408 protein-coding genes and 1 tRNA gene (2 of these 409 running past the window's edge) are annotated in these 461,373 nt (G+C 61.5%); 195 read left to right on the forward strand and 214 right to left on the reverse strand.

Annotated elements, in window-relative coordinates; genetic code table 11:
- Together KHO30_RS00440 and KHO30_RS00445 are read left to right on the forward strand one after the other, a co-directional pair.
- Window positions 1–361: the 3' portion of a TonB-dependent siderophore receptor gene (locus KHO30_RS00440; RefSeq protein WP_211699726.1), read on the forward strand. The gene continues 1,802 nt to the left of window position 1, outside the view; the window shows 361 of its 2,163 coding nt (coding positions 1,803–2,163); its start codon lies beyond the left edge, outside the window; its stop codon occupies window positions 359–361.
- Between the two features lie 215 nt (window positions 362–576).
- Window positions 577–1,035 (forward strand): hypothetical protein, encoded by a 459-nt coding sequence (locus KHO30_RS00445; RefSeq protein WP_211699727.1) that lies wholly within the window; start codon window positions 577–579, stop codon window positions 1,033–1,035.
- Window positions 1,036–1,049: 14 nt separating this feature from the next.
- Here the strand turns inward: KHO30_RS00445 and KHO30_RS00450 are convergent, their stop codons facing one another.
- The 9 genes from KHO30_RS00450 to KHO30_RS00490 form a co-directional block, all read right to left on the reverse strand.
- Window positions 1,050–1,433, reverse strand: coding sequence for a hypothetical protein (locus tag KHO30_RS00450; RefSeq protein WP_054034881.1), 384 nt, complete (start codon window positions 1,431–1,433; stop codon window positions 1,050–1,052).
- A gap of 129 nt (window positions 1,434–1,562) precedes the next feature.
- Window positions 1,563–3,020, reverse strand: a complete 1,458-nt coding sequence (locus KHO30_RS00455; protein ID WP_211699728.1) for an NCS1 family nucleobase:cation symporter-1 — start codon at window positions 3,018–3,020, stop codon at window positions 1,563–1,565.
- A 169-nt stretch (window positions 3,021–3,189) separates the two neighbouring features.
- A complete protein-coding gene (locus tag KHO30_RS00460; protein ID WP_211700925.1) occupies window positions 3,190–4,650 on the reverse strand; it encodes a trypsin-like peptidase domain-containing protein in 1,461 nt (486 codons plus the stop codon).
- Between the two features lie 281 nt (window positions 4,651–4,931).
- The gene (locus tag KHO30_RS00465) at window positions 4,932–6,131 is read right to left on the reverse strand and encodes a porin (protein WP_211700926.1); all 1,200 of its coding nucleotides are present in this window, start codon (window positions 6,129–6,131) and stop codon (window positions 4,932–4,934) included.
- Window positions 6,132–6,237: 106 nt separating this feature from the next.
- Complete coding sequence (locus KHO30_RS00470) at window positions 6,238–6,726, reverse strand: TIGR00725 family protein (RefSeq protein ID WP_143131708.1); 489 nt, start codon at window positions 6,724–6,726, stop codon at window positions 6,238–6,240.
- Window positions 6,727–6,784: 58 nt separating this feature from the next.
- Window positions 6,785–7,615, reverse strand: a complete 831-nt coding sequence (locus KHO30_RS00475) for an ABC transporter permease (RefSeq protein WP_211699729.1) — start codon at window positions 7,613–7,615, stop codon at window positions 6,785–6,787.
- Between the two features lie 10 nt (window positions 7,616–7,625).
- Window positions 7,626–8,726, reverse strand: a complete 1,101-nt coding sequence (locus KHO30_RS00480; protein WP_211699730.1) for an extracellular solute-binding protein — start codon at window positions 8,724–8,726, stop codon at window positions 7,626–7,628.
- A 30-nt stretch (window positions 8,727–8,756) separates the two neighbouring features.
- Window positions 8,757–9,803 (reverse strand): ABC transporter ATP-binding protein, encoded by a 1,047-nt coding sequence (locus tag KHO30_RS00485; RefSeq protein ID WP_211699731.1) that lies wholly within the window; start codon window positions 9,801–9,803, stop codon window positions 8,757–8,759.
- A 4-nt stretch (window positions 9,804–9,807) separates the two neighbouring features.
- On the reverse strand, window positions 9,808–10,659 hold the full coding sequence (locus tag KHO30_RS00490; RefSeq protein ID WP_211699732.1) for an ABC transporter permease: 852 nt from the start codon (window positions 10,657–10,659) through the stop codon (window positions 9,808–9,810).
- Window positions 10,660–10,826: 167 nt separating this feature from the next.
- On the opposite strand from KHO30_RS00490, the gene KHO30_RS00495 reads away from it, so the two are divergent.
- From KHO30_RS00495 to KHO30_RS00510, 4 genes are all read left to right on the forward strand, one after another.
- Entirely contained in the window at window positions 10,827–11,711 is an 885-nt protein-coding gene (locus tag KHO30_RS00495; protein WP_211699733.1) for a LysR substrate-binding domain-containing protein, read from the forward strand.
- 104 nt (window positions 11,712–11,815) lie between these two features.
- On the forward strand, window positions 11,816–12,334 hold the full coding sequence (locus KHO30_RS00500; protein WP_211699734.1) for a helix-turn-helix domain-containing protein: 519 nt from the start codon (window positions 11,816–11,818) through the stop codon (window positions 12,332–12,334).
- A 20-nt stretch (window positions 12,335–12,354) separates the two neighbouring features.
- A complete protein-coding gene (locus KHO30_RS00505; protein WP_093635045.1) occupies window positions 12,355–12,771 on the forward strand; it encodes a VOC family protein in 417 nt (138 codons plus the stop codon).
- Window positions 12,768–13,025 carry a hypothetical protein gene (locus tag KHO30_RS00510; protein WP_211699735.1) on the forward strand — a complete coding sequence of 86 codons (258 nt, stop codon included), beginning with the start codon at window positions 12,768–12,770 and terminating at the stop codon, window positions 13,023–13,025. The genes KHO30_RS00505 and KHO30_RS00510 overlap by 4 nt, the downstream gene beginning before the upstream one ends.
- 51 nt (window positions 13,026–13,076) lie before the next feature.
- On the opposite strand, the gene KHO30_RS00515 is transcribed toward KHO30_RS00510, so the two are convergent.
- Complete coding sequence (locus tag KHO30_RS00515; protein ID WP_211699736.1) at window positions 13,077–14,198, reverse strand: YncE family protein; 1,122 nt, start codon at window positions 14,196–14,198, stop codon at window positions 13,077–13,079.
- A gap of 359 nt (window positions 14,199–14,557) precedes the next feature.
- The gene (locus KHO30_RS00520; protein ID WP_211699737.1) at window positions 14,558–14,875 is read right to left on the reverse strand and encodes a DUF4148 domain-containing protein; all 318 of its coding nucleotides are present in this window, start codon (window positions 14,873–14,875) and stop codon (window positions 14,558–14,560) included.
- A gap of 330 nt (window positions 14,876–15,205) precedes the next feature.
- On the opposite strand from KHO30_RS00520, the gene KHO30_RS00525 reads away from it, so the two are divergent.
- Window positions 15,206–16,165, forward strand: a complete 960-nt coding sequence (locus KHO30_RS00525; protein WP_211699738.1) for a LysR family transcriptional regulator — start codon at window positions 15,206–15,208, stop codon at window positions 16,163–16,165.
- Here KHO30_RS00525 and KHO30_RS00530 read toward each other — a convergent pair.
- The 9 genes from KHO30_RS00530 to KHO30_RS00570 all read right to left on the reverse strand — a co-directional run bounded on the left by KHO30_RS00530 (window position 16,162) and on the right by KHO30_RS00570 (window position 26,282).
- On the reverse strand, window positions 16,162–17,106 hold the full coding sequence (locus tag KHO30_RS00530) for a cupin domain-containing protein (protein ID WP_211699739.1): 945 nt from the start codon (window positions 17,104–17,106) through the stop codon (window positions 16,162–16,164). The two genes, KHO30_RS00525 and KHO30_RS00530, sit on opposite strands and share 4 nt — an antisense overlap.
- A gap of 214 nt (window positions 17,107–17,320) precedes the next feature.
- Entirely contained in the window at window positions 17,321–18,406 is a 1,086-nt protein-coding gene (locus KHO30_RS00535; RefSeq protein WP_211699740.1) for a serine hydrolase domain-containing protein, read from the reverse strand.
- A 326-nt stretch (window positions 18,407–18,732) separates the two neighbouring features.
- On the reverse strand, window positions 18,733–19,503 hold the full coding sequence (locus KHO30_RS00540) for an ATP-binding cassette domain-containing protein (RefSeq protein ID WP_211699741.1): 771 nt from the start codon (window positions 19,501–19,503) through the stop codon (window positions 18,733–18,735).
- Complete coding sequence (locus tag KHO30_RS00545; RefSeq protein ID WP_244862776.1) at window positions 19,503–20,489, reverse strand: ABC transporter permease; 987 nt, start codon at window positions 20,487–20,489, stop codon at window positions 19,503–19,505. The genes KHO30_RS00540 and KHO30_RS00545 overlap by 1 nt, the downstream gene beginning before the upstream one ends.
- An 8-nt stretch (window positions 20,490–20,497) precedes the next feature.
- Window positions 20,498–21,538, reverse strand: a complete 1,041-nt coding sequence (locus tag KHO30_RS00550; RefSeq protein ID WP_211700927.1) for a sugar ABC transporter substrate-binding protein — start codon at window positions 21,536–21,538, stop codon at window positions 20,498–20,500.
- Window positions 21,539–22,038: 500 nt separating this feature from the next.
- Window positions 22,039–22,773, reverse strand: a complete 735-nt coding sequence (locus tag KHO30_RS00555; RefSeq protein WP_093635036.1) for a FadR/GntR family transcriptional regulator — start codon at window positions 22,771–22,773, stop codon at window positions 22,039–22,041.
- Between the two features lie 168 nt (window positions 22,774–22,941).
- Window positions 22,942–23,340, reverse strand: coding sequence for an RcnB family protein (locus KHO30_RS00560; protein WP_093635035.1), 399 nt, complete (start codon window positions 23,338–23,340; stop codon window positions 22,942–22,944).
- A 270-nt stretch (window positions 23,341–23,610) separates the two neighbouring features.
- Entirely contained in the window at window positions 23,611–24,981 is a 1,371-nt protein-coding gene (locus KHO30_RS00565; RefSeq protein ID WP_211699742.1) for an MFS transporter, read from the reverse strand.
- Between the two features lie 50 nt (window positions 24,982–25,031).
- Window positions 25,032–26,282, reverse strand: coding sequence for a metal-dependent hydrolase family protein (locus KHO30_RS00570; protein WP_093635033.1), 1,251 nt, complete (start codon window positions 26,280–26,282; stop codon window positions 25,032–25,034).
- Window positions 26,283–26,698: 416 nt separating this feature from the next.
- On the opposite strand from KHO30_RS00570, the gene KHO30_RS00575 reads away from it, so the two are divergent.
- On the forward strand, window positions 26,699–26,905 hold the full coding sequence (locus KHO30_RS00575) for a hypothetical protein (protein WP_054034863.1): 207 nt from the start codon (window positions 26,699–26,701) through the stop codon (window positions 26,903–26,905).
- 40 nt (window positions 26,906–26,945) lie between these two features.
- Window positions 26,946–27,104, forward strand: coding sequence for a hypothetical protein (locus tag KHO30_RS00580; protein WP_167378395.1), 159 nt, complete (start codon window positions 26,946–26,948; stop codon window positions 27,102–27,104).
- A gap of 53 nt (window positions 27,105–27,157) precedes the next feature.
- On the opposite strand, the gene KHO30_RS00585 is transcribed toward KHO30_RS00580, so the two are convergent.
- Entirely contained in the window at window positions 27,158–27,562 is a 405-nt protein-coding gene (locus tag KHO30_RS00585; protein ID WP_211700928.1) for a VOC family protein, read from the reverse strand.
- Between the two features lie 117 nt (window positions 27,563–27,679).
- Entirely contained in the window at window positions 27,680–28,327 is a 648-nt protein-coding gene (locus tag KHO30_RS00590) for a TetR/AcrR family transcriptional regulator (RefSeq protein ID WP_244863905.1), read from the reverse strand.
- Between the two features lie 395 nt (window positions 28,328–28,722).
- Between KHO30_RS00590 and KHO30_RS00595 the strand changes: the two genes are divergently transcribed.
- The 5 genes from KHO30_RS00595 (at window position 28,723) to KHO30_RS00615 (ending at window position 33,691) form a co-directional block, all read left to right on the forward strand.
- Window positions 28,723–30,060 (forward strand): MFS transporter, encoded by a 1,338-nt coding sequence (locus KHO30_RS00595; RefSeq protein WP_093635032.1) that lies wholly within the window; start codon window positions 28,723–28,725, stop codon window positions 30,058–30,060.
- A gap of 73 nt (window positions 30,061–30,133) precedes the next feature.
- The gene (locus KHO30_RS00600) at window positions 30,134–31,351 is read left to right on the forward strand and encodes an acyl-CoA dehydrogenase family protein (protein WP_211699743.1); all 1,218 of its coding nucleotides are present in this window, start codon (window positions 30,134–30,136) and stop codon (window positions 31,349–31,351) included.
- 13 nt (window positions 31,352–31,364) lie between these two features.
- On the forward strand, window positions 31,365–31,901 hold the full coding sequence (gene hpaC, locus KHO30_RS00605; protein WP_093635030.1) for a 4-hydroxyphenylacetate 3-monooxygenase, reductase component: 537 nt from the start codon (window positions 31,365–31,367) through the stop codon (window positions 31,899–31,901).
- A gap of 2 nt (window positions 31,902–31,903) precedes the next feature.
- On the forward strand, window positions 31,904–32,620 hold the full coding sequence (locus KHO30_RS00610; RefSeq protein ID WP_211700930.1) for an ethyl tert-butyl ether degradation protein EthD: 717 nt from the start codon (window positions 31,904–31,906) through the stop codon (window positions 32,618–32,620).
- Window positions 32,621–32,773: 153 nt separating this feature from the next.
- Complete coding sequence (locus KHO30_RS00615) at window positions 32,774–33,691, forward strand: LysR family transcriptional regulator (RefSeq protein ID WP_093635029.1); 918 nt, start codon at window positions 32,774–32,776, stop codon at window positions 33,689–33,691.
- A 20-nt stretch (window positions 33,692–33,711) separates the two neighbouring features.
- On the opposite strand, the gene KHO30_RS00620 is transcribed toward KHO30_RS00615, so the two are convergent.
- From KHO30_RS00620 to KHO30_RS00630, 3 genes are all read right to left on the reverse strand, one after another.
- Window positions 33,712–36,183, reverse strand: coding sequence for a c-type cytochrome (locus KHO30_RS00620; protein ID WP_211699744.1), 2,472 nt, complete (start codon window positions 36,181–36,183; stop codon window positions 33,712–33,714).
- Window positions 36,167–36,682: a (2Fe-2S)-binding protein gene (locus KHO30_RS00625; RefSeq protein WP_211699745.1), complete on the reverse strand. Its 516-nt coding sequence runs from the start codon at window positions 36,680–36,682 to the stop codon at window positions 36,167–36,169. Before KHO30_RS00625 ends, KHO30_RS00620 begins: the two co-directional genes overlap by 17 nt.
- Window positions 36,683–36,791: 109 nt before the next feature.
- On the reverse strand, window positions 36,792–37,943 hold the full coding sequence (locus tag KHO30_RS00630; protein ID WP_211699746.1) for an FAD-dependent monooxygenase: 1,152 nt from the start codon (window positions 37,941–37,943) through the stop codon (window positions 36,792–36,794).
- Window positions 37,944–38,241: 298 nt separating this feature from the next.
- Here KHO30_RS00630 and KHO30_RS00635 point away from each other — a divergent pair, with 298 nt between their 5' ends.
- Genes KHO30_RS00635 through KHO30_RS00655 form a run of 5 tightly spaced genes read left to right on the forward strand, consistent with a single transcriptional unit; the run spans window position 38,242 to window position 43,876 of the window.
- Entirely contained in the window at window positions 38,242–38,994 is a 753-nt protein-coding gene (locus tag KHO30_RS00635) for a maleate cis-trans isomerase family protein (RefSeq protein ID WP_211699747.1), read from the forward strand.
- Between the two features lie 23 nt (window positions 38,995–39,017).
- Entirely contained in the window at window positions 39,018–39,845 is an 828-nt protein-coding gene (locus KHO30_RS00640) for an alpha/beta fold hydrolase (RefSeq protein ID WP_211699748.1), read from the forward strand.
- 19 nt (window positions 39,846–39,864) lie between these two features.
- Window positions 39,865–40,905, forward strand: coding sequence for a 2,5-dihydroxypyridine 5,6-dioxygenase NicX family protein (locus KHO30_RS00645; protein WP_200617341.1), 1,041 nt, complete (start codon window positions 39,865–39,867; stop codon window positions 40,903–40,905).
- A gap of 11 nt (window positions 40,906–40,916) precedes the next feature.
- On the forward strand, window positions 40,917–41,561 hold the full coding sequence (locus KHO30_RS00650; RefSeq protein WP_200617342.1) for an isochorismatase family protein: 645 nt from the start codon (window positions 40,917–40,919) through the stop codon (window positions 41,559–41,561).
- A gap of 35 nt (window positions 41,562–41,596) precedes the next feature.
- The gene (locus KHO30_RS00655; protein WP_211699749.1) at window positions 41,597–43,876 is read left to right on the forward strand and encodes a xanthine dehydrogenase family protein molybdopterin-binding subunit; all 2,280 of its coding nucleotides are present in this window, start codon (window positions 41,597–41,599) and stop codon (window positions 43,874–43,876) included.
- 32 nt (window positions 43,877–43,908) lie between these two features.
- On the opposite strand, the gene KHO30_RS00660 is transcribed toward KHO30_RS00655, so the two are convergent.
- Window positions 43,909–44,364 carry a MarR family winged helix-turn-helix transcriptional regulator gene (locus KHO30_RS00660; RefSeq protein WP_211699750.1) on the reverse strand — a complete coding sequence of 152 codons (456 nt, stop codon included), beginning with the start codon at window positions 44,362–44,364 and terminating at the stop codon, window positions 43,909–43,911.
- A gap of 381 nt (window positions 44,365–44,745) precedes the next feature.
- Here KHO30_RS00660 and KHO30_RS00665 point away from each other — a divergent pair, with 381 nt between their 5' ends.
- Window positions 44,746–46,056: an MFS transporter gene (locus KHO30_RS00665; protein ID WP_093635021.1), complete on the forward strand. Its 1,311-nt coding sequence runs from the start codon at window positions 44,746–44,748 to the stop codon at window positions 46,054–46,056.
- Window positions 46,057–46,163: 107 nt separating this feature from the next.
- Here the strand turns inward: KHO30_RS00665 and KHO30_RS00670 are convergent, their stop codons facing one another.
- Window positions 46,164–46,457, reverse strand: coding sequence for a GYD domain-containing protein (locus KHO30_RS00670; protein ID WP_054034849.1), 294 nt, complete (start codon window positions 46,455–46,457; stop codon window positions 46,164–46,166).
- A gap of 316 nt (window positions 46,458–46,773) precedes the next feature.
- On the opposite strand from KHO30_RS00670, the gene KHO30_RS00675 reads away from it, so the two are divergent.
- Entirely contained in the window at window positions 46,774–47,406 is a 633-nt protein-coding gene (locus tag KHO30_RS00675; RefSeq protein ID WP_211699751.1) for a helix-turn-helix domain-containing protein, read from the forward strand.
- 18 nt (window positions 47,407–47,424) lie between these two features.
- On the opposite strand, the gene KHO30_RS00680 is transcribed toward KHO30_RS00675, so the two are convergent.
- Both KHO30_RS00680 and KHO30_RS00685 read right to left on the reverse strand, forming a co-directional pair.
- Window positions 47,425–50,442, reverse strand: a complete 3,018-nt coding sequence (locus KHO30_RS00680) for an FAD-binding and (Fe-S)-binding domain-containing protein (protein ID WP_211699752.1) — start codon at window positions 50,440–50,442, stop codon at window positions 47,425–47,427.
- 54 nt (window positions 50,443–50,496) lie between these two features.
- Window positions 50,497–51,534 carry a DUF1338 domain-containing protein gene (locus KHO30_RS00685; protein ID WP_425312873.1) on the reverse strand — a complete coding sequence of 346 codons (1,038 nt, stop codon included), beginning with the start codon at window positions 51,532–51,534 and terminating at the stop codon, window positions 50,497–50,499.
- Window positions 51,535–51,702: 168 nt separating this feature from the next.
- On the opposite strand from KHO30_RS00685, the gene KHO30_RS00690 reads away from it, so the two are divergent.
- Window positions 51,703–52,635 (forward strand): LysR substrate-binding domain-containing protein, encoded by a 933-nt coding sequence (locus tag KHO30_RS00690; protein WP_208620659.1) that lies wholly within the window; start codon window positions 51,703–51,705, stop codon window positions 52,633–52,635.
- A 29-nt stretch (window positions 52,636–52,664) separates the two neighbouring features.
- Here KHO30_RS00690 and KHO30_RS00695 read toward each other — a convergent pair whose 3' ends face one another.
- Window positions 52,665–53,798, reverse strand: coding sequence for a 4-hydroxyphenylpyruvate dioxygenase family protein (locus KHO30_RS00695; RefSeq protein ID WP_211699753.1), 1,134 nt, complete (start codon window positions 53,796–53,798; stop codon window positions 52,665–52,667).
- 283 nt (window positions 53,799–54,081) lie between these two features.
- A complete protein-coding gene (pcaQ, locus tag KHO30_RS00700) occupies window positions 54,082–55,080 on the reverse strand; it encodes a pca operon transcription factor PcaQ (RefSeq protein ID WP_093635015.1) in 999 nt (332 codons plus the stop codon).
- Between the two features lie 107 nt (window positions 55,081–55,187).
- Here pcaQ and pcaH point away from each other — a divergent pair, with 107 nt between their 5' ends.
- The gene (gene pcaH, locus KHO30_RS00705; RefSeq protein ID WP_211699754.1) at window positions 55,188–55,892 is read left to right on the forward strand and encodes a protocatechuate 3,4-dioxygenase subunit beta; all 705 of its coding nucleotides are present in this window, start codon (window positions 55,188–55,190) and stop codon (window positions 55,890–55,892) included.
- Between the two features lie 3 nt (window positions 55,893–55,895).
- Window positions 55,896–56,483 (forward strand): protocatechuate 3,4-dioxygenase subunit alpha, encoded by a 588-nt coding sequence (gene pcaG, locus KHO30_RS00710; protein WP_211699755.1) that lies wholly within the window; start codon window positions 55,896–55,898, stop codon window positions 56,481–56,483.
- Window positions 56,484–56,676: 193 nt separating this feature from the next.
- On the opposite strand, the gene KHO30_RS00715 is transcribed toward pcaG, so the two are convergent.
- Complete coding sequence (locus KHO30_RS00715) at window positions 56,677–56,940, reverse strand: H-NS family nucleoid-associated regulatory protein (protein ID WP_093635012.1); 264 nt, start codon at window positions 56,938–56,940, stop codon at window positions 56,677–56,679.
- A 460-nt stretch (window positions 56,941–57,400) separates the two neighbouring features.
- On the opposite strand from KHO30_RS00715, the gene KHO30_RS00720 reads away from it, so the two are divergent.
- From KHO30_RS00720 to KHO30_RS00730, 3 genes are all read left to right on the forward strand, one after another.
- The gene (locus KHO30_RS00720; RefSeq protein ID WP_093635011.1) at window positions 57,401–58,036 is read left to right on the forward strand and encodes a LysE family translocator; all 636 of its coding nucleotides are present in this window, start codon (window positions 57,401–57,403) and stop codon (window positions 58,034–58,036) included.
- A gap of 293 nt (window positions 58,037–58,329) precedes the next feature.
- The gene (locus KHO30_RS00725) at window positions 58,330–58,533 is read left to right on the forward strand and encodes a cold-shock protein (RefSeq protein WP_007178877.1); all 204 of its coding nucleotides are present in this window, start codon (window positions 58,330–58,332) and stop codon (window positions 58,531–58,533) included.
- A 285-nt stretch (window positions 58,534–58,818) separates the two neighbouring features.
- Entirely contained in the window at window positions 58,819–59,043 is a 225-nt protein-coding gene (locus KHO30_RS00730; RefSeq protein ID WP_093635010.1) for a hypothetical protein, read from the forward strand.
- A 93-nt stretch (window positions 59,044–59,136) separates the two neighbouring features.
- Here KHO30_RS00730 and KHO30_RS00735 read toward each other — a convergent pair whose 3' ends face one another.
- Window positions 59,137–60,768, reverse strand: coding sequence for an acyl-CoA synthetase (locus tag KHO30_RS00735; RefSeq protein ID WP_093635009.1), 1,632 nt, complete (start codon window positions 60,766–60,768; stop codon window positions 59,137–59,139).
- A gap of 158 nt (window positions 60,769–60,926) precedes the next feature.
- Here KHO30_RS00735 and KHO30_RS00740 point away from each other — a divergent pair, with 158 nt between their 5' ends.
- Window positions 60,927–61,673, forward strand: coding sequence for a Crp/Fnr family transcriptional regulator (locus KHO30_RS00740; RefSeq protein ID WP_093635008.1), 747 nt, complete (start codon window positions 60,927–60,929; stop codon window positions 61,671–61,673).
- A 247-nt stretch (window positions 61,674–61,920) separates the two neighbouring features.
- Window positions 61,921–63,480: a methyl-accepting chemotaxis protein gene (locus KHO30_RS00745; RefSeq protein ID WP_211699756.1), complete on the forward strand. Its 1,560-nt coding sequence runs from the start codon at window positions 61,921–61,923 to the stop codon at window positions 63,478–63,480.
- A gap of 148 nt (window positions 63,481–63,628) precedes the next feature.
- Here the strand turns inward: KHO30_RS00745 and KHO30_RS00750 are convergent, their stop codons facing one another.
- Window positions 63,629–63,982, reverse strand: coding sequence for a transposase (locus tag KHO30_RS00750; protein WP_211699757.1), 354 nt, complete (start codon window positions 63,980–63,982; stop codon window positions 63,629–63,631).
- Between the two features lie 329 nt (window positions 63,983–64,311).
- Here KHO30_RS00750 and KHO30_RS00755 point away from each other — a divergent pair, with 329 nt between their 5' ends.
- Window positions 64,312–65,394, forward strand: coding sequence for a porin (locus KHO30_RS00755; protein ID WP_211700932.1), 1,083 nt, complete (start codon window positions 64,312–64,314; stop codon window positions 65,392–65,394).
- A 150-nt stretch (window positions 65,395–65,544) separates the two neighbouring features.
- Here the strand turns inward: KHO30_RS00755 and KHO30_RS00760 are convergent, their stop codons facing one another.
- The 7 genes from KHO30_RS00760 to KHO30_RS00790 all read right to left on the reverse strand — a co-directional run bounded on the left by KHO30_RS00760 (window position 65,545) and on the right by KHO30_RS00790 (window position 74,530).
- Window positions 65,545–66,687: a porin gene (locus tag KHO30_RS00760; RefSeq protein WP_093635005.1), complete on the reverse strand. Its 1,143-nt coding sequence runs from the start codon at window positions 66,685–66,687 to the stop codon at window positions 65,545–65,547.
- Window positions 66,688–67,662: 975 nt separating this feature from the next.
- Window positions 67,663–67,750 (reverse strand) — tRNA-Ile (locus KHO30_RS00765).
- 152 nt (window positions 67,751–67,902) lie between these two features.
- On the reverse strand, window positions 67,903–70,293 hold the full coding sequence (gene rpoD / locus KHO30_RS00770) for an RNA polymerase sigma factor RpoD (protein WP_093635004.1): 2,391 nt from the start codon (window positions 70,291–70,293) through the stop codon (window positions 67,903–67,905).
- 93 nt (window positions 70,294–70,386) lie between these two features.
- Window positions 70,387–72,258 (reverse strand): DNA primase, encoded by a 1,872-nt coding sequence (gene dnaG, locus KHO30_RS00775; RefSeq protein ID WP_093635003.1) that lies wholly within the window; start codon window positions 72,256–72,258, stop codon window positions 70,387–70,389.
- Between the two features lie 78 nt (window positions 72,259–72,336).
- A complete protein-coding gene (locus KHO30_RS00780; RefSeq protein WP_054034833.1) occupies window positions 72,337–72,783 on the reverse strand; it encodes a GatB/YqeY domain-containing protein in 447 nt (148 codons plus the stop codon).
- 248 nt (window positions 72,784–73,031) lie between these two features.
- Entirely contained in the window at window positions 73,032–73,244 is a 213-nt protein-coding gene (rpsU, locus tag KHO30_RS00785) for a 30S ribosomal protein S21 (RefSeq protein ID WP_054034832.1), read from the reverse strand.
- A gap of 68 nt (window positions 73,245–73,312) precedes the next feature.
- Window positions 73,313–74,530: a BaiN/RdsA family NAD(P)/FAD-dependent oxidoreductase gene (locus KHO30_RS00790; protein WP_211699758.1), complete on the reverse strand. Its 1,218-nt coding sequence runs from the start codon at window positions 74,528–74,530 to the stop codon at window positions 73,313–73,315.
- A 133-nt stretch (window positions 74,531–74,663) separates the two neighbouring features.
- On the opposite strand from KHO30_RS00790, the gene tsaD reads away from it, so the two are divergent.
- Window positions 74,664–75,692, forward strand: a complete 1,029-nt coding sequence (gene tsaD, locus KHO30_RS00795; RefSeq protein ID WP_211699759.1) for a tRNA (adenosine(37)-N6)-threonylcarbamoyltransferase complex transferase subunit TsaD — start codon at window positions 74,664–74,666, stop codon at window positions 75,690–75,692.
- 124 nt (window positions 75,693–75,816) lie between these two features.
- On the opposite strand, the gene folE2 is transcribed toward tsaD, so the two are convergent.
- The 4 genes from folE2 to KHO30_RS00815 form a co-directional block, all read right to left on the reverse strand.
- Window positions 75,817–76,623: a GTP cyclohydrolase FolE2 gene (gene folE2 / locus KHO30_RS00800; RefSeq protein ID WP_200570582.1), complete on the reverse strand. Its 807-nt coding sequence runs from the start codon at window positions 76,621–76,623 to the stop codon at window positions 75,817–75,819.
- Between the two features lie 330 nt (window positions 76,624–76,953).
- Complete coding sequence (gene dxs, locus KHO30_RS00805) at window positions 76,954–78,861, reverse strand: 1-deoxy-D-xylulose-5-phosphate synthase (RefSeq protein ID WP_093634999.1); 1,908 nt, start codon at window positions 78,859–78,861, stop codon at window positions 76,954–76,956.
- Window positions 78,862–78,946: 85 nt separating this feature from the next.
- Complete coding sequence (locus tag KHO30_RS00810; RefSeq protein WP_093634998.1) at window positions 78,947–79,828, reverse strand: polyprenyl synthetase family protein; 882 nt, start codon at window positions 79,826–79,828, stop codon at window positions 78,947–78,949.
- The gene (locus tag KHO30_RS00815; RefSeq protein ID WP_054034828.1) at window positions 79,825–80,133 is read right to left on the reverse strand and encodes an exodeoxyribonuclease VII small subunit; all 309 of its coding nucleotides are present in this window, start codon (window positions 80,131–80,133) and stop codon (window positions 79,825–79,827) included. Before KHO30_RS00815 ends, KHO30_RS00810 begins: the two co-directional genes overlap by 4 nt.
- Window positions 80,134–80,420: 287 nt before the next feature.
- On the opposite strand from KHO30_RS00815, the gene KHO30_RS00820 reads away from it, so the two are divergent.
- Window positions 80,421–81,527, forward strand: a complete 1,107-nt coding sequence (locus KHO30_RS00820) for an aromatic ring-hydroxylating oxygenase subunit alpha (protein ID WP_211699760.1) — start codon at window positions 80,421–80,423, stop codon at window positions 81,525–81,527.
- 145 nt (window positions 81,528–81,672) lie between these two features.
- Complete coding sequence (locus tag KHO30_RS00825; RefSeq protein ID WP_211699761.1) at window positions 81,673–82,542, forward strand: sulfurtransferase; 870 nt, start codon at window positions 81,673–81,675, stop codon at window positions 82,540–82,542.
- A 134-nt stretch (window positions 82,543–82,676) separates the two neighbouring features.
- Here KHO30_RS00825 and KHO30_RS00830 read toward each other — a convergent pair whose 3' ends face one another.
- The 3 genes from KHO30_RS00830 to polA all read right to left on the reverse strand — a co-directional run bounded on the left by KHO30_RS00830 (window position 82,677) and on the right by polA (window position 87,911).
- The gene (locus KHO30_RS00830) at window positions 82,677–83,549 is read right to left on the reverse strand and encodes a dienelactone hydrolase family protein (protein ID WP_211699762.1); all 873 of its coding nucleotides are present in this window, start codon (window positions 83,547–83,549) and stop codon (window positions 82,677–82,679) included.
- 90 nt (window positions 83,550–83,639) lie between these two features.
- Window positions 83,640–84,992: an NAD(P)/FAD-dependent oxidoreductase gene (locus tag KHO30_RS00835; protein WP_211699763.1), complete on the reverse strand. Its 1,353-nt coding sequence runs from the start codon at window positions 84,990–84,992 to the stop codon at window positions 83,640–83,642.
- Window positions 84,993–85,169: 177 nt separating this feature from the next.
- Window positions 85,170–87,911: a DNA polymerase I gene (polA, locus tag KHO30_RS00840; RefSeq protein ID WP_093634993.1), complete on the reverse strand. Its 2,742-nt coding sequence runs from the start codon at window positions 87,909–87,911 to the stop codon at window positions 85,170–85,172.
- 1 nt (window position 87,912) lies between these two features.
- On the opposite strand from polA, the gene KHO30_RS00845 reads away from it, so the two are divergent.
- On the forward strand, window positions 87,913–88,656 hold the full coding sequence (locus KHO30_RS00845; RefSeq protein WP_093634992.1) for an LOG family protein: 744 nt from the start codon (window positions 87,913–87,915) through the stop codon (window positions 88,654–88,656).
- An 80-nt stretch (window positions 88,657–88,736) separates the two neighbouring features.
- On the opposite strand, the gene KHO30_RS00850 is transcribed toward KHO30_RS00845, so the two are convergent.
- Window positions 88,737–89,654, reverse strand: coding sequence for a transcriptional regulator GcvA (locus KHO30_RS00850; RefSeq protein ID WP_200617374.1), 918 nt, complete (start codon window positions 89,652–89,654; stop codon window positions 88,737–88,739).
- Between the two features lie 97 nt (window positions 89,655–89,751).
- On the opposite strand from KHO30_RS00850, the gene KHO30_RS00855 reads away from it, so the two are divergent.
- The 3 genes from KHO30_RS00855 (at window position 89,752) to KHO30_RS00865 (ending at window position 91,488) form a co-directional block, all read left to right on the forward strand.
- Complete coding sequence (locus KHO30_RS00855) at window positions 89,752–90,321, forward strand: chromate transporter (protein WP_211699764.1); 570 nt, start codon at window positions 89,752–89,754, stop codon at window positions 90,319–90,321.
- Window positions 90,318–90,848, forward strand: a complete 531-nt coding sequence (locus tag KHO30_RS00860; RefSeq protein WP_211699765.1) for a chromate transporter — start codon at window positions 90,318–90,320, stop codon at window positions 90,846–90,848. The genes KHO30_RS00855 and KHO30_RS00860 overlap by 4 nt, the downstream gene beginning before the upstream one ends.
- Before the next feature lie 181 nt (window positions 90,849–91,029).
- Window positions 91,030–91,488 (forward strand): hypothetical protein, encoded by a 459-nt coding sequence (locus KHO30_RS00865; RefSeq protein WP_093634989.1) that lies wholly within the window; start codon window positions 91,030–91,032, stop codon window positions 91,486–91,488.
- Between the two features lie 511 nt (window positions 91,489–91,999).
- Here KHO30_RS00865 and KHO30_RS00870 read toward each other — a convergent pair.
- The 3 genes from KHO30_RS00870 to KHO30_RS00880 form a co-directional block, all read right to left on the reverse strand.
- Window positions 92,000–92,755 carry a hypothetical protein gene (locus KHO30_RS00870; protein WP_093634987.1) on the reverse strand — a complete coding sequence of 252 codons (756 nt, stop codon included), beginning with the start codon at window positions 92,753–92,755 and terminating at the stop codon, window positions 92,000–92,002.
- A 1-nt stretch (window position 92,756) separates the two neighbouring features.
- A complete protein-coding gene (locus KHO30_RS00875) occupies window positions 92,757–93,239 on the reverse strand; it encodes a hypothetical protein (RefSeq protein WP_200650897.1) in 483 nt (160 codons plus the stop codon).
- Window positions 93,240–93,991: 752 nt separating this feature from the next.
- Window positions 93,992–95,518 (reverse strand): AMP nucleosidase, encoded by a 1,527-nt coding sequence (locus KHO30_RS00880; protein WP_054034928.1) that lies wholly within the window; start codon window positions 95,516–95,518, stop codon window positions 93,992–93,994.
- A 200-nt stretch (window positions 95,519–95,718) separates the two neighbouring features.
- Here KHO30_RS00880 and KHO30_RS00885 point away from each other — a divergent pair, with 200 nt between their 5' ends.
- The 6 genes from KHO30_RS00885 to KHO30_RS00910 all read left to right on the forward strand — a co-directional run bounded on the left by KHO30_RS00885 (window position 95,719) and on the right by KHO30_RS00910 (window position 101,259).
- Window positions 95,719–96,114 (forward strand): hypothetical protein, encoded by a 396-nt coding sequence (locus tag KHO30_RS00885; RefSeq protein ID WP_200570572.1) that lies wholly within the window; start codon window positions 95,719–95,721, stop codon window positions 96,112–96,114.
- A gap of 295 nt (window positions 96,115–96,409) precedes the next feature.
- The gene (locus tag KHO30_RS00890) at window positions 96,410–97,405 is read left to right on the forward strand and encodes a homoserine kinase (RefSeq protein ID WP_200570569.1); all 996 of its coding nucleotides are present in this window, start codon (window positions 96,410–96,412) and stop codon (window positions 97,403–97,405) included.
- On the forward strand, window positions 97,396–98,202 hold the full coding sequence (locus KHO30_RS00895; protein ID WP_093634984.1) for a BPSS1780 family membrane protein: 807 nt from the start codon (window positions 97,396–97,398) through the stop codon (window positions 98,200–98,202). The genes KHO30_RS00890 and KHO30_RS00895 overlap by 10 nt, the downstream gene beginning before the upstream one ends.
- A gap of 205 nt (window positions 98,203–98,407) precedes the next feature.
- The gene (locus KHO30_RS00900; RefSeq protein WP_093634983.1) at window positions 98,408–98,860 is read left to right on the forward strand and encodes a MarR family winged helix-turn-helix transcriptional regulator; all 453 of its coding nucleotides are present in this window, start codon (window positions 98,408–98,410) and stop codon (window positions 98,858–98,860) included.
- Window positions 98,861–99,032: 172 nt separating this feature from the next.
- Window positions 99,033–99,452 (forward strand): organic hydroperoxide resistance protein, encoded by a 420-nt coding sequence (locus tag KHO30_RS00905; RefSeq protein WP_093634982.1) that lies wholly within the window; start codon window positions 99,033–99,035, stop codon window positions 99,450–99,452.
- A 307-nt stretch (window positions 99,453–99,759) separates the two neighbouring features.
- Window positions 99,760–101,259, forward strand: a complete 1,500-nt coding sequence (locus KHO30_RS00910; protein ID WP_211699766.1) for a cryptochrome/photolyase family protein — start codon at window positions 99,760–99,762, stop codon at window positions 101,257–101,259.
- Between the two features lie 319 nt (window positions 101,260–101,578).
- Here the strand turns inward: KHO30_RS00910 and KHO30_RS00915 are convergent, their stop codons facing one another.
- Complete coding sequence (locus tag KHO30_RS00915) at window positions 101,579–101,755, reverse strand: DUF3563 family protein (RefSeq protein WP_093634980.1); 177 nt, start codon at window positions 101,753–101,755, stop codon at window positions 101,579–101,581.
- 107 nt (window positions 101,756–101,862) lie between these two features.
- Complete coding sequence (locus KHO30_RS00920; protein ID WP_211699767.1) at window positions 101,863–103,059, reverse strand: extracellular catalytic domain type 1 short-chain-length polyhydroxyalkanoate depolymerase; 1,197 nt, start codon at window positions 103,057–103,059, stop codon at window positions 101,863–101,865.
- Between the two features lie 356 nt (window positions 103,060–103,415).
- On the opposite strand from KHO30_RS00920, the gene KHO30_RS00925 reads away from it, so the two are divergent.
- The 4 genes from KHO30_RS00925 (at window position 103,416) to KHO30_RS00940 (ending at window position 106,448) form a co-directional block, all read left to right on the forward strand.
- A complete protein-coding gene (locus KHO30_RS00925; RefSeq protein ID WP_093634978.1) occupies window positions 103,416–104,117 on the forward strand; it encodes a phosphatase PAP2 family protein in 702 nt (233 codons plus the stop codon).
- 161 nt (window positions 104,118–104,278) lie between these two features.
- Window positions 104,279–105,052, forward strand: a complete 774-nt coding sequence (modA, locus tag KHO30_RS00930; protein WP_211699768.1) for a molybdate ABC transporter substrate-binding protein — start codon at window positions 104,279–104,281, stop codon at window positions 105,050–105,052.
- Window positions 105,053–105,070: 18 nt separating this feature from the next.
- A complete protein-coding gene (modB, locus tag KHO30_RS00935; protein ID WP_093634976.1) occupies window positions 105,071–105,745 on the forward strand; it encodes a molybdate ABC transporter permease subunit in 675 nt (224 codons plus the stop codon).
- Between the two features lies 1 nt (window position 105,746).
- The gene (locus KHO30_RS00940) at window positions 105,747–106,448 is read left to right on the forward strand and encodes a sulfate/molybdate ABC transporter ATP-binding protein (RefSeq protein ID WP_211699769.1); all 702 of its coding nucleotides are present in this window, start codon (window positions 105,747–105,749) and stop codon (window positions 106,446–106,448) included.
- 19 nt (window positions 106,449–106,467) lie between these two features.
- Here KHO30_RS00940 and KHO30_RS00945 read toward each other — a convergent pair whose 3' ends face one another.
- Complete coding sequence (locus KHO30_RS00945) at window positions 106,468–107,304, reverse strand: TOBE domain-containing protein (RefSeq protein WP_211699770.1); 837 nt, start codon at window positions 107,302–107,304, stop codon at window positions 106,468–106,470.
- Window positions 107,305–107,510: 206 nt separating this feature from the next.
- Here KHO30_RS00945 and KHO30_RS00950 point away from each other — a divergent pair, with 206 nt between their 5' ends.
- Window positions 107,511–108,305 carry an SDR family NAD(P)-dependent oxidoreductase gene (locus KHO30_RS00950; RefSeq protein WP_211699771.1) on the forward strand — a complete coding sequence of 265 codons (795 nt, stop codon included), beginning with the start codon at window positions 107,511–107,513 and terminating at the stop codon, window positions 108,303–108,305.
- A gap of 84 nt (window positions 108,306–108,389) precedes the next feature.
- Here KHO30_RS00950 and KHO30_RS00955 read toward each other — a convergent pair whose 3' ends face one another.
- Window positions 108,390–108,773: a tautomerase family protein gene (locus KHO30_RS00955; RefSeq protein WP_093634972.1), complete on the reverse strand. Its 384-nt coding sequence runs from the start codon at window positions 108,771–108,773 to the stop codon at window positions 108,390–108,392.
- Window positions 108,774–108,873: 100 nt separating this feature from the next.
- Between KHO30_RS00955 and KHO30_RS00960 the strand changes: the two genes are divergently transcribed.
- The 4 genes from KHO30_RS00960 to KHO30_RS00975 are packed head-to-tail and all read left to right on the forward strand — an operon-like array spanning window position 108,874 to window position 111,368.
- Window positions 108,874–109,725 (forward strand): LysR family transcriptional regulator, encoded by an 852-nt coding sequence (locus tag KHO30_RS00960; protein WP_211699772.1) that lies wholly within the window; start codon window positions 108,874–108,876, stop codon window positions 109,723–109,725.
- A 54-nt stretch (window positions 109,726–109,779) separates the two neighbouring features.
- Entirely contained in the window at window positions 109,780–110,022 is a 243-nt protein-coding gene (locus tag KHO30_RS00965) for a DUF4160 domain-containing protein (protein ID WP_211699773.1), read from the forward strand.
- Window positions 110,019–110,420 carry a DUF2442 domain-containing protein gene (locus KHO30_RS00970; protein ID WP_200561362.1) on the forward strand — a complete coding sequence of 134 codons (402 nt, stop codon included), beginning with the start codon at window positions 110,019–110,021 and terminating at the stop codon, window positions 110,418–110,420. The genes KHO30_RS00965 and KHO30_RS00970 overlap by 4 nt, the downstream gene beginning before the upstream one ends.
- A gap of 24 nt (window positions 110,421–110,444) precedes the next feature.
- Entirely contained in the window at window positions 110,445–111,368 is a 924-nt protein-coding gene (locus KHO30_RS00975) for an HTH-type transcriptional regulator ArgP (protein ID WP_093634970.1), read from the forward strand.
- Between the two features lie 28 nt (window positions 111,369–111,396).
- On the opposite strand, the gene KHO30_RS00980 is transcribed toward KHO30_RS00975, so the two are convergent.
- Window positions 111,397–112,005 carry a hypothetical protein gene (locus KHO30_RS00980; RefSeq protein ID WP_211699774.1) on the reverse strand — a complete coding sequence of 203 codons (609 nt, stop codon included), beginning with the start codon at window positions 112,003–112,005 and terminating at the stop codon, window positions 111,397–111,399.
- 112 nt (window positions 112,006–112,117) lie between these two features.
- On the opposite strand from KHO30_RS00980, the gene KHO30_RS00985 reads away from it, so the two are divergent.
- Both KHO30_RS00985 and KHO30_RS00990 read left to right on the forward strand, forming a co-directional pair.
- Window positions 112,118–112,555, forward strand: coding sequence for an MbcA/ParS/Xre antitoxin family protein (locus KHO30_RS00985; RefSeq protein WP_211699775.1), 438 nt, complete (start codon window positions 112,118–112,120; stop codon window positions 112,553–112,555).
- Complete coding sequence (locus tag KHO30_RS00990; RefSeq protein WP_211699776.1) at window positions 112,552–113,253, forward strand: RES family NAD+ phosphorylase; 702 nt, start codon at window positions 112,552–112,554, stop codon at window positions 113,251–113,253. Before KHO30_RS00985 ends, KHO30_RS00990 begins: the two co-directional genes overlap by 4 nt.
- Before the next feature lie 21 nt (window positions 113,254–113,274).
- Here KHO30_RS00990 and KHO30_RS00995 read toward each other — a convergent pair whose 3' ends face one another.
- The 4 genes from KHO30_RS00995 to KHO30_RS01010 form a co-directional block, all read right to left on the reverse strand.
- The gene (locus KHO30_RS00995) at window positions 113,275–114,012 is read right to left on the reverse strand and encodes a metallophosphoesterase (protein ID WP_167378394.1); all 738 of its coding nucleotides are present in this window, start codon (window positions 114,010–114,012) and stop codon (window positions 113,275–113,277) included.
- A gap of 148 nt (window positions 114,013–114,160) precedes the next feature.
- Window positions 114,161–115,588: a cytochrome c gene (locus KHO30_RS01000; protein WP_211699777.1), complete on the reverse strand. Its 1,428-nt coding sequence runs from the start codon at window positions 115,586–115,588 to the stop codon at window positions 114,161–114,163.
- Window positions 115,589–115,608: 20 nt separating this feature from the next.
- Entirely contained in the window at window positions 115,609–117,210 is a 1,602-nt protein-coding gene (locus tag KHO30_RS01005) for a GMC family oxidoreductase (protein ID WP_211699778.1), read from the reverse strand.
- 112 nt (window positions 117,211–117,322) lie between these two features.
- A complete protein-coding gene (locus KHO30_RS01010; RefSeq protein ID WP_211699779.1) occupies window positions 117,323–117,937 on the reverse strand; it encodes a sugar dehydrogenase complex small subunit in 615 nt (204 codons plus the stop codon).
- Between the two features lie 369 nt (window positions 117,938–118,306).
- On the opposite strand from KHO30_RS01010, the gene KHO30_RS01015 reads away from it, so the two are divergent.
- The 8 genes from KHO30_RS01015 (at window position 118,307) to treY (ending at window position 137,872) form a co-directional block, all read left to right on the forward strand.
- A complete protein-coding gene (locus tag KHO30_RS01015; RefSeq protein ID WP_211699780.1) occupies window positions 118,307–118,969 on the forward strand; it encodes a DUF1345 domain-containing protein in 663 nt (220 codons plus the stop codon).
- 475 nt (window positions 118,970–119,444) lie between these two features.
- Window positions 119,445–122,888 (forward strand): maltotransferase domain-containing protein, encoded by a 3,444-nt coding sequence (locus KHO30_RS01020; RefSeq protein ID WP_211699781.1) that lies wholly within the window; start codon window positions 119,445–119,447, stop codon window positions 122,886–122,888.
- On the forward strand, window positions 122,885–126,343 hold the full coding sequence (treS, locus tag KHO30_RS01025; protein WP_093634961.1) for a maltose alpha-D-glucosyltransferase: 3,459 nt from the start codon (window positions 122,885–122,887) through the stop codon (window positions 126,341–126,343). Before KHO30_RS01020 ends, treS begins: the two co-directional genes overlap by 4 nt.
- Window positions 126,336–128,546, forward strand: a complete 2,211-nt coding sequence (gene glgB / locus KHO30_RS01030) for a 1,4-alpha-glucan branching protein GlgB (RefSeq protein WP_211699782.1) — start codon at window positions 126,336–126,338, stop codon at window positions 128,544–128,546. The genes treS and glgB overlap by 8 nt, the downstream gene beginning before the upstream one ends.
- 98 nt (window positions 128,547–128,644) lie before the next feature.
- The gene (gene glgX, locus KHO30_RS01035; RefSeq protein ID WP_093634959.1) at window positions 128,645–130,864 is read left to right on the forward strand and encodes a glycogen debranching protein GlgX; all 2,220 of its coding nucleotides are present in this window, start codon (window positions 128,645–128,647) and stop codon (window positions 130,862–130,864) included.
- A 29-nt stretch (window positions 130,865–130,893) separates the two neighbouring features.
- Window positions 130,894–132,813, forward strand: a complete 1,920-nt coding sequence (treZ, locus tag KHO30_RS01040) for a malto-oligosyltrehalose trehalohydrolase (protein WP_211699783.1) — start codon at window positions 130,894–130,896, stop codon at window positions 132,811–132,813.
- Complete coding sequence (gene malQ, locus KHO30_RS01045; protein WP_211699784.1) at window positions 132,810–135,011, forward strand: 4-alpha-glucanotransferase; 2,202 nt, start codon at window positions 132,810–132,812, stop codon at window positions 135,009–135,011. Before treZ ends, malQ begins: the two co-directional genes overlap by 4 nt.
- Entirely contained in the window at window positions 135,008–137,872 is a 2,865-nt protein-coding gene (gene treY / locus KHO30_RS01050) for a malto-oligosyltrehalose synthase (protein ID WP_211699785.1), read from the forward strand. The genes malQ and treY overlap by 4 nt, the downstream gene beginning before the upstream one ends.
- Window positions 137,873–137,955: 83 nt before the next feature.
- On the opposite strand, the gene KHO30_RS01055 is transcribed toward treY, so the two are convergent.
- Window positions 137,956–138,405, reverse strand: a complete 450-nt coding sequence (locus KHO30_RS01055) for a nuclear transport factor 2 family protein (RefSeq protein ID WP_093634955.1) — start codon at window positions 138,403–138,405, stop codon at window positions 137,956–137,958.
- A 130-nt stretch (window positions 138,406–138,535) separates the two neighbouring features.
- On the opposite strand from KHO30_RS01055, the gene KHO30_RS01060 reads away from it, so the two are divergent.
- Together KHO30_RS01060 and KHO30_RS01065 are read left to right on the forward strand one after the other, a co-directional pair.
- Window positions 138,536–139,195 carry a TetR/AcrR family transcriptional regulator gene (locus KHO30_RS01060; protein WP_211699786.1) on the forward strand — a complete coding sequence of 220 codons (660 nt, stop codon included), beginning with the start codon at window positions 138,536–138,538 and terminating at the stop codon, window positions 139,193–139,195.
- Between the two features lie 21 nt (window positions 139,196–139,216).
- The gene (locus KHO30_RS01065; RefSeq protein ID WP_211699787.1) at window positions 139,217–140,695 is read left to right on the forward strand and encodes a dipeptidase; all 1,479 of its coding nucleotides are present in this window, start codon (window positions 139,217–139,219) and stop codon (window positions 140,693–140,695) included.
- Between the two features lie 28 nt (window positions 140,696–140,723).
- Here the strand turns inward: KHO30_RS01065 and KHO30_RS01070 are convergent, their stop codons facing one another.
- Window positions 140,724–141,371 (reverse strand): sulfite exporter TauE/SafE family protein, encoded by a 648-nt coding sequence (locus KHO30_RS01070; RefSeq protein WP_244863986.1) that lies wholly within the window; start codon window positions 141,369–141,371, stop codon window positions 140,724–140,726.
- On the opposite strand from KHO30_RS01070, the gene KHO30_RS39110 reads away from it, so the two are divergent.
- On the forward strand, window positions 141,295–141,495 hold the full coding sequence (locus KHO30_RS39110) for a hypothetical protein (RefSeq protein ID WP_234486488.1): 201 nt from the start codon (window positions 141,295–141,297) through the stop codon (window positions 141,493–141,495). The two genes, KHO30_RS01070 and KHO30_RS39110, sit on opposite strands and share 77 nt — an antisense overlap.
- Window positions 141,496–141,527: 32 nt before the next feature.
- Here KHO30_RS39110 and KHO30_RS01075 read toward each other — a convergent pair whose 3' ends face one another.
- Window positions 141,528–142,871 carry a hemolysin family protein gene (locus KHO30_RS01075; RefSeq protein WP_054034925.1) on the reverse strand — a complete coding sequence of 448 codons (1,344 nt, stop codon included), beginning with the start codon at window positions 142,869–142,871 and terminating at the stop codon, window positions 141,528–141,530.
- 94 nt (window positions 142,872–142,965) lie between these two features.
- Window positions 142,966–143,772, reverse strand: coding sequence for a sensor histidine kinase (locus KHO30_RS01080; protein WP_211699789.1), 807 nt, complete (start codon window positions 143,770–143,772; stop codon window positions 142,966–142,968).
- A 189-nt stretch (window positions 143,773–143,961) separates the two neighbouring features.
- Here KHO30_RS01080 and KHO30_RS01085 point away from each other — a divergent pair, with 189 nt between their 5' ends.
- Window positions 143,962–144,303 (forward strand): FKBP-type peptidyl-prolyl cis-trans isomerase, encoded by a 342-nt coding sequence (locus KHO30_RS01085; RefSeq protein WP_027803023.1) that lies wholly within the window; start codon window positions 143,962–143,964, stop codon window positions 144,301–144,303.
- Between the two features lie 44 nt (window positions 144,304–144,347).
- Window positions 144,348–145,127, forward strand: a complete 780-nt coding sequence (locus KHO30_RS01090) for an AraC family transcriptional regulator (protein ID WP_211699790.1) — start codon at window positions 144,348–144,350, stop codon at window positions 145,125–145,127.
- A gap of 72 nt (window positions 145,128–145,199) precedes the next feature.
- On the opposite strand, the gene KHO30_RS01095 is transcribed toward KHO30_RS01090, so the two are convergent.
- From KHO30_RS01095 to KHO30_RS01210, 24 genes are all read right to left on the reverse strand, one after another.
- Window positions 145,200–146,390, reverse strand: a complete 1,191-nt coding sequence (locus KHO30_RS01095; RefSeq protein WP_054034801.1) for an O-succinylhomoserine sulfhydrylase — start codon at window positions 146,388–146,390, stop codon at window positions 145,200–145,202.
- A 307-nt stretch (window positions 146,391–146,697) separates the two neighbouring features.
- Complete coding sequence (gene purF / locus KHO30_RS01100) at window positions 146,698–148,245, reverse strand: amidophosphoribosyltransferase (RefSeq protein WP_093634948.1); 1,548 nt, start codon at window positions 148,243–148,245, stop codon at window positions 146,698–146,700.
- 134 nt (window positions 148,246–148,379) lie between these two features.
- The gene (locus KHO30_RS01105; RefSeq protein WP_211699791.1) at window positions 148,380–148,874 is read right to left on the reverse strand and encodes a CvpA family protein; all 495 of its coding nucleotides are present in this window, start codon (window positions 148,872–148,874) and stop codon (window positions 148,380–148,382) included.
- Window positions 148,875–148,881: 7 nt separating this feature from the next.
- Window positions 148,882–149,805: an SPOR domain-containing protein gene (locus tag KHO30_RS01110; protein WP_211699792.1), complete on the reverse strand. Its 924-nt coding sequence runs from the start codon at window positions 149,803–149,805 to the stop codon at window positions 148,882–148,884.
- A gap of 29 nt (window positions 149,806–149,834) precedes the next feature.
- Complete coding sequence (gene folC, locus KHO30_RS01115) at window positions 149,835–151,145, reverse strand: bifunctional tetrahydrofolate synthase/dihydrofolate synthase (RefSeq protein ID WP_211699793.1); 1,311 nt, start codon at window positions 151,143–151,145, stop codon at window positions 149,835–149,837.
- A 148-nt stretch (window positions 151,146–151,293) separates the two neighbouring features.
- Window positions 151,294–152,166 (reverse strand): acetyl-CoA carboxylase, carboxyltransferase subunit beta, encoded by an 873-nt coding sequence (accD, locus tag KHO30_RS01120; RefSeq protein WP_093634944.1) that lies wholly within the window; start codon window positions 152,164–152,166, stop codon window positions 151,294–151,296.
- 81 nt (window positions 152,167–152,247) lie between these two features.
- On the reverse strand, window positions 152,248–153,060 hold the full coding sequence (gene trpA / locus KHO30_RS01125) for a tryptophan synthase subunit alpha (protein ID WP_093634943.1): 813 nt from the start codon (window positions 153,058–153,060) through the stop codon (window positions 152,248–152,250).
- A 33-nt stretch (window positions 153,061–153,093) separates the two neighbouring features.
- Window positions 153,094–154,011 (reverse strand): DNA-methyltransferase, encoded by a 918-nt coding sequence (locus KHO30_RS01130; protein WP_200617432.1) that lies wholly within the window; start codon window positions 154,009–154,011, stop codon window positions 153,094–153,096.
- A gap of 11 nt (window positions 154,012–154,022) precedes the next feature.
- Complete coding sequence (gene trpB, locus KHO30_RS01135; protein ID WP_093634941.1) at window positions 154,023–155,216, reverse strand: tryptophan synthase subunit beta; 1,194 nt, start codon at window positions 155,214–155,216, stop codon at window positions 154,023–154,025.
- 60 nt (window positions 155,217–155,276) lie between these two features.
- Window positions 155,277–155,990 carry a phosphoribosylanthranilate isomerase gene (locus KHO30_RS01140; protein WP_054034795.1) on the reverse strand — a complete coding sequence of 238 codons (714 nt, stop codon included), beginning with the start codon at window positions 155,988–155,990 and terminating at the stop codon, window positions 155,277–155,279.
- Window positions 155,987–156,799, reverse strand: coding sequence for a tRNA pseudouridine(38-40) synthase TruA (gene truA, locus KHO30_RS01145; protein ID WP_211699794.1), 813 nt, complete (start codon window positions 156,797–156,799; stop codon window positions 155,987–155,989). Before truA ends, KHO30_RS01140 begins: the two co-directional genes overlap by 4 nt.
- Window positions 156,796–159,432, reverse strand: coding sequence for a motility hub landmark protein FimV (locus tag KHO30_RS01150; protein WP_425312886.1), 2,637 nt, complete (start codon window positions 159,430–159,432; stop codon window positions 156,796–156,798). The genes truA and KHO30_RS01150 overlap by 4 nt, the downstream gene beginning before the upstream one ends.
- Window positions 159,433–159,601: 169 nt before the next feature.
- Window positions 159,602–160,723 carry an aspartate-semialdehyde dehydrogenase gene (gene asd, locus KHO30_RS01155; protein WP_027805102.1) on the reverse strand — a complete coding sequence of 374 codons (1,122 nt, stop codon included), beginning with the start codon at window positions 160,721–160,723 and terminating at the stop codon, window positions 159,602–159,604.
- Between the two features lie 370 nt (window positions 160,724–161,093).
- Window positions 161,094–162,161, reverse strand: a complete 1,068-nt coding sequence (gene leuB, locus KHO30_RS01160; protein WP_211699796.1) for a 3-isopropylmalate dehydrogenase — start codon at window positions 162,159–162,161, stop codon at window positions 161,094–161,096.
- An 80-nt stretch (window positions 162,162–162,241) separates the two neighbouring features.
- Complete coding sequence (gene leuD, locus KHO30_RS01165) at window positions 162,242–162,895, reverse strand: 3-isopropylmalate dehydratase small subunit (protein ID WP_154557949.1); 654 nt, start codon at window positions 162,893–162,895, stop codon at window positions 162,242–162,244.
- 86 nt (window positions 162,896–162,981) lie between these two features.
- Window positions 162,982–163,140, reverse strand: a complete 159-nt coding sequence (locus KHO30_RS01170) for an entericidin A/B family lipoprotein (protein WP_028196115.1) — start codon at window positions 163,138–163,140, stop codon at window positions 162,982–162,984.
- 6 nt (window positions 163,141–163,146) lie between these two features.
- Window positions 163,147–164,556, reverse strand: a complete 1,410-nt coding sequence (gene leuC, locus KHO30_RS01175) for a 3-isopropylmalate dehydratase large subunit (RefSeq protein ID WP_154557951.1) — start codon at window positions 164,554–164,556, stop codon at window positions 163,147–163,149.
- Between the two features lie 285 nt (window positions 164,557–164,841).
- Window positions 164,842–166,143 carry a citrate synthase gene (gltA, locus tag KHO30_RS01180; RefSeq protein ID WP_028196113.1) on the reverse strand — a complete coding sequence of 434 codons (1,302 nt, stop codon included), beginning with the start codon at window positions 166,141–166,143 and terminating at the stop codon, window positions 164,842–164,844.
- A gap of 92 nt (window positions 166,144–166,235) precedes the next feature.
- Window positions 166,236–166,511, reverse strand: a complete 276-nt coding sequence (locus tag KHO30_RS01185; protein WP_074289032.1) for an FAD assembly factor SdhE — start codon at window positions 166,509–166,511, stop codon at window positions 166,236–166,238.
- 1 nt (window position 166,512) lies between these two features.
- Window positions 166,513–167,217 carry a succinate dehydrogenase iron-sulfur subunit gene (locus KHO30_RS01190; protein ID WP_054034792.1) on the reverse strand — a complete coding sequence of 235 codons (705 nt, stop codon included), beginning with the start codon at window positions 167,215–167,217 and terminating at the stop codon, window positions 166,513–166,515.
- 24 nt (window positions 167,218–167,241) lie between these two features.
- Window positions 167,242–169,017: a succinate dehydrogenase flavoprotein subunit gene (gene sdhA, locus KHO30_RS01195; protein ID WP_093634934.1), complete on the reverse strand. Its 1,776-nt coding sequence runs from the start codon at window positions 169,015–169,017 to the stop codon at window positions 167,242–167,244.
- Between the two features lie 4 nt (window positions 169,018–169,021).
- Window positions 169,022–169,390, reverse strand: coding sequence for a succinate dehydrogenase, hydrophobic membrane anchor protein (gene sdhD, locus KHO30_RS01200; protein ID WP_054034791.1), 369 nt, complete (start codon window positions 169,388–169,390; stop codon window positions 169,022–169,024).
- 4 nt (window positions 169,391–169,394) lie between these two features.
- Window positions 169,395–169,811, reverse strand: a complete 417-nt coding sequence (gene sdhC, locus KHO30_RS01205) for a succinate dehydrogenase, cytochrome b556 subunit (protein WP_054034790.1) — start codon at window positions 169,809–169,811, stop codon at window positions 169,395–169,397.
- A 157-nt stretch (window positions 169,812–169,968) separates the two neighbouring features.
- Window positions 169,969–170,769, reverse strand: a complete 801-nt coding sequence (locus KHO30_RS01210; RefSeq protein ID WP_054034789.1) for a GntR family transcriptional regulator — start codon at window positions 170,767–170,769, stop codon at window positions 169,969–169,971.
- A 505-nt stretch (window positions 170,770–171,274) separates the two neighbouring features.
- Here KHO30_RS01210 and KHO30_RS01215 point away from each other — a divergent pair.
- The 6 genes from KHO30_RS01215 (at window position 171,275) to acnA (ending at window position 179,691) form a co-directional block, all read left to right on the forward strand.
- Window positions 171,275–172,258, forward strand: a complete 984-nt coding sequence (locus tag KHO30_RS01215; protein ID WP_211699797.1) for a malate dehydrogenase — start codon at window positions 171,275–171,277, stop codon at window positions 172,256–172,258.
- Window positions 172,259–172,485: 227 nt separating this feature from the next.
- Complete coding sequence (locus tag KHO30_RS01220) at window positions 172,486–173,499, forward strand: HpcH/HpaI aldolase/citrate lyase family protein (protein WP_211699798.1); 1,014 nt, start codon at window positions 172,486–172,488, stop codon at window positions 173,497–173,499.
- A gap of 163 nt (window positions 173,500–173,662) precedes the next feature.
- Window positions 173,663–174,850: a bifunctional 2-methylcitrate synthase/citrate synthase gene (gene prpC / locus KHO30_RS01225; protein ID WP_211699799.1), complete on the forward strand. Its 1,188-nt coding sequence runs from the start codon at window positions 173,663–173,665 to the stop codon at window positions 174,848–174,850.
- A 105-nt stretch (window positions 174,851–174,955) separates the two neighbouring features.
- On the forward strand, window positions 174,956–175,456 hold the full coding sequence (locus KHO30_RS01230) for a hypothetical protein (RefSeq protein ID WP_200617449.1): 501 nt from the start codon (window positions 174,956–174,958) through the stop codon (window positions 175,454–175,456).
- A gap of 25 nt (window positions 175,457–175,481) precedes the next feature.
- Window positions 175,482–176,933: a bifunctional 2-methylcitrate dehydratase/aconitate hydratase gene (locus KHO30_RS01235; protein ID WP_211699800.1), complete on the forward strand. Its 1,452-nt coding sequence runs from the start codon at window positions 175,482–175,484 to the stop codon at window positions 176,931–176,933.
- A gap of 40 nt (window positions 176,934–176,973) precedes the next feature.
- Window positions 176,974–179,691, forward strand: coding sequence for an aconitate hydratase AcnA (acnA, locus tag KHO30_RS01240; RefSeq protein ID WP_211699801.1), 2,718 nt, complete (start codon window positions 176,974–176,976; stop codon window positions 179,689–179,691).
- 103 nt (window positions 179,692–179,794) lie between these two features.
- On the opposite strand, the gene KHO30_RS01245 is transcribed toward acnA, so the two are convergent.
- From KHO30_RS01245 to KHO30_RS01265, 5 genes are all read right to left on the reverse strand, one after another.
- On the reverse strand, window positions 179,795–180,802 hold the full coding sequence (locus KHO30_RS01245; protein ID WP_211699802.1) for a hypothetical protein: 1,008 nt from the start codon (window positions 180,800–180,802) through the stop codon (window positions 179,795–179,797).
- Entirely contained in the window at window positions 180,799–182,061 is a 1,263-nt protein-coding gene (locus tag KHO30_RS01250; RefSeq protein WP_244863907.1) for a sensor histidine kinase, read from the reverse strand. Before KHO30_RS01250 ends, KHO30_RS01245 begins: the two co-directional genes overlap by 4 nt.
- Before the next feature lie 453 nt (window positions 182,062–182,514).
- Entirely contained in the window at window positions 182,515–183,123 is a 609-nt protein-coding gene (locus KHO30_RS01255) for a response regulator transcription factor (RefSeq protein WP_211699803.1), read from the reverse strand.
- A gap of 404 nt (window positions 183,124–183,527) precedes the next feature.
- Window positions 183,528–184,721, reverse strand: coding sequence for an OmpA family protein (locus tag KHO30_RS01260; protein WP_211699804.1), 1,194 nt, complete (start codon window positions 184,719–184,721; stop codon window positions 183,528–183,530).
- 96 nt (window positions 184,722–184,817) lie between these two features.
- Window positions 184,818–192,008: a YadA-like family protein gene (locus tag KHO30_RS01265; RefSeq protein ID WP_211699805.1), complete on the reverse strand. Its 7,191-nt coding sequence runs from the start codon at window positions 192,006–192,008 to the stop codon at window positions 184,818–184,820.
- 791 nt (window positions 192,009–192,799) lie between these two features.
- On the opposite strand from KHO30_RS01265, the gene KHO30_RS01270 reads away from it, so the two are divergent.
- The 13 genes from KHO30_RS01270 (at window position 192,800) to KHO30_RS01330 (ending at window position 204,989) form a co-directional block, all read left to right on the forward strand.
- Window positions 192,800–193,081: a Flp family type IVb pilin gene (locus KHO30_RS01270; RefSeq protein ID WP_211699806.1), complete on the forward strand. Its 282-nt coding sequence runs from the start codon at window positions 192,800–192,802 to the stop codon at window positions 193,079–193,081.
- A 25-nt stretch (window positions 193,082–193,106) separates the two neighbouring features.
- On the forward strand, window positions 193,107–194,636 hold the full coding sequence (locus KHO30_RS01275; protein ID WP_211699807.1) for a pilus assembly protein TadG-related protein: 1,530 nt from the start codon (window positions 193,107–193,109) through the stop codon (window positions 194,634–194,636).
- The gene (locus KHO30_RS01280; RefSeq protein ID WP_211699808.1) at window positions 194,633–195,520 is read left to right on the forward strand and encodes a hypothetical protein; all 888 of its coding nucleotides are present in this window, start codon (window positions 194,633–194,635) and stop codon (window positions 195,518–195,520) included. Before KHO30_RS01275 ends, KHO30_RS01280 begins: the two co-directional genes overlap by 4 nt.
- 62 nt (window positions 195,521–195,582) lie before the next feature.
- Window positions 195,583–196,230: a hypothetical protein gene (locus tag KHO30_RS01285; protein ID WP_244863908.1), complete on the forward strand. Its 648-nt coding sequence runs from the start codon at window positions 195,583–195,585 to the stop codon at window positions 196,228–196,230.
- Between the two features lies 1 nt (window position 196,231).
- Entirely contained in the window at window positions 196,232–196,444 is a 213-nt protein-coding gene (locus KHO30_RS01290; RefSeq protein WP_211699810.1) for a hypothetical protein, read from the forward strand.
- 20 nt (window positions 196,445–196,464) lie between these two features.
- Window positions 196,465–197,547, forward strand: coding sequence for a Flp pilus assembly protein CpaB (cpaB, locus tag KHO30_RS01295; protein ID WP_211699811.1), 1,083 nt, complete (start codon window positions 196,465–196,467; stop codon window positions 197,545–197,547).
- A 24-nt stretch (window positions 197,548–197,571) separates the two neighbouring features.
- On the forward strand, window positions 197,572–199,248 hold the full coding sequence (locus tag KHO30_RS01300) for a pilus assembly protein N-terminal domain-containing protein (RefSeq protein WP_211699812.1): 1,677 nt from the start codon (window positions 197,572–197,574) through the stop codon (window positions 199,246–199,248).
- Window positions 199,249–199,270: 22 nt separating this feature from the next.
- Window positions 199,271–201,226: a TadA family conjugal transfer-associated ATPase gene (locus KHO30_RS01305; RefSeq protein ID WP_211699813.1), complete on the forward strand. Its 1,956-nt coding sequence runs from the start codon at window positions 199,271–199,273 to the stop codon at window positions 201,224–201,226.
- A gap of 10 nt (window positions 201,227–201,236) precedes the next feature.
- Window positions 201,237–202,085: a type II secretion system F family protein gene (locus KHO30_RS01310; protein WP_211699814.1), complete on the forward strand. Its 849-nt coding sequence runs from the start codon at window positions 201,237–201,239 to the stop codon at window positions 202,083–202,085.
- A 3-nt stretch (window positions 202,086–202,088) separates the two neighbouring features.
- Window positions 202,089–202,970 carry a type II secretion system F family protein gene (locus KHO30_RS01315; RefSeq protein ID WP_211699815.1) on the forward strand — a complete coding sequence of 294 codons (882 nt, stop codon included), beginning with the start codon at window positions 202,089–202,091 and terminating at the stop codon, window positions 202,968–202,970.
- Window positions 202,967–203,317, forward strand: coding sequence for a DUF192 domain-containing protein (locus KHO30_RS01320; protein ID WP_211699816.1), 351 nt, complete (start codon window positions 202,967–202,969; stop codon window positions 203,315–203,317). Before KHO30_RS01315 ends, KHO30_RS01320 begins: the two co-directional genes overlap by 4 nt.
- Window positions 203,318–203,406: 89 nt before the next feature.
- Window positions 203,407–204,144 carry a TadE family protein gene (locus tag KHO30_RS01325; RefSeq protein WP_211699817.1) on the forward strand — a complete coding sequence of 246 codons (738 nt, stop codon included), beginning with the start codon at window positions 203,407–203,409 and terminating at the stop codon, window positions 204,142–204,144.
- Between the two features lie 11 nt (window positions 204,145–204,155).
- Window positions 204,156–204,989 (forward strand): lytic transglycosylase domain-containing protein, encoded by an 834-nt coding sequence (locus KHO30_RS01330; protein WP_244863909.1) that lies wholly within the window; start codon window positions 204,156–204,158, stop codon window positions 204,987–204,989.
- 51 nt (window positions 204,990–205,040) lie between these two features.
- Here the strand turns inward: KHO30_RS01330 and KHO30_RS39115 are convergent, their stop codons facing one another.
- The 7 genes from KHO30_RS39115 to KHO30_RS01365 form a co-directional block, all read right to left on the reverse strand.
- Window positions 205,041–205,745 (reverse strand): Hpt domain-containing protein, encoded by a 705-nt coding sequence (locus tag KHO30_RS39115; RefSeq protein WP_244863910.1) that lies wholly within the window; start codon window positions 205,743–205,745, stop codon window positions 205,041–205,043.
- A 23-nt stretch (window positions 205,746–205,768) separates the two neighbouring features.
- Window positions 205,769–206,410, reverse strand: a complete 642-nt coding sequence (locus tag KHO30_RS01340) for a response regulator transcription factor (protein WP_211699818.1) — start codon at window positions 206,408–206,410, stop codon at window positions 205,769–205,771.
- A gap of 309 nt (window positions 206,411–206,719) precedes the next feature.
- Complete coding sequence (locus tag KHO30_RS01345) at window positions 206,720–207,781, reverse strand: OmpA family protein (RefSeq protein WP_093634417.1); 1,062 nt, start codon at window positions 207,779–207,781, stop codon at window positions 206,720–206,722.
- 150 nt (window positions 207,782–207,931) lie between these two features.
- Window positions 207,932–208,771, reverse strand: coding sequence for an ABC transporter permease (locus KHO30_RS01350; RefSeq protein WP_093634416.1), 840 nt, complete (start codon window positions 208,769–208,771; stop codon window positions 207,932–207,934).
- A gap of 24 nt (window positions 208,772–208,795) precedes the next feature.
- Window positions 208,796–210,064, reverse strand: a complete 1,269-nt coding sequence (locus tag KHO30_RS01355; protein ID WP_200655289.1) for an ABC transporter permease — start codon at window positions 210,062–210,064, stop codon at window positions 208,796–208,798.
- A gap of 169 nt (window positions 210,065–210,233) precedes the next feature.
- Window positions 210,234–211,283, reverse strand: coding sequence for an ABC transporter substrate-binding protein (locus tag KHO30_RS01360; RefSeq protein ID WP_054034777.1), 1,050 nt, complete (start codon window positions 211,281–211,283; stop codon window positions 210,234–210,236).
- Window positions 211,284–211,406: 123 nt separating this feature from the next.
- A complete protein-coding gene (locus tag KHO30_RS01365; protein ID WP_175049712.1) occupies window positions 211,407–212,504 on the reverse strand; it encodes an ABC transporter ATP-binding protein in 1,098 nt (365 codons plus the stop codon).
- A gap of 130 nt (window positions 212,505–212,634) precedes the next feature.
- Here KHO30_RS01365 and pdxR (KHO30_RS01370) point away from each other — a divergent pair, with 130 nt between their 5' ends.
- Window positions 212,635–214,188 (forward strand): MocR-like pyridoxine biosynthesis transcription factor PdxR, encoded by a 1,554-nt coding sequence (gene pdxR, locus KHO30_RS01370; protein WP_093634413.1) that lies wholly within the window; start codon window positions 212,635–212,637, stop codon window positions 214,186–214,188.
- Window positions 214,189–214,213: 25 nt separating this feature from the next.
- Here the strand turns inward: pdxR (KHO30_RS01370) and KHO30_RS01375 are convergent, their stop codons facing one another.
- The gene (locus KHO30_RS01375; protein ID WP_211699819.1) at window positions 214,214–217,966 is read right to left on the reverse strand and encodes a DUF748 domain-containing protein; all 3,753 of its coding nucleotides are present in this window, start codon (window positions 217,964–217,966) and stop codon (window positions 214,214–214,216) included.
- A 297-nt stretch (window positions 217,967–218,263) separates the two neighbouring features.
- Entirely contained in the window at window positions 218,264–219,685 is a 1,422-nt protein-coding gene (locus KHO30_RS01380; RefSeq protein WP_093634411.1) for a DUF1254 domain-containing protein, read from the reverse strand.
- A 366-nt stretch (window positions 219,686–220,051) separates the two neighbouring features.
- Between KHO30_RS01380 and KHO30_RS01385 the strand changes: the two genes are divergently transcribed.
- Both KHO30_RS01385 and KHO30_RS01390 read left to right on the forward strand, forming a co-directional pair.
- Entirely contained in the window at window positions 220,052–222,598 is a 2,547-nt protein-coding gene (locus KHO30_RS01385) for a heavy metal translocating P-type ATPase (protein ID WP_211699820.1), read from the forward strand.
- 141 nt (window positions 222,599–222,739) lie between these two features.
- Window positions 222,740–224,713, forward strand: coding sequence for a methyl-accepting chemotaxis protein (locus KHO30_RS01390; protein ID WP_093634409.1), 1,974 nt, complete (start codon window positions 222,740–222,742; stop codon window positions 224,711–224,713).
- A gap of 58 nt (window positions 224,714–224,771) precedes the next feature.
- On the opposite strand, the gene KHO30_RS01395 is transcribed toward KHO30_RS01390, so the two are convergent.
- Window positions 224,772–225,425 (reverse strand): glutathione S-transferase family protein, encoded by a 654-nt coding sequence (locus KHO30_RS01395; protein WP_054034774.1) that lies wholly within the window; start codon window positions 225,423–225,425, stop codon window positions 224,772–224,774.
- A 219-nt stretch (window positions 225,426–225,644) separates the two neighbouring features.
- Between KHO30_RS01395 and KHO30_RS01400 the strand changes: the two genes are divergently transcribed.
- On the forward strand, window positions 225,645–227,102 hold the full coding sequence (locus tag KHO30_RS01400) for a polyhydroxyalkanoate depolymerase (protein ID WP_093634408.1): 1,458 nt from the start codon (window positions 225,645–225,647) through the stop codon (window positions 227,100–227,102).
- Between the two features lies 1 nt (window position 227,103).
- On the opposite strand, the gene KHO30_RS01405 is transcribed toward KHO30_RS01400, so the two are convergent.
- Window positions 227,104–227,538, reverse strand: a complete 435-nt coding sequence (locus KHO30_RS01405; protein WP_093634459.1) for a cupin domain-containing protein — start codon at window positions 227,536–227,538, stop codon at window positions 227,104–227,106.
- A gap of 182 nt (window positions 227,539–227,720) precedes the next feature.
- Window positions 227,721–228,332, reverse strand: coding sequence for a flavin reductase family protein (locus KHO30_RS01410; protein ID WP_093634407.1), 612 nt, complete (start codon window positions 228,330–228,332; stop codon window positions 227,721–227,723).
- 260 nt (window positions 228,333–228,592) lie between these two features.
- Here KHO30_RS01410 and KHO30_RS01415 point away from each other — a divergent pair, with 260 nt between their 5' ends.
- Together KHO30_RS01415 and KHO30_RS01420 are read left to right on the forward strand one after the other, a co-directional pair.
- Window positions 228,593–228,988 (forward strand): helix-turn-helix transcriptional regulator, encoded by a 396-nt coding sequence (locus tag KHO30_RS01415; RefSeq protein ID WP_211699821.1) that lies wholly within the window; start codon window positions 228,593–228,595, stop codon window positions 228,986–228,988.
- Window positions 228,989–228,990: 2 nt separating this feature from the next.
- The gene (locus KHO30_RS01420) at window positions 228,991–230,367 is read left to right on the forward strand and encodes a type II toxin-antitoxin system HipA family toxin (RefSeq protein ID WP_211699822.1); all 1,377 of its coding nucleotides are present in this window, start codon (window positions 228,991–228,993) and stop codon (window positions 230,365–230,367) included.
- A gap of 14 nt (window positions 230,368–230,381) precedes the next feature.
- Here the strand turns inward: KHO30_RS01420 and KHO30_RS01425 are convergent, their stop codons facing one another.
- The 6 genes from KHO30_RS01425 to KHO30_RS01450 all read right to left on the reverse strand — a co-directional run bounded on the left by KHO30_RS01425 (window position 230,382) and on the right by KHO30_RS01450 (window position 235,320).
- Window positions 230,382–231,335, reverse strand: a complete 954-nt coding sequence (locus KHO30_RS01425; RefSeq protein WP_211699823.1) for a 3-hydroxyacyl-CoA dehydrogenase family protein — start codon at window positions 231,333–231,335, stop codon at window positions 230,382–230,384.
- A 109-nt stretch (window positions 231,336–231,444) separates the two neighbouring features.
- A complete protein-coding gene (locus tag KHO30_RS01430; protein ID WP_093634404.1) occupies window positions 231,445–231,747 on the reverse strand; it encodes a hypothetical protein in 303 nt (100 codons plus the stop codon).
- Window positions 231,748–232,182: 435 nt separating this feature from the next.
- Window positions 232,183–232,341, reverse strand: coding sequence for a hypothetical protein (locus KHO30_RS01435; protein ID WP_166618131.1), 159 nt, complete (start codon window positions 232,339–232,341; stop codon window positions 232,183–232,185).
- Between the two features lie 192 nt (window positions 232,342–232,533).
- The gene (locus tag KHO30_RS01440) at window positions 232,534–232,842 is read right to left on the reverse strand and encodes a hypothetical protein (protein WP_211699824.1); all 309 of its coding nucleotides are present in this window, start codon (window positions 232,840–232,842) and stop codon (window positions 232,534–232,536) included.
- A gap of 255 nt (window positions 232,843–233,097) precedes the next feature.
- The gene (locus tag KHO30_RS01445; protein WP_200617505.1) at window positions 233,098–234,501 is read right to left on the reverse strand and encodes a hypothetical protein; all 1,404 of its coding nucleotides are present in this window, start codon (window positions 234,499–234,501) and stop codon (window positions 233,098–233,100) included.
- A 132-nt stretch (window positions 234,502–234,633) separates the two neighbouring features.
- Window positions 234,634–235,320, reverse strand: a complete 687-nt coding sequence (locus tag KHO30_RS01450; protein WP_211699825.1) for an MgtC/SapB family protein — start codon at window positions 235,318–235,320, stop codon at window positions 234,634–234,636.
- Between the two features lie 167 nt (window positions 235,321–235,487).
- On the opposite strand from KHO30_RS01450, the gene KHO30_RS01455 reads away from it, so the two are divergent.
- Entirely contained in the window at window positions 235,488–236,597 is a 1,110-nt protein-coding gene (locus KHO30_RS01455) for an AGE family epimerase/isomerase (protein ID WP_200617754.1), read from the forward strand.
- A 54-nt stretch (window positions 236,598–236,651) separates the two neighbouring features.
- Here KHO30_RS01455 and KHO30_RS01460 read toward each other — a convergent pair whose 3' ends face one another.
- Window positions 236,652–236,927, reverse strand: coding sequence for a hypothetical protein (locus tag KHO30_RS01460; protein WP_054034765.1), 276 nt, complete (start codon window positions 236,925–236,927; stop codon window positions 236,652–236,654).
- Between the two features lie 218 nt (window positions 236,928–237,145).
- Here KHO30_RS01460 and KHO30_RS01465 point away from each other — a divergent pair, with 218 nt between their 5' ends.
- A complete protein-coding gene (locus KHO30_RS01465; protein ID WP_007178724.1) occupies window positions 237,146–237,349 on the forward strand; it encodes a cold-shock protein in 204 nt (67 codons plus the stop codon).
- A gap of 112 nt (window positions 237,350–237,461) precedes the next feature.
- Here the strand turns inward: KHO30_RS01465 and KHO30_RS01470 are convergent, their stop codons facing one another.
- A complete protein-coding gene (locus KHO30_RS01470; RefSeq protein WP_093634456.1) occupies window positions 237,462–239,084 on the reverse strand; it encodes a methyl-accepting chemotaxis protein in 1,623 nt (540 codons plus the stop codon).
- Window positions 239,085–239,351: 267 nt separating this feature from the next.
- On the opposite strand from KHO30_RS01470, the gene KHO30_RS01475 reads away from it, so the two are divergent.
- A complete protein-coding gene (locus tag KHO30_RS01475; RefSeq protein ID WP_054034920.1) occupies window positions 239,352–239,786 on the forward strand; it encodes a PaaI family thioesterase in 435 nt (144 codons plus the stop codon).
- A 124-nt stretch (window positions 239,787–239,910) separates the two neighbouring features.
- On the opposite strand, the gene KHO30_RS01480 is transcribed toward KHO30_RS01475, so the two are convergent.
- The 9 genes from KHO30_RS01480 to KHO30_RS01520 form a co-directional block, all read right to left on the reverse strand.
- Window positions 239,911–240,759, reverse strand: coding sequence for an ureidoglycolate lyase (locus KHO30_RS01480; RefSeq protein ID WP_054034763.1), 849 nt, complete (start codon window positions 240,757–240,759; stop codon window positions 239,911–239,913).
- A 62-nt stretch (window positions 240,760–240,821) separates the two neighbouring features.
- Entirely contained in the window at window positions 240,822–241,565 is a 744-nt protein-coding gene (locus KHO30_RS01485) for an SDR family oxidoreductase (protein ID WP_093634399.1), read from the reverse strand.
- 55 nt (window positions 241,566–241,620) lie between these two features.
- Window positions 241,621–242,451: an amidohydrolase family protein gene (locus KHO30_RS01490; RefSeq protein WP_211700935.1), complete on the reverse strand. Its 831-nt coding sequence runs from the start codon at window positions 242,449–242,451 to the stop codon at window positions 241,621–241,623.
- 7 nt (window positions 242,452–242,458) lie between these two features.
- A complete protein-coding gene (locus tag KHO30_RS01495) occupies window positions 242,459–243,499 on the reverse strand; it encodes an aldo/keto reductase (protein ID WP_211699826.1) in 1,041 nt (346 codons plus the stop codon).
- A 240-nt stretch (window positions 243,500–243,739) separates the two neighbouring features.
- Window positions 243,740–245,056, reverse strand: coding sequence for a UxaA family hydrolase (locus KHO30_RS01500; protein ID WP_200617525.1), 1,317 nt, complete (start codon window positions 245,054–245,056; stop codon window positions 243,740–243,742).
- Between the two features lie 42 nt (window positions 245,057–245,098).
- On the reverse strand, window positions 245,099–245,452 hold the full coding sequence (locus KHO30_RS01505; protein WP_234487781.1) for a UxaA family hydrolase: 354 nt from the start codon (window positions 245,450–245,452) through the stop codon (window positions 245,099–245,101).
- A 25-nt stretch (window positions 245,453–245,477) separates the two neighbouring features.
- Complete coding sequence (locus tag KHO30_RS01510) at window positions 245,478–246,533, reverse strand: ABC transporter permease (protein ID WP_154557991.1); 1,056 nt, start codon at window positions 246,531–246,533, stop codon at window positions 245,478–245,480.
- On the reverse strand, window positions 246,523–248,043 hold the full coding sequence (locus KHO30_RS01515; RefSeq protein ID WP_211699827.1) for a sugar ABC transporter ATP-binding protein: 1,521 nt from the start codon (window positions 248,041–248,043) through the stop codon (window positions 246,523–246,525). Before KHO30_RS01515 ends, KHO30_RS01510 begins: the two co-directional genes overlap by 11 nt.
- Window positions 248,040–249,089, reverse strand: coding sequence for a sugar ABC transporter substrate-binding protein (locus tag KHO30_RS01520; protein ID WP_093634395.1), 1,050 nt, complete (start codon window positions 249,087–249,089; stop codon window positions 248,040–248,042). The genes KHO30_RS01515 and KHO30_RS01520 overlap by 4 nt, the downstream gene beginning before the upstream one ends.
- Window positions 249,090–249,360: 271 nt before the next feature.
- On the opposite strand from KHO30_RS01520, the gene KHO30_RS01525 reads away from it, so the two are divergent.
- On the forward strand, window positions 249,361–250,149 hold the full coding sequence (locus tag KHO30_RS01525) for an IclR family transcriptional regulator (protein ID WP_093634394.1): 789 nt from the start codon (window positions 249,361–249,363) through the stop codon (window positions 250,147–250,149).
- 77 nt (window positions 250,150–250,226) lie between these two features.
- The gene (locus KHO30_RS01530) at window positions 250,227–250,772 is read left to right on the forward strand and encodes a hypothetical protein (RefSeq protein ID WP_054034758.1); all 546 of its coding nucleotides are present in this window, start codon (window positions 250,227–250,229) and stop codon (window positions 250,770–250,772) included.
- 106 nt (window positions 250,773–250,878) lie between these two features.
- Here the strand turns inward: KHO30_RS01530 and KHO30_RS01535 are convergent, their stop codons facing one another.
- Window positions 250,879–253,374: a bifunctional acetate--CoA ligase family protein/GNAT family N-acetyltransferase gene (locus tag KHO30_RS01535; RefSeq protein WP_211699828.1), complete on the reverse strand. Its 2,496-nt coding sequence runs from the start codon at window positions 253,372–253,374 to the stop codon at window positions 250,879–250,881.
- A gap of 362 nt (window positions 253,375–253,736) precedes the next feature.
- On the opposite strand from KHO30_RS01535, the gene KHO30_RS01540 reads away from it, so the two are divergent.
- Complete coding sequence (locus tag KHO30_RS01540; protein WP_211699829.1) at window positions 253,737–254,606, forward strand: LysR substrate-binding domain-containing protein; 870 nt, start codon at window positions 253,737–253,739, stop codon at window positions 254,604–254,606.
- A 124-nt stretch (window positions 254,607–254,730) separates the two neighbouring features.
- On the opposite strand, the gene KHO30_RS01545 is transcribed toward KHO30_RS01540, so the two are convergent.
- From KHO30_RS01545 to KHO30_RS01590, 10 genes are all read right to left on the reverse strand, one after another.
- Window positions 254,731–256,332 carry a peptide chain release factor 3 gene (locus tag KHO30_RS01545; RefSeq protein ID WP_211699830.1) on the reverse strand — a complete coding sequence of 534 codons (1,602 nt, stop codon included), beginning with the start codon at window positions 256,330–256,332 and terminating at the stop codon, window positions 254,731–254,733.
- A gap of 393 nt (window positions 256,333–256,725) precedes the next feature.
- The gene (locus KHO30_RS01550; RefSeq protein WP_200617545.1) at window positions 256,726–258,111 is read right to left on the reverse strand and encodes an MFS transporter; all 1,386 of its coding nucleotides are present in this window, start codon (window positions 258,109–258,111) and stop codon (window positions 256,726–256,728) included.
- A 186-nt stretch (window positions 258,112–258,297) separates the two neighbouring features.
- On the reverse strand, window positions 258,298–259,737 hold the full coding sequence (locus tag KHO30_RS01555) for an NAD-dependent succinate-semialdehyde dehydrogenase (protein ID WP_211699831.1): 1,440 nt from the start codon (window positions 259,735–259,737) through the stop codon (window positions 258,298–258,300).
- Entirely contained in the window at window positions 259,734–260,771 is a 1,038-nt protein-coding gene (locus KHO30_RS01560; RefSeq protein ID WP_211699832.1) for an aldo/keto reductase, read from the reverse strand. Before KHO30_RS01560 ends, KHO30_RS01555 begins: the two co-directional genes overlap by 4 nt.
- Before the next feature lie 82 nt (window positions 260,772–260,853).
- A complete protein-coding gene (gene fae, locus KHO30_RS01565) occupies window positions 260,854–261,378 on the reverse strand; it encodes a formaldehyde-activating enzyme (RefSeq protein ID WP_093634452.1) in 525 nt (174 codons plus the stop codon).
- Window positions 261,379–262,008: 630 nt separating this feature from the next.
- Window positions 262,009–262,299 (reverse strand): H-NS histone family protein, encoded by a 291-nt coding sequence (locus KHO30_RS01570; protein ID WP_054034751.1) that lies wholly within the window; start codon window positions 262,297–262,299, stop codon window positions 262,009–262,011.
- A 167-nt stretch (window positions 262,300–262,466) separates the two neighbouring features.
- A complete protein-coding gene (locus KHO30_RS01575; RefSeq protein ID WP_211699833.1) occupies window positions 262,467–263,666 on the reverse strand; it encodes a serine hydrolase domain-containing protein in 1,200 nt (399 codons plus the stop codon).
- A 93-nt stretch (window positions 263,667–263,759) separates the two neighbouring features.
- Window positions 263,760–263,963: a hypothetical protein gene (locus KHO30_RS01580; RefSeq protein WP_093634388.1), complete on the reverse strand. Its 204-nt coding sequence runs from the start codon at window positions 263,961–263,963 to the stop codon at window positions 263,760–263,762.
- A 512-nt stretch (window positions 263,964–264,475) separates the two neighbouring features.
- Window positions 264,476–264,736, reverse strand: coding sequence for a hypothetical protein (locus KHO30_RS01585; RefSeq protein ID WP_211699834.1), 261 nt, complete (start codon window positions 264,734–264,736; stop codon window positions 264,476–264,478).
- 87 nt (window positions 264,737–264,823) lie between these two features.
- Window positions 264,824–266,293: a sigma-54 interaction domain-containing protein gene (locus tag KHO30_RS01590; protein ID WP_093634386.1), complete on the reverse strand. Its 1,470-nt coding sequence runs from the start codon at window positions 266,291–266,293 to the stop codon at window positions 264,824–264,826.
- Between the two features lie 313 nt (window positions 266,294–266,606).
- On the opposite strand from KHO30_RS01590, the gene KHO30_RS01595 reads away from it, so the two are divergent.
- Both KHO30_RS01595 and KHO30_RS01600 read left to right on the forward strand, forming a co-directional pair.
- A complete protein-coding gene (locus tag KHO30_RS01595; protein ID WP_201126580.1) occupies window positions 266,607–268,007 on the forward strand; it encodes a GntP family permease in 1,401 nt (466 codons plus the stop codon).
- 182 nt (window positions 268,008–268,189) lie between these two features.
- Entirely contained in the window at window positions 268,190–268,591 is a 402-nt protein-coding gene (locus KHO30_RS01600; RefSeq protein WP_093634385.1) for a RidA family protein, read from the forward strand.
- Window positions 268,592–268,646: 55 nt separating this feature from the next.
- Here KHO30_RS01600 and KHO30_RS01605 read toward each other — a convergent pair whose 3' ends face one another.
- The gene (locus KHO30_RS01605) at window positions 268,647–272,216 is read right to left on the reverse strand and encodes an ATP-binding protein (RefSeq protein ID WP_211699835.1); all 3,570 of its coding nucleotides are present in this window, start codon (window positions 272,214–272,216) and stop codon (window positions 268,647–268,649) included.
- A gap of 712 nt (window positions 272,217–272,928) precedes the next feature.
- Here KHO30_RS01605 and KHO30_RS01610 point away from each other — a divergent pair.
- From KHO30_RS01610 to KHO30_RS01630, 5 genes are all read left to right on the forward strand, one after another.
- On the forward strand, window positions 272,929–273,180 hold the full coding sequence (locus tag KHO30_RS01610; RefSeq protein ID WP_035560791.1) for a hypothetical protein: 252 nt from the start codon (window positions 272,929–272,931) through the stop codon (window positions 273,178–273,180).
- A 337-nt stretch (window positions 273,181–273,517) separates the two neighbouring features.
- Window positions 273,518–274,513 carry a DedA family protein/thiosulfate sulfurtransferase GlpE gene (locus KHO30_RS01615; RefSeq protein ID WP_093634383.1) on the forward strand — a complete coding sequence of 332 codons (996 nt, stop codon included), beginning with the start codon at window positions 273,518–273,520 and terminating at the stop codon, window positions 274,511–274,513.
- A 93-nt stretch (window positions 274,514–274,606) separates the two neighbouring features.
- Complete coding sequence (locus KHO30_RS01620) at window positions 274,607–276,319, forward strand: FAD-dependent oxidoreductase (RefSeq protein ID WP_093634382.1); 1,713 nt, start codon at window positions 274,607–274,609, stop codon at window positions 276,317–276,319.
- 184 nt (window positions 276,320–276,503) lie between these two features.
- A complete protein-coding gene (locus KHO30_RS01625; RefSeq protein ID WP_211699836.1) occupies window positions 276,504–276,782 on the forward strand; it encodes a hypothetical protein in 279 nt (92 codons plus the stop codon).
- A gap of 179 nt (window positions 276,783–276,961) precedes the next feature.
- Window positions 276,962–278,185 carry a winged helix-turn-helix domain-containing protein gene (locus KHO30_RS01630; protein ID WP_093634451.1) on the forward strand — a complete coding sequence of 408 codons (1,224 nt, stop codon included), beginning with the start codon at window positions 276,962–276,964 and terminating at the stop codon, window positions 278,183–278,185.
- Between the two features lie 22 nt (window positions 278,186–278,207).
- Here KHO30_RS01630 and KHO30_RS01635 read toward each other — a convergent pair whose 3' ends face one another.
- The 4 genes from KHO30_RS01635 to KHO30_RS01650 form a co-directional block, all read right to left on the reverse strand.
- The gene (locus KHO30_RS01635) at window positions 278,208–278,807 is read right to left on the reverse strand and encodes a LysE family translocator (RefSeq protein ID WP_093634380.1); all 600 of its coding nucleotides are present in this window, start codon (window positions 278,805–278,807) and stop codon (window positions 278,208–278,210) included.
- A gap of 119 nt (window positions 278,808–278,926) precedes the next feature.
- Window positions 278,927–279,184 (reverse strand): hypothetical protein, encoded by a 258-nt coding sequence (locus tag KHO30_RS01640; protein ID WP_093634450.1) that lies wholly within the window; start codon window positions 279,182–279,184, stop codon window positions 278,927–278,929.
- Window positions 279,185–279,304: 120 nt separating this feature from the next.
- Window positions 279,305–281,488: an NHL repeat-containing protein gene (locus tag KHO30_RS01645; RefSeq protein ID WP_211699837.1), complete on the reverse strand. Its 2,184-nt coding sequence runs from the start codon at window positions 281,486–281,488 to the stop codon at window positions 279,305–279,307.
- A 479-nt stretch (window positions 281,489–281,967) separates the two neighbouring features.
- A complete protein-coding gene (locus tag KHO30_RS01650) occupies window positions 281,968–282,837 on the reverse strand; it encodes a LysR family transcriptional regulator (protein ID WP_211700936.1) in 870 nt (289 codons plus the stop codon).
- A gap of 127 nt (window positions 282,838–282,964) precedes the next feature.
- Here KHO30_RS01650 and KHO30_RS01655 point away from each other — a divergent pair, with 127 nt between their 5' ends.
- Window positions 282,965–284,380 carry an MFS transporter gene (locus KHO30_RS01655; RefSeq protein ID WP_211699838.1) on the forward strand — a complete coding sequence of 472 codons (1,416 nt, stop codon included), beginning with the start codon at window positions 282,965–282,967 and terminating at the stop codon, window positions 284,378–284,380.
- Between the two features lie 494 nt (window positions 284,381–284,874).
- Here the strand turns inward: KHO30_RS01655 and scpB are convergent, their stop codons facing one another.
- The 3 genes from scpB to KHO30_RS01670 form a co-directional block, all read right to left on the reverse strand.
- Entirely contained in the window at window positions 284,875–285,675 is an 801-nt protein-coding gene (gene scpB, locus KHO30_RS01660; protein ID WP_211699839.1) for a methylmalonyl-CoA decarboxylase, read from the reverse strand.
- 218 nt (window positions 285,676–285,893) lie between these two features.
- A complete protein-coding gene (locus KHO30_RS01665; protein WP_211699840.1) occupies window positions 285,894–287,153 on the reverse strand; it encodes a CaiB/BaiF CoA transferase family protein in 1,260 nt (419 codons plus the stop codon).
- 115 nt (window positions 287,154–287,268) lie between these two features.
- Window positions 287,269–288,597, reverse strand: a complete 1,329-nt coding sequence (locus KHO30_RS01670; RefSeq protein ID WP_211699841.1) for an MFS transporter — start codon at window positions 288,595–288,597, stop codon at window positions 287,269–287,271.
- Window positions 288,598–288,771: 174 nt separating this feature from the next.
- On the opposite strand from KHO30_RS01670, the gene KHO30_RS01675 reads away from it, so the two are divergent.
- Window positions 288,772–289,689, forward strand: coding sequence for a LysR substrate-binding domain-containing protein (locus tag KHO30_RS01675; protein ID WP_093634372.1), 918 nt, complete (start codon window positions 288,772–288,774; stop codon window positions 289,687–289,689).
- On the opposite strand, the gene KHO30_RS01680 is transcribed toward KHO30_RS01675, so the two are convergent.
- Window positions 289,686–290,585 (reverse strand): DMT family transporter, encoded by a 900-nt coding sequence (locus KHO30_RS01680; protein ID WP_211699842.1) that lies wholly within the window; start codon window positions 290,583–290,585, stop codon window positions 289,686–289,688. The two genes, KHO30_RS01675 and KHO30_RS01680, sit on opposite strands and share 4 nt — an antisense overlap.
- Before the next feature lie 142 nt (window positions 290,586–290,727).
- On the opposite strand from KHO30_RS01680, the gene KHO30_RS01685 reads away from it, so the two are divergent.
- Window positions 290,728–291,666 (forward strand): AraC family transcriptional regulator, encoded by a 939-nt coding sequence (locus KHO30_RS01685; protein ID WP_372341816.1) that lies wholly within the window; start codon window positions 290,728–290,730, stop codon window positions 291,664–291,666.
- A 27-nt stretch (window positions 291,667–291,693) separates the two neighbouring features.
- Here the strand turns inward: KHO30_RS01685 and KHO30_RS01690 are convergent, their stop codons facing one another.
- The 4 genes from KHO30_RS01690 to KHO30_RS01705 all read right to left on the reverse strand — a co-directional run bounded on the left by KHO30_RS01690 (window position 291,694) and on the right by KHO30_RS01705 (window position 298,284).
- Entirely contained in the window at window positions 291,694–294,714 is a 3,021-nt protein-coding gene (locus tag KHO30_RS01690; RefSeq protein ID WP_211699843.1) for an FAD-binding and (Fe-S)-binding domain-containing protein, read from the reverse strand.
- A 24-nt stretch (window positions 294,715–294,738) separates the two neighbouring features.
- Window positions 294,739–295,488, reverse strand: a complete 750-nt coding sequence (locus tag KHO30_RS01695) for a 2-keto-4-pentenoate hydratase (protein WP_211699844.1) — start codon at window positions 295,486–295,488, stop codon at window positions 294,739–294,741.
- A gap of 39 nt (window positions 295,489–295,527) precedes the next feature.
- Window positions 295,528–296,814, reverse strand: coding sequence for an MFS transporter (locus tag KHO30_RS01700; RefSeq protein ID WP_093634448.1), 1,287 nt, complete (start codon window positions 296,812–296,814; stop codon window positions 295,528–295,530).
- Window positions 296,815–297,063: 249 nt separating this feature from the next.
- The gene (locus KHO30_RS01705) at window positions 297,064–298,284 is read right to left on the reverse strand and encodes a pyridoxal-phosphate-dependent aminotransferase family protein (protein ID WP_154565045.1); all 1,221 of its coding nucleotides are present in this window, start codon (window positions 298,282–298,284) and stop codon (window positions 297,064–297,066) included.
- 162 nt (window positions 298,285–298,446) lie between these two features.
- Here KHO30_RS01705 and KHO30_RS01710 point away from each other — a divergent pair, with 162 nt between their 5' ends.
- Window positions 298,447–299,172, forward strand: coding sequence for a GntR family transcriptional regulator (locus tag KHO30_RS01710; RefSeq protein WP_054034730.1), 726 nt, complete (start codon window positions 298,447–298,449; stop codon window positions 299,170–299,172).
- Window positions 299,173–300,167: 995 nt separating this feature from the next.
- Window positions 300,168–301,754 (forward strand): Na+/H+ antiporter, encoded by a 1,587-nt coding sequence (locus KHO30_RS01715; protein ID WP_211699845.1) that lies wholly within the window; start codon window positions 300,168–300,170, stop codon window positions 301,752–301,754.
- A gap of 54 nt (window positions 301,755–301,808) precedes the next feature.
- Here the strand turns inward: KHO30_RS01715 and KHO30_RS01720 are convergent, their stop codons facing one another.
- A complete protein-coding gene (locus KHO30_RS01720; RefSeq protein ID WP_093634364.1) occupies window positions 301,809–302,102 on the reverse strand; it encodes a hypothetical protein in 294 nt (97 codons plus the stop codon).
- 266 nt (window positions 302,103–302,368) lie between these two features.
- Window positions 302,369–303,007 carry an HD domain-containing protein gene (locus KHO30_RS01725; protein WP_093634363.1) on the reverse strand — a complete coding sequence of 213 codons (639 nt, stop codon included), beginning with the start codon at window positions 303,005–303,007 and terminating at the stop codon, window positions 302,369–302,371.
- A gap of 253 nt (window positions 303,008–303,260) precedes the next feature.
- Here KHO30_RS01725 and KHO30_RS01730 point away from each other — a divergent pair, with 253 nt between their 5' ends.
- From KHO30_RS01730 to KHO30_RS01745, 4 genes are all read left to right on the forward strand, one after another.
- Complete coding sequence (locus KHO30_RS01730; RefSeq protein ID WP_093634447.1) at window positions 303,261–304,223, forward strand: GlxA family transcriptional regulator; 963 nt, start codon at window positions 303,261–303,263, stop codon at window positions 304,221–304,223.
- Window positions 304,224–304,372: 149 nt separating this feature from the next.
- Complete coding sequence (locus KHO30_RS01735; protein ID WP_093634362.1) at window positions 304,373–305,131, forward strand: SDR family oxidoreductase; 759 nt, start codon at window positions 304,373–304,375, stop codon at window positions 305,129–305,131.
- A gap of 347 nt (window positions 305,132–305,478) precedes the next feature.
- Entirely contained in the window at window positions 305,479–307,206 is a 1,728-nt protein-coding gene (locus KHO30_RS01740) for an IlvD/Edd family dehydratase (protein WP_093634361.1), read from the forward strand.
- A gap of 9 nt (window positions 307,207–307,215) precedes the next feature.
- Window positions 307,216–308,139 (forward strand): dihydrodipicolinate synthase family protein, encoded by a 924-nt coding sequence (locus KHO30_RS01745; protein ID WP_244863911.1) that lies wholly within the window; start codon window positions 307,216–307,218, stop codon window positions 308,137–308,139.
- A 69-nt stretch (window positions 308,140–308,208) separates the two neighbouring features.
- Here the strand turns inward: KHO30_RS01745 and KHO30_RS01750 are convergent, their stop codons facing one another.
- From KHO30_RS01750 to KHO30_RS01805, 12 genes are all read right to left on the reverse strand, one after another.
- Entirely contained in the window at window positions 308,209–308,955 is a 747-nt protein-coding gene (locus KHO30_RS01750; protein WP_200561205.1) for a winged helix-turn-helix domain-containing protein, read from the reverse strand.
- A gap of 648 nt (window positions 308,956–309,603) precedes the next feature.
- Window positions 309,604–310,773, reverse strand: a complete 1,170-nt coding sequence (locus KHO30_RS01755; protein WP_200654609.1) for a porin — start codon at window positions 310,771–310,773, stop codon at window positions 309,604–309,606.
- Window positions 310,774–310,920: 147 nt separating this feature from the next.
- Complete coding sequence (locus tag KHO30_RS01760; protein WP_211699846.1) at window positions 310,921–311,769, reverse strand: class II glutamine amidotransferase; 849 nt, start codon at window positions 311,767–311,769, stop codon at window positions 310,921–310,923.
- Between the two features lie 116 nt (window positions 311,770–311,885).
- Window positions 311,886–312,251, reverse strand: a complete 366-nt coding sequence (locus KHO30_RS01765; protein WP_028196001.1) for a response regulator — start codon at window positions 312,249–312,251, stop codon at window positions 311,886–311,888.
- A gap of 21 nt (window positions 312,252–312,272) precedes the next feature.
- The gene (locus KHO30_RS01770; RefSeq protein ID WP_211699847.1) at window positions 312,273–313,244 is read right to left on the reverse strand and encodes a chemotaxis protein CheX; all 972 of its coding nucleotides are present in this window, start codon (window positions 313,242–313,244) and stop codon (window positions 312,273–312,275) included.
- 51 nt (window positions 313,245–313,295) lie between these two features.
- A complete protein-coding gene (locus KHO30_RS01775) occupies window positions 313,296–313,835 on the reverse strand; it encodes a hypothetical protein (RefSeq protein ID WP_093634357.1) in 540 nt (179 codons plus the stop codon).
- Complete coding sequence (locus tag KHO30_RS01780; RefSeq protein WP_200654615.1) at window positions 313,832–314,566, reverse strand: methyl-accepting chemotaxis protein; 735 nt, start codon at window positions 314,564–314,566, stop codon at window positions 313,832–313,834. The genes KHO30_RS01775 and KHO30_RS01780 overlap by 4 nt, the downstream gene beginning before the upstream one ends.
- 55 nt (window positions 314,567–314,621) lie before the next feature.
- A complete protein-coding gene (locus KHO30_RS01785) occupies window positions 314,622–317,012 on the reverse strand; it encodes a HAMP domain-containing protein (protein ID WP_211699848.1) in 2,391 nt (796 codons plus the stop codon).
- A gap of 215 nt (window positions 317,013–317,227) precedes the next feature.
- A complete protein-coding gene (locus KHO30_RS01790; protein ID WP_211699849.1) occupies window positions 317,228–317,923 on the reverse strand; it encodes a DNA alkylation repair protein in 696 nt (231 codons plus the stop codon).
- Window positions 317,924–318,078: 155 nt separating this feature from the next.
- The gene (locus KHO30_RS01795; RefSeq protein ID WP_425312874.1) at window positions 318,079–319,527 is read right to left on the reverse strand and encodes an efflux transporter outer membrane subunit; all 1,449 of its coding nucleotides are present in this window, start codon (window positions 319,525–319,527) and stop codon (window positions 318,079–318,081) included.
- Window positions 319,524–322,733 carry an efflux RND transporter permease subunit gene (locus KHO30_RS01800; protein ID WP_211699850.1) on the reverse strand — a complete coding sequence of 1,070 codons (3,210 nt, stop codon included), beginning with the start codon at window positions 322,731–322,733 and terminating at the stop codon, window positions 319,524–319,526. The genes KHO30_RS01795 and KHO30_RS01800 overlap by 4 nt, the downstream gene beginning before the upstream one ends.
- Window positions 322,734–322,745: 12 nt before the next feature.
- Window positions 322,746–323,966, reverse strand: coding sequence for an efflux RND transporter periplasmic adaptor subunit (locus KHO30_RS01805; RefSeq protein WP_211699851.1), 1,221 nt, complete (start codon window positions 323,964–323,966; stop codon window positions 322,746–322,748).
- Between the two features lie 440 nt (window positions 323,967–324,406).
- On the opposite strand from KHO30_RS01805, the gene KHO30_RS01810 reads away from it, so the two are divergent.
- Both KHO30_RS01810 and KHO30_RS01815 read left to right on the forward strand, forming a co-directional pair.
- A complete protein-coding gene (locus tag KHO30_RS01810) occupies window positions 324,407–325,150 on the forward strand; it encodes a response regulator (protein WP_211699852.1) in 744 nt (247 codons plus the stop codon).
- Window positions 325,134–326,381, forward strand: coding sequence for an ATP-binding protein (locus KHO30_RS01815; RefSeq protein WP_093634349.1), 1,248 nt, complete (start codon window positions 325,134–325,136; stop codon window positions 326,379–326,381). Before KHO30_RS01810 ends, KHO30_RS01815 begins: the two co-directional genes overlap by 17 nt.
- Window positions 326,382–326,401: 20 nt before the next feature.
- Here the strand turns inward: KHO30_RS01815 and KHO30_RS01820 are convergent, their stop codons facing one another.
- From KHO30_RS01820 to KHO30_RS01835, 4 genes are all read right to left on the reverse strand, one after another.
- Window positions 326,402–326,572, reverse strand: coding sequence for a hypothetical protein (locus KHO30_RS01820; RefSeq protein ID WP_167378368.1), 171 nt, complete (start codon window positions 326,570–326,572; stop codon window positions 326,402–326,404).
- Between the two features lie 583 nt (window positions 326,573–327,155).
- Window positions 327,156–327,923, reverse strand: coding sequence for a 4-hydroxy-2-oxoheptanedioate aldolase (hpaI, locus tag KHO30_RS01825; RefSeq protein WP_093634348.1), 768 nt, complete (start codon window positions 327,921–327,923; stop codon window positions 327,156–327,158).
- A complete protein-coding gene (locus tag KHO30_RS01830) occupies window positions 327,910–329,199 on the reverse strand; it encodes an MFS transporter (RefSeq protein ID WP_093634444.1) in 1,290 nt (429 codons plus the stop codon). Before KHO30_RS01830 ends, hpaI begins: the two co-directional genes overlap by 14 nt.
- Window positions 329,200–329,298: 99 nt before the next feature.
- Entirely contained in the window at window positions 329,299–330,846 is a 1,548-nt protein-coding gene (locus KHO30_RS01835) for a UxaA family hydrolase (protein WP_211699853.1), read from the reverse strand.
- Window positions 330,847–331,096: 250 nt separating this feature from the next.
- Between KHO30_RS01835 and KHO30_RS01840 the strand changes: the two genes are divergently transcribed.
- Window positions 331,097–332,074, forward strand: a complete 978-nt coding sequence (locus tag KHO30_RS01840; protein WP_200617762.1) for a LacI family DNA-binding transcriptional regulator — start codon at window positions 331,097–331,099, stop codon at window positions 332,072–332,074.
- 412 nt (window positions 332,075–332,486) lie between these two features.
- Here KHO30_RS01840 and KHO30_RS01845 read toward each other — a convergent pair whose 3' ends face one another.
- The 3 genes from KHO30_RS01845 to KHO30_RS01855 form a co-directional block, all read right to left on the reverse strand.
- On the reverse strand, window positions 332,487–333,005 hold the full coding sequence (locus KHO30_RS01845) for a hypothetical protein (protein WP_211699854.1): 519 nt from the start codon (window positions 333,003–333,005) through the stop codon (window positions 332,487–332,489).
- A 223-nt stretch (window positions 333,006–333,228) separates the two neighbouring features.
- Entirely contained in the window at window positions 333,229–333,708 is a 480-nt protein-coding gene (locus KHO30_RS01850) for a nuclear transport factor 2 family protein (RefSeq protein WP_093634345.1), read from the reverse strand.
- A 17-nt stretch (window positions 333,709–333,725) separates the two neighbouring features.
- Window positions 333,726–334,427 carry a TetR/AcrR family transcriptional regulator gene (locus KHO30_RS01855; protein ID WP_211699855.1) on the reverse strand — a complete coding sequence of 234 codons (702 nt, stop codon included), beginning with the start codon at window positions 334,425–334,427 and terminating at the stop codon, window positions 333,726–333,728.
- A 107-nt stretch (window positions 334,428–334,534) separates the two neighbouring features.
- Between KHO30_RS01855 and KHO30_RS01860 the strand changes: the two genes are divergently transcribed.
- A complete protein-coding gene (locus KHO30_RS01860; RefSeq protein ID WP_211699856.1) occupies window positions 334,535–335,185 on the forward strand; it encodes a YceI family protein in 651 nt (216 codons plus the stop codon).
- A 56-nt stretch (window positions 335,186–335,241) separates the two neighbouring features.
- On the opposite strand, the gene tdh is transcribed toward KHO30_RS01860, so the two are convergent.
- Both tdh and KHO30_RS01870 read right to left on the reverse strand, forming a co-directional pair.
- Window positions 335,242–336,273: an L-threonine 3-dehydrogenase gene (gene tdh, locus KHO30_RS01865; protein WP_028195988.1), complete on the reverse strand. Its 1,032-nt coding sequence runs from the start codon at window positions 336,271–336,273 to the stop codon at window positions 335,242–335,244.
- Between the two features lie 13 nt (window positions 336,274–336,286).
- Complete coding sequence (locus tag KHO30_RS01870) at window positions 336,287–337,486, reverse strand: glycine C-acetyltransferase (protein WP_211699857.1); 1,200 nt, start codon at window positions 337,484–337,486, stop codon at window positions 336,287–336,289.
- Between the two features lie 169 nt (window positions 337,487–337,655).
- On the opposite strand from KHO30_RS01870, the gene KHO30_RS01875 reads away from it, so the two are divergent.
- The 3 genes from KHO30_RS01875 (at window position 337,656) to KHO30_RS01885 (ending at window position 339,926) form a co-directional block, all read left to right on the forward strand.
- On the forward strand, window positions 337,656–338,282 hold the full coding sequence (locus tag KHO30_RS01875) for a helix-turn-helix domain-containing protein (protein ID WP_200653256.1): 627 nt from the start codon (window positions 337,656–337,658) through the stop codon (window positions 338,280–338,282).
- Window positions 338,283–338,397: 115 nt separating this feature from the next.
- Window positions 338,398–338,796: a DUF2471 family protein gene (locus KHO30_RS01880; RefSeq protein ID WP_054034709.1), complete on the forward strand. Its 399-nt coding sequence runs from the start codon at window positions 338,398–338,400 to the stop codon at window positions 338,794–338,796.
- Window positions 338,797–338,858: 62 nt separating this feature from the next.
- Window positions 338,859–339,926, forward strand: coding sequence for a tyrosine-type recombinase/integrase (locus KHO30_RS01885; protein ID WP_211699858.1), 1,068 nt, complete (start codon window positions 338,859–338,861; stop codon window positions 339,924–339,926).
- Window positions 339,927–340,013: 87 nt separating this feature from the next.
- Here KHO30_RS01885 and KHO30_RS01890 read toward each other — a convergent pair whose 3' ends face one another.
- Entirely contained in the window at window positions 340,014–341,219 is a 1,206-nt protein-coding gene (locus KHO30_RS01890; RefSeq protein WP_211699859.1) for a DNA-binding protein, read from the reverse strand.
- A gap of 1,947 nt (window positions 341,220–343,166) precedes the next feature.
- Between KHO30_RS01890 and KHO30_RS01895 the strand changes: the two genes are divergently transcribed.
- Complete coding sequence (locus KHO30_RS01895) at window positions 343,167–344,516, forward strand: replication initiation protein (RefSeq protein ID WP_054034706.1); 1,350 nt, start codon at window positions 343,167–343,169, stop codon at window positions 344,514–344,516.
- 79 nt (window positions 344,517–344,595) lie between these two features.
- On the opposite strand, the gene KHO30_RS01900 is transcribed toward KHO30_RS01895, so the two are convergent.
- Both KHO30_RS01900 and parA read right to left on the reverse strand, forming a co-directional pair.
- On the reverse strand, window positions 344,596–345,651 hold the full coding sequence (locus tag KHO30_RS01900; protein ID WP_054034705.1) for a ParB/RepB/Spo0J family partition protein: 1,056 nt from the start codon (window positions 345,649–345,651) through the stop codon (window positions 344,596–344,598).
- 24 nt (window positions 345,652–345,675) lie between these two features.
- Window positions 345,676–346,338: a ParA family partition ATPase gene (parA, locus tag KHO30_RS01905; protein WP_054034704.1), complete on the reverse strand. Its 663-nt coding sequence runs from the start codon at window positions 346,336–346,338 to the stop codon at window positions 345,676–345,678.
- An 803-nt stretch (window positions 346,339–347,141) separates the two neighbouring features.
- On the opposite strand from parA, the gene arsC reads away from it, so the two are divergent.
- Window positions 347,142–347,501, forward strand: a complete 360-nt coding sequence (gene arsC, locus KHO30_RS01910; protein WP_200620608.1) for an arsenate reductase (glutaredoxin) — start codon at window positions 347,142–347,144, stop codon at window positions 347,499–347,501.
- Between the two features lie 42 nt (window positions 347,502–347,543).
- On the opposite strand, the gene KHO30_RS01915 is transcribed toward arsC, so the two are convergent.
- The gene (locus KHO30_RS01915) at window positions 347,544–348,527 is read right to left on the reverse strand and encodes a sulfonate ABC transporter substrate-binding protein (protein WP_211699860.1); all 984 of its coding nucleotides are present in this window, start codon (window positions 348,525–348,527) and stop codon (window positions 347,544–347,546) included.
- 227 nt (window positions 348,528–348,754) lie between these two features.
- Here KHO30_RS01915 and KHO30_RS01920 point away from each other — a divergent pair, with 227 nt between their 5' ends.
- Both KHO30_RS01920 and KHO30_RS01925 read left to right on the forward strand, forming a co-directional pair.
- Window positions 348,755–350,131, forward strand: a complete 1,377-nt coding sequence (locus tag KHO30_RS01920) for a GntT/GntP/DsdX family permease (protein WP_093634335.1) — start codon at window positions 348,755–348,757, stop codon at window positions 350,129–350,131.
- Between the two features lie 137 nt (window positions 350,132–350,268).
- Complete coding sequence (locus KHO30_RS01925) at window positions 350,269–350,559, forward strand: DUF1272 domain-containing protein (protein WP_093634334.1); 291 nt, start codon at window positions 350,269–350,271, stop codon at window positions 350,557–350,559.
- An 11-nt stretch (window positions 350,560–350,570) separates the two neighbouring features.
- Here KHO30_RS01925 and KHO30_RS01930 read toward each other — a convergent pair whose 3' ends face one another.
- Together KHO30_RS01930 and KHO30_RS01935 are read right to left on the reverse strand one after the other, a co-directional pair.
- Window positions 350,571–350,774, reverse strand: a complete 204-nt coding sequence (locus KHO30_RS01930; RefSeq protein WP_093634333.1) for a zf-HC2 domain-containing protein — start codon at window positions 350,772–350,774, stop codon at window positions 350,571–350,573.
- Window positions 350,761–351,369 carry an RNA polymerase factor sigma-70 gene (locus KHO30_RS01935; RefSeq protein WP_054034290.1) on the reverse strand — a complete coding sequence of 203 codons (609 nt, stop codon included), beginning with the start codon at window positions 351,367–351,369 and terminating at the stop codon, window positions 350,761–350,763. The genes KHO30_RS01930 and KHO30_RS01935 overlap by 14 nt, the downstream gene beginning before the upstream one ends.
- Window positions 351,370–351,817: 448 nt before the next feature.
- Here KHO30_RS01935 and KHO30_RS39490 point away from each other — a divergent pair, with 448 nt between their 5' ends.
- From KHO30_RS39490 to KHO30_RS01950, 4 genes are all read left to right on the forward strand, one after another.
- On the forward strand, window positions 351,818–351,949 hold the full coding sequence (locus tag KHO30_RS39490; RefSeq protein WP_257021004.1) for a hypothetical protein: 132 nt from the start codon (window positions 351,818–351,820) through the stop codon (window positions 351,947–351,949).
- Between the two features lie 540 nt (window positions 351,950–352,489).
- A complete protein-coding gene (locus KHO30_RS01940; RefSeq protein WP_093634332.1) occupies window positions 352,490–352,774 on the forward strand; it encodes a hypothetical protein in 285 nt (94 codons plus the stop codon).
- A gap of 11 nt (window positions 352,775–352,785) precedes the next feature.
- On the forward strand, window positions 352,786–353,055 hold the full coding sequence (locus KHO30_RS01945) for a DUF6723 family protein (protein WP_234475619.1): 270 nt from the start codon (window positions 352,786–352,788) through the stop codon (window positions 353,053–353,055).
- A 279-nt stretch (window positions 353,056–353,334) separates the two neighbouring features.
- Window positions 353,335–353,889 carry an NADPH-dependent FMN reductase gene (locus KHO30_RS01950; RefSeq protein ID WP_093634330.1) on the forward strand — a complete coding sequence of 185 codons (555 nt, stop codon included), beginning with the start codon at window positions 353,335–353,337 and terminating at the stop codon, window positions 353,887–353,889.
- 93 nt (window positions 353,890–353,982) lie between these two features.
- Here KHO30_RS01950 and KHO30_RS01955 read toward each other — a convergent pair whose 3' ends face one another.
- The 3 genes from KHO30_RS01955 to KHO30_RS01965 all read right to left on the reverse strand — a co-directional run bounded on the left by KHO30_RS01955 (window position 353,983) and on the right by KHO30_RS01965 (window position 358,002).
- Window positions 353,983–355,002: a hypothetical protein gene (locus tag KHO30_RS01955; RefSeq protein WP_200620611.1), complete on the reverse strand. Its 1,020-nt coding sequence runs from the start codon at window positions 355,000–355,002 to the stop codon at window positions 353,983–353,985.
- Window positions 355,003–355,215: 213 nt separating this feature from the next.
- Entirely contained in the window at window positions 355,216–357,504 is a 2,289-nt protein-coding gene (locus KHO30_RS01960; RefSeq protein WP_211699861.1) for a hybrid sensor histidine kinase/response regulator, read from the reverse strand.
- 129 nt (window positions 357,505–357,633) lie between these two features.
- Complete coding sequence (locus KHO30_RS01965; protein WP_211699862.1) at window positions 357,634–358,002, reverse strand: hypothetical protein; 369 nt, start codon at window positions 358,000–358,002, stop codon at window positions 357,634–357,636.
- A 179-nt stretch (window positions 358,003–358,181) separates the two neighbouring features.
- On the opposite strand from KHO30_RS01965, the gene KHO30_RS01970 reads away from it, so the two are divergent.
- The 7 genes from KHO30_RS01970 (at window position 358,182) to KHO30_RS02000 (ending at window position 365,212) form a co-directional block, all read left to right on the forward strand.
- Window positions 358,182–358,550, forward strand: a complete 369-nt coding sequence (locus KHO30_RS01970) for a response regulator (RefSeq protein ID WP_093634326.1) — start codon at window positions 358,182–358,184, stop codon at window positions 358,548–358,550.
- Window positions 358,543–359,166, forward strand: a complete 624-nt coding sequence (locus tag KHO30_RS01975) for a chemotaxis protein CheC (RefSeq protein WP_093634325.1) — start codon at window positions 358,543–358,545, stop codon at window positions 359,164–359,166. The genes KHO30_RS01970 and KHO30_RS01975 overlap by 8 nt, the downstream gene beginning before the upstream one ends.
- On the forward strand, window positions 359,163–360,101 hold the full coding sequence (locus KHO30_RS01980) for a sensor domain-containing diguanylate cyclase (RefSeq protein ID WP_054034186.1): 939 nt from the start codon (window positions 359,163–359,165) through the stop codon (window positions 360,099–360,101). Before KHO30_RS01975 ends, KHO30_RS01980 begins: the two co-directional genes overlap by 4 nt.
- A gap of 206 nt (window positions 360,102–360,307) precedes the next feature.
- Entirely contained in the window at window positions 360,308–361,156 is an 849-nt protein-coding gene (gene hpnD / locus KHO30_RS01985; RefSeq protein ID WP_211699863.1) for a presqualene diphosphate synthase HpnD, read from the forward strand.
- 4 nt (window positions 361,157–361,160) lie between these two features.
- A complete protein-coding gene (hpnE, locus tag KHO30_RS01990; protein ID WP_211699864.1) occupies window positions 361,161–362,438 on the forward strand; it encodes a hydroxysqualene dehydroxylase HpnE in 1,278 nt (425 codons plus the stop codon).
- A complete protein-coding gene (shc, locus tag KHO30_RS01995; protein WP_211699865.1) occupies window positions 362,435–364,483 on the forward strand; it encodes a squalene--hopene cyclase in 2,049 nt (682 codons plus the stop codon). The genes hpnE and shc overlap by 4 nt, the downstream gene beginning before the upstream one ends.
- Window positions 364,484–364,486: 3 nt before the next feature.
- Window positions 364,487–365,212: a phosphorylase gene (locus KHO30_RS02000; protein WP_093634321.1), complete on the forward strand. Its 726-nt coding sequence runs from the start codon at window positions 364,487–364,489 to the stop codon at window positions 365,210–365,212.
- Between the two features lie 339 nt (window positions 365,213–365,551).
- Here the strand turns inward: KHO30_RS02000 and KHO30_RS02005 are convergent, their stop codons facing one another.
- Window positions 365,552–366,550 carry an MlaA family lipoprotein gene (locus KHO30_RS02005; protein WP_211699866.1) on the reverse strand — a complete coding sequence of 333 codons (999 nt, stop codon included), beginning with the start codon at window positions 366,548–366,550 and terminating at the stop codon, window positions 365,552–365,554.
- Window positions 366,551–366,552: 2 nt separating this feature from the next.
- Window positions 366,553–369,168, reverse strand: coding sequence for a hopanoid transporter HpnN (hpnN, locus tag KHO30_RS02010; RefSeq protein WP_211699867.1), 2,616 nt, complete (start codon window positions 369,166–369,168; stop codon window positions 366,553–366,555).
- Window positions 369,169–369,381: 213 nt separating this feature from the next.
- Here hpnN and KHO30_RS02015 point away from each other — a divergent pair, with 213 nt between their 5' ends.
- Window positions 369,382–369,987: an MlaC/ttg2D family ABC transporter substrate-binding protein gene (locus KHO30_RS02015; protein WP_200620619.1), complete on the forward strand. Its 606-nt coding sequence runs from the start codon at window positions 369,382–369,384 to the stop codon at window positions 369,985–369,987.
- A 130-nt stretch (window positions 369,988–370,117) separates the two neighbouring features.
- Here the strand turns inward: KHO30_RS02015 and hpnH are convergent, their stop codons facing one another.
- Together hpnH and ispH are read right to left on the reverse strand one after the other, a co-directional pair.
- The gene (gene hpnH, locus KHO30_RS02020; RefSeq protein WP_093634317.1) at window positions 370,118–371,278 is read right to left on the reverse strand and encodes an adenosyl-hopene transferase HpnH; all 1,161 of its coding nucleotides are present in this window, start codon (window positions 371,276–371,278) and stop codon (window positions 370,118–370,120) included.
- A 10-nt stretch (window positions 371,279–371,288) separates the two neighbouring features.
- Entirely contained in the window at window positions 371,289–372,233 is a 945-nt protein-coding gene (ispH, locus tag KHO30_RS02025) for a 4-hydroxy-3-methylbut-2-enyl diphosphate reductase (RefSeq protein ID WP_093634316.1), read from the reverse strand.
- Window positions 372,234–372,541: 308 nt separating this feature from the next.
- On the opposite strand from ispH, the gene hpnC reads away from it, so the two are divergent.
- The gene (hpnC, locus tag KHO30_RS02030) at window positions 372,542–373,408 is read left to right on the forward strand and encodes a squalene synthase HpnC (RefSeq protein WP_211699868.1); all 867 of its coding nucleotides are present in this window, start codon (window positions 372,542–372,544) and stop codon (window positions 373,406–373,408) included.
- Window positions 373,408–374,580: a glycosyltransferase gene (locus KHO30_RS02035; RefSeq protein WP_211699869.1), complete on the forward strand. Its 1,173-nt coding sequence runs from the start codon at window positions 373,408–373,410 to the stop codon at window positions 374,578–374,580. The genes hpnC and KHO30_RS02035 overlap by 1 nt, the downstream gene beginning before the upstream one ends.
- 75 nt (window positions 374,581–374,655) lie before the next feature.
- On the opposite strand, the gene KHO30_RS02040 is transcribed toward KHO30_RS02035, so the two are convergent.
- The gene (locus KHO30_RS02040) at window positions 374,656–375,237 is read right to left on the reverse strand and encodes a hypothetical protein (protein ID WP_211699870.1); all 582 of its coding nucleotides are present in this window, start codon (window positions 375,235–375,237) and stop codon (window positions 374,656–374,658) included.
- A 132-nt stretch (window positions 375,238–375,369) separates the two neighbouring features.
- Window positions 375,370–376,380, reverse strand: coding sequence for a hopanoid-associated sugar epimerase (gene hpnA, locus KHO30_RS02045; RefSeq protein ID WP_200575552.1), 1,011 nt, complete (start codon window positions 376,378–376,380; stop codon window positions 375,370–375,372).
- Between the two features lie 165 nt (window positions 376,381–376,545).
- On the opposite strand from hpnA, the gene KHO30_RS02050 reads away from it, so the two are divergent.
- Window positions 376,546–376,839 carry an acylphosphatase gene (locus KHO30_RS02050; RefSeq protein ID WP_120293712.1) on the forward strand — a complete coding sequence of 98 codons (294 nt, stop codon included), beginning with the start codon at window positions 376,546–376,548 and terminating at the stop codon, window positions 376,837–376,839.
- A gap of 109 nt (window positions 376,840–376,948) precedes the next feature.
- Here KHO30_RS02050 and egtD read toward each other — a convergent pair whose 3' ends face one another.
- Window positions 376,949–377,932, reverse strand: coding sequence for an L-histidine N(alpha)-methyltransferase (gene egtD, locus KHO30_RS02055; protein ID WP_154562956.1), 984 nt, complete (start codon window positions 377,930–377,932; stop codon window positions 376,949–376,951).
- A gap of 593 nt (window positions 377,933–378,525) precedes the next feature.
- Here egtD and rarD point away from each other — a divergent pair.
- Window positions 378,526–379,422: an EamA family transporter RarD gene (gene rarD / locus KHO30_RS02060; RefSeq protein ID WP_211699871.1), complete on the forward strand. Its 897-nt coding sequence runs from the start codon at window positions 378,526–378,528 to the stop codon at window positions 379,420–379,422.
- Window positions 379,423–379,451: 29 nt separating this feature from the next.
- On the opposite strand, the gene KHO30_RS02065 is transcribed toward rarD, so the two are convergent.
- Entirely contained in the window at window positions 379,452–379,991 is a 540-nt protein-coding gene (locus tag KHO30_RS02065) for an Mpo1 family 2-hydroxy fatty acid dioxygenase (RefSeq protein WP_093634308.1), read from the reverse strand.
- 91 nt (window positions 379,992–380,082) lie between these two features.
- Between KHO30_RS02065 and KHO30_RS02070 the strand changes: the two genes are divergently transcribed.
- Window positions 380,083–380,793, forward strand: a complete 711-nt coding sequence (locus KHO30_RS02070; protein ID WP_211699872.1) for a Crp/Fnr family transcriptional regulator — start codon at window positions 380,083–380,085, stop codon at window positions 380,791–380,793.
- 160 nt (window positions 380,794–380,953) lie between these two features.
- A complete protein-coding gene (locus KHO30_RS02075) occupies window positions 380,954–381,571 on the forward strand; it encodes a lytic transglycosylase domain-containing protein (protein ID WP_211699873.1) in 618 nt (205 codons plus the stop codon).
- A 63-nt stretch (window positions 381,572–381,634) separates the two neighbouring features.
- Here KHO30_RS02075 and KHO30_RS02080 read toward each other — a convergent pair whose 3' ends face one another.
- From KHO30_RS02080 to KHO30_RS02100, 5 genes are all read right to left on the reverse strand, one after another.
- Window positions 381,635–382,519, reverse strand: a complete 885-nt coding sequence (locus tag KHO30_RS02080) for a 4-hydroxy-tetrahydrodipicolinate synthase family protein (RefSeq protein WP_093634305.1) — start codon at window positions 382,517–382,519, stop codon at window positions 381,635–381,637.
- A 2-nt stretch (window positions 382,520–382,521) separates the two neighbouring features.
- On the reverse strand, window positions 382,522–382,863 hold the full coding sequence (locus KHO30_RS02085) for a hypothetical protein (RefSeq protein ID WP_093634304.1): 342 nt from the start codon (window positions 382,861–382,863) through the stop codon (window positions 382,522–382,524).
- 301 nt (window positions 382,864–383,164) lie between these two features.
- Window positions 383,165–383,536, reverse strand: a complete 372-nt coding sequence (locus tag KHO30_RS02090; RefSeq protein WP_211699874.1) for a hypothetical protein — start codon at window positions 383,534–383,536, stop codon at window positions 383,165–383,167.
- 226 nt (window positions 383,537–383,762) lie between these two features.
- Entirely contained in the window at window positions 383,763–384,023 is a 261-nt protein-coding gene (locus KHO30_RS02095; protein WP_093634302.1) for a hypothetical protein, read from the reverse strand.
- Window positions 384,016–384,765, reverse strand: a complete 750-nt coding sequence (locus tag KHO30_RS02100) for a DNA/RNA non-specific endonuclease (RefSeq protein WP_200620628.1) — start codon at window positions 384,763–384,765, stop codon at window positions 384,016–384,018. The genes KHO30_RS02095 and KHO30_RS02100 overlap by 8 nt, the downstream gene beginning before the upstream one ends.
- A gap of 78 nt (window positions 384,766–384,843) precedes the next feature.
- Between KHO30_RS02100 and KHO30_RS02105 the strand changes: the two genes are divergently transcribed.
- Complete coding sequence (locus KHO30_RS02105) at window positions 384,844–385,005, forward strand: hypothetical protein (RefSeq protein ID WP_200620629.1); 162 nt, start codon at window positions 384,844–384,846, stop codon at window positions 385,003–385,005.
- A gap of 138 nt (window positions 385,006–385,143) precedes the next feature.
- Here the strand turns inward: KHO30_RS02105 and KHO30_RS02110 are convergent, their stop codons facing one another.
- On the reverse strand, window positions 385,144–385,503 hold the full coding sequence (locus KHO30_RS02110; protein WP_054034144.1) for a DUF3564 domain-containing protein: 360 nt from the start codon (window positions 385,501–385,503) through the stop codon (window positions 385,144–385,146).
- A gap of 161 nt (window positions 385,504–385,664) precedes the next feature.
- Here KHO30_RS02110 and KHO30_RS02115 point away from each other — a divergent pair, with 161 nt between their 5' ends.
- Entirely contained in the window at window positions 385,665–386,339 is a 675-nt protein-coding gene (locus tag KHO30_RS02115; protein ID WP_211699875.1) for a DUF4410 domain-containing protein, read from the forward strand.
- A 62-nt stretch (window positions 386,340–386,401) separates the two neighbouring features.
- On the opposite strand, the gene KHO30_RS02120 is transcribed toward KHO30_RS02115, so the two are convergent.
- Both KHO30_RS02120 and KHO30_RS02125 read right to left on the reverse strand, forming a co-directional pair.
- Complete coding sequence (locus KHO30_RS02120; protein ID WP_211699876.1) at window positions 386,402–388,087, reverse strand: acid phosphatase; 1,686 nt, start codon at window positions 388,085–388,087, stop codon at window positions 386,402–386,404.
- A gap of 115 nt (window positions 388,088–388,202) precedes the next feature.
- Complete coding sequence (locus tag KHO30_RS02125) at window positions 388,203–388,490, reverse strand: hypothetical protein (RefSeq protein ID WP_054034140.1); 288 nt, start codon at window positions 388,488–388,490, stop codon at window positions 388,203–388,205.
- A 175-nt stretch (window positions 388,491–388,665) separates the two neighbouring features.
- Here KHO30_RS02125 and KHO30_RS02130 point away from each other — a divergent pair, with 175 nt between their 5' ends.
- The gene (locus tag KHO30_RS02130; protein WP_211699877.1) at window positions 388,666–389,637 is read left to right on the forward strand and encodes an IclR family transcriptional regulator; all 972 of its coding nucleotides are present in this window, start codon (window positions 388,666–388,668) and stop codon (window positions 389,635–389,637) included.
- Window positions 389,638–389,639: 2 nt separating this feature from the next.
- On the opposite strand, the gene KHO30_RS02135 is transcribed toward KHO30_RS02130, so the two are convergent.
- Entirely contained in the window at window positions 389,640–390,716 is a 1,077-nt protein-coding gene (locus KHO30_RS02135) for a porin (protein ID WP_200620632.1), read from the reverse strand.
- A gap of 440 nt (window positions 390,717–391,156) precedes the next feature.
- Between KHO30_RS02135 and KHO30_RS02140 the strand changes: the two genes are divergently transcribed.
- From KHO30_RS02140 to KHO30_RS02205, 14 genes are read left to right on the forward strand one after another with little or no spacing between them, the layout of a single operon-like run.
- Entirely contained in the window at window positions 391,157–391,471 is a 315-nt protein-coding gene (locus tag KHO30_RS02140; RefSeq protein WP_020068683.1) for a non-heme iron oxygenase ferredoxin subunit, read from the forward strand.
- 1 nt (window position 391,472) lies between these two features.
- Window positions 391,473–391,784 (forward strand): recombinase-like helix-turn-helix domain-containing protein, encoded by a 312-nt coding sequence (locus tag KHO30_RS02145; protein WP_171927726.1) that lies wholly within the window; start codon window positions 391,473–391,475, stop codon window positions 391,782–391,784.
- A gap of 49 nt (window positions 391,785–391,833) precedes the next feature.
- Entirely contained in the window at window positions 391,834–392,931 is a 1,098-nt protein-coding gene (locus KHO30_RS02150; protein WP_211699878.1) for an aromatic ring-hydroxylating dioxygenase subunit alpha, read from the forward strand.
- Window positions 392,924–393,700: an SDR family oxidoreductase gene (locus KHO30_RS02155; RefSeq protein WP_211699879.1), complete on the forward strand. Its 777-nt coding sequence runs from the start codon at window positions 392,924–392,926 to the stop codon at window positions 393,698–393,700. Before KHO30_RS02150 ends, KHO30_RS02155 begins: the two co-directional genes overlap by 8 nt.
- Before the next feature lie 26 nt (window positions 393,701–393,726).
- A complete protein-coding gene (locus KHO30_RS02160; RefSeq protein ID WP_074289220.1) occupies window positions 393,727–394,254 on the forward strand; it encodes a cupin domain-containing protein in 528 nt (175 codons plus the stop codon).
- A 39-nt stretch (window positions 394,255–394,293) separates the two neighbouring features.
- Entirely contained in the window at window positions 394,294–395,184 is an 891-nt protein-coding gene (locus KHO30_RS02165; RefSeq protein ID WP_211699880.1) for an alpha/beta fold hydrolase, read from the forward strand.
- Window positions 395,185–395,205: 21 nt separating this feature from the next.
- Window positions 395,206–396,087, forward strand: coding sequence for an IclR family transcriptional regulator (locus KHO30_RS02170; RefSeq protein ID WP_372449998.1), 882 nt, complete (start codon window positions 395,206–395,208; stop codon window positions 396,085–396,087).
- Window positions 396,084–396,881 carry an SDR family oxidoreductase gene (locus tag KHO30_RS02175; protein WP_200651485.1) on the forward strand — a complete coding sequence of 266 codons (798 nt, stop codon included), beginning with the start codon at window positions 396,084–396,086 and terminating at the stop codon, window positions 396,879–396,881. The genes KHO30_RS02170 and KHO30_RS02175 overlap by 4 nt, the downstream gene beginning before the upstream one ends.
- Window positions 396,874–398,532, forward strand: a complete 1,659-nt coding sequence (locus KHO30_RS02180; RefSeq protein WP_093634289.1) for a thiamine pyrophosphate-binding protein — start codon at window positions 396,874–396,876, stop codon at window positions 398,530–398,532. The genes KHO30_RS02175 and KHO30_RS02180 overlap by 8 nt, the downstream gene beginning before the upstream one ends.
- Window positions 398,525–399,355 (forward strand): aspartate dehydrogenase, encoded by an 831-nt coding sequence (locus tag KHO30_RS02185; protein ID WP_054034124.1) that lies wholly within the window; start codon window positions 398,525–398,527, stop codon window positions 399,353–399,355. Before KHO30_RS02180 ends, KHO30_RS02185 begins: the two co-directional genes overlap by 8 nt.
- A 40-nt stretch (window positions 399,356–399,395) precedes the next feature.
- Window positions 399,396–400,886 (forward strand): aldehyde dehydrogenase, encoded by a 1,491-nt coding sequence (locus KHO30_RS02190; RefSeq protein ID WP_211699881.1) that lies wholly within the window; start codon window positions 399,396–399,398, stop codon window positions 400,884–400,886.
- 26 nt (window positions 400,887–400,912) lie between these two features.
- The gene (locus KHO30_RS02195; RefSeq protein WP_093634286.1) at window positions 400,913–401,878 is read left to right on the forward strand and encodes a VOC family protein; all 966 of its coding nucleotides are present in this window, start codon (window positions 400,913–400,915) and stop codon (window positions 401,876–401,878) included.
- Window positions 401,871–403,136 (forward strand): NAD(P)/FAD-dependent oxidoreductase, encoded by a 1,266-nt coding sequence (locus KHO30_RS02200; RefSeq protein WP_211699882.1) that lies wholly within the window; start codon window positions 401,871–401,873, stop codon window positions 403,134–403,136. Before KHO30_RS02195 ends, KHO30_RS02200 begins: the two co-directional genes overlap by 8 nt.
- A gap of 25 nt (window positions 403,137–403,161) precedes the next feature.
- A complete protein-coding gene (locus KHO30_RS02205; RefSeq protein WP_211699883.1) occupies window positions 403,162–404,565 on the forward strand; it encodes an MFS transporter in 1,404 nt (467 codons plus the stop codon).
- 117 nt (window positions 404,566–404,682) lie between these two features.
- Here KHO30_RS02205 and KHO30_RS02210 read toward each other — a convergent pair whose 3' ends face one another.
- The 4 genes from KHO30_RS02210 to KHO30_RS02225 all read right to left on the reverse strand — a co-directional run bounded on the left by KHO30_RS02210 (window position 404,683) and on the right by KHO30_RS02225 (window position 409,144).
- Complete coding sequence (locus KHO30_RS02210) at window positions 404,683–406,347, reverse strand: J domain-containing protein (protein ID WP_211699884.1); 1,665 nt, start codon at window positions 406,345–406,347, stop codon at window positions 404,683–404,685.
- Window positions 406,348–406,353: 6 nt separating this feature from the next.
- A complete protein-coding gene (locus tag KHO30_RS02215; RefSeq protein ID WP_211699885.1) occupies window positions 406,354–408,063 on the reverse strand; it encodes a molecular chaperone HscC in 1,710 nt (569 codons plus the stop codon).
- A 293-nt stretch (window positions 408,064–408,356) separates the two neighbouring features.
- Complete coding sequence (locus KHO30_RS02220; RefSeq protein WP_054034106.1) at window positions 408,357–408,818, reverse strand: GNAT family N-acetyltransferase; 462 nt, start codon at window positions 408,816–408,818, stop codon at window positions 408,357–408,359.
- Window positions 408,819–408,868: 50 nt separating this feature from the next.
- Window positions 408,869–409,144: a hypothetical protein gene (locus tag KHO30_RS02225; RefSeq protein WP_211699886.1), complete on the reverse strand. Its 276-nt coding sequence runs from the start codon at window positions 409,142–409,144 to the stop codon at window positions 408,869–408,871.
- A 108-nt stretch (window positions 409,145–409,252) separates the two neighbouring features.
- Between KHO30_RS02225 and pdxR (KHO30_RS02230) the strand changes: the two genes are divergently transcribed.
- Complete coding sequence (gene pdxR, locus KHO30_RS02230) at window positions 409,253–410,725, forward strand: MocR-like pyridoxine biosynthesis transcription factor PdxR (protein ID WP_211699887.1); 1,473 nt, start codon at window positions 409,253–409,255, stop codon at window positions 410,723–410,725.
- A gap of 38 nt (window positions 410,726–410,763) precedes the next feature.
- Here the strand turns inward: pdxR (KHO30_RS02230) and KHO30_RS02235 are convergent, their stop codons facing one another.
- From KHO30_RS02235 to KHO30_RS02245, 3 genes are all read right to left on the reverse strand, one after another.
- Complete coding sequence (locus KHO30_RS02235; protein WP_211699888.1) at window positions 410,764–411,867, reverse strand: NAD(P)/FAD-dependent oxidoreductase; 1,104 nt, start codon at window positions 411,865–411,867, stop codon at window positions 410,764–410,766.
- Between the two features lie 179 nt (window positions 411,868–412,046).
- The gene (locus tag KHO30_RS02240) at window positions 412,047–412,250 is read right to left on the reverse strand and encodes a DUF3562 domain-containing protein (RefSeq protein WP_093634278.1); all 204 of its coding nucleotides are present in this window, start codon (window positions 412,248–412,250) and stop codon (window positions 412,047–412,049) included.
- Window positions 412,251–412,432: 182 nt separating this feature from the next.
- The gene (locus KHO30_RS02245; protein WP_200651493.1) at window positions 412,433–413,497 is read right to left on the reverse strand and encodes a DMT family transporter; all 1,065 of its coding nucleotides are present in this window, start codon (window positions 413,495–413,497) and stop codon (window positions 412,433–412,435) included.
- Between the two features lie 163 nt (window positions 413,498–413,660).
- On the opposite strand from KHO30_RS02245, the gene KHO30_RS02250 reads away from it, so the two are divergent.
- The 8 genes from KHO30_RS02250 (at window position 413,661) to KHO30_RS39125 (ending at window position 421,881) form a co-directional block, all read left to right on the forward strand.
- Entirely contained in the window at window positions 413,661–414,437 is a 777-nt protein-coding gene (locus KHO30_RS02250) for a DUF1295 domain-containing protein (RefSeq protein WP_211699889.1), read from the forward strand.
- Window positions 414,438–414,490: 53 nt separating this feature from the next.
- Window positions 414,491–415,594, forward strand: coding sequence for an SAM-dependent methyltransferase (locus KHO30_RS02255; protein ID WP_211699890.1), 1,104 nt, complete (start codon window positions 414,491–414,493; stop codon window positions 415,592–415,594).
- A 25-nt stretch (window positions 415,595–415,619) separates the two neighbouring features.
- Entirely contained in the window at window positions 415,620–416,219 is a 600-nt protein-coding gene (locus KHO30_RS02260) for a uracil-DNA glycosylase family protein (protein ID WP_093634274.1), read from the forward strand.
- Between the two features lie 179 nt (window positions 416,220–416,398).
- Complete coding sequence (locus KHO30_RS02265) at window positions 416,399–416,998, forward strand: cytochrome b (protein WP_093634273.1); 600 nt, start codon at window positions 416,399–416,401, stop codon at window positions 416,996–416,998.
- 54 nt (window positions 416,999–417,052) lie between these two features.
- A complete protein-coding gene (locus KHO30_RS02270) occupies window positions 417,053–418,504 on the forward strand; it encodes a glycosyltransferase family 2 protein (protein ID WP_211699891.1) in 1,452 nt (483 codons plus the stop codon).
- A 189-nt stretch (window positions 418,505–418,693) separates the two neighbouring features.
- On the forward strand, window positions 418,694–419,932 hold the full coding sequence (locus KHO30_RS02275; RefSeq protein WP_200651495.1) for an aromatic ring-hydroxylating oxygenase subunit alpha: 1,239 nt from the start codon (window positions 418,694–418,696) through the stop codon (window positions 419,930–419,932).
- Between the two features lie 175 nt (window positions 419,933–420,107).
- Window positions 420,108–421,097: an alpha/beta hydrolase gene (locus tag KHO30_RS02280; RefSeq protein WP_244863912.1), complete on the forward strand. Its 990-nt coding sequence runs from the start codon at window positions 420,108–420,110 to the stop codon at window positions 421,095–421,097.
- Between the two features lie 364 nt (window positions 421,098–421,461).
- Window positions 421,462–421,881 carry a rubredoxin gene (locus tag KHO30_RS39125; RefSeq protein ID WP_244863913.1) on the forward strand — a complete coding sequence of 140 codons (420 nt, stop codon included), beginning with the start codon at window positions 421,462–421,464 and terminating at the stop codon, window positions 421,879–421,881.
- Here KHO30_RS39125 and KHO30_RS02295 read toward each other — a convergent pair.
- Both KHO30_RS02295 and KHO30_RS02300 read right to left on the reverse strand, forming a co-directional pair.
- Window positions 421,878–422,723 (reverse strand): oxidoreductase, encoded by an 846-nt coding sequence (locus KHO30_RS02295; RefSeq protein ID WP_211699892.1) that lies wholly within the window; start codon window positions 422,721–422,723, stop codon window positions 421,878–421,880. The genes KHO30_RS39125 and KHO30_RS02295 overlap by 4 nt on opposite strands.
- A 57-nt stretch (window positions 422,724–422,780) precedes the next feature.
- Complete coding sequence (locus KHO30_RS02300; RefSeq protein WP_211699893.1) at window positions 422,781–423,710, reverse strand: LysR family transcriptional regulator; 930 nt, start codon at window positions 423,708–423,710, stop codon at window positions 422,781–422,783.
- An 83-nt stretch (window positions 423,711–423,793) separates the two neighbouring features.
- Between KHO30_RS02300 and lysA the strand changes: the two genes are divergently transcribed.
- Window positions 423,794–425,062, forward strand: a complete 1,269-nt coding sequence (gene lysA / locus KHO30_RS02305) for a diaminopimelate decarboxylase (protein WP_211699895.1) — start codon at window positions 423,794–423,796, stop codon at window positions 425,060–425,062.
- A 134-nt stretch (window positions 425,063–425,196) separates the two neighbouring features.
- Here lysA and KHO30_RS02310 read toward each other — a convergent pair whose 3' ends face one another.
- Entirely contained in the window at window positions 425,197–426,117 is a 921-nt protein-coding gene (locus tag KHO30_RS02310; protein ID WP_211699897.1) for a LysR substrate-binding domain-containing protein, read from the reverse strand.
- A 116-nt stretch (window positions 426,118–426,233) separates the two neighbouring features.
- Between KHO30_RS02310 and KHO30_RS02315 the strand changes: the two genes are divergently transcribed.
- Window positions 426,234–427,001 carry a transporter substrate-binding domain-containing protein gene (locus KHO30_RS02315; protein WP_200618703.1) on the forward strand — a complete coding sequence of 256 codons (768 nt, stop codon included), beginning with the start codon at window positions 426,234–426,236 and terminating at the stop codon, window positions 426,999–427,001.
- A 39-nt stretch (window positions 427,002–427,040) separates the two neighbouring features.
- Entirely contained in the window at window positions 427,041–428,156 is a 1,116-nt protein-coding gene (locus tag KHO30_RS02320) for a succinylglutamate desuccinylase/aspartoacylase family protein (protein WP_211699899.1), read from the forward strand.
- Window positions 428,157–428,245: 89 nt separating this feature from the next.
- Here KHO30_RS02320 and KHO30_RS02325 read toward each other — a convergent pair whose 3' ends face one another.
- The 4 genes from KHO30_RS02325 to KHO30_RS39130 all read right to left on the reverse strand — a co-directional run bounded on the left by KHO30_RS02325 (window position 428,246) and on the right by KHO30_RS39130 (window position 431,768).
- Window positions 428,246–428,512: a cupin domain-containing protein gene (locus KHO30_RS02325; protein WP_200651502.1), complete on the reverse strand. Its 267-nt coding sequence runs from the start codon at window positions 428,510–428,512 to the stop codon at window positions 428,246–428,248.
- A gap of 76 nt (window positions 428,513–428,588) precedes the next feature.
- Window positions 428,589–428,984 (reverse strand): hypothetical protein, encoded by a 396-nt coding sequence (locus KHO30_RS02330; RefSeq protein ID WP_211699901.1) that lies wholly within the window; start codon window positions 428,982–428,984, stop codon window positions 428,589–428,591.
- A gap of 414 nt (window positions 428,985–429,398) precedes the next feature.
- Window positions 429,399–431,555: a phosphocholine-specific phospholipase C gene (locus KHO30_RS02335; protein ID WP_200618701.1), complete on the reverse strand. Its 2,157-nt coding sequence runs from the start codon at window positions 431,553–431,555 to the stop codon at window positions 429,399–429,401.
- Window positions 431,556–431,618: 63 nt separating this feature from the next.
- The gene (locus KHO30_RS39130) at window positions 431,619–431,768 is read right to left on the reverse strand and encodes a hypothetical protein (protein ID WP_234486587.1); all 150 of its coding nucleotides are present in this window, start codon (window positions 431,766–431,768) and stop codon (window positions 431,619–431,621) included.
- Window positions 431,769–432,142: 374 nt separating this feature from the next.
- On the opposite strand from KHO30_RS39130, the gene KHO30_RS02345 reads away from it, so the two are divergent.
- The 5 genes from KHO30_RS02345 to KHO30_RS02365 all read left to right on the forward strand — a co-directional run bounded on the left by KHO30_RS02345 (window position 432,143) and on the right by KHO30_RS02365 (window position 440,148).
- Complete coding sequence (locus tag KHO30_RS02345; RefSeq protein WP_211699904.1) at window positions 432,143–434,125, forward strand: amylo-alpha-1,6-glucosidase; 1,983 nt, start codon at window positions 432,143–432,145, stop codon at window positions 434,123–434,125.
- A 51-nt stretch (window positions 434,126–434,176) separates the two neighbouring features.
- Window positions 434,177–436,984 carry an MGH1-like glycoside hydrolase domain-containing protein gene (locus tag KHO30_RS02350; protein WP_211699906.1) on the forward strand — a complete coding sequence of 936 codons (2,808 nt, stop codon included), beginning with the start codon at window positions 434,177–434,179 and terminating at the stop codon, window positions 436,982–436,984.
- Between the two features lie 18 nt (window positions 436,985–437,002).
- Entirely contained in the window at window positions 437,003–438,604 is a 1,602-nt protein-coding gene (zwf, locus tag KHO30_RS02355; protein WP_211699908.1) for a glucose-6-phosphate dehydrogenase, read from the forward strand.
- A 35-nt stretch (window positions 438,605–438,639) separates the two neighbouring features.
- Window positions 438,640–439,440: an ROK family protein gene (locus tag KHO30_RS02360; protein ID WP_211699910.1), complete on the forward strand. Its 801-nt coding sequence runs from the start codon at window positions 438,640–438,642 to the stop codon at window positions 439,438–439,440.
- A gap of 141 nt (window positions 439,441–439,581) precedes the next feature.
- On the forward strand, window positions 439,582–440,148 hold the full coding sequence (locus KHO30_RS02365; protein WP_200618695.1) for a YbhB/YbcL family Raf kinase inhibitor-like protein: 567 nt from the start codon (window positions 439,582–439,584) through the stop codon (window positions 440,146–440,148).
- Between the two features lie 58 nt (window positions 440,149–440,206).
- Here the strand turns inward: KHO30_RS02365 and KHO30_RS02370 are convergent, their stop codons facing one another.
- Window positions 440,207–441,202: an aldo/keto reductase gene (locus KHO30_RS02370; RefSeq protein WP_211699912.1), complete on the reverse strand. Its 996-nt coding sequence runs from the start codon at window positions 441,200–441,202 to the stop codon at window positions 440,207–440,209.
- Window positions 441,203–441,793: 591 nt separating this feature from the next.
- On the opposite strand from KHO30_RS02370, the gene KHO30_RS02375 reads away from it, so the two are divergent.
- The 5 genes from KHO30_RS02375 (at window position 441,794) to KHO30_RS02395 (ending at window position 446,652) form a co-directional block, all read left to right on the forward strand.
- Complete coding sequence (locus tag KHO30_RS02375; protein WP_211699914.1) at window positions 441,794–443,986, forward strand: TonB-dependent receptor; 2,193 nt, start codon at window positions 441,794–441,796, stop codon at window positions 443,984–443,986.
- A gap of 77 nt (window positions 443,987–444,063) precedes the next feature.
- Window positions 444,064–444,747: a Fe2+-dependent dioxygenase gene (locus tag KHO30_RS02380; RefSeq protein ID WP_093634253.1), complete on the forward strand. Its 684-nt coding sequence runs from the start codon at window positions 444,064–444,066 to the stop codon at window positions 444,745–444,747.
- Window positions 444,744–445,466 carry a PepSY-associated TM helix domain-containing protein gene (locus KHO30_RS02385; RefSeq protein ID WP_200651512.1) on the forward strand — a complete coding sequence of 241 codons (723 nt, stop codon included), beginning with the start codon at window positions 444,744–444,746 and terminating at the stop codon, window positions 445,464–445,466. Before KHO30_RS02380 ends, KHO30_RS02385 begins: the two co-directional genes overlap by 4 nt.
- Window positions 445,467–445,602: 136 nt before the next feature.
- Window positions 445,603–446,292 (forward strand): nitroreductase, encoded by a 690-nt coding sequence (locus tag KHO30_RS02390; protein ID WP_200651513.1) that lies wholly within the window; start codon window positions 445,603–445,605, stop codon window positions 446,290–446,292.
- A 48-nt stretch (window positions 446,293–446,340) separates the two neighbouring features.
- Entirely contained in the window at window positions 446,341–446,652 is a 312-nt protein-coding gene (locus tag KHO30_RS02395; RefSeq protein ID WP_211700941.1) for a high-potential iron-sulfur protein, read from the forward strand.
- 40 nt (window positions 446,653–446,692) lie between these two features.
- Here KHO30_RS02395 and KHO30_RS02400 read toward each other — a convergent pair whose 3' ends face one another.
- Window positions 446,693–447,043 carry a DOPA 4,5-dioxygenase family protein gene (locus tag KHO30_RS02400; RefSeq protein WP_211699917.1) on the reverse strand — a complete coding sequence of 117 codons (351 nt, stop codon included), beginning with the start codon at window positions 447,041–447,043 and terminating at the stop codon, window positions 446,693–446,695.
- A 469-nt stretch (window positions 447,044–447,512) separates the two neighbouring features.
- On the opposite strand from KHO30_RS02400, the gene KHO30_RS02405 reads away from it, so the two are divergent.
- From KHO30_RS02405 to KHO30_RS02440, 8 genes are all read left to right on the forward strand, one after another.
- Complete coding sequence (locus tag KHO30_RS02405; RefSeq protein ID WP_211699919.1) at window positions 447,513–447,830, forward strand: hypothetical protein; 318 nt, start codon at window positions 447,513–447,515, stop codon at window positions 447,828–447,830.
- 181 nt (window positions 447,831–448,011) lie between these two features.
- Window positions 448,012–448,485, forward strand: a complete 474-nt coding sequence (locus KHO30_RS02410; RefSeq protein WP_211699921.1) for a hypothetical protein — start codon at window positions 448,012–448,014, stop codon at window positions 448,483–448,485.
- Window positions 448,486–448,629: 144 nt separating this feature from the next.
- Window positions 448,630–448,995, forward strand: coding sequence for a hypothetical protein (locus tag KHO30_RS02415; RefSeq protein ID WP_211699923.1), 366 nt, complete (start codon window positions 448,630–448,632; stop codon window positions 448,993–448,995).
- 92 nt (window positions 448,996–449,087) lie between these two features.
- Entirely contained in the window at window positions 449,088–450,383 is a 1,296-nt protein-coding gene (locus KHO30_RS02420; RefSeq protein ID WP_211699924.1) for a TolC family protein, read from the forward strand.
- An 11-nt stretch (window positions 450,384–450,394) separates the two neighbouring features.
- Entirely contained in the window at window positions 450,395–451,945 is a 1,551-nt protein-coding gene (locus tag KHO30_RS02425; RefSeq protein ID WP_211699925.1) for an efflux RND transporter periplasmic adaptor subunit, read from the forward strand.
- Window positions 451,942–455,148 carry an efflux RND transporter permease subunit gene (locus KHO30_RS02430; RefSeq protein ID WP_211699926.1) on the forward strand — a complete coding sequence of 1,069 codons (3,207 nt, stop codon included), beginning with the start codon at window positions 451,942–451,944 and terminating at the stop codon, window positions 455,146–455,148. Before KHO30_RS02425 ends, KHO30_RS02430 begins: the two co-directional genes overlap by 4 nt.
- A complete protein-coding gene (locus KHO30_RS02435; protein ID WP_211699927.1) occupies window positions 455,145–455,495 on the forward strand; it encodes a copper-binding protein in 351 nt (116 codons plus the stop codon). The genes KHO30_RS02430 and KHO30_RS02435 overlap by 4 nt, the downstream gene beginning before the upstream one ends.
- Window positions 455,496–455,635: 140 nt before the next feature.
- Entirely contained in the window at window positions 455,636–455,917 is a 282-nt protein-coding gene (locus KHO30_RS02440; protein WP_211699928.1) for a hypothetical protein, read from the forward strand.
- A gap of 40 nt (window positions 455,918–455,957) precedes the next feature.
- Here the strand turns inward: KHO30_RS02440 and KHO30_RS02445 are convergent, their stop codons facing one another.
- Both KHO30_RS02445 and KHO30_RS02450 read right to left on the reverse strand, forming a co-directional pair.
- On the reverse strand, window positions 455,958–457,916 hold the full coding sequence (locus tag KHO30_RS02445; RefSeq protein WP_211699929.1) for a hypothetical protein: 1,959 nt from the start codon (window positions 457,914–457,916) through the stop codon (window positions 455,958–455,960).
- Window positions 457,917–458,207: 291 nt separating this feature from the next.
- Window positions 458,208–458,363, reverse strand: coding sequence for a glycine zipper 2TM domain-containing protein (locus KHO30_RS02450; RefSeq protein WP_372342256.1), 156 nt, complete (start codon window positions 458,361–458,363; stop codon window positions 458,208–458,210).
- Window positions 458,364–458,625: 262 nt separating this feature from the next.
- Between KHO30_RS02450 and KHO30_RS02455 the strand changes: the two genes are divergently transcribed.
- The 5 genes from KHO30_RS02455 to KHO30_RS02475 all read left to right on the forward strand — a co-directional run.
- A complete protein-coding gene (locus KHO30_RS02455; protein ID WP_200618682.1) occupies window positions 458,626–458,979 on the forward strand; it encodes a YciI family protein in 354 nt (117 codons plus the stop codon).
- Between the two features lie 155 nt (window positions 458,980–459,134).
- Window positions 459,135–459,548, forward strand: coding sequence for a YciI family protein (locus tag KHO30_RS02460; protein ID WP_211699931.1), 414 nt, complete (start codon window positions 459,135–459,137; stop codon window positions 459,546–459,548).
- Between the two features lie 61 nt (window positions 459,549–459,609).
- Window positions 459,610–460,137 carry an SRPBCC family protein gene (locus KHO30_RS02465; RefSeq protein ID WP_211699932.1) on the forward strand — a complete coding sequence of 176 codons (528 nt, stop codon included), beginning with the start codon at window positions 459,610–459,612 and terminating at the stop codon, window positions 460,135–460,137.
- Between the two features lie 84 nt (window positions 460,138–460,221).
- Window positions 460,222–460,629, forward strand: coding sequence for a VOC family protein (locus tag KHO30_RS02470; RefSeq protein WP_093634236.1), 408 nt, complete (start codon window positions 460,222–460,224; stop codon window positions 460,627–460,629).
- 4 nt (window positions 460,630–460,633) lie between these two features.
- Window positions 460,634–461,373, forward strand: partial view of an RNA polymerase sigma factor gene (locus KHO30_RS02475; RefSeq protein ID WP_211699933.1) — the 5' portion only. It continues 538 nt past the right edge of the window; only the first 740 of its 1,278 coding nucleotides appear in the window; it begins with the start codon at window positions 460,634–460,636; its stop codon lies off the right edge, out of view.

Here is a 461,373-nt window from a genome sequence, read left to right on the forward strand (position 1 = left end):
GGATGCCGTCGACCGCGAAGACAACACGCGTCTCGCGAATGCCGCGCGCCATAGCGGCAGCGTGTTTGCCGTGTACGACACGATGCTGCCCTATCTGCCGGGGCAATGGCGTTTCGGCGGCGGTGCGCGGCTGGTCGGAAAGCGCCCGGGCGATACGGCAAACAGCTTTACGCTGCCAGGCTACGTCGTCGCCGATCTGTTCGCCGCCTACGAAACGAAGATCGGCAAGATCCCAACGCGTGTGCAACTCAACGTGAAGAACGTCTTCGACAAGACGTACTACCCGTCAAGCAGCAGCAATCTGATCATTGCGGTCGGCGAGGCGCGTCTGGTGATGCTCAATACAACGTTCTCGTTCTGAGGGACCGGGATAGATAGCGAATGGCTGCCGCCATGTTTGCCGTGGTCATTCGTATTCGACCCTCACCCGCTGTCGGTTGTTGAAGTATTCCGCGCGACGAAAATGTCACCGGGCGTGCAAGTGCGTGTAAATTCGAATCCAGTGGTTTTCGACCCGCCACTGGTCTTCGAATCGGTCGTCATCGGCGTTGGTCTTATGGACTTACAGGAGCCGGTATGAGCACGAAGCACAACAAAAAAGAACATCTTGAAGCCGCAGCGTCACATCACGAGCAGGCCTCGCGATTTCACCGCGGGGCGTCGCGGCATTTCGAGGCGGGTAAAGACTATGCCCACGCCGCGCATCAGGCAATGATGGCCCATGGCCACACCTTGCACGCGATCGATCAGGCACACGACGCCGGCGCACACAGCGCGAACACGCCGCCGACCGCACCGGCATCGACCGGCTCTGGCGCAGACAACACAAACGCCGCAAAACAGCACGCATTGGCGGCTGAGCTTCACGATCAGGCGGCGCAGCATATGCGCCATGCCGTCAAACTCTTCGATCAGGACCGGAGTGCGGTCGCCCACGACGCACAGCTAGCGCTCTCACTTGCACTGCGCGCTTTGTCGCACGGCAACGAAGCCGCGAAACTATTTATCAAGCTCGCGCCCGCCGATGCGCCGTGAGGTTGCGCTCGGGACTAGGCCTTTCGGTCCAGCAAGTCTGCCGCAATAGACTTCGCATGCGCGACAGCCTGGTTCGGGTCGGGGAATACACCGAGCTGTTCCCAGTGTTCTTCGACCGCGTAAGTCCCTTTCATACCGAGCGCTCTTTGCACGCGCAATTGCGCCGCGTACTTGCCGTCCTCCAGCGGTCGAGCCGTCGCAATCACCTTGTGCGGGAGACCGGATCTCTCCGGTTGAACCAACTCAACGTGACCGCCCGGCTCACCGATATCCTTTAACGCGTTCCTCGCTTTGCAGTCTGGGCAGTAGAAGCACCACCCCGCGTCCTCGTGAATGGATCTAACCTGCCCGCGGGCCAGCACGGCGCGACATTCAACGTTTTCGCAGATGAACGGCATAGCAGTCTCCGGAGTTGTTTGCGAGAAATCCTAGCATGCCCGGCGACGGCCAACCATAAGCATTGTTGCCGTGCCTGTTCCGCGCGCCGGAGGCCGGGAGTCGCCCCTACCGGCGCGTCAGGAAAACCTTCAGGCACCGGTCGGCGCGATCGCCGCTCGCGGCCGCAGCGTAGCCATGATCAGATACATGCCGCCGCCGATCACCACGCCGAAGAACCACCCATAGGTATTCCACCAGACGGGCAGCAGATTGGTGAAGTTAGGCAAGAAAGTTGAAAACACGCTGCCGACCGCGGCGGAGACCAGCGCGTTGACGTTCCAGCCACCTTCGTAGCGATACTCGCCGTGCTCCTGATAGAGCGCTGCAACATTGATATTGCCTTTGGCCACCAGGTAGTAGTCCACCAGAATGATCCCCAGCAGCGGGCCCATCGTGGCGCCGATCGCGTTGACGAAATGCGCGGCGTTGCCTTCCCACGGCGCGAACGGATAGAGCACCAGCGCGATGGCCGCGGCGATGTAGCCGCCCTTTTTGAAGCTGATGCGCTTGGGGAACGTGTTGGAGATGTCGAATGCCGCCGAAACGAAATTGGCCACCACGTTAATACCCAGCGTGGCGACCGCGAAGGTCAGTGCCGCGATGAGCGCCAACACCCAGCTGTCGAACTTGGCCGAAATCTGTTCGGGGTGAAGCAGCACTTCGCCATACACCTTGAAGGCGGCGATGGTGGTCACGCCGGCGACCAGCGAGAACGCGATCAGGTTGACCGGCAGGCCCCACAGATTTCCTTTTTTCACTGCGTCGCGATTTTTCGCGTAGCGCGAGAAGTCGCAGAAATTCAGGTAGAGCGCTGCGAAGTAGGTGATCCAGGTCGCGCCGACTGCCGTTAGCGCCCAGAACGAGCCTGGCTCGCCGCTGACGCCGGCGTCGCCGGTCTTCTGGAGCAGCACGTCCATCGGAATGCCATGGGTGAACGAGAAACCGCCGGCCTTCACGCACAGACCGATCGCCAGGATCAGCATCGCGACCCACACCGCCGGGCCGGCCCAGTCCTGGAACTTGCGCACCGTTTCCATGCCCTTCTGGATGATGAGCAACTGCAGCGCCCAGATGACCACGTAGCAGATCACCTCCAGCCCTGAGTGGCCGAGTACCTGCGTGCCCTTGTGGAACGCCATCAGGCTGTCGCTGCGGATCAGCAACGCGACCATCGCGCCCGACGCGGCCGCCGTCTGCGCGCCGTACCAGAAGCAGGCCACCACGGCGCGCACCATGGCCGCCAGGTTGGCGCCCCAGACGCCAAAGGAGGCGCGAGCCAGCACCGGATACGGCACGCCGGTTTTCTCGCCGGCGTAGCCGATCAGGTTCATGAGCGCGAAGATCACCAGCGAGCCGAGTCCGATCGCCAGCACGAAGTTGATAAAGCTGCCGCACAGCAGGAACAGGCTGGCGGCGAGGTAGTAGCCCCAGAGGCTGTGCACGTCCGAGGTCCAGACGTTGAAGATGCTGAACGCACCCCAGTTGCGCTGTCTGGCGGGCGCGAGATCTTCGTTGTAGAGGCCGGGGGAAGGATCGCGGATTTCCATCTGTCATCTCCTTTGATCTCGTGGAACCAAGGAAACACCGCCGGACACGCCCCGGCGGAGATCTACCCGCGTCTGAAGCCTGCTGGTATGTCAGAACTGTATGTGCTTTGCCGCCTCGTTTCGAATGGGTTAACCCTGGTTGGAATGCGCGCTGGCGCAAGCCTGCTGGTCATCTAACCGCGACCGAAACAAAACTGCGCGCGCGACCGCGCTGGATCAGCACGGCGACCTGTTTCCCAGCCTTTGCTTCCAGCGCGCTCACGTCCGCCTGCGTTTCGACCAGCGTGTCATTGAGCGACAGGACGATATCGCCGGGCTGGATGCCGGCGCTCGCCGCCGCCCCGTCAACGCCGTCCACCATCAGACCCACCGCCAGATCGTTCGCGCGCCGCTCGTCCTCATTCAGCGGATGCATGCTCAAGCCCAGGCGGTCCCCTGAACCGCCTTCGGCGGGTCGAGCTTTGGGGCTTTCCGCAGACACGCCGACCATGACAGTGAGCGTCATCGGCCTTCGATTGCGGATCAGCTTGAGTGTGGTTTTCGTCCCGGGCGGCAAAGCGGCCGCATTCTCGCCGAGGTCGGTCGAGCGATCAATCGGCTTGTCGCCGATCCGGACGATCACGTCGCCTGGCTTGAGGCCGCTCGCGGCGGCCGTTGTGCCGGGCGCGACGGAATTGACCAGCGCACCTGCCGGTCGCGGCAGGCCGAAGGCCACGGCGAGTCCAGGGCCGACGTCCTGCACCTCTACGCCAAGACCGCCAGGAGAGGTCGCTTGCGCGGCTTGCACCTGCGATCGCACCTTGGCCGCCATGTTGATCGGAATGGCAAGCGCCAGGCTGGGGGACCTGTCCGAGTCCGCGTAAATCTGCACGTCGATGCCGACCACCTCGCCGGCACGGTTGAACAGCGGGCCGCCCGAATTGTCCGGGTTGGCCACGATATCGGTTTGAAAGAAGGGAAAACTGCTTCCATCCTGGAGCGTGCGGGACGTGGCGCTGACAATGCCGGCGGCAACGGTATTCGCGAAGCTGTCGGGCGAGCCGATCGCCAGGACCGATTCGCCGACGCGCACCCGCGACGAGTCGCCAAGTTTGACGGTCGGCAGCTTCGTGGCATCGATCTGAATCAATGCGACGTCGCTCTGAGCGTCGACCGCCAGCACCTTCGCCTTGAACTCGCGTCGATCGGTGAGTCGGACCGTCACTTCGTCGGCTTGATCCACCACGTGGGCGGTGGTCAGAATGAGGCCGTCAGGGGTGACAATAAAACCGGAGCCCATACCCGTGATGGCGCGCGCCGAACTGTCCTGAGACGCCTGCGATTTCGGCGTCACATGTTTGACGAAAGCAAGTATGGGATCGTCAGCATCGATCACTGCGGGAGCGGGTCCCGACGATGCTTGCTCAGAGGCCGTCGCGCTGATATTCACGACGGCTGGTCCGTATCGCTCCACGATCGTAGGGAAGTCAACCGACGCTGAAGCGCTAGCCGGTGGAACCCGCTTCTCCTTCACAGGCGGCGGAGCAACGGCCGCGGCATTCGTCGTCGGAGGCAGACATAGATAACCGGAGAGAAACGCCGCTATCAAAGCAGCGTGGAGCAACGTGCGCGCGAGAGTCGGGGCAAACACAATGCACCTCCATGGCGGTCGTGATGCCAGGGATAGGCGCGCGATCACAGGCCGATCGATACACGAATGTATCGACCGTGCCGGTACGACAATACGCGACCCTCCCCTACTATGATTTATAGCGGAGAGGCCGGAGAAATTACAGGGAGTGCTAATCCTGGGGTCCGGTTGCGGCCGGCACAGCGAGTCGCGGCAGCGCCGCGACTCGGCTTGAAGTGCGTGTCGGACATCCGGTTTACGTGACGCCGATTGGCGAGGCGGCGACGCGCGCCGCCGAACACTTAGAACGTCTGCCGGATACCCACTCGAACGAGTGTTTGCACGTTGCTTGCCGACGAAATTCCGTTCCCCACATCGCCAACCGAAGCGGTCGCACTGACCGTATTGCCGAATGCGTCGAGCGTCTTGCCGCTCGCCTTCTGGTAGCCGACGAGGCCGTAAAGTGCCGTGCGCTTCGACAGGAAGTAATACGAGGCGAGGTTGAACTGGTTGTACTTCGGCGCCGACTCGCCCTTGATAGAACTGCCCTGCGTGTAGTCGTAACCTGCGGCGATACGCAGCGCCGGCGTCGCCTGCCAGGACACCGTCGCGCCCGCCGAGTTGAACGTCTCTTTGCCGGAGAACAACGAGAAGCTGCCGGCCTGGTATTGCGTATTGCTGTACGACACGCCGAGCGTCACCTGGCCGATCTGGTATGTGCTTGCAGCTGCAATGATCTGCTGGCTCTTTGCCGACGCAAAGCCTTCGTTGATCGACGAAGCGAATGTGCCGTCATACGCGCTGGTCCAGGCGCCGCCATCGGCCCCGTAAGCATTGGTTGCCTGCATGTAGGCCGCGCCGATGGCGAACGGACCATGCGTGTATTGGCCGCCCAGGCTCCACGTGTTCTGGTTCTTGACGCTGCCCGCCTGACCGCCGAAACCGTACAGTGCGCCGAACTGAAGCCCCGAAAATACCGGGCTCGTGTACTTGATCGAGTTGCTCGCGCGCGCCTGATTGTCGATGTTATCCAGATCGCCGGGGTGCGCGCCCATGCCCGTCAGGAAGGTGCCCGCGCTGATGGTGCCGACGAAGTCGACGATCGGATCGTACTGGCGACCCAGCGTGAGCTTGCCGAGTCTGGTGCTCGACAATCCCATCCATGCCTGACGACCAAACTCGCGGCCGCCCTGACCGAGCTGCCCCGTACCGATATTAAAGCCGTTCTCCAACTGGAACACCGCCGACAGGCCGTCACCCAGGTCTTCGTTGCCCTTCAGCCCCCAGCGATCGCCTGACCAGGTGCCGCTCGCAAACCCATAACTCGATCCATTACTGTAGACGGCCGGCTTGCCTGCCGCACCCTTGGTCTGCACGACGCGTTGGCCGCTCGTATAGCCAAGACCCGCGTCGACAATCCCGTACAGGGTCACGCTGCTCTGCGCGTGTGCGGTGAGCGACAGGCTGCTCATCGCGAGTAATGTAACGGTGGTTTTTTTCATCATGATAAGGATGCCTATTTATTAGAGAGAAGTGATCAAACTGATTGAGATGCCTGTTACATCGGAACCTCGGACGCGAGCCGGTGACTCGCGCCCGTATTCCGTTTCATTCTTTGGCTGTTTGCGTCTGTCTCGCGGCTACAAGCCAGTTCGCCACACTGGCGACGAGCGTATCAACATCGTCGAACACCTCGGCCCCCCGTACCAAAGGTGCGCCTAGCAGGGTGAAGACGGGCTTGTTCCATTGCAGGCCAAGCGCCATCTCTGACAACGTGCCCAGCCCGCCCCCAATCGCGATGAGACAGAGCGAGGCGCGCGCAATCAACGCATTTCGTGTAATACCTAATCCGGTCGGCAGCGCCACGGTAAGAAACGGATTGGCCTCGTTCGCATCGTCCTCGGGCAGCAGGCCGACCACGATGCCGCCCGCGCGTTTCGCGCCGAACGCGGCCGCTTCCATCACCCCGCCTTTGCCACCGCAGAGGATCGTCATGCCGGTTCCCGCTAACGCGTAGCTCAGGCTTCTCGCCGCCTGCAGTTGTTCCGGTGTGGCTTCCCTTGGACCGATCAATCCGACCGGCATCGCATGCCGCATCGGCCCCGTCTGGTGAACCGCAAGTCTCTGCAGCGCCAGATACGCTGCGTTGGACCATTCAGTGTCGTCGTTGCCGTGCAAGGCATTCTCCTAGTGCCAGAACGCACGTACAAACCGCCATCAACACCAGCGAAAGCGCGGCTGCCTGCGGGAAATCCGTCTGTCCGTCCGAAAGTTTCAGGTACATCAGTAGCGGCAGGATATTGATCTGCGTCCCGGCGAGCGCGAGTGCAGTACCGTAGGTTCCGAGTGCGATCGATGTGACGAGACACCAGGCCGCGGCGATCGATGGCCACAGTTCCCGCAACGCCACGTCGAACAGCGCTCGCAGCGGTGTCGCGCCCAGTGTCAGCGCGGCTTCGATCGGACGGCGGTCCAGGTTGGCGATCGCCGGATAGAGCATCAGCGCCACGCGTGGGATCAGGTAGTACGCGTAGGCCGCGACCAAACCCGCAGTCGTATAGATCAACGCCCCGACCGTGGCCGGGTCGGCGCCGAGGCGAGCGAAGATGCTCGTCACGAAGCCGGCGCGGCCGAAGGCGAGAATGAAGCCGTACGCAATCACCAGACCGGAAAACGCCAACGGCACGCCGAGCAACGCGAGCAACCAGCCGCGCCGCTGCGGCGGCTGTCCGGCCAGCACCATCGCAAGCGGCAGCCCCACCGCCAGCGACACGGTGCCGGCAGCGCACGCCAGCGCCAGCGAGTGACCGAGCGCACTGACCACCAGCGGATCATGGGCGAGGCGCACGAAGGCCGCGCCGTTCCCCTCAGCCGCCGAGACCAGCAATGCGCCGAGCGGCAGCGCGAAGAACAGGGCGAGAAGAAGGCCCGCCGGAACCGCGCCGAAGCGCCGCGCCAGCCCTTCGTTCATCGAGGAGGTCCCCATCTGCCGCCCCTTATTTAGCGAGCGCGGCCTGCGCCCACAACTGGTCGACTTCCGCTTTCTTCGCCGCGGCTTTGACCACGTCGAGCGGATGCATCTGCGGCACGTCGGGCATCTTCGCGCGGATGTCCGCGGAGAGTTGCACGTCAGCCACAGCGGGACGCACATACCCTTGCGCGAACAGTGCCTGGCCGACGTCGCTCATGACGAGGTTCAACCACAGACGCGCCGCATTCTGATTCGGGCCGTCCTTCACGAGACTCATGGCGTACGGTGCGGACACCGTGGCTTCCTTCGGGATCACGACTTCGACGGCGTCGCCCATACCGTCGGCGTACTTCGCTTTGAGACCGTCGTTTTCGTAGCCGATCAGGATCGGAATCTCGCCCTTGACGAACTTCGCGTAGGGAGTGGTGCCTTCGACACGCATCACGTTGCCCGCTTCGCGCAACTTGCCGAAAAAGTCGGCACCCGGCTTCGGATTGTCGACGCTACCGCCGAACGCATAAGCCGCGGCGAAGACCGCGACCTGTCCCTGGCCGGTCGAACGCGGATCCAGATAGACCACCGAGTTACGGTATGCAGGCTTGAGCAGATCGGCCCAACCTTGCGGGACGTCCTTGATCAGTTTCCGGTTGACCAGCAGGGCAATGTTCAATGAATGGACCGTGAACCAGCGGCCGTCGCGCTCGCGAAACACCGGCGGCAGTTTGTCGAAATTGATTGGCTTGAACGGCGCCACTACGTCCTTGTTGACGGCGTCCAGTGCGGACGCGGCAAAGTAGTACGCCGTGTCGGCCTGCGGACGCCGCCGCGACTTGTCGAGCGCCACCACGGTCGCCGCCGAGCCGATATCGTTGTACGTAATCTCGACCTTCGGATAGCGCTTTCTGAACTCAGCGAACAGCGCCTTCCAGTTGGCCCATTCGGGACCGGTGTCGAACGAGACGACGAGTCCTTCATCCGCGGCCTTCGCGTACAACGCGTCTTCTCCGGGGTAAAGCGGCGCGGCCGGCGCGGCATGTGCGCCGGACGCGGCGGTCAGTACCGACAACGCACAAACAACTGTGGCGATGCGGCGGACTCGCGACAAAAGACTAAGCCCTGCAAACATTCTGGTTCTCCGTCAAACAAGGAAGGTGAATTAGCAAAATTGACTGGTCTGCGCGGGCAGTACGCGCAGGTGCTCGGGGTCGATCGCGATAGCGTGTTCGGCAAGACGGCGCCCTTCGCACAGAAGCGGCTTCTGCGTGGAATCCGGAACGAAGTCGTAGCGGCACGTCGCGCCGAAGTAGCGCACCTCGGCGCGGCGGCCGGCGAGCCGGTTGACCGCGTTCGCCGGCGGATCGGGCTGCACGTGCTCGGGGCGAAGCAGTACCTCGACCTGGTCGCCAGGGCGGAAAGCACGGGTATCGGCGGACAGCAGCGCAAAGGAAACGTCGACCGTGCCGTTCGCAATCACGCGCCCCGGCATCACGCTCGAATGACCGACGAAGCGTGCGACCTGCGTCGATACTGGCTGCTCGTAGAGACGTTCAGGCGTATCCACCTGCAAGACACACCCGCCGTCGACCACGGCCACGCGGTCCGCAAGGCTCAACGCTTCGTCCTGATCGTGCGTGACCAGCAGGGTTGTGGCGCCGCATGCGCGCTGCAGCGTGCGAATCTCGTCGCGTAGCTGCTGGCGGATGCCTGCGTCGAGCGCGGCAAGCGGTTCGTCGAGCAGCAGCACCTTCGGTTCGAATGCCAGCGCACGGGCCAGCGCGACGCGCTGCTGTTGTCCGCCCGACAGCAAGGTCGTACGCCGCGCGGCGTGTTCGCCAAGACCGACCCGTTCGAGCATGTCGAGCGCGCGAGCCCGGCGTTTCGCAGCATCGATGCCGCGCATCCGCAGCCCGTAGGCCACGTTGTCCAGCACGTTCAGATGCGGGAAAAGCGCGTATTGCTGGAACACCATGCCGACCTCGCGGCGCCACACCGGAACGCCCGCCACATCGCGCCCGTCGATCGCGATCCGTCCTCGATAGCCGTCCAGGAGACCCGCGGTCAAGCGCAGGATCGTCGACTTGCCGGAACCGCTGCGGCCCATCACCGCGACCAGTTCTCCCGGCGTGACCGACAGCGTGACGGCTTCGATACCGTGTTGCGCGCCGGGATAAGTAAAGCTCACGTTGTCGAAATGGAGGCTCATCGTTTTACTTCAGTCGTTGGACAGTGTTGATCGATACCAGGGTCGCGATCACCGCGAGGCAAAGCAGCACCACGGTGGCGGCGCACGCCATGCCGGTCGCGCCGTAAAACGCCTGCAGCAACACGACCGGATAGTTCCGGTAGCGAAAACCGGCGATCAGGTTGGACACCTGAAATTCTCCGATCGACAGTGCGGCCACCATGACGAGTCCCGAGAACAGGCTCTGCCGGAGGTTGGGCAAAACGATCGTGAAGAACTGCCGCAGCGGCGTGGCGCCGAGCGTCGCAGCGCAGGCTTCGAGGCGCGCGATGTCGAGGTGGCGCAAGTCGCTAAGCAGTGTTTGCGTGAGGTACGGCAAAGTCAGCACCGTATGGGCAGCAATCAGCAACGACAACGATCCGAGCCAGGGCAGCGTGTCGCCGCTGAAGATGGCGATGTAACCGAAGCCCAGCGCGAGCGCCGGCACCCCGACCGGCAGCAACGCGACCAGCCGCGCGGTCATGCCGCGCCCGGAGAGCGAGTGGTAGTGCAGCGCATACGCGAGCGGCAAACCGATCACGGCAGTCGCGCAACAGCAGGCCAGGGCGACCATCAGGCTCACGCCGAAAGCACGGCGGAAACTCGCGTTGGCGGCAAGGTCGGCGAACCAGTGTCCGGTGACGCCGGTCGGCAGCATTGTGTTGGTCCACGTTTCACCGAACGCGCCGATCAGCAGTAGAGCGATCGGCAGCAGCATATAGATCGCGAAGAGCACCACTACGGCCTGAAAGACGACGCGCTGGATCGACGCAAAGCGCCCGCTGCTGTGACGAGCGGGAACATGGGGCTGGATGACCGGTGCGGCAGGCGTTTGCATGCAAGCTTTCCTCGTGAAACGGATGGAAACCCGCGCGCCCTGACAGGACGGGGCGCAAGATTTCGATTTGCTTGCAAGTGTGCGGATGCGACATGGCGTCGTCATGAAAAAAACGTACAAAACACGCATTGCGCTGTGCGCATCCGGAATACTTCGACGCCAGAACGATGAAACACCTTTACCCGAACCTCACCGAATTACTCGCCTTCACGAGCTCCGCCAAGCATCTGAACTTCTCGAGAGCAGCGCGCGAACTGGGACTGACGCCGAGCGCAGTCAGCCGGCAGATCGCCAGCCTGGAAGATTCATTCGGTGTGCAGCTTTTCATTCGGGACGGCCGCAATCTTGCGCTCACCCGGGCGGGCGGCCTTTACCTCGCGCGCGTGGCCACCCCGTTGCGCGACCTGGGCAACGCGTCGCTCGAACTCATGAGCGCCGCCGGGCAGAGCGACGTGCTGACGATCGCGAGCGTGCCGACGTTCACGACCAAATGGCTGATTCCGCGGCTACCGGAATTCCTGTCGAGCACCCCAGGACTCACGATCAGCTTCAGCCGGCACCTCGCGCACGGCGATCCGTTTCCGCTGGATCTGGACGCGGCTATCCGCTATGGCGATGGAAGTTGGGAGGGCGTCCAATGCGATTACATCGACGGGCGTACTTTTCTGTTGGTCTGCGCGCCTGAATGTCAGCAACGGTATGCGTTACGCCGGTTGCAGGATGCCGCGCGCGTACCCCGGCTGTTGCACAGCCAGGCTGAACAGGTATGGAGTCAATGGACCGAGTTCTACGATGTCCGCGACATGCATGTGCTTGCAGGCCCGCGCTTCGAGCAATACTCCGTGCTGATCCAGGCAGCTCAGGCCGGTCTGGGACTAGCGCTCATCCCAGCCTTTCTCGTGCGCGACAATCTCGCCGCCGGCACGCTTGTCGAACCGCTGACGGCCCCGATCGACGTCGATCATGGACACTATCTCTGCTATTTCCCGGGGCGCATGGAAACACAACCGGGGTTGAAGCGGTTCCGGGAATGGATGTTGTCCAAGGTCTGAGAGTCGATACGCCAAGACACACATCGGCGGGCGCCAGTGCGCCGCTTTGCGGGTACCCGTGTTGAGCCTAAACTAGCCGGATACCTTCGGCCCCCTCGGACCTCATGCCCCGTCGCGAAGACCATCACGCCCAGCCGCTTGCCTCGTCCGCCACACCGGTCGGCGCCGACGCGTTGCAAGACCCGGCCCTGCTGCGCCGCCTGCTACGCGCCAAGGACCGCATGGACGCCGCCTCGCACGAGGCCTGGCCCGTCAAGCGCCTCGCCGAGGTCAGCGGCGTCTCCGAGGCCCATTTCGCGCGCTCCTTCAAGCGGGCCTTCGGCCTCCCACCGCACCGCTACCTGCTGACGCGGCGCATCGAGCAGGCCACCACCCTCCTGCGCGACACCGAGCTCGGCATCACGGAAATTGCCTTCGCCACCGGCTGGGAGAGCCTCGGCACTTTCGGCCGCATCTTCCGTGACATCACCGGTCAAAGCCCCAGCGCCCTGCGCCTCGAGGCTCGGGCCAACATGCCTCTGCTCGACCGTGTGCCCGCCTGCGTCCTCAAGGCCGCGCAACGCCCCGACCTCAACATCGCAGTTTTGGAGAAGCGCCGCCGCATGGCCAAAGATACATTCTGACCATCAACCAGGGAGGTGCCATGAACCAAGGTGTAAATGTCGTGGGCTTGTACGTCGATAACCAGGACGAAGCGCTCACGTTCTACGTCGACAAGCTCGGATTCCGCGTCCACACGGACGTGCGCAACGGTCCCTACCGCTGGCTCACGGTCCAGCATCCGGATCAGCCCTCGTTCCAGCTCGGCCTGTTCACACCCGGGCCACCCATCCACGACGACGCTACTGCGCAAACCTTGCGCGCCATGGTCGCCAAGGGAGCCATGCCGCCCCTGGTTCTCTCAGTGGACGACTGTCGCGCCAGCTACACCCAGCTGAAAGCCCGCGGCGTGGAATTCACGCAGGAGCCGATAGACCGCTTCGGCAGCGTCGATGCCGGTTTCCGCGACCCTGCCGGCAATGGCTGGAAGATGATCCAGGCGCCGAGGAGCACGAAATGAATACCAGCGCCTGGATTCGTCGGTCTCACCGGTGGATATCCATCGCCTTCACGCTGACGGTTATCGCCAACTTTGTCGCCATGGCCCGGGGAAGCGGTCTCCCGCCGCCCTGGATCACCTACGCGCCGCTGCTGCCGCTGGCCCTTCTGTTGCTCTCGGGGCTCTACCTGTTTGCTTTGCCGTACTTAAGCCCCGACCGCAGCCTTCGAAGCCCGCAGCGCTCTGTTGGAGACCAGGAGGCGCCGCTCGCCTGAAGAACGGCCCTATCGTGCGAGCTGAGCCTGCCTGGGGCGTTGGTGATAAGTCTAGTGGGTCGAGAACACTGAAATGCCGCCGTTGGGGAAGCCTGCCGCGCCGGGCTGGAACGGCACATACACTTGCCCAAGCGAACTGTCGATGGCGACAGAATGCGCGCCTGTGCCCACCGCAATCTTAAAGAGCAACTGCCGTGATGCACCATCGATTACGCCCATCTGCGGACTAAACCCTGAGGCGGCGGCAATCCCGCTCGTCACGTAGTGCCGGGCCGGCAGGAAATAGCGGTTGGACGCCGGATCGTAACCGACCTGGTCCACCCCGCCAAATGGCAGGCTGGCCTGAATTGCGCCACTCGTGCGATCGAGGATCAGCGTGATGAGCGGATCGCCGGCGGGTGGATCGCATCCAATGAGCACGTCGTTATTCGGACCAAGCACGATGCCCGTCGGTCCGCATTTCCCTAATGGAAACGACTTGCTGACAGCAGGACTTCCCGCCACCGCGGAGCTGGCAGTGATGACATCGAGTTCGCCCTCGGGATTGGCAGCGGTCCCGTCGTTGTTGATCAAAAAGCTCTTCGAGGCAGAATCATATGTGCATGCTTCCAGCCCCGACGAACCGTTGAAAGGAAGCTTTACCAGCACCGTTTGTGTCAGCGTGGAAATGAACGTGACGAACGGCGGTGAGTCTCCAGGACTCGCGTACATCACGAGATGATCGTCAGGATCGTAGCAACCCTCGTCGACGCGCTGTCCGGAATTACTGATGGTGATGGTGTTGACCGTCTTTTGCGCAGCCGTATCGATCACCTTGACTGAATCGACGTCGCCGGCATAGATCGTGTTCGTGCCGGTGATACCTACAATTCCGTCCGGACCGGACTCGTTTGTCGTGGCGCCGGCACCGATGAATGGACCCGGGATCTGGGCGATCAACGTGTTCGATTTGGTGTCTACGACATCGACTGCTTTGTTGTTGCGGTCGGTCAGAAAGTACTTGCCGGCCTCGACGTAGCCGATGTCGAAACTGAATGGCGGGCTCGAAGCATTGGGCACGGCGATATTCGTCAGTAGCTTTGGCGATGTCGGTCCGCTGACGTTATCTCCGCCCCCACAACCGGCCAATGTGGCTGCAGCGAGCAATATCAAGGCCATCAGGCGCTTTTCCATCGATTCGTCTCCTTTCCGTTTATTGGCTTGACCGCTGGTCCACGGATTGGCCTGAGTATTTGACTTTCCCACCGCTTTCGATCGATGAACCATTTCTTAAGGAATCTTAAGAAAAGTCCATCTGAACAGATAACAACATTCCCCATCGATGCGGCTGTATGGCTCACACAATGGCGGCGCAGTGGAAAATCGGAAAGTAAAACTTATTTATGGTCTGCATTCAGTGAATGCCATACCTGTAATGGATCTGAAACATTCCATGGCGCTTGCTCATCTCGCCGATGTTGGTATTTTCAGACGGCGATTCACTCAATACGCCGAAAGAAGTAATCAACGATGGCTTGTGAGGTCCGCGAACTTCAGTGACCGAAATAGATCGAGTGAGTATTTACGGTTGCCGTCGGCGCACCCGCCTGCGATGAGCCATCCGACGTTCCGCCTACATCCATGCTCCCCTGCGCCGCGACATTCTGCGTTTGAACACGCGCCTCTGCTGCCTGAATATCGTCTGGGTAGTGCACGTCTTTGGCGGCCGGGCGGTAGCCGGCCTGTTCTACGCGAATCAGATCCGCGCGTACGTCGGCCCGTGTTAGCGGAGCCGTAGCGTCCTGCGCGAAAGAGGCAACTGGAGCGGCGAATACGCCGGCAATCAACGCTGCATAGATAAGGGTCTTCATGATGAAATATCTCCCGAACTTGAGTTTGGTCAGCTTCACGCCACTGTGACTGAAGCCTCCGATCTCACCACATCGTAGAAACGTGAGTGAGTGTTCCTTATTCTGTACGGTGAAGATGGATGCACGCTGACGCTCACATTACATTGGTGTCATGTTCGCTTTGGCAGTTCCCCGTTTCTTGCTGCAAGAGTGATAACTAAGGGGTTATCCTTCGACACTCACAGCGACACACGCACGTCGACCGTTGACAGTCAGTCGCCTCGCATTTTTTCGAGGATGAATTTTTTACTTGCCACAACTAGTCCGTTGTTTCACGCGGGAAATATAACTATGGATTATTTTGCCGCGGTACGGGCCTTCATCAACGCAGCGGAGCTGCAGAGCTTCAGCAAGACAGCCCATGAAATGGCGGTCAAGACCTCGACCGTCTCGCGCTACGTCAGCGAGCTCGAAAAGGATCTGGGCATCGCTCTGTTCAACCGGTCAACACGGGGACTCGTCCTGACAGAAGGGGGCAGACTGTTTCGCGAACACGCCATGATTGCCCTGCAGGCGCTCGACGACGCACGTCAGGTTACGTCATCGTTGAATCTCACACCGCAAGGCGTGCTGCGCGTCACGATGCCCTCGGCATTCGGGCGCCGGCATATCGTGCCGCATCTGCCGGCGTTCATGACGCGCTACCCCGACATCGGCCTCGATATTGTGTCGACCGACGAAACGCTCAACATGATCGAAGCCGGCATTGATGTGGCAATCCGTATCGGCGTGCTGCCCGACTCTTCGTTGATGGCTAAACGCATTGCGCCGCATCGTCGTATCGTCTGTGGCAGCCCGGCATATTTCGAACGCAGCGGGATGCCTCTTGTCCCTGAAGATCTGGCCGCGCACGATACGCTTCGCTTGTCCCTGCTGCCGGACGATAAATGGTCTTTCACGCGCGTCGCGGATGCACAGGCATCGCCGGAACAGGAACAGGTGCTGGTGGAATTGCAAGGGCGCTTGCGCGCAGACGACTCCGAAGCCGTATTGGAACTCGCCGTGGCTGGCTGCGGCCTTGCGCTCCTGCCGACATGGCTCGCGTCTACAGCTCTGCGCGAAGGGCACCTGCTGCACGTGCTGCCTGAATGGGAAGCACGCACGGGGCGAACCGAACCCGCGGTCTGGGCGGTCTACCCGCCGAAGAAAATCGTCTCGTCGAAAGTGCGCGCGTTCGTGGATTTCTACGCCGAGATGTTTGGCGAGCCGCCGTACTGGGACGACGGACTCGCATTGGCGATTGAACCTTAACGGGCGAAGCGGATATCGAGCGTGCGCAGCCAGGTCTGCAAGCCGGCATCCTGGATCGGGATCACATAAGCGTTTTCGTTCGTTTCATTGAAATGCGCATGCCAGTATCCCGGCGGCGTAACAAACGCCATCCCGGCTTCCCAATCGACGCGTGTCGGATTCACGATATTGCCGTTCTCGTCCAGTTCGGTACCCACCAGCGTATAGACGCCGGGACTGCCCCCAGCGATGAAGTCGAGTGCAATCGACTGGTGACGGTGCGGCTTCTGGATCGAGTTGGGCGGCACGATGCCGAACATGGCCCACAACACATGCGTGACCGTTCGCGTCTGCGGGAAATTGGCGTTGCCCATCAACACGCTGATGCGGTTGCGGCGGCCCGCATTGGCCTCTTCCGAAACCCTGCGCAATTCCGCCTGCGCCTGGGCGGCCGGATAGAGCGTCGGCGCAAAGCGCGCGCGGACGCCGGTCGTGCCGAGATAGGTGAGCAACGGCGCGTCGTTGACGTAATAGAGCGTGGCCGTCGCTGCGGCGGAAAGCACGGCAGCATCGCCGCCTGGCAGCGTGAAGAAATCGCCCTGCGCGAACGGGAAGCTCGTTTCGGCCTGCGTCACGCTGCCGGTCCCGCTAATGACATAGCAGACCTGCGAGGTCGCGTTCGGGGCAAGCGTCAACGCATCGCCTGCGTTGATGCGCAGGAAATTGGCGCTCAAGCCGGGGCCGGTCGCGGGGCCGGGGCAACCCAACTCCGCGGAGAGGTCGAGCGGCACAACTCGCGTTGCGCCATCCGCGTACAGCGAAGGCGGGAAATTGCGGAAAGGCACGCGCGAGATGAGCTTCGCGCCGATCGGATTAGCGGACGACGTGTACTCGAAGTATTGCGCGTCCAAGGTTGCAGTAGCGGGTTCGGCGAGAAGCGCCGGGGATGTCCTGGTCAACATGGTCTGCTCCTTTGGGTTAGGCGGATTTCGTCCGGGTCCCCTCATGAAGTTGGGGTTAGCGTCCGAAAGCTGACCTGACTATAGGTGCGGGCCGCTGGCCTCAGAAGTGCCGGAAATCGAAATCACTTTTGCGCAAAGGGGCATACCGTGCGTACGCTTTGGAGCAGTAGCTGGTTGTTCGAGATGGCGGGCGATACGATCGTTACCTTCTTGCCTAAACAGGGTCGGCCCCGGGATCGCTAACGCGGGCGGCCGTATAAATCAACCACATCAAATGGCCCATTTGCCGTTCAGTGACCTTCCGCCCGTCGGTCTGATGAACGACGACAATGTCGTTCACGGGATCGACCACCACGAACTGGCCACCGTGACCATCGGCCCAGAAACCACCGGGTGGCAGATCCATCACCGCAGTGCGTCGATCGGCCAATCCGGTCCACCAGAGATAGCCATATCCGGAATGAAGGTGATTCTCCGACCAGGCCCGGGTACTTTCGCTGACCCAGCTTGTGGGAACAATAGCCTCGTTATTCCATTGGCCGGACCGAAGGTATAGCAAGCCGAAACGAGCCAGGTCGCGCGCACTCAGATGAAACAGATAGGCCGGATACATGGACTCCGGTCCGCGGAGGTAATGCCCATCCTGCGGACGATAATCCTGCATGCCGATCGGACTCGCAATGCGCTGCCGAAAGCTATCGAAAATCGATGCCCCGACCGCACGTTCATAAATCGCACCGAGGACATTGAAATCCCAGTTGTTGTAATACCAGAACGTGCCGGGAGGATGACTACCGCGAGCAGGCCGCAGTCGCTTCTCTCCAACTGTTTCGTAAAGCGCCGGATGATATACGCCGGAACGCGCCTGGAGTAACTGCCGAACCGTTGCCTCTTTCTCTGCATCGGTCAGACCGGGAGGTGTGTCGTCGATATTCAGGCTTGCCAGGCTTGCGTCGAGATCGATTTTTTTCTCTGCAACAGCGATGCCAATCAGCGCACTGAGAAGGCTTTTACGTACTGAATTGACCTGTAGCTTGCGAGTAATGTCGCCCAAGCTGCCAAGCATGCGGCCGCGATGCACGATGACGAGCGTCGCGGTGCCGATCGATTGAGCATAGGCATGAACCTGCGTGAGCGCATCGGCCGACCATCCTGCCTGTTCGGGCGCGATACGGTCCCACTCTGCTCCCGGCCAATCTATCGCGTCAGATGACTGGCCCGCGAAAGAGATTGAGCTCTGCGCCACCAGATCAGCGATGGCAAGTGCAAGGAAGGCCCTGCGAGTAACTTTCAAACTCATCTCCTGTAGCCAACGCACGTTGTTGCCGTCCGAACGAAGAACGTTTCAGAATTGACTCCACGAACCCTTTGGAATCACGTATCGGTGCGGCCTGGAACGTTATCAAAGAATCATTTCGAACACTCCGTTTTTAAACGACGGACTGCCGATATTCCGTTGGCAAGGGGATCAGCACAATCTTGCTGAATATTACGAAGTGGGACGCACGTGGGTAAGACCCTTCGCACACACGAAGAGATTCAATGTCGCACGTTAGAGACCGGCGACAGTTGCTGGTGACTATCAAGTAGGTGAGGAAACACCGATCGGCAACGTACCGCGCGATGTCAGTTTGTCGTTGCCCGCATTGCCCGATATTCGCGTCGCACGATATCCATCAGTTCCTCGACGGACGTGCTGGCTGCTTCCCGCTGGTAAGTGACACGTCCGCGCTGCATCAGCATCACGCGGTCCGCGATGTCGAGCGTCTGCGCATAGTTGTGCATGATCATGATGATGGACAGGCCACCTTTATTCTTGAGTCGAAGGATCAGGTCGATGATCAGTCCGGCCTCGCGGGCGCCCATTGCAGCGAGCGGCTCGTCGAGCAGCAATATCCTGGCATTCGAATTAACCGCACGCGCGACCGCGATAGCCTGTCGCTGTCCTCCGGAAAGCTGCTCGACCGGCAAATCGACCGAAGGCACATGCACGCCGATTTCTTCAAGACACTCCGCGGCGCGCTCACGCATGGCGCGATTGTTCAGCAAGCGAAACGGGCCTCGACGTATGATCTCCCGATTCAAAAACATGTTGTGATAAATGCTCAGCGAATTGGCGAGCGCCAAATCCTGGTAGACGCATTCAATGCCGAGTGAACGGGCGTGATCGACCGAGCGAAGCATGGTCTCCTCGCCACCTACAAAAAGCTTGCCGCTGGTCTGCTGATGAAACCCGGTCAGAATCTTGATCAAGGTCGATTTGCCCGCCCCGTTGTCACCCAGCACGCCAAGGATCTCTCCTTGTCTTAGCGTCAGCGACACGCCGTCGAGCGCGGTGACCGCGCCGAAACGTTTGACAATATCCTCACCGCGCAGCGCCTCCAGCACCTCGGCCATCACAACTCCCCTTTGCGCGCGAGACGAACCACGTGGATGTTGAAGATCATGGCCCCGAGGATCGCCGCGCCGAGAATCATGTTGAAGGTGAAGGCGTTGATGCCGATCAGCGTGAAACCGTCGTTGAGAATGCCAAGCACCGCCGCACCAATCAGCCCACCGATGATCGTGCCCGATCCACCGGCGAGCGGCGTGCCGCCAATCACGGCTGCGGCAACGGCAAGAAACATGATCTGATTACCGCCCGCTTGCGGATCGATCGACGTGATGCGAAAACCCTCCAGAATCCCGGTCAAGCCCGCCAGTAACGCGGCAAGAATAAAGTTGCCGAGCTTCAGCCGCCGGACCTGTATCCCTGCCTCACTCGCGCCCAACGGATTAGCGCCCGACGCGATCGTATGCAAACCCCAGCGTGTATGGCGAAGCAGCACGTGCATGACCGCGGCGATGGCCAGCGTCCAGATGATCTCGCTATATCCCCATCCCCCCATGACTGCAGCAAATACGGAATCCTCCGGTGGCGAAACCGGTGTACCTCGCGAGATCGTCAGCGTGAGGCCGTTCACGAAGAACAACGTACCGAGCGTCGTCACAAAAGATGGGATGCGCAGATAGACCGTCACCGCGCCGTTAATGAGCCCGACGAGTCCTGCGGCAATAACGCCGATAAACATCGCAAGCCATGCCGGCAGGCCAGCCTCGAGAGAAAAATGCATGATGAAAGGCGCAAACGCAAAAACCATCCCGGCGGAAAGATCGATCTCTCCCCCGATCATCAGCATGATTTCACCAAAGGCAATGATCGCCACCGGGGCGATGAACTGTGAGAGATTCTGCAGACTCGCGCCGGTCAGCAGGAAGTCATGGTTGACTGTCTCGAAGTAGATGCAAAGGATGAGTGCGACGGCAAGAATGCGAATCTCGCTGGAACGTCCGAGCGCGCTTGACCAGCGCCTCGGGCGTTTAGCGGGTGGTTGATTCGGCACGGCAGAGCTCACCCTTTGATCGCGCCTGTGCGTGGCACGATCTGGGCCTTCGTGCTTTTGCCTTCATAGCGCGTCGAAGTGGTCAGGTAAGGATCGACGGTGCCCTTGGTGACGAATTTCAGGCCGGTGTTAATATTGGCCGGCCCAACGAGGCCGCCGGATGAAAGAAAGATGAAGGCCTCCAGCACCGTATAAAAACCCTGTACATAGGGTTGCTGGTCGATCGTGAAGTCCAGGAATCCTTCGTGGATCAGATCGACCGTGCGCGGCAACAGATCAAAGCCCCCGCCGTGCACACCTTTGGCGGGCAAGTTGGATTCTTTCATCACCTCGGCAACGCCTTGGGTGCTGCCCGCATCCACGGCAAACATGCCTTTGAGATCCTGGTGGCCGAGAAAGAAGGACTTGATCTTCGATAGTTCTTCGTTGACGGTCGCACCGGTTGCGATGGTCTGCACGTCGATCTTCTTGCCCGATTTCTTGATGGCAGCCGCTGCGCCGTCAAGCCGGGGCTGAATGTTGAGCTGGCCGGGCGTGGCGATAAAGAGCGCGACGAGGCCGCTGTCGATGAGGCTGACGATTCGCTCGCCCATCTGGTAGCCGGACAGATAAAGATCCTGACCGATATAGGCCAGGCGCGGATTCGTCGAACCCGAGGGCGCGTCAGCGTTGTAGGCGAACACGGGAATGCCGGCGTCGAGCGCGGCCTGGATGGGTTTGTCGAACGCTTTGGGATCGACGATCGGTACGGCGATTGCGTCAGCTTTCCCGGCAATCGCCGCGTTGACGGCGTTCACCATTTCGCCGATGTCGGCATTGGCCGAGCCGGTCCATTGATAGTCCATGCCCAGCAACGCGGTCGCATCCTGAATGCCGTATTGCGTGGGAACGAAGAACGGATTCGTTGTGACGTGGTTGACGAATACGATCTTCCACCGTTTGTGCGCTGGGAACGATCCGGCTTCAGCCGCCTGCGCCGGTGTGATCATTCCACCCATCAGCGCCAATGCTGCGGACAGGCCCGCGCCCTGCAGCAAGCCGCGACGCATGCCTTGCACTTCGTCCTTTTGGTCCCTTTGGTCCGTTTGGTCTTTGTCTTCCTTCGCTTGCGTCATCTCAGTCTCCCGTCTCTCAGTTGTTGAACACTTCAATGTCCATGACGGCGCAAGCAGGAAAAGCCCCGGCAAGAACAGCACCGGAGCCGGGAATCATTCCTTTCATGAAACCCACGTGCACGCGCGTACGCATGACTACCCTCCAGAAAATGCTATATCACGCCCTATTGCCTACTAATCGATGTATACCCTTAACTAGTCGGACTAATTAAATTTTTGCGGTGCAGCGCAGTGCTCTGTATTCGCGTCCCGCCGTGCTGCGCAACACAATGACAGGATGGGCCTCACTCGCCAGCCACAGGTCGTGCGTTGTCGAAATGATCTGAACGATAGGCCACTTTAATAGTATTACTATCCAGTTAGCATCTGGAAGGAAAGAGACAGGAAGAACGAAGCGCTTCGCTCAATGGTTGGGCTCAGCCGACCCGTTCGTATCAGGGTTCTGTTTGAAACTGGCTGCCGGTTTCCAGAACGCGCTCGGCGTCTACGCGCGCATTGTCGAGCTGGACCAGACTTGCATGTCGCGCGCCCAACGGGTCACGACTCTGGATTGCAGTAAGAATCGCCTTGTGCCGCGGCAACGAAAGCGCGTGCGTGTCGGGATGACGACTCGTCAGCTTGATCGATTCCGTCAGGGCAAGCGAGAGCATGTTGCCGATATAGGCCAGCAGGTCGTTGTGAGTAGCCGCCATGATGGCGCGGTGAAACTCGAGGTCGGGATCCAGTAGCGCGCTTGCGGTTTCGGCGCGCTCCATCTGATCGTAAGCCGATGCAATACGCGCAAGATCGTCGCTAGTTGCAGCCGTGGCGGCGAGCGCCGCTGCCGCGGGTTCGATCACGCGGCGTACGGTCAGGAGTGAGCTGAAGAATTCGCCTTCTGGAACACTGTTGATCGTCCAGAACAGGACATCGGGGTCAAGCATGTGCCATTCCGCGCGAGGCTTCACAACACTGCCTACACGCGTTTTCGACACGACCAGCCCTTTCGCCACGAGCACACGGGTGGCCTCGCGCAGCACGGGGCGGCTAACGCCGTACCGCTCACACAGGTCGGCCTCTGCAGGCAAGCGCTGGCCCGGCTGCAGCTTGCCGCCGACGATATCCATGCCGAGCTCCTGCACGATGCGGCCATGCAGGCTCTTGCGCTGCTGCAGATGACGATAGTCCATGGTCAACGATCGCGGTCGTGTCCGGCTCAGTTTTTGCGCCGACCGGTGCGGCGTTCTGAATGGCACTTACCTCGTCGTCGACACGGATAGAGCTGGGTAGCGTGGAGATACTTGCCGGTCCAAGCATAGCACGCGACATTTGGCGCTAATCGAGTCCAGCTCGATTGGCTAGTGCCCGGCTAGCAGGACATTGGCAATGACACCCGTCGCGATGGCGGCGAGTACATAGTCCCCGTTCACGCCGACCCATTGATACCCGCGCGGCGGCGCTTGCAGGCCGTGTTCGTGCCAGTTGTCGACAACGTAATTACGGTCGCGATACTCCGTCGGAAGCCGCTCACCCTTGTGCCAGTCGTTGTGAGGAACGGGACCGCCCGGCCCTCCTAAAGACGCATCGTGCGGCGCAGGGCCGCGGCCATGTCCATGCTGGTCCCCGTGACCCGGATTCGGTCGGTCGTGCGAAGGCTGGCCGTGGCCGTGATTGTCGTCATGCTGCTGCGCAAAGACGGCTGTGGACGTGCCGAGTAACGAAATGATTAAAAGTGGTGCGGCGATTGTCAACTTCATGGCTTTGCCTCTGAGAGAATGACGCGATAACAGCGTGGCGCTCGAAGCTCTGTCTGCCGTGAAACGCCTGCTGCGTGTCGATTACATGGCTACGCGACGTAGTTCGCTCATCAACGCTCACCACGTCCGCGCTGGCAGATAATGTCATAAGAATGCCCGATCGCCAAAACCGCGCTTGGTGGCTTCACGGATTCGCGTTGCGTGACACAGTGGCGTCATCGGAACGTGTGCTGACGGCGCTAGCCGAGTTGGCTCTGAAGTTTACTTTCCTTACTGTTCGATTTGCCCCGCGGCAATGTCCTCGAGCGATCTTCCGCGTGTCGGCACGCCCATGAGTAGCACGGCCATCGCACCCGTCAGCAGCACAAGCGTTGTCGCGCCGAACACTCCGCCAAAGCCCAGTTTCGGATAGACGTACCCAACGAGGATAGGCGCCGCAATCGCGCCCAGCCGGCCCACTGACGAAGCGAGCCCGGTGCCCGTTGCGCGCACGTCGGTGGGAAACACCTCGGGCGTATAGGCGTAAACGCCCGCATAGGTGCCGTTCATGAAGAACGACAGCAGGATTCCGGACACCATGATGCCGGCATCCGTACCCGTCAACGCAAGCCCAAGCGCCGATACGCCGCCCAGGATCATGTATGACGCGATCGTCGCCTGCCGGCCGATCTTCTCGTTGAGCCACGCGCCTGAAAAGTATCCCGGGATCTGGGCAAGGTAAATCACGAGCGAATACGAAAAGCTGCGCGTGATCGTCATCCCGTTTTGAACCAGCAAGCCGGGAATCCACGTGAAAAAAGCGTAGTAGCTAAACGTGATGGATAGCCACATCAGCCACGTCATGGCTGTGATGCGCGCGAGCTTCGTCGCCCACAACGCCTTGACGTTCGCGACGATCGAGGCTCGTCCGGCTGCGAGCGGAACGGTTCCGTCGCGCACCGGAGACAGCGGCTCCAACTGCACGCCCGCTTGCGTGACCTCCGCTTCCATTCGCGACACGATCGCATCGGCTTCCGCATGCCGGTCACGCGCCTCGAGCCAGCGTGGCGACTCGGGCAACGCACGGCGCCACCACAGCAGCATCAGAATGGGCAGCGCGGTGATGACCATCACGGCGCGCCATGCATTGGGCGCGAGCGGGATCACCAGATAGCCGAGCAGTGCAGCCGCCACGAAGCCGAAGGAGAAAAACCCCGCGAGGCTGCCCGTGAAACTCCCGCGATACCGCCGCGCCACGAACTCGGAGAGAAACGGCGCGACGATGGCGCTTTCCGCACCCGTTCCCAAGCCGGCGACGATCCGCGTCGCGAGAAAAAATCCCCAGTCGTTCGCCAGTGCACTGGCAAGCGACGCGACACAGTAAATCACGAGCGCATACATCATGACCTTGCGCCGGCCGATGACATCGCCGAGCATGCCCGCCAGCATCGCGCCGACGAAATAGCCCATGAACGTGCCGCTTCCCAGTACGCCCGTCTGTACGCTCGTCAGCCCCCATTGCGTGCGCAACACGGGCAGCAGGAAAGCGAGCACGGCGGCGTCCATCGCATCGAAGGTGTAGCCGAGGCCGCCCATCAATAGCAGACGGCGGTGAAAAGCTGAAAACGGCAAGCGCTCGATGCGGGCGGAAATCATCGTCATGAACAGGCTCCGATAGGGACTGTGGGGCACCGCGGACGAGCGTACTACGGTCAATATCTTTCGAGTTCGTTGACGAAGAGCCGGCCATCCTTCATCACGAGCGGAATATGCTCACCCTGACCCAACAGGCAATCGACGGACTTCAGAGGATTGCCGTCGACCACCAGCACATCGGCATGGGCACCCGGCATGATTCTGCCGAGCTTGTCCTGCATGCCCAGCACTTCCGCGCCAACGAGGGTCGCGCTTGCGATCACCTCGGCTGGCGAGAGAACCTCGGCCAGGATCCGGAATTCGTCGCTTTGCAGACGCTGTGCCTCGCCGAGCAAATCCGTGCCGAAGCCCATCTTGACCCCGGCGCGCTTCATGATTTCAATCGAGTGCATGCCGGCGCCGTGCACGTCCGCGACCTTGGCGATACTTTCCGGCGGCAAGCCATACTTCTCGCCTTCGCTTGCAAGGGCGTCGTAAGTAACAAGGGTTGGCACAACATACGCGCCATGCTCCGCAACGAGGCGGGCCGTCTCATCGTCAATCAGATTGCCGTGTTCGATCGTGCGCACGCCACAGCGCACCGCGCGCGCGATCGCCGCGGCCGTATAGGCGTGAGCGAGCACATAGGTGCCACGCCCCTGAGCTTCCGCTACGATCGCGCGGATCTCGTCTTCGGAGTAACCGAATGCGCCGACAGGATCGGTCGGTGAAGCAACGCCGCCCGACGCCATGATCTTGATCTGATCGGCGCCCATCTGCAGTTCCTCGCGCACGGCCCGGCGCACTTCATCGACGCCGTCCGCCACGCGGCCCAGCGCACCCACACGCACGCAGCATCCGCAGGGTGAATCGGGTGGCATGTAGTCGGAGCGGGCGCGCGGATCGGCGTGGCCGCCGGTCTGGCTTAACGCGCGGCCGGACACGAAGAGGCGCGGGCCTTCGATCAGCCCTGACTCGACCGCCTGCTTGAATGGATACCCGGCACCCCCTGCGTCGCGCACGGTGGTGAAGCCGCGGCGCAGCATCGCACGCATGATCGGCACGGCGCGCAGCGTAACCAGCACGTTAGGTAGCGTCGCCACGCGCGGCAGGTTGAACTCGATCGCGACGACATGCACATGCAGATCGATCAAACCCGGCATGATCGTTTTGCCTTTGACGTCAATCACGCGCGCACTGCCGCTCTTTATCGGCTTGTCGGAAACCTCGCGGACGAAACCGTCCTCGATGAGGACTTCGAAGCCTTCTAAAAGATCAGGATGGGTAGGGTCGAGCAGTGCGCCGTTACGTAGGAGGAAGGTGGTCAACGGTTGTCTCCTTCAGGTTTCGATCGCAGCGCCCGGCGTCCGGAACTCACCTCGGGTATGCAGGCGGGCGTATGGAAGCATATGGAAGCGCTGCCAGAATATTCACCGGAATCAGTGTGACACGCATCACGTCTGCGCGCTAACGAACACGTTGTGCGAAGCGGCACGCAATTGCCGCTCAACGGGTCATGCTGCGCCGCGACGGCTTCACGAAGGTAGCGTAAAAATCCCGAAAAATTTTTTCCCAAATATTGATCTATTGGACAACTCAGCATTAAGATGAGTGCCATGGCGCGCGACATGCCACCCGAACGCAAGGTGACAGCCTGCAGTAGCCATCCACGAATCGATCCTGCTCGCGTAGCGAGGCCAACGGATCAGGTTCCCAGCAAAGCAGGATTGGCCAGGAGACGGAGATGCTCAGTCCGCATGAATTCGCGACCCTCATGCTGCTCAAAGATGCACCGGATTGGCTGAGTCTGGACGGTGCCGATCTGGAAGCGCTTCTGGACCGTCAGCTCGTCACGCTGGAGAACCTCCCTTCCGGGCAACAGCGCCCTCTCATTACTCACGACGGACAGATGTTTCTGAAGGCTGCCGCTCGTATCCTGAACGACGAATGACACGTATCGCTTGATCTGTTTCACAGTCAAGGAGTATTCCGTGGCCGAATCGTGGACAGGAATCGTTGTGGGGCTGTGTGGGTTGAGCGCCGCCGTGCTGCTGGTCGCCGTTCACTATTGGCGCGAAATGACGCGACGGCGCAAACTTAGCCGGATGGACCATCGCGATTGCTGGGAAGTGATGCGCGACAGGCGCTAATGGCAAGCGCATGTCGCTAACGAAAAATGTCTGCAATCCCGTTGCGCAGAATATTAGAGGTCGAAAGTGCCTCGATACTTCTCGTCGGCATCTGAACGGGTATTGATTTCGACGAGAACGCCGCCCGGTACTTCACAGAAAAATCGCGAACCGCGTTCATGCTTGAACACGCCGGTTTTCATCACGACGTCTCCTGCAAGCATCTCGTCATAGAGCGTGCGAACATCGTCGAGGGTCGCCAGTTCAAAGCCGATGTGAAAGTTATGCGGCCACGCGACCGGATGATCAGCGGCGTCATCGATCACGATATCGAATCCAGGACGTTTCAGAAGCCAGCTCGCGCCGCGCCCGGCGACGGTACAGCCTAGATGGGCCTCGAAGAAAGTAGCGGTGGCGCTCACATCGGACGAGGGGAAGCTCACGTGGTTGAGCTTCATGGTGGTGGTGATATGAGTCATGTCGATCTCCGTTGAATTGGATCGCTCGTTGCGTTCCATACGGAGAATGTTACGAGTAAAAGCTCGCGTTCAATACTCGCGTCGCCGCCTTCACATCGACAGCCGCTCAGCCCCGTCCTACGGGCGTTTCAGCCCTCGCGCCGCCGACTTGCGTACAGCCTGCTCGCGTTTGCTCGCGGATTGCGGTGTGTCTTCGGCAGGCGAATCGCCATTGCGTCCCGCACCCGACATCATCGTCAGATAGCCCAATACGGCGGCCGTCACGCGGCGAGTGAGTCCAGTCGTGTCCGTCTCCTCACGCTCGCCGGCGGCGTCGACGAGCCCACGAACAATCGCCATCAGATCGCTCGCGGCGACGGCCACGTCGTCTTGCGGCGGCAAACCGTCACGCACGAGGATCTCCAATAGCACGCTGCGCACCGATCCGGTGTTGGCCAGCGCCATGCGCAGTTGCGGCCTGCTCTCCTCGACGTCGAGTAGCCGTGCAAGCGTAGGCCTCGCGAACTGCTGCCGAACTGAGACGCCGATCAGATGCGTGAGCGCGATCGGTCCGCTCGGGTGATCGAGAGCAACCAGCGCATCGCGATAGAAGCGTTCGCTTTCACGCTGCATCAGCGCGATCGTCAACGCATCCTTACTCGGGAAGTATTGATACAGCGAACCAATGCTGACGCCAGCGCGTTCCGCGACCGCGTTCGTGTTGAACCCTTCGAGTCCCTTCGTTTCAAGCACCTGTGCAGCCGCTTCGAGCAAGGTGGCGACCATGCGTTCTGAGCGGGGCTGGCTGGGCGCCCTGCGCGGTTTGAGTGGCGATGGAGTCGGTTGTCGAGGCATACGGCAATCAGGTGGTTGGGTGGCAACGAATGTTTCGGTCCAGAGGTAGCCGTCAGGCTCGATGTGGACGCAAGCTTGCCACAAAGTCATCACGTCGGTCGAAGTCGACACCAGCGGCAAGAAGTGGCGTGCCGCGCCCCGGCTGACTTCATGCATCTGCATGAGTCGTCATGCACGCCATTCATGTCGTTCATTTTTGTCCTGAATTTGACCGGCCTTTACCTCGGCCATATTGTGCGGACATGCCTGCCCCGTTCGCATCGTCGTACCTGCCGATCTGTGTTGTCGAGAGGCGGGATCTCCAACACCGTGATCTGCGAAATGCCATGAATCCTGACGCAACAGCTACGCTTGCTCCCCTATCCAATCTGCGTCCAACCAGCAAGGTTCGCCGCGCGGTAACGACTGCAGTGCTCGGCCAGATTCTCGAGTGGTACGACTTTTTTCTCTATGGAACCGCCGCCGCGCTGGTGTTCGGCCACCTGTTCTTTCCCATCGGTACCGATCCGCTGACCGGGACGATTGCGGCGTTCGGCGGCTTTACGGTCGGCTTCATTGCCCGTCCAATTGGCGGCGTGCTGTGCGGCCACATCGGCGACCGGTACGGCCGCAAGACGGTCATGATGCTCACGCTGTTGATGATGGGCAGCGCGACCGTCTGCATGGGTCTCCTGCCGACCTATCAGCAAATCGGCATCGCGGCCCCCATCTTGCTGGTCCTGCTGCGCATCTTGCAGGGTCTTGCTGCGGGTGGGGAATGGAGCGGCAGTATTTTGCTGATCCATGAAAACGCGCCCGCATCGAAACGCGGTGCGCTGTCTGCATGGAGTCCCTGCGGCGCCGCATTCGGCTTCGTTCTTTCCACTGCTGCGTTTCTGCTCGTCCAGACGCTGTCGTCTTCCGACTTTCTGAGTTGGGGCTGGCGCGTGCCGTTCCTCTGCAGCGCCGTGTTAGTCGCGCTCGGGCTGTGGATGCGCCGCTCCGTCGACGAAAGCGCCGAGTTCGCCGAGGTCAAAGCCGCGCGCCGCGACAGCCGCATGCCGATTATCGAAGTGCTTCGCCAATGTCCGCGTCAGGTGCTGACTGTTTTCGGCCTGCGCTTTGGCGAAGGCGCTGCGTCGTACATCTTCTTTGCTTTTTCGATTGCCTACGGCCGGTTTGTCGGCCTGCCATCGAGCTGGATTCTGGGTGGATTGACCGTATCGATGCTGTTGATGATCCCCGTTTCGCTCTTGATGGGCCACGTGACGGACAAAATCGGCCGCAAGCCGGTTTATCTCGCCGGCGCGATTGCAATGGTGCTGGTCGCCTACCCTTACTTCGTGCTGCTCGGCTCGGGCGTGCTGTGGAAAGTCATCCTGGCGCTCGTCCTCGCCAACAGCATCACACTGGGCATCCTCGAAGGCGCTCAGCCAGCTTTCATCAGCGAATTGTTGCCCGTCCATCTACGTTTCTCGGGCCTTGGCATCGGCCGCGAGATGTCGTCCGTACTCGGCGGCGGCCTGTCGCCGATGATCGCGACCGCACTGCTCGCTCACTACCGTAGCGCCACGCCAGTCGTCATTTACCTCGTTGTTCTCGGACTGATCACTGTGCTCGCGACCTGTCTTGCGCCTGAGACTTTCCCGAAGGCTCTGAGACTTCAGGCGAAAGAAAGCGCTTAACACCGTTAAGCGGCAGCGCTGTGGCGCCGCCGCACCAGACGGATCGATTATTCAATTCCGACACCCTGCCATCATGCAAAGCCTTCAAAGTGCCAGCCTTCCGACGCACGCCTATGAACCTCGCGTCGTCGATCAAGCCGATCCGTATCCGGAGTACGCGGGTCCCCTTTCCCTCGATGTTCTGATCGAGGAAATCGAGCGACGAAGAGACGAGTTCGATCAGCTCTCGCATGTTCCGCGCGACATGATCGCGAAGATGAAACGCGCAGGTATTTTTCGCGCAAGTACGCCGCGCCGCTTTGGTGGAGACGCGCTGCCGCCGCCACAGTTTCTGCACATGCTCGAGCGCATCGCAATCGCCGACGGGTCGACCGCGTGGGTCGCCGCGTTCGGGTCGGCGAATACCTATCTCGCGTCGCTCCCAATCGAAACGCAGCAGCATATCTATGCGAAAGGACCGGATCAGGTTTTTGCCGGCGGACTCTATCCGTTGCAACCGGCCGCCAAAGTACCGGATGGCTTCATGGTCAGCGGACAATGGCGATTTGCAAGCGGCTGCAAGGGCGCGGACTGGATTGGTGTAGGGATCGGCGGCACGCCTGCCAATTCGGGTGACACTGGCGCAGGAAAACCGTTCACCGCTGTCTTCCCCGCGCACGAGGTCGAAATCGTCGAGAACTGGAACGTGGTCGGCATGCAGGGCACCGGCAGCCACGATCTGCGGCTTCGCGACAAATTCGTCGACGAGCAATGGACATTCGTTCGCGGCGGACAAGCGCTGATCGACGAACCGCTCTACCGCTATCCCGCCGTTGCGTACCAGGCGCAAGTGCACGCCGCCGTCAACATCGGCCTCGCGCGTGCAGCACTCGATCTGCTGACCGACATGTCCGGATCGACTAAAACCACCACCGGCGCCCCGCGTCTTGCAGACCGCGGTTACTACCGCTCCGGTCTCGCGAAGGCGGAGGCCAACTGGCGCAGTGCTCGCGCGTTTTTCTACGAGTCCGCCGAATCGGCGTGGCAAACCATCGTCGCCGGCGATCCTGTGACACAGCATCAGGCCAATCTGATGCGCCTCAGCGCAACTCACGCTGCACAAGTGTGTGCCGAGGTCGTGATGCAGGCCTATCAGTTGGCGGGCATCGCGGCGATCTACCGCGAGAACCGGCTGCAGCGATTGGTGCGTGACTCGATTGTCGTGACACAGCACGCGTTCCTTGGAGAAGGCACCTACGACGCATCGGGCGCGCTGTTTGCCGGCATCGCACCGGTAACGCCGTATCCCTGATGAGAGGACAATCATGACGATCGACGACACCAAACGGCGTTTCCGCGATGCAATGGCGTGCCTGCCCGCGGCTGTCAACATCATCACCACGGATGGCCCGAGCGGACGGTGTGGGATTACCGCAAGCGCCGTCTGTTCCGTGACAGATGCGCCGCCGACGATGCTCGTTTGTATCAATCAGGCCAGTTACGTACACGATGTTCTGCATCACAACCGGAACGTGTGCATCAATGTGCTGGCGGCGGAATGCCAGGACGTCGCGCGTGATTTCGCGGGCATGACAGCCTGTTCGATGGATGAGCGGTTCGCACGTCATGCATGGACGATCGGGCATCAGTCAGCCCCGGTCCTCTCGCATGCGATTGCAAGTCTCGAAGGCGAGATTGTCGACCTCAAGAGTGTCGGCTCGCATTCAGTCATGTTTGTAGAAATCGGGCATATCTCGACCAGAGCGGAAGGCGACGGACTGATCTATTTCGGCCGGCAGTTCCACCGCCTTGTGCGGCCAGAAGCAACGGCGCAGTCCGTTGTAGCAAGCGCTGCGAGGTGAATGTGGAAGTTTGTCTGTTTCTTATCGGCTACCGCCATGGCATACATCCGGAGTCGCGCGACGTCGATATATCGCTGATTCAGGCGGCGTCCCAGAACGTTGAAGGACTGCGGCGCTTCGTGATCCATCGCTCTGAGGAGTCGGCGAATGGCGATCCTCATTCAAACGAACATGCATTGAAGCCACGCTGGGTGCTGCAGTGGTATTTCGACGATCTCGATCCTGCCGAAGCGGCTCTTCAACGCGGTGGTGCGGCACACACGATCGTGGAGCAAGCGATAGACGCCGCCCAAGACCGCCTTGCAGTCGCGCAGCAACTCATGGCGGTGAGAAAGTTTGCTACGCCGAATGCCCCCGGCATTGGAGGTCCGTCTGAGAAATGCACGTATCTCGTCGGCTATGAAGGAGAAGCCCAGAATTTCAATGCGTGGTTGACGCACTATTTGAAGCATCATCCCCCGCTCATGGCACAGCTGCCCCACATTCGTGAGCTGGAAATCTATACGCGGGTCGACTATCGGACCGGTTTAGATATTCCGCAAGCAACCGCCATGCAGCGGAACAAAGTGGTCTTCGACGATCCCGCGGCGCTGGCCGCAGCGTTGGCCTCGCCGGTACGTGCGCAGATGAAGCAGGATTTCGACGCATTCCCGCCATACAGCGGACCGGCCTCGCATTTCCCTATGCACAGCATTTACGGTAACCTGCAGCGGACGTAAAGCCGGACGCGGATAGCCCTAAGCAGCAGGCGGCTGTCAGGTCCCGCTCTGCGGACCGGATACTGTCGCACCGAAAGTTGCGCGTCCGTTTTAACAGCCAGAGCCTGACGCAACGCGATCGTCAGACTCCTTCACTGCCGCGATCCGAACGTCATGACAAAGTCGCACTCTGGCATTACGGATTTGAATCTGCTGCGCGTGTTTCTGGCCATTTCGGATCTACGCAGCCTGACCGCCGCGGGAGAACGGCTCGGGCTCACGCAACCTGCGGTCAGCCACGCGCTCCGTCGACTGCGTGGCTTATTCGACGACCCGCTCTTTGTGCGCACGCCCAGCGGCATGGTGCCCACAGATGCGGCACTGCGTTTGCACGCACCGCTCACGCAGGCGTTCGAGATCATCAACGGCGCCGTGCAGCAGCTCGCGAAATTCGACCCCGCTACGACGACACGCGTGTTCCGCGTGTCGATGTCGGATATGTCGGAGTACTTTTTCCTGCCGCCGCTGCTCTCGATGCTCGACCGTACTGCGCGCGGTATCCGGATCGAGATTGCGAATGTCTCCGTCGACTCAGTGAGTGCCGCGATGCGCAGCGGTGAAATCGATCTCGCGCTCGGTTACGTTCCGGGTCTGGATTCAGGTTGCGTGAGCAGGACGCTATTTTTCGACGAACACGTTTGCGTTGTGCGGGCGGGTCACCCTTTGCGCAAGCTGAAACCAACCAAGGAAGACCTCGCGGGCTTGCGCTACGTCTATGCGAGTACAAACGCAACCGGACACCGGATGGTCGAGCAATGGCTGGAGGAATTGAATCTGCGCCGGGATATCGTGCTGCGCCTGCCTCATTTTGTCGTTGCGCCGGAGATCGTTCAGAACACCGATCTCGCCGTCATTTTCCCCAGAAGCATCGCGCAACGCTTTAACCGCAACAAGTCCTTCCGCATCCTCCCGCTGCCCTTCTCGTTGCCACCCATTGAAATTCAGGTCCATTGCCACGCGCAGTTTTCGGCGGACCCGGGAATCGCCTGGCTGGTCGACGCCATCTACGATATGTTTCATCAGGCCGATTGACCGGAATTGCTCGGACGGCGCTAGTGCCCGGCGCGCAATCTTGCCGACGCCGATTCGAGATCACGCCAGGCCGGCTGCCCCGGTGCGTAGCGCGCGCGGATATACGACGCGAGCTCGGCCATCTGCTTGTCGTCGAACACATCACCGAATCCGGGCATGTAGCCCAGCGACTCCATCGCGGGCTGATCGATCCCATGTTGCAACACATGCAGAAGATTGTCCGGTGAGGCCTGGGCAACGCTCGTGTTCAACCCCATCAACGGGCGTACGCCGAAATGGCCGACGCCGCCCGATTCCGCATGACACACCGCGCACGATGCTTCGAAAATGCGGCGGCCGTTTTCGAAGCCAAGTGTCGTCGTCGAATTCGCGTCTGTAGCAATCGCCCGCGTGGCCGCAGCACGGGCGGACACCTCCGCGTCAACGGGTGGCGACAACGAGGCGACGTAGTGAGCCATCGCACGTACGTCCGATTCCGGCAGCGTAGCGAGTCCGGCGACGACCGGCGCCATCGGCCCCGCCGCCACACCGTGTTCTGCAGAAAAGCCCGTGCGCAAATAGTCGAACAGCGCAGCCTCGGACCACGGCACCGGCGACGCACGCGAAGCCACCAGCGACGGCGCGTCCCAGCCTTCCGCGCTCCCGCCCGACAGATACGCAAAACCACCCTTCTCCGCGCCGATCGCATTGCGCGGTGTATGACACGCGCCGCAATGCCCCGCGCCGTCGACCAGATACTTGCCGCGATTCCACTGCGCCGAGCGCGTCTCGTCGGGGACGAACGGACGTGTGTCATGAAACAGCCAATTCCAGCCGGCCACCAGCCGTCTTTGATTGAGCGGGAATGGCAAGTTCGTTTTCGGTGGCGCGTTTTTGACCGGCGCTTGCGACATCAGATATGCGTAGAGCGCCATCATGTCGGACTCGCTCATCCTGGCGAACGCGGTGTACGGAAACGCGGGGTAAAGATGCGAGCCGTCGCGCGAAATACCTTCACGCATCGCTCGCGCGAACGCTTCGTACGACCAGGTGCCGATACCGGTCTGCGCATCGGGCGTGAGGTTGGTCGAATAGACGGTGCCGAACGGCGTGTCGAGCGCGAAGCCGCCGGCATTGGTCTTGCCGCCTGGCGCGGTGTGGCAGACCGCGCAATCACCCGCGGCGGCGATCTGACGACCGCGTTCGAGCGTGGCCGGCGACCACAGCGAAGTATCGACGGAGGCAATCGGTGCGATCGGCGCCGGCCCCGGCAGGACCGAGCAGGCGAGGCCGATCAAACCGCCCATCACGCCACCGATACCGCCCCCGGCCAACCAGCGCCGCCAACGCGACGGACGACGCATCTGCGCAGGCGCCTCAGCCAACGTAGCGGAAGGCACATCAGCCAACGCGCGGCGGATGCGCTCCGCGTCGAACGGGGGCGCTCGGAAACGCACGCCGGTTGCGTCGAACAAGGCGTTCGCAATCGCGGCTGCGGCGGGCGCGGCAGCACGCTCTATGGTGTCGGCCTCCGCGCTCGTCAAGGTCCGCGCCGTCCCGGCAGTCGGCTCGTTCAGCGCGCTTCCCACCACGCTCAGTTCATGCGACACCGCGGCATCGCCGTTTGCAGAGCCGGTTTCATCGTGGGCTGACCGGGCAAGAAAGCGCACGCCGGTGGAGCGCTCGATCGCATCGGCCACCTGCCACGACGGCAAGCCCGAGACGCGCGCCGCACCCGGTTCGCCCGAACCACGGCCCGCGACCACGCGTCTGATCGCGACATCGCCAGTTTCACGATTCACGTCGACATCCACGACCCACGCCGTCCAGCTATCGGCACCCGGATTCGGCGTTCCCGTTGTGACACGCACAGGCAAACTGCCTTTCTCATCCGACGATAGCGGTGCGCCGTGTTCAAGCGCTTCGCCGTCGAACGCGAAGCCGCGTCCGCGCACCCAGGGCGACGCCGGCTCAACCTGAGCTGCAAGCACCCCGCCCCAAGCGGCACGCTCGGTTACCATGCGGATCGTTTCGCGTGCGCCGCCGTCACGCTGCGCGTCGAGGTGCTGCAGGCGCAACGCGACAGGATCGCGTTGCAGTGAATGAGCGAGTTCGTCGATGAACGATTCGCGGGCAAACGCATGCGCCTGAACAGGAATTGTCCGGGCCGCAGAAGCTTCGACCGCCACGGACGTCTGAGCGTGCCGGTATACCAGCAAAGGCGCAGTAGGCTCGACATCGTCATCGCACGTGGAAACCTCTTCGTGCTCCAGACGCGCACGGTATTGCCACGTTGTCATCGTGCCGTCGCGCTCGTGGCCGGTCCCGACCATCAGGTCCGCATAGGCCATAGCGGCTGCGTCGCCCGTTTGCGTTCGTACGGGCCATTGATACCGTTCCGACCGGTGCAGCGTCGCGCCGGACTTTTCGTTCCCGACAGACCGCGCACGCACAGACTCAAGCGCACGTTCATCATCACGCACCGCTACGAGGTCGTCACCGTCCTGATTCATGCGCACCTTCATGCCGCAGATATTGCGCAGCGCGACGCACCGCGTTGACGATCTCGAAGTGCGTGCCGCATCGGCACAGATTGAAGCGCAGCGCGTCGCGGATCGCGTCGTCGTCAGGCTCCGGGTTGCGTTCGAGGAGCGCCTTCGCGCTCATGATCATGCCGTTCAGGCAGTAGCCACACTGCGCCGCCTGTTCGTCGACGAATGCGCGCTGCACCGGGTGCAGCGCATCGGCCGTCCCAAGTCCTTCGAGCGTCGTGACTTCGCGCCCGATCGCAATGCTCGCGGGCACGACGCACGAACGCGTCGGCTGGTCGTCGACGATCACCGTGCACGCGCCACACTGCCCGAGGCCGCAACCGTACTTCGGTCCATTCAGTTCGAAGTCGTTGCGCAGGATATACAGCAGTGGCGTATCCGGCGTGGCGCCCTGAACGGTGCGACGAACGCCGTTGACGGTGAGCGTCAGCGGACCGGCGGGCGGACTCGAATGCGCCATATCTGAGCCTGTTCACAAATGAAAAGGGACGACCTTACAGCGGAAGCACGCAGCGTGCTATGGCGCCGGTGCCACGCGCTTCCATATCGCGTGTTTGCCACTCACACACTCAGGCCGAAGCGACCTCGGCGGCCGGCGACACGAGCGGTACGTTGAACACGTCATAGCCAAAAACCCAAGACGGGTCTTCATTCGTGCGCAGCCACGTGTTGTTGTGCGAGACCAGTTGCACCTTGGAGGCGCGCGTCGCACGGTTCGCTTCGTACAGCGCGAAGGCACCCGCGTAGTCGGTTGCGCCCACTTCGTCGAGGCAGCGCGTCAACATGGCTGCGTCTTCGATCGCCATTGCCGCGCCCTGCGCCATGTGCGGCTTCATCGGATGACATGCGTCGCCGAGCAGCACCAGACGGCCACGGCTCCACAACGGCAGCGGATCGCGTTCGAGCAAAGGCCATTTTGTAATGGACGGCGACACGTCGATCAGATTCTGCACGTCCGGATGAAAACCCGCGAACGCCTCGCGCATTTCTTCGCGGCTGCTTTCCATCATCGACACCCCCGCGGGCCACTCGGCCTGCGGCACGCCCGTGACGTAGTAGTACTCGTCGCGCGCCTCGGTCACGTAGTAGACCATCATGTGACGGTCTTCCGACCACCACTTCACGCACATGTCATACGGCTTGTGGCCGAGCAGCGACGCGGGGAAGACCGCGCGATGCGCAACATAGCCCGTATAACGCGGTGGCTCCGAGCCCAGCAGGTGATCGCGAATCTTCGAGTTGACGCCGTCCGCGCCAATCACGATGTCGGCCGTCTCGACCGAACCGTCCGCGAAAGTCATGCGCACGTCGCTACCGGTATCTTCGACAGACTTCAGGCATTTGCCGAAGACGATCGTGCCGGGCGCAACCGCCTCGGTCATCAGCGCATGAAAGTCGCCACGATGGACCGTCAGATAGCTCGCGCCATAGGCCTTGAGCGCGTGATCGCCGAGCGGAATCTGCGAGATCGCTTCGGCCGTTTTCCAGTCGCGGCTGTACCAGAAGTCGGGATGCGAGCCCATCAGGTTCAAAGCATCTTCGCAGCCGATGCGACGCATGATCTTCATCACATTCGGCCCCAGGTGAATACCCGCACCCAGGCGTGAAAACGCCTGAGCCTGCTCGTAGAGCCTGACGTCATAACCGCTGCGTTGCAACAACGCGGCAGCCGCCGTGCCGCCGAGGCCTGCGCCGATAACGGCGATACGGGTTTTTCTCATGATGTTCTCCTGTTCGTGCGCCCGCCCAGCGACATGCTTCGACGGTCCGGTTGAGTTCGATTAAATGTAGCGTACACATTCGAAATTCTTTCGACAACAAAAATTTTACGTGCACTCGAACACCGAATTTGTCGCCTATATACGTGAAATCTCGCTTTCACTCCTCCTGTCGCTCGTCTGGAGCATTTTTATTCTGTTGAATTTTTATAACGTACACACTAGACTTTGCTTCAACGTACGACGCCCCTCGCCGTCGCAAGGCGCCGGGCATCACTCACATTGACCGGAGAGCATCACAATGACCAGGACATACCGGATCGGCCAGATCGTGCCGAGCTCGAACACCACGATGGAAACGGAGATCCCGGCCATGCTGCGACTGCGCGAGACGATCCGTCCGCAGCGTTTCACCTTTCATTCGAGCCGGATGCGCATGAAGAAGGTCGTCAAGGAAGAACTGGCGGCAATGGACGCCGAGTCGGACCGCTGCGCACTCGAGTTGTCCGACGCGCGCGTCGACGTGCTCGGCTATGCCTGCCTCGTCGCGATCATGGCCATGGGTCACGGTTATCACCGCGTGTCGCAGGCGCGCCTGACGCAGCGCACGGCGGAAAACGGCGGGCAGGCGCCTGTCCTGACGAGCGCCGGGGCATTGGTCGATGCACTGCGTGTGATCGGCGCCAAACGCGTGATCGTCGTGGCGCCGTACATGAAGCCCTTGACCGAGCTCGTGGTCGACTACATCCGCCACGAAGGGTATGAAGTCATCGACTATCGTGCGCTCGAAATCCCCGACAACCTGGACGTGGGCCGCCACGATCCCGCGCGCTTGCCCGACATCGTCAAAAGCATGCCTTTCGAACAGGCCGACGCAATCGTGCTGTCCGCCTGCGTACAGATGCCGTCACTGCCGGCGGTCGCCAAAGTCGAGGCCATGACGGGCAAGCCGGTGGTTACGGCCGCGATCGCCACCACCTACGCGATGCTGCGCGAACTCGATCTCGAACCGATCGTGCCGGGCGCAGGCGCCCTGCTGTCGGGCGCTTATTGACCCCCGCCGCAAGAGGACGCACCATGACTACCTTCCTGTACGGCGCGAACGTCGCGGCCAACGGCATCCGTCAGCACTATCTGCGCTACGGCGGCGCCGATGGTTCACGCGCGAAACGCCCCGCTATCGTGCTGATTCCGGGCATTACCAGTCCGGCGATCACGTGGGGCTTCGTCGGCGAAGTGCTGGGCCGCACGCACGACACCTATGTACTCGACGTGCGCGGCCGTGGCCTGTCGTCGGCATCGCCGACCCTCGACTACAGCCTCGACGCGCAAGCCGCCGACGTGGCCGCGTTCGTCGCGGCGCTCGGTCTGCGTGAATTCAGCCTGGTCGGCCATTCGATGGGCGCGCGCATTGCGGCGCGTGCGGCGCTGCATGCGCCGCGCGGACTCGCCTCAGTGGCGCTGATCGATCCCCCGGTTTCCGGGCCCGGCCGCCGTGACTATCCGGGCAAGCTGCCCTGGTACGTCGATTCGATGGCGCTCGCGCGAAGCGGCACCGACGCGGAAGGCATGCGCGCGTTCTGCCCGACCTGGACCGAAGCCGAACGCCAGTTGCGCGCCGAATGGCTGCATACCTGCGACGAGCGCGCAGTACTCGCCTCCTATGAAGGCTTCCACACCGACGATTTCCACGCCGACGCCGCCCGTCTTACGGTGCCCTCACTGCTGATGACCGCGCAGAACGGCGATGTGGTGCGCGACGAGGACGTCGCCGAATTGCAGCGCGCCACGCCGGCGATGCTGCATGTACGCGTACCCAACGCCGGCCACATGATTCCGTGGGACAACGCTGCCGGCTTCTACGCCGCCTTCAGCGACTTCCTCGGCGCGCCGCTCGCCTACTGACCGTAAAAAGGAACCGTCGATGCCAGTCAGCGACTACCAATTGATCGAAGCGTGGAAGGAAGTGCTCACGCTGTCCCGCCTCGAACCCGGCCAGAGCGTCACGATCCTGACGAGCCCGGCCACGCATCCGCAGACCTTGTCTTGCGCACTCATCGCGACGCAATCGATGGGCGCGATCGTCAATCGGCTCGATCTGCCGCCGGTGAACGGCGAGAAGGCCTTCAGCCGCGATTCGCTCGCCTATCTGGGCACCACGCCGCTCACCGGCAACGGCCCCGCGATTGCCGCGCTGAAAGCGAGCGATCTCGTGCTCGACCTGATGACTCTGCTGTTCTCCCCCGAGCAGCACGACATCCTGAAGTCCGGCACGAAAATCCTGCTGGCCGTCGAACCTCCCGAGGTGCTCGCGCGCATGGTGCCGACCCAGGCAGACCGCACGCGGGTGCTGGGCGCCGCGAAGCGTATCTCCGCCGCGCGGGAAATGCGCGTGACGTCCCCGGCAGGCACGTCGCTCGTGTGTCCGCTCGGCGAGTTCGGCCCCACCGCCGAATACGGTTTCGTCGACGAACCGGGCCGCTGGGATCACTGGCCGAGTGGCTTCGCTCTGACCTATCCGAACGATCGCACCGCGCACGGCACGATCGTGATCGATCGCGGCGATATCCTGCTGCCGCAGAAACGCTATGTGAGCGAGCCGATCGTACTGACCGTGGAAGGCGGCTACGCGACAAAGATCGAAGGCGGTGTTGATGCCGCGTTACTGCGCGACTACATGGAAACCTTCAATGACCCAGAAGGCTATGCGATCTCGCATATCGGCTGGGGGCTGCAGCCGCGTGCGCGCTGGTCGACGCTTGGGCTCTACGATCGTGAAGCGACCATCGGCATGGATGCGCGCGCGTTCGAGGGTAATTTCCTCTTCTCGCTCGGCCCGAACAACGAAGGCGGCGGCAGCCGCACCACGACCTGCCACATCGATATTCCGCTGCGCCACTGCACCGTGCTGCTCGACGATGATGTCGTCGTGCGCGACGGCCGCGTAATCGAATCGACACGCTGAGACCTGATGCGATGAATGCTCCCCAAACGCACGCCGAAGCCCATGTGTATCAGCAGCAAGGGTTCGGCACACCACTGCCCGTTCAAGGCAATATTGGCCTCTTGATCGTCGACTTCGTGGTCGGCTTTGCTGATCCGTCTACATTCGGCGGCGGCAATATCGCGCCGGCGATTGCACGTACCGTGACGGCGCTTGCCCACGCCCGCGCCGCGGGTTGGCCGGTCGCGCACAGCCGCATCGTCTACGCGGAGGACGGCAGCGACGACAACGTGTTCTCACTCAAAGTGCCGGGCATGGCGACGCTCACCGAAGACCATCCCAATAGCGCGATCGTGCCGGAACTGACACCCGCGAAAGGCGAACTGGTGGTGCGCAAGACCGTGCCGTCCGCGTTCTTCGGCACGCAACTCGCGCCGTGGCTTACGCAGCGCGCCGTGCAAACGCTGCTCGTGGCCGGGGCGGTGACGAGTGGTTGTGTGCGCGCCAGTGTTGTCGATGCAATGTCGTATGGGTTTCGACCGCTGGTGTTGTCCGACTGCGTCGGCGATCGGGCAATCGGCCCGCACGACGCGAACCTGTTTGACATGCAGCAGAAGTACGCGGCGGTGATGCCGCTCGCGGACGCGCTGGTCGCGATCGAGCAGCGCGTGCGTTGACGCATGAGCGTGGTGCACATCCAGGGACTCCGCCCGTGAATCGCTCCGAACTTCTGGCACGCATCGGCCGTCTTGCCGTAATCCGGCGGCCGGCTGCGCCCGTCACGCCCGCCGCCGGACAGCCAGGCAGCCTCTCGACCTACGTGCCGGACGTACCCGAAGTCTTCGTCGCGATACTCGATGACGGGCGGATCCTCGCGTTCAACGGTCACGTCGATCTCGGCACGGGCATACGCACATCGCTCGGCCAGATCGTCGCGGAAGAACTCGACGTGCCGGCGAAGCGCGTCACGGTGCTGCTCGGCGACACCGCCGCCACGCCGAATCAGGGTCCCACGATCGCCAGTGCGACGATCCAGATTTCGGCGGTGCCGCTGCGTTGTGCAGCGGCGCAGGCGCGCGGCGCGCTCTTCGAACTCGCTGCGCAGCGCCTCGGTGTCGCTATAGAACAGCTTGCCACCGACGACGCCCAGATTTTCTGCGCGGCCAACCCGCATGGCGCACGCGTGACATTTGCCGAACTGCTCGCTGGCCGCAGCATGACGCTTGAACTCGATACCGGCACGCCCGTCAAGGATCCATCGACGTACCGGCTCGTCGGGCGTTCATCGCCGCGTGTCGATCTGCCGGCGAAGGCGACCGGCGCGCTGACCTTTGTGCATGACATGCGCGTGCCCGGCATGCTGCATGGTCGGGTGGTGCGTCCGCCTTATAGCGGCATCGATAGCGGCGCTTTCGTCGGCACATCTTTCGAGCGGGTTGAACGCGAATCCGTCGCCCATATTGCCGGTGTACGAGACGTAGTGGTGATCGGCGATTTCATCGGCGTCGTGGCCGAGCGCGAAGAACAGGCGATTCGTGCCGCACGCGAGTTGCGCGTCAAATGGAAGCCGCTGCCGCCGCTCGAATCTTTGGATGATCCAGGCGCTGCGATCTCCGCTGCGCCGGCAAAACGACGGCCTCTGCTGGAAGAAGGCGACGTAGAATCCGTGCGCGGCCTGCCTGGCACGATCACGGTGTCACGCACCTACGTGTGGCCTTATCAGATGCATGGCTCGATCGGTCCATCGTGTTCGGTGGCCGACTACCGGGAGCCCGGCAAGGGACGCATCACCGTCTGGTCGGGCACGCAGAATCCGGTCTCGCTACGCTGTGATCTCGCGACTCTCCTGCAACGCGACGAAGCCGACATCGACGTCGTCCGCATGGAAGCGGCGGGCTGCTACGGACGCAATTGTGCGGACGACGTCTGCGGCGACGCGCTGCTGCTCTCGCGCGCGGTCGGTGCGCCGGTGCGCGTACAGCTCTCGCGGGCCGACGAACACACGTGGGAACCGAAGGGCTGTGGCCAGGTGGTGGACGTCACCGGCACGGTGAGCGACGACGGCCGTCTGCTCGGCTACGACTTCGTGACGCGCTATCCGTCAAACGATGCACCGCTGCTCGCCTCGCTGCTGACTGGCGCCGTCGCTCCACAAGCGCGCGTCTTTGAAATGGGCGACCGCACCGCTGTCTCGCCGTACGAAAGCCCGCACCGCCGTTTCGCCTGCGACGATCTCGCCCCGCTCGTGCGTTCATCATGGTTTCGCGGTGTGTCGGCGCTGCCCAACTCGTTCGCGCACGATTCGTTCGCCGATGAAATGGCCGCGCTAACCGGCTGCGACCCGCTGGAATTTCGGTTGCGCCATCTGAACGACACACGCGCCGCCGAACTGCTCGAAGCGGTTGCCGCACGCGCCGGATGGAAGCATCGCAAGCGCGGCAGTGAAGCGCCTGACGAGCGCTATGCGCGCGGACATGGGATCGCTTATGCACGCTATGTGCACAGCCGCTTTCCGGGTTTTGGCGCGGCATGGTCGGCGTGGGCGGTGGAACTCGTAGTGGACCGCGTGACCGGGCAGGTGCGAGTCGAGCGCATTACGGTCGGCCAGGACACCGGCACGATGATCAACCCCGACGGCGTGCGTCATCAGATTCACGGCAACGTGATCCAGGTACTCAGCCGTTCGCTCAAGGAGCGCGTGCGATTCGTCGACGGCAAGGTGGCGAGCCGAGAATGGGGCAGTTATCCGATCCTGACTTTTCCGGAATTGCCGGCCGTCGACATCGTGCTGATGCCGCGTCAAGGCGAACCGCCGCTGGGCGCCGGCGAATCGGCCTCCGTGCCTGGACCCGCCGCGCTCGCGAATGCGATCTACGACGCGACTGGCGTGCGCCTGCTCGCGCCGCCGTTCACGCCAGAGACTGTGCGCGAAGGTTTGCGCGCCGCCGGCAAGCTGCTGGCGGCTGAACCGACGCAGGCGGCGAATACTTAGGAGCCGTGCAAGACGATCGCGGCGTGACTCGCCTACTCGCCGTCCGCGTCCGCGTCCGACTCCATCATTTTGCGCAGCAGAAACAGCATGGCGACGCGCTCGCCCGCATTCAGCGCGCCGTAGGTGCGCTCCGTGACCTCCTGGGCGAACGGCACGGTGCGCTCGATCAATGCGAGGCCCGCCGCGGTGGGACGCACGACGAGCTTGCGCCCGTCGTTTGGGTCGGCGCCCACCTCGATCAGCGCGCGCGCCTTCAGGCGCTCGACGACGCCGCGGATCGTCGCCTGATCGATTGCGGTTGCTTTGACGATGTCGTTCAGTGAGCACGGTTGCTGCTCTTTGACCGCACACAGTGCGACGAACTGTGCAGCGGTCAGATCGGAATCAGGAATCGCTTCCTGAAAAATCGCGACATGCCGTTGATACGCACGACGCAACAAGTGGCCGATCTGATCGTGAAAGTCGTAGGAATCCTTGCGCGGCGCCATAGGGGTACAAGGCCGGGCGGCCTGAAGACGAAAGAGAAAGAGTGTACACCCTCTAACCGGACCCTCAATACGACCTCGATCAAGCCCTCGCATCGGGTGGCTTATTTGTAGCTAACACGCTTAACATTTTCCGTGCACTTTCGTTGTTCAACAAGCGCGAACATGCTCGTAAAAAAGCATGAATTACAGGCATTTTTACGAGGAATAGAACGACTCAACGAGGAAATTCGATGGGCTTTGACCAGTATTTTTCGACACCGTATTTTGGAGCGTATACGCTACGTTTTTAGCGTGATACACAGACATCTGCAAGCGAAGTGCGAGTGATCTCTGTCGCACGACATCCACCTTTTTTCGCACCACCTTCCGGGAGTGGCAGTCATGGCGAATGTTTATCAGGGCAGTGCCGTGCTCGACACGAGCAGCACCGACAACAGCGATCTCTATCGCAAGGTTACGATCCGTCTCATCACGTTCTTCTGCCTGTGTTATTTCGCGGCGTATCTCGACCGGATCAACATCGGTCTCGCGAAGCTGCAGATGCTCGACGCGCTCAAGTTCAGCGATACCGTCTACGGCCTCGGCGCGGGTCTGTTCTTCGCCGGCTATATCCTCTTCGAAGTACCGAGCAATCTGATTCTGCAGCGGGTGGGTGCGCGCTTGTGGATCGCCCGCATCATGATTACCTGGGGTCTGCTGTCGGGCGCGACGCTGTTCGTCACCACACCGATGCAGTTCTATACCGTGCGCTTCCTGCTCGGCGTCGCCGAAGCCGGATTTCTGCCGGGCGTGCTGCTATATCTGACGCAGTGGTACCCCGATGCGCGCCGTGCTCGCATCGTGGCGCTGTTCATGGTGGGCTTACCGCTGTCGAGCATGATCGGCAGCCCGATTTCCGGCTGGATCATGGCGTTCTTCAATGGGGCGCACGGCCTGGGCGGCTGGCAATGGCTGTTCCTGCTCGAAGCGCTGCCGTCGATCGCGCTCGGCATTGCGATCCTCGCGTGGCTGCCGAATAACATCGAATCCGCCCGCTGGCTCAGCGCCGCGGAGAAGAAAACGCTGCGCGCGAATCTCGACGCGGAGCCGTCCGGCAACAAGAGTCATTCGCTGAGCGGCGCCTTCGTCGACTTCAAGGTCTGGGCACTCGGCCTCATCGATCTGTGCGTGCTGCTCGGGCTGTACGCAACGAGCTTCTGGCTGCCGTCGATCTTGCGCGATACCGGTGTAGCCGATCCGTATCACATCGGGTGGCTGATGGCGATTCCGAACGCGCTAGCCGTGCTGAGCACGCTTTACTGCGGCGCCAGTTCCGACCGGATGCGCGAACGTCGCTGGCATATCGTGGTCCCGTTCCTCGTCGCGGCGGTTGCGCTAGTTATCGCCGGTGCGGGCCACCACGGCACGGTTGCAACGGTCATTCTGTTCTCGCTGATCAACGCGGGCGCGGCCGCTGCAATGCCTGTGGTGTGGTCGCTGCCTTCGACCTTCCTGAAGGGGCCTGCCGCGGCGGCGGGTATCGCCTTCGCCTGTTCGATCGCGAACCTCGGCGGTTTCGGCAGCACGTATTTCATCGGCTGGTTGCGCGATACGTTCCATTCGCAAAGCGCAGGTCTGTTCGGCTTCGCCGCATGTATGATCGTCGGCTGCGCGCTTGCGTTGACGTATTCCGCCAAGCTCGTGAACCGCTGATCGATTCGTTGCGATGCGCGCGCCTCGCCGCGGCGCATCGTGACGCTTGCCGGCGTAGAAAAAGAATCGCGGAGAGAGGCGGTTGGAGAGCCTGGTGTCGGGCTGTTTTATGGGAGTTTGCCGAGAAGAGCGCTGAATTCGTCTTTCTTTAATGCACGGAGCGTTTGCGTGCGGACATTGCCTGCGGAGCCGAGCGCCAGGCCGAACGACATGAAGCTTTGTTCATCCGGCGCTTCCACGATCGTGACAATGTCGTATTGGCCCATCGTCCAGTAGATCTCTTTCATTTCACAGCCAAAACTCCTGGCCATCTCTGCCGCTTGACCAGCCCGCTGTGCGCTGTTTTTGACGTTGCGGATACCTTGATCAGTAAATTGCGCAAGAACCACATAAGTTGCCATGACGATTCCCCTTACGATTACTACAAGTCGGGATTCGGGCGCGCAGGCTCGACTGCGAACGCTACTGCAATCGAGTTGCTCGAAAGCGTCCTGCACGTAACCTGATTGTAGGCAATGGAATCGCCGTCACCGGCTGTTTGGCGGTCTGGGCAGGTAAGGAGGCGTGAGGGTCTAGTGAATTCCGACGTCGCAGCGTTTCCGATGGGAAAAGTTGCTAGGTGGTCGCATGAGCCGGACACTACCGAGCCCCGCCCCTCCCAAATGTTATTATCGGAAACATCGAACGCCGCGCAAGGCGAGTATTTAAGCCAGCCCAATGGACACCCATCTCACCAAACCCGCCGATCCATCGACAACCGACCTCGGCCGCCGCGTCCGTGCGGCCCGCCAGGTGCAGGACTTGACGCTCGAAACCGCGAGCCGCCTCTGTGGCGTCTCCCGCTCGACCCTCTCCAAAGTCGAAAACGGTCTGATGTCCCCGACGTTCGACGTCCTGCAGAAAATCGTACTCGGTCTGAAGATTGAAATCGGTGAGCTGTTCGGTTCGACGCCCAAAGTCAGCGCGAGCGGCCGCCGCGCATTGACCCGCAAAAACGAAGGCCAGCGTCACGCCTACCGCGGCTATCAGATGGAGTTGCTCGCCACGGATCTGGCGCACAAAGCGATGTTGCCGTTTCGCATCCGCATTTCGGCGCACACATTGGATGCCTTCGATGACTGGGGCCGTCACGAGGGTGAAGAATTCCTGTACGTGATCAGCGGCAGCGTGTGCCTCTATTCCGAGTTGTACGCGCCGACGCATCTCAACGCAGGTGACAGCCTTTACTTCGACAGCCGCACCGGCCACGCAGCAGTGTCCACCAGCGACGAAGACGCCGAGGTGTTGTGGATGGCAACCAGCGCCGACATTCCGCAGACGTCGGCTACCTCAGAGCCGGCGAAAAAATAGCGACGGCGCTACGGCCCCTTAACGGCGCGCCGCCAACGCCCGCTGCGCCAGTTGCGCGATATGCATCGCGTGTTGCCCGGTCCCCTGTTCGATCTGCTCCCGGCAACTGAAGCCGTTGGTCAGTACGATCGTTTCCGCGTTTGCCGCCGCCGCAGCACGCACCGCTGGAAACAGCGTGTCTTCGCCGATCTTCTCCGACAGCGCGTGATGCTCGTCGTTAAAGCCGAACGATCCCGCCATGCCGCAGCATCCCGTATCGAGCAATTTCCACTTCACGCCAAGCTTGTTCAGCAGCGCGGTATCACCTTGCATACCGAACAGCGCCTTCTGATGACAATGCCCGTGCACGATTACGTCCGCGGGAAGCGTCGGCCAATCGAACGGCTGACGCGCGACGAAATCGGAAAATAGAAACGTCTGCGCTGATAGCTGCGTCGCTAAAGCATGATCGGGGAATTGCTTCAGCAGTTCGTCCTTGAACACCGACAAGCAACCCGGTTCAAGCCCGACTAACGGCACACCCGCGGCGATGTCCTCGCCGAGGTCATCGAGAATGGTGGTCAGCAACTCGCGCGCACGGTCGAGTAAACCGAAGTCATACAGCGGACGCCCGCAACACAAACGATTCTTCGGCAGCACGACGTGCCAACCCATTTGCGTCAGCACATCGGCCGCGGCCTGCGCGATCTCTGGCGTGAAGTGATCGTTGAACGTATCGACCCACAGGATGACTTTCTTCACGTCACCAGGAGAGCGAGCATCAAGCTCCGTCTGAGGCGAACGCCGGGCAATCTGTCGATACGTCCGCGTCGCAAACTTCGGCAACTCACGTGCTTGCGCGACACCGGCGACCCACTTCCCAACCGCAGCCAACCCCGGCGCCGACGTCATAAAATTCGTCAGCCGCGGAAAGCGCGCCGCCCACGGCGCCCATTCGCCAATCCGCCCCATAAACAACGCCTGACGCGGCCGGCGATTCGTCTCGTAGTAATGCGAAAGAAACTCCGCTTTGTACGACGCCATATCCGTATGCGTCGGGCAATCGGATTTGCAGCCCTTGCACGCGAGGCAGGTATCAAGCGCCTCTTTCACTTCACGGCTTTGCCAGCCATCGGTGATCACGTCGCCTTGCAGCATTTCCCAGAACAGATGCGCGCGGCCGCGTGTCGAGTATTTCTCTTCACGTGTTGCGCGAAAGCTCGGGCACATCGTGCCGCCTTCGAGCGAGCGGCATTTGCCCATGCCGATGCATCGTTCGATCTCACGCTGAAAACCCTCACCTTCCTGACTCGCGAAGGTGAGCTTCGTTTGCAGTGTCACGGGCTTGTAGGCCGGCCCCATACGCAGGTTTTCGTCGGCGCGATACGCATGCACGACCTTGCCGGGATTCAATCGATTGGCCGGGTCCCAGATCGCCTTGAACTGCTCCATCGCCTGCATCAGATCGGGGCCGTACATGATCGGCAGGAACTCGGCCTTGGCCTGACCGTCGCCGTGTTCGCCCGAGAGCGAGCCGCCGAATTCGACCACCAGTTCCGCCGCTTCGCGTAGAAACTTACGCCACGTCGCGACACCTTCCACGCTGCGTAGATCGAAGGTAATGCGCGCGTGGACGCAACCGTCGCCGAAATGGCCGTATAGGCTCGTCTCGTAGCCATATCGATCCACCAGCGCCTGAAACGCACGCAGATAATCGCCGAGACGCATGGGATCGACTGCCGCATCTTCCCAGCCGACCACTGGATCGGGCGTGCCCGCATCCACCGACAAGGCCACCGCCGACGCGCCCGTCTCGCGGATCGACCACACCTTCGCCTGCAGTGCACGATCTTCGACGAGCATCGTCGACACATTCGGTCCAGCCGTGCCCGACGAGAAATACGCCGCCGCGGTTTGCGCTTGATGCACGGCGTCGTCTTGTGTGTCCGCGCCGAATTCGAGCACGACCCAGGCATCGCCTTCCGGCAAGAGCGCGATCTCGTCCTTCTTCAACCCGCGCGCCTGCAAGCCGCGGATGATCGCACGGTCGAGTCCTTCGATCGCGATCGGCCCGCAGCGCATGAAATGCGGCACGGCGTCCGCGGCGGTGTAGATATCGGTAAAGCCGGCCACGACGATCACGCGTTTCGCCGGACTCTTTACGAGCCGCACTTTCGCCTGCAAGGTCACCGCACAGGTGCCCTCGGTGCCGACCAACGCCCGCGCGACGTTGAAGCCGTTTTCCGGCAGCAGTTGATCGAGATTGAAGCCCGACACGCGCCGCTTGATCTGCGGGAATTTCGCGCGAATCTGACCGGCGTAGGTGTCGCGCAGTTGCTTGAGCGCGGCGTAGATTTCACCCTGGCGGCCGCCTGCTGCGATGATGCGTTCGAGTTCGTCGTCCGAAGTAGGCCCGACCCAGAAACGCGCGCCGTCGAAGGTCGCGATTTCCAGCGCCTCGACGTTCTCCACCGTTTTGCCGGCCATTACCGAATGCGCGCCGCACGAGTTGTTGGCGATCATGCCGCCAAGCGTGCAGCGACTGTGCGTCGCGGGATCGGGTGCGAATGTGAGGCCGTGCGCTTCGGCAGCGTCGCGCAAGGTGTCGCAGATTACGCCTGGTTCGACGATCGCTACGCCCGCGACAGGATCGACCGACACGACGCGGTTCACATACTTGCTCGCGTCGGCCACCACCGCGACATTCACGCATTGACCGTTCTGCGAGGTGCCACCGCCGCGCGGGAGAAAGGGCACGTCGTTGCGGCGGCAAGCGGCGAGCGTTTCGAGCAGATCGTCGACGTCCGACGGCACCACCACGGCGAGAGGGACTTGCCGATAGTTCGACGCATCCGCCGCATACAGCGCTTTCGAGCCCTGATCGAAGCGTACTTCGCCGCGTACGCTGCGACGCAGGTCAGCTTCGAGCGCCTGCATCACAGCAGCAGTCCCTTGAAAGGGCTTGGCAACGCGCGGCGCTTTCGACGAGCCATGAGCCGTGTCGCTCAACGAAGCCTTCACGCCGGCGCCCTGCTCTTCATCCAATGACGTTCCCACCTTGCCCCTCATGTCTCGTGTTCAACGCCCACGCTATCGCCCTGCACTTACGAATTAGGCCGCCTGGCTCGCGGTCATCTTGAAGATGCCCTGTGCGTTGCCGGCGTCGAAACGCAGGTCCGTTTCCCAGCGGCGCGCGTCCTGATCGAAGGTCCGCTTGCGCGTGATGAACTCGTAGAACGAGCCCGGCACGTCGCGCGTGACGATGCTGCCATCGGCCGCGCGAAATTCGCGCCGCACGATGTCCGCACGGTACGCGGTCTGAAACACGCGGCCCGAACGCGAACGCTCCACTTCCGGCTTCATCGGACGACCCTTTGCCTTTTCGTCGTCGGAGAGCTTGAACACGTCCGCGACGCGATCGGTAGCGTGATTGAAGGCGTTGCCTTCGGTCGCGATCCACGCCATTTCGGCCGACTCCTTCAACAATACTTCGTAATCGGCTTCGCGTGGCGTCTCATGCTGACGCGCGAAGGCGCCGACGATCACCGGCAGCAATGCGTGAGCCGCCTCGAGCGATAACACGCCTTCGCGTTCGAGCTCCCACAACTGGCCGGCGGCTTGCGGCGTCAACGGATCGCGAGAGGGGCCGATCACGTTCGTCACAGCCTGCTGAAACTCCGCCGAGAAACGCTCGGGATGCAATTCGCTGACGAAGAACTGCGCGATCTCATCGGGGGCGTCATCGTGTGCCCAGGCGCGGCCGGTCATGCCCAAACGGTCGAGTGGATAACGGCCGTTGATGCTGAAGCCGAGGGGACGCAGGATGCGCGCGAAGGCAGCCTCACCCGGCGGCAACGCGCCGCTCTCCGCCCAGCGCACCGTGCGCAATGCGCCATGATCGAAGTAGACGCTGCCACCAGCGGCGATCGCCTCCTCGGTGTACCGACGGCCATTCGCCGAGCGCGCCAGCAGGTCTTCGAACAGCGCCATGTTCATCGCCTGCGCCAGTTCGGCGCGGGTGACGGTGCCGTCCTCCCATTCATTGAGGATCTGCGGATGGTTCAGAGTGGCGAACAGCCTCGCGGTTTTCTCTGCGCCGAGCAATTTCAGCAGCAGTTGTTCGACATTCGCATTCTTGATGTTTCGCATATCGGTTCCGGGCGGAGTGCGGTGAGCACGCGTTCGTGTGTATGAAGATGGCTTGCCGGCATGGCTTCAAGGCGCAAGCACGGCATCGTTGGATGCGAGATTATTCAAATTCGCAGCGGCGCCGTAAAGCGAGATAAAATCGCCACTTGATGCGTTTTTGGAATCAACGTGCGAAAGTTCAAGATCCCCAACATGGGCGCGCTGCTCGCTTTCGAAGCCGCCGCGCGGCACGAGAGCTTCACGCATGCGGCGCGCGAGCTGTTCCTCACCGAAAGCGCGGTGTCCCGGCAGATCAATACGCTGGAGAGCAATCTCGGCGTGCGGCTGTTCGTGCGCGTCAAACAGCGGGTGGTGCTGACCAAGGCGGGCAAGGTCTATAGCGCGCAGGTGCGACGCTCGCTCGAACAACTGGACCGCGACACGCTGTCGATCATTGCGCATGGCAGCGGCGGTGGGTATCTGGAACTGGCGGTGCTGCCGACTTTCGCATCGCAATGGCTGATTCCGCGGCTGGCGGCATTCAATGCGCAGTATCCGGACGTGCGGGTCAATATGGGTGTGCGCACCGGCACATTCCCGTTCGCCGAGACGCATTTCGAAGCCGCGATTCACTACGGCAAGCCGACATGGCCGGGCACATCGGCCGATTTTCTGTTTAGCGAGGAAGTCGTGCCGGTGTGTGCGGCAAGTCTGCTGGCCCGGCCCGTGGAAACTGCGGCAGATCTGCTGGACTACCCGCTACTGCATTCCACCACCCGGCCTGACGGCTGGGCGTCGTGGTTCGCCAACCTCGGTGTCGACGATAACCGGACAATGCAAGGGGTCCGCTACGAACTCCACACGATGCTGATCAGCGCTGCAGCGGCCGGTCTCGGCATCGCGCTGGTGCCGCGCTTTTTCGTCGACGCTCAGCTCGAACAACTCGGACTTGTGATTCCGCTTGACGCACCCGCCGTCGCGGACTCGGCGTATTACCTCGTCTATCCGACGGAGTTGAGTCACGGCAAGCCGCTCACGAGCTTTCGCGAGTGGCTGTTGCGGGAAGCGGCGGCGTACAGCGCGGTGAATCCTGGGCTGGCGGGCAATCCCGAGACTGATTGATTCAACGGTAAGCGGCAAACGGCAAAGCGTTAAGCGCCGGCTTGCTCGCGTGCCTGCGCCAACGCGCTCAGATTGCCTTCGCCGAAGCCGTGGTGACCCTGCCGTTGCACGATCTCAAAGAAGATCTCGCCGGCACCGCGCCGCACAAAGGTCTGAAAGAACAGCAGCGGCACGCCGTCGGCCCCAATCTCGCCGTCCACCAGAACGTGCGTGCGCTTGAGCCGCTCGACATCGAGCCCATGACCCGGCAAACGGACATCGAGTTGCTCGTAATAGCGCGGCGGGGGCTCGACGAATTCGACGCCGTTCGCGAGGAGTTGCTCGACGCACGCGAAGATGTCGTCGGTGGCAAGCGCGATGTGCTGCACGCCTTCGCCCGGATGATCCGGCAGATAGTCGTGCATCAGATTCGTGCGGCGCGTGCCTTCTTCATACAAAGGCACGCGGATCGCGCCGCATGGCGACACCATCACGCGCGACTCCGCCGACACATGCCAGTTCGCGTGCAGCTCGTGAATCTCGCGGAAGTTGAGCAGGTCGCGATAGAAGTCGAGCCACTCCTGCATCCGGCCCTCACCGACTGTTTGCGTCAGATGATCGACCGCGACGAGACCGGTGCCCGCGTGACTCAGATCGGCGTGCGCGGTATCGATCTCGATCGGACGGAAGTCGATGTCAAAGATCGAGATGTCGCCGAGGCCGCCGCGCTGGCCGCCACGGCCGCGCCACCGGTCGACGAAATAGATGTGCGAATCGCCAATGCCCTGGATCGCCGGAATCAGCAACTCGCCCGCACCGAGGCGTTCGCCTTCGAACGCCCATGCACCGAGTTCGATCGCGCGGTCGAAGGCGCGCTGCGCGTTGGCCACGCGAATGCCGATCGCGCAGATGCCGGCGCCGTATTCCTCGGCGTAGCGCTCGGCAAACGAATCCGGCTCGGCGTTGATCAGGAAATGCATCTCGCCCTGGCGATACAGCGTGACGTCCTTGCTGATATGGCGCGCAATTGCCTTGAAGCCGAGTTTCGTGAAAGTCTCGCCGAGCGCCTTCGGCTCGCGCGAGGCGAACTCCACGAATTCGAGGCCGGCGGTGCCGAGCGGATTGTGCTCAGGCGCCGACACGGCGCGCAGCGCGGCGTCTGGAGTGGGCAAGTCGCTGGGCATGGCAATCTCCTTGTGCAGGCTTTCTTACGCTGTTGCGCGTGTTCGTGATGTTTCTGCTGTTCGGTGCGCGCCGTCTTTCACCTGCAGTGTGACACCGCATGCGTGGTGTGCCGCGGCAATGCGGCCCGAGACGGCTTTTGCATCGTGTTTGTACACCGGGTGACGGGGCGTTCGCAAACTTTATTTTGTACTGAATGGTTCACGCGGGGAGAATCGGGCCGCGGCGGGCGTCCATAGCGTCTACTGCGCCTCCCGCATCTCCCGTGCCGCCTGGCGGCGTGCCTTAGGTCCTGGACATGCCGCCGCGGCTGCGCCTGGACGCACGTTTGACCGCAGGCTTGCCGGCGGCGGCCGTCATGCGCAGCTGGGCAACCTCGCGCACGGCATCGATAAACGCCCGTCCCACCGGTGACGGCTGCGTGTCCGAACGCCGGATCAGCCCCACAGGTTCGCCGGTGCCCGCGAACTGCAAGGGCAAACGCACCAACATGCCGTGCCCCAGTTCATATTCGACGGCGCTCAGCGGCACGAACCACACCGCGTCATTCTCCAGCGTCAACGCACGCCCCGTCGATACCGACAGCACTTCGACAAACCCCGACAACGGCGGCACGCCCCACGCGCTCAACAGGCTCTCAGCCGATTGCCGGATCAGCGTGCCGAACGGCGGCAGCACCACCGGAAATTCCTCCAGCGACGTGGCCGGCAAGCCGGCCCCCAGCGCCAACGGATGCCCGGCGCGGACTACGGCAATCAACGGTTCGCTGAAAAGCTGTTCGAAACTGAGCCCGACCATCCGTTCCGGGTCCGCCAGACGCCCGATCGCGAATTCGATCGCGCCGGCCTTCAAACGCTCGAGCAATTCGGGGTTGGCGCCTGTGGCAAGGCGCACGATCACGCGCGGCCAAAGCGCGGCGAAGCGCTTCAGCACCGGCGGCACCAGCGCAGCCGCGACGGTCGGCAGAATGCCGATTTCGAGCGTGGCGGCCGCCGCGCCTTCCGCGCGCGCCAGCAGGTCCACACCCTGTCGCAACGCACTGACGCAGGCGCTCGCATGCGGCATGAAGAGCTGCCCCTCGCGGGTCGGCACGGCGCCGTGGCGGCCGCGCTCGAAGAGCTTCACGCCGAGAATCGCCTCCAGTTCGGCAACCGTCTTGGAGACTGCGGGCTGAGTAATGGACAAGCTTTCGGCGGCCCGCTGCACGCCGCCGAACTGGGCGACGGCCAGAAAGCACTGGAGATGACGGAATTTGACGCGGCTGTCCGCGAGGCTGCGTTGCATAACGGCAGGTTATACGAAATGGGCGAAAACGTCATTTTGCATAACCTCTCAGGTTAGATAAAGTCGCTCCATAAAGCCGTATCCCACAATTCTCGAAGGAGACACTGATGGACGATTCCTTTCTCACCGCGCGCGACTTCGCGTCCCACCCCGCCTACGTCTATCCCGGCTACGGTTCTTCGGTCAAACGCGGCCCGACGCGTCCGTTGATTCCTCTGAAGGAAAAACTGCGCGACCAACGTGTACCGGTTTACGGCACCGAAGACCTCGGCGCGCTCGATCACGATCTGACGCGCAATGCGGTGCGCAACGGCGAGCCGCTCGGCGAGCGGATCATCGTGACTGGCCGTGTGCTCGACGAGGGCGGCCGCCCGGTGCGCAATACGCTGGTTGAAATCTGGCAAGCCAACGCTGCCGGCCGCTATGTGCACAAGAACGATCAGCACGACGCGCCGCTCGACCCGAACTTCCTCGGCGCAGGCCGCTGCATCACCGACAACGAAGGCCGCTATCGCTTTCTGACGATCAAACCGGGCGCTTACCCCTGGGGCAATCATCCGAACGCGTGGCGTCCGAATCACATTCACTTCTCGCTGTTCGGCGAGCATTTCGGCTCGCGCCTCGTCACGCAGATGTATTTCCCCGGCGACCCGCTGCTGGCCTTCGACCCGATTTTCCAGGGCACGCCCGAGCACGCACGCGACCGCATGATTGCGGGCTTCTCGCTCGATACGACGCAGGAGGCCTATGCGCTCGGCTACGACTTCGACATCGTGCTGCGCGGCCGCAACGAAACCCCGATGGAGCGCTAAGCCATGACGACCCTCAAGCAAACGCCTTCGCAAACGGTTGGACCGTACTTCGCCTACGGCCTGTGTCCGCAGCAATACGACTTCGCCTTCAAGAGCCTGTTTACGCCGGTTCTGGCCGACCGCGAAGCGGCCGGCGAGCACATCACGATCGTCGGGCAGGTGTTCGACGGCGACGGCAAGGTGATCGGCGATGCGATGCTGGAAGTGTCGCAGGTAGACGCGCACGGCCACTACCCGGAATCACGCGAGGAAATCCTGAATACCGGTTTTCGCGGCTTCGCCCGCGTCGGCACGGGCACCGATCCGCTCCAGCGCTTTGTCGTTGAAACGGTCAAACCCGGCCGCGCAAACCCGGACGAAGCGCCGCATCTGAATGTGATTGTGACGATGCGCGGCATGCTGCTGCACACCTTCACGCGCATCTATTTCGAGGACGAAGCCGAGGCTAACGAACGGGATGCCGTGCTGGCAGCGGTTCCGGAGGACCGGCGTGGCACGCTGATCGCGCGCCGCGAGCCGAACACGGCCAATGTGTACCGGTTCGACATCTATATGCAGGGCGACAAGGAAACCGTGTTTTTCGACCTGTGACGCAGATTTTCTATACTTTCATAAAGCTTTCACATACACTGGAGATGATCCGTCTAGCGACTGGATCGCGAAACTCCGAGTAGGTTAAGCCCGCCCCGCGCGGGCTTTTTTTTTGGATGCCGAATCAATTGGCCGAACGCGATATCGTGCAGCCACGCAGGAAAACAATTGGCAGAAAAAACCGCGGCTCCGCTCAACAGCGGAAATGGTCGATGTTCTGCCCAGCGTAGATTGCGCGCGCCAGCCAATCCGGCTTTTCGCCATGACCGTCCCACGTATTTCCGTAGGCATCGCGATACATCACGGCGCGGACTGCGGCTTTGTCGGCTTCGATTGCTTCAGCAAGCGCTTCAATCGTAATGCCGTATTCGTCCATACGTCGGCGGATCCACACGATCAGGCGCTCACGCGCATTCCCGTCGAGGTCGAACAGCCGTTGTTCCTCTCGCTCTTTCATAACGTACCGGTTTCGCGGCTGATAGTGCTCGCGTTTGAAAAACAAAAAGCTTCGCAAAACAACGCGAAGCCTATGCGTAAATCAGATGGGTTGAGTGCAAATCGAACTTGCGACGCCTCTCCCGATGCGTGGGAACTCGCATCAGGGTCATGCCCAATAAATCCTGGATTTAGGGGAATTCGTCGGCAAACGGCTCGAATCGCGCCCGATCGGCCTTGGTGTTCCAAGGCTGCTTTAGCGTATGGGAGGGCATTCTAGCATCCAATTTCCGCTGCTTGCAGCAACTGATTGCCGGCATTCGATGGCGAGCTTACTTGGTCATTCGGTTGGTGTTCTTTAGCGGCTTTTTCGATTCTTATTGGTGCTTTAATGGGTCTGTTGGCTCTGGCCAAAAACAAAACCGCGCCTTCCCATGCTATGTTTCACTGACCGCATCAGCGCCTGTAGGAGACACGCAAAAATGCCCGCTTCGACCGCCATCGTCACGATCCTTGCCGCACTGCTGCTTGGTGCCATGAGTCCAGGACCAAGCTTCGTTATCGTTGCACGCAATGCAATCGGACTCTCGCGCGGCGACGGCCTCGCGACCGCAGCAGGCATGGGCATCGGCGGTGTGTTCTTTAGCGGTATCGCCTTACTCGGCCTATACACCTTGCTGGCGACAGTGGAATGGCTGTACGTCGGCTTGAAAGTGGCCGGCGGTCTTTATCTGATCTACCTCGCGTCGAAGATCTGGCGCGGTGCGGCCAAACCGCTCGCGTTCGATGCTGCGCAAGCCGCCGCTACCAACGTGCGCAAATCCTTCTGGATCGGTTTGAGCACACAACTCAGCAATCCGAAAACAGCGGTCTACTACGGCAGTATCTTCGCGGCCCTGCTTCCGCAGCATCCGCCGCTGTGGTGCTACTTTGCGTTGCCCCCTGCAATCTTCGCCATTGAAGCCGGCTGGTACACCGTGGTCGCGTTGTGCTTTTCGAGCAAACGTCCGCGTGAAATCTATCTGCAGTGGAAGGCCTGGATCGATCGCGTCGCCGCAAGCGCAGTTGCTGCGCTCGGATTACGCCTGATCCTGACCGCGCATAAAGTGGGCATCTGAAGCAGAAATTCAGCTCGAGTGGCTTGTCGTGTCGCGCAACGCGGCAGGCCCGTAACGAGGGCCGCATCGGCGCCCGTCGAGCGTATGCGAGCACGGCCCATAACAAAACAGTTACAAGATAAGTGTTGACGCTGGCATGGCCGGCGGTTACTGTGGCACCCGAAGTTCAAGAAGTTCGATTGCTGTTCATCAATGTCTCGCTCCTCAGCGGTATTCGTTGTCCTCTCCCTCCTTGACCCTTCAAGCGCTCCTCAACCGAGCAAATTTTTCTATTTTTTCCTCAAGGATTCTTCATGGATACCGGTACCGTTAAGTGGTTCAACGACAGCAAAGGCTTTGGCTTCATCACCCCGGACAAGGGCGGCGACGACCTGTTCGCGCACTTCTCCGAAATCAGCGGCGACGGCTTCAAGACGCTGGCTGAAAATCAGAAGGTGAGCTTCGAAACGAAGCAAGGCCCGAAGGGTCTGCAAGCGGCTAACATCAAGCCGATGTAAGTTTGAAGGGCTCGGTGTCCGGCGACGGACATCGGGCTGCAGCGACATCCTCGCGGAGCTTTGTCTCCCACAGTTGGCGCGATCGCTTTTAGCTGCATATATTGTTCAGCTAGCCTAAGCGCCAAACGCCTCGTTGCACCTCATTCTCCCCTCTGGCTTTAACGCCCTTTTTAGCTTTCCGACTGCGTTTGGATTCGGCTCGCAATGGCTTGAATCGGCTCGTCCGCGTGACCCGTATAACGGCTCGCACGGCAGGCGCGCACTCGAACATTATTAAAATATAAAATGCAAAACAAACATATTCATCATTACAACGGCTATGCCGTCAAACCCTCGGCGCATCGTTTGCCCGACGGTAGCTTCTCATCCAACCTGTTGCTCGAACGCGCTAACAGCGCGCGTACCGAAGGGCGCTACCAGTTCTATTCGCTCGATTACTTCCCGAACGAAGAACAGGCACTGCAGCACTCGGCACGCTGGGCACGACGTTGGGTCGACACGCGCGGTTAAGCGCTTGTCGAAGCTGATGCGCGCGGAACCCCGCGCTTGCATCGTTCAGCACCCATAGCGCGCCATTCGGTGCGCTAGACCATCGCGCGCGGTCTATTCGGTTTGTTCCGCCTTGATCCGCGCGCGCAGTTCGAACTTCTGAATTTTTCCCGTCGACGTCTTCGGCAATTCGCCGAAGCGCACCGCTTTGGGCAGCTTGTATCCCGCAAGAAACAGCCGGCAGTGCGCGATGATCTCTTCTGCGCTCACCTGAGCGCCCTCCTTGAGCTCGACGAAGGCGCAGGGTACCTCGCCCCACTTCGGATCGGCCATCGCCACCACGGCGGCAACCGAGACCGCAGGGTGACGGTACAGCGTGTCTTCGACCTCGATGCTCGAGATGTTCTCGCCGCCCGAAATGATGATGTCCTTGCTGCGATCGCGGATACGGATGTAGCCGTCAGGCATCCGCACGCCGAGGTCCCCGGTGTGGAACCAGCCGCCGCGGAAGGTCGCTTCCGTGGCGCGCTCGTTCTTCAGATACCCCTTCATGCAGATATTGCCGCGGAACATGATCTCGCCGAGCGTTTCGCCGTCGTCAGGCACGGGCTCGAGCGTGTCCGGATCGACTACCGTTACGGCTGCCTGCAAGTGGTAGCGCACGCCTTGCCGCGCGTTCATTTCGGCGCGCGCGTTGTCGTCGAGCGAGTCCCATTCTTCCTGTTTTGCGCAGACCGCCGCCGGACCATAGGTCTCAGTGAGTCCGTACACGTGCGTCAGATCGAAGCCGATCTCCTTCATCTTCGCGATCACCGCCGGCGCGGGCGCCGCGCCCGCCACCATCGTCGACACGCGATGCGTGATGCCCTCACGCCATTCGACGGGCGCATTCGCAAGCGCGCTTTGCACGATCGGCGCGCCGCAATAGTGCGTGATGCCTTCACGGCGAATCAGTTCGAATACCGTCTTCGCGTCGAATTTGCGTAGACAGACGTTGACGCCGGCACGCGCGGCAACGGTCCATGGGAAACACCAGCCGTTGCAGTGAAAGAGCGGCAAGGTCCACAGGTAAACCGCATGCTTGGGCATATCCCATTCGAGGATATTGCTAAGCGCATTCAGATACGCGCCGCGATGGTGGTAGACCACGCCTTTAGGATCACCGGTCGTGCCCGAGGTGTAGTTCAACGCGATGGCGTCCCACTCGTCGGCGGGCAGGGTCCAGGCGAACTCGGGGTCGCCGGTTTGCAGGAATGCTTCGTAGTCGGTTGCGCGGATGAACTTGCTGGCGTCGGCGGGCATCGCGTCGGCCACGCTGATCACGCGCAACTCGGGGAATTCCAGCGCGGCGCGGTGCGCCAATTCGCTGTACTCCGTATCGACGATCAAGGCCTTCGCCTCGCCATGGCGCAACATGAACAGCAGCGACGACACGTCGAGCCGCGTGTTCAATGTATTGAGCACGGCGCCGGCCATCGGCACGCCGAAATGCGCTTCTATCATCGGAGGAATATTCGGCAGCAAAGCGGCAACCGTGTCGCCGCGCTCGATGCCGGCCTGCCGCAACGCGCTGGCCAGACGCCGCGCGCGCTCGTAGGTTTCGCGCCAGTTGCGGCGAATCTCCCCATGAACGACCGCCAGCCGCTCACCGTAGACTTCCGCTGCGCGTACGATGAAATCGATGGGCGTTAGTGGGACATAATTGGCCTCGCGCCGCTGGAGGCCTTCTTCGAACATGTGCATCATCGCTTTGTCTCCTGAGGCGCTGGCCGCGCCGTCGATTTTTCTGATTGATGAGCTAGCCTAGCAATTGTCATGGTGAACTGTCTGTCATTCAAATGACAGAGTGGCGCGCCCTGGCTCCATTCAACCAACTTCACCCGCCTACGCACCGCTTGCTGCTTATGGATGACGCACCGTTTACCGCCGTCGCAGACTCCCGCCCGCACCGGCCTGAACGGGTCCCGCGCGCCGATCTGCCGCGGCTATTCGGCACCTGCGCGTGGTTCAGGGCGCTCGCCGCCGAGCACCAGGCCATGGTCCTTGCCAGCGCGCACGCGGAGCGGCTGGAAGGGGGCGCATGGATCGCGCGCCGCCAGGAACCGTCGGACTACTGGATCGGCGTCCATTCCGGCCTCATCAAACTCGCCATCTACAACGCCTCGGGACGCAGTTGCACGCTCTCCGGCGTGCCGCCCGGCGGCTGGTTCGGCGAAGGCAGCGTGATCAAGCGCGAATTGCGCAAATACGACGTGGCCGCCATTCAGCCTTCGCTCGTAATGTTCGTGCCATCAGAGACGTTCCATGCGCTGCTCGAATCGAGCTTGCCGTTCACCGGCTTCGTGATCCGGCAGTTGAACAACCGCATGGGCGAATTCATTGCGTCGATCCAGAACAGCCGTCTGCTGGATGTCGACGCGCGCGTCGCCCAGTCGCTCGCGCAACTGTTCAATCCCGACCTATACCCCGACACCGGGCGCACGCTGGCCATTTCGCAGGAAGAAGTCGGCCTGCTGGCAGGCGTGTCGCGGCAACGGATCAACCAGGCACTGCAAAATCTCGAAAGGCTGCAGATTTTGCGCCTCTCGTACAACCAGATCGACGTGCTAGACCTCGAACGCCTGTCGGCGTTTGGTCAGGAGCAGATCTAGGGTTAGTACGGGCGCCCAGTTACCCGCTGCAGTTTCCCGCGGTTTTCTACGGGCTTGACGCCACTTTCCCCGATTTTCCTCAACGTTCCCTGTATTTCATCGGCCGCATCAGGCCGGACGCACACGTTTCAGCCAGCAATTTCGGACGCCGGAATAAAGAATCCACAGCAACAGCCGTTATGCCGGCTATGCAACGCAGATTGCAGCCCGTCCCTATTCCGAGTTCAACGTATTGTCGAAGCCGATAATGAACCGTCTGACACTAAAACAGAAATTGTGGGTGCCGATACTGCTTTGCTGGGCAGCCCTCCTGATCGTGACCGTTGTAAATGCGTTCGATGCACGAAACGCTCAAATGGACGCACGGCGCGCGGACCTGGCCGACGTCACCGACATGGCGGTGTCGATCGTTGCGGACTACGCGAAGCAGGCCGACGCGGGCAAGCTTCCGGTCGATGAGGCCAAACAGCAGGCCATCGCCCGCATCACCGCGCAGCGTTACGGCACATCGGGCTACGTGACGATCGTGCGCAGCGATTCGGTGATGGTCGCTCATCCGATGAGCCCGAAGCTGAACGGCAAGGACATGAGCAGCTTCCGCGACGCCAAAGGCAATGCGCTGTATCACGATATCGCGCAGGCAGGCGGTTCGGCGGGCGGCGCAGGTTATCTGCGCTACTGGTGGCCGAAACCCGGCGAGACGGTACCGAGCGAAAAGATCGGCTATGTGAAGCGCTTCGGCCCATGGAACTGGGACTTTATCGCCGGTGCCTATATGGATGACATCCAGACGCAGCTCTACGCGACCCTCGCGCGCTCGGCCGGCATGCTGGTGCTGCTGGGTGTGGTGGTGTCGTTCGTGGCTTCGCGCGTGGTGCGCAACGTATCGCGGTCGATCGGCGGAGAGCCTTCCGCGGCAGCGGCGATTGCCATGCAGATCGCGCGCGGCGATCTCGCCACTCACATCGACCTGCGTCGCGACGACACGTCGAGCCTGTTGTTCTCCCTGCGCGAGATGCGCAATCAACTGGCTGCGACCGTCGCGCGGATCAAGACGTCCGCCGAAACGATCACGATCGCCTCGAAAGAGATTGCCGCGGGCAACCTGGATCTGTCGAGCCGTACCGAAGAACAAGCCGCATCGTTGCAGCAGACCGCCGCCAGCATGGACGAGCTCACCAAGACCGTCACCCAGAACGCCGACAATGCCGCGACCGCGTCAGAACTCGCAGCGGATGCGTCGAACATTGCCGCGCGTGGCGGCGATGTCGTCAACGACGTGGTCGAAAAAATGGCCGGCATCACCGATAGCTCGCGCAAGATCGGCGAGATCATCAGCGTGATCGAAGGCATCGCCTTCCAGACCAATATCCTCGCGCTGAACGCCGCAGTAGAAGCGGCGCGCGCCGGCGAGGAAGGCCGCGGCTTCGCGGTCGTCGCGGGCGAAGTGCGCAATCTCGCGCAGCGCAGTGCGACGGCGGCCAAAGAGATCAAGGTGCTGATCCATCAGTCCGTCGCGCAGGTCGGCGAAGGCTCGACGCTGGCAGGCAAAGCCGGCAGCACGATCAGCGAGGTGGTCGACGCCGTGCGTCGCGTGACGGCGATCATGAACGAGATCTCGGCAGCCTCGAAAGAACAGAGTTCAGGCATCGGCGAAGTCAATCTCGCGATCCGTCAGATGGACGATGTGACGCAACGCAATGCCGCGCTGGTCGAACAGGCAGCAGCCGCAGCCGGTTCACTCGATGAGCAGACCGAACGTCTGCGAAATGCGGTTGCGGTGTTCAAGGTCGAAGAGCATGCGTGATTGAGCGGTGCCTTGATGCAGCACCTTTATGCAGCACCTTTATGCAGCACCTTTATGCAGCAGACTAAAGCATGCGATTGAAAAGGCCGTCATCCGGTAACCGGATGACGGCCTTTCTGCTTGTTATACCGAAACGGTCCTGATCCTGCTACGCAGTGCGCGGGTAGCCCTTGCGAGTGACAGGCCGTGTCGGCATGGCATCGGTATCGAACAACGCAAAGGCGATATTGGCCAGCACCCCTGAATTCTTCCAGCGCAAATAGTAGCGATGCGCGGTCTGATAAGGCGCATAGCGGTCGGGCATGGCGTGCCACGGCTTGCCAGTGTGCAGCACCCACAGCACACTGTTCACCACGCAACGGATGTCGATGCTGGGACGGCCACGCCGAGGTCCGTGGTCCTTCATTTCAGGCAGGAGCGGCACGATGAGATGCCATTGCTCGTCGGTGAGATCCTGAATGGCCGGCGAACGAGCCAGAGGGTTTGAAGCGGGAGTATCCATGCAGTAAGAACGCGCACCTGCAGCACACGTGCTAGCGTCGCCGCGAAAAATGTCTATAACTCAATCGTTTCAGACTACCGCAAGCGCGCTGCCGCGAAAGTCAACTATTGTCAGAGTCGTGTGCATAATTGTTAGAAATCGCAATACGTTATTGCGCCAATGGATTAATGGCGCGGTGGAGGTGGTGGTCTATCATCGGCGCGCCCGGCGCGTAGCGAGCCTGCGCGTCGCGGCCGTGAATGAAAAATCCATAACCAGACACAGGAATTCCAGTGAGACAAGTAAGACTCCTCAAGACCGCCGCACTCGTGAGCGGTGCAGCCCTCGTCATGACGTCCGAGCAGGCCTCTGCGCAGAGTTCGATCACGCTGTATGGCGTCGCCGACGTAAGCGTGCGCTATCTGACGAACTCCAATGCGAAGAACGACGGGCGCCTCTACATGACCAACGGCGCGATCACCAACAGCCGCTGGGGCCTGCGTGGTTCGGAGGATCTGGGCGGCGGTCTGAAGGCGATCTTCGATCTGGAAAGCGGTATCAACCTGCAGGACGGCTCGGCCTCGGACAGCCAGCGGCTCTTCAATCGCAACGCCTATGTCGGCCTGAGCAGCCAGTACGGCACGGTAACGTTCGGCCGTCAGAAGACGCCGTTGTTCGATCTGCTGGGCGACACCTACGATCCGCTCACGGTCGGCAACTACGCGGAGAATTCATGGCTGCCGGGCGCGCTCGGCGCCGGACTTTACGCGGACAACGCCGTTAAATACACCGGCACGTACAAAGGCCTGACCGTGGCTGCGATGTACTCGTTCGGCACCAACTCGGAATCGACGGGCGTCGGCGGGTTCTCGGGACAAGTGCCGGGTCATCTCGGCGCGGGCAATATGTACGGTCTCACGCTGTCGTACGTGGCTGGGCCGCTCAGCGTCGCGGCGGGCGTGCAACAGAACAGCGACAACAGCAATCACAAGCAGACCATCTTCAACGCGAACGCGGTCTATGCATTCAACTCGGCGAAGGTGTACGTGGGCTATCTGCATTCGAAGGACGACACAGGCTTCGTGGATAGCGCTCTGGCGCAGCAAACGCTCGTGCCGGGCGTCGATATCCTGAAGGGTTCGGGGCGCGTCGACAGCGGCCCATTTGCCGGCGTGACGTGGCAGGCCACACGCACTCTCATGCTGACTGGCGCTGCGTATTACGACCACATGTCCAATGCTGCGATCGGCAACGGTCAACTGGGCAGCGGCAATCGCTATACGTTCGTGGCGCTGGCCGAGTATGCGTTGTCGAAGCGCACCGAGGTGTACGGTACGGTCGATTTCGACAAGGTGTCGGGAGCAGCCTCGGTCGAATTGCCGGGCAAAAACAATCAGACCGGCGTTGCACTCGGTCTGCGTACGATTTTCTAAGTCACGTACGGTACTTGCAAGATCCCACCAAGCGCACCACGGCATCCGGCATTCACGCCGGGTGCCGACCACCAAAGTGGCGCACCCATAAAAAAAGGTGCCGCGAACGGCACCTTTTCTGCAACAACAAGCTTCTTCTGCTGCTGAAGCTTAGAAGCGGTGACGCAGACCGACCGTAGCAGCCGTCTGGTTCTTCGACGACGACGGCAGTTGCGTGTTGTCGCCGCTGTAGATCGAAGCTACACCGCCGTCGCCCATTGCGTGCTGGTACACGGCTTGAGCGTAGACGTCCGTACGACGCGACAGCGAGTAGTCAGCTTGCAGGCCGATCTGGTGGTAACGGGTCTTCATGTCGTTGCCGTCAGCATTGGCGCCGTAGCCACGTGCGTCGGTGAACGTGTAAGCAACGCCCAGAGCCATTGCCGGCGTCAGGTTGTACTTGCCGTTGACTTCGTAGTTGTTCGAACGACCTTGACGTTGGCCAACTGCTGCGCCAACCAGGTTGTCGATACGCGACTGCGTGAATGCAGCACCGACGGTAGCCGGGCCGAACGAGTACGAAGCAGCTGCGCCGAACTCACGTTGGCGGAAGTTGCCCGTGATGGTGCCTGCGGTGTTAGCCAGCACGCCGTCCGAAGCGCCGGTTGCGTTTGCAGCCGGGTTGTTCTGTTGTGCGTAAGCAGCGCCCAGGTGCAGGCCTTGCCACTGGTATGCAGCACCAACGCTGTATTCGCGGTTGTTTGCGAATGCGCCAGCCTGGTTCGAGAAGCCGTACGTGCCGCCGAACGTGAAGCCTGCGTAGTTAGCGCTCGAGTACTTGATCGAGTTGTTGACTGCGTAGCCGCCGTTCGTGCTCAGGTTGTCGTTGTTGAACGGGTGAGCGAAGTACGTACCGCCCCAGCTGCCCGTTGCGGTCAGCGGTGCCAGGTAGTCTTGTGCTGCGTCGTATTGACGACCCAGCGTGACCGTACCGAATTGCGCGCTCGACAGACCGACAAACGCTTGACGGTTGAACATGCCGTTGTTGTTAGCGAACTTGCCGTTGTTGATGTTGAAGCCGCTTTCCAACGTGAAGATTGCCTTCAGACCGCCGCCCAGGTCTTCCGAACCGCGCAGACCGAACATGCTTTGGTTGATGCCGCCGCTACCTGCTGCCCACTTTGCGTTGTGGTTGACGTTGCTGGTGTACGTCAAGCCTGCGTCCAGCAGACCATACAGGGTCACGCTGCTTTGTGCGTGAGCGACGGATGCGAACGATGCGGCAACCGCAACAACGATGAGACTCTTTTTCATGCGTGGGACTCCAGTTCGATAAATTTACGCGGGGAGCGGGACCTGCCTCAGCAGCGCATGCATCATTCGCTGCCGCCCTGTTCGCCGAACCGTTTCGGATCAGCTGGGCACCCTTGAAACGAAGCGTGAGTGTAGGTGGAGACCCTAGTAGCAACGCCCGCAATTTACGCAACAGGATTTTTCAGAATCCGCAACAATCAAATCAAGATAGGCATTAAGTCTTTATCTTTCATACGCTTATCGCAAAATGTGGATGAATGTACGCCTGCTCTGGACAAAAGTTATCCGCAACATCTCAATATTAAAGTTGTGTGAATGCAACAGCATTTAATATGCGTGACGTAATCGGGTCGGAACGTTTGAAAAGTGAGAGACATCTGATTGCTCGACAATCAGGCAATTGCGATAGGCCTAATTCGACACGAAGTAAATTTATTTCGGAAAAGCGGGAACTTAATTTAATTAATGCAGTCGTCGATTTAAGCGTCGAATATTCCGAGAAACGGATATCTGCATTAGCTGTGATTAACGCGGACCGTGAATTGCCGAACGGCTTGGTGAAGTGAAGTCAGGCGGAGTCAGACGAGGTGGAAGCCTTCAGCACGGGCGTTGCCCGGAGGTGAACTGCGGCGCCGGCCGCCGCGTGACAAGAACCCGTGCTGAAAGCGGACGGCATACATCGAACAGCCTTCCGTATTCACTTAACGGCACAGCCGTGCACTTTTTTTACACGGAGTTTCCCTTACTTCCTTGGCGCCGGTTGCCGGTCCTCCATATGGTCTGCCGTGGATCATTAGGCGTTAAGAGTCGGAGCACGCTTGCGCCAGGTTCGCCGATCTCATCTCGACGAAGAGAAGCGTGATATTGCGCGGGAACATGCGGAGATTAATAAGCGGCATATTGCCGCATCTGATATTGGATTCTCACCACAAAACAAAAAGGGTTCCGAAAACTCGGAACCCTTCTTTACATCTATGGTGGGCCGGGTCGGAGTCGAACCGACGGTGTCCTTTCGGAGGCGGATTATGAGTCCGCTGCCTGCAACCAGCACGGCGTCCGGCCCAAGAAAAAGACCCGGTCATGAAGGCCGGGCCAATTCGTTGATTGGCCGACATACTACACGAAAAAGGGGCCTTCGCAACCGCTTCGCCTAAGCGAAACAGCCCGAAGACCCCTTCAAACAGCTACATCATTTCCAACGAACGTCTGCTTCGATCAATTCCCTTCGAGGAACGACTTCAGCTTGTCCGAACGGCTCGGGTGACGCAGTTTGCGCAGCGCCTTTGCCTCGATCTGACGGATCCGTTCACGCGTCACGTCGAACTGCTTGCCGACTTCTTCGAGCGTGTGATCGGTGCTCATCTCGATACCGAAACGCATGCGCAGCACCTTCGCTTCGCGCGGCGTCAGCGAGTCGAGCACGTCCTTCACGACATCGCGCATGCTGGCATGCAGTGCAGCGTCGGCCGGCGCGACCGTGTTCGTATCTTCGATAAAGTCGCCCAGATGCGAATCGTCGTCGTCACCGATCGGCGTTTCCATCGAGATCGGCTCCTTCGCGATCTTCATGATCTTGCGGATTTTGTCTTCCGGCATTTCCATCTTCTCGGCCAGCGTTGCCGGATCCGGCTCGAGACCGGTTTCCTGCAAGATCTGACGCGAGATGCGGTTCATCTTGTTGATCGTTTCGATCATGTGAACCGGAATCCGGATCGTACGCGCCTGGTCAGCGATCGAACGCGTAATGGCCTGACGGATCCACCACGTTGCATACGTGGAGAACTTGTAGCCGCGACGATATTCGAACTTGTCCACCGCCTTCATCAAGCCGATGTTGCCTTCCTGGATCAAGTCCAGGAACTGCAGGCCACGGTTCGTGTACTTCTTCGCGATCGAGATCACGAGACGCAAGTTCGCCTCGGTCATTTCACGCTTTGCCTGACGCGCTTTCAGTTCGCCGGCCGCCATCTGGCGGTTGGTTTCCTTCAGGTCCTTCAGCGGCAGCACAACGCGCGCCTGCAAGTCCAGCAAACGCTGCTGCTGTTCGCGAATGGCCGGAATGTTACGCGTGAGGATCGCGCTATACGCGTGACCTTCACCGACGATCTTGTCGGCCCATTCCAGATCCGTTTCGCTGCCCGGGAAACGCGCGATGAATTCCGCACGCGGCATGCCGCACTTGTCGACCACCGTATGCAGAATCTGACGCTCGACCTGACGCACTTCGTCCACTTGCGCACGCAACGTGTCGCACAGACGCTCGACGGTACGCGCGGTAAAGCGGATCGTCATCAGCTCGTTCTGGATCGTTTCCTGCGCCTTCAGATACGACTTGGACTTGTAGCCTTCCTTCTCGAACGCACGACGCATCTTGTCGAACCATTCGCTGATCATGGCGAACTTCTCGAGGGACGCACGCTTGAGCGCTTCCATCTGCGCAGCGTTGGCCGTGGCTTGCGCCGCGCCGTCGTCTTCTTCCTCGTCGTCCGATTCCTCTTCCTCGACTTCCTCGTCTTCGCTTTCGATCGCTTCTGCTTCCTGCGCCGAGAAGCCGTCTGCATCTTCCGCGTTGGCGTCGATCAGGCCGTCGACCAGTTCGTCGATACGGATTTCCTCGTTCGCGACGCGCTCGGCCATTGCCAGAATGTCGGCGATCGTGGTCGGGCACGCGGAGATCGCCATCACCATGTGCTTGAGGCCGTCTTCGATCCGCTTCGCGATTTCGATTTCGCCTTCGCGCGTCAGCAGTTCGACCGTACCCATTTCACGCATGTACATGCGGACCGGGTCGGTGGTGCGGCCGAATTCGGAGTCGACGGTGGAGAGCGCGACTTCCGCTTCCTCTTCCACTTCGTCGTCTGACGAAGCAGCGGGTGCGTTGTCGTTCAACAGCAGCGTTTCAGCATCCGGCGCCTGCTCGTACACAGCCACGCCCATGTCGTTGAACGTGCTGATGATGCCTTCGATCGCCTCGGTCTCGGTGAAGTTGTCCGGGAGGTGGTCGTTGATTTCCGCGTACGTGAGGAAGCCGCGCTCCTTGCCGAGCTTGATCAACGCGCGCAGTTTGGCGCGGCGCTCTTCGAGTTCCTCGACGGTGCCAGGCTGCGACGACGCGAACGCGTCCTTCAGCAGCGCTTTTTCCTTTGCACGACGATCGCGAGCCTTGACCTTTTCCACCTTGCCGGGAACGGCCGCAGGGGTTTCTTCGCTTTGGGTTGCGTCGTCGTCGACGGGTGTTTCGTTAAGCTTTTTCGTCATGGAGTTCGTCGTACCGGCTGTAGTCTCGACTCGCGGCTGTTGGACAACAGCCGGTTGAACCGTGGATACTGGAGTCTCACGCTCTACCGCATCGTCCTGCGCGGCAGGCGCTTCCCTTGCGCTTCTGACACCCGGCCGTTTTGCGGCCGGTGGTGGTACAGCTTTCGCCGCCCTGACCGGCTCCGCTCGCGCAGCGGAAGTGGTCGAGGGTTTCTTCCCGGCAGCAGGTGTGACGCTTGCGGCAGACGTTTTTCTGGGGGAAGAAGCTAACTTGGCCTCGGTGACCTTTCTGGTCGGCTCATTCGAACCTGTGCCCGTTGCTTTTTTTCCGCCTGGTGTCTTTGCCATCGCAATCGCCTTTTCGCCTTTGCTAGGAAAACCATTGAAAAAACAAACCGCTAGAAACCTTTTATTATAGCACTCAGCTTTCTGCCATCCCGCTTACAGCCCGAGCTGCCGCTTCATCTCAGCCCGCTTCTGATTCAGGCCCGTCAGCTCCGCAAACTCCTCCGGCGTGTGCCGGGATTGCCGCGAAAGCTGCTCGAGGCGATCGCAGTAAGCGTCGTATCGCATCTTCAGAATCGCCGCTTTCAGTTCCTCTCCGACGATCCGTTCCTGCTCGCGCCGTTCCTCGATGACGGTCGCATCCTCCGGGTCCTTCAGCAGCAAATCCCGGACGTTTTCATCATAGTCTAGAATTTTGCGAAAGATTTCCTCGAAAGTTGGGGCATTTGCGCCGTTTCGCAATAGGTCGGACAGCAACTGAAACTCCGCCGAATCGCCCAGCGCACGCGCATGCGTCGTCACTTCTTCGAACAGTTCGCCGTGCCGCGTGACGCTCAGAAGCGCCTGTTCGGCTTCCTCGTCGAGCACTGCCACCGTGCGCGGATACATCACCAGATTGCGCAGCGTTTTTTCTTCGATCCCGGTCACACTGCGCCGGTCCTTGCGGGCTGGCGCCGATCGGGCGGCCGCCGCGATCCGGGCGTCGACTTCGCATAAAGCGGCGACTTCCTCGAACGGCACGTCGAGCCGGTCGGCAAACATATGCATGATCTGCGCGCGCAACGCATTGGCCGGCAGCTGCTGCAGCAGCGGCTTCGCGTCGAACAGCGCGCGGGCGCGGCCTTCCGGCTGGTCCAGCTCCTTGCCGGTCAGCACCTCATTTAGCATGAACTGCGACAGCGGCATGGCGCGCTCGACCTGCTCGGCGAACGCTTCCGTGCCGAATTCACGCACGTAGCTGTCCGGATCGTGCTCGGACGGCAAAAACAGGAACCGGATGGTCCGGTTGTCCGCCGCGTGCGGCAGGCAGGCATCCAGCGCCCGGCGCGCGGCGCGGCGCCCCGCCGAATCGCCGTCGAAGCTGAAGATGACCGTATCGGTCTGGCGCATCAGTTTCTGCACATGAATCGGCGTGCAGGCCGTGCCAAGCGTGGCGACCGCGTTCTGGAACCCCAATTGGGCCAGCGCGACCACGTCCATGTAGCCTTCGACCACCAGCACGTAATGCTGTTCGCGAATCGCCAAACGGGCCTCAAACAGCCCGTACAGCTCGCTGCCTTTGTTAAATAGAGGCGTTTCCGGCGAATTCAAATACTTGGGTTCGCCGCCGTCCAGCACGCGTCCGCCGAAGCCGATCACCTGCCCTTTCACATTGCGTATCGGGAACATGATCCGCTCGCGAAAGCGGTCGTAGCGGCGGTTCTGGCCTTGCGCGTCCGACTTTTCGCTGACGATCACAAGACCCGATTCGACCAGCGAATCATCCCGATAGTTGGGGAATGCGGGTTCGAGGTTCTGCCAGCCGTCCGGTGCATAGCCGAGGCCGAAACGGGCGGCGATCTCGCCGGTTAGGCCGCGTTTCTTCAGATACTGGATCGCGACTGGCGCGCCGCGCAGCTGCTTGCGGTAGAAATCGCAGGCAGTCTGCATGACATCGGACAGCGCCGTGGTCACCGCCTTGGACGCACCCGGCGAATACCCGCCGGAGCCTCCACCGCCGCCATAGCCCGGCGAAGGCTCGTTCGGCACGGTCAACCCGACCGATTGCGCAAGCTCGTTGACCGCCTCTGGAAACGTGGAGCCGACATGCTCCATCAGGAAGCCGATTGCCGTACCGTGCGCGCCGCAACCGAAGCAGTGATAGAACTGCTTAGTCGGACTAACCGTAAACGAAGGGCTCTTCTCGTTGTGAAACGGGCACAGCCCCATGAAGTTCGCGCCGCCCTTTTTCAACTGCACATACCGGCCGACCACGTCGACGATATCGACGCGGTTGAGCAGGTCCTGCAGGAATGACGGTGGAATCACAGTGAATGACGCTACCTAAAAAGCTCAAGGCTGTGCACGCCGTCGAACAACGGCGCGCCCAGACCGGAAATACAGGGATTACTTCGCGAGCGCGGCTTTGACTTGCGCCGAGACAGCGGTCATGTCGGCGCGGCCGGCCAACTTCGGCTTGAGCACGCCCATCACCTTGCCCATGTCCTGCGGGCCGGCAGCGCCGGTTTGCGCAACCGCGGCCTGAACTTCTGCAACGATCTCCGCTTCGGACATCTGCGCCGGCATATAGGCGGACAGGATGGCCAGTTCGGCCTTTTCCTTATCGGCCAGATCCGTGCGGCCAGCGGCTTCGAATTGGCTGATCGAGTCTTTGCGCTGCTTGATCATCTTGTCGATGACGGCGGTGATCGCCGCGTCGTCAAGGACGACGCGTTCGTCGACTTCGCGTTGCTTGACCGCCGCGAGCAGCAGCCGGATCGTGCCGAGACGCTCGGTCTCACGCGCCCGCATGGCCGCTTTCATGTCGTCGTTGATCTGGTCCTTGAGGCTCATCACTCACCTGAATGCGTTGAAAATTTAAAAACCGGCCGCTTACGGCACCCATGCGCCGTACCAGTACGCTGCATCCAACACAAACGCCCGCTTGGGACTGCTTCCTCAAGCGGGTTGGCGCAATTTTGCGTAGTGGATGCGACCCTGCCGGCTGGCCCGAAGGGCCGTGTTTTCCGCGATGGCACCTGCTGTGCCGTCACCGTTGGATGTCGCCGCTCCGTTCAACGGGAACCGCGGCAACGCCAGAATCAGTAGAACTTCTTTGGCAGCATCTGGCCACGCAGACGCTTGAAATGACGCTTAACCGCAGCCGCCTTCTTGCGCTTGCGCTCAGCCGTAGGCTTTTCGTAAAACTCCCGGGCGCGAAGTTCCGTTAGCAGCCCGTTTTTCTCCATCGTGCGCTTGAAGCGGCGCATGGCAACTTCAAACGGCTCGTTGTCTTTTACGTGGATGGTCGTCATTTTTCAATAACGGAACTTTGTAAAGGTTCAGGAGTATAGCAGAGCTTTCTCACAAAGCCATCGCGCCGTCAAGCCCCTAAAACGTACTCTGCGGACGCCTGGCCGGCCGCCACGCCGGAGGCCCACGCCCACTGGAAATTGTAGCCGCCGAGCCAGCCAGTCACGTCGACCGCCTCGCCGATGAAGTACAAACCCGGCGTGCGGGCGCTCATCATCGTCGCCGACGACAGGTCACGCGTATCGATGCCACCGCGCGTGACTTCAGCCTTGCGGTAGCCTTCGGTGCCGTTCGGGGTGAGCGTCCAGCGCGACAAGGCCTCACCGATGCGGCGCAGCGTCTTGTCCGGCAGATCGGCCACGCGCGCTTCGGCGGGAATCTGGTGGGTTTCCAGCCAGACGTGGGCGAGCCGTTGCGGCACCCATTCCGAGAGCAGATTGGCGATCTGGCGCTTCGTGCCGGTTTTGGCTTCCAGCAATGCGGTGGTGGCGTCCTGCTCGGGCAGCAAATTGATGTGAATCGGCTCGCCGGGCTGCCAGTAGCTCGAAATCTGCAGAACCCCCGGGCCCGACAGGCCGCGGTGCGTGAGCAGCAGATCCTCGTTGAATTCGGCACCGGTCTTCTTGTTGCCGGTCGCCAGTTGGACCTCGAGCGACACGCCGGAGAGCGCCGAGAACGGCTCCCAGTCGGCCGGAGCAAAGGTCAGCGGAACCAGCGCAGGGCGCGTGTCGATCAGCTTGTGGCCGAATTGCTTGGCGAGACGGTAGGCGAAATCAGTCGCGCCGATCTTGGGGATCGACAGGCCGCCGGTCGCCACTACGAGCGCGCGGGCCGTGATCGGACCCGAGTGGGTGTCCAGCGTGAACCGTCCTTCGGCGTCATGCCGCACCTGTTCGACCGTGAGCGGCGTGCGCCACGCGACGCGGCCCGCGCCGCACTCGTTCTTCAGCACATTGATGACCGCGTCGCTCGACTGGTCGCAGAACAGCTGCCCCTTGTGCTTCTCGTGCCACGTCACGTGATGGCGCTTAAGCAGCGCCATGAAGTCACGCGGCGTATAGCGCGCCAGCGCCGAGCGGCAAAAATGAGGATTGGCCGACAGATAGTTGGCCGGCCCGGCATACAGATTCGTGAAATTACACCGGCCGCCGCCGGAAATGCGGATTTTCTCCGCGAGTCGCTGCGAGTGGTCGATCAGCACCACGCGACGGCCGAGTTGCCCGGCCACGGCCGCGCACATCATGCCGGCCGCACCCGCGCCGATCACTGCGATATCGAAGGATTCCATGGGGCCGCATTGTACCTGCGCGCCTGCGGCCGCCTGCGCGCGCTGCTATACTTTCAGGCTTGCCTTTTCACTTTTGGACGCCGGAGCGGCTTCGCTCCCGTGCCCGCTCCAACCCACCCGCGACCCACCCATCATGCTCGTTCTCGGCATCGAAAGCTCCTGCGACGAAACCGGTCTCGCGCTCTACGACACAGAGCGCGGCCTGCTCGCGCACGCGCTGCATTCGCAAATTGCGATGCACCGGGAGTACGGTGGCGTGGTGCCGGAATTGGCGTCGCGCGACCATATCCGGCGTGCACTGCCGCTGCTCGAAGAGGTGATGGAACGCGCAGGCACGGCGCGCGGCGACATCGACGCGATCGCCTATACGCAAGGCCCCGGCCTCGCGGGCGCGCTGCTGGTCGGCGCGAGCGTGGCGAATTCGCTGGCCATGGCGTGGGACAAGCCGACCATCGGCATTCACCACCTCGAAGGGCATTTGCTGTCGCCGTTGCTGGTGGACGAGCCGCCGCCTTTTCCGTTCGTCGCACTGCTGGTGTCGGGCGGTCATACGCAGTTGATGCGCGTCACGGATGTGGGCGTCTACGAGACGCTCGGCGAAACGCTGGACGACGCGGCCGGCGAAGCTTTCGACAAAACCGCCAAGCTGCTGGGCCTCGGTTATCCGGGCGGCCCGGAAGTGTCGCGAATGGCGGAATTCGGCACGCCCGGCGCAGTGGTCCTGCCGCGTCCCATGCTGCATTCCGGCGACCTCGATTTCAGCTTCAGCGGGCTGAAGACCGCTGTTCTCACGCACGCGAAGAAGCTCGGCGGCGCGAATATTTGCGAGCAGGCAAAAGCGGATCTGGCGCGCGGTTTCGTCGACGCAGCCGTGGAAGTGCTGGCGGCGAAATCGCTGGCCGCGCTCAAACGGACCAAGCTTAATCGGCTGGTGGTGGCAGGCGGTGTCGGCGCGAACCGGCAACTGCGCGAAGCCCTTTCCGCCGCGGCGAAGAAGCGCAATTTCTTTGTGCACTACCCGGATTTATCGCTGTGTACGGACAACGGCGCGATGATCGCGTTGGCCGGCGCATTGCGATTGCAACGCTGGCCCGATCAATCGGGCAAAGACTACGCATTCACCGTGAAGCCGCGCTGGGATTTGACTTCCCTCGCACGCTGAACCCGCAACGAGGCCGCAACGCCCTTCGCATACCGGGCCACACGATGACAATGGCAACGCCATAGAAAAAGCCGCTTCGAAAGCGGCTTTTTCTATTTGCGGCAAGCGAGAAGGCAGAGTGTGATCACGCCACCCGCTTATCCCGCTCGATCACGGCATACGCGCTGTGATTGTGAATCGATTCGAAGTTCTCAGCTTCGAGCACATACGCGACGATGCGCTCGTCCGCATTCAGACGTTGCGCAACGTCACGCACCAGGTCTTCGACGAACTTAGGATTTTCATAGGCACGTTCGGTGACGAACTTCTCGTCCGGACGCTTGAGCAAGCCCCACAGTTCACACGAAGCCTCTTCTTCCGCGATACGAACCAGCTCTTCCACCGCCACGTCGCCCGCCAGCTCCGCGTTGATCGTGACATGCGAGCGCTGATTGTGCGCGCCGTACTGCGAAATCTTCTTCGAGCATGGGCACAGGCTCGTGACCGGCACCAGCACCTTCAGGAACAGACGCGTCGCGCCGTTGCGGGTCTCGCCCGTCAACGTCACTTCGTAGTCGAGCAGACTTTGCACGCCCGACACCGGCGCGGTCTTATTCACGAAGTACGGGAACGACACTTCGATCCGGCCCGCCTCGGCCTCGAGTTTTTCCAGCATCGCGGCGAGCATGGTGCGGAACGTGGCCGCCTCGAGCGGCGCCTTGTTCTCTTCGAGCAGCGCAACGAAGCGCGACATGTGCGTGCCCTTCTGATCGGCGGGCAGATGCACGTCGAGATTCCACGTGCCCACGGAAGGCTGCACTTCGCCGCCTTGCGTGCGCACCGTCAACGGATGGCGCACTGCCTTGACGCCGACTCGTTGAATCGGAATCTGACGCGTATCGGGCGTGCTCTGCACGTCGGGCATCACAAAGGCGGGATTCATCTGGTTCATATTCTTGTCCTTTCAGGAAACGCCGGGCCGTCCCATGTTTTCCGCTCCGCGGGAAGTCCCCCGCTCCGAAGGAAGCCCCTTCAAGGATTGGAGGATCGCCCCATTGGCGGGTGTCGCAAAGCGACACGTTTGAGGGCACTCAGCGGCCGTGCGCATCAAGTCGCGCAATGGCAAACGCCGGCCCCTGCCGGCGTTGGATGATGGACCCGAAGGTCCATCGACTCAAGTTGGAGATTGCTATGGCCGCTATAGCCGCGGCGTAGCGCACGGCAGTGCAGCTGAACGACTCAGCCATTCCACGCAGCTAAGTGAAGCAACTAAGTGCCGCAATCAAGCGACGCGCTTCACCGAGGATTGGCCAGCGACCGCGCCGCTGGAAAGAAAGCGTTCGCGAATCGACTTGGCGATGCCCGCTGCGTCCAGACCGCAGGCGGCGAGCAACTTGGCCGGATCCCCATGATCGATGAAGCGATCCGGAAGGCCCAATTGTAGTACGGGCCGGATAACCCCACTCTCAAGCAGGGCTTCGACACACGCCGATCCCGCGCCGCCCATCACGCAGCCTTCTTCGACCGTAACGATCGCGTCGTGCGTTTCGGCCAGCTGGCGGACCAGTTCGGCGTCCAGCGGCTTTACGAAGCGCATGTTCGCCACCGTGGCGTCCAGTTGCTCAGCGGCCGCCAGCGATGGCGCAACCATCGTGCCGAATGCCAGAATCGCAATCCGCTTGCCGGCCGGTTGCGACGTTTCGCGACGGATCTCGCCCTTGCCGAGCGGCAGCGCCGTCATTTGCTTGACCGTTGCCACGCCCGTGCCGGCGCCGCGCGGATAGCGCACTGCCGTCGGGTTCGGCTGCTGCAATGCCGTGTAGAGCATCTGGCGACATTCGTTTTCGTCCGACGCAGCCATCACCGTCATGTTCGGGATGCAGCGCATGAACGCCAGATCGTAAGCACCCGCGTGCGTGGCCCCGTCCGCGCCGACCAGACCCGCACGGTCGATGGCGAACACCACCGGCAGGTTCTGCAGCGCGACGTCGTGGATCAGCTGGTCATAAGCACGTTGCAGGAAGGTCGAGTAAATCGCGACCACCGGCTTCATGCCGTCGGCAGCCAGGCCGCCGGCGAACGTCACTGCGTGCTGCTCGGCGATGCCGACGTCGAAGTAACGATCCGGGAAGCGCTTCTCGAACTCGACCATGCCCGAGCCTTCACGCATTGCCGGCGTAATGCCGACCACGCGCGCGTCCAGCTCGGCCGCGTCGCACAGCCATTCGCCAAACACCTGCGTGTACGTCTTTTTCGACGGCGTGGTGGCGGGCTTGATGCCCTCAGCCGGATTGAACTTGCCCGGGCCGTGATACAGCACCGGATCGGCCTCAGCCAGCTTGTAGCCCTGGCCCTTCTTCGTGACCACGTGCAGGAATTGCGGACCGCGCAGTTCCTTGATGTTCTGCAGCGTCGGGATCAGCGAATCGAGGTCGTGACCGTCGATCGGGCCGATGTAGTTGAAACCGAACTCTTCGAACAGCGTGGCCGGCACGATCATGCCCTTCGCGTGCTCTTCGAGCTTGCGGGCCAGGTCGAGCATAGGCGGCGCGACACGCAGCACACGTTCGACGCCCGCACGCGCGGCGGCGTAGAAGCGGCCCGACATCAGGCGCGCCAGATGGCGATTCAGCGCGCCGACCGGCGGCGAAATCGACATATCGTTATCGTTCAGAATGACCAGCAGCGGCACGTCGTCTTCGACGCCGGCGTTGTTCATCGCTTCGAAGGCCATGCCGGCCGTCATCGCGCCGTCGCCGATCACGGCGATGCCCATCCGGTTCTCGCCCTGCAGCTTGCTGGCAACGGCCATGCCGAGCGCGGCCGAGATCGACGTGCTGGAGTGCGCAGTGCCGAAAGTGTCGTATTCCGACTCGTCGCGCTTCGGGAAGCCCGAGATGCCACCAAGCTGACGCAGCGTGTGCATCTTGTCGCGGCGGCCCGTCAGGATCTTGTGCGGGTAGGTTTGATGGCCGACATCCCACACGATCCGATCGCGCGGCGTGTCGAACACGTAATGCAGAGCAATGGTCAACTCGACCGTGCCGAGGTTGGACGAAAGATGGCCGCCCGTCTGCGATACGCTGTCGAGCACGAAGGCACGCAACTCGTCGGCAAGCGGTTGCAATTGGCGGCGATCGAGGCGGCGCAAGGCTGCCGGGTCGTCGATAGTTTTCAGCAAGTCGTACATCGTCGTTCCATTGTAGGAAAACTTACGCGCCCGCACTTCATACATGCACCCCGTAGCAAAGGTGCGCGGCGGCGGGCTTTCGCGTTCAGCTAACCCGGTTCACCACCAGGTCGGCCAATTCGGCAAGACGCTGCGCGCGCGCACCAAACGGCGCAATCGCAGCGTGGGCGTCGCTGCGCAGTTGCGCTGCGAGCGCACGCGACGCATCTAGCCCAATAATCGACACGTAGGTCGGCTTGCCGTCCTTCGCGTCTTTACCTGCTGTCTTGCCAAGCGTTGCGGAATCGGTCGTGACGTCGAGAATATCGTCGACGACCTGAAACGCGAGGCCTACGGCGGCCGCATATGCGTCAAGCGAACGCATGGCGTCCGCATTCGGCGTTTCGCCCGCCAGCGCGCCCATGCGCACCGCGGCACGCAACAAGGCGCCGGTTTTCATCCGGTGCATGGTTTCGAGTTGCGGGCGCGTCAGCGTATGGCCGACGCTCGCGAGATCGATAGCCTGGCCGCCGCACATGCCGACCGAGCCGCTCGCCAAGGCCAGTTCACGCACCAGCGCGGCCTGCTGCGCCGGCGCCAGCACGTCCGACGTCAGCGCAACGAACGCCTGCGCTTGCAGCGCGTCGCCGACCAGCAGCGCCGTGGCTTCGTCATACTTGACGTGTACTGTGGGCTTGCCGCGACGCAGCGCGTCGTCGTCCATGCAGGGCATGTCGTCGTGCACGAGCGAGTACACGTGGATCATTTCCAGCGCCGCCGCGGCCGCGTCCAGGCACTCGGCGCGCGCGCCGGTCAGTTCGCCGGCCGCGTGGCACAGCAGCGGGCGCACCCGCTTGCCACCGCCCAGCACGGCGTAGCGCATGGCTTCATGCAGTTTGGCCGGCTCAGTCGCTTCCGTGGGCAGGTAGTGTTCTAGTGCCGATTCGACACGTTCGAGTACCGAGCGTGTCCATTGTTCGAATGTCATAGGTCGTCCCCGCTTTCAGTAGCGGCTGTGCCTGCGCTATTCATAGGCAGCGGCTTCAGCGTCTCGCCATCGAGCACGCGCACCTGTTGCTCGACCTTCTCGAGCTGCTGCTGGCAAAACGCGACGAGCGCCGCACCGCGCCGGTAGGCGGTGAGCGATTCCTCGAGGCTGAGATTGCCGCCTTCCATGCGCGCCACCAACCCTTCCAGCTCAGCCTGGGCGGCCTCGTAGTTCTCGGGCAACGGCGTGGTATCGACGCCTTCAGCAGGCGCGGCAGCAGTATCTTTCGACGCGGTCTTCGCCATGAATAGTCGCAAAATTAAAACAAGTCGGACATTCTACGGCAAAAGCGACATTTCCGATCCCATCGCCAGCCCGCGCCCCGCCTTTGCCCTTCGCGCCCGCCTCTCAGTCTCGCAGAAAAAAAACGATTGGTCTGCGGCGAAAACCTTGAACTTCCTTGACATTTTTGACCCAAATCAGGCACTTAAGCGCCCCGAGGAGGGGGAATCGGGTATAATCGCGGGCTCCCTAAATCGAATCTATCGATGGTTGGGTTGTTCACTGCTTTCACGTCTTCACGGGAGTGGGAATGTCCAATCTGAGCAATGCATTGCAGTTGCGGTCTGTCCACAGCCAGCTGCCAGTCACGGCTTACTTTGACGAAGCGCTTCTAACGCGCGAAATCGACACCCTTTTCAAGAAAGGTCCTCGCTACATCGGCCACGATCTCATGGTGCCCGAAGCGGGAAATTATTTTGCTCTGCCCAGCGAGAGCGAAGGGCGTGTGCTCGTCCGTAACCAGCAGTCGCAAGTCGAACTGCTGTCGAACGTCTGCCGCCACCGGCAAGCCATCATGCTCAACGGCCGCGGCCAGACGGAGAACATCGTCTGCCCCCTGCATCGCTGGACGTACGACCTGAACGGCCAGCTCCTCGGCGCACCTCATTTTGCGGATAACCCCTGCCTGAATCTCGGCGCCACGCCGCTGCAGAACTGGCAAGGCCTGCTGTTCGAAGCACAGGGGCGCGACGTCGCGCGGGATCTGGCGCGCCTCGGCACCAAGCAACACTTCGATTTTTCGGGCTTCATGTTCGATCACGTCGAAGTGCACGAGTGCAATTACAACTGGAAGTCCTTCATTGAGGTCTATCTGGAGGACTACCACGTCGCGCCGTTCCATCCGGGCCTCGGCAGCTTCGTCAACTGCGATGATCTGACGTGGGAATTCGGCGAGTGGTACAGCGTGCAGACGGTCGGCGTCCACAAGGATCTGGAGCAGCCGGGCAGCCCGACGTACCGTAAATGGCACGACGAGGTGCTGCGCTTCCGCGGCGGCAATCCGCCCGATTTCGGCGCGATCTGGATGGTGTACTACCCCGGCATCATGATCGAGTGGTATCCGCACGTGCTGGTCGTGTCGTGGCTGATTCCGCGCGGTCCACAGAAAACCACCAATGTGGTGGAGTTCTATTACCCTGAAGAAATCGCGCTGTTCGAACGCGAGTTCGTCGAAGCCGAGCGCGCCGCCTATATGGAAACGGCCCGCGAAGACGACGAGATCGCCGAACGCATGGACGCCGGCCGCCGCGCGCTGATGGAACGCGGCGAATCGCAGGTCGGCCCGTATCAGAGCCCGATGGAAGACGGCATGCAGCACTTCCACGAGTTCCTGCGGCGTGAACTCGGCGCGATCTGATTCGCGCGGTCCGCATCAAAACATGGAAGACGGGCTTCGGCCCGTCTTTTTTTGTTTAGACTATCAGTATCGTTCGGCCATTCGCTAACGGCCTCAAGCCGCCCGCGTGAGCGCCGCAACCATCTTGCATGGGACTGGAGACGTCATGCCCCACACTCACTACACCACTCTCATCTCCGCGACAAACCTCGCGGAACGGCTGGCCGCCGCGCCGGGCAGCGTGTTCGTCATCGATTGCCGTTTCGATCTGGCGGACACCGAGGCAGGCGAAAAAGCCTATCTGGCCGGGCATTTGCCGGGCGCGCATTATCTGAACCTCGATCGCGATCTGTCGGGGCCGAAGAACGGCCACAATGGTCGCCATCCGTTGCCGGATCGTGCACGGCTGGTGGAGACGCTGGAGTCGCGCGGGCTCAAGCAGGGTCAGCAAGTGGTCGCGTATGACGCGCAAGGTGGCATGTACGCCGCGCGCGCATGGTGGCTGCTGCGCTGGCTCGGTCACGATGCGGTGGCGCTGCTCGACGGCGGACTGCAAGCCTGGGAAGCGGCCGGTAAGCCGCTGACGCAGGACGCTCCGGCACAAAACACCGGCGACTTCAAAGCGGGTGCGCCACTTTCGGTAACTGTCGACGCGCAGACCGTCGAGCGCAACCTCGGTACGAAAGAACGCGTCGTGGTCGATGCGCGTGCGAACGATCGCTATCGCGGTGAAAACGAAGCGCTGGATCGCGTCGGCGGCCATATTCCTGGCGCACTCAACCGGTTCTTCAAGGACAACCTCACCGCCGACGGCCGCTACAAGCCGGCGCACACGCTGCGTGAGGAATTCCATGCGTTGCTGGGCGACACGTCGCCGGAACACGTCGTGCTGCAATGCGGCTCGGGCGTAACGGCGTGCGTGAACGCGCTCGCGATGGAGATTGCCGGCATGCATGGCGCGGCGCTGTACGCGGGATCGTGGAGCGAATGGAGTTCTGATCCGAAGCGGCCGGTTGCAACGGGCCCGAATCCTTAAGCAGCCCGTCAAGCAGGACGATTAGTATTAGGCCGTGGCCGCTGGAAAGCGGCCACGGCCTTTTTGCATCCTTCTAGCCGAGCGCATCGGCACGCCGTTATGGCGCGTCAACTGACGGTATCGAACTGGCGCCCTCAGGCGACTCCGTGCTGCTTGAACCACACCAGCGCCCGGCGCCAGCCATCCTCGGCATCGGCTTTCTTGTAACTCGGCCGGTAATCCGCGAAGAACGCGTGGCCCGCGTCGTCGTACACGACGAATTGCGAGCCGCGCCCCGCCTGTGGGCCCTGCGCGATGGCGTGTTTCATCTGTTCGAGCGTGTCTTGCGGAATGCTTTGATCTTGCAAGCCGTATAGACCCAGAACCGGCGCGTGCAACTGCGCCACTTCATCGAGCGGATTGGCCGGGGTCATCGCGGTTTTCTGGCCTGTTACGCGTCCGTACCAAGCCACGCCCGCCTTCAGCCGCGGATTGTGTTCGGCATATAGCCACGCGATCCGCCCGCCCCAGCAGAAGCCGTTCACACCCAGCCGGTTCAGATCGCCGCCGTGTTCGCCCGCCCAGGCGACAGTTGCGTCGAGGTCGCCCAGGACCTGGTCGTCCGGCACCTTGCTGACCAGTTGCTCGTTGAGTTGCTGCATGCTCGTGTAAACAGTCGGATCGCCCTGCCGCTCGTACAGGTTCGGCGCGATCGCCAGATAACCCTGTTTGGCGAAACGCCGGCACACGTCGGCGATATGCTCGTGCACGCCGAAAATCTCATGCACGACGATGATCACCGGCAAGTGCGTCTTGCCCTTGGGCTGCGCGCGATACGCCGGCACCAGCGTGTCGCCGGAACGCACCGCGATCTCGCCGGCTTCAAGACCGTCGCTATCGGTACGGATGGTTTGCGCCGACACTGGCATCACGGCCGCGGCGAAACCGGTGCCGAGCGCGGCTTTAATGAAGGTGCGTCGATTGAAGGGAACGTGCGGGACCAGGCTGTCGATATCGGGTTTCAGCATGCGGCGCTCCTCGTGTGAAGGTTGGAGGCAACAGGATACGCTTCACCCGCATCCTGTTGCAGATGCAACCTTCTCGAGCACAGTCAGCTTTCAGTGCAGCTTGACCCGCGGCAGCGTGGTGCGCCGCAACCAGTGCGCGAAGGTGTCGAGCACCATCCGAGCGTAGCCGTGCAGCGCCGCGATATGCAGCCGGTACAGCGACATATACATGAAGCGCGCGAACAGCCCTTCAATCAGCATATTGCCGCCGATCACGCCGCCCATCAGATTGCCGACCGCACTGAAGTGCCCGAGCGACACCAGCGAGCCGAAGTCGCGATAGGTAAACTCAGGCAGCGGCTTATTCTCGAGCCGTGCCGCAAGCGCCTTCAACAGGAAGCTCGCCTGCTGGTGAGCCGCTTGCGCACGCGGCGGCACGTTGCGTTCGTTGCCCGGCCATGGGCAAGCCGCACAATCGCCGAGCGCGAAGATGTTGTCGTCGACTTCGGTTTGCAGCGTGCGGCGCACGATGAGTTGCCCCAGACGATTGACCGGCAGGCCGTCGAGTTCGCTCAGGATGGCGGGCGCCTTGATGCCTGCCGCCCATACCGTCAGATCGGCGCGCACAGTTTTGCCGCTGGCCGTGCGGATCATGCCCGGAGCGACCTCGGCCACGGTCTCGCCGATCATCAGTTTTACGCCGAGCTTGGTGAGCAATTCGGCGGTGGCCGTCGATACACGCTCCTGCAAGGCCGGCAAAATGCGCGGTCCCGCCTCGATCAGCACGATGCCGACGTCGTGCCGCGGATCGAGCTTATGCAAACCGTACGCAGACAATACCTGGGCCGTATTGCGCAACTCAGCCGAGAGTTCGACGCCCGTCGCACCGCCGCCGACGATCGCCACCTGGATGCGCGGCTCAGTAGAGGTCGACGACGTACCCGGGCCCGATTCGACCGGTTCATGCACCTGGTGTTCCGCGCGCATACAGGCCGCGATAAGGCGTTTGCGGAAGCGCTCCGCCTGGCTGACTGTGTCGAGCGCGAGAGAGAACTCCGACGCGCCTTTCACGCCGAAGAACGCCGTGGTGCTGCCAATCGCGATGATCAGCGTGTCGTATTCGAGTTCGCGCGCGGGCAGCAATTCGGCGCCGTCGTCGTCGAGCACGGTACCGAGCGTGAGGCGCTTGTTCGCGCGGTCCAGACCGGTCAGATCGCCCTGCTGGAACTCAAAGCCGTGCCAGCGCGCCTGCGCCGCATATTCGAGTTCCTGGGTGAACGGGTCCATGCTGCCGGCTGCCACTTCATGCAGCAGCGGCTTCCAGATATGGGTTGGATTACGGTCGACGAGCGTCACTTGCGCGTGCACGCCGCCCTTGTTCTTGTGGGGTGCATAGCGGTCGCCCAGGCGCGTCGCCAGTTCCAGTCCCCCCGCACCCCCGCCAACGACGATAAAACGATGCATTGAACTCTCCGTATTTGCCGATGGGTTATGCGTCGCGACGGCGCGCTTGCAGCATGAAACGCGCGCAGTCTATCCTGGCGATTGTCCGCGAGCGGCACGGGTTGTCACAAGCCATCAATACGCATATGTGACATGCGCGCGACGATATCGCCTATCGCGCGCGCCGTCACATGCACGTCAATGCGCTTCTTCCCAGTTCAGGCCGGCGCCCACTTCGGCGACCAGCGGCACTTTCAGCGCGGCGACACCGCACATCAGTTCCGGCAAGCGCTTACGTACATCGGACAATTCCGCGTCCGGCACTTCGAGGATCAGTTCGTCGTGCACCTGCATGATCATGCGCGTTCCGACCTTCGATTCTTCGATCCACTTCTGCACCGCGATCATCGACAGTTTGATCAGGTCGGCGGCCGTGCCTTGCATCGGTGCGTTAATGGCCGCGCGCTCTGCGGCCTGACGGCGTGGGCCGTTGCCGCCGTTGATCTCCGGCAGCCACAGGCGGCGGCCGAACGCCGTCTCCACATAGCCCTTGGACTTCGCGCTCAGACGTGTTTCGTCCATGTAACGCGCGACGCCCGGATAACGCGCGAAGTAACGGTCGATATACAGCTTGGCCGCGTCACGCGTAATGCCGAGGTTCGCGGCGAGACCGAACGCGCTCATGCCGTAGATCAGTCCGAAGTTGATGACCTTCGCTACGCGCCGTTGATCGTTCGACACTTCGAGCGGCGTCACGCTGAAAATCTCCGCGGCAGTGGCGCGGTGAATGTCTTCGCCCTGCGAGAACGCACGCAGCAGGGATTCGTCGCCGGAAATGTGCGCCATGATGCGCAATTCGATCTGCGAGTAGTCGGCGGAGACGAGTTTGTGGCCCGGCGGCGCGATAAACGCCTCGCGGATACGACGCCCTTCGCCGGTGCGCACGGGGATGTTCTGCAGGTTCGGATCGTTCGACGCCAGCCGGCCCGTGACCGCCACCGCCTGCGCATAGTTCGTATGCACACGACCGGTCTCGGCGTTGACCATGCGCGGCAGCTTGTCCGTGTAGGTCGATTTCAGCTTCGACAAACCGCGGTGTTCGAGCAGGATCTTCGGCAGCGGATAGTCTTCGGCGAGCTTTTGCAGCACTTCTTCGTCGGTGGACGGCGCGCCGCTCGGGGTCTTCTTGACCACCGGCAATTCGAGCTTCTCGAAGAAGATCTGGCCGATCTGCTTCGGTGAGCCAAGATTGAATTCGCCACCGGCCAGCACGTACGCTTCGCTTTCCAGCTGAATCAGACGCGTGGCGATTTCACTGCTTTGCGCGCGCAGCTTTTCGGCGTCGATCAGCACGCCGGTGCGCTCCATCTTGCGCAAAACGCGCGAGGTCGGCACTTCGATGTCGCGATACACGTAGTCGAGGGTCTTCTCCGCGGCCACTTGCGGATACAAGGCCTGATGCAGACGCAAGGTGATGTCGGCGTCTTCCGCCGCGTATTCGGCGGCCGTTTCCAGCGCGACTTCGTCGAAGCCGATCTGCGACGCGCCCTTGCCCGCCACCTCTTCATACTTGATCGTCTTGATGCCGAGATGGCGCAGCGCGAGGCTGTCCATGTCATGCGTACGGTGCGATTCGAGCACGTACGATTCCAGCAGCGTGTCGTGTTCGACGCCGCGCATTTCGATGCCGTAGTTCGCCAGCACCTGTTCGTCGTACTTCATGTGCTGGCCGACCTTCTTGTGGTCGGCGCTTTCCAGCCACGGCTTGAGCTTCGCGAGAACTTCGTCGCGCGGCAGTTGCACGGGTGCGTCCGGACCGCGATGCGCGACCGGCACATAAGCGGCATAACCAGGCTCGACCGAAAACGACAAGCCCACGATTTGCGCGGTCATCGGGTCGAGCGAGGTGGTTTCGGTATCGAACGCAGTCAACTCAGCGGCGTTGATCTTCTCAAGCCACGCGTCGAGCTGCTCCCAGGTCTGCACGGTGTCGTAGTGACGTTCGTGATCCACGGTAAGCGCCGGCGGTACATCGGTCTCGGGACCTTCCACGACTTCGGCGACTTCCACCTCACGCAGCCAGGTCTTGAAGCCGTTGCGCGTGAACACGTCGCGCAGTTCTTCGCGCGATTCCGGGCGGCTTTCCAGGCTTTCTTCGATCGACACGATATGGCCGGTCAGATCGCATTGGCGCTCGACGGTGACGAGTTTCTTCGCCATCGGCAGAAAATCGAGCGCACGTCGCAGATTGTCTCCTACCGCACCTTTGATCTCGTCCGCATGTGCGACGATGCCGTCGAGGGTTTCGTACTGCGTCAGCCATTTGATCGCCGTTTTCGGCCCGCATTTTTCGACGCCGGGCACGTTGTCGACGGTATCGCCGATCAACGACAGGTAGTCGATGATGCGTTCCGGCGGCACGCCGAATTTGGCGATCACGCCTTCGCGGTCGAGCTTCTCATTAGTCATCGTATTGATGAGGGTGACATGATCCGACACGAGCTGCGCCAGATCCTTGTCCCCAGTCGACACGATCACATTCATGCCGCGCTTTTCCGCCTCGGTGCTGAGCGTGCCGATCACGTCGTCAGCTTCGACGCCTTCGATCATCAGAAGCGGCCAGCCGAGCGCGCGCACGGCGACGTGAATCGGCTCGATCTGCCGCGCGAGATCCTCGGGCATCGACGGACGGTTCGCCTTATAGTCGGCATACCAGTCGTCGCGAAACGTTTTGCCCTTGGCGTCGAACACGCACGCGCTATACTCTGCAGTAACTTCCTTGCGCATGCGCCGCAGCATGTTGATCATTCCATAGAGCGCACCCGTCGGGCCACCCTCGGGTCCGCGCAGATCAGGCATCGCATGGTAGGCCCGGTACAGATAACTCGAACCGTCGACCAATAGCAGGGTCTTACCTTCAAGGCTTCGTTCTTCAGGCATTATGACTAAGAGAAAAGTGATTCCGAGTCTGCGATCACTCGCAGATCAAGAGCGCGCTACGGCTAAGAAGGCCCGCGCATCGTGGCAGATGTTCACGATTATGGCAGAGTTTATCGAGGCGACCGAGTACCTCTCGGAGATTCGTCCGGCTGTCAGCATCTATGGTTCAGCGCGCCTGAAACCGAACTCGCCGTATTACAAACTCGCCACGCAAATCGCGCGCAAGCTTTCGGACGCCGGCTTCGCGGTCATCTCGGGCGGCGGCCCCGGCATCATGGAGGCGGCCAACAAGGGCGCCCATGCGGGCAAAGCCCCTTCGGTCGGCCTGAACATCGAACTGCCGCACGAGCAATCGGGCAATCAATGGCAGGACATCTCGCTGCGCTTCCGCCATTTCTTCACGCGCAAGGTCACGTTCGTGAAGAACTCGGATGCGGTGATCGTCATGCCGGGCGGTTTCGGCACGCTGGATGAGCTCGCCGAAGTCCTCACGCTGATTCAAACCAAGAAATCGCGCCACGTGCCGATCATTCTGGTGGGCGGCGAGTTCTGGGAAGGCCTGCTTGCGTGGTTCAAGAACTCGCTCACGCCGATGGGCCTGATCAATCCGACGGATATGGACTTGATGCAGGTGATCGACGATCCGGATCAGGTGCTCGAAGCGGTGTTGAAGTTCTACGAAGACCGCGAAGAAACCGAACCGCATCCGGCCAAGTCGGATGAAGACCGGATGTTCTATCTGTGATGCTGGAGCTTCGCGCCTCGTGCGCGAAGTCGGCTTGCTGATGTTCAATGCGTCATTGAACAGAGCAACGCACGCGGGTTCTAGCGAGCGGCCTCCAGGTCGCTCGCTTCAACTACATCGGTCTGATCGCCCCGCGCTTGCAGCCATTCGCAGAACTGCGCCACTAGCGGCGCCTGCGCGACCTCCCGCCTCGCCACCCACCAATAGCCGCGTGCATCGATACGCGGACCGGCCAACGGCACGACGAGCCGTCCTGATGCCAGCTCATCCGCCAATAAAGGCAACGGGCCGAGCGCCACGCCGAGCCCATCCACCGCGGCCTGCAAGGCCAGATAGAAGTGATCGAACGACTGCTTCTTCCGGCATGTCGCCGTTGCCCCTGCCGCCGATAACCAGTTGCTCCACGCATCGGGCCGCGTGTCTGAATGCAACAGCACGTGCTTCGCGAGATCGTCAGCCACCTTGATCGGCGAGCGTTGCAGGAGCGCGGGACTGCACACCGGGAGCTCGCTCTCGCCAAGAAAATGGCCGCTCACACAGTTCGGCCAATGCGCCGGCCCGCGCCGCACGGCGACGTCGAAACCGTCCAGCGTTTCGACCGGTGCGTTTGAAGTCGATAGGCGCAATTCCACATTCGGCACCTTACGCTGGAATTGATGAAGCCGCGGCAGCAGCCACTTCATTGCGAAGGTCGGCAGCGCATTCACCCTCAAAACGTGAACGACGCCCGTGTCGCGCAGTTGATCCGTAGCCAGCGCGATGCTGTCGAACGCGGCCTGGACGGTGCCCAGATAGCGGCGGCCGTCGTCGGTCAGACGCACGCGCTTGCCGCGGCGATGAAACACCTGCACGCCGAGCCATGTTTCGAAAGCCGCGACTTGCCGGCTAATTGCACCGTGCGTCACATGCAATTCGTTCGCAGCGGCGGTGAAACTTTCATGCCGCGCGGCCGCTTCGAAGGCACGTAGCGCCGGAAAGGGAGGAAGATTACGAGCCATGCTTGTGATTCTAAATCACAAAGGCGCGCTCAAAAATCGTTTTGCCGAGCGACGGTTCGGCGCTAACCTCCAGAGCTTGAACTGGAAGCTTAGCGAAATGGATCACGATCTCACCTCAGCCACGGCCGACCGGCCGCCCACGCCCACATTGCGGGAAATTTTTAGCGGCTTTCTCGGCCTCGGGCTGATCTCATTCGGCGGCGCATTGCCGCTGGCGCGGCGCGCCGTGGTCGAGCAACGGCGCTGGCTGACCGGCGCGGAATTCACCGACTTGCTGGGCCTGTGCCAATTCCTGCCGGGCGGCAATGTGATCAATCTTTCGGTGGCGATCGGGATGCGCTTTCGCGGCGTGCCGGGCGCGCTGGCAGGTTTGCTCGGCTTGATCGCGGGGCCTTCGCTGGTGGTGATCGGCCTTGGCGTGCTGTACGAACACACGCAAAACGACCCGCACGTTCGCCATCTGTTTGCCGGCCTCGCCGCGGCGGCGTCCGGCCTGCTGATCTCGATGGCCGTGAAAATCCTTCTGCCATTGCGCGATAAACCGATGGCCGCGCTTATCGCGGCGCTCGGCTTCATCGCGATCGCCATCATGCGGCTGCCGCTTCTGCCCACGATGCTGGTGCTCACGCCGCTCAGCATCTACATCGCGTCGAGGGCCGCACGATGACCGACACGCTCATTTCTCTGGCCATCATTTTCAGTCAGCTTTCGTTGCTCGCGTTTGGTGGCGGCAACACGATCCTTCCGGAGATGCAGCGACAGGTGGTGGATGTGCATCACTGGATGCCGGCCAGCGAATTCAGCGCGCTGTTCGCGCTTGCGCAAGCGGCGCCGGGGCCCAATCTGATGATCGTGACGTTGGTCGGTTGGCACGTGGCGGGTTGGGCGGGGATGTTCGTGACTTCAGTGGCGAAGTTCGGACCTTCGTCGCTCGTGACAATTCTTGCGCTGCATGCGTGGGACCGGTTCAAGGACCGTCCGTGGCGGCGTTACGCGCAAATGGGACTGGTGCCGGTGACGGCCGGCATCGTCGCGGCGAGTGCGTCCCTGATCGCCGAAGCGTCGAACCCAACGGCGATCGCATGGGCAATCTGCGCATTTACCGCTGTGCTGGCGTTGAAAACGCGGATTCATCCGCTGTGGTTGCTAGCAGCGGGGAGTTTGATTGGGCTGACGGGGTTTGGGCAGTTTTGAAACGCGCGGGGGACCTGAGTAATGCAATGCATCGAGCACAGAACTGCCGCAAACATGGCGGCCCGAGAAACGCATTGACTAAGCGCAATGCGGCGTCAAAAACCCGTACGGTCAGTGTCTCGGGATTACGGAGCACAGCTATGCTTGCAGCTTATAGACTCAGCTCCTGTGCCATCCGCTTATGACCTACCATGCCATCACCGTCACGCTTGAAAACATCGATGGGATAGTCGCCGAGAAAGACAAATATGGTAGTAGAACAATCAGCACAGCCTTTAACGTAACGGTTGCAGGCAAACGCCAGTACGCTGTACAAATGCGCGGCGCGCCTCGACTTGAAAGCGGCATGGTCGTGACGGCGGTGCTGCGCGATACAGATAACTGGCAAACGCTCGTTGGATGGCTAAACCACTCCACCGGTGAGATTTGCGGCATCAATTCGCCCGAGATTTCCTTCTGGTGGTTTGTGGCTGGCATCCTAGTGTCAGCCCTGCTTTGCCTTAAATGGATACACGAGGCTCACAGCGGCAACGCCAGTGCGCGCGTCGTAGTATGGATTGTCGCGGTCGCAGCAATGAACGCTTGGACACTATTCTCCTGGCGGAGGTCGGCGAAGGTCTACAGGTTGCTGAAACCCTAAGCCTCGGTACTTACAAAGTCACGAAATCTTGAAGGAAGAATCGCTGCCATCGACTACCGCGCAATGCGGTAGTCGATGGCAGGAGAGAGAGGCCGCTTATTCGTCATTCATCTACGCCACTGCAGACCGTCGCCGGTAGTAGTCGCTTCGATCCAATCTTTCACCGCCTTGCGCCGCAATATGAGAAGCGCGCCGAGTCGGAGCCACACACAAAGGGTAATTAGTGCGATAGCCCACAATCCCAATTCTTGCAAATATGGGTGCCCGAATATAGTCCATAGAAGAAGAAAGGCCGCGATCCACTTAAGCAGGTCGTAAGCCCATCTCTTTCTCTTTATCCCATACACAAGCGCCAGCAGATTCGCCACAAGACTTACGAACACGGCCAGACAGCCTTCCCACGGCAGAGAGCCGGATTGAAGTAAGGCGATTTCTACCCAAGCCTCGCACAGGAAGGCGAGAAAGAATCCGATAAGTGAAACCCGAATGCAACGCGGCATTGCTGTCATAGCTATCTGAATTTTACGTTCTTGCAATAATCCATTCCACTAACGATATCGCTCCAACCCTGTTCAACACTCAGATATCGGCAATAGTTTTCCTTGTATTGATCTTCGTTGACTGGCGTGAAGCTACCTGGAACGGGGGTCCCCATAGGTATCAAACCGCTACCTGAAACACCCTTGTCGCTCAAACAGACGAACATCCCCTTTTGCGTCAATATTTCGTTGTAGGAGGAAAGCACGTACCCACTTCCAGTTCCGAGACTTGACCAATAAAGCGATGCACTAGCAACCGACGGAGGATTCGAGACTTGCAGCAGAGTTGTCATATAATTACCCAACCATATTTTTGTAGAGTTTATATATGGCTGAAAGGAAGATTGCAGGTCGGCAGCCAAGATGAGTCCACCAACTACTGCAGCGGCACCCGGGCCAATTTCTGCCCAAACAAGCAGCGTAACAGCGATCGTTCCAACCGCACTTATGACGGTCAGCACGTCTCCCGCCTGGACTTTTTTGTTCGGGTCTTTCCAATCTGTCGCAATTCGTATTAATGCAGACGTCGCGGCCAATCCGTTTGTCATGATACGTACTGGCTGCATCATCGGTGCCACATTTGATATTGTTGCCACGAGGTTTGTGCCATTTTGAATAACTGACAGCGAGTCATTTTGGCTATTTGCTGCGGCCATAAGCGCCTGATAAGTAGTCATCGAATTCGAACCGTTTTCGATGAATTGCAACACCATTTCCACTTTTGCCATTTTATTCAGCCTTTGACTCTGTATTCCACGGGGCAATTGAATTCACTGAGGAACTGACGGACGGTGCGATAGAAGGGCTCGACCCGACAACATAGCGATAATAGAGCTGCGTATTGCCTGTTTTTGGCCTGTACACCGTCTGAGCAATAAATGATTTTGTTTTTGTGAGCGTGACAGGCAGGACATCAATAATTTGCGAGAACCCCTTATCCGTCGCCACCTGAAGATTTGCCGCAATATCACTATTTGGGTCCTGAAAATTTATGATACGCACCCAAAATATCCATGTCCCGTCGTCGCGCCTCAATGCAGTCGCGCCGTTTGTTAAAGCATATCCGCGGAGCGGAGTGGCTGTAGTTTGGGGAGATGTGGGAGTCGCCTTTGCAATTTGAGACGTGATGCCGACAAGAGACAATGCACTTGTTCGCAAAAATAATCGTCTGGTAGTCATCGTGTTTTTATTTAGTTTGGTGGATACCACCATTTATGAATGTAGCTTTCACTACATTGAAAATGTATCGTCATCGACGATGCGATTGACATCAGACAATTCCGAAAAAACGGTTACTTCGGAGGGAGAAGCCAGGCAGATTGCGTGAAGTGCTACAGATGGTGAAGAGCACCTGGTAAGCTTTGTTGAAGGTGCGTGTACCGTGGCTTGTATGGCCGAGAAAAAGCGATGCAAGAAGGTGTGTTCAATATCGAAGACGCGTTTGGCGATTTGCGTGATCCACGTAGCCGCGCGCCGGCGTCAGGTGGTAACCCTCGATGGCAAGACGGCGCGCGACGCCCATCGCAGTGATTAGCGTGCGCTCCGTGATGCCGGCCTACGGCAATGACGTGAGCGCGGTACTGGGACAGGTGTGCATGGCAAACAAAAGCAACAGGACCACAACGATTCCGGAGTTGCTCGAACCTCCAACGGGATTTCCTTCTGGGCGCCGAAAGCAGCATGGACTGGGTACTCAACATGATCTTTGGCGAAAACCACTGCCATGTGAGAGCCGCGTCTACAGCGCAGAACTTCACAATGTTGTGCCGTAACCTCATTGAAGCTGCTTAAGCGCGATACAAACACGAGCGCAGAACTGAAACTACGCCGCCCAAGGTCCGTGCCAACGGATCAGTGCGCGCCACAGCCTGATCGGCTTGTGAAGTTCATGGAATTGCCCAGACGCACTCCTCCATACGGCCGATCTGTTCGCGGTCGTATTCCGCGAAGCCGACGCATACCCCTTACTGAAACGCCACTTCCGCGAAGCTGCGCAACTTACGGCTATGCAAACGATGCAGGCCATTCATCCGCAATAACTCCATCGCCTTCACGCCGATCTGCAGATGCTGATCGACCTGCGCGCGATAGAACTGATCCGCCATGCCGGGCAGCTTCAATTCGCCATGCAAAGGCTTGTCCGACACGCATAGCAAGGTGCCGTAAGGCACGCGGAAACGGAACCCGTTGGCGGCGATCGTCGCGCTCTCCATATCGAGCGCGACCGCGCGGCTTTGCGACAGCCGCTGCACCGGCTCACGGTGATCGCGCAACTCCCAGTTGCGGTTATCCACACTCGCCACGGTGCCCGTGCGCATCACGCGCTTTAACTCGACGCCGTCCAGTTGCGTAACCTGCGCGACCGCGCGTTCCAACGCCACCTGCACTTCGGCGAGCGCTGGAATCGGCACCCACAGCGGCAAATCGTCGTCGAGCACGTGATCTTCGCGCACATAGCCGTGCGCCAGCACGTAGTCGCCCAAACGCTGCGTATTGCGCAGACCCGCGCAGTGGCCGAGCATGATCCACGCATGCGGACGCAGCACGGCGATATGATCCGTGATCGTCTTCGCGTTCGACGGCCCGACACCGATGTTGACCATCGTGATGCCGCTGCCATCGGCACGCTTCAGGTGATACGCGGGCATCTGCGGCAGACGCGGCGGCGCCGTGCCTTCCTGCGCCTGCTCGCCGAGATTTTCGTTGTAAGTGATCACGTCGCCCGGTTCGACGAACGACGTGTATTCACTGCGATAAGCGCGCAGTTCTTCGTCGTCGGTATGGGCCATCATCGTGCGGCCGAGTTTGACGAACTCGTCGATATAGAACTGGTAGTTCGTGTACAGCACGTAGTTCTGGCAATGCGTGGGTGAGGTCGCCGTGTAATGCTTCAGCCGATGCAGCGAGAAATCCACCCGCGCCGCCGTGAACAGCGCGAGCGGATGCGGCTCGCCCGGCAGCGGCTCGTACGTGCCGTTGACGATCCGGTCGTCGAGCAGCGCGAGGTCAGGTGTATCGAACACGTCGCGCATCAGGAACAGGCGCTCGCGATCCAGATCGCCCTCGAGATGGATGCCTTCGGCGAAAGCAAAGTGAATCGGAATCGGCTGATCGGACACACCGACTTCGATCTTCACGTGATGGTTCTTCGCCAGCAGGCGCAATTGCTCGCGATAGTAGTTGCCGAACAGATCTGGCCGCGTGACCGTGGTCTCGAACACACCGGGGCCCGCGACGAAACCGTACGAGCGGCGCGAGTCGATATGCGTGTTGACTTCGGTGCGCACTCTGACGAACGGGTAGCAGGCGCGCACCCGGCGCTCGAACAGTTCGTTGCGGCGATAGCGCGCGAAAGCGTCGCGCAGAAACGAGGTGTTCGCTTCATAGATCGCCGACAGACGCGTGACCGCCTCGGCCGCGTCGTCAAAGGATTCGGTTGGGAAGCTGTTGGCGGGAGTCTGCACCGCGCGTTGATTGGTATCGTTGTTCATCTTCATTCGCCCCTATTGATGAGATGACATTACCACGGAACCCGCGATCGCCAAATGACCTCGCCGCGCCTACCACAACTGCCGCAACAGCGGCCGCAAGATTGCGCGCACGTCGCGCGAAAGCGGCGCAAAATAAGGCGATCGCGCCCGTAGGCAAGGCTGGATTTGCTAGAATCGGGGCACCATATTGGAGAATCACCATGAAGCCGTTCCTTCCCGTCGCCGTTGCACTGGCCCTCGCCTTTGGCAACGCGGCGATGGCTGCCCAGCCTGTCGATGACACTCCGGCCCCCGGCGCGCCCCAGTCCGCCAATGAACGGGCCGGTCTGCCTGATCTGGAGAAGATCAATCGTCCGGCCGCCGAGGTCAGCTCGAAGGTCGAAATCAACGTCCCGCGCACGCCGAGCTTCTACGAACGCAGCGCTAACGGCACCGAAATCACCGAATACCGCGACAAAGGCAAGCCCGTTGAAATCAACGTGCATTCGAATCTCGGCACACGCTATCAGATGAGCGCGCCGCTCGACACGTCGCCCACCGTGCGCGACAACGGCCGCCCGAACGCGCGTTTGCCCTCGGTGAATCTGACTTATTGATGCATGCCGGGGCGGCGGCGTGATGTAAGCCGCGCCCGGATCTGCGCGGCCCGCGGGCGTCGCCCCGGGCTTTTAGCCTGCTTGCCGATTTTCAGCACCGCCTGCAGCATGGCGATACCGCGTTGAATTGTCACAGCGCTTGGCGACCCTGACGGGTGGCAAGGATTGGCAGGCAAGGTCGCTGCCTGATTGAACTTGACCGCGTGACCCTGACCGCGCTTTCTGCAACGCATTTGCCACATCTCGCACTGGTCGCCTCGCGCCAGCCCGACTAACCTGATCCGACGTTTCCCGCATGGCTGTCTTCACCGCTGTCACCGAACCCCAACTAGCAGAATGGATGCGTCATTACGATCTCGGCGAAGTCGTCGAGTTTCGCGGCATTCCGTCCGGTATCGAGAACAGCAACTTCTTTCTGACGACGACGCGCGGTGAATACGTCCTCACGATTTTCGAAAAGCTGACGGCCGAGCAACTGCCGTTCTATCTCGATCTGATGCAGCACCTGGCCGCGCACCGCGTGCCGGTGCCGGATCCCATGCCGCGCGAAGACGGTGCGCTGTTCGGCACGCTGCACGGCAAGCCCGCCGCCATTGTGACCAAACTCGAAGGCGCGCCGGAGTTGGCGCCGCAAATCGAGCACTGCGTCGAGGTCGGGCACATGCTCGCGCGCATGCATCTGGCGGGGCGCGATTACGCGCGCTATCAGCCGAATCTGCGCAGTCTGCCGTGGTGGCAGGAAACCGTACCCACCATCCTGCCGTTCCTCGAGGGGGCGCAACGCGACCTGCTGTCGTCTGAACTGGCGCATCAGGAGACGTTCTTCGCCTCGGCAGATTACGCCACGTTGCCCGAAGGCCCCTGCCACGCCGACCTGTTCCGCGATAACGCGCTGTTCGCGCATGCAGCACCGGAATCCGGCCACGAGGTGCGCCTGGGCGGCTTCTTCGACTTCTATTTCGCCGGCTGCGACAAGTGGCTGTTCGACGTCGCGGTAACGGTCAACGACTGGTGCGTCGACCTCGCCACCGGCAAGCTCGACGAGGCACGCACCGAAGCCATGCTGCGCGCCTACCAGACCGTGCGCCCGTTCACTGTCGAAGAAAACCGCCATTGGGGCGATATGCTGCGTGCCGGCGCTTACCGCTTCTGGGTCTCGCGCCTGTATGATTTTCATTTGCCGCGCGCGGCCGAGCTACTCAAACCGCACGACCCCGGTCATTTCGAGCGCATTCTGCGCGAACGCCTGTCCGGCGTTGCTCTTCCAGGCATTCATACCTCATGCAACTGATCGAAGTCCCCGCGAAAACCGGCTATGTCTGGTTCCGGCAGGGTATCTGGCTGTTCCGCAAGAACCCGCTCGCGTTTCTGACGCTGTTCTTCACCTATCTGCTGGTCATGACGCTGGCGGCGCAGATTCCGGTCGTCGGCGGCGTGCTGCCGCTGGTCTTCATTCCGGGTGTCGCCGTCGGCTTCATGGCGGCGTGCCGCAACACCATCGCGGGCAAACCGGTGTTCCCGACCATTCTGGTGGACGGCTTTCACTCCTACGGCCCCGCGGTCGCCAAACGTCTGCTGGCGCTGGGCGTTCTGTACGTCGTCGCGATGGCGCTGGTGCTGGCCGGCTCGGCACTCGCCGACGGCGGCATGCTGCTCAAGGTCATGCTCGGCATGGCTACGATGGATCAGGACGCGATCGCCAACAGCAATATCCCGCTGGCGGTGATCGCCGCGTTTGCGTTCTACATTCCCGTCGCGATGATTTTCTGGTTCTCGCCGGTTCTTATCGCGTGGCACGACGTGCCGCCCGTCAAGGCGATGTTCTTCAGTATCGTGAGTTGCTGGCGCAATCGCGGCGCGTTCATCGTGTTCGGCGCACTGTGGTTCGCGGTGGCGACCACGGTCTCGTTCGGCTTGTCCGCGCTGATGCAGGCGCTGGGCGCGGGTGACTTCGCATTCGCGATCCTGATGCCCGCCACGATGATCGTCACGACCATGCTGTATTGCTCGTTCTACGCGACCTATCGCGGCTGCTTCGGCGTGCAAACGCCGGAAGCACCGGACCTGCCGACCACGCCGGCGGCTTGAGCGCCGGCTAGACCGTTGCTCACGCGCGGGCGCTTTTTCGGCGCCCGTGGGGTTTCAATCCGGCGCACTGCGCGCTTTCGCGCTGGCGCCGTCCGCCCCCATCGCCTCGCCAAATTACCATCCGCGCTCGGCATCTCGCCTCGACTTACGGCACAATGGTTTGCGCGCAATCGATTTGCACGCTCTTTTTTACGCGAGATGCAACATGACCCAGCGCCCCGCTTTGCCCTTCACGCTCGACGAGCAACTCTGCTTCGCCCTCTATTCGACCTCGCTTGCGATGACGAAGGCGTACAAACCGCTGCTCGACAAGCTCGGCCTGACGTACCCGCAATACCTGACGATGCTCGTGCTATGGGAGGCCGACGACGTCACGGTGAAAGACATGGCCGCACGCCTGAATCTCGACTCGGCGACGGTCACGCCCCTGCTCAAGCGCCTCGAAGCGCAGGGCTACCTGGAACGGGTACGCGGCGTCGAAGATGAGCGACTCGTCTATATCCGGCTCACCAAAGCGGGCACCGCGCTGAAGCGCCAGGCACGCGAAGTGCCGGCGGAAATCTTCTGCGCGACCCAGCAGACGCCGGAATTCCTGCTCCGTCTGCGTGACGATCTGACGCGCCTGCGCTCCACGCTCAACGATTACATGGACCACTAGTCGGCCTGTTTCAAAAGGCACGCTATCGGAGCGATACAAAAATTAGTTTTCACACAAATGATTTGTGTACTATCTTTATCACATGCCGCTTCGATAGCACTCCGCCAGAAAGGCGGCCAGACAGCGGCAAGCATGCAAACCACCCTGACAACCCGGATTTAGGAGCAGCACAATGAACATCCTCTACAAAGCAAGCGCAACCAGCACCGGTGGCCGTGACGGCCGTGCAGTATCGTCGGACAATGCATTGGACGTGAAGCTGGCAGCACCGCGCGAACTGGGCGGCACGGGCGCAGCGGGCACCAACCCTGAACAACTCTTTGCAGCGGGCTACTCGGCGTGTTTCCTGAGCGCGATGAAGTTCATCGCCGGCCAGCGCAAGCAGGCTTTGCCGGCTGACACGCAAGTCACGGCAGAAGTGGGGATCGGCCCGAACGACAATGGCGGCTTCGCGCTCGACATCGATCTGCGCGTCTCGCTGCCGGGTCTCCCTGCAGATGCAGCCAAGGAACTGGTCGACGCAGCGCATCAGGTCTGCCCGTACTCGAACGCCACGCGCAACAACGTCGCGGTGCGCCTGCAAGTCGCGTAAGCTCCGGCGGCTTGAACGAATTGCCAATGAATCGAATCGTTGATGCGCGCGGCACAACCGCGCCGTCATGAACAACGCTCGTACCCTGCAAATCAGGTACGGGCGTTGTGCTGTTTGGCGGTGCAATAGGCATTCGCGGACGCGGCACGCAATGTGCGGCATCGATCCGACCGATCATCTGCCGTCGCGCGATTTCGCCGATAGCTCTGTTAGTCAACGCGCAGTTCAGTAATATCGTCGCCTGGCAGTCGATCATTGCGCCGGTCGATGCCAGACTGCGCAGCCCCTTACCCGACCCACGTTATCAATGACACGCCTGCAGCGCCTGAACGACACCTTCGATACCGGTCTGGTCTGGTTTCGCCGCGACCTGCGCAGCACGGACAACGCCGCGCTCTACTACGCGCTCAAGCATTGCGTGCGCGTCTGGTGCGCGTTCGTATTCGACACGACGATCCTGCAACCGCTGAGCGACGCCTGGCAAACTCGCCATCCCGATACGCAGCCACAGGACCGCCGCGTCGAGTTCATTCTTGCTGCGTTGGGCGAATTGGACGAGGCGTTGCGTGCCAAAGGTGGCGGGCTCATCGTGCTGTACGGTGATCCGGTCGATCTCGTGCCCAGGCTCGCCGACGAACTCAGCGTGGATGCAGTATTCACCAATCACGATTACGAGCCGGTCGCGATCGGGCGTGACGAGACGGTGCACGAGCGGCTTGCCGAAGCCGGACGCCAATGGCTGACGTTTAAAGACCAGGTGATTTTCGAGCGCGATGAGGTGCTGACAGGCCAGAACAAACCGTTCACGGTGTTCACGCCCTATAAGAATGCATGGCTCAAGCAGTTGACGGCCTTCGATCTGAAACCGTATCCGGTTGAGGCCTACGCGAAGCATCTGGCAGCACTACCGCCGAGGCTGGACCGTCAGTTGCCGACACTCGATCAACTCGGCTTCGTACCGAGCAATCTTGCGGAGCTCAACTTGCCCACCGGCATGAGCGGCGCGCAACGCCTGCTCGACGACTTCATGACCCGCATCGACAGCTATCAGGACCGGCGCGACTTTCCCGCCGTCAAAGGCCCGAGCTACCTGTCGATGCATCTGCGCTTCGGCACTGTCTCGATCCGGACGCTCGCGCGACTCGCGCACGAGATGTCACTGCAACCGGACGGGCAAGGCTCGGCCACGTGGTTGTCTGAGCTGATCTGGCGGGATTTTTACTTCATGATCCTCTCGCATCATCCAAAGCTGGCGGACGGCGCGTCGTTCAAGGAAGAGTGTGACCAACTGCGCTGGGAGCAAGGCCCGGAAGCGGACGAGGCCTTCGCCGCATGGTGCGACGGCCGCACGGGCTATCCGCTGGTGGATGCGGCGATGCTGCAACTGAACCGCACGGGCTACATGCACAACCGCCTGCGGATGGTGACAGCGAGTTTTCTGGTGAAGGATCTGGGCGTCGACTGGCGACGCGGCGAGCGCTACTTTGCCGAGCAACTGAACGATTTCGATTTCTCGGCGAATAACGGCGGCTGGCAATGGGCGGCATCGACGGGATGCGACGCGCAGCCGTATTTCCGGATTTTCAATCCGATCACGCAATCCGAAAAGTTCGACGCCGAAGGGCGCTTTATCAAACGCTACCTGCCGCAGCTCGCAAAACTGCCGGCCAAATGGATTCACGCGCCATGGTTGGCAGGTGCGGATCGGCTCTCGGAATTTGGTGTGGTGTTGGGCAAGGATTATCCCGCCCCGATCGTCGACCATGCCGACGCGCGGCAGCGTACGCTTGCCCGTTTCGGCAAGTAAGCGCCCGCTCACATTGATTTGATCAGGAACGTCCGGCGAAGACTTAGAGACGCGCCGTTTGCGGTCGCTGCTGGTGTTCTGGTGTCGCTCGTCGCACTGACGCTTGCATACAGGCAACGGGACCGCTGGGCTGGCCGAACTGCTCGAGCCCCAGGTAGCCTACGTGGCATTTACCGCGGTGTTGAATCAAACGCGCTGTGGCAATTGAATCCGGCTGTTTAAGCGTGCTGAGCCCTTCCAATAGCTCATAACAGCTTGGGCGCCTCACCCCAAACATCGGCGTTCTTCAATACGCGCCGATGCTTCAAACTCGCGCAGCTTAGTGCTGGGCCATCCACGCCGGATGACGGGTAGCCGCCTCACGGTCCAGCTTGCGCATACGGAATTCCAGATCGTAAAGATCGGTTGCCTCTGCGAGGAAGGCGTCAGCGCGTTCTTTCGCGAGTTGATCGGGCGATTTGGTCAGGAACAGAAACAGGCGGCTAAGCAAGTACATGGTCAACCTCGACAATGAGTTTAGGCGTTAACGCCTAAGGGATAACCCGTATTATAGGGAAAACCCTAGGAACACGCCAATACTCATTTCGAAGTGTTGCTCCAATGTCACCGCGCGCCCGCCGAAGCTTCTGTGGCGGTGCTTTCAGCGATGCGGCCAGTGCCCGTACGACGTTGGTGCCTGAAAAAATCCCACACCATGGCGCTTGCGTCCGGACCTTTGGCGGAATGGAAAGGTACGGCGTCATCGCCACCACTCCAGGCGTGCGCGAGCCCCTGGACACGGCACAACCGCACCACGCGCCGGCCGCCGCGCAGGTAGTCGCGCATCACGACGCCACCTTTGCGCTCTTCCTTCACTTCGCCGGATTTGCGCGCGCCTTTCTCGTCGACGATCCGGTTCAGACGAAGAAACTGCACCGCAAGCTGGTCCGCATTGACGGGCGCGACCACATGGTCGGTGTCGCCGTGGAGGATGATGGCCGGCATCCCGGGGTATTCAGCCACGTTAACGAGTTCGTCAACCAACTCGGCAGGCTCGCGACGCGCGCCGCGCCGCATCACGTCCATCGCCGTAATGCCGGAGCGGGCCTCGCCGAAAGCAGGGCCCGAATGCAGCGCGACAGCCGCAAAATGGTCTGGGTAGTTAGCGGCCAGAAGCGCCGTCAGGCCGGCCCCGGCAGAGATTCCGGCGACATAGACGCGCTCGCTGTCGAAGCCGTGCTGGGCAACCAGTGAATCCACCAGCGAGACAACCGCACGCGCCTCGGCACCGCCGGCGCTGTCGCTGGCGTCATACCAATGCCAGCAGCGATGCGAATGCACATGCTTCGACTGTTCCGGATAAACCACGGCAAAGCCGAACCGGTCGGCGAGCACGTTCATCCGCGTGCCTTCGGCGAATTCGTCAATTGACTGGGTACAGCCGTGCAGCATCACGACCAGCGGCATCGCCTCGTGCGCATGGCCGGTCGGGATGTACAGCCCGTATTGAAGGTGGTTGACGAGCCGCCCAGGCGCGGTAGGCGCCGAATGGAACGAGCGCGTCCATGAACCGCTCGCCCATGCCGAGGCGCGCGGACGAACCCGTGATTCACGCGGAGCGGCGCGCGGCGCCTCGCGTTTCGCGGATGCGCGCAACGCGGCCGCCGGCTTGACCGGGCGGGCCTTGGCCGAAGGTTTGGGAGTGGCGGCGCGTGCCGGCCGTGTGGGGGCGCGCTTGGTCGTTGCGTGAGTGTGCTCGGTTTGAATCGCGAGCAGCCGCTTAAGACCGCGCAGCCAGATTTTCGACAGACTTTTTGCCATCGGCGGGTAACCTCGCAAAAAGGGACAGGTGCCGTTCGATCGAACGACGCTTTGTTGTGCAATGCACAATAACACCAATCCTCATGCGATGCTGACGGCCTTGGCCTCTGCCGGATACCGAATTTTCCGCCCGGCGAACCTTGCAGCAGCACCAACGTCAAACCGTGGCAAAGCTTGTTCGCTAGCCAACACCCGCCACAAAAAGCCTGATGCGTGGCGAATCCCGCCCGCAGCACCCGTCTATACTGGCGGGTAAATAATGTCTGCCGACGCCTTTACCGCGTCGGCGATTCGCGCCGTTCGCGCGTTAAACCATTACCAACCCGATTCTACGCGGCCTTGGTCGCGCTTTTGCCATGCCCGATTTACCAGCCCATCTGTGGTATTCGATCACCAGCCTCGGCGGCGCCGGCATGACGCTGCCGCTCGCGTTCGCCATCGCGCTGTGGCTGGCGGTCGGCTACACGTGGCGCATGGCGGCTGGCTGGTTGCTGCTGCTTGGCGCGGCCATCGGCGTTGTGACTTTGACCAAGCTGGCCTTCCTCGGTTGGGGCGTCGGCGTGCGCGAACTGGATTTCACTGGCGTCAGCGGTCACGCCATGCTCTCTACCGCCGTCTATCCGGTCGCATTGTTCCTGATGTTGCTGCCGGCGCGTCCGGCAATTCGTCTGCTTGGCGTTTTATTAGGCCTGGCCGCGGGCATGGCAGTCGGCTTGTCGCGCGTCGTGCTGAGCGCTCACTCACCATCTGAAGCCGTGACCGGCTGCCTGGTCGGTGCGCTGGCGGCGCTGTTCTTCGTGCGCATGGCGTGGCATGCCGAGCCGGGCCGGCTGTCGGCAGCGCCCGTCGCCGCGAGTCTCATGATCCTCGCGCTGCTGATGCACGGTGTGCATGTGCCGACGCAACGCTGGGTCACGCATATCGCGCTGAAGGTGTCCGGCCACGATCGGCCGTTCATCCGCGCCAAGTGGAGGGCCGTGCGCGACGTGCGTCCCGCCACAGCGCCGCTGTCGCAGACGCTCAACACGCTGACGCCGCCGGACTCGCCAGACGTCTGAAGCACGTTCAATCGATTTCCTGTTCAGCAACTGAAGCCAACGCCTGCCGGGCCGCGTTATGCGCGCGACTGAATAATCGTCATGGGTACCGCTATAACCTTTCATATATTACGATAGCGTTTTAACCCGCCGCTCCGGCCCACGCCGGACATCCAGCCTTCATGACACTGTCCCGCCGCCTTGTGAAACACGCGCTGTTCATCGCCAGCGCCATCTCCGTTGCCGTCAGCGCCAACGCACGTGCCGACGAACTGGTGGTTTCGGCCGCCGCCAGCCTGACCAACGCGTTCAAAGCAGTGAGCGAGGTCTTCGAACAGCAGCATCCCGGCATCAAGGTGCTGTTGAATTTCGGCGCGTCCGACGTGCTGATGCAGCAGATCGTCAAGGGTGCGCCCGCCGACGTGTTCGCTTCGGCGGACCAGAAAGCGATGGACAAGGCCGCGGCGGAAAAAGTGATCGTTCCGGCTACGCGCAAGGACTTTGCCGCCAATTCGCTGGTGCTGATCGTGCCGACCGACAGCCATTTCGCGCCGGCCTCGCTGAACGATCTGACGTCGGCGAATGTGAAGCGTGTGGCTTATGGCGATCCGGCTTCGGTGCCGGTTGGCCGCTATACGCAAGGCGCGCTGCAAGCCGCTGGCGTGTGGGACGCGGTCAGCGCAAAGGCTGTGCTGGCATCGAACGTACGTCAGAGCCTGGACTATGTGTCGCGCGGTGAAGTGGACGCCGGCTTCGTGTTCAGCACCGATGCCGCAGTCATGCCGGACAAGGTCAAGGTCGCGATGAACGTGCCGACGCAAACGCCGATCACCTATCCGATCGCGCAAGTCGAAGGCAGCCGCCACGCGGCCGACGCGCAAGCCTTTATGAACTTTGTGCTCTCGCCGGCCGGCCAGGCCGTGCTCGCGAAGTACGGCTTCAAGCCCGCGCATTAACCTAAGTACCGGACGCACATGCAACAGGCCTGGATTCCGCTCCTGCTGTCACTGAAAGTGGCGGGCTGGGCCACCGCGCTCAATCTGGTGTTCGGCGTCGCGGCCGGTTTCGGTTTGTCGCGCTGGCGCTCGGGCGCGCGCGACGTAATCGATTCGCTGCTCATGCTGCCGCTCGTTTTGCCGCCCACCGTGCTCGGCTACTACCTGCTGGTCCTGCTCGGACGGCGCGGCGTAATCGGCGGATGGCTCGACAAGCTCGATATCCAGTTGGTGTTCACCTGGCAGGGCGCGGTGATCGCGTCGACGGTGGTGGCGTTTCCGCTCGTGCTGAAGTCCGCGCGCGCCGCCTTCGAATCCGTCGATCCGCAACTCGAGCGGGCCGCGCGCACGCTCGGCGTGAGCGAAACGGCGGTCTTCTTTCGCGTGACACTGCCGCTCGCCGCCCGCGGCATTCTCGCAGGCGGTCTGCTGGCGTTTGCGCGGGCGCTCGGCGAATTCGGCGCGACGCTGATGATCGCGGGCAACTTGCCGGGACGCACGCAGACGCTTTCGGTTGCGGTCTATTCAGCTGTGCAGGCCGGCGACGACAGCACCGCCAATTTTCTCGTGCTCGTGACTTCCGTGACGTGCGTCGTGATCCTGTTGCTCGCGGGCCGTCTGGTGCCGCAGCACACGCTTCTGTCGTCCCGCTGATATGTTGCTCGCCGTCGACATCCGCAAGACCTTTCAGAGCGCCGAGCGTCATTTCACGCTCGACGTCTCGTTCAAGGCGACCACGCAGCGCGTCGTGCTGTTCGGGCCGTCCGGCGCGGGAAAGAGTTTGACGCTGCAGGCCATCGCCGGCTTGCTGCGTCCCGACGAAGGGACGATCACGCTGCACGGCAACGCGTTGTTCGACAGCGCGCGCGGTATCGATCAGAAACCGCAAGCACGCAAGATTGCGTATCTGTTTCAGGACTACGCGCTGTTTCCACATCTGAACGTGCGGCAGAACATCGGCTTCGGATTGCAGCAGGGTTGGCTCAATCCGCGCGCGCGAATCTCGCACCCGCAAGTCGATTACTGGCTCGACGCGCTCGAGTTGAAGAGCGTGGCCGGTAATCATCCGGCGCAGCTTTCGGGTGGACAGAAGCAGCGCGTGGCACTGGCGCGGGCGCTTGTCGCCGAACCTCGCTTGTTGCTGCTGGACGAGCCGTTTTCCGCGCTAGATAGCGCGCTGCGTCAGCGTATGCGCAGCGAACTGTCGGACCTGCAAACGCGGCTCGATATTCCGATGGTGTTGATCACGCACGATCCGGACGATGTCGCCGCGTTCGGCGATCAGGTCGTGCAGGTCAGCGATGGTTGCGTACGTGAGAACCATCCGTTTGCTGGGTACGAGCGCAGCGTGCCGTAACCGCAGCGCGCCTGCTCACTCAATCCTTCACACCAAGAATCACGCTCGATGCCTTGAATACAGCAACCGCGGTCCCGCCTTCCACAAGCCCAAGCGTATCGACGCTTTGATTCGTGACGACCGCGGTAATCACCGCGCCGCCGTCCAATAGCAGCGACACCTCCGCATTGACCGCCCCGCGCTTCACACTCTGCACCGTGCCGCGCAACTGATTACGCGCGGACAACTTCAGCGGCGCGCCACTTTCATCCTCCACGAGCAGCACCACCCAAGATGCCTTGATCAGCGCAAACGCCGCCGCCCCCACCGCGAGGCCCAGCGTCTCGGTACTTTCATGCGTGACTACGGCGACGATCGTATGGCCACCTGGCAGCGCCAGCGACACCTCATCGTTGACCGTCCCGCGGATGATCGCCGACACCGTGCCATATAGCTGATTGCGCGCGCTCGTTTTCACGCCGATGCGGCCGATCAGATCCCAATCCGTGGCAAAGCCTTCGATAGCCGCGCCAGCGCGTTCGAGAAAACGCCGATGCTCGCGTTCGACCGCCCGAAACGTATCGATCAGCTTCACGGCGCGCGGCGTGAGTATCGTGCCGCCGCCGCCTTTGCCACCGGTCGAGCGCACGACGAGCGGCTCACCAGCAAGATTGTTCATCGTGTCGACAGCGTCCCACGCGCCTTTGTAGCTCATGCCGATGGCTTTCGCCGCGTTCGTGATCGAACCGGTTTCGCCGATCGCCGCGAGCAGCGCGATCCGTGACGCGCCGCCGAGCGTTTGCGCGCCTGCCTTAAACCAGACTGAGCCGCCAAGTTCGAGGGCTTCGTGGGACGGATCGATGCGGTCGGATGTCATGGCGGCAGGGGGAGGTGGGCTAGAAAAGGACAGCGAATCATTATAGCGACGCAGGTGTCCGTCGGCGGATGAGCACGTTTTCGACCCCGAAGGCGGATAGGTGGGATACTCACCTCGAAGGTTTGAGCACTCCGTCGCTTACATTTTTCGGCAAGGCCAGCCGCACGCCTGGGCAGTCCGCCGCAACGTCAACAAGGAGCAAGCCAGTGAACATCGATCTATCCGGCAAGACCGCCATCGTCAGCGCGTCCACGGCGGGCATCGGCCTCGCCATCGCGACCGGCATCGCCGCAGCGGGTGCGGAAACCATCGTCAACGGCCGCAAACAGGAAGCGGTAGACCGCGCCATCGAAACGATTCTCAAGACTGCGCCGAAAGCAAAGCTGCGCGGCTTCGCCGGCGACCTCGGCACGCCCGAAGGTTGCGCGGCGCTCTCGAAAGCCGTGCCGCACGCAGACATTCTGGTGAACAACCTCGGCGTGTTCGGCCCCGGCGATCTCTTCACCACCACAGACGACGACTGGGAGCGCTACTTCCAGGTCAACGTGATGTCAGGCGTGCGGCTCACGCGCCATTATCTGAAAGGGATGATCGAGCGCAAATGGGGCCGCGTGGTGTTCATTTCATCGGAATCGGGGTTGAATATCCCGGCAGACATGCTCGCCTACGGTTTCTCGAAGACCGCGCAGTTGAGCATCGCGCGCGGGATTGCCAAGCAGGTGGCGGGCAGCGGCGTAACAGTGAATGCCGTGCTGCCTGGACCGACCTTGTCGGACGGCTTCCGCGCGATGGTGGAAGACACCGCCAGGCAGCAAGGCAAAACCGTCGAGCAGGTTGCCACCGAGTTCGTACGCGAGCATCGCAGCAGTTCGATCATTCAGCGCGCGGCTTCCACTGAAGAAATCGCGAACATGGTCGTCTACGTCTGCTCGCCGCAGGCTTCGGCGACCACCGGCGCGGCGCTGCGCGTGGATGGTGGTGTGATCGATACGATTGCGTGACAGGCACCGCGCTTGCCGGCGACATGCGGCAAGGTCAATCGACCTTGCCGCACGTCTCGCATTGAGCGCTTGCCCAGCGGGCACTCAAAGCGCGTACTGCGCGATCCCATTGCCGAACGACCAGTTCTCCTTCAGCACCTCGACGAGATTGATGAACACGTCCTCTCGTCGCAGTCCCGGCGACTCCGCCAGTTCATCCGCCATGCGCTTGTACAGCGCCTTCTTTTGTTCGAGCGTGCGCGTATTGTTGAACGTGATCTGAATCACCACGAGATCGTCGCTGCGTTCGATGTTCAGATACTGCTTGTCGTACACAAAATTACCGGCATCGTGCTCGGTGATCAGCATGAAGATGTCGTCTTTCGGCACATTGCACGTCTCCACCAGCGAACGCTGGATGCTTTCCGTCAGCGCCTTCCGATACTCCACCGGCTTGCCAGCGCGCAATGCGATTCGTGTGAGCGGCATGATGAAACTCCTTGGTTGCAGTGATTGGGTAAACACAGCTTAGGCGCGCTCAGTCATAATGAACAGCCATCTTTGGCTATTTCATCCATATTCAACTGAAATGAAAGTCCTCGATCTCGATGCGGTGCGCGCCTTCGTGCTGGTTGCCGATCTGCACAGCTTCACGCGGGCGGCGGACGCGCTCAATACCACGCAATCGGCCGTCAGCCTGAAGCTGAAACGGCTGGAGGCGCATCTCGGCAAGCAGTTATTGGAACGCACGCCCCGTGTCGTGCGCCTTTCCGCGGATGGCAACGCCTTCCTTGGCGCGGCCCGCGATCTGCTGGGCGCACATGAGCGGGCGCTGGGTTCGTTGTCCGTGGAGCGTCGGCGGCTCACGCTGGGGATGAGCGAGCACGTCGCGGGAACGAACTTGCCGCAGTTGCTCGCGCGGCTCAACGCGCACGATCCGGGTCTGGTGGTCGAATTGCATCTGGGCATGTCCGCGGCGCTGCTCGCGCAATTCGATGAACGGCGTCTCGACGCGGTGATCATTCGTTACGGCGCCGATGAGCCGCCGCGTGAGGACGCACAGGTGCTGTTCAGCGAGCCGCTTGGCTGGCTCGCTACGCCGGAATGGCTGCCGCGCGTCGGCGAGCCGTTGGGGCTGGCGCTGTTGAGTCCGCCGTGCAATGTGCGCGACGTCGCGCTGCACACGCTGAATGAGGCGGGGCTTGCGTGGCAGGAAGTGTTCGTCGGTGGCGGAGTGGCTGCCGTCGGCGCCGCGGTCGCGGCTGGTCTGGCGGTATCGCCGCTGGCGCGCAGAGTGGCGCCGCGTGGATTGGTCGATGTCGGCGCACGGCTGGGCTTGCCACCGCTGCCGGAATCACGCGTGACGCTGCATTCGCGCGTGAGGGATGCGCGGTCGATGGAGACGTTGCGGTTGGTGACGAATGGGTTGGCAAGCGCTTGAGACATTCGGCCGCCCTCTTAAAAACCCAAGCGGCTACGGTATATAATGGCCGCCATGCCCATCATTGCCCGGATCGACGGGCTGATCGTGGTCATCTACCCTCACGATCACGCTCCGCCTCATGTTCATGTTCTCGCTCCGGATGGTGAGATTATCTTTATCTTGAATTGTCCCGACGGCCCGGTTTCCATCCGCGAGGCTCGAGGGTATTCAGAACGCGAAGCGCGCCGGCTGGCAAAACGCATTAACGAAATGGTGCCGTTCCTGTGCTCCGCATGGAAAGGAATCCACTCATGAACAGCAGCGAAGAATGGCGGCTTGCGCGGGAACGCGGCGCTGAAACCGCCAAACGTCCCGCCGCGCGTAGCGCTTGCTATAAACCGCGCACCAAACGGCTCGAAATCACGCTGACCAACGACATTTCGCTGCTGGTGCCAATCGCCTATATCGAAGGTTTGCACAACGCGTCGGCCGCGGATTTACGCTCGATTGAGATTTTCGGTCTCGGTTCGGCACTCGTTTTTCCGGCGCTCGACGTCGTCGTGTCGGTGCATGGCCTGATCGACGGTGTATTCGGCTCGAAAGCGTGGATGCGCGATATCGGCCGCAGCGGCGGCAGCGTGAAGTCCGAGGCGAAATCGGCGGCTGCCCGCGAGAACGGCAAGAAAGGCGGCCGTCCGCGAAAGGCTGCGTGAGGCTTATCACCCAAAAGGCACTCAGTGGACCTCGACCCCCGACAAACCGCCGCCGTCCGCGCGGTCATCGAAACCGGCAGCTTCGAACAGGCCGCCGTGCGCCTGAACGTCACATCGTCCGCAGTATCACAGCGTGTGCGGGCGCTCGAAACGCGCCTGGGCAACCCGCTGATCGTGCGCACGCGGCCCTGTCGCGCGACGCAGATGGGCCAGCGTCTGTTGCAATATCTACGGCGTGCCGCCCTGCTCGAAGACGACTTCGCCAGCGATCTCGCGGGCGCCAACGAAGCGCTGCTGAACGTCGCAGCCGCCGTGAATGCGGACACGCTGTCCACGTGGTTTTTCCCCGCGCTCTCCGAGATCCTGCTGCAGGAAAACGTGCTGCTCGATCTGACCGTCGACGACCAGGATCACACTCACGCGCTACTCGCCTCAGGCCTCGCAATCGGCTGCATCACCACCGAACCGGCGCCAATGCGCGGCTGCTTCGCGGAACGGCTCGGCGCGATGCGCTACCGGCTGGTGGCATCGGCGGCGTTCGTCGAACGATGGTTTCCAAATGGCTTGACGCGTGAAAGCGCGCGGCGCGCGCCGGTCATCCTGTCCTCACGCAAAGACGCGTTGCAGGCGCGCTTTCTCGAGACACGCTTCGGCCTGCCGCCGGAAGCTTATCCATGCCACTACGTGCCTGCGCCGGTGCCGCGCTACATGGCAATCCAGCGTGGGCTCGCTTATGGGATGGTGCCCGAACTGGAATTCGGCGATGCCGTCGAGCGCGGCGAACTGGTCGATCTTGCGCCGAAGCAGCCCACCGACGTCGAGCTGTACTGGCACGCCTGGAAGGTCCAGTCGCCACGCCTCGAAAAGCTCTCGGCGCGCATCGTCGAACTCGGCCGCACGGCGCTGGGTCCGCCGGGCGCCAAGGCCAAACGCAAACGCGCCGCCTGAACGGAACTGAACAGAACAGAACAGAAGGTCAGTGGAGGATCGGCGGCAACGAACCGCTGCTGGCGGTCGCCGGATTAGCAGGCGCGGCGGCCGCGGGACTCGCCGCTACGTTTGCGGCCTTGGCAGGCGCGTTCGTATGGACCACGGCCGGTTTGGCTGCGCTGGTTTTCGCCGCCACATTGACCACTTTGGCATGCGCTGCATGGCCTTGAACCAGGTCGGCGTGCATGATCCGGCCTTGAGCCGGCTTCGCTTGAGCGAGTTTTGCGTGCGGCTTCTTACCCTGCGCCACTACCGCTGCCTTCGACTTAGGTTTGCCCGCGCCCTTCACCGCGCCACTGTGGCCAGCATTCCTGGCGACGACCTTCTTCACACTGCCATGCGCTGCCGGCTTGGCACCACTCTTCGACGCCGACGCGACCCGTTGCTCCCCATGCTGCCCCTTCGCCACCTGCTTCGAACCCGCCTTCGCGCCGGCGGTAGACTTGACCTTGGCCGTACCCGCCGTTTTCTTTGCATGCTTCGCCGTATGCCCGGCCGATTCGGGCGGATTCCACACTTCCGCATAACCCGCGGCCATTGCCGCACCCGACACACACCACACTGCAACTGCCGTTGCTACTGCTCGAACCCACATCTCCTGCTTCTCCTGATCTTCGACTTCATAACGAGCCGGGATTATATTCTCTTGCAAAAATCCATTTTTAGACTAATATCAACAATAAGTACAGATAAGGACTCACCCCATCATGGCTCACGCCGCCCGCTTCACCCAGCCCGAACCGCCCATCCGCCGGCCGGTTTCGGAACCCACGCTCACGGAAATGTCGGCGGCAGGCCTGCGCGCGTTCTTCAACATCGCACGAGACTGGGATTTGAGCGCCGAGGAGCAGATCGTGTTGCTCGGCTCGCCAGGCCGTTCCACCTACTTCAAATGGAAATCCGCGCCGGGCACAGCGCGTCTGGGGCGCGACACGCTGGAACGCCTGTCGCTGCTGCTCGGCATCTATAAGGCGCTGCAAATCCTGCTGCCGCAACCCAGCGCCGCCGACACCTGGATCAAGCGCCCCAACAGCGCGCCGCCGTTCGGCGGCCGCCGCGCGCTGGACCGCATGCTAGCCGGTAACATCAGCGATCTCGTGGCCGTGCGCCAGTATCTCGACGCGATGCGAGGCGGCTGGGCGTGACAGAACCGCATTGGCAGCACCGCTGGCGCAGCGCGCCGCTCGACTGGTCGCCCGCGTATCGCGTGATTCCAACGCGCTTTCCGGCCGTCAATCTGTTCGACCGGGTCGCATCGCCCGAAGATTTCGACGCTCTCTACGCGCTCGAAGCGATGACCAACGACCGCCTGCGCACCGAAGTCGGCGAACTCGATCTCGTGCCACGCGAGGAGCGCCGTTTCGGTCCGGGCTACGGGCCGATCATGGCCGCGCTGACACACCTGAATCCGCTCGGCAGCCGCTTCTCGGACGGCACGTACGGCGTGTTCTATTGCGCCCGTTCGCGTGCCACTGCGATCGCGGAGACGCGCTACCACACGGGGAAATTTCTGGAGGCGACCGCCGAGCCCCCCATGCGGCAGCAGATGCGGCTCTACACGGTTGCGGCGCAAGGCAACGTGGTCGACATCCGCGGCGACGCATCGCTCGATCTCGCGGTGCTGTCGCCCGACGACTATGTCGCCGGGCAATCGCTAGGCCGTGCCGTGCGCGAGGGTGGTGCGCCGGGCATCGTGTATCCATCGGTGCGGGATGACGAGGGCGAGTGCCTCGCCGCGTTCAGAACCACGCTGCTACGCGACTGCCATCATGCGGCGTATCTGGAATACAACTGGAATGGCACGAGCATCGATATGGTGTTCGAGCTCAACCAAGTAGGCTAGGAACCAGGAGACTCGAAACAATCAGGGCAAGGCCAGCGCCGCCGCCCCGCTCTCCCGCGCCGCCTCCACCGAGATCGACCAGCGCCGCAACGCCTGCGGCTCCACGATGGTCAGCTTGCCGCCGGGCCCGAATGCGCCGGTGTCGATGAAAATCTGCGAGCCGATCTGCTGGATGTCGCGCATCGGCGTATGACCGCAATAGGTCAGCGAAAGCCCATGCTGGCGCAGCGGATCGCCATTGCCCAAGGCCAGATCCCGCCCCCACAGCAATTGCTGGCGCGTTTCGGCGGAAAAATTCCCGGCGTCGAGTTCGGCGTCCGTGCCGAAGAATTCGGCATGCAAAATATTGAAGCGCTCCTTACCGCTGCCGACCACGCGTACGAGCGGCAGCGTCCGCAGACGTTCGGCGTAGTGCTGCAAACGTTCGTCGGACAAACTTGCCGCCCATATCCCGCCGATTCCGTACCACCACTGGCGCCGCAAGCGCCCATCGGCGACGCCGCACAAGGTGTCTTCATGATTGCCGAGCACCGCGTGAAACCACGGCTTGTCGAGCAGGGCCAAAGCCTCCTCGGAATGTTGACCGCGGTCTACCAGATCGCCGACCGAAAATAGCCGGTCACGCGCCGGATCGAATGCGATGTCGCGCAGCAGATAGCGCAGCGCATCGACACAGCCATGCAAATCGCCCACGACAAAGTCGCGGCCGCTCCGATTGGCCGGATGATGCTGAACGGTGTTGACGAGTACGGAATCCATTCGCTCATGATAGTGCGGCATCCGCAAGTGCGTATGCGCGCTGCCCATCTTATCCTGACGTCCCGCATCGCTCGAATGACGTAGAAACAACGCAAGAACGGCGCGTCTCCGGCAGGACTTACCGGAAAACGCGTCGGCCGCGCACTCATTATTGCTGGGTGCGCAGTTTGGCGACCTGATCCACCGTCACCGTGGACTGCGGATTGCCGAACTGTTTGGTCACATAGTTCGTGATAGCCGCCACCTGGTCGTCGGTAAGCTGGGTGCCGAACGCGGGCATCAATACGTCAGCCTGTTTCGTCGTACGGCTAACGCCGTGCAGGATCACCATCGCCAGATTGTTGGCATCGCTCGCTCCCACCGCCGAGTTGTGGATCAGCGACGGATAGGCACCCGGCGCGCTGGCGCCGACACCCTGACCGGTCCAGTTATGGCACGTCGCGCAATTGGCGATGAACAGTTGCGCACCGTTTACCGTATTGATCTTGGTGCCGCGTAGCGCGGTGACGTCGTCGACGGCGGGATTGCCCCACTGGTCGCGCGGACGCGATTCGCCGCCGTTGATTGGCGGCACCGAGCGCAGATAGGTGACGATCGAGCGGATGTCCTCGTGTGTCAGATACTGCGTACTGTCGGTCACCACCTCGGCCATGGGGCCTGCGGCATTGGCGCGACCCGGCGCTGCGCCGGTCGACAGATACGCCGCCAGTTCGTCATCGCTCCAGTTGCCCACGCCGCTGGTCTTGTCCGACGTGATGTTGTACGCATGCCAGCCGGCTTGCACCGCGCCGGAGAGGCGCGAACTCGTCTTCAGGCCTTGCGTGAAGTTGCGCGGCGTGTGGCATTCCTCGCAATGCGCAAGACCCTGCACCAGATACGCACCGCGATTCCATTCAGCGCTTTGCTTCGGATCGGGCACGAAGCGGCCTTCGTCGAAATTGAACAGATTCCAGAACACCATCAGCCAGCGCTGGTTGAACGGGAATTTCAGGCTGTTGCTCGGCGGCGCGTAGTGGATCGGCGTGAGCGTGTTCAGATACGCGCGAATCGCCAGCGCGTCCTGATCGGTGACCTTGGTGTACTCCGCGTATGGGAAGGCCGGATAGAGCCGTTCGCCGCCCTTGCCGACGCCTTCATGCATCGCCCGCAGAAAATCGGCGTCGCTCCATTGGCCGATGCCGGTATCCGGGTCGGGCGTGATGTTCGGCGTCACGATCGTGCCGAACGGTGTGTTGATCGGCAGGCCGCCCGCGAATGGGCGTGCTTTGTCAGCCGTGTGGCAGGCAACGCAATCGCCGGCGCGCGCAAGGTATTCACCGCGTTTCACGAGATCGCTGCTGGTCGCCGCCGTCGGTGTGGCCGCCGCATTGTCCGGTTGCGCGGCGTCGTCCGCGTGGGCCTGCGTGATCGGCAGCTCGTCGTTATGTCGTGCGATCGGCCCATGCGCTTCGTGCCAGGCGACATACAGCGCAAACAGCGAAAAGACGGCCGCCAGCGTCGCCACCCGGAAGTGCCGACGACGCGCACGCTGAACTAGCGCATCGGCCGGCTGCACGCGAGAGGTGTTCTTCGTCATTGTGGCTCTCCGTTCAGGGCTCAGATTTCACGCTTGAGCTTGTCGGCCAATTTCAGCGACAAAGCGGCGATCGTCAGCGTGCAATTCACGGAGGCGGCAGTCGGCATTACGCCGCTGCTGGCGATGAACAGATTCGAGTGATCGTGTGTGCGGCAATCGGCGTCGACAACCGAATCGCCCGGATCGCTGCCCATGATGGTGGTACCCATGATGTGATTGTTCGGCGCGAACGTATCGTCGAATGAGACTTCGGCGCCGCCGAACAGCGAGGCGATCTGCGCATACAGTTCATGCGTGTTCGCCGCGCTCTTCTTCACGTAATCGTTGATCGAGTAGTAGATCTCGGGCTGCGGAATGCCGAGCGCATCCTTGTGATCCGCCGAAGGCACCACGCGGTTCTGGGGCTCCGCCAGATGCTCGTGAAAACTGTTGATGTTCAGCGTGCGCGCGGCGCGGTCGCGAATCTGGCGGTCGAGCTCGGCGCCGGTGAGGCCTTTCTTCAGCAGATCGGCGGTCACGCTCATGGTCGGCACGCCATTCGACAGATGCAGTTTTTTCGCCGCGTAATCGGAGCGGAACGCGCCATCGCGGAAGTTGACGATCGATGTCATCTCCATCGGCCCGCGTCCGGGCCATAGGGGTTCGTTGGCGAGGAAGGTGACGCCCGTACCCGGATGGTCCATCAGGTTGCGGCCCACCTGGTCGGAGCTATTGCCAACGCCGTGCGGGAATTTGTCGGAGGTCGACATCAGCATCAGCTTGGGCGTTTCGATGCCGTTGGCGGCGAGCACGAACAGCTTGCCGGTCACGCGTGTGCTGTTGCCGTTCGCGTCCTTGTAGTGGACGGCCGTGATGAGCCCTTTGTTGTCTGCTTCGACGCGGTACACAACCGCCTCGGCAATCAGCTTCGCGCCGGCCTGCTCGGCCTTCTCCGCGTGCACTACCCCGTTGTACATCGCGGCGATCGGGCAGATCGGCATGCAGTTGTTGTTGCCGCAACAGGTCGGCCGCGCATCGTATGGACGGCTGTTACGCGCGACCGGTTCGGGCACCACCTTGAAGCCCTGTGCATTGAGCACGTCGCTAAAGCGCTGATCCATGTACGAGAGCGGCAACGCACTCATCGGATAGGGCCTGGAGCGCGGGGAACCGAGATCGATCGTGCTGTCCGGCCCGGAAACGCCCAATTGCACTTCAGCCGCGCCATACCACGGCTCCAGCGTTTCATACGGATAAGGCCAATCACGCCCCACACCATACAGCTTGTGCAACTGGAAGTCCGACGGCAACAGCCGCCACGCAGCGGCCGCCCAGTGCCACGTCGTGCCGCCGACCAGCCGCACATACTGCGAGTTATACGGATAGTCGCCTTTCTGGATCAGATAATTGTTGGCGGGCGCGTACTCGGGATGCGGCGCGTAAGGCGTGGAGGGATAGGGCGTCGCGAAGTCGGACTTGGCCGGCGAATTGCGGAAGTTTTCGACGATCTGCCAACGTGGAATACGCGGCCCGGCTTCGACCAGAATCACCGACGCGCCGGCCAGCGCCATTTGATGCGCGACCAGCCCACCTGCCACGCCCGAGCCGACTACGACGATGTCGGCGGAATTTGAGTTTGCCATTGTTGCCCTTTCCCTTCTGGCTTGTCTTTGCTTGCTGACCTCGCGTGCCGCATTTCGTCGAACGGCTCAATCAGGCCATGCGACGACACCGCACGCGTGAGAGGAACATCGTTCAGGCGCTCAACGGCTTCCGCGTCCAGTAGAACGGGACGTCGCGGCAATAGGACGGGATCGTCAGCACGTCCTTGACCGGCTCGAACATCAGCGCTTTTTCATAAGCGACCACGTCCACATGCGGCATGTCGCCCACGAGACCGAGATACCACGCGCGCATGATCGCGCTCACGGATTTCGCGAGCGCCGGCTGGTCGACCTGCAAGGCCTGCGTGACGGTATCGGACGGCACGCCGCCATGGCCTTGCAGCCACGTGTTGAGCGCGGCGACGTTCTGGGAGAACTGGCCGTCTGATTTAACGAGAGCGTCGTAGACGCGTTTGCCGAGCACGGCGTCGAAGCCCGTGTGACCGGTGAGACGCTGCGAGAGCGCGAGGAAGGCATCGAGTCCGCCGCCGGCGGGCGCAGTGTCAGCGAACGCCGGCGCGATCCATGAGAGCGAGCGGCCTGCCCCGGCAAACGCGAGCGCCGCGGCCGTCGCGCATGCGCCTAGCACCCAGGCTCTGCGCGAGGCCGAAAACGATGCATGCAGTGAAGAGGATGTTGACGACGGAAACCTGGCCAGATGCGTCACGCCATGGCGCGCATCTTTATTCTCAGGAACATCTGTCATGGGGGCTCCAGATGGTGAGTTGATCGTGAGTTGTTCTCAACAGACAACGCCACCGTGGCGTGATGCCGTTGGCGCGCTGTGTCGATTTCTCTACCCCAAACCTGGTCTGGCGCCGCTTAAGCGGTCTTGTGTGGCTGCATGATAACGATGCAAGCCGCATTACGTTGTGCCAATGACAGCCTTGTGAAAACAGCCTGACCGCGCGCGGCACGCACGGCGAAACACCCGCCGCCTGCCAATCTCCTTTCAACTGAAAGCGGCGCGCAAGGCCGTTGCGAAAGACTATAGCCTGTGATTCCCTTATTCGACAAATGGTGCCCGAAGCGCGAGTAGAATCCGCGGCACAGACGGCCCTTCACCCTTGATCTCATGCTCCTTAAATATTATCCGCAGGTTCTTCGCAATCGACCCCGCATGCTGATCGGCCTCGCCGTCGGCCTCGTGGCCGCGCTGGTGCTGCCGGAACACGTACGCCCCATGGTGCGTGTTCTGGCCGGCTGGGATGCCGCGGTGTGGATCTACCTCCTGCTCATGTGGGTGCACATGGCCGCCGCCGACGAAGGCCGCGTCCGCGAATACGCGCGGCGCGACGATGAAAACGCGGGCGTGGTGCTGGTCGTGATCTGCGTCGCAACGGTCGCCAGTATTGCCGCGATCGTGCTCGAACTGGCCTCGGCGAAAGGCACGGCCGGCAGTTCGACTGCATGGCACTACCTGCTGACCGGCCTCACGATGTTCGGCGCCTGGTTCATGATCCCGACCATTTTCACGTCGCACTATGCGCGGCTGTACTACGACCCGGATGCACCGGAGACCCCCTTGCTGTTTCCCGACCGCAAGCTCCAGCCGAACTACTGGGATTTCCTGTACTTCTCGTTCACCATCGCGGTGGCCTCGCAAACCTCGGACGTGGTGCTGCGCTCGCGGTCGATTCGCCGCGCCGCGCTCGCGCAGTCGATCCTGGCGTTCTACTTCAACGTCGCCGTGCTCGGCTTGTGCGTGAACATCGCAGCGGGCTTACTCGGCTCCTGACCGGCGAGACCTCCTTGAAAGCCGTTTCCCTCACGACCCTTACCCCGCCGGCCGCCACTTCGCCTTTTGCGGCACCGGCAGCCCCAGCGCCCGCCTCGCGCCACCCCGTGTAAAACCCGGGCGACGCCCGTCCGTTTTACACGCGAGCCACCCGCCGCCGCTCTCCCACCGCGTCCGGCCGACCGTCGCGCGTCCCGCTAGGGCGCGCGCTTCCCCACCCTTCCGCTTCAATCCAGAACGCACTGGCACAACGTTTGCTGCGTCTTGCGAATAGTTCTGGCCGGCCTCGTGCTATCGACGCCTGGCGTCAAAGCACCCCTTACTGGCCAGCGGCGTGACGATCTTTGCACTACATTGACCAGTACGCGCCCTCGCTTCACGCATCGCGCGGTATCCGGCTCTGGAAGCCCAATGAGCGCTGTGATCGCATGTCAATTGCATCCACACCGCAGCAGGACGAATCTGGAAACGACCGATGGAATCCCCAAACGGGTACGCGCCGCGGATTTACTTTTTCCATTCACTTCTCGTTGGGCCGCTCGATGCATGGCCCACGCAGTTCGCTCACGCAGCCGGACTGGGCTTCGATCACGCGCTGATCGGCGGCCTTTTCGAACCGGGCCGCGCGGGTCACGCACAGGTGGTCGGCAACCACGGCCGGCTGCATCCGGTGTTCGAGACTCAGCAGCCCGCCGCAGAGGCGATCCGTACGCTCGCGCAGGCCGCCCGCCAGAACGGTCTGGCCTTGCTGGTCGATCTGGTGATCGACCGGATGGCCGCCGATGGTGCGCTGTACGCCGAACATGCCGGCTGGTTCCACCCATTCGAGTCTGAAGAGGCGCGGCTCGATCCGCGCCATCTGCATCACGAGGACAACGTCGCGTATGCGAATTTCAACGACGCCGCCAGCAGCGCTGCGCTAGTCGACTGGTGGACGCAGAAACTGCTGGCGCTGGCCGACGCCGGCGTCGGCGGCTTCCGGTTCGATTCGCCGCATCGCGTGCCCGCCGCGGTTTGGCGGCAACTCGGCGACGCGGTTCGTGCCAAGCATCCTGAGGTGCGTTTCCTCGCCGCGACGCCGGGTCTCGCGCGTGGCGATCTGCTCGGCCTGGCAGGCGCGGGCTTCGACAGCGTGTTTTCGTCGGTGCGCTGGTGGGACTTTCGCGCCAGCTGGATGGTGGAAGAGCATGCCGCGCTCGCCCGCATCGCCGCCCCCATCGCCTTTCCCGAAGCGCCTTACGGCACCCGCCTCGCCGCCGATCTCAGCGATGCGCACGACTCCGCCATTGTCGAGCGGGCCTACCGCCGCGCGCTGTTCGCGTCGGCCTCGACCGGCACCGGCTGGATGATGCCGATGGGCTTCGAGTACGGCATCACCGAGCCCATGTCGCAGACACGCGGCGACGCCGCGCAGTTCGCGCTGGCCTGCCGGTCGAAGCGATTCGATCTCTCGGAACAGATCAGCCATGTGAACGACGTGGTGTGCAATACGAAAACGCTGCACGCCAACGGCGAATTGCGTCCGCTGAGCGGGCCCGGCGCACCCGCGGCCGTTTTGTTACGCGCCGACGCGCCCGATCTGCGCGACGCCGGCGAAGCGATCCTGATCGCCATCAATCCCGAACTCGGTGCACCGGTGCGCGTCGATCCAGCCCGCTTCCTCACGGGCGTACCGGGCAACTTCACGCGCTTCGTCCCGCTTGACGCGCCCGGGAAAGCCACGCCATCCGCATTGACTCCGTTCACGCTCACACCCGGTGCAGTGCGCCTGTTCCGCGCGGCCGCCGATCAACCGATCCGTCTCGCGCCACCGATCGACAAGTCGAACAGCAAGCGCAGCGGCCGCAAGACCGTGCTCGAAGCGATCAACGCACCGCGCGTGGCGATCGAGAGCGTCACGCCCTCGGTCGATAACGGACGCTTCCCCGCCAAGCGCACGGTGGGCGAGCGCGCGGAAATCACCGCCGCGATCTTCGCGGAAGGCCACGACAAGATCGCCGCCGCCGTCGTCTGGCGCGCCGCCGACGAAACCGCCTGGCACGAAGTACCGATGAGCCCTGCACAGCCTGCCGGACTCGATATCTGGAAAGCGCGCATTCCGCTGGAGCGCATGGGTCGTCACGAGTTCACCGTGGTCGCATGGCGCGATGACTTTGCCTCGCTGGTCGAGCATATTCAGAAGAAGCTGAAGGCGGGCCAAACCGTCGAGCTCGAACTCGACGAAGCCACGCATCTGTTCGCCCTCGTGCTCGCCGAAGTGGAAACCGTGGAAGGCGCGGTGACCGAGCCGCTCGAACATATCGTCAAGCTCTTCACGAAGGGGGACGCCGAAACGAAGCTCGCGCTGCTGCTCGCACCGACCACCGCGAAGGCGATGACCGCCGCGCGCCACCGCCCGTTCCTGAGCCGCGATCCGATCGTCTACAAGATCGATGCCGAACGCACGGCGGCAGGCTTCGCAAGCTGGTACGAAATCTTCCCGCGTTCGATGAGCGACGACGAATCGCGTCACGGCACCTTCGCTGACGTCGTCACGAAACTGCCGCGCATCCGCGACATGGGTTTCGACGTGCTGTACTTCCCGCCGATCCACCCAATCGGCGTCGCCAATCGCAAAGGCCGCAACAATACGCTGACCGCGCAACCGGGCGATGTCGGCAGCCCGTACGCGATCGGTGGGGCCGAAGGCGGCCACACCGCCGTGCATCCCGAACTCGGCACGCTCGACGACTTCAAGAAGATGCTGGCCGCCGCGCACGCGCACGGCCTCGAAATCGCACTCGACTTCGCGATCCAGTGCTCGCCGGATCACCCATGGTTGAAGGAGCATCCGACGTGGTTCGCCTGGCGCCCCGACGGCACGCTTCGTTACGCCGAAAATCCGCCGAAGAAGTACCAGGACATCGTCAATCCCGACTTCTATGCGCACGACGCCAAGCCCGATTTGTGGCTCGCGCTTCGCGACGTCTTCCTGTTCTGGATCCAGGCGGGTGTGCACATTTTCCGTGTGGACAATCCGCATACCAAGCCGCTGCCGTTCTGGGAATGGGTGATCGACGACGTGCGCTCGCGCTATCCCGACACAATCTTCCTCGCTGAAGCCTTCACGCGGCCACGCATGATGAACCGCCTCGGCAAGATCGGCTTCTCGCAGTCGTACACGTATTTCACGTGGCGCGAATCGAAGCGCGACTTTATCGAGTACATGACCGAACTCACGCAAACCGGCGCGCGTGATTTCTACCGGCCGAATTTCTTCGTCAATACGCCGGACATCAACCCGCGGCATTTGCAATCGTCAGGGCGTTCGGGCTTTCTGATTCGGGCCGCGCTGGCCTCCACGCTCGCCGGTTTGTGGGGCGTGTATAGCGGTTTCGAATTGTGCGAGGCCGCTGCGTTGCCGAACAGCGAGGAATATCTCGACTCCGAAAAGTATCAACTGCGCGCGTGGGACTGGAACCGGCCCGGCAACATCGTCGGCGAGATCACTGCGTTGAACCGGATTCGCCGCGCGAACCCGGCGCTGCAAACGCATCTCGGCCTTACGTTCCTCACCGCGCACAACGACAACATCCTGTTCTTTGAAAAAGCAACCGAAGCGCGCGACAACGTGATCCTGGTCGCGATCAATCTCGATCCGTTCAACGAACAGGGCGCGGATATCGAATTGTCGTGGGACACTTTCAACCACTGGAATCTGCACGACCATGGCGCACTGGAAGTGACCGATCAGATGACCGGTGCGCGGTTCGAATGGCACGGCCGCTGGCAGCACGTCCGCCTCGGTTCAGGCCAACCGTTTTCGATCTGGCGCATCGCGCCGCTCGGCGGCCTGCCCGCTGAACGCCCCGATGATGCCGACAGCGACTATCACGCAGACGACGCTGGCAACCCAACCCCTACGGAAGGTGCGACATGAAGCGTGAAGATCCAGCCCAAAGCACGTCGCAGACCCATACGAGCGCTGCCACCGGCAGCGCCGCCAAAGCGCGCTCGCATCGACGCGGCAAGCCCGCGGCCTTGAGCGACGATCCGCTCTGGTACAAGGACGCGATCATTTATCAGGTGCACATCAAGTCGTTCTTCGACGCGAACAACGATGGCGTCGGCGACTTTCCGGGCCTGATCGCGAAGCTCGACTACATCGCCGAACTCGGCGTGAATGCGATCTGGCTGCTGCCGTTCTATCCATCGCCGCGTCGCGACGACGGCTACGACATCGCCGATTACCGCAATGTGCATCCGGACTACGGCCAACTATCGGACGTGAAACGCTTCATTCAGGAAGCGCACGCGCGCGGCATCCGCGTGATTACGGAACTGGTGATCAACCATACGTCTGATCAACACCCGTGGTTTCAGCGCGCCCGTCGCGCGAAGCCGGGGTCGAATCATCGCAACTACTACGTATGGTCCGAGACCGATCAGAAGTACACGGAAACGCGGATCATCTTCATCGATTCTGAACCGTCGAACTGGACGCATGATCCGGTCGCGGGCGCTTACTATTGGCACCGTTTCTACTCGCACCAGCCCGATCTGAACTTCGACAATCCGGCCGTGCTGAAAGAAGTGCTGCAGGTGATGCGCTTCTGGCTCGATATGGGCATCGACGGGCTGCGGCTCGACGCAGTGCCGTACCTGGTCGAACGCGAAGGCACCAACAACGAGAACCTGCCGGAAACGCACGCGGTGCTGAAGAAGATCCGCGCGACGATCGACGCCGAGTATCCAAACCGGATGCTGCTCGCCGAAGCGAACCAGTGGCCGGAAGACGTGAAGGAATATTTCGGCGACGAAGACGAATGCCACATGGCGTTCCACTTCCCGCTGATGCCGCGCATCTATATGTCGATTGCAAGCGAAGACCGCTTCCCGATCACCGACATCATGCGGCAAACGCCGGACCTCGCGGAAACGAACCAGTGGGCGATTTTCCTGCGCAATCACGATGAACTGACGCTCGAAATGGTCACAGATTCCGAGCGCGATTACCTGTGGAATACCTACGCGAGCGATCGCCGGGCGCGCCTGAATCTCGGCATTCGCCGCCGACTCGCACCGCTGATGGAGCGCGACCGCCGCCGCATTGAGCTGATCAATTCGCTGCTGCTGTCGATGCCCGGCACGCCCGTGATCTATTACGGCGACGAGCTCGGCATGGGCGACAACATCCACCTCGGCGACCGCGACGGCGTGCGCACGCCGATGCAATGGTCGTCGGATCGCAACGGTGGGTTCTCGCGCGCCGATCCTGAACAACTCGTGCTGCCGCCGGTGATGGGTTCGTTGTACGGCTTCGACGCCGTCAACGTCGAAGCGCAAAGCCGCGATCCGCATTCACTGTTGAACTGGACCCGGCGCATGCTCGCCACGCGCCGTGCGAAACAAACCTTCGGACGCGGCACGATCCGTTTCCTGAAGCCGGAAAACCGCAAGATCCTTGCGTATCTGCGCGAATTGCCAGGCGAGCCGCCAATATTGTGCGTGGCCAACCTGTCGCGCGCACCGCAGGCGGTCGAACTCGATCTGTCCGAATTCAACGGCTCGGTGCCGATCGAAATGACTGCCGATTCCGTGTTCCCGGCAATCGGTCAGCTTACTTATCTGCTTACCTTCCCGCCGTACGGTTTCCTGTGGTTCATGCTTTGCTCCGGTGGCCAGCGTCCGACATGGGCGCAAGCGCATTCCGAACCGCTGCCCGAGTTCGTCACGATCGTGATCCGCGAGGGTCAGGTCGGACCGACGCCGGAAAACGTCCGGCTGCTCGAGTCCGAAGTGCTGCCGTCCTGGCTGAGCCGGCGCCGCTGGTTTGCCTCGAAGGATCAGAAGATGCACGCGGTGCGCCTCGCTGCGCTGACCACGATCCCGAACGGCGGCTTCGCCTTCACCGAAATCGAAGCGGACGTGGGCGACCATACCGAACGCTACGTCGTGCCGATCGCAATCACGTGGGGCGGCGAAACCACCACGCCGCTGTTCATGCAACTGGCACTCGCGCGCGTACGCCGCGGCCGCAACGTCGGTCACCTGACGGACGCGTTCGCGCTGCCCATCTTCGCTCATGGCGTGATGCGTAAGCTGCGCGAACGCGCGGTCGTGCCAACCGTACAGAAGAGCGAGATCAAGTTCCTTCCAACCGAGCGTTTCTCCGAACTCGACGATCTCGGCGAACGGCCCGAGATCCGCTGGCTGGCGGCCGAGCAAAGCAACAGCTCGCTGATCATCGCCGATGCCGCAGTGTTGAAATTGGTGCGGCGTCTGGTGAGCGGCGTTCATCCGGAAGCGGAAATCAGCCGCTATTTGACCCAGCTCGGCTACGCGAACACCGCGCCGCTGTATGGTGAAGTGGTGCGCGTCGATCCCGAAGGCGTGCCGCATACACTGGCTATCTTGCAAGGCTATATCGACAATCAGGGCGACGCCTGGAACTGGTCGCTGGACTACCTGCGCCGCTCGGTGGACGAACTCGCAATCGCCGTCGATACGGACGGGCAATCGCCGGACCGCGACAACGAAACGATCCTCATGGAAGGCTACAGCGCGCTCGCCGGCACCATCGGCAAGCGGCTCGGTGAACTGCACATGGCGCTTGCGTCACCGTCCGACGACCCGGCATTCGCACCGGAACTCGCCAGCGCAGAACAGGTGAAGGCGTGGGTCGCCGGCACGCAAGCCATGCTCGCCAGCGCGCTCGATCTGCTCGCACCGCGCATCGAGCAGATGAGCGATCCGGACACCCAGGCATTGGCGCAAAGCCTGATCGATCGCCGCGCCGCGTTGGTCGCCGCGGTCAGCAAGCTGGTGTCAGGCGATGCGGGCGCGCTGCGTACCCGCATTCACGGTGACTTCCATCTGGGTCAGGTGCTGGTCGCGCAGGGCGACGCGTATCTGATCGACTTCGAAGGCGAACCTGCGCGTACGCTCGAGGAACGACGTCAGAAGTCGAGTCCGTTACGCGACGTGGCCGGCTTGTTGCGCTCGCTGTCGTATGCAAGTGCCGCGGCGCAGTCCACGATGGAAAGCGCGCCACAGCAAACCGCCGATCGCAAGCGCGCGCTCTTCGACCGTTTCCGCGCGCATGCTACCGAAACGTTCCTGAAGGAATACCGCGCCGCCATCGCGGATTCGCCGACGCCGCTGGTGGCGCCCGAAGCCGAACAGGCCTTGCTCGATCTGTTCCTGATTGAGAAAGCCGCTTACGAAATCCGTTACGAAGCGGCTAACCGTCCAACGTGGCTCAGTTTGCCCGTACGCGGCCTTGCCTCGCTTACCAGCCGCCTGCTCGGTGACACCGGCAATCCGCACGATCCATCAACCCAGGCGCCAGACGCCGCCGCATCGCCTAATCCGGCCGAGGGCGACTATGAGTGAGCATGATCCGGCCGCAGGCCTCCAACCACTCGATATCGACGCGCTCGTTGAAGCGCGTCACCCCGATCCTTTTTCGCAGCTCGGCATGCATCAAACGGACGCGGGTCCGGTGGTGCGCGCGCTGTTGCCGAACGCAAAACACGTCACCGTGATTTCACGCGCCAACGGCGCAACGCTCGGCGAACTCGAGCAACTCAGACCGGGACTGTTTGCCGGCCGCATCACGTCTGCCGCGCCCTATCGCCTGCGCGTCGACTGGCATGGCACCGTGCAGGAAATCGAGGACACGTATTCGTTCGGCCCCGTTCTCGGCGACGAGCCGTTGGGCCGTCTCGCCGGCGGCGATCCGTACGCCGTGCTCGAATGCCTCGGCTCGCGCCCGATGGAAGTGGACGGCGTGCCGGGCGTGCGCTTCGCCGTCTGGGCGCCAAATGCGCGGCGCGTCTCGGTGGTCGGCGACTTCAACTCGTGGGACGGTCGCCGTCATCCGATGCGGCTGCGTCATCAGGCAGGCGTGTGGGAATTGTTTGTGCCGCGCGTCGGTCCGGGCACGCGCTACAAGTACGAATTGCTCGCCCGTGACGGTCATCCGTTGCCGCTCAAGGCCGACCCGTGTGCGATGCAGACGGAATTGCCGCCAGGCACCGCATCGGTGGTCGCGCATGTCGACGAGATCGAACAGTTTGAATGGACCGACCACGACTGGATTCAGTCGCGCGCCGCCAAACAAACCCCACGCGCACCGATCTCGATCTACGAAGTGCATGCCGAATCGTGGCTGCGCGTCGCCGAAGAGGGCCAGCGCGGCCTCACGTGGGAAGAACTCGCTGAGCGGCTGATTCCGTACGTGAAAAGCATGGGCTTCACGCACGTGGAATTCATGCCGATTGCCGAGCATCCGTTCGGCGGTTCGTGGGGCTATCAGCCGCTCGGACAGTTTGCGCCGTCGGCACGCTTCGGCAAGCCCGAGCAGTTCGCGCTGTTCGTCGACAAGGCACACGCGGCCGGCTTGGGCGTGCTTCTCGACTGGGTGCCGGCGCACTTTCCGAACGACGCGCATGGCCTGATCGATTTCGACGGCACGCCGCTCTACGAGCACGCCGATCCGCGCGAAGGCTATCACCAGGACTGGAACACGATGATCTACAACCTGGGCCGCAACGAGGTGAGCGCGTTCCTGGTGGCATCGGGCCTTGCATGGCTAAAGCGCTATCACGTCGACGGCCTGCGCGTGGATGCGGTCGCCTCGATGCTGTACCGCGACTATTCGCGCGCCGCCGACGAGTGGGTGCCGAACATCTACGGCGGGCGCGAAAATCTCGAATCGATCGCATTTCTGAAGCGGCTGAATCATGAAGTCGGCTATGTGCCGGGCGTGCCGGGCGCGATCACGATCGCCGAGGAATCGACCGCGTGGCCGGGCGTGACCGCACGCCTCGAAGACGGCGGCCTCGGCTTCCAGTTCAAGTGGAACATGGGCTGGATGCACGACACGCTGCACTACATGGAAGAGGACCCGGTCTACCGGCAATACCATCACCACATGATGACCTTCGGGATGGTGTACGCGTATTCCGAGCGCTTCGTGCTGCCGCTTTCGCACGACGAGGTGGTGCACGGCAAAGGCTCGCTGCTCGGCAAGATGCCCGGCGACAGATGGCAGAAGTTCGCCAACCTGCGCGCGTACTTCGGCTTCATGTGGACGCATCCGGGCAAAAAGCTGCTGTTCATGGGCGGCGAATTCGGCCAGCTGGCCGAATTCAACCACGACACGTCGCCACACTGGCATCTGCTCGACGATCCGAACCACCATGGCGTGCAGAAGCTCGTGCGCGACCTGAACCATCTTTATAGCGAGGAGCCGGCGCTGCATCGGCTCGACAGCGAGCCGGGCGGTTTCCAATGGCTGGTCGGCGACGACGCCGGCAACAGCGTGTATGCCTACCGCCGCACCGATGGTGAAGGCCGCGAACTGGTGGTGGTCTGCAACATGACGCCGGTGCCGCGGGTCGGTTACCGGATGGGGATGCCGCGCGGCGGCCGCTGGACGGAAGTGCTGAATACGGATGCCGGCGTGTATGGCGGCTCGAACATGGGCAATGGCGGGCTGATCCACACCGACAACGTCTCGAGCCACGGCTGGCCGCATTCCGCTGCGCTAACGCTGCCACCTTTGGCGACGATCGTTTTGCGCGCAGATTGATAGAAGTGTTGTAAGACGGGCGCGCGGCGGCCAGGCCGCGCGCCCGTTGCATGAAGTCCCACGATAGCGTTCATAAAACAGAACAAGGAAGGGGAATCATGTCGCATGCAATGCCCGACCGGCTTCTGCCCGGCTCGCCCTATCCGCTCGGCGCCAGCTGGGATGGCCTCGGCGTCAACTTTGCAGTGTTCTCGGCAAATGCGCAGAAAATTGAGCTTTGCCTGTTCGATCCCACCGGTCGCAAGGAAATCAGGCGCTTCACGCTGCCCGAATGCACCGACGAAATCTGGCACGGTTATTTGCCCAATGCGCACCCCGGCACTGCATACGGTTTTCGCGCACATGGGCCGTATCAGCCGCAGCATGGGCATCGCTTCAATCCGCACAAACTGTTGCTCGATCCGTATGCGCGCAAATTGGTCGGGCAGTTTCGCTGGTCCGACGCGCTGTTCGGTTACCGCGTGCATTCGAATCGTGCCGACCTGTCCATCGACCGGCGCGACTCGGCGCCGGCCATGCCGAAGTGCGTCGTGATCGACGAAGCCTTCGACTGGTCGCACGACAAGCGCCCGAATGTGCCGTGGGGCGAAACCGTCGTCTACGAGGCGCATGTGCGCGGCGTGTCGATGTTGCGCCCCGATTTGCGTCAGCACGAACGTGGCACGTTTGCCGCGCTGGCGTCGCCGGAGTTCATCGAGCATTTGCTGAAGCTCGGCGTGACCGCCGTCGAATTGCTGCCCGTGCATGCGTTTCTGAACGACCGCTTTCTGGTGGAGCGCGGCCTGCGCAACTACTGGGGTTACAACACTGCGGCATTTTTTGCGCCAGAGCCGTCGTATCTGAGTTCACACCGGCTCGATGAAATGCGCATTGCCGTGCGTCAGTTGCACGCGGCCGGCATCGAAGTGATTCTCGACGTGGTCTACAACCACACCTGCGAAGGCAACGAGATGGGGCCGACCGTCTCATGGCGCGGCCTCGACAACGCGAGCTACTACCGCCTGATTCCAGGCGACGAACGCCACCATATCAACGACACCGGCTGCGGCAATACCCTGAACCTGCCGCATCCGCGCGTGCTGCAGATGGTGATGGATTCGCTGCGCTACTGGTCGACGAAGTTCAATATCGACGGCTTCCGTTTCGATCTCGGCGTGACGCTTGGCCGTGAGCAGCATGGTTTTGATCCCGGCTCCGGCTTCTTCGACGCATTACGCCAGGACCCGATCCTGTCGCAACGCAAGCTGATTTCCGAGCCATGGGACATCGGCCCGGGCGGTTATCAACTCGGCAACCATCCGCCGGGTTTCGCTGAATGGAACGATCGTTTCCGCGACACGGTGCGCCGCTTCTGGCGCGGTGACGCGGGCTTGCGCCCCGATCTTGCCGCGCGTCTCACTGGTTCCGCCGATCTGTTCAACCGGCGCTTCAGGAAACCGTGGGCATCGGTCAACTTTGTCACGTCGCATGACGGTTTTACGCTAGCCGATACCACCGCGTATGAGCACAAGCACAACGAGGCCAATCGCGAAGACAACAACGACGGCCACAACGAAAACTGCAGTCGCAATTGGGGCGTAGAGGGCCCGACCGACGATCCCGTCCTCCTCGAAACCCGCAAACGCGTGGCCCGCTCGCTGATCGCCACGCTGCTGATGGCGCTCGGCACACCCATGGTGCTGGCAGGCGACGAGTCGCTGCGTACGCAGAACGGCAACAACAATGCGTACTGCCAGGATAACGAACTATCATGGCTTGACTGGGAGCGTGCGGAGTCGCCCGACGGCCGTCAGATGACCGCGTTCGTCGCGCGCGTGATTGCGCTGCGCAAACAGCACCCCCTGCTGCGCGAAACGCGCTTTCTGTTCGGCGACCGCGAAGTGTTGCCGGGCCTGTTCGATGTCGGCTGGTTCGATGAACACGGCGATCCGCTCACTATCGAAGCCTGGCAGGACCCCGAAGGCCGCACGTTCACGCTGCGGCGCGCGGGTCCAGGCTTGAATGACGAAACGGAAGTATTGTTGATGATGCTCAATGCTGCGGACGAAACACGGCGTTTCACACCGCCCGCGCCACACCTGGAATGGCACGTGCTGCTAGATACGGCTGAGCCGGAAAGCACGCCACACCGGTTGGCGGTGCCGGAGGTCGAAGTGGCCGCGCATAGCCTCGTGATGCTGGCAGCGCAGCCCATCGGCGAAGCGGATTGGCAGGCGGGTTGGAAGGCTGGCGCGCAGCACGGGCCGCGGCTGCTGACTGCGCTGCCACCCGATCCGGGTGCGCATCCGCCGAGCGGCGATACGTCGCCGACCACGTAGGCGAAAGCAATATCGAATGGTGATGAATCATGTCCGAAAGTCCGATTGATCCTCACGCGCATCATCACGCGCATTGCCTGCCGTTCAGCGCGCAGTTGCTGGGCGCGACGGGCGCGAAGCCGCGCACGCGATTCCGTTTCTGGGCGCCTTCGTGCAAGACGGTCCAGGTGGAGATCGAAAACGGACCGGCCCAGGGTGCGCACGACATGACGCCTGCCGGCAACGGCTGGTTCGAAACGACCGTCGAGAGCGGCGCAGGCACGCTGTATCGCTTCCGGCTCGATGGCGAGCACGCGGTGCCTGATCCTGCGTCACGCTTCCAGCCGCAAGACGTGCACGGCCCAAGCGAAGTGATCGACCCGCGCGCCTACCACTGGGAACATACGAACTGGCATGGTCGTCCGTGGGAAGAAACGGTGTTGTACGAGTTGCACGTCGGCGCGATGGGCGGCTATGCTGGTGTACAGAAACGCCTACCCGCGCTTGTGGCGCTTGGCGTGACGGCCATCGAACTGATGCCGTTGAACGACTTTCCCGGCAAGCACAATTGGGGCTACGACGGCGTGCTGCCGTATGCGCCCGATTCCGCGTACGGCCGCCCCGAAGAACTGAAAGCGCTGATCGACGCCGCGCACGGCCTCGGCCTGATGGTGTTTCTCGACGTGGTCTATAACCACTTCGGACCGGACGGCAATTATCTGCACCAATACGCCCGCTCGTTTTTCCGCGAAGGTACGCACACGCCGTGGGGCCCCGCGATCGATTTCGAACGCAGCGAAGTGAGTGACTTCTTCATCGACAACGCTGTCTACTGGATCAACGAATATCGTCTCGACGGCCTGCGTTTCGATGCGGTGCATGCCATCGACAATCACACGTGGCTGCGCGAATTGTCCGACCATATCCGCGCGAAAGTGCAGCACGGCCGCCATGTGCATCTGGTGCTGGAAAACGAGCACAACAGCGCGAGCCTGCTGGACACGCACTTCGACGCACAGTGGAACGACGACGCGCACAACACGCTGCACGTTCTGCTCACAGGCGAAACGGAGGGCTATTACTACGCGTACAAGGATCAGCCGATCCAGCGCCTTGCGCGCGTGTTGTCAGAAGGCTTCGCGTATCAAGGCGACCCATCGCCGATTCACGACGGCGCGCCGCGTGGTGAAGCGAGCCGGCATCTGTCGCCCACCTCGTTCGTCATGTTCTTGCAGAATCACGATCAGATCGGCAATCGCGCATTCGGCGAGCGCCTGCGCAAGCTGACGTCGGACGATGCCTTGCGCGCCGCCACCGGTTTGCTGCTTCTGTCGCCGCATATCCCCATGCTGTTCATGGATGAGGAATACGGCTCGACCCAGCCGTTCCTGTTTTTTACCGACTACACCGGCGAGCTCGCCGACGCCGTGCGCGAAGGACGGCGTCGCGAATTCGCACGCTTTTCGGCGTTCAGCGATGAAAAACGTCGCGCGCAGATTCCCGATCCGAACGACGTGCAGACCTTTGCGGCCTCGTCACCGCCGGAGCCGGTTCAAAGCCCGGCCGCGGACGACAACACAAAAGACCGTCTCGAGTGGATGCACTTCTACAAATCCGCGCTCGCCGTGCGGGCGAAGCTGATCACGCCGCGTCTGAAACATGCCAAAGCGTGCGGCTCGACTGTGTTGACCGCTGCAAACGGTGGCGACGCCAATGCGCTGATTGCCCGCTGGAAACTCGCCGATGGCGAAACCTTGTCGATTGCGTTGAATCTCTCGAAGGAGAACGTGGCGTTCCCCGATCTGCCTGCCGGCAAAGTGATTTTCGAAACGCCGCCGCGCGTGCGCGAGCAGATCGACGCCAAGGTGTTACCGTCATTCGCGTTCGTCGCGTGGGTGACCGGCGACGTCAGCGACTATGCCATCGGCCACGATGCCCGCATCGCAGGCCAACAGGAGCGCCACGCGTGAGTGCCACCCGCCGTCCAAACGATACGATCGTGACCCTTGCCACGCGCGCCGGCTTTGAAGTCGAGTGGCGCGACGCGCACCACACGACGCAACACGTACCCGAGAGCACGCTCGCCGTGCTGCTCGACCGGATGGGCTTGCCGTGCGGCAACGCCACGCAGATCCGGCACAGCGCGGCCGCGCTCGAAGCCGAACTATCCGGCCGCAAGCTGCCGCCGCTGATGACCGCGGAGGTTGAACGCGGCATTGCACTGCCGATCGCGGCGATCAAATCCGGCAGTCACTACCGGATCGAACTGGAAAGCGGCTCGATCATCGACGGCCGCTTCACGGCGCCCAAAGGCGAAGAAGCGTTGCTCGCGCCGATCGACGAGCCCGGCTATCACACGCTGGTGATCAACGAGCAACGCGTGACGTTGGCCGTCGCGCCGTCACGCTGCTATACCGTCGCCGATGCCTGGCGCACGCTGCACGACGGCGCCTCGACACAAGCGCCGCCGCTGTGGGGTATCGCCGCGCAGTTATACGGCTTGCGCCGCACGGGCGATGGCGGCATCGGCGACTATACGGCCCTCGCACAAATGGCGATTGAAAGCGCGAAGCGTGGCGCGCATGCGCTCGCCGTCAGTCCGACGCACGCGATGTTCAGCGCCGAGCCGAATCGCTTCAGTCCGTATTCGCCGTCGTCGCGTTTGTGGCTGAACGTCACGCATATCGACCCCGCCGCGGTGTTCGGCGCCGACGCCGCGCGCGCCGCGCTCGAGGCCGCGCAGGCCACCAAAGCATGGCCGGCACTCGAAGACTTGCCTCTGATCGATTGGCCGAACGCGGTCGTGTTAAAGCTGAAGGTTTTGCGTGCGCTGTACGAGAACTTCTGCACCCAGGAACGTGCGCACGACACGCCACGTGCGCTCGAATTTCATGGCTTCTGCGAACGTGCCGGCCGGGCGCTCGAAGACCACGCGCGTTTCGAAGCACTGCAGGCGGTGCAGTTGGCTCAGGAAGGCGGCAATGGCCACTGGCGCAACTGGCCCGAGGCATTGCGCGATCCGCGCAGTCCGGAAGTTGAAGCCTTTGCCGAAGCGCATCGGCATGAAGTCGACTTTCATCTGTTTCTGCAATGGCTTGCCGCCAAGGGCTTGTCGCACGCGCAGCATGCAGCGAGCGACGCCGGGATGGCCGTCGGCCTGATCGCCGACCTCGCAGTCGGTTGCGATAGCGCCGGCAGCCATGCATGGTCGTACCGCGACGACATGCTGCAAGGCATTTCTGTGGGCGCACCGCCCGATCTGTTCAACCAGGCCGGCCAGGCGTGGGGGCTCACCACCTTCTCGCCACGCGCGATGCGCACGCAGGGCTTCTCCGCATTCATCGACATGCTGCGTGCGGCGTTCGCGCATGCGGGCGGTATCCGCATCGACCACATTCTCGGTTTGCGGCGCCTGTGGCTCGTGCCCGAAGGCGAGAGCGCGCGTAACGGCGCCTATCTGCGCTATCCGCTCGAAGACCTGCTGCGGCTGATCGCGCTCGAATCGTGGCGGCATCGCGCGATCGTGATCGGCGAAGATCTCGGCACCGTGCCGCCCGGTTTTCGCGAGCGGCTCGACGAGCACGGTCTCTCCGGCATTCGCGTGCTGTGGTTCGAAGGCGCGGAAGGCGGCAAGGGTTTCAAGCCACCGCAGGCATGGGACCGCAACGCTGTCGGCACCACTACGACCCATGATCTGCCGACCGTGGCGGGCTGGTGGCGCGGCAGCGACATCACGTGGCGCAACCGGATCGGTCAGACGATGGCGCGCGCCGATGGCCGCGATGCGGAGGAAGTGGCACAGGAAGAACGCGCCGCCGATCGCGCGCTGTTATGGCGCGCGTTTCAGCAAGCCGGCGTCGCCGCGCCGCACGTGGATGCGCCGCCGCCCGACAAGGCGCCCGTGGATGAAGCGCTCGCCTTCGTCGCCGCCACGCCCGGGCCGCTCGTCACTTTCCCGCTCGAAGATTTGCTAGCACTGGTCGAGCAGCCGAATCTGCCCGGCTCGATCGACGAGCATCCGAACTGGCGCCGCCGCGTGATCTTGCCCATCGACGCATTGTTCGAGGACGGCACCTTCAGCGATCGCCTGCTGGCGGTCGACCGCGCGCGCCGCGGCGCCACCGTTCCTGCTGCTTCCAACGTTTCTTCGGAGCCTGATACGCCATGACCGTCCCGCGCTCCACGCTTCGCCTCCAGTTCCATCGAGGCTTTACCTTCGACGATGCCGCGAAGCACGTCGACTATTTCGCCGCGCTCGGCATCAGCCACGTCTATGCGTCGCCCGTCACCACTGCGGAGCCGGGTTCGATGCACGGCTACGATACCGTCGACTACACCCAGGTCAACGCTGAATGCGGGGGCGAGGCGGGCTTGAAACGCCTTGCCGATAAACTACGCGCGCACAACATGGGGTTGATCGTCGATGTGGTGCCGAATCATATGGGCGTCGGCGGCTCGAGCAACGCGTGGTGGCTCGATATCCTCGAATGGGGCAGACACAGCGCGTACGCACGCCATTTCGACGTCGACTGGCATTCGCCCGATCCGGCCTTGCGCGGCAAGGTGCTGGCGCCGACACTCGGTGCGCCGTACGGCGAGGAACTCGCGGCCGGCCGGATTGCGCTGCATTTTGCAGCCGACAGTGGGCGCTTTTATATCGTCTACGGGCCGCATGTGTTTCCTGTGTGTCCAATCGACTACCCGGCGATTCTGCAAAGCGCCGATCGCGCCGATCTCAACGCACTGGCCGAACGTTTCCATGGCCTGACGACGCAGCCTGCCGATCAGCCACGCGCCGCCGAAGGACGCGACATGCTGCGCGAGTTCGTCGCGCAAAACGGCGGGTCGGCGATCGAATTGGTGCTGGAATCGTATTCGCCCGCGGACCCGGTGACACGTGACCGTTTGCATCGGCTGATCGAACGGCAGCACTTCCGCCTTGCGTGGTGGCGTACCGCTTCGGATGAAGTGAACTGGCGGCGTTTCTTCGACATTTCGACGCTGGCCGGCGTACGCGTGGAGCGGCCCGAAGTGTTCGAGGCCGTGCACGCGCTGATTTTCCGCTTGTATCAGGAAGGCGTGGTGGACGGTTTGCGAATCGATCACGTGGACGGTCTCGCTGAACCGCGCGAGTACTGTCAGCGTCTGCGGCAACGCCTCACTGAATTGCGCGACACTGCGCCGTATGTGGTCGTCGAAAAAATTCTCGGCCGTGGCGAGCCGCTGCGCGACGACTGGCCCGTGGACGGCACAACCGGCTACGATTTCATGAACGACGTGGGCGCGCTGCTGCACGATCCGGCCGGCGCCGAACCGCTCGCGCAGACGTGGGCCGAACTCACCGGCCGCAGCCCGCGCTTCACCGACGAAGCCCTGGCCGCACGCCGCAAGATTCTCGCGGAAAACCTCTCAGCGGAACTGGATCGCGCGGCGCGCGCGCTGCACCGCATTGCCCGCGATTCGCTGACCACGCGCGATTTCACCTTCACCGCACTGCGGCGCGTGCTGGCCGAACTGGTCGTGCATTTTCCGGTGTATCGGGTCTATCCACAGAACGGGCTGCGCAGCGCTGCGGATAACGTGTATTTCGAGCAGGCACTGGCAGGCGCGAGAGAGACGCTTTCGCGCGCGGACTACGTGGTGCTCGACCGCGTGAACGCGTGGCTTGGTGGCAGCGCCGAGGAAGTGCCGAATGCACGGGTCTCATCACAACAGCAAGGTCAGAATGGTGCCCCGCCAAGTCATGCAGGTTCCGCGCGGCGCACCGCGCAGACGCTGTTTTCGCAATTGACCGCACCGGTCGCCGCAAAGGCGATTGAAGATACAGCGTGCTATCGCTACGGACGTTTGCTATCGCGCAACGAAGTCGGCTCGGACCCCGGCGAGTTTGCTTTGTCGGTCGCGCAATTTCATGCGGCGAATCTCGAACGTTCGCAGCGCTTTCCTCACGCGATGCTCGCCACGGCCACGCACGACCATAAGCGTGGCGAAGACATGCGTGCGCGTCTTGCGGTGTTGAGCGAGATTTCTCATGACTGGAGCGCGACCTTGCGTGCGTGGTCGACCTTGAACGCGCCGCATCGGCGTGCGCTCGACGGTAAGCCGATCAGCAGCGTGAGCCACGATACAAGCTACGATTGGGCGCCAGGCCCCGCCGCCGAGGCGATGCTGTACCAGACCTTGGTAGGCAGTTGGCCACCGGACTTAAAGCCGGACGATGACGCTGGCGTCAAGGACCTGGCTGAGCGCGTCGCGCAATGGCAATTGAAGGCGCTACGGGAAGCGAAGCTGCAGACCAACTGGCTCGCACCCGATGAAGCCTATGAAGCCGGCTGCCGCGATTTCCTGTTCGATATCCTGGCGCCGCAGCGGCGCAATGGTTTCCTGCACGAGTTGTCCGCGTTCGTGGCGCGGATTGGACGCGCCGGTGCGCTCAACAGTTTGCAGCAGACCGTGTTGCGGTTGACGTCGCCTGGGATTCCCGATCTTTATCAGGGTACTGAGTTGTGGGACTTCAGTCTGGTCGATCCAGACAATCGCCGGCCCGTCGATTTTGCCAGGCGCGAGGCATGGCTCGCGCAAACACCGCCTTCGGAATTTCTGGCGAGCTGGCACGATGGCCGGGTAAAGCTCGCGGTAGTGCAGCGCGTGCTGGCGTTGCGCGCACATTTGCCGGAGTTGTTGAGTCAGGGTACGTATCTGCCGCTTGCAGTGCGCGGTGCGCATGCGTCGAATGTGATCGCGTTTGCACGGCGGCATGGGAATGCGTGGGCTGTGGTGGTGGCAAGCCGGCTGGCTGCCGGGTTGCTCGGCGAAGAAGACGATAGCGGCGATTTGCCGATGGTCGATCCGGTCAAATGGGGCGATACGGCGATCGAAATGCCTGCGGATCTGGCCGCGCGGGCGTTGTTCGACTGGCTGAGTCCGGCGGCGCCCAAGGTCGACGAAAACGGTTTGCTTTATCTGCGCGATGCGTTGAGCGCAATGCCGATTGCGGTGTTGGTGGAGGACGGTGTGCCACGCAGTTGATCGGCGCGTTGTCGAAGGTTGAAAGGCGGCTAGAGCGCACATGCTTTAGCCGCCTTTTTTATCGACTCATTCAAGGTGGTCCATCATCCCGCTGAGCCGCCTTGCTGCGCGCGTTTGACCGCCTCGGCCACCTGTTCCGCCACTCGCCGCGTGTCCCAATACACTTGCCCTTTGTACATCCGGTCACCGCGCAGGTTGAAGCGGTCGACACCCAACCACTTCAACGGCTGCCCTGCTACGGTGGCCGATGCTTGCCATTCGATCATGACGGCGTCGCCCGTAGGTGCCCATTGAAGGACGTCGACTTTCAGATCCGGCAGTTGGGTAAGGACCTGCCGGAAATGTTCGATGACGCCTTTCCTGTCGGCCGGTTCGGTCATGGGTGGGATCAGGTTTCGTGTGTCCTCGTGCATGAGCGCTTCCAGGTTATCGGCGACGGGGTGTTGCCACTCCGAGGCGAAGCGTTGCACTGCTATCCGGGCATTGGCTAACTGCTCCGCAGTCGGGGGAAGGTATTTTTCTGCTGACGTCATGTGGGTTTGCTCCTGAATGGGTTGCTTACCGACGGTGTTGTTTGCCCGTGTATTCAGGCCGCAGCCGAAGTCCGATTTAACATACAACGAGATTTTCACATACACCGTGTATGTATACTACAATTAGAATGTGAAAAATCAAGGGATAAAAACGCTGCCTATGCCGACCGCAGGTCCAACCCCCAAATCCCGTCGCGAGGAATATGCGGACGCAACCCGTCAGGCGCTCATCGCTGCTGCGGGCGAGTTGTTCACCTCAGAGGGCTACCAGCAAGTCGGGATAGAGGCCATCGCTCGCAGTGCGCGCGTGACCCGCGGCGCCTTCTATCACCATTTTGCGGACAAGGCCGAACTGTTCGACGCCCTGGTCGAGTCTCTCCAGGCGGACGCTGCGTCTAAAGTCAGATCCGCTGCCGCGGCCGCGACGCCAGCCAAACGGATGAGCGCGGGCATTCGCGAATTTTTGGAGGTCTGCACCGAACCTGCCTATCGGCAACTCGTCATTGAAACTGCGCCGGCCGTGCTCGGCCAGGCACGCTGCCGCGAGATCGAAGAAGTGCACGTCTACGGTCTGCTCATTGATGCGCTGACGAACCAGACCACCGGCAAGGAAAAAGCCAAGGCCTACCTCGCCGCGCGCATGATCGGCAGCATGGTGTGCGAAGCGGCACAATTGCTCGATGGCGCAGACGATCCCGTCGCCCTGAAAGCGGAAGCGTTGAAGCTCGTTGAAAGCATGGCCGGAACGCTGACGCCAGATAAAAGCCGGGTAACATCTACGCGCAAATAAACGCACCCGGGAGGAGCATCGATGCAGATCGACTGGTCGATTATCAGAACCGGGGATGCCGACAGGCTGCACGGCGCGACCATCGACATATCGGGCTGGATGATTCCGCTGGACCCGCAAGCCGACACGGTCGACTACTTCCTGCTGAGCGCCGACGAGCCGTGTTGTGGGGGCTGCGTGCCGCGCAATCCGTTGACGTCGATCGAGGTGCAAATGGCCGCGCCGCTCGCGCCACAGGTGGAGGCACTGGCTTTGCGCGGCCGGCTGGTTTGTCTTCTCGACGATCCCGCGGGCTGGCGGTATCGGTTAATCGATGCAGTGCCGCTGGAGCGTCCACGGGCTTCACAGCGGCGATTTAGCCGGCGTGCGTTTCTCGCCTCAGGTGCGGCGCTGGGCTTGACGGCTTGTGCGTCCGGGCACTTTGCCGGCTATACCGAGGCGCATGACGAAACGGCGCAATCAACGGCATCTGCGCCATCCGTGTCATCCACGCAATCCGAAACCGCGCCGAGATGGCAAGCGCCCGCCGGCACGTTCACCGTCGACATGCACAGTCACGGCGGCCGCGTGATCGTGTCGCGCGATCCGGCGATCGGTGCGCATCGTCCGTTTATCCCACTGGCCGCGCCAATGCGCGCTGGCGGCATGAACGTCATCTGCCTTGCGATCGTCACGGACACGACGGTCACGCGCGTGGCGGACAACCGCAAACGTTTCGAGGCATGGCGCGAGCCACAGCCAGGCGAACTGTATGCGCTCGGCCAGACCGAATTCCTGCGCGCCCATCAGTTGATCGAACGCGAGCAGATTCGGGTGGTGACGAACACTGTTTCGCTGACGGCATTGGGTCCGCAGGGTCCGTGCGCGATCATCTCCGCCGAAGGCGCGGATTTTCTCGAAGGCCAGGTAGATCGTGTCGATGAGGCGTACACGAAGCATCAATTGCGACATCTGCAACTGACGCACTATCGCGTGAATGAGCTCGGCGATATCCAGACCGAACCGCCGGTGCATGGCGGCCTCACGGACATCGGCGCGCAGGTAATACAGCGCTGTAACGCGTTGGGAATCGTCGTGGATGTGGCGCACGGCACCTACGATCTGGTGAAGCGCGCGGCAGATACGTCGACTAAACCGCTGGTGCTCTCGCATTCGGCATTGGCCACCCATCCGAGCGCGCGAAGCCGGCTCATCACGCCGGACCATGCGCGGGTGATCGCCGGCACGGGTGGCGTGATTGGCGTGTGGCCGAACTCAGGAACGTTTCACGATTTGCACGCGATGGCTAACGGCGTCAAACGCATGGCGGATGTCGTGGGAGTGGAACATGTAGGCTTGGGGACGGATATGCTCGGGTTCATTTCGCCCCCGGTATTCAGGAGCTACGAGCAGTTGCCCGATCTGGCCAGTGCGCTGTTGCAGGCCGGATTCTCACAACAGGAAGTTGGGGCGATTCTTGGGGGGAACTACCTGAGGGTGTTTCAGGCGTCGGTGGGATGATGCCCCGTGCGTTTTTGCAAAAAGGGCCCTACCGCCCCGCAGCCCACAGCAACGAAACGCCTGAAGACAACATCAACCCATCCACGACAAGTTTGAAAACCGCAGGACTCATCCGGACCACAATCAGCCGCGCGGAAAAGGATCCGATCATAAGTGCCGAGCCGGTAATCAAGCCGTCGATCACCACATGCAATGGCAATGCGCCAAAATGATCGAATACCGCGACTTTGGTGCCGTAGACAGCCAGTGATCCAGCGGCTTCGGTTGCGAGAAAAGCGCCTTTAACCAGGCCATACGACATAAACACGGGCACCGTAATCGGCCCGGTGGAAACGACGATGCCGGTGAGAAAACCCACCACGCCGCCGATCAGCGAAAGCTGCCACAGATTGAATTTGATAGCGCGTCGCGCAAGCCAGCGCCGCGTCGGCACCATCGCGATAAAGAACAAGCCCAGCGCAAGTTCGACCGCATGTGGCGGCAACGCAAGAAGTGTCCGCACACCCAGCGCCGCTCCAGGAACCGCAGTCGCGCAATAAGCGCCGCAAGCCCGCCAGTCGATCTCGCGCCACCACGCCAGGATCTTGCCGAAGTTGCCCATGATCGCGGCGATCGCCATGATCGGCACCGCCTGCTGCGGACCGAACAGCATCACGAGAACGGGCATCAGCATCATCGACGAGCCCGTGCCGATCACGCCGCTCAACGTGCCCGCAAGCAAACCGACGCACAGCACCAGCAAATATCCCATGTCGCCCCCGGGTGGTATGGGCGACGATTTTACTCGAACGATGCTTTAACGGACCTGGAGCGGATTCAGCGCAGACGCCGCTCAACCGCCTTCGTCGTCGTAGGTCTTCGGATAAACGCGCACGAGCACGATGCGCGGCCCCTTCATCTTCTTGACCACCACATCGAAGCGATCGAACTCGACGCGCTGCCCTTCGGTAGGCAGATCGTTGAGCGCCTGAATCACGAGGCCGCCGACCGATTCGGCCTTGCCTTCGTCGATGTCGATCCCGAGCGCGCGTTCCAACGACACCACCGGCAAGCTACCTTTGCCCATCAGCGTGCCGTCGTCCATGCGCGTCCAGTCGGCGTCGCCCTGGCGGAATTCGTCGTGGATCTGCCCAACCAGCGCGCCGAGCAGATTGTCCAGCGTCAGAAAGCCGATCGGCTTCGAGTTCTTGTGACCAACCAGTGCGAAGTGCGGCGCGCCCTTGCGGAAGCGGCGAAATAGTTCGAGCGCCGGCATGTCCGGCTTCACGTACTGCACGGGTCGCGCATATTTGGAGAGGTCGTCGAGTGTGCTGCCCGCGTGCCGCGCCAGTAGCAAATCCTTCAAATGGATCATGCCGGCCACGCGCTCGCCGGACGCGTCTTCGAACAACGGATAGCGGCTAAAGCGGTGCCGCGCCACGACCTGCATGTTTTCGCGCAACGGCAGATCGCGCCGCAGGCCGACCATTTCATACGATGGGCGCATCAGATCCGAGACGGTCATGCGCGAAAAATCCAGCGAATGCGCAATCGTGTTCCATTCGTCCTGGCTGTATGCGCCATCCGGCGCACCGAGTTCAGTCGCAACGTTGGCGCGGCGGCCACGCAAGATCAGCTTGAGTTCGTCAGTCGAGTAATGCGAATCGTGGCCATGGTCCGCGTCGAGGCCTGCGAGTTTCAACACCGCGTTTGCGCTCGTATTGAGCACCCAGATTGCCGGATACATCGCCCAGTAGAAACCGTACAGCGGCGTAGCGGCCCACAGCGAAACCTTTTCCGCCTCGCGAATCGCCAGCGACTTCGGCGCCAGTTCGCCCACTACGATGTGCAGGAACGAAATACACGAGAACGCGAAGAACAGCGAGATGCCGTGAATCAGCTTCTCCGACTCGACGCCGAGCAGACTGAAGACCGGCGTGAGCAGTTCGGCGAACGCCGGCTCACCGATCCAACCGAGCCCAAGCGACGCCAGCGTAATGCCCAGCTGACAGGCGGACAGATACGCGTCGAGCCGCCCGTGCACCTTCGCCAGCAAACGCCCACGCATGCCATGTTTGGCCGCGAGGCTTTGCACACGCGTTTGCCGCAGCTTCACCAGACCGAATTCGGCGGCGACGAAAAAACCGTTGAGGGCAACGAGAAACAATGCACCGATAAGGGCGACAACCTGGATCAAAGCGAAGGGCTCCGGCAACAAAAGTTGTCAGTATAGATGGCGCAAGCAAACTGAAAGTTAATCGCGTGCAGGAATGCGCGCCGACAGCCGCCGTTCACGTTGCTGTCGTTGCACTCAGCGGCACGTGCAGCGCGAGCGTCACCGCTTCGCTCTCGGATGCATCGCTTTGCTCGAAACTGCCGCCGTGCGCTTCCGCAACGCGCTTGCACAACGCGAACACCCACGCGATCCGTTTGGCTTCGCGCGGTTCGCACGCCTGTTTGCGGGCAAAGGCTTCCAGCAAATGCGGCGCCGCCGGATCGTTCAATGCAGCGGCGCTTTGATTGAAGGTGACCGTGGCGTACCACCTGCTGGCGTCCGCGCGTGCGGCCAGCGTGATCGCGGCGCCCTCCGTGCTCGCCTCGACGGCGAATGTGAGCATCAGCCACAGCGCGGCGGCCAGGCGCTCACGGTCGCCGTTGAGCTGCTCGGTAGCGAGGTGCGATTCGACCGTAACCTCGACGCCGCGTGTGCGCGCCAGCCCGGAACGGACTTCGTCAACGGTTTCATCGAGTAACGGATGCAGCGAAAACGGCGCAAATGCCAGTTCCAGCGATTTGGTCTCCGCGCGCGTGGCGTCGACAATCGTCTCCAGCAGCTTCACCTGCTGTTCCACGCCGTTACGGATGCCGGTGACGGCGCGTTGCGAATTGGGGTCGTTGGCATCGAGCTTGCGCTCGAGCACGTACGCCCAGCTATGGATGGCGTTCAGCGGACCACGGAGGTCATGCGACACCAGCGACAGCACGTGATCGCGCATAAACAGCGCGGTCTCCGCGCGCAGGCGTGCGGTGCGTTCGGATACGGCGAAGCCGGAAGGAACCGGCGTTGCGCCGGCGGTCCCGGTGGAAGGCGTTGTCACGATCGAACCCTCTCAGGCGGTGCATCAAATTTCAAAAGAAACCCCATTATAGGCATGCCGTCCAGCGTAACCAGCCTGGCCGGATGGCTAACCTGAACGCAAACCACATGCCACACGGCAATCCTCGGCGATGCGAGCCCAACACGCCTACAATGTCGGTTTTTACATTTTTGATCTAAGGAGCGACACATGTCGACTGTGACTACCGAATCCGGCCTGAAATACGAAGACATCGTTGAAGGCACTGGCGCCGAAGCGGTGGCCGGCAAGACCGTCAGCGTGCACTACACGGGCTGGCTGACCGACGGCCAGAAGTTCGACTCGAGCAAGGACCGCAACGACCCGTTCGCGTTCGTGCTGGGCGGCGGCATGGTCATCAAGGGCTGGGACGAAGGCGTGCAAGGCATGAAGGTCGGCGGCACGCGCAAGCTGACGATTCCGCCGCAACTCGGCTATGGCGTGCGTGGCGCAGGCGGCGTGATTCCGCCGAATGCAACGCTCGTGTTTGAAGTCGAACTGCTCGGCGTCTAAGTTTTTCGCTGCGCTGTTTTGTATTTTGTAATTGGGTTTCACCGATGAGTCACGCCGCCATCACCGCTCCTAGCGTTTCGTTGCGCCGGTACGGCGCGATCGAAGCGTCGGACGTGCACGACTTTCACCAGGTCGTGCTCGGACTCGACGGCGCGATGGTGATGGCGGTAGACGGCGTCGCGCATCAGATCGACGCCGGCTCCGCCTGGCTCATCCCGGCGGGTGCACGGCACGACTATGCGGGCGTCGGCGAGAACCGGCAGTTAGTGCTGGATCTGCCGGCCACGTCGCTGGCCGTGCCGGAGCGTTTGTTCGACCGCGCGCGGGCCGTGACGGTGGATGCCTCGCTCACGCAGCTCGTGCATCGGATTGCCGCGCACGCCACAGGCGGTGCGCAAGGCGACGATCTGGATACCCGGCGTTTCCATTGGGACGCAGCCGCCCGACTGGGCGCTGCGTTGGTGGCCGATACCGGCACGGCGGCCGGGGCGCAGGCATCCGGCGCCGGCCTCGACTTCACTCGCATCGACCGCTGGCTGCGCGCTCATCTGTCGGAACCGCTGCGTATCGCCGACCTGGCCTCCCATTGCGGCTTCGGCACGCGGCGCTTTCATCAGCTTTTTATCGACGCCTTCGGCGAAACGCCGCATCGCTATTTGCAGCGTCTGCGGCTCGATACCTCTCTTGGCTTGCTGTCCGATCCACGCCTGTCGCTCAGCGATATCGCGCTAGAAATCGGCTTCGGCGATCAGAGCGCTTACACGCACGCATTCACGCGGCGTTTCGGGCTGGCGCCCGGTCAATGGCGCGCGCTGCGCCATTGAGTTTGTGCGACATGCGAGCCGCCTGAAAAGGCGGCCCGCGTTCTCCTTCTCTGCTGCATGTGTCCGGCGTGATCAACCCGCCAGACCGCGCTCCAGATCGCCGCGAATATCGCCGGCGTTTTCCAGACCCACTGCGAGACGGATCAAGCCTTCGCTGATCCCCGCCGCCGCGCGCGCTTCCGGCGTCACGCGACCGTGCGTGGTCGTAGCCGGATGCGTGATGGTGGTGCGCGTATCGCCGAGGTTGCCGGTGATCGAGCAGATCTTCGTGCTGTCGATCACGCGCCAGGCATTCGCGCGCATCTGCTCAGGCGTATCGCCCTTCAGTTCGAACGACAGGATCGCACCGCCCGCCTTCTGCTGACGCATGGCCAGCGCGTGCTGCGGATGCGATTCGAGCCCCGGGTAAAACACGCGGTTCACGGCCGGATGCGTTTCCAGCCAGCGCGCGATTTCGAGCGCGTTCGCCGACTGCTTTTCGACGCGCAGCGACAGCGTTTCCATGCCCTTGAGCAGCACCCATGCATTGAACGCGGACAAGGTCGGCCCGGCACTGCGCACGAACGGGAACACCTTTTCCATGATGAACTGCTTCGAGCCGACCAGTGCGCCGCCGAGCACACGCCCTTGGCCGTCGAGGAACTTGGTGGCCGAATGCATCACGACATCAGCGCCGAGCTTCAACGGCTGTTGCAAAGCCGGGCTACAGAAGCAGTTGTCGACCACGAAGATCGCATTGGCCGCCTTCGCGATCTTGCTGATCGCTTCGATATCGGCGACTTCGGTGAGCGGGTTCGACGGCGTCTCGAGGAAGAACATCTTCGTTTCCGGACGCACGGCGTTTTTCCACGCGTCCAGATTGGTCGGATCGACGAACGTCGTCGTGATGCCGAACTTGCTGAAGATTTGCGAGAACATGCCGAGCGTCGAACCGAACAGCGCTTGCGAGCTCACCAGATGGTCGCCGGCCTGCAAGGTCGACATCACCACCGACATGATCGCGGCCATCCCCGAAGCCGTGGCCATGCACGCTTCGCCGCCTTCAAGCGCGGCCAGACGGTCCTGGAACATCGAGACGGTCGGATTCGTGAAGCGCGAGTAGGTGTAGTTGTCTTCGGAATTCTTGAATTTTTCGGCGGCGTCCGCGGCACTCGCGAAGACGAAGCTCGAGGTCAGGAAAATCGCTTCCGAATGTTCGTTGAAGTCGCTGCGCACTGTGCCCGAGCGGACTGCCAGCGTGTCGAAGTTCAGGGAGTCGTCCATGTTGGTTCTGGTTTCCAATGTTCCATGGCTGGGTTCAGCGTCTACGGCTCACGTTAAACGACGAGCACAACAACGCCAAACGGCAGCAACAAAAAAGCCCGCTTTTGCGTCGGCATAAGCGGGCTTCATGTGCGGGGGAAAGCTGGAGCGGAGGCGGATGACTGCGGCTTTTCCACCATTCGCTTTAGCTGTTTTGGGTTGCCCCGCGTCCGCAAGCTGAGATCAAATCGACGCAAGCCGTCATGCTAACACGCTCGCGGCGTGGCGTGCAGCGGGCCACGACGCGAGCGCCATCACTCAACCGCACTCAACCAACCGACAACTGCAGATGCAGTTGCGAACGCGACGGGCCGCCCTCGGCCGCTTCGCTCGCGGCGTCGCGATCCGATTGCGAGGACGGTGCGAGGCGCGCGGTTTCGATGCGGTCGAGGTACTCGGTGGTCACATCGCCCGTGACGTAGTTGCCGTCGAAGCACGAGGCTTCGAATTCCTTCAGCGCCGGGTTGATATCGCGCACTGCCTGCTTCAGGGCGTCGACGTCCTGATAAACGAGATAGTCCGCGCCGATCATGCGGGCGACTTCATCGTCCGTGCGGCCATGCGCGACGAGTTCGCCGCGCGTAGGCATGTCGATACCGTAGACGTTCGGGTACTTCACCGGCGGCGCCGCCGAAGCGAAGATCACCTTGTTCGCGCCGGCGTCGCGCGCCATCTGCACGATTTCGTGCGAGGTCGTGCCGCGCACGATCGAGTCGTCGACGATCAGCACGTTCTTGCCCTTGAACTCGATGCCCATGGCGTTCAGCTTCTGACGCACCGACTTCTTGCGCATCGCCTGGCCCGGCATGATGAAGGTGCGGCCCACGTAGCGGTTCTTGAAGAAGCCTTCGCGATACTCCACACCCAGCTTCTTCGCGACCTGCATCGCGGCCGGACGGGACGAATCGGGAATCGGCATCACGACGTCGATCTCGACGTCGGGCAATTCACGCTTGATCTTCTCGGCGAGGTAATCGCCCATGCGCAGACGCACGTTGTAGACCGGCACGCCGTCGAGCACCGAGTCCGGACGCGCGAGGTACACGAGTTCGAAAATACACGGGTTCAGGCTCGGATTCGTTGCGCATTGCTGCGAGTGCAAATTGCCTTCGAGGTCGATGAAAATTGCCTCACCCGGTGCGATATCGCGCACAAATTCGAAACCGATACCTTCGATCGCGACCGACTCCGACGCCAGTATCCACTCGACGCCTTCCGGCGTTTCCTGCTTGCCGAGACACAGCGGGCGAATGCCGAACGGGTCACGGAAGCCGAGCAAGCCGTAGCCGGCAATCAGCGACACGATCGCGTACGAACCCCGCACCCGGCGATGCACGCCCGACACCGCCTTGAACAGCGCCGCCGGATCGAGTTGCAGACTCGAACTGGAGAGCTGCAATTCGTGCGCGAGCACGTTGAGCATGACTTCGGTGTCGGAATTGGTATTGATGTGGCGGCGATCGATGCGGAACATCTCATCTTTCAGTTGCTGCCAATTGGTCAGATTGCCGTTGTGCGCGAGGATAATGCCGAACGGCGCGTTCACGTAGAACGGCTGGGCTTCTTCTTCGCTCGATGCAGAACCGGCGGTGGGATAACGGACCTGGCCGATACCGGTGGTGCCGGGCAGGCTGCGCATGTTGCGCGTGCGGAACACGTCGCGCACCATGCCGTTAGCCTTGTGCATGTGGAAATTGCTGCCGTTCGCTGTCGCGATGCCGGCGGCGTCCTGACCGCGGTGCTGCAGAAGCAGCAGGCTGTCATAGATCAGCTGATTGACCGGAGAATGGGAAACTACGCCTACGATGCCGCACATGGCATGTCCTTCAAAGGTACGAAATTCGTAACGGCGGCCGGTGCCTGCGATGCTGCGCGAGGGTACGCGACTACGTAGAGGCAACCGGATTGCGCCGGAGTCCTGCTGCGTTCCTCTAACCGTTCACCTGATCGTCACACGCGGACGTAGGCAGCGAGCGTCTCGGGAAGCAGCGGTTTCATTACGTGCACGCCCTCGACCGCATAGGGCCGAAGCAAGGCGTTGCGCCAGAATTCCTGTTGGGGCAGTTCGGTCAAGCCTGCAAGGGCGACCAGAACCAGCACCAGAACGACCCCGCGCACGAGGCCGAACATCAAACCGAGCGAGCGGTCCACGCCACTCAAGCCGCTCGCCTGCACGATGCGGCTCAGCAACGCGTTCAGCACGCTTGCGACCAGCACCACGCCGATCGCCACCAGCACGAACGCCAGAAGCCACTGGGTCAGCGCGCCGCCCGGCCACGTGGCAGGGATAAACGGCACGACATAACCAACAAAGCGGCAAGCAATGAAAAACGCCGCGATCCAGCCGATCAGCCCGAATATCTCGGACAAAAAGCCGCGCCATGTGCCGCGCAAGGCCGACAAACCGATCACCGCCATTACAGCGTAGTCGAAGGCAGTGAACATCGCTCGCTTACTGTGCAGCGCCGCTGTTCGCGCCCGACGTCAAGCCGGCCTCACGAACCTTCGCAATCGCGGCGCTCGCCGCTGCACGATCGGCGAACGGACCAGCACGCAATAGCGTGAGCGTGGAGCCGTCGGCCTGCTTCCGATGTTCGGTATATGCGGGCACCCCGGCCGCTTTCAACTTGGTAGCCCAAGTACGGGCATTGGCGTCGTTCGCAAATGCACCCAACTGGACGGCGAAACGGCTGCCAGGCGGCGATGCCGGCGTACCGGAATTGGCGTCCGCGCTGGCGGCGGCCGTGTTCGCGCTGTCTTCGCTCGTGGCCGGCGTTTTCGCCGCGCTTTGCGTGGCGGGTGCTTTGGCCGGTTTGGCAGGCGTTTGCGCTACAGGCGCTGCAGGTGCCGTATTGGCGGCAACGGCGGCGGGCGCTTGCGGCTTCGCAGCCGGTTTGGCAGCGGCGGGCGCTGCGCTCGTTGCAGCGCTCTGCTGTTTCGCGGCGCCGGACTGGCCTTGCGTGGCTGCCGTTGTCGGCGCAAGGCCGGAAGCGGCGAGTGCCGCGTCAGGCGCCGGGTTATCCGGTGCTACGCCGGCTTGCGTGTCTTCGTCGGTCTTGGTAGCAACCTTCGGCGCAGGGCGGCTTGGAATGTCGATTGAGATATCGTCCGTGACAGGCTTTGGATGCGAATCCAACACCATGGGCAGGATCACCACCGCTGCGACGACCAGCGCGACCGCGCCGACGAGTCTGCGCCGCGCACGCTGCTTTTCAGGCAACGTAGGGTCGAGCAGCATCGCATCGGCATCCACGGTGCGCTCCGTGCGGCGGGTTCGCCGCTCCACGCGCTCGCCACGGGCGGCCCGGGTGGAACTGGTGTTTGCGCCGCGCCGGCTGGGCGCGTCGTCTTTCTTGCCGAACGAGAAAATTCCCATGAATCGCTTGGTTCGAGCCTGGCGCCCGTTCAGTGTTGCTGCGATTTACGGTAGGCCATTACGCCTGCTACCGTATAGAAACTGCCGAAAACCACGATTCTATCATTCTCTGACGCTCGTTTTAGCGCGTCTTGGAAAGCGTCTGCCGGTGTTGCGTAACGCGTCACGCTGCTGTCATTGCCGTCGCTCACGCCCTGCTCGCGCAAAGCCGCTTCGAGTTCTTCCGCCGAAGCCGCACGCGGGGTCGGCAGATCGGTCACGCACCAGTGGTCGATTTCGCCCTTCAGGTGTGTCAACACGCCGGCAATATCCTTGTCGCGCATCGCGCCGAATACGGCGTAGGTGTACGGGAAAAAGCCCATGTTGCCCAGGTTTTGCGACAGCACTGCGGCGGCGTGCGGGTTATGGCCGACGTCGAGCACGATGGCCGGCTTGCCGGGCAGCACCTGGAAGCGTCCCGGCAATTCGACGTTAGCCAGACCAAGCCGAATGTCCTGCGCCGAGACCGGTAGACGGTCGCGCAGCGCTTCAAGACCGGCCAGCGCCGCCGACGTGTTGATCAGCTGATTCGCGCCGCGCAATGCCGGATAGGCGAGCGCGGAACGGCGCATGGTCGGGCCCACGTAGCTCCATTGCTGGCGCTCGCTACCGGCCTGCCCTTCGTAGCGGAAATCGCGGCCGAATAGCCACAGTTCGGCGCCGATCTTTTCGGCGTGATCGATCAGGGATTGCGGCGGCACCGGATCGGCGCAGATCGCCGGCTTACCAGGGCGGAAAATGCCGGCTTTTTCGAAGGCGATTTTCTCGCGCGTGTCGCCGAGATACTCGGTGTGATCGATATCGATGCTGGTGATGATCGCGCAGTCCGCGTCGAGGATGTTGACCGCGTCGAGGCGGCCGCCCAGGCCGACTTCGAAGATCACCGCGTCCAATCCGCGCGAGGCGAACAGGCTCATGATCGCGAGCGTCGTGAATTCGAAGTAGGTCAGTGTGATCGGTTCGGCAAGGCTCAGGCGCGCGGCTTCGACGGCTTCGAAATGCGGCAGCAGGTCTGCGTCGCTCGCCATTTCGCCGTTCACGCGCGCCCGTTCGTTGAAAGTCAACAAGTGCGGCGACGTGTGGCAGCCAACCGTAAAGCCCGCGCGCAGCAAAATCGATTCGAGAATCGCGCAGGTCGAACCCTTGCCGTTCGTGCCGCCGACCGTGATGATCGGGCACGCGAACGACAACTCCATTGCGTCACGTACCTGCGAGATGCGTCCCAATCCCATGTCGATGCCGACAGGATGCGCGGATTCAAGGTGCGTGAGCCACGCGTCGAGGGTGGGGAATGTGGTCATCGAGCGAATCTTTGCTGCGTTGCGAGATCGTGATTATCCCGGAAATGACAGCGCGCCGCTTGATGACTCTCGCGGCGCGCTATTTTTTTACTGCTTTTCTTGTGGGCGCGGCGCCCTTTCAGGCATGGCCCCGTATTGATGCGTAGGCTTACGCGACTGCGTCAGCTGGCTGATGGCTCAAGAGCGCCATCAATTGCGCGATTTCTTCACGCAGCTTGCGACGGTCGACGATCATGTCGACCGCGCCTTTCGTCAGCAGGAACTCGGCGCGTTGGAAGCCTTCCGGTAGCTTTTCGCGCACGGTTTGTTCGATCACGCGCGGGCCGGCAAAGCCGATCAGCGCCTTCGGCTCGGCGATCACCACATCGCCCAGGAACGCGAAACTTGCCGACACGCCGCCCATGGTCGGATCGGTCAGCACGGAAATGAACGGCAGCTTGGCTTCGGCGAGCTTGGTCAGCATGGCCGTGGTTTTCGCCATTTGCATCAGCGAAAGCAGGCTTTCCTGCATCCGCGCGCCGCCCGAGGCGGTGAAGCAGATAAACGGCACCTTCTGTTCGAGCGCGTTCTGCGCACCGCGCACAAAACGCTCACCGACCACCGAACCCATCGAGCCGCCCATGAACGAGAACTCGAAGCACGCGACCACCACCGGCAGCGTGTGGATGGCGCCACCCATCACGACCATCGCGTCGGTTTCGTCGGTGTCGTCCATCGCCTCTTTCAGGCGATCCGGGTACTTGCGGCTGTCTTTGAACTTGAGCGCGTCGACCGGGACGATTTCCTGGCCGATTTCGTAGCGGCCTTCCGGATCGAGCAGGCCGTCGAGCCGCTCACGCGCGCCGATGCGCATGTGATGGTCGCACTTCGGGCAAACGTGCAGATTGGCCTCGACGTCATTGCGGTACAGCACGGCTTCGCACGACGGGCACTTGATCCACAGGCCTTCCGGAATCCCCTTGCGGTTCTTCGGGTCGGTTTGTTTGATTTTCGGCGGCAGCAGCTTATCGAGCCAGCTCATATTGAATCCCTCTGGGTCAACCGGTTGCGCAAACGGCGGGACGAACCCGCCGCTCACACTACAGGAGACAAAAAATAACTGTTATCGGGCAGTCGCGACGCTATCGAGCGCCTCGCGCACTTCGGCAATGAAGCGCGTCAGCGTCTCGGCGGCGGCTTCGGGCGCCGCTTGTTCGAGCAATTGCACGATACGGCTGCCGATCACGACGGCATCAGACACTTCGGCCACCGAACGCGCCGTTTGCGCGTCACGGATGCCAAAACCGACGCCCACCGGCAGGGGTACGCGCGACTTGATGGCCGGGATTTTACTCGCGATGCTGGAAACGTCCAGATTTGCCGCGCCGGTCACACCTTTCAGCGACACATAATAGACGTAACCGCTGGCGATTTTGCCGACTTCCGCGATGCGCTCATCCGTGGAGGTGGGCGCCAGCAAAAAGATCGGATCGATGCCGGCAGATCGCATCTGTTCGGCGAAATTAACGCACTCTTCCGGCGGGTAGTCGACAACCAGCACGCCGTCCACACCGGCTTCTTTCGCCGCTTTCGCGAACGCTTCGGTGCCCATGCGTTCGATCGGATTGGCGTAGCCCATCAGCACCACCGGCGTCTTGTCGTCGGTTTCGCGGAAGCGCTTCACGTCGGCCAGCACGTGGCGCAGCGACACGCCATGCGCCAGCGCGCGTTCGGACGACTGCTGGATCACCGGGCCATCGGCCATCGGGTCGGAAAAGGGTACGCCGAGTTCGATCACATCGGCGCCGCCGGCGGCGAGCGCGTGCATGAATTCGACCGTGCGCGCCGGATCCGGGTCACCGGCCGTCATGAACGGAATCAGGCCTTTCTTACCCTGGGCGGACAACGCGGCAAACGTGTTCTTGATACGGGACATGGAATATTCTCGGATTTTTAAGCTACTGCGCGCTCATTGCGTCTCGGTTTGCTGCTCGACTTTGGCCGCATTCTTGCGGGTTTTGCGAGCGGCAGTGGGCGCCGACGCGGCCGCGCTAACGCGTTCGCGCGCTATCGCGCAGTAACTTTCATTGATCTCATAGCCGACGAATTCGCGCTGCTGCCGAGCGCAAGCGACTGCGGTGGTGCCGCTGCCCATGAACGGGTCGAGCACGCGCCCGCCCTTCGGACAACTTGCCAGCACCATCCGCTCGACAATTTCCAGAGGCTTCTGGGTCGGGTGATCGACGCGCTCGGCGTGTTGCCGATGCAGCCGCGATACCGACCAGACATCCTTCGGATTATAGCCAAGCTCCAGCCACTTACTGCCTTCGAACAATTTACGCGAACGCGCCTTCTTCGTGACGGCATCGTACGGGATGCGGACGGGATCGAGATCGAAAAAATAATCTTTCGACACCGCGAAAAAGCCGATGTTGTCGTGCACCGAGGTGAACCGGCGAACCGTTCCACCCATGCTCGGCACACGCCGGTCCCAGATGATTTCGTTGATCATCGTGAGTTTTGTCTTCAGGAAGCTGAAGATTTCCGGCGCGTACTGCCAGGTGCAGAAGATGTACAGCGAACCCGACGGCTTGAGCTTCGGAATAGCCAGCTCGAGCCAGCCACGCGTCCATGCGAGGAAATCCTCGCCGGAGCGCATGTCGGAATCGTTGCCATAATCCTTGCCGAGCCCATAAGGCGGATCGCACAGGATCAGGTCGATCGACCCGTCGGGGATGTTCGCTACATCGGTCAGAAAATCGCGGTTCAACAGCCGGATGCCGGCGGGCACCTGCGCTAACAAGGGTGCAGGCGCCTCGGCCGCCACTACCTCGGCGGCCGGGCTGGTTTCAAGCGCCGGTTGCGGCTCGTCGAACTCGTCGCGCATCGTCGCGGCGCTCAGAACTGAATGCCCGATCGCTCAGCGACCGTATGCATGTCCTTGTCGCCGCGGCCCGACAGATTGACCAGAAGGACCTTGTCCTTCGGCAGCGTCGGCGCGAGCTTCGCGGCGTAGGCCAGCGCATGGCTGGACTCCAGCGCCGGAATAATGCCTTCGATGCGGCAGCAATCGTGGAACGCCTTGAGCGCTTCTTCGTCGGTGATGCTGACATATTGCGCGCGATTGCTGTCTTTTAGCCACGCGTGCTCGGGGCCGACACCCGGATAGTCCAGACCGGCCGAGATCGAATGGGTTTCGATGATCTGACCGTTCTCGTCTTGCAGGAGATACGTGCGGTTACCGTGCAGCACGCCCGGCGTGCCGGCGATCAGCGAGGCTGCGTGCCGACCGGTTTCGATGCCGTCACCCGCTGGCTCGACGCCGATCAGCTGCACCGAAGTGTCGTCAATGTACGGGTAAAAGATACCCATCGCGTTCGAACCACCGCCAACGCACGCAATCACGGCGTCCGGCTGGCGGCCGACCAGTTCGGGCATCTGCACCTTGCACTCGTCGCCGATCACGCGCTGGAAGTCGCGCACCATCATCGGATACGGATGCGGTCCCGCCACCGTGCCGATAATGTAGAACGTGTTTTCGACGTTAGTCACCCAGTCGCGCATCGCTTCGTTTAGCGCGTCTTTCAACGTGCGCGAGCCGGACGTCACGGGCACGACGGTCGCGCCGAGCAGCTTCATCCGGTAGACGTTGGCCGCCTGGCGGCGCACGTCTTCTTCGCCCATGTAGACCACGCATTCCATGCCGAAGCGCGCCGCGATGGTCGCGGCCGCCACGCCGTGCTGACCCGCGCCGGTTTCCGCGATCACGCGCGGCTTGCCCATGCGCTTTGCGAGCAGCGCCTGGCCGATCACGTTATTGATCTTGTGAGCGCCGGTGTGATTCAGGTCTTCACGCTTGAGAAAAACCTGCGCGCCGCCGAGCATTTCGCTCCAGCGTTGTGCGTGATAAATGGGGGACGGACGACCCACGAAATGCTTCAATTCGCGCTCGTATTCGGCGACGAATTCCGGGTCTTTTTGAAATTTCTCATACGCGGCACGCAGTTCGTCGAGTGCGTGAACCAGCGTTTCAGCGACGAACACGCCGCCATACTGGCCGAAATGGCCTCTTTCGTCAGGCAAGTTATACATGGTGATCACTCTTCTCAGTGTGGCGCACGGCTTTCATATGAGAAAACCGCGCCGCCTGAATCATTCAGCGTCCGCTGCGCGCACTGCGCGTACGAACGCCGCCATCCGGGCGTGATCTTTCACGCCCTTGGCGCCCGGCACTTCGATGCCGCTCGAGACATCGACCGCGTACGGGCGCACGCGATGGATCGCATCACTGACGTTTTGCGCGTTCAACCCACCACTCAAAACGGCCCGACGCGCGAGCTCTGCTGGAATAAGTGACCAATCGAAAACCTTCCCGCCGCCGCCATAGCCTTCGACATGGGTGTCGAACAGAAGGCCGCTGGCTGCTGAATAGTTAAGCGCTGATTTTACCAAATCTGCCGGTTGAGTATCCGCCGCGACTCGCAAAGCGCGCAACCAAGGCAAACCCGCAACGCTGGCGAGGGATTCGCACTGCTCCGCGGTTTCGTCGCCGTGGAACTGCAGCAGCGTCAGCCCGACATTGCTGGCAACTTCGCGGATCCAGTCCGGCGTTGCGTTCACGAACAAGCCGACTACCGATATGAACGGCGGCACGTCATGCACCAGCTCGACGGCTTGCGCGACGCTCACCGAACGCGGGCTCGGCGGGTAGAACACAAGGCCGATCGCGTCGGCACCGAGGTCGATCGCCAGTGACACGTCTTCCGGCTTCGACAGGCCGCACAACTTGATGCGCGTGCGATGCGGCGCGGCATGCTGCTGCGCGCCGGCGTTTGCTTCGGCTGCCAGATTTTCAGTTGATTTCATGTTTGCGCTTGCTCGGTCCATACGGTACTCCACGGCACGCTGCCGGTCTGCGGCGCGGGCACGGCGAATTGCTCAGGATAGCCCACCTGCGCCAGGTACAGGCCGTCAGGCATGAAGGTCGGCGCGGCACAGTCGCGATCGCGGCTGGCGAGAACCTCGACCATCCATTCGGCCGGATGGCGTCCCCGGCCGATATCGACGAGACAGCCCATCAGGTTACGCACCATGTGATGCAGGAATGCGTTCGCCCGAAAGCGGAAATGAATGAAGTCGCCCTGTTGCCGCGCGTCGATCTGGTACAGATGTTTGACCGGCGTTTTCGCCTGGCATTGTGACGAACGGAATGCCGAAAAATCGTGTTCGCCGATCAGATGGGCCGCGGCGGCCCGCATGGCCTCGACGTCGAGCGGCGTGTGTACCCAGCCGGCTCGCGTATCCTGCATTGGCGAGCGGAACGGATGGACGTACAGGACGTAGTAATAGGTCCGTTCGAACGCCGAAAAACGCGCGTGGAATTCGTCGGGCATCGGCTTGGCCCACTGCACGGCAATCGTCTTCGGCAGGAAGGCGTTGGTGCCGCGAATCCACGAAAAGTCAGTGCGATCGAGTTCGGTATCGAAATGCACGACCTGACCGAGGCCGTGCACGCCAGTATCCGTGCGCCCAGCCACAACGGTTTGCACAGGCGTTTGCGCGAACTCGCGCAACGCCCGTTCGAGCTCGTCCTGCACAGTCTTGCCGTGCGGCTGCGACTGCCAGCCGCAGAATGCCGAGCCGTCGTACTGGACGCCTAACGCAATACGCTTCACGACAAAGGCGCGAGCGTCGAGAGCAGCGCGCGAGCCTCGGTGCGCGTGGCCGGATCGTTCGCTTCGATCACTTCGTTGATGAGCGTGCGCGCGCCGGACAGATCACCGAGGTCGATATATTCGGCGGCCAGATCGAGCTTGTTGCGGGCGATGCGGCTGAGATCCGCTCGCGTGAAAACCGGCAACGGCTGAGCTGGGCTCGGCGGCAGCTCCAGGTCGAAATCGAGCTTCAGCGCGCCGAAGCCGGCCGCACCAAGGCCCGCGACGGCTGCATGGCCTGCGGTGCCGGCGGCGATTTCGTCAGCGACATGCGGGAAGTCGTCCGGATCGTGCGGCGCCACGGCTTGTTGCGCCGTGATTTCCGGGGAGGCAATCGGTGGTATCGCAAGCGATCCGGGTACGCTCACCGCTTCGTCGTCGGTCGATTCGACGCGCGGCGGCAATGGCATGTTGAGACTGCTGAATGCGTCGAGGGCATCGCGCGGGAACTCGGTTGGCACGGATAGCGCGGGCTGAACTGGCGTGATGGGTGCCGGTTCGAAATTTGGTGCGCCGTCGGGCGTCGCGGGTTCGGCGTGCTGATTTGACTGCGGTTGTGGTTCGTAGGACGGTTGGTGCGTCGGTTCGACGTGGGCTGCGTCCTGTTGGGCCGCGGGTACTGCCGACACTGAAGTATCGGGCGCCAGCGTCTCGCCGTGCGGCTGACCGAACTGCGAAGTCGTGTGCGGTTCGGCCTGCTGCCGCGTGAAGTCGATAACCGGGGGCGGGGTGTCCTGATGGCTCCACGACTCTGCAAGCGGCTCATTCGTCGGCTCTGCCAACGGCGTGGCCGGCGCGCTCGATGCCGGCTCGTCGTCCCATTGCAGACGGTGCGGAGGCACCTCTTGCTGGAAGCTCTCGTCGATCGGTTCAAGCGGCGTCAGCGGCAATGCTTCGGCACCGAGTTCCGCGGCCGCTGCGAGGCTCGCAGCCGTGGTCGCCCCGTCGAGGTTTTCGTGATGGGCCGAGGGAAGAGGTTCGGTGTCCGGGCTCGGTTGCGTAGCTTCGAACGGCGCGGGTGTCGGGTGGATTTCCTGCGATGCGTGTTGGAACGCGTCGTGGTCTTGTGCGGGCAAGCCTGTGAGCGGTTGGTGAGCAGCGGCTTCGTGTTCTGCTGCGGCGCGTTGCGCCGCGTCATGATCTTCTGCCGCACGCGCAGCCGCAGCTTTGTCTGCCTCCGCGCGTTCAGCTTCGGCGCGCTCCGCCGCAGCCTGTGACGCAGCTGCGTGTTCGGCTTCTGCCTTCTCCACCGCAGCGCGTTCCGCTTCTGCACGTTCCGCCGCCTGGCGTTCGGTCGCCGCGCGCTCTGCATTTTCTCGCTCTGCTGCCTCGCGTACCGCGGCTTCACGCGCCGCCGCTTCATCCCCAGCGGTCTCGTGGTCAGTCGGCGCCAATGCCGCTGCATGCCCTGCTGCCGCTTCGCCGCTTACGTCTGACGCTTCGTGCGTCGAATCGACATCCTGCGACGCAGCCGCTCGCGCGGAAGCCGCCGCTGCGTCCTCCGCCAGCGAGGAGCCGCCTGTCGCGGCAACAGCTACGCGCTTACGTCGACCCAGACGCAAAGCGGCCAGCAGCGCGACCAACGCCGCGCCGATCGCCGCCGCGATGCTCAAATTCGTCTGCGAGATGCCGGCGTCGGTCGACGTGGAAACCGGCGCGCTGCCATGACCGGGAACGGCTGCCGCAGACGAAGCGCCGGCGGCCGGTTGCGCACCGTTTGTAGCAGGCGGGACCGGCGCAGCCGGCGTACCACCGATGCCATGTTTCTGCAGTTCCATCAGCACGCGGTTTTTCAGCGCGAGCAATTGCTGCAAGCTCGAAACCTGCGCACGCGGTTGCGATGCCGGTTGTGCGCCGGCCGCCGCTGCGGCTGTGGCAGCCGCCGACGCCCCTTCGGCAGCCTCACTGGCCGAAGGCTGGATCGCGCCCGACCAGACATGTGCGCCGCTGCCCGGCAACACGCCTGCAGCCTGTGAGCCGGCTACGGGGGCTGCGCCGGCCGCTGCCGAGCTACCCGGCGTCGCCGCGCCGGCTTCAGCCGTCGAGCTGACCGTCCCTGAAACCGCAGGCGTGGCAGCCTGAGCCGCAGCGCTTGCCGCGCTCGCTGCCGCGGCGTTGACCTGCGCCACGCCGCTCGCGGCGCCGACAGCAGCACCAACCGCCGCCGCGTCCGGCGCGGAAGCCGCCGCAGCCGTAGCGGCCGATGACGCCGCAGACGCAGACCCCACAACCGGCGCAGAAGCCGCCGGAGCGCCAGTCGCATCCAGTGCCGGGATCGTCAATAGCGCGCCGACGCGCATCCGGCTCGGGTCATGACTCATGAAGGCGTTCGGATTCGCCTCGAACAGCGCGCGCGAAGCGCGTGCGAGCGTCCCCTTGTCGTGCGATTGCGTGACGGCGATCGCCACGTCGTTCAACGACTGCCCGGGCCGCACCGTATATTGGCTCCCGGCGGCGTAAGAAGCGGAAGCGCCCTCGGGCGCGCTCGCGGCGTCTCCCGGCGCTGCCACCGCGCTACCCATACCGGCGCCCGCCAGCGCGAACGCCAAAGCGGCCACGGCCATCAGCCGGCCCATACCTTGATGCATAGACATAGCCCGAAGGGAAGAGAGTCGAAGGTTCATCGGGACTCCAGGCGCGTCAGCGCGCAGCCCTTTTTTGCGGTTGAAAAGAGACAAGATAATCGGAGCACACAATGAAAAAAGCGCCGCGCAAGCGCGACGCTTTTTGAGTTTTCTACGCGTCGTGAGCGCGTAGTTTACTTTACTTGTCGAGCACAATGCGAAGCATGCGACGCAGCGGTTCTGCCGCGCCCCACAGCAGTTGATCGCCGACCGTGAAGGCCGACAGATATTCGCCGCCCATCGCCAGTTTGCGCACACGGCCAACCGGCACAGTCAGCGTGCCCGTGACCACGGCCGGGGACAGATCGCGCATGGATGCTTCGCGTTCGTTCGGCACCACCTTGACCCAGTCGTTACCCGACGCGAGGATGCTGTTCACTTCGTCCAGCGGCACGTCCTTGTTCAGCTTGATGGTCAATGCCTGCGAGTGGCAGCGCATTGCGCCGATCCGCACGCACAGGCCGTCCACAGGGATCGAACCCGGCGTGCCCATTGCCGGCTTGCCGAGGATCTTGTTGGTTTCCGCGCCGCCCTTCCATTCTTCCTTCGACATGCCGTTACCGAGATCCTTGTCGATCCACGGAATCAGCGAGCCGGCGAGCGGCACGCCAAAGTTGTCGGTCGGCATACGGTCGCTGTTCATGGCGCTCAGCACGCGACGGTCGATGTCGAGAATCGCCGACGACGGATCCGCCAAGTCTTCCTTGGCCGCGCCGTACAGCGTGCCCATTTGCTGCAGCAGTTCGCGCATGTTTTGCGCGCCCGCGCCCGAAGCGGCCTGGTACGTCATGGCCGTCATCCAGTCGACGAGGTTTTCGCGGAACAGGCCGCCCAGCGCCATCAGCATCAGGCTGACCGTGCAGTTGCCGCCGATGAAATTCTTCTGGCCCTTGACCAGCGCATTCTTGATCACGTCGAGGTTGACCGGATCGAGAATGATGACCGCGTCATCTTTCATGCGCAGCGACGAGGCCGCGTCGATCCAATAGCCGTTCCAGCCCGCTGCGCGCAGCTTCGGGAACACTTCATTCGTGTAATCGCCGCCCTGGCAGGAGATGATCGCTTCGCACTTCTTCAGGTCTTCGATGCTTGTCGCATCTTTGAGCTTGGTCTCGTTTTTGGCGAACGACGGCGCGTTGCCGCCCGCGTTGCTGGTGCTGAAAAACACCGGTTCGATCAAGTCGAAATCGCCTTCCTGCTGCATACGTTGCATCAGGACGCTGCCGACCATACCGCGCCAACCTACGAGACCTACGTTCATGACTTCATACCCTTCGAATGGAAACTTCCCCGCATCTTTGCCCGCAGTGACCGCGCGGGGAAGATGAGCGGGCACGACGGACGATCAGCGTTTCGTGATCGTTTTCGGGGTAATCGTTTTAATGAGCGCTTTGATGGTAATGGCGAGCTCAACCACACGGGCCGTTTTGCCGTGCAGTTTCGAAATCGAGGAGATTTGAGCCATGTGCGCCATCGCTACAATATACACGAAAACCGGAATCTGGCGACGTGATCGTCTGCCGCTATCGTCCGTATTGCGCGCGAATCGGCCTGTTTCGAGGCCAATTCGCGTTTTAAAGGTCGCTTTGAAGACTGTTTAGCGGCCTAACTACCAAGTGCTTCAAAGCGCCTTACAGCGCGGCGACCACTGCATCGCCCATCGCCACGGTGCCGACCTGCTTGCAACCCGGCGTCAGGATATCGCCCGTGCGGAGGCCTTGCTCCAGCACCCTCTTCACCGCGTTTTCGATGCGATCCGCCTGTTCCGCCTTGTTCAGCGAATAGCGCAGCATCATCGCGGCCGACAGAATCGTTGCCAACGGATTCGCCACGCCCTTGCCGGCGATATCCGGCGCGGAACCGTGCGACGGCTCGTACAAGCCCTTGTTGTTCTTGTCGAGCGATGCCGACGGCAGCATGCCGATCGAGCCCGTCAGCATCGCGGCTTCATCCGACAGAATGTCGCCGAACATGTTGCCGGTCACAACCACGTCGAACGCCTTCGGCGCCTTGACCAGTTGCATCGCCGCGTTGTCCACGTACATGTGCGACAACTCGACGTCAGCGTATTCCTTCGACACGTCGATCATCACGTCGCGCCAGAACTGCGACGTTTCAAGCACGTTGGCCTTATCCACGCTCGTCAGCCTCTTCTGGCGCTTTTGTGCGGCCTGAAACGCGACGTGCGCAATGCGGCGCACTTCGGGTTCCGAATAACGCATCGTGTCGAAACCTTCCTTCGCGCCTTCAAACAGCCCATCCGGCGACGAACGCACGCCGCGCGGCGCGCCGAAGTAGATGTCGCCGTTCAGTTCGCGCACGATCAGGATGTCGAGACCCGAAACGATCTCTTCCTTCAACGAGGAAGCGCCCGTGAGTTGCGGATAGCAGATTGCCGGACGGAAGTTCGCGAACAATTGCAGGTGCTTGCGCAGACCGAGAATCGCCTGCTCCGGACGCAGCGCACGTTCGAGCGAGTCGTACTTCCAGTCGCCAACGGCGCCGAACAGGATCGCATCGGCTTCTTTCGCCAGCGCCAGCGTCGAATCGGGCAGCGGATGGCCCTTCGCTTCGTAACCCGCGCCGCCAACCGGCGCTTCTTCGAGTTCGAACTTTTCGCCCAGCACGTTCAGGACCTTGACGGCTTCCTTGACGATTTCGGGACCGATGCCGTCGCCCGGCAAGACTGCGATCTTCATGCGAGTTTCCTTGATGATTTTCTTCGAGACTTTTCTAAGCGTGAATCAGCGAGCCGGTGGGCTCTCGGGCCTATAAGGCCTTACCCGACGATGCGGTGATTCAGCCACGGCTGCTTCGCGATCCGCTCGGCTTCGAACTGGCGAATCTTGTCAGCATGACGCAGCGTGAGGCCGATATCGTCGAAGCCATTCAGCAGGCAGTACTTGCGGAACGCTGCCACTTCGAACGGATATTCGGCGCTACCGTCCGACGTGCGCACGACTTGCGCTTCCAGGTCGACGGTCAGCTTGAAGCCGTTGAACGCGTACGTTTCGTTGAACAGGTGATCGACTTGCTGTTCGGTCAGCACGATCGGCAGCACGCCGTTCTTGAAGCAGTTGTTGTAGAAAATATCGGCGAAGCTCGGCGCAATGATTGCGCGGAAACCATACTGCTCCAACGCCCACGGTGCGTGCTCACGCGAGCTGCCGCAACCGAAGTTCTTGCGCGCCAACAGCACTGAAGCGCCCTGATAGCGCGGCTGATTCAGCACGAAATCCGGGTTCAGCGGACGCTTCGAGTTGTCTTGACCCGGCTCGCCGTGGTCGAGGTAGCGCCATTCGTCGAACGCGTTCGGACCGAAACCCGTGCGCTTGATCGACTTCAGGAATTGCTTCGGAATGATCGCGTCCGTGTCGACGTTCTCACGATCGAGCGGCGCCACGACGCCGGTGTGTACGATGAATTTATCCATGACGCTTGCGCCTGTTTCGAGACCGGGCGATGCGCGTGACGGCCGGAAAACCGCCCGGCGCATCGCCGGCAAAAATCAAAAACCGCTTATTTGTCAGCGTGATTGCTGATCGAATTGCCGAGGTGCGACATGTCCTCGCCAAATCCGTGCACCGTGTTGCAGCCGGCCAGACCGAGCAATAGCCCGGCCAGGGTACCGAGTGCGAAACGCCGCAAAAGAGTGGTGCGATTCATGTTCTTCATCATGCGTGTTTATCCAAGCTTGCGAATATCGACGAAATGCCCTTCGATAGCCGCTGCAGCAGCCATCGCGGGGCTCACGAGGTGGGTACGGCCACCGGCGCCCTGACGACCTTCGAAATTACGATTCGACGTGGATGCGCAACGCTCGCCCGGATCCAACCGGTCGGCGTTCATTGCGAGACACATCGAGCAACCGGGCTCACGCCATTCGAAACCGGCATCCGTAAAGACCTTGTCGAGGCCTTCACGTTCCGCTTGCGCCTTCACCAGACCCGAACCCGGCACGACCATGGCCAGACGGATGTTCGGTGCAACGCGGCGGCCGAGCTTCTTCACGACGTATGCCGCAGCGCGAATGTCTTCAATGCGCGCGTTGGTGCACGACCCAATGAAGATTTTATCCGGCTTGATGGATTCGATCGGCGCATTCGGTTCGAGCGCCATGTACTTCAGCGCGCGCTCCATTGCATCGCGCTTGACCGGGTCTTTTTCGCGCTCCGGATCCGGCACGCGGCCGTCCACGGCCGTGACCATTTCCGGCGACGTGCCCCACGTGACTTGCGGCACGATTTCCGCAGCGTTCAGCTCGACCACGCGGTCGAATTGCGCGCCTTCGTCTGACTTGAACTGCTTCCAGTACTCGACCGCGTGATCCCACTCGACGCCTGCCGGCGAAAAGGGACGGCCCTTCAGGTATTCGATCGTGGTGTCGTCTACAGCGACCATGCCGGCGCGCGCGCCCGCTTCAATCGCCATGTTGCAGACCGTCATGCGGCCTTCCATGGACAGCGCGCGAATCGTCGAACCGCCGAATTCGATCGCATAGCCCGTGCCGCCTGCCGTGCCGATCTTGCCGATGATCGCGAGCACGATGTCTTTCGCCGTACAGCCGCGCGGCAACGGGCCTTCGACCTTCACCAGCATGTTCTTGCTCTTCTTCTGCAAGAGCGTTTGCGTGGCCAGCACGTGCTCGACCTCCGAGGTGCCGATGCCGTGCGCCAGCGCGCCGAACGCGCCGTGCGTGGACGTGTGCGAGTCGCCGCAGACAATGGTCATGCCCGGCAGCGTAGCGCCCTGCTCCGGCCCGATGATGTGCACGATGCCCTGACGCAGGTCGTTCATCTTGAACTGCGTAATGCCGTAGGCGTCGCAGTTCGTGTCGAGCGTATCGACTTGCAGCTTGGAGACCGGATCGGCAATGCCGTGGCTGCGATCCGTGGTGGGGACGTTGTGGTCCGACACCGCCAGATTCGCGCTGATACGCCACACCGGACGCTCAGCCAGCTTCAGGCCTTCGAACGCCTGAGGGCTGGTGACTTCGTGCAGCAAGTGACGGTCGATATAGAGAATCGTCGTACCGTCTTCTTCCGTGTGGACCACGTGTGTGTTCCACAATTTGTCGTAGAGAGTCTGTGCCATGGTATGCGGGGTAGTAATGACTGCGGGCTGACTGTGTCGGTCGATTATGCCACGCAGAACCCCGCTTAGGGCCCATGAATCATGCAAAAAACCGATAAAAAACAGGGAGTTGGGTGGTAGTGACGATACCTGTATGGATGTTACCCGGACCCCATTTGCCACCAGCAGTTTCGCGTATCCAAAACCAAACGCCCCAACGGTCAACCCGTTGGGGCGTTTTTCATTCATCCGGCCGCACGCATTTCACCGCCCTTGGGCGATAAAACGCGCCGCAAAGACTACCGCTTAGCGTTGCGCAATCGGCTTCGCTTCGCGTTGCGTGTCGCCGATGAACAGTTGACGCGGACGGCCAATCTTCTGTTCCGGATCAGCGATCATTTCGTTCCACTGTGCAATCCAGCCGACCGTACGTGCCATCGCGAAAATACACGTGAACATCGACGTCGGGATGCCCAGCGCGCGCTGCACGATGCCCGAGTAGAAGTCGACGTTCGGGTACAGCTTGCGCGACACGAAGTATTCGTCTTCCAGAGCGATCTTTTCCAGCGCCATGGCCAGCTTGAACAGCGGGTCGTCGTGCAGGCCCAGCTCTTCCAGCACTTCGTGGCAGGTTTCGCGCATCAGCTTCGCACGCGGATCGTAGTTCTTGTAGACGCGGTGACCGAAGCCCATCAGCTTCACGCCCGAGTTCTTGTCCTTCACCTGCTTGATGAACTCAGGAATATTGTCGACCGAACCAATCTCTTCCAGCATGTTCAGTGCGGCTTCGTTCGCACCACCGTGCGCCGGGCCCCACAGACATGCGATACCGGCTGCGATACACGCGAACGGGTTAGCGCCCGACGAACCCGCCAGACGAACCGTCGAGGTCGACGCATTCTGTTCGTGGTCAGCGTGCAGGATCAGGATACGGTCCAGCGCACGCACCAGCACGTCGTTGACCTTGTACTCTTCGCACGGGTTCGAGAACATCATGTGCATGAAGTTCGCGCTGTACGACAGGTCGTTCTTCGGGTACGCAAACGGCTGACCGATGCTGTACTTGTACGCCATCGCGACGAGCGTAGGCAGCTTCGCGATCATGCGAATGGCCGACACTTCACGGTGACGCGGATTGTTGATGTCGAGCGAGTCGTGATAGAACGCCGACAGCGCGCCGACTGCAGCGACCAGAATCGCCATCGGGTGTGCGTCGCGACGGAAGCCACGGAAGAAGAAGTGCATTTGCTCATGCACCATCGTGTGCTTCGTGACGGTGTTCACGAACTCGTCTTTCTGCTGCGCGTTCGGCAGTTCGCCCTTCAGCAGCAGATAGCAGGTTTCGAGGAAGTCGGCGTTTTGCGCGAGGTTGTCGATCGGGTAGCCGCGATACAGCAGCTCGCCCTTGTCACCGTCGATGTACGTGATCGCCGAATTGCACGCCGCCGTCGACATAAAGCCCGGGTCGTACGTGAACTTGCCGGTCTGGCCGTACAGTTTGCGGATGTCGATCACGTCCGGGCCGAGAGTGCCCTTGTAAATCGGCATTTCAACGCTCGGCGAATTGTCGCTGAACGATAGCGTGGCTTTAACATCTGACGGGGTCATAGCACATCCTCAATCGAAGTATGGAAACAGGGTTTCGATAATTTGCACGCCTGGGAACAACGGACAAGCGGCGCTCAAGACGTTAGCGGTGCTCAAGCATTCCGCAACAGCTCCAGCACCCGGATCACATCCGGGTCGGCAAGTTCGCCTTCCGGTTCCTTGCGAACGAGCAGCAAGTCCATCAGGTCGTTATCGCTCAGCTCGAGCAGGCGCGTGAGAGCGCCAACATCGGCATCGCTGAGGTCATGCTCATATCGGCTGAAAAAACGTTCAAAGATCAGATCGTTTTCCAGCAGGCCCCGCCGCGCGCGCCAGCGAAGGCGCGCGCGGCGGAGAGGGTCGGACTGATGCGATGTTTCTGTGTTCATCCTAGACTGCGCGGCGAACCATCAATTCCTTGATCTTGCCAATCGCCTTGGTCGGGTTCAGGCCCTTCGGGCAGACGTCGACGCAATTCATGATCGTATGGCAACGGAACAGACGGTACGGATCTTCCAGATTGTCGAGGCGTTCACCCGTCGCTTCGTCGCGGCTATCCGCGATGAAACGATAGGCCTGCAACAGACCAGCCGGGCCGACGAACTTGTCCGGATTCCACCAGAAGCTCGGGCACGACGTAGAGCAGCTAGCGCACAGAATACATTCGTACAGGCCGTCGAGCTCGTCGCGTTCTTCCGGCGACTGCAGACGTTCCTTTTCCGGCGGCGGCGTATCGTTGATCAGGTACGGCTTGATCGAGTGATACTGGTTGAAGAACTGCGTGAAGTCGCAAATCAGGTCGCGCACAACGGGCAGACCCGGCAGCGGACGCAGCACGATCTTCTGCGGCAGGTCGTTCATGTTCTGCAAGCAGGCCAGACCATTCTTGCCGTTGATGTTCATCGCGTCCGAACCGCACACGCCTTCGCGGCACGAACGGCGGAACGACAAGGTTTCGTCCATCGCTTTCAGCTTGAGCAGCGCGTCGAGCAGCATGCGTTCGTGCGAGTCGATTTCGATCTCGTACGTTTGCATGCGCGGCGCTGCGTCCTTGTCCGGATCGTAGCGGTAAATTTCAAATGTACGCTTGGCCATTTCTGAATTCCTTTGACTTGTGCCTTAGAAGGTACGCGCTTTCGGCGGCACCGATTCGACGGTCAGCGGTTGCATCTGAACCGGCTTGTAGTCGAGGCGATCGCCTTCGCTGAACCAAAGCGTATGGCGCAGCCAGTTTTCGTCGTCGCGATGTTCGAAGTCGTCTTGCGCGTGCGCGCCGCGGCTTTCCTTGCGGGCTTCGGCGGAAACCATCGTGGCGCGGGCCACTTCGATCAGGTTCTCCACTTCCAGTGCTTCGATACGCGCCGTGTTGAACACCTTCGACTTGTCTTTCAGGTAGATGTTGTCGACACGGTCAGCCACTTCGCGAATCCGCTCGACACCTTCGGCCAGCAGCTTCGACGTGCGGAACACGCCTGCGTGCGCCTGCATGGTAGAGCGGATGTCGGCCGCAACGGTCTGCGAGTATTCGCCCGACGTGGACTTGTCCAGCTTGTTCAGACGCGCCAGCGAGAAATCGCCTGCGTCGGCCGGCAGCGGCTTGTGTTCCTTGATGTCCTTCACGTGCTTGACGATGTGGTTGCCGGCCGCGCGGCCGAACACCACCAGGTCGAGCAGCGAGTTCGTGCCGAGACGGTTTGCGCCGTGCACCGACACGCACGAGCATTCGCCCACTGCGTAGAAACCGTTGACGACTTCCTTGTGATCCCGCGACGTGCCAACGACCTGGCCGTTGATGTTCGTCGGGATACCACCCATCTGATAGTGGATGGTCGGCACAACCGGAATCGGCTCTTTAATACAATCGACGTTCGCGAACTTCATGGCGATTTCGCGGATCGACGGCAGACGCTTCATGATCGTCTCAGCGCCGATGTGCGACAGGTCAAGCAGCACGTGATCCTTGTTCGGACCCACGCCGCGGCCTTCCTTGATTTCCTGGTCCATCGAACGCGAAACGAAGTCGCGCGGCGCCAGATCCTTCAGCGTCGGCGCGTAGCGTTCCATGAAACGCTCGCCGTTCGAGTTACGCAGAATACCGCCCTCACCACGCACACCTTCGGTAATCAGCACGCCCGCGCCGGCCACGCCGGTGGGGTGGAATTGCCAGAATTCCATGTCTTGCAGTGCGATACCCGAACGCGCAGCCATACCCAGGCCGTCACCGGTGTTGATGAACGCGTTCGTGGATGCTGCGAAGATCCGGCCCGCGCCGCCCGTAGCGAACAGCGTGGTCTTGCCTTCGAGGATGTAAACGTCGCCGGTTTCCATTTCCAGCGCGGTGACACCAAGCACGTCGCCGTCGGCGTCGCGGATCAGATCCAGCGCCATCCATTCGACGAAGAACTGCGTCTTGGCTGCCACGTTTTGCTGGTACAGCGTGTGCAGCAGCGCGTGACCCGTACGGTCAGCGGCCGCGCAAGCGCGTTGCACCGGCTTTTCGCCGTAGTTGGCGGTGTGGCCGCCGAACGGGCGTTGGTAAATCGTGCCGTCAGCGTTACGGTCGAACGGCATGCCGAAGTGTTCGAGTTCGTACACGGCGTTCGGTGCTTCACGGCACATGAACTCGATCGCGTCCTGGTCGCCGAGCCAGTCGGAACCCTTGATCGTGTCGTAGAAGTGGTAGTGCCAATTGTCTTCGCTCATGTTGCCGAGCGAGGCGCCGATGCCGCCTTGGGCAGCGACCGTGTGCGAACGCGTCGGGAACACCTTGGACAGCACGCAAACCGACAGACCGGCGCGCGCGAGTTGCAGCGAAGCGCGCATCCCCGAGCCGCCTGCGCCGACGATAACCACGTCAAACTTGCGACGCGGCAGAGAATTCTTGATTGCAGCCATTCTTTTACACTCTCCAGAGAATCTGCGCAGCGTAGCCCGCACATGCGAGCAGCCAGACGATCGTCAGCGCTTGAAGAAACAGGCGCGTGCCAACGGGCTTCACATAGTCCATCCAGATGTCGCGGATACCAACCCACGCGTGATAGAACAGCGACAGCAGCGTGACGAACGTGGCGAGCTTCATCCATTGCGTTGCAAAGATCGAGGCCCAGCCGTCATACGAGAAATCGCGCGCGCCGAAGAACCACGCGAGCAGGATCACCGTGTAGACGGCCATGATGCAGGCGGTAATGCGCTGGGCGAGCCAGTCGCGCAGGCCGTAATGTGCGCCGACGACGAGACGCTTCGGACCGATTCGGTTATTAGCTGCCATTTTTTTAGAATGCTCCGAAGAGTTTGAGCGCGAAAGCAATCGTCAGAAGCGACGAAACGACCAGCACCACGATGGAGGTTTGCTTGCCCTTCTCTTTGGTCGTGAGGCCGTGGCTCGTGTCCATGAACAGGTGACGGACACCCGCGCAGAAGTGGAACAGGAAGGCCCACGCGAGAACGAGCGTGATGAGCTTGACGATGATGTTGGAGAGGAAGCCCTTGAACACTTCGAAGCTAAGTTCGGAAGTCAGGCTCTGATCGAAGAGGTACAGCAGGAACGGAAGAAAAACAAAAAGCAGCCCACCGCTTAAGCGGTGCAAGATGGACACGCGCCCCGCTAGCGGGAGACGGTATGCCGTCAAAATCTGCCCGATACCGATGTTCCGGAATTCCGGCCTCGGTTTTTTTACGGCTTCAGCCATGCTAGACCCCTACTATGTAGTCACACTAATCCGCAATTTTAGCGCCTTTTTATATCGCGCTGCAGCGAAAACCACTACAGGTCCGTTACAGCGCGCGCGATAAAGGCGCCTTCAAACAGGCGCGCGTGTGGGACGCGACGCCTTTTTTCGTCCCGATTCAGCTCAGATCGTTCTGATAGTAATACCCGGTTGTGACATACCAACCACGGCGCACCTCAACCGGCCGGTCTCCATATGTATAGGAGACGCGTTCGACCGAAAGCAGCGGGAAACCCGCCGGCACATGCAGCAGATCGGCGACTGCCGGATCAGCTGCGACCGCGCGGATCTTCTCCGTTGCGCGGATCATGCGTGTGCCGAATTCCGTCTCGAACATGGCGTAGAGGGGACCTTTATACTCCGACAGCCGCTCGAGCGTGAGCCCGCGAAACACCGCGCCGGGTAACCAGATTTCGTCCAGTACGGTGACTTCACCGTCGAACTGCAGCAAGCGCTTGATCAACACCACCGGATCGGCGGGTTTCAGATCGAGTTGCCGGGCGATGTCCGCCGAAGCACGCAAACGCCGGCACTCAAGCAGGCGGCTGACGTGCGGATGTTCCGCGCCGTCATCGGCCAGTAATCTGAGGAAGCGAAACTGGGCGCGGTCTTCATTGTGCGTTGCAACAAAAGTACCCTTGCCCTGGCGGCGCACCAGCAGGTTGTCGGCAGCAAGCTCGTCGATCGCTTTGCGCACAGTTCCCTGACTGACCTTGAATCTGGCCGCCAATTCGACTTCACTAGGAATGATCTCGCCAGGTTTCCATTCGCCGGTTTCGAGGCTCTGCGTAATCAAGCCCTTGATCTGCTGATACAAGGGGCTGAAAGTGGGCGACGTGGCGGGCGTGGCAGCGGATACACCCTCGCCCGTGGCCCCATGGCCGTTCGGATTCGCGGTGTTCGCCTGGTTCGAAGTCATCCGCGCATTTCATCATAAAGGGCCGGGCCGCGTCTAGGGTTTTCCCCGCAACAGATATGTCTTATATAAGACATAAGATAATGTTGACTTTGTGTCTGACGGCTCCTACACTCCTTGTCGAGCAAGGGTTTGCGGGTTTTTCGGCGGCTGTTTTGCACTGTGCAATACAGCGCCGCAGCGCACCGGCAGCCACTCTGCGCCATGCTGTTCCCACGCAGTCCAGGTTTCGATTCGCCGCCATTCGTTGGTCAGACGCTTGCCGAAACGCGCTGTTTGCAGGAGCCCGCATCGTGCAGCGGCTACCCGGCGCCAGGATGCCCCGCTCCCCGCCCAGCAGTACAGGTTTCCGGCATGGCGGTCTTGCCGCAGCGCGCCGCACAGCCTCGGCACATTCCGAGGCCGTACGCAAACAGTGAATTCCGCCGTGTTTCACAACGCTTCGCTGAACGCACATATAGAATGGCGTTTTCCCTAGCGTCTAACGCATCGTCCTGGAGATTTCTCAATGGCTAAGCCCGCAAAGCGCGTTGCCGTCACCGGCGCCGCAGGTCAAATCGCTTACTCCCTACTGTTCCGCATCGCCAATGGCGACCTGCTCGGTAAGGACCAGCCGGTTATCCTGCAACTGCTCGACCTGCCGCAAGCGCAAGGCGCCGTCAAAGGCGTCGTGATGGAACTGGATGATTGCGCATTCCCGCTGCTGTCGGGTGTCGTGATCACTGACGACCCGAAGGTTGCATTCAAGGATGCCGACGTTGCCCTGCTGGTCGGCGCACGTCCGCGTTCGAAAGGCATGGAGCGTAAAGACCTGCTGTCGGCAAACGCCGAAATCTTCACGGTTCAGGGCAAGGCGCTGAACGAAGTCGCGAGCCGCGACGTGAAGGTGCTGGTGGTCGGCAACCCGGCCAACACCAACGCTTACATCGCAATGAAGTCGGCGCCGGATCTGCCGAAGAAGAACTTCACCGCCATGCTGCGCCTCGACCACAACCGCGCGCTGTCGCAACTGGCCGCCAAGTCGGGCAAGCCGGTCGCTTCGATCGAAAAGCTGGCTGTGTGGGGCAACCACTCGCCGACCATGTACCCGGACTTCCGCGTTGCAACGGCAGATGGTCAAGACCTGACCAAGCTGATCAACGACGAAGAATGGAACCGCAACACGTTCATCCCGACCGTCGGCAAGCGCGGCGCGGCGATCATCGAAGCGCGCGGCCTGTCGTCGGCAGCGTCGGCAGCTAACGCTGCAATCGACCACGTGCGTGACTGGGTGCTCGGCACGAACGGCAAGTGGGTCACGATGGGTATCCCGTCGGACGGTTCGTATGGCATTCCGGAAGACATCATCTACGGTGTGCCGGTTACGTGCGAAAACGGCGAGTACAAGCGCGTTGAAGGTCTGGCAATCGACGCGTTCTCGCGCGAAAAGATGGACGGCACGCTGAACGAGCTGCTCGAAGAGCGCGAAGGCGTTCAACATCTGCTCGGCTAAGCCCTGATGCAGACGAACCGGAACTCCGTAGCTTTATCGCGGCGGGTTCCGGTTTTTTACGTGCGAATGCAGGTACGTCCCACGAAATTGCGGTTCACTTCGCAATTTGTCGTGCCAGTATTCGCCTCTGATTCGAACGCGCTTTGCGTCATGGCTGGTTGATCGCCGAGCAGAACGCGTCCGAATCCGATTTACCCACCCGACCACCCAGAATCCTGACGCCGAAGATGCGCGCCCTCACACCCGCCGAAGTGCTGTTTGACGGCGAAGTGCCGCCCGCTGTGCTGCCTGCCTGCGATCACTACGCCGGCAGCGAGAAGCTGATGCTGAAATCACTGGCATTGCAGCAGCAACTCGGCCCGGTGTTCGACATCACGCTCGATTGCGAAGACGGTGCACAGGTCGGCCGCGAAGCCGAACACGCGGAGCTGGTCGCGTCGCTGCTGGGCAGCGAGCATGACCACTTCGGCCGTGTCGGCGTGCGGATCCACGACTTCGATCACCCGCACTGGCGTGACGACGTCCGTCTCATTCTGCGCGCTGCAAAGCGAGCGCCTGCTTACATCACCCTGCCGAAGATCCGCAACGTTCCCGATGCCGCCGAAATGGTCGCGTTCATCGAGGCGATGCGGCGTGAACTCGGCATCGCGCAGCCGGTGCGGGTGCAACTGCTGGTCGAGACGCATGGCGCATTGACGCGCGTGTTCGATCTGGCCGCGCTCCCCGGCGTCGAGGCGCTGAGCTTCGGCCTGATGGACTTTGTTTCCGCGCACGACGGCGCGATTCCCGACACCGCCATGCGCTCGCCCGGTCAGTTCGATCATCCGCTGGTGCGGCGCGCCAAGCTCGAGATTTCGGCGGCCTGCCACGCGTACGGCAAGGTGCCGTCGCATAACGTCAGCACCGAAGTGCGCGACATGAGCGTGGTTGCAAACGACGCCGCCCGCGCCCGCAACGAGTTCGGCTACACGCGCATGTGGAGCATCCATCCGGCGCAGATCGAAGCGATCGTCGCTGCGTTTGCTCCGCGCGACGAAGAAATCGTCACTGCTACCGAAATTCTGCTGGCTGCGCAGTCGGCGCAATGGGGGCCGACGCGCTATCACGACACGCTGCATGACCGGGCGAGCTATCGCTACTACTGGTCGGTGCTGCGTCGCGCGCAATCCACGGGTCGCGCCGTCCCGCAAGACGCTGCGCCGCTCTTCACGAAAGTGGGCGCTAACGGGCAAGCCGCATGATGAGCACGATGGCCAATGCAGCAGTCGGCGTGGCAGCGCTGGTAGGCGGCTTCGCGTGGCGCCGTACAAGCGAATCAGAGCCGCGTCTCGCGCAGCAGGAAACAGCCGTCGAATGTGTGGTTCAACCGGAAACAATGAGCAGGCACAAAGGAGATTGCGGGAGATGAGCGAGACGACGCAAACCGCCGGTGCACAAGGCGAGAACGAATCTAAAAGCGCCTTCAAACCGAAGAAATCCGTCGCCCTGTCTGGCGTGGCGGCTGGCAACACTGCCCTTTGCACGGTCGGCAAGACCGGCAACGATCTGCACTACCGCGGCTACGACATTCTCGACATCGCCGGCGCATGCGAATTCGAAGAGATCGCGTATTTGCTGGTCCACGAAAAGCTGCCGACGCAGGCCGAACTCACCGCCTACAAGACCAAACTCAAGGCGCTGCGTGGCCTGCCCGCAAATGTCAAAGCCGCGCTGGAATGGATTCCAGCCGCTGCTCACCCCATGGATGTGATGCGCACCGGCGTGTCGGTACTCGGCACCGTGCTGCCGGAGAAAGACGACCACAACCTGCCGGGCGCACGCGACATCGCCGACAAGTTGATGGCCTCGCTCGGTTCGATGCTGCTGTACTGGTACCACTACTCGCACAACGGCAAGCGCATCGAAGTCGAAACCGATGACGATTCGATCGGCGGTCACTTCCTGCATCTGCTGCACGGTGTGGAGCCGTCGAAGGCATGGGTTGATGCAATGCATGTGTCGCTGAACCTGTATGCCGAGCATGAGTTCAACGCGTCGACGTTCACCGGCCGCGTGATCGCTGGCACGGGCTCGGACATCTATTCGGCGATCACCGGTGCAATCGGTGCGCTGCGTGGCCCGAAGCACGGCGGCGCCAACGAAGTCGCATTCGAAATCCAGTCGCGCTATCAGACGCCGGACGAGGCCGAAGCCGACATCCGCAAGCGTGTCGAAAACAAGGAAGTGGTGATCGGTTTCGGTCACCCGGTGTACACGATTTCCGACCCGCGCAACAAGGTCATCAAGGAAATCGCGAAGAAGCTGTCGAAGGAAGCGGGCAACCTGAAGCTGTTCAATATCGCCGAGCGACTTGAAACAGTGATGGCAGATGTGAAAAAGATGTTTCCAAATCTCGACTGGTTCAGCGCGGTTTCGTATCACATGATGGGCGTGCCGACGGCGATGTTCACGCCGCTGTTCGTGATCGCCCGTACGGCAGGCTGGAGTGCGCACATTATCGAGCAACGGATCGACAACAAGATCATCCGTCCGAGTGCGAATTACACCGGTCCAGAGAATTTGAAGTTCGTGGCGCTAAATAGGAGAAAATAGCGGTCGCTGTGCGCTTTCGAAGCGCGTGCAGTTCAACCCTCGCGGTTGCCAGGACCGGTAGCCCGCGTACTGTTCAACTGAAACTAGATAGAAAGGTTCTCCTCCATGAATAAGCTGTTGATCGCCGCCGTAATCGGCGCTTTGTCCACGACGATGCTGACCGTTGCGACGGACGCCGCTGCACAAACCACCACCACGCCGGCTGCCAAGGCTGTGCCGAAGAAGCCGCAACCGAAGCGCCTGATCAAGCGCAAGGCCAATCCGGCCAAGGAAGCGAAGGTTGATCCGGTGCCGGAAGGTTCGGAAAAGTGGTCGTGCAACGAAGGTCTGGCATTCGACCTGAAGGGCGACATGAAGCGTGACCAGATCGTCACGGTTCACTGGGCGAACAAAAACTACAATCTGCCGCGCGAATCGACCACCACGGGCGCAGACCGCTTCCACGACGCAGCATCGGGTATGGACCTGGTCGTGATCCCGACGAAGGCAATGCTGTTCTCGGATAAGGACAGCTCGCGTCTGGCCGACGAGTGCAAGACGGTAGCCATGCAACAAGGCGCACCGGCTCCGACGCAATCGAACGCGATCGACAAGACCAGCAACTAATCAGTTACATCAGGAAAGCTCCCCGATGTCCGCTCCGATTTCCAACGTGCGACCCGACCCGGACTTAGTCCTGGTCGATATCGTCGATTACGTACTGGAATTCCCGATCGACAGCACGCTCGCGCTAGACACCGCGCGTAACTGCCTGATCGATACGCTCGGCTGCGGACTCGAGGCGCTCACCTATCCTGCCTGCACCAAGCTGATGGGACCGATTGTGCCGGGCACGATCGTCCCCAACGGCGCGAAGGTGCCGGGCACGTCGTTCCAGCTGGACCCGGTTCAAGCCGCCTTCAACATCGGCGCAATGATCCGCTGGCTGGACTTCAACGACACATGGCTGGCCGCCGAATGGGGCCATCCGTCGGATAACCTCGGCGGGATTCTGGCGACGGCCGACTGGCTCTCGCGCAGTGCCATCGCAGCAGGCAAACAGCCACTGACGATGAAAGACGTGTTGATCGGCATGATCAAGGCGCACGAAATTCAAGGCTGTATCGCGCTCGAAAACTCGTTCAACAAGGTCGGGCTCGATCACGTATTGCTGGTGAAGCTGGCTTCGACCGCCGTGGTCGGCCAACTGATCGGTTTGACGCGCGATGAGTTGATCAACGCGGTATCGCAGGCGTTTGTCGATGGGCATGCACTGCGCACCTACCGTCACGCGCCGAACACGGGTTCGCGCAAATCGTGGGCCGCGGGCGATGCGACTTCGCGCGCCGTACGTCTTGCGCTGATCGCGAAGACCGGCGAGATGGGCTATCCGTCGGTGCTGACCGCGAAGACGTGGGGCTTTTACGATGTCCTGTTCAAGGGCAATGCGTTCAAATTCCAGCGCCCGTACGGCTCGTACGTGATGGAAAACGTGTTGTTCAAGATCTCGTTCCCGGCTGAATTCCACGCGCAGACGGCGGTGGAAGCGGCAATGACGCTGCATGCGCAACTCAATGCAGCAGGCAAGCGAGTGGAAGACATCAGGAAGATCACGATCCGCACACACGAAGCCGCGATCCGTATCATCGACAAGAAGGGCCCCCTGAACAACCCGGCCGACCGCGATCATTGCATTCAGTACATGATCGCCGTGCCGTTGATCCATGGCCGTCTGACGGCCGCGGATTATGAAGATTCGATCGCGCAGGACGCGCGTATCGATGTGCTGCGCGCCGGGATGGAATGTGTCGAAGACGCGCAGTTCACGAAGGATTACCACGATCCGGAGAAGCGTTCGATCGCCAATGCACTGACGATCGAATTCAACGATGGGTCGACGTTCGACGAAGTTGTAGTCGAATACCCGATCGGTCATAAGCGTCGTCGCGAAGACGGAATTCCGTTGCTGGTCGAGAAGTTCAAGACCAATCTCGCGCGCCGCTTTCCGGTCAAGCAACAACTGGCGATTCTCGACGTGTCGCTCGATCAGGCAAGGCTCGAAGCCATGCCGGTCAATGAATACGTCGATTTGTACGTCATCTAGTTAAGTACAGTAGTTCCGCGATCAAACCAAGGAAAACACCATGGCCCACAACCTCCACAAAACGCTCAAGGAATTCGACAGCGGTTCCGGCAAAGGCAAGTTCTACTCCCTGCCGCAACTCGGCAAGGCACTGAACATCAAGATCGACCGCCTGCCGGTTTCGATCCGTATCGTGCTGGAATCGGTGCTGCGTAACTACGACGGCAAGAAGATCGCCGAAGAACACATCGAGCAACTCGCGAACTGGAAGCCGACCGCAGCGCGCGTCGACGAAATCCCGTTCGTGGTGTCGCGCGTCGTGCTGCAGGACTTTACCGGCGTTCCGCTGCTCGCTGACATCGCTGCAATGCGCGGTGTCGCGAAACACATGGGCAAGGATCCGAAGTCGATCGAACCGCTGGTCCCGGTTGATCTGGTGGTCGACCACTCGGTGCAGATCGATCACTTCCGCGAAAAAAACGCGCTCGATCTGAACATGAAACTGGAATTCCAGCGCAACAACGAGCGCTACCAGTTCATGAAGTGGGGCATGCAGGCATTCGACACGTTCAAGGTCGTGCCGCCGGGCGTCGGTATCGTTCACCAGGTGAACCTGGAATACCTCGCACGCGGCGTGCATAAGAAGGCCGAAGGCGCGGACACCGTGTACTACCCGGATTCGCTGGTCGGCACCGACAGCCACACCACCATGATCAACGGTATCGGTGTGGTGGGCTGGGGCGTGGGCGGTATCGAAGCTGAAGCCGGCATGCTCGGCCAGCCGGTGTACTTCCTGACGCCGGACGTGGTGGGCGTCGAACTGAAGGGCAAGTTGCGCGAAGGCCTGACGGCGACCGATCTGGTCCTGACCGTGACGGAACTGCTGCGTAAGGAAAAGGTTGTCGGCAAGTTCGTCGAGTTCTTCGGCGAAGGCACGAAGTCGCTGTCGCTGCCGGATCGCGCGACGATCGGCAACATGGCTCCGGAATACGGCGCAACCATGGGCTTCTTCCCGGTCGACGAAAAAACCATCGACTACTTCAAGGGCACGGGCCGCACCGACGCAGAAATCTCCGCCTTCGAAAACTACTTCAAGGCGCAGGGTCTGTTCGGTATTCCGAAGGCTGGCCAGATCGACTACACCAAGGTCGTCACGCTGGATCTCGGCACGGTGACGCCGTCGCTGGCAGGTCCGAAGCGCCCGCAAGACCGTATCGAAATTGGTCACGTGAAGTCGACCTTCAGCGACCTGTTCTCGAAGCCGGTGGCAGAAAACGGCTTTGCGAAGAAGTCGGAAGATCTGGACGCGCAATACACGACGAGCAACGGCGTCGACGTGAAGAACGGCGACATCCTGATCGCCGCGATCACGTCGTGCACGAACACGTCGAACCCGAGCGTGCTGCTGGCTGCTGGTCTGCTGGCCAAGAAGGCTGTGGAAGCTGGCCTGACGGTCGCGCCGCACATCAAGACCTCGCTGGCGCCGGGATCGCGCATCGTCACGGAATACCTGACGAAGACCGACTTGATGAAGTACCTCGACAAGCTCGGTTTCACGCTGGCCGCTTACGGTTGCACGACCTGTATCGGCAACGCAGGCGACCTGACGCCGGAACTGAACGAAGCGATCACGAAGAACGACATCGTCGCGGCAGCGGTTCTGTCGGGCAACCGTAACTTCGAAGCGCGTATCCATCCGAACATCCGCGCGAACTTCCTGGCCTCGCCGCCGCTGGTTGTGGCTTACGCAATCGCCGGCAACATCACGCGCGACCTGATGACCGAACCGGTCGGCAAGGGCAAGGGCGGCAAGGACATCTACCTGGGCGACATTTGGCCGACCAGCGAAGAAGTCAACGAGCTGCTCAAGTTCGCGCTGGACGCAGACGCGTTCCGCAAGAACTACGCGTCGCTGACCAAGAAGGGCGACCTGTGGAGCAAGATCGAAGGCGAAGAAGGTCAAGTCTACGACTGGCCGAAGTCGACCTACATCGCTGAGCCGCCGTTCTTCGGCAAGGACTTCTCGATGACGCCGGCCGACAGCATCGCTCCGGTCAAGGGCGCACGCGCACTGGGCATCTTCGGTGACTCGGTCACGACCGACCACATCAGCCCGGCAGGCTCGATCAAGGAAGACTCGCCGGCAGGCAAGTGGCTGAAGGCAAACGGCGTGCAGAAGGCCGACTTCAACAGCTACGGCTCGCGCCGCGGCAACCATGACGTGATGATGCGCGGCACGTTCGCGAACGTCCGGATCAAGAACCTGATGATCCCGGCGAAGGCAGACGGCACGCGCGTGGAAGGCGGCCTGACGATTCACCAGCCGAGCGGCGAACAAGAGTCGATCTACGACGCAGCGATGAAGTACATCGACGCGGGCACGCCGACGGTTGTGTTTGCGGGTGAAGAGTACGGTACGGGTTCTTCGCGTGACTGGGCTGCGAAGGGTACGCAACTGCTGGGCGTGAAGGCTGTGGTTGCTCGCAGCTTTGAGCGGATTCACCGTTCGAACCTGGTCGGCATGGGCGTTCTGCCGCTGCAGTTCAAGGGTTCGGATAGCGTGCAATCGCTCGGTATTACCGGCGAAGAGACGTTTGACGTGGAAGGCCTGGGTTCAGACTTCAAGCCGCAGCAGGAAGTGACGCTGGTGATTCACGGCAAGGACGGCAAGGAAAAGCGCGTGCAGGTTCTGCTGCGTATCGATACGCCGATCGAAGTGGACTACTACAAGCACGGCGGGATTCTGCCGTTCGTGTTGCGTTCGCTGCTGGCTGCTTAAGGTATTAGGTAACGTATGCAGTAGCTGCAAGCTGTTTTGCAGGTGCTGCGTCCTTGTGGAAGGACGCAGCCGATTTGAGAGCCCGGCTTTGGCCGGGCTTTTTTTATTTGTCGCTGCGATCGGTGTGGAAGGCGGCGGGATCGTCGGTGATGCGGCGCTGGATCATGCGAGCGTTCCAGTCGGCGTCCCCTTGGACCGGTACGGTGGCGCGCGTGGTGACATGTGCGCGCGACTGCTTGGCCCAGTTGAGCAACGCTGCCTGCTCGACTGTGTCGTTTTCGGTCGACGGACGCGTGGCCCATTCTGGCTGTTTCGACACAGCAGGTCCCGCGGCCGGGCGAACGGCACGGCTCAGCGCGAGCCGCTCGTTGACATGCCCTTCCGTCATACGTGCGACCGCGACTTTGCGTTCCGTCTTTGCGGGGCGGGTTGTCGTGGTCTCGCGAGAAGGTGCTGGCACGACATCTGCCGCCGCATAGCGCTTTGCAAAGCTTGCGGACGGTGGCGCTGCAACGGTGCTTGTCTTTGGCACCGCGCTAGCTGCTGAAGGCACACTCCCCGAAATCGTCTGCATCTCTTCAACTGCCAACTGAGCCAGCTCAATCGGTTCTTGTGGATCGACAACGTGTGGACTGCTGACGGCCGGCGGAACCGCTGGTCTCAGAGCCAGTTCGCTCGCCTTATTGGCGTCTCGCATCGCGCATGTCGCCAGCAACCAGGCCAGCGCGATACTGCAACCCACGAAGATTGCCCCACCGAGGATGTGGTCCGACCGCGACGAGCGCGGACGTACCCTGCCTGCCTCAAGGTAGCGCTTTGCTTCAGCCAGCGCCGCGTCAAAGCCGTGGGAAGCCACGCGTCGCGGCGGCACTTTATAGAAGAAAAGCTTCGCGCCCGGAGGAAACGGACCCGGTCGTGCCTGCTGCGGCCGGCGTTGCACTGCGTCCTGCAGCGCCCGCTGTGCTTCGGTTTGAGCGATAGGTTGCGTGGCGTCTTGTGTCGCGGCTCGCGCGGTACGTCGTCGCGAGCCGAAAGGAGGCGGCAAGCCGTCGAATGGGCGCGGTTTCGGAATCGCCAGAGCACCTTCAATCAAGGCCAGAGGTCGGTTCATTGCATGATGCTCCGGTGTGGGTCGATCGCGGTGTCGAGTTGCGTGACCAAAGTCCTGCTGCGCTCGATGAGCGAGTCGATTGCACTGGTCTCGTGCTCCGGTGCCGTACTAGCGCTCCGTAGCGCTTCCATCAGACTGCCTGCACCGACGAGGCCCACGGCCCCACTCAATCTGTGCAGCAAGGTGCGTAACCCATCGATGTCATGCTGGTGATGCAAGCCGCCTAGGCGCTCCAGATCGTCCGTCATCGAACGACGCCAGGCACTTAGAAATGTGTAGAGATTGATGCCCTCTTCCGACAGCGCGTCGAGATAGCGACGTTCGAAGGGTTCAAATGAGGAGCTCGTGGCAACGTCCCGCGACTGCGCGGCGATGGTGAACAGGGGCGCCCGTGCGTTGCTCGTCAATTCCGCGGATGGCCCCCATTGCTCGACGCTGAACGGCGCACTGAAGCTCACACGAGTGGCGGATTTTGAATCGCTCGTGACTAAAAGTTCGCCTTGCATACGCTGCGCCAGTATCTGGCAAAGCGACAAGCAAGCGTCCAAGTTGGCGGGCCATTCTCCGGCGAACGCTAGATCAACGATCGGCTCGAACAGTGGCAATTGGGCAACGTGAACTGCATCACGTCCGGTATCCATCAATTTGATAGAAATACGCTGCGAACCAGCATTCAGTAGTTCCGCCTGCACAACGACGGCAATCTCGCCCTGTGTGCCGAGTTGAATCACGTGGTTTAGCAGGTGGAAGAAAATCTGACCAAGCCGCGCACTATCGGCGAGTATCAGCGTCGCCACCGCTTGGTCAAAGCTCACACTCGGACGCAAGCCTCGCTGCGCGGCAGCAGGAGCCAACAGCGCGATGACACCATCGATGACCTCCCGCGGATTCGTCACACTTTCGTCTAGAACGATGGTTCGTGACTCCAACGGCGAAATATCCATCAGATCGTGAAGCGTTTGGGCCCACGTACGCATCGCGGACTGGATCATCAACATCTGCGTGCGTTGAGCAGACGGCATCGCTGTGGTTTCGAGCGATTCAAACAGACCCGTTACGGCGGTCAACGGAGCTTCCGTATAGAGACGCATCGCGCCGAGCAGCCAGAGCTGCTCCTGCTTTGCGGCGGCATGTGCCTGGATGGATGCCTTGACACGCGCAGCCTGCTCCCGTGCTTCGGCTGCATCGCACCGGCGTGCCCATTCATCTTCAGCGCGACGCCATTTCTCCGCAGCGCGCCTCAGCGCGGCGCGAGACAAGCACGCACCGGCAAGCGCTACAACCGCGGGGGCAGCGAGCTCCAATACCCACGTTTGCCGATCGATCTCGGTGTCACGTGCGCCAGTTGCCGGTTGGCCCGTGACATAGCGACTATCACGCGATGCAAGCACGAAGGGCGCGCTGGCGACAGTCTCGTTGCGCGAATGAGTGCCGTGAGCCGGTTGCCCGAGTTGGGCCACCGCATCTCGCGCGGCCAGCACAACAGCCGGACGCGAATTGTTGTGGTACAGCATGCGTGGCGCACCGTCGGCTAGCAGTGCCGCATTGGCCCGTAGCGAGAACATACACAGCAGCGCAAACGCACAAAGGCCGCCCAAAACCGCCGCAAAGCGGATTGACGTAAGTCCCGCATTCTGCGAGAAGCGTGATGCACGACTACGCGTGTCCGCTGGAGAACCAAGCCGACTCATTTTTTTCATAACCCGAAAAACTCAGTCGATCAGTCTGTGCAATGTCGCAAACTCGATTAGCGCGGCCAACGACGACAGCCCAAGCTTTTCCTGAATGCGGCTCTTGTACGTGCTCACGGTCTTGTCGCTCAAAAACAGGCGGCTCGCAATATCCCGGTTGCTTACGCCACGCGCGAGATGCTGCAGCACCTCGACCTCGCGCGCCGACAACGTATGCAGTCCGTTCTCCTTCGCCGAATTGGCCGTCTCGGCCGGAAAGCAGTCGTAACCGAATAGCACGGTTTTTAGTGCAGTAACTAACTCGCTGATTTCTCGCGCTTTTCCGACATACCCATTTGCGCCAGCAATACGCGTATAAGCAGCCATAACGTGTTCTGGTTTGGCGGAAAGGACGAGAATGCAGATTTTGGTATTGTGTGCGCGAATACGGCGAATCATGGATAGACCGTCAAGCCGCGGCAAATCGAGATCGAGAATAAGTAGGTCGGGGTTCTCAGCCAGCACCATTTTCAGGCCGTCTTCACCATCGCCGCACTCGCCAACCAGATCCAATTCGGGGTCGGCGCGTAACACATCCGCTATAGTTCCTCGAATCATCGGATGGTCGTCAACAATCACGATTCGCTTCATTTACCGTTCCATTTTTTATCATTAATCAATGGGCGTAAACTGAATCGAAATAGCCCATGCAAGACATTGCACGAAATATTAACAATATCCCGGAGACATTTTTTCTTTGCGGCGGCGCGATAATTCCGCAATATTTGTCGGATTTTTCCCACTCGGACGATTTGAGATTCCCTACGTGCAAGTGGCGAATACCGCACTGAAATCCGTCTGGAAAAACCGGATATGAAAAGACGAGATGAGAAGCGAGTGCGACCGCCGTCCGCAGTCATGCAACAGACGTCATCGTGTGGCATCAGACTTTCTGATGCCACACAATGATCGAGTTGATTCCGGGTGATACGTATTGCAGTAATACCCGTTAAATGTGGTCACCGAACTGGCAAGGTCCGGCGATCACCTCCTCCTTACTGATCCTGCGGGTCTTGCTGTCGCATCTGTTGCTGCATTTGCTGTGGTTGCATTTGCTGTGGTTGCATTTGCTGTGGTTGCATTTGCTGTGGTTGCATTTGCTGTGGTTGCATTTGCTGTGGTTGCATTTGCTGCGCATGCGCATTGCTGCGCGCGAAGTCCAGTTCCACGCGACGGTTCGGTGCCAGACAGTCGATCAGTGCCTGTTGGTTCCCGTTATTACACTGCACGACCGGTTCTTCCTTGCCCCGACCACGTGCCATCATCGGCGTCTTCACGCCACCGTTCTGCAGATAACGTTTAACCGTCTCAGCACGCTTAGCGGACAACTGACGGTTATAGCTTTCGCTACCGAGGCGGTCCGTATAGCCTTCAATGCGGATGCCCGTTACGTCGTCAACCTGCCGGAGATCCCGGACCAACTGGTCGAGCTTGGCCTTGCCTTCTGGCAGGATGCCGGCCAGATCGCTGCGGTCAAACTTGAAGGTTGCGTCCGCCTGCAGCGTCACCTTTTGCGGTATCGGCGAGGCGACCGGCGCAGCAACTGGCGGCGGCGTGCAGGCTTCGAGAGAAGCCCCGATGCCTGGCAAACCCTTCTCCACGCCGTCAACGATCCGCTGGCTTGCGTCGAAGTTACGCGTCCACGCTTCGTGGCCGGCGTGAATCAGTTCAACCTCGGAGCAGGCCGTCAAGCGCTGCGCCTCCTGACACTGCGGGAAGAGCGGCGAGGTTTTCGCGGCAAGAATCTGCTTCCACAGATCCGGGCGGATCACCGACGCGGTTCGCAATTCCGGATTGTCGACGGAAAGTCCCTGCCCCGTTTCAAGAGCGGTGGTCAGGTGGTCGGCCTGGTGCAGCGCTTCTTCGACAAAACCCCAACCGTCGTGGAGGGAGCGTTCATCGCGGGCGGCGTTAAGCCAGCATTGCGCCTTGTCGCCAAAATAGTTGTTCTTGCGCTCACCCAGTGCGTTCAGACGCGTCTGAACTGCGTTCAGCATCGGACCATTCTTCGTGCTGCTGTAGGTTCCGATCCACTGCGGCGTGACGGCTCCGGAAGATACATCTTGCGAAGCCTTGAAACCAGTCTGCAGAACTGTGGGATCCTGAATCTGCAGGCGGTCGCGCGTCGCGGACGACGAACAGCCTGCAAGCATCGCGGCAAGCGCGATGGCAATCAATGAATACTTCATGTGTGTGTTCCATGGAAAGAGGGCCGCACGGAAGCTTCCCGTGCGACCCAGACAGCTAACGTCTCAAGCTTCTATTCAAGGCCTCGCGGCCATTGCTTAGTTGCCGAGGACGATGCCGATACCGGCGCGGACGATGGTGCTATTGCCGCCCGAGCTGGACACGCCAAGGTTGTAGTTGATCGTGCCCTTCTCATTCCAGCGCGAGACGCCCAGACCAACGGCCTGGTAGCCGCGGTAGTTAGCCACACCAGCATTCAGCGTAGTACGACCCGGCAGATACGGCGTGACGATGTTCAGCGCCGATGCCGAAGCAATACCCTTGGCTGCACTGCGGTCGACGTTGTTGATCGACTGCTGCATGCCACCCATGGCGTTGTTCAACTGACCGAGGTTGACTGCATCGGTTGCCTGCGTACCGGCTGCAACGTTGGTGATCTGACGCTCGTTACCGGCGGAACCTACCGATACCGAATTATCACGATCGGCAACGGAGTTCGAACCCAGCGCGACAGAGTTGTCACCACTTGCCGACGCACCTGGGCCCATTGCCGTAGCCTGGTTACCCGTGCTGTGCGTGTTCTTGCCGATAGCAATCGCTGCCTCACCCGATGCAACAGCGCCGTTACCGATCGCGATCGCATCCGTACCCGACGAAACTGCAGCCGTACCACCGGAGGCTGGGGTGTTGATGTTGACGTAGGTCGTATCACCCGTGCCGCCGCCAGCAAGGTTGTTCACCTGGCTTTGGAGGCTAGAGAACTGCGAGTAGTTGACCGCGTCGTTAGCATTCGAGCCCGCTGCCACGTTCGTCAGCGTTACCGGATCGTGACCCGCACCGCCGAGCGTCACGGTGTTCTTGCTCGAGTCGTCATAGGCCACTGCGTTTGCCGTCCCGCCGCTGCCGGCGTTCTGCGAAACATAGTCCTTCATCTGGCCAAAGTTGACTGCATCGGTCAAGTCCGAAGCGGCAGCCACGTTCTTCAACTGAACCGGCGTGGTAGAGCCGAGACCACCGAACGTGACCGTATTCTTGCTTGCGTTGTCGTAGGCGACAAACGCGTTGGTCACGTTACCCGCCGTGTCGACAGTAAGACCAGCGTCCTTCAATTGCTTGAGGTTCACCGCGTCGTTGTCAGCCGTTCCCGCCGCCACGTTCGAAATTTCAACCGCAGTCGTTGCACCGTTGCCGCCAAGCGTCAGCTTGTCACGCTTCGACGAGTCATACACCACGCCAAGGGGCGAGCCAGTAGTGCCGAGCGAGTTCAACGCGTCCACGGCCGAACCAACGTCGCCATAAGTGCTGCCGGCCACCGTGTAGGTCGGTTTCGTGACCGAGCCATTCGACGTCACGCTGGAACCACCGCCCAGTGCCTGGGCAACGCTGCTTGCCGTACCGTACAGTTGCGAACCGTTGATCGCGTCCTTGCTGCTCTGCGTGACCTGGCCCGCTGCGATGTTGGTGAGGCTCACCGGCGTCGTCGAACCAAAGCCGCCCAACGTGACCTTGTTCTTGCTAGTGCTGTCGTAAGCAACGAACGCGTTCGTCACGTTACCCGACGTATCGACCGTCAGACCAGCGTCCGTCAATTGCTTGACGTTCACTGCGTCGTTGTTCGCTACACCAGCAGCTACGTTCGCCAGCGTCACCGGCGTCGTGGCAGTCGTACCGCCGAACGTTACCTTGTCCTTCTTCGCCGTGTCATACGACACGCCGTTCGCCGAACCGGTACCCGCCTTTTCGTTAACCGCTGCCAGTGCTGCACCAACGTCGCTGTACGTGGTGCCGTCCAATGCATACGCCGGCTTCACAACCTTGCCGTTCGCATCCACCGTCGAGCCACCGCCCAGCGCTGCTGCCACACTGTTTGCCGTGTCGTACAGTTGCCCGCCGTTCACTGCGTCAGTGCTGCCCGACTTGATCTGGCCTGCTGCCACGTTGGAAAGCGCCACCGGCGTCGTTGAGCCTTGGCCGCCAAGCGTCAGCTTGTTGTGCAGCGACGTGTCATAGACCACCGCGTCAGGCGCCCCACCGCCCGAAACGGTCTTGATCGCGTCACCCAACTGTTTGACGTTCACTGCATCGGTGTCCGCTGTACCCGCCTTCACATTGACGATCTGGCGCTCAGAACCGCTCGCACCAACCGATACCGTGTTAGCACGGTCAGCCATCGAATTGGCACCTAGTGCAACGGAATTAGCCACACTGACGGTCGCTTTGGCACCGAGTGCCATCGACTGATTTGCATCAACAGTCGCCAAGGCTTTGCTGCCAAATGCCGTAGAGTCCGCGGCAACAGCCTTGCTACCGGCTCCAAGTGCCAACGCGCTGGCGCCAGTTGCTCTTGCCGTATAGCCAATCGCCACGGCGCTGTCACTATCCACGCCGACGGTTGCATTGGTACCGATCGCGGTTGCGTTGGCGCTCATTGCCCCTGCACTGGAGCCGACCACTGTCACGTTGTCCATGGCCGTACTCGACTGCGCGCCCACCACAACCGAGTTCACGCCTCTGGATGACGCCGACGGGCCGATAGCCATCGCATTTTCTTTCGTATCGTCCACGGAAGTCGCTGCGCCAGGCGTCACCAATGCACTAACAGCAATGTAGTTAGTCACAGGTGTCGCGCCCAGGAGCATCGACTTCACGCCGCTCGACTGCTGCAGATTGACCTGTTTCTGGAGCGCCGTCAGTTGCCCGATAGTTGCAACATCATGAGCGTCCTTGCCGTCGGCGACATTGGTGAGGCGCCGCTCAATACCGGTGTCGCCAAACGATACGACGTTCGCTTCCGCTGCATATGCGTTGGCACCAATCGCCGTCGAATTCTGAAACAGGGCAGTTGCACCTGCTCCGATTGCCACGGAATTCTTCCCGCTGGCGAACGAATTCCCACCGACAGCCACCGCCTCACCGCCGGTCGCATTAGCCGCCGAACTCGCAGATACCACCTTGATGTACTTTGTAGTATCGCTGATCGTGTTATTGATCTGACTAACCGTGCCGTCAATACCGGCAAGTGCCGAACCAACATCGGCATACGTGCCTTCGCTTAGCTTGTAGGTCGGCTTCGTGACCGTACCAGTATCGCTCACGCCTGAGCCACCACCCAACGCGGTCGCGATGCTGCTTGCCGTATTGTAAAGCTGCGAACCATTCACCGCGTCCGTGCTCGATGCCGACACCGTACCTGCTACCACGTCTGTGATCTGTCGTGAACCCACGTCAACCGTGTTGGCACGGCTAGCCACCGAGTTCGCACCCAGCGCCACAGAGTTGTTTGCGGTCGCCTTTGCGTTGGGGCCAATCGCCATCGCATCGGTACCCGTTGCCGACGAATCAGCCAGTGTCGAATTGACGTGGAAATACATGACGCCAGCATTACCGTTGGTGATGTTGTTCACCGTGTTGGTAATGTTGATCACGTTACCTGCGACGTTCAACACGTTCTGGTTCGTCGAGTTCAGTTGTGCACCATTGACCGCATCAGTGCTCGTTGCCGACAACGTACCTGCCGTGAGACCCGTGATCTTGGTTGAGCCGCTTGCGCCTTTCAGCGTGATCGTGTTCTTCGTCGTGTTGTCGTACGCGACAAACGCGTTCGTGATGTTGCCACTAGAATCAACGTTCGCGCCAAGCGCCTGAAGCTGTCCCACGTTAACCGCGTCTGTGGGTTGCGTACCCGCTGCCACGTCTGTGATCTGTCGTGAACCCACGTCAACCGTGTTGGCACGGCTGGCCACCGAGTTCGCACCCAGCGCCACCGAGTTGCTTGCGGTCGCCTTTGCGTTGGGGCCAATCGCCATCGCATCGGTACCCGTTGCTGACGAATCAGCCAGTGTCGAATTGACGTGGAAATACATGACGCCAGCATTACCGTTGGTGATGTTGTTCACCGTATTGGTAATGTTGATCACGTTACCTGCGACGTTCAACACGTTCTGGTTCGTCGAGTTCAGTTGTGCACCATTGACCGCATCAGTGCTCGTTGCCGACAACGTACCTGCCGTGAGACCCGTGATCTTGGTTGAGCCGCTTGCGCCTTTCAGCGTGATCGTATTCTTCGTCGTGTCGTCATAAGCGACGAATGAGTTCTTCACGTTACCCGACGTGTCGACACTCAGACCAGCGTCCGTCAATTGCTTGACGTTCACGGCATCGTTATCCGCCACGCCTTTGGCTACATTCGCCACCGTTACCGGCGTCGTCGAGCCAACGCCGCCCAACGTTACCTTGTCGTGCTTCGTCGTGTCGTACGACACGCCATCGGCCGAGCCACCCGTCGCAACCGCCGCAAGCGCCGAGCCAACGTCCGTGAAAGTCTGACCACCCACCGTAAAGGCCGGCTTCGTGATCTTGCCGTTGGCGTCCACACCAGCGCCGCCGCCGATCGCGTCCGTCACGCCCTTCAGCTGGCTAACGTTAACTGCATCGGTATTGGCCGTACCAGCTTGCATGTTCACAATCTGGCGCTGTGCCGAGGAACTTCCTACGGAGACGGTATTCACGCGGTCCGCGGTGGAGTTCGCGCCCAGTGCCACCGAATTTGTGGTGCTGACGGTTGCACCTGTCCCAAGTGCCATTGACCCTGCGGCATCAACAGTCGCGAGGGCGCCAGCACCAATCGCAATGGCTTTTGACGCCATCGTCTTGCTCTTCGATCCAATTGCCAATGTGTTGTCGGATCCCGCACGCGCCGTATAGCCGATCGCCACGCCGCTGTCGCTATCTCCAGCAACGGTCGCATTAGTGCCGATCGCGGTTGCGTTGGCGCTCAATGCCCCTGCGCTCGAACCGATCGCCGTCACGTTGTCCATGGCTGTACTTGCTTGTGCGCCCACTACCAACGAGTTTACGCCGCCTGATGACGCCGACGGACCGATAGCCATCGCGTTTTCTTTCGTGTTGTCCACGGAAGTTGCTGCGCCAGGCGTCACCAATGCGCTGACAGCAATATAGTTAGTCACTGGCACTGCGCCCAGGAGCATTGACTTCACGCCGCTCGACTGCTGCAGATTGACCTGTTTCTGGAGCGCCGTCAGTTGCCCGATAGTTGCAACATCATGAGCGTCCTTGCCGTCGGCGACATTGGTGAGGCGCCGCTCAATACCGGTGTCGCCAAACGATACGACGTTTGCTTCCGCTGCATATGAGTTGGCACCAATCGCCGTCGAATTCTGAAACAGGGCAGTTGCACCTGCTCCGATTGCCACAGAGCTCTTCCCGCTGGCGAACGAATTCCCACCGACAGCCACTGCCTCGCTGCCAGTCGCGTTAGCAGCCGAACCGGCTGACACCACCTTGATGTACTTGGTGGTATTGGTGATGGTGCCGCTGATGCCGTCGATCGCCGAATTAATCCCGTCGAGCGCGGAACCAACATCGTGGAACGTACCAGTATTGCCAAGCGCGTAGGTCGGCGGCGTGACAGTGCCGGTCGGGCTCACGCTGGTGCCACCACCGAGCGCGGCTGCAACGCTGTTTGCCGTGCTGTACAGTTGTGAGCCATTAATTGCGTCAACGCTGCTCGACGTGATCTCGCCTGCTTTCACGTTAGTCATCATCACCGGCGTCGTTGAGCCCTTGCCGCCCAGCGTCACTTTGTTGTGCAGCACCGCGTCATCATAGATGACCGCATCAGGCGATCCGCCGCCTGCTACAGTCTTGATCGCGTCGCTCAACTGCTTGACGTTCACCGCATCGGTATCCGTCGTACCTTCAGCTACATTGATAATCTGACGCTCGGCACCAGTTGCACCCACCGATACTGCGTTCGTACGGTCAGCCACCGACTTCGAACCCAGCGCGACCGAGTTGTTTGCTGTCGCGCTAGCCGCCCCACCGATCGCGGTCGAATCCGTGCCGGTCGCCGACGAGTCGGCCAGTTCCGAATGGGTGTGGAAATACTTGATGCCACCACCGTTAACGATGTTCTTTACCGTGTTGTCGACGTTGTATATGTACGTGGACAAGCTAGCCTGCCACCCGGCCACGTTCTGATTCGTCATGTACAACTGGCTACCGTTGACTGCGTCGGTGCTCGACTCAGAGAGGTCACCGTTTGCCACGTTCGTCAGTTTGACCTTCGTCGCACTTCCAACCCCACCCAGCGTCACACTGTTACGATCTGAAGTGTCATAAAGCACGACGAGAGGGGAGCCCGCGATGCCGTTATTCACGATGTTGTTAACAGTATTCGTGATATTGGTCACGTTGCCAGCCACGTTCGCGAGATTACTCGCCACGTTGGCGACGTTCTGGTTTGTCTGGTAAAGCTGTGAACCGTTCACTGCGTCCATACTGTAGGCTGACGAGATGTCGCCTGCGATCAGGTTAGTGATCTTTGTACCTTTCGTGCCCTGGAGCGTGATCAAGCCCATTCCGGAGTCGTTGTAGAGCACAGCGTTAGGATTGCCACCACCGCCACTGCTACCGCCACTGACGCTTTTAATAGCCGCGTTCAGCTGATCGACGTTGACCGCATCAGTACCCGCAGCACCGGCCGTCACATTGGTAATCTGCCTGGTGTACTGCCCCTGGCCATCTGCGGTCAGATAGCCGACCGACACGCTATCGTTACGGCTGGCAACCGAGTTAGCGCCAAGCGCAACCGAACTGGACACCAAGGCAGATGCGTGAGCACCGTAAGCACTGGAATTGCTTCCGGTTGCCAGCGCATACGGACCAGAAGCGACCGAATTCGCTCCCATTGCCTTTGCATCGGAAGAGGGATCGCTCGAAACAGAGTTTGCGTTGAAATACCGAGTACGTTGATACAGTTGGTTCCAGTTCACCGCATCGCTGGCGTTAGTGCCATCAGCAAGGCCAGTGATCTTTGTTCCATTAAGGCGAGCGCCACCCATAAAGCTGGCCTCACCCCATACGTCGAGATAGCCGCCAAGGTTGATCGAATCCTCCCCCTTAAACTGGCCAGTGGAAGACCACATTACAATGTCGTTGCCTGGGTTACCCTGACCACTGGCCGTATACTTGCTCGTCGCCCCATTACCACACCAACCAGTTCCGCCGCTAAACAGCGCCCAATTGGGATCGCCGTCGGATGCGTTGGCTTCGCAGGTGGAAGACGTTTGCGGATTCTGGATCTCGACAATCATCGCGCTAGCATCCTGTGCAGCTAGTGCCAAACCCGCCAAGGTAAAGACCCCTGCGACCTTGGACGGCGCAGCCTTAGACCCCGATGACTTCTTGCCACGTGCTTTGGTCGTTTCTGCGGCAGCTACGTACGTACCTGCGGCCGCGTTCCATACCGATTTGTGTACCTTGTTCATTCCTGTTGCATTCCCTAAAAACGGGCGAGCCCCGCTTGCAGTTAGATTTGTGAAACCGCCCTCTGCTGGTTTCCGCAAAAAAACCGGCCGCAAACCCATAAGGCCCGACCTAGGCTTTTCACGCGTCGCAAATCTAACCGGCAGCTCTATCCCTAAAAATCAGGAAAAGCGAAAAACGCGCAGGAACTTTCTGAATGATATCGAGTGAAGTCACGGCGGGCGGAACTACCGCACCCAGCCTGAATCCGGGCTATTCAAGCTGCCTTTCAAAATCCGCGCTTTAGGCTATCGCCGTGGTACCGTTACAACAAAACGATCCGGCAACAACATGATGAAGGAAACCTAACTAAATAGGTGTAATCTACCTTTCCCCATATACCACGATAACAAGCACCAGGTGGTGACCGTTGCCGACAGTTGGTCACGTCACGCAGATGCGCCCCCACTCGCCGTCCTCTGTCCACGCCCGTTCACGCTGCCAAACGACACAGCTCTCGCGTGAGCAGAACGTTCGTCGATTAGCGATCCGCGTAACTACCGCCCTCCCCGAATGAGGAACGAATTTCTACCGCGTGCCGCACAACACGTGCCGACGTAATTGCACCGCGAACGTTCGGAAGTTTCCCACCCCTGCAGAACATCTCCATTCCTATACTTCGCACCGGCACTGTTGCTCGTGCGTTTTGAGCAGTGAATTGTTTAATTTCTGTTTCTGTTCAAGACACCAAATCTTGCAAAGCCGTGTCCAGGCAACATTCAATTTTTCGTATTAATTTTTTGAAATAGAGATCATGAAACTTTCTCAAATTCGCCGCAAAAACAAGCAACTCGGTCAAGGCATGACGGAATACATCATCATCGTCGCCCTGATCGCCGTGTCGGCAATCGGCGTGTATTCGCTGTTCGGCCAGACCCTGCGTAACCAGACTGCCGGCCTCGCGGTGGAAATGTCCGGTCAGAACGCTCAAGGCAACATCACCACTTCGCAGACCAACGCGAACAAGGCGACGACCAACGCCGACAAGACGAAGAACATGGGTACGTATAACGACAGCAATAACGCTGGCAACTAATCTCCCTAGATTAACGATATTCATCATGAAACGCTCTGCCCGTAAGGGCAGGGCCAGGGTCGCCGGCGCTAGCGGGCAGGCGCTGGTCCCTGCACTGTTTTTTCTTCTGGTCGGCAGTATCGGCCTCTATGTGGCGTTCAACTCGTTCCAGATGACGAGCGCCAAAATCAAACTCCAGAACACCGCAGACGCAGCGGCGTATAGCGCAGCCGTGCTGCAGGCCCGCGACTACAATTTCTCCGCCTATACGAACCGGGCGATGGTCGCCAATCAGGTCACTGCAGCGCAGGTAGTTGCGCTGAAATCCTGGATTGACGAACTCGATGCAACCTACAGCACGTCGCAACTCGACGACATCGTCAATAACATCGCGGATCATCCGGACAGATGGAACACGCCGAAACGCATCGGCAAAAATGACATAGCGCCCGTACGCGAAGCGTTGGATGCGTTACTGCCTGGCGTCGCCGCAGACATTGGTTCTCTTAACCGGGCACTGAGCGTTGCGCAGGCCAACTATCACGCAGCAGTCTTTAGCGCCGTACCGAACACGGCTAACGCAATCGCACAGCAAAACCAACCGGATACGCAGGTCACGGCCGGATACTTCGTTGGTGAACGCAACGCTGCACAACTCGCGGCCTGGTCCTCCTATACGGCTACCGTCAAACCCGCCGGAACGCTCGGGCAGGACGATTTTGCCGACGTGGTGACGGACCAGAGCACGCTTGACAGCTTCATCAAGAATCGCGATTCCGTCCGGAGCGTCGCACCGACTTTCCAACAATTGAATGACTCGGCCAACAAGATATGCGGTGCGAACAGCACGTTCACGATCAATGTCACGCACGACGGCGGCACCCAGCTGCGTAACGACAAAACCGGCTGGGAATCCATTGACGCAAGTACTGCGCACATCAAGATCTCCTGTATCGGTCCCCTTGAGGCCGAAGCAGGCTTCGGTGGCAGTGCCAATGGCAACGTCGTCACTTACATGACAAATCCTCCCTTCGCTGCGTGGCAGGACTGGCAGGGATACGGTGGCTATTTCAATTTCGGCTATCAAGGGAGCGATAGGCCAGGATGGCAGGTGCCGGACGCCATGGCGGAGCAGTTCAGGATTGGCCCTGGCCCGTCGCTCGACGCGGCTAATGGCGGCCTGCTGCCCTACCAGGAAGTGAGCGGGATACAACGCGTCAGTCAGGCGCCGCGCATCACCATCGAAGTGACGCGCAACAGCAATACCCTGGTGAAGACCATGGGTCTGATCGGTGGCGGACGGATGGAAGTTAAGGACAACGCTGCCAGCGGTGCGATGCGGGCACTGTCGAGCGCTAACGCCTATTTTGTGCGCCCTGACGAAACGTCCTTTGGACGTTCGATCATTGGCGGCCTCGTGAACGCCGACCAGTGGGCGCGTGCCGATCACAAAACCGAATACCCGAGCCTGTTCAGCCCGTATTGGCAAGCCACGCTTGCGCCGGTCAGTGATAGCGAGCGCGCGGCAGCTCAGGCAAGCCAGATGGCGACAGCAACCCAGGCCAAAAAGCAATGAAACGAATTAAAGCAAGAACATCCGCACAATCTGGTCAGGCCATGGCGGAATTCCTGATTGCAATGATCATGGTGATGAGTGTGCTGTTGCTCGGCATCGCAATGCTCGGCAAATTCAATGATGTGCGCAACCGGACGCTGATGGGGTCACGTTACATGGCGTGGGAGCGTACCGTATGGACAGACAATGATCCCGCGAAGCAACTCGTCGGCGATCCGTCTACCACCGACGGTTGGTCCAACAGCTACGGTCGCCCAGCGTTGGCCGCACACAAGACAGATGCCGAGCTCAAGCTCGAAGTGATGCAGCGCGTCATGGCAGGCGACCGTTCTGCGATTTCCGGTACCGACCGAACACAAGGCCAGTTGCCAGGTTCCCGACCTGCCATGTGGAACGACTACGGGGGCAAACCGTTACTCGCCTCTGCGGGCGATGTCGTTGCCACTACACGTGTGAGCAACGACCCGGCACTCAGTAATACAAGTGCTGCCGTCGCCCCATTTGCGACGGTACACACCGGCACTGGCGGCACCTATCAGTCGAAGCTAAATCTGCCAACGCGCACGCTCCAATCCGGCACGCTCAGCATCTCCATCGCCCGGGACAGCGATGTATTGAGGCGACTTTGGCCTAAGGATGGCTTATTGCCCGCCTTCAGTGGCCTGACCTTTTCCGATACGAACGTCCTGATGACAAATACATGGGTGCCCGACGGCACCAACAGCAACAAGGCTGTCTTCAGTCAGGCGGTGCCAGCGGCGAACGTCGTGCTGGTCCAACCTTACGGATATCTGGGTCTCGAGAAATATGCGCCCGAGATCTCGACGGTCGAGTTCGGCCGTATTCGGCAAGACGTTGTACCTCCAAATCGTTTGAGTCAATGAAACTAGTCTATTACCTCGCGCGCGCCGGCTGCCTCACCAGTGCGCTGATCGCCGGTGCGGCAGTGGCCGGTACTGCGTGCAACAAGCAGCCAGTGCAGCCGCAAAGCATTCAGGCCATCGGTCGGGACATGATCGTGAATGGGGTACCTACGTCCATCGTCGGCGCGCAGTACGCTGGAACGCCAGACGATGTGTCAAAGGCGTTCCGTGAGTTCTGGACCACCGAAGATGTGCCCGCTAAAGGCCAGAGTGGCCCCTCAGGGCTGCTGCTTAGCGCCCTCGATGGTCAGTGCCTTTACACACTCTCTATCGGGCCGCAATCGGACTCATCCAACACGCGCGGCCTCATGAGCGTAATCAGAATCGGCAACGATCGGGCAAGCCATCGCATTCCCGACGATGCCATTCCGCTGCCGGAAAGCGGCAAGGTCGTCTCAGACATTGAAAGCCGCGATCCGGGTCAAACCGGGCGTACGTGGTTGATCAATCTTCCAGGCAGTGCACGTTGGAACGCGCAGCAATATCGCAACCGGCTCACAGCGCAAAAATGGGCGAGTGTTGGGCGGCAGCCCGACTATCAGTCCGGCCGTGCGCAATCCATTCTTGGCACCGCGTTCGTCATGCAGCGCGAGGCGGATAGCGTCGATGCGAGTTTCTCAGATCGTGATGGAAAGACCGTGGCGGTGATTAATGCAATCAGGAGCCGTTGAGATGAAACGACCAGGACATTTAAAAACACCTGTATTGCGGCGTGGGCGGCAATGCGGTCAAGCCTACGTGGAATACATCATGATCACGGCTGTCGTGTTCGTCTCCGCCGTAGCATTTTTTTGGAACGACGGGACTCTGGTGCCGTCCGTCTCTATTGTTGCCTTATTCAAATCGATGTTCGGCGCCTATAGCTTCACTCTTTCGCTTCCCTGACCTCGCAAGGTCAAATAGTTATGCTTAAAAAAATTAATCTTCGCTCGCTTCTTGGAAATTCCTGGGTACTGCTGATTCTGGCTGTATTGGTCGCAGGTGGCCTGACTTTCCTTCTGTACAAATACCTCACTGACCGCGAGAACAAGCTCAAGGCCGACATGGCAGCGCGCCGCGTGCGCGCCGGCATCGAGGTCGTCGTCCCTGCAAAGGATTCGCCGATCGGCACACCACTGTCGAGCGGCGACTTTGTCGCGCGCGAGATTCCCCCCGACCTGGTTTACGACGACATGATTCGTGCCGATGGATTTCAGCAATACCGCAGCTCGCATCTGGTCAAGGCGGTACGTCGTGGCCTGCCTTTGCGTGCCGGTGACATCGATGCGCTAAAAGGCCGTGATTTCTCGGACCTCCTGGCTGAAGGGCAACGCGCGGTCACGGTCGAAATCGATACCGTCAACTCAACCGCCTTGATGCTCCGCCCTGGTAACCGCGTCGATGTGTATTGGGTCGGCAAGGTCTACCACCCGGGCCAGTCCTCCGACGACGGGAAGATGGCGCAACTCATCATGCCGAACGTTCTGGTTCTTGCCACCGGTCAGGACATGCGTCCGCGTGACGCTGGCGAGGCACAGGAACAGGACCAGGCAAACGCGAACAGCAGCGCGATGAGCAGGCAGGAAGGCATGGGCTACACCACCGTCACGCTGCAAGTTCCGGTGGACGAGGCACCTCGAATCGCCCTTGCACAAAAGGTTGGCGGTCTACGGCTCATTCTGCGCAATTCTGACGACAAGGGCACGGATGTTCCCTTACTCGTAAAGGAGAGCGACGTGTTCCTGGAAGTCGGCAAGAAAAGGGCAGATTCCACAGGACCGGTTGTAGAAGTCATTTCTGGCGGTGGCGCAACTAGCGGCGCGATCATTCCACAGGGCGTCCCGTCCGCTGCGGCACAAGACACGCCAGCTGCTGCACCCGCCCCCGTCAATGCGGCACAGCCAACTGGCACTTTGCCGCCAAGCCGGCAGAGTTTCTACGAGCAGGCCAACGCGATTGCCAAGCAATTGCAGAAGGCCGTCGCGCCCAGCACGTCAAAGCAGAACTAAAGTACAGAGCACAGGTTTCACACCATGAAAGTCAAACACAATGCGACGCATCTGCGTCGGCGGGTCCTGCCGTCCGTTCTTATCGGCATCCTGCTATGCGATGCGGCTCCGGCTGCCCTCGCTCAAATCGCGTACCCGTCCTCCAACGACGAGGCGCCAGCTAGCACCCGCGTGCTCGAAATGTTCCGTGGCGAAGTGCGCATCATGCATTTGCCTGGCACCATCAAACGGATCGCGATCGGCAACGGCAAGTTGATTACCGCGAATGTGGTCGACGGTAGCCTCATGCTGCTCGGCGAGCAGGACGGTATGACGTCCCTCGTGGTGTGGAATGAAAAAGGCATTGCACTGCAAACCACCGTGCGCATCGCGAAGGCCGAAGTCAATGCTTCGCTGGAACAGTTGCGTGCCGTGCTGAAGTCGGTACCAGGTCTGCGTATCGATGCCATTGGTTCGAGTATCGTCTTATCGGGCACAGTGCATCGCGACATGGTAGGGATCGTCAAGTCCGCCACCCAGGACATGAAGAACGTGGTCGACACCACCACCATCGATGAAGGCGACGCGCTTAAAAAGACCGTCCATTTCAAGGTGCAGATCATGGAAGTCACGCGCACCGCACAGAAGAACCTCGGCATTTCGTGGGACAGCAGCTTCAAAGGACCGCAGGTCGGCGGCGCCACGAGCGTCTCGACGGGCGCCGCGAAAGCGGTTACCGCGGGCACAAGTTATTTCCTTGCGGGCCTCGCCACTAACATCACCTCGCAGATCAACTTTGCCATTGAAAACGGCGATGCGTATATTCTCGCGGCGCCTGAGCTGAATACGAAGAGCGGCGGCACCGCGAGCTTCCTCGCGGGCGGCGAAGTGCCGATTCCCCAGTCCGGCGCGCTCGGCACCACCAACGTCGAGTACAAGCCGTACGGCATCAAGCTGAACATCATTCCCGTTGTGGATGCGAACAACGTTATCTCCGCCCATTTGACGACCGAGGTCAGCCAGATCGATCCCAGCGTCACCTACGGTGGCATGCCAGGCTTCCTGACCCGCAACACAAGTTCGGATATCTCGATGCGCTCCGGCGAAACGCTGGCCATTTCTGGTCTGGTCAGCGCGGACGCCCTCAGCGACAGTAACGGCATGCCGTTCCTCGGCAAATTGCCCATCATCGGTCAACTGTTTCGCTCGGACAGCTTCCGCGCGAAGAAAAGCGATCTCGTCATTTTTGTGACGCCGGTCATCTCCGATCCGGACCTGGCACCTAACACGGATCTGCTGGCGCGCGCCGACAGACTGGATCAGCGATATCGCAAGGAACATGGCAATCCCAATCCGCTCCTCGACGATGAGGAGAAGGCATCGCTTTCGCCGGCACCACGTCAAGCGATCGGTCCAACCCCTGCGCTGCCTCCCGCGCCCCTGCGCAGTAGACCCATGCAAGCGCCGGCCGAAGAGGAATTGTCGTACACGCCGGTTCCGGCTCAGGCCGCGCTCCAACCCGCCAACGACGCACCGGCACAACCCCTGCCCGCGCGGCCGTCAGTCAGTACGCCGCCTCCCGGCGTCGCTGACGCGCTGCTTATGTTGAACGCTGCACAGCACCCGCCGCTTGTGCAACCCGCTTCGTCCAACGCAGCGCAACCTGCCGGCAACGGCAAGCTGCCGCCGCAAGTCGGCGTTCTTGGCAACTCAGGCAACTGACCGGACCTTGTGGAGAAGTTAGATGCTCAATTTGCAAGTACACACCCGTAACGCGCCCGTGCGCGCTTTCGCGATCGATCAGGGTTGCACCATCGGCAAGGACGCCAGCTGCGACATCCTGGTTAAAGGCATGCTGGTCGGCAAGCTGCAAGCTCGCATCGTGAAGGAAAACAACGCGTATTACATCGAAGATCAAGGCGGTATCGCGGCAACGCTCGTCAACGGTTCGCCAATCACTCGCTATGGCCCGCTGACGGAAGCGGACCAGATCGAAATCGGCACGACGACCTTCAAGATCATGCGTCCGGTGAGCGCCGCGCGAGCGGCGCAGGAACAGCTGCAGGCTCAGCCAGCATCCGTGCCTCAACCAGACAACCATTCGGCATCACACGGTTTGCAGACGACGACTGCGGCACCAGCGTACGCGCAATCGTCAGCCGCACCTGGTGAGACGAACGCCGGTGCCTGGTCGTCCAACGGAACAAGTACTGTATCGCAATCATCCGCCGTCTCGCCGTCCCGCGCGGCCGAATCGGCTGCGCCAGTCGCGCAGGTCGCAGCGCCGCAATTCAACGCTCAACTGGCGGCGTCACGCGAGATTACCCCGGCCCCAAGAGCGGCGCCCATCGAGGCACCGCTACGCATGCAACCCGCCCACGCAAAAAAAACGGCAGCGGAAGAATTGCCTGTGGCACCAATCAACAGCCCCCACGGCATCGAATTGCGTAAACGGGCACATATGAAGGTCATTGCTGCGCTTGACCTGCGTCGTCTGAACGTCGCGCGTATGGAAGATGACGAACTACGCAAAACCGTCAGCACCGCGCTCGACGAAATTTTCAACCAAGACAGTGCTTTCCGGACCCCCGACATCCCAATTGAGACGCTGAAAAAAAGCGTCTTTGATGAAATCATCGGCCTCGGACCGCTTGAAGAATTGATCGCGGACCCGACCGTGTCAGAAATCATGGTCAACTGTCATAACGAGATTTTCATTGAGCAATCGGGAAAGTTGACCCGCTCGCCGGTGATCTTCACTGACGACCGCGCAGTGCTCGGTGCGATTGAGCGGATCGTCGCTCCGATCGGTCGCCGGATCGACGAAAGCTCGCCGATGGTCGACGCACGTCTTGCGGATGGTTCACGTGTAAACGCCGTGATTCCACCTCTGGCGCTGAAAGGCCCAAGCATCACTATTCGGAAGTTCTCCAAGCGCAAGCTGCAAGGCGAAGACCTGATCAATTTCGGCACGTTGTCGCCGGAAATGCTCGAATTCCTGCACACCGCCGTTCAACAGGGTGCGAACATTATCATTTCAGGTGGCACCGGCTCGGGCAAAACGACTTTGCTGAACGTGCTGTCGAGCTACATCCCTGACAACGAGCGGATCGTCACAGTGGAAGATGCGGCCGAACTGCAACTGTCGCAGCCTAATCTCGTTTCGCTCGAAGCTCGCCCCGCCAATATGGAAGGGAAAGGTGCAGTACACATTCGCGATCTCGTGAAGAATTGCCTGCGGATGCGTCCTGACCGGATCGTCATTGGCGAATGCCGGGGCGGTGAGGCATTGGACATGCTGCAAGCAATGAACACCGGTCACGACGGTTCGCTCACCACCGCGCACGCGAACACTCCGCGCGACTGTATCGCGCGTCTCGAAGTGATGACGCTGATGGCGGGTCTCGACCTTCCCGTGCAGGCAATTCGCGAACAGATCTGCTCGGCGGTCGACATTATCGTGCAGCAGTCCCGCTTCTCCTGCGGCTCGCGCCGCGTCACGCACGTGACGGAAGTCAGTGGCATGGAGTCGGGCGTCATCACGCTGCAGGACGTTTTCGTCTTCAAGGAGGAAGGGTTCAGCGAACAGGGCAAGATCCAGGGCAAGTTTGTGCCAACAGCCTACATCCCTGACTTCTACCAGGAGCTGATTCGCAGGCACATCCCTGTGAATACAGAAATTTTCACACGAATGGAATGAGAGAGCGGTCATGAGTCTTCCCATCATTCTCGCGCTGGCATTCTTCGGCAGCATTTTCCTGATCTGGATGGCTATCCGAATGGGTACCTCCACGATCAAGGCCGGTTCGCGGCAAATGGCGGGTGAAATCGAATCGTCACTTGCCGACGCGTTCGTGTTCGTGAACCAGCAAAAGATGGCTGCGTGGAGCATGCTCGCCATCATCGGACTGCCAGTCATTGTTTTCTTGTTGAGCCACAGCATTCTGATCGCGCTGGCATCCGTGCCCCTCGCAATGATGTTGCCCAAGAAATACCTGGCGCGGATGCGCAAGAAGCGTATCGAAGCGGTCGAGAAGCAATTGCCCGATGCCTTGCTGATGATGTCCGGTGCGCTGCGGGCCGGCGCCAGCTTTCCTGCCGCATTGGAGGCCGTCGTACACGAAAGCGCTCCACCTATCTCGCAGGAATTCGACCTGTTGATGCGAGAAATCCGCTTGGGTATCGACCTCGACATCGCCATGCGCAATGTCGAGAAACGTATTCCGATTCCTGACTTCTTGATGGTGACGGCCGCCGTCACCATCGCGCGTGAGGTAGGCGGAAATCTTGCCGAGGCGCTGGAGTCCGTCGCGCGTACGTTGCGGGAAAAGCTGCAGATGGAAGGCAAGATCAAGGCACTGACGTCACAGGGCCGTATGCAAGGCATTGTGATGACGTGCCTGCCGTTGTTCCTGATGCTGGTTCTGCGCTTCATGGAACCCAAGGCGATGGCCCCACTCTTTAGCGAGCCCGTCGGTTGGGCCACCCTCGCAGTGATCGGTGTGATGGAAACCCTCGGCTACCTGTCCATTTCCAAGATCACCAATATCGACGTGTAACCTATGCTGCTATTTATTGCTTTCGCCGTCAGTCTCGGCGTGATTGTCGTCGGCGTCATCTTTTTTAAGTCCGTTAGCGGATTGACGGGCGTTGTACCAGACGAGGATCGTGCTTTCCTTGACCCGTTACCCAAATCGCTGCGGATACTCTGGCCGCTCGTCAATTTCGTCGACTTCCATTTCGGCGATAAATTCAGCGCAAAGCTTATCGCGAAGACTGATTTGCAACTGCGTCTGACTTCGCTCGTGTTCCTGATGAACGCGCGGCAATTCCTATCCTTGTCGGTCATCGCCTCACTATTGGCCTCGCTCATCGTGCTTCTGCTGATGCTCGCGGTCGGTTGGTTTTCGCTTTGGGCGCTAATCGGCGCGGCCACGCTCGGCTACTTCTACCCGCGCATCTGGACGCGCGATGTCCGGCGCAAGCGCGTCACGCGAATTCAGAAGCATTTGCCGATCTATCTCGACTTTCTGACGCTTGCCGTCGAAGCAGGGCTGAATATCAATGGCGCCCTGCAGAAGGCAGTCGAGAAAGGCCCAGACGGCCCGTTGCGCTGGGAGTTCGAACACGTGCTGCGCGATTTGAAATCCGGCCTGAACCGCACGGAATCACTGCGTCGACTGGACGACCGGCTACGCATCAAGGAAGTAACGAATCTCGTCGGCGCGGTCGTCCAGGCAGAACGGATGGGTTCCGGGCTAGCGAAATCGCTACGCTTCCAATCCGAACAACGCCGCTCCGAACGCTTCCAGCGTGCGGAGAAGCAGGCGATGGAAGCTCCCGTAAAGCTCGTCTTCCCACTGTTGATGTTCATCTTCCCGATCACCTTCATCGTGCTGGGTTTCCCGATCGCGATGAAATTCGTGCAGGAAGGTCTGCTGTGATTTTGACCCGCCTTCACGTTCGCGGACGCGACATTGGCGTGCGCGTGTCGATCACCGAAACCGCCCGTGAGCGCATGCGCGGTCTGCTCGACCACGACCGTCTCCCGCACGACGAAGCTTTACTTCTGAAGCGGTGCGGATCGGTGCACACGTTCGGCATGCGCTTCGCCATCGACGTGCTGTTTCTTGATCGGCAGCGGCGTATCGTTGCGATCCGCCATAACGTGCCGAAGCGGCGCATGTTGTTTAGCCTCCGCGCGACCCAAACCCTGGAAATGCCCGCGGGTATCGCCCGGCTGCACGGTCTTGAACTTGGCGACATCCTTGATTTTGAGGCAATCCGGTGAATCCCTCCCGATCCATGTTAAAGAATCTCACCTCGTTTCGCCCAGTACTGAACCGAAGCGCCCGCAGGCTTAGGCAGTCGGGTCAATCAATGGCGGAGTTCATCATCATCGCGCCGGCGTTGTTATTCGTGGGTTTTGCGACCGTGCAGTTCGTATTGCTCTATCAGGCGAAATCGACGCTGGATGTCGCCGTGCTTGAGGCTGCTCGCGAAGGTGCCGTCAACAACGGTTCGATGAAGGCGATGCGAGCAGGTTTGGCACGCGGTCTTGCGCCGATCTACGCGCGCCATGCAGACGCCGACGGTGTCGCGGCGGCCCAGGCCAAAGCACAGGCAGACGCAGCCAACTTCAGCATCATTACCGTGCTGAATCCCACTCAACAGGCCGTGCACGTTTTTTCGCAGCCACGCGTCTATCTGGATCCATCCAATCCCGTCATGGAGATCCCGAACGACACGTTGATGTATCGCGATTCCAGCATGCAGAATCCAGCCAAAATGAGCATTCAGGACGCGAACATACTGAAAATTCATGTGCACTATTGCTACAACATGTACGTGCCGCTGGCGAACAAGGTGATCTACTACGCGGCGAACGTGATCGGCAGTATCGGCAGGATGGGCATTCTGACGACTGAGCCGGCTAACCTGAACAAGGATCCTTACGGCTTTCCCCAAAACGGCGACTCGCTTTGCAAAGTCAAACTTGCGGACGGTATCGCAACTGGTCGCTGGCCGCTATCGCTGGATTCAGAAGCGATGGTGCGCATGCAGTCGCCGTTCCGGATGGCGTCGGCGAATGACTCTCCCAATCCCACGGGAAATTGATGGCACATTGTATGAAAACGTGGCTGCCGGCATTTCTGTGTACCGGGGGGAAGCGGGCTCGCCTATTCTCGAAGAAGACATTGCCGGCCGCATGGTTGCATAGGTCGCTGCTTGCCTATCTGATAGCTGGGACGATTTCCCTGCCACTCAGCGCAGGGGCGGTCGAAACCGCGACCACGCGCGTCCGCAATACATCCAACGTGATCATGATGGTTGGCGGACTGACGGCCACGGACGATGTCGTCGCGCCAAGCACGCCCGCCGACTCAGCACAGCCGGATGCCGCTGACGACAACTCGAAACCACAATCCGTTGTCATCCAGCCAGACCTCTCCCAGTCAACCGACCCAGTGCTCCGCTCTTCCGCTTCGGTCGCCTCCCGCGTCATGGCGCTCTCGCCCGTGATCGACGAAGCCGCACGCGCCACCGATCTGGACAGCGCACTACTGATGGCGGTGATTGACGTCGAGTCTGGAGGCAATCCGCAGGCGGTCTCGCCCAAAGGCGCCACAGGGCTCATGCAATTGATGCCGAACACCGGTGCGCGACACGGCGCGTCGGATCTGTTCGATCCTCGCCAGAACATAGCCGCCGGAGCGCGCTATCTGAAGCAGTTGATGCGTCAGTTCGGAGACCTGCAGTTGGTGCTCGCTGCTTACAATGCAGGCGAAGGCGCGGTGCAGAAGTACGGCGGACAGATCCCGCCCTACGCGGAAACAATGAACTACGTGCCCAAAGTCATCGCGCGATATATGGGGTATCGCGATGCCATATCTTCCACCGGCACTGTGAGCAATCGAGCGATAGCTGACAGTTCACGCGGACGCGTGTTGCTGGTGCGATAGGGCCGCCGGCGATATAGGCAACGGTGTTGCCAAAGGCAAGGTGATTGCAGATCAATGCTGTGCCGCAGACTCGAGTGCTTCATGCATTGACACGTCGAGACTTTCGAGTGCATCGACTACGAGCGGTAGAAGCGCGGTGGCCAAGGCAGCTTCACGCTCCCGCGCCGCAGCTTCCAGGCGTGTCAACAACGCGATCAGCCCGAAACAGTCGAGCATCCGCGCAGATCCCGCGATGCGATGTGCCGCGCTACTCACCTCGCCCCATGAACTCGCTTTGAGTTTGTCACGCAACAGCACGAGCGTAGTTCGGTTGGTGTCGATAATCATACGAAGCAGGCGTACTGCGGTGCCTTCGTCGCCACAGGCGAGTTCAAGAACTTTTGCGCGTAGCGATACACGTTCGCCCGGTGCCAGTGCGATGTAGCGCCGTGAAGACAACGCCTCACACAGAGCAAGTTCATCGACTGGTTCCGTCAGGATGCTGTCGAAGCTTTCAGCTAGCGCAGCGCGTGACGACGCGGTGATGTCAGCCGGAACTACTGCAAATCGCAGGCTATGTGCACTCGTTACGGGATGGGCGAAAGTCGGGGTCGCGCCTCGATCCTCCGCAGCACAATGAACTAGCGCCAACGCGGCACGACCCGGTACTTCAACTGCATCTGCACACTGTCTAAAACCGAGACTCGCCAGCATTGTGCTTAGACCGCTTGCCTGTCCCCATGCAGAATCAGCGCTCACAAGAATGGCGTATTGCATTGTGTTAGGCATGACGAACTCACTCACTGCGGCGACGCAATCCGGCAGCGGCGTGCCAGATCGATCAGTTCAACGAGCGACTTTACCCCTAGCTTTTGCATGATACGGGTCTTGTGACTGCTCACGGTCTTGTTACTGATAAACAGCGTGTCTCCAATCGTCTTGTTCGACATGCCCTTCGAAAGCATCTGTAGAATCACGAGTTCCTTATCTGATAGCAGGGTGAGCCTGTCTTCTTCTTTCGCGTCACCGCTATTGGACGAAAACCCGCGGCCTCCGGAGACTACAGGGAACACGGTATACCCGGCCAACACCGCCTCTACGCCGCGCATGATCTCCTTCATTTCCTGCGACTTGGCAACGAAACCTTGCACGCCGGAGCGCATCGCCCGCGGTGCAAATATAACAGGATCCTGACCTGACAACACGAGCATGCGCATCGACGGATGTGCAAGCTTGAGCCTAGGGATTACGTCAAGTCCGCTAATACGCGGAATATCGAGATCAAGTATCGCAAGTACCGGTGTGTGCTGACGGGCCAGTTCAACGGCCGTTTGCCCGTTGTCGGCTTCGATCACATCTTCGATGCCAAGCAGTTGCATAAGCTGCATCTTGATGACCAGTCGAAATGCCGGGTGATCATCGATAACCAGGATCTTAGACATATATGGTATTCCTCATTAAAAATCCCCTTATCACGTCAATTGTCACCATGCGCGAGCTCGAAAATCTGAATCGATCGAGAAGAAACCCCATGCGCCCTAAAAATGAGAAGGCAGGCCGCCGGTAAGTATTCTTGCCAGATGTGCACACAAATGCACTTCTGCTTTGCGGTGAGAGACTATGGAGAATTGAGATTACAGGAGGCTCACAACGGAGCCGGGACACAACATGTGCGAGTCGAAATATCGACCAGCTGCTGCGCGACGTTGGCGTCCATAGATACCGACGGTGATTCTTGATGCATGTGCACGCTACGACTCGGCCAGCACAAATTCGATTTCGACGCGCCGGTTTGGCTCAAGACACCGCACCAGTTCATCGCGCTTTGTTTGCTGGCAGGTGACTAACTGATTCGCACTGCCTTGGCCTTGCGCGGTCATAGGCAACGTCACGCCGTGGTTGCGCAGATACTGCCTGACTGTCTGCGCACGCTGCAACGATAGACTCTGGTTGTGGGTATCGCTTCCGAGTCGGTCGGCAAACCCGGTGATCTTTAGCTCGCGTACCGTTGGGGCCCGCTTCAAGCCCGTGACCACCCCGTCGAGTTGTCGCTTGCCAGCCGGCAGGATCGCAGCCTCGCTGCTGCCGTCGAAACGGAACAGGGAGTCGGCCCGCAGCGTAATCTTTTGAGGCACCTGTACTGCGGGTGCCGATGCAGGCGTCGCTTTCGCCTGCGAGCATTGCAACGCCGTTTCCGCCGACTTCCGCAAATTATCCTGAACCTCGGGTAAGCGCTGTTCAGCAGCGGAGAACCTACGCGCCCAAGCGTCATGGCCTGCTTGCAGCAGTTCGACTTCAGCACATGCAAGAGGTTGTTGTGCCTGGGGACACTGGGCGAAGGCAGGATCGCCTTTGATGGTATTGACGATTTTCCACAGATCAGGACGCACCGTGGACACCGTGCGTAAGACCGGGTTAGCAGCGGACAACGGCGTGCCGTTTTCGAGGCTCATTGTGATGACCGCAGCCTGGCCGATCGCTTCCTCAACGAAGCCCCAGTGATCGTTAGCCTGCTGCGTCTGCTGACCGGCATCGATCCAGCACTGGGCCTTCGCGTGGAAGTAGCCGCTCTTGTCGCCGGGCAATTGATCGATCCGCTGTTGCAACGATGCCAGCGCGGTGCGACTGCTGACGATTGACGCATAGGCGCCAACCCATTGCGCGTTTGCCGCGCCTGCTGCCTCGTCCTGCGATGTGCCGATTCCCGCTTTCAGCACCGTGGCATCTTCAATCCCGAGACGTTCACGCGCGGCGTGATCCGCGCAGCCTGACAAGGCCAGTGCAAAAGCTAGCAGCGTTAGCTGAAATTTCATTGCTCTTCTGCGTCGAGCGCATCTTCTTTAAGAAGGCTCCGAGTATGAAGAGACGCAGCACGAGACGGAATGGGAACATTCTTAGAATCATGTCGGAAAATCCACGCTTTTGCATTCGTGTGGCATAACAGCTGTCATCGGGCGCGACGCTTACGCCGCCACCGCCCGCGCCGCATTCCTCCCCCGCAGCCATTCCAACGCAAGCAACAGACAAGTCGAGAACACAATCAAAATCGTCGCCAGCGCCGCGATAGTCGGGCTGATGTTCTCGCGAATACCAGTGAACATCTGACGCGGCAAGGTAGTCTGATCCGCCCCAGCCAGGAACAGCGTCACGACCACTTCATCAAACGAAGTAGCAAACGCAAACAGCGCACCCGAAATCACCCCCGGCGCAATCACCGGCAGCGTGATACGGAAGAACGTCTTCACCGGATTCGCTCCTAGCGACAAACTCGCGCGCACCAGGTTGTAGTTAAAGCCTTGCAACGTCGCCGCGACCGTCGTCACCACAAACGGCACACCGAGCGACGCGTGCGCGAGAATCAGCCCGATATACGTATTCGCCAAACCAAGCGGCGCAAAAAACAGATACATGCCGACGCCGACCACCACCACCGGCACGATCATCGGCGAAATCAGAACCGCCATCAGCAATGCCTTGCCGCGGAAATTCGCTTTGGTCAGGCCGATCGCAGCCAACGTGCCGAGCACGGTCGCCACGACAGTGGCCGAAGGCGCGACGATAAAGCTATTCTTCGCCGCCATGCGCCATTCATCGGACCCGATCAGGTTCGCATACCAGCGCATCGACCAGCCCGGGATCGGATACACCAGGAATGTGCTGGACGAAAACGATAACGGCACAATCGCCAGCACCGGCAGGATCAGATACAGCAGCGTCAGCACGGCAAGCGCGCGCAACGCGAAATACCACACGCGCTCGATCAAGGACGTATGCGGCGCAAACAAGGGCTTGGCAAGTTTCATCGCGAGTAAGCTCCGTTCAGCCAATCAGCCGAGGCTCAGGGACGAACGCGTGAAGCGTCCATAGATGACATACAGCACGAGCGTCGCGGCAAGCAGCAAACCGCCGAGTGCGCACGCCATACCCCAGTTGATCGTCACGTTGGTGAAGTACGCGACGTAGTAGCTGACCATCTGATCATTCGGTCCGCCGAGCAATGCCGGCGTGATGTAGTAGCCGATCGCCAGAATGAACACAAGCAACGCACCCGCGCCAATACCCGGATAAGTTTGCGGCACATAAACACGCCAGAACGCGGCGAACGGATGACTGCCAAGCGAGATCGCGGCACGCTGATAAGTCGGCGGGATCGACTTCATCACGCTATACAGCGGCAGAATCATGAACGGCAACAGAATGTGCGTCATCGAGATGTACACGCCGGTGCGGTTGAACAGCAACGACAACGGATCGTGCAAAATGCCACTCGCAATCAGCGCCTTGTTCACCAGCCCTTCGCTTTGCAGAATCACGATCCATGCAGCAACGCGTACGAGGATCGAAGTCCAGAACGGAATCAGCACGAGGATCATCACAAGATTCGCGCGGCGGTCGGAGAGCGTCGAAATCCAGTAAGCGAGCGGATAACCGAGCAGCAGCGCAAAGAATGTCACGACTGCGCCGATCACGAAGGTGCGGCTGAATACGTGGAGATAAATCTGTTGCTCCGGATCCGTCTCGATGATGTGACCGAATCCGTCCTGCTTGTGGTCCAAAGAGGCCAGCAGATAAAACGGCGAGTAGGCACCGGAATTCTTCGCGATCGCCTGCCAGTACGCGACGTTGTTCCAGCGTTCGTCGAGTTCGGCGAACTTCGCGTGCATCTGGGCCGGCGTGAGCGTCAACGGCTTGTTGTTGTCGTCGACGAACGGCATGGCGTGAGCCGATTTTGCGACCAGCGAGCGATAGCCTGGAATTTCCACGTTCAGCCGCCGCGCCAGCGCGCCCATGCCATCGCTATCGGCAATCGCAGTCAGGTCCACAGCTAGCGCGGAGTATGCGGCGTCAGGCGGCAGCGCCTTGCGATCCCAACCGCTCAACGCATTCAGCGTATGCGGCAGGGCGTTCATCACTTCCGGATTCTGCGCGGCCCGCGTCAATAGCGCACCGATCGGCACGACAAAAATCAGCAGCAGAAAAATGGCGAGCGGTGCAATCAGCAACAGCGCCATCGCGCGCTTCTTTGCTTCTGCGGCCTTCAGTTCTCGCTTAAGTCGAACATTCGACTCAGGCGTCGAATCGGCGGCGATCGTCATCGTAGTCACACCTCGTCTCCTCGATCCGGAGTTAGCGCGCTAGCCCTTACTCCGATCCCATGCATCCGGCCGCTCGCGCACATCGCGAAGACATGCGTTTGCGTTTGTTTCATTGCATTGACGCGGCGCGGCTTCACCATAAAAGCCGCGCCTTCTCACACCTGGCTAATTACTTCGAAGCCCAAGACGAAAAACGTTGCTCCAGCTCATCGCCATGGTCGGTCCAGAACGAGAGGTTCTGCAGCACGGCGTTCTTGCCGTTAGCCGGCGAGTTCGGCAGATTGGACAGCGTCTTCGGATCGAGCGCCTTGATGGCCGCCACGTTCACCGGACCATACGCAATGTTGTGCGCGTAGTCCTGCTGCGGCTTCGACGAGATCGAATACGCGATGTACTTCTCAGCCAGCGCCTTGTTCGGCGTGCCCTTCGGAATCGCCCAGTAGTCGAGGTCGTAAATGCTGCCGTTCCACACCACCTTGAGGTTCTTGCCTTCCTTCTGCGCGGCATCGATACGGCCGTTGTACGCGGTCGACATCACCACATCACCCGCGACCAGGAATTGCGGCGGCTGTGCGCCCGCTTCCCACCACTGGATGTTCGGCTTCAGTTCGTCGAGCTTCTTGAACGCGCGGTCCTGGCCTTCCTTGGTGGCAAGCACCTTGTAGACGTCCTTCGGCGGCACGCCGTCGGCCATCAGCGCGAATTCGAGGTTGTAACGCGCGCCCTTGCGCATCGCGCGCTTGCCCGGGAATTTCTTCACGTCCCAGAAGTCGGCCCAGCCTGCCGGCGCAGTTTTCAGCTTGTCGGCGTTGTACGCGAGCGCCGTCGACCACACGAAGAAGCCCACGCCGCAGGTTTGCGGTGCTTCCGGAATCAGGTCCGACTTCTTGCCGATCTTCGACCAGTCGAGCTTCTCGTACAGGCCCTCGTCGCAACCACGGCCGATGTCGCCCGATTCAACTTCCACCACGTCCCAATTCACGTGTTTGGCTTCGACCATCGCCTTCACTTTGGCCTGCTCACCGTTGTATTCAACGGCGGTCACTTTATTGCTGGTTTGCGTTTCGAACGGCTGGTTGAATGCGACCTTTTGCGCGTCGCCATTCGCGCCGCCGAAATTGACGACCGTCAGTTCAGCTGCATTGACTTGCGCGGCGCCCAGCGCGAGCGCCACAGCACCGACAGCGATGGCGCAGCGCGATTTCCCGATCTTGCTCATGGTGTGTTGCTCTCCTTTGGTGGTGTGCTTCAAGCTACGTACAGTGCGACTTGTTATGTGCTGCTTAGGTGAACTGCTTCTTTTGCCTGCGTCGACGACCTGCAACCCGTGCATTGCACGCGCTCACGCGCCTGCAAACACTCGCAGATGCTCGGGCGCAAACTCGAGCGCGACGGGCGCGCCAGGTGCGAAGGTTTCGAGTGCATCGGTGCCGAGCGGCACCTTCACGAAGCACTCGTCCTGCTCCGGCAAACCACAGCGCATCCGCACGTGATCGCCGAAATAAATCAGCCCGCGCGCTTCGCCGCTTAGTGCATTGGCGCCAGGCCTTGACACGCCATTGGCGAGTTTCATGCGCTCAGGCCGGATACACGCGACCGCCGGCGTGCCCGCCCGCGCACCGCCAATATTGCGTCCCGTGAGTCGCGTGCCGTCAATCAGATGAAACTCGCAGTACTCGCCGTCAACATTCGCGATCGTGCCGCGCAGCTTGTTGCTGTCACCGATGAAGTTCGCAACGAACTCGTTGCACGGCGATTCATAGAGACGATCCACGGTATCGAGTTGCTGCACGATGCCCTTATCGAACACAGCAACACGGTCGGACATGGTCAGCGCTTCGCCCTGATCGTGCGTGACATACACAAACGTCACGCCGAGCTTCTCGTGCAATGATTTAAGTTCGTACTGCATGTGTTCGCGCAACTGCTTGTCGAGTGCGCCGAGCGGCTCGTCCATCAGCACGAGCTTCGGCTCGAACACGAGCGCCCGCGCCAAGGCAATACGTTGCTGCTGACCGCCGGAAAGCTGCGCCGGGTAACGCTTTGCGAAGCTTTCCATGCGCACCATCTTCAGCGCGTTATTCGTGCGATGCGCACGCTCTTCCGCCGACAGTTTGCGCACCGTGAGCGGATACGCGACGTTCTGCTCGACCGTCAGATGCGGAAACAGCGCGTAGTTCTGAAACACCATGCCGATGTTGCGCTTGTGCGGCGGCACGGTATTGAGCAGCGTGCCGTCGAGCCAAATCTCACCGCCGGTGGGAAATTCGAAGCCCGCCAGCATCATCAGACATGTGGTTTTCCCTGATCCGGACGGCCCGAGCAGCGTCAGGAATTCGCCCTGATAGATATCCAGATCGAGTTGTTTGACGACCAGCGTTTCGCCGTCGTACGTCTTGCGCACACCCCGAAAGCTGACGATCACGTCATCGGTTTTCATCGCACTAGTCTCCTCTGCGGTCCGGCTGGCTCCCCCTGCAAAGCAGCGGGATTGCATTAATTGCGTGGCTCACTATAGTCCCTTACGGTTCTACAATATGGAACCATTTCATTATTCCGGATAGAACCACTTGGACACCGTGATCTTGTCGGATTGGCTTGCCGCGCGACTCGACCGCGCCGCCGCCGAACCGGTCTACAGACAGACGTTGCGGCTGATGCAGCAGGCCATCCTGACCGGTCAGCTACCGCCTGGCACCAAGCTGCCCAGTTCGCGCACGCTCGCCGAGGACCTCGGTATCGCGCGCAACACGGTGCTGCACGTCTACGACCAGCTTACCGCCGAAGGCTATGTGATCTCGACCACCGGCAGCGGCACCTATGTCGCCGACACGCGGCCGGACACGGCAGCAGTGAATGCACGCAAGAAGCCGACAGTGGCGAGTGTCAATGTTGACAGCGCCGATCAAGCCGCCGAGGCCTTGAAGCCGCCCAAACGCGATCTAGGCGACCTCTCCATGCGCGGACGCAGGCTCATCGATCAGGCAGGCGTGTCCGCCAAGCAATGGGGCGCGTTCATGCCGGGCGTGCCCGACGTCGCTGAGTTTCCGGCGCGCACATGGAGCCGCTTACAAGCAAGGTTGTGGAAGGAAGCCAATCCCGATCTGCTGACCTATGCGCCAGGCGGCGGCTATCGGCCTTTAAGGCGGGCGCTGTCCGATTACCTGCGCGTCGCGCGCTCGGTGAATTGCACGCCCGATCAGATCATCATCACGACGGGTATTCATCAGTCGATCGATCTGGCCGTGCGTTTATTGACCGACGTCGGCGATCGCGCGTGGGTAGAAGAGCCGTGCTATTGGGGCGCGCGCAGCGTGCTGCAATCGTCGGGGATTACGCTAGTGCCGGTGCCAGTGGATGACGAGGGCCTCAATCCGCGCGAGCAGGATCTGCAACAGCCGCCGCGGTTGGCGCTCGTCACGCCGTCGCATCAATATCCGCTCGGCATGGTGATGAGTCTCGCGCGGCGCCGCACGCTGCTCGAATACGCACGCCAACACAACGTCTGGATCATCGAGGACGACTACGACAGCGAATTCCGCTACGGCAGCCGTCCGCTCGCGTCGTTGCAAGGACTCGACGACGCCGGCCAGGTGATCTACGTGGGAAGTTTGGGGAAGATGCTGTTTCCGGGTTTGCGGATCGGCTACATGATCGCGCCGGAACATCTGGTGGATACGTTCCGCACGGGCGTGGCCGAGCTGTATCGCGAGGGGCAACTGATGCAGCAGGCGGTGATGACTGACTTCATCATGGACGGCCATCTCACATCGCACGTACGCCGTATGCGCGCGCTCTATGGCGAGCGCCGGCAGATTCTGATCGACGCGATCACCGCGCGTTTCGGCAACGAACTGCCGGTGATGGGCGACGAGGCCGGGCTGCACCTGGTGCTTGGGCTGCCCGATCATGCGAACGATCGCGCCGTCACGGCAGCCGCTTACGATGCCGGCGTGATCGTGCGACCGCTCGCCGCTTACTACAGCAGCGAGACGCCCGCGCGACGCGGACTGTTGCTGGGCTACGCCTGCGTGCCGAACGAGAAGATCGGTCCGGCATTCGACACGCTCGCGCGCGTGATCGAGCAGACGGCGTTGAAGAAGGTGCCGACGCGAGCCGCTTAACCGGCTCGCATCGCAACACAATGCATCACTTCAACCCAAAGTCCACCCGCGTCGTGGCGCCCTTGTCCTTGATGCCATCGGCGTCCAGTTTCGGCGCGACGATAAACACGCGGCTGCTGTCGATCTTGCCCTCGAAATACTGCTGCACGGCTTGCGCCCGTTGCTGGGCGAGTTGACGCAAGCTGGCGTCGTCGATTGGAGCATTAGCGGCCATCGCCGCCTTCATCTCGTCGTCCGGCAGGCTCTTGGTCAAACCGACAAAATTGCGCGGCTTCTTGAAGTCGGCCGCCTTGTAGGCCTTGGTCAAGTACTTGTCGTATTCCTTCGGATCCACGGTAACGGTCGACAGATCCACGCTTTCGCCATTGCCCACCACGTCCTTGATCTTCTGTTGCTTGACCTGGCGATCGACGTATTGAGCACGCAACCCCGGTCCGTCGACTGCCGGATCGACGCGGCCAATCAGATCGATACGAATCGAGCTCTTGTCTGCCAGCGCCTTCACGATAGTGTCGAGCTTCTTGTCCGCAGCGTCGGACAGTTGCGCCGACCCGGGCTCGAACTCGACATAGCCCAACTCCTCGCCACCGCCACCGAAGGCGTTGGCGATCAGCGAGAACGGCGCCGTTACCGCCTTCTGCAGCAGATTGAGCACCGCATGCCAGATGAGGCCGCCGATGCTGAACTCCGGATTCGACAACGAACCCGACACCGGCAGATTCACATCGATTTCACCGCGTGAGTTTTTCAGCAGCGAAATCGCGAGACGCACTGGCAGCTTGGTCGCCGTATCATTCTCGACGTGGTCACCGAACGTAAGCTGATCGATGAAAATATGATTGTTGGCATTCAACTGATCGTTATCGAGCTTGTAGTGCAGATCGACGTTCAGCTTGCCCTTGGTGATCGGATAGCCGGCGTATTTCGCCGAATACGGCGTGAGATTGGTGAGCTCGATATCGTGCGCGCTCGCAGTCAGGTCGAGCGCCGGCTTCGCGATCAGCGGATTGACGGTGCCGCGAATCGATAGCGGACCATTCGCCGCCAGCTTCGCGGCGATGTCCACGGGCGCAGGCGTAGTCGACTGCGTGCCGAACGCGCCGACCGTGCCTTGAATGCCAACCAGGTTCGCGGTGAAGTTCGGCTTGATGAAGTTGTCGGTGTACGTCACACGGCCCTGTTGCAGCACCAATTGGCCGAAGTGCAGTTTGACGGGGCTTTGCGGCGGCGTGGCGGCCGTCACTGTGGCCGGGGTTGCCGACGACGCCGGTACCGGCGCGGAAGCCAGCTCTGGCGCCGATGCAGCCTGCGGCGTCAACGGCACCGGCTCGTGGCCGCCGCTCTTGTCGCGTGTCAGCGACTGCGCGGCGCCGCTTTCATGCGCGACCACGTCCTTGAGATTGAGCTTGCCTTGCGCGTCGAGCAGCACACGCCCATAGAACTTCGTGAACGTAACGCGGCCCGCATCGACCACGGTGCCGTGTTCGTCGTAGTCAGCCTTGAGGTTGGTCAGCGCGAGCGAACTCCATCCCGCGAATGGGTCCGAAGTCGCCTTGTCGATCATCCGCACGTCGACGAGCGCGACGTCTCCGCGATACGTCGCTTTGAGCGCTTTCGCCTGACTCAGCGCGAGATCGCCATTCGCATTGAGCAACGCGCTCGCGATAAGCGCATTCAGCTTGCCGCCGAAGTACGGTTCGAAGGCCGCCGCATCCAGGCGGTTCGCGTTCACCTTGACGGCCACCTTGAGCGGCGTCGCCGTGACATCGCCCTTTACGCCGAGCGTGCCTTTCTTGTTGAGCGTGGCTTGCAGATCGACCGGCAGCGGCTTACTCAGATCGTCGCTGATCTGCTGCACCTTCAATTGCAGCGGCGTGACGCTCAGCTTCACCGGATTCGGCGTGGTGTTGTCGGTAAAATTCGCGGTCGCGTCTTTCAGGTTAAGTTCGCCGATCTTGTAGTGCCACGCGGGCCCCGCTGCCTCCGCCTTCTTCACCGCATGGATCGCCGTGCGCTGTTGCTCGGCCTGATGCGGACCCGCGAGCGCGGCGAGGTCGATGCTGCCGTCCTTCAGACGTTGCGCATTGACCACCAGGCCGGTCGTATCGACGCCGGTGATATCGGCAGTACGCCCCGCCACGTCCACCTGTTTGACCGTCACCTGGCCTTGCGCGAGCGAAACGACCGGCTCCTTGCCGCCGCGCGCTGCGAGTTTGAGCGATTGCAGATCGAGTTGTGTGTCGGTGACCATGACTGCGACCGGCGACTTCGACCAGTTCGCACCCACGTTCGCGTTGGCGGAGAGCGCGCCGTCCACTACTTGCGCGGCGGTCGCGGTGTCGAGGTACGGTTGCAGCAAGGGCAACTTCAGTGACTTCAAATCGACCTTTGCGCTGGCGGTCTTCGCAACAAGGCCGAACGCGCCGGCCACGCCGAGCGAGCCGCCGCTGTCCTTGAAGTCGGTATTGAGCGTGTAATGCGCGGGGGCGGTAGCGAGCGTCGAGAAATCGGTCAGCGTGACAGCCAGTTTCTGCAGGCCGGCGTCAACCGGACGCGAGGCAGCTTCATCGTGAACGTTCACGGTCCCGTCGTTGAGCACGAAACGCTTGATCGACAGGTCCAGAGGCTGTGCGGCCTTTTCCGTTGCGCCAGTACCCGATGCCGCAACGGGCGCAGACGCCGGCGCGGATGCGGAAGCCCCCGTAGCAGGCGCAGGCGCGAACATCCGCTCGACACTCAACACGCCGTCTTTATCACGCGCAAGATTGGCGCTTGGCGCGTCGATGCGGATCTCGTCGATGTGATACAGGTTCTTCAACGGCTCCAGTGTCCCGGCAGCCACATGCAACGCGCGCGCCGCGAAGAACGGCGCCTTGCTCTGATCGCGCACGTCCACATCGTTCAAGTCGACGGTGCCTGCCACGCGTAACGAGGGAGCGTCGTTAGAGACCACGAAGTTGAGCTTGAGATCGGTGGACAGCTTGCCGCTCTGCACAACCACAGGCAGCTTGGTCGGCGCGTAGGAGATGAGCTGCGGCACGTCGAGCCCGTCGAAGCGCAGCGACACCTCCGATTCGCGCGACGCGGCAAACGGCTTGGTCTTGCCGTCGATCGCGAGCGGGCTGCCGTCAATACGCGCACGCAGCAACGGCTCGACGAAGATGTCGGTTTTCGAAGGCAGCGTAGCGATGAAAGGAATGCCGAGCTTCCATTGATCGATCACGTGCGTTGCGCCGAGCAATTTGTCGTCGAACGTAATCTGGCCGTTTTCGAGGCGAATGTTCGACACTGAAAACAGCGTTGGCTTGCTATCGGGCTTGGCCGGCTGCTTCGAGAATTTCTCGATCAGGTCGGTGAAATTGAAGCGCTGCGCGTCGTAGCGAACGATATGAAAGCGTGGTGAATCGAGTTGCACTTCATCGACGATCGGCGCGCCACGAAACAGCGAGCTCCATGACGGCTTCACGATGAGCCGCGCAATATCGACAAAGTCGCCCGCGCCGCCGCGCTCGCCGATATGCACGCTATCGGCTTCGAGCTTGAGCGTGTACGGATTGAGTGCGATGCGGCTGATCGTAGCCGGCCGGTCGAGTTGCTTGCTGAGTTGCTGCTCGGCAATGTGGCGAATCAACGGCGGCGCCGCGAAAAAGCCCAGCAGACCGAACAATACGAGGAAGATCAGCAGACCCGTGATGACACGCCGGGTGCGGCGTGACTGCGCGACATCGCGCACGGTCTGCATGGAAGAGGCGATTGATGCTTTATTGAGGCTTGCCATGCTCGGTCTTGGGTAATGCGGCGGCAAGCCCGCCGCGAAACGAAAATCCCGCAAGCGGCAGTATAAGTGGTGAATCTTACGCGGCCTAGAAATGTAAGCCGTGGCTTACACATTGTTGCACGCCGCAGCAGTGCATGTCCGCCGGCACGAAGCGGCGGACATGCACTGGTTTATGCGTCACTCATACCTCACTGTCACAGCAGTGACGCATAACATTCATGGACTTCACACCAGCACTTCGCTGCCCCGCTTCACCGAGGCATTTCACTAGCCAACTTCAACGACGTCGGCGGCAATTCACTGACGCACGACGGCCGGCGGTTGCCAGCTGCCATCGGTCGCTTGCGGCTTCGGTGCGTACAAACGCAGCATCAGTTGCAAATCGGCGCGCGGCGCCGGCAGCCAGTTGCCACTCTTGCCGCGCGTGGACGACACCGTCACGTCGAGCGAGCCGTCGCGGTTACGGCGCGCACCGTTGCGATCGCCAACTGCGAGACGCGCCGGCGCGCTTTCCCCTAACGCACCGTCCTTCGTGTAGGCGGTGATCGACCAGAAGCCGCGCACCGGCGGCAACTGGTTCGGCGCGAAGTGGATCACGTAGCGATTTGCACCGTTGAGCGCATGGCCGTCACTGTCCTGAGTGACGACCGCGCGCACTTCATCATCCTTCGTGCCGATACCCGGCTGGGTCGCTGCGGCGTAGGCGCGCATTGCATAGTCGGGGCCGTAATTGCCCACGCCGTCGCCGAACCAGTTCCAGCCGTTGCCGATCAGCAGATTGGAGGGCGGCGTGACGACACGCAGGTGACCGTCGGCCAGGCCCGCGGCGATCGCCTCGGGTGGACTCGGCAGCTTCACCGGATCGCCAGGCGTCACACCAAGGTCCGAAAGGATTTTCAGCGCGTGCGGATCGGCCGGCGCCGGCGGGTTGTCCGGCAAGGCCTGCGCGAGCCGGCTGAAGAAGCCGTTCGCGTCGAGCGCGGCGACTTGCGCAGCCGGCGTGCCGGAAGCGGCCGCGGCGGCAGCATCGGCGGCATTGCTGCTAGGCGGCGTAATCGATGCCGAGCGCGTGTCGCCCGCGTAGACGCTCAACGGTGCAATACGGATGGCGCGCTGCAGCTTGCGCACCGCCGTCAGGTCGCGGGTGCCGTTCGACTGGATGCGTACGCTCACCCAGGCGTTGCGGGTCGGAACGTCGACACGCGTCACGCCCTTGGGCAGATCGCCCTGCCAGCCCGCGCCGACGAAGGCAATCGTTTGCGCCTTGATGCCCGCGGCGCGGGTAGCGAACTGTGAGCTGGTCGACCACACCACGTTGGTCCACATGTCGAGCACGCGGGCGTCCACGTAGCGGCCGCGCGAATCGGGCAGCGACACGATCACCGGCTCAGTGCCGACGTCCAGCCAGCCGGTCGAGTCGAGCGTGTCGAGACTCGGCTGCAGCGGATTGGACGCGCCGATCGGCGGCAACGCCTGCGCGTGACGCAGCGTGTTGATCGGCGCCTGGCCTGGATCGGTGCCGACCGCCGCGTCGCGCGCGACGCCCATCAGCACCAGCGGATAGCCGAATACATACGAATCGGCGACTTCGTCCTTGACCCAGCTGTCGGCTTTTTGCGTCGTGGACGGAGTCGACGCACAACCAGCCAGAAATGCGAGGCCTACGAGCGATGCGCAGGTCCAGTGAAGCGAAAACAGTTCTCGGCGATTTTTTATCATTCGTTCAGGTGGCAGAACGTGCGGTCCTAAGGGAGACGTCGGTGCGCAGCGAAACCGGTTTGCGTGGCCTCCCAAAGCCCAGCGCAGCCAGGCGGTGGCTCGCGATTCCGACAACATCGGGTTGTATCGTATCCTTGCTCACCAGGCAAGCGCAAAGGCAGGAATAGCGCCTGGCAATGCGCGCGTGGCCATCATTTAGCGTACGGTTGACGATTTTTGTCATCCCCCACTGATTCTTGCCCTGCTGGCTAGGTCACACGACAGGTCGGCAAGGCGCACCGCAAAAACATCCTTGACCTTCCCATCATGGGAAGGTCAATACTGGGTTCATGATGCGGCCCAATGCCGCGACGAGCCTTGCCTGCCATGACCGAACTTGCCACGCCGCTGCGTCCCGCGGACGCCACACCCTCCAGAACCACCGAACTAGACATCGGCGGGATGACCTGCGCCTCATGCGCGATGCGTGTCGAAAAGGCGCTCGCCAAAGTGCCAGGGGTCACGCGCGCGTCGGTGAATCTCGCCACAGAAAAAGCCAGCATCGACAGCGACGCTGCCGTCGACCCCGAAACGCTCGCTGGCGCCGTGCGTAAAGCGGGCTACGAAGCGACGCCGTCGGCGCTGCCCGACGTTGCGCCGGCGCAAACTTCGCACGCGACGGAACTGGCGATCGGCGGGATGACCTGCGCCTCGTGCGCGATGCGTGTCGAAAAGGCGCTCGCCAAGGTGCCGGGGGTCACGGGCGTGTCGGTGAATCTGGCGACCGAAACGGCGACCGTCAATCTCAGCGACGTGACTTCGGACGCCAATGCCGCCTCCGACGCATTGATCGCAGCCGTCAAGAAAGCCGGCTACGAGGCAACGCTGATCGCGCCGGCGGACGCACCGGCGTCGGCGGCCGGAAATTCCGCCCTTGCCTCCTCTGCCGACAGCAAACGCAGCCAGACGCGCCGCGAACTGGCGGCCGTGCTTGCCTCCGCCGTGCTGACGCTGCCGCTCGTCCTGCCGATGGTCGGCGAATGGTTCGGCTTGCACGCGATGCTTTCCCCGTGGCCGCAGTTCACCCTCGCCTCGATCGTGCAGTTCGTGTTCGGCGCGCGGTTCTATCGCGCGGCCTACCGTGCGGTGCGGGCCGGCGCCGGAAACATGGACTTGCTGGTCGCGCTCGGCACGTCGGCAGCCTATGGAATCAGCGCCTACGAACTGGCGACCCATCCGGGCGACATGACGCATCTGTATTTCGAAGCGTCGGCGGTCGTGATTACGCTGGTGCGTTTCGGTAAATGGCTCGAAGCGCGCGCCAAGCGTCAGACCACGGATGCGATCCGCGCGCTCAACGCACTGCGCCCCGACCGCGCGCGGATCCGCGTCGGCGCGGACGAACGCGAAGTACCGCTCGCGCAAGTGCGGGTCGGCACGGTGGTGATCGTGCGTCCGGGCGAGCGCGTGCCGGTCGACGGCGCGGTGCTCGAAGGCCGCACCCATATCGACGAATCGCTGATTACCGGCGAAAGCCTGCCGGTGCCAAAGCAGGCAGCCGATCCGGTTACCGCCGGGTCGATCAACGGTGAAGGCGCGATTGCGGTGACGACCACCGCGATCGGCGCGGAGACGACCCTCGCGCGAATCATCCGGCTCGTTGAAAGTGCGCAGGCCGAGAAAGCGCCGATTCAACGTCTGGTCGACCGCGTCAGTGAGATCTTCGTGCCGGCGATCCTGGCAATTGCGGCGCTCACGCTGGTGGGTTGGCTGATCGCCGGCGCAGGCGGCGAAACCGCGATTCTAAATGCGGTCGCCGTGCTGGTGATCGCCTGCCCGTGCGCGCTCGGACTGGCGACGCCCGCGGCCATCATGGCCGGCACCGGCGTCGCTGCGCGCCGCGGCGTGCTGATCAAGGACGCCGAGGCGCTGGAAACCGCGCATCGGGTGAATATCGTCGCGTTCGATAAAACCGGCACGCTGACGCTCGGGCAACCGTCGGTGACGGCGTTCGATGCGATCGGCGGCATTGGGCACGACGAGGCGCTGGCGCTCGCTGCGGCTATGCAGCGGCATAGCGATCACCCGTTGGCGCGGGCAGTGGTGAAGGCGTATGAAGTGGCGTCGCCGGCCGCGGCGGAGTCGCGAGTTCCGACGCTCACGGCCAGCGCCGCTCGTGCGGTGCCCGGGCGCGGCGTGGAAGCCGACGTCGAGGGCCGCACCCTCGCGCTCGGCAGCACGCGCTGGCTCAACGAACTCGGCATCCAGTTGCCGCCGCAACTCGCCGAGCGCGCAAAACAGCTCGAAGCCGCCGGCAACACGGTCTCCTGGCTGATGGAGCGCGCGCCGCTTGCGCCCACCGCGCTCGCCTTGATCGCCTTCGGCGACACCGTCAAGCCGACCGCCCGCGCGGCCGTCGAGCGGCTTGCCCAGATGGGCATCAAAAGCGTGCTCGTTACCGGCGACAACCACGGCAGCGCGGCGAGCGTTGCCCAGGCGCTCGGCATCGACGAATTCCACGCCGAAGTCCTGCCCGACGACAAAGCCCGGGTGATCCGCGATCTGAAGATCCGCAGTGCCGGCATCGTCGCAATGGTGGGCGACGGCATCAACGACGCTCCCGCGCTCGCTGCCGCCGACATCGGCATCGCGATGGCGACCGGCACCGATGTCGCGATGCAGGCGGCCGGCATCACGCTGATGCGCGGCGATCCGGCGCTGGTGGCCGACGCCTTCGATATTTCGCACCGGACGTGGCGCAAGATCCAGCAGAACCTCTTCTGGGCGTTCGTCTACAACCTGATCGGCATTCCGCTTGCCGCCTTCGGTTTGTTGAATCCGATGCTGGCCGGCGCGGCGATGGCGTTTTCGAGTGTGAGCGTCGTGACCAATGCACTACTACTGCGCACCTGGCGCGGCGCGTCGGCGCGCTGAAAGGCAGGGCAAGGGGCAGTATTACGTAAGGCTTTCGAAAATACTAAAGATATGGGCAAATCGGCCGTAATCCTGACATAGGTGTAAACCACGCATTCGCACGGTTTGCGCACCTCATGTCACTCCTTACTCCGAACGCCCATGGAATTTCTCTCTTTGCGCCGCGCCAGTGTTGGCGCCCGGCTTGCCGTACTGTCGTGCGCGCTGGTGGCATTGATTTTTGCCGCCTTTACATGGGCGCTCACGCGCAGCGCCGGCAAGCAGGTCAGCGATCAGGTGCTCGAACGCATCGCCGATAAGGACCGCTCGATCGCCGCAATGATCACGCTGTTCGACAAGGCATTGTCGGCCGAAGTCGATCGCTCGATGTCGCTGTTCGCAAGCTTCCTTCCCACCGGCTACACGCTCGACGACGCCCAGAAAGTCGACATCAACGGCGTCGCCACCCCGACCATCAAGGCCGGCGACAAAGTCCTGAACATGGACTTCTCGATTCCCGACCAGTTTCTCGAACGCAGCGGCGCGGTGGCTACCGTGTTCGCACGCAGCGGCGACGATTTCGTCCGCGTGACGACTTCGCTGAAGAAACAGGACGGCTCGCGCGCGATCGGCACGTTGCTCGACCGCAAAGCGCCGGCCTACGGGCTGATCATGGCGAACAAGTCCTACACGGGACTTGCCGCGCTGTTTGGCAAACGTTTAATCACGCAATATCGGCCGATCACGGACGCGAGCGGCCGCGTGATCGGCGCGCTGTTTGTCGGCGTGAACGTGGACAAGGAAATCCAGTCGGTCCAGGACGGCATCAGCAAACTGAAAATCGGCGACACCGGCTACTACTTCGTGGTCAATGCCTCGAAAGGCGCGGATCGCGGCAAGCTGATCGTGCATCCGGCCGCCGCCGGCCAGAACGCGGACAACGCGAACGCGCCGTATCAGCAGATGCTCGACATGAAAGAAGGCCAACTCGAATTCAGTTCCGCCGACGCGACGCTGGGCGAGCGCAACGCGCGCGACAAATTCGTGTCGTTCGTCACCGTGCCGGAATGGCAATGGCTGGTGGGCGGCGTCGCACCGCGCGACGAAGTGATGGCGGACGTCGTCGCGACGCGCGATCAATTCCTGGTGATCGGTTTCGTGCTGGTCGGCGTGTTCGCGATCGTGTTCCTGATCGCTGTGCGCCGCCTCGTGAGCCGTCCGCTCGATGAAGCCGCGAAGGCTTCCGAGCGCTTCGCGTCGGGCGATCTGAGCGTGCGCGTGGGCAAGGGTGCGAATGCGCGTGCCGACGAAATCGGCCGCCTGATGCAATCGATCGATGGCATCGGCCAAGGCCTCGCGCGTATCGTTTCGCAAGTGCGCAATGCGTCGACGGATATATCGGGAGGGACTGAAAAGATCGCTACCGGCAGCGGCAACATTGCCGCGCGTATTGCCACGCAGGCTAGCAGCCTTGAAGAAACGGCGGCCAGCATGGAACAGATCACGTCGACCGTGCAGCAGAACGCCGACCATGCCGCGCAGGCCAACACGCTCGTCACGAATGCCGCGGACGCCGCAGTCGAAGGCGGCCGTGCCGTCGAACGCGTGGTCTCGACAATGGGCGAGATCAGCCGCTCGTCGCAGAAGATCGCCGAGATCACCAGCGTGATCGAAGGCATCGCGTTCCAGACCAATATCCTCGCGTTGAACGCCGCCGTCGAAGCGGCGCGCGCCGGCGAACATGGCCGGGGCTTTGCGGTGGTGGCGTCGGAAGTGCGCGCGCTGGCGCAGCGCAGCGCGGCTTCGGTAAAGGAAATCGATGGGCTGATCGCCGCCTCCACGGCGACCGTGCAAAGCGGCTTCCGGATCGCGGAGGAAGCGAGCTCGACGATGCAGGGCATCGTTCAACAGGTCGGCCAGGTGCGCGCGATCATGGCGGAAATCAGCGTTGCGTCACGCGAGCAATCGGGTGGCATCGAGCAGGTCAATCTCGCTGTCACGCAGATCGGCGAGGCGACTCAACAGAATGCGACGATCGTCGGCGAGGCCGAACACGCGGCGGCTGAACTGCGCGATCAGGCTGCGCGGCTTGCGCAGGTGGTGAGTGTGTTCAAGCTGGGGGCTGGGCGGGATTAACGCGTTGCCTAGGTCGATGTAACGGCGCGGCGCCCTGCCGCGCCGCCGCGCGCCGTGATCAAAACTCCACATCCAGTTCGTCGATCTCCTCGACTTCCTGCTGCGCGTCCGCGATCCACTGCTGCATTTCCGGCAGCGCCATAATGCGCTGCCCATAGTCGACGATCTCCGGATCCAGCTTGACGTCGTAGGTCACGAAACGCGTCACCACGGGCGCGTACATTGCATCCGCCGCACTGCGCTCGCCGAACAGAAACGGTCCGCCATACTGCTTCAGGCACTCGCTCCAGATCGTCACGATGCGGTCGATATCCGACTGCGCCCGCGCCCACACCTTGAAGCCCGGGAAATGCGCTTTCAGATTCATCGGCAACGCCGAGCGCAGCGAACCAAAACCCGAATGCATCTCGCCGCAGATCGAGCGGCAATGCGCTCGCGCGCGGATGTCTTTGGGCAATAGCGCCGCTTCCGGCTTCAGTTCGTTCAGATATTCGGCAATCGCGAGGGTGTCCCAGACCTTGATGCCGTCATGAAAGAGACATGGCACCAGAATCGACGGCGACAGCAGCAACAATTCGGCGCGCGCGGCGGGATCGTCGATCGGCATCACGATCTCTTCGAACGGCAGGCCGCTAAATTTGGTCAGCAGCCAACCGCGCAGCGACCACGACGAATAGTTCTTGCTGCTGATGGTGAGCGTGGTATTCGCCATACGATTCTCCTCCAGATGAGGCGTTCGTCCGACGCCTGACGATGCGCATGCACGTTGCCGTGCGTGGGCGCACCAAAGCGCGGCAAATTCGGCCCGCTCCCATGACCGGCGCAAATGCTATGCCAACGTGCAGCGACGGCGGCGTCAGTGCGACTGCACGATTGGCACATGACTTGCCTCTATTCGGGTTCCTTCCTTTCCTGCACTCGTGCGAAGGTTATGAACCTGTTCGCATATCCCACATACCAGGCTTTCGCCGACATGATGCTGCCGATGCGGCACGGCGCAGCGCTGGTGAATCATTCGCTCGACGCGTGGCCCGCGTTTGGCGATACGTCGCATGGTCGTTCGATACGCGCGGCTTGCGAATTGCTGACGCTTGCCGGACTCACGCCTGTCAGGCCGCCGTTCGGCATCGATAGCGTGGTGACGGAAGGCAAACCCGTACAGATCGTCGAGGAAGTCGCGGCGCACACGCCGTTCTGTTCGCTGTTGCATTTCCGTAAAGACACCGCGCCTTCTCATCCGCAACCGCGCGTGCTGGTGATCGCGCCCATGTCCGGCCACTTCGCGACGCTGCTGCGCGGCACCGTGCGTACGATGCTTGCCGAGCACGATGTCTACATCACCGATTGGCACAACCCGCGTGACGTGCCGCTGAGCCAGGGCCGTTTCGGCTTCAACGAATACGTACGGCACGTGATCGATTTCATCGAAACGATCGGGCCGGGCGCGCATCTGCTCGCGGTGTGTCAGCCGACAGTCGCCGCTTTGGCCGCAGTCGCGCTAATGGCCGCCGACGACAACCCCGCGCAGCCCGCCAGCATGACGCTGATGGCCGGCCCGCTCGACACGCGCATTAACCCGACGCGCGTCAACGAACTGGCTAAAAGCAAGCCGATCGAGTGGTTCGAGCAGAACCTGATCAGCGCCGTGCCGTTCGGTTTTGCGGGTGCGCACCGTCGCGTGTATCCCGGCTTCGTGCAACTAACCGCGTTCATGGCGATGAACCTCAACCGCCATCTCGACTCGTTTGAGACTATGCATTACGAGCGCGCCAAAGGCGATCCGGCGAAGGCCGATACGATTCGCACTTTCTACGAAGAATACTTCGCGACCATGGACCTGACGGCCGATTTTTATCTGGAGACCGTCGATACGGTTTTTCAGCGGCACGCGCTGCCCTTGCATGAACTCGAGGTGGAAGGACGGCTTGTGGAGCCTTCGAAAATTCGACGTACTGCGCTGCTGACCGTAGAGGGTGAAAAAGACGATATCTGCGCGGTTGGGCAGACGCTTGCTGCGCAGGATATGTGCGACAAGTTAAGGCCGTATCTGAAGACGCATCATGTGCAGACCGGTGTGGGGCACTACGGCGTGTTCAATGGGCATCGGTGGGAGCGGCAGATTTATCCGCGTGTGCGGGCCGTGATTTACGACAACGAACCGCGTGCGGTAGTGGTGAGTTCGCGGGCGCGGACGATTCAGCCGGTGTCGGTGGCAGCGGCTTCGGAAGCGATCGCGTCAGCCCCGGCTGCTGCTGCAGTGGTCGACGTCGAGGTGGATTCGGCGGCGGCGGTAACTGCCTCGCCAAACGGGGTTGGCTCCGGCCCCACCGCCAAGACTCAGCAGGCGTCACGGGCACCGCGCCGGCGGCCACCCGCGACGCAATCGTGAGTCAGGCCACGGCGCTCTTCCACGGCTGCACCGCCGGGACTTCGCACGGACCTTCGACTTCAATCGATTTGAAATCGGCCGGCGACACGATCTCGATGTACTCCATATCTTCGGAGTAATCGAACAGATAGTGGACGATGCCCGGCGCCTGATGCACACAATCGCCGGCGGCGACGAGCGTCTCCTTGTCGCCGTACATGAAGCGCGCCCAGCCCTTCAACATGATCACAATATGGAAATCGGCCTCATGACGGTGCCAACCGGTGCCTTGCTCTGGTGCGTGATTCGCCTTGACGAGTTGCGCGAGCACCTTACCTCCGGTTGCCTGCGCGATGCCTAAATCCCGGTAAAGAAAAAAGTCGCGTAGGCCCTGATCCACGTAGGACGTGTCTTGCGGACGGACATGGCTGAACTGCGTAGCGAATTCGGTGGACATGATCGCGCTCCTCTTGAGTGAGCCGGCAGTTGAAAACGACGCGTTGGAGCGTCGGTTGCAAGCATCAAGCGGGCCAGTTTGCGGGGCGCTGGCTTTGCGTTTCGCGGAGGTGATCAGGTGAGTGCCGCGCCGCATTGCGCGGCGCGAGATGATTCAAACGCTTTGGGTGCCACTTTGGGTACTTATGCGGTTGGGCGGAACATCTGGAACATCTCGCCGATTTCCGCGTAGTCGGCGCGATAGCCCGCGCGCATGATCGGCTGCGCAGCGTGGGTGTCGAACAGACCGTCTTTCAGATAGGCCTCGTTAATGTGGACGCCGACTACTTGGCCTAGCGACAGGTAGTTGTCCATGGGCTTGCCGTCGAGGGTGTGCAGACGGACCACTTGCAGCAACTTGCATTCGAGCGCGGCCGGCGATTCGGCGACGTGCGGCACGGCTACGTTGCGACCAGGCGCGGGTGTCAGGCCCGCGAGTTCGAATTCGTCGACGTGGGGCGGGACTGGCGCGGAGGAGCGGTTCATCTGCTCGGCGAGTGGCTTGCTGGACAGATTCCAGACGAATTCGCCGGTGGCCTCGATGTTGGCGATGCTGTCTTTACGGCCTTCGCTGCAGAAGCCGATGATCGGCGGGAAGCTCGCGAACGCGCCGAAGAAACTGTAGGGCGCGAGGTTGAGAGTGCCATCGGTAGCGCGTGAGGAAATCCAGCCGATCAGGCGCGGAGCGACGATTGCCTTGAATGGGTCGTGCGGGAGGCCGTGGCCGGTGGCGGGGTTGTAGAAGTAGTGGGGCATGGTTTGTGTTGGGGTTTGCGGGTGAGGCTGGAGGTATTTATACCGCAGACTTGCTGGGGCTGCTGAAGGCAGCAGTGAAGCGGACTACGGCTGTTCGCGCTTCCGTGAGTTCCAGTTCATCGGTTGGGTTCGCGCTCGTATTAACAGGCTTTAAGCTGTAAATTACAAATACAGTCTACAACCTGTATATTTGCTTTACAGCTTATTGACTGTATTTTCGTGATACAGTCCAGAGACTGTACGAGCCTGAAGAAAATCCAATGGATTACGCTATCAAGACGCTAAGTCAGCTCCGCCCCATTCTGCTGGGCTTCCGCAAGTCCGCAGGGCTCACACAAGCTGCGATGGCCGAACTGCTAGGCATCACGCAGCAAAGCTACGCGCAGCTGGAAGCCAATCCGGCATCGGCAAGCGTCGAGCGGCTTTTTAAGGTCATGCGTTTGCTCAACGTCGAGTTGCGTATGAGTCAGACGTCGTCCGCGCCTGACAGTAAACCAGCGCAGGCCGAAACGCCAAAGCTTCAACGACACGTCCCTGCCGCCCAGAAAGCGAAATCTCCGTCTGTCGCCAACCGCTCAGGCCGGACTCAGAAGGCGTCGAGTTCGAAGCAATCCCTTGGGACAATCACGACCAAAAAGAAACGGGAAAACTGGTAATCATGGCGCGCCGCTCTCAGACACAACGACTCAACATCTGGATGAACGGGCTGCCCGTAGGCTACTGGGAAAAAGCACGGGAAGGGGACCGCCTGAGTTATCTCGACGAGTGGATCGAAGACGAACAAGGGCGTCCCCTTTCCCTATCGATGCCGTTCACGCCCGGGAACCAACCGTACCGCGGCGACGTGGTCAGCGCATTCTTCGACAATTTGCTTCCCGATAGCGATGCGATCCGCCGGCGATTGGCTCAACGGCATCGCACGGGCAGCACGAACGCATTCGATCTGCTGGTAGCGCTTGGCCGGGACTGCGTCGGTGCGATCCAACTACTCCCGCCTGACGAACAACCCACCGACCTCTATGACATCTCCGGAACGCCGTTATCCGAGCCGCAAATCGCGCTGCTACTGCGCAATGCCACCTCAGCGGCGCCGCTCGGCCAATACGATAGCGGTGCGGATTTAAGGTTATCGATTGCCGGGGCTCAGGAGAAAACGGCGCTGCTGCGCCACGACGAACAGTGGATCTACCCGACTGGCAGCACGCCGACCACGCATATCTTCAAGCTTCCGCTCGGGCTGGTTGGAAACATGCAGGCGGACATGCGGACCTCAATCGAGAACGAATGGCTGTGCTCGAAAATCGTATCGGCGTATGGACTTCCCGCGGCGAACTGCGAGATTGCAGCGTTCGAAAATCAAAAAGCGCTCGTGGTCGAGCGTTTCGACCGTAGATTGTCGAGCGACGCGAGCTGGATCGTGCGCCTTCCGCAGGAAGACATGTGTCAGGCCACCGGAAGGCCCTCACATCTGAAGTACCAGGCCGACGGCGGGCCGGGCATCGCAGAGATCATGGACGTGTTGCTCGGCTCGGAAAACGCGGACCAGGATCGGCGGCAGTTCTTCAAGACTCAACTTGTGTTCTGGCTATTGGCAGCAACGGATGGGCATGCGAAGAACTTCAGTATTTTTCATCTGCCAGGCGGGTTGTACCGCTCGACGCCACTTTATGACGTGCTCTCCGCGCATCCAATCATTGGCCCCGGGCGAAATCAAATTGCGCGTCAGAAGGTAAAGATGGCGATGGCTGTTCGCGGTAGTACCAATCACTATCTGATCGAAAAGATTCAGCGACGGCACTGGATCGAACAGGCTCGACAGGTTGGGTTGGGAAGCGATACGGCGCAAGACATCATTGCTGAAGTGGTCGACGCGACTGATCATGTGATCAGTGCGGTGGGCACTCAGGTTCCTTCGGGATTTCCGGACGGATTGGCGGAATCGATTCTGGGTGGGCTTGCGAAGCAGAGGGATAAGTTGGCGATGACGGTCGGTCACCGCCAATGCTCACCGCAATCCTCTATGTCTGATCGTTGATTGCCGCGCCATAGTTAACCGCGACTAATCACCTGCTTGCGGCCAGCTTTGACGCGCGCCAAATGAGCCTCGTCCCACTCATAGAAACCAGCACCGCTGCGCACGCCAACACGCCCCGCGTTCACCTGCGCCCGCAGCAGATCGAGCACGTCTTCGTCCTTGGCGAGTTCCGGCATCAAATGCGTGGAGATGTCGAGGAAGGTATCGAGGCCGCCCATGTCCGCGCCCTCGAACGGCCCGACGATCCCCCAGCGGCGCCCGAGCGATGCCTTCATGACCCGATCGACCACATCAGGCGTCGCCGCTCCCGAACGCACGATGTTCAACGCCTCGCGGAGCACCGCGAACTGCAACCGGTTGCCGACAAAACCCGGGATCGCCTTCGCCAGCACCACCGGCTCCATACCGATCGCGCTCATCAACGCAGCGGTATGTTCGGTGACTTCCGGCGCGGTCGCGGTACCCGGCACAACTTCGACGAGCGGGATCATGTGCGGCGGATTCCAGAAATGCGCGATCAGAAAACGCTCCTTCGCGCGCAACGGAGCAACCAGTTGATCGGGCGGAAAGCCGCTGGTGTTGCTCGCGAGAATCGCATCGTTTGCCATCAACTCAGCCAGCGCCGCGTACAGGCGATGCTTCAGTTCGAGCACCTCGGGAATCGCCTCGATCACGAATTGCGCCGACGCCATGACGTCAAGTTGCGCATGTGTCTCGATGCGCCCGAGCGCCGCCTGCTTGGCAGCGTGGTCAATGCGTCCGGCGTCGATCAGTTCGTCGAGCACCGCTTCCGCCTTCGGCGCAACGCTCGCGAGGCGCGCCGGGTCGACGTCGTGAACGATCGTCCGATGTCCGTGCAACGCGCTTTGCGTCGCAATGCCGACGCCCATCAATCCCGTGCCCACTACGCCTATGACTGCCTTGTCCACGCCGCTCTCCTGCTGCCGTCGATGAAAGCGTTCAAGCATAGCGCAGCGCGCCGTTTTCGAAGACCGAATGCAACAAAGCCGGTCTTCCGTGAGGAAGGACCGGCTTTGCGGACCTCACGCCGCGTCACGCGGCGCCGTCATTCACGCATTAGTAGCGCGGGGGCGGCGGGCGACGGTCGTCGTGGTGATGCGGATCGTAGTCGTGCGGATGATGGCGCATCCAATCGTCATGAGCCCAGTAGCGGTGGCCGTCGTAGTAACGATCGCCGTGCCAGCCGATATTGATCGACACGCCCACCGGCGTCATGTGCGGCTGACCGTAAACCGCCGGTCCCGGACCATTCTCGATAACCACCCGTTCCTGGGCGAAAGCACTGCCGGCTGCGAGCAGCGCGCCGCCCGCCAGCAAGGTTGCAACGATCGAACGCGACGTCTTGTTAAAGGTTTTCATAGTGACCTCCCATGCAAAGTTTTGTATCAAGCCAGCGCCCGTGTTCGGCCAACATCGAACCGCGATTTTGGGTTCGGACCAGACGCCGTACGCTTGAGACCAACTTTAGCGGCGCAAACCGCATGAAGACGTGAGCACTTGTAAGCGCACATTTCAATGAAAGGGACTGATGAATGGCCGTGTTTTGGACCTTCGCCGCCCGTCTACTGCGCATGCGCGGTGAATCAACTGAACGACACTACGGCGCCGTGTGAGCTGCCGTTACATTCATTTCGGCCAGGAAATATTCGGAAAAACGGGGAATTGGGCGGTAACCGCACAAAAAACAAAAGCCACGGCACGCGTTTCGCGGGCAGTGGCTTCAATGATGCGGACGCACTCGACGTGCGCGCCCATGCGCGATGGTCCGCGCTCAGGCCGTACAGCTTTGCTTTATTAGTCGCTCAGCTTGATGCCGAACAACGTGGATTGCGCTTTGCGCATGCGTTCTGCTTCGCGGCTACGTGCTGCGTACGAGTAGTCCGAATCCAGCGGCAGATGGGGCGACGCAAAGAGGTCGCTGACCTTTTGGAACAATGCAAAAATGAAGCTCATGGCGACTCCCGGTTGGTTACTGCATTAGCTAGGGTTTTCCCTTAAGAAGAATTATAGGGTTTTCCCTAGGCAAAAGCTAGTGCAATGCAGCAATTTCTCGGATGTGGTGTGTTGTCACAGGGTTTTTATCCATGGTGCGTCGCACCATGACAACGTCCCCGTTTTTTATATTTCAGGGTCAAAAGCTTCCGTCTACTGAAGCGTGGTCGACTGTGGCTTCCTGCTGCGCGTGGGTTTCGCGCTCGTCGTGGTTTTGCGAGGGTTCACTACGGCGGCATCGACGGCGCCTTCCGCCGTGCTGTCCGCACGCATCAGCGTAGCGCTGTTGACGGAGACGATCAGCCCCGGCAAGGTCCGCGCGGGGTTCTCTTGCGGCTTGACGGACGCGCCCGTCGCCGAAAACTCGACGTTCAACGCCCAGTTCCCTTCGTGGATGCCCTGATCGCGCAGAAGCGCGGCTAGCAGGTCCTCGATCGAATATTTGTGCGTGCTGGTCGGCATGATGGCTCCCGTCAGAAGATGCGCTGGCGTATCCGGTCCGGCTTCGCAACAGCAACGAGAGTTTAAAACGTGAAGTTTGGCTTGCGAGGCGTTGGCAGCGGGTGATTCCTTACGGCGCCTATCCTGGGAGGCAGGGAGCGAGGGTGGGACTGGAAGCCGGGGAGCTGAGGGCGGAAGTAGGCGCCCGGCTGTTTGTTTGCGCGGGCAAAACGAGTTGCCGCGGCCAGCTAACGCCGGCGCGGCAGTCACTGAGAATCAGTGCGAATTGGCAGCTTTCGGCTTGTGCGCGTGCTGTGCGCGCGTGCCGCGTTTGCTATGAGCGGGCGTGGCCGCGGCTGCCTGAGGCGCCGCGGTTGCGGCTGCGTCAGAAGCCGCGTTGGCTGCCGCTGCGTTGGCCATCGCGATGTGCGTGTCGAGCAAGCTGGCCATGGCGGCCTGCTGGTTCTGCATCATCTGTTCGATGCGGTGTTGCTGGGCGGTGGTTTCACGCGTCAGGCGCATCAGGAGCACCGTCTGCGTGATGCCGATCGCGACCGTCATCAGCAACGCGCCCACCACGATCGACAACATCCATTTCATGCGACGTGAATGATCGGTCGCGGCGAGGCGTTGATCGGCGATCACGCCGTACAGCGCATCGACGGTATCGGCGAAGGCTGTCGCGCGGGCGCGGTCGAGCTCAGGCGCGGCGCGCAGTGCTGCCGCGGCTGCTTCGGCACGCTGGGCTTCGCGGAAAGAAGGCGCCGAGAAAGACGCATTCGCGTGCGCGGAGGATGCCGACGCTGATGCAGGCGTTGATGCCGATGCTGACCACGCGGATGCAGACACATTGCCCGATAGCTTCGCAGCCGGCTTCGGCTCGGCAATCACCGCGCCGGCATCCGCCATAGCCCCAGACTCGGACGAAGACGAAGACGAAGCACGCTCCGCTCTCGCATTCGCGCCTTCCACCCCAACCTCTTCTCTCGAAGCCGTCGCCGCTTTGGCAAAAGTCGCCGCGAAACGCTGCGGCGGCGCAGCCGGTTTGGCACCACCTGAGGTCGATGCAACCGCTGCATCTGTAGTCACTGCACCCGGCTCAGCAGCCTGGCGCAGCGCGGTCACACTACGCGCCACTGTCGCGGCCGCCATCGCAGACGTAAGCGGCGCAGCCGCGTCACGTGCCGATGCCGCCGACTTCTCTTCGGCCGACGCTTCTGCCGCCGCCTTCACATCCCCGAAAGCCAACTCGCCGACCGGCGATGCCGTGGCCTCCACGGCCTCCGTCTCCAGCCCGCTCAATTGCGCATTCACCGGCACCGGTTCATCGGATTTCGCAGCGCGAGGCGCGCGACGCGCCGCCCTTGCCTCCGGCGACATGCCATCGGCGTCGATCACGCCAACCGCGGCCAGCACGACATCGGGTAATTCAAAGCCATGCAGCGTACCTTGCCGGACGTCGATATTCATCGCCTCCAGCGTGGCGCGGGTGGGATCGTCGGGGAACAGGTCGAGGGTGCTGTCGTCGCGCGAGGCATCGCTCAGTTGCGCGAGACGTTGTGCCGAGCGCGCGGCGCGCGCCAGCTTGTTTTCAGTTTCGGTCGAGACGGTGGCCTGCCGCCGCTTCTTCGAAGCGGCGCGCTGAGGCCGGGACTGCGTGGATGCTGCGGAATCTGCCATAGAGAAAAAAGCGGTCGTCGCCGGAAAGCGGGCGCCGAGCACCGCTCGTCAATGCCATTGGAATTTTTCGAGACCGCATTGTCGCATGGCCGCCCGCCCCTGCCGAAGCCATTCGCCGAGGTTTTTCCGTTTTTAAGACGACACCTCGTCCTGCCGGAACTGCTTGACGCCGTGCAACTGACGCAAGCGCGAGCAGATCGCTTCATATTCGGTATTCGACACGCGGTGCAACGTGATTATCACTTCGTCGCACTCCGGCGCGTCATCGCTTTGCTGCATCACGAATTGTTTGACGCGCGGGCTCGCGGCGCCGAGTTCGTCGTGCAGGGAATGGAATGTCATGGCGCCGCGCTCGACGATCATCGTCAGCTGGCGCCGTTGCTTCACCGTGATGAAGCGGCGCTCGAGCGGCTTGATCCCGGCGAGGATGATCAGAATAATGATGGTCGCGGCGATCGATGCCGTGTACAGCCCGCCACCGACCGCCAGCCCGATCGCCGCGACCGACCAGAGGCTGGCCGCCGTCGTCAACCCGCGCACGATTTCGCCGCGCAGCAGGATCGAACCCGCGCCGAGAAAACCGATGCCGGAGACCACCTGCGCGGCCATCCGTGACGGATCGAGCACGACGTGATCGCCCGACAGCACTTCGGCAAAACCATAGGCCGACACGATCATGATGAGCGTCGAACCGACGCAGACCAGCATATGCGTGCGCAAGCCCGCGGCCCATGAAAGCCGTTCGCGCTCGAAGCCGATGACGCTGCCAAGCGCAGCGGCCAGCATCAGACGGGAAATGAGTCCAAGGTTCCCCAACATTGTTTTTCCTCCTCTTCTGAAATTATTTGAAGCGTATTTCGCAGCTGTGACGGAGTGCCAGCGGCAGCCGTTTGCTTTATGCTTGGCCGCACGTCGCCAGCGGCCTCGCTGCGGCGAGAGCCAAAATCCGCAGGCGCTTCGAATGACCGCGTTTGACCAACCGAACTATGCAGAGCATGACCCCTTTCACCGCTTCCACGATCCCGCTTGCCAACACACTGCGTGACCACTTCGCTCACGTGGTGCTGCCGCTGTGGCGCGGGCCCGGTTTCAACCCCGCGCTGAAGCTGCCCTACGAAGCGGTCAGCGCCGAGGGTCCTGAACCTTTGCCCGCGGAGCGTTACCGGGCAATGGCGTGCGCGCGACAATTGTTCGTGTTCTCGCAAGCAGGCGATGCGGCGCATGCCCAAGTGCTGTTCGATTCGCTGATGCACACCTTTCAGGACACCCGCCACGGCGGATGGTTCTATAGCGTGGATGCGCAGGGCGCGCCGCTCGATACGACCAAAGACTTGTACACGCACGCGTTCGTCGTGTTCGCCTGTGCGGAATATGCCGGCCGTTCCGGCAACCGCGACGCGTTGGAAGTCGTGCATCGCACGTCGGCACTGATCCAGTCGCACTTCGTGGCCGACGGTGATTTGTTCAACGCCGCGCTCACCGCGGACTTTGCCAGCGTGACCGGCACGCCGATCCAGAATCCCTTGATGCACCTCACCGAAGCCTGGCTGGCCGCCCGCGAAGTCACGCGCGACAACGTCTTCGACGCCGCGTTGGGCCGTCTTGCCGGCGCCATCGCGCATCACTTCGTGCATGCGCCGACCGGCTGCGTCGCCGAATTGCCGATTGGCGCGGACGACAACCGTCTGGAACCTGGGCATCAGTTCGAATGGTTCTGGCTGGTCAAGCAGGCGGGTGCGTTGTTCGACGCTTCGGGTCTCAACGAATCGCTGACGCGCGCGTTCAGCTTCGCGCAGCAATATGGCGTGGACCCGCAAACGGGCGGCGTATACGCCTCGCTCGACGAAACCGGACGCATCAAGGACCCCACCCAGCGGATCTGGGCGCAAACCGAGTATCTGCGCGCACTGGCGAGCCATGACGACCCCGCTGCGCACGCCGCGCTGCCGCGGCAAATCGAGCTATTCCGGCAACGCTTCCTGCGTCCGCAAGGCTGGTTCGAATGCAAAACGGCCGCCGGTGACGTGGTGCGCGCCGACATGCCGTCGACAACCCCCTATCACCTCGCGACCGCCTATGACGCCTTGCCGGGCTAGGCGCCGGCCGCCGTCTTCCCGTGCATCGGCGTCAAAAGCCGACTGACCGGTCAATCAGTATTCTTCGCGTTGCCAGGGTCCCCAATCGGCGTCGGCAGTTTTGAATCGCGTGTAGGTCGCGCTGTGTCCGGTGGGGGTATCCGATGTATCGCCGTGCGGTTTTTTATCGGTGGTGTGAAGGGCGAAAGCCTGGTGCTCTTCGGTATCGACCGTGATTCGGCCGACCGGATCCGGGGCGCCTTCTTGAGGTGATTTCGACTCCAATATCGCGAGATAGGGGGTCAAACGACTCCAGAATGAGGTAAGTTCATCTTGCAAATAATGTGTCAATGTTTTTCCTGGAAGAGTAATACAAGCAGTTTACCCTACCGGCTGGGCCCCCTTGGAAAATGGTTTCCGGACCTCAAAAGGGTCCAATCAGGGGAATACCCGAATACTTGTTGATTGGCGTCCATCATAAAGACGTGATACAACTCGTACTTCGCGCTCGATCTCGTGTTGAGAAATAGCGGTCGCGAATGCAACACACAACATTTACTGGATTAAAAATGGCAACAGGTACTGTGAAGTGGTTTAACGATGCAAAGGGCTTTGGCTTCATCACCCCGGACGACGGCGGCGAAGACCTGTTTGCACACTTTTCGGAAGTTCAAGGCAGCGGCTTCAAGTCCCTGCAGGAAAACCAAAAAGTGACGTTCGAAGTCAAGCAAGGCCCGAAGGGCAAGCAAGCTGCGAACATCCAGCCGGCCTAAGTACCTTCAGGTACGTTGAGGCACCCTTAGGCGCTTGCGTCTAATGCAAAATGGCCCGCTTTGGCGGGCCATTTTCTATTGCAGATGCCCTCTTTTTGGGCACGTTCGCGGCCTAGATCGCCCGCATCCCTGACAGCGCAAACGCCGCCGTTTGCCCGTGCAGGTCGTCCATTTGTTGCATTCGCAACACAGTCTCAGAAATTTCGAACACAGAAACAGCGTCCTTCAATTGCTGCGTCTGCTGATGCAGCGAGGCTGCCGCTGCGGCAGCTTCTTCGACGAGCGCCGCGTTCTGCTGCGTCATCTCGTCCATCTGCACCACCGCCTGGTTGACCTGCTCAATGCCCGTGCTCTGCTCGAGCGAAGAGGCGCTGATTTCCGCCATCATCTGCGTGACGCGGGAGATCGATGCGGAAACGTTCCTCATCGCCTCACCGGCATGCTCGACCAGCGTCGAACCGCCCTGAATCTCGGCGACCGATTCGCTGATCAGCGTCTTGATTTCCTTCGCCGACTGCGCGCTGCGCTGGGCGAGCCCGCGCACCTCGCCCGCCACCACGGCGAAGCCACGGCCTTGTTCGCCCGCGCGCGCCGCTTCGACTGCCGCGTTCAGCGCGAGGATATTGGTCTGGAACGCGATGCCGTCGATCACCGAAATGATCTCGGCGATCTTGTCCGAGCTTTGCGCGATGCCGCGCATCTTGTCGACCACCTCGTTGACCACTTCGCTGCCGCGCGAGGTCGCCTCCAAGGCGGTTTCGGCGAGCGCATTGGCCTCACGGGCGTGATCGGCGTTCTGGCGCACCGTAGCGGTCAATTCCTCCATGCTCGACGCAGTTTCTTCGAGCGATGCCGCCTGGTTTTCCGTGCGTGCCGACAGATCGGCGTTGCCGGTGGCGATTTCGTCCGCGCCGAGGTGAATCGAGTCAGCGGACTCGCGCACGGTTTGCACGGTGCGCGCCACGCTCGCCTGCATTTTCGCGAGGCCCGAGAACAGGCGGCCGATCTCATTGGTGCCGCGCGAAGCGATCGGCTGGTCGAGACGCCCCTGCGCGATGCGGTCGAAGTGACGGCCGGCTTCTTCCAGCGGCGCCACCACACCCTTACGGAGCGCCGCGTACACGCCGAATGTGCCCGCTACCAGCACCAGCAGGATCGCGACGCTGACGGCGCGGAATGTGGCCATGCGGGCGTCGATCGAATCAAGCGATGCCTGGCTAGCAGCAGCGCCGAATTGCACGAAGTTGTGCGACTCGGCGAGATAGGCGTCCTGGAAGCCCTGAGTCGGCTGGTCTAGAAAAGCCTGGATATTGTTCGCGTCAAGAAACTGCACCAGCTCCGCGAGCGCGTCGTGAAATTTTTTGTAGCGCTCGGCGAGCGCAGCGGCACGGGTGCTGTTTTCGTCGCTGGTCTTCTGCGCGCTCATGAACGCGCCGAACGACTGATCAGCTGCCGTCAGCTGGTCGCGGGCATGCTGCACGATATCGGCCGGCTCGGCGCCGCCGCGCACCATGCGCGTACTGGCGCGCGACAGGTTGATGCGCGCATCCATCAGGTGCTGGGTCGTTTCATTGACCGCGTCCACCTGCTTCAAGGCGACATTCGACAGATCCCCCACGTCGTCATGCGTGCGTGTGAGCGACCAGAACCCCAAACCCACCGTGACAAGCTGGAAAACGCAGAACGCGGCCAGAACACACAACAGGCCGGATGCGACCTTGATCTTGCTGAACATCGTGAACACCTAAAGCAAAGAATGACGGGACCTACGTCCGGGTTAACGGCAACGCCAAACTTTGCTTGAGATCAATGTCGCCAAAAATCGTCTTACGTCCCCGTTTCATCGGCCAACTTCGCAATTCCCGTCATTTTCCGCAACAATGCTCCACAGATATTTTGGATTCACCTTGACGCGATGCGTCAGCGCTTCCTAGAGTGGGTAGGGACTGCACAATGGACGCCGGTGCAGATGCCACTGCGGGCCAAGCCCGAAGGACTCACGATGACCGACATCCTCGACCGGGCGCGCGGCGCACTGCATGCCCAGCCGTTCAGCATGCTGCTAGGCACCGAACTCATGCACACCGGCACCAATGAACTGACGCTGTGTCTGCCGATCCGCGACGAGTTGCGGCAACAACACGGCTTCGTGCATGGCGGTGTCATCAGCTATCTCGCCGACAATGCGCTGACGTTCGCCGGCGCGCTGTCGCTGGGGCCGAAGGTCGTGACCGGCGAGTACAAGATCAACTATCTGCGGCCGGTGATGAACGGCACGCTAATCGCACGGGCGAAGGTCGTCTACGCAGGGCGGCATCAGGCAACCTGCCAGTGCAACGTGTATGTGATGGACGGCCAGCGCGAGAAACTCGTCGCCGTTGCGCAAGGCACGATCAATCGCATTAGCGAGAACGGCGAGCACGAGCCGGCGGGTTGATCGGAGCCTGAGATGGGCGAGTCGACCGGCTCGCACCAGGGTACATAAAAAAAACCGCGCCTGCTGGGAAGCAGGCGCGGTTTTTCATTCTGAACAGCGCTGATTGCGCGGCTTACTGCATCGCTTATTCCGCCGCGTAAGTCTTCTGCGTCTGTTCGCCAAGACCTTCAATACCGAGGCGGATCGTCTGGCCCGGCTTCAGATACACCGGATTCGGCTTCACGCCCATACCGACGCCCGGCGGCGTGCCGGTCGAAATCACATCGCCCGGTTGCAGGCTCATGCACTGCGACACATACGACACCAGCTTCGCGACGCCGAACACCATCGTCTTCGTGCTGCCGTTCTGATAGCGATGGCCATCCACTTCGAGCCACAGGCTCAGGTTCTGCGGATCGGCAACTTCGTCGCGCGTCACGACCCACGGGCCGATCGGGCCGAAGGTATCGAAGCCCTTGCCCTTATCCCACGTGCCGCCCTTCTCGATCTGCCACTCGCGTTCCGACACGTCGTTGATCACACAGTAGCCGGCAACGTAATCGAGCGCGTTGGCTTCGTCGATATATTTCGCGGGCTTGCCGATCACCACGCCCAGTTCGACTTCCCAGTCGGTCTTCTTCGAGCCGCGCGGAATTTCGACGTCGTCGTTCGGGCCGCTGATCGCGCTCGTCCACTTGTTGAAAATCACCGGTTCCGCCGGCACCGGTAGATTCGATTCGGCGGCGTGGTCCGCGTAGTTCAACCCGATGCAGATGAACTTGCCGATCTTGCCGACGCACGGTCCCATGCGCGGATTGCCTTCGACCAACGGCAGCGAAGCCGGATCGAGCGCGCGCAGCTTGGCGAGGCCTTCGTCAGTCAGCGCGGCGCCGTCGATATCGCCAACCACCTTCGACAGATCGCGAATCTTGCCTTGCGCGTCGAGCAGGCCCGGCTTTTCCTGGCCTTTCGGCCCATAACGAAGCAGTTTCATCGTTGCACTTCCCTTTCCGTTCAGTGGTATTCGGTTCGTGTGTCAGCGTCGATCAGTGTGCGTCAGTTCGACCAGCCGCCGTCGATCACATGCGCGTGGCCAGTGGTGAACGACGATTCGTCGGACGCGAGATACAGCGCCAATGCGGCGATCTCTTCCGGCTTGCCGATGCGGCCCATCGGCTGACGCGCCACAAAAGCCGCCTGCACGACGTCGAGCGTCGCGCCCTGCGCCTTGGCCTGCTCAACGATCCGCTGTTCGAGCGACGGCGAATGCACCGTGCCCGGGCAGATCGCGTTACAGCGTACACCACGTGTGATGAAGTCTGCAGCGACGGACTTGGTCAGCCCGATCACCGCGGCTTTCGACGCGCTGTAGGCAAAGCGGTTCGGCACGCCCTTCACGCTAGAGGCCGCTGACGACATATTGATGATAGAACCGCCGCCCTTCTCCAGCATGGCCGGCAAAAACGCGCGGATCATGCGGTACATCGCCTTCGCGTTCAGGTCGAAGGCGAAGTCCCAATCTTCTTCGCTGCATTCGAGAATCGAGCCGGCGTGCACGAAGCCCGCGCAGTTGAACAGCACGTCGATCGCGCCGAGCTCGGCGGCCAGCGCCTTGATCGCCGCGTTGTCGCGCACGTCGAGCTTGCGCGCTTCGACCGGCTTGCCGGCGAGTCCGTCGATGCGGATATCGGTGGCGATCACGCGCGCGCCTTCGCGCGCGAACATTTCCGCGGTGGCGAGACCGATACCTTGTCCTGCAGCGGTGATCAGGGCCGTCTTGCCGGCCAGTCTTTGTGTCATCTACGACTCCAGTTGAATGGGCTTTCTCTTGTCTTCGTAACTCGTCTTCGTCACATCAAAGTCGATAAAACGCAGCGGCGTTGCCGCCGAAAACCGCGTCACGCTCGGCGTCGCTCAAGGACGCGAGCAAGGTGTTCGCCACCGAGTGCCAGACCTGATAGTCGCCGTTCAGATCGAGCACGGGCCAGTCGCTGCCCCACATCAAACGCGAGGGGTCGAATGACTTCAGCAGATGCTCGACATACGGATGAAGCGTTTCTTCGCTCCAGCCAGGCGACGCTTCTGTGACGAGTCCCGACAGCTTGCAATGCACTTGCGGCAACTTTGCGAGCCGCGTGATTGCGTCGGCCCATGATTGCCAACCCGCGCGACCGTAACGGATCGGTGGCTTCGCGCCGTGATCGACGACGATGCGCAGCGCGGGGAAACGCGCCGCGAACGTTTCGAAAGGCTCGACATGCCGCGCGTAAATCAACGCGTCGAACGCGAGGTCGTGCTCGATCAGTGCTTCGATTGCGGGCACGAGATCGGGATTCGCAATCCACGTATCGTCGGGCAGATCCTGCAGCATCGGCCGCACGCCTTTGAACTTCGGCTCATGCGCCAGCGCTCCAATCACGGCCGGCGCCGTGGGTAACAGCAACGGCACCCAGCCGACCACACCGGCAATCGATGGCTCATGCCGCGCGATGTCCAGCAAGTAGCGCGTTTCATCGATGGTCGGCGCTGCCTGGACCACCACCGTCCGTTCGACGCCCGCTGCTTCTCGCAGTGGCTTGAGATCGTCGGGACCGAACAGCCGGTACAGGATTTTCAGTTCCGGCGTGAGCCACTCGTAGTCGCCACGAGCGGGGTCCCAGTAGTGCTGGTGGGCGTCGATACGTATCGTCAAATCAATCCTCCGGCGCGGGCGCGCGGCTGTCGAGCAAGCCCTTGTCACGCAACGCGGACCACAGATCCGCGGGGATCTGCTGCTCGAACGACGCGGCGTTCTCGCGCAATTCATTGGCACTGCGCGCGCCGGTCAACACGGTTGCGACCGCCGGATGCGCATACGGAAACTGCAAAGCTGCGGCGGCAAGCGGCACGCCATGCACCCGGCACACCGCTTCCAGCCGCGCGACGCGTTCGATGATTTCGCTCGGCGCGTCGCCGTAATTGAATTTCAGATCACCTGAGACGCCGCGCGCCAGAATGCCTGAGTTGAACGCGCCGCCTAACAGAATGCTGACGCCGCGTTGTTCACATGCTGGGAGCAGATCGTTGAGCGTGGTCTGTTCGAGGAGCGTATAACGGCCCGCGAGCAACGCGCAATCGATATCGAATTCGGCCATCACGTCGAGTATTGCCGCGCCTTCGTTGACACCGAGCCCGACAGCCTTGACCGCGCCTGAGGAGCGCAGATCATCGAGCGCACGAAAGCCGCCGCCTTCGGTGAGTTGCTGCCAGTAATGGGGGTTCTTGTCGCCATGCGTGACAACGCCAATATCGTGCACCAGCAGAATGTCGATATCGACCATGCCGAGACGCTGCTGGCTGTCTTCGAACGAACGCAGAATGCCGTCGTGCGTATAGTCGAAGATCGCCTGGAACGGCAGCGGGTCTTGCCAGCCTTCGCTGCCGTCGTAGGGCGTGGTGCGCGGTACGAAGCGGCGCCCGACTTTGGTGGACAGCACGTATTCACTACGCGGGTATCCGCGCAACGCGTCGCCTAGACGGTGCTCGGCTTTCGTGTGACCGTAGTGCGGCGCGGTGTCGAAAAAGCGCACGCCGACGTCCCACGCAGCGGCGATAGTCGCATGCGCTTCTTCTTCGGACAGATCGCGGTACAGACCACCCAACGGCGCCGTACCGAGCCCCAATCCGGATACCTGCAATGCACGACGGCCGATGTTGCGCCGCTGTTCGATCTTCGAACCGATCTTTGCCGTCATGGACCACGTCTCCTATGTCGACCAGAGTTAGCGCTTTAGCGCTTACTCTGGTCCCATGCAATGCTGTCGACCAGAGTTGGCGCATCAGCGCTTACTCTGATCCCGTTTATGTTTTAGCACGTGCCGACGATGTTTGCCCGCTGCCGCGCTAGTAGCGACGGACTTGGCGTGCCGATGGCCGCTGAGTCGATTACGGCTCGGGCTTGCGGTCGTACTGATCGCTGAGGACGCTAAGCCCGCTCAGTGCGGCTCGATCGCAACAACCCGATGCGGCGGTGCAGCGCTCGACGGCAAACACGCCGGGCCCACTGGTTCGAAAGTCTTGTACGTCAGGATGAATTCCTGATGACCGAGCATTTCCGATTTCGACGCCGCCCCGAGCGATACTGCCACCGTTTGCTCGAATACTTCGCGGCCGACTTCGTCGAGCGTGCCGCGGCCTTCGAGAATGCGTCCTGCATCGACATCCATATCGCCGGCGAGATTGCGGTAGGTCGCGGGATTCGCGCACACCTTGATGACCGGCGAAATCGCCGAGCCGACAACCGATCCGCGTCCGGTCGTGAACAGAATCACATGCGCGCCGCATGCGATCAGCTCGCCGATTTCCGCGTTGTCGCTGATGTTCGGAAAGCCAAAGCGCGGTTCGCCGTCAGGGACGACGTCGAGAAGATAGAGGCCACCGGTCGGCGGAACGTCGCCGGGTTTGATAATGCCGACAATCGGCGACGCGCCGCTTTTCGCATACGCGCCCAACGATTTCTCTTCCTGCGTGGTGAGGCCGCCGTCCGCATTGCCGACGGCAAAACTGCCATGCCCAAGAATCGAGTAGTAGCGCGCCGCCTTCGCCACGCACGCGACAATTTCATCCCCGAGTTCCGGTCTCGCGGCACGCGTTTTCATATGAAACTCGCAGCCCACCAGCTCGCCGGTTTCTTCGAAGATGCAGGTCGCGCCCGCATCGATCAGATGATCGAACGCACGGCCCACGGCCGGGTTTGCGGTGATGCCGCTGGTTCCGTCAGAGCCGCCGCAAATCGTGCCGATCACCAGTTCGCTCAGCGCCATCGGCACTTTCTTCTGCGCGGCAAGTTGCTTGCGTGCGTCGCGAATCCAGTCGACGCCGTATTGAATCGTGCTGCGTGTGCCGCCTTTTTCCTGGATCGTCAGGACTTCGACGGGACGGCCGCTCGCGCGCACCACGTCCACAAGGTAATGCTTGTTCATGCTCTCGCACCCGAGCGACACGAACAGCACCGCGCCTACGTTGGGATGCGTGGTGAGGCGCTCGAGCATCTTTTCGGCGTACCCATTCGGATAGCAACCGGGAAAGCCGATCAGATGCACGGGCGGCTCGCGCTCGGCGGAAGGATCGTCGAACGCGTCGAGCGGTTCGCGGAACTGCGTGACGATCTCGCGCGCGACGTGATGCGCGCACTCGACCAGATACGCCACCGCAACCACATTGCGGATGCCCTTGCGGCCATCCTTGCGCGGATAGCCCTGCAACAAGGGCTGATGCTGCGCGGCGGCGGATGCTACGGAAGTGTCAGTCATGATCATTCCAGCGCGGCGCAAGGCCACGTCAATGTGCTCAATTCAGTGATGGACGAACTCGTGGCCCGCGTCGTGCGTATACGTGGGCAGGTAATCGCTTTCGAGGTTGTGCGTATGCAAATGCGCACCGCGCGCCACCGCCTCGGTCACGTGACCGATCACTGCGCCGTAACGCAGCACCTTGTCGTCTTTCGCGAGTTCATGGCGCGCGACCTTGTGGCCGAGGTCGATGGTTTTGGTGAGCGTCACGCGCTCACCTTCGATCTCGACTTGCGTGCCTGCGTCGAGACGCGCCGCCGCGATCAGGCAGTTGTCCGCGGGGCTGAGCAGGATCAGGCGTGGATCGGTTTGCAACGTTTGGGGCGTTTGCGCGGTTTGCGTTGAGCTGCTGGTCAAGTGCGTTCTCCGTGATGCGTGTGCATTAGTTCTGGCCTTCGCCGCTGGCGAGCCGCGCCACCATCAGCGAGCCCAAAATGATCGCGCCGTAGATCGCCTGAATCCAGAACGACGGCACCTGGGCCAGCGTCAGCAGGTTCTGCACGACGCCGAGCAGCAACACGCCGGTGAGCGCACCGAGCATCGAGCCCTTGCCGCCGTCGAGTGATATGCCGCCGATCACCGCCGCCGCGAACACCGTGAAAATCATGCCGTTACCCTGGTTTGCGTTGATCGCGCCAACATAGCCAGTCACGATCAGACCGCCCACCGAGGCAAGCATACTGCCGAGCACGAATACGCCCCACGTAATGCGCTCCACGCGAATCCCAGCTGCGCGCGCCGCTTCCGGATTACCGCCGATCGCGTACAACGCGCGACCCAGGCGGTGATAGCGCAGCACGAACGCAGCGATGGCAAACGCTGCCGCCGCAAGCCATACCGACAACGGCAAACCGAGCACGATCGTGGTGGCGAGCGAGAAGAACGACGGCGGCATATCGAACAGCGTGCCGCCTTTGGTCGCACCGACCAGCATGCCGCGCAGCACGATCAGCATCGCCAGCGTAACGATGAAGGCGTTCAATCGCAAACGCACCACCAGGAAACCGTTGACGAAGCCAATCACCGCGCCAACCACGAGGATAGCCAGCAAACCCGCCGCCGCCGGCCATTGCAACCCGAAGCCCGCGGACGCCGCCGGCATCACCAGCATCGCGCCGATAGCCGGCGCAATGCCCACCGTCGATTCGAGCGACAGATCGAACTTGCCGGTCAACACGATCAGCGATTCGGCGAGCACAACCAATGCCAATGCCGCGGACGCCCCCAGCACGCTGATCAGATTTGCCTTCGTCAGAAAGCTCGGGCTGACGAACGCGCCGATCACGAGCAGCAACGCAAGCGCGGGCAGCAAGGCCAGTTCGCGCAGCCGGGCGAGTTCGCTGCGGGCACGTTTGCCGCTTGAGGCCGCCGCGATCGGCTGCGGTTGCGCTTGAGCTTGCGCGGTGCCGAATGCAGGGCTGGGCACACTATTCTTCATGGAGACTCACTCCTTCAACGGATGCGATCAGGTCGTGGTCTTGCCAACCCGCGGGAAATTCGGCCGCGACACGGCCACGGAACATGACCAGCACACGGTCACAGGTACGCAGATCGTCGAGTTCGCCGGACACGACCAGCACGGCCTTGCCCTCCTCTCGCACGCAATCCACCACTGACAGCAACGCTTCTTTCGATTTCACATCGACGCCTGCCGTAGGGTCGATCAATACAAGCACGTTCGGATCGGTGGCGAGTGCGCGGGCCATGACGACCTTCTGCTGATTGCCGCCCGAGAGCCCTGACACGACATGCTCGGGGCCTTGCGCGACGATGCCGAGCGCGTCGATCATCTTCTGACCGAAGGCGTTCTTCTTCGCCGGCGGCGCAATGCCGAATTTGCCGAGCAGGCGCGCGATCGTCATCGAGGCGTTTTCGGCAACCGATTGCGTCAGCACCAGGCCTTCGTGATGGCGATCCTTCGGCACGCAGCCGATGCCGTGAGCCAGCGCAGCGGGTACATCACCGGGTGGCAGCGTCGTGCCATCCACGCTGATCGAGCCGCGCCTGGCCGCACGCAAACCGGCAATCGCTTCGGCCACGCTGGTGCGGCCGCTGCTCGTTGCGCCGGTCAGCCCGACCACTTCGCCGCGCTTCACCGTGAACGACACACCTTCGTAATCGGAACCCACCAGATCTTTGACTTCCAGCGCAATGGCGGTGTCCGCCGGCAACGCATCGCGCGCCGCCGCGTCAGCGACGGCCAGGCCGCCGCGCTCGCCGGTCATCGCTTCGATCAATTGCTCGCGCGGCAACGCGGAAACCGGCGCGCTGACGATATGTCGCGCGTCGCGCAGCACCGTCACCGCCTGGCAGATTTCATAGACCTCTTGCAGATGATGAGAAATAAAGAGGAACGTCACGCCTTCGCGCTGCAACTCGCTGATGCGGCGGAACAGGCGCTTGATTTCGTCGCCGTCGAGTTGCGCGGTCGGTTCGTCGAGAATGATGAAGCGCGCGCCGTACGACAGCGCCCGCGCAATCTCCACGAGTTGCCGTGCTTCCACGCTCAGATCGCCGGCGCGCGCATCTTCTCGTACGTCGATCTTCCAGTGATCGAGCAACTCACGTGCATCGCGGCGCATGGCGCGCCAGTCAATCACGCCCCCGCGTGACGGCTGCCGGTTGATGAACAGATTCTCCGCGACGCTCAGATCGCGAATGATCGTCGAATGCTGATAAACGCAGGCCACACGCTCGCGCCACGCATCACGGTCCGCGATCGACGGCGCGGCCGCGCCGCCAAAACGCACCTCGCCGGTATCGGGCTTGCGCAGGCCGGTGAGGATCGACACCAGCGTCGATTTGCCCGCACCGTTACGCCCGACGAGCGCATGCGACTCGCCAGGCATCACCCGGATGCTCACGTCTTTCAGCGCGGCCGTGGAGCCGAAGCGTTTGGTGACCTCAAACGCTTCGACGACCGGCACGGAGGGCGTCGGCTCGTTCATTTAACGGTATTGCCCCACAAGGCTTTGTCGTCGACATTCGCCTTCGTGACGAGCGGTGCGGGCAATTGATCTTCGAGAATGCCCGGCGCCAACTGGACGATGTTGCTGCCGTGATCCGTCGGGCCCGGCTTGAAGGTCTGTCCGGCCAACGCTGCCTTGATGTAGAAGAGACCGTATTTCGCGTAGGAATCGGCAGGCTGCGAAATGGTGGCGTCGATATCACCACGACGGATGGCCTCGAACTCCTGCGGAATGCCGTCGTTACTGACAATCACGACGTGCTTCGCATCGCCGGCCGGAAACAGCATCTGCTTGCGGCGCAGCGTTTGCAGCGTGGGCGACAGATAGACGCCGCCGGCCTGCATGTAGATTGCCTTCACGTCAGGATTCGCGGTGAGCAGACTGTCGAGCGCGGTAGCCGCGACGTCACCCTTCCAACTTGCCGGAATCTCCAGCAGCGACAAACCCGGGAAGCCCTTCAGACACGAGCGGAACGCTTCTGAGCGGTCGCGTCCGTTCACTGACGCCAGGTCGCCCATGATCTGCACAACCTTGCCCGACTTCACATGCTCGCCGATGTACTTGCACGCTTTCTCGCCGTAGGCGTGGTTGTCGGCGCGCACCACCATCGCCACCTTGCCTTGTGTCGGCGCGACGTCGACGGCGACCACCGGCACGTTCTTCGCCGATGCCGCATCGAGCGCGCGACTGATCGCCGCCGAATCCAGCGGGCCGACCACGATGCCTTTCGCACCGAGGTTCAGCAGGTTGTTCATGTCGGTGATCTGCTGGGCCGGATCGCCGTTCGAATTGACCGGCGCGAGGATATCGATGCCCATGTCCTTCGCGTACTTGGGCAGATAGTTGTTGTACGACTGCCAGAACGGCGACGTGAGAAGCGGCAGACCGAGGCCGACCTTGCCGGCGTCAGCGGCGTGTGCCGCACCGCTGACGGCGAGGCTGGCGACGCAAGCTGCCGCCGCAACGGCGAACAACGAACTCTGGAAGAAACGGCGAGCCGGGTGCGGCCCTTTCGCGAACGACATGGTTGTCTCCTGCTAGTGCATGCGTTGTGGGAACTGCGTGAACCCGCCATGCGAGTGGCGGGCACTTGGTCCTGCGCTTTCTTATGAAGTATTGGTGTGCGTTCATTCACCAATGAACGTATTATTCATATACGGACTTTTCGAAGTCAAGCGATGTGCACTGCATCATGCCTCGGTGTTTCCCCTGGCGCGTGCCACCTCGCGCGAGATTCCCCACGCACTTACACTCACGCGCCAGATAATGAGAACAACACACGGAACCTCGCTCACCATGGACGCAGACGACAAAGACGACGCCGACCGTTACCGCGCCCCCGCGTTGGACAAGGGCCTCGACATCCTGGAACTGCTCGCCGAGCAGAAAGAAGGGCTGACGCGCGCCGAAATCACCAAGCGGCTGGGACGCAACGCGAGCGAGATGTACCGGATGCTGGAGCGACTGGTCGCACGGCAGTACGTAGTGCGCTCGGCGGCGGGCGACCGTTATTCGCTGAGCCTGAAGCTGTATGCGCTCGCGCATCGTCATCCGCCGATGAACCGCCTGATCTCCGAAGCCCTGCCGCTGATGCAGCGTTTTGCCGATGCCGCGGAGCAATCGTGTCACCTCGTGGTGTACGACCGCGGCAATCTGCTGGTGATCGCGCAGGTGGACGGACCGGGCACGTGGGGCATGTCGGTGCGGCTCGGCTCGCGGGTCGGCCTGATCGATACGGGTTCGGGCCGCGTGATGCTCGCGTTTCAAAGCGTCGAGCAACGCGACCAGATGCTGGCCGAACACACCAAGGTGAAAGGCGAAGTCACGATCGATCGCGAAGCCCTGGAACAGGCATGCGAGCGGATTCGCGCGGCGGGTTTTTCGCAGAAGGACAGTCAGCAGACCTTCGGTGTCACGGACGTCACGTTTCCGATTCAGGGGCCGTCCGGTCAGGCGATCGCGGTGCTCACGTGTCCGTACCTGCGGCGCATCGACGAATACGTCGCGCCGACGCTGGAGGCGGCAACGGCGCTGCTGCGTGAGACGGTGCAGGCGCTCTCGATGTTTCGGGAAGAGGCTGTTTAATGGACATGGTTTAGAATGGCGACCCTTTCAAAAATCACGCCGCAGAGGTCTCCTCATGCGCGCTCAACGATCAAGCAATGGCGAAACTTCTGACCGATTCCGAATTCCAGCGTTTTTCCGAACTTCAGCAGAAGCAGTCGAGCTTCACGATCACGCCCGAAGAAGCCGACGAACTGCGCGACATCGTCGCTCATGCGCAAAAGCGCCGTGACGACCGCGCTGCAGCGATGCACAGCATCGAGACCTTCATTCAGCAATTCGACATCAGCCCGGACGAGCTGTTTTCGGCTGAGCAGATCGGTGACGCCGCGCGCACCTTCGGCCTGATTCCGGCCGCGAAGAAAGAGCGCGTGCTGCCGCCGCAGTTCACGTTCAACGGCAAGCCGTATCAATGGACGGCGCGTCCGCTGCCGGACGACATCCGCGTGCCGCTGTTCGACGCCTTCAAGGCGGGTGAATCGGTGAAGTCGTTCATCGCGACGCTGAAGGACGCGAACCGTTGCGCCGCGACCATCGCGCGCCTGGAACGCGAAACCGGCGCTGTGTACGCTGAAGCGCTGCTGGAAGAGTTGTCCGTGACCCGCACGCAAGTCGACGAAGCCGCGGCGAAGCTGCCGGCTTAACTGCTGAAGTCACAACGCCTAGGTCGCGAATCGCCGCGGCCTGGCGTCACAGTCATAGCGGGCGGCCTTGTGTCTGTGAGCTTCGGCAAGCGCCGTCCCCGCCAACTTAAGCTTGCGCCGGTTCATCCAGCGCCATCCTGAAGCCGACCACGCCGGGATCTTCCGTCGGCGTGATGGTGAAGCCGCAGGACCTGGCTAGCGCGATCATCGGCGCGTTCTCCCGCAACGCCTCGCCTACCAGCCAGTGGATGCCGCGCGCCCGCGCGTACTTGATGATCCGATCCATCAGCAATTGTCCAAGGCGCCGGCCTTTCTGGTCGGAGCGCACTGCCACGGCGAACTCGGCTGTCTCGTTGTCGGGATCAGCGACGGCGCGCACGACGCCGAGCGTGCGCGTGAAACCGTCTTCGCTGGCGACCGTCGCGATCAGTGCCATTTCGCGGTCGTAGTCGATCTGCGTCATGCGCGCGAGTTGTGAATGATCGAAGCTGCCGACCGCGCCGAAAAACCGCAAACGTAAATCTTCCGGCGTCATCGCTTCGACGAAATCGTGATGCGCGGCTTCGTCTTCCGGACGGATCGGCCGGATCGTCACACGCAGGCCCTGCCAGTCGAGCGTCTCTTCGAAGCGGCGCGGATAGGGTACGATCGCAAGCCGGCTGCGCGTCGCCGCCAGGCTGAGGGTCGGCTCGACTACCACCACGTGGTCCTTGAACACCCGCAGCGTCAGCGAGAGGCCGACGATCTCCTTGACGTCGCAGACCGCCTGCGAAAGCGCCGTCAACGCGGTTAATGCCGGCTCGGGATCGATCAGGCGCGCGTAGCGCGAGTGCGTGACCATGTCGCGCGCGAGCATCGGATTGAGTGGCGGCAAGCCGTAGACGCGCAGCGGATCGGACACGCCATCCGTCGACGGCGCGGTGAACCGGAAAACTGGGCCGAAATTGTCGTCGTCGTGAAGTTCGACGGCGAGGGCGACAACCGGCTTGCGCGACTGCGCGGCGACCAGTTCCTCGCAATCTGTTTGTGCCGGCGCTGCGGTTAGTTGCTGCGCGGCTTGTTGGGATAGCACTTGCGTCGATCCTTGCGTAGCGCCTTGCGCTAATGCTTCTTTCGTCGTCGGGTCACCCCCTTGCGTTTCAACGCTCAGCCCAAAACGCTCAAGAAACTGTGCCGCTGCCGCCCCGGTTAGTTGGTGCTCACCTGCGGCAAGTGCAGCACGTGCTTGCGCCTGAGCGGCGTCGATTGCTTCGGGTATCTGCGCCGGCAAACCTTCCGGCGTCTGCATCAGCAACTCGCGGCCCATCCGGTAGTCGACCAGACGCGCAAAGGCGCGCGCCAATCGCTGCGGCGTCGTATGGACCGGAATGCCTTGCGCATGCAGGGCATCACGCGTGGCCGCGTCCACGCCGCCGAAAAAGCATGCGAGCAGCCCACGATAGGCGAAGCGCTGATTCGCGATCAATGCCTGCGCGACCTCACCGACCGGCGCGCCATGCGTCGACGCGTGGACCACGAAGGCCGTGCCCGTGCTGCGATGCTCGGCGAGCAGTTTGAGCGCGGTGCCGAAATGCTCGGGGCGCGCATCGTCGCCGAGTCGTAGCGGATTGCCCGCCACCGCGTGCGGCAGCGCTTCGCTTAGCGCCGCGTCCGCTTCGGCGGGCCACGGCGCGAGCGTGTCCCCGGCGGCGGCAAAGGCGTCGCAGGCGAGCGTGGCGAGACCGCTGTCGCTGGTGATCAGCGTCGCGGTCGCGCCTGCCGCCACCCGGCCCACGCCGAGCGTTTCGATTTCATCGAGCAGATCGTCGAGCGAGTCGACACGCACCATGCCCGCGCGGCGGAATGCAGCGGTGTACAGCGCGTCGGCCGGATCGGCGCGGCCTGAGCGTAGTGCCAGTACCGGTTTGTTGCGCGCCGCGGCGCGAGCCGCCGACATGAATTTACGCGCGGCGCGCACCGTATCCAACTCCAGGAGGATCGCGCGCGTGCCGGGATCGCTCGCCAGATAGTCGAGTACGTCGCCGGCATCCACGTCGGCTTCGCCACCCAGCGCCACGGCGTGCGAAAAGCCTAGGCCGCGCGCATGCGCCCAACCGAGCACGGCATTCGTCAGTGCATTCGATTGCGACACCCATGCCACGCCACCCGCCTTCACCGTGCACGACGGCGCACCGAAATGCGCGTGGAACGCCGGCGACACCACCCCGAGACTGCCCGGCCCGACGATGCGCAGCAAATGCGGCCGCGCCGCCGAGAGCGCATGCCGGAGATGCACGCGGTCCTCATCGCTCCGCACCTCGCCGACGATGATCGCCGCGCGCGTGCCCAACCCGCCGAGCTTGTGGATGATGCCGGGCCACGTATCGGGCGGCGTGCAGATCAGCGCGACGGTAGGCGCTTGCGGCAAATCGCCGACATCGCCGATGACCTTGCGGCCGCCGAGCGTCTCGTATTTCGGATTGACCGGCCAGACAGGGCCCTCGAAGCCGCCTTCCAGCACACGCGCCCACACCATTGCGCCGGTGCTGCCCGGTCGCTCGGAGGCGCCGATCACGGCGACGGATTTAGGGCGGAACAGGGCGTCTAGGTTGCGAACGGTCACGGGCGCTCCAGCGGAGTGTGAAGTAGGCACAGCGGCCAGGTGGCGCGCGTCTTCGTCAGGATAGGCGAAGTCGAGAGCTTGCGCGGCGGCGGTTCTGAAAACGCGGCGTGATGTGGACGAAATCCCATTGATCCGCACCAACGCACGCCAGAATTTTTTTAGCGCGATCAGGCAAAATATCAAGCCTGAATGCGACAATCCTGGGGATGCCCGACCAGCCCGTTTGCCTCTGAAACGTACGGGCTGATTGATGGCGGCATGGCGCGTCGGAGACAACGCGCGGCACGAACATGGATTACGCGAGCAGGCACGCGACAACCGTCACGCCCGCTCCGGACGAACAAAGAGACAGAAGGTGATTTATGCGGCGCTTGCCATCACTGATCGCGTTGCGCTTCTTTGAAGAAACAGCCCGGCACATGAGCTTTAACCGCGCGGCCACTGCGCTATGCGTTACCCAAGGCGCGGTGAGCCGGCAGATCAAGTTGCTCGAGGAATCGCTCGGCGCGAAGCTGTTTGAGCGCGATCACAAGGGTATCCGGCTGACGCCGGCCGGGCTGCAGTTCCTGCCTTGCCTCTCCGAGGCCTTCGACACCATCGAACGCGGCTTCCGTCAGATCACCGCAGCCAAAGGGCGGCGGCGTCTCGTCGTCGCCGTGCCGCCCACCTTTGCGACGCAATGGTTCTCGCCGCGGCTCGGTTCCTTGGGAGACGAATTGCCCGATGTCGAACTGTCCGTTCGCACGTCGCCCACGGAAGACTGTCACTGCGTCATCCGCTTTGGCCGAAACGCACTGGCGGGTGCGCATTCCGAATTGCTGATGACCGAGCGCCATGTACTGGTCGGCGCACCGGGTCTGCTCAGCGAATCACTCGACATGCTGCTCGAACATTTGCCCGCGCTGCACGTGCTGCATAACGACGCCCGCCTGGACCTATGGCCGAACTGGCTGGCGAAGGCGGGCCTGCCCTCACGCTACGCGGAAAACGGCATCGAGTTTTCTACGCTGGAGCAGGCGATCCGCGCCGCGCGTAAAGGCGCGGGGCTGGCGGTGGTCGATCGGAACATGATCGTCGAGGAACTGGCGGACGGGAGTCTCGCGCGGTTTTCCGATGTTGAAGTAGCCGGGCCGTATGGCTACTGGCTCGACGTGGCGCAACACCACGCGTCGCTTGAACATGTGCAAGCGTTTGCCGGGTGGATGCGGGAAGAGGTTTTGAAGATGGAATGAGGCGGTGCGGCTGCATTGCCTTGGACAGCGACCAGCAAAGCAGGGGCGAAAAAAAGCCGCGTTTTTTGACGCGGCTTTTTTTCGTCTAACGACGCAAGCACCGAGCGATCGCGGCCGGATGACGTTACATCGCCTTCTTGAACGGCGCGCCTGAATGCTCGCGCAATTCGTTGAACACGATCTTCGGCCACGCCTTCTGCGCGACTTCGATCTCCGACACGTGCGATGCCAGATACGTCGGCGCATCCGATGCATCGAGCGCGATCCGCGCCGCGTACGAATCCGTAAAACGGCGCAATTCGGCCGGATCGTCACACGTCACCCAACGCGACATGCGATAGCGCGCCGGCGCCATCCGCACATCGACCTTGTATTCCGTCGACAAGCGGTGCGACACCACCTCAAACTGCAGTTGACCGACCGCGCCGAGAATCATCAGACCGCCGACTTCAGGACGGAACACCTGAATCGCGCCTTCCTCGCCGAGCTGCTTCAGCGCTTCGCCGAGTTGCTTGGCGCGCATCGGATCGACTACTTCGACCGTCTGGAAGATTTCCGGCGCGAAGAACGGCAAGCCGACGAACTGCAACAGTTCGCCTTCGGTCAGCGTATCGCCGAGACTCAACGTGCCGTGATTCGGAATACCGATAATGTCGCCCGGGTACGCCTCACTAACAGTCTCACGACGCTGCGACAGGAAAGTCACCACGTTATTCGCGCGGAAGGTCTTGTTCGTGCGCGTCACCTTAACCGCCATGCCGCGCTCGAAGTGCCCCGAACACACGCGAATGAACGCCACGCGGTCACGGTGCGCGAGATCCATGTTCGCCTGCACCTTGAAGACGACGCCGGTGAACTTCGGCTCGTCCGGCATCACCGGACGTTGCACGGTCATGCGCATCGACGGCGGCGGCGCCAGATCGACCAGCGCGTCGAGAATTTCCTTCACGCCGAAGTTATTGATCGCCGAGCCGAACAGCACTGGGGATTGCTGACCTGCGAGGAACTGCTCGCGATCGAAATCAGGCGACGCGCCGGTGATCAGATCAATCTCTTCTTTCGCCTTGACCCAGCTATGGCCGAAGCGGCGTTCGCCTTCTTCATCGCTGAGCGCTTGCAACGTTTCGACCGCCCCGCCCGCCTTATCCTGCCCGGCGCGGAACAGGCGCACCTGGTCATGCTGAATGTCGTAGACGCCCTGGAAGTCCTTGCCCATGCCGATCGGCCATGTGAACGGCACGGCGGCGACGCCGAGATGCTGCTCGATTTCATCGAGCAGTTCGAGCGGCTCGCGCACTTCGCGGTCGAGCTTGTTGATGAAGGTGACGATCGGCGTCTTGCGGCTGCGGCAGACTTCGAGCAGTTTCAGCGTTTGCGCTTCGACGCCGTTCGCGCCGTCGATCACCATCACGGCAGCGTCAACCGCCGTCAGCACGCGATAGGTATCTTCGGAGAAGTCTTCGTGGCCCGGGGTGTCGAGCAGATTGATGACGGCGTCACCGTACTCGAACTGCATGACCGAACTGGCGACGGAAATGCCGCGCTGCTTTTCGATCTCCATCCAGTCCGAGGTCGCGTAGCGATTGCTCTTGCGGCCCTTCACGGTACCGGCGATCTGAATCGCGCCCGAGAACAGCAGCAGCTTTTCAGTGAGCGTGGTTTTGCCCGCGTCCGGGTGGGAAATAACCGCGAACGTGCGGCGGCGTTTGAGTTCGGAGACTGACATCGGGTCTGGCGGTCACGGATAGAGGTTCGGGCGGTGTCCCGAAGCTTGTGGCCTCGGGTCTGCCACGTCTGGCGCGGCGGCGTCGAGCTGCGGGAGTTGGATCGGAGACCCGCGTCACGATGGCAACTCCGCCGCGTCACAACCAACCAGGTTACGAACGAGCGTTTGGAAATACGGGAATTGCCGGCACAGAACAGCGCAGGGAACGAATGATACACGTCATGGGGGATGACGTATGGAAATGGGGTTTGGGGGTCACATGGGCGATCGGCGATTAGGACCTGTTCGACAAATGCCTGGAACGCCTCCGGCCGGCTCTCGCGCAGCAAATGAGAAACCCCGCCGCATTGTTGCCGATGCGACGGGGTTTCCAAACAACACACTGACCGCAGACTACGCGCCGCTGGCTTCGTTCAAGGTCAGATGCTTCGTTTCAGGCGCCCATGCAATCGACACCACCATACCGATCAGCAGGACAACAGCAAGCACCATCATCGTCGCGTGAAAACCCAGGTGGAGGATGCCGAGCGGCAACAGAAACGTGCCGACGGCCGAACCGAGACGGCTACACGCAATCGCCAGCCCGACACCACACGCACGCACCTCGGTCGGAAAACACTCTGGAGGAAACACGCCGACAAGGTTCGAGAACGCCGACATCGTCAGCGTGAAGATCGCGAACGCGACGATCATCGCAAGCGTTGCGGACTCCGGCAGCAGGCTCAACGCAATCAACGACATGCATGTCACCGCGAACGAGCCAATCAGAAACGCGCGGCGCGATAACTTGATGGTGAGCCAGATACCAATCAGCGCACCAAGCACGAGGAAGCCGTTCAACAGAAAATCCGCACCCGATCCGTCGTTCAAATGGATCGCTTTAAGAATGGTGGGCAGAAATGTGTAGATCGCGAAGTACGGAATCACGAGGCACACAAAGAACGCGCAGTTGAAGATCGTTCTGCGGATCAGGTCCTTCTTGAACAGGCGCATGAAGCCGCCGCGCGTTTGCGCGTGATCATCGTCGGCGCCGTCGAGCGTTACGTTAGGGCCGAAGTGCTTGAGCACGATTGCCTCGGCTTCAGCAACACGTCCCTTGCCGTGCAACCAACGCGGCGACTCCGGTGTGCCCATACGCAAAATCAACACGATCAGCGCCGGGATGCCAGCGGACGCAAGTAGCCAGCGCCATGCGTCGGGCGACGCGTCGGCATACTGCATGCCGAGCACGTTGGCGACCACGTAGCCGATCGTCCACACCACGCTGAACGATCCAAGCAAAGTGCCGCGATGTTTGCGTGGCGAAAACTCCGCGAGGATTGCGTGCCCAACGGCAAAATCGCCGCCCATGCCGAAACCGATCAACACCCGCAGCAGGCACAACTCGAATGGTGAACTCACATAGAACTGCGCGAATGCGGCCGCAGTGATGATCAGAAAACTCATCAAAAAGATCTTCTGTCGCCCCAGACGATCCGACAGCCAGCCAAACACGAGGCTGCCGACAAAGATGCCCATCAGCGCGGAACTGCCTATCATGCCCATCCAGAACGCGTCGAGCGGCATCTGGCGATTCAGCGACGCCAGCGCATAGCCGATCGTGCCGAGTGCAAACCCTTCAGTAAAGTGAGCGCCGAACGTCAACCCGGCGATCTTGACGTGGAACGCGTTCAACGGAACGTCATCCAGAGGAACGGGGCCGCGCACGGCCGCCGCTGCGGCGGACGGCAAAGTGGGGGCGAGGCCGAGAGTGGCCGCCTGGCTATCCTGAGTGCTCACGCTGTCTCCTTGTTTGTACGTGCGCGGATGGCGCGGTGCCGGCGTGATGCCGGTGCCGCGCCAAGCCACGCAGTTGGGCTCGTTATTCCCTTCGCGGTTTATCCCGTCGTTCGCCTCGCTGTTCGCCGTGTGCTACGGCATGCGATGTACAAGGCGAATGGGTGAGATGAACGCATAAGACGCAGATCAGCGGCCGAGCCCGCCCATCATCATGTACTTCAGTTCCGTGTATTCATCGAGCCCGTACTTCGAGCCTTCGCGGCCTAGGCCTGATTGCTTGACGCCGCCGAATGGCGCGACTTCAGTCGAAAGAATCCCTTCGTTAATGCCGACCATGCCGCTCTCCAGCGCCTCCGCGACGCGCCATGCACGCGCCAGGTCACGCGTATAGAAATAGGCAGAGAGACCGAACGGCGTATCGTTGGCCGCAGCGATGGCTTCGTCTTCCGTCTTGAAGCGAAAGCACGCTGCCACCGGGCCGAAGGTTTCTTCCGCGGCGACCAGCATAGACTTCGATGCATCGATCAGCACGGTCGGCTCATAGAATGTGCCGCCGAGCGCGTGCGGTTTGCCGCCCGTTAAAACCTTCGCACCTTTCTGCAACGCGTCGGCGACATGCGCTTCCACCTTCTTCAGCGCCGCCTGATTGATCAGCGGACCTTGTTCAAACTCGCCTTGCTGCGCGTTGCCGACACGCATCTTCCGCACGGCTTGTGTCAGCGCCTGCGTGAATGCATCGTAGATACCGTCCTGCACGTAGAAGCGATTCACGCACACGCAGGTCTGACCGGTATTGCGGAATTTCGAGGCCATCGCGCCTTGCACTGCCGCGTCGATATCCGCATCGTCGAACACGATGAATGGCGCGTTGCCGCCAAGCTCCAAAGACAGCTTCTTCAGCGTATCCGCCGACTGCTTCGCGAGCAGTTTACCGACGCGCGTCGAGCCGGTGAACGATAACTTACGCACCACCTCCGATTCAGTCAGCACGCCGCCAATTGCCACCGCATCGCCGGAGACGATGTTGAACACACCCGGCGGAATGCCAGCCTTCTCCGCCAGCACCGCCAACGCCAAAGCGGACAACGGCGTTTCTTCGGAAGGCTTGAGCACCATCGTGCAGCCCGCCGCGAGCGCCGGGCCGGCCTTGCGCGTAATCATCGCAAGCGGGAAGTTCCACGGCGTGATAGCCGCGACTACGCCGACCGGTTCGCGCGTCACGATGATCTTCGCGTTTGGATTCGGGCTCGGGATCACGTCGCCATAGCTGCGCTTGGCTTCCTCGGCGAACCATTCGAAGAAGCTCGCCGCATAGCCGACTTCGCCGCGTGCTTCGGCAAGCGGCTTGCCTTGCTCACGCGTCAGCAGTTCAGCGAGCGCGTCGCGGTTCTCGAGCATCAACTCGCCCCAGCGTCTGATACGCGCACCACGTTCTTTTGCGGTCAGCGCGCGCCACACCGGAAAAGCGCGTTCAGCCTCGGCAACGGCCTGCGTCGTTTCCGCCGCGCCGCCCTTGGCGACTTGAGCGATCACCTCGCCCGTCGCGGGATTCAGAACGGGATACGTGCTTGCGCTTTCGTACCACTCACCGCCAATGTAATGTCCGGTTCGGAGAAACTCGTTCATGCTGCCTTCTCCAGGTTCTCGACGAACGTGCCTTGCGCAAGCCGCGCTTCACGAGCGATGCGTTTGCCCGCGGTGTAGTCGTTGATCAGATCGCACGGGGTGTAATTGCGTTCGAGTTCGAATAGTTCGTCGGCGGAGAGCTTCGTGCCTAAAGCGGCCAACGCGCTATCGAATTGCGCAGGCGTGTCTGCCCCTACCAGCATGCTCGCCACACCACCATGATTCAGCACCCAGGCCTGCGCGATCTGCGCAGCGGACACGCCGCGCCGCGCCGCCACGCGCGCCACCGAAGCAGCAATCTCACGAGACGCCGTATCGCCGTACATTTGCGCGGTGAAGAAATCGGTCTGGTTACGCGTTGAGTTCGGATCGCAGGTCAACAGACCACGCGCCAGCGGACTGAACACCGACACCCCGACGCCCTGATCCTGGCAATACGGAATCATTTCGCGCTCTTCCTCGCGATAGGCCAGGTTGAGCTGCAGCTGCATGTTGATGGGTTTGTGCCAGCCATTGCGCTCGCAGACCTGCATGATCTTCGCGAACTGCCACGTGTACATCGTCGATACGCCGATATAACGAGCCTTGCCCGCGCACACGATATCGTTCAACGCACCCAGCGTTTCCTCGACCGGCGTGTTCACGTCGAAGAAATGCAGCATGTAGATATCGACGTAATCCATACCGAGGCGCGTGAGCGACGCGTCGATACCATCCATGATGTGCTTGCGCGAATGGCCGCCGGCGTTCTGATACGTGCCCATGTCGTACCCGACCTTGGTCGTCACGACAATCTCCTCACGCCGTGCGACGCGCTTCAGAATGCGGCCCACCACTTCTTCGCCCACGCCGGTCGAATAGAAATCGGCGAGGTCGATGAAATTGACGCCGGCTTCCAGCGCGTGACGCACGATCGGTTCGCTCTGCGCTTCGTCGAAAATCCACGGCTTCCATTGCGGCGTGCCCATGTTCATCGTGCCGAGGCACAGACGCGACACTTTCAGGCCCGAGTGGCCGAGGCGAATGTATTCCATAGTGCTTGTCTCCTTCCTGATCACATTCAGTAGCGCACGCAGCAGCACGCCCCTCACGGCGCGCGAACCACGTTGCGTGTGATTAACGTTGTTTGGGGGTGTAGAACGGATTCGATACGTCGCGCGCGGCGGCAAACACTTCATCGCGATGCGGCAGGCCCTTCATCGCCGCGAGAATCGCGTTCTTGCACGCGCGGTAGTTGTTCTCGAAGACGGCGTCGAGATCGTCGGTGGCCGGATTGACCCAGTTCGCGGATACCACCACCCAATCGTTCTCCGCTTCGGGCGGCAACGTGCCGTTCTCCAGTGATTCGGCCACCGCTTTCGCGATGCCGGCTTGCGAAGCACCCCACGTCGCGTTGCCGTGGAAGTCGCTGCCGATCTGCGCCTTGTTCACATAGAGCGTCAGCGGCTTGGTCGGCACACCCGGCCGCGCGATCACGACAAACGGTGCATGCCCCGCTGAAGGCGTCGCCAATGCCGTAGCGAAGGCCTGCCCTGCGGGGCCGTTGCGTGGGCCGACCAGCACGTTGATATGCGCGAGATTGACGCCAGGACCTTCGAATCCTTCGCCGATAAAGAGTTGTTTGTCCGTCGATACGCTCATGGTCTTTCCGTCGAGGTTGAGTGGATGACCGATTGTGCTGCGCGGTCTCAGCGACCATGTATCGATGAGTTTTGATCCGGGGTATGAGGCGAACTCATCTCCGGGTTTGCCCCGGGCGCACCAGTCGGCACGTTGGATGTGCGCGTTGAGTCGCGCGCACGTTCAAGCGCAAAGGTGAGACTTTTCGGGACTCGCGATGGCGAGCCTCGAATCTAGGCGAAAGGTGAACGCACAGAAGACCGCACACGCACCCGCGGCGCGAGGTTCAGCAGCGAGGCGAAGCACGCGGAAAAGACCGTGTGAGAATCGAACGATGGAGTACGCGATTCTTCGCATAGCCAGGGAACGCCCACCAGCAAAGGCTGGCGCGGGTTTCGAGGGAGGTCGCGACACCGCGAGAGACAGCCGGAGTGATCGCACCGCAAGGTGCGTCATCCGACAAAACCAGGCTCACCGAAACAACGAACCCTGGCGCGAGGCGCCTCGCTAAACCCACGGCGCGCGTTGCAAGCTCACGCGAAAGGTGAGCGTTTTCGGGACCCTCTCAGCGGTGCGAGAAAAACCCGACGCAACTTCACTTCAGAAAAATTCGGCGCGTTGCGAGCGCAAGCGCCACGGTCGAACCGTACTCTAGCCTTCGATCAGAAAGCGCTCGCGATTCTTGCCGGCGAGCCAGCCAGGCGAGCGACCACGGCCACTCCACGTCTCGCCGGTTTTCGGGTTGCGGTACTTGGCTACCGAAGGCGCTTTGCGTACCGCGGCACGCTTGCTCGTAAAACCCAGCTCTTCCGCGGTCAGATCGTACTCGGCAACCTTCTGCTTGATCTCGGCAATCGCCTGTGCGATTTCCTTTTCGCGCGCCACCGCGACTTCTTTATGGAGCTTCTCGAGCTGAGCAGTCAACTGTTTATATGAGGCCATGGCGGGTACTCCGATCGATTTGACGAACTGCGGTGCGGACACTTGCGGACACTATCAGACGAATAAAGTGCCGGATAGAGCGGCCCGCGCAGGGCGGTCCGCTCAGAGTGCGCCCGTGAACCGTCCGCCGTTCAAGACCGCCCGCTCAACTGCTGCAGGCCACGCACTCAATCGTCAATTGCATCGTACACGCGGCGCTCGAAATCAACCGACATTGGGAAGGGTTCGACAGCACGCCGCTGAATCAGCATCAGACCGATCAAGTCCTCCACCGGATCAGCGAACCAGCTCGTGCCATACGCACCCGGCCAGCCGAACGAACCCATCGAGCGATAGCCGAGCGGCAACTGCTGCGCCGGATCGTCGACCACCGACACGCCGAGGCCGAAGCCCTGGCCTGCCCACAGCACATGGCCGAACGCCGGGACGCGCCGCTGGTCGCGGGTCAGAAAGTTCGAGCGCATCAAATCGACCGAGCGATGCGACAGCAGACGTGTCGAGCCGACGCGCCCACGCCCTAGCAACAGTTGGGCGAACTGCAGATAGTCCTGCGCTGTCGAGACAAGTCCGCCGCCACCGCTCTGGAAACGATCGGGATTCGCCCAGCGGCTCGCCGACGGATGATCTTCGACCACGCGCCGCCGCGTGCCCGCCTCGACGCCATAGGCCGTCGCCAAACGTGTGAGTTGCGCGTCGGGCACCCAGAACGCCGTATCGCGCATGCCGAGCGGTTCGAAAATCCGCGTCCGGAAGAAGTCACCCAGCCGCATGCCGCTCACGCGCTCGATCAGCACGCCGAGGACGTCGGTCGCGATACCGTAATGCCAGCGCGAGCCGGGCTGAAACATCAACGGCAAGCTGGCTATGCGCCCCAGCCACGCGCTGGCATCCCCACGCGCTTCAATGCCGTTGAAGGCCGCCGCGTAAGCTTCGGCCAACGGTCCGGTGGCGGTGAAGTGATAAGCAAAGCCGGCGCGGTGCGTGAGCAGATCGAGCACGGTAAGTGGCGCTCTGACCGGGTCGGTTTCGTCGAGCGGGCCGGTGGGGTCGCGCAACACGGATGGCGCTGCCAGCTCCGGCAACCACAATGAGATTGGCGTGTCGAGCGCGAACCGATCCTCCTCGATCAGCATCAGGATCGCCGCGCTCGTCACCGGTTTGGTCATCGACGCGATGCGAAACAGCGTGTCGCGCTCCATGGGCAATTGGGCCGCTTCGTCGCGCAGGCCGAGCGGCCCGAAGTAGCCGATTTCACCGCGCCGCCAAACCAGCGAAACGACCCCCGTCACTTCGCCGCGTTCCACATAGCCTTGCATGGCGTTCGTCAGCGCCGTCAGCCGGGCGGCTGAAAATCCTGCTGGTTGCATGCTCCTCCTGAATTCCTAGGTGTTACGTTCCCTAATTTCTGCCGGAAACGTTACCCGATCAGACGGTACACGTCACCCTCCACCCATGGACAGTTACGCTTTCTGCCGGTCCTCCAATGCAGCGAGGGCCGCATTGAGCCGTTTGACGCGATTAGCCTGTGCCGGCATCAGTGCCGCTCCGGACACCGAGTTAATGCGATTGCGCCAATACGACAGCGGGATGCGGTCTTCAGCGGAAATATGCGTGATTACATTTTCAAGGTGCTGGATATCTTTTTCGAGTTGGAGGTGATTCATTGCTTTCCCCGGAATTACTCATTGAGCCAGTTTAAAAGCATAAAGCGTGCCCTGATTACTCCAGAAGCTCCGTTAAAACGGAAGATTTTTCTGAAGCGGATAATTCGGATCGCCGAAAAACCGGCAAAACCTGCACATTGTTTTTGATTGTGAGCCGGCCAGATGAGGATACTGCGGCGAAACTTCGCGTTCCGTTAGATGCCGCACCGACTCGGCCTGACGGCGAAAACCGAGCGCTTTTTGTCAGAGCAAATAATTAAGGTAATAAACTCGAAGCAATTCGATCGATATTCATTGCGCATCGTAACCGTTTTGGCGAACGCACATTAGAGCCAGATATTTATGACGGTCATATGCTTTCCGCATGACACTGCTCGCCATATGGCCGGTTTGGTCCGGTTAAGCGGAAACTGCGAAGAGAGGGAGACAGCCCGCCGTCATGGCCGAGCGGCGGGATCAACGAAGGAAAGTGTCAATCACACGCATCACACCAGCCATTGGCCGGCGTGGCGTCATTTCGCCCGGCAGGCGTAAATCAGACTGAGGGTGCCGTTGTCGCTGGACTGGCGCACGACGTCGAAGGCGCCGCCGCACGCTGCGTTTGCCTGCTGCGAGCAGGAGTCGGATCCGACCGAACACTGGACCAGCGTAGTTGGTCGGCCGTCCGACAGAAACAGCGGTGCGCTACTGCTACAACTGCTCAGCATGGCGATTGCGGGAAGCGCCAGCGCAGCACAGGCACCGCGCGCGAAAGAGAAAAGACTGCGTTTCATTTGAAACCCCGATCACGTCTTGTTTTTCGATCACGCGATTGTGCCACGCGGCAATTACACTTCGCCACGCGATGTAGCGGGACTTCGTCACACCTCGATGCCGTATGCAGCGATCTTCTTATAGAGCGTCGCGCGGCCCATGCCTATCTGCATGGCCGTCTCGATCACGCGACCGCCGTTGGCGCGCAAGGCGTCGCCCAGGAAGCGCTTTTCGAACGCGGCCATGGCTTCGCTCCATGACGACGTCACGTCAGGCGCCTCCGAGGTGGCATCTGAAGCGTGCGCTTCAGAGCCCGCGGAAACAAGCGGACGATGTCCGCTGCGTGCTGGACCGATGAACGGCGCTAGCGCACGCGCATCGATGCGCTCGCTGTCCGAGAGCACCACTGCTCGCTCCAATGTGTTGCGGAGCTCGCGCACATTGCCGGGCCACCCATACGAACACAGCAGCCGCAAGGCATCGTCCTGCAATTCGAAGTGGCTGGCGCCCGGCGCTTGCGCCGACAGGTCCTCGAGCATGGCGTAGGCAAGCGCCTCGATATCGGACGAACGCTCGCGCAGCGCCGGCGCCTGGATCGTCAATACGTTCAGCCGATAGAACAGGTCCGCGCGGAAACGCCCGGCCGCGACCAGCGCTGGCAAATCGGCTGAGGTCGCGGCGATGATCCGCACGTCCGCGCGCACGATCCGGTTCGAGCCAAGCGGCTCGAACTCCTTGTCCTGCAGCACGCGCAACAGCTTGCCCTGCAAAGGCAGCGGCATGTCGCCGATTTCGTCGAGAAACAGCGTGCCGCCGTTCGCAAGCTCGAATTTGCCGACCCGTCCTTTCCGGTCGGCGCCGGTATAGGCGCCGGGAGCGGCGCCGAAGAATTCGACTTCGAGCAAGGTGTCCGGAATCGCCGCCACGTTGACGGTCACGAGCGGCCAATTTGCCCGTGCCGATCCGCCGTGAATGGCATGCGCCAGCAGTTCCTTGCCCGTGCCGGTTTCGCCGAGCAACAGCACCGGCGACTCGAGTTGCGCGGCGCGGCGCGCCTGGCGCTTCACTTCGAGACTGGCCGCGCTCGTACCGACAAAACTGCCGAACGTGTACTTCGCCCGTCTTGCCTGCGCGAGCGACTGGCGCGTCGCGATCAACTCTTCCTGCACGCGCGAGTAGTGGGAAAAGAGCGGCGTGAGCGCCTTCAGTTCGTCGAACAACGCGAAACCCACCGCGCCGACCGTTTCACCCGCATCGTCTTTCAACGGCAGCCGCGTCACGACAAGCGGCTCGCGGCCCGTTTCGAGGATGTCGAGCAGAATCGGCTTGCCGGTTTTCACAACCTCGCGCATCAGGCTGTTGGGAATCACCTCCTCGCAATCCCGGCCAATCGCCTGCTCCGGGTCCGAAAACCCAAAGCGCGCCGCGTAGCGCTTGTTGATCCAGACGACGCGCGCCTCGGCGTCGACGATGAAGGTGCCTTCGCTGAAGTTTTCGAACGTGCGGAAGAGCGAGTCCATCGCCCGGCGGAGTACGTCGCCGTAGGTAGCAGGAAGGCCCGCCCAGTCGTTCATCATGGTGTCGCTGTCTCCGGCTATCGTTCTATTTATGCATATCTCATTTCGTGGACAAGCTTATCTCATCGGCGAGATCGCCAGCAAGCCCACTCCATAAGGGTTTAACCTCGGTTCGGCCTGTGTTCAGCCGAACTGCGTCCCGATTTGGAGACGTTTGGGTACAATCGGCCGCATCACGTTTCGAACTTCGGCCTGTGAAATCAACGGACAGGCCGTTGCGGCGTGCGTGGCATGGAATCTGCATTTGCGGGCGCCGGGCCGTCGCACTCATCGGGACGGCGTACACGTAGAACAACCAAGCTTTGGAGACTCAATGTCCTTTGTTATCGTCCTCGCCGCGCTGGCGTTTCTGATGTTTGCCGCGTATCGCGGCTACAGCGTCATTCTGTTCGCGCCGATCGCCGCCCTCGGCGCGGTGCTGCTGACCGATCCGGGCGCCGTCGCGCCGGTCTTCTCCGGCATCTTCATGGAGAAGATGGTCGGCTTCGTGAAGCTTTACTTCCCCGTCTTTCTGCTGGGCGCGGTGTTCGGTAAAGTCATCGAACTGTCCGGCTTTTCTGAGTCGATCGTGGCCGCGGCCATCCGTTATATCGGGCGCTCGCGTGCGAATGCGGTGATCGTCGCGGTGTGCGCGCTGCTCACCTACGGCGGCGTCTCGCTGTTCGTGGTGGTGTTCGCTGTGTATCCGTTCGCAGCCGAGCTGTACCGCCAGAGCAATATTCCGAAACGCCTGATGCCTGGCGCGATCGCGCTCGGCGCGTTCTCGTTCACCATGGATTCGCTGCCGGGCACGCCGCAGATCCAAAACATCATCCCGACCACCTTCTTCAAGACGACGTCCTGGGCCGCGCCCACGCTTGGCGTGATCGGCTCGCTGTTCATCATCGTGGTTGGCCTCACCTATCTGGAATGGCGCCGCCGCGCGGCGATGGCCACTGGCGAAGGCTACGGCACGGATCTCGTCAACGAACCGGAACGCGTCGAATCGAAGCAACTGCCGCATCCGCTGCTGGCAGTCGCACCGCTGGTGCTGGTCGGCGTGGCGAACTTCCTGCTGACCCGCTGGATTCCGAACTGGTACGGTGCGACGTACACCATCGCACCGGACATCCTGCCTGGCATCCATGCGCCGGTCACGACGACGATCAAGAGCGTTGTCGCGATCTGGGCTGTGGAAGGCGCACTGCTACTGGGTATCGTGATGGTCGTGGTGACGGCATTCGGCCGCGTGCGCGAACGCTTCGCAGTCGGCACCAAGGCGGCGGTCGCGGGCGCACTGCTGGCTTCGTTGAATACGGCGTCGGAGTATGGTTTCGGTGGCGTGATCGCGGCTTTGCCGGGCTTCCTGGTGGTCAGCGATGCGCTGAAAAGCATTCCGAACCCGCTCGTCAATGCCGCGGTTTCAGTGAGCTCGCTGGCGGGTATCACGGGTTCGGCATCGGGCGGTATGAGCATCGCGCTCGCGGCTATGTCCGATACGTTCATCAAGGGCGCGGAAGCGGCGCATATTCCGATGGAAGTGCTGCACCGGGTCGTCGCGATGGCGAGCGGCGGTATGGACACGCTGCCGCATAACGGCGCGGTGATCACGCTGCTGGCGGTGACGGGTTTGACACACCGTCAGTCGTACCGCGATATCTTCGCGGTGACGGTGATCAAGACGCTGGCGGTGTTCTTTGTGATCGCGGTGTATTACATGACTGGGTTGGTTTAACGGCGCGGCAGGTGACGCGGAGATCACGCCGCACAGTGCGGCGTGATCTCCGCAAGCTCGACCATTTGAGTACTTGAGTACCGGCAAGCGGTTAACACAGGCGGCAATAAGGACAAACCGCCGACGTGAAAAATTTTGTTCGGGTAACTTAGGCCGGCCGACACTCGACGCCGACTGCCCTCATGAGCCCTACCCCCGCCTTCTGGATGATCCCGTCAGCCCCGACGCCTGTCGGCCCCTTCTCCCATGCCACCGAAACCGACGGCTGGGTGTTCCTCACAGGTCAGATGCCGACCTCGCCCACCGACGACAGCGCGCCGCTTCCGGACGGCGTCGTCGCGCAGACTCAACGGGTGATGGACAACCTCATACTCGTGCTGCAAGGCGTCGGTCTGACGCTGCAACACGTGGTCGCCGTGCGCATTTTCCTGACCGAGTTCAAGCGCGACTATGCGGTGATGAACGAGACCTACCGCGCCTACTTTCCCGCGGACAAACTGCCGGCGAGAACCTGCATCGGCGTCACTGCGCTCGCACGCGACGCGCTGGTCGAGATCGACTTCATCGCGAAACGCCCGGATTGACCGGCTACGACTGAAACGCCGATGACGATGGCATCGGCGATGGCAGAAACGCCAATCAATGCGTCGACGCTTCATCCAGCCCGAAGTGATCGCATATCGCCTCGTGCAGCGAGATCGCGCGTTCGTCCAGCTCGGTCGTCCACGGTTCGCCGTTCTCGCATAGCCGTTGCAGTTCACGGCATTGCTGCGCGAATCGCTGCTCCTGCACAACCAGGAACCCGCCGGCCGCGCTATGCGCCCAGCCGCCCAATGCTGCCCGGTCTTCCTGTTCGACAATCGCCAGCAGTCTCGGCAGGTCGTTTTGAAGATGCTCCTTGAGCATGGCCGTGTAACGCGACTTGTCGTCCGCGCTGAGCGTGTTCGCTAGGTCGGTGGCTGCGGTGGCTGCGGTGGCTGCGGTGGCTGCCGCTGGAGTCGTTGCAGCCGTTTGCGCGGCTGTTGTTGAAGCCGGGGCCAGTGTCGCTGCTGTCGTCGATCCCGGCTCCGCCGAAGTCACCGCAAGCAGCGCCGCCTCCAACTCTCCCAGCGACGCCGGCTTCCCGACATACCCGGTAAAACCCCGCTCGCGCCAGCCTTCCTGCTGCTGGTTGTCGGTGACTGCGCTAAAAGCCAGCACCGGTAAGTCTGCATGGGCTTTGCGCAGTTCCGCCAGCAACGTATATCCATCCATCACGGGCATATGGATATCGGTCAGCACCACTTCGAAATGCCCTTGTTCGAATGCCGCCAGCGCTTGCCGCCCATCGCCCGCAATCGTCGGCAGGCAGCCGAGCGCGTCGAGTTGCTCGACGATCAAGCTTTGGATCAGCGGATTGTCTTCGGCGACCAGCACTGTCAAGCCTTGCAAGGCGGGATTGGTTTCGGGAGGCGGCAATGCGGCAGCGGTCGGCGGCAGCGTCGCTGCGACATCGGTGGCGCCCGCGGCCGCGAGATCGACCGCGGCCAGAATCGCCTTGCGGCTGAACTCCGTCACTTCGAGTACGCCGTCTCCACACGGAGCGGGACGATGCGGTCCGGTGCGCGTGATCCACACTACGCCGGCCGGGTGCACCGCACGCAACGCGGCAATCGCGTCGAGATCGTATTCGCCGGTGACCACCATCGCCTCCGGCCGGTTCACGCGCAACCACGCATCTGCACTACGCATCGATACCACGGTATGAACAGACCACCCCACCAGATGCAAACCGCTGTCGATGATCTGCCCCGACTCGCGTTCCTGCGACACCACCAGCACACTGCCACGCCGAGCCGGCTCGACAAGCGGTTCGCGCAACTCATCTGGGGACGAAGCGAGCGGGATCGACACGCTGAACGCGCTGCCGACTCCCAGCACGCTCTCAACCGAAATATCGCCGCCCATCAACTCGCACAATCGCGCGCAGATCGACAAACCGAGGCCGGTTCCGCCATAGCGACTCGACGTGCTCGCTTCGCCCTGCACGAACGGACTGAAGATGCGAGCGACCAGCGCCTGATCCATGCCGATCCCTGAATCACAGACCCGGCAAATCAGAATCGGACGTCCTTGCAGATCGTCCTTTACTTCGGCATTCAGCGTGATCTTGCCGCACGAGGTAAATTTGAACGCGTTGCTCAGCAGGTTGTTGACGATCTGCGCAATGCGCGTGCGGTCGCCACGCAGCACCTGATCGAGCGTCGGCGACAGATGCGCATAGAAACGAATCGCGCGATCCGCCGTCATGGGCGCGTAGGAGAGCGCGATATTTTCGAAATCGTCCAGCGGGCGGAACGACTCGCTCACGAGCTTCATCTCGCCGGCATCGATCTTCGAAAAATCGAGGATGTCATTGACGATACGGCGCAGCGCATCGGCCGCGACATTCAACGCCGTGAGTCGCTGCGCGTGGGCTTCGAGTCCTGACGTACGGGCGAACAATTCGAGGTTGCCAAGCAGCGCGTTGAGCGGCGTACGAATTTCATGGCTCATCGACGCGAAGAAATTCGAGCGAGCCCGCATCGTGATCTCGGCGGTCTGCTGCGCGAGCCGCAATTGCTGTTCGAGCGCGTGTTGTGCGGTGACATCGAGGATCGCGCAGAACAGCACGTCCTCGTCGGCGTAACGTGCCGGCGCGTAGGTGAACTGCAGAAACTGCGCTTGTGGAGAGGCGCTTTCGTCGGGCGCCGGTTGTGACGGCGGCTGTGGCTGCGGATGCGCTTCCGGCTGCATCGGCTGCGCAGGCGCGACAAAAGCGGCGATCCTCGCGAATGCCGTGATCGAAGGACCATCGGGCTTCAGTGCACGAATCTCATCGACGATATGCGGCGGCAAGCGACTACTGCCGGCTTCGATATGCAGCAACTCGTCGGCCAATGCATTGGCGATGATGATCGAATAGTCGCTCTGCCGGACGATGCACAAACCAACCGGCGTCGCGCTGACCAGAACGTGATTGATGGTTTCGCTTTCCAGCGCACGCGACGCTTCCGCGAAGGTGCTGCGCATCAGGCGCAGCCCCCAGAATCGCGCCGCCAGTGCGATCCCCGCCAACACCAGCAGCGCGAGGCCGACAAGCGCGGCCAATTGCCAACCGAGCGCGGCAATCAGCTCGCGCCACGACAGATAGCTGACTAGCGAACCAAAGCCGGGCATCAACGGCTCACTCAGAATCACGCCGTCGCGGGTGTAACGGTACGCATCGGATGGCATATGCGCGACGGCGTCTTGCAGCCTGGCTGCAGTCTGCGCATCGACGGGCGGCGACGACACAATCACATGGCGATCCGCCGTCATCAGCAACTGTGTCCCGTCGTAGTCGGGCCGCGCGACGTGCGCCAATAGCCCGTCAAGCGGAATGCTCATTACGATCAATGTGGTCGGTGTATCGCCGGCATAGTAGGCGCTCACCGTGGAGATGACCGGCACGCCTTGCAGCGTATCGCGATAGGGACCGAGCCAGATCCGCTGGCCCTTGCCGGGCATACGCGTGCCGGTTTGCGTCTGCAATTCCTGTTCGAGGGTCTCACGCAACGTGCTCACGATCGCCGGCTGCAAAGGCGGCGCAGCCGTTACGCCGCTATCGGCACCCGAATTGGCAACCGGTTGAGCGAGCGAAGGCAGAATCGCGGCGTAGTCTTCGGTCAGCCCGAGCAGGATCGCCCGTTGCGGCAGCTCGAACGCCTGCTGGGTCACCAGCGTCGACTGTGCCGCTTCGTAGATACGCCACAGGTTCGCGCCGAATTGCGGCCCCCATGCCGCGCGCGCGGCGTCGCCGACCAGCAGGTCGAATTGCGCGTTGACCCTTGGCACCGTACCGCGTGCGACGCCGCTCACGCGCACCGCGTCCTCGACAGTTGCCGGCACGCGCAGCACGTTGTCGGTGCCGTGATAGTAGTCGAGCGTGAATTCGGCCCGCCGCATGAACGATTCCTGCCGATGCAGGAGCCGCGAGAGGTCGGCCGCGCTCTGGGACGCGAACGTTCGCCGGTATTCGAGTTGCTTGTCCGCGGCAAGGACGGCCAGCAGCAGCGCAAAGATCACCACGATCAGCATCAGCGAAGCGATCGTCGCGAGGTACAACCGTTGTTGGCGCTTCGCGCTATGAGCCAGCGACGCGAATGCGTGCGCCAGTGATTCCTGCGTACGGTCGAGGATCTTTTGCATCAGCTGGCAAAGTTAGCGTGGTTCGCGCACGCAGACCGTTGCGGCTCGGAGGAGCACGGAACAGGTCTGCAGCCCTTTACCGGCGCAGTGTAGCGCTTTTTGATAACCGCACGCGAAGCATCCGGCACTGATTTTCACGGCCACTCGGAGCGCAGGCAAACGTTCGACCAGGCAGCGCGCAGCCTGTCGTCAACCGTCGTTGAAGTGGCGAATGCCGGCGGAAGATTTGACATTAATCTGATAGATCGGCGTTACTCCCACCTCGACAGTCCGGAATTGACGCATCAGGATGCAAACGTCAGCGCCCAATTAGTTGCAAGGGCAGGCTGACCCGAGTAACAACGGCGTTTAGCAGCCCGTCCTCCCAAAGGACGGGCTATTTTTTTCGCCGCCTGTTTTTCTCATCGCGCCCGCCTTAACCGACGCGCGCGTCAACACCGTGACAGGCGGGGAGAGAAGGGCTGCACCGTCACGGGGCACGAAAAATGCAGCCGTCGGCGCGGAGAGTCGCGTTAAACTGATTGTCACAGTCGGGCGTCACCGCTCGCATTGCCCGGCGGGCCTCGCCAGCCATTGGCCAATGCGGCGTAGCGCGGCGTCCCGGCAAGCAGATAGGTGGCGGGCGGATTCCCCACGTGAGCGCCGTACGAAAGACGGCGCGCCAACCTGCCCGTACAATGGTTCGATCAACAACGGAACAAGGACAACCTCGATGCGCACTACCGGGTCCTCCGGGTCAATGGCCCTGCTCACCGAATACGACGACGCAACGGCGCGCGAACTTCGCTCGCTGCGCCTCGAATCGACAGAAGACGGCAAAGGCATTCTTCTGGTCGAGGTCGATGAGCGCAAGCCAGGCATTCACCGCGAAGTGCGCTACGAAATCACGCCTGCCGAACTGATTGCTGCCATTCGCGCGCATGGCGCGGAATTGCCGGGCGAACAGCACAATCATCGTCAATAAAGCTGTCACGCATGGTATTGCCCTTACGCGCGAATGCCGTGCGCCGTTTCTGCATCGCCGCCTTTGGTTTGCGTACAGCAATAATGGCCTACGGGCATCCGTAGGCCATTATTCGTCACTTGCTTGCCGCGAAAGCATCAATCCGTTCGCTTTGTTCCATTCGCGCTTCTATTCCGCGCCTTTAACCCGCTGGCAAGCGACACTCGCGCATTTAACGCGCTAATAACCTGACGCATTTCCGGACATTTGCACGTCTTGAAAATGCGTCCATAATCCTTACATACCCCGTTGCTTTCCCTACCTGCGCCGTGCCCGAAAGGGCTGCGGAAGTAAGCCGATGCTACATGATCTCGTCGAGCAATATGGACCGGCGCTCGTCTTCGTCAACGTGCTGGCCGCCTCACTCGGGCTGCCGGTGCCGGCGATGCCGTCGCTCGTGCTGTTCGGGGCGATGGCGGCCATGCATCCCGGGTCGGTGGGCACGCAACTGATGCCGGTCCTGGTGTTGTCGATCTTCGCCACGCTGATCGGCGACAGTGCCTGGTATCTCGCCGGCCGTATGTATGGCGGCAATACGCTGAAAACGATCTGCCGTCTTTCGTTGTCGCGCGACACCTGTGTAAAAAAGACCGAACGCTTTTTCGGCCGCTGGGGCGTGCGTGTGCTGGCAGTGGCGAAGTTCGTGCCGGGCCTGTCGATCGTGTCGATTCCAATGGCCGGCGCGATGGGCACGCGCTACCGCACGTTTCTCACCTACGACAGCATCGGCGCCGCCTTGTGGTCGGGCACCGGTTTGATCATCGGCGCGCTGTTCGCCCGGCAGATCGACATGCTGTTCGCCATGGCGGGGCGCCTGGGGCGCACGGCCGCGCTGGTGGCCGTCGCGTTGCTCCTGTTGTACGCAGCCTATCGCTGGATTCGCCGGCGTCAGCTGATTTCCAAGCTCGCAACTCAGCGGATGGAAGTCGAGGAGCTGGCGGCGCTGGTCGCGTCCGGCAAAACGCCAGTACTGTTCGATATTCGCTCGCAGGAAAAGCGTGCGCTCGACCCGTTCGTGATTCCGGGTTCGCAATTCGCCGACGAGCGTCAGCTCGAGGAGATCGTCGCAACATACCCGCACGATCAGAAGGTAGTGATTTACTGTTCGTGCCCGAATGAAATATCCGCGGCATGGATGGCCAAACAGATGAACGAAGCCGGCTTCGCCGACGTGCTGCCGTTACGCGGCGGTATGGAAGCCTGGCGCGACTCGGGCAAAGCGGTGGACGCGCTGCCCGGCATGCCGCCGCCCGACGTTGCGGTCGGCGACGAAATCGCGCCAAAGGCCGTGTAGCGCAGCAGCGCATTCATACCGGCGCCCTTGTGCGCCCGCGCCGCTTCGCCCCCCGTGTCGATCATTCAGGATGAACACAGAAGGAGCGGTTCAATGCTGTCGACTCAAGAAGTTGAAGGGCAACAGGCCGTCGTCGCCGACGCGCCGTTTTCGTCGCTTGCGACGCGCATGCATCAGATGTTCCCCGAACTCACGTGCGCAGAAATCGATCGTCTGCGCCGGTTCGGCGAAGTGGGCCACTGGGAAGCCGGTGAGCTGCTGTTCGAGACCGGCTACACCGGTCCTGGCATGTTCGTGCTGCTGGAAGGGCGCGTGAAGGTTTATCAGCGCGATGGCATCGGGCGCGAGGTTCTGATTGCGGAACATGGCGCCAAGCATTTTCTCGCGGAAGTCGGTCAGTTGTCCGGGCGCCCCGCGCTGGTGAACGGCATGGCCGTCACCCCGGTCGACGCTTTGCTAATTCCGCCGGACAAGCTGCGCGCGTTGATCGTCGCCGAGGCCGAACTGGGCGAGCGCATCATGCGGGCGCTGATCCTGCGGCGCGTGTCGTTGATCGAAAAGGGTGCGGGTGGCCCGATCCTGATCGGCAACAGCAGCGACGCACGGCTCGTCATGCTGCAAGGTTTCCTGTCGCGTAACGGCCATCCTCACTCGGTGATCGACGAGCGCGACGAAGACGCGCTGCGTCTGATCGAGCAATTCGCCGCGCAGAAAGAAGACATGCCGCTGGTGATCTGCCCGGACGGCACAGTGCTGCGTCATCCGAGCATGCCTGAACTCGCCACCTGCCTCGGCTTGCTGCCCGATCTCGATGATTCGCATGTGTACGATGTCGCGATCGTCGGCGCCGGGCCGGCCGGCCTCGCCACGGCCGTGTACGCGGCGTCCGAAGGCCTCTCGGTTATCGTGCTCGACAGCCGTGCGCCAGGCGGCCAGGCAGGCGCCAGTTCGCGGATCGAAAACTATCTCGGCTTTCCGACCGGTATCTCCGGCCAGGCGCTGGCGGGCCGCGCGTTCGTGCAGGCGCAGAAATTCGGCGCGCACGTGGCGATTCCGGTCCACGTTAAGGCGCTGCATTGCGCGGAGTCGCCGTACCGGCTGGAACTCAAGTGCGGCGGCAAGATCACGGCCCGCACCATCGTGATCGCGAGCGGCGCGGTCTATCGGCGCCCTGCGCTCGAAGGGCTCGACCGTTTCGATGGCCGCGGCGTGTATTACTGGGCGTCGCCAGTCGAGGCCAAGCTGTGCAAACGCCAGGAGATCGTGCTGGTGGGCGGCGGCAATTCGGCGGGCCAGGCAATCGTCTATCTGGCGACGCACGCGGCCAAGGTCCATGTGCTGATCCGCCGGGGCGGCTTTGAAGCCACCATGTCGCGCTATCTGATCGACCGCATCCGTTCGTTGCCGAATGTGTTCGTGCATCCGCATTCGGAGGTCGGTCGGCTCGAGGCGGACGACATCGGGTTGTCATCGGTCGTGTTGAAGAAGCCGCTACCGGACGGCACCGCAAGCCTCGATACGCGCCATCTGTTTCTGTTCACCGGCGCTGATCCGAATACCGACTGGCTGCGCACCTGCGGCGTGGAGCTGGACGACAAGGGCTTCGTGCTGACCGGTGCCGGCGTGGACGGCGCCTCCGTCTGCGATCTCGCTACAACGGTCGAAGGCGTATATGCGATCGGCGATGCGCGCGCCGGATCGACGAAACGCGTCGCGGCGGCGGTTGGAGAAGGTGCGGCGGTGGTCGCGCAGATCCACCAGCTGCTGGCTGTTTCGGCGGGGGAAGCGGTCGCTTTGGGGGCCTGAACGCCCCCGGGGTAATCTGCTGTTACACACGCCTTCAACTGGTTGCACCTGCTTTTCTTTCTGTCTCGTAAGATTGTTGTCAGTCATTCGACAGCGAATGGCTGACTCTTTAGACCGCAATCTTGCATGGGACCGGAGTAAGTGCTCTCAAGCGCGCGAACTCTGGTCGACACAGGAGACAAGCATGATCCAACGTGCGATCGTTTTCGCCGCCTTCAGCCTGGCTGCCGCCTGCGCATCGACCTCTGCCTTGGCTCGGGTAGACGTCGGTGTGTTCGTCAACACCCCCGGCCCCATTTATGCCCAGCCGCCCGTGGTTTATGCGCCGCCTCCGGTCGTTTATGCGCCGGTGCAACCAGTGTATGGCTATGGGTACCGCGGCGATTACTACCGCGGGTATCGCGAGCGGCATGACCATGGCCGCCATCGCGGCTGGGATAAGCACCACAGGCGCGACTGGTAATGTCCGTCGGCCACGTTGCGGAGTTGCGGCGCCGTTGTCATTGGGCTTACCGTGCCTCCCACGGCGCCATGCTCTGGTTGCGCACCACGCCGATTCGTCTGCCGTATTCGCGCTAAAGTAGCGGCTGCTGATCCAGGCCGGACCTTGCGTCCGCTCCTAATCCCGTGACCAACGCCCGCGTGAAGACTCTTCCGCTATCTGCCGCCCGCACCCTGCATCTGGCCGCGCAAGGTTTGTTGACACCGCCACGCCGCAAGGCCGTCAAAACCGACGTGCTCGACGCGATTCGCCGCATGGCGCAATTGCAGATCGACACGATCCACGTCGTCGCGCGCAGTCCGTATCTCGTGCTGTTCAGCCGGCTCGGCGCGTACCCGCAGCAATGGCTCGACGAGCATCTCGCCGAAGGCAAGCTGTTCGAATACTGGTCGCATGAAGCCTGTTTCGTCCCGATCGAAGACTACGGTCTGCTGCGCCATCGCATGCTCGACCCGAGCGATATGGGCTGGAAATACGCGGCGGAATGGCACAAGAAGTACCGCAAAGACATCGAGAAGCTGCTCGCGCATATCCGTGCGACAGGTCCCGTGCGCTCAGCGGACTTCGCGCGCGAGGCGGGCAAGGGCAACGGTTGGTGGGACTGGAAGCCGGAGAAGCGCCACCTGGAAGTGCTGTTCGCGATCGGGCAATTGATGGTGGCCGAGCGGCGCAATTTTCACCGCGTCTACGATCTGACCGAGCGCGTGTTGCCGGATTGGGACGACGCGCGCGACCTGCCGCCGCGGGAAACCGTCACCGAAGAAGCGTTGCGACGCACCTGCCGCGCACTCGGCGTCGTGCGGGCCGATTGGGTCGCCGATTACTACCGGCTGCCGCGCCGCCCCTATCGCGACGAACTGCATGCGCTCGCCGATCGCGGTGAGCTGATCCCGGTTCAGGTGGAAGGCTGGAAGCAGGACACCTTCGTCCATCACGAATTCGCGCCGATGATCGACGAAGCAGCGAACGGCAAGCTCGCTTCAACCGTCACCACGGTGCTGTCGCCGTTCGATCCAGTGGTGTGGGATCGCAAGCGCGCTGCCGCGCTATTCGACTTCGACTATGCGATCGAATGCTATACACCGGCCGCGAAACGCAAATACGGCTACTTCGTGCTGCCGCTGTTGAGCCGGGGGCGCCTGGTCGGCCGCGTGGATGCGAAAGCGCATCGGACCACCGGCGTGTTCGAACTGAAATCGCTGCACATCGAACCCGGCGTGCGGCTTAGTGCGAGGCTAGCGGGCGATCTGCGCCGCGCTCTGCAACGCTGTGCGGACTGGCATGGCACGCCGCAATTGGAAATCGCATCCGCGCCGCCGGAATGGCTCGAGGCTTTGAGCGTAGACAGCAGGATGGAAGCTTAAGCTCGCGGCACAAGAGGCGGAATTAATGCAGCGCCGCCCACGCAAGTGACAAGGAAAACACGCCCAGCACGATCGACGCGCCGCGCTGCATCTTCACCGGATTCAACCACGTGAGTTTGCCGCTGCCGAGCGCCGCGCCGAACGCGATCCATGCAAGCGCGATCGGCACCAGCAGGCAGGCGAACATCAGCATTGCCGTGCCATACGCGGGCAGATGCGCGAACGCGACTGCGGGAAAGATCGTACCGGCGAACAACAAGCCTTTCGGATTGAGCAGCGTCGCCACGAATAGCGTGCGCATGCCGCTCGCCCGCTGCGTCGAATCGGGCAAAGCCACCGCCGCGCGCCACATATCGACGGCGAGATACGCGATGTACGCACCGGCCGCCACGCGTAGCAGCGACGGCAACCACGGCAGCGCGTGCGCGGCTTGCGCGAGAAAATGCCCCCACACTGAAATCGACAGAAGATAGCCGGCGAGTTCAGCGACGATCAGCGGCAAAGAACGGCGCACGCCCTGACGCAAACCAGCAGCCGCAAGCAGCGTATTGGTCGGACCCGGCGTAATCAGCACGACGATAATGCCGATGGCCAGCAACGCGATAGCGGACGTGGAAAGCATAAAAAAGGCGCAATGTTGGAAACAATGCGCCTTTTTATCACAGAGAACCGCGCCGCCGAATTACAACGGCGATTCGTAAGGGCGAACCACGCCGCCCGTAGGCGGCGCGCCCTTCGCCTTCAGTGGTCCAGTTTCGCGCGCAATTCGCGAGCGGCTTCCAGCAGCCCCTCGTAACCCGAACGCGCGTGCTCCGGCAGATCCGGATCACCGACGAATGCGCCGAGCGTTTCGATCAGGCTATACAGAATGCCCTTTGCGGCACCGGAAGCAATGCTGCCGGACGACACCTGCTGATCCACGTGACTCAGCGCTGCATCGAGGTGTTCAAGGTCGGGCCGGTCGCCCGTGGGCGGCTGAGGCGTTACGTCTTGCGTCATGATGAAACTTCTCTCAGGTTGATGCATCAGTGAACAAAGCCATCCTTTCACGTTGTTATATACCGATCGTGCGCTGACGTCTATTCGTGCTCGGACTCAGTGCGATTCACACGATTCACGTCAAGGCGTCCACCGATACATCAGGATTTTCGCGCGCGCATCGTCTTCCAGCAGGACGACGTATTCGCCATTGGCGCGCTGCACCGCGCTGATGCCGAGATAGACATCCACCCAGCCGCTGGTGTTGCCGACGCTCGCGCCCGGCGTCATATAGCCGACCGCCTGGCCCGTGCGTGCGTCGTACACGTCCACTTTCGCGGTGTACAACTCCGCGATAAAGACGTAATTGCCCGCCACCGCGACGCCGACCGTTGTCGTCTGCGGACTGGTTTGCGTGTTCCATGGCAAGGAGACCGTGTATTGCTGCGTCGGTGTTCCGGAGCTCCAGTTGTCATAGCGCGCGAGCACCGGACCGGCCTCTTTCCAGTGCGTCGAATCCCACGGGATCGCACTCGTAAAGCCCGATATGTACATCGTGTCGGTCTCGGCGATGTAGACGATCCGCGCGATCCGCGTGAACGGTTGCGGCATCGCGAACATCTTCGAGCTCGCGTACGTGTAGATCGGATTGCCGGCCGAGTCGAGACCTTCCAGCGGCATTTCGCGGATGCCGCTCGTCGGCGTGGCAAGCCACACGTTGCCAGGCGTATCGACCCACCAGAAGCCGTTGCCGACCGTGCTGCCCGTCGATGGATTGCTGCTGATCTCGCTGGCGTCGACGGTGCCGTTGCCATTGCTGTCGCGCCATAGCCATTCGCCGTAGGTGGGCTGCGCTGCGGGCCATGTGCCCGGCAATGGATTTTGCGCCAGCAAGCCGGACGGAATCGCCATCTCTGCGTGCGCCGCGTCGAAGCGATAGACGTTCAGATAATGCGCGCCAGGATCGAGCGTATAGAGAAACGGCAGGCCGTTGATTCGCCGCACCATCGGCTCGCCGCGTACGCCGCGCGGCTCGTGGAAGGCGGGGTCGTCCGGATAATCGAAGCGGTCGAGCGTGAAGCCCGCATACGACCATTCGTGGCCGACCGGTTGGCTGTAATCGAGCGTGAAACGCTTCGAACCCGTGTAGACGGAATTCGGCGTTGCCGGATCGAACGCGGCGCTATCGACGAAAGTCAGCCCGTACAGGCGCCAGTTGAGAGCATGCGTGCTGTACCCATAGCTCTCGAGCACCGCACCTTGCCCCACCGATGCCGAGCCGAGCGGCCGCGGCCCTTCACCATTCTGCGCGACATACAGATTGCCCGCCGGATCGAGACCGATACCCGTGATGCCGTTGAAGCGCCAGTTGCCTGGCACGCCCTTGAGCGCGTGGAAGATGCCGTTACGGGTGCCGATCGATGCGCCCGCTTGCGGCTGACCGCTAGCATTTTTTTTGTAGACGAGGATCTGCTGCGACGGTCCGTTGTCGGCGACGAGGATTTGTCCGGAAGGTGTAATCGCGATGTCGGTTGGCACTGCGCCGGCGGGCAACGTCAAGGTGCCTGAGAGCGCAGTGCCGTTGGCGGCGTAGTGAAGAATGCTTAGGTTTCCGGATGAAACACCGCTCATCACCCACAGTGTTGAATCCGTGTCGATTGCGATGCGTCCCGGCGAAGGCACGTTCCAAGATCGCAAACGCTGCATCGAGGCCGCGTCGAACACGAGGATGCGGCTGTTGATGGTATCCGCGACATACAGTTCGGTATCGGTGGCCGCCATGCCGCGAATGCCCGCATCGGTACCAGTCGTCACCGTGTTCAGCAGCAGGAAGCTGTTCTTCGTCGCGTTGGCGCTATTGCCGATGCCACCCGTGAAAGGCGCGCCCGTTGCCAGATTGGCAAGCGTGCGGCGCGTCACACCGAACCATGTCTGGTTCGCCGGTGGATAGTCGGCGCCGACCAATCCATTGCTCTCATTGCCGATCGACATCGCCGCGTACAGGTAGGTATGGTTCGTCGCGACCGCATCGCCGCCGGCGGCGCCCCAGCCATGCGTCGAACCGGCCACGGCGATCTTGTCGCCCGCACGGTATGCGGCGATTTCGCTACCGCTTTCATCCCAGGGGGCGTTGGTATAAACGGTGCCGTCGGCGCCGACGCTGATCGCCTGAATGTCCTGCTGCATCCACTTGCCATCGCCGAAACCAAAGCTATTGCCGATCCACGACGTGGTGTAGGTGAGTTGCGATTGCGCGGATGCACTGAGAGGAAGGAGACTATGGACGACAAGAACTGCCACGCCAAGGCGAGACGAGAATTTCACGACGGGTTTTCCTTGCGAGATGCGAAGCGCGCACGGCCGGCGTGTGCGGCGCGCTATCGCCTGTATGCGGATCGACTAGCTATCGCACATACATGAACGTTGTTGGCGTTTTATCCTCGCATGGCAAAAGCGGAAATTTATTCGCAAAAAATTCGCGGTAAGCAGTTAATCGCCTAAACAATTCGAAGCGCATAAACATGCGCTGTAATGCAGCGCTATTTGCTCTTGAGCTTCACGCGATAGGTACAGCGCCGCGCGCCGGCGAGCACATGCTCCTCGCGTTCAATCGATCCTTCCTCACCGACAATCTCCGCGAACAGCTGCAACTCTGTGCGGCAAAAGCCCTGGCAGGTGCGCGCCGCCGCTGGCCGATCCGCCGTTGTGGCCGGTGCTGGATACGCAGCGTCTAAACGAACTCAATACGGCGTCGCACTAAACGCATCGACGTGCGAATACGAAAAGAAGTGCACTAGCGCGCCTCAACCCGCCTGCGCGAATTCTTCTGCCACGGCCGCAATCAGCACCTGCATCCGCGCGCTCTTGTAGAGATCGGCGTGCGCGACCACCCAGACATCGAAGGGCTCCGCGCGATGCGGCATCACGCGCACCAGCTCCGGTTCGTAGTCGGCGCGAAAACATGCCAGCTCGGCGATACCGAAGCCGGCAAGGACAGCCTCGAACAGCATCGCAGTCGATTGCGTCTGGAACACGAGACGCCCGCGCGAAGTCGGCTCACCGCACAACGCCGCCCGCATCGACGGCGAGGCCGGCTGTTGATACATCACCAGAGCGTGCCCATCGAACGCCTCGCCTTCGCGCGGCTCGCCGCGTGCCGCAACGTATTCGCGCGACGCGTAAATACCGACCTCCAATTGCGCGAGCTTGCGCGCGATCAGGTCGGGTGCGTCGGGCCGCAGCGTGCGGATTGCCACATCCGCTTCGCGCCGCGTCAGATTGGCGATCTGCGCGGACGTCACGCAGATGATCTCGATGCCCGGATGGGCCCGTCGTACCTTGGCGATGGCCGGCACCACGAAGCGTTTGCCGAGCGAATCCGTCGTGGCGACGCGGATCGTGCCGGCCAGCTGATCGTCGAGTCCGGCAATTCGCCGTTCGATCGACAAGGCAGCCTGCTCCATCGTCTCGGCCGCCCCGAGCAGGGCTTCGCCGGCTGGCGTCAGCACGAACAAGGCGGGGGTGCGCAGAAACAGCGTCGTCGAAAGCGTTTCTTCGAGCGCCGCGATCCGTCGGCCGACCGTTGCCTGATCGACATCGAGTTGCGCCGCCGCGCCGCGCAGCGTACCTGTGCGCGCCACAGCGAGGAAAAATCGTGCGTTGTCCCAGTTGATCATTGGCTGCGCCGTCCGTCATGCATATTTGCATCATACACATGCGCAATCACTGCTTTATTGCATTCGTGTATGTGACTAGACTTCGTCGATCGATTCAATTGCAGTTTTAGCCCGAGGATGTGTAATGACCGAATGCACCGCTGAACAACCGCTGCCTACCAAGCTAGCCGACTCGGAGCGGGCCGCCCGGCGTCCGCGCCTGACGCTCGCGCTGGTGGCGAGCGGCATGTTCATGGCCGTGCTCGACACCACCATCGTCAATGTCGCCCTGCCTGCGATGCACGTCAGCTTGGGCGCGTCCGTGGGCGGTCTCGCGTGGATCGTCGATGCGTACACGCTGAGCTTTGCCGCGCTGATCCTCGCGGGCGGCGTCGCGTCCGACCGTTTCGGCGCGAAGGCGGTGTATCTGTGGGGCCTGGCGTTGTTCGTCGCGGCCTCGGCGGCTTGCGGGCTGGCGCCGAACGTCGGTGCGCTGGTGGTCGCGCGTTTCGTGCAGGGCAGCGGTGCGGCGTTATTTCTGCCGGCGTCGCTCGCCATTGTGCGCAGCACCTTCGACGACCCCGTCGAGCGCGGGCGCGCCATCGCGACGTGGGCAGGGATTGCCTCGGTCGCGGCGGCGATTGGGCCGGTGTTGGGCGGACTCCTTGTGCAAGGGTTCGGCTGGCGCAGTGCGTTTTTGATCAATGTGCCGACTGGTCTCGTTGCCTTTGCGGGAGCTTGGGTCGTGGTGCGTCACTCGACGCGCAGCGTTGGGCGTCATTTCGATTGGGGTGGGCAGTTGGCGAGCATCGTCGCATTGGGCGCGCTCTGCTATGCGGCGATTGAGTTGCCGTCGCGTGGGATCGCTGCGCGAGAGGTGTGGGGGGCGGCGTTGCTTGCCGTGCTAGCTGCGCTGACGCTTGTTGTTGTCGAGCGACGTGCGCACCATCCGATGGTGCCGGTTGAGTGGTTCCGTAATCGGATGTTCGTGACGATGAATGCTATGGGGACGCTCGTTTATGTTGGCTACTTTGGGTTGTTGTTTGAGTTGAGTCTTTATCTGCATGGCGAGTTTGGGTTTAATGCACGGGAGATTGGGCTTACGCTTTTGCCGCTGGCGGGGAGTTTGTCGATCGGGAATGTGGTGGTGGGTAGGTTGCATGGGCGGTTTACTGCGACGCAGTTTATGACTATTGGGCTCGTGTTGGCTGCTGTTGCCGTGCCGGCTATGGCTGTTAGTCTGGAATGGCGGGCGCCCTGGTTTTTTACTTATGCGGCGATGGTGATGTTTGGAGGTGGGACTGCGTTGTCGGTGCCGCCGATGATTTCTACTGTGTTGGAACAGGTGCCTGGTGAATTGGCTGGCGTGGCCTCTGGGTTGCTGAACGCGTTGCGGCAGGCCGGAGGGCTCGTTGGCGTCGCCATTGCCGGTGCGGCGACGATTTTGGCGCCGCATGTTTCGATTGCGTTGTGGTGGGTTGCTGCGATGGGGTTGGTGACTTATGCCGGGGCGGCGATTTTGGCGGCGTGTGCGCCTGTGGTTCTGCGTCCGCAGCGTTGAGCTTTTCCTTGATCTGGCTTTGGTGCCTTCCTTGCATTGTTAGTGGTCTATTAGCGTTGCCCCTGTGCGGGGCGGCACTTACTTTCTTTGCCGCCGCAAAGAAAGATAAGCAAAGAAAGCGGCTAGAAGCCCCTGCTAAGTGGGCACCGTGGTCTGCACAGGATAGTGGTGCATCTGGAATCTGTGTTCGTGCCACTACATGCTCTTGTGACAAGGGCGTCATACTTCCGGCGGCGCTGCGCGCGCCGAAGAGCCGTTCATAAAACCGATCGCTACGTTTTGGCGCATGTGGGTTGTCGCGAAGTGCTTGCGGGTGCGCGCTTCACGCTTCTCTTGCTCCCGGAAAAGCTCACCGATGGTGTTTTTCGTTTATTTCTTCGCTCCCGGAAAGACTCACCTTTAACGCTGGCGGTGCAAGCGCGATCGCTCAGGACATCACCGTTGCTTGAACCACTCCCCTCGAACAACGTCATTCGCTCAGGTGAACGTCGTGTTCATTTGCCCTTGAACGCCGGTGGCCGTCTTTCCGAAAACGCCGCTAGCCCCTCGCTGAAATCCGCGCTTTCGCATGCTTGCCGACGCAGTTCTGCAATCTGTTCCATCGCTTGCACAGGCATCGGTTGCAAGTCTTCCAGTATCCGAAGTTGTTCCTTCACGGCCTGGATCGCCAAGGGCGCCTTGCTTGCGATTCCGCGCGCCATTTCAAGCGCCGTTGCTTCCAGTTTGTCGCTGTCGACCAGGCGGTTGATGACGCCGAAGCGCTCGGCGCGCGCGGCATCGAGTGGCAACGCGCTGAAGAACATTTCCTTCAATACGTGAATCGGCAAGTTGTTGAAGAAACGAAGCAGGCCGCTTGTCGTATAGGGCAAGCCGATGTTCGCCGGCGTCATCGCGAAGCGCGCGCTTTCGTCGGCGATAACGAGGTCGCAACTCATCGCCAGATCGACGGCGCCGCCCCATGCTGAGCCCGACACCATCGCGATCACTACGCCCGGGTAAGCGCGCACGCGGCGCAACGTCCGCTCCAACGGCTTGCCGTAGGCAATCGGATCGCGATCATCCGCTAGCTCTCCAAGGTCGTGGCCCGCGCTCCAGACATCCTGCCCGATGCCGCTGCCAAGTATCACGACCGGTATGCGCTGTGTCGCGAGATCGACAAGGTGTGCGTCGAGCGCGTGCAGCAACTCCGCGCTGAGGGCATTCCTGCGGGTAGGATGACTGAACGTCAAGCGTGCGATCCGTTCATCTACGATATCGACCGTTACCGTAAACGGCGATGTGTTCGGTGTGTTCATCGTATGGCCTCTGCAGCGTGTTCCAAAGTTTTCGGCCTGCTCATCGCGTAACTCCCGCAGCGTATTTCAAGCTTTTTCGGCATGCTTATTGCGCGACTCTAACAGCCCTGTTCCGAATTTTGCGTCGGATCCACAGCGTGGCTCGCGCCGCGAGTTCGAAGTTTTTAGGCGTGTTCATTGCGTGACTTCCATCGGATGATCTGAGTTTTGCATCAGACTCATTGTGTAGCCCCTGCCATACGTGCCGCTACCTTCTCCGGCGAACCATAGCCACCCTGCTGATGCACCGCTTTAGCAGCAATCAACGCCTCAATCGATACCTCATCGAAACCCGCCTCGCGCAATACATCAACCGTATGTTCGCCAAGGCCCGGCGGCGCATGGCGGCTGACGTGATGCGAAGAATCGCCCTGTACCGCTGAACTCGACACCGGCGTCACGACCTGGCGCAATGCGCCGAGGGTCGGATGCTCGACCGTTTCCACCAGCCGGCAATGCTGGACTTGCGGGTCGTCGAACACTTCGTCCAAGGTATTGATCGGGCCGGCAGGCAATCCCACGCCGATGAACAACTCTGTCCACTCCCGTTTGCCGCGCGTCTTCAAACGCGCTTCCAGCGCAGCCTTCAATTCATCGCGATGCGCGACGCGCGCCTCATTCGTCGCGAAGCGCGGGTCGTCCGGCAATGCGGGCAAATCGAGCAATTGGCACAAGCGCAACCACATGTCGGACGTAATCGGCGCAATGTTGAGCGGACCATCGGCGGTTTCGAATACGCCATACGGTGCGATCACCGAATGCGCGTTGCCGGTACGGCGCGGAATGTCGCCAAGGCTCAGGTAGCGCTGGCCATGCACGCTCAAGAGGCCCACCAGACTCGCAAGTAATGATGTGCTCACGTGTTGGCCGCGCCCGGTTCGCTCGCGCTCCAGTAACGCGGACAGTATCGCCATCGCGAGCCACATGCCCGAACTCAGATCGCCGATCGCGGTGCCGGTGCGCGTGGGATCGCCGTCGGCGAAACCGGTCAGGCTCATCATGCCGGAATAACCCTGCGCGATCTGGTCGAAACCGGGCCAGCCGCTCATCGGACCATCGGCGCCAAACGCGTTGATGCTGCCCATCACCAGCCGCGGATTGCGCGCGCTGAGCACGTCATAGCCGAGCCCCATGCTCTCGATGGTGCCAGGCTTGAAGTTCTCGATCACCACGTCGGCATCGTCGATCAGCCGGTGAACCGCGGCCAGTCCTTCCGGGTTGCGAAAGTCGATGCACACGCCGCGCTTGTTGCGGTTGCAGGAAAGATAGTAGGTGCTCACGCCCCGGTCGAACGGTCCCCAGGTTCGGCTCATGTCGCCGCCAGGGCCTGGCTCGACCTTGATGACGTCCGCGCCGAGATCGGCCAGCACCATCGAGCAAAACGGCCCCGACAGCGCACGGCTCAGTTCAACGACCTTGATTCCTTGTAACGCTTGCATTCATTTCTCCAGCGAATTAACGACGGTTGCGGACAACCCAAGTGACGCGCTTGCGCCATACCCGCCGCGTCCAACGAAAGACGGCAGCAACGCGAGCGATGCGTTCAACGAAGCACTATTCCGGCAACGTCTGATGACGGGTCTCGACAGCAAACGGCAAGATCAGCAGGCCAATCACAAAGGCCGCCGCTGTCCACGCAATCGGCAGCCCGAGCGAACCTTGCCAATGAATCGCGGCAGCCAGCAAGAAGTTCACCCCAGCGCCAAGCAGGCGGCCCACCGACGCATTGAAGGCAAACGCGGTAGCGCGTATCCGCGTCGGGTATTGCTCCGGCAGCCACAGCGAGAAGATCGCGAAATTGCCGCCGAAGAAGCCGAGGAATAGCAGCGACACCATGAAAAGGTTGAGTCCGTTCGGCAGATAGAAGACCCAGCCGAAGGCGAACACGATCGACACTGCCATGCCGGCGAAGTACACCCCGAGCGCCGTGCGCCGCCCCAGCCTTTCCGCCAGCCAAGGCGCTGCAAGACAACCGAGGATCGTCCCGACCGACAGCACCGCCGCCCCGATCGACGCAAGGCGCACAGCGCCGACGCGGTCGATGCCGGCGCGCGTCGCCAGTGTCACGACCGCGCTCGCTTCGTAGACCGACCCGGCCCACAAGCCGATGATCGCGACGCCCACCAGGCTCGCACTCGTCAACGTGCGACGTCGATAAGCCGGCGCGAATATCTCCATCAGCGGACGGCGCCTGGTCACCGCCGCGACGTTCGTCTGACCGACGCCATGCGTGGCCTTGCGCCACTGCCCCGGCTCCTTCACCTTGAGCACCGTGAAAATCGCCAGCAACGCGGGTGCGAGACCGCACAGGAACATCGCGCGCCAGCCGTACGTCGCGCCGACCGTGTAGTTCAGCAAAGCGGCAAGGAAGAATCCGACGTAGTAGCCGGTCTGCAGATAGCCCGCGCCCATCTTGCGACGATCCTCCGGCCAGCTTTCGGCGACATAGGTACCTGCCAGCGCCCATTCGCCGCCCACGCCGATGCCGGCAATCAGCCGGAACGCAGCCAGCTCCCAGACGTTGTGCGCGAACGCAGCGGCGCCGGTAAACACCGAGTAGATGAGGATGCTCGCGGCCAGCGTCTTGACCCGCCCGAAGCGGTCGGCGAGCGGCCCCCAGATGAACGACAGCCCCCAGCCGATCAGAAACAGCGCGAACAGGATCGAGCCGTACATGCCGAGATTGCCGGGCGTCGCGGCAATGCCCGAGACGGGCAGCAACTCGGTGAGCGCCGGAATCAACACCAAGGCGTAGATCACCGAATCCACACCATCCAGCACCCATCCCGAGTAAACCGCCCAGAAGCCGCCGATCTGCTCGCGGGTGAGGGGCGTGCGGCCGGGCTTGATCCCGGGCGTCGATGCATCGATCACTTTCGACATGCTCGTCTCCTGACCAGCAGCAGCCGGCCGTTTTGAAGCGGCGCCAGACAACTCACGCTGGGCACGCTTCGGTTTTTGTGGTTTGAGTATAAGAACGCGCTCGATAATCGAAAAATATGATATTTCTCTAGCTCAATCGGATTTCGTTATGGGATGAAGGAGCGAGCGACGCGCATGGACCTGCGGCAACTGCGGTATTTCGTCAAAGTGGTGGAGTGCGGGAACGTGACCCGCGCGAGCGAGGCGCTGCATATCGCGCAGCCCGCAATCAGCCAGCAGATGCGCAATCTGGAGCGCGATCTGGGGATGCAGTTGCTCGAGCGCAGCGTGCAAGGCGTGGCGCCCACCGCCGCCGGGCAAACGCTTTACCGACACGCGGTCGAGTTGCTGCGCCAGGCCGACAGCACGCGCGAACTCCTGCGCCAGGACGCCGAGCTGCCGCAGGGCCGAGTGTCGGTCGCCATGCCGTCGAGCACGGCGCGGATGATGGCGATCCCGCTTGCTCGCACAATCCGCGACCGTTACCCCGGCATCGCGCTGGAGTTGCTCGAAGCACCGAGCGCGGAGCTCGGCAGCCTGATCGGTAGCGGGAGGGTGGATCTGGCCGTCGTGGTGGATGCAGTCGAAACTCGCGGGGTGGCCGCGCAGAGGTTGCTCACCGAGGCGCTCTATCTGATTGCGTGGCCGGAATTTCAGATGCCGCGTGAGCCGGTGTCGATCGCCGAACTCGCGCGCATGCCGCTGATCCTGCCGAGCGCGCCGAATACGATTCGCAGCCGCGTCGAGTGGGCGCTGCGCGAAGCCGGGCTGCCGTGCGAGATTCTGTTCGAGGCCAGTTCCACCGCGTTGTTGTTCGCGGCGGTGATGGCAAAACTAGGCGTGACGATCCTGCCGTGGACGGCTGCACACGTCGAACTCGATGAACACAAGCTCAAGCTTGCCAAGGTCGATCACCGGTTGTTCTCGCGCGATCTGTCACTCTGCTGGCACGACACGGCCTTGCTCAGCAACGCCGTGCAGAAGGTCAAGGCGACGATACTCGAACTGTTCGACAGCATGGGAAAGCGGCCTGAGTGGGCGGCCGCGGATTAGGATGCCCTCACCCGCCGCACAAAGAGCCGCCGCGTGAGATCGAACGCCACCAGATTCCCCGCCACCACCAGCAGGAGCCCGAGCACCGCCAACGCGGACCACCGGTAGCCCTCGAAAACCGTCGACGCCGCCAGCGCCACAATTGGAAACAGCACGGTGCAGTAGGCGGCCCGCTCCGGCCCGATGCGTCCGACCAGCATCAGGTACGCGGTAAAGCCGATCACCGAGCCGAAGATCGCCAGATAAGCGAGCGCGCCGAGATAACGCACGTCGGGTTCGATAGAGAACGAAAAGCCGGCCAGCGCGCTTCCCACCGTCAAGACGCCGGCGCCGATCAGCATGGCCCAGCTATTGGTGGCGAACGGGTGCAAACCCATCGATTGCATCCTGCTCGACAGCAGATTGCCCGCTGAAAAGCACAAAGTGCCAAGGAACGCGATCGCAAGTCCCAACCATACCGTGTGATCGCCCAGGTGTCCCGCCATCTGCTGGACGAACAGGCACACGATGCCGACGAGCCCCAACGCCGCCCCGGCAATCGCCGACGGTTGCAGAGGACGTCCCATGAAAAGCCGGCCGTTGATCGAATTCAGCAGCGGCGCGGTGGAAAACACCACCGCGACAAGGCCACTCGGCACCACCTGCTCGGCATAGTAGAAGCACAGAAAATTCAGACAGAAGAGCGCGAGGCCTTGCGCGGCGAGGAAGCGCCAAGCGGCGCGGGGCGGCCAGATGGGCCGGCGCATGATGCGCAGCAGCGCGAACAGCACCAGCGCCGCGATCCAGAAACGCCACGCAATCGACACTGGTGGCGGCACCGCGCCCAGTTGCCATTTGATGGCGATCCAAGTGGTGCCCCAGATCAGCACGGTGACGGCATAGAGCGAAAGGTTCATGGCAGCGCCTGCAGCAGCAAAAAGCGGAAACCCAACTATGCTGCAGCGGCGGCGGCGGCACTTGTCCAGGATTGCGCACTTTTTCGGAGGCGTGAGCGGCCGGCAATCGCTCGCCCTATACTGACGCTTACCCTGTCATCGAATGCATCCCGCTCGTTCCGTGAACGTCAGACCGCCCGCCACTGTGATCGAATCCACCGAAACGCCGTTCGGCCTTCAGTCGGTCTGTCACACGTTGCAGAGCGCCAACGCGAATCTCGAACGCTTCGCGTGGCTCGGCGACCGGCTCGCCATTGCCGTCTGGACCCGCGACACGGAGGAAGCCGAGACCGTCTATGACCGCCCCGGCCATCACACGTTGTCGTGCTATCTGGACGGCGGCTATCGCACCGAACGTCAGAAAATGCCCGGGCGCTACGGCGCGCCGTCGCGGCTTTGCGCGTTGCCCGGCGAGCACGAATCGCGCTGGTGGGTGCGCGGCCATATGCATTTCATGCATCTTTACTTTCTGCCCGAACACTTCACGCAGCGCGCTGTGCAGGAACTCGATCGCGAGCCGCGCGAACTGACGCTGGCCGATCGCACCTATTTCGAAGACGCCCGCATCGCGCACCTGTGTCAGTCGCTCGCGAATGAAGACTGGCAGGATCCTGATGGCCTGCTGCGGACCAATGAAACCGCGCACGAGGTGTTGAGTCTGTTGCTGCGCGCACAAGGTGTGCGTCGCACGGATACGTCGCTCAAGGGCGGTCTGTCGGTTGCGACCCGGCGGCGCTTGCGCGACTACATCGAGAGCCATCTCGAGCAAACGCTCACGCTCGGCGAGCTTGCCGGTGTCGCAGCGCTGTCGGAGTTTCATCTTGCGCGCATGTTCCGCACGTCGTTCGGACTACCGCCTGCTGCCTGGATCGCGCAGCAACGGCTCGAACGTGCACGCACACTGCTGCGCACGACCAGGCTGCCGCTCGCACAGGTCGCCGAACAATGCGGCTATGCGAACGCCAGCCATTTCAGCCATCGTTTTCGTGAGAGCGTCGGTGTGGCGCCGACGGCGTATCGGCAGGTGGTGGGCGCGGCATAAGGGCCAACCGCGGCCAACCACCCTCCCTCACTGCAACGCCATCGCCAATACACGCGCCACATGGATTGCGTCGATGCCTGTGCCATCATGAATCTGATGCCGGCAACTCGTGCCGTCCGCGACCATCACCGTATTGCCGTCGATCTTGCGCACCGCGGGCAGCAGCGACAATTCCGCCATTGCCTGCGATGTCGCGTAATGCTCGGCTTCGTAGCCGAAGCTACCCGCCATGCCACAACACGACGACTCGACCGTCGACACCTTCAATTCAGGAATCCAGTTCAGTACGGTTTGCACGGGCGTGAACGCATCGAAGGCCTTTTGATGGCAGTGGCCGTGTACAAGCGCCTGCTCTTTCGCCAACGGCTTCAACGCAAGCTGCAAGCGCCCGGCCTTTTCCTCACGCACCAGAAACTCTTCGAATAGAAATGCCTGTTTCGAAAGACGTCGCGCTTCTTCGCCGAAACCGTAGTGCAGAAACTCGTCGCGCAACGACAGCAAACACGACGGCTCCAACCCAACGATCGGCACGCCCCGCTCCACGAACGGTTTGAACAGATCGAGCATACGTCGCGCTTCCTGCTTCGCTTCATCGACCAAACCAGCCGCGAGGAAAGTGCGGCCGCAACACACCGGGCGCTCGCCCTGGCGCGCATTGAAGTGCACCGTGTAACCCGCAGCTTCCAACACCTGCTGCGCGGCGCGCGCGTTTTCCGGCTCCATGTTGTTGTTGAACGTGTCGACGAACAACAGCACTTCTTTCAGCGCGCCGCCTTGAGGCGGTTTGTTCGCCGACGCGCTCGCCAGGAACGATTTCTTGAAACGCGGCAACGTACGTTCAGGCGCAAAACCCACCGAACGTTTGAACCACGCCGACAACACCGGCACGTTGTCGACCAATGCCATCAAGCCCGGCACGCGGCTCGCCGTTGCCGCATAGCGCGGCATGAAGGCCACCAACCTGTCACGCAGACGCAGCCCGTGCCGTTTGACACGCGCCGCCCGCGCCTCGATCTTGAACTTCGCCATATCAACGCCCGTCGGGCAATCGCGCTTGCAGCCCTTGCACGAAACGCACAGGTCGAGCGTGTCCTTGACGTCGTCACTGGCGAGTCCTGCTTCGCCGAGTTGCCCGGAGATCGCGAGACGCAGTGTATTCGCACGTCCTCGCGTCACATGCTGCTCATCCTTCGTCACGCGATAACTCGGGCACATGGTGCCCGCATCGAACTTGCGGCAATGGCCGTTGTTATTGCACATCTCGACGGCCTTCGCGAGACCGCCCGACAGATCGTTGCCGCTGCCCGGCAGCGTCTCCCGCCCCGTCAGCGGATCGCGTTCAACGTTCCATACGGACCAGTCGAGCGCGGTATCGATCCGCTGCGCTTCGTAGCCTGGCGCGAAGCGGAAGTTGCGTGCGTCGTCCATCTTCGGCGGACGCACGATCTTGTCAGGATTGAAGCGGTTGTCCGGATCGAACAGCGCCTTGATCTCCGTGAATGCCTGATTCAGACGCGGCCCGTATTGCCACGCTACCCATTCGCCACGGCACAAACCGTCGCCGTGCTCGCCGGAATATGCGCCTTTGTATTCGCGCACCAGGGCCGCCGCCTCTTCGGCGATCGCGCGCATCTTCACCGCGCCGTCGCGCCGCATGTCGAGAATCGGCCGCACGTGCAGCGTGCCGACACTCGCATGTGCATACCAGGTGCCTTCGGTGCCGTTGCGATGAAAGACTTCAGTCAAACGGCTTGTGTATTCCGCCAGGTGTTCGAGCGGCACCGCGCAATCTTCAATGAAGGAGACCGGTTTGCCGTCGCCCTTCATGCTCATCATGATGTTCAGTCCGGCTTTGCGGACTTCCCACAGCGCTTTCTGTTCGTTCGCGGCAGGCATCTCGACGACCGAATCGGGCAAGCCCAAGTCGGCCATCAGTTCGGTGAGTTGTTTGAGCGACGCGAGTTGCTGGTCGCGGTCCTCGCCCGCGAACTCCACCAGCAGAATGGCCTGCGGCTCGCCGACCAGCGCTTTCTCGATCACCGGACGGAAAGCGGGATTGCTCATCGCCAGATCGATCATCGTGCGATCGACCAGCTCCACGGCCACCGGCTTCAGCTTGACGATGTGCTGCGTGAGATCCATCGACTGCCAGAAGGTCGGGAAGTTGACCACGCCCAGTGTCTTATGTGTCGGCAGTGGCGCGAGCTTCAGCGTCAGTTGCCGGCTGAACGCAAGCGTGCCTTCCGAACCGACCAGCAGATGCGCGAGATTCGCGATGCCGTCGTCGGTATAGGCGCGCGGGTTCTGGCAATCGAACACGTCGATGTTGTAGCCCGCAACGCGACGTAAGACTTTCGGCACGCGTTCGACAATTTCAGCATGCTCCCGCTCAGCAATTCGCTTCACACCTTCGACGATCTGCTGCAAGCGCGCGCCTTGCGGCGCCTCGCGCAATGAAGCGAAACGCGCTTCGCTGCCGTCGGCGAGAATGGCGTCGATCGCTTCGACGTTGTGCACCATATTGCCGTATTCGATCGAGCGCGAGCCGCACGAGTTATTGCCGGCCATTCCCCCAATCGTGCACTGCGCCGCCGTCGAGACATCGACCGGAAACCACAGGCCGTGCGGCTTCAACCATGCGTTCAGATGGTCCAGCACGACGCCCGGCTCGACGGTCACCGTGCGCGCGTCGGCATCGAATGCGACGATGTTGTTCAGCCACTTACTAGTGTCGATCACCAGCGCCTCGCCGACGGTCTGGCCGCATTGGCTCGTGCCCGCACCGCGTGCGAGCAACGGTACTTTCTCGCTGCGTGCAATTTCCAGCGCGATGCGCAGATCGTCCTGATCGCGCGGCACCACCACGCCGATCGGCGTAATCTGATAGATGGACGCATCGGTGGAATAACGGCCGCGGCTCGCCGCATCGAACAACACGTCGCCACGTAAAGACTTGCGCAGATGCTGCGCGAGCGGCGACGTCAGCCGTGCGGCGGACGGCACCAGATGGATCGGCTTGACGAGTAAAGCGGAAGTGGGGTTCGTCATATCGTCGGCCTATAGGAAAGCGGGCTAGTACAGCGTCAGGCTGATCGGCGCGAGTCCTTCAATACGCCCGCTCGCTGTGCCCGCGCTCTGCGGAAAAAACATGCCGGTGTACGAACCGGTGGTGACGACCATCTCCGGCGTGATCGCGATACCGCGCGAGGTGGCGTGATTGACAAGCCATGTCAGCAGGCGTCGCGGATCACCGGCCGGATTGGCGGGTGTCGTCGCCACCACGTCACTCCCGTCAAAGCTGAACTGCAGCGACGGCGCCCCAAACGGAAAGTCCTCGCGATACGGCGTGAATTCGCCGACGATCAACGCACCGTGATTCTGCAAATCCGCGAGCTGCGCAAGCTTGTCGACCTTGGGCCAGTCAGCGTAACGGCTCGCCACAATCTCGATGGTCGCGCCGATCGAGCCGATACCTGCGTGCACGTCGGCTTCGCTATAGGGCGTTGTCGACGGCTCGAAGCGGCGGCCGAAACGGAATGCAATCTCCAGTTCGAGTCCTAGTGGCGCGAAGGCTTCACGCGGTAATCGTGCGCCGTCGGCGTGCAAATCGTTCGCCGGTAACGGTGCGCCCTGAATCGGGCCGCTGTCGGACTTCGCGCCGATCTTCCAGCCGCCGATCGGCGCGTTCAATACGTTCAGTATCTCGTGCTGGATCGCGTAGGCGGCGGTGCCGTCGGCGGGCGTTTGCTCAGGCGGCAACGCATCGAGCGTCAGGTGATTGCGGCGCGCGTCGGCGAGACGTTGACTCAGTGATGTTGTCATTGCTTTGAATGCGAAGAGAGGGAACGGTGCGCGGTCTGCTTATGCACCCACGCCTGTGGTGGCGTGTGCTTCATCGGCCGCATTGAGCGCGAACTTGCTTTCCGGCTGCATGCGGAACGCGAGCACCACGCCGATCGCCATCAACAGCATGCTGCCGACGAACGGCAACTCCCAGCTGCCGAAGTAGTCGATCAGAAATCCGCCGACCACCGGCGAGATGATCGCGGCCAATGCCGAGCCGGTGTTCATCATGCCGCTCGCGGTGCCCGAGTATTCCGGCGCGATGTCCATCGGAATCGCCCACATCGGGCCGATCGTCATTTCGGCGAAGAAGAAGCCCGAAGCGAGACACGCCATCGACAGATACAGATCGTGCGTGAACATCAGCGGGATCAGCGAGAGCAGACAAAAGAACATGCACACCGACACCATCCAGCTCCGGGCGCGCTTCAGGCTGCGGGTCCGCGTGAAGATCCAGTCGGTCACGATGCCGCCGAGCGTGTCGCCGAGTACGCCGGCAAAGAACACGACCGAGGCGAAGATCGCCGACTTTTGCAGTTGCAGGTGATAGCTGTGCAGGAAGTACTGCGGAATCCAGCTGAGGAACAGCCACAAGGTCCAGCCGTAGCAGAAGTACACGATCGTGACCGGCCACATGCGGCGAAACAGTTTGCCCCACGGCACGCGGGCCGCTTTCGGCTTCGGCGCGGGGAGGACCTCGAGTTCCTCGGTCGTGATACGCGGATGGTCTTTCGGATGTTCGGTGAACGTGAACGCCCACACCGCCACCCACAGCAAGCTGAACACGCCGCAGATATAGAACGATTCGCGCCAGCCCCAGGTCGCCATCACCAGCACGATCAAGCCAGGTGCAACCGCATTGCCGATACGCGATGCCGCGTGGGTGATGCCCTGCGCAAAGCCGCGTTTTTCTTTCGCAACCCAACGCGCCATCGCGGACGTCGCAGCAGGAAACGTGGCGCCTTCGCCGAAACCGAGCAACACGCGTGCGGCCAGCAACGAGACGAGACCACCGGCGAAACCGGTCAGCAACGTCGCCACGCCCCAGATAGCGCCGCAGAAAATCAGCGTGCGTTTTGCACCGAAGCGGTCACTAACCCAGCCGCCGATGATCTGGAAAATCAGATACGGATAAGCGAAGGCCGAAAACACCAGGCCCACTTCCGTATGCGAGAGGCCGAATTCCTTGCCGAATCCTGCGGCCGCGGTGCTGACGTTGACGCGGTCGAGGTAAGTGATGAAGTACATGATGCATAGCATCACTAGAACGATACTGGTCGCACTGCTCACACGAAACCGCTTCATCGTCTCTCTCCATTGCAGTCTATCGACGGCGCGCCTGGAATGGCGCGCTGCGTCGTCGCCCGCCAGCGGCATGCGCTGTGGGTCCATCGCATGTTGTCCATGAGCCGCGTTCTATGTGCGGCTTCGTAAGGGAAGTGCCCCCGCCTTCCCTTGCTGCGAGATGCCTATTTACTTGCTGCTTGCTGCCTGTTGCGCGGATGCGCTGACGCACCGATGTGGTGAGCACCGATGCGCGTGGCGCGCCATCGCTTAAGCCGCGGCTTTCAGCCCCGAGGCTTTGGTCGGCTGGCTCAACCACTCCATAGCGGCAGGCAAGCCGCTTTCCTTGAGGGGCACACCCGCGAGCCGCAGTCCCATTTCGCAACCGGCCAGCGTCGCCAGCAGCATCAGGTCGTTGCAGTCGCCAAGGTGGCCGATGCGGAACATGCGGCCTTTCATCTTGCCGAGGCCCGTACCGAGCGACATGTCGAAGCGTTCGTAGATGAGCTTGCGCACGGCGTCGGCATCGATGCCTTCGGGCATCATCACGCCGGTCAGCACCGGGCTATACACAGCGGGATCCGCGCACTGAATCTCCAGACCCCACGCGCGGACCGCGCGGCGGGTGGCTTCGGCGAGACGCTCGTGACGGGCGAACACGTTGTCGAGCCCTTCGCCGAGAATCATCTCCAGCGCCTCATGAAGCCCATACAGCAGGTTCGTGTTCGGCGTGTACGGCCAGTAACCGGTCTTGTTCATCTCGACGATGTCGGTCCAGTCCCAGAAGCTGCGCGGCAATTTGGCCTGCTTGCTGGCGGCCAATGCCTTCGGCGAGATCGCATTGAAGCTGATACCCGGCGGCAGCATCAAACCCTTTTGCGAGCCTGACACAGTGACGTCGACGCCCCATTCGTCATGGCGATAGTCGGCGCAGGCGAGACCCGAGATCGTGTCGACCAACAGCAGTGCCGGGTGACCGGCAGCGTCGATCGCGCGGCGCACGGCGGCGATGTCCGAGGTGACGCCCGTCGAGGTTTCGTTATGGACGACACACACGGCCTTGATCGCGTGTTGCGTGTCGGCGCGCAGACGCTCTTCGATCATGTCCGGCTGAACCCCGCGCCGCCAGCCTTCAATACCAGGCAGGCCGAGGAACTCAGGCTTCAGCCCGAGGCTTTCCGCCATCTTTTTCCACAGCGTCGCGAAGTGACCGGTTTCGAACATCAGCACGTTGTCGCCAGGGCTCAGCGTGTTCGACAGCGCCGCTTCCCACGCGCCGGTGCCGGAGGCCGGATAGATCACCACCGGTTGCTGCGTTTTGAAGATTTTCTTGATGCCTTCGAGCACCTTCAGACCAAGTTCGCCGAACTCGGGGCCGCGGTGATCGATGGTCGGGTAGCTCATCGCACGGAGAATGCGATCGGGCACCGGGCTCGGACCCGGGATCTGCAGGAAGTGACGGCCAGCGGGATGAAAGTCTAGCTTGAGCATTGGGCTCCTCCGATTGAATTTTGCATGCAAAAAACTATATCAGATGATCCATGACGATCCCAAGGCGAAAATTGCCTGCTGATACCGGTGTTTACCCGTGCTATTAACTAATCTGCATGGTTCCGATAAAATCGTACCTAACACGATGTTGGGGGCTTTTGTATGCAAAATTCGGATTTCGACGCGGGTGTGGCCGCTTCTCCGCTTATGCCGAAGGTTGAGCGTCAGCGTTTGCACGACACGGTGGTGGAGCACATTCGCCGCTTTATCGTCGAGGGGGTGCTCGAGCCGGGCAAGAAACTGAACGAGCGCGAGTTGTGCGAGACGCTTGGGATTTCGCGCACGCCGTTGCGGGAGGCGCTGAAGGTTCTGGCTGCGGAAGGGCTGATCGAGATTTCGCCGAATCGCGGTGCGTCGGTGTCGAAGATGTCGGAAGCGGAGTTGCGTGAGACCTTCGAACTGATGAGCGGTCTTGAGGCTTTCTCCGGCGAACTGGCGGCGGAGCGGATGACGGCTGCGGAACTCGCCGAGATCAAGGCGTTGCATTACGCGATGCTGGCTTGCCGGACGCAGAACGATCTGGCCGGGTACTACAGCCGCAACCAGGCGATTCACGACAAGATCAATGAGGCGGCGAGGAATTCAGCACTGCGGCAGACTTATGTCGCTGTTAATCGACGCTTGCAGGCGTTGCGATTCCGGTCGAATTTTCAGATCCCCAAGTGGGATAGCGCGATTCATGATCATGATGAGATGTTGAAGGCGCTCGAGGCACGAGATGGGAAGAAGTTGAGCGCGATTCTGCGGCAGCATTTGCTCGATAAGCGGGATGCGGTTTTGCAGGTGCAGTCGCGGGAGGACGTGGCGGCTTCGGTGTTGAAGGCATAAGGTGTTTGGATGCTCGGCGCTTGTTGTCCGTGTTCTTGGCGCTTTGGCCTTTCCTTGATCTGGCTTTGGTGCCTTTCCTTGAATTGTTAGTGGTCTATTAGCGTTGCCCCTGTGCGGGGCGGCACTTACTTTCTTTGCCGCCGCAAAGAAAGATAAGCAAAGAAAGCGGCTAGAAGCCCCTGCTAAGTGGGCACCGTGGTCTGCTAGGGATAGTGGTGCATCTGGAATCTGTGTTCGTGCCGCTGCATAGGCTTGTGACAAGGGCGTCATACTTCCGGCGGCGCTGCGCGCGCCGAAGAGTCGTTCATAAAACCGATCGCTGCGTTTTGGCGCTCGCGTCTCGTCATCAAATCGTGGCCTCATCATTTCCCCGGCATCGCGACTGCGATTGGAACGGCAACGGCACCCGTGCCGCGACCGTGATTGCGGGGCACCGCCATATCATTTGAGGTACGGGTTCCGGCTGAATGCATGAGCGCCTCGCCGAGGCGAAGCCGACGGCTCCCACAAACCTCAACCGAAGCCCGTGGTTTCCCCTGCATACCCGTCCGCGATGCACGCAGTGCGGAGTGGGAGCTGATGACTCCTTTGTCACTAACGCCGAATGTGCGAGAACACGGATTCCAGTCGCACCACTACCCCAGGCAAACCTCGGTGCCCACTTAGCAGGGGCTTCTAGCCGCTTTCTTTGCTTATCTTTCTTTGCGGCGGCAAAGAAAGTAAGTGCCGCCCCGCACAGGGGCAACACGAATAGACCACTAACAATTCAAGGAAAGGCCAAAGCGCGAAGAACACTGACAAAACAAGCGCCGAGCATCCAAAAAACTTGTCCCCACAAATTGTTGGCAAGCCTGTGGACAACCTGCGCACAGTCACCTCAAGTGCCTGATGCAATAGATGTATCGTCCGTCTGCTCAACTGCAGGCAATGGACTGCAGGCAATGACCTTGCTCTGTGATAAAAAGTAATCCCCAGCCACCCGCCGAGGCTCCCGCATGTCCTCCGTCATGGGCTTCAAACTCGTCCTGCTGTCGCTCGGCGCGATGATCGGTCTTCAACTGCTCGCCAAGCGGCTACGACTCCCTCCGGCCGCGGCACTTCTGGTCGGCGGCGCCGCAATGGCCTTCGTGCCTGGACTCCCTCGCATCAACCTCGATCCCGAACTGGTCCTGGTCGTGTTCCTGCCGCCGCTCCTCATGGACGGCGCCTACTTCTCCGTATGGGACGAATTCAAACGCAATTTCGGCGGCATCCTGCTGCTCGCGATCGGCGCCGTCGCCTTCACGACCCTCGCGGTCGGTCTGGTCGTGCATTGGGTCGTGCCGGCCTTACCGTGGAGCGCGTGCTTCGCGCTGGGCGCGGTCGTCTCGCCACCTGACGCCATCGCTGCAAAGGCCGTACTCGAACGCGTCGCGCTGCCGCGCCGGTTGATGGTGCTCCTCGAAGGCGAAAGCCTGCTCAACGACGCCGCCGGCATCGTGCTGTTCCGCTTCGCCGTCGCGGCCGCGCTGACCGGCACGTTCAACGCTCAACACGCGGTCGAGCGGTTTGCGGTGCTCGGCCTGGGTGGCGTGGCAGTGGGCATCGCGATCGGCTTCGTGGTCGTCAGGCTGCTGCGCTACCTCGACGACGTCTACCTCATCATCACCGCATCCGCCCTCTCCCCGTGGCTCAGCTACATCGCAGGAGACATGCTGGACGTCTCGGGCGTCATCGCGACCGTCAGTTGCGGGATGGTGCTGGGCTGGCACCAGCACGAAGTTTTCTCTGCCTCGGTGCGCATGCGCGGCACGGCTTTCTGGCAAGTCCTGATCTTCCTGATGGAAGCACTCGTGTTCCTTCTGATCGGGCTGTCGCTGCGCGGCGTGATCGTGCGGCTGGGCGGCGTCGGAGATGCGTGGACCGCGTTCGCACCCGCTGTCGGCACAGTGATCGCAGCCGTCGTGCTGTCGCGCTTCGTATGGGTGTTTGCCGTCGAATGGTTGAAGGGACTCGTGTGCAAGGTGACGCGGAGCGCAAACATTGCGCTCGACTGGCGCTCATCGACGGTGACGAGTTGGGCCGGCATGCGTGGCGTGGTGACGCTGGCAATCGCGCTCTCGTTGCCAGAGGCAATGCCGGGGCGCGATCTGATTCTGGTGGCATCGTTCGCGGTGATTCTCGTGACCGTGCTCGGACAAGGGACCACGATCGGTGCACTGATTCGCTGGGTCAAACTGGATAGCGTGAAGGAGCACAACGAACAGCATTTGACGGAGCCTCAGGCGTGGGCGAGACTCGAAGCGGCACAATTCGCCGCCATCCAACCACTCGTGCACGACGCCGACGGACAAGTAATTCATCCGCGCCTACTGGAGCAATACAGCTATCGGGCGCAGATGACGGACACCTACCAGCACGTGACGGAATATCCCGCCGACGTTCGCGTCGCGCATTACGACGTTGTGCTCGCCGCCGTCGCGGCCGGTCGCAGCGAGTTGTTGCGGATGCATCGGTCGGGGATGATTCACGATGAACTGCTAACCGAACTGGAGCGGGATCTCGATTTGCAGGAGATCGCCGCGTTGCATGGCAGGGGATGACCGGGCCGCGCCTGACGTGCGTCCACACGCGAACCGGTCGAACCGCGGTGAGCGTCAATGGCCTTTGAAAATGTCCAGCAGTTGATTTTGCATCTGCATCATCTCGTGCGCGTGCTTCATCTCCATCTGCGCCATCGTGTCCTGATACTCCATATCCATCTGCATCATTTTTTGCTGGATGCCGATGGCCTGAGCACGCTGTTCAGGAGTCAGCTTGTCCATCATCATGCTGTACTCGGGCGGCATCAGATAAGTGCCAGCGCGTCCTATTCCCTGTGCTTGCACAGAACCCGCTACAAGCGCGAGCGGCAGCAATCCGCACATCAGTACGGCTCGGATCGATTTCATTTCATCTCCAGTCTTACGTGAGCAGCCCGCTTTCAACAAGGGCTGCATAAGCGACGTTCAGGTGCTCAGACTGGCTTGCCGCGGTCGATCCGTTGCACATACCGGGTCTGAGGATGCAACACCCTGGGCTGACCGCTGCACACGATCGACCGGGTGTTTCATGGCCTTAGTCGCGAACGCTGACTGGAAATGACATGCTGGACGAAAATTGCGCCGATAATATTTCTTCTGCGCGGCTGTCATTTTCGCCGCGGCACGCCGACTAATTAATCCTTCCAGGACGACCCCAAAATCATCGTGCAGAAATTCTCGCGATGATAATGCGGGTCCTTCAGCGCCAGCACGTCCGCCTTCACGTTGCCGAAGGTCGTCTCCGGCTTGTGGATCGTGCCATGCGCGAATGCGTCGATGATGCCTTCCTTGAAATGCGCGCCGCGCGGGTGGGCGTGGATCACTTCATGGCGCTGGTGTTCGGTGAATTCGTCATAGGCGAGGCCCAGCACATCCATCTCCACGCCCGCGGTCACCAGTGCGACCACTGGCTTCATATATTGCGGAATCCCGGGCGTGGTGTGCAGCGCTATCGAATTCCACACCTGCTCGATATCGTCTTCGCCGATGCCGTGGCGCTGCAGAAAATCACGCGCCGCGTTGGCGCCGTCCACCTCGAAGCGATCATGCTCGCTGCTATACGGCGCGACGAGCCCCATGTCATGAAACATCGCGCCGATGTACAACAGCTCGGGGTCATACTTGAGTTGCTTGCGCGCGCCGGCCAGCGAGCCGAACAGGAACACGCGCCGCGAATGGTGGTAAAGCAACTCGGTTTCGGTATCGCGCACGAGCTGTGTGGCTTCGCGCGCCATCATGCTGTCGGGAATCTGGATGCCTGCGATCGTGGTCATGTGAAGTGCTCCATGAAAGACTCGAATGAACGGGACGCGCGGTCTTTGTGAGTCGATAGCGCGTTTGGTATGCTGGTCCGCGATGCTTTTTCTGGCTGCTTATTTGACCCGTCGAGCAGCGCGTCCGATGAAGCTCAGTATTGGTCAGCAAGCCGTCGCGGGCAATCACCGCGGACCGTTGAACACTGCCAAACGCACCGCGTTGACTGCCGCGGGCCGCGGATTCCCATCCATCGTCAAAGGAGATCATTCGATGCCTACCGTCGCGATCGCGATCTTTCCAGGCGTGCAGGCGCTCGACGTCGCCGGTCCGGTCGATGTGTTCTCCGAAGCCAATCGCTTCATCGCGCCGCAGGATCGCTATGAGATCACGCTGCTCAGCGCGGAGCCGGGTCCACTGCGTGCGTCCAACGGCATGACGCTCGTCGCCGATGCCACGTTCGACCAGGCACGCCGGCCGTTTGATCTTGCGCTGGTTGCAGGCGGCCCTGCATTGCCCGACGGCACCACGCCCGACACACGTTTGCTGGATTGGTTGTCGCGAGCCGCCACACAATGCGAGCGTTTCGGCTCGATCTGCACCGGCGCGTTCGCGCTCGGCCACGCGGGGCTGCTCGACGCACGCAAGGTAACGACGCACTGGCAGCACGCGGCGCAACTCGCCGAGCAGTTTCCGCTAGCCCATGTCGATTTCGACCGGATCTATCTGCGCGACGGCAACCTGGTCACGTCAGCGGGTGTAACAGCGGGCATCGATCTATCGCTTGCGTTGGTCGCCGAACATCACGGGCCGCATACGGCGCTCGCCGTCGCCAAACGGCTGGTGGTGTTCGCACAGCGGCAAGGCGGTCAATCGCAGTTCAGCCCTTACCTGACCGCACCCGCTGACGACGCCTCGCCGGTCGCCAAAGTGCAGGCGCACGTCATGGAACGGATTCGCGAGAGCTTTACGGTCAAACAACTGGCGGACGTCGCCGGAATGAGCGCGCGGAATTTCGCCCGGGTGTTCGTGCAGGAGACCAGGGTGACGCCGCATGAATTCGTCGAGCGTGCTCGCGTGGATGCGGCGCGCAAGTTGCTCGAAAGCAGCGATGCCGCGCTCAAGGCGATTGCGTATGACTGCGGCTTCGGCACCGCGGACCGGATGCGCATTGTCTTCACGAAGCGAATCGGCGTCACGCCGATGCAATATCGCGAGCGCTTTCGCTCTGCCTGAGGGAAGCAGGATGACGGCGGCATGGGCACCATTCAGGAGAGCCGTTAGCGCGCCGCCGGAATGCGACTTGAAGACCCGCGCCGCTGCAAGCATCAGACATAGCGTGAGAAAATAGCGGTCTTCTCAAGCGAACGATCACAAGGAACGACATGTCTCCCTCTTCTCCGATCCGTGCGATCGTTACCGGCCACAATCGCGGCCTCGGCGCGTCTCTCACTGAACAACTGCTGACGCGCGGTGTCGCGGTACTGGGTTTGTCCCGCTCGCGTCACGCCACGCTCAAAGAGCGTTTCCCGGCACTGCTCGACGAAATCGAGCTTGAGCTTGCAGATCCCACGCGCGTCGCACAGTGGATCGCAACCGATGCACTGCGCAGCTTCGTCAGCGGCGCACAGAGCGTCCTGCTGATCAACAACGCAGGCATGGTTCAGCCAATCGGTCCGATCGAAGGGCAGAACGCCGCCGACATCGCGACCGCCGTGAGTCTGAACGTGGCCACGCCGCTGATGCTGGCGAGCGCACTCGCCGAGGCCAGCGTCGACGCGACCGACCGCCGCATCATGCATATTTCCAGCGGCGCGGCGCGCAATGCGTATCCCGGCTGGAGCATCTACTGCGCGACCAAGGCCGCGCTCGATCATCATGCACGCGCCGTTGCACTCGACGCGAATCGCGCACTGCGTATCTGCAGCCTCGCGCCGGGCGTTATCGATACGAATATGCAGGCGGAGATTCGCAGCAGCGGCGAGGAACAGTTCCCGATGCGCGAAAAATTCGAAGACCTCAAGCGCAACGGTCAGCTTTCGACGCCCGAACAATGCGCCACCCAGTTGCTCGACTACGCCTTCAGCGATGCATTCGGCCAAACGCCGGTGGCCGACATTCGCGAGGTCGCGAAGCAGGCCTGATACGCGAGCTTCGTGCTCCCGTAAAACCTCACCTTTCGGCGGAGAAGCCGATACTCACACGCCGGGCGCAACCATCGCGCTGCGCTCAACCCTTATCCACCAACCCACCTGTCTGATCGTACACGACGCTGCCCAATTCAATGGCATTACTACATTAGTTAGCAAAGCTAATCTAGAGATGAGTAAATTTCTGCATAGTGGGACAGCGGAAAAGTAAGTTGACGAAGCGTCACACCGCCCATAGAGTTACCCGATAACCACGCTCGGTTCGAACCGCATCCGGCCGTTCGAAGAACCTGAATACGCGGAGCATCTGTCGAGTCCGCGAGTGCGTGAAGGAGACGACCATGAGCACCTCACCCAAAAAGCCATTGCGCAGCCAGGCCTGGTTCGGCAAAGCCGACAAAGACGGCTTCATCCATCGCTCATGGATGAAGAATCAGGGTCTACCGCATCATCTGTTCGATGGCCGGCCTGTCATCGGCATCTGCAATACGTGGTCTGAATTGACGCCTTGCAATGCGCATTTCCGCGAACTCGCCGAATACGTCAAGAAAGGCGTCTACGAAGCAGGCGGCTTCCCGCTCGAATTTCCGGTCATGTCGCTGGGTGAATCGAATTTGCGGCCTACGGCGATGCTGTTTCGCAACCTCGCGTCCATGGATGTCGAAGAGTCGATTCGCGGCAATCCGATCGACGGTGTCATCCTGCTATGCGGCTGCGACAAAACCACGCCCGCGCTGCTGATGGGCGCGGCGTCGTGCAACCTTCCCGCACTGGCGGTCTCGGGCGGCCCAATGCTGAACGGCCGCTACCGGGGCGAGACCATCGGTTCGGGTACCGGCGTCTGGCAAATGTCAGAGCAAGTGCGAGCGGGCAAGATGGAGATGGCAGAGTTCATCGAGGCGGAAAGCTGTATGAACCGCTCGCGCGGGCACTGCATGACCATGGGCACGGCGTCGACCATGGCCTCGATGGTCGAAGCACTCGGAATGGGTTTGCCGCACAACGCCGCGATTCCCGCCGTCGACGCGCGCCGTCAGGTACTGGCTCATATGGCGGGACGCCGCATCGTCGAGATGGTCCGTGAGGACCTCACAATGAGCAAGATTCTCACGCGCGAAGCGTTCGAAAACGCGATCCGCACGAATGCGGCGATCGGTGGCTCGACCAACGCCGTGGTGCATCTATTGGCGATAGCGGGACGTATCGGGGTTGACCTGAAGCTGGAAGACTGGGAACGCGGTTCGGATGTGCCGTGCCTCGTGAATCTGCAACCCTCCGGCGAATTCTTGATGGAAGATTTCTATTATGCCGGCGGCTTGCCCGCCGTCCTGCGCGAACTCGGCGAGGCGCAACTGTTGCATCGCGACGCGTTGACGGTAAACGGCCGCAGCATCTGGGAGAACGTGAGTCGCGCAGAATGCTTCGACCGCAAGGTAATCTTTCCGGTCGCAGAGCCGTTTAAGCCGAAGGCCGGCATTGCCGTGCTCAAAGGCAATCTTGCAGTGGATGGCGCGGTCATCAAGCCATCGGCGGCCACGCCCGAACTCTTGCAGCATCGCGGCCGCGCCGTGGTGTTTGAAAACGTCGAGGACCTGCACGCACGCATCAACGACGAGAGCCTCGACATCGACGCCAGCTGCGTGATGGTGCTCAAAGGCGCGGGCCCGAAGGGCTATCCCGGCTTCGCCGAGGTAGGCAACATGCCGCTCCCCACCAAGGTTCTGAAGCAGGGCATTACCGACATGGTGCGCATTTCGGACGGCCGGATGAGCGGCACTGCCTACGGCGCAGTCGTGTTGCACGTAGCGCCCGAAGCGGCCGCGGGTGGCACTCTGGCGCTCGTTCGCGATGGCGACATGATCGAACTCGACGTTGCCGGGCGACGCCTGCATCTGGATATCGACGATGCGGAGCTCGAGCGCCGCCGAGCGGAGTGGAAGGCGCCGGAACCGCCCGCACGCGGCTGGTACAAGCTGTATGTCGAGACGGTCCAGCAGGCCAATCTGGGAGCCGACCTGGCATTCCTCGTCGGTTCCAGCGGTGCGGCAGTGCCGCGCGACTCGCATTGAGCGGACGTCATGAACCAAGCTTCCGTTCATTCGAGCAGCATCGCCGGAATCTATCCGATCCTTTACGCATTCTTCGATCGAGACAACCATCTGGACCGCGACGCGATGCGCCGACAGATGGAAGCCGTCGTGCGCGCCCAGGCTCCTGGTGTGGCCGTGCTCGGACTCGCCACCGAAGTCAACAAGCTCTCCCGAATCGAGCGCGAACAGATCATTCAGTGGGCAATCGAAGACAGCGGCGGCACGCTGCCGCTCGCAGTCACGGTAAGCGGCAGTTCAGTTGAGGCCCAGCGCGATCTGGCTGGCTACGCGATTGCACAAGGCGCAAGTTGGCTGATCCTGCAGCCGCCTGCGCTGGCCGCCGGCGCGCCGCCGCAACCCGAGGCGTTCTATTTCAACTTCTTCGCCGACGTGATGAACGGACTCGGCGTGCCGGTCGGCATTCAGAATGCGCCCGAATATCTCGGCATCGGCTTGTCGGCCGAAAGCCTAGAACGTCTCGCCGCACAGTGCCCGAACTTCCGCCTGCTCAAGGGTGAAGGTCCGTCGATCGTGCTGGCGGAAACGGTGGCGCGCGTCGGCCATCTGATGCCCGTGCTCAACGGGCGTGGCGGCATGGAGTTGCTCGACAATCTGCGTGCCGGATGCGCGGGCATGATCGTGGCGCCCGATTGTTTCGACTGGCAGCAGCGAATCTACCGGGCGTTCGTCGGTGGCGACGTTGCACAAGCCGAAGCGCTGTACGGCCAGGTGCTGCCGGCGATTGTCTTCGTCATGCAGTCGTTGGATACGCTGATCTGTTACGGCAAACGAATCGCTGCGTGGCGGATGGGTTTCGACGTCGAGCATGATCGCGATGTAAAGCTGCTGCCCACTCGTTTCGGTCTCGAAGCGGCGCGGCGGTTCGCCGAGATGCTCGGACCATTGCCCTAATTCACTCGTGCGCAATCTGAATTTCTCGATTGCGGCAATCATGCCCGCCTGCGGCGGAGAAGCCGCACCTCACACGCCGGGCGCAACCATCGCGTCGCGCTCGGCCGCTCCAATCTCGCCGTGCGGCACGAACACATAGCCGCGTCCCCACACCGTCTGCACATAGCGCGGTTCGGAAGGATCGATCTCGATCAGACGCCGCAGCCGCCAGATCGATACATCGAGACTCCGCCCTTGATGCAGCACGCTATTGCCGCGTAGTTTCTCGTTGAGTTGCACGCGCGTGAGCACGGTCATCGCGTGATTGACGAAGATTTTCAGCAACGCGAATTCGGAGCTGCGCAGCGCGAAATGCTCGTTGTCGCGACGCAATTCGCGTGCGGAGAAGTTCAGCTCGCAACGTCCGAAGCGGTACGGCGGCCGCGTTTCCGGCGCGCCTGGCGCGAGCGCGCCACGCCGGCGCAGCAGCACGCGGATGCGGGCGAGCAATTCGGCAGGGTCGGCGGGCTTGCTCATGAAATCGTCGGCGCCGAGCTCGAGACCGATCACGCGATCGATCGCCTTGCTGCTCGCCGACAGCAAAATCACCGGCACGTCGTTGCCACTCATGCGCAAGTCGCGCAATACGGCAAGGCCGTCGCCGTGCGGCGCTGAGACGTCGAGCACCAGCAACGCCGGCCGCTCCGTCTCGACCACGTGCTTCAGTCCGCCGCAATGCGGACGTGCGGATACGCCGCAGCCTTGCCCGCGTAAAGATTCGCCCACTACTGCCGTTAAACCGGCATCGGCGCCAACAAAGAGAATGTGCTGACTCATCCAACTGATTCCAGGAGACGATCGGTTTTCAGAGACAGGCGATGGCTTGCGGGAATAGCAAATCCGCTGACCGCTTGTCGTCCGCGTCGCCATCTTCCCTGTATGCCGCTATTCTCAAAACGCGGAACAGCCCCCAAGGTTGGCAATTTCTTCCCAACTCTTTCAACGCAGAACGTGATATGGGAAAGCTCGCCAAGTCACCCTGCGACGCGCGCATCAGCTCCCGAAAAATCTCACCTTTGGTACGAAGCGAACGGGATCAGGCGCGAAGTGCCCATCGGGGGGCTCCCGAAAACGCTCACCTTTCGAGCTTAGGGGCAGGCCGCAAAGGCATGCTGGGCGGGCAACCGGTAGCTCAGAACCGGCTACTCCCGCAAACCCTCACCTTTGGAAGGGGTCGAGTAATCTGCATACCCAGGTAAGAAGCGATGTGTGTCAGGCGCTCGCATTCCGCGCCGATGGCGGATCTGCTCGGAAAATACTGGCGGGAGTCGTCGACGGAATTGTCGGAAGGTGAAGAGGAGTGATGCGATGCAACTCACGTGTGCGCTGACGCATCACGCTCCCGAATATTCTCACCTTTGAGCTTTGTGAAGACATTCAAGACGCCGGCCGCCATCAGGGCAGCCGGCTCATTCAACCAGGCAATCAGAACTTGTGACGAATCCCCACCACTGCCACTTCCTGGCTGTTGGTCCCTGAATTCACGCCGTAACTGCCGATCGAGGCTTGCGCGCTCACCACCTTGCCGCTCGCGTTCAGCGTGTTGCCGCTCGCCTTCTGGTAGCCCGCTAGCGCATACAGTTCGGTGCGCTTCGACAACGCGAAGTCCGCACCGAGGTTGACCTGGTTGTAGTGTGCCGAACTCGGACCCGTCAACGACGTGTAGTTATAGCCAACGCCCGTGCGCAAGGCCGGAGTGATCTGATAGTTGAAGAACACCGAGCCGTTGTTGAACTTGGCGGTGCTGCTGAAAGCAGAGAACGTGTCGTTCGCGTACTGCGTGTTCGAGTAAGCTGCACCGACCGTTGCCGCGCCGATCACATACTGTCCACCCACCCGCACGATCTGAATCGACTTGGCGCTCGCAAAGCCCGCGTTGATGACTGTGTTGAACAGCGAATCGGAACTGCTGGTCCACGTACGCACATTCGCCGTCGTCGTCGTGTTGCCGCCGTTCGCGTAGAAGTAAGCTGCGCCGAGCGATAACGGGCCGTTTGCATAGGCCGCGCCGAAGCTATACGTCTGGCCGCTGCCGGTCGCACCCGCAACACCACCCACGCCGTACAGCGCCTCGACCTGGAAGCCGGCAAACAACGGGCTAACGTACTTGACCGAGTTGCTTACGCGCAGACTGTTGTCGTAGTTGTCGAGGTCGCCAGGCGTGGCAAACACGCCGCCGAAGTAGTTGTCTTCCGTGAGACCTTGCACCAGATCGACCACCGGGTCGTATTGGCGTCCGAGGGTGACCGTCCCCCACGTGCCGCTCGACAAACCGACCACTGCCTTGCGGCCGAATTCGCGGCTGCCCTGCCCAAGCGCGCCCGTACCGATGTTGAAACCATTCTCGAGTTGGAACACGGCGGCGAGGCCGCCGCCCAGGTCTTCGGTGCCCTTAAGGCCCCAACGGCTGCCAGACAGGTTGCCGCTGCTGAACTTCACGAGCGTCGACTGATTCTGACCGCTCGCGTTTTGTGCGTTGTGAACATAGGCGATACCGGCATCGACGATGCCGTACAGCGTGACACTGCTCTGTGCCTGAGCGCCGGCAGCAAGCAAAAGACCTGCGGGCAATGCGAGGAGAGAAAGACGTTTCATTTTTGGAGTTCCCGTATCAATGTTGTATTTGTTTAAATCTGGCGCAACGATACGAGAGGAATTTGTGTCGGCAAACTAACGAATTCTTCGATGAATATGAAAGTGCCGGTAGCGTGGGCGCTTCTAAGGCCACGCGTTGGCGCGATGTCACGCCGGGATGGCGGACAACTCGGAAGGTGCGTATTTCGCGGTGGCGAGGAGTTCGGCAGGAACGGGTACGTGCGCGCGCCGCAACAGCGCGCCACTGCGGAACATCAGCAGATCGCCCGGCTGGCAGGTGGTCCAGACTTCATCGGTGAGCGGCGTGGTGGCGATCACTGCCGTGCGATCCGCAGGCGTGCCACGCTCGGCGAAATCAACTGAGAGGTCGCCGTCGACGAGACGCGCGCTCGAAAACGGCCAGTGACGTATCACGTACGACAGACGCGTCGAGCAATACGCGAACTGTGCTGTGCCGTTCGAAAGCACGAAGTTGAAAATGCCATACGGATTCAGTGCGTGCGTCGCCTGCTCGATGACGTCGAATACCGCGTCGATGTCATTCGTGTCTGCATGATTGGCGAAATGCGCGTAGAGGCGATTCATGATGAAGCAGAACGCCGCTTCGCTGTCGGTCGTGCCGACCGGTGCATACGGACCTTGCTCCGGTTCACCGAGCGGCTGCAGGTCGCCGTTATGCGCGAACACCCATTGCTGGCCGCGCAACTCGCGCATGAACGGGTGGCAGTTCTCCACGCGCGCGCCGCCTTGGGTCGCCTTGCGGATGTGCGCGACGACGTTGCGCGACTTGATCGGATGGCTTTTCAGAAACTCGGCGACCGGCGACTGATACGCGGGCTTCTCATCCACGAACACGCGGCACGCGCGATCTTCGTAGAACGCCACGCCCCAGCCGTCCACGTGATGGTCAGTGAGACCGCCGCGTGCAGCAAAGCCCGTCAGCGAAAAACTGACGTCGGTGGGTTCGGCGCAGCTGAGGGCGAGCAGTTGGCACATGCTCGCAGACTAGCGTGTTTCAACCGCCGCCGTTATAGCGAATCATGCTTTGCAAATCACCGGCGCAGCGCTCCCGAAAACCCTCACCTTTGGCCGGCCCGCCGCGCATGCGGCGTCTAGCTCGCCAGCTTGCGGAACGTTTCCAGCACCGCGTCGCCCTTGAACGGCTTGACGATCCAGCCTTTCACGCCCGCCGCCTTGCCGCGCTCTTTCATCGCCGGGCTGCTTTCGGTTGTCAGCATGATGACGTTGACGGTCGTGTTCGCGAGTTCGCCGCGAATCTTTTCGACCATCGTCAGACCATCCATATTCGGCATGTTGACGTCGCTGATCACCAGCTTGATGCCCGGGCTGGCCTTCAGTTTCGCCAGGCCGTCCTTGCCGTCCACCGCCGTGTCGACGTCCAGGCCGTTCTTCTTCAGAAAGCCGGCCACTTCGTCGCGCACGGTGCTCGAATCATCTACCACCAGAATTTTCGACATGTTTGTTTCCTATGACAACATTCAGAACAGATCCAGTTCGCCCGCTTCGACCATCGCGCCGACGTCGTCCGTGACTTCCTTGAAGTCCTCCGGCGACCAGCTCAGGCTGAACACAAAACGTTGATGCAGCTTGACCGAGCGGCCCGTCTGCGGGTCGGTCAGCGAGTACATGAAACACAGCTGCGGATTGCCGCTGCCGAACGAGATGTACTTGTGCTTGTGATTCACCAGCAGTGGCACCTGCACCTGGCTGCGCAGCCAGGCGTCCGCATCGCCGACATAGCGGTTCTTGAACGAACCCCAGATCAGATTGGTCACTTCGCCGAGCACGCCATTCAGATCGCGGAAATTTGCTTCGCCGTCTTCCGCGTGCTCGCTCATCCGATAACGATCGATCAGTTCGAGGATCGGCGCCTCTTCCGCTTGCATCATCATGTAACCGCGGCACCACGCGCTTTCCAGCGGAATCAGGCTGAACACTTCGCCGAAGATGATCCGGTCGCGCACGATATAAGGCGTGTCGCACGTGATGGTCAGATCCTTGAACACGTCGCCGAGAATCGCCTGCGTCATATCGGCGATGCCGCGCACCAGCGCGTTCGGATAATCCAGGCTGAAGATGTATTCGTCGATCACCTTGCGCAAAGGCGCCATATCGTGTCCGACGTAGGCCGCGCAGACCACGCGGCGCAAGCTCTCCGGCAGACTTTCGACACTCGGATCGTCATCCCGCCGGATAATGATCGGCAGCTCGGGGCGCACCGCGTTGATCCTGATTGCGATCTCGGCGCTCGCTTCGGCTGAGCCACCGTAGCCTTCAGCAAACAGAACCGCGCCCAGATCGATGTTCGAGCGCAGCACCGACTGCAAGCGGTTCTTGCCGACCTTCACGCCAACCAGATTGTTCTCGTCACAAAAGCGCTTCAGCGCCTCTTTGTGCACGGGACAATCGTCGAGCACCAGCACCTTGCTGACCGGCTTGTTCATGTTCATTTCGCGTTCCTGCTCGCTGCGGATATCGACGTCATGGTCAACACCAAACTCTCAAAACAACTCCAGCTCACCACTGGATTCTTCGATTGCGCTCGTATCGGCCACGAAGTCGATCGGCGCATGGGCACACACGCATACCGTCGCGGCAAGCTGCACGGAACTGTTCAGCGTGACCGAATACGACGACAGCAAACCCGGCTTCAATGCCGGCAGATGCCCCAGACAACGCGCGCTCAACACATAAGGCGTCGACATGCCGAGGTCAGGGAAATAACGCAGCAGTTCCTGATTCATCGCGCCGCAGCACAGATTGCAGATTTCCAGAAACGCTTCCTGAAACGGCCGCTCGTCGCCTTCTTTCAGGTAGTAGCCGCGGGTGCTGTCGTTTTCGTCGAAGTGCAGGATCAGCAGCAGTCTGAACACGATCGACGAGATGGTCAGCACGACCACCTGAGTGTCCTTCGTTGCGCCCTCACCGGCCTCGCTGAGCGGCGCGATCTCACACGTATCGCCAGAATCCCGCGGCAAACGCGCCTGTGCCGCCTTGCGGAAAATGCGTTCGAAGCTGTCCTTCGCCTGGCTCGTGATCACGCCGGCACCTGGTGCAGCTTCGAGTGGAACTGATTGGCAAGCGATTCGACGCTGGAGAGCGACGCCGCGATCATCTTGCCGCCCGCCTGGATGTCCTGGAACGTGGAGGTAGTGGTCAGATCGTTGCGGTGCAGACTGTCGCGATAGCTCTTCGACAATTCTTCAGAACGCGCAGCGAGCGCGCGAACTTCGCTCGCCACTACGGCGAAGCCGCGTCCGGCCGGACCCGCGCGCGCGGCCTCGATCGACGCATTCAGCGACACGATCACCACGTGCCGGACGATCGACGAGAGCTCCTGATTCTTCGCGTGCATATCGTGGTTCTGCGTCATCAGCGAGATCATCTGCTCGTGCCAACGCTCGAACGTGGCGCCGAGGCTCTTCAGACGCGCGGCTTCGCCGGCGATCTGTCGCGCCTGATGCGCCCACCGGTCTTTGTCGTCAGTCGCTGCTTTCAACGTTACGCGCAGTTCGTCGACGCTGGCTGATTGCTGCCCCAGTTCCTCACGCAACTGCGCGGCCAGGGCTTCCATCTCCTGCGCGGCCTGTTCGCGTTCGCGGATCGCTTCGGCGTGGTCCGCCTGCGCCGCCGATAACGCCTTGATCCGTGCTTCTGCTTCGTCACGCAACCGTGCCGTCAGCCTCGCGCTTTGCAACTTGTGCACGACAAAAGCCAGCAGCGCGGTTACCGCGCTGCCTGCCATCGCCGCCAATACGTACTGTTGAATCACAACCTATCCTTCCGAAGTCCGTCGCGAAGCGCATCAATCAGCGCTCAACCGACGTTCAATCCGCCATCGCGTCGAGTTGCAGTTCACCGGCATCGCCGCGCGCTGCCACACCCAGCGTGTCGACGGCGAAGCTATCCGGCAGGCAGACGATCGTCTGGAACTGACGGAACGAAGCGCCCTTGTGATCGTCGGTGAAGCGCAGTTCGATGCGGCCGTTCTCGCGCCTGAGGAAGTCGCGCACCGCGTCCATGCCGACGCCACGGCCCGATACTTCCGTCACGGTTGCGGCGGTCGAGAAGCCCGGCCGGAAAATGAATTCGGCGATGGCTTCGTCGCTCAGGTGTTCGTCGCTGCCGATCCAGCCGCGCTCGACGGCAATGCCGCGAATCCGTTCGAGTGCGAGGCCGCGACCGTCATCGCTGAGCGTGATCTGCAGTGCGCCGCTGTCCACGCCCACTTCGATATCGATGGTGCCGGCCGGTGTCTTGCCGTGTGCGCTACGCGCCTCGGCGGTTTCGATGCCGTGGTCCATCGAATTGCGCAGCAGATGCATGAACACGTTGTTCAAGGTGCCACCCGCCTGGCCGCGCAGACGGTAGCCGTTGTCGTCGATGCGCACGACCGGCGCCGGCTTGCCCAGTTCCTGCGCCAACGAAGGCAGCGAGTCCAGCACGCCGGAGAGCGCATCGCGCACGCTTTCGCTGCCCAAGGCGCGCAAGGTCTGGCGCAGTGCATCGCGCATTGACTGCAATTCGTGGAGTTCGCCGGCGTTCGTCTTGTCCAGCATGCTCAAGGTCTGCTGAATCTGCTCCTTCTCGACCATCACATAGCGGCCCGCATTGCCGGCATTATTCGCTCCGACCTTGCTCTTGCGGCCGAGGCTATGTTCGTTGATCTTCGCGTAACTCTCGATCGCCTCGCGCACGCGCGTCAGCTCCTGCATCAGGTGTTCCTGATCCCACGAGCGGTCCGCGTCCGGTTGGCGCAGTTCGTGATAGCTCTGCTCGGTTTCATGGACGACGTTGGTCAGGTGCGCCAGGTTATAGGTCCGCGCATTGCCCTTGATGGTGTGCATGTTGCGGAACAGCTCGGCGATCGCTGCATGGTCCGCTTCCGAATGCTTGCGGATGATGCGCTCGTTCTCGCTGACGAAACCTGCAGAGCTTTCAATGAAGTGATGGAACTTCTCTTCGCTCACCGCGAGAATCTCGCCGATCATGTCGAGACGGCGGCGCTGTTCGCTGGCTTCCGCAGCAAGCTTGCGCAGTTCGGTAACGTCGCGCACGCACAGCATCAAACGCCCGATAACGTCGTTTTCGTCGGTGATCGCCGACCAGCTGAGGTCGAGAATCTTCACGCGGCCATCGGGCATGCGCTTCGAAATTTCACCGACCAGCAGATGCTGATTGAACGCGAAGTTGATGCAATCTTCGCCGAGGCAGGCATGCGTGGCCGCATCGACTTGCGAGAGCACGTCCGAGCCGAGATCCGTATCCGAGAACACCAGATCCATCAGACCGCGCCCGGCGATGTCCTTTGTTTCGAAGATGTCTTCCAGATACGCCGAATACTCCGAGTGGATCACGGCGCCGTCGACCACCGTCAAGATACCTTGCTGCATGTTCTGCAACATCGCCTGGATGTCGGCCGTTTTCTGCTTGAGTTGCGCGGAGCTTTCCTGAATCTTTTCGATCATGCCGTTGAAGGCAACGATCGAATGACCGATCTCATCCAGCCGGCCCACCGGCACGCGCCGCGTGAAATCCTGACTCGAAGCGATCTCGCTCATCATCGCTTGCATGCGGCTGAGCGGACGGGTGATCTGACGGTAGAGTAGCGTGCCAATGAAGGTCAGCAGAATGATAGCGATACCGGTCACGATGGCGATGGCCGTCGTGGTGGTGGAAAGCGTGGCGTTCAGTGCGGTGATCGCATCGTCTTTCTGGCGGTTCTTCTCAACACGCAGGGTTTCGACAATGCCTTCGAGTTCGTCGCGATACTGCGCGACGTTGGCGAACAGATACGCTTGCGCGAGTTCGTTCTTGCCGTCGGCCTTCATCTTCGCCGTCTCGGCGATTGCGGAAAAGTAGTTCTCGAGGCTGTCGTTGGCCTGGGAAACGAGGCCTTGCTGGGCATGGCTCGCGGCATCTTTGCCTTGCAGTGCGAGAGCCTGTTGCAACGAGGCCTTTTTCTTCTTCAGTTCGTCTTGTGCCTGGGCGACCATGTTGGCGTCCGGCGCGTAGACCAAGGTCATGGTCGCGAGCTGTACGTCTTTCACTTGCGAGACGAGGTCGGCGGAAGCCAGCGCGCTGGGGACGACGCCCTCGGTCACCTTGCGCACTTCGCCTGCGCTGCCGCGCGTTTGATACACGGCGTAGCCACCGATTGCCGACAAGGCGACGAACATCAAGACAACCAATAGCGTGATGCGATGACGGATAGTCATGTGAAACCCCCGGGGGTATGGCCTTCGCGTCCGCCCTCGATCGGGGCAGCGCGTTATTTGCTAATTTGAGTCAAGCTTGCAGCGCTGCCGAGTATTGCTGGCGCATATTACTAAGCGATGACTACAGAGCGTTTGGCCACGCCCGAGAGCTTAAATATTCTTCTAAAGATTTTAGTTTCGACGCCGTTAACGGCCGTTGTTTCGCGATCGCCGCGTCAGCGGATCGGCGGCAGATGCTTCGACGCCTCACGCAACGTGAGCGGTGACAGAATGTCTCGCGCGGTCATCAGAAAGCCGCTGACCGCGTGAGGCGCATGCCACGCATAGTCCCGCAAGGCCCAGCCGATTGCCTTGCGAATAAAGAAGTCCGGCTCTGCGGCGAGCGAGCGTGCATAACCAAACAAACGCGTCTCGTCCGTATCGTCACGCCAGCCGAGTTGATGAATCATCGCGATACGGCGAACCCATAACGATTCATGCTCGAGCGCCGCGTCCATGCATGCTTGCGCGTGCGGCGTCTGTCCGCGCGCCGACTTCAGAATGTCGCCGACCACACCCGCCAGCGGATCGATCGAATCCCACCACGCGCTGCGCTGAGCGATTGTTAGTAGATGCTCGATGTCCGCGATCGCCAGCGTCTTCCACTTGCGCGCCAGCAGATCGGTAGCCGCGTATTGGTATTCGCGCTGCGGCATCGCCCATAAGACGTGCGCACACGCGAGCAGGTGTTCCGCGTTTTCAACAGGCAGCCGCTTGAAGACCGGCAATATCGCTTTGCGCCGCAGCGGCGTCGGCACCCCGATGAACTCGAACTGGTCGCGCATGTAGGCGCGCATCGCGACGGCGCGCCCGGCATCCGCGTGCGGAGCCAGCGCTGCCTTGATTTCTTCACCGAAAGCGCCAGGCGTCATTGGGAACGTGCTCCATATGAATGGAAAGTAACTCGCAGATGACTGCGTTCGTTTGGGCAGGCCTCCCGAATCTTCTCACCTTCGAATCGAAAGTGCGTCGACAGGTAGCAACATTATCACCTCACACGCTCCCGAATGTTCTCACCTTTCGGCTTTCAGCTCCCCTCCCAACCGCCACCTAACACCTTGTACAAAGTCACGAGATTGGCCTGTCGCGACAGACTATCCGATGCCAGTTGCTGCTGCGCGGTGTAGAGCGTGCGTTGCGCGTCGAGGAACGTGAGGAAGCTGTCCGTACCCGCCTTGTAGCGCGCCTGAGCAAGCGTGTAGTACCGCTGCGACGACGTCACGTAGTCACGATCCGCCTCCACCTGATCGACGTACGTTGCACGCGCAGTCAGTGCGTTCGCGACTTCTTTGAACGCTGTCTGAATGGCGCTCTCGTAATCAGCGACCTCGATTTGTTTCTCGATCTTGGCGACGTCGAGCGATGCCTTGTTGCTGCCGTAATCGAAGATCGGCACTGACACGGTCGGCGCGAATTCCCAAGCGCCTGTGCCCGCTTTGAACAAACTTGAAAGCGTCGAACTCGATGTACCAGCCGAAGCCGTCAGCTCGATCTTGGGAAAGAACGCAGCGCGCGCGGCGCCGATGTTCGCATTCGCCGCCTTCAGCGCATGTTCCGCCTGCACGATGTCGGGACGACGGGTGAGCAGCAACGACGGCACGCCCGCACCGATGTCGGCGAACATCGTCTCGTCGTCGAATTCGCGGGCGGGTGGAAGGTCGTCGGGAATCGGCGCGCCGAGCACGGCGACCAGGTTGTTGCGGTCCTGCGCGACGGCGCGCCGATAGGACGCAAGGCTCGCCTTCGCGCTCGCCAACGAGTTTTGCGCCTGCTGCACGTCGAGCATCGACGAATTGCCCAACTCCTGAATGCGCTTGGTCACGTCGTATGTCGACTGATCCGCCTTGACCGTGTCTTCGGTGATTTGCAGGAGACGTTCGTCGGACAGGAGCGTCAGGTAGTCGGTCGCTACCGTCGCGATCAGGCTGATCTGCGTACTCTGCCGCGAGGCATCCGTCGCGAGATAGTTTTCCAGAGCCTGACGCTTGAGGCTGCGCAAGCGTCCAAAGAAGTCGATCTCCCATGACGTAGTACCGACGCTCACATCGCTGGAACTGCTCGTCACGCCTGAAGTGCGCTCGCGAGTCAAGCTGCCGCTCGCGCTGATCGACGGCGCGAGCGCTGCACGCGTGATGCGGTATTGCGCTTCGTACTCGGCTACGTTCAACGCGGCGACGCGCAGGTCGCGGTTGTTGTCGAGCGCGATCTCGATCAGCCGTTGCAGACGCTCGTCGCGAAAGAAGCTGCGCCAGGCCATGTCGGCGGCAAGCGGCGGTGCGGTAGTTGTCGTTCCCGGCGTCGCGGTTCCTGAAGCCGTTCCCGAAGCCGCAGCGCTAGTGCTCTCATACGCCTCGCCTTTGGGATAAGCCACCGCAACGGGTGCCGCGGGCCGTTCATAGTGCGGGTCCAGCGTGCACCCCGTCAGCATGGCAACAGCGAACGCCACCATGCATGCGCTCAATTTGAGTCTCATCATTCAACACCTTCCTGTTGCTTGGCATCGCCGTGTTCGCCGAACAGGCGGCGCACGACAACAAAAAACACCGGCACGAAAAAGATGGCGAGCAGCGTCGCGGCGATCATGCCGCCCATCACGCCGGTGCCGATCGCATGCCGGCTCGCCGAGCCGGCGCCTGTGCTGATGACCAGCGGCAGTACGCCGAACACGAAAGCGAGCGATGTCATCAGAATCGGCCGCAGACGCAGCCGCGCGGCTTCCAGCGTAGCGTCGATCAGGCTGCGGCCCTGCGCTTGCAGGTCCTTGGCGAATTCGACGATCAGGATCGCGTTCTTGGTGGAGAGCCCGATGGTCGCGAGCAAGCCGACCTTGAAGTAGATGTCGTCGGACAGCCCGCGAATATGCGCGCCCAGTACCGCGCCGAGCACGCCCAGCGGCACGACCAGAATCACCGCGATCGGAATGGACCAGCTCTCGTACAGACCGGCCAGACAGAGAAACACCACGACCAGCGAAATCGCGTACAGGTAGATCGCCTGGGATCCGGCAAGGCGCTCCTGGTACGATTGCCCGGTCCAGTCGATGCCATAGCCGGCGGGCAGCTTCTTCACGAGCGCGTCGACGGCGGCCATCGCCTGGCCCGTGCTGGTGTTCGCACCGGTTTGCGCGGTGATTTCCATCGCCAGCGTGCGGTTGAAGCGTTCGATCTGCGGCGGCCCGAACGTCCATTTGCCTGTAGCGAACACGGAGAACGGGACCATCTGGCCGTCGTAGCCTGTGGTGGTCGTACTGCTCGTGCTTGTGGTCGAGCTGCTTGAAGTGCTCGTACTGGTACTCGTGCTCGAACTGCTCGTCGTGCTGGACTTCACATACCACCGTCCAATATCGGATGGCATCATCCGGTAAGGCGCATCGGCCTGCACGTAGACCTTCTGGATGCGTCCCGTATCGACGTAGTTGTTCACGTAAGTCGAACCGAACGCGGTCTGCAACGTGTCGTTCACGTCGGCGATTGAAAGCCCGAGCGCACTCGCCTTCTCGCGATCGATATCCACATGGAACTGCGGCGTATCGTCGAGGCCGCCGGGACGCATGCCGGCTAGCGCGCTGTCCTGCGCGGCAAGCGCGATCAATTGCTGGCGCGCGGCCATCAGCTTGTCGTGGCCCTGCCCGGCGCGATCTTCCAGTTCGAAGTCGAGACCGCTCTGCGTGCCGAGTTCCTGAATGGCCGGCGGATTGAGCGCGAAAATCTGCGCGTCGTGCGAGGCGGCGAAATGCATGTTGGCGCGCTGGATGATCGCCGCCGCCGAACCGTCGCTGCCGCGCCGCGTGCTCCAGTCCTTCAGCTTGACGAATGCAAGGCCGTTGTTCTGCCCCGAGCCGTTGAAGCTGAAACCGGTCAGCGCGATGATCTTGTCCACCTGCGGCAGACCGAGGTAATACGCCTCGACTTTTTTCACGACTTCCAGCGTCTGCGCGGCGGGCGTGCCGACAGGCGCGGAAATCGACGTGATGATGATCCCCTGATCCTCGTCCGGCAGATAAGACGACGGCAGCTTCATGAAGAGCAGCGCAACCACGCCCCCAATCAGCAGGTAGATCACCATATAACGCATCGGCTTGCCAATCACGCGCGCAACCGTCGAGTCGTAACGATCGGCTCCACGAGTCAGCACACGGTTGAACCAGCCAAGCACGCCGCGCTTCGTGTGGTGCTCGACGTCCGCGCGCCGCAGCATGGTCGCGCACAGCGCCGGTGTCAGCGTCAATGCGAGGAACACGGAGAGCAGCATCGCCGCGACGATCGTGATGGAGAACTGCCGGTAGATCGCGCCCGTGGACCCCGAGAAAAACGCCATTGGAATGAACACGGCAATCAGCACGGTCGTAATGCCGACCAGTGCGCTGGTGATCTGCTTCATCGCTTTGCGCGTGGCTTCGACGGGCGATAGTCCCTCTTCCGCGATCAGCCGCTCCACGTTTTCCACGACCACGATCGCGTCGTCCACCAGCAGCCCGATCGCAAGCACGAGCCCGAACATCGACAGCACGTTGATCGAAAAGCCCACTGCCGACATCACCGCAAACGTGCCGAGCAACGCGACCGGCACGACGATGGTCGGAATCAACGTCGCGCGCAGGTTTTGCAGGAACACGTACATCACGACGAAGACCAGCATTACCGCTTCGATCAGCGTCTTCACCACTTCTTCGATCGAAATGCGCACGAACGGCGTAGTGTCGTACGGATAGTCGACCACCACGTTGTGCGGCAATTGCCCGCTCATTTCGTTCAGCTTCGCGCGGACCGCTTTGGCTACGCTCATCGCGTTCGCACCGCTCGCCAGTTTGACCGCGAGCGAGGCCGCCGGCTTGCCGTTCAGTCGCGAGTCCGTGCTGTAATCGTCGCCGCCGACTTCGACGCGCGCAACGTCCTTCAGCATGACCTTCGAGCCGTCGCTATTCACGCGCAGAAGGATCGCGCCGAACTGCGCGGGCGTGGTGAGCAGGCTCGATGCCGAAATGGTCGCGTTCAGCGCCTGCGTCTTCGTGGACGGCGAGCCGCCGATCTGGCCGACCGAGAGTTGCACGTTCTGATTCGTGATCGCGGTGGTGACGTCGCCGGCAGTCAGGCCGACGGCCTGCAGCTTCACCGGATCGAGCCAGATACGCATGGCGTGCTGCGCGCCGAACAATGTCACGTCGCCGACGCCGTCGATCTGCGTTAGCGGGTCTTCGATCTGCGTTGCGATGATATTGCCGAGATCGATGGAATTCATGCTGCCGTCGGAGGACGAGAGCGACACGATCATCAGAAACGCATTGGCTGCCTTCGCAACCTGCACACCCTGGTCCTGAACCGTCTGCGGCAGCGACGAACTGGCCTGCTCGACTTTGTTCTGTACCTGTACCTGGGCGATATCGGCATTGGTGCCCTGCTGGAACGTGAGCGTGATAGTGGCCTGCCCGGCCGAACTGCTGGTGGACGACATGTAGAGCAGATGGTCGATGCCGCTCAGCTTCTGCTCGATCACCTGCGTGACCGTTGTCGCCACGGTTTCAGCCGAGGCGCCCGGATAAGTCGCCGTGATCTGCACGGAGACCGGCGCCACGCTCGGATACTGTTCGACCGGAAGCGTCCCGATGGAGGCGCCGCCGATCATCATGATGACGATGGCGATGACCCACGCGAGGATCGGTCGATTGATAAAGAAACCTGCCATGAGTGTCTCGCTTTAGCTATGTGCGGCCGACGTCGTGTCCGCGGTGGCGGGCGCACCCGATATGGCTGGCGATTCGACCGGCTTCACAACACCGCCCGCGCGCGCTTTCTGCGATCCGGCGACGATCACGCGATCGCCCGCCTTGAGGCCGCGCGTGACGAGCCAGTCGGCGCCTGAAGCGGTGTCCGCCGTGACGGGCGTTTGCGTGACCTTGTTGTCGGCGCCGACCGTCAGCACGCTCGCCGAGCCGTCGGATGCACGCGAGACCGCGAGTTGCGGCACCGTAATCGCCTGCTGGTTCACACCCTCTTCAAGCCGGGCGCGCACGAACATACCGGGCAGCAGCACGCCGTCCGGATTCGGGAACACGCAACGCAAGGTGACCGAGCCGGTGGTGGCGTCGACGGTGATATCGGAGAACAGCAGCTTGCCTGGCTGCGTGTACGTGCTGCCGTCTTCCATCACGAGATGAACGACTGCGCCGTCCGAGGCCGCCTGTTGCAACTGGCCACTGGCGAATTCTTTCTGCAGCCGCAACCAGTCGGCGGATGAGCGCGTGACGTCGAGATACATCTCGGTCGTCGCCTGGACCGTCGCGAGCGCGGTGGTCTGCTCCGCGGTGACGAGCGCGCCTTCAGTCACGCTCGATTTGCCGATCCGTCCCGCGATGGGCGCAACGACTTTGGTGTAGCCGAGGTTGATCGCGGCAGTCTTCAATGCGGCACGGTCGGCGACCACGTCGGCCTTCGCTTCCTCCAGGGAGGCGACGGCGTCGTCGTAGTCCTGCTTGCTCACGCCTTCGATCTTCGATAATTCGGCGTACCGGGTGGCCTTGGTCTGCGCGGCGCTCGCTGTCGCCTCGGCTTTGGCCAGCGTGCCGACGGCCTGGTCGTAAGTTGCCTGGTAGCTGGACGGGTCGATCTGGTAAAGCAGCGCGCCGGCTGCGACCAGCGAGCCTTCCGTGAAGAGGCGCTTTCGGACGATGCCTTCGACCTGCGGCCTGACTTCGGCGACGCGGATCGCCGACAGTCGCCCGGACAATTCGGTACTCGACACCACGGCGTGCGGCGCGATCGTCTGGACGCCAACTTCGGGGATCAACTGTGGCGGGCCATGCGGCGCCTGCTCGCCGCAACCCGCCAGCCAAAACGTGGCGACAGCGACTGTGGCGGCAAGATAGGTGAATCTCGGTACACGCGAGGAAGATCCGGACGCGCTAGGATTATTCGGCATGCTGTGGGCATCCTTCGACTCAATTCGACAAAGGGCCGTCTGGCATGCGTTGTTCGCTAAAGCGGGGCGGGTGAAAACGTGTCGGTCGACCACGCGCCTGAATCTGCGCGCAAACCAACCCACTGAGCCCGGAGGAAACCGCGTAACGCCACCAGCGGCGAGAAGTGGCCCAGCATAGTGAGTGGCGTCTTACGGTGGCTTAGACGAGGATTACGAGTTGTAACGAGGCGCGTGGTGTTGCGATGAATCGGACGGTGTGACGTTGACCGGCACGGGCTGCTTCACGCAGGCGGACAAATCCGAAGGCAGGCGTCGTAATAAACTGTAAGTGCAGATAAGAACCCGAAACCGCTGCCACCGCGAGATTCGCTATATTGCGACATGCGATAGACGCGCTGCCGCGCCGTCCGTCAATTGTCCTCATCGATCAGGGCCCAGCCATGTCAGACACGCCCATCCAGGTTTTACTGGTCGACGACGACGCCGACCTTCGTGACCTGCTCAGAACCTTCTTTCAACAACGCGGCATCGAAATGTCCGTGTTGCACGACGCGAACCATCTGGCACGCCGGTTGGAACGCGAACGGCCCTCGATCATCGTGCTCGATCTGATGATGCCGGGCGTCGACGGACTCAGCGCGCTCAGGCAATTGCGTGCGCATGGCGACACGATTCCCGTGATCATGCTGACGGCGCGCGCGGACGGCGTGGATCGCATAATCGGTCTGGAACTCGGCGCCGACGACTACCTCGGCAAGCCGTTCATGCCGCAGGAACTGCTTGCGCGTATTCATGCGGTGTTGCGCCGGCATGCGCAGCCATTGTCGGGGTCCACGGCTACGGCGCTCGAAAAACGTGAAGCACTGCGCTTCGGCCGCTTCCGGCTCGACTTCGCGAGGCGCACCCTGTTTCGCGATGACGAAGCGCTCAAGTTGACCGGTGGCGAATATGCGCTGCTCGAAGTGCTCGCCGCGCATCCAATGGAAACGCTGTCGCGCTCGAAGCTCGTCGATCTGCTGCATGGGCCGAACTCAGAAGTAACCGAACGCGGTATCGACGTACCGGTGTGGCGCCTGCGCCGTCTGCTTGAAGACGACCCGGCCAATCCGCGCCGGATCCAGACCATACGCGGCATCGGCTATATGTTCGTGCCCGACGCCAATGACGATGAAAAATCCCTTTAACACACTGTTTGGCCGGCTCGCGTTGATGACGGTGAGCCTGATCGTGCTGGTGCACATCACCGCAATCGTTCTCGTGGACCGTGACCGCGGCCAGATCGACGCGGGTCATGCACAACGCGCTTTAGTGCTCGCGGTTGAGGCGGAACGCGGCGGCCCGCTCGCCGCCTCCCAGGTCGCGGCAACGCTCGGTGTGTCCTATGTGAGCGCGCAAGACGCGATTCGGTATGGCTGTCCTGCGCCGTGTGAGAACACCTCGGGTCCGTTCGAACACGACTTGCGCGAGAAATTGCCAGCAGGCAGCCAGGTCGTATCTGACGGCGAGAACGGCACGGTCTGGGTCCACTACGCGGGCAATCCAGGCTGGCTCAAAATGCAAAACTCGACGCTGCCGGCGCGTCGCTTCCTGGGCGCATCGGCGACGATGCTGGTGTTGGCGGTGATCATCGCGCTGCTCGGCGCATGGCAATTGCAGCGGCCGTTGCACCGGCTGGCGCTCGCCGCGCGCGAGTTCCGCGTCGGCCATCGCGCGCCGGTCGTGGAGGCGAGCGGCCCGCGCGAGTTGAAGGAACTGATCGGCGACTTCAATCAGATGGTGCATGAACTTGCGCAGGCCGAGCAGGAGCGCGCGGTGATGCTGGCCGGCGTGGCGCACGATCTGCGTGCGCCGATCACACGCATGCAGGTGCGCGCGGATCTGCTGCCCGATGAAGCGAATCGCCGTGGTTTTTTGCGGGACTCGGAGTCGTTGTCACGCATCGTCACGCAGTTTCTCGACTTCGCACGTGAGACGGCGGATACCTCGCCAAGCACCAGCGTCGATGCCCACTGTCGCCGGCACTACGGCGACGGCCTCGCGGACGATGCGCTCGTGCGCCTCGATCTACAAGCTGGCGATGGTTTTGGGTTGCCGCTTGTCGATCTCGACCGGATTCTGACCAATCTGATCGAGAACGCGCTCACTTACGGCGAGCCGCCGGTGGAAATTTCGACGTCCCGCCGCGACGGCCAATATACGCTCGAGGTCCGCGATCACGGCGGCGGCATTCCGAGCGGTCAACTTGATCGTGCGCTGCAACCGTTCGTGCGACTCGATGAAGCGCGTAGCGGCGATGCGCACTGCGGGCTCGGGCTTGCGATCGTGCGGCGCCTCGTGCGATATAACGGCGGCGTTTTTCATGCCGATAACGCCGCCGCCGGCGGGTTCGTGGTGACGCTTACGTTTCCCGCCTAGTTTCTGGCCTGGTTTCCGGCTCAGCCCTGAGCAGCGTTGCCAGGAACGACGATCGCACCGTGCGGTCCGCCGCCACCAGGTCCACCCCCACCCCCGCCGCCACCGCCCCAACCTGGAGGCGGCCCCCACCAGCATCCGCTCAAGGTTGCGCTCAGTGCGGCCAGCGCCGCGATTGCCAACAGCTTCTTCATGCTTTCTCCATCGATAGATCTACGGTGACGCAAAGTCGTTGCTCGAGTGGCGACGACACGCGTTATCCGCAACTTATCAACGAGCGAAAGATCATGTTTTACGAGAGCGTTACAAGATGGCGAAGTTTGGCCGCTTCTGGTGCGCACAAGCTGCGGTGTGTATCGCCGTGCGGCGCAGGTAGCACGGCCTTTGCGACGTGACCCGACGCAAGCTGCCGCGCTCACCCTTTGTTTGTATATGGAAGAGGATGTAAGGAGATTGGCGGTATCGGTCTTGCTCTTGCACGTGTCAGGGTGAGGTTCGGAGTGCTCGCTGCATCACCGAAAGCGACCACGACGAAGACTCCCTGGAAATCCTCACCTTATTTAAGGTGCGCGCTCAGCGAGGCGATTTCTCACCTCCTGGAATCGCTCACCTTTGTGGATCATCTCCTGGAATTCCTCACCTTAGCGCGTCGCTGCCTGCTCCTAAGGTGCTGTTCGACTCATGGGATGACTCACCTCTGGAGGAGATGATGTCGTCTCCTGGAATTCCTCACCATTGATCGCGGTGGCACCATCTCCTGGAATTCCTCACCATTCTTCACTGCTCGATGAATTCCCGGGCGAGCTTGCGTGCCGCGTTCGCAAACATAAGGATGTCCACACCGGTCGCGACGAACGTGCATCCAAGCTCGAGATAGCGACGTGCGAGCACCGGGTCCGAGGTCAACGTGCCGGCCGCCTTGCCGGAAGCAATGATGGTGCGCATCGCGGCTTCGATCGCGTTCTGCACTTCCGGATCGCCGGGCTTGCCGCGATGGCCCATCGACGCGGCCAGATCCGCAGGCCCGATGAAGACGCCATCCACGCCGTCAACCGCGCAGATGGCTTCGAGATTGTCGAGCGCTGTGACCGTCTCCGCCTGCACGAGCAGGCAAATTTCGCTGTCCGCGATATCCAGATAGTCGGTCCGCGAACTCCAGCGCGACGCACGTCCCACCGCACTGCCCACACCACGAATTCCATGGGGCGGATAGCGTACGGCAGCCACGCACGCGCGAGCCTGATCCGCGGTATCGATCATCGGAACGAGGAGGTTACGTGCGCCGATATCAAGCAGGCGCTTGAGCAGCGCCGGATCACCGTTCACGGGTCGCACGACGGCTTCGGCGGAATACGGCGCGACCGCCTGCAATTGCGCAAGAATGCTGCGCACGTCGTTCGGGGCGTGCTCGGCGTCGATCAACAGCCACTCGAAGCCGGCGGTCGCGCTGACTTCGGCCAGGTAGGCGTCGGCCATCGAAAGCCAGAAGCCGATCTGTCGTTGACCATTTGCAAGCGCCGCCTTGAATGGGTTAAGCGCTGACATCGACGTTGCGTTCATCACGATTTCTAGCTTCCACGGGGACTTGATTGAATTGAATGGGCTCCACCTTTCCGAGCAGGAACAGGTAGTTGAGGATCGCGATCACGATCAGCCCCGACGAGAACAGCAGCGCTGGAATGAAAGAGCCGGTTGCACCGACGATCGCGCCGGTGACGATCGGCCCGACCACGCCGCCCATGTTGGAAACGGTGTTCTGGATGCCCGCCACCCGCGACACCATGTTCCCCGGCGCGACATCTCCCGGTAGCGCCCAGACCTGGGATGCGGCGACGGTCGTGCCCGACTTCGCCACGCAGAGCAATGCGACGGCCACGAGCGGAGAAGTGGCGAACGCCGCGAGTCCAATGCTTGACGCCATCACCAGGCCGACCACGAGGAACAGTTTTCGGGTCGCGGTGAGCGACAACTTTCCAGATGCATACACACGATCGGAAGCCCAGCCCGCGAATACCTCGACGATCATCGAAAGGACGAGCGGTAGCGAAGCCATGAAGCCCATCTCCATCAGGCTCATGCCGCGTTCCTTGACGAGATACGTCGGCAGCCAGGTGATGAAGAAGTACGAGTTGTAGTTGATCATGAAGAAGCCGATGCACATGGCCCAGATGTTCCGATGCGCAAACAGCCTGTGCCAGGGTACATCGGCGGCCGCGCCCGTGCTGTCGCCGCGCGACACCGCTTCGCCATCGCGGATATGGGCAAGCTCGGCCGCATTCACGCGTTTGTGATCCGCTGGCGAATCCCTGAACACGAACACCCAGACGACGCACCAGATGAGACCCAGCACACCGGTGATCGCAAAGGTGACCTTCCAGTCGAAAGTCGCCAGCAGCCAGGCGATCAGCGGCAGCGCCACCGCGCCGCCAAGCTTGGACCCGCTATCGAAGATGCCGGCCACCGTTGCGCGCTCCTTGCGAGGAAACCATCGCGAGGCAATGCCCGCGTTACTGGGGTAGGCGCCCGCTTCGCCGATGCCCAGCATGACCCGCAGGAGCACGAGGGACTTGAAGCCGGTGGCGAGTCCGGTGACGGCCGTCGCAAGCGACCACCAGAACACGGACGCACCCAGCACGATCTTCTGTCCGAAGCGATCGGCGAGCATGCCCGCAGGCAATTGCAGCAACGCGTATGACCAGAAGAAAGCCGACATCACGATGCCCATCTCCATCGCGCTGAGATGGAACTCCGCCTGAAGATGGGGAGCCGCGGCGGACAGCACCGTGCGGTCGATATAGTTGATGGCAATGGCCGACCACATCAGACCGGCCACCAGCCAGCGCACTTTGCTGCGTGGCGCCTGTTGCAAGGCTTGGTTCAATCTCTGTCTCCGCTTTTTTTGTAGGAATGAGGTGGCGTTTCAGCTCACGATGCCCATATGCCAGGGCACAAATTCGTGATCGCCCAGCCCGAGCAATTCACTGCGGGTGCGCTCACCCGACGCGGCCCGCAGAATGTGCTCGAAGATATCCTTCCCCATCTCCTCGACTGACCGCTCGCCGTCGAGGACAAGTCCGCAATTGATGTCCATATCGTCGGAGAGCCGCTTGAACATCGGCGTGTTGCTCGCGAGCTTGAGCGTGGGCGCGGGCTTCGAGCCGAACATCGAACCGCGGCCGGTCGTGAAGCAGATCAGGTTTGCTCCACTTGCAATCTGCCCGGTCACCGCAACGGGATCGTAGCCTGGCGAATCCATAAAGACGAAGCCGGCCCGGTCAATAGGCTCGGCGTATTCGTAGACAGCCTGCAGTGGCGTTGTGCCGCCTTTCATTGCCGATCCGAGCGATTTTTCGAAGATGTTGGCGAGTCCGCCCTTCTGATTACCCGGGCCGACGACACCGTTGAACTGACCGTTGTGGCCGCGCGTGTAGCGCTCCCACCACGCGAGCCGGTCGAGCAATTTCTGACCGACTTCCGGTGTCACCGCACGGCGCGTCAGCATGTATTCGACGCCGTGAATTTCGGGGGTTTCGGAAAGAATCGCCGTGCCGCCATGGCGCACCAGAATATCCATGGCCGCGCCCAGGGCCGGATTGGCCGTGATGCCCGAAAAGCCATCGGAGCCGCCACATTCCAGACCGATTTTGATGTGGCTCGCCGACACCGGGCGACGCTCGATATCGTTCGCTGACGGCAGCATCTTCTGTATGGCAGCGATCCCCGCTTCGATCGTTGCCCGGGTGCCACCTTCGTCCTGCATCACCAACGCGTGGACCGACGTACCGACATGAAGCCCTTGTGAATCGAGCAGGTCGCCCACCTGATTGCGTTCGCAGCCCAACCCGACGATCAACACCCCGGCAAGATTGGGATGACGCGCATAGCCGGCGAGCGTCCGGCGCAGGACATCGAAGTGTTCGCTGGGCGATGACATCCCGCAGCCACTTGTCTGCGCGAATGCGACCACGCCATCGACATTGGGATAAGGCGCAAGCCGCTCCGGCGTAAACCAGGCGGCGATATTCTTGATAACGGTCGACGAACAATTGACCGATGCCAGAATCCCGATGAAGTTGCGCGTCGCGACTCGCCCATCGGGCCGAACGATGCCGTTGAATGTGGCCCGTTCAGCTTCTGCCACGTACTCGACCGGACGCACATCGAGACAGAAACCCGGATCGCGCTCGAAATCGATCAGCTCGACGTTATGAGTGTGGACGTGATCGCCCGCCTCGATGTCGCGAGCCGCGAGGCCAATGACGGTGTCGTATTTACGGATCGGCGCACCACGTGGGATACGATAAGCGGCGACTTTGTGACCCGCGGTGACCTGCGCGCGGATGCGGATCGTCGCCTCGCCGATGCACAGTTGCTGTCCGATCGACAGCGATTCTCGCGCGATCAGTACATTGTCCGCGGCGTTAAGCCGGATCAGCGGCTCGCTCAACACCGTACCAGCCTGCGACATGCTGCTCTCCTGTCTCTCAAGTTCTGGGCGCACGCACTCGGGTCGCGCCAATCGCTTTTCTTCTAATCGATGTTACCGGTTCATGTAACCGGTAACATACGACGCATGGTAGTATGGTTTTGCCATAATCGCCAGCAACTTTTTTCGGGCCTGAGTGATCAACGTCGTGAGCAAACCGCCAACTACCCTGCTTGCCCCTGTCGAACGCAGCGCCTCCCGGCGCGCCCGCAAGAATTCCGGCCGCGTAACGCTGAGCGATCTCGCGGCGCTCGTCGGCGTGACGAAAGTGACCGTCTCACGCGCACTGAACACGCCTGAACTAGTTTCGGTCGATACGCTGGAGCGTGTCCAGGCGGCCGTCCGGCAAACCGGGTACACGCCTGACCTCATCGCCGGTTCGCTGGCGTCGACTCGCAGCCATCTCATCGTCGCGTTGATTCCGGCGATGGCCGGGAGCGTGTTTCAGGAAACCGTCGGCGCCCTGACGACCGAGCTTGCCGCGGCGGGCTACCAGTTGCTGATTGGGCAAAGCGGATACGACGAGTCGCGCGAAGACGCCCTGCTTGATGCGGTGATCGGCCGCCGGCCCGCCGGCATCGTACTGACCGGCGTTATTCATTCGCACAGTGCGAGGCAAAAGCTGCGCGCGTGCGGCATTCCTGTCGTCGAGACCTGGGACCTGACACGCGAGCCTATCGACATGCTGGTCGGCTTCTCTCATGAGAACGTCGGGAGGGCAGCCGCGGACTTTCTGAAGACGCGTGGCGTGCGGCGGCCCGCTGTCGTCACGCCCAGCGACCGGCGCGCGCAGGCCCGCACCAAAGCTTTCCTCAAAGCGTTCGGAAATGGCAAAGCAATCTCCTCCATTCCTGTCATGACGGTCGAGTCACCTGCGAATCTGGGCGACGGGCGACGGGCGCTGAAGGGCTTGCTCGACACGCACGCCGATATCGACGCCGTTTTTTGTGGCGCGGATATTCTGGCGCTAGGCGTGTTGATGGAAGCTGAGTACCGGGATATCTCAGTACCAGAGAAACTGCGTGTGATTGGCTACGGTGATCTGAATTTCGCGAAGGACACCACGCCACCGTTGTCGACCATGAGAATCGACGGCACGAGAATCGGAACGCTTGCGGCGACCATGCTAGTCGATCGGATTGAGAATCGCGCTGGCAGTGAGCCAATCGTCGATGTGGGGTTCAGTCTGATCGAGCGGGAAAGCACTTAGTGTCGTGGTGCTCTGTCAGCGGCAATGACTACGACTCCCTGGAAATCCTCACCTTATTTCAGGTGCGTACTCAACGCGGCGATTGCTCACCTCCTGGAATCGCTCACCTTTGGCGAGCGACCTCCTGGAACGCCTCACCTTGGCATGGCTTTGCTTACTTCCACGGTGCAGTTCGTCTCATGAGACGACTCACCTCTCGCTGATATGGCGACACCTCCTGGAACCGCTCACCTCTCGCCGACGTGATGTCATGTTCCCTGGAACAGCTCACCTTTCGTCGAGGTAGGTGCGTCTCCTGGAATTCCTCACCTTTGGCTGCGCTGACGATATTTCCTGGCGATCCTCACCTTTGATTGCGATGACATCATCTCCTGGAATTCCTCACCATCCTGGAATCGCTCACCTTTGCAGACTAGAACTTCACCTTCACCTGAAACCCGATCGTGAACGGAAGATTGTCCGAGGGGATCGGCGGGATCACAATGAAGTTAGCCCCAACGCGCTTGTAGTCGACCATCACGATCGGCGCGACCACCGGCCCGATCGTGTGGTTACGGCCGAGACCCCAGCTGCCGTAGTTATAGCCCGAGATAATCCCGCCGATCGCCGCGATCCGCACAATGCCCCAGTGCGCGAACTCGGGCGCCCAGACACCGCCGCCATAATAAGAAGGGCGCCGCAGCGAATTGCGGAAGCCCCCGGCAGTCACCGCCCATTGATTGTTGAGCCAGCATTCAACGCCAAGGCCAGGATTGAACTGCTCGAAATGGGTATTGGGGTCGGGATTGATGTGATACGAGCCAAGCATGGCGTCGACCCATATGCCGCCCTCGCACCAGTTGCCCGCATGCGCAGCGGACGCTGCGGCGAGGCTCGCGACGAGCGCTACGGCCGCGTGTCGAATCTGCTTTTTTGTCTGACGAAAATGCATGTATTCTCCGCCACCGATCGAACGCCGGTGTCATCTGTGTTCTAGGTATTCTTGCTTGTCGTCCGTCGCGCACTGTACCTCAACCCGTACTGGCGATGTGGAGGACACGCTCGGGCGCGCGGGCACGGGACGTGCCCCACGACGCAGACGCAACGATAACGGAGAACCGATGGCAGAGCGGTGAACACACGGCACGTGTCCACCTTCGATCGCTGGGAGAGGTCTAAAGGCCGAGGTCGGACAAGCCGGGATGGTCGTCAGGACGGCGGCCGAGCGGCCAATGATAAAGACGGTCGGCCTCGCGGATCGGCAGGTCGTTGATGCTGGCATGCCGGCGCGCCATCAGCCCGTGCTCATCGAACTCCCAATTCTCATTACCGTATGAACGGAACCAGTTGTTGGAGTCGTCGTGCCATTCGTAAGCGAAGCGCACAGCGATGCGGTTATCTGTGAATGCCCATAGTTCCTTGATCAGGCGGTAGTCGAGTTCCTTTGCCCATTTGCGGCGCAACAGGCCGACGATCTCCGCTCGGCCATGCGTGAACTCGGCACGGTTGCGCCAGACGCTATCCGGTGTGTATGCGAGCGACACGCGTTCGGGGTCGCGGGTATTCCAGCCGTCTTCCGCGGCGCGTACCTTCTGGATCGCGGTTTCGCGTGTGAAGGGCGGAAGAGGCGGGCGGGTTTCGATCGAGTCAGCCATGGTGTGTGTTTCCTCAGTCAGGTTTCTGTGCGCCGGGATGGCGGTCGTTTGCTTCGGGCTTCACTTGGGGACTTGCTCGCGGACTTACCTGCGAGTGGGTTCGATTCGCTTGCGGACTCGGTATTGAGCAAGGCTTCGGCGGCGGCTCGCGCGTCGAGCGCGGCGTCGGCCTCGCCGCTCACCAGCGCCACGGCAATGGCGCCGTCGAGCAGGATCAGCCATTGGCGCGACAAGCGCGCGGTGCGGCGCGCGTCCATGCCCGATTCGGCCGCGTAGTCATCGCACTGGGTTCGCACGAACACGAGCAGGCGCTCCTTGTGTTCACGCGCGACGATCCGGATCGGATCCTCCGCGGAGGCGATTTCGCCGGCCGCGTTCAGAAACGCGCAACCGTGAAAGTCCTCCGACGCAAACCATTCGCGCAGCACATCGAACATGCCGAGCAGGTGTGCGCGTGCAGTCTTGCCGTGCTGCAACGTGCCCGCGATAAACCAGTTCATCCAGCGTTCGTCGCGCCGCTCCAGCGCGGCCGCGACAAGCGCGTCTTTCGATTCGAAGTGCGTGTAAAAGCTCTTACGCGCAGTACCGGATTGCTTGACGATCGCATCGACACCGGTGGCATGGATACCGCCGGCGTAGATCAACGCCTCCGCGGCATCGAGCAGCCTTTCACGCGCGCTGCCGGATGCAAGCAATTCAGTTGGGGTTTGAGTAGCCATGTGCGAAGGGTAGAACGATCATTCTCCTTCGTCAAGTTTTTGTGCGCTTCGGCGGATTGCTGCGCTTGCTGTTATCGTGATGCTGGTCGACCAACCGGACGAATTCCATGAGCTTCCCTGTTGTCCGCATCACCTTGGTACGCGCGTTGCTCAGCGCAGCGCTGCTGACTTCGATGGCCTGCACGCCTTTGCAAGTGCTTACCCATACGGTCAGCCAGAACGAAGCACGCGTGCCGCCCGGCCGCTACGATCTCGATCGGGACCATTGCAGCATTACCTTCGACATCGATCACTTCAAGTACTCGCGCTTTACGATGCGCTTCGATCGCAGGCAGGGGCAACTCGACTGGAACGAAGGCGGGATGGACAAGAGTAGCGTCGCGATCACGATCGACGCCGCGAGCATCGATACGAATGTGCCACTACTCGACAAGATGGTGAAAAGCGACAGCATGCTCGACGTCGCACGCTATCCGGAGCTGCGCTTCGTCAGCACGCACTTTGAGCGCACCGGTGAATCGCGCGGCACGTTGACCGGCGATCTGACGATTCACGGCGTGACGCAACCTGTGACGCTCGATGTGACCTTCAACGGATTCGCGCCCGATCCGCTCACGAAAAAAGACACACTCGGCTTTTCCGCGGAAGGGCATTTCAGCCGCGCGAAGTTCGGTTTGTCGACGTGGTATCCGGCTGTCGGCGACGATATTCATGTGCGTATTCAGGCTGAGTTCGAAAAAACGCCCGCAGGCGCGTGAGCGCGGTGCGGGCGTTTTGTTTCAGCAGTTACGCTTGAGTGCAGCGCTGTTTCAAATCACGCAGCAGTCCAGTCGAGAATCACCTTGCCGCTCTCACCTGAGAGCATCGTGGCAAACGCTTCCTGGTAATCGTCGACCTTGAAGTGGTGCGTGAGGATCGGCGACAGATCCAAACCACTCTGCAGCATCGCGACCATCTTGTACCAGGTCTCAAACATCTCGCGGCCGTAAATGCCCTTGATTTCGAGGCCTTTGAAGATCACCTGGGTCCAGTCGATAGCGGTCTGCGCGGGCGGAATGCCGAGCAGCGCAATCTTGCCGCCGTGGTTCATCGCTTCGAGCATGCTGGTGAAAGCGCTCGGTACACCTGACATTTCCAGCCCGACGTCGAAACCTTCGGCCATGTGCAGATCCGCCATCACGTCGCGCAACGATTCACGCGAGACGTTCACGGCACGCGTTGCGCCCATCTTGCGTGCGAGTTCGAGGCGATAGTCGTTGACGTCGGTGATCACCACATTGCGTGCGCCAACGTGTTTCGCAATCGCTACTGCCATGATGCCGATCGGCCCGGCGCCGGTGATCAGCACGTCTTCGCCGACCAGGTTGAACGACAGCGCCGTATGCGTAGCGTTGCCGAACGGATCGAAAATCGCGGCGAGATCGTCGGAGATTTCAGGCGGAATCTTGAACGCGTTGAAGGCCGGAATCACGAGGTATTCAGCGAATGCGCCTTCACGATTCACGCCGACGCCCACCGTATTGCGGCACAGATGCCGGCGTCCTGCACGACAGTTGCGACAGAAGCCGCAGGTGATATGCCCTTCGCCCGACACGCGATCGCCGATCGCAAAGCCGCGCACTTCCTGACCCATCTCGACGATTTCGCCGACGTATTCGTGGCCGACATGCATCGGTACGGGAATCGTCTTTTGCGCCCAGTCGTCCCATTTCCAGATGTGGATATCGGTGCCGCAGATCGCGGTGCGCGTGATGCGGATCATCACGTCGTTGTGACCGACTTCGGGTTTCTTCACATCCGTTAGCGTGAGGCCCGGTGCGCGTTCGAGTTTTGCCAATGCTTTCATGTGCGCCTCCGCTTCAGATGACACCGAGTTGACGGCCGACGCGCGCAAATGCGTCGACAGCTCGATCGATTTGTTCCGGCGTGTGCGCGGCGCTCATTTGCGTGCGGATACGCGCGCGGCCTTTGGGCACCACGGGGAACGAGAAGCCGATCACGTACACGCCTTCCTTCAACAACGCGTCTGCCATGTTCGATGCAAGTTGCGCGTCGCCCAGCATGACCGGAATGATCGGGTGTTCGCCGGGTACGAGCGTGAACCCGAGCGCGCTCATCGCGCGGCGGAAATGCGCGCCGTTTTCGCGGACGCGCGCACGCAGTTGCGCGCCTTCGTCACTGGCGAGCAACTCAAGTACTTTCAGCGAGGCGGCGGCGATGCTCGGCGTCAGCGTGTTGGAGAACAGATAGGGACGCGAGCGTTGACGCAGCAGATCGATGACTTCCTGGCGCGCTGCAACGTAGCCGCCCGATGCGCCGCCCAGTGCTTTGCCGAGCGTGCCGGTAATGATGTCGACGCGCGACAGCACACCGCAATGTTCCGGCGTGCCGCGCCCATGTTCGCCGACAAAACCAACCGCGTGCGAATCGTCGACCATCACGAGTGCGCCGTAGCGGTCGGCGAGATCGCAAATGCCTGCGAGGTCGGCGATGATGCCGTCCATCGAGAAGACGCCGTCGGTAGCGATCAGCTTGAAGCGTGCGCCGGCGGCATCCGCTTCTTTCAGCCTGGCTTCGAGATCCACGAGGTCATTGTTCTTGTAGCGAAAGCGCTTCGCCTTCGACAGCCGCACACCGTCGATGATGCTCGCGTGGTTCAACTCGTCACTGATGATGGCGTCGTTGTCGTCGAGCAAGGTTTCGAACAGACCGCCGTTCGCATCAAAACAGCTGGAGTAGAGGATACAGTCGTCGGTTTGCAGAAATGCGGCCAACGCCTTTTCGAGGTCTTTGTGCACGGTCTGCGTACCGCAAATGAAGCGCACCGACGCCATGCCGAAGCCGTCGTTATCGAGGCCAAGCTTCGCGGCCTCGATCAGCCGTTCGTCGTTGGCCAGACCAAGATAGTTGTTCGCGCAGAAATTCAGCACTTCCGTGCCGTTCGCAAGGCGCACGTCAGCCGACTGGGGGCTGGCGATCACGCGCTCGTTCTTGTAAAAACCGTCAGCGCGGATCTGCTCGAGTGTGCCGCGCAGATGGGCGAGGTAAAGGTCACGCATGAACCAGACTCCTGAAAGGGTGGTGCGCCCACGCGCGACATGTCCGGCACTTGCGGCATGTTCGACGTCGAGGCGGGCTGTTATAGTCGGCTGTCAGTTTTATCGGATATTTTCGTTTTTCCGAACTAAAATCCGGTATGTCGAACAACTCTAAACGATAGGTCAGTAAATGGCAAGTTCGGGAATCCGCCGCGCAGCAGCCAGCGCGGCACCCATTTCAGGCGCGAGTCCGGTCCCGGCGATCGCTGCGCCGCCTCGCGTCGGCGAGCAGATTCAGCGCCTGCGCGCCGAACGGCGCATGACGCTCGACGACCTGTCGCGCGCGGCGGGCGTGTCGAAATCGATGCTCTCGGAAATCGAACGCGACAAGGCCAATCCGACGATCGCGGTCGCGTGGCGTCTGACGAACGCCCTCGGCGTCAGCCTCGATTCACTGTTCGCGCCGCAGAAGGCGCCGGAGGCGATTGCCGTCTCCGGTCCGCACGACATCCCGACTTTGAGCGGGCACGAGGCCAAGTATCAGTTGCGAGTCTGGGGTCCGATCGAATTGGCCGGCAAGTTCGAGTGGTACGAGTTGACGTTGCAGCCGGGTGGGGCGCTGGTGTCGAACGCGCACGAACCCGGCACGCGTGAGCATTTGACGGTGCTGCAAGGATCGATAGAGATCGAGGCGGCGGGCGCAACGAAGCGGCTCAAGGCCGCGGACACCGCGCGCTATGTCGCCGACGAGCCGCACGCAATCCGCAACGCCGGAAAGGGCGAGGCGAAAGCATTGCTAGTGGTGATTCACGGCTGAGGGGTAGGCGCACCGTTGCAGGTTGATGTCTGAATTGGACTGAATTGTCCGCTCGGCCGAGGTTGCGCGAGACACTGTATATTTGTACAGTACAGGGTGTCGACTGGAGCCGATAATGAACGACCTGACCACCGAACAAGCCGAGCATGCTCTGGCCGCGCTGCGCTATCAAACCGCGGCGCGCGATCTTGAACACATCGTGCGCAACATCGCCGCGCGCTACATCGTCCAGCAGGTGCCGCTCTCGTGGCGCCTGCTTCATGCAATCGAAGCCGAAGCGTTGGCGGACCTCGGGTTTGCCAGCCGGCACGACGCGATCATGCTCGGGCTGTTCCAACGGCCGTCCGAGTTGCCCTATCCGGAAACGGACGAGGCGGTGGACTTCGGTACATCCACGGCATTGCCTGCAGTGTTTGCGTTCGCGGTCTCGGCCTATGAAGAGGCGGCACGCCGAGCCGCACAACCGGCTTCTAAAGACGCGCCGCTAAAGCACGCACGGGCATGGGGCGACTGACCAAGCGCTGTACTTTCATCGGTTGCCACCTACAATATGCGCAACTAACGGAAGAATAGCCTATGTCGCCTCCTAATCTGTCCGACCCGGTTCCACGCCCTGCACCGTCAACCGATCTCTTCGATCAGGAACGGGAAGACTGGCGCCGCGATCCGCAAATCGCGTTCGACGCGTGGCTTGCCAAGCAACATTTCAGACGCTCTTCTGCTGAAGTCTATCAAGCACAGTGGGGGCTTTTCCTCGACTGGCTTGCTGTTCGCCAAAAGAGTCTGGTCACGGTCGATACGCAAACCATCGCCGAATTCGCGGGCGGCCTTGAGATCCGAAAACCGCAACGTGTCCGGTATTTGCGGCTCATTGAACGGGTGCTGGATCACGTGCGCGAAATCGAATCCGCGTCGACCAATCCTGCACGCTTCATTGCTCAGGATGGCGAAGCAGCATGGCGGAATGCACGCGATAACGAGCCGACCGGGTTTCTCAATCATGCAGAACGCGCAGCGCTCATTGCGCATCTGTTTTCGCCGTTGCCGGTTTTGTCCATGGCGCAGCGCTGGAGAGAGCGGCGTGACCGCGCGTTGATCGCTGTGTTTCTCGGCGGCGGTATCAAGACCGGGGAAGCGGCAGCACTTACGGTTAGTTGCGTGAATGTTGGCTCACCGTGGGTCACAATCGAGTCCGCGAATCCGATGCTGACGCGCCGTACCCGGCTCGCACCCTTCGCGGCGGCCGTTCTCGACGCTTGGCTTGCGGAACGGCGCCTTTCCGAACTGGCCGGCAATCTGGTCTTTCCCGCTTCGCCTTCAGGACGCCCAATGCACAAGGCGACCATGCTGCGCGGCGTCGATGCGTTGATCGACGCCGCAGGCATCGCCGCGTCCCGAGCCTCACGCGCCAGTCCGCAAACTTTGCGCAACACCTTCGCGGCAGATCTATTCGAGAGTGGAGTTGAGGCGGAACAGGTCGGGCAATGGCTGGGATTTGTCCAGGCCGTGTCTGCCAACCGTTTGTACCGGGCATGGCAAAGGTGGCTGGATCAGCAGGATTCGCCAACAGTGGATGAACCGGATCCAGCTGCTCCGCCATTGCCCGCGCCTAGGCGTGACGGGCGTTTGACGAGGAAAGGGTGAGTGAACGGGTCCTGAAAATACTCACCAATCAGGTCCCGAATTTCCTCACCTTTGGCGATTTATCCGTTATGACGCGTGCGCCGAGGGTCACGCCGACGCTGCAATCGAGCCACTCGACAAAAACCGGCTAACCGCCTCCAGCCTTGATTCGCCGGGTCCTGATGAGTGATCGCATTCCGGACACTGCAGCTCGAAGCGGTGATCCACTTGCGACAACTCGGGCTCACCTTCCTCACATTTTGGGCAACGCAGCGGCAACGTGACATGGCCGTCCGCCGCAGTACCGATCGCTGATAGCTCGTCGGTCGTGAGCCTGCCGGCTTCGACCAGCGAACACAACAGGTTCGCGACGGCGGGATCGATGTCCTGCTGGCCGCGCAGTGCCGCGACTTCTTTCGTCAAAACATCCACTTCATCCGACTGTTCGCGCAGTTGCGCGTCGAGCCGATCGCCGCGCGCCTTGGCCGCAGCGAGCTGCTGAATAAACTCGAATTCCTTGCGGCTGGCGTCACGCACCCCCGATTGGTAGGTGGCAGCCATGCTGCGCAAGGAATCTAGTTCGACCAGCATTGGCTTCACACGGCGCTCGGCTTCGGCGACGGCGTCCTTGATCTGTTGCGCATAGTGTTCGGTGCTTTGGCGCAATTCGACATGCAACGCATCGATCCGGTCGCGGAGCGCCGCGTTAGTTGCCTGTTCGGTATCTAGGCGTTGGCGCAACGTTTCGTTTTCGCCATCAAGTCGACGGACCGTGGCCTGCAAGCCTTCCTGGTGAGCGGTCCCATGTGTGGTGGCGTTGGATAGCTCAGTCTCGAGTGCGCGAACACGTTCCCACGCGGCTTCAGCTCTGAGTTCGCTGCGCTTGATCGCTTCTTCCGAAACGTCGCAGCGAATTTCCGCTTCCCGTGCGCGTTGGTCGGCGAGGGTGACTTGGGCGCGAATTTCCTCGCGTTCGTTGTCGAGGGTAGAGCGGGCATGCACGACGGCTTCTTCGAAAAGGGCGCCTAATAATTCTCCGGCGCGATCTTCCAGCGCTTTCGGGATAGCGCCGGCGCCAACTTTGACGCGCGACACCGTTCGGATCCGTTCCCAGAAGTGGTCGATGTCCTTTGGGATGTCACTTGCGCTGCCTGTTTGTGTCAGGTCGCGGACGGCCGCCATGGACGGGCGAATGCCCAAATCGAAGAAAAGTCGTTTGCAAGCATGCAGCGATAGTTCTTGCCGCCGTGCTCCGCTAGCCCTCAACGATTCAAGCTCGTCACGGATGGCTTGCCGTTCCTGGTCCAGATTCATGTATACCTCGATGTCGCTCGAATTGGATGAATCATAACAATTTACGTATTGTTTGCTACGTATTTGTTGGGGACGAGTGTTATTTAGCCAATTGGCGTGTTTTGACGTTGCTGGTAGCTCACAAGATCGGAGCGAGCTTGGTTTTTCCGTGAAACAAAACGAAGACTAGCTAATAAGTTGTTGTAAACAAAGAAGTTTCGGCAGTTTCTTTTTGATCGCTCACTGTTTCACGCGGGCGTCATCGGAGCGGTTGGGGTGAAGCAGTCTTGTCCGAAGGACGCGCGGGGAAAGTCTAGAGAGTAATAAAAGTAAACACCTTTGAACCCATGTTAAAAACGTTAACGCCATGGCAAACCCTTACCAGGTGGGCGTTCCAGCCCGGCAAGGTGAAGCTTTACGGGAGAGGTGGTGAGGTCTTGCGGGAGTGTTGAGTGATGAGGTTCGGGGGCCTCGGTGAGCAGGTCCGGGACAGAACGTGAGCGGGTTCAGGAGCTGCCCCAAAAGTGTGGTTTCGCTAAAGGTGAGATTTTGCGGGACCTGAGCGACCGGGATCGCCCGGCAGCACTCAAAAGTAGGTGCGGATCTCGATGGGCCTTAAGGTGAGCGCTTTCGGGACCACCGCGGCCGCCAATTTTCGGCCTTATTTTGGCCTCGTTAACCCCATTGGTGAGTCAAGACAGGAGAAAACGCGAACCGAAGGTGAGACTTTCCGGGGCCGAGGGGTCATTTTTGCCTCAATTTTGTGCATTTGGACGCTTAAGGTGAGGGTTTGCGGGAGCTGAAGCTGATTTCGGTCGAAATTCGGTTCGGTGCGCCGATGAGGTCGTCGATCACCCTTTGCGGAAAGGTGAGCGAATTCGGGAGACCTGGATCGAGGCGATGGCCGACTCGCCAAAAAGGCTGTTTTGGGCCTGAGGTGAGATTTTTCGGGAGCCTTTTGGGACGTTTGTCTTCGCTAAGGTGAGGAAATACAGGACCGAAATCGCTGCAACGGGCCGGAAAAGCCCTACTGACGCTGTCAGAGTCATTCTGATTTTGTGGCTGCGAAAATCTTAAGGTGAGGTTTTTCGGGGCCCTTTGGGCTGCGACCGGAAACGTCGAATTTCACTGAAAAGCTGTTAAAGGTGAGGATATACGGGAGCGCGTGCCCATGGCTCGGTGAATAACGATCTGATAAGTCAATGAAATCATTGGATAATTTTTGTGCGCTGCGCAAAGGTGAGGTTTTTCGGGGGGTCTTTTTCATGCGCTGCGTAGGCCTGATTCGGACTCATAGGTGAGGCTTTTCGGGACTATTTATCGGTGTTTTTTCAGCGCCCCAGGTCTGGAGGCCGCGTCGTTCCAAGCGCTCAGCTAGCGTTAAGGTGAGCTTTTTCGGGGGAGATTCTCGCGACTCGGATCTCACTGCCGCGTGAATCAGATGTCTTGCCGCCAGGTTCGCGGGCCATTTGCTCAATCAAATATGCGGCGATTGCCGTGTGCATCTGTGCATCGATGGCCACATGGCCGCAATCGACACATATGCGTGCCGGCGGGCTTCGGCGTGGTGCCTGCTTAGGGAGGAGGCTCGGCGCGCTTGTCGGGTTTCTCCCCTCCCCTATCCGCTGAAATCGGCAAAAGTGCATCCAAGCCACCGATCGAGTACGAGTGCGTCTCGCTCGCTACGTGCGTGCAGCCAAAATTCACGAAAATTTTTTGAGGTGAGAAGATTCGGGATCGAATAGCTCCGGTTCGCGGCAGGTCAGAAATGGGTCAATTTTCTGGAGGCCGCGACCTGTAAGGATGCCCTGAACCTGGCGCGAAACGGGTGAGGTGAGGGTTTTCGGGAGTTGCTCGAGGTGAGTTGTGCCTCGTAAACTCACTTCACCGGGAACGGTGAGACCCGTGCTATAGACGCGTATCACCACAGCCGGTATGCTCTCGCCAAATCCCTCCTCGACCAGACGCATGGCCACGAAGCGCGCGAAGAAGACAGATGTAGTCAGCCCGAGCTCGGCCGAATTACGCAAGGCCGTTGAGGCGATCGCCATCCAGCCCAAGAGCGGCAAGATCACGCTCCTCACCCGCAAGCTGTTCAACGTTCTCCTTGCCGTCGCTCAGCAAGCCGATGAGTCCGGCGATACGTATCGGGCCTTGCTGTCTGACATCGTCGCCAATTCCGCATTCGATTCGAACGACACGGCGCTCGTGAAAGAGCACCTGCGGCGCATGGTGTCGGTGCAGGTCGAATGGAGTACCGGCACGTCCAGCCAGAAGCCGGGTCGGAAATGGGGTATTTCCACGCTGATTGCCGACGCGGAAATTCTTGAAGATCCCACCACTCGCCGTGTGTGGGTGGAGTTCTCATTTGCGCCGAAGATCAAAAAGAAGCTGCTCGATCCTGTTCAGTATGCGCGGTTGAGTCTGCAGTTCCAGAGCCAGTTGCGCAGTAGCGCGGGGCTCGCACTTTACGAGATTTGCGTTCGCTACCTGACCAACCCGAGCCATCTGACGATGCGCGAAACATGGGAATGGTGGCGCCCTATTCTCTCGGGCACGCCTGACACCGAAGCGGGTGATGAGGCGAAGCGCGAGTACAAGTACTTCAAGCGCGATTACCTGCGCCCGGCCATCGCCGAAGTAAATGCGGTCACCAACATCTTTGTCGAGTTGATCGAGCACCGGGAAGGACGGCGGGTTGCCGAGATTCAGTTCCGCGTGACCGAGCGCAAACAGCCTATGCTCGCACTCGACGAACACCCGAATGTATTCGACAGCACCCTGGTCGACCGGATGGTGAAGATCGGCATTCCGCTGAAAGAAGCGCAAACACTGTACGCCGATAGCGAAGAAAACCGCATTCGCGCGGCGCTGCAGATGACTGAGCAACGTATGCGCAGCACGTCCTTGCCCGCTGTGCGTAGCGCGCCGGCTCTGTTCAAGGATGCGTTGAAGAAGGGCTATGCGCCGCCGGTCGAGGCGCTGGCTTCCGGTAGCGGCGGTAAAGCCGCGGTGGCTGCGCCGGCGGACGACCTGAAAGCGCGGCTGCTCGGCGAGTACTCGGCGGTTCGTCGCAAGGAAGCGCGCGAGCTTTACGACGAGCAAGGTGAGTCGGAGCGGGAGATCGCGCGGAAGTCGTTTGAGGACGACGTGTTACCGGATCTCGGCACACACATGCGGGACGATTGGCGCCGTCGCGGACTGGATTCGAAGATCGTCGAAACGGCGTTCTTTGATTGGCTGGCTCGCAAAACCTGGGGCGAACCCACCGATGGTGATCTGCTCGCTTTCACGCTGAGCCAGTCGCGCGCGGCGTAATCAGCAAGATCGCATCAAGAAAAACGGCGGCCACTTTCGTGTGCCGCCGTTTCTTTTCCTGCTGATACTTCCCCCACTGTTACTTCAGCATCTTTTCAATCTGACGAAGGATGTCGTCACGCTTTTCACGGGTGAGGCCCTTCAGGCGCAGTTCGATTCGATCGTCTCCATACGATTTCAGATCGCCGACCGAGACGCCGCCGAGCTTGATTTCCAAACGCTGCGCATAGCGCTGCCGACCCGCCGGCTTGGTGCTTTCCTGCGCGCTTGCTCTGCCCTTGACGATGTCCGCGACCTGTCGCGTGCTCAGGTCGTCGGAGAGGATTTTGTTGATCAGGCGCAGCGTAGCGTCGGCGCCGCGGGCAGTGTGATAGCGGCCCACCTGATACGCCATGTTCGAACCAAAGCGGTCAGGCCTTGCGACCATCTCATGCATCACCGCCTCGGGTAGCTTCGCAATCGACAGGGCGACCGCGATGGTTGACTCGTCCAGTCCGAGATGTTCGGCGAGCTCCTTCTGGCTCTGGAAATGCCGATCGTCGAGAAAGCGTTTCCAGACGACGGCGTTGTCGAACACGGTCTGCGAATCGCGCTGGACGTTGAGGTCGTAGCCGAGCTTATAGCTCTGGATGCCGATCGGCAGATCGATGACGATTGCCTTCACCGATTCCTTGTTCGCTTCTTTAAGCGCTCGCACACGCCGGCCGCCGTCGCTGACGTAATAGGTGCCGGGGTTGTCGTAATCGGGGATGACGTGAATTGCCTGCTGCTGGCCCTGCTTCGCCAGATTGACAGCAAGCTCGGCAATCGACGCCTTCAGATAGAAATGGCGCGGATTGAACGGGCTCGGCTTGATCGTCTTGAGCGCGAGTTCGATGACCTGGCCCGGCCGGTAAGCGTGTTCGATCCGCCAGGCACGGTAGGCCGCCGACTCATTAGCGATATCCGCCGCTTCGAGTTCGGTGACGTCCTGGGAAAGGACAGGCTGGATGACGCGGTTCGGTACATCGCCAGTTGGGGCGCCATTCTTGACCAAACCGTCGATCGCGTTCAGGCGGTCGAGAGCGGTTCGCTTTTCGCTGCTAGTCGTATCAGGACGTGCTTGAAAGCCTTTGGCGAATTGGGAGGGTTTCATTCAGGGTCCTTTATGCGCATAAATTCAGGGGAGCAGGGCTGCGATCTCGTTGGCGCACGCCCGTACTTCGATGGCGGCGAGCTTGGCGCCGCGATCGTTCATCTGAAGCACTGTCTGCCCTAAGGCCATTGCCTGCTTGTAGGCCTCCCGCGTCGGGATCTGGGTCTTGAGCAGTGGAAAACCGAGCTCTTCCAACGCACGCTTCAGTTCGCGCGTCAGCATCCGTTTCTCTTCGGTCTTATTCAGCAGAAAGACGGCGCGCAGATCCTCGTTCATGACCTGGGCCTGCTGCACGAGTTTCACCAGCCCGACGCTCGACCAATAGTCGGCGGGCGACGACGACGTTGGCATGATCGCGACGCTCGCCGCGAGCAACACGACGCCGGACACTTTCTCGGTGATGGAGGGTGGGCAGTCGACGACGATGATGTCGTAGTCAGCCACGAACTTCTTGATCTCGCGATGGATCTGGCTGCCGGCTTCGGAGAGGTTGACGACTGGGAAGGGAATGCCGGTTTCGCCGTCTGATGATGCGCTGGCCCAATGGACCAGGGTGTTTTGACCATCTGCGTCTACGACGAGGACGCGTTTGCCTTTTTCATGGAACGCAGCCCCGAGGTGCATCGCGATTGTGCTCTTCCCGACCCCACCCTTCTGCTGAGTTACCGCGATGATTTCTGCTGCCAATCTTCACCTCCTCTTTTTAGACGCAAAAGGATTTTACCTGGATGAATTCGCATTTCAATCGTTTTTGTGTAAACGCGAGAAGAATTAGCCGAACGGGATAGGTTTATGCGCATAAAGGTTGTGGCATGGCTGAGCAAAAGCGCAGCGGGTGCGAAGCGGATCAACGGCGATAGGTTTGCGGCACCGGGAAGGTGTCAGACGCTGTGAGGTATCGAAGGGGGAGTTCGCTACTGGATCTGGTGCGATGCGAAGCTGCGCCCACGGGTATGGGTCGTGGTGTATCGGTAGTCTGGGATTCGACGCCGTGCCGCTTACTTAGGGTTGGCGTTGCTGCGTCACATCGCTTTTACAGGCCCCAACTGTTGGCGGCGTCGAGGCATATTCGGGCCACACTCGTGCCCCGCGAGCCGTCACGCATAGACACCTTTATGCGCATAAACTTTTCGGGCGTGACTCAAGCATGGAGCCGCCGTTGCTGGGGGGTGTAGGGATCGATGCATGATCCTGCGGCACGGCACGGAGGTGGGGCTGGCTGCTGCACGAAGCCTCGTGTCCATGCATACAAAGGGGGAGGCTCAACCAACATGGGTTGACGCTTTCAGTAGAGCGGCCCAAGCCACCCGGCGATAGCTCGACAACTTCCGGCAGGCGCTTTATGCGCATAAACCGAACGACATCATCACCAACAGACAACGTCACGTTCCTGCCCCAACAAACCCGATCGCCCCACCCAACTCCCGCACCCGCTAAAATCCCCCACCAAAAAACACCCCGCACCCAACACAAGCACCATTCACCCAACTATGATCACCATCTACCACAACCCCCGTTGTTCAAAATCGCGAGCTACCTGCGACCTGATCGCCACCACCTACAACAGCGCCAACGAACCAACGGAAATCATCGAATACCTGAAGCAACCACTCACGGCCGCGCAGTTGAAGCAACTCAACGCGCAGTTAGGCTGCACAGTCCGCGAGATGATCCGCGACACCGAAGCCGAATACAAAACACTCGGCCTCTCCGACACCACACTGAGCGACGCTCAGTTATACGAAGCATTGGAAACGCACCCGATCCTTCTGCAACGACCGATCGTCGTGCGGAACGGGCGAGCCGTGATTGGCCGGCCGCCGGAAAATGTCGAAGCGCTATTCGCCTAGGCGTCGAAGCATCGCGATCTACGTGACCCGAGCCGAAGCGACCTAAGCCTTGGCAGCCAATGCAGCGTCCTTCGTCACGATCTTTGTCGGGATGATGCGCAGCTCGCTGAATGTGTCCGCGATACGTTGCTGTTCTGCAAGCACACTCGCGTCGATGGGTTTGTAGATGTGCGCATAGTGCCGCAAACCCGCTTCGATCACGCCCGCGTCGAGGCCCTGAATCGGCGCAAGCTGTGCGGCGGCTTCGCTGTAGTGCCCGCGCACCCACTCGCCCTCTTTACTCACCGCATCTATCACGATCGCGAGCACGTCACCGTTTTTCTCCGCAAACGGCCGCGCGCTCAGGAAGAACTGATGGTGACTGACGATCCCTTCGGCGTCGGCCAGCAAGCGGGCATTCGACTGGCGTTTTGCCGCCTCGAGGAACGGGTCCCAGATCGCCCATGCGTCGATCGCACCGCGTTCGAAGGCCGCACGCGCATCGGCGGGCGCCAGAAAGACGGGTTGGATGTCGCTGTACTTCACGCCGCTCTTCTGCAATGCGGCGACCAGAAACCAGTGAACGTCCGAACCTTTATTGAACGCGATCCTTTTGCCCTTCAGATCGGCGAGCGTTTTGATCGGCGCGTCCTGATGGACGAGGATCCCTTCGGCATGTGGCGTCGGGATTTCATACGCCGTATAGACGAAGTTCGCGCCGGCCGCCTGCGCGAACACCGGCGGCGCCTCGCCGACATAACCGAAGTCGATCGCGCCGACATTCAATCCTTCGAGCAACTGCGGGCCGGCGGGAAACTCAGTCCATTTGACCGTGAAGCCAAGCGGTGCGAGCTGCTTTTCGAGCGTGCCGTGCGCCTTCAGCAATACGAGCGTGTTGGCCGCTTTCTGATAACCGATGCGAAATTCCTTCGCATGCGCATCCGCGGCGAAGACTGACGTGGAGACAACGGGTAAGGCCGCGGCGGCCAGCGAGGCGCCCACGCCGGCGATAAACGTGCGGCGCGTGAGCAACGGATGACGGGACATAAAAGTGCTCGTTAAAAAGACGGACGCGAAACGGACCGATTAGCGTTGACGATAATTCGTCTGCAAGCCTGGACGAACCGATAAATTCGCATAAGCAAATCACGCCGGAGGGGGCGGGACACCCCAGCGGTCCCGCTCTGCGTGTCTGACTGCGTCAAGTCACCTTGCCCCGCTACAATCCGTCATCCGCGCGCAGTCGCGGCTGCGTCAATCGGAAAAGGGACATCGTGCATCTGACGACAACACTCGCGCCGTGGTCATCCCACGACACTCAACTGATTTTGTCGTGCGTGCTCGGGCTCGCACTGATCATCGTATTCATCAGCGTGCTGAAGCTCGCACCGTTTCTGTCGATTCTGGTCGGCACGTTCGCGGCGGGTTTTTCGGCTGGTCTGCCGCTGGAAGCAGTAGCCAGCGCATTCAGCAAAGGCGCGGGTGCGTTGCTCGGCGACGTCGGCATCATCATCGCGCTCGGGGCGATGCTCGGCGCGCTTATGGCCGAATCGGGCGCCGCTGACCGGCTCGTCTCAACCATCCTCAAACATTCCACGCCACGTACGCTGCCGTGGATGATGGCGCTGGTGGCGATCATCGTCGGCCTGCCGCTCTTCTTTGAAGTCGGCCTGGTGATGATGGTGCCGATCATCTTCGTGATGGCGCGCCGTTCGCAGCAGCCGATCCTGCGGATTGCGATTCCCGCGCTCGCCGGCATGACCACATTGCACGCCCTGTTGCCACCGCACCCAGGTCCACTGATCGCCGTGAGCGCACTGCATGCCGATCTCGGTCTGACGCTCGGTCTCGGCCTGATCGTTGCCATTCCGGCGGTCATTCTGGCGGGACCGGTCTACGGCATCTGGTTGTCGAAGCGGATGCACGTGGTCGAGCCGGAAGAAATGGGCAAGCTGTTCACCGCGGAACAAAGCACCGGCGAGCCGCCGAGTTTCGCGATCTCGCTCATCACGATCCTGTTGCCGGTCGTGTTGATGCTCGGCCGCACGGTTGCCAAACTTCTGCTGCAACCCGAAACCTTCCTGTTCGACGCGCTCAATTTCCTGGGTGAGCCGTTGGTCGCGCTCGGCCTCACCGTGCTATTCGCGGTAGTCGCGCTGGGCTGGTCGCGCGGCATGGCACGCGACCGGGTCGGCGGCATTCTGCGCAAGAGCTTGCCGCCGATCGCGGCGCTGCTGCTGACCATCGGTGCCGGCGGTGGCCTCAAGCAGGCGCTGGTGGTGGCCGGCATCAGCACGACGATCGGCAAGATCGCGGTCGGCGCGCACATGCCGCTGATTCTGCTGGCGTGGCTGATCGCTGTCGCGCTGCGGCAGGCGACCGGCTCCGCGACGGTTGCGACCACCACGACCGCCGGTATCGTCGCGCCGGTCGTCGCGGGCCTCAGCGCGACGCACAATTCGCTGATGGCGCTCGCGATCGGCGCAGGTTCCGTGTTCTTCTGCCACGTGAACGATGCCGGTTTCTGGATGGTGCGCGAGTACTTCGGGTTGCAATTGAAGCAGACGGTGATGGTCTGGTCGGTGCTGCAGACGATCGTATCCGTCGTCGGCCTCGTCTTGACGTTCGCGTTGTGGACCGTGTTGACCTGAGCCTGGCCCAAGGATCGCAAGCGGTGGCAGGAATTGACGCCTGGCTGTCAATTCCACATGGCCCGATCCACTTACACTGCTTCGACACAGACGAGGCGCAGTCCCGCGCTTCGCTTCCCTGCCGACCCGGAGCCACCATGCTTGAACTGAGACCGTCCTGCGAAGGATGCGGCAAATCACTGCCGCCGAACGCGCCCGACGCGATGATCTGCACGTACGAATGCACTTTCTGCGAAGTGTGTGCGCTCAGCACGCTGCGCAACGTGTGTCCGAACTGTGGCGGCAATTTTCAGCATCGGCCGATCCGCACGCGCGCGCAGCTGGCCAAACATCCGGCCGGTGCCCAAGCGCATCCCGTCTCCATCGACGAAGCGTCACACGCAAGCTTCTTCGAGTGCTACCGGAACACGCCACCCGGCGAGCGCTAACAGGCGCCACCTCAATCCTCACCACCACCCGCGCCCGGCGTCGCAATCCCGCTCACCGTGCGCGCCGCCACGCGGAGCAGCCGGATCTGTTTGCGGTAATTGCGGCAGCCGCTGCAAGTCGGCAGATGCAGCCGGATCGCGACCCATTCGCCGGTCGTCAAACGGCGGTCGAGCGCGTCTGATAATAGCCGCGTGATGTGCTTACACTTCCCCATTCGCATCCTCTCTGGATAGGCCCTTTTCGCTCAGGCAAGTGCGCAAGCGCAGCCGCGCGCGGTAGATCAGCACGCTGCAGTGATTGGCGGTCATCTGCAGTTCGGCGCAGATCGCTTCGGTTTCGAGATCGAGAAATTCGCGCATCATGAACACGCGCCCGATGTGCTCGGGCAGGTGTTCCAGACACATCTCGAACAAGGTCCAGAATTGCTGCTGACGCAGCGCGGTTTCCGGCGTCGGCCATGGTTGCGGCTTGCTCTCGCGTGACCAGTGGCCGTTGTCCTTGAAGAGTTCACGATCAAGCAGCGTCTCGCCGTCGATTTCGGATTCGAGCGCCGACAGATTCACCGTGCGCTGCCGGGCGCGCAAGGTGTCGATGAGCTTGTGCCGCAGGATGCCGAACACCCACGTCTTGTGCTCCGATTGCGCGGCAAACCGGTCGGCTTGTGTCCAGGCGGCGGCCAGAGCCTCCTGGACGGCGTCTTCGGCGGCAGCGGCATCGCGCAGTTGCAAACGGGCGAAGCGCAACAGGTCGCGCCGCAATTGCGTCAGATAAACGGGATCATCGAGCGCCGGCCCGCTTACTTGCGCCATGGCAGGCTCCATCGCCGCGCTCGCGGTTGCCGCGCGTTTTCTTCTGGATCGTTGTGGTTCATAGACGGGTGGGTTTCCTCGCGCAGTTCCCGGACGTGTGCGCCATTCTCCCGCACGTTCCTGCGCAAGCGAATTGGTATTGAACATGTGCCCGCCAGCAAGCGAAGACTCGATGAGTTTAGTCGTGCCGCAACAGGCTTTATGACAGCAAAAATATTATTGCGAAAAATGAAATCAAGGCTGCGCCGGCGCAACCGTAACTTCAGGCGCGTGGGCGAGGCGTGCAGTGACACACGTTTCAAGCTCGCCGCAAATACGCGGCTGGATTATTTCAATATTTGAAAAAACATCTTCTCGTCTTCGGTATTTTTAGGCGGACGCTGAATCGCTATTCTCCACTCCATCGATCGCCCAGATCGCGAACTAAATGCCGAAGAGGAGTAGCACCATGAAACGCATTCTTACCGCCCTGATCGCTTCCGTCGCCCTGTTTGCTGCTGCTTCGGGCGCAGCTCAAGCTGCTGCACCGGCTCAATGCAGCGGCCCGGCATCGTATTGCAACGTGTTCTTCGGCAACTAATCGTCTGGCGGACGCGGCCGGACACCGGTCCGGCACAAGTCTGCTGACGAAACGGGTTCTCGAAATCAAGAAAGGGCGCCGATAAAGGCGCCCTTTTTGCATTTAATCCCGCACGTTTGACGCACGTATGAAGCGTCTGCAGAACAGGGCTGCGACTCCCTTTCTCCGGTGTGCAAGCGTCGAGAAACAGAAAGCGGTACGCAATACCCGGCACTCCGAAGCAACACCCGCGCCTGGCGCGCAAATGCGCCTAATGCTCACTCTTCTAACGTGTTACAGTGAGCCAACAGCTTGCAGTTCTCCTGCGCGCCCTGCGCAGTCCCTCAGGCATCAGCCTCTCATCACAGCGCCCTGAACCGAACGGGGTCCTTTCCTTCTACTTCGTTTGACGGTGTCGCCGGCGTGGCCTTACAGACGCCGCTCCAGACGCGCATCGTCGCCGACCAGCACCTGTTTGCTGAAACGCCGCGACTCGCCCGGCGTCATGCCCAACACACAGCCACACGTTTCAAGCGAGATCCTTTACCGGAGACGACTACCATGAACAATACGATCAGAAGCTACCGGGGCCTTGAGATTTATCCACTGGTTTATCCGCACCAGCCGCGTTCTGCCGATGGCGTCCGCCACTACGATTCGGGCTTCGACGCCGCGGTGCGAATCTGCCGGCGCGGCACCGACGACACCTTGACCAGCAGCCGTGTATTTCGCGTGCCGAGCCGTTCTCCGTTTGGCGCGGCTGGCGACGCACGCATTGCATCAGCAAGTTACGCGGAGCGGGTGATCGACGGCATGGTTGCCGGCGAGTCGATCGCCGGACTCTGATGCGCGCACCGATGGCAAGCCACATTTCCAGGCGCTCGCAGGGCGCGAATTCCACGCCGTTGACGGGCCGCGCAAACTATCAGGTCGCCGTGTCGTCGCGTCGAACCTCCAGCGGGACGGTGCCGACGCTGAAAGTAATTCGGTTAAGCGACGAGCGCGTGATCTATCCCTTCCAGGGCCACGCGGACATGCCGTTTTTCGAAAATGCGGATGCGGCTCAGGTGTTTGCCGAGACGTACGGCTGGCAGCTTGTGGATGGCGACATCGCTGTCCCGGAATGACAGCGAAGAACGTCGAGTTGCCTCAAATCGTCCTAGGCCGAAAGCATGCTTGATTGACAAGGCAAAAGTACCAGTTATCCACAAGGTTATTCAGTGAATCTGTGGATAACTTTTGTCGCTACCGGGTTATCCACCGGTCGCAACTTTCGAGGTCTGGACCGCGTAACCAGAAGTCGGCGTTTTTTGTGCGCGCCCTTGCCGTACCGCCCGGCTTATTGCCTATGATGGACAGTTCGTACCCTTTAGCGCGTCAAGCGCCTAACCTCGAGGAAGCGAACTATGGCCCATCACATCGCAGTGGTCGTCGGCAGCCTGCGCCGCGAGTCGTTCAACCGCCAACTGGCGCAGGCCGTGATTTCTCTCGCGCCCGCGGACTTTACCTTCGAGTTCATCGATATCGGCTCCTTGCCGCTCTATAGTCAGGACTATGACGCCGACTATCCCGAAGTCGCCAAACACCTGAAGAAGCGCGTTGAAGCCGCAGATGGCCTGCTGTTCGTCACCCCCGAGTACAACCGCTCCATGCCAGGCGTCCTGAAGAACGCACTCGACTGGGGCTCGCGGCCCTGGGGCACCAATTCATGGGGCAACAAGCCCGGCGCGGTGCTCGGCACCTCGCTCGGGGCGACCGGCACGGCGCTCGCGCAACAGCATCTGCGCAATGTACTGGCGTACCTCGATGTCGCCACGCTTGGCCAGCCTGAAGTGTTCATCAAGCACGACCCGGCGGCGATCAACGAGAAAGGCGAGATCGTGAACGACGGCACCCGCAAGTTTTTGCAGACCTTCGTCGACCGTTACGTTGCATGGGTCAAACGTCAGACCGCTGCCTGACGGCCAATTCGGGCCATATCAAAGCACCCGCCCAGACTGAAAACGCCGACGTCGCCGTAACTTCACGGCACGCCGGCGTTGCCGCTCCCCCGTTTAGACGTGATGGTGTCCCGTCACCCGTTCCCAACCATGACGCACGGCCAGCTTGAAGCGCTCCCACGTGCTGTCGGGCGAGGTGGTTTCCCAATGGCGACGGGCTTCCGGCTCGACGTCGTCCCATGCCCGGTCGCGAAAACGCGCGTCCTGACCGATCTCCGCGCCGTAGCGATAGGCCGGCACGTAGTCTTCATAGCGCGCGTTCTCGGCCGCGTATTGCTCGTCGTAGTGCGTACGGAAATCCTCTTCGTATTCCAGGTACTCGTTCGGCATCTGGCTACCTAAACCCGCGGTCGGCTGCCCGGCTTCGGAGACGACGTCCGACGGCTGCAGGATCGCGCCCGAACCCGGCATCGAACCTGCCGCAATCGCGGTACGTCCCGCATCGCCCACCAGCGGGTCGATGACCGGCTCGCTCACGGGGTCGCGCATCGGCCGCTCAGCCCGCGGCGGCGGGACGAACGGCTCGGCGTCGGTGCCCATGAGCGGCGGCGGATAGAGTGGATCGGCCGAGGCCTTAGGCTGTGTCGTTGAAGCCGGCGTCGCTACGCCGGCCGTCGTCATGCTCGATGTATGCGGCGTGCCTGGCGTCACCGCGCCAATGCCGAGTTCGTCGAGTATTGAATGATCGCGGCTCGATTCAGCCGGCGTGTCCCAGTCGGGCGAACGCTCGCCGATGTCGGTCGCACCCAGCCTCGTCAAGGTATTGCGAGCGAGTTCTGCATGCGATTCGCTGGCTGCGCTCACGCAGACCAGCACGGCGCCGCGGCGCACGGCTTCCGTGTAGCGAGCCGTGTCCGGCGCGCGAGGGCCGCTCGCAAACAGGCTCGAGAGAAAACGCTCGATATTGGCGAGCACACCGGAACCGGCGACCTCGTCGGTTGCAGAGCCGACGGAGGGTTCCGGATTCGCCTGCAACTCGATCGTTTCGCGTGCAAAACCGGTCTGTACAAGCGTGTCGCGCGCGGCCTCGGCTTGAGAATAGGTGTCGAATAAACCAATCACGGTATGTCGCATGGCTGTCTCCCGGCGGTTTTAGGTGGATCGAACGGCGCAAGAACGCGTCGGCCTCCTTCCCTAAAAACATCGCAACGATCATGCCGGGGCGGCACGGCGTGTCCGCACGCCCGCTGCTGGCCGCTTGCGCCATGTGTTCGCATAGAAACTGCGGCATTCCGCTGCCGCGCTTTTACAACCGCCGGTAATTGCGGCGATGCTGAAAAAGCAGCGTTAGTCGGCCGGATAGGCCGCCGCAGCCGGATCGGCGCCCGTTTGCGCCAGTTCGCGCTGGATCGCTTGCAGGAGTTCTTCCAGCAAGGCGATATCGAAGGGTTTCGACAGCACCCGCACGTTCACATGCCGCGCGCGGTCGAGTTCTTCCGCGTAGCCGGTGACCAGAATGACCGGCAGCCGGGTGTCGAAAGCCTGTACGGCTTCGGCCAGGTCGATGCCGTTCATCGTGCCCGGCATGTGGATGTCCGACAGCACCAGGTCGAACGGCAGCGGCTCGCCGGTGCGCGCCTGCCTCGCGTGGGCGTCGTCGAACAGGCAGAGCGCGGTATCGGCGTTGAATACACACGTGACCTGGTGGCCCATCATCTGCAACAGGGCCTCGGTGCCGGCGGCGACTTCGTCGTTGTCCTCGACCAGCAGGATGCGCAAGCCGTGCGGCGCGCCGCTTTCCTCGACACCCGTTTCGGCCGGCAGTTCGGCTTCGGGAGCGGCTGTGGCGCGCGGCAGGTAGAGGCGCACCGAGGTGCCCGCGCCGATTGCGCTGTCGATCGCGGCAAGGCCGCCGGAGCGCTCGCAGAAGGCGAAAACCTGCGGCAGTCCGAGACCGGTGCCCATGCCTTTCGGTTTCGTGGTGAAAAGCGGTTCGAAGGCGCGCGCGAGCACTTCAGGCGGCATGCCGCCACCGGTATCTTCAAGCGACAGTTGCACGAAATCGCCGGTCAGCGGAAAGCCGTCCTGGTGGCGGAAGTTGATATTGGCGGCTCGAACCGTGAAGCGGCCGCCGTTGGGCATGGCGTCGCGCGCGTTCACCGCGATGTTGATCAGCGCCAGTTCGAGCTCGGCGACGTCGACACGCATGGGCCAGATATCGACGCCGATATCCATCACCAGCGAAATCTTCGCGCCGAGCGATGCGCGCAGCAGTTCGCGGCACGCCGGCAGCCAACGCTCGAGCGCCAGCGTCTCGTTGCGCAACGGCTGTTTGCGCGCGACGCCGAGCAATTGCCGGGTGAGCGACTGGCCACCCTTGAGCGCCCGCTCCATCGCCGACAATTCGCGGTCGAGCCCCGGCGCGCCGCGCCGCCGGGCGATCTGCACGTTGGCAGAAACGATCATCAGCAGATTGTTGAAATCGTGCGCCACACTGCCGACCAGATTGCCGAGCGCCTCCATCTTGCGCGACTGGCGATACGCGGATTCGATCGAACGGCGCATCGAGGCTTCGGCCTGCCAGCGCTCCCACGCCTCCTCCTCGGCGCCGAGGCGCCGCAGCGACAGCCAGATCACGCACCACAGCACGATAGATGGCGTGAACATCGACAGGATCAGCACGCTCAGGTGCCGATACCACGCGGCCCAGATCGCCGAGGTGCGATAGCCGCACAACGCGTAGACCGGATAGGCGCCGATGCGCCGGAACGCGAGGATTACGTTGTCGTCGTCGATGTCGGAGTGCATACGTACGACGCCGGCTCGCCGCCCTTGCGCCAGCGCTTCGGCCAGTGGCGAATGCGGCGCCGTAGCCTGCGGCTCGCGCGGGCGGCGCGGATAGTGTGCGAGGATCGCGCCGTCGGTGCGCACGAGGCTCATGATCATCGGCGTGCTGTCGCTGCCGCCGAGCAGTTCCCGGTAGAACGCGTCGAAATAGCTGGGCCGCAGTGCGACTGAGACCACGCCGGCAAATGAGCCGTCGGCTGCTTGCCGCTCCACGCCCGTGTTGAACACCTGTTCGCCCACGACATGTCCCGTCATGACCTTCGAGACATGCTCGAGACCCTTGCCGTCGCGAATGCCGGTGAAATCGTCGCGGTCGGCAATCGACAACTCCGGCGCGGGATAGAAACGGCTGGTGGCGAGCAGATCCCCCTCACGGCCGAAGATCGAGACGGCCGCCACCTGAGGATAGCCGCCGCCCATAGTGCGCAGCTTCTCGTGAATCTCGCCTTCCTGAGCGCGAATGCCGTTGTCGTCCAGACCTTGCGTCAGATCGACAATGCGCGAATCGAGCGTCTCGTTCATGTCGAACACTTTCAGCGCGTGTTCTTCGGCCACGCGCACGGTGCGCAGCGTCACGTCGGTCGCGTCGGCCATGCGCGCGCGCAGATCGCTGAACGCCATCGCGGCGACGTACACGCACGGCAGCACGATGGCTGCGATAAGCAGCGCGATCAGCGTGATGCGCCGGACGTGGAAATTCTGTTCCGGTACGGCCGGAAACCGCGCCTCGTCCTGGCGGCTAGGGGGAGGGCGGCTCGCTTCAGGCGGGTCGAACCGTTCTGATGTCATGGTCGGTAACGCTAAGGTCGTTCTGGACGAAAAGGCCGGGAATCGGCGTCATACGAAAAGCATAGACATGCAGCAGCCGTACTAGTTACTGTGACGAATGGTCGGCCCCCGATTTGTCGGCCGTTTGAATCAGTGACAAATCGAGCAGCGCAAACGTACACAAAAGTATAAATGTAAAAGAAAGGCTCTGAAATCTACCGAAATATTTTCAAAAATAGCATTTAATGGGAAAATCTCTTTAATCAAAGCGAAATTGGCGAGTTGCCTTTCCGCCAATTTGCTTCGAAAATCGATGTCATCACAAATAATGCGTCCGCCATGTTCGGATGCATCTGCCACGAGGACCGCCAGGCAACGCGCACAACGCGTGACCGAAGGCGCTCGCGGAAACAGCCGCGCGGCAAGGGACCAGCCCGATCCGTGGAGCCGCGCGGATTCATCTACGGGGTAGGCTCGAACATGCCGGTCATAGCCGTCGTCCACCGTGCCCGCGCGCATCCATGCGCGCCCACGGCTTCCGTCACACACGCCTCGCTGTGCGCGCACCCCGCTCGTTTGCAAGCTTCATTCTCGCAAGCTTCAGCCCGTTTGAGCGCCGGTCGACAGACCGCACGCTAAAGAAATCACCTCTACCCGCCGTTAACGCGCAAGAGCTAATTCCGCTTACCGACCCGCCCATGCCTTTGCCCATTGTGATCGCCGACGATTCATTGCTTGCCCGCAAGGTGCTCACCAAGGCATTGCCGCCGGACTGGGATGTCGACGTGTCCTATGCGACGAACGGGCGCGAAGCGCTCGGCCTGTATCGCGAAGGCAAAGCGTCGGTGATGTTCCTCGACCTGACGATGCCGGACATGACCGGCTATCAGGTGCTGGAAGCATTGCAGCATGAGGATCTGAACACCTTCGTCATAGTCGTCTCCGCCGATGTCCAGCCGATGGCACAGTCGCGCGTGCGCGCGCTCGGCGCCGTCGCTTTCATCGCCAAGCCCGTGACGCCCGAGGCGGTACTACCCATCCTCAAGGAGTACGGGTTGTATGTCTGAGCCAGTCCTCACCGAAGACCAGCGCGACGCGCTGCAAGAGGTCGCCAATCTGGCGATGGGCCAGGCCGCGACGCGTCTCGCGAGCCTGCTCGATGCGTTCATCGAATTATCGGTGCCGCGCGTGAAGGTGGTGGCGGTGAGCGAGGCAGCACAGGCGCTGCGCGAGATGACCGGAATCGAGGACACGGTGAGCGCGGTGCGCCAGGGCTTTCGCTCCGATATCAAGGGCGAAGCGCTGGTGATCTGCCGCAGCGACAGCATCGACCAGTTGTGTTCGCTCGTGAGCGATCCCTATTCGCGCTCGAGCTATGAGGCGGTGAGCCAGCAGGAACTCGTGTTCGACGTCGCGAACGTGCTGACGGGCGCGTGTGTCTCGTGCATCCTCGACCAGCTCGGCCGCACGCCGGTCTTCTCAGCGCCTGGTCTGCTCGGTGAGGCGATGACGCTCGACGAAGTGTTCCAGCCCGGCGTGTTGCAGTGGGAAGTCGCGCTGCTGGTGGAAGTCAATTTCGCGCTCGAGGACCAGAGTTTTCGCGCGCACCTTGTGATGCTGATGGCCGAAGAGTCGATCCGCCATATGAACGAGGCGCTCGACGAGCTGTTGTCCAGCCTATGAATGTGTCCGCGGAGTCGTTGAGCGATCTGGTGGTCGAACGTGTCGGTTTCGGCATCTTCGTGCTCGATCGCAATATGACCGTGCTGATGTGGAATCGCTTCATGCAGGATCACAGCGGCTTGACGCCGGAGCAGGTGGTCGGCAAATCGCTCTTCACGCACTTTCCGGAATTGCCACGCGTGTGGCTGTCGCGCAAGATCGAAAGCGTGTTCCAGCTCGGCAGTTTCGCGTTCAGTTCGTGGGAGCAGCGCCCGTATCTCTTCAAGTTCGATCACGACCGGCCGATTACCGGCGGCGTCGACTTCATGCAGCAGGACTGCACGTTCATGCCGCTCACGCGCGATCGCGAAGTGGTGGCCGTGTGCGTGACCATCTCCGACGTCACGCATGTCAGCATCGTGCAGCGCGAGCGTGAAGAGGCGGTCGCCAAGCTGCAGGAATACGCGGACCGTGACGGCCTGACCGGCATCGCCAACCGGCGTTACTTCGAAGCGCGCCTGCGCGACGAATTCACGCGCTGGCAACGCTACGGCGGCGAGATGTCCGTGCTGCTGTTCGATCTCGATCACTTCAAGAAAATCAACGACCAGTTCGGCCACGGCGTGGGCGATACGGTGTTGCGCGTGATGGCGCAACGGGTCGCCGAGGTGGTGCGGGCGCAGGATACCTTCGGGCGTTTCGGTGGCGAGGAGTTTGCCTTGCTGTTGCCGTGTACACCGCTGGAAGACGCCATGCGGGTCGCGGAGAAAATCCGCTGCACGATCGCCGACACGCCGGTCGACGTGCAAGGCACAAGCGTGCCGGTGACGGCGAGCGTCGGTGGCGCGGCAGCGCGCCTTGGCGTGCCAGCGTACGACGTGCTCATCAATGAAGCCGACGCTGCGCTGTATAGCGCCAAGCGGCAGGGGCGCAATCGCTCGGTGGCGTTTACCTGAGCGTTTCTCGCGAAGCGCCACATCCGTCTTCCGGCCCCTTATTCACCCCTAAACTGCGGCATCTCACAAAGGTTGTTATACTTTTCGCCGTTTCCGGCATCCCTGCCGGGTGTTTCGCGCGTGTCCGCGCGCGCGGGGCGCATGCCTTGCAGTAACCACCAAATTTCTTGAACGCCTTTCAGCGGGCGCCTCCAGCGGAGATCGTCTTGGCTGTTTCCAATCTTGTCGTGGACGATACAGAAATCGACGCCGCTGCCGCTACGTCCGGCAGCTCGTTCTATCTCGCAATGCGCATCCTGCCGGCCGCGCAGCGCGACGCGATGTATCAGGTCTACGCTTTCTGCCGCGCTGTCGACGATATCGCCGACAGCGACAAGCCGCGCGCCGAACGCGCCGCCGCGCTCGAGCGCTGGCGCGCCGACATCGACGCGTGCTACGCCGGCTCACCGCGCGCTTCCTTGCGCGCGCTGACGCGGCACATTCATACGTTTCACCTGCAACGCGAAGATTTTTACGCAATGATCGACGGCATGGCGATGGATGCCGCCGCCGACATCTGCGCGCCCGACGAAGCCACGCTCGACCTGTACTGCGACCGCGTCGCGAGCGCGGCGGGCCGTCTGTCGGTGAGGATATTCGGGATGCAGGAGGAGCCGGGCCGTTTGCTGGCGCACCATCTGGGCCGCGCGCTGCAACTGACCAACATCCTGCGCGATATCGACGAAGACGCCGGCATCAACCGCTGCTACCTCCCGCACGAATTGCTGGCGCGCGAAGGTATTGCCGTGACGAGCCCGACCGAGATCGCCGACGATCCGTCGTTGCCGCGCGTCTGCGCGACGCTCGCCGAGCGCGCCAAGGAGCATTTCGCCGCTTCCGACGCGATCATGGACCGCGAGCCGCGCAGCCACGTACGCGCGCCGCGCATCATGTCGGGCGTTTATCGCGTGCTGCTCGAACGCACGCTCGAGCGCGGCTTCGACATTCCGCGTACGAAGGTCAGCAAGCCGAAACTGCGCATGCTGTGGATCGTCGCGCGTTACGCGCTCTTCTGAGCTGATGCCGAAGCTCATCCATGTGATCGGCGCCGGCCTCGCCGGCCTGGCCGCAGCGGTGCAATTGCAGCGGCGCGGCGCACAAGTCGTGCTTCATGAGGCTGCGCCGCAGGCGGGGGGCCGTTGCCGTTCGTATTACGACGCCAAGCTTGGCGCCACGATCGACAGCGGCAATCACATGGTGTTGTCGGGCAATTACGCCACGCTCAACTTTGTACGCGCGATCGGCGCCGCCGACGAGCTGGTCGGCCCGTCCCAGCCCGAATATCCGTTCATGGATCTGGCGACGCGGGCGCGCTGGACCGTGCGCATGTCGCCGGGCCGCCTGCCCTGGTGGATCTTCGACCCGAACGCGCGCGTGCCGAACACCGGACCGAGCGACTATCTGGCGCTCGTGCCGCTGCTGTTCGCCAAACCCGGGCGCAGTGTGGCGCAAACCATGCGCTGCAATGGCCCGCTGTGGGATCGTCTGCTGCGGCCGCTGTTTCTCGCGATGCTCAATGTCGAGCCGCGTGAAGCGTCGGCGGAGCTCACGGCCGCGATGGTCAGGGAGACGCTGGTCGCCGGTGGTCTGGCGTGCCGGCCTCTGGTGGCGAAAAACGGTTTGGGCAGCGCGTTTGTCGACCCGGCGCTGCGTCTGTTGCAGCACGGCGGCGCGGCAATCCGGCTCGGGTCGCGTCTGACCGACATCGTGTTTGCCGACAGCGGCGCCGGCCCCGCCCGCATCTCGGCACTGAATTTCGCGGACGAAAGCATCGCGATCGAAGCCAACCAGGCCGTAGTGCTCGCGGTGCCGCCGGACATCGCGCAGACGCTCGTGCCCGGCTTGCGCTCGCCGAATCGCTTCACCGAGACCCTTAACGTGCATTTCGCGGTCGAGCCGCCGTTCGGCATGGCGCCGATCACGGGGCTGCTGAATGCGACGGCCGATTGGCTGTTTGCCTTCGAGGGCCGCATGTCGGCCACGGTCAACGCCGCGGAGCGCCTGCTCGACACACCGCATGAAGCGCTGGCGAAAACCATCTGGGCCGAAGTGGCTCAGGCTGCCAACGTGCCGGCCGAGCCGATGCCCGCCTGGCAGGTCGTGGTGGAAAAACGCGCGACGTTTGCCGCCTTGCCGGATCAGGAAATGCTGCGCCCCGGCACGCGCACTCGCTGGAACAATTTGATGCTCGCGGGCGACTGGACGGCCACCGGCCTGCCCGCGACGATTGAAGGGGCGATCCGCTCCGGCCAGAAGGCCGCGGACACGCTGCTGAATCAACCGATGGAACGCCGATGAACGACTTATCTCAAGCCCAGCCGCTGGACGCCGTCCTGCCTGAAATCGCCGATGCGGCGCTGAATGTGCCAAGCGCGGTGTCGAGCGCTGCGCCTGATGCCGCGCCGCCAGCGTACGCGCCGTCGCTCGACGCCGCGATAACGCGTGCCACCGACGCGATCCTCGGCGCGCAGAAACCGGACGGTCACTGGGTCTACGAACTCGAAGCCGATGCGACGATTCCCGCTGAATACGTGCTGCTGGTCCACTATCTCGGCGAAACGCCGAACGTGGAACTGGAGCAGAAGATCGGCCGCTATCTGCGCCGCATCCAGCTGGCGGACGGCGGCTGGCCGCTCTTCACCGACGGCGCGCTCGACATCAGCGCGAGCGTCAAGGCGTACTTCGCACTGAAGATGATCGGCGACTCGCCGGACGCGGACCACATGGTCCGTGCGCGCGAAGCGATTCTGGCGAACGGCGGCGCGGAAACGGTGAACGTGTTCACGCGGATTCTGCTTGCGCTGTTCGGCGTGGTGTCGTGGCGTGCCGTGCCGATGATGCCCGTGGAAATCATGCTGCTGCCGCAGTGGTTCCCGTTCCATTTGTCGAAGGTGTCGTACTGGGCGCGTACCGTGATCGTGCCGCTGCTGGTGCTGAACGCGAAGCGGCCCGTGGCGCGCAATCCGCGCCGTGTGCGGATCGACGAGCTGTTCCGCGGCGCGCCGGTCAATACCGGCATGCGTGATCGGGCGCCGCATCAGCATCTCGGCTGGTTCCGGTTTTTCCGCGGCGTGGACGTGATGCTGCGCATGGTCGACGGCCTGTTCCCGAAGGCGACGCGTGAGCGTTCAGTGCGCGAGGCGGTGCGCTTCGTCGATGAACGGCTGAACGGCGAAGACGGCCTCGGCGCGATTTTTCCGGCGATGGCCAACTCGGTGATGATGTACGACGTGCTCGGCTATCCGGCCGATCATCCGAACCGCGCGATCGCCCGTCAGTCGATCGAAAAGCTGCTCGTCATCAAGGATGACGAAGCATATTGCCAGCCGTGTCTGTCGCCTGTGTGGGACACCTCGCTCGTGGCGCATGCGCTGCTCGAGACCGGCGAAGCGCATGCCGAACAGGCGGCTGAACGCGGGCTCGCCTGGCTGCGCCCGCTGCAGATTCTCGACGTGCGCGGCGACTGGATCTCGCGCCGCGCGAACGTGCGTCCTGGCGGCTGGGCGTTCCAGTACAACAACGCGCACTATCCGGACGTCGACGATACGGCGGTGGTAGCGATGGCGATGCAACGCTCGGCGGCGCTGACGCAATCGGATGTCGACCGCGAAGCCATTGCGCGGGCGCGCGAATGGGTGGTCGGCATGCAGAGCAGCGACGGCGGCTGGGGCGCGTTCGAACCGGAAAACACGCAGTACTACCTGAACAACATTCCGTTCTCCGATCACGGTGCACTGCTCGATCCGCCGACCGCGGACGTGTCCGGCCGCTGCCTGTCGATGCTTGCGCAACTCGGCGAATTTCCGCAGGGCAGTGAACCGGCGCAGCGCGCGTTCGATTACATGCTGAAGGAACAGGAATCGGATGGCAGCTGGTACGGCCGCTGGGGCCTGAACTATATCTACGGCACCTGGACCGCGCTGTGTTCGCTGAACGCCGCCGGTCTGCCGCATGACGATCCGCGCATGAAGCGCGCTGCGTTGTGGCTGCTGTCGATCCAGAACGAAGACGGCGGCTGGGGCGAGGGTGGCGAGAGCTACAAGCTCGACTATCACGGCTATGAGCGTGCCCCGAGCACGGCTTCGCAAACCGCATGGGCGCTGATGGGCCTGATGGCGGCGGGCGAGGTGAATCACGAGGCGGTGGCGCGTGGCGTCGAGTATCTGCAGCGCGAACAGCGCGAGCACGGGTTGTGGGACGAAACGCGCTTCACGGCGACCGGCTTCCCGCGCGTGTTCTATCTGCGTTACCACGGCTATCGCAAGTTCTTCCCGTTGTGGGCGCTGGCGCGCTTCCGTCATCTGAAACGCAACGGGCTGACGCGCGTCGCGGTCGGGATGTAACGGATGGCGTTTTCAACAACGCTGTCAGCCGACGCCGGCCGCAACACCTTGCCGGTGATCGTGGTGACGGGTATGGCGTTCGAAGCGCGCATCGCGCGCGGCAAGGGTGTCGAGGTGGTCTACGCGGCTCGCGCGGATCTGCTGGAGCGGGCGTTGAGTGCGGCGGTTGCGCGTGGGTGCTCGGGGATTGTTAGCTTTGGTACGGCGGGTGGGTTGGCGCCCGATCTGGAGCCGGGCACTTTGATCGTCGGTGAGGCCGTTGAGGGGCCGTTCGGGCGGCTCGAGACTGATCGCTCATGGGCTGACAGGTTTGCCGCTGCGTTGGCAACGGGGCCGCTCGCGGCGCGTCTGCGGCGTGGGGTGATGGCGGCTGTGACCGCGCCTTTGGTCAGCGCTGATGACAAGCGGTTACTGCATCGTTCGACGGGTGCCTTGGCTGTTGATATGGAGTCGCATATTGCTGGGGCGACGGCTGCCGCGCATGGGGTGCCGTTTGCGGTTTGCCGGGCGGTTGTTGATCCGGCCTGGCGGACGTTGCCGGCTGCTGCGACTGCTGGCCTGCGGGATGATGGGACTACTGCGTTAGGGCCGATTTTGCGGGAGCTTTTGCGGCAGCCTTCGCAGCTTGCGGCGCTGATTCAAGTCGCCGTCGATGCGCGGGCGGCGCGGACCTCGTTGGTGCAGGCGCGGCATGCTATGGCGGCGGCGGGCGCTTTGGCCTTTCCCTGATCTGGGTTTGGTGCCTTTCCTTGTTTTGTTAGTGGTCTATTAGCGTTGCCCCTGTGCGGGGCGGCACTTACTTTCTTTGCCGCCGCAAAGAAAGATAAGCAAAGAAAGCGGCTAGAAGCCCCTGCTAAGTGGGCACCGTGGTCTGCTAGGGATAGTGGTGCATCTGGAATCTGTGTTCGTGCCGCTGCATAGGCTTGTGACAAGGGCGTCATACTTCCGGCGGCGCTCCGCGCGCCGAAGCGTAATTCATAAAACCGTCTGGTTTTTTCAGGCGAGTTGTCTGCGTGTTCTTCGCTGCCCGACGCGCGCAAAGCGCGCCGGGGATCTGACCCACATCCCTTATTGGACCGCTGGCGTTGCTTCCTGCGGTTTCTTGTCCGTCGGCGCCGTTTGCGGTGCCGGCGTCGTTGCGCCCGACGCGGCAGCAGGCGCTGCTGCTGGGGCGCTCGGTGTGTCGCCTGGGTCGGTGTAGTTCGGGACGCCTGCCGGGGCGCCTGTGGCGCTTCCTGAGGCGGCGTTCGGGGCTTCTGGTGCGTCGCCCGGGTCGGTGTAGTTCGGGACGCCCGCTGGGGCGCCTGCCGCTGCTCCCGACGCGCCCTTGGCGGGGGCGGCGGCGCCGGAGTCGTCCTGGTCGTCGTAGGTCGGGAGCGGTGCGGCGTTGTCGCCGGTGCCGCGCAGGCGTGCCTTACGCTGCTGCGTGTAGGCGTCGCGCACGAACGAATACTTGTCGAGCGCGGCCTGTTGCAGCAGGCTGGATGCGCCCAGCAGATCGGAACGCACGCTCACGAACTGCAGCACGTACAGCGGATTGCGCACCGCCGGCTCAATGTAGTTCAAGGGGTTGAACTTCACGTCCACCACGAGCCCCATGCTGTCACGCACCGTGCTCGGGCCGAATAGCGGCAAGACAAGGTACGGGCCCGACGGAACGCCCCAGTGGCCCAGAGTCAGACCGAAGTCCTGGTGGTGCTTCGGCAAGCCGGCCGGCGTCGCCCAGTCGAGCAGGCCGCCGAGCCCGAAGGTCGAGTTGAACGCGAAGCGTACGAAGTCTTCGGTCGCGTCGGTGATCTTCAACTGCAACAGGTTGTTGGCGGCGTTGGTCAGGTCGCCCAGATTCGAGAAGAAGTTGCTCACCGCCGTACGCAACGGCTGTGGTGTCACCTTCTGGTAACCCTTGGCGACCGGGACGGCGATGAAGCGGTCCACACCGTCGTTGAAATTGAAAATCACGCGGTTTGCCGGCTCGAACGGATCGCCAGGCTTGCGGTCGGGGCCGGTCGCGCAGCCAGAGATCAGACCGGTGGCGGCCAGCGCCAGCACGGTGTTTCGCAGCTTCATACTTATATTCCTTTACGCTTCGCGCGACGTTGACGCGGCTTGCCCATCAGTACGGGTTGGAATACCACCGCGCCGATCAGGGTGCAAAACAACGAGAGTGCCAGCAAGCGTCCCATACTCGACGTCCCCGGATGATGCGACAGCCAGAGGCTCCCGAACGCCGTCGCCGTGGTCGCCGCGCTGAACAACACGGCATGCGTGAGGCTCGACTGCAAAAGGCCAGTCTGTCCGTTGCGCCACGCCATCACAAAGTAAATCTTGAATGCTACGCCGACGCCGAGCATCAGCGGCAGCGCAATGATATTCGCGAAGTTCAGCGGCATGCCGAATACCACACACAACTCCAATGTCACCAGCGCCGATACCAGCAGCGGAACCAGGGTGCGCAGCATATCGCTGACCCGTCGCAGCGCAATCCACAGCAGGACTGCAATCGACAGCAACGCGTAGCCCGCGGCCTGCAGGAACGCCTTGATGATCGTGTCCGCGGAATTCAGGATCGAAATCGGGCCGCCGATCGCGTCCGGCTCCGCTTTCTTCACCGAGTGAACGAAGCGGGCGAGCAGGGCGTCGTCATTTGGATCGGTACCGGGTTTGACCTTCGGCGCGATGTCGACCAGCGCGCGGCCGTCTTTCGAAACCCAACTCGTGGAAATCTCCTTGGGCAGGTTGTCGCGCGTAATCTCGGTCGGCTGCAGCAGATCTGCCAGTTGCTTCAGCGCGATGCGCAGCGGCTCGGACATTGCGGTTTCGGCGCGATCGCGCGTGGCGGCGTCGGCGGCGGCCAGCTTTTGCAGCGTCGTGGACAGGTGCTGGGCTTCGGCGGCGCCCGGTCCCGGGTGGTCGTCCGCGGCGAGCGAGAGCTGGTTCGAGGCGCGCTTCAACGCGGCGACGCGTACCGCGTCTGTGGCTTGAGGCGCGGGCTGCTGCTGCAGCGCGGGCAACAGCTGCTGCGCAGCACTTGCAACCAGCATCATCTTTTGCTGCTGCTCAGTCGGAATGAAGGTGCTCAGCGTGGTCACACGACCCACTTCCGGTAGCGCGCGCAGATGCGCGGCCTTCTGGTCCGCGTCGGCAAGCGTCGGCGCGAGCACATGGACGTTGTTGACTGCGGCTTCCGGCGAATCCTTCAACGACAGCAGCGTGGCCATCGACTCCGTATGCGGGTCTTTCAGATGCAGCGGGTTGAAGTCGAAGCGCAAATGCGTCAGCAAAGGTGTCGCGCCAATCACGACGATGAGCGTGCCGATCAGCACCGGTTTGCGGTGATGATCGAGGAAATCGTCGACGGGGGCGAGTTGCTTGAAGCCGGGCGAAACGGCTTCAACCGGCGGTTTGAAGATTTTCAACAGCGCCGGCAGCAGCGTCATGTTGGTGAAGTACGCGACGAACATGCCGACGCCGGCGATCTCGCCCAATTCCGACACGCCGCGGTAAGCCGTTGGCAGGAACGAGAAGAAGCTCAACGCGACCGCCACAGCCGCGAGCGTCAGCGGCACGCCGATGCTGTGCGCGGTATGCATGAGGGCGGCGGAAAGACGGTTGTCGCGAGTCCGCTCCTCACGATACTTGACGCCGAACTGCACGCCGAAATCGACCCCGAGCCCGACGAACAGCACCATGAAGGCGACCGAAATCATGTTGAGCGCGCCCACCAGCAACAGGCCGAGCGCCGCGGTGATCGCGAGCCCGACGAACAGCGTGATGAACACGGCGACGATCATGCGGCCCGAACGCAGTGCCAGCCAGAGAATCACCAGCACGACGATGAAGGTGCCGATACCGTTGAGCACGGCGCCGTCCTTGACCGATGCGAATTCTTCGTCCGCGAGCGGCTGTTCGCCTGTCAGACGGACCGTGGCGCCATAGCGCGCATCGAGGTGCAGCGATGCGGCCGTGGCGCGGATCGCTTTCGATGCGGTGGCGCCCGGCTCCAGCGCGTCGTAGTCCACGACCGGCTGCACCGTGACGAAAGCACGCGCCGGCTCCGTGGCGGCGCTCTTGTCGACCAGCGCGCGCCACGAGAACGCCGCTGGCTGGCCGGCCAGCACGCGATCGAGCGTGGTTGCGCTTTGCGACAGCAAATGACTCATGTCGGCCAGTTTCACCTGACCCAGCTGCAGCGGCAGCAGCAGGCTCGTGGTGAGGGTGCCGGCAAGGCCGGTCAGGCTCGGATCGTGCGCAAGAGCATTGACGAGCGGGCGGGACTGAACGAGCTGCGAGGTGGTGGACAGGACCTCATTGGTCGACGGGAACAGCAGTCCATTGTGTTCGAAGAACGGCCCGCCAGCGGGCTGCGAGACCGCGACGAATTCCTTCGGATCGGCTTTGAGCGCGGCGGTCAGGGCATTGGCGGCGGCGTCGGCAAACTCCGGGGCACGCGCTTCGACGACCACCAGCACGGTTTGGCCGCGATCCGGGAAGGCCGCGTCCATCGCATTTTCGAGCGCGGACCATTGCTTGTCAGTCTCGACCAGCTTGCTGATATCGGTGTTGATCTTGAAATTATGGGCAACGTAGAAGCCGCTCAAAACGGCGAGCACGAGCGACAGAGCGATGATCCGTAACGGATGACGCACCGAATAGGCGACGAGACGGACGATAGATGACTTCAGCATGTAGGCGGAGGTGGCCTTATCACGAGTGGTGTTTTTGACGAAAGTGCACAAGTATACAGAGCCGGAGCGACTCGGCTCCACTTCGGTAGCAAGTACGACACCCGGGCGGCGCGGCTGGGGGCGGGAACGCAATATCGGTATACTGGTCTATCTTGCTTTGGCTGCGGGCTTGCGAGCCTGCCGGCGCTTACTTCCTGGGGTTTTGGCGAGCGTATGAAACGTTATCTGTCTGCTTTTCTGGCTGCGGCCGTGGTGTCCACTGCGGCCTATGCGCAAAGCGCGCCTGATGCGGTGGTGAAGGGTGCCGTCGAAGGCACGGTGGCCGCGATGAAGGCCGATCCGCAGGCGCGCGGTGGCGATATGGCGAAGATCACCGAGCTGGTTCAAACGCGCTTCGTACCGGCTACCGATTTTCAGCGAACCACCCGGATCGCGGTAGGGAAGGCATGGAGTACGGCGACCCCCGAGCAGCAGAAGCAGCTCTATGACCAGTTTACGCTGCTGCTGGTGCGCACCTACGCCGCCTCGCTGTCGCAGTTGCGGGATCAGGACGTGAAGTTCAAGTTCTTGCCGGTCAATGTGCCGGCCGGCTCCAAGGACCTGGTGGTGCAGTCGCACGTGCTCAGCAATGGCGGCGACGATGCCATCGATTACCGGCTGACCAAGGGCGCTAACGGCTGGAAGATTTACGACATCAACATGATGGGCGCCTGGTTGATCCAGGTGTATCAGACGCAATTCGCCGATCAGATTTCCAAGGGCGGCGTGGATGGGCTGATCAAATTCCTGACCGCGCATAACGCACGAGGCGCGGGCTGACTGCGGGCTGACATATAGCAGCGCAAAAAAGAAAAAGCGCGGTGGCAATCAGGCCACCGCGCTTTTTTTCTACCTAAGGTGTACTTCATGGGGCGGATAAAACGGCCCTAAGCCGCCCCAGGCACTACGCTTAGTGTGCGGAAGCGGAAGCCGCCGTCTGCACCTTCTTACCCGTTCCAGCGCGCCCGATTTCCTCGAGCTTGATCTCGACGTGCCGCGAGAACACGTACTCAGCCGGACGCTGCTTATCCAAAGCAATATCTTTGGTGAAGGCACCCGAAGTCTTCGGGCCGCGCAGGCTGACCTTCAACGCCTTCAACGGGTGCGCCACCGTATCCATCACCGCAGTCGCTTCAAAGCCGCAGTGCACCATGCAATCCGCGCACTTCTCGTAGTTGCCCGTACCGTACTTTTCCCACTCCGTGGTTTCCATCAATTCCTTGAAGGTCTTCACGTAGCCTTCGCCGACCAGGTAGCACGGCTTCTGCCAGCCGAACACCGTACGCGCCGGGTTGCCCCAAGGCGTGCACTCGTACGTCTGATTGCCGGCCAGGAAGTCGAGGAACATGCCCGACTGGCTGAACGACCAGTTCTTGCCGTTGTTGCCGCGCTTGAAAATCTCGCGGAACAGTTGCTTGGTCTTGTCGCGGTTCAGGAAGTGTTGCTGATCCGGCGCGCGTTCATACGCATAACCCGGCGAGACGGTGATGCCGTCCACGCCCATCGGGCCGAGCGTGTCGAAGAACGCGGCGACGCGTTCCGGCACAGCGTCGTTGAACAACGTGCAGTTGATGTTCACGCGGAAACCGCGGCGCTTCGCTTCCTTGATGGCGGCGACAGCCTTGTCGTACACGCCTTCCTGCGACACCGAGTGGTCGTGCGCCTGCTGGTCGCCGTCCAGGTGAACCGACCAGACGAAGTACGGATTCGGCTCGTAGTCGTCCATCTTCTTTTCCATCAGCAACGCATTCGTGCACAGGTACACGAACTTCTTGCGCGCGATGATGCCCTTCACGATCTGCGGCATTTCCTTGTGCAGGAGCGGCTCGCCGCCTGCAATCGAAACGACCGGTGCGCCGCATTCGTCGACTGCGCCAAGGCATTCTTCGAGCGACAGACGCTGATTCAGGATGGGATCCGGATAATCGATCTTGCCGCAGCCATTACAGGCAAGATTGCAGCGGAACAGCGGCTCCAGCATCAAGGCGAGCGGGTAGCGTTTGTTGCCAGAGAGATGCTGACGCATGATGTATGCGCCAACCCGGACTTTCTGTAGCAGCGGAATAGACAAGACGTCCTCCTTAAACTTCGCGTGCAGCGAGTGGTTGCATCAGTTTCGATGGCAACTTGAATTCGACTTTCTCTTCACGGCCCGCCATCGTCGTGACATCGACGGGCCCCAATGCGCGCAGCGCATCGATTACGTTCATTACCATCTCTTCCGGTGCTGAAGCACCAGCCGTGATGCCGACGGTCTGCACGTTCGCAAACCACTCCGGCTTCACTTCCGAACCGTCGGCGACGAGATAACTCGCCACGCCGGTTTCGCTGCCGATCTCACGCAGCCGGTTCGAGTTCGAACTGTTGGTTGCGCCTACCACCAGCAGCACCTCGACCTCTTTGCTCAGTTCGCGCACCGCCGCCTGACGGTTTTGCGTGGCGTAGCAGATGTCGCGCGTGTCGGGACCGACGATGTCGGTGAAACGGCGCAGCAGGGCATCGATAATGCCACGTGTGTCGTCGACCGACAGCGTGGTCTGCGTGACGTACGCAAGCGGCGTATCGAGCGGCAGGTCCAGAAGCGCGACTTCAGCCTCGCTTTGCACCAGCAGCACCTTGCCTGGAATCTGGCCGATCGTGCCTTCCACTTCCGGATGGCCCGCGTGGCCGATCAGGATCAGGGTACGACCCGCCGCCACATATTGGCGCCCTTGCACGTGGACCTTGGTCACGAGCGGGCAGGTCGCGTCGAGCACGTCGAGGCCGCGCTGCTCCGCGTCGCGCTCGACGGTTTGCGCGACACCATGCGCGCTGAAAATCGCCACGGCGCCGTGCGGCACCTCATCGAGTTCTTCGACAAAGCGCGCGCCTTTCTGGCGCAGGTTATCCACCACGTGGCGATTGTGAACAATCTCGTGGCGAACATACACGGGCGCGCCGTGTTGCTGTAACGCGCGATCGACGATCTCGATTGCACGTACAACACCCGCACAAAAGCCGCGGGGCTGAGCAAGGATGACTCGCATAAATTGGCGAACTCCGACTGACGCGGGTTTCGAAGAAGTCGGTAATTATGACTTTATCGCCGCGATCATCTATTTAGTTGACGTCTTGAGCCCCGGCTGCCAGCCGGTACAGCAAAACCAAACGCGCATTCTAACGCTATCAGGCCGGCTTTGCTTTGGCGTACCCGCCAGGGTGTTGGGGCCGCGCCGCCCGCGTGGCGCAGGTGGCAATGATTACACTCTGCACCGGTTTGGCGGAACCCTTAAACTACGTGGTCCTGCGGCACGTATCGGCTGCCGCATTACAAAAAGGTTTCGAGGCTCGCTGGATGGACGTCGATCAATACGAAAACTTTCCAGTCGCGAGCGTGCTGCTGCCAAAGGCGCTGCGCGCGCCTATCGGCATTATCTATCAGGTTGTCCGCACCGCCGGCGACATCGCCGATGAGGGCGACTGGAGCCCGGCCGAGCGGCACGCGCGCCTCGCCGACTTCCGCGCCGGCCTCGACGCGGTAGCGGAGGGGCGCGCGGCGCCCGTGCACCCGCTCCTGTTCGGCAAGCTCGCCGGCGTGATCGCGCAGTATAAACTGCCGCTCGCGCCGTTCTACGATCTGCTCCACGCCTGCGGTCAGGACATCGACACCCGCCGTTACGCGGACCGGTCCGCCTTGCTCGACTATTGCCGCCACTCGGCCAGCCCGATCGGGCAGTTGATGCTGCATCTGGTGGGCGCCGCCACGCCGGAGAATCTCGCCGACGCCGACGCGATCTGCACGGCTTCGCAACTGATCAGCTTCTGGCAGGACGTCGCCGCCGACTGGGAAAAAGACCGCGTGTATCTGCCGCTCGCGGATATGCGGCGCTTCAACGTGACCGAGGCGCAGATCGCGCGAGGTGTCGTCGACGATGCCTGGACGAAGCTGATGGCCTACGAAATTTCGTTCGTGCGAACCACGCTGGTACGTGGCGCGCCGCTCGCGTTGCGGATTCCAGGGCGCCTGGGAATCGAGCTGTGCGGCGCCATCCACGGCGGTTTGCGGATCCTCGAACGGATCGAAAAAGCCGGCTACGACGTGTTTCGCGAGCGGCCGGTACTCAACACATTTGACTGGTGCGTCGTCGCGGTACGCACTGTGGTGATGCGCCTGTCGCGGCGCGTCGGCGTAGAAGCCGGTTCACTCGAGGGTAATGCTTAATGGCGGTGGTTCTGTTTCTCCTTTCGTGTCTTTCCCTGCTGATCTGGTGTGTGTTGCTGTTTGCGCGCGGCGGTTTCTGGCGGGCGCGGCCCGCCGCGCCGCTCACGCTTGAGCCGCGCGAAACATGGCCGGCGGTCGCCGCCGTGGTGCCGGCACGCAATGAAGTCGATGTGATCGCGCAAGCGGTCACCACGCTGCTCGAGCAGGACTATCCGGGCGAATTTCACGTGATCGTGGTCGACGACCACAGCACCGATGGCACCGCCGATGCCGCCCGCGCAGCCGCGTTGCAACTGCAATGTCCCGATCGTCTGACGGTGCTGAGTGCGAAGCCCCTGCCGCCGGGCTGGTCCGGCAAGGTGTGGGCGCAGTCGCAAGGTATCGAGGCGGTGCGCACGCTCGGCCTGCCGGCCGATTTCCTGCTGCTCACCGATGCCGACATCGGCCATCCCGCCGACGCCGTCGCGCAACTCGTCGCCGGTGCGGATGCGGAAAAGCGCGACCTCGTCTCGCTGATGGTCCGTCTGCGCTGCGATTCGTTCTGGGAGAAGGCGCTGATCCCGGCCTTCGTGTTCTTCTTCGCCAAGCTGTATCCGTTTTCGTGGGTCAACAACCCGCGCAACCGAACGGCCGCGGCGGCGGGCGGCTGCATGCTGGTGCGGCGCAGCGCGCTCGAAGAGGCGGGTGGCATCGAGTCGATTCGCGCCGAGCTGATCGACGATTGCAGCCTTGCTGCGCGGATCAAGCATCGCGGCACGGGGCGTCATCCGATCCGCCTCGATGTGGCGGCGCGCAGCGTGTCGTTGCGTCCTTACGATAGCTGGCGTGAGATCTGGAACATGATCGCGCGCACGGCCTTTACGCAGCTGCATTATTCGCCGTTGTTGCTGGCCGGCACGCTGTTGGGCATGACGATCATCTACCTGGTGCCGCCGGCCGCCGCGCTGGTGCTCGGTCCGCAGGGCGCGCCCGCGTGGCTCGCCTGGGCGGCCATGTGCTGCGCGTATGCGCCGATGCTCAGCTACTACCGTCGCTCGCCGCTGTGGGCCCCGTTCCTGCCGCTGGTGGCGTTGTTCTATGTCGGCGCGACGTTTGCCTCGGCGGTGCGCTATTGGCGCGGCAAAGGCGGCCAATGGAAGGCGCGGGTGCAGGCGCCGGTGCAGGAGCGCTGAGACGCGGCTGTCCAGGGATTGATCAGACGAAAAAAACGGCGCCCTCGGGCGCCGTTTTTTGTATCGACCTTTGCTTCAGCCCTTGGTGAGCATCATGTACATCTGGATCACCATGTCGGGCGAGAACGTGAACGGCACCCAGCCGTGACCGGTGTGGCGCATGACCAGCAGGCGGTCGCCATTCGACTGTTTCTGCACGGCCATGACGGGGTTCTTCGTCGACACGAAACGCCAGCCCGGCGGAATGCCCGGCGGCGGTTCCGGCGTCATCGAGGCGCGCGCGTTCGACAATTCCTCGATCAGCTGCCCGATCTGCTCGGCACGCAGCGCGACCATCTGGCCGCCGATCGTCATGGTGATTTCGTTTTGCGCGGGGCGGTTGATTTCGAGCGTGGGCTGCACCTGGGCGGCCGGCTCTTTGTCGGACGCCGCTGTTTCCGCCGCTATTGCCGCCGTCGTTGCCTCAGACGCAACAGTTTGCGTTTCTGATTCCGATGAGGCGTGATTCGCCGCTGGCGTTTCCTGCGCTGCCACCTCTGCGGTGTTTGCAGCGTGTGCGGGTGTCTCGGGGATGTTTTCGGCCTGCGGGGCCACGACAGCCTGGATGAGCTGATCGACGCCCATTTCCAGCGCGCCGAGCTGTTCGTGAAGATTCATGCGAGCTTTCTCTGGTAAGACCCACGATTTTAACTGCTGCGCGTAGGCTTTTACCTGCCGCAAACACAGTGACGTTGTAACAAAGTGCGTGCAGGCCGCACCGGATCGGCGCGACCTGCGTCAGCACTTTTATCAAGCCTTCAAATACCCGGCTTGCCTGAACCATTCGATCGCATCGCTCAAGCCCTCGCGATAGGGCCGGGCGCGATAGCCGAGCTCGCGTTCCGCCTTCGCCGAAGTGAAGTACATCTTGTTCTTCGACATCTTCAGACCGTCGACGGTGAGGAACGGTTCACGCTTGGTGATCTTGGCGACGGCTTCCGCGCCCGCGGCGAGCGGATAAAGCGGCCAGCGCGGCAAACTCAGCGTGGGCGCCTTGCGGCCGGTCAGCGCGGCGATATCCGCGAGCATCTGTTGCAGCGGCAGATTTTCGCCGCCGAGAATGTAGCGCTCGCCGATCTTGCCGCGTTCGAGCGCGAGAAAATGGCCGGCGGCCACGTCATCCACATGCACGAGATTGAGCCCCGTGTCGACGAACGCGGGAATCTTGCCGAGCGCCGCTTCGACGATGATGCGCCCGGTCGGCGTCGGCTTGACGTCGCGCGGACCGATCGGCGTGGACGGATTGACGATCACGGCCGGCAGGCCGTCTTCGGCGATCATGCGCTCCACCGCGCGTTCGGCCAGCACCTTGCTGCGCTTGTACACGCCGATCGCCTGATCGGCTTTGAGCGGCGAGGTTTCGTCAGCGGACTGGCCGGAACTGGTGACCTTCAGCGTGGCCACGCTGCTCGTGTAGACGATGCGTTCGACGCCTTCCTTCAGCGCCGCGCGCATGGTCGCCTCGGTGCCTTCGAGATTCGAGCGCTCGATTTCGCTCGGGTCCGGCGCCCACAGCCGATAGTCGGCAGCGACGTGCAGCAGATAGCGCACGCCGCGCAGCGCGTTGCGCATCGACGCTTCGTCGCGCATATCGCCCACGACGATTTCCGCATCCAGCGCCTCGACGTTTTTGCGCGGACTGGTGGCGCGTACCAGTACACGCACCTTGAAACCCTTCTGTTGCGCGATGCGCGCCACCGACGAGCCGACGAAGCCGGATGCGCCGGTCACGAGCACGAGATCGCGATTCTGTTCGGTCATTCTGTTTGATTCCCTGCGTGACAGTCGACGGATTGTACGTGTCGCGCGGGCCACGTGTCGCGCCGTGCGGCTCAGGCGTGCAGGGGAACTCAGAGAGACCACCGAGCAATGTTGCCGCGAGACGTCTAGAATGCCGGCTTGAAAAAGATGTTTGGAGAGGACGGCATGGCCCCGGATCTGGACCAGCGGATCGAAACATATTACGTACGGGTGCGCGGCACCGTGCAGGGCGTGGGCTTTCGCCACGCCACCGTGCGGCAGGCCCACGCGCTCGGTATCAAGGGATGGGTGGCGAATCTCGACGACGGTTCCGTCGAAGCCATGTTGCAGGGCTCGGCCAACCAGGTCGACCGAATGCTGTCGTGGCTGCGTCACGGGCCGCCGGCGGCGCGCGTCACCGAAGTGACCGGCGAAGAGCGCGCGACCGAAAAGCGTTTCGAGCGGTTCGAGCAGCACTGAGCACTTGAGCTTCACGCAAAAAAGGCGGCGCGCCATCACCTCGATGGCGCGCCGCCTTGTCGTTTGCGCGTCCTGTTTGTCCGATTAGTCAGCCGATAACGCTTTGCGCCTAGCGCGCCACCAGCAAACTCTCAGCGAACCCCCATCCGTCTTCGATCCATTGATGGCTGCACACGAAGCCCGCATCGTCTGCAATCGCGGGCACCTCGTCCGCGCGATATTTGTGGCTGCTCTCGGTCCAGATCGTTTCGCCTGCCTTGAGCGAGACGGTCAATTGCGCGGCGCCCACATGCGCGGTGACATCGCGCTTCGCACGCAAATGCATCTCGATGCTGCGCGCGTCCGGATTGAAGCGGGCAACGTGTTCGAACGCATCGAGCGGAAAGTCGCCGTCGAGCTCCCGATTGACACGCGCCAGCAGATTCAGATTGAACGACGCGGTCACGCCGACCGAATCGTCGTAGGCGGCCACCAGCACAGGTATCGGCTTGATCAGATCCGTGCCGAGAAGCAACGCGTCGCCGGGCGCAAGCATGTTGCGGATATCGCGCAGAAAACGCGTCGCTGCGAGCCGGCCGAAATTGCCGATCGTGCTGCCAAGAAACAGCACGAGTAAGCGTTCGTCCGCCGCGCGGTCCTGGCTCACCTCGGCGAGCCCGGCCAGGTAATCGCGTTCATAACCGACGATCGAAATCCGCTCGATGTCGCCAAGTTCGCGTCTGCACAACTGCAACGCGCTGCGCGAAATTTCAATCGGGAAGTACGAAGTGGGGCGCTTTTTACACAGCGCTTCCAGAATGCGCCGCGTTTTGCGGCCGCTCCCACTACCCAGTTCAGCGACGGTCACGTCGTGCGGCAGATGCGCGACGATGTCCGCTGCGTGCTTCGCGAGCAGGCGTTCCTCGGCGCGTGTCACGCCGTATTCGGGCAGTACGGTGATCACTTCAAACAGCGCAGAACCCACTTCGTCATACAGATACTTCGACGGCAACTCTTTTTGCGGCGTATGCGTGAGTCCGGCGCGTACCTCGGCGGCAAACGTGGCGCGGAGTAGGTCGGGCGATGCGTCGTGCGATAGGGCTGGCTGGGTCATGCTGGCTCCAGTAGTCACATTCGATGTGCGGGATTGCTGGCCGGGCGGCGGCAGGTGCGACGGAGCGCAGTTGCTTGCAGTTGCGCGCAGTTACCGTATGCCGCGGGAAAGAAGGGCGGGCTCGGTCCGTATGGACTGCCTATGCCGGCCCGGCTCATTGATGCTGTGATGACAGTTGAAAATGACGCTTGCGACGGATATCCAAGATGTCTCAGATGACGTTGCAAACGATGCCGCTAGACTTCATAGCAAGATTCGCGCTTGCGCAACTGCGCTGAAACTTGCCGGCGTTGCAACTGCGGATTCGCCTGTCGCGCATGAAGTTATGTTCTAGTGCATCGGCGCGCGATGCGCACGGGAAAAATTGCTATTGGCTGCAAAGAGCGAACGGGCACGTTGTTCGGGAACCCGTCTAGAATGCCGGCTTGCATCGCATATCGAAGATAAAAACGCAGCGCTTGATACGCACTGCCCGCCGTACTGCCTGCTTGTGAGACTCTACTTCCAATGACAATAGCTCGAGGCACGCAGCCGTATGCTGCGCCGCACACACCTGAATCTGCATCCAAAGCGATTGCGCCACGGGCCGCGCAATGAACCAGTATGACCCAAAGCGCGGTATCGCGTTGTCGGTGGGCGCATCGGCAATGTTTGCTTTACTGTCGGCTTACGCCAAGCTGCTTGCGCCGTTGAGCGGCCTCGACATCTTCGCGTGGCGTATTGTGTGGACGGTCCCCGGGGCGCTATTGCTGATCGTGTTGCGCAAACGCCTGCCGATTCTCCGGCAACTTCTTTACCGCATGGTGACGGAGCCGACGCTCGGCGCGGCGATGGTTGTCAGCGCGGCGTTGCTTGGCGCACAACTGTGGGTGTTCCTTTGGGCGCCGCTGCATGGGCGCATGCTCGAAGTCTCGCTCGGCTATTTTCTGCTGCCGCTGGTGATGGTGTTGGTGGGCCGCTTCTACTATCGCGAGAGCCTCGACGGTCTGCAGTGGCTCGCTGTTATTTGCGCGGCATTGGGGGTTGTGCATGAACTGTGGATGACGGGTGCCTTTTCGTGGCCCACCTTGCTCGTCGCACTCGGCTATCCGCCGTATTTCGTGCTGCGCCGCAAAATCAACCAGGATTCGCTCGCCATGTTCACCGTCGAAATGGCGTTGCTGTTGCCCGCGGCGGCGGTGTTCATCGTTATCGGTGGTTCGCTGACGATGATCGGCGGCCGTATCGACATGTGGTGCTTATTGTTGCCGGGACTCGGCGCGCTCAGCACCATTGCGCTGGCTTCGTATCTGAAGGCAAGCCGTTTGTTGCCGGTCGCTTTGTTCGGCATTCTTGGCTATGTCGAACCGGTGTTGCTGGTGTTCGTCTCGATCACGCTGCTTGGCGAGACGCTCAGCGCCGCGCAGTTAGCCACGTATGTTCCGATCTGGATGGCGGTTGCGCTGACGGCCTTGCATAGCGTGCGGCTCGTTCGGTTTGCGCCGCGTTGAGTTTCGGCCACTGGATCACATGCCGCGGTTCAGCGATGCGCTGCCGCACGATCCGCATTGATACGCGTTGCGCCGACCTGTTCCTCGATCGCTTCGCGCAGCGCCGGCCGCCAGCCAAAACCGAACAGCGCTTCAGCGAGTACGAATAGGGGCCCGATCAGCAGACCGATCACATCGTCGACAAATGCCGGCTTGCGATGTTCGTAGGCGACGTGGCCGATGAACTGAAACACCCAGCCGATCACGAAGAGTCCGATGCCGGAGGCGAGCCAGGTGAGGGTAGTTTGCGCAGCGAGCCACTGTCCGCACGCGACGCATAGTATCGATACGACTGCCATCATCACGCCGAGCGGCACATCGAGTACGAGGTAATAAACGGTCGCCGCAGCAAACAACACCCACGCGGGCGACAAGGCAAGTGGCAACGCGCCGAAGCTGAAAGCAGGCCGGCTCAACAACACCGCCAGCGCGAGCACGATCATCGGAATGCCGATGAAATGCGTGGCGATATTGCGCCGGTCTCGATGGTAGGCCGCGTATTGCGTAAGCTGTTGCGTCAGCGTTCTCATGGATGCCGCTCCTCAATCAAAGCCAGCATAATCGCGGGCAGCGGAATTTGAAACCATCGGGTAGCCGACAATCGGGCACGGATACCGTTCTATGACTGCGAGTTTTTCATCGAATGAGCTTGCCGTGCTGCTTGAACGCAGCGCGTGGTTTCGCTCGGCGCCCGCTGCCATGCGGGCTCAGCTGATCGAAGCGGGGCGTGTCGAGCGCCTCGCGGCCGGTCAACGGCTCTTCACGCGTGGCGATTCCGACGACGGCCTCTACTGCGTGCTCGACGGTCTCGTGAGAATCGGCGCGGCCAGCTCGGCCGGCAAAGAGGCGTTGCTCGCGGTCATCGAGCCGGTCAACTGGTTCGGCGAGATCGCGCTGTTCGATAATCGCCCGCGAACCCACGACGCGTATGCCGAACGCGAATCCGAACTGTTTCATGTGTCGCGCGCGGCGCTTGCCGCGCTGCTCGAACGCACGCCCGAGTATTGGCATGTCTTCGGTTTGCTGTTGACGCAAAAGCTGCGCCTCGCTTTCGACGCCATTGAGGAAGCCGCCTTGCTCCCCGCCGCACCGCGCGTGGCGCGCCGCCTGTTGTTGATGGCAGGCGGCTACGGCGAGCCCGGCGCATTGCGGCGCGTACTCAAAGTGCCGCAGGAGGATCTCGCGATGATGCTGGCTCTGTCGCGGCAGACGATCAATCAGGTGCTCAAGCAGTTCGAGACGCAGGGTGCGTTAAAGCTGGGCTATGCGGAAATCGAAATCACCGACGTGCAAAAGCTCAGGGCGCTGGCCGATCTGAATCCGGCCGCGTGATCGCCGTGATCTACGCGCAAAGCGCGACCTTGCCTCCCCTATACGTCCACTTGCATGCCGCTGCATCTTTATAAGCATTTTACGGCGCACCCCTATTTCTTTGGCGATTCGCTACACCAAGCCCGGTAAGGTCGATGTACCCCGGTCAGGAAGCGAACCTATGCATGGAAATAGCGCTCTGGATGGTGTCCAGGTACAACGAAATCTTCGCCGCAAAGCCGGCCTGAAGGTGATGTTCGCGGCGATCGTCTTCTCGTTCGCAGCGGCATCGCACGCCGCCGACGCGCAGTCGGCGTTGCCATTGCCGTTAGCCACTCCAATTGTCGCGAGCGACGCAGCGCCTGATGCCGGCTTGCCGGCGCTCAGCGATATCACCGCCATGCTGCGCGCGCAGTTTCGCGTTGCGCCATTGGAATCCATGAAGATCGCTCGCGCGGTATTGATCGAAGCCGAGCGTCAAGCCATCTCGCCGGTATTGCTGCTTGCCGTGATGTCGGTCGAGTCGAGTTTCGATCGCCACGCGGTCAGCATCGCGGGCGCGCGAGGGTTGATGCAGGTCTTGCCCGCTGCGCATCCGCAATTGATTGCGGGCACAACTGACTTATCCGATCCGGCAATCAATGTGCGGATCGGCTCGACTATTTTGCGCGGCTACCTCGATCAAAGCGGCGGCGATCTCGACGCCGCGCTCGTTCGCTACAGCGGCGGTGGCCGCGGTTACGCGCAACGCGTCGTGCTACGGATGCAGCGTCTGGACGCAAGTTTGCGCCACGAATGATGAACTCATTCGCGGCGCATTCCTCCTCGGGCCCTCTTGTCGTCGCTCCAGCTCTTTAGCGCTTTAGCTCATCGCTCCGGCAAACTCGGCGCGCAGATCCTGCAGCCTGTCGCGCGCGGTGCCGAGACGTTCGACGAGTTGTGCCGACGCGCGCGTAATCGGCATACGTGTTTCGTCTGTCATTGAATGATCGAATGCCAGCATCGCCTTGATCGCGGACGGATTGGGTGCGGCGAACAGCAGACGCAACACGGGCAGCAAGCTGGCGAACAGATTGCGCTCGTCCAAGTCGCGATCGACGCGGATCAATTCCTGTACGGCAACCAGCAGGTCCGCGCAAACATGTGCGCTCGCCAGAATCCCACCGGTGCCGCCGCTGTGCAGACAGTCGTCCAATGCTTCGTCGGTGCCGCATAGCACGCTGATCGACAGGCCGCGCAGCTTGCTGAAATGGTCCTTCACGCATTCCTTGATCGCGACGATGTTGCTGTATTCGACCAAACGCGCAACCGTTTCAGGCGCGATCGCCACACCGGTTCGATGCGGCACGTCGTACAGAACGATAGGGCGTTCGGTGGCGAGTGCGGCCTGTTCGAAATGCCATTGCACGCCGGCTTGATCCGGACATACGTACGAGGGTGGAGACACGAGATAGCCGGCGCAGTCCCAGCGCTCATAGCGCTGAATATCGTGCAGGACGTCGCGCGTATTGGCGCCGCCAACACCGATCAGCATCGGCAGACGCGAACCGATTACATCGGTCAGCGCCTGCAAGACGGTGAGGCGTTCGGATTCCTGTAACAAAGCGGCTTCGCCCGTCGTGCTCAAGGCGACAAATCCGCTGATCTCCGTGCGCAGGTAATAGTCCGCGAGGCGCTGCAACGCGTCGACGTCAACTTCACCGTTGCGAAACGGGGTGACGATGGGCAGCCAGATTCCTGAGAACATGATTAGCGCGCCTTTGCGACGGCATGGCGGCGCTTCAATGGTCCGATGAGTGCTGCTGGGAGTGTCGAGATCAGCGTATGCAAGGTGAAGTCGAGGTCGTCGAGCGCAATGTCGAGTTGCACGCGCACTTCTTCGCGCACGGCTTCCGTGCTGACCACATACACGCCGAGCGGCGAATGAAGCAGTGTGCGGAGCTGGGTGCCGGGAAGATCGTGCGGGGGATGAGGCAGGGTGATCTGCAAGCGGGCGCGAGCCGCGGGGAAGGGGATGACATTGTTGCGCTGGACCGGCGGCGCGCTAAGCGGCTGCGTTTCGAATTTGTCGATTGATTGCGTGAGTGCCATTTGATGCGGCGTTCATTGACGCCATGGTTGATCAAGACAGTTCGAGATTAGACGTCTACGGGTAAACGCAGTGCAAAAATTGGGGTATCCGCTGAAAAAATCACGAGGACTAGACGAGTTGCTCGAATTGCATCAGCCAGCAGCCGTGCCGGTAATTTAACTGTGTGTGGGCTTCAACCCTGTCCATATGACACGCCCATAAAAAAAGGCGAGTCGTGAGACTCGCCCTCCCTGAACGGCAGAGTTCGGCTTCGATTAACTACAGATGCCTGGCCGGTGCATGCCGAATACCGATCACGTGTTATTGCGTTTTAGTCGTGTCGATCTTTGCGCCGTCGGCTTTTGCCGGGGCATTGCTGGCCTCTTTCGCGCTCTCCGTCTTTGTCTTGCTTGCGCTTGTATCTACTGCGGTCTTCTTGGCGGCCTTATGGGGCTTTGCCGTGTGGCTGGCGGAAGCCTTCTTCACATGCGCCTTCGTCGCGGCCTTCGTCGGCGCTTTGGTCGTGGCGGCGCCTTGGTCCGTGGCGCCCGTTTGCACGGCGGTGCTCGCCTTCAGGTTCGCTTGACCGGCGGGTTGCGTTTGCGCAGGTTGCGCGGCCGCCGGTGCTGCGGTTTGTGCGAATGCGGTCGACACGACGAGAGCGGAAGCGAGAGCAGCGAAAAGCGTCTTCATGATGTAACTCCTGGTTAAACCGGTTGTTCTTTGTGTCGCGGCTGAAATGTTTCAGCGCTGCCGGTTTAACGTTGGCGGGAAGACAGCAGTTGACGATGCTCTGGTGACAAAACGTAACGGCGGATACATATCGGGGTCCTGAATCAACCCGAAGCGGTTTCGCGTTTCAGCCGCGAAGATAGCGGGGAAAGCCGTACCTTCGCGCCTGAGCGATTGCGCGAACGCACTATTGAAACGGATTCTGGACGACGCCCGGCTTCGTGTCCGGCTCGTCCTTCACTTTCGCCGGCAGATTGGTCTGTGCCTGCAGCGCGGCCACTACCGCATCGATCGCTTCCTTCAGTGCGAGTGCCGCCTTCAGTCCGCGTTGGTCTTGCGTCAACTCCAGCGTACCGTTCAGCACCACGCGCGTGGTGCCGTTGCTGACGGTGAGTGCATCGCCCTGGATGTTGAGCACGTCGTCATCGTTCGAATAGGGTTTAAACACCTTTTAGTCCTCCCGGTCGCTGATCTTTGAGGTTCTCCGGAATGCCCGGAAAACGGATGCCCGATGCTGCCTCGAGTTCGTGAATCGTCCTGATGTCGTAGCGGTTGGTTGAGACGTTGTCCACCACCACCGCGAACGCCATCTGCCGCGACGGTACGTAGACCACCTTGAACAATTGCGTCGGCACGAAGACGCGCGTCGGTCCAATCGTCTGCAATTGCTGGCCACTGAAAATCGGCCCGGTGACGACATAGGTATCGTTGTACGACATCGCGATCTTACGCACCGACGTTTCGATACGCGCCCACAAGCGCTGATTGTTCTCGCGATTTTGCGGCACGACGTTGGCCAGCGAAAACGATTGTGCCATCGCTTCCTGATTCCAGCGATTGCCTGCCGGACTCATATGACCGCGATCGAAGCCGCTGCGTTTATAGTCCGCGAGCGTCGCACCTTCACCGTCGGGCAAACGCGCGTCTTCGAAGAACTTGTTGGTACGCACCATGTCTTTCGCGGCTTCGATATGGTCACGCGTCAGATGCTCCGAAGACCATAGCGGACCATGCGTGATACCCGAATGCAGCACCGCGAAATCGCTATAGCAAAGCATGCGCGTTTTCGGCGCCATCTTCTGATTGGTCAGAACAGGCCATTGCGCATTCGGGGTGAACTGGGTGCAGGAAGGCGCCGCACTCGCGTGAGCGGCAACGGCGAACAACAGACAGGCAAACCACTTCTTCATGGGTGGGTCAGTTGAGGGATCGGGGGCGCAAGTATAGCGTCGCGAGCCGGTGTCGAGCGAGGTGGAACGCAGAAGAACATGAAGGAGGAAAGCGGCTTTGGCGCAGTGCCCGCAGCGATGAAAATGCAGCGAGCGGAAGAAGCCGAAGAAGCACGGCAAAAAACCGCTGCACCAAAAAAAACGGGCCGCTTTGCAGCGACCCTAATGCGTGGAATTCAAACTCTACTCACGCAAACTTAAGACGGACTTAAGCGCGGAATGCGGAGTGCGAAAGCGTGGACCGACGGTCGAACGCGCACACGAACCCACCCGCCACGCCCGCAGGCGGCGTGTTTTGGATGAGTGGAAATTTCGACCGACGAAAAAAAGCGCCGAAACCTAATTGCCGAAAACACTGTGTTCGGCGTGCACGTTCTGCCGATCGACAGCTTGCAAGCGCCAGAAACCGCTGGCCGGCGCGCGTGTCGGCAAGGCTGTCCACGCTGCGGCACCTTGCGCCGCGCTCACGCGTTGTTTGCGATCGACATGCAATCCGCGCAACGTGCACAGCGGCGCATCCGTGCTCGGTGCACAGAGGGTCGTCACGCCATTGTCGTCGTGTAACTCGCCCCACGGGGGCAGATCGATCCCTTGATGCGCTTCCCTCGACCACCGATGTTCGTCGGTGTCGAGCCATAACACAGCGTAGTCGTGGCTGACGGTGGGATCGGAGCCGTTGATGAGGATGGTCAGGCGCATGGCAGCTCCGTACAAATTGCGAAGTAATGCCTTATCAGTCTATGTCGCGACGCGTGTTATGCAAGGCGAAAAGGTACGGCGATCGGGCACGAAAAAAACTTACGCCCGGCGCGCACGGCTGTACGATAGCCGCGTCGGAAAGACATTCGCGGAGGCGAGCCATGCTGCGTCGATTGCTGCAACTCACGATGATGGCAGGGTGCCTCGGCGCGATATCGACGCTCAGTGCAGCCGCGGACAGCACCCCCTTCGCCGCGCCCGCGCCGATCGTCTATGTATCCGACTTCGACCTCGACGTGGCCAACGTGACGCCTGACAGCGGACCGGGGCAACGCGTGCGCCGCCTGCGCGGTCTGTTGCCGAGCGGTCCGGGACCGATGGGCAAGGACAAGAATCCGCAGGACCACGCCAAGGACATCGTGAACGAGATGGGCGACGCGCTGACTGCGGACCTGAAAAAAGGCGGTGTCGATGCGCGCCGTATTGCGCCCGGGCAGCCACTGCCCGCAACGGGTTGGCAAGTGCGCGGCGTGTTTCTGAGCGTCGACGACGGCAATCGTCTGAGACGTGCAATGGTCGGTTTTGGTGCGGGTCAGAACAATATTCAGGTGGCGGTGTCGTGCGATAGCCTCGCGACGGCTGATTTGCCGCCGCTCTATGAGGCCGTCGAAGAAGCAGACAGCAAGGGAAAGCCCGGCGCGGCGATCAAACTCAATCCGTACGTAATCGCGGCGAAGTTCGTGATGGCGAGTGGTGACGAGAAGAAGACGATCGGGAAGACAGCGCAGCAGATCTCTGATTCAGTGATTGCCAAGCTGCACGGGGTGGCGCAGTGATTGATGCACTGCTGCCCACCCCGGCGCAATAGACAAACACAATAGCGCAATGGGCAAGCCGTTCAGGCCAGATCCAGCGTACCGGTCAAATCACCAAGCGGCGCCAGGCCATTCTGCGCAAAAGCCCGATCACGTGCGACAACCCCATCGAGCGGCGCCAGCCCATGCACCCGGCTAATCAGGCGAAGAATCGAATTGGTGTCGTACACCGTATGATCGACATAGCCCTTCTTCGCCAACGGCGAAATCACTAACGCTGGAACCCGCGATCCCGGCCCCCAGCGATCGCCCTTCGGCGGCGAGACCGGGTCCCACCAGCCGCCGTTTTCATCGACCGTGACGACTACGACCGTATTGGCCCATTGCGGGCCGCGCTGAATATGCTCGATCACATTTGCGACGTGACGATCCCCCGATGCGACATCCGCATACCCCGCGTGCATGTTCAGATCGCCCTGCGGTTTGTAGAACGTGACGGCCGGCAAACGTCCTGCATCGATGTCGGCAATCAGCCGATTGGTAGACGCATCGTCGCCGAGGCCCGCATCGCGCAGATACTTGCGCCGCGCGGCGGTGCCCGGCGCGTAATTAGTGAAGTAGTTGAACGGCTGGTGGTGGTACTGGAAATCAGGCACGGCACCCGTGTCCTGATGCTCCAACGCGTACTGCCACGCACCGCTGTACCACGCCCAGTCGACGCCCTTGTCCGTCAGCCGGTCGCCGATCGTCGCGTAGTTTTGCGGCGGCATCACGCGCGGATTCGACGGGTCCGCGAGCGCGGGATTGCCGCCTTCGGCCGGACGCACGCTACTCGGCTGGTAGGGCGGCGCCATCGTGTTGACGGCGTAACCGTCGGCGGTAAACGCGCCATCGTTGACGAATTTCGGCGGACCGTCGAGCGCTGAGGCCGGCGAATCGGGCGCCAGTTTCAGCCGCACGCCGGTCGGATCGTCGCCGTCCACCACCGAGACCATCTTCTTCGCCGGACTGTTGTGGATGTCGGGATAGAACGGTGCCTGCGCCGAGATCAGGAAGATGTGGTTCAGCCACGATCCGCCGAAAGCGGCCATGAAGAAGTTGTCGCACAGCGTGTATTGCTGCGCGAGATTCCACAGACGCAGCGTGTCGGCGGAATTGCGGTAGTGGCCCATCACCAGGCCGCCGGAGTCGCCCCACGCGGCGAACTGGTTGTTGCGCCCGGCGTTGATCTGCATCTGGTTCTGATAGAAGCGATGCACCAGATCACGCGTGATCACGCCATTCGGCAACGGTGCGCCTTGCGCGTCGGTAATGTGGAACGGGCCGTTGCGCAGGTTGGCAATATCCTTCTGACCGATCATGTAGCGCTTGCCGTCCACCTCCTGCGCTTGCGGCACGAGGCCACCCCAGATTGCCGGCAGGCGCGGCAGCGGCGTCTTGCCGTCGCGGTCGAGTTGCAGATAACGCTCGGCGCTCACCGCATCGAGTGGATGCTGGACACCGGGAAAATTCCCGTACAGATTCGCGAAGCTGCGGTTCTCGGCGTAGATCACCACGATCTGCTTGACCTGGTCGTGTAACGCGGCGTCGAGCCGCATGTCGGCGGCACTGCGCGGCGCCGTGTCGCTCGCCATACCTTGGTCAGTCTTGCACCCGGTTAGCGCCAGCCCGATACCGACCGCCGCGAGTCCGGTCAGGACACGGCGGCGTTCAGGATCGTCGGGGGTGTCGTCGGGGTTCGGTGGCAGGGTGGAGTCGTTGTCTGTCATCGGTATCTCTCGGAGTTTGCGTGACGGGCGCTTCACAGTCATAAAGCTACCGCTCGGGGCGGCGTGCGCGCGGCACCGGGTTCAAAATCGAGGTGGCCGGAAGGTTCCGGCACGGCTAGGGCAATCGTCGCTTCACGCGCCAACTGTTGTGCGTCGAGTCGATGGCGAACAGAAGCCAATGTCTGGCGTCCACTGGATGACGCCGCTGCGTAGCGTAACGGTCAACGGTCAATTCGAGTTCGTCGAAAGTCCGCCGATGGCAAGTGGCATGCGCGCCGGAGCCGTCCGCGAATTCGACTATCGCTGCCGCCGCGCGGGCCGGCTCGGGCAGGTGCGCGATCTGCACTGCGCAACCCGGATAAAGATGTGAGTCGGCAACCTGGATCTGTACGGAATCGGACATGAGCGTGGCCTCCGGACGCCTGGCGCGAGCCAATGCGCGGCAGTGAGACCTCGCGCGATGGACCGCATCAAAGCATAGCACCGCGCGAAACGAAAATGACCGCCGTGTGCTTCGCGCTATCATGCTGATCTGTATCCGATGAACAGCAGAGACAACGGCAAAGACGGCAGCCAAGATGGCAAAAGAAGAGCAGACAGGAGCGGGACGCAAGCACGCGAGGCCACGCGGCGCGACAGTTTCGACTCCGCGAGACGAGGCGGCGCGATCCCTGGTGGACAGCGCTGATTCCCCCGATTCCCCCGATGAAGAGAGCAGCGGCGGATCGACTTATCTCGTGCCAGGGCTGGAGCGCGGCCTGCGCATCCTCGCCGAATTCAGCGCGCGCGAGCCGATTCTGGGTGCGCCCGAATTGTCGAAGCGCATCGGCATTCCGCGCACCACCACATTTCGTCTGCTGCAAACGCTCGAAGCCTTAGGCTTTCTCGAGCGCGTGAACGGCGACCGCTATTTCCGGTTGAGCGTCGCAGTACTGCGGCTCGGTTTTGAATATCTGAGCTCGCTTGAACTGACCGACGTTGGCACGCCGATTCTCGAACGTTTGCGCGACGCGACCGGCCTCAGCACGCATCTGCTGATCCGCGACCAGCGTGACGTGGTGTTCGTCGCCAAAGCGCAAACGCATGAGCCAATGTTCAGTTCGGTGAAGGTGCATGTCGGCACGCGTTTGCCCGCGCATGCCACGGTGCACGGCCAAGTGCTGATGGGCGATTTGAGTTTCGAAGAATTGCGTCAGTTGTATCCCGAGCCGCAACTCGAACGGTTCACCGAACGCACGTCGGCGACCGTTGAAGAACTGTACGGAAGAGTGCGCGAAAGCGCGGCGCTCGGCTACGCGTTGAGCGAAGCGTCTTTTGAACGTGGCATTTCAGTAGTGAGCGCGCCGGTGCGCGACCAAAGCGGCAAGATCGCGGCCGCGTTGACGGTCACCATTCCCCGTTCCGATATCGGCGAAGCGGAAGAACGCGAACCGCTCATCATCGCGGTTTGCCAGGCGGCGCTCGAATTGTCCGAGCGGCTCAGCTATCGTCCGCGGCCGGATGATCCGACCGCGGCTCAAGCGCGTCGCAGGTCGGTTGCGGCGAATTGATATCAGAACGAGTGGTGGATACCGGTCAGGAAAATCGTCTGGTTCCGGCCGCTCGACACACCCGCCGTAAAGAACGCGGCGTCCGTATTCGAGCCCGCGCGCTCGTACAGCGCATTCACATACAGCTGCGTCGATTTTGACAGCGCGTAGATGTCGCCGATCTCGAACTGCGTCCAGCGATGGCCGGCCATCGTCGTGGTCGCGGCGCCGCCGGCGACGCTGTTGAACGGCGTGAACTGATAATTCGCGCCCACGTCGTAGCTCTGATACGTATCCGAATGGCCGGACGATTCCAGCTTCACACGCGTGTACAAACCGTGCACCAGCAGCTTGCCGAACTGGTATGACGCGCCTGCCCCCATGTTCTCGACCTTGGCCGCCGTGTAGTTAGCCGCCGCGACACCCTGGAAGCTGGTGATGCCCGTTGTCACGATCGACGGCGTACGGTCGTGCTCATTCGCATAGGTCGCGCCCGCCTTGAACGGACCGTTGGCATAGCTAAGCGCAAAGCTCAGTGTCTTGCCGGTCGAGAAGTTGGTCGTGTTGCCGAGACCCATCATCGCGCCGACCGAGAAACCGGCGAAACTCGCCGAGCGGAACTTCACCGAGTTGTCGAACGGCACCACGCCGGTGTCGGCGAGTTCGTCGATGTTGCCCGGGTGGAACGCGTACCAGCTCGCGGCCAGATAAGCCGTGCTCAGCGGACCCAGCACGTCGAAGCTGAACGGCGTCTGATGGCCGAGCGTCACCGTGCCGACCTGGTCCGAACTCAATCCGACAAAAGCCTGGCGATTGAACAGCGTGCCCGCTTTGGCGAACGCCCCCGTGTTCGTATAGAAGCCGTTTTCCAGCTGGAAAACAGTCTTAAGACCACCGCCCAGATCCTCGACACCCTTCAGGCCCCAGCGGTCCGGCTGCATGTTGCCCTGTTCCTCGATCCACTTCGAATGGCCACCCGCATTGCTGATGTACGCAATACCGGCATCCAGGCTGCCGTAGAGCGTCACGCTGCTTTGCGCCCAGGCGCCGGTCGTTGCGCAGATTGCCGTCAAGCCGGCCGCCGCAATGATGTGCTTCACCGTTGGTTCTCCTGATCACACGACGGATAGCTCGCGCCGATTTCGTCGTCCCTGATCCTTGCTTTGGGTTGAATGCAGCTTCGGGTTTATGCGCCAAAACTGCTCCGCTTTATGTTCCACCTATGGGCGTTTGTATCGCCTATGGAAAAGTATAGTGAGTCTGGAAGTGGTCAAAATAAATTTTCGGACCCCGTACAAACCCGCATGAGGGCCACAGCATTTGTCTGAAAATTATAGGCAAACCCACGCCCAGAAAGGCTATCAAGCGGAAACTGCGGCTCACGTCAGTTCACGCAAAGCTGTGTTGCGAATGCCACAGTCGGTGTTTTCCCCTACCAGCCCAGATTTTTATTTTCTCGAGCCAAAGCCACTCCTATAATTATCCATACACGAACTGATGTTCCGTATATGGAACATAAGGCTTCAGGAGAAGGCGAGAAATGACTGAACAATGGCGCTGCGCCGGCCATGCCGGCGACCTGTCCGAAGACGCGCCGCTCGAGTTCAAACTCGACGGCACGGAAATCGGCATCTACAAGGTGGGCGATGCGCTGTACGCGCTGGAAAACGTCTGCCCCCATGCATACGCGCTGCTGACGCAGGGTTTTGTCGACGGTGACACCGTCGAATGCCCGCTGCACGAAGCCGTGTTCCATATCCCGACCGGCAAATGCCTGAAAGAGCCGGGTGGCCGCGACCTGAAGATGTACTCGGTACGTCTCGCCGGCGAAGAAATCCAGATCAAGGTGGAATGACATGTCAGAACACATCGTGAACTTCAATCCCTTCCTGAAGCCGTGGCTCGCGCCGCAGCCGAACAACGTTGCCGGCAAGGGCGTGATCGAAAAGCCGGGTGAGACCGAAAACTTCATCTGGCAAACGCGCAAGGCTGAGCCGACCCAGTACGAAAACGACTTCGGCGATGCGCTGGAAAAGGTTTTCGAAGCCGGCGCGAATGAGTTGCAGGAAGTCGTCGACGGGTTGAACCGCGTGGGCTTCCGTACGCCGGAAGGCAACGCGTGGGACGCCGATCGCCTCGCCGCCGAATTCCGCCTGCTCGCTGAATAAGCGCGCTCTCCCGCACACGTCTCTTCGCTTTCGCATCCGGAGTCTCTTCATGACGTCCCCCAATACAACGACTCAAGGCGCGGCCGACCCGATCCAGTCTTATCTGAATCGCGGCCTGCGCAATTACTGGTATCCCGTTGCACCGAGCTGGCAAGTCGGCGACGCGCCGGTCGGCGTCACGCGCCTCGGCGATCAGATCGTGCTGTGGCGCGACAAGGAAGGCAAAGTCCGCGCGCTTGAAGATCGCTGCCCGCACCGCGGTGCGCGTCTGTCGCTCGGCTGGAACCTCGGTGGCAGCGTCGCGTGCTGGTACCACGGCATTGAAATCGACGGCGGCGGCACGGTCACGAAGGTGCCGGCTGTCTCGAACTGTCCGCTGGAAGGCCAGAAGTGCGTGAAGTCGTATCCGGTCGAAGAGCACGCCGGCGCGATCTTCCTGTGGTTCGGCGACGACGCCCATAAAGAACCCACGCCACTAGTGTTGCCGGAAGAACTGGTAGGCGACGAGTACGCGAACTTCCTGTGCATGTCGAACTGGAAGTGCAATTACCAATACGCGATCGACAACGTGATGGACCCGATGCACGGCGCGTATCTGCACGCAACGTCACATTCAATGGCCGAAGGCGACAAGCAGGCCGACATGCGCGTGCGCAAGACCGAAACCGGTCTGATGTTTGAAAAGGTCGGCCAGCGCGACGTGAATTTCGACTGGGTTGAGCTCGGCGAAACCGGCGCGCTGTGGATGCGCCTCGCGATTCCGTACAAGAAGAAGTTCGGCCCCGGCGGCAACTTCGGGATCATCGGCTTTGCTACGCCGGTCGACGAGAACAACTGCCAGGTTTACTTCTGGCGCACGCGCAAGGTGTCGGGCTGGCAGCGCGACGCATGGCGCTTCATGTATCGCAACCGTCTGGAAGGTCTGCACTGGGCCGTGCTGGAACAGGACCGCTATGTTCTCGAAAGCATGGCGCCGAATGCGCGCGAGCACGAATTCCTCTATCAGCACGACGTCGGCATGACGCGTGTGCGCCGCATGTTCCGTCAGCGCGCGCAGCAGCATTTCGCTGAGCTGGATGCCTATCACGCTCAAGCCGCTCAGGCCGGCACCGGGCAAACCGAAGCAGCAGGCCACAGCCATGCATAACGAAGCGTCCCCGGCATTGGTTGCACTCCATGGCAGGCGCGTCCTCGTGACGGGCGGCGCGCGCGGCCTTGGCGCGGCGTTCGTTCGCTCGCTGGCGCAAGCCGGTGCGCAAGTCGTGTTCGGCGATGTGCTGCATGACGAAGGCCGGGCGCTCGCGGCGTCACTGGTCGAGCAAGGCCATGCAGTGACTTATCTGCCTCTCGATCTCGCGGACCCCGCCAGCATCAAGCAGTTTGCCGATCGGGCCGCAGCACAACTCGGCGGCCTCGACGCGCTGATCAACAACGCGGCGATCACCAACTCGGGCGGCAAGTTCGCCGATGAGTTGTCGGTCGAGACGTGGGACGCCGTGATGAACGTCAACGTGCGCGGCACGTGGCTGATGAGCACCGCCGCATTGCCATATCTGCGTGATTCGGGCCGCGGCAGCATCGTCAACATCGCGTCGGATACAGCGATGTGGGGCGCGCCGAAGTTGCTCGCGTATGTCGCGAGCAAGGGCGCGGTGATTTCGATGACCCGCTCGCTGGCGCGTGAATTTGGCGCACATCAAGTGACCGTCAACGCCATCGCACCCGGCCTCACTGAAGTCGAGGCCACCGCCTACGTACCTGCCGAACGTCACCAGTATTACCTGCAAGGCCGCGCGCTCACACGCGCGCAAGTGCCCGACGACGTCACCGGGCCAGTGCTGTTCCTGTTGTCCGATGCCGCGCGCTTCGTGACTGGCCAGTTGCTGCCGGTCAACGGCGGCTTCGTGATGAATTGATCTTGTCGAATCGAAAGGAGAAAGAGATGGCGGACGCCGAACTCGAACGCAAATCGTGGGAACAACCCGCGGACGCGAGCTTTGCACAATGGTTGGACAGCCGTGTTGCGCGCCTGGAAACGCGTCGTTATGACTGGGATGCGCTGAAGTTCCAGGCCGACTACGACCCGAAATATCGCCGCGCGCAAATGCGCTATGTCGGCACGGGCGGCACGGGCGTCGCGAAGGACATGAACACCGTGCCCGCAGGCGGCTTCACGTTTTCGACGATGGTGATCCCAGCCGGCAACATCGGTCCGAGCCATATTCATATGGATGTCGAAGAAATCTTCTTCGTGCTGCGCGGCAAGATGAAAGTGATCTGCGAGAAAGACGGCGAAACGTGGGAAGCCGTGCTCGGTGAACGCGATCTGATTTCGGTGCCGCCGGGCGTGTATCGCACGGAAGTAAATATCGGTGAAGAAGATGCGTTGATGTGCGTGATGCTCGGTGCGGCCAAACCGATTACGCCGACGTATCCGCCGGATTCTCCTTTGGCCAAGCTCAAACGCTAAGCCCTCAAGTTCGTTTTGAAAACACCCACGAAGGAAACCATGTCCGCAGTCCCGTCCGCTACCGTCGATCAGAACGCTACGCTCGAAGCGCGCCTTGCGCGCTTTCCGGCGCAGCAGATCTGGCCGGCATCGCAACGCGCGGTGAGCTATCGCGATGTGGATAGCGCCGAAAGTGGAGCGCTGCCTTTGGTGCTGCTTCACGGTATCGGTTCGGGTGCGGCCTCGTGGGTGCAGCAGTTTGAAGTGCTGGGTGAGACGCGCCGTGTGCTGGCGTGGGATGCGCCGGGGTATGGCGCATCAACACCCGTAGACGCCGATTCCCCGGCAGCAAGCGATTACGCCGCTGTATTGAAGGAATGGCTCGACGCACTCGGCATTGAACGCTGTGTGCTACTGGGCCATTCGCTTGGCGCGATCATCGCCGGTGCATTTGCCGTGGCGAATCCGCAGCGCGTAGCCGGTTTGCTGTTGTTGTCGCCGGCTGGCGGTTACGGCGCTTCCGCGGTGGAAGTGCGTGAAACAAAACGCGATCAGCGTCTGGCCATGCTGAAAGAACTCGGCCCGCAAGGTCTCGCCGAAAAACGCAGCACCAATATGTTGTCAACCCACGCGAGCGACGAAGCCCGCGCATGGGTGCGCTGGAACATGTCACGTGTGATCCCGCACGGCTATGCGCAAGCGACACATCTACTCGCCAATGCCGATCTCGCCAGCGACCTCTCACGCTACAAAGGCCGCATCAGCGTCGCGGTCGGCGCAGAAGACACCATTACGCCCCCCGAAGCCTGCGAGCGACTTGCTCTCGCCGCCGGCACCACACTGCAGGTCGTGCCGCGCGCCGGGCACGCCGGTTATATCGAAGCACCCGCCGCGTACACCGCGATCATCGACACGTTCTGCCGCGCAAGCGACGGACAACGGAGCCAATGAATGACGTCCGACACGCATGACATGGTTAGCGCCGAGCGCGACGCGGACGACGACCGCAACGACGCAGACACGAGCAGCGATATCAGCTATCGCGTGCCGGGTCTGGAACGCGGTCTGAAGATTCTGACGGAGTTCTCGCCACGCGAGCCGGTTCTCGGCGCACCGGAATTATCGAAGCGCCTGAAGATTCCCCGCACGACGGTGTTCCGTCTGCTGCAAACGCTCGAATCGCTCGGCTTTCTCGAGCGCGCCGATAAAGACCGTAATTATCGCCTCGGCGTTGCCGTGCTGCGGCTCGGGTTTGAATATCTGAGCTCGCTCGAATTGACCGACCTCGGTTTGCCGATCATCGAAGCGCTGCGTGACGACACCGGTCTCACCAGCCACATCGTGATTCGCGACGGACGTGACGTGGTGTTCGTTGCCAAAGCGCAAAGCCATGCGCCGATTTTCAGTTCGGTGAAGGTGAATGTCGGCACGCGCCTGCCGGCCCATGCAACGACGCACGGCCAGGTGCTGATGGGCGACATGACGCTCGACGACTTGAAAAAGCTCTACCCGGAACCGGAACTCGAACGCTTCACGAAACAAACGCCGGCCACCATCGACGACTTGTACGAACGCATTCTCGATGACGCCAGGCGCGGCTACGCGATCAGCGAGTCGTCGTTCGAACGCGGCATTTCGGTGGTGAGCGCGCCGGTGCGCAACGACACGGGCCGCATCGTCGCCGTGATTACGACGACGATTCCGCGCCACGAGATCGATGCGTCCCTGCTCGATAGCGGCCTGATCGACAAGGTCCGCCGCGCGGCCGACGAACTCTCGCAGCGGCTCAACTATCGGCCGACGGGTAGCTCGAACTCGGGCGCGAAATACTTTAAGGCATTGGGGCTCAAATGATTCAAATCGACTTGACCGGACAGGTAGCGGTGGTGACGGGCGGTTCGTCCGGCATCGGCCTTGCGACTGCCGAACTGTTTCTGCGAGCAGGCGCTTCTGTCGCGATCTGCGGCCGCGACAGCGAACGTCTCGCGCAAGCGGAAGCTTCGCTGAAGGCACAGTTTCCGCAAGCGCAATTGCTGGCGCAAACCTGCGACGTGCTGGACGCGGACGAGGTCGCAGCATTCGCGCAAGCAGTGCAAGCGCGTTTCGGCAGGACCGACATGCTGGTGAACAACGCGGGCCAAGGTCGCGTATCGACGTTCGCCAACACCACCGACGACGCCTGGCGCGAAGAACTCGACCTGAAGTACTTCAGCGTGATCCGCCCGACCCGCGCCTTCTTGCCGATGTTGCGCGACGCAGCAAACCCCGCGGTGGTCTGCGTGAACTCGCTGCTCGCCCTGCAACCCGAGCCGCACATGGTGGCGACTTCGTCGGCACGCGCCGGCGTGCTGAGCCTCATCAAATCACTTGCGGTCGAACTCGCACCGCAACGCATTCGCGTGAATTCGATTCTGATCGGCATCGTCGAATCGGGTCAATGGCGCCGCCGTTACGCGAAAGAAGCGCAGCCGGGCCAGAGCTGGGAAGACTGGACCGCCGAACTGGCACGCAAGAAAAACATTCCGCTAGGCCGCTTCGGCAAACCCGAAGAAGCCGCTCAAGCGCTCTTTTATCTGGCTACGACGCTGTCGTCCTATACGACGGGCAGTCACATCGATGTTTCTGGAGGCGTTGCACGACATGTCTAATAAAACCACCGTTGGCGAACTGATCGCCGCTTTTCTCGAGCAGTGCGGCGTTCAAACCGCATTCGGCGTGATCTCGATCCACAACATGCCGATCCTCGACGCGATCCACAACCGCGGCAAGATTCGCTACGTCGGCGCACGTGGCGAAGCGGGCGCGGTGAACATGGCTGATGGCCTGGCGCGCGTCTCCGGCGGCCTTGGCGTGGCATTCACCAGCACCGGCACTGCTGCGGGTAATGCTGCTGGCGCGATGGTCGAAGCGCTGACCGCGGGCACCGCGCTGCTGCATGTGACGGGCCAGATCGAAACCGAATACCTCGACAAGGATCTCGCCTATATCCACGAGGCGCCGGATCAATTGTCGATGCTGTCGTCGATCTCGAAGGCCGCGTTCCGCGTGCGCTCGGTCGAAACCGCATTGCCGACCATCCGCGAAGCCGTGCGTGTCGCGCAAACCGCGCCGAGCGGCCCGGTCAGCGTCGAAATTCCGATCGACATTCAAGCGGCCGAAATCGAATGGCCTGCCGACTTGGCCGCGCCGCATGTCACCACGTTGACGCATTGCAGCCAGCGTGTCGTGCAACTCGCGGATCAACTGGCGAATGCAAAGCGTCCGCTGTTGTGGCTCGGCGGCGGCACGCGTCATGCACGTGCTGCGGTTGAACGTCTCGTGGCCTTGGGCTTCGGTGTGGTGACCAGCGTGCAGGGCCGTGGCGTGCTGCCGGAAGATCATCCGGCGACGCTCGGCGCGTTCAACGTGCATGCCGCTGTCGAAAGCTTCTACAAGACGTGCGACGCGCTGGTGGTGGTCGGTTCGCGTCTGCGTGGCAATGAAACGCTGAAGTACAAGCTGGCGCTGCCGCAACCGCTGTATCGCATCGACGCCGACGCGCTCGCCGACAACCGCGGTTATCGCAACGACATGTTCATTCACGGCGATGCCTCGGCCGTTCTCGAAGAGCTCGCGACGCTGCTCGAAGGCCGTCTGAAGGTCGATCCGACGTTCGCGCAAGACCTGGCTGCTGCGCGCGAAAGCGCCGTCGCCGATGTGGGCAAGGGTCTCGGCCCGTACAAGCGCCTCGTCGACGCGCTGCAGCAGGCCGTGGGCCGCGACTACAACTGGGTGCGCGACGTCACGATCTCGAACAGCACGTGGGGTAACCGCATGCTGAAGATATTCTCGCCGCGCGCGGGCGTTCATGCACTCGGCGGCGGTATCGGCCAGGGCATGCAGATGGGGATCGGCGCAGCGCTCGCGGGCAATGCCGCGAAGACGGTGTGCCTGGTTGGCGACGGCGGCCTGATGGTCAACGTCGGCGAACTCGCAACAGCCGTGCAGGAAAACGCCAACGTGATGATCGTGCTGATGAACGATCAGTGCTACGGCGTGATCCGCAACATTCAGGACGCGCAATACGGCGGTCGCCGCTGCTACGTCGATCTGCACCAGCCGGATTTCGCGCAGTTCTGCGAGAGCTTGAAGCTCACGCACTACCGCATCAAATCGCTCGACCAGGCCGAGGAGATCATCCGCGAAGGCATGGCGAAGACGGGCCCCGTGCTGGTTGAAGTGGACATGCTGTCGGTCGGCTCGTTCGCCACGGCGTTCGCGGGCCCGCCGGTCAAGGAAAAGGAGCCGGAACATGCGTGAGACCGGCTACGCGGGGCATCACGCACCCGTCGACGTCGCGATGATCGGCTTCGGCGCGATCGGCCAGGCGGTGTATCGCTCGGTCGAGTCGGATCCGACGGTGCGCGTGTCGCACGTGATCGTGCCGGAGCGCCATATGGCGTCGGTGCGCGAGGTGGTGGGCGCATCGGTCGATGTGGTGGCCTCCGTTTCCGCGTTGAGCAGCCAGCCGCATTTCGCGCTGGAATGCGCGGGGCACAGCGCATTGGTCGATCACGTGGTGCCCTTGCTGAAAGCCGGTACGGATTGCGCGGTCGCATCGATCGGCGCGCTGTCCGACATGATGCTGCTGGACGCGCTCTCCGCTGCGGCCGATGAAGGCGACGCAACGTTGACGCTGCTCTCGGGCGCAATCGGCGGCGTGGATGCGTTGTCTGCCGCCAAGCTCGGCGGCCTCGACGAAGTGCTGTACACGGGCCGCAAGCCGCCTTCGGGCTGGCTCGGCACGCCCGCGGAACAGCTCTGCAATCTGCACACGCTGAGCGAAGAGACCGTGATTTTCGAAGGCAGCGCGCGCGAAGCGGCGCGCCTGTATCCGAAGAACGCCAATGTTGCCGCGACGATCGCGCTGGCTGGCCTGGGTTTGGACCACACCATGGTCCGTCTGATTGCGGACCCGAACGTGTCGCGCAATGTGCACCGCATCGTGGCGCGTGGCGCGTTCGGCGAGATGTCGCTGGAAATGTGCGGCAAGCCACTGCCGGATAACCCCAAGACTTCCGCACTGACCGCGTATAGCGCGATCCGTGCGCTGCGCAATCGCGCGGCCCGTTGCGTGATTTAAGACATTCGCTGATTAGCTGAAGCAAACCGGAACGACCGACATGACTCACTTCGATACCAGCCTCGTGCCCACCGGCGATATTTTCATCGGCGGCGAATGGCGGCAAGGGCGTGGCAGCCCGTACAAAAGCCTGTATCCGGCGGATCAGTCGGTCAACATGGAAATCTCGACAGCCACCGCAGACGACGCCCGCGAAGCCGTGGAAGCTGCGGATTTCGCATGGCGCAAGGCGGATTGGTCCGGTTTGAAGCCGCATCAACGCGCGCTGATTCTGTATCGCATCGCCGATCTGATCATGGCGCGTCACGAAGCGCTTGCGCAATTGCAGCGCCGTGACAACGGTAAGCCGATTGGCGAAACGCGCGTGCTGGTGGCGAGCGCTGCGAACACCTTCCGCTATTTCGCGGCGTGCCTCGAAACGCTCGATGAAGAGGTAACGCCCTCGCGTGGCGACTATCTAACGATGAGCATCTACGAGCCGATCGGTGTGATCGCGGCGATTACGCCGTGGAATTCGCCGATTGCTTCGGATGCACAGAAGCTGGCGCCGGCATTGGCGGGCGGTAACGCCGTGGTGTTGAAGCCGGCTGAAGTCACGCCTTTGGTCTCGCTTGCGTTGGCCCGTATCTGTGAAGAAGCCGGCGTGCCGAAGGGTGTTCTGAGTGTGGTGCCGGGTAAAGGCTCGGTAATCGGCGACGTGCTGGTGCGTCATCCGTTGGTGAAGAAAGTGTCGTTCACGGGCGGCACCGAAGTCGGCCGCGGCATCGCGCGCATTGCTGCGGACAAGCTGATGCCGGTCTCGCTCGAACTCGGCGGTAAATCGCCGACCATCGTGTTCGATGACGCCGATCTCGATCACGCAGTGAATGGTGTGCTGTACGGCATTTTCAGTTCGTCGGGAGAAGCATGCATCGCGGGCTCGCGCCTATTCGTGCAGCGCTCGATCTACGACGCGTTCATGAAGCGTCTCGCGGAAGGTGCACGCAAGCTGCGCGTCGGCGATCCGTCGCGTACTGAAACGCAGATGGGCCCGCTGATCACCGCGGCGCATCGCGATACAGTCGAACGTTACGTCGCATTGGGCCTGGAAGAGGGCGGCCGCTTGCTGTGCGGCGGCGAACGTCCAGTTGGCGATGGCCGCGAGCAGGGTACCTATTTCCAGCCAACGATCCTCGAAGGTCTTACGAACGACGCCCGCATCTGCCAGGAAGAAATCTTCGGCCCGGTGCTGGTCGCCATGCCGTTCGACGACGAAGCCTCGCTGCTGAAAGAAGCCAACAACAGTGTGTTCGGCCTCGCCGCCGGCATCTGGACGCGCGATTACAAACGCGCTTACCGGATCGCCCGTGCGCTCGAAACCGGCACCGTGTGGATCAACACCTACAAGCTGTTCTCGATCTCGACGCCGTTCAGCGGCTGGAAAGAGAGCGGCATGGGACGCGAGAAGGGCCGACTCGGCATCCGCGAATACATGCAGCAGAAGAGCCTCTACTGGGGCTTGAACGACGCGCCGCTGGCGTGGGCGAACTAATACGCGAAATACGCAAGAGGCACGTTATGACGATTCTCGGCATTGAACAGATTATTTACGGCGTGACGGATCTCGCCACCTGTCGCCGCTTTTTCGCGGACTGGGGTTTGAAAGAAGTCGCGCATGACGAAACGCACGCACGTTTTGAAACACTGAACGGCTGCACGATTCTCGTCGTCGATGCAACCGACCCGTCGCTGCCGCCCGCATTCGAAGAAGGTCCGACGCTGCGTGAAGTGACGTGGGGTGTGGCAACGAAAGCGGAACTCGACGAACTGCGCGGCCGCTTTGCCGGTCAGCCGGGCCACTTCGAAACGGAAGATGCTGTGGGTTGTATCGATCCGAACGGTATGGCGATTCGCGTTGAAGTGACTCGCAAGCGTGCGCTCGACATTCACGGTTCGCCGTCGAACGTGTGGGGCCAGACGCTGCGCGTCGATCAACCGTCGCCGATTTACGAACGTGCCGAACCGGTTGAAGTGGGCCACGTGGTGTTCTTTACGAACCAACTCGCGGCACAAGAGAAGTTCTACCAGGAACTGCTCGGCTTCGAAATGTCGGACCGTTATCCGGGCCGCGGCGCGTTCATGCGCTGCGCACCGCACGGTGGCCATCACGACATTTTCCTGCTGGCGTTACCGGGTGGTAAGCGCGGTCTGAATCACGTCGCGTTCACCGTGCGCGATATCCACGAAGTGTTTGGCGGCGGCATGCATATCAGCCGCTGTGGTTGGGATACGCAACTCGGTCCGGGACGTCATCCGGTGTCGTCGGCGTACTTCTGGTATTTCCAGAATCCGGCCGGTGGCCTGATCGAGTACTACGCCGACGAAGACCAGCTCACGCCCGAATGGCAACCGCGCGATTTCGAACCGGGTCCGACCGTGTTCGCCGAATGGGCGATCGACGGCGGCATCGACGGCAATACACGTCGCCAGAAAAACGCGAAGGCGCCGGAAGGCAAGTTCATGACGGAGCGGAAAAATGACTGACGCTGCTGCTGAAAAGGCTCAAGCTGCACACGCCGGACTCGAAGCGCCGCGCACGATCGTCGTGATCGGCGGCGGTCAGGCGGCGGGTTGGGTTGTGAAGACGTTGCGCAAGGAAGGTTTCGATGGCCGCCTGGTGATGATCGCCGATGAGATCCATTTGCCGTACGAGCGCCCGCCGCTGTCGAAGGCCGTGCTCTCCGGTGAAGCCGATATCGAAACCGTGCGCCTCGTGAAGCCTGACGATTTCGACGCGCTGAATGTCGAAGCATGGCAACCGGATTGCGCGACGTCGATCGATCGTGAACAGCGCATCGTGCGCACGCAGTCGGGCCGTGAAGTGCAATACGACCGCCTCGTGATTGCAACCGGCGGCGCAGCGCGTCGTTTGCCGGACGCGCTGGTGAAGACCTCGCACATTACCTATTTGCGTACGCTCGATGAAGCGGTCGTTCTCGGCGAACGTCTGCGCGCAAGCAAGCGCGTGCTGGTGGTTGGCGGCGGGTGGATCGGTCTCGAAGTCGCAGCTACTGCGCGCAAGCTCGGTGTGGACGCGACGGTAGTGGAGGGCGCGCCACGTCTGTGCGCCCGCTCGCTGCCGCCGATGGTGTCGGATTTCCTGTTGCAACTGCATCGTGCGAACGGCGTGGATGTGCGGTTGAATGCATCGCTCGTGTCGATTGCTGATCATCCGAACGACGCCAACCGTATCCGCGCAACGTTCGCTAACGGTTCCTCATTGGACGCCGACTTCGCCGTCGCCGGCATCGGCCTCACGCCGCATACGGCACTGGCGGAAGCGGCGGGCATCAAGGTGGAAGACGGCATTGTCGTCGATCATTTCGGCGCGACCGATGACCCGCGCATCTTCGCTTGCGGTGACGTGGCGAACCATCCGAGTGCCTGGTTGAAGCGCCGCGTGCGGTTGGAATCGTGGGCCAACGCGCAAAACCAGGCGATCTCGACGGCAAAAGCCTTACTCGGCAATTTCGAACCGTACGCGGACATTCCGTGGTTCTGGTCCGATCAATACGACGTCAATCTGCAAATCCTCGGCGACATTCCGGGCGATGCGCAGCTCGCTGTACGCGGCGATTTGCCTGGCAAACGCGCCACGCTCTTTCATCTGGAAGACAGCGCGATTCGCGGTGTCATCGCCATCAACACGCCGCGCGAACTGAAACTGTCGCGCAAATGGATGAACCAGGGCCGGACTATCGACCTTGCCACCCTGACCGACGCCTCAACGGCGCTTGTCTAACCACACCTACGGACGGCACCACGGCATGAGAACCATCGACAACACCATGGGGGACCGCAGCAGCGCCGGTGTCTCAGGCCCCGTGACCCGGGGCTCGATCATCGCGCGTCTCGAGCGCTTGCCGAAGAATGCGATGCAGGTGCGCGCGCGCATACTGATCGGTCTCGCGACGTTCTTCGACGGTTTCGACGTGATCGCAATTGCGGCCACGCTGCCAATCCTGATTGCGAAGTGGCATCTGACGCCGTGGGAAATTGGCTTCCTGATCGGCTCCGGCTCGGTCGGCCAGCTAATCGGCGCGTTCGTGTTCCCGTGGTACGCGGAACGCAAAGGCCGTGTGAAGGCGATTGCGTTGAGCTCGGGGATCATCGGCATTACGAGTATTGCGTGCGGCTTTGCGCCGACCTTCGCGGCGTTTGTCGTGTTGCGTGTGATTCAGGGGCTCGGGCTGGGTGGCGAATTGCCGGTGGCCGCGACCTATATCAACGAGATCAGCCGCGCGCATGGCCGTGGACGTTTCGTGCTCTTGTATGAAATCGTTTTTCCGGTCGGCTTGCTCGCATCCAATGCGTTGGGTGCGTGGATCGTGCCGCGTTTCGGTTGGCAGGCGATGTACTTCATCGGCGGTATGCCGTTGATCCTGTTCTTCGTGCTGCGCAAACTGGTGCCGGAATCGCCGCGTTGGCTGGCCGAATGCGAACGGATGGCCGATGCCGATACCGCAGTGCATGCTTTCGAACGCGCCGTGAAAGGTCCGCTTCCGCCGGTTGCCAATGCGGCCGAGTTTGACGCGATGGCCAATCGCCATCCGAAGCGCCGTATGAGCGATCTGTTCGGACCGGCGTATCTGAAGCGCACGATGGCTGTCGCGATGCTGTGGATTACGTGCGGCTTCATTCAGTACGGTTTGTCGACCTGGCTGCCGACGATCTATCGCACGGTTTATCACGCGCCGCTGCAACTGGCGTTGAATCTGGCGGTGGCGGCTTCGGTGCTGGGCGTGGTGGGTTCGCTGACCTGTGCGTTGCTGGTCGATAAGGTTGGGCGTAAGCCGATCATCAACCTGTCGTTCGTGGCGTGCGCGCTGTCGTTGCTGTTGGCGGGGGTGTTCCACAATTCGTCGGTGTATGTGGTGGCGACGTGTTGCGCCTTCTCGCTCGGGTTCCTTGCTTGCGGCTTTATCACGGCTTATGTGTACACGCCGGAGCTGTATCCGACGAGTATCCGTGCGATGGGCTGCGGTGTGGGCGGCGCATGGCTGAAGGTAGCAGCGATTTTCGCGCCGGCCATCGTGTCGAAGACGATGATCGGCGGCAATCTGGAAGTGGCGTTTTATATTCTCGCGGCTGTGCCGTTCATTGCGGCAATCGCGGTGCACTTTCTCGGGATCGAGACCAAGGGGAAGGTGCTGGAGCAGCTCGAGGCGTGATGCTTTTAGCGTGTGATGGGTTTGGTGGGCGGTTGATGTAGTACCGCAATGGCAGGAGGGCGAAGGGCGCACTGGGTGGTGTGCCCTTTGTTTTTGGATCGCCCTTTGGACGTGACTTTAAAGCGCCGTCCGGTGCGATAGACGTCGTTGTTTCAGCTCCTCAATAATCCAGACACTCATCAATCCCGCGCTCACGCAAGCGATGATGTCCGGTTTGGAGACTGCAAGCGCCAACCAGACGAGGTGTACGTAGCCGCGGAAAAAGGGCGGCACGGCCCCGCGCAAATCGCTCCAACGCGTCGTCGCCAACACGCCACCCGCCGCCGCCATCACCGTAAAAAGCGCCCACGCGAATTGCGCCGAACGCTCGTCCCGTTGCAACAGCAAAACGATCAACGTGGCGAAGCCCGCAAACCACATCGTCGCTACAAACCACGCAAGGCGCGGTCGACCTGCGAGCCAGCCGCGAAACTCCTGTTGCGCAAAAGAGAAAAAGAAAGCGAACAGCACGCCGTGCGCGAACGGCATCTGCCACGCGCGAGAATCAGTGGAGAGCCAATGGCCGGCGAAACCGAATCCGATCGCGCCCACGGCGGCGAGTACCGCGAGTTGTTTGATGCGCGGCCATCCATAGATCAGCGCGGCCCACATCGTGCAGATCCCAAGTGTGTCCATTGCGATCGACGTCAAGCGCCCGCTACCTGCGTCGCACAACGCGGCGGCGGTCGCGCCAAGCCACACCGGAATCCATCCGTAGCGCAGCCAGCCAATCGAGCGCAGCGTCCGCAGCCGCTGTTGCTGCGGTTCGGACAGCAGCACAGTCGTCGCGGCGCTGGTGACCAGCGTCACCATCAGCGTGGCCAGAAGCACAGCCAGCTGAACGGGCGTCCATTGATCGAACCACCGATTGCTATTCAGGTTCATCGACGCGTTGGCGAACAGCAAGCCGCACCAGGCGCTCAGCGCAAGTGCCGGCCCGAACAGGCGTCCTGCACCAATCCGAAACGACAGGCAGCGGGTCCAGAATTCGACCTTCTCGCTGTCGAGCCGCAGGCGCACGACATTCGGATGATAACGACCGAGCGCGGTCAACAATTGTTCCATCTCGGTTCGCACGCCAGCGCGCAGCAGTGCGTGTGCGCCGGCCGCCAATGGAGGTTGAGGCCCTTCGAGCAGCGCCATTGCATTTGTGAAGCGCAGGCGCAACGCGTTGTAGTCCTCGTCAGCGAATACACGGTCTAGCGCGAGGGTCGCGATGGCCGCGTTGCGCCGCCGCAGATGCGCGGCGTTGTCCCGCCATCCCAGGACCGCACTCAGGTTCATACGCAGCGTGGCCGGCGCATCCTCGTTCAGACAATGAACCAGCGCTTGCCATTCGAGTTCGTCGCGCATCTGAATATTGACGACGGCTGCGAATAGATCTTGCAGCGAACGACGCGACTCGAGCTGATCTCGTTGCAAGACGAAGTGCTGCCACAACTGCACGGCGCTTTCGAAGGCGTCGTGTTCGGGAAGGTGGTGAGCCTCAGGTGGCGGGCTGGGTACCGACACAGGTACCGGTACCGAAGCCGACACCGCGGCTATGGTCCCCGCAGCACCGCCGCTCGCCATCTGCAAAGCCGACTCATACGCGTACCGAAGCCGCTGAAACGCCTCAGCGTCCTCATCCGGGCGTTGCTGTTTCAAAAGACGCGCATAGGCGCGGCGCACGGTACGCTCGTCGGCGTTCGCCGCAACGCCGAGCACGTCCCACGGCCAGTGGTGAGCAGAAGTCGTATCCATAGCCGGTCAGTACGTCACATGCACATCGAAGCGATCCAGCAACGCACTCAATTCGCTGCGCACATGGGCGATTTCCTCGGCGTTCTGCCGCTCGAGCAGCGACTGAAAGCGCGCGATATGCGCAGCCAGATATTGCCGATGCTCCCCCAGCGTTTCCTCATAGACACGATCAGCGCGCGTGAGCAGCGTGCGATTTTCCAACTGTTCGCGCGGATGGATCTTCAACGCAGCCAAGGCCGCGAGCCGTTCGCTGATTTCTTCCGGCGTCAGCACACCTGGGTTTTCTTCGATCACCATCGCGCGCTTCACGCCGCCGGGAAACGCAGTAGCTTCCACTTCCAGCACGCCGTTGACGTCGTAGGTGAAGCGTACATCCGCCCCGGCCTGGCCGGCCGGCTTGACCGGCACTTCAAGCGTGAATTCGCCGAGCGCCACGTTGTCGACGGTCAAACGCGCTTCGCCCTGGAACACCTTGATGCTCAACATGCGCTGACGGTCGCTGACCGTCAAGATGCGCTGCATGCGGCTCACCGGCACGATCGTATTGCGCTCGATGATCGGCAAGTAGTGCCCGGGCACATATTGATTGGCACTGACCTGCATCGCAGTATCGATGCCGAGGCTATACGGCGCGACATCGGTCAGCACCATTTCGTCGAGACCTGCGTCCCGCGTGACAAGCCCCGCTTGCACAGCAGCGCCAAGCGCCACGACTTCATCCGGGTTCAGATTCGCGGCGGGCAATCGGCCGAACATCTTCGAGACCAGCTTGCGCACCATCGGCATACGCGAGGCGCCGCCGACGAGGATGATTTCGTCGAGCGCATCGACGGCGATCTTCGAATCGCGCAACGCTCGCTCGACCGGTTTGCGCAGACGTTGCAGCAGATGCTCGCAAGTCCGTTCCGCGGCAGCCGCATCGAGTTCGAGGCTATGCTCGTTATCGCCGACCGTGAGCTTGAGCGTGACGCTATCGGCGCCGCTCTGCGTGAGCAGACGCTTCGCACGTTCGGCCTGCTGATGCAGACGTTGTGCAGCAATCGGCGTAAGCGATTTGCCTTGAAGGCGATTGCGCCGGCAGAACAGATCGACGAGCGCTTCCGTGAAATCTTCGCCGCCCAGAAAATTGTCGCCCGTGCTGGCGCGCACTTCCATCACGCCTTCGAAGAAGTCGAGCACGGAGACGTCGAACGTGCCGCCGCCCAGATCGAAGATCAGGAACTTGCGTTCGCTGTCGCGCTGATGCACGCCGTACGCGAGCGAGGCCGCGGTCGGTTCGTTGACGAGGCGCAGCACATTGAGGCCGGCCAGTTCGCCGGCGATGCGCGTGGCTTTGCGTTGCGCGTCGCTGAAATAGGCGGGCACGGCGATCACGGCGTCGTTTACCGCTTCGCCGAGGAATGCCTCGGCATCGGCTTTCAGCGATTTGAGCACCAGCGAAGACAGTTCTTCAGGACGCAGTGTCTGTGCGCCGAGCGACACGTTGCGATTCGTGCCCATGTAGCGCTTGAAGTTGGCGGCGGTGCGTTCGGGATGTGTGTGCAACCGGTCATGGGCGGGGCGGCCGACGAGGATCGAGCCGTCGTCATCGATCGAGACGCACGACGGCGTCAGCACATCGCCCAGTGCGTTCGGGATGAGCGCAGCCTCGTTATTGCGCCAGACGGCCGCAAGACTATGCGTGGTTCCAAGATCGATGCCGATGATCGAAGGCATGTACAGTTTCCGATTCGTTTTGCGCCCCTTCGTGAGGAGATCGCCCAAGGTCGCGTGGGAGCCAGATGGCGCTCCGTCCAATGGCGATAACGGCAGGTTGCCTGCAAACTTGAGCGGCGCGGGGAACGAATGCGGTGAGCGTCGGTACGTGCAATGCGCTACGCATGCCGGCTGGATGGGCCGCCGGCCATGCGAATGCGATGTCTGGTCGCGCAAGAATGGCGACGCGAGAATGGGATGCGAAGCGGGGACGCAAAGCCCGCCAGGCGGGCCTGCTGCGCTGTTTCACAACGTCACAATGCCTTGCGGTACACCACGAAACCGGAGTGATCCGCGACCTTGTCGTACAGCTTCATTGCCGTGTGATTCGTCTCATGCGTTTGCCAGTAGACCCGTTGCAAACCGTCGGCCTTGGCGCGTGCATACACTGCTTCGATCAATGCACGGCCGACACCTTTGCCGCGCTCCGCTTCAAGCGTGTAGAGATCTTGCAGATAGCAGGTCGGTGCAACCATGGTCGTGTGACGGTGGTACAGGAAGTGCACGAGGCCAAGCAACTGGCCGTTGCGTTCGGCGACCATTGCGTGCATTGGCTCGTAAGCGTCGAAGAAACGCCCCCACGTGACTTGCGTGATTTCGCGCGGCAATGCCGTTTCACCCGAGCGGCCGTAGAACGCGTTGTAGGCGTCCCACAGCGGCAGCCATGCGTCGAAGTCGGCGGGCGTGACGGGGCGGATTTGAATCGCGTCGGACATGGGTGTGGCTCCTTGTGTTGTGATGGTTGAGGGCGAGTGCGTCGTCGCTGCTAAGGCTGAGTCGAACAAGCATAGACGGCCGCGCTGAATGCCTGCTCGCGCTCTTCTGCGGCAGTAGGCGTTGCGGACGGTGCTGAAGCTGCGCCGGTTGCGCTACCGCGCTGCTCCAGATTTTCATTCACGCAGGCATCCAACCTTGCGCGTGCCGTTGCCGCCGGCTCGAGCAGCCCGTAGGCATAAGCCGCGCACGCCAGCGCCACGCACCACTTCACCGCGGCGCCATAGCGCAGGTGTGCGGTGACGGCGTGACGTGCATGCGTGTTCATGGCAACGGCCTCTCTCGAGAGTATTCAGCGACTCCAGAACCGTCAGCATAAGAAATTTGTGGCACCATTGTTAGCTCCACAACGCGACCACAATTTGGAGCCACGGAATTGGACTACGGCCTGTTGATGTCGAACGTCGAGCGCGCAATGGGTGGGCGCAAGCTTACGCAGCAGGACTTGCTCTACGAGAGTCTGCGTCGCGCGATTCTCGATGGCGATATCCGTCACGGCAGCCGTCTTCTTGCCACGCGAGCGCTTGCCGAACAGTTGGGCATTGCGCGCAACTCTGTCCTCTACGCATACGAGCGGCTCACCGACGAGGGCTTCATCACGGCGAGCCGGCATGGTTCCATCGTCAGCATGGTGAGCGGTTCAGGCGCCTCGATCTCCGCAGCAAGCGGCAGTGTGCAGACGCCTGAAAACCACCTGTCACGCCGTGTCGCCGATCTGCCGCGCGAGCGCACGAATCCCGACGACCCCACGCCGTTTCGTCCCGGCGTGCCCGCACTCGATGAATTTCCGCTTGCGCAATGGCGTGCCTCGATGGAGCGCGCATGGCGCACGGTCGAACCGCGGGAACTCGGTTACGGCAACAATGCTGGGCACCCCGCATTGCGCCGCTCGATTGCGGAATACGTGCGCGTGTCGCGTGGTGTGCGATGTTCGGCGGAGCAGGTGTTTATCACCTCGGGCACGCAGGCGAGTCTCGATCTATGCGCCTGCATGCTGGCGGACCCCGGCGACAGTGTCTGGGTTGAGGATCCCGGCTATCACGGCGCAAAGGCTGCATTCCAGGCCGCTGGTTTGCAACTGGTGCCGATTCCCGTCGACGCCGCCGGCATGGCGCCGACGCCCGATCACTGGGAACAGACACCGCCACGCCTGATGTACATCACGCCGTCGCATCAATATCCGCTCGGCAGCGTGCTGAGCCTCGAGCGGCGCTGGTCGATCATCGAGAACGCAGTGGCGCGCGGCGCCTGGATCATCGAAGACGACTACGACAGCGAACTGCGCCATAGCGGTCCGCCGTTGCCGTCGATCCAGGGCCTCGCGGCCGACACGCCGGTGATTTACCTCGGCACCTTCAGCAAGACGATGTTTCCGGCGCTGCGGATGGGCTTCATGGTCGTGCCGGCGCACCTTGTCGCTGACATCGACGAGGCGCTCAGCGAGATCGCACGACAAGGGCGCGTGGCTGAGCAGATCGCGTTGGCGGATTTCATCGATAGTGGGAAATATGCGCGGCATCTGCGACGTATGCGGCGGTTGTACCAGCAGCGCCGCTCCGCATTGGTGAACGCGATCGAGCGGCATATGGGCGACCTGGTGACGGTGTCATCCGACGGCGGCGGCATGCATCTGACGATGCGACTCGATGTGCAGCTGCGCGATCAGGACGTAAGCGCAGTGACACGCGAGCACGGTTTGCATATCGCTGCGCTCAGTGCGTTTTGTCAGCCGCCTGCTAAAGACGCCGCGCGCTACAACGGCTTCATGCTCGGCTACGCGGGTGTCAAACCGCACGAAGCCGACGCATTGGTGGCGCAACTCGCCGCCGTGGTGCGTGGGCTACGCTAGATCGCGAACGAACATCGTATTGTTGTGACGAAAGAGAACTAGACCGCTTCCGCCCTGAGCCAACGCGCGAGCCCGGCGTCGTCATCGGTATCCAGCGCCTGTGCGACCCGGCGCCCGACTGCCGCGCCGAACTTATAACCGTGGCCCGAGCATGCCGATACCACCAGTGTGTTGCCGATGCGCTTCGAAAAAAAGCGTTCATCCGCAGTGAACGTGTAAGCGCAGGTTTTCACTTCGGTAACCGTATATTCGTCGATGCGGCTGAACGGCGGTGAAAACAAGCGACGCAGACTGTCGCCTTCTCCGGGTGCCGCGACGCGATTGGCGTCAGGGTCAGGTGCACGTGATTTGTGCACACTGGCGCCGAACTTCAGGCCGACATCGTCGATTGGCGGCAGCACGTAACCGCTGCTGGCGCCGCCAATATCGACGATAGCGGGCGCATTCGACCATGCGTCCGCCAGATCCGCGGGGGGCTCCAGATAGGCGACCACGTTGCGATACGTCATCAGGTTTTCGGCGAGCGAGGGGGACAGTTGCAGCGTCCACGCGCCGGCTGTGACCACGAGGCGGTCGGCGCGAATGATCGTGTCGTCTTCGATCCGCACGGAGGCCGCATGCGCATCGACTGCGAGCACCTTGGTATGGGTGCGAATATCGGCGCCGCGCATCTTGAGCCACGCTTTCATGTCGCGTGCGATGCGTTCGCTAAATAGTGCGCCGCCATCCTGATCGAGGTAGGCGTAGCGAAACGTGGCGGGGTCGAGAAACGGATAACGCTCGGCCGCTTCGCGCGGGTCGAGCTGTTCGTACTCGAATTTCATGCGGTCGAGACCGGTGCGAAATTGTTCCGCGCCATCACCTGCGTGTTGCGAAATGCCGAGCACGCCGCAGTTCGCATAGTGGGATACGCCGAGATCATTCCACAGCAGATCCCAACTATCGAATGCCTCGGCGATGGTGCGTGCGTAGCCGTCAGCATCGCCATACGCTCGACGGATCATGCGACTCCGGTCGCCCGAGGCGGCGAGTGGGTTCGGAATCGAGCCCTGCTCGATCAGAGTGATGTCGTGTCCCAGCTTCGCAAGCGACCACGCTGTGCTCAAGCCGGCAATGCCCGCGCCTACGATTGTCACCCGCATGCCATCTTCCCCCGAGTCGATGTATCCGGGTCAGAGTCTAGCAGTGGGAAAAATAAACAGGTACGCGTTCTGGCAACGCGAAAAATAATTCGGTATGTGTTTTAGCGAATCGCCGCGCGAGCCAACAGGGGCGATCCAGCGTACTACCAGGCAGGGGGTGGTCTCCGCGCGCCGCCGTGTCAGTGTTTCTGTTTCGACGGATGGCGCAGCTTGTCGCGTACTTTCTTCGCGGCGAACAGCGGTACGTAATCGAATACACGCGCTTCGTGCCGGTAGTCAGCCAGGGTGTCTGCGTACATCTTCGAAACCGTTTCCGTCGGGGTATCGGTTTCCTCTGCGATGCTTCTCACCACTTCGTCGACATTTGGCTCGGGTTGGGACATGGAACTCTCCGGGGCAAGCGGGATGGACCGGCGGGTCGCCGGGAACGGGCGCACGACAGGAGTTCATTAGAGGATGCGTTTGGCCACGATGCCAATTGAATTGGTCTATCGAATGACTCGCTCCACAGAGATTTTTGTCTTGCACTGCAGCAAGCGCCCGCGCCATGCGGGGATGCGGAAAATCAATGTGTATGCCGATGATGAATATCTGGGAAATGCGCGTGCGCATGCGTGATCGGCGCGTGGGAATGCGGATGCGTGTGCGGCTCGTGGCCGTCCCACGCGAAATCATGTTCGTGCTGGTGATGCGCGTCGTGCCGGTGACGATGCGTGTGATCCAGCGGGGTATGCGTGTGCGGATGCTCGTGACGTTCGCGGATGTGCAGCCAGACACCCAGCGTCATCAAGGCAGCGGCCACCCAGAATAACGGCGGCGGCATCTCCGGCCACAGCAGCCACGATAAGGTCACACCAAATAGTGGTGCGACCGAAAAATAGGCGCCCGTACGCGCGGTGCCGAGATTGCGCAGCGCGACGACGAACAGCACGAGACTCACGCCGTAGCCCGCGAAACCCGTCAGCATGGCGAGCGCGACGGTCGTGGCCTTGGGCCACGCTGCACCAAAAGTGAGCGCGAGCGTGACGTTGACTGATCCGGCCACGAGCCCCTTTACGCAGGCGATGAACATGGCGTCGTGAGTCGACACCTTGCGCGTGAGATTGTTGTCGACTGCCCAGCACGCGCACGCGCCGACCAGCAGCAGGGTGCCGGGCGGCAGGCCGGCCGCGCCGGGCTGCCACGACAATGCCACGCCGCCCGCAACGATCGCGGCCATGCCCAGGAACACCTGAATGTCGACGTTCTCGCGAAACACGATCCACGCGATCAGCGCGGTGAATACGCCCTCGAGATTCAATAGCAGCGAGCCGGTGGCGGCTGGCGTCGTTTTCAGACCCAGCATTAGCAGCGCCGGCCCCGCGACACCGCCTGCCACGATTGCGCCGGCGAGCCACGGCACTTCGCGCACCGGGAAGCGGTGGTGACTGACCGGCTGCCCCTCCGCTTGACCTTTCAGGCGGCGCGCCAGAATCACGGCGGCAAGGCCCGTGCCGCTGCCGAGGTAGAACAGTCCGGCCAGCAGAAACGGCGACAGCGAGCCGAGCAGCGCCTTGGCGAGCGGCGTGGTCGCGCCGAACAAGGCGGCGGCGAGCAGAGCGGTGAAAGCGGCGTTGAAGCGGGTCGGCATGGGCGGGAGATTCGGATGGAGCAGGCGTTGCCGACACGATACCGCTATCGGGCCGTGGACGCCTAACTCCGCCGAACAGGCGATCGGGCTGGAAATCCCGCTCGCGCGCATCCGATCGCGCCCTCACTGCGTATAACCCGCATCGCCATCGAAAGAGGCCCCCATGCCGCCACTTGCCGCCGCCGTGATCGCCCTGATTGGGCTCATCGCGATCTTCAGCGCTGTCTGGGCGTGGCAGTTGAAGACCGGGAACGCCGGCATGGTCGACCCGGTCTGGGCCTATTCGCTCGGGCTGGTCGCGGTGCTCTACGCCGTGCTCGGCAACGGCGATCCGGTATCGCGTGCACTGACCGCGCTGGGTGGCCTGGTTTGGGGTGTGCGGCTCGGCACGCATCTGTGGAAGCGCAATTTTGGCAAACCGGAAGACGCGCGCTATCGCCGCTTCCGTGAAGAATGGGGCGACAAGGCGGCCAGCAAGATGTTCTGGTTTTTTCAGGTGCAAGTCGTGATTTCGATGCTGCTGTCGATCGCATTTCTGGTGCCGTCGTACCGGAGCAGCGCACCGGCCATCGGCTGGATTGTGCTGGCTGTGGCGGTGTGGATAGTTTCGGTAGTCGGCGAAGGCATCGCGGACCGTCAACTCAAGCGCTTCACGCAGGATCCGGCCAATCACACCGCCGTGTGCCGCGTTGGCTTGTGGCGCTATTCACGGCATCCGAATTACTTCTTTGAATGCGTGCATTGGCTTGCTTACATCGCGCTGTCGATCGGCACGCCTTGGGGTTGGTTCACGGTGTTGCCGCCGGTGCTGATGGTGTTTCTGCTGCTGAAGCTCTCCGGCATTCCGTTGCTCGAAGAAAGCATGGCGAAAAGGCGCGCCGGTTACGCCGATTACATGCGCACCACCAGTGCGCTCATTCCGTGGCCGCCACGGGATTGAGACGAGCCGGCTACGACACAAAAGTCCAGACAAGACGATAGGGAGTCAGCCTCATGAGCCTTTCCACCACCGACCATACAATGCCGCCTTCGTCGCCCGCCGAGCCGAGCGACGGCTGGCTGATCCAGAGCTGCGAACGCGGCTGGCTGCCCGACAGCGTGATCCGTTTCGGCATGCGTCAGCTGATGCGCCAGCGTTTGCGCGACGAAGCGATCGACAACGGCGAGGTGCGCGCACAACGGCTCAACCGTCTGCTGGACGACTTGCGTTCAAGCCCGATTGCCATCGAAACGCAGGCCGCCAACACGCAGCATTACGAGGTGCCGGCGTCGTTCTTCCACGCGCATCTCGGACCGCATCTCAAGTATTCGTGCTGTCTGTACCCAACCGGCAACGAGACGCTCGCGCAAGCCGAAGCCGCGATGCTAGAGCGCTACGCCGATCGCGCGGAACTGGCCGACGGTCAGCGGATTCTCGATCTCGGTTGCGGATGGGGCTCGTTGTCGTTGTGGCTGGCGGCGCATTATCCAAACGCGCAGATCGTCGCGCTGTCGAATTCGCATGGGCAACGCGTGTTCATCGAAGCGCGCGCGGCGGAGTTCGGTTTGCACAACCTCTCGGTGGTCACGGGCAATGTCGTCGATTTCGAATTCGACGAAGCGCAGCTTGGCGGCGGCTTCGATCGCGTGGTGTCGATCGAGATGTTCGAGCACATGAAGAACTACGGGCTGCTGCTCGCCAAGATTTCACGCTGGATGCGCGACGACGCGAAGCTGTTCGTGCATATCTTCGTGCATCGCACGCTTGCGTATCACTTTCAGGTGCAGGACGGCAACGACTGGATGTCGAAGTACTTTTTCACTGGCGGCACGATGCCCTCCGAAGCGCTCCTGCTGAACTTCCAGGACGATCTGCGGATGGAGCGGCAGTGGTGGGTGAGCGGCGCGCACTACGAGCGCACGGCGAATCACTGGCTCGCCGCGCTCGACGCAGCGCGTGACCGCGTGATGCCGATGCTGGTCCATACATATGGCGCGCGCGATGCGGCTGTATGGTTTCAGCGCTGGCGCATGTTCTATATGGCCGTGGCCGAGTTGTTCGGCTACGCCAACGGGAATGAGTGGGGCGTGGGACACTATCGGTTTGTAAAACGCTAAACCGAATCCTGATCCGCGCCTCGGTATGACCGCAAGGAAACCCATTTCACTAAACACGTTGTTGCACGACATTCGCGCCTGTACCGTATGCGCGCCAGTGCTGCCGCATGCGCCGCGTCCGGTCGTCGTGGCGTCGGCTGATTCGCGCATTCTGATCATCGGCCAGGCGCCCGGTGCGCGCGTGCATGCTTCGGGCATTCCATGGAGCGACGCCAGTGGCGCACGTTTGCGCCACTGGCTCGAAGTCTCCGACGAGACCTTTTACGACGCCTCGAAATTTGCCATCGTGCCGATGGGCTTCTGCTTTCCGGGCAGAGGCACGAGTGGCGATTTGCCGCCGCGGCCCGAATGCGCCGCGCTTTGGCATCAGGCCTTGCTCGCCCAGTTGCGCGAGGTGCGGCTCACGGTGTTGATTGGCCAATACGCGCAGCGTTTTGGCCTCGGCGACGCATTCGGGCCGACGCTGACCGATACGCTGCTGCGCTGGCGCGATTACGGCCCGCACGTAATACCGCTCCCGCACCCCTCACCGCGCAATATCGCGTGGTTCAAGCGCAATCCCTGGTTCGAAGCAGACGTATTGCCGACTTTGCGGGCGCGGGTTGGTGCGGCGCTCGAGGAATGACTCGCCTCGCGCCGTCGAAATACGTCGAAACAATCGGAAACACACAATTAAGCGATTGACGGAATAAAACGGCAAACTGATGCGTTTGCTTCATACCGGCGGCGAGATCAGGCCTGCTGCGGCACGGCCGAATTTTCAAACAGCTTTCGCTAGAAAACCATTTGCAGACGGAACGACCGATGAATACTCACGCCGACTCCTTGACCGATTCAACCGGCACGCCGCTGGCGTCGCGCTATACCCGCACGGCGATAACGCTGCACTGGCTGATTGCGCTGCTGATGATCGGCAATGTGGTACTCGGCCTGACCGCGGAATCATGGCCCGACGACTGGGTACGTCCGGTGGTCGACACGCATAAGTCGATCGGCATCACCGTGCTCGGTCTCGCGCTGATGCGCATCTTGTGGCGCGTGACGCATAAGCCGCCGCCGTTGCCGCGTGAGTTTCCGTCGTGGGAAAAAATCGCCGCACACGTTGCCCATTTCTTGCTGTACCTGCTGATGATTGCGCTGCCGCTTTCCGGCTGGCTGCACGATTCCGCGTGGAAAGACGCTGCCACGCATCCGATGCACCTTTTCAACCTGTTTCCCTGGCCGCGCATCGGCTATGTGATGAATCTCGATCCGGTGCTCAAGGAGACACTGCACGACCGCTTCGGCGCCTTGCATACGTGGCTCGGCTACGCGCTGTATGCGTTGCTGGCAATGCATATCGGCGGCGCGCTGAAGCATCAATGGATTGATCGCAAGTCGGTTCTGAAACGCATGGTGCCGTAAGCATCGACGCTGCTTTCTATCTAATAACCACCAACGACGAACTCGGCAGTCATTTTGAAGAAAACTCTGGAACAGGCGCTCGCCCTCGCATCGCCGCGCATACTGCCGCGTCCCACTACGCTGCTCAGCACGCTGATTCATTTCAGCGTCGTCGTGCTGTGGTTGTTGCTGTTCGCCCGCGCATTCTTTCTGCAAGGTGTGGTGGCGTGGTCGACCGGCATTGCGTACGTCGTGTACGACACCTTGCTGCTCGCGTTCGTCACCTGGAAAACGCTGCCGCTGATGCGGCCCACGCCGCCGCTCGAGCCGGACTTCGATGCGCGCAACTTGCCGGACATGGGTGTGATCGTCGCGTCGCATAACGAGGCAACGGTACTGCCGGTGACGCTCGCCGCGCTACTGCGTCAGACACATGGCCCGGCGCAAATTGTGATCGCCGACGACGGCTCCACCGATGCCACCCACGCGCTGCTCACCGAACGCTTTGGCCTCACTGCCGCCGCTGACGGCGTGCTGAGCGCGCCGAGTTCGCTGTACCCGAATCTGTACTGGCTGCGCGTGCCGCACGGCGGCAAGGCGCGCGCGCTGAACGCCGCCATCATGGTCATGACCACCGAGACCGTGATGACCGTCGACGCCGACACGCTGCTCGACGACGACGCCACCTACGCGATGCGCGCCGCCTTCGCGAGCGAGCCGAAGCTGGTCGCGGCGGCCGGCATTCTGGTGCCGGTGTGCGGCAAATCGGTGTCGGGCCGCGTGTTCCAGTGGTTCCAGACCTACGAGTACATGCGCAACTTCATCGCCCGTTTTGCGTGGATGCGCGCCGACAGTCTGCTGCTGATTTCCGGCGCCTTCGCGTCGTTCAGGCGTGACGCGCTGGTCGACGTGGGCGGTTTCGATCCGCAGTGCCTGGTCGAAGACTACGAACTGATTCATCGGCTGCGCCGCTATTCGGTCGATCATGATCTCGGCTGGGACGTGCGTGTGGTCGGCGATGCCCATGCGCACACCGACGCGCCGGACAACCTCGGCAGTTTCCTGCGGCAGCGCCGCCGCTGGTTTGCGGGTTTCCTGCAAACGCAATACTGGAACCGCGACATGACCGGCAACCCGCGCTACGGCACGATGGGCATGCTGATGCTGCCGGTCAAGGCCATCGATACGATGCAGCCGATCTACGGGTTGACCGCCTTCGCGTTGCTGCTTGGCTTTCTGTTCGGCGGGCATGGCGCGATCGTCGTGTCGATTTTCAGCGTGATCGGCCTCAAGACGGCGATCGATCTCGCGTTTTATCTCTGGTGTATCCATCTGTATCGCCGCTGGACTGGCCATCGCACCGGCTCCAGTTTGTGGATGGCGGTGCTGGCGGCGATCGCCGAGCCGTTCACATTCCAGCTCGTGCGACACGTCGGCGCTCTGCTCGGCTGGCTGCATTTCCTGCGCGGCGGACGCTCGTGGGGCGTGCAACGCCGCTCCGGGCTCGTGACGCGCGACGAAAGCTAGCCGCCGATCATCTGACCAAAGGCATATGGAGAGGAAGAATGGCTCGCCCACCCAACGGGCGGCGAGCCGGACACGGCACGCAGGTGGGGGAACCATGCCGCTTCGGGTTCGAGTAGACTGTACGGCGATGTCGGCCCGCGAATTGCAGGGCGACCACCTTCTATCCGCTCGTGCACGGAGGCTCCACCTATGCATGCTGTTCCCCCGCTCGAACAAGACACCGTCGATGCGCCGGTCGATGCGTCTCCTGCTCATGCAGCCGCGCAAACCAACGCCTCAACAGGCGCGAAACCCCACGCGCCGGATCAGGCCGCCAACGACGCCCCAGTGCGCGATCTGCGGCGCGTAGGTATTCACCCTGATTACTGGTATCCGCTCGCGTGGTCGCATGAGGTGAAGCGGGGCAAGACGCATGGTGTGACGTTCGCGGGTGAGCCGATCGTGCTGGCGCGTACGGAGTCCGGCAAGGTGTTCGCGCTTGAAGACCGCTGCGCGCATCGCCAGGTACCGTTGCATCAGGGCGTGGTGGACGGCGAGTCGATCCGCTGCGGGTATCACGGCTGGACCTACGATTGTTCGGGCACCTGCATCGACGTGCCGTATTTGGGCCGCGACCGGCTGCCCAATGGCGTGCGTTCCTATCCGTGCCGCGAAGTCGAAGGCCTGATTTTCGTGTTTCCCGGCAATGCCGAGTTGGCCGAAGAACGGCCGCTGCCCGCGTTCAGCTCCGTATCCGACAAGAAGTACAAGACGCGCCGTTTCGGCCGTCCGGTGAATTGCCACTATTCGTTCATGCACGAGAATCTGATGGATATGAACCATCAGTTCCTGCATCGCCGCCAGATGGGTCAGATGCGTGCACGTTCGCTGGGCCGGCGGCGCGGCGAGGGCTGGGTCGAAGTCGATTACACGTTTGCGCGCATGGCCGGCCAGCAGCCGATCGGCGAAGCGATCGTGTTTGGCCAGAGCCGCAAGACCGGCGGCGACAACGACAAGGACGTGATGACGATCCGCACCGAGTATCCGTATCAGACGCTGCAGATCCGCACGTCCGATCAGACGCTGGTGATGGATTTGTGGATCGTCTACGTGCCGCTCGATCGTGAGCAGCGTACGAACCGCACCTTTGGCCTGCTATCGATTCGCAAACCGGGCATCCCCGGCGTGCTGAATCTCGCGTGGCCGCTGCTCGTGTGGTTCACCGAACGCATTTTCAAGGAAGACCGCGAGATCGTCGAAGCGGAACAACGTGCGCACGATTCGCAGGGTGCGGACTGGAATCACGAGGTGTTTCCGGTCATCAACGAACTACGCGCCTTGTTGCGCGAAAGCGGCGCGCCGGATCAGGTGGTGGGCGCCGGCACGGGTGGCGCTGCGGTGATCCGCTTCTGGGATTCGCGTCACGGCAATCCATTGTCGAATACCTGATATTCGAGTTTTTTGGGGCCGCGCAGGACCGTACAATCGTCGGCGACGATGAGTGACGGGCCGGCGGCACCGGCTACAACAATACGCATAAGGCGCACAGCGCCCATAAAGCAGTAGCGGGCTCATCGATCGGGAAAGCCAAAAATCATAATGAATCTCTTCAGGGGTCCATTCGATGAGTACCGAACTGCATGCAGTGATGCCGGTCGTCGTGTTCTGTGTGGGTCTCGCCATCATGGCGCTGGCGCTTGTGAAGGGTGGCCCCAAACAGCCGCCGCCGCTTGCGTCGATCAATGAGCCTTTCAAGTCGGTCGATACTTCCGATTTACCTCCCGTTGAACGCTATGCCGCCCGTGACAACGCGGCGCTTGCGTATCGGCGCTATGCGAGCCGGATAACGCGGGTGCGAGGCAGCGCGGTGCTGATTCACGGCTCGTCGGCGAGTGGTGTGAGCCTGCATACCCTGGCGAAGGCACTCGCTGCGGTCGGCTACGACGTCTACGTGCCCGACATTCGCGGGCATGGCGAATCGGGCAAGAAAGGCGCGATCGCTTATATCGGCCAGCTCGAGGACGATCTCAGCGACTTTCTCGACGTGGTTCAGCCGGCCGGCCCGCGCACACTGGTTGGTTTCTCGGCGGGCGGCGGTTTCGCGTTGCGGTTCGCGGGGGACGCGCGGCAATTGGCATTCGACCGCTACGTGTTGCTTGCGCCGTTCATTCATCAGAAAGCGCCGACCACGCAGCCTTCCGCCGGCGGGTGGGTGAATGTCGGGTTGCCGCGCGTGACCGTGTTGATGATCCTCAACAAGCTGCACATCACGCTTTTCAACCATCTGCCGACGGTGGCCTATGCGTTGTCGCCTGAAGCGGCCGCCAAGCTCACGCCGCAGTACTCGTACAACCTGATGCAGAACTTTCGTCCGCATGAAGATTACCGCGCGGATATCCGGGCGACACGGCAGCCGATCGAAGTGCTGGTCGGCGCGGATGACGAGGCGTTTCACGCCGGGAAATTTGCCGAGGTCTTTGAGGAAGCGGGGCGCGTGGTGCCGGTCACGATCGTGCCGGGCGTGGCGCATATCGCATTGACGCTCGATGCTGCAGCGGTTGCCGCGATCGTGGCGGCGGTGTCTGAGCATGCTGGCGAGGTGGCGCTTTCGTAGGCCGGCTTTCCGCCCGGTGGAGAACGAATCCATCTCCACCGGGTAGGGAATTCAGCCCGATGGAGCAGCGATAATGGCATCTGACACGCCAAGGTTTGCGCCAATCGAGATGCGCTGACCTCCGACCCGTGTACCATTTCGCTTTTTCCAATCTTTAAGAACGCCTCGTGACTACGCAACACATCCCCACCGCATCCCGCAAATCCCTCACTCTGCTGCAACTGCTGGGCCTTATCGGCGCCGCCGGACTGATCGCAGCGATCGTGCTGAACCAGTTCGCCTAACCCCACCAAGAAGCTCTCGCTTCAAGCATCCGACCCTATGCCGGCGCTCGCCGCCGGCTTCATCGATATTCCGATTTGCCATGTACAAGAAGGGCGTCGCTGTAGAAATTCAGTTTTCTCCCGAACGGCTCAACGACGGCGCCGGCGATCCGTACTGGATCGATTTGACGCAGGTCGAAGCGCAACGGCTGTTGGAAAGCCTGCAGGCACGTCTTGCTGAAAGTAGTGCAGGTACCGCCGCGCCTTTGGTTGTGAGCCTTGATGAGATGGCGGCGGCGTCGCGCCCGGTCGACACGCCGCATGCGGCGGAAGAAAGCCCGGCGCCTGCGGACGACTTCAAACAATGGGTTTGCGTGATCTGCGGCTGGATCTACGACGAAGCCGCCGGCCTGCCGGAAGAAGGTATCGCGCCGGGCACCCGCTGGGCAGATGTCCCGGCCGACTGGCGTTGCCCACTGTGCGACGTGGGCAAGGAAGATTTTGCGTTGGTCGAGTTTTAAGCCGGAAAGTCCGCGCCGACCGTTGTGGCCTCCCACGCATCGAAGTCGCCGCGCATGAAGTCCAGCTTCTTGCGCGCCAGTTCGAGGGCCGTCTTGCCGAGCAGCAAACGCAGCGGCGGCGTGTCCGATAGCGCGGCGTCGATGATCGCCTGGGCGGCGCGTACCGGATCGCCCGCCTGCTTGCCGCTGCGCGCCTCGGTCTGCTTGCGGCGCTCGCCTGCCGTGGCCGCGTAGTCGTCGATCTCCGTCGCCGATTGCTTGATTGACGGACCCGCCCAGTTCGTACGGAACGGGCCGGGTTCGACGATCAATACGTCGATACCGAGCGGCTTCACTTCCGTCGCGAGCGATTCGGACAAACCTTCCACCGCGTATTTGGTGGCGTGGTAATAGCCGGTCGCGGCGAAACTCGTGATGCCGCCAATCGACGACACATTCACGATCAAGCCACTGTGCTGCTCACGCATGATCGGCAACACGGCCTTCGTGATGTCGATCAGACCGAACACGTTGGTCTCGAACATGGCGCGGACTTCGTCGTCCTCGCCTTCTTCGATCGCGGCCAGATAGCCGTAACCCGCGTTATTGACGAGCGCGTCGATGCGCCCGAAACGCTGCTTGGCCTGCGCGACCACGTCCGCGATCTGCTTGCGGTTCGTCACGTCGAGCGGTAGAACCAACGCGCGGTCGCCGTGCGCTTCGGCGATATCTTTCACTTTCGACGCGTCGCGTGCGGTGACCACCGCGCGCCATCCGCGCTCCAGCACCAACTTCGCCAACTCGCGGCCGAAGCCGGTGGAACAGCCTGTAATCAGCCAGACGGGATTGTCTCGATTCATCATTTGGGAAACTCCTGTTGATGGGCGAACGTGGCGCCGGTTGTTGGTCGAATAGCGCCCTTATTGCTGCTTGCGTTTTGAGTGGGTTTTTAATTGTATTCTTAACACGGCGGCCTCGCTTTGCAGCGCGTCGACGAACGCACCGGCCAGCGGATGGCTTGGGCGATGCTCCGGATGAACCACGCTCACGCGAAACGGCAACGACACGGCGAGCGGCCGGATATGCAGATTGCGGCCTGCGAAATCCAACGCTGTAAGCGGATTGACGATGGCCACGCCAAGACCTTGCCGCACGAAACTGCACACGGAGACGGCGGTGGGCGTCTCGATCATCTGGCGGCGCGCGATGCCTGCTTGCGTGAAGGCTTCGTCGATCTGAATCCGGTACGGATCGTTCGACGACAGGCTGATGAAGGGCTGATTCGCGAAGTCCTTCAATTCGATCACGCGCTTGGCGAGCAATGGATGCCCATCGGGCAACACGCAAACTTCGTCCACTTCGAGCAAGGGCGTCAGGCGTGTTCCAGCAGGCGGCGCGCCATGTTCGGTCAAGCCGAGGTCATAACGCTGCGCGGTCAGCCATTCTTCGAGAAACGGTGATTCCTGTGTTGCGATCGAGAGACTGACGCCGGGCTGTACATCGTGAAAACGTTTCGCCGCGCCTGGCAGGATCGAGTGCGAAAACGCGGGCAACGCGATGATGGAAAGCTGGCCGCCCTGGAATTCGCGCAGACTTGCCGCCGTGGACGCCACCCTTTCGAGCCCGATATACGTGCGCTTGATTTCGTCGAACAGCGTCAACGCGGACATGGTTGGACGTAGCCGCCCATGCACGCGTTCGAACAAGGCAAAGCCGACGCTCTGTTCCATGCGTGCCAGCTCGCGGCTTACCGTGGGCTGCGAGGTGAAGAGCATCTCGGCCGCTTTGGTGACGCTGCCTGCTGTCATCAACGCGCGGAAGACTTCGATATGTCGATGAGTGAGCGCCATGATGTGTATATCAAGAATGAATGGATTCACAAAGAATAGGTATTTTACTGAATGACCGGTTCTCAGCATCATGTTGCTCACTAATGCTTCGATATAGAGAGCCGCGAACCGTGACCACAGCCAATCCCACACAACTCGTCGAACTTGCGCGTCAGTACGGCACGCCCCTTTGGGTCTATGACGCCGATGTGATCCGCCAGCGTATTGCCGAATTGCGTAGTTTCGACGTGATTCGCTATGCGCAGAAGGCGTGTTCGAATGTACACATCCTGAAGCTGATGCGCGACGAAGGGGCGATGGTCGATGCGGTGTCTTTAGGCGAAATCTCGCGCAGTCTCGCGGCGGGTTTCACGCCGGATGGCGATCCAGAGGGCGTGGTTTTTACGGCTGACCTCGTCGATCACGCAACGCTGGCTGCAGTGATCGAGCATCGCATCACGGTCAACGCCGGGTCGCTCGATATGCTTGAACGTATTGGACGGCAGGCGCCTGAAGGGCACCGTGTGTGGCTGCGGATCAATCCTGGTTTCGGCCACGGGCATAGCAACAAAACCAATACGGGCGGCGAGCATAGCAAGCACGGTATCTGGCTTGACGACGTGCCGCTGGCGATTGCCATGGTGCGGCGTTACGGTCTGAAGTTGGTCGGGCTGCACATGCACATCGGTTCCGGCGTCGACTACACGCATCTATCGCGGGTATGCGATGCGATGGTCGAAGCGGTGCAAGGCTTGGGCCACGATATCGAAGCGATTTCGGCCGGTGGCGGTTTGTCGGTGCCGTATAGCGAAGGCGAACCGCGGATCGACGTCGAACATTATTTCCGTCTTTGGGACGCGGCACGCAAGCAGATCGAAGCGCGTCTCGGGCATCGCGTGAGACTCGAAATCGAGCCGGGGCGTTTTCTGGTCGCCGAAGCGGGTGCGCTGGTTGCCGAGGTGCACGCGCTGAACCGGCGGCCGAACCGGCAGTTCGCCTTGGTGGATGCGGGATTCAATGATCTGGTGAGGCCGTCGTTTTACGGCAGCCATCATGAGATGACGGTGGTGAAGGGTAATGGCATGCCGAGCGAAGCTCCGGCTGGCTCTTTCGTGGTGGCCGGGCCGTTGTGTGAAGCGGGCGATGTGTTCACGCAGGAGGCGGGCGGTGTCGTCACGAGCCGCTCCATGCCGGCTCCTGAAGTAGGGGACTTCGTCGTGTTTCATGACACCGGGGCATACGGCGCGTCGATGTCATCGAACTACAACAGCCGGCCACTGGCGCCTGAGGTGTTGCTGGAGAACGGCACGCCGCGGTTGATTCGGCGCAGGCAGACCATCGAAGAGTTGATCTCGCTCGAAACGCTGGGATGAGCACGCCGATAGCCACATAGCCGGAATCGCGGCATCGAGCCGACGGTTGCCTTAGCTCGGACGTCGCGCCGTCCAGCCCAACCATGCGCATGACCAGGGCACCTGCGCACGGCCCCGCACTGCGCGAATCTGCTTCATCGCGCCCGCACAGTGCGCATGTACGACGCAATCATCGTCGCGAGTTCCTGTGCGGCTGGTGTGACAGGAATCGCCGCGCGCTGCAACAGGCAGACGTTCTGTTCGACCGCCCGTTCGCGCACATTGATCGACGTGAGCGTGCTCGCAAACGGTCCGCGTTTGACGACAATCGACGACTCCAGCGACAGACAGTCCGTCGCGCCAACCAGATGCAGCGTCTCGTACAGACCTTCCACCGTCGCGATGATTTTCGGCGGCGGCAGGCCGTGGCTCTCGAATAGATGGTTCAGCCGATTGACCTGCGGATCGTCAGTGAGATTCGGCGAGGGCGTCGCCACCCAAGTGCAATCGACGAGATCGGCAATCGAGGTGGCACCCGCTTTCGGATGACCGCGACGGCAGACCACCACCGGGTCGGACGGATAGAGCGGCGTCACGGACAGATCGGCCGTATCGGTGTGCTTCGACACCAGCGCGACGGCGAAATCGAGCCTGCCTTCGCGAATCCACGAAATCATCATCCGCGAGGTGCCGGTGCGCAAATGCACCGCGACCCGCTCGAAGCGCGCGCGGAATTCCATCAGCACCGGCGCGAAGGCATCGATCAGCGGCTCGGTGGTCATGCCGAACGTGACCGCGCCCGCGTAGTCGCCGCGTAGTTGCTGCACTTCCTGTTCGGCCCGCTCGCATTCGCCGAGAATCGCGCCGGCGCGCTGCAGGAGCCGCTGGCCGAGCGCGGTTAGCGCGATGCCGCGGTTCGTGCGGGTGAATAAAGTCGCACCCAGCATCGATTCGAGGTTCTGCAACTGCTGCGTGATGCCGCTCTGGGCGATGCCGAGCGCCCGCGACGCTGCGCGAATGCTGCCGTGCTCGGCAACGGCGGTGAACGCGCGTAGCTGGGAGATCGTCAGCGCCATGAGGAGTCTCAGTGATCGGTAAAAGTGATCATGATATTACTTTCGGGACTTCTTTGAGGCGCAACGGCGACATAGGATGGCTGTGTAGTAATCCGCCCAACCCACACCCGCCTCCCATGAAAATTCCGCTGATGATCTTGAGCGCCGCGCTGGCTTTCAGCAGTGCTGCGTTTGCCGCCGACTCCGCCACGCTGCGCCTCGGTATCGATCCGACCTATCCGCCGATGGACTCCAAGGCGCCCGACGGCAGCTTCAAAGGTTTCGACGTCGATCTCGGCAACGAAATCTGCCGGCGCATCCATGCGCATTGCCAGTGGGTCGAGCTCGAGTTCTCGGGGATGATTCCCGCGCTGCAGGCGCGCAAGATCGACGCAATCCTGTCGTCGATGGCGATCACGGAGAAGCGTGAGCAACAGATTCTGTTTTCGTCGAAGCTGTTCCAGTTCAAATCGCGGTTGATCGCGCGGCAAGGTTCGGCGCTCGCGGGCGGGTTGAATGCGTTGGCCGGCAAGCAGATCGGTGTGCAATCGGGGACTCAGTTCGAAGGGTATGCGCTAAAGAATTGGGCGCCGCTTGGCGTGCACGTGGTTGCGTACAAGAGTCAGGATGAGGTGTTCGCCGACTTGCAGAACGGCCGCCTAGATGGCGCGCTGCTCGGATCTGTTGAAGCTGACTACGGCTTTTTGCGCACGCCGGCGGGGAAGGGGTTTGCGTTTGTCGGCGAGCCGCTTTCGATGGGTGATCGAGGTGTAGGGATCGGCCTGCGCAAGGATGAGACTGCGGTGCAGGCGTCCATTAACGAGGCGATTGCTTCGATGCGCAAGGACGGTACGTACGCTCAGATCGCGAAGAAGTACTTTGACTTCGATCCGTACGGCAATTGATTTTCTCACTTCATATTTTTCTCCAGGCTTCTTGCTCTCATGAATAAGCAATCGATTCCGCTTCTGTCGCCGGCTATCGGCACGCACCGCGAACTGGTGTCGTTTCATTTTGGCCCTGCGGATAGCGGACAGAAGATCTATATCCAGTCGTCCCTGCATGCCGATGAAACGCCGGCGATGCTGACGACGGTTTTGCTCAAGCGTCGATTGCTTGAACTGGAGAAGCAAGGTGCGTTGAACGCCGAGATTGTGCTGGTGCCGGTCGCGAATCCTGTCGGGCTTGGGCAGTACGTACTCGGGCAGTTTCTTGGGCGCTTCGATCTGGGCAGCGGCAAGAACTTCAATCGACACTTCATGCAGTTTTCGAAGCTGATGGAGCGGGCTAAGGATGCCTTGGGTTCGGATGCTGCGGAGAATCGGCGGATTGTTCGTGAACTGATTGCGGCTGAACTCGCCGAGCAGAAACCGTTGACTGAGTTTGAGTCGCTGCAATTGGCGCTGCTGAAGCTCTCGTTCGATGCAGATGTGGTGATCGATTTGCATTGCTCGTTGGAAGCGGCAATGCATCTCTATACCAGTGAGGCGGCGTGGCCCGAGTTTGAACCTCTGTCACGGTATCTTGGTGCGCAGGCTTCGTTGCTGGCGACTAACTCGGGCGGGGAGTCGTTTGATGAGACGCATAGTTTGTTGTGGTGGCAGCTGCAGCAAGCTATGCCTGCTGATAAGCCGGTACCGAATGGCGCGATTGCTGTCACTGTGGAATGCCGTGGGCAGCGGGATGTGTCTTATGAAGTTGCCCAGGAGGATGCAGACGCGTTGGTCGATTATCTGGTCTGGCGCAAGGCTATCAAGCTTGATGTGAAGCCTTTGCCCGAGTTGCTTGCGCCAGCGACGCCACTCGCTGGCAGTGAGCAGTTTTATGCGCCCGTTAGCGGGATTCTGATTCATCGCGCGAAGATCGGGGACAGGATTCGTGTTGGGCAGCCCTTGTTCGATATCGTCGATCCGTTGACGGATGAGACCACTACGCTGTGCAGCAACACCGAAGGTGTGTTTTATATGCGGCGCGCGATTCGGTTTGTGACGGCTGGGGCGCCGCTGGGGCGGGTTACAGGGAAGAAGGCGTTCAGGACCGGGGTCTTGTTGGGGGCGTGAGTTATTCGTTTTGCTGAAGGCCGGGCGTGCTGGTGATATCAGATCACGCCCGCCTGCAGGGTGGGTCTGCCATCTGCGGGTTTTCTTACTTACTTCCTTCCTACCAGATACTTCACACCATTCGGACCGTAACGCTCTGCATGCGGCTTGTTCGCCGGTAATTGGAAGACGTCGCCGACTTTATATACCTGCTCCGTGTCGCCCACGCGTATGTGCAACTCGCCTTCCAGAATCAACGCCTTCGCCTCGAACGGATGTTCGTGTACGTCCATCGTGATGTTCGCCTCCCGCGTCACAACGACGGCCTCGGGGAATCCTTCTTTCGCGAGGCTTTCAGTGAATGCTTTGCGGTCCATGGCGCCCTCAGCGGCTAGCAGTTGCGAAGATTTACTGTAACGCTATCCGCTAATTCGTGCAGCGCGCAGCCCTGTGTTATGCCGGCGCCGTTACACCTGAGCCGACCTTCCTGCGCGTTCTCGTGCGCGGCACCACCGATTCACCCAATCCTTTCCTGCGGCGCGCAGCATTCGCTTCCGCTTCTTTCGCATCGGCCATCACGACCGAGATATTCCCCCGCTCGATGTTCGCCTCGGTTTCGTACTGCTGTGCCGTACGCTCCAACAACTCCGCAAGCAACATCTGGTCGCGACGGTCGCAATGATTCATCGCGATACCTTTGCGCAGCGTCCTCGCCAGCATAGCCAGCGATGAAAGCCGTTCCACATACGTGCGGGTTGCTTCCAGTACCTCGCCGGCAAGTCGCTTATATTCAGCGGGCTTCACCGAAAGACGAGGGTTCATAAATGGAGCTTCAGCGGGTTTGCTCATGGCGCGATTTCCGGTTGATTCTCGAAATCGCCCGACACTCGCTGCAAACGGGTGGGCGGGCACGTAGCGAGGTTGAGAGACCGGTGTCCCGACAAGCCGGCGAGCCTTGCGGCCCCCTCGCCATCACCCGCCCGTTGAAGACGCGCTAAGGCAAACGCACGGACCTGCACAACAGGTTATGCGATCGGAACAGTCGGGCTCTCACACCCGGTCATCATTGTTTTGACGACCGCCAGATTATAAATGCGCTCTTCTCTTAAAATTCACTTTGCTAAGCTAACTATCTAGCTTTGGCTAATCGGCCTAAGACCGTTCTAATTTTCCTTCGCCGTAATAGCCCGGAGCAACTGAGCTTCGATCAGGCAACCCAACAAAGCAGCCACCCAACCGAAGCCCGTCCATCATCACCTTGCTTTAATTCACCACCAACACCGGCGCCACAGCCGCCGGGTCACTAATACTCGGCCGGCCATTCTCAACGTGCCCAGCCAGACGAACCGAGAAGCTGGCGTCGTCGTTACTCGTCACCGTCAAGTCGTACCAGTGATGGCTCGATGCCAGCACCCAGGCCTCTTCGATGTGCGCCCCTGCCGGCACCAGCACCGGACGCGTGCGCGCACCATACGCGTTGTCCGTCACTGTCAGGCGGGCAATACCGCCGCCCTTGTTGCTGAACTTGATAAACACATTGCCGTTCGCAACGTCGTATTGCACCTTGATTTCCGGCTGGGCGGGTTTGTTGTTGCCATGTCCACCAAAGGCTGCCTGTGCAGTCTGCGCCGTCGCCGCTTGCGTATTACCCGCAAACTTGCGCACGAAACCATTCGGCCCAAACACTTCAAACGCGTACACACCGTTTGTCGTCGTCAGATCGAAGCTCTCGTTGAGCGACTTGCCGGCCTCGACGGTATAGCGCCACGGACCATCCGTGCGATTCGTCGAGTACACATAGAAATGCGCGCCTTGATTGCCGCTATTGGCAAACGCGATGTCAAACGTGTTCTTCTTCACGTCCGCGTGACCGTTCACGTGCAACTCGTACGGCAAGGCACGGGCGAAACGGATGCCGCTTTCCTGCGGGTCGAATGCCACCGGCGTGGTGGGCACCGTGGGTTTCGGCTGCGACGTGCACTCGTTGGCGATCTGCTGGTAGTTGCTCGTGTCCGGGAGCGCAGGTACGGAGGAGTCCGGCGTGCGGAAGTCGAACGCGGTGGTCAGGTCGCCGCACACGGCACGGCGCCATGCGGTGATGTTCGGCTCATAGACGCCAAAGCGCGTTTCGATGAAGCGAATCACCGAGGTGTGATCGAACACCTGCGAGCACACAAAACCGCCCTTGCTCCACGGCGATACGATCGTCATCGGTACGCGCGGGCCGAGGCCATACGGCAAACCGTCCGCGGTGTAGCTGCCGCCACGGCCGGGATTCACCACGTTGTGAATCTCACCGTCGGTGCTGACGGTCGACTGTCCCTGGGCCGGCGTCGTCGCCGGTTGCGGCGGCACGAGGTGATCGAAGAAGCCGTCGTTCTCGTCGTACATGATGAACAGCACGGTCTTGCTCCACACTTCGGGATTCGACGTCAGCGCATCGAGAATCTGCGACGTGTATTCCGCGCCGTATGCGGGCGTATAGCTCGGGTGCTCGGAGTACGCAGCCGGCGGGCACAACCACGACACCTGCGGCAGATTGCCCGCGAGCACGTCGTTCTTCAGGTCCGCAATCGTGCGCACCGTCTGCGCGCGCTCGTACAAGGCGCTGCCCGGCTGCGCGTTGATGAAATTCGCGAAGTTCTGCAGCACGTTGGTGCCGTAGTTGCCGTTCAACGGATCGGCGCCGGTCAAACCCTGCTGATACACCTGCCACGTAATCCCCGCGGCTTGCAGGCGTTCCGGATACGTGGTCCACGAGAGCAGCTGATAAGCCGGCGGACCGTCGTTGTCGACGAAATCGTTGTTGTCGAGCAGTGGGCCGCCCATGGTGCCGGTCGGATCGACCATGCCGGTCATCAGGTACGACCGGTTCGGGTGCGTCGGTCCCGGCAGCGAGCAGAAATACGCATCGCACACGGTGAACGCGTCGGCCAGAGCATAGTGGAACGGGATGTCGCTACGCAGGTAGTAGCCCATCGTCATGTCCGTCTTGTACTGGGGCCACTGGTTGTACGCTCCGTTGTTCATCGCGTAGTGCGTCGGGTACCACGAGTGGTCGAGGTCGCCGATACATTGCGCACTGGTTGTCGCTGTGTTCAGATGGAACGGCAGCACCGGTTGCGCGGCGTTCTCCTTCGACGGCTGGTACCACACGGGTTGCTTGCCACCCGGCAGCGGAATCGGGAAGCGGTCGTTGTAACCACGTACGCCGCGCATATGGCCGAAGTAGTGGTCGAACGAACGGTTCTCCTGCATGAACACGACGATGTGCTCGACATCGCGGATCGTGCCGGTGCGCGAAAACGCGGGCACGGCGAGCGCATTGCGAATGGACTCGGGCAGCGCGGTCAGCGCGGCGGCAGCGCCGGCGGATGAAGCCACGGTCTGCAGGAAACGGCGACGGCTATTTGATGTCATCGAATATCACCTTCTGCGGGTGGGGAAAGAATAGCGCGCCTCGAGCGCGCCGGTGGAGTCGGATCAGTTGCTGTTGGCGTTGTCGCCCGGTGCGTAATGCATCACGGGCGTGACTTGCTGGCTGTCGGCAGCGAGGCTCGCCTGCATGTTTTGTGTGATCGGATCGGATGCAGCGGCAGGGTCGGCTGCGAGTGGCGCTGATGCGTTGAGCATTGCCGCTGCTGGGGCCGTCGTGGCGCTTTGCGCGACAGCGTTGTTCCCGGCGGTTGGCGATGAAGATGTTGAACTCGAGCCGGAGTCATCGGCGCCACAACCGCTCAACGCGAAAGTTGCGAGTGCAACGAAAACGGCGCTGGCGAGGCGAGTGTCTGTTCTCATATCTGCATCCAATTTATGGCGGCGGATGCAGTCTCCATTCCTTTCGAGAAATAATTGTGAAACGTTTGCGAGTGGATAGACTTACGTCGCAATGTCGGCTAATAGAAAGCATTTGGAAAGCAGTAAGCAGGAGAATGGTCACGTTAGAGCCACACGGCTGAAGCCCTGGCACACCGAACGATTTGCGCTTCGCATACTTTGGCAGGTCCATGACACGCATCGAAAGACCTTTCGACATCACGCGTCTCGAAGACGAATGGCTCGAGGCTGACGGCTTCGGCGGGTTCGCTTCGGGAACCGTCGGCACGCTGCGCACGCGCCGCTATCAGGCCTTGCTGCTCACGGCCACGCGCGCGCCGGGCGGGCGCGTGGTACTCGTGAACGGGGTGGAAGCGTGGCTCGAAGCGAACGGCCAGCGTTATCCGTTGAGCATGCAGCGGTATATGCCGGACGTGATCTATCCCGACCTGACGGCGAGTCTTCTCGCGTTCGACACTGACCCGTGGCCGACATGGCGATTGCAACTCGATCCGCACGTAACGCTGATAGCGGAAGTGTTCGTGAGCAAGGCGACGCGCGAAACGGTTTTGCGTTGGCGGCTGGAAGGCGCAGTAGCGGCTTCTGGCGCAGGCGCGTTCAACCTGAAAGTCAGGCCCTTGCTCTCCGGGCGCGATTACCATGCACTGCACCACGAAAACGCCGCGTTCAATTTCAACGCGCAGACGAGCAGCGATCAGGCGTGCGTGAATTGGCAACCTTATGGCGACCTGCCGGTCATCAGTGCGGCGACCAATGGCGTCTACACGCACGCACCTGATTGGTATCGGAACTTCTGCTACGTTCGCGAGCGCGAGCGTGGCCTCGACTTCAGCGAAGACCTTGCCACGCCAGGCGTGTTCAGTTTCAATCTCGCCGACGGCGAAGCGGTGATGATCCTCAGCGCGTCGATCGCGTCCTCGGCGGCGGTGCCGGCAAATACCAAACCAGCCGCCTCCCATGCAACGGAACTCGCACACATCGAACAGCAGCGCCGCGGCGCACTCGGCTCACGCCTGCACCGTTCCGCCGATGCCTACCTCGTAGCCCGTAACGAAGGCCGCACGATCCTCGCCGGCTTTCCCTGGTTCACCGATTGGGGCCGCGACACGTTCATCGCCATGCGCGGCTTGCTGATCGCAACGGAGCGCCTCGACGAAGCCGAAGCGATCCTGCTCGAATGGTCGGGCACCTTGTCCGAAGGCATGCTGCCGAATCGCTTTCCCGACTACGGCGACACCCCGGAATACAACTCCGTCGATGCATCGTTATGGTTCGTCATCGCCGTTCACGACTATCTGGCAACGAACCACCCAAAAGCCGACACCCGAACACGGTTGCAGCAGGCGGTCGAGACCATCCTCACGGGCTACACGAACGGCACGCGCTTCAACATCAAAGCCTCCACCGACGACGGCCTGCTGAGCGCCGGCGTACCCGGCGTGCAACTCACGTGGATGGACGCAAAGGTCGGCGACTGGGTGGTCACGCCGCGCATCGGCAAACCTGTGGAAGTGCAGGCGCTCTGGATCAACGCATTGCGCATTGCAGCAACGTGGAATCGGCAATGGCAGCAAGCTGCGGACCGAGCGCTGCAAGCGTTTCATGAACGTTTTACCGATCCGTCGACGCAAGCGCTCGTCGATAACGTCGACGTGGATTTCGTGAAAGGCGCCGTTGACCGCTCAATCCGCCCAAATCAGATCTTCGCCGTAGGCGGCCTGCCGTTTCCGTTACTGGAAGGCGCGGCGGCGCGCGCGGTGGTCGATCAGGTCGAAGCGCAATTGCTCACGCCGCTTGGCCTCAGAACACTCGCCCCGTCCGATCCTGCCTACCGCGGACACTACGGCGGCACGCCGCTGGAGCGCGATGGTGCCTATCATCAGGGGACAGTTTGGCCATGGCTGCTAGGCCCATTCGTCGAAGCATGGCTGCGGGTCCACGGCGCAGAGCCGGATGCCCGTGCCCAAGCCAAAGCGCGGTTTCTCGACCCGCTGTACGCGCATCTTGATCACGCGGGCCTCGACCATCTCTCCGAAATCGCCGACGGCGACGCGCCGCACACGCCCGCCGGCACGCCGTTTCAGGCGTGGTCGCTGGGGGAGTTGCTGCGCCTCGAAACCCTGCTTGCCCGATTGGAGTCCATCGCCCCTTAAACCGCGCTACGATGTGAGTCCCACCGCCAGGCCCGACGCAAGGACGTAGTCATGCCACCGCTGCGCGCTGCCAATCTGCTCGACACGATCGAAGGTTCCCGCCTGCACTCCGCCGACTGTGCCCATTGGCAACGCTGGGGGCCGTATCTCAGCGAGCGTCAGTGGGGCACGGTCCGCGAGGATTACAGCGCGGACGGCACCGCCTGGGACTCTTTCCCTCACGACCACGCACGCAGCCGCGCTTACCGTTGGGGCGAAGACGGCATCGCCGGTTTCGGTGACGACAAACTCAGCTGGTGCGTGTCGCTCGCGCTGTGGAACCGCAAAGACCCGATCCTGAAGGAACGTCTGTTCGGCCTCACCAACGCACAGGGCAATCACGGCGAGGACGTGAAGGAGCTGTACTTCTACGTCGACGGCACGCCCACACATTCGTACATGCGGATGCTCTACAAGTACCCGCACGCCGCCTTTCCGTACGACGATCTCGTGCAGGAAAACGCGCGGCGTGATGGTGACATGCCGGAATACGAAATCCTCGACACCGGCGTGTTCGACGATTGCCGTTACTTCGACGTGCAGGTCGAATACGCGAAGCATGCACCCGACGACATCCTGATGCGCGTGACGATCGAGAATCGCGCGGATCAGGCAGCTTCGCTCGACGTGCTGCCGCAGATCTGGGCGCGCAATTCGTGGTCGTGGAAGGAGAACAAGGACAAGCCGTCGCTGGTCGCGGGCAAGGACCACAACGGTGAAGTCCATTTGATCGGCAAGCAGCATGGCCATGAGCCGATCGTCGTGACAGCGTGGTCGAAAGACGCGCCGCAGATGGCGTGGCTGTTCTGCGAAAACGACACCAACGTCAAGCGTCTGTTCAACATGGAGGGCGCCGGGCCGTTCAAGGACGGCCTCAACGACTACCTCGTCCACAGCGACGAACAGGCGGTCCGCCGCGACGCCGGCACCAAGGCGGGCGCGCACGCGTCGATTGAACTCGGGCCGCATGGCCGCGCCGTGGTGTATATGCGCTGGCGTCCGCAGTCGGCGCCGGACGACGCGCAACTCGATGCGGATGCAGTGTTCGCTCACCGCATCGCCGAGGCCGATGAATTCTATGGCGCGCTGCAACACGAGATCACCGATCCCGACGCGCGCCTCGTGCAGCGCCAGGCGCTCGCCGGCATGCTGTGGTCCAAGCAGTACTACCAGTACGACGTGCAGCGCTGGCTCGAAGGCGATCCGCTGCAACCCACGCCGCCTGCGTCGCGCAAAGGCGGCCGCAACGTGGACTGGCGGCATCTGTGCAACGCGGACATCGTGTCGATGCCCGACAAGTGGGAGTACCCGTGGTACGCGTCATGGGATCTGGCGTTTCATGCGGCCGCGTTCGCGCTGATCGATCCCGCGTTTGCCAAGCGTCAATTGTTGCTGCTGGTGAAAGACCGTTATCAGCATCCGAATGGTCAACTGCCGGCCTACGAGTGGGCGCTCGGCGACGCGAATCCGCCCGTGCATGCGTGGGCCGCGTGGCGCGTCTATGAAATCGACCGCGCGCTGACCGGCAAGGCGGATCGGGATTTTCTGGAACTCGTGTTTCACAAGCTTTTGCTGAACTTCACGTGGTGGGTGAACCGCAAGGACGCGGATGGCCGTAACGTTTTCCAGGGCGGCTTTCTCGGGTTGGACAACGTCGGTATCTTCGACCGCTCGTCGCCGCTGCCGACGGGTGGTCACATCGATCAGTCCGACGGCACTGCTTGGATGGCGGCATACGCGCTCGACCTGATGCGGATCGCGCTTGAACTCGCGTATGCGAACCACGTGTTCGTCGACATCGGCGTGAAGTTTTTCGAGCACTTCCTGTATATCGCCGAGGCCGTGAGTTGCGACGACGGTTGCGATACCGGTCTATGGGACAGCGAAGACGAATTCTTCTACGACAAATTGCGCCTGCCCGACGGCAGCAATATTCCGATGCGCCTGCGCTCGATCGTCGGCCTGATTCCGCTTTTCGCGGTGCACGTGCTTGAAGAGCGTTTGCATGGTCACTTGCCGGGTCTGCGCGAGCGGCTCGTCTGGTTCCTCGAGCATCGCCCCGATCTGGCGAAGCTGGTTTCGCGCTGGAACGAGCCTGGCAAGGGCAATGCGTTACTGCTCTCGCTTCTGCGCGGGCATCGGATGAAAGCGTTGCTGCGCCGGGCGCTCGACGAAAGCGAATTCCTCTCCGATCACGGCGTGCGGGCACTGTCGCGATTCCATCGCGACCATCCGTTCGAGTTCAATCACAACGGCACCAGCGTGACGGTCAAGTATCTGCCGGCCGAATCCGACACCCGCGTGTTCGGCGGCAATTCGAACTGGCGCGGACCGGTGTGGATGCCGGTGAACTATTTGCTGATTGAATCGCTCTACGAATTTCATCGCTACTACGGCGATGGCTTCCGCGTCGAATATCCAACCGGCTCAGGGCAGAAGTTTTCGCTCAGCGAAATCGGCGACGAACTGGCGCGCCGCGCGACCACTCTGTTCCTGAAGGACAAGAACGGCGAACGTCCGGTGATGGGTGCATATCCGCTATTGCAGGCTGACCCGCGGTCGCGCGATCTCGTGCTGTTCCATGAGTATTTCCACGGCGACAACGGACGCGGTGTGGGTGCTTCGCATCAAACCGGCTGGAGCGGCCTGGTGGCGCTGCTGCTGCAACCGAGGGCGATGGGCGCATCCGGCAATGTGCCGCTGGCGGGCGAGCCGGACCGCGCGCCGATACCGACGTCGACTTCGGCGCCGGCTCCCGCCTGCCCAACTGAGTCCGCGCCCGAACCTGCGCCCGCGCTGGTAACGGCGGTAACCAAGTAGCTTCCATAAGCGAATCCCATGTCGACTACTCCGAACACCCCAACTTCCGCCGCTCGTGAACCTAGTTGCAAAGTCAGCGCGGGTCCGCATGACGCGCCATCGTCGCCGGCCGGCAAACGGCCTGCGCCGCCTTGCACGCTGGTGATCTTCGGCGCGGGCGGTGACCTGACCAAACGCTTGCTGATGCCCGCGCTGTACAACCTCGCCGTGGACGGTCTGCTCGACGACGGCATGAAGATCATCGGCGCGAATCACGGCGAACGCGAGACGAGCGTATGGCGCGAAGATTTGCATAAGTCGCTGCAACAGTTCGCCGCCGACAAAGCCAGCACGTTCCACGCCGGGAAGCTCGACGACAAAGCGTGGGACTGGGTCGCGCAACGGCTCGAATACATGGCCGGTGAATTCGAAACCGACGACACGTTCGCGAAGCTCAAGCAAAAGCTCGATCAATCGCCGGGTGGCAATGTGATTTTTTACCTGGCGGTCACTGCGCGCTTCTTCAAACCGATCGTCGAGCATCTCGGCAAAGCGGGTTTGCTGAAAGAAGGTGAGGGCGATGCGGGCGGCTTCCGCCGCATCGTGATCGAGAAGCCATTCGGCACCGACCTCGCTTCGGCGCGCGATCTGAACGCGCACATTCTGTCGTACGCGGACGAGTCGCAGGTGTATCGCATCGATCACTTTCTCGGCAAGGACACCGTGCAAAGCATTCTCGCGGTGCGCTTTGCGAATGCGTTGTTCGAGCCGATCTGGCGGCGCGAATATATCGACAGCGTGCAGATCACCGCGGCCGAAACGATCGGCGTGGAGGGACGCGGCAAGTTTTACGAGCAGACCGGCGCGTTCCGCGACATGCTGCCGAACCACCTGTTCCAACTGCTCGGCATGGTCGCAATGGAACCGCCCAATTCGTTCGACGCCGAAGCCGTGCGCGACAAGAAGGCCGAAATCTCCGACGCGATCCAGCCGTTGACTGCTGACGACGTCGTCTTCGGTCAATACGAAAAGGGTCCGGCGGGCATCGGCTATCGCGAGGAACCGGACGTCGCACCGGACAGCACGACCGAAACCTACGCCGCCGCCCGCGTGTATGTGGAGAACTGGCGCTGGGCGGGTGTGCCGTTCTACCTGCGCACCGGTAAGCGGCTCGCCGCCCGCCGTACGGAGATCTCGGTGCAACTGAAGCCGGTGCCGTTCCGTCTGTTCCGCGATACGCCGGTCGACGCGCTGACGCCGAATGTGCTGACCTTGCGCATCGATCCCGCGCACGGCACGAGTTTCGATTTCAATGTGAAGACGCCAGGGCCGGTGATGCAGATCGGCGCGGTGCAGTCGTCGTTCGACTACGCGGACTTCTTCGCCGAACGGGCCAACGTCGGCTACGAGACTTTGCTGTACGACTGCATGCTGGGTGACGAGACGCTGTTCCAGCGCGCCGACAGCATCGAAACGAGCTGGTGCGCGGTGGACGACGTGCTGCACCCGAAGACCGGCGGCGCGATTCCGGTGCATGGTTATGCAGCCGGCAGCGAGGGGCCTGCTGAAGCGGACGCGCTGCTCGCACGCGACGGCCATGCATGGCGTCCTTTGAAGCAGGATGCAGTCGAAAAGAAGTAATTCCATGAGGCGCACCAACACAATCGGGGGACACCGTGGCCACACGTAAGACGAAAGTAAAAACCAGTACCGAGCGGATTCTGGCGATCGATGTCGGTGGCACGGGCTTGAAAGCCGCGATCATCGATGCGGACGGTAAGATGAAAACCGACCGTCTGCGTGTGCCGACGCCGCATCCGTGCACGCCGGATCAACTGGTGGATGCGCTGGTGAAGCTGGTCGAGCCGCTAGTCGAAAAAGAGCCGCCCACGCTGATGTCGATTGGCTTTCCGGGCGTGGTGCGCAACAACCGTATTCTGACGGCACCGCATTTTGGCGTTGAAGGCTGGCATGATATTCCGCTTGCGGATTCGCTGGCGCAGCGCCTCGGCGGTCTGCCGGTGCGCATGATCAACGACGCGGAGATGCAGGGCTTTGCCGCGATCGAAGGTCATGGGATCGAGCTCGTACTGACGCTTGGCACGGGCGCGGGCACGGCGCTGTTCCGCGATGGCGAGTTGATGCCTCACCTCGAGCTCGCGCATCATCCGGTCAGCAAGAAGGGGGTGGCGTACGACGAATACATCGGCGACGCGGCGCGCGAGAAGGCGGGAAACAAGCGCTGGAATCGCCGGGTCGAGAAGATAATCGGCATTCTCAATTCGCTGGTGAACTACGACAAGCTGTGGATCGGCGGCGGCAACGCGGCGCGGCTGACGTTCAAGTTGCCCGCGAACGTCGCGACCGTTTCGAACGATGCTGGGATCGAAGGCGGCGCGCGCTTGTGGCATCCGAAGTCACTGCGTGAGACGCGGCAGTTGCCGGAGGCGAATGAGCGGACGGGCCGGTTCAAGTGAGGCGCGATTTACGGATGAATTCGTAGCGCGTCGACGGAATAAAGCGACCGATCGATACGTTTGTCACCGGTGGCCGTGACACGCGTTTGTTGCGGCACGACCTTTTTCAGCTTAGCTAACTTATACCCGGGGAAGCCAACAATGATTCGAAGCCATACCGCTGGCGTTGCACGACGCCTGTTATTTGCCAGCATGTGCGCCGCGCTGACTTTTGCTGCAGTGAATGTCCGCGCGGCCGATGCATTTGCGTTGTCGTCGCCGGGTTTGGCCGACGGCGGCACGCTGGATTCGAGCCATGCGGCGAGCGCGAATAATTGCGGTGGCGGGAATGTGTCGCCGGCCTTGCAATGGCGGAACACGCCTGCCGGCACGAAGAGCTACGCCATTACTATCTTCGATCCGGACGGCGCGAAGGGCCTGGGCATTGTCCACTGGGTGATGTATGGCGTTGCGCCGTCGGCGACCGGGCTTGGTGCAGGCGTGACGCCGGCCGGTAGCGTGGCCGGCACGAACCGGACGGGGGGCCCTGGCTATTACGGACCCTGCCCGCCGGTTGGGGACATCCCGCATCACTATGTTGCGCAGGTTTATGCGCTTGATTTAGCGCCGGACGCATTGCCGGCAGGATTGACGCGCGACGCGTTGCTGGCGGCGATGAAGGACCATGTGCTCGCTGCGGCGAGTACGGTGCTTCGATACGGACGGTAAATTCTGTGCCTTCGATGGCGGCGGGCCGGCAACCGGCGCCGCCGTCAAAGGCATCCCACTACCTAGCCGCATCACCCCATCGATATTCGTGACTCACCTCATCAAGCTGTGTCTTAACCTGTGCATCGAGCACAAGCTCCGAAGTCGATAGCGTGTCGCTCAACTGCTCGGCGCTACTGGCGCCAATAATCGCGGACGTAATCAGCGGATTCGCCAGCACCCACGCAAGAGAAATCCGAGTCAAAGACTCGCCCGTCGGCGTAGCGATCGCCTTCAGTTTCTCGATCGTTTCGAACTCACGCTGATGCCAGTACCGCTCCTGATAGACGGCTCCCGCTTTCCCGACGGTTTCGGTGAATCGCCCGGATGTGGGCGCAGCATCCACCCGATGCTTACCAGTCAGCAAACCACCTGCCAGCGGGTTATAGGGAATCACGGCTAGTTGCTCTTCATCCGCCAAGGGCAACAATTCTCGCTCGATCTGCCGGAACAACAGGTTATAGCGGGGCTGCACCGATACAAATCGTGCCACGCGCAGCACATCGGCGCGACCCAGCGCCCGCGCCAGCCGATACGCCAGGAAATTCGACACGCCGATATACCGCGCCTTGCCGGATCGCACGATCGCGTCCAGTGCTTCGAGCGTCTCATCGAGCGGGGTGTTCGCGTCGTCGGAATGGAGCTGGTACAGGTCTACGTAGTCCGTGCCGAGCCGCCGCAGCGATGCATCGATCGCATCCAGCAGATGTTTGCGCGACGCGCCTTGATCCCACGCTGACGGTCCCATCTTGCCGACCGCCTTCGTCGCCAGAATGAAGCGGTCGCGTTTGCCCTTCAACCACCGTCCGACGATCTCCTCCGTGCGTCCAGCATTACTTTCGCCGGCGCCGAGCGGATAAACGTCGGCGGTATCGATGAAGTTCACGCCGGCGTCCGCCGCCGTGTCGAGAATCCGCCGCGAAACGTCTTCTTCAGTCTGCAGGCCAAAGGTCATCGTGCCGAGACACAGGCGCGAAACGGTCAGGCCGGTGCGGCCGAATTTGCGGTATTGCATGGTCAACTCCGAAGATGGACGGGACAGTTGCGGTATGCGGTGTTGTAAAAAGGATAAACGGTGTGGCGATTTCTCGTTTGGCCGGCGGCACACGCAAGCGCGGCGAAGCGTTAGCTTTTAGAAAGCTTTCTGGCCGGCTCGACTGATTTGCTTAAGTAACATGTGCTTTCATCGCCGAGCGATATCACCCGGGTTATTGACATCAGGTCTGATGAGTGTTGAGAGAAGTTGATGTATTTATCGAGGATATACACGTGTCCGAATATTCATCTAACAAATATTCGGAGCTGCCATCAGTCGGGCTGCTTGACATTACAAAGAAGTAATTTTTAGCTGGCCGCGAAACTTCGAAAATTACGTATTCCCTACGTTGGTAAAAATTAGAAACAATTCCATTACAGCAGGTAAGGTTCGCCGCGATTGATGCGTCTTTGTGCGTATGGAATGATATCGATTCTCATTTAACAACTAGCCAGCCATCCCGTCGTTCCTGCTCCAAGCAGGAGACCGGCAGCCAGCCAATTGCGGTTTTGTCATTGATTCCATGTCGAGCATGCGGATCGGGCAAGCGCACTTCCGACGGGATTTCCCATGTTCAATCACACGCCGCTTGCGACTGCGTTAGCGCTAGCTTTTGCCGTTCCATTTGCGACGCCCGTCGTCGCGCAGACCGCACCGCAAGCTGCGTCGCAGCCGTCGGCGCAAAACGCGCCGTCGCCCGCAGCGGCCGACAACGCGACCTTGCCGACCATCGGCGTCGCGGCGCAAGCTGAACAACAGGACTTCCAGGCAGAACGCTCGACGGTCGGCGCCAAGACGCCCACCGCATTGCGCGACATTCCGCAGACGGTGACGGTGATCAACAAGGCGGTGCTCGCCTCCCAAGGCGCCACGTCGTTCCAGGACGCGTTGCGCAATGCGCCGGGCGTGACGATCGGCGGGGCCGAAGGCGGCCAGATCGGCAATAACATTAACTTGCGCGGCTTCACCGCGCAGAACGACATCTATCTGGACGGCTTCCGCGACCGCAACCAGTACTATCGAGACACTTTCGACCTCGAAGAACTCGAAGTGCTGTACGGTCCGTCGTCGATGTTGTTCGGCCGTGGCTCGACGGGTGGCGTGATCAACCAGGTCAGCAAGAAGGCGAACCTGAAAGACTCGGCGGAAGTCACGGGCATGATCGGCACCGACGACCGCTATCGCAGCACCGTCGACGTGAACCATAAGCTGACGGACACCTCCGCGATTCGACTGAACGCATTCGGCCAAAGCCTCGGTTCGACGCGCGACGAGATGAAGAACAAGGACTACGGTATCGCGCCGGAAGTGCGCTTCGGCATCGGCACGCCGACTGAAGTCACGATCTCCGCACTGATCCAGCACAACTACGACATGCCTGACTACGGCGTGCAGGCGTTGAACGGCCGTCCGTCGCCGGTACCGAAGAACACGTTTTATGGCTTGACCACCGATCGCACGATTCAGGACGTGCAGACGTTCACCGCCGTGATCAAACACAAGTTCTCGGACCAGCTCACGCTGACCAACCAGACGCAGTTCTCGCACTCGATGACCGATGCGCGCGAAACTGCGCCGCAAGCTGTGTTGACGGGGCCGCTTGCGACCAGCACGGCGCTGACCAATGGCAATTTCACGACGCTGTCGCCTTCGCAACTGTTCATCAAGTTGCAAAGCCATGACCGTGTAATCGAAAACCACTCGCTGTACAACGACACTTCGCTTCAGTACAAATTCGACACTGGGCCGATCAAGCATGAGTTGATTGCCGGGGTCGACCTGGGTCACGACAGCTATTCGAATCAGGCCTACACGCGCAACAACTTGCCGGTTGTTTCGATGGTGAACCCGCCGTATCTGTCTTCGCCTGCCGGTGTGACCACCACGGTCGGCAACCGCGCCGATTCTGGTTCGAACGAAATTGGCGCGTACGTGAACGATACGGTGTCGCTCGGTCAGCACTGGAAGGTGATTGGCGGTTTGCGTTGGGATCGCTTCCAGGCGCAGATCCACAACACGATCAGCCTGCCGGGCTACGCGACGCAAACGAACTTCTTCACCAGCGTTCGCGCCGGCGTGATTTATCAGCCGACCGACTGGCAGTCGTACTACGTGTCGTACGGCACGTCGTTCGATCCATCTCTCGAAGCGCTGACGGTCACCAACCTGACGCAGAATCTCGCGCCGGAATCCACCAGGTCGTATGAAATCGGCGGCAAGTGGGATCTGCTGGGCGGCAATATTTCGGTGAACTCCGCGTTCTTCCGCGAGGAAATGACTAACGCCCGTACGCAAGTCTCACCGACCGAATACGAACTCGACGGCGACATCCGCGTCGACGGTTTCCAGGCCGGCGTGACGGGCCACATTACCGACAAGTGGCAAGTGTTCGGTGGCTACACCTACATGGACGCCATCGTCCTGAAGGCGCTCGACGGCACCCAGGGGCACACCCCGGCCAACACGCCGCGCAATACGCTGACGTTCTGGACCACCTACGCGATCACCCCGCACTGGGAAATCGGCGGCGGCCCGACTTACATGTCGCCGCGCTACGCGTCGAACACGAACTACGTGCAGGTGCCGGGCTACACGCGCTGGGATGCGACTGCCGCCTATCACGCGAAGAAATACGACGTTCGGCTGAATCTGCTGAACCTGACCAACAAGATGTACTACGACGCGCTCATCCAGTCGGACGGTGGCCGTTCGGTGCCGGGGATTGGACGCACGCTGCTGGCGACGTTCGACTACCGGTTCTGAAGCGTGCCTCATTGATACGGTAGGCTTGCCGTTCTCGCAAACGGCAGGCCGACGTAACGAGGCCAAGGAAACTCAAGATGTTGCTGCACATTCCGAATGTACTGAACGCCGAGCAGTTGCGCTTTGTGCGCGAGCGGCTCGATAGCGCCGGCGACGCATGGGTCGACGGCCGCGCAACCGCCGGTTATCAAGGTGCGCCGGTCAAACGCAATCAGCAGATCGCCGAGCATTCACCGATCGCGCGTGAACTCGGCGACGTGATTCTCGCGTCGATCGAGCGCAACCCGCTCTTCATTAGCGCGGCGCTGCCGAATCAGGTGTATCCGCCGCTCTTCAATCGCTACGAAGGCGGTATGGAATTCGGCAGCCATGTGGACGGTGCGGTGCGGGTGCTGCCCAACGGCGTGAAGCTGCGCACGGATGTGTCGGTGACGCTGTTCCTGTCCGAACCCGGCGAATACGACGGCGGCGAACTCGTTGTCGAAGACACTTACGGCGTGCAACAGGTCAAGCTGCCGGCGGGCGACATGATCGTCTATCCCGCCACCAGTCTGCATCAGGTCACGCCGGTCACGCGCGGTGCGCGCCTCGCCAGCTTCTTCTGGGTGCAAAGCCTCGTGCGCAGCGACACGCAGCGCGCTTTGCTATTCGATATGGACACGGCGATTCAACGTCTGAACGCCACGCATGCCGACGATGCCGCGCGCCGCAGCCTCGTCGGTTGCTATCACAACCTGTTGCGCACCTGGAGTGAAACGTGAGCGTACCCGAGGCTATTGAATTCCGACCGGCTGAGGCCATCGACGCTGAGGCGGTCGAACCGCAGCGGCTCGACCGCGACGAACTGAAGGCACGGCAGCAGCGTTCGCGCCGCGCCACCTTCGTTAAATGGCTGCGCAAAGTGCATGGCTGGATCGGGTTGTGGGGCGCTGCGCTGGGTTTGCTGTTCGGCACCACGGGTTTTCTGTTGAATCATCGTGGCGGGCCGCTCAAGGTGTCGACCGGCGAGCCGCAGGTGTCGGTCGTGCAGGTGCCGTTGCCGCAACCGGCGCCGGAAACGCCGCGCGAACTCGGCAAGTGGCTCAAGCAGGAACTGAAACTGGCCGGTACCCCGGGACGCGCGCAGAAAGAGCCCGCACATCCGGTTGCGTGGGGCGATCGCAGCGTGCTTCAGCCCGAGCACTGGCAGCTCACCTTTTCGTCGCCGCACGAAAACACCGCCGCGGAGTATTGGGTCGGCAATGGCTATGTGACGGTCAAGCGCAGTGAAAACTCGTTTCTCGCGACGCTCACGAATCTGCACAAGGGCGTCGGCTTGAGCGTCGGCTGGGTGCTGCTGATCGATACGCTGGCGGGCAGCATCATTTTGCTGTCGCTCACCGGCGTCCTGCTTTGGACGGAATTGAACAAACGCAAAACCGTCGGCGCGGTGTTGGTGATCGGGTCGATCGTTGCAGCCGTGTGTATGGGGCTTCTTTAGCCGACTCTGAGGGCGCAGCGTCGCAGCAGTGACGCGCCCGCCCGGAACCCTGCACGCCTGCCAGCGGAAAAGTGGGCGCTCGCGCTAGAATCGTCGCAGACCGCCAAAAACCGTTGGCCCTGCCGGATTTCTGCCGATGACCACGTCCCCCAATCAGGTCGACGCCGCATTGATATCGCGGCGGTCGATCCGCGCCTTTCTGCCCACGCCGGTTGCGCGCGCCGATATCGAGGCGATTCTCGAAGCGGCCAGCCGCGCTCCCTCGGGCACCAATACTCAGCCGTGGAAAGTCTATGTGGTGACGGGCGAGTCGCTCGCGCGCCTGTCGGAGACTCTGGTCGCCGCCTATGACAACCCTCAGCGCGATGCGCTGTATCAGGAAGAGTATCGCTACTATCCGCACCAATGGGTGTCGCCCTACATCGACCGCCGCCGCAAGATCGGCTGGGATCTGTACGGCCTGCTAGGCATCGAGAAGGGCGACAAGACGCGCATGCATGAACAGCATGCGCAGAACTTCCGGTTCTTCGGCGCGCCGGTTGGCCTGTTCTTCACGATCGAGCGGGTGATGGAGCTCGGCAGCTGGCTCGACTACGGCATGTTCCTGCAAGCGATCATGACGGCGGCGCGCGGCCGCGGCCTCGATACCTGTCCGCAGGCGGCTTTTACGCAGTTTCACCGGCTGATTGCCGAGCATCTCGGCCTGCCGGCCGAAGAGCAACTGGTATGCGGCATGTCGCTCGGTTTCGCCGACGAAAACGCGCTGGTCAATACGTTACGCACGGATCGCGAACCGGTTGAACGGTTCACGCGATTTCTCGATTGAACCCGATCCACGGGCATCCCCACTTTCCAATCTTCCCCCCGGACCATGATGAAAACCTCACGCCGCCATTTTCTGATGCTGAGTGTGGGCGTGAGCTCATCGCTCATGCTGTCCCGCGTCGCGTTCGCCGACACCGCGAACGCACTGAGCGAAGCCGATCCGAAGGCGCAGGCCGTCGGTTATAAAGAGGACGCGGCAAAGGTCGACAAGGCGAAGTTCCCCAGCTACACCGCCGGGCAAACCTGCGCCAACTGCTCGCTATTCCAGGGTAAGCCTACCGATTCCTACGGTGGCTGCACGCTGTTCGGCGACAAGCAGGTCGCCGCGCGTGGATGGTGCAACTCATACTCGAACATGTGACCGGGCTAGCGGCCGTGCGCCGCTGCGGATGCCTTGGCGCCTAGTTGAAAGCGCTCAGTACGAGCTCATGCGAACGGCCGATCCACAGCGCCGCGTCGCGGTGGTCGCGCAAGGCGTCGCCGGTATTCGGGTGCAGAAAGATATCGAGTGCGCCGTGATTCAGCGTGAGCCAGCCGACGAGCTCGGCGAACTGCTCCTGCGCGAATGCGAGCTGATACGACCACATCGGGTGCGGTCCGACCGGGCGTTCGTGAAAGCGGCCCATTTGCAGTCTGCCGTTCCAATGAGCTTCGATTTGCTCGCGAAAGGTCCACGCGGCGTCGCGGCTACCTGAATCGAAGTAAACGTGGGCGTGCCAGCTCTCGATGGCCGAGGTATCGCGAAAGGTCATGGCGGGTTTCGTTCCGTCTTTGTCAGACGGTCATTCTGCTCGAATTTGCGCAGACGCGTGCGGCGCGCGCCGCATCAGAAACTCCATTTCCTCTTCGGCAACGATTTCGAAGCCTAGGCGTTCGTACAGGCCGCGCGCTTGTGTTTCGGGCGCTTACGCTCACGGCTCAAGTCTGAAGAAACCTTCACACCGCGGCGATTCGGCAAACTGGCCTGCCAATTCCCCTCGTTTCGCGCAATTGCATTTTCGTGTGTTCACATAAACTGTTTTCCATGGAGCGACAAGTCACCGAGCCCATCGACGCGGTCTTCCCCCGCGTTGTTTTGAACCGTACCGTTGATGGCAGTTTGCCGCGTTTGACCGACGTGGCAGGGCAGTAAAGCAGTAGGAAGTCGAAGCAATGCAAATAGTGCGCAATCGCAGCAGTCACGCGCACGGCTCAGCAGGGGGTTGCAGCGAGGCGATGTTGATGGCGAGGGACCGAGCTGTAACGCAACACCGCTATACCGCAGTAAAGCGACACGGCAACACCGCAGTAAAGCAGTACCGCAATAACGTAGTAGCAGTTCTGGTAGCAACAGCTTTGGTAGTTTGTGATGGTTATAAAAGTCGGCAAGCATCCACGCGCCTGTACGACTCTTCCATCCTGTCCGGCCCTGTTCCCTCGCGGGAACAGGGCTTTTTTTTCGTCGATGCGGCCGATGTGACTTGTATTTATTCGATCCGAACCTATATGGCAGCGTTGCATTTCCGGCCAGCCGTAGCGGAAAATCTGCTCGCGCGGTGAGACGCCGAGCACATTCGAGACTTTGAGTTGTTTAAGTCTGTCTTAATAGTTGCTTGCCATGATGGCTGCACAGACTCACATTAAGGGCCTGTCAAGCCGCCGGCGCATCGGCGGCGTTTGCCACCGGAGAGCACAGCATTCGGTGGCAAAGCCGAGAGTTAGCGAAGGAGGTTGAATCGATATGTCCAGTAAATCGCGAGTCCGCAAGCACACCCAGCCGGCCATGTCCCCGCTGCTGCGCGCGCTGACCTATAGCCGCACCGCCCACGAGCCGGTCACCGAGGCGATGCTCCTGCAGTGCTACACCGCCCTCGATGCATTCCGGCGTGGTCGCGGCACGCGGGATTTACACCTGACCTTGAGCCGGCATCTGCTGGTGTCGCAAGAATTAGCGCGTCTTGGTCTCGGCGAAGACGTCATTGCCGATATCGAAAGCGCGCATGCGGCGATGGTGCAGCTCGACGCGAGTGAGCATCAAGACGGCGCCTGGATGCTCGAAGACAGCGAATACGCCCGTCTTTGCACCGCGCTGGCGATTCTGGATGGGCAACTGTCGATCGCATCGTTGAGCGAGATCGCGAACGCGGAAGCGAAGATGATCGAGGGGCTGATGAGATCGGCCCATACGCAAGCGATTGTCGAAGCGACCGTCTAAGCACCGTCCCGCTCCGCCGCAAGCAAGCTAACGCCCAAACGAAAAAACGCCCCGCATAGGGCGTTTTTTCGCATCAACGCTGATCCTGCTGTTGATAGCCAATCCGATGCACCCGGTTAAATTACTGCGGCTATAATCTCCGGCATGAAATTTCTGCGGACGTTGCTCCTCTTGTTGCTATGCGCTGCGCTGCCCATTAGTGGGCTGGCGGCTAGCGGCTTGACGGGAGAATGTCCAATGCAGATGAGCACGAGTGCCGACGAGAGCGATGCGATGTCGGCTGACATGCCCGGCTGCGAGTCCATGCAATCATCATCGCAGCCCGAAAAAGCCAAGGGCTTTTTCTGCAAGGTAATGGCTCAATGCCAGATCGGCAGTCTGTATCACCCGGTCTCTCCGACCGGTATAACCCGGCCTGCCGGGTTGTCGAGCACCGTTGTTTTCCACTACGCGCAATCACTGCCGGTCCGTGAGCCGACCGGACCGTGGCGACCTCCTCGCGCCATCTAATCCCTTGCTGACAGGTTCACCGCATTTGCGGTGAGGTCGTCCTGCGTCCAGGACGTGGACTCCGTTTGGGAGTTCGCCGTTGGGGTTAGAACATGCCATTCATTTTTCGCACGCCGTTAGCCCGGCGTGCACCACTGCGCGCGCGTTCGCTTTTCGCCGCGCTGATTCTCGCGAGCGGCGCGGCACACGCTCAGCAAGCAAGCTACACGCTCGATGCGGCGCTTCAGGCCGCGACCGACCGCTCTTCCGCCATGGGAGCCGCACAGGCCTCCGTGCGCGCCAGCTCCGATGCTGCGGTTCGGGCCGGGCAGTTGCCCGACCCGCTACTCAAAGCGGGTATCGACAACCTGCCGGTGAACGGATCGCAACGGTTCACCATCGGTCAGGACTTCATGACGATGCGCCGTATCGGCATCGAGCAGGAATGGGTATCAGGTGACAAACGCCGCCTGCTCTCCGCGCGGGCGAACGATGTGGTGGACCGCGAGCGAGCCGGCTATCTGCTACAGCTCGTGAACACACGGCAACAAACCGCGTCTGCGTGGTTGAGCGCTATCTACGCAAAGCAGGCGCTCGCGTTGCAGCAGGAGCTGGTGCGTCATATGGGTCACGAACTGGACGCGACGAAAGCGTCTTACCGGGGAGCCAAGGCAAGCGCAGCCGACGTCGTGCAAGCGCAGGCGATGCTCGCGCAGACGCAGGATCAGCTGCTCAAGGCACAACAGGCGTTTCAAACCGCACTGATCGGACTGTCCCGCTGGACTGCTACGCCTGTTCTCGATGTGAGCGGTGATCCGCCCGCACCGCAATCGTATGTGTCGTCTCTGCCGCCCGACGAGCTTCGCGACGTTCAGCCGGTGCTGGTGGCCGCTTCGCGGGACATTGCCGTCGCCGATGCCGATACGGCTGTCGCCAACAGCGACCGCAGTCCCAACTGGACGTGGGAAGTCTCTTATCAGCAGCGTGGCGGGCAGTACTCGAACATGGTTTCGGTCGGCGTCAGCATTCCGCTGCCGATCAATCGCAAGAATCGCCAGAACCGCGACGCCGACGAGAAGGCCGAACTCGGCACCAAGGCGCGGCTGATGTACGAAGACGCGCAGCGGCAAGTCGAAGCGGATATCCGCACGCAGTCGGCGACGCTTGCCAGCGGCCGCGAGCGCATCGTCCATCTCACCGACTCCCTGCTGCCCGCTGCAGACCGGCGCGTCCAGCTCGCTGCCGCTGCCTATCGGGCGGGTAGCGGGTCGCTTGCGGACGCGTTTGCTGCCCGACGTGCATTGCTCGACGCCCAGCTACAGGTGCTCGACCTTCGGCGCGAGGTGTCCCAGACATGGGCCCAGCTCGAATACCAGGTCGTGCCCGCGTCGATGTCCATCAGCCAGTGAAGGAGAACACCATGCAAAAGAAACAACTGGCACGCGCGGTTCTCATTGCGTTCGCCGCCGCCGCTTTGTTGGGCGCAGGCTACGTGGCCGGCGCACGTCATTCCACGCAGGCGGATTCGGCTTCTGCCGCCACGATGCCCGCCGCGACATCTGCGGCAGGCGACAAGATCGACCCGAAGACGGGCCACAAGGTCCTGTACTGGCACGATCCGATGGTGCCGAATCAGCATTTCGACAAACCGGGCAAGTCGCCTTTCATGGACATGCAGCTCGAACCGGTCTTCGCCGATGATGCGGGCACGAGTGGCGTCAAGATCGATCCAGGCTTGCAGCAGAACCTCGGCATCCGCTACGCAACGGCACGACGGCAAGAGGTGACCGAAGGCTTCGATGCCGTCGGGACCACGCAATTCGACGAATCGCGCGCCGACGTGGTGCAGTCGCGCGTCACGGGCTACATCGACCACTTGTACACGGACGCACCGATGCAACGGATAGCGAAGGGCGCGCCGATCGCGTCGCTCTTCGTGCCGGACTGGCTGGCGCCGCAGGAAGAATACCTCGCGCTCAAACGCAGTGGTATGGACAGCAGCATGCTCGACGCGGCTCGCGCGCGCATGCGGGCGATGTCGATCCCTGACGGCGTCGTTGCGAATCTCGACCGGAGCGGAAAGGCGCAGACGCATGTCGTGCTGACCTCGCCGGAAACGGGCGTGGTCAGCGAGCTTAACGTTCGCGATGGCGCGATGGTGACGCCCGGGCAGACGCTCGCCAAGATCGCCGGGCTTTCGACGTTGTGGCTCATCGTCGAAATACCGGAATCCCTTGCGCTAATCGTGCAGCCTGGGATGACCGTGGACGCGGCATTCGCGGGCGATCCCACTCAGCACTTCAAAGGGCAGATCCGCGAAATCCTGCCGGGCATCAGCACGGGCAGCCGCACGCTGCAGGCGCGTCTTGAGATCGACAACGCAGCGTTCAAGCTGACGCCGGGCATGTTGATGCGCGTGCGGGTCGGCGCGCGGAAACCGGCCTCGCGTCTGCTTGTTCCGTCCGAAGCGGTCATCACGACCGGCAAGCGCACCGTGGTTATCGTCAGGAACGGCGATGGCCGTTTGCAGCCGGTGAATGTCACCGTCGGCAAAGATGCAGGCGACGAAACCGAAGTGTTGCGCGGTTTGAACGATGGCGATCAGGTTGTGGCGTCCGGCCAGTTTCTGATCGATTCGGAAGCCAGCCTCAAATCAGTTCTTCCTCGCCTCGCGGGGAGCGCCAACGCAGGCCCGAGCGCACTCGCGCCAGCACCCGCATCCGCTGCGACCGGTGCATCCCAAACGTACGAGACCACCGGCAGGGTCGAAAAGGTGACTGCTGAAGACATCACGTTCTCCCACCAGCCGGTCCCGGCTTTGGGCTGGGGCAAGATGACAATGGCATTCGGCAAACCATCGCCCACGGCCTTTCCTGACGCAAAACCCGGTGACGTAGTGCACTTCGCATTCCGGCAGACGGACAGCGGTTACCAGTTGACGACAGTCGAACCGGTAGGAGGCGCCAAATGATCGCGCGTCTTATCAGATGGTCGATTTACAACCGCTTTCTGGTGCTGCTTGCCACCGTGCTCGTCACGGCATGGGGCGTCTACTCGGTAATGCAGACGCCGCTCGACGCGCTGCCCGACTTGTCCGATACGCAGGTCATCATCAAGGCGTCGTATCCGGGCAAGGCGCCGCAGGTCGTCGAGGACCAGGTCACCTATCCCCTCACCACGACGCTGCTGGGCGTACCGGGCGCCAAAACCATTCGCGCGTATTCGTCATTCGGCGATGCGTTCGTCTACGTCCTGTTCGACGACAAAACCGATCAGTATTGGGCCCGTTCCCGTGTACTCGAGTATCTGAATCAGGTGCAAAGCAGGCTGCCTCCTGGCGCGACGGTATCGCTCGGACCGGATGCGACCGGTGTCGGCTGGGTCTACGAATATGCACTCGTCGACCGGAGCGGACAGCACGATCTGGGACAGCTTCGCGCCCTGAACGACTGGTTCCTCAAATTCGAACTGAAGTCGGTACCGGATGTGTCCGAGGTCGCGAGCATCGGCGGCATGGTGCGTCAATATCAGGTCGTTCTCGACCCGGACAAACTGCGCGCTTACGGCATTACACAGGCGATGGTCGCCGACGCGTTAGGCAAGGCGAATCAGGAATCGGGCGGATCAGTCGTCGAGATGGCCGAGTCCGAATACATGGTGCGCTCGTCCGGCTACCTGCGCACGCTCGATGACTTTCGCAACGTCGTCCTGCGTACGAACGAAGCCGGTACGCCCGTGCTGCTGGGTGATGTCGCGCGTATTCAGATCGGACCCGAAATGCGGCGCGGTATCGCTGAGCTGAACGGTCAGGGCGAAGTGGCGGGCGGTGTCATCGTGATGCGTTCCGGCAAGAACGCGTTGACGACGATCGATGCGGTGAAGGCAAAGCTCGCCGGGCTGAAGCGTTCGCTGCCCGCGGGCGTGGAAGTCGTGACGACGTACGACCGCTCACAGCTGATCGAACGCGCGGTAGATAACCTGAAGGACAAGCTCGTCGAGGAATTCATCATCGTCGGGCTCGTTTGCGCGGTCTTTCTGTTCCATCTGCGCAGTGCGTTTGTCGCGATCCTGTCCTTGCCCCTGGGCGTGCTGGCCGCCTTTATCGTGATGCGGTATCAAGGCGTCAACGCGAATCTGATGTCGTTGGGCGGCATTGCGATTGCCATCGGCGCGATGATCGACGCGGCCATCGTGATGATCGAGAACGCGCACAAACATCTCGAAGCGTACGAGCACGCGCATCCCGGTAAGGCGATCAGTTCGGCTGAACGTTGGGAACTCATCGCGACGTCGGCCGCGGAGGTCGGGCCGGCGCTGTTTTTCTCGTTGCTCGTCATCACGTTGTCGTTCATTCCGGTGTTTTCGCTCGAAGGCCAGGAAGGCAAGCTGTTTTCTCCGCTTGCCTTCACGAAGACCTACACGATCGCAGCGGCGGCTGGGCTATCGGTGACGTTGGTGCCTGTGTTGATGGGTTTACTGATCCGCGGCCGCATCCCGCACGAGAACGCGAACCCGATCAACCGCGTGCTGATCCGGCTCTATCGCCCGGTGCTGGAGGCGACGTTGCGTCGTCCGTGGGTCGCGATCGGTCTGGCGGTGGTTGCGCTCGCAGCGTCGGCGATTCCGCTTTCGCGGCTCGGCGGCGAATTCATGCCGCCGCTCGACGAAGGCGATCTGCTGTATATGCCGACAGCACTGCCGGGCATCTCGGCGGAGAAAGCGAGTGAACTGCTGCAGCAGACCGACCGGCTCATCAAGACCGTCCCGGAGGTGCAGACCGTGTTCGGCAAGTCCGGCCGTGCTGATTCGGCGACCGACCCCGCGCCGCTCGAAATGTTCGAGACCACGATTCAGTTCAGGCCACGCAGCGAGTGGCGGCCGGGCATGACGCCGGAGAAGCTGGTCGACGAACTGGACCGCACCGTCAAAGTGCCGGGGCTCTCGAACGTGTGGGTTCCGCCTATCCGCAATCGCTTGGACATGCTGTCGACGGGTATCAAGACGCCGGTCGGCGTCAAGATTTCGGGCCCCGACCTCGGGCAAATCGACAAGGTCGCAACGCAGATCGAAGCAGCGGTCAAGACCGTGCCCGGTGTGACGTCCGCACTCGCCGAGCGCCTGAACGGCGGCCGATACATCGACGTCGATATCGACCGGCTGGCAGCGGCACGTTACGGCCTCGCGGTGGCCGATATCCAGTCGATCGTATCTACCGCAGTCGGCGGCGAGAACGTCGGCGAGGTCATTGCCGGCCGGGAGCGCTTTCCGATCAACGTCCGCTATCCACGCGAGATCCGCGATTCGCTCGAGAAGCTGCGCGAGCTGCCAGTCGTGACCGAGCGTGGCGCGCAAATCCAGCTAGCTGACGTGGCGCACATCACGATTGCCGATGGCCCGCCGATGATTCGCAGTGAGAACGCGCGGCTCGCCGGTTACGTGTACGTCGATATCCGCGATACGGACCTGCATTCGGCCGTGCAGGCCATGCAGCGCGCGGTCGCAGAGAAAGTAACGCTGCCCGCGGGCTATTCGATTGCGTGGTCTGGTCAGTTCGAATATCTGGAGCGAGCAGCGGCGAAGTTGCGCACGGTGATTCCCGTGACGCTGGTGGTCATTTTCGTGCTGCTTTTTCTGACGTTCAACTCTGTGGGTGACGCGTTGCTATTGATGTCGACGGTGCCCTTCGCGCTGGTCGGCGGCTTCTGGTTTATCTGGATGCTGGGGCATGCCGTATCTGTCGCGACCGCCGTGGGATTTATTGCGCTCGCTGGCGTGGCCGCGGAGTTCGGTGTCGTGATGCTGCTTTACCTGAAGGGTGCGTTGAATCGCAGACTCGACGCAGGCGAACCGCTGACCGAAACGCTGCTTCTCGATGCGATTCGAGAGGGGGCCGTGCAGCGTGTGCGTCCCAAGGCGATGACGGTCGCGGTCGTGCTTGCCGGTCTCATACCCATCATGGTCGGGCATGGCGCCGGCTCCGAAGTCATGCAGCGCATCGCCGCGCCGATGGTGGGCGGGATGATCACGGCGCCCATCCTTTCGATGTTGGTTATTCCCGCAGCGTGGTTCCTGCTGCAACGCCGCCGCGCGAAGCGTCTGCCCGACGTGCGGCTTTCTCATGCAGTACCTTCCGGCACAACCGTGCCAACTACTCAAACTGGAGAACTTCAATGAAGAAATGGATTGTTGCGTTTGCTGCTTTCGGCGCCATTGCCGCCGCCCCCGCGTTTGCGGGCGACGATATGGCAGGGATGAACATGTCCATGAAGCCGACGGCTTCAAAGGACTCGCCGAATGCGGCCCTCACGGACGCGGTGGTGAGAAAGGTGGACCCGGCCTCCGGCATGGTCACGCTGAAACACGGCGCGCTGCAGAACGTTGGGATGCCGGCCATGACCATGGCCTTCAAGGCGAAGGACGCCGCGATGATCAAGCAGATTCACGAAGGCGACAAGGTGAGGGTCCGCATTGAAGACGTCGACGGCACGATGACCATCGTGAAGCTGGAAAAAGCGTCGTGACGCGTAGTTGATGCAAACTCGCGGGCTTGTTGCTTGGGCCTGCGAGTTTGCAAGACTACGGCTGGGTCGATGGCCTATTGAAGTCCTGCGCTAAACTCTCAGAACGCCCGGTGACGGCGACCCACAAGGAGACAGGTGTCATGGAACGCTCTGAATTCCTCGCAGTCACGCGGCAACTGGCAGCCGCAGCCGAGCTTCTGGCCAAGGTCGGTCCAGAGGAGTGGCGACTCGACGCGTTCCAGATGCTCGCGTTCTTTCGCCGCTACGACCAGCCGGGTGCCGGTTCGAATGCAGTCGTAACGTCCAACGACGAACTGTTTGCGAGCACCGGCCACGCCGCACTGACGATGGCGGGACGCAACGAGTTTGCTGCGTCCCACGCACTTCTCGAGCAAGCCCGGTCGCTGTTGCCAACTACGTGAAAGCCGCTGCGATGGGCCGGCGTTTCTCGTTTGTCCGGCTCTAATCGTTGTACTGCGTCATGTCGTAGTACGTGATTCCACTCCGTCCGCCACCCAACTGCACGAGCCGCGAACCACCGGACGTCAACGACGGGAATGGGCAATTCGTGCAAGTCTGCACGCCCGCGGCATTGACCCCTGCAAAGACGGTGGTTTGATACTGACCGACCGTGGTGTTGTTCGGCGCACCAATCGAGAAGCCATTGATTGCAGTCGTCGAGCCGGTGCCCGTTCCGGGGGAGGCCTGAATCTGCACGGACGTCACCGGATACGCGAGATTCTGTCCATTCACGAGGCTCGACCACGTCACGCTCATCGCGTACTGCACGCTGGCCAGCGATCCGGCCGGCGTGAGGAACTGGGTCGCGAAGTCCGGCAGCAGCGTCGGCCATGCAACCGTGCTACCCGCCGCCGCGTTCAACGGGCTGCCCGGATTGATGATCGACGACTGGCCGAGCTGCGCGCCGTTCTGGTCGTAGAACGTCACGGTATAGGTCGAGTAGAGCGGCACGGTGCTCGCGTCGATCGATTGCGCCGAGTAGTAGCCGCTCGATGCTGCCGGCGTGAAGTTCGCGGTCGACGACAGCGATTGCCATGACCAGCGATACAGCTCCGTATTGCTGCTGGTTGTCGCGGGCGAAACCGGCGCCGCGCTCAACGGCTGGTCCGAGAGACCCAGCGAGCTGATACCGAGCGCATTGCGTTGCATCAGCCAGATCGGCGCAGCGAGGCCAGGTCCCGTGACGGAAGCCGAATACACCGTCGGATTCGAAGTAGTCGGAATCGAAATCTTAAGACCCGACTCGTACCGGTTCACGTCGTTCAGCTTCGAATCGAGGAATGTGCGACGCTGGATTTGCGACATGATCGCCACAGCGAATTGCGACTGATTGCCGATCAGATCCCAGCCGAGTTGTGTGCCGCTGGCGAGCGTGACGGGCGTGGAGAGCTGTTGCGCGATGGTGTAGAGCGCAGTTGGCGTGCCGCTCGCCAGCGTGACCGGCAACTGCACGAGCGCGAGCTGCTTGCCATTGCGGGTGAAGAAGGCGAGCGTCTTCGGCGAACCGAACACCGCACCCGTTAAGGTCGCTTCCGTCAGGCTGTGGGCTACGGCCAGATCGGTCGAGCCGCTTTCGAGGTAAGCGGAGTCGATGGCCGGCGAGCATGACGTGTTGAGCGTGCCGGTCGCCGCGCAGGCCGTCAGCAGAGACGCAAGCGGTTCCAGATAGTTGGCCGCCGCGGACGGCGCTGCCAGTGCGATCGATTGGGCAGTCTGGTTGTTCAGCGCGATGGTCGTGCCCGGCGCCGCATTCGATAGCAGCAAGAGGCCGCCGTTGGCCGCCGAGACGACCGACACCGTATCGATCACCGCATCGGCGCCGGTGTGGTTCGGCGTAAAGGCCGTACCGATCGGATCGAAGCCCGCCGTCAGTATGCCGTTCTGCGTGAGGATTTTCGTCAGCATCGTGTCGAGCGTGATGGTGGCGATCTGCACGGACGGCAGCGTCACTTTGGCCAGTGCCGTGGTGGACGCGAGGTCGAGCGGGTTGCCCGAAGCGGTCAGCATGGCGGCAATCGCGGTGGTCAGCGTGGTGACGTTGGCGACAGCCGGCGCCGTGCCATTCGGCAGTTTGGCGAGCACGGAGACGAGCGGGGCGGAGATGCCGGCGGCGTCGGTGGCGACGATGAGGAATGGCGCGGTCATGCCCTTCACCGAGATCGTGTACGCGCCCTGGGTGTTGGTGGTTGTCGTGGCCTGAGCGCCGGTCGCATCGGTCAGCGTGACGGTTGCGCCCACTACGGCGCCGCCGGTGGCGACCGTGCCGTTCACCGAGGTGGCCGTGACCGTCGACGTGCTCGACGACGTTGAACTGGAACCGCCGCCGCCACAACCGCCGAGTTGGAACAACGCAAAGGCCACTGCGGCCGCGACGCCGCTACGCACTAACGCTCGATGCATGAATTTCCCCGATGCCCTGTTTATATGATTCGTTTGTTATGCCGGCAGATTATGCCGATAAATTCGATTGCATTTGCCGCGTCGGTTTATCGAATTGAAAGCAGATTATTTGCTGCCTTTAATCCACACACAATGCGTTCGCGACGCGCGCTTAAGCGTTGGGAGAATACTTCAAAGTGGTGTTGTTGTGTCGCGTGGGAGAGCGACTGAATAGGAGAATATGAAGGGTAGTCGCGTTTGCGAACCCGTCATATTCTCTGATCGAATTGCTTCAGACAGTTCAGGCGCTAATTATTTGCCCAACTCGTGTCCGATAATGCCGCCGGCTACTGCGCCGCCGACTGTGCCGACCGCGCTGTGATTGGTCGCCTCGTTACCGATCACGCCGCCTGCTGCCGCACCGCCAAGGGTACAGCCGGCCATCAATGTCAGTAGCGCCAATACCATCGCAATAACGCCCAGACTAGGTCGATTTCGCATGATGTCACCTCGGATGTGTATCGATGCAACCGAAGCAGCAATCCACGTGCCGCAACTGTATTACGAGTGTCCGTAGGGCTTGCGGTCCGCGGGTGCCCGGGCAGTGAAACGGGTTTGCTGGAGTCATCCGCGCTTGCTAGACTGGCTTTCGCAACCCAACTGTAAGCGCGCTCTTGCCGTGGTACGCCTCGCTGGTGTTCACTGCGCGGCGCGATCAATCGGAGACGCCATGTCTTACATGCTGCTTATCGTCGAACCCCCGAATCAACGCGTCGAACGCGGTGAGCAGGCGGGGCGCGAGGTTTATGACCAGATGGTGCGTTTCGCTACCGGACTCAAAGAGCGCGGCAAGCTGGTCGCGGCCGAAGCGCTGACTTCCTCAAATGACGCCGTGCGCGTGCAGGTGCGCGACGGTCAAGCGAAACTGCTCGATGGTCCGTTCGCCGAAGCCAAGGAAATGATCGGCGGCTTCTACCTGCTCGATGTTGAAACCCGCGAAGAAGCGGTGGCGATCGCGCAAGCCTGCCCGGCGGCCTCGTGGTGCACTGTCGAAGTCCGCAAGCTCGGGCCTTGTTTCCTATAAGCGGGTTTGCCCATTCGTAACTATTTTCTGGGGGTTTTCCCCAGGCTAACGACAAACATGTCGATCTGGCCACGCATCGCTCGTCGTGTGAATAAGGAGCCAGCAAACAGATAACGGCTCTCCACCAACTACACACCACCCCAGGAGCGATTGCGATGCGATTCATGATCATAGTGAAGGCGACGGCCGTCAGCGAAGCCGGCGGCCAGCCGGACGAAGCCCTGATGGCGGCGATGGGCGCCTACCATGAAGAACTGGCCAAGGCCGGTGTGCTCCTCGACGCAACCGGTCTGAAGCCGAGTTCTAAAGGCTGGCGTATCCACTACAGCGGGGGCAAGCGCACGGTGATCGACGGTCCGTTCGCGGAAACCAAGGAACTGATCGCCGGCTACACCCTGATTCAGGTTCGCTCCCGCGAAGAAGCCATGGAATGGGCGCGGCGCTTCCCGGCGCCGTTCGGCGAGGATGCCGAAGGCGAAATCGAAGTGCGGCAGCTATATGAACCCGAGGACTTCGAGCCGAGCCCGGAAGTCGACCGCTTCCGCAAGCTGGACGCGGCCAAACATTAATCGCGACGCCGATCCGACCGCCAGACGAGGCGCCGATCCGGCCACATCGAGAGGATTCATCATGCTCAAAGTTATTCTGATCACCGTCGTTGCGGCGGTGGGTCTGCTGCTCATCTACGCGGCGACGCGGCCGGACAATTTTCGGATCGAACGCAGTGTGCGCATCGAGGCGCCGCCCGAGCGGGTCTACGGCTTGATCGACGACCTGCATCAGTTCAATCGCTGGAATCCGTTCCTGCGCAAAGATCCCGCAGCGCAGGGCGCTTACAGCGGCACGCCGAGCGGCAAGGGTGCGCGCTATGCGTGGCAAGGCGAAAAGGTTGGGGTGGGGCAGATGGAGATCGTCGACACGGCGGCACCGGCGAACGTGACGATGAACCTCGATTTCATCAAGCCGTTCGAAGCCCATAACATGGCCGATTTCACTTTAAAGCCAGAGGCCGGCGCGACTCAGGTCACCTGGGCGATGTATGGGCCAGCGCCGTTTCTGTCGAAGCTGATGCAGGTGTTCGTCAGTATGGACCGCATGGTCGGCAAGGATTTCGAAGATGGCCTGAGCAATCTGAAAACGCTGGCCGAGGCGAGCTGAGTACGCGGGAACGCTGCATGCGTGGCGGACTACGACGCAATGCGCCGCCCCGGCGAGCGCCCAACCCGATCACTGGATTTCATCATGCATAAGCAGATCTACGTCAATCTCGCTGTCGACGATCTCGAACGGTCGAAGGCATTTTTCAGCACGATCGGTTTCAGCTTCGAGGCGCAGTTCACCAACGGGCAGGCCGCTTGTCTGATTCTTGGCGAGAACCTCTACGCGATGCTGCTGGTCAAGGACTTGTTCAAATCCTTTACGCGCAAGTCCCTTTGCAATCCGAAGGAAAGCACGGAGGCGTTGGTGGGTCTCTCGTGCGAGAGCCGGGGCGAGGTGGATGCGCTGGTCGCGAAGGCGCTCGCCGCCGGCGGCACGGTGCCGCGCGCGCCGCAGGACTACGGTTTCATGTACGGGCACGGCTTCGAAGATATCGACGGACACATCTGGGAGCTGATCTACATGGATCCGAACGCTAAGGCAGCGGGCTGATCCCGTGACAAAACCGGCCACCCATCGTGCCATCGAGGCAGTCTGGCGGATCGAATCCGCCAAGGTCATCGCCCACGTCGCACGGATCGTGCGTGACGTGGGGCTCGCTGAAGAGCTGGCGCAGGACGCGCTGGTGGCGGCGCTCGAACATTGGCCTGACGCGGGCGTGCCCGACAACCCGGGAGCGTGGCTGATGGCGACCGCGAAGAACCGCGCCCTCGACCGCTTGCGCCAGGAAGCGCTGCATGCTCGCAAGCGTGAGGAGTTGGGCCACGATCTCGACGCAATGGAGGCGCACCTCGTGCCGGATTTCGTCGATACCCTCGATGCCGCACGCGCCGACGATATCGGCGACGACCTGCTGCGCCTGGTGTTCACGGCGTGCCACCCGGTGTTGTCCACCGACGCACGCGTCGCGCTGACGTTGCGCCTGCTCGGCGGCCTCACCACTGACGAAATCGCGCGCGCGTTTCTCGTGCCCGAGCCGACCATCGCGCAGCGCATCGTGCGAGCCAAACGCACGTTGTCTGCGGCCAAAGTGCCGTTCGAGGTGCCGCAGGCGGATGCGCGTGCGCCGCGGCTCGCGTCGGTGCTGCAGGTGATCTATCTGATTTTCAACGAAGGCTATTCGGCCACAACCGGCGACGACTGGATGCGTCCGGCGTTGTGCGCGGAAGCGCTGCGGCTGGGGCGGGTGCTGAGCGGTCTCGTGCCGGACGAAAGCGAAGTGCATGGCCTCGTCGC

This window comes from Paraburkholderia aspalathi, from assembly GCF_905220735.1.
Lineage (GTDB): Bacteria > Pseudomonadota > Gammaproteobacteria > Burkholderiales > Burkholderiaceae > Paraburkholderia > Paraburkholderia aspalathi.

Bases quoted from the DNA above. Each gene is read 5' to 3' on its own strand.
- KHO30_RS00445 (WP_211699727.1), top strand. From the start codon at position 577: ATGAGCACGAAGCACAACAAAAAAGAACATCTTGAAGCCGCAGCGTCA.
- KHO30_RS00450 (WP_054034881.1), bottom strand. From the start codon at position 1,433: ATGCCGTTCATCTGCGAAAACGTTGAATGTCGCGCCGTGCTGGCCCGC.
- KHO30_RS00455 (WP_211699728.1), bottom strand. From the start codon at position 3,020: ATGGAAATCCGCGATCCTTCCCCCGGCCTCTACAACGAAGATCTCGCG.
- KHO30_RS00465 (WP_211700926.1), bottom strand. From the start codon at position 6,131: ATGAAAAAAACCACCGTTACATTACTCGCGATGAGCAGCCTGTCGCTC.
- KHO30_RS00470 (WP_143131708.1), bottom strand. From the start codon at position 6,726: ATGCGGCATGCGATGCCGGTCGGATTGATCGGTCCAAGGGAAGCCACA.
- KHO30_RS00475 (WP_211699729.1), bottom strand. From the start codon at position 7,615: ATGGGGACCTCCTCGATGAACGAAGGGCTGGCGCGGCGCTTCGGCGCG.
- KHO30_RS00480 (WP_211699730.1), bottom strand. From the start codon at position 8,726: ATGTTTGCAGGGCTTAGTCTTTTGTCGCGAGTCCGCCGCATCGCCACA.
- KHO30_RS00485 (WP_211699731.1), bottom strand. From the start codon at position 9,803: ATGAGCCTCCATTTCGACAACGTGAGCTTTACTTATCCCGGCGCGCAA.
- KHO30_RS00490 (WP_211699732.1), bottom strand. From the start codon at position 10,659: ATGCAAACGCCTGCCGCACCGGTCATCCAGCCCCATGTTCCCGCTCGT.
- KHO30_RS00495 (WP_211699733.1), top strand. From the start codon at position 10,827: ATGAAACACCTTTACCCGAACCTCACCGAATTACTCGCCTTCACGAGC.
- KHO30_RS00500 (WP_211699734.1), top strand. From the start codon at position 11,816: ATGCCCCGTCGCGAAGACCATCACGCCCAGCCGCTTGCCTCGTCCGCC.
- KHO30_RS00505 (WP_093635045.1), top strand. From the start codon at position 12,355: ATGAACCAAGGTGTAAATGTCGTGGGCTTGTACGTCGATAACCAGGAC.
- KHO30_RS00510 (WP_211699735.1), top strand. From the start codon at position 12,768: ATGAATACCAGCGCCTGGATTCGTCGGTCTCACCGGTGGATATCCATC.
- KHO30_RS00515 (WP_211699736.1), bottom strand. From the start codon at position 14,198: ATGGAAAAGCGCCTGATGGCCTTGATATTGCTCGCTGCAGCCACATTG.
- KHO30_RS00520 (WP_211699737.1), bottom strand. From the start codon at position 14,875: ATGAAGACCCTTATCTATGCAGCGTTGATTGCCGGCGTATTCGCCGCT.
- KHO30_RS00525 (WP_211699738.1), top strand. From the start codon at position 15,206: ATGGATTATTTTGCCGCGGTACGGGCCTTCATCAACGCAGCGGAGCTG.
- KHO30_RS00530 (WP_211699739.1), bottom strand. From the start codon at position 17,106: ATGTTGACCAGGACATCCCCGGCGCTTCTCGCCGAACCCGCTACTGCA.
- KHO30_RS00535 (WP_211699740.1), bottom strand. From the start codon at position 18,406: ATGAGTTTGAAAGTTACTCGCAGGGCCTTCCTTGCACTTGCCATCGCT.
- KHO30_RS00540 (WP_211699741.1), bottom strand. From the start codon at position 19,503: ATGGCCGAGGTGCTGGAGGCGCTGCGCGGTGAGGATATTGTCAAACGT.
- KHO30_RS00550 (WP_211700927.1), bottom strand. From the start codon at position 21,538: ATGCGTCGCGGCTTGCTGCAGGGCGCGGGCCTGTCCGCAGCATTGGCG.
- KHO30_RS00555 (WP_093635036.1), bottom strand. From the start codon at position 22,773: ATGGACTATCGTCATCTGCAGCAGCGCAAGAGCCTGCATGGCCGCATC.
- KHO30_RS00560 (WP_093635035.1), bottom strand. From the start codon at position 23,340: ATGAAGTTGACAATCGCCGCACCACTTTTAATCATTTCGTTACTCGGC.
- KHO30_RS00565 (WP_211699742.1), bottom strand. From the start codon at position 24,981: ATGACGATGATTTCCGCCCGCATCGAGCGCTTGCCGTTTTCAGCTTTT.
- KHO30_RS00575 (WP_054034863.1), top strand. From the start codon at position 26,699: ATGCTCAGTCCGCATGAATTCGCGACCCTCATGCTGCTCAAAGATGCA.
- KHO30_RS00585 (WP_211700928.1), bottom strand. From the start codon at position 27,562: ATGACTCATATCACCACCACCATGAAGCTCAACCACGTGAGCTTCCCC.
- KHO30_RS00590 (WP_244863905.1), bottom strand. From the start codon at position 28,327: ATGGTCGCCACCTTGCTCGAAGCGGCTGCACAGGTGCTTGAAACGAAG.
- KHO30_RS00595 (WP_093635032.1), top strand. From the start codon at position 28,723: ATGAATCCTGACGCAACAGCTACGCTTGCTCCCCTATCCAATCTGCGT.
- KHO30_RS00600 (WP_211699743.1), top strand. From the start codon at position 30,134: ATGCAAAGCCTTCAAAGTGCCAGCCTTCCGACGCACGCCTATGAACCT.
- hpaC (WP_093635030.1), top strand. From the start codon at position 31,365: ATGACGATCGACGACACCAAACGGCGTTTCCGCGATGCAATGGCGTGC.
- KHO30_RS00615 (WP_093635029.1), top strand. From the start codon at position 32,774: ATGACAAAGTCGCACTCTGGCATTACGGATTTGAATCTGCTGCGCGTG.
- KHO30_RS00620 (WP_211699744.1), bottom strand. From the start codon at position 36,183: ATGAATCAGGACGGTGACGACCTCGTAGCGGTGCGTGATGATGAACGT.
- KHO30_RS00625 (WP_211699745.1), bottom strand. From the start codon at position 36,682: ATGGCGCATTCGAGTCCGCCCGCCGGTCCGCTGACGCTCACCGTCAAC.
- KHO30_RS00630 (WP_211699746.1), bottom strand. From the start codon at position 37,943: ATGAGAAAAACCCGTATCGCCGTTATCGGCGCAGGCCTCGGCGGCACG.
- KHO30_RS00635 (WP_211699747.1), top strand. From the start codon at position 38,242: ATGACCAGGACATACCGGATCGGCCAGATCGTGCCGAGCTCGAACACC.
- KHO30_RS00640 (WP_211699748.1), top strand. From the start codon at position 39,018: ATGACTACCTTCCTGTACGGCGCGAACGTCGCGGCCAACGGCATCCGT.
- KHO30_RS00645 (WP_200617341.1), top strand. From the start codon at position 39,865: ATGCCAGTCAGCGACTACCAATTGATCGAAGCGTGGAAGGAAGTGCTC.
- KHO30_RS00650 (WP_200617342.1), top strand. From the start codon at position 40,917: ATGAATGCTCCCCAAACGCACGCCGAAGCCCATGTGTATCAGCAGCAA.
- KHO30_RS00660 (WP_211699750.1), bottom strand. From the start codon at position 44,364: ATGGCGCCGCGCAAGGATTCCTACGACTTTCACGATCAGATCGGCCAC.
- KHO30_RS00665 (WP_093635021.1), top strand. From the start codon at position 44,746: ATGGCGAATGTTTATCAGGGCAGTGCCGTGCTCGACACGAGCAGCACC.
- KHO30_RS00670 (WP_054034849.1), bottom strand. From the start codon at position 46,457: ATGGCAACTTATGTGGTTCTTGCGCAATTTACTGATCAAGGTATCCGC.
- KHO30_RS00675 (WP_211699751.1), top strand. From the start codon at position 46,774: ATGGACACCCATCTCACCAAACCCGCCGATCCATCGACAACCGACCTC.
- KHO30_RS00685 (WP_425312873.1), bottom strand. From the start codon at position 51,534: ATGCGAAACATCAAGAATGCGAATGTCGAACAACTGCTGCTGAAATTG.
- KHO30_RS00695 (WP_211699753.1), bottom strand. From the start codon at position 53,798: ATGCCCAGCGACTTGCCCACTCCAGACGCCGCGCTGCGCGCCGTGTCG.
- pcaQ (WP_093635015.1), bottom strand. From the start codon at position 55,080: ATGCAACGCAGCCTCGCGGACAGCCGCGTCAAATTCCGTCATCTCCAG.
- pcaH (WP_211699754.1), top strand. From the start codon at position 55,188: ATGGACGATTCCTTTCTCACCGCGCGCGACTTCGCGTCCCACCCCGCC.
- pcaG (WP_211699755.1), top strand. From the start codon at position 55,896: ATGACGACCCTCAAGCAAACGCCTTCGCAAACGGTTGGACCGTACTTC.
- KHO30_RS00715 (WP_093635012.1), bottom strand. From the start codon at position 56,940: ATGAAAGAGCGAGAGGAACAACGGCTGTTCGACCTCGACGGGAATGCG.
- KHO30_RS00720 (WP_093635011.1), top strand. From the start codon at position 57,401: ATGCCCGCTTCGACCGCCATCGTCACGATCCTTGCCGCACTGCTGCTT.
- KHO30_RS00725 (WP_007178877.1), top strand. From the start codon at position 58,330: ATGGATACCGGTACCGTTAAGTGGTTCAACGACAGCAAAGGCTTTGGC.
- KHO30_RS00730 (WP_093635010.1), top strand. From the start codon at position 58,819: ATGCAAAACAAACATATTCATCATTACAACGGCTATGCCGTCAAACCC.
- KHO30_RS00735 (WP_093635009.1), bottom strand. From the start codon at position 60,768: ATGATGCACATGTTCGAAGAAGGCCTCCAGCGGCGCGAGGCCAATTAT.
- KHO30_RS00740 (WP_093635008.1), top strand. From the start codon at position 60,927: ATGGATGACGCACCGTTTACCGCCGTCGCAGACTCCCGCCCGCACCGG.
- KHO30_RS00745 (WP_211699756.1), top strand. From the start codon at position 61,921: ATGAACCGTCTGACACTAAAACAGAAATTGTGGGTGCCGATACTGCTT.
- KHO30_RS00750 (WP_211699757.1), bottom strand. From the start codon at position 63,982: ATGGATACTCCCGCTTCAAACCCTCTGGCTCGTTCGCCGGCCATTCAG.
- KHO30_RS00755 (WP_211700932.1), top strand. From the start codon at position 64,312: ATGACGTCCGAGCAGGCCTCTGCGCAGAGTTCGATCACGCTGTATGGC.
- KHO30_RS00760 (WP_093635005.1), bottom strand. From the start codon at position 66,687: ATGAAAAAGAGTCTCATCGTTGTTGCGGTTGCCGCATCGTTCGCATCC.
- rpoD (WP_093635004.1), bottom strand. From the start codon at position 70,293: ATGGCAAAGACACCAGGCGGAAAAAAAGCAACGGGCACAGGTTCGAAT.
- KHO30_RS00780 (WP_054034833.1), bottom strand. From the start codon at position 72,783: ATGAGCCTCAAGGACCAGATCAACGACGACATGAAAGCGGCCATGCGG.
- rpsU (WP_054034832.1), bottom strand. From the start codon at position 73,244: ATGACGACCATCCACGTAAAAGACAACGAGCCGTTTGAAGTTGCCATG.
- KHO30_RS00790 (WP_211699758.1), bottom strand. From the start codon at position 74,530: ATGGAATCCTTCGATATCGCAGTGATCGGCGCGGGTGCGGCCGGCATG.
- tsaD (WP_211699759.1), top strand. From the start codon at position 74,664: ATGCTCGTTCTCGGCATCGAAAGCTCCTGCGACGAAACCGGTCTCGCG.
- folE2 (WP_200570582.1), bottom strand. From the start codon at position 76,623: ATGAACCAGATGAATCCCGCCTTTGTGATGCCCGACGTGCAGAGCACG.
- dxs (WP_093634999.1), bottom strand. From the start codon at position 78,861: ATGTACGACTTGCTGAAAACTATCGACGACCCGGCAGCCTTGCGCCGC.
- KHO30_RS00810 (WP_093634998.1), bottom strand. From the start codon at position 79,828: ATGACATTCGAACAATGGACACGCTCGGTACTCGAACGTGTCGAATCG.
- KHO30_RS00815 (WP_054034828.1), bottom strand. From the start codon at position 80,133: ATGGCGAAGACCGCGTCGAAAGATACTGCTGCCGCGCCTGCTGAAGGC.
- KHO30_RS00820 (WP_211699760.1), top strand. From the start codon at position 80,421: ATGTCCAATCTGAGCAATGCATTGCAGTTGCGGTCTGTCCACAGCCAG.
- KHO30_RS00825 (WP_211699761.1), top strand. From the start codon at position 81,673: ATGCCCCACACTCACTACACCACTCTCATCTCCGCGACAAACCTCGCG.
- KHO30_RS00830 (WP_211699762.1), bottom strand. From the start codon at position 83,549: ATGCTGAAACCCGATATCGACAGCCTGGTCCCGCACGTTCCCTTCAAT.
- KHO30_RS00835 (WP_211699763.1), bottom strand. From the start codon at position 84,992: ATGCATCGTTTTATCGTCGTTGGCGGGGGTGCGGGGGGACTGGAACTG.
- polA (WP_093634993.1), bottom strand. From the start codon at position 87,911: ATGCCTGAAGAACGAAGCCTTGAAGGTAAGACCCTGCTATTGGTCGAC.
- KHO30_RS00845 (WP_093634992.1), top strand. From the start codon at position 87,913: ATGACTAAGAGAAAAGTGATTCCGAGTCTGCGATCACTCGCAGATCAA.
- KHO30_RS00850 (WP_200617374.1), bottom strand. From the start codon at position 89,654: ATGGCTCGTAATCTTCCTCCCTTTCCGGCGCTACGTGCCTTCGAAGCG.
- KHO30_RS00855 (WP_211699764.1), top strand. From the start codon at position 89,752: ATGGATCACGATCTCACCTCAGCCACGGCCGACCGGCCGCCCACGCCC.
- KHO30_RS00860 (WP_211699765.1), top strand. From the start codon at position 90,318: ATGACCGACACGCTCATTTCTCTGGCCATCATTTTCAGTCAGCTTTCG.
- KHO30_RS00865 (WP_093634989.1), top strand. From the start codon at position 91,030: ATGACCTACCATGCCATCACCGTCACGCTTGAAAACATCGATGGGATA.
- KHO30_RS00870 (WP_093634987.1), bottom strand. From the start codon at position 92,755: ATGGCAAAAGTGGAAATGGTGTTGCAATTCATCGAAAACGGTTCGAAT.
- KHO30_RS00875 (WP_200650897.1), bottom strand. From the start codon at position 93,239: ATGGTGGTATCCACCAAACTAAATAAAAACACGATGACTACCAGACGA.
- KHO30_RS00880 (WP_054034928.1), bottom strand. From the start codon at position 95,518: ATGAACAACGATACCAATCAACGCGCGGTGCAGACTCCCGCCAACAGC.
- KHO30_RS00885 (WP_200570572.1), top strand. From the start codon at position 95,719: ATGAAGCCGTTCCTTCCCGTCGCCGTTGCACTGGCCCTCGCCTTTGGC.
- KHO30_RS00890 (WP_200570569.1), top strand. From the start codon at position 96,410: ATGGCTGTCTTCACCGCTGTCACCGAACCCCAACTAGCAGAATGGATG.
- KHO30_RS00895 (WP_093634984.1), top strand. From the start codon at position 97,396: ATGCAACTGATCGAAGTCCCCGCGAAAACCGGCTATGTCTGGTTCCGG.
- KHO30_RS00900 (WP_093634983.1), top strand. From the start codon at position 98,408: ATGACCCAGCGCCCCGCTTTGCCCTTCACGCTCGACGAGCAACTCTGC.
- KHO30_RS00905 (WP_093634982.1), top strand. From the start codon at position 99,033: ATGAACATCCTCTACAAAGCAAGCGCAACCAGCACCGGTGGCCGTGAC.
- KHO30_RS00910 (WP_211699766.1), top strand. From the start codon at position 99,760: ATGACACGCCTGCAGCGCCTGAACGACACCTTCGATACCGGTCTGGTC.
- KHO30_RS00915 (WP_093634980.1), bottom strand. From the start codon at position 101,755: ATGTACTTGCTTAGCCGCCTGTTTCTGTTCCTGACCAAATCGCCCGAT.
- KHO30_RS00920 (WP_211699767.1), bottom strand. From the start codon at position 103,059: ATGGCAAAAAGTCTGTCGAAAATCTGGCTGCGCGGTCTTAAGCGGCTG.
- KHO30_RS00925 (WP_093634978.1), top strand. From the start codon at position 103,416: ATGCCCGATTTACCAGCCCATCTGTGGTATTCGATCACCAGCCTCGGC.
- modA (WP_211699768.1), top strand. From the start codon at position 104,279: ATGACACTGTCCCGCCGCCTTGTGAAACACGCGCTGTTCATCGCCAGC.
- modB (WP_093634976.1), top strand. From the start codon at position 105,071: ATGCAACAGGCCTGGATTCCGCTCCTGCTGTCACTGAAAGTGGCGGGC.
- KHO30_RS00940 (WP_211699769.1), top strand. From the start codon at position 105,747: ATGTTGCTCGCCGTCGACATCCGCAAGACCTTTCAGAGCGCCGAGCGT.
- KHO30_RS00945 (WP_211699770.1), bottom strand. From the start codon at position 107,304: ATGACATCCGACCGCATCGATCCGTCCCACGAAGCCCTCGAACTTGGC.
- KHO30_RS00955 (WP_093634972.1), bottom strand. From the start codon at position 108,773: ATGCCGCTCACACGAATCGCATTGCGCGCTGGCAAGCCGGTGGAGTAT.
- KHO30_RS00960 (WP_211699772.1), top strand. From the start codon at position 108,874: ATGAAAGTCCTCGATCTCGATGCGGTGCGCGCCTTCGTGCTGGTTGCC.
- KHO30_RS00965 (WP_211699773.1), top strand. From the start codon at position 109,780: ATGCCCATCATTGCCCGGATCGACGGGCTGATCGTGGTCATCTACCCT.
- KHO30_RS00970 (WP_200561362.1), top strand. From the start codon at position 110,019: ATGAACAGCAGCGAAGAATGGCGGCTTGCGCGGGAACGCGGCGCTGAA.
- KHO30_RS00980 (WP_211699774.1), bottom strand. From the start codon at position 112,005: ATGTGGGTTCGAGCAGTAGCAACGGCAGTTGCAGTGTGGTGTGTGTCG.
- KHO30_RS00985 (WP_211699775.1), top strand. From the start codon at position 112,118: ATGGCTCACGCCGCCCGCTTCACCCAGCCCGAACCGCCCATCCGCCGG.
- KHO30_RS00995 (WP_167378394.1), bottom strand. From the start codon at position 114,012: ATGGATTCCGTACTCGTCAACACCGTTCAGCATCATCCGGCCAATCGG.
- KHO30_RS01000 (WP_211699777.1), bottom strand. From the start codon at position 115,588: ATGACGAAGAACACCTCTCGCGTGCAGCCGGCCGATGCGCTAGTTCAG.
- KHO30_RS01005 (WP_211699778.1), bottom strand. From the start codon at position 117,210: ATGGCAAACTCAAATTCCGCCGACATCGTCGTAGTCGGCTCGGGCGTG.
- KHO30_RS01010 (WP_211699779.1), bottom strand. From the start codon at position 117,937: ATGACAGATGTTCCTGAGAATAAAGATGCGCGCCATGGCGTGACGCAT.
- KHO30_RS01015 (WP_211699780.1), top strand. From the start codon at position 118,307: ATGCTCCTTAAATATTATCCGCAGGTTCTTCGCAATCGACCCCGCATG.
- KHO30_RS01020 (WP_211699781.1), top strand. From the start codon at position 119,445: ATGGAATCCCCAAACGGGTACGCGCCGCGGATTTACTTTTTCCATTCA.
- treS (WP_093634961.1), top strand. From the start codon at position 122,885: ATGAAGCGTGAAGATCCAGCCCAAAGCACGTCGCAGACCCATACGAGC.
- glgB (WP_211699782.1), top strand. From the start codon at position 126,336: ATGAGTGAGCATGATCCGGCCGCAGGCCTCCAACCACTCGATATCGAC.
- glgX (WP_093634959.1), top strand. From the start codon at position 128,645: ATGTCGCATGCAATGCCCGACCGGCTTCTGCCCGGCTCGCCCTATCCG.
- treZ (WP_211699783.1), top strand. From the start codon at position 130,894: ATGTCCGAAAGTCCGATTGATCCTCACGCGCATCATCACGCGCATTGC.
- treY (WP_211699785.1), top strand. From the start codon at position 135,008: ATGACCGTCCCGCGCTCCACGCTTCGCCTCCAGTTCCATCGAGGCTTT.
- KHO30_RS01055 (WP_093634955.1), bottom strand. From the start codon at position 138,405: ATGACGTCAGCAGAAAAATACCTTCCCCCGACTGCGGAGCAGTTAGCC.
- KHO30_RS01065 (WP_211699787.1), top strand. From the start codon at position 139,217: ATGCAGATCGACTGGTCGATTATCAGAACCGGGGATGCCGACAGGCTG.
- KHO30_RS39110 (WP_234486488.1), top strand. From the start codon at position 141,295: ATGATCGCGGCGATCGCCATGATCGGCACCGCCTGCTGCGGACCGAAC.
- KHO30_RS01070 (WP_244863986.1), bottom strand. From the start codon at position 141,371: ATGATGCTGATGCCCGTTCTCGTGATGCTGTTCGGTCCGCAGCAGGCG.
- KHO30_RS01085 (WP_027803023.1), top strand. From the start codon at position 143,962: ATGTCGACTGTGACTACCGAATCCGGCCTGAAATACGAAGACATCGTT.
- KHO30_RS01090 (WP_211699790.1), top strand. From the start codon at position 144,348: ATGAGTCACGCCGCCATCACCGCTCCTAGCGTTTCGTTGCGCCGGTAC.
- KHO30_RS01095 (WP_054034801.1), bottom strand. From the start codon at position 146,390: ATGGACGACTCCCTGAACTTCGACACGCTGGCAGTCCGCTCGGGCACA.
- purF (WP_093634948.1), bottom strand. From the start codon at position 148,245: ATGTGCGGCATCGTAGGCGTAGTTTCCCATTCTCCGGTCAATCAGCTG.
- KHO30_RS01105 (WP_211699791.1), bottom strand. From the start codon at position 148,874: ATGTTCACTGCCTTCGACTACGCTGTAATGGCGGTGATCGGTTTGTCG.
- KHO30_RS01110 (WP_211699792.1), bottom strand. From the start codon at position 149,805: ATGGGAATTTTCTCGTTCGGCAAGAAAGACGACGCGCCCAGCCGGCGC.
- folC (WP_211699793.1), bottom strand. From the start codon at position 151,145: ATGACCACATTCCCCACCCTCGACGCGTGGCTCACGCACCTTGAATCC.
- accD (WP_093634944.1), bottom strand. From the start codon at position 152,166: ATGAGCTGGCTCGATAAGCTGCTGCCGCCGAAAATCAAACAAACCGAC.
- trpA (WP_093634943.1), bottom strand. From the start codon at position 153,060: ATGTCCCGTATCAAGAACACGTTTGCCGCGTTGTCCGCCCAGGGTAAG.
- KHO30_RS01130 (WP_200617432.1), bottom strand. From the start codon at position 154,011: ATGCGCGACGAGTTCGACGAGCCGCAACCGGCGCTTGAAACCAGCCCG.
- trpB (WP_093634941.1), bottom strand. From the start codon at position 155,216: ATGTATAACTTGCCTGACGAAAGAGGCCATTTCGGCCAGTATGGCGGC.
- KHO30_RS01140 (WP_054034795.1), bottom strand. From the start codon at position 155,990: ATGAAATCAACTGAAAATCTGGCAGCCGAAGCAAACGCCGGCGCGCAG.
- KHO30_RS01150 (WP_425312886.1), bottom strand. From the start codon at position 159,432: ATGTCTATGCATCAAGGTATGGGCCGGCTGATGGCCGTGGCCGCTTTG.
- asd (WP_027805102.1), bottom strand. From the start codon at position 160,723: ATGAACGTAGGTCTCGTAGGTTGGCGCGGTATGGTCGGCAGCGTCCTG.
- leuB (WP_211699796.1), bottom strand. From the start codon at position 162,161: ATGAAGATCGCAGTCTTGCCGGGCGACGGCATCGGTCCCGAAATCGTC.
- leuD (WP_154557949.1), bottom strand. From the start codon at position 162,895: ATGGATAAATTCATCGTACACACCGGCGTCGTGGCGCCGCTCGATCGT.
- KHO30_RS01170 (WP_028196115.1), bottom strand. From the start codon at position 163,140: ATGATGAAGAACATGAATCGCACCACTCTTTTGCGGCGTTTCGCACTC.
- leuC (WP_154557951.1), bottom strand. From the start codon at position 164,556: ATGGCACAGACTCTCTACGACAAATTGTGGAACACACACGTGGTCCAC.
- gltA (WP_028196113.1), bottom strand. From the start codon at position 166,143: ATGACCCCGTCAGATGTTAAAGCCACGCTATCGTTCAGCGACAATTCG.
- KHO30_RS01185 (WP_074289032.1), bottom strand. From the start codon at position 166,511: ATGAACACAGAAACATCGCATCAGTCCGACCCTCTCCGCCGCGCGCGC.
- KHO30_RS01190 (WP_054034792.1), bottom strand. From the start codon at position 167,217: ATGGCCAAGCGTACATTTGAAATTTACCGCTACGATCCGGACAAGGAC.
- sdhA (WP_093634934.1), bottom strand. From the start codon at position 169,017: ATGGCTGCAATCAAGAATTCTCTGCCGCGTCGCAAGTTTGACGTGGTT.
- sdhD (WP_054034791.1), bottom strand. From the start codon at position 169,390: ATGGCAGCTAATAACCGAATCGGTCCGAAGCGTCTCGTCGTCGGCGCA.
- sdhC (WP_054034790.1), bottom strand. From the start codon at position 169,811: ATGGCTGAAGCCGTAAAAAAACCGAGGCCGGAATTCCGGAACATCGGT.
- KHO30_RS01210 (WP_054034789.1), bottom strand. From the start codon at position 170,769: ATGACTTCGAACCAGGCGAACACCGCGAATCCGAACGGCCATGGGGCC.
- KHO30_RS01215 (WP_211699797.1), top strand. From the start codon at position 171,275: ATGGCTAAGCCCGCAAAGCGCGTTGCCGTCACCGGCGCCGCAGGTCAA.
- KHO30_RS01220 (WP_211699798.1), top strand. From the start codon at position 172,486: ATGCGCGCCCTCACACCCGCCGAAGTGCTGTTTGACGGCGAAGTGCCG.
- prpC (WP_211699799.1), top strand. From the start codon at position 173,663: ATGAGCGAGACGACGCAAACCGCCGGTGCACAAGGCGAGAACGAATCT.
- KHO30_RS01230 (WP_200617449.1), top strand. From the start codon at position 174,956: ATGAATAAGCTGTTGATCGCCGCCGTAATCGGCGCTTTGTCCACGACG.
- KHO30_RS01235 (WP_211699800.1), top strand. From the start codon at position 175,482: ATGTCCGCTCCGATTTCCAACGTGCGACCCGACCCGGACTTAGTCCTG.
- acnA (WP_211699801.1), top strand. From the start codon at position 176,974: ATGGCCCACAACCTCCACAAAACGCTCAAGGAATTCGACAGCGGTTCC.
- KHO30_RS01245 (WP_211699802.1), bottom strand. From the start codon at position 180,802: ATGAACCGACCTCTGGCCTTGATTGAAGGTGCTCTGGCGATTCCGAAA.
- KHO30_RS01255 (WP_211699803.1), bottom strand. From the start codon at position 183,123: ATGAAGCGAATCGTGATTGTTGACGACCATCCGATGATTCGAGGAACT.
- KHO30_RS01260 (WP_211699804.1), bottom strand. From the start codon at position 184,721: ATGAAGTATTCATTGATTGCCATCGCGCTTGCCGCGATGCTTGCAGGC.
- KHO30_RS01265 (WP_211699805.1), bottom strand. From the start codon at position 192,008: ATGAACAAGGTACACAAATCGGTATGGAACGCGGCCGCAGGTACGTAC.
- KHO30_RS01270 (WP_211699806.1), top strand. From the start codon at position 192,800: ATGAAACTTTCTCAAATTCGCCGCAAAAACAAGCAACTCGGTCAAGGC.
- KHO30_RS01275 (WP_211699807.1), top strand. From the start codon at position 193,107: ATGAAACGCTCTGCCCGTAAGGGCAGGGCCAGGGTCGCCGGCGCTAGC.
- KHO30_RS01280 (WP_211699808.1), top strand. From the start codon at position 194,633: ATGAAACGAATTAAAGCAAGAACATCCGCACAATCTGGTCAGGCCATG.
- KHO30_RS01290 (WP_211699810.1), top strand. From the start codon at position 196,232: ATGAAACGACCAGGACATTTAAAAACACCTGTATTGCGGCGTGGGCGG.
- cpaB (WP_211699811.1), top strand. From the start codon at position 196,465: ATGCTTAAAAAAATTAATCTTCGCTCGCTTCTTGGAAATTCCTGGGTA.
- KHO30_RS01300 (WP_211699812.1), top strand. From the start codon at position 197,572: ATGAAAGTCAAACACAATGCGACGCATCTGCGTCGGCGGGTCCTGCCG.
- KHO30_RS01305 (WP_211699813.1), top strand. From the start codon at position 199,271: ATGCTCAATTTGCAAGTACACACCCGTAACGCGCCCGTGCGCGCTTTC.
- KHO30_RS01310 (WP_211699814.1), top strand. From the start codon at position 201,237: ATGAGTCTTCCCATCATTCTCGCGCTGGCATTCTTCGGCAGCATTTTC.
- KHO30_RS01315 (WP_211699815.1), top strand. From the start codon at position 202,089: ATGCTGCTATTTATTGCTTTCGCCGTCAGTCTCGGCGTGATTGTCGTC.
- KHO30_RS01325 (WP_211699817.1), top strand. From the start codon at position 203,407: ATGGCGGAGTTCATCATCATCGCGCCGGCGTTGTTATTCGTGGGTTTT.
- KHO30_RS01330 (WP_244863909.1), top strand. From the start codon at position 204,156: ATGAAAACGTGGCTGCCGGCATTTCTGTGTACCGGGGGGAAGCGGGCT.
- KHO30_RS39115 (WP_244863910.1), bottom strand. From the start codon at position 205,745: ATGCAATACGCCATTCTTGTGAGCGCTGATTCTGCATGGGGACAGGCA.
- KHO30_RS01340 (WP_211699818.1), bottom strand. From the start codon at position 206,410: ATGTCTAAGATCCTGGTTATCGATGATCACCCGGCATTTCGACTGGTC.
- KHO30_RS01345 (WP_093634417.1), bottom strand. From the start codon at position 207,781: ATGAAATTTCAGCTAACGCTGCTAGCTTTTGCACTGGCCTTGTCAGGC.
- KHO30_RS01350 (WP_093634416.1), bottom strand. From the start codon at position 208,771: ATGAAACTTGCCAAGCCCTTGTTTGCGCCGCATACGTCCTTGATCGAG.
- KHO30_RS01355 (WP_200655289.1), bottom strand. From the start codon at position 210,064: ATGACGATCGCCGCCGATTCGACGCCTGAGTCGAATGTTCGACTTAAG.
- KHO30_RS01360 (WP_054034777.1), bottom strand. From the start codon at position 211,283: ATGAGCAAGATCGGGAAATCGCGCTGCGCCATCGCTGTCGGTGCTGTG.
- KHO30_RS01365 (WP_175049712.1), bottom strand. From the start codon at position 212,504: ATGAAAACCGATGACGTGATCGTCAGCTTTCGGGGTGTGCGCAAGACG.
- KHO30_RS01375 (WP_211699819.1), bottom strand. From the start codon at position 217,966: ATGGCAAGCCTCAATAAAGCATCAATCGCCTCTTCCATGCAGACCGTG.
- KHO30_RS01380 (WP_093634411.1), bottom strand. From the start codon at position 219,685: ATGATAAAAAATCGCCGAGAACTGTTTTCGCTTCACTGGACCTGCGCA.
- KHO30_RS01385 (WP_211699820.1), top strand. From the start codon at position 220,052: ATGACCGAACTTGCCACGCCGCTGCGTCCCGCGGACGCCACACCCTCC.
- KHO30_RS01390 (WP_093634409.1), top strand. From the start codon at position 222,740: ATGGAATTTCTCTCTTTGCGCCGCGCCAGTGTTGGCGCCCGGCTTGCC.
- KHO30_RS01395 (WP_054034774.1), bottom strand. From the start codon at position 225,425: ATGGCGAATACCACGCTCACCATCAGCAGCAAGAACTATTCGTCGTGG.
- KHO30_RS01400 (WP_093634408.1), top strand. From the start codon at position 225,645: ATGAACCTGTTCGCATATCCCACATACCAGGCTTTCGCCGACATGATG.
- KHO30_RS01405 (WP_093634459.1), bottom strand. From the start codon at position 227,538: ATGTCCACCGAATTCGCTACGCAGTTCAGCCATGTCCGTCCGCAAGAC.
- KHO30_RS01410 (WP_093634407.1), bottom strand. From the start codon at position 228,332: ATGCCCCACTACTTCTACAACCCCGCCACCGGCCACGGCCTCCCGCAC.
- KHO30_RS01415 (WP_211699821.1), top strand. From the start codon at position 228,593: ATGGATTACGCTATCAAGACGCTAAGTCAGCTCCGCCCCATTCTGCTG.
- KHO30_RS01420 (WP_211699822.1), top strand. From the start codon at position 228,991: ATGGCGCGCCGCTCTCAGACACAACGACTCAACATCTGGATGAACGGG.
- KHO30_RS01425 (WP_211699823.1), bottom strand. From the start codon at position 231,335: ATGCTTGAACGCTTTCATCGACGGCAGCAGGAGAGCGGCGTGGACAAG.
- KHO30_RS01430 (WP_093634404.1), bottom strand. From the start codon at position 231,747: ATGAAAACCTTTAACAAGACGTCGCGTTCGATCGTTGCAACCTTGCTG.
- KHO30_RS01435 (WP_166618131.1), bottom strand. From the start codon at position 232,341: ATGAGCTTCATTTTTGCATTGTTCCAAAAGGTCAGCGACCTCTTTGCG.
- KHO30_RS01440 (WP_211699824.1), bottom strand. From the start codon at position 232,842: ATGCCGACCAGCACGCACAAATATTCGATCGAGGACCTGCTAGCCGCG.
- KHO30_RS01445 (WP_200617505.1), bottom strand. From the start codon at position 234,501: ATGGCAGATTCCGCAGCATCCACGCAGTCCCGGCCTCAGCGCGCCGCT.
- KHO30_RS01450 (WP_211699825.1), bottom strand. From the start codon at position 235,320: ATGTTGGGGAACCTTGGACTCATTTCCCGTCTGATGCTGGCCGCTGCG.
- KHO30_RS01455 (WP_200617754.1), top strand. From the start codon at position 235,488: ATGCAGAGCATGACCCCTTTCACCGCTTCCACGATCCCGCTTGCCAAC.
- KHO30_RS01465 (WP_007178724.1), top strand. From the start codon at position 237,146: ATGGCAACAGGTACTGTGAAGTGGTTTAACGATGCAAAGGGCTTTGGC.
- KHO30_RS01470 (WP_093634456.1), bottom strand. From the start codon at position 239,084: ATGTTCAGCAAGATCAAGGTCGCATCCGGCCTGTTGTGTGTTCTGGCC.
- KHO30_RS01475 (WP_054034920.1), top strand. From the start codon at position 239,352: ATGACCGACATCCTCGACCGGGCGCGCGGCGCACTGCATGCCCAGCCG.
- KHO30_RS01480 (WP_054034763.1), bottom strand. From the start codon at position 240,759: ATGAAACTGCTTCGTTATGGGCCGAAAGGCCAGGAAAAGCCGGGCCTG.
- KHO30_RS01485 (WP_093634399.1), bottom strand. From the start codon at position 241,565: ATGACACAAAGACTGGCCGGCAAGACGGCCCTGATCACCGCTGCAGGA.
- KHO30_RS01495 (WP_211699826.1), bottom strand. From the start codon at position 243,499: ATGACGGCAAAGATCGGTTCGAAGATCGAACAGCGGCGCAACATCGGC.
- KHO30_RS01500 (WP_200617525.1), bottom strand. From the start codon at position 245,056: ATGACTGACACTTCCGTAGCATCCGCCGCCGCGCAGCATCAGCCCTTG.
- KHO30_RS01510 (WP_154557991.1), bottom strand. From the start codon at position 246,533: ATGAAGAATAGTGTGCCCAGCCCTGCATTCGGCACCGCGCAAGCTCAA.
- KHO30_RS01515 (WP_211699827.1), bottom strand. From the start codon at position 248,043: ATGAACGAGCCGACGCCCTCCGTGCCGGTCGTCGAAGCGTTTGAGGTC.
- KHO30_RS01520 (WP_093634395.1), bottom strand. From the start codon at position 249,089: ATGTCGTTCGCGAAAGGGCCGCACCCGGCTCGCCGTTTCTTCCAGAGT.
- KHO30_RS01525 (WP_093634394.1), top strand. From the start codon at position 249,361: ATGGACGCAGACGACAAAGACGACGCCGACCGTTACCGCGCCCCCGCG.
- KHO30_RS01530 (WP_054034758.1), top strand. From the start codon at position 250,227: ATGGCGAAACTTCTGACCGATTCCGAATTCCAGCGTTTTTCCGAACTT.
- KHO30_RS01540 (WP_211699829.1), top strand. From the start codon at position 253,737: ATGCGGCGCTTGCCATCACTGATCGCGTTGCGCTTCTTTGAAGAAACA.
- KHO30_RS01545 (WP_211699830.1), bottom strand. From the start codon at position 256,332: ATGTCAGTCTCCGAACTCAAACGCCGCCGCACGTTCGCGGTTATTTCC.
- KHO30_RS01555 (WP_211699831.1), bottom strand. From the start codon at position 259,737: ATGAACGAGTTTCTCCGAACCGGACATTACATTGGCGGTGAGTGGTAC.
- KHO30_RS01560 (WP_211699832.1), bottom strand. From the start codon at position 260,771: ATGGAATACATTCGCCTCGGCCACTCGGGCCTGAAAGTGTCGCGTCTG.
- fae (WP_093634452.1), bottom strand. From the start codon at position 261,378: ATGAGCGTATCGACGGACAAACAACTCTTTATCGGCGAAGGATTCGAA.
- KHO30_RS01570 (WP_054034751.1), bottom strand. From the start codon at position 262,299: ATGGCCTCATATAAACAGTTGACTGCTCAGCTCGAGAAGCTCCATAAA.
- KHO30_RS01575 (WP_211699833.1), bottom strand. From the start codon at position 263,666: ATGCAACCAGCAGGATTTTCAGCCGCCCGGCTGACGGCGCTGACGAAC.
- KHO30_RS01580 (WP_093634388.1), bottom strand. From the start codon at position 263,963: ATGAATCACCTCCAACTCGAAAAAGATATCCAGCACCTTGAAAATGTA.
- KHO30_RS01585 (WP_211699834.1), bottom strand. From the start codon at position 264,736: ATGAAACGCAGTCTTTTCTCTTTCGCGCGCGGTGCCTGTGCTGCGCTG.
- KHO30_RS01590 (WP_093634386.1), bottom strand. From the start codon at position 266,293: ATGATGAACGACTGGGCGGGCCTTCCTGCTACCTACGGCGACGTACTC.
- KHO30_RS01595 (WP_201126580.1), top strand. From the start codon at position 266,607: ATGTCCTTTGTTATCGTCCTCGCCGCGCTGGCGTTTCTGATGTTTGCC.
- KHO30_RS01600 (WP_093634385.1), top strand. From the start codon at position 268,190: ATGAGCCCTACCCCCGCCTTCTGGATGATCCCGTCAGCCCCGACGCCT.
- KHO30_RS01605 (WP_211699835.1), bottom strand. From the start codon at position 272,216: ATGCAAAAGATCCTCGACCGTACGCAGGAATCACTGGCGCACGCATTC.
- KHO30_RS01610 (WP_035560791.1), top strand. From the start codon at position 272,929: ATGCGCACTACCGGGTCCTCCGGGTCAATGGCCCTGCTCACCGAATAC.
- KHO30_RS01615 (WP_093634383.1), top strand. From the start codon at position 273,518: ATGCTACATGATCTCGTCGAGCAATATGGACCGGCGCTCGTCTTCGTC.
- KHO30_RS01620 (WP_093634382.1), top strand. From the start codon at position 274,607: ATGCTGTCGACTCAAGAAGTTGAAGGGCAACAGGCCGTCGTCGCCGAC.
- KHO30_RS01625 (WP_211699836.1), top strand. From the start codon at position 276,504: ATGATCCAACGTGCGATCGTTTTCGCCGCCTTCAGCCTGGCTGCCGCC.
- KHO30_RS01635 (WP_093634380.1), bottom strand. From the start codon at position 278,807: ATGCTTTCCACGTCCGCTATCGCGTTGCTGGCCATCGGCATTATCGTC.
- KHO30_RS01640 (WP_093634450.1), bottom strand. From the start codon at position 279,184: ATGACGCAAGACGTAACGCCTCAGCCGCCCACGGGCGACCGGCCCGAC.
- KHO30_RS01655 (WP_211699838.1), top strand. From the start codon at position 282,965: ATGACCGAATGCACCGCTGAACAACCGCTGCCTACCAAGCTAGCCGAC.
- scpB (WP_211699839.1), bottom strand. From the start codon at position 285,675: ATGAACACACCGAACACATCGCCGTTTACGGTAACGGTCGATATCGTA.
- KHO30_RS01665 (WP_211699840.1), bottom strand. From the start codon at position 287,153: ATGCAAGCGTTACAAGGAATCAAGGTCGTTGAACTGAGCCGTGCGCTG.
- KHO30_RS01670 (WP_211699841.1), bottom strand. From the start codon at position 288,597: ATGTCGAAAGTGATCGATGCATCGACGCCCGGGATCAAGCCCGGCCGC.
- KHO30_RS01675 (WP_093634372.1), top strand. From the start codon at position 288,772: ATGGACCTGCGGCAACTGCGGTATTTCGTCAAAGTGGTGGAGTGCGGG.
- KHO30_RS01680 (WP_211699842.1), bottom strand. From the start codon at position 290,585: ATGAACCTTTCGCTCTATGCCGTCACCGTGCTGATCTGGGGCACCACT.
- KHO30_RS01685 (WP_372341816.1), top strand. From the start codon at position 290,728: ATGCATCCCGCTCGTTCCGTGAACGTCAGACCGCCCGCCACTGTGATC.
- KHO30_RS01690 (WP_211699843.1), bottom strand. From the start codon at position 294,714: ATGACGAACCCCACTTCCGCTTTACTCGTCAAGCCGATCCATCTGGTG.
- KHO30_RS01695 (WP_211699844.1), bottom strand. From the start codon at position 295,488: ATGACAACATCACTGAGTCAACGTCTCGCCGACGCGCGCCGCAATCAC.
- KHO30_RS01700 (WP_093634448.1), bottom strand. From the start codon at position 296,814: ATGAAGCGGTTTCGTGTGAGCAGTGCGACCAGTATCGTTCTAGTGATG.
- KHO30_RS01705 (WP_154565045.1), bottom strand. From the start codon at position 298,284: ATGCTCAAGCTAGACTTTCATCCCGCTGGCCGTCACTTCCTGCAGATC.
- KHO30_RS01710 (WP_054034730.1), top strand. From the start codon at position 298,447: ATGCAAAATTCGGATTTCGACGCGGGTGTGGCCGCTTCTCCGCTTATG.
- KHO30_RS01715 (WP_211699845.1), top strand. From the start codon at position 300,168: ATGTCCTCCGTCATGGGCTTCAAACTCGTCCTGCTGTCGCTCGGCGCG.
- KHO30_RS01720 (WP_093634364.1), bottom strand. From the start codon at position 302,102: ATGAAATCGATCCGAGCCGTACTGATGTGCGGATTGCTGCCGCTCGCG.
- KHO30_RS01725 (WP_093634363.1), bottom strand. From the start codon at position 303,007: ATGACCACGATCGCAGGCATCCAGATTCCCGACAGCATGATGGCGCGC.
- KHO30_RS01730 (WP_093634447.1), top strand. From the start codon at position 303,261: ATGCCTACCGTCGCGATCGCGATCTTTCCAGGCGTGCAGGCGCTCGAC.
- KHO30_RS01735 (WP_093634362.1), top strand. From the start codon at position 304,373: ATGTCTCCCTCTTCTCCGATCCGTGCGATCGTTACCGGCCACAATCGC.
- KHO30_RS01740 (WP_093634361.1), top strand. From the start codon at position 305,479: ATGAGCACCTCACCCAAAAAGCCATTGCGCAGCCAGGCCTGGTTCGGC.
- KHO30_RS01745 (WP_244863911.1), top strand. From the start codon at position 307,216: ATGAACCAAGCTTCCGTTCATTCGAGCAGCATCGCCGGAATCTATCCG.
- KHO30_RS01750 (WP_200561205.1), bottom strand. From the start codon at position 308,955: ATGAGTCAGCACATTCTCTTTGTTGGCGCCGATGCCGGTTTAACGGCA.
- KHO30_RS01755 (WP_200654609.1), bottom strand. From the start codon at position 310,773: ATGAAACGTCTTTCTCTCCTCGCATTGCCCGCAGGTCTTTTGCTTGCT.
- KHO30_RS01760 (WP_211699846.1), bottom strand. From the start codon at position 311,769: ATGTGCCAACTGCTCGCCCTCAGCTGCGCCGAACCCACCGACGTCAGT.
- KHO30_RS01765 (WP_028196001.1), bottom strand. From the start codon at position 312,251: ATGTCGAAAATTCTGGTGGTAGATGATTCGAGCACCGTGCGCGACGAA.
- KHO30_RS01770 (WP_211699847.1), bottom strand. From the start codon at position 313,244: ATGAACATGAACAAGCCGGTCAGCAAGGTGCTGGTGCTCGACGATTGT.
- KHO30_RS01785 (WP_211699848.1), bottom strand. From the start codon at position 317,012: ATGACTATCCGTCATCGCATCACGCTATTGGTTGTCTTGATGTTCGTC.
- KHO30_RS01790 (WP_211699849.1), bottom strand. From the start codon at position 317,923: ATGACGCCTGGCGCTTTCGGTGAAGAAATCAAGGCAGCGCTGGCTCCG.
- KHO30_RS01795 (WP_425312874.1), bottom strand. From the start codon at position 319,527: ATGATGAGACTCAAATTGAGCGCATGCATGGTGGCGTTCGCTGTTGCC.
- KHO30_RS01800 (WP_211699850.1), bottom strand. From the start codon at position 322,733: ATGGCAGGTTTCTTTATCAATCGACCGATCCTCGCGTGGGTCATCGCC.
- KHO30_RS01805 (WP_211699851.1), bottom strand. From the start codon at position 323,966: ATGCCGAATAATCCTAGCGCGTCCGGATCTTCCTCGCGTGTACCGAGA.
- KHO30_RS01810 (WP_211699852.1), top strand. From the start codon at position 324,407: ATGTCAGACACGCCCATCCAGGTTTTACTGGTCGACGACGACGCCGAC.
- KHO30_RS01815 (WP_093634349.1), top strand. From the start codon at position 325,134: ATGAAAAATCCCTTTAACACACTGTTTGGCCGGCTCGCGTTGATGACG.
- KHO30_RS01820 (WP_167378368.1), bottom strand. From the start codon at position 326,572: ATGAAGAAGCTGTTGGCAATCGCGGCGCTGGCCGCACTGAGCGCAACC.
- hpaI (WP_093634348.1), bottom strand. From the start codon at position 327,923: ATGTCAGCGCTTAACCCATTCAAGGCGGCGCTTGCAAATGGTCAACGA.
- KHO30_RS01830 (WP_093634444.1), bottom strand. From the start codon at position 329,199: ATGTGGTCGGCCATTGCCATCAACTATATCGACCGCACGGTGCTGTCC.
- KHO30_RS01835 (WP_211699853.1), bottom strand. From the start codon at position 330,846: ATGTCGCAGGCTGGTACGGTGTTGAGCGAGCCGCTGATCCGGCTTAAC.
- KHO30_RS01845 (WP_211699854.1), bottom strand. From the start codon at position 333,005: ATGCATTTTCGTCAGACAAAAAAGCAGATTCGACACGCGGCCGTAGCG.
- KHO30_RS01850 (WP_093634345.1), bottom strand. From the start codon at position 333,708: ATGGCTGACTCGATCGAAACCCGCCCGCCTCTTCCGCCCTTCACACGC.
- KHO30_RS01855 (WP_211699855.1), bottom strand. From the start codon at position 334,427: ATGGCTACTCAAACCCCAACTGAATTGCTTGCATCCGGCAGCGCGCGT.
- KHO30_RS01860 (WP_211699856.1), top strand. From the start codon at position 334,535: ATGAGCTTCCCTGTTGTCCGCATCACCTTGGTACGCGCGTTGCTCAGC.
- tdh (WP_028195988.1), bottom strand. From the start codon at position 336,273: ATGAAAGCATTGGCAAAACTCGAACGCGCACCGGGCCTCACGCTAACG.
- KHO30_RS01870 (WP_211699857.1), bottom strand. From the start codon at position 337,486: ATGCGTGACCTTTACCTCGCCCATCTGCGCGGCACACTCGAGCAGATC.
- KHO30_RS01875 (WP_200653256.1), top strand. From the start codon at position 337,656: ATGGCAAGTTCGGGAATCCGCCGCGCAGCAGCCAGCGCGGCACCCATT.
- KHO30_RS01880 (WP_054034709.1), top strand. From the start codon at position 338,398: ATGAACGACCTGACCACCGAACAAGCCGAGCATGCTCTGGCCGCGCTG.
- KHO30_RS01885 (WP_211699858.1), top strand. From the start codon at position 338,859: ATGTCGCCTCCTAATCTGTCCGACCCGGTTCCACGCCCTGCACCGTCA.
- KHO30_RS01890 (WP_211699859.1), bottom strand. From the start codon at position 341,219: ATGAATCTGGACCAGGAACGGCAAGCCATCCGTGACGAGCTTGAATCG.
- KHO30_RS01895 (WP_054034706.1), top strand. From the start codon at position 343,167: ATGGCCACGAAGCGCGCGAAGAAGACAGATGTAGTCAGCCCGAGCTCG.
- KHO30_RS01900 (WP_054034705.1), bottom strand. From the start codon at position 345,651: ATGAAACCCTCCCAATTCGCCAAAGGCTTTCAAGCACGTCCTGATACG.
- arsC (WP_200620608.1), top strand. From the start codon at position 347,142: ATGATCACCATCTACCACAACCCCCGTTGTTCAAAATCGCGAGCTACC.
- KHO30_RS01915 (WP_211699860.1), bottom strand. From the start codon at position 348,527: ATGTCCCGTCATCCGTTGCTCACGCGCCGCACGTTTATCGCCGGCGTG.
- KHO30_RS01925 (WP_093634334.1), top strand. From the start codon at position 350,269: ATGCTTGAACTGAGACCGTCCTGCGAAGGATGCGGCAAATCACTGCCG.
- KHO30_RS01930 (WP_093634333.1), bottom strand. From the start codon at position 350,774: ATGGGGAAGTGTAAGCACATCACGCGGCTATTATCAGACGCGCTCGAC.
- KHO30_RS01935 (WP_054034290.1), bottom strand. From the start codon at position 351,369: ATGGCGCAAGTAAGCGGGCCGGCGCTCGATGATCCCGTTTATCTGACG.
- KHO30_RS39490 (WP_257021004.1), top strand. From the start codon at position 351,818: ATGAAACGCATTCTTACCGCCCTGATCGCTTCCGTCGCCCTGTTTGCT.
- KHO30_RS01940 (WP_093634332.1), top strand. From the start codon at position 352,490: ATGAACAATACGATCAGAAGCTACCGGGGCCTTGAGATTTATCCACTG.
- KHO30_RS01945 (WP_234475619.1), top strand. From the start codon at position 352,786: ATGGCAAGCCACATTTCCAGGCGCTCGCAGGGCGCGAATTCCACGCCG.
- KHO30_RS01950 (WP_093634330.1), top strand. From the start codon at position 353,335: ATGGCCCATCACATCGCAGTGGTCGTCGGCAGCCTGCGCCGCGAGTCG.
- KHO30_RS01955 (WP_200620611.1), bottom strand. From the start codon at position 355,002: ATGCGACATACCGTGATTGGTTTATTCGACACCTATTCTCAAGCCGAG.
- KHO30_RS01960 (WP_211699861.1), bottom strand. From the start codon at position 357,504: ATGACATCAGAACGGTTCGACCCGCCTGAAGCGAGCCGCCCTCCCCCT.
- KHO30_RS01965 (WP_211699862.1), bottom strand. From the start codon at position 358,002: ATGCGCGCGGGCACGGTGGACGACGGCTATGACCGGCATGTTCGAGCC.
- KHO30_RS01970 (WP_093634326.1), top strand. From the start codon at position 358,182: ATGCCTTTGCCCATTGTGATCGCCGACGATTCATTGCTTGCCCGCAAG.
- KHO30_RS01975 (WP_093634325.1), top strand. From the start codon at position 358,543: ATGTCTGAGCCAGTCCTCACCGAAGACCAGCGCGACGCGCTGCAAGAG.
- KHO30_RS01980 (WP_054034186.1), top strand. From the start codon at position 359,163: ATGAATGTGTCCGCGGAGTCGTTGAGCGATCTGGTGGTCGAACGTGTC.
- hpnE (WP_211699864.1), top strand. From the start codon at position 361,161: ATGCCGAAGCTCATCCATGTGATCGGCGCCGGCCTCGCCGGCCTGGCC.
- shc (WP_211699865.1), top strand. From the start codon at position 362,435: ATGAACGACTTATCTCAAGCCCAGCCGCTGGACGCCGTCCTGCCTGAA.
- KHO30_RS02000 (WP_093634321.1), top strand. From the start codon at position 364,487: ATGGCGTTTTCAACAACGCTGTCAGCCGACGCCGGCCGCAACACCTTG.
- KHO30_RS02005 (WP_211699866.1), bottom strand. From the start codon at position 366,550: ATGAAGCTGCGAAACACCGTGCTGGCGCTGGCCGCCACCGGTCTGATC.
- hpnN (WP_211699867.1), bottom strand. From the start codon at position 369,168: ATGCTGAAGTCATCTATCGTCCGTCTCGTCGCCTATTCGGTGCGTCAT.
- KHO30_RS02015 (WP_200620619.1), top strand. From the start codon at position 369,382: ATGAAACGTTATCTGTCTGCTTTTCTGGCTGCGGCCGTGGTGTCCACT.
- ispH (WP_093634316.1), bottom strand. From the start codon at position 372,233: ATGCGAGTCATCCTTGCTCAGCCCCGCGGCTTTTGTGCGGGTGTTGTA.
- hpnC (WP_211699868.1), top strand. From the start codon at position 372,542: ATGGACGTCGATCAATACGAAAACTTTCCAGTCGCGAGCGTGCTGCTG.
- KHO30_RS02035 (WP_211699869.1), top strand. From the start codon at position 373,408: ATGGCGGTGGTTCTGTTTCTCCTTTCGTGTCTTTCCCTGCTGATCTGG.
- KHO30_RS02040 (WP_211699870.1), bottom strand. From the start codon at position 375,237: ATGAATCTTCACGAACAGCTCGGCGCGCTGGAAATGGGCGTCGATCAG.
- hpnA (WP_200575552.1), bottom strand. From the start codon at position 376,380: ATGACCGAACAGAATCGCGATCTCGTGCTCGTGACCGGCGCATCCGGC.
- KHO30_RS02050 (WP_120293712.1), top strand. From the start codon at position 376,546: ATGGCCCCGGATCTGGACCAGCGGATCGAAACATATTACGTACGGGTG.
- egtD (WP_154562956.1), bottom strand. From the start codon at position 377,932: ATGACCCAGCCAGCCCTATCGCACGACGCATCGCCCGACCTACTCCGC.
- rarD (WP_211699871.1), top strand. From the start codon at position 378,526: ATGAACCAGTATGACCCAAAGCGCGGTATCGCGTTGTCGGTGGGCGCA.
- KHO30_RS02065 (WP_093634308.1), bottom strand. From the start codon at position 379,991: ATGAGAACGCTGACGCAACAGCTTACGCAATACGCGGCCTACCATCGA.
- KHO30_RS02070 (WP_211699872.1), top strand. From the start codon at position 380,083: ATGACTGCGAGTTTTTCATCGAATGAGCTTGCCGTGCTGCTTGAACGC.
- KHO30_RS02075 (WP_211699873.1), top strand. From the start codon at position 380,954: ATGCATGGAAATAGCGCTCTGGATGGTGTCCAGGTACAACGAAATCTT.
- KHO30_RS02080 (WP_093634305.1), bottom strand. From the start codon at position 382,519: ATGTTCTCAGGAATCTGGCTGCCCATCGTCACCCCGTTTCGCAACGGT.
- KHO30_RS02085 (WP_093634304.1), bottom strand. From the start codon at position 382,863: ATGGCACTCACGCAATCAATCGACAAATTCGAAACGCAGCCGCTTAGC.
- KHO30_RS02090 (WP_211699874.1), bottom strand. From the start codon at position 383,536: ATGAAGACGCTTTTCGCTGCTCTCGCTTCCGCTCTCGTCGTGTCGACC.
- KHO30_RS02100 (WP_200620628.1), bottom strand. From the start codon at position 384,765: ATGAAGAAGTGGTTTGCCTGTCTGTTGTTCGCCGTTGCCGCTCACGCG.
- KHO30_RS02105 (WP_200620629.1), top strand. From the start codon at position 384,844: ATGAAGGAGGAAAGCGGCTTTGGCGCAGTGCCCGCAGCGATGAAAATG.
- KHO30_RS02110 (WP_054034144.1), bottom strand. From the start codon at position 385,503: ATGCGCCTGACCATCCTCATCAACGGCTCCGATCCCACCGTCAGCCAC.
- KHO30_RS02115 (WP_211699875.1), top strand. From the start codon at position 385,665: ATGCTGCGTCGATTGCTGCAACTCACGATGATGGCAGGGTGCCTCGGC.
- KHO30_RS02120 (WP_211699876.1), bottom strand. From the start codon at position 388,087: ATGACAGACAACGACTCCACCCTGCCACCGAACCCCGACGACACCCCC.
- KHO30_RS02125 (WP_054034140.1), bottom strand. From the start codon at position 388,490: ATGTCCGATTCCGTACAGATCCAGGTTGCCGACTCACATCTTTATCCG.
- KHO30_RS02130 (WP_211699877.1), top strand. From the start codon at position 388,666: ATGGCAAAAGAAGAGCAGACAGGAGCGGGACGCAAGCACGCGAGGCCA.
- KHO30_RS02140 (WP_020068683.1), top strand. From the start codon at position 391,157: ATGACTGAACAATGGCGCTGCGCCGGCCATGCCGGCGACCTGTCCGAA.
- KHO30_RS02145 (WP_171927726.1), top strand. From the start codon at position 391,473: ATGTCAGAACACATCGTGAACTTCAATCCCTTCCTGAAGCCGTGGCTC.
- KHO30_RS02150 (WP_211699878.1), top strand. From the start codon at position 391,834: ATGACGTCCCCCAATACAACGACTCAAGGCGCGGCCGACCCGATCCAG.
- KHO30_RS02155 (WP_211699879.1), top strand. From the start codon at position 392,924: ATGCATAACGAAGCGTCCCCGGCATTGGTTGCACTCCATGGCAGGCGC.
- KHO30_RS02160 (WP_074289220.1), top strand. From the start codon at position 393,727: ATGGCGGACGCCGAACTCGAACGCAAATCGTGGGAACAACCCGCGGAC.
- KHO30_RS02165 (WP_211699880.1), top strand. From the start codon at position 394,294: ATGTCCGCAGTCCCGTCCGCTACCGTCGATCAGAACGCTACGCTCGAA.
- KHO30_RS02170 (WP_372449998.1), top strand. From the start codon at position 395,206: ATGGTTAGCGCCGAGCGCGACGCGGACGACGACCGCAACGACGCAGAC.
- KHO30_RS02175 (WP_200651485.1), top strand. From the start codon at position 396,084: ATGATTCAAATCGACTTGACCGGACAGGTAGCGGTGGTGACGGGCGGT.
- KHO30_RS02180 (WP_093634289.1), top strand. From the start codon at position 396,874: ATGTCTAATAAAACCACCGTTGGCGAACTGATCGCCGCTTTTCTCGAG.
- KHO30_RS02185 (WP_054034124.1), top strand. From the start codon at position 398,525: ATGCGTGAGACCGGCTACGCGGGGCATCACGCACCCGTCGACGTCGCG.
- KHO30_RS02190 (WP_211699881.1), top strand. From the start codon at position 399,396: ATGACTCACTTCGATACCAGCCTCGTGCCCACCGGCGATATTTTCATC.
- KHO30_RS02195 (WP_093634286.1), top strand. From the start codon at position 400,913: ATGACGATTCTCGGCATTGAACAGATTATTTACGGCGTGACGGATCTC.
- KHO30_RS02200 (WP_211699882.1), top strand. From the start codon at position 401,871: ATGACTGACGCTGCTGCTGAAAAGGCTCAAGCTGCACACGCCGGACTC.
- KHO30_RS02205 (WP_211699883.1), top strand. From the start codon at position 403,162: ATGAGAACCATCGACAACACCATGGGGGACCGCAGCAGCGCCGGTGTC.
- KHO30_RS02210 (WP_211699884.1), bottom strand. From the start codon at position 406,347: ATGGATACGACTTCTGCTCACCACTGGCCGTGGGACGTGCTCGGCGTT.
- KHO30_RS02215 (WP_211699885.1), bottom strand. From the start codon at position 408,063: ATGCCTTCGATCATCGGCATCGATCTTGGAACCACGCATAGTCTTGCG.
- KHO30_RS02220 (WP_054034106.1), bottom strand. From the start codon at position 408,818: ATGTCCGACGCGATTCAAATCCGCCCCGTCACGCCCGCCGACTTCGAC.
- KHO30_RS02225 (WP_211699886.1), bottom strand. From the start codon at position 409,144: ATGAACACGCATGCACGTCACGCCGTCACCGCACACCTGCGCTATGGC.
- KHO30_RS02235 (WP_211699888.1), bottom strand. From the start codon at position 411,867: ATGCGGGTGACAATCGTAGGCGCGGGCATTGCCGGCTTGAGCACAGCG.
- KHO30_RS02240 (WP_093634278.1), bottom strand. From the start codon at position 412,250: ATGTCCCAACCCGAGCCAAATGTCGACGAAGTGGTGAGAAGCATCGCA.
- KHO30_RS02245 (WP_200651493.1), bottom strand. From the start codon at position 413,497: ATGCCGACCCGCTTCAACGCCGCTTTCACCGCTCTGCTCGCCGCCGCC.
- KHO30_RS02250 (WP_211699889.1), top strand. From the start codon at position 413,661: ATGCCGCCACTTGCCGCCGCCGTGATCGCCCTGATTGGGCTCATCGCG.
- KHO30_RS02255 (WP_211699890.1), top strand. From the start codon at position 414,491: ATGAGCCTTTCCACCACCGACCATACAATGCCGCCTTCGTCGCCCGCC.
- KHO30_RS02260 (WP_093634274.1), top strand. From the start codon at position 415,620: ATGACCGCAAGGAAACCCATTTCACTAAACACGTTGTTGCACGACATT.
- KHO30_RS02265 (WP_093634273.1), top strand. From the start codon at position 416,399: ATGAATACTCACGCCGACTCCTTGACCGATTCAACCGGCACGCCGCTG.
- KHO30_RS02275 (WP_200651495.1), top strand. From the start codon at position 418,694: ATGCATGCTGTTCCCCCGCTCGAACAAGACACCGTCGATGCGCCGGTC.
- KHO30_RS02280 (WP_244863912.1), top strand. From the start codon at position 420,108: ATGAGTACCGAACTGCATGCAGTGATGCCGGTCGTCGTGTTCTGTGTG.
- KHO30_RS39125 (WP_244863913.1), top strand. From the start codon at position 421,462: ATGTACAAGAAGGGCGTCGCTGTAGAAATTCAGTTTTCTCCCGAACGG.
- KHO30_RS02295 (WP_211699892.1), bottom strand. From the start codon at position 422,723: ATGATGAATCGAGACAATCCCGTCTGGCTGATTACAGGCTGTTCCACC.
- KHO30_RS02300 (WP_211699893.1), bottom strand. From the start codon at position 423,710: ATGGCGCTCACTCATCGACATATCGAAGTCTTCCGCGCGTTGATGACA.
- lysA (WP_211699895.1), top strand. From the start codon at position 423,794: ATGCTTCGATATAGAGAGCCGCGAACCGTGACCACAGCCAATCCCACA.
- KHO30_RS02310 (WP_211699897.1), bottom strand. From the start codon at position 426,117: ATGGCGCTGACGATCTCCCAGCTACGCGCGTTCACCGCCGTTGCCGAG.
- KHO30_RS02315 (WP_200618703.1), top strand. From the start codon at position 426,234: ATGAAAATTCCGCTGATGATCTTGAGCGCCGCGCTGGCTTTCAGCAGT.
- KHO30_RS02320 (WP_211699899.1), top strand. From the start codon at position 427,041: ATGAATAAGCAATCGATTCCGCTTCTGTCGCCGGCTATCGGCACGCAC.
- KHO30_RS02325 (WP_200651502.1), bottom strand. From the start codon at position 428,512: ATGGACCGCAAAGCATTCACTGAAAGCCTCGCGAAAGAAGGATTCCCC.
- KHO30_RS02330 (WP_211699901.1), bottom strand. From the start codon at position 428,984: ATGAGCAAACCCGCTGAAGCTCCATTTATGAACCCTCGTCTTTCGGTG.
- KHO30_RS02335 (WP_200618701.1), bottom strand. From the start codon at position 431,555: ATGACATCAAATAGCCGTCGCCGTTTCCTGCAGACCGTGGCTTCATCC.
- KHO30_RS39130 (WP_234486587.1), bottom strand. From the start codon at position 431,768: ATGCTCAACGCATCAGCGCCACTCGCAGCCGACCCTGCCGCTGCATCC.
- KHO30_RS02345 (WP_211699904.1), top strand. From the start codon at position 432,143: ATGACACGCATCGAAAGACCTTTCGACATCACGCGTCTCGAAGACGAA.
- KHO30_RS02350 (WP_211699906.1), top strand. From the start codon at position 434,177: ATGCCACCGCTGCGCGCTGCCAATCTGCTCGACACGATCGAAGGTTCC.
- zwf (WP_211699908.1), top strand. From the start codon at position 437,003: ATGTCGACTACTCCGAACACCCCAACTTCCGCCGCTCGTGAACCTAGT.
- KHO30_RS02365 (WP_200618695.1), top strand. From the start codon at position 439,582: ATGATTCGAAGCCATACCGCTGGCGTTGCACGACGCCTGTTATTTGCC.
- KHO30_RS02370 (WP_211699912.1), bottom strand. From the start codon at position 441,202: ATGCAATACCGCAAATTCGGCCGCACCGGCCTGACCGTTTCGCGCCTG.
- KHO30_RS02375 (WP_211699914.1), top strand. From the start codon at position 441,794: ATGTTCAATCACACGCCGCTTGCGACTGCGTTAGCGCTAGCTTTTGCC.
- KHO30_RS02380 (WP_093634253.1), top strand. From the start codon at position 444,064: ATGTTGCTGCACATTCCGAATGTACTGAACGCCGAGCAGTTGCGCTTT.
- KHO30_RS02390 (WP_200651513.1), top strand. From the start codon at position 445,603: ATGACCACGTCCCCCAATCAGGTCGACGCCGCATTGATATCGCGGCGG.
- KHO30_RS02395 (WP_211700941.1), top strand. From the start codon at position 446,341: ATGAAAACCTCACGCCGCCATTTTCTGATGCTGAGTGTGGGCGTGAGC.
- KHO30_RS02400 (WP_211699917.1), bottom strand. From the start codon at position 447,043: ATGACCTTTCGCGATACCTCGGCCATCGAGAGCTGGCACGCCCACGTT.
- KHO30_RS02405 (WP_211699919.1), top strand. From the start codon at position 447,513: ATGGCGAGGGACCGAGCTGTAACGCAACACCGCTATACCGCAGTAAAG.
- KHO30_RS02410 (WP_211699921.1), top strand. From the start codon at position 448,012: ATGTCCAGTAAATCGCGAGTCCGCAAGCACACCCAGCCGGCCATGTCC.
- KHO30_RS02415 (WP_211699923.1), top strand. From the start codon at position 448,630: ATGAAATTTCTGCGGACGTTGCTCCTCTTGTTGCTATGCGCTGCGCTG.
- KHO30_RS02420 (WP_211699924.1), top strand. From the start codon at position 449,088: ATGCCATTCATTTTTCGCACGCCGTTAGCCCGGCGTGCACCACTGCGC.
- KHO30_RS02425 (WP_211699925.1), top strand. From the start codon at position 450,395: ATGCAAAAGAAACAACTGGCACGCGCGGTTCTCATTGCGTTCGCCGCC.
- KHO30_RS02430 (WP_211699926.1), top strand. From the start codon at position 451,942: ATGATCGCGCGTCTTATCAGATGGTCGATTTACAACCGCTTTCTGGTG.
- KHO30_RS02435 (WP_211699927.1), top strand. From the start codon at position 455,145: ATGAAGAAATGGATTGTTGCGTTTGCTGCTTTCGGCGCCATTGCCGCC.
- KHO30_RS02440 (WP_211699928.1), top strand. From the start codon at position 455,636: ATGGAACGCTCTGAATTCCTCGCAGTCACGCGGCAACTGGCAGCCGCA.
- KHO30_RS02445 (WP_211699929.1), bottom strand. From the start codon at position 457,916: ATGCATCGAGCGTTAGTGCGTAGCGGCGTCGCGGCCGCAGTGGCCTTT.
- KHO30_RS02450 (WP_372342256.1), bottom strand. From the start codon at position 458,363: ATGGTATTGGCGCTACTGACATTGATGGCCGGCTGTACCCTTGGCGGT.
- KHO30_RS02455 (WP_200618682.1), top strand. From the start codon at position 458,626: ATGTCTTACATGCTGCTTATCGTCGAACCCCCGAATCAACGCGTCGAA.
- KHO30_RS02460 (WP_211699931.1), top strand. From the start codon at position 459,135: ATGCGATTCATGATCATAGTGAAGGCGACGGCCGTCAGCGAAGCCGGC.
- KHO30_RS02465 (WP_211699932.1), top strand. From the start codon at position 459,610: ATGCTCAAAGTTATTCTGATCACCGTCGTTGCGGCGGTGGGTCTGCTG.
- KHO30_RS02470 (WP_093634236.1), top strand. From the start codon at position 460,222: ATGCATAAGCAGATCTACGTCAATCTCGCTGTCGACGATCTCGAACGG.